Annotated in this window: 410 protein-coding genes, 10 tRNA genes, 3 rRNA genes and 10 pseudogenes (1 of these 433 running past the window's edge); 187 read left to right on the plus strand and 246 right to left on the minus strand. The window is 59.1% G+C overall.

The window, feature by feature from the left end:
- Window positions 1-212: 212 nt before the first annotated feature.
- From ACYZUD_RS18840 to ACYZUD_RS18880, 9 genes are all read right to left on the minus strand, one after another.
- A complete protein-coding gene (locus ACYZUD_RS18840; RefSeq protein ID WP_462019637.1) occupies window positions 213-2684 on the minus strand; it encodes a hypothetical protein in 2472 nt (823 codons plus the stop codon).
- A gap of 613 nt (window positions 2685-3297) precedes the next feature.
- Window positions 3298-5139, minus strand: a complete 1842-nt coding sequence (gene asnB / locus ACYZUD_RS18845; protein WP_462019638.1) for an asparagine synthase (glutamine-hydrolyzing) — start codon at window positions 5137-5139, stop codon at window positions 3298-3300.
- An 87-nt stretch (window positions 5140-5226) separates the two neighbouring features.
- Window positions 5227-6687: an oligosaccharide flippase family protein gene (locus tag ACYZUD_RS18850; protein ID WP_462019639.1), complete on the minus strand. Its 1461-nt coding sequence runs from the start codon at window positions 6685-6687 to the stop codon at window positions 5227-5229.
- A gap of 35 nt (window positions 6688-6722) precedes the next feature.
- Window positions 6723-7925 carry a glycosyltransferase gene (locus tag ACYZUD_RS18855; RefSeq protein WP_462019640.1) on the minus strand — a complete coding sequence of 401 codons (1203 nt, stop codon included), beginning with the start codon at window positions 7923-7925 and terminating at the stop codon, window positions 6723-6725.
- A 236-nt stretch (window positions 7926-8161) separates the two neighbouring features.
- On the minus strand, window positions 8162-9250 hold the full coding sequence (locus tag ACYZUD_RS18860; RefSeq protein ID WP_462019641.1) for a DegT/DnrJ/EryC1/StrS family aminotransferase: 1089 nt from the start codon (window positions 9248-9250) through the stop codon (window positions 8162-8164).
- The gene (locus ACYZUD_RS18865; protein ID WP_462019642.1) at window positions 9247-10224 is read right to left on the minus strand and encodes a dTDP-glucose 4,6-dehydratase; all 978 of its coding nucleotides are present in this window, start codon (window positions 10222-10224) and stop codon (window positions 9247-9249) included. Before ACYZUD_RS18865 ends, ACYZUD_RS18860 begins: the two co-directional genes overlap by 4 nt.
- Window positions 10221-11177, minus strand: a complete 957-nt coding sequence (locus tag ACYZUD_RS18870) for a Gfo/Idh/MocA family protein (protein ID WP_462019643.1) — start codon at window positions 11175-11177, stop codon at window positions 10221-10223. Before ACYZUD_RS18870 ends, ACYZUD_RS18865 begins: the two co-directional genes overlap by 4 nt.
- Before the next feature lie 3 nt (window positions 11178-11180).
- On the minus strand, window positions 11181-11684 hold the full coding sequence (locus ACYZUD_RS18875) for an acyltransferase (RefSeq protein ID WP_462019644.1): 504 nt from the start codon (window positions 11682-11684) through the stop codon (window positions 11181-11183).
- Window positions 11674-12813 carry a DegT/DnrJ/EryC1/StrS family aminotransferase gene (locus ACYZUD_RS18880; RefSeq protein WP_462019645.1) on the minus strand — a complete coding sequence of 380 codons (1140 nt, stop codon included), beginning with the start codon at window positions 12811-12813 and terminating at the stop codon, window positions 11674-11676. Before ACYZUD_RS18880 ends, ACYZUD_RS18875 begins: the two co-directional genes overlap by 11 nt.
- 412 nt (window positions 12814-13225) lie before the next feature.
- On the opposite strand from ACYZUD_RS18880, the gene ACYZUD_RS18885 reads away from it, so the two are divergent.
- Window positions 13226-13777, plus strand: a complete 552-nt coding sequence (locus tag ACYZUD_RS18885) for an acyltransferase (RefSeq protein ID WP_462019646.1) — start codon at window positions 13226-13228, stop codon at window positions 13775-13777.
- Between the two features lie 131 nt (window positions 13778-13908).
- Here the strand turns inward: ACYZUD_RS18885 and ACYZUD_RS18890 are convergent, their stop codons facing one another.
- Genes ACYZUD_RS18890 through wbpA form a run of 4 tightly spaced genes read right to left on the minus strand, consistent with a single transcriptional unit; the run spans window position 13909 to window position 17882 of the window.
- Entirely contained in the window at window positions 13909-15012 is a 1104-nt protein-coding gene (locus ACYZUD_RS18890) for a DegT/DnrJ/EryC1/StrS family aminotransferase (RefSeq protein ID WP_462019647.1), read from the minus strand.
- A complete protein-coding gene (gene wbpD, locus ACYZUD_RS18895; RefSeq protein ID WP_462019648.1) occupies window positions 15009-15593 on the minus strand; it encodes a UDP-2-acetamido-3-amino-2,3-dideoxy-D-glucuronate N-acetyltransferase in 585 nt (194 codons plus the stop codon). The genes ACYZUD_RS18890 and wbpD overlap by 4 nt, the downstream gene beginning before the upstream one ends.
- Before the next feature lie 7 nt (window positions 15594-15600).
- A complete protein-coding gene (gene wbpB, locus ACYZUD_RS18900) occupies window positions 15601-16551 on the minus strand; it encodes a UDP-N-acetyl-2-amino-2-deoxy-D-glucuronate oxidase (protein ID WP_462019649.1) in 951 nt (316 codons plus the stop codon).
- A 17-nt stretch (window positions 16552-16568) separates the two neighbouring features.
- The gene (gene wbpA / locus ACYZUD_RS18905) at window positions 16569-17882 is read right to left on the minus strand and encodes a UDP-N-acetyl-D-glucosamine 6-dehydrogenase (protein WP_462019650.1); all 1314 of its coding nucleotides are present in this window, start codon (window positions 17880-17882) and stop codon (window positions 16569-16571) included.
- Window positions 17883-18429: 547 nt separating this feature from the next.
- Here wbpA and ACYZUD_RS18910 point away from each other — a divergent pair.
- A complete protein-coding gene (locus tag ACYZUD_RS18910) occupies window positions 18430-18831 on the plus strand; it encodes an HvfA family oxazolone/thioamide-modified RiPP metallophore (protein ID WP_462019651.1) in 402 nt (133 codons plus the stop codon).
- Between the two features lie 60 nt (window positions 18832-18891).
- On the opposite strand, the gene ACYZUD_RS18915 is transcribed toward ACYZUD_RS18910, so the two are convergent.
- The 9 genes and pseudogenes from ACYZUD_RS18915 to rluD form a co-directional block, all read right to left on the minus strand.
- On the minus strand, window positions 18892-19755 hold the full coding sequence (locus ACYZUD_RS18915) for a methyl-accepting chemotaxis protein (protein WP_462025073.1): 864 nt from the start codon (window positions 19753-19755) through the stop codon (window positions 18892-18894).
- A 39-nt stretch (window positions 19756-19794) separates the two neighbouring features.
- Window positions 19795-20517, minus strand: a pseudogene (locus ACYZUD_RS18920) (MCP four helix bundle domain-containing protein); the annotation flags it as partial.
- Window positions 20518-20669: 152 nt separating this feature from the next.
- Window positions 20670-20746 (minus strand) — tRNA-Pro (locus ACYZUD_RS18925).
- Window positions 20747-20841: 95 nt separating this feature from the next.
- Window positions 20842-20917, minus strand: a tRNA-Lys gene (locus ACYZUD_RS18930).
- Window positions 20918-20923: 6 nt separating this feature from the next.
- Window positions 20924-21000, minus strand: a tRNA-Pro gene (locus ACYZUD_RS18935).
- A 9-nt stretch (window positions 21001-21009) separates the two neighbouring features.
- Window positions 21010-21085: transfer RNA gene (locus ACYZUD_RS18940), tRNA-Asn, on the minus strand.
- A 298-nt stretch (window positions 21086-21383) separates the two neighbouring features.
- The gene (gene clpB / locus ACYZUD_RS18945; protein WP_462019652.1) at window positions 21384-23948 is read right to left on the minus strand and encodes an ATP-dependent chaperone ClpB; all 2565 of its coding nucleotides are present in this window, start codon (window positions 23946-23948) and stop codon (window positions 21384-21386) included.
- Between the two features lie 262 nt (window positions 23949-24210).
- Window positions 24211-24963, minus strand: a complete 753-nt coding sequence (gene pgeF, locus ACYZUD_RS18950) for a peptidoglycan editing factor PgeF (RefSeq protein ID WP_462019653.1) — start codon at window positions 24961-24963, stop codon at window positions 24211-24213.
- A complete protein-coding gene (rluD, locus tag ACYZUD_RS18955; RefSeq protein WP_462019654.1) occupies window positions 24960-25922 on the minus strand; it encodes a 23S rRNA pseudouridine(1911/1915/1917) synthase RluD in 963 nt (320 codons plus the stop codon). The genes pgeF and rluD overlap by 4 nt, the downstream gene beginning before the upstream one ends.
- 151 nt (window positions 25923-26073) lie before the next feature.
- Between rluD and ACYZUD_RS18960 the strand changes: the two genes are divergently transcribed.
- The 4 genes from ACYZUD_RS18960 (at window position 26074) to ACYZUD_RS18975 (ending at window position 30367) form a co-directional block, all read left to right on the plus strand.
- Complete coding sequence (locus tag ACYZUD_RS18960; protein ID WP_462019655.1) at window positions 26074-27096, plus strand: outer membrane protein assembly factor BamD; 1023 nt, start codon at window positions 26074-26076, stop codon at window positions 27094-27096.
- A gap of 124 nt (window positions 27097-27220) precedes the next feature.
- Entirely contained in the window at window positions 27221-27454 is a 234-nt protein-coding gene (locus tag ACYZUD_RS18965) for a PP0621 family protein (RefSeq protein ID WP_462019656.1), read from the plus strand.
- A complete protein-coding gene (locus ACYZUD_RS18970; protein ID WP_462025074.1) occupies window positions 27444-29033 on the plus strand; it encodes a sensor histidine kinase in 1590 nt (529 codons plus the stop codon). The genes ACYZUD_RS18965 and ACYZUD_RS18970 overlap by 11 nt, the downstream gene beginning before the upstream one ends.
- Window positions 29034-29035: 2 nt before the next feature.
- Entirely contained in the window at window positions 29036-30367 is a 1332-nt protein-coding gene (locus tag ACYZUD_RS18975) for a sigma-54-dependent transcriptional regulator (protein ID WP_462019657.1), read from the plus strand.
- Between the two features lie 127 nt (window positions 30368-30494).
- On the opposite strand, the gene thiO is transcribed toward ACYZUD_RS18975, so the two are convergent.
- From thiO to ACYZUD_RS19010, 7 genes are read right to left on the minus strand one after another with little or no spacing between them, the layout of a single operon-like run.
- The gene (gene thiO / locus ACYZUD_RS18980; RefSeq protein ID WP_462019658.1) at window positions 30495-31595 is read right to left on the minus strand and encodes a glycine oxidase ThiO; all 1101 of its coding nucleotides are present in this window, start codon (window positions 31593-31595) and stop codon (window positions 30495-30497) included.
- 57 nt (window positions 31596-31652) lie between these two features.
- The gene (locus ACYZUD_RS18985; protein WP_462019659.1) at window positions 31653-32054 is read right to left on the minus strand and encodes a type IV pilin protein; all 402 of its coding nucleotides are present in this window, start codon (window positions 32052-32054) and stop codon (window positions 31653-31655) included.
- A 14-nt stretch (window positions 32055-32068) separates the two neighbouring features.
- On the minus strand, window positions 32069-35131 hold the full coding sequence (locus tag ACYZUD_RS18990; RefSeq protein ID WP_462019660.1) for a pilus assembly protein: 3063 nt from the start codon (window positions 35129-35131) through the stop codon (window positions 32069-32071).
- Entirely contained in the window at window positions 35118-35579 is a 462-nt protein-coding gene (locus tag ACYZUD_RS18995; protein ID WP_462019661.1) for a pilus assembly PilX family protein, read from the minus strand. Before ACYZUD_RS18995 ends, ACYZUD_RS18990 begins: the two co-directional genes overlap by 14 nt.
- 20 nt (window positions 35580-35599) lie before the next feature.
- A complete protein-coding gene (locus tag ACYZUD_RS19000) occupies window positions 35600-36328 on the minus strand; it encodes a PilW family protein (RefSeq protein WP_462019662.1) in 729 nt (242 codons plus the stop codon).
- Window positions 36325-36774, minus strand: coding sequence for a type IV pilus modification protein PilV (gene pilV, locus ACYZUD_RS19005; RefSeq protein ID WP_462019663.1), 450 nt, complete (start codon window positions 36772-36774; stop codon window positions 36325-36327). The genes ACYZUD_RS19000 and pilV overlap by 4 nt, the downstream gene beginning before the upstream one ends.
- Window positions 36771-37244 (minus strand): GspH/FimT family pseudopilin, encoded by a 474-nt coding sequence (locus ACYZUD_RS19010; protein ID WP_462019664.1) that lies wholly within the window; start codon window positions 37242-37244, stop codon window positions 36771-36773. The genes pilV and ACYZUD_RS19010 overlap by 4 nt, the downstream gene beginning before the upstream one ends.
- A 131-nt stretch (window positions 37245-37375) precedes the next feature.
- Between ACYZUD_RS19010 and ACYZUD_RS19015 the strand changes: the two genes are divergently transcribed.
- Window positions 37376-37906, plus strand: coding sequence for a GspH/FimT family pseudopilin (locus ACYZUD_RS19015; RefSeq protein WP_462019665.1), 531 nt, complete (start codon window positions 37376-37378; stop codon window positions 37904-37906).
- Here the strand turns inward: ACYZUD_RS19015 and ispH are convergent.
- The 6 genes from ispH to murJ all read right to left on the minus strand — a co-directional run bounded on the left by ispH (window position 37903) and on the right by murJ (window position 45390).
- Window positions 37903-38850 carry a 4-hydroxy-3-methylbut-2-enyl diphosphate reductase gene (gene ispH, locus ACYZUD_RS19020; RefSeq protein WP_033054296.1) on the minus strand — a complete coding sequence of 316 codons (948 nt, stop codon included), beginning with the start codon at window positions 38848-38850 and terminating at the stop codon, window positions 37903-37905. The two genes, ACYZUD_RS19015 and ispH, sit on opposite strands and share 4 nt — an antisense overlap.
- Window positions 38851-38989: 139 nt before the next feature.
- On the minus strand, window positions 38990-39427 hold the full coding sequence (gene fkpB / locus ACYZUD_RS19025) for an FKBP-type peptidyl-prolyl cis-trans isomerase (RefSeq protein WP_010467538.1): 438 nt from the start codon (window positions 39425-39427) through the stop codon (window positions 38990-38992).
- Window positions 39428-39434: 7 nt separating this feature from the next.
- Window positions 39435-39947, minus strand: coding sequence for a signal peptidase II (gene lspA / locus ACYZUD_RS19030; RefSeq protein ID WP_462019666.1), 513 nt, complete (start codon window positions 39945-39947; stop codon window positions 39435-39437).
- The gene (gene ileS, locus ACYZUD_RS19035; protein WP_462019667.1) at window positions 39940-42771 is read right to left on the minus strand and encodes an isoleucine--tRNA ligase; all 2832 of its coding nucleotides are present in this window, start codon (window positions 42769-42771) and stop codon (window positions 39940-39942) included. The genes lspA and ileS overlap by 8 nt, the downstream gene beginning before the upstream one ends.
- The gene (ribF, locus tag ACYZUD_RS19040) at window positions 42772-43722 is read right to left on the minus strand and encodes a bifunctional riboflavin kinase/FAD synthetase (protein WP_462019668.1); all 951 of its coding nucleotides are present in this window, start codon (window positions 43720-43722) and stop codon (window positions 42772-42774) included.
- A gap of 129 nt (window positions 43723-43851) precedes the next feature.
- Window positions 43852-45390 (minus strand): murein biosynthesis integral membrane protein MurJ, encoded by a 1539-nt coding sequence (murJ, locus tag ACYZUD_RS19045; RefSeq protein WP_462019669.1) that lies wholly within the window; start codon window positions 45388-45390, stop codon window positions 43852-43854.
- A 252-nt stretch (window positions 45391-45642) separates the two neighbouring features.
- Between murJ and rpsT the strand changes: the two genes are divergently transcribed.
- Window positions 45643-45921 carry a 30S ribosomal protein S20 gene (gene rpsT, locus ACYZUD_RS19050; RefSeq protein WP_003185593.1) on the plus strand — a complete coding sequence of 93 codons (279 nt, stop codon included), beginning with the start codon at window positions 45643-45645 and terminating at the stop codon, window positions 45919-45921.
- Between the two features lie 180 nt (window positions 45922-46101).
- Here the strand turns inward: rpsT and ACYZUD_RS19055 are convergent, their stop codons facing one another.
- The 5 genes from ACYZUD_RS19055 to rplU all read right to left on the minus strand — a co-directional run bounded on the left by ACYZUD_RS19055 (window position 46102) and on the right by rplU (window position 49863).
- Window positions 46102-46566, minus strand: a complete 465-nt coding sequence (locus ACYZUD_RS19055; RefSeq protein ID WP_462019670.1) for a CreA family protein — start codon at window positions 46564-46566, stop codon at window positions 46102-46104.
- A 12-nt stretch (window positions 46567-46578) separates the two neighbouring features.
- Window positions 46579-47697: a glutamate 5-kinase gene (gene proB / locus ACYZUD_RS19060; protein WP_462025075.1), complete on the minus strand. Its 1119-nt coding sequence runs from the start codon at window positions 47695-47697 to the stop codon at window positions 46579-46581.
- A 123-nt stretch (window positions 47698-47820) separates the two neighbouring features.
- Window positions 47821-49044, minus strand: coding sequence for an Obg family GTPase CgtA (gene cgtA, locus ACYZUD_RS19065; RefSeq protein ID WP_010467530.1), 1224 nt, complete (start codon window positions 49042-49044; stop codon window positions 47821-47823).
- 193 nt (window positions 49045-49237) lie between these two features.
- Window positions 49238-49513, minus strand: a complete 276-nt coding sequence (rpmA, locus tag ACYZUD_RS19070) for a 50S ribosomal protein L27 (protein ID WP_017340859.1) — start codon at window positions 49511-49513, stop codon at window positions 49238-49240.
- Between the two features lie 35 nt (window positions 49514-49548).
- Window positions 49549-49863, minus strand: a complete 315-nt coding sequence (gene rplU, locus ACYZUD_RS19075; RefSeq protein WP_007901869.1) for a 50S ribosomal protein L21 — start codon at window positions 49861-49863, stop codon at window positions 49549-49551.
- Window positions 49864-50103: 240 nt separating this feature from the next.
- Here rplU and ACYZUD_RS19080 point away from each other — a divergent pair, with 240 nt between their 5' ends.
- The 3 genes from ACYZUD_RS19080 (at window position 50104) to ACYZUD_RS19090 (ending at window position 52044) form a co-directional block, all read left to right on the plus strand.
- Window positions 50104-51072, plus strand: a complete 969-nt coding sequence (locus ACYZUD_RS19080) for a polyprenyl synthetase family protein (protein ID WP_462019671.1) — start codon at window positions 50104-50106, stop codon at window positions 51070-51072.
- 165 nt (window positions 51073-51237) lie between these two features.
- On the plus strand, window positions 51238-51579 hold the full coding sequence (locus ACYZUD_RS19085; protein WP_462019672.1) for a zinc ribbon domain-containing protein YjdM: 342 nt from the start codon (window positions 51238-51240) through the stop codon (window positions 51577-51579).
- A 207-nt stretch (window positions 51580-51786) separates the two neighbouring features.
- The gene (locus ACYZUD_RS19090; protein ID WP_095632313.1) at window positions 51787-52044 is read left to right on the plus strand and encodes a PA4570 family protein; all 258 of its coding nucleotides are present in this window, start codon (window positions 51787-51789) and stop codon (window positions 52042-52044) included.
- Window positions 52045-52152: 108 nt separating this feature from the next.
- On the opposite strand, the gene ACYZUD_RS19095 is transcribed toward ACYZUD_RS19090, so the two are convergent.
- From ACYZUD_RS19095 to ACYZUD_RS19105, 3 genes are all read right to left on the minus strand, one after another.
- Window positions 52153-52770, minus strand: a complete 618-nt coding sequence (locus tag ACYZUD_RS19095; protein ID WP_150579104.1) for an FKBP-type peptidyl-prolyl cis-trans isomerase — start codon at window positions 52768-52770, stop codon at window positions 52153-52155.
- A gap of 121 nt (window positions 52771-52891) precedes the next feature.
- Entirely contained in the window at window positions 52892-53191 is a 300-nt protein-coding gene (locus tag ACYZUD_RS19100) for a DUF6482 family protein (protein WP_462019673.1), read from the minus strand.
- Between the two features lie 208 nt (window positions 53192-53399).
- Window positions 53400-53888, minus strand: coding sequence for a TIGR00645 family protein (locus ACYZUD_RS19105; protein ID WP_150734735.1), 489 nt, complete (start codon window positions 53886-53888; stop codon window positions 53400-53402).
- Window positions 53889-54047: 159 nt separating this feature from the next.
- Between ACYZUD_RS19105 and ACYZUD_RS19110 the strand changes: the two genes are divergently transcribed.
- Complete coding sequence (locus tag ACYZUD_RS19110; RefSeq protein WP_462019674.1) at window positions 54048-55877, plus strand: hypothetical protein; 1830 nt, start codon at window positions 54048-54050, stop codon at window positions 55875-55877.
- A gap of 5 nt (window positions 55878-55882) precedes the next feature.
- On the opposite strand, the gene ACYZUD_RS19115 is transcribed toward ACYZUD_RS19110, so the two are convergent.
- The gene (locus ACYZUD_RS19115; RefSeq protein ID WP_090179723.1) at window positions 55883-56224 is read right to left on the minus strand and encodes a PA4575 family protein; all 342 of its coding nucleotides are present in this window, start codon (window positions 56222-56224) and stop codon (window positions 55883-55885) included.
- A 321-nt stretch (window positions 56225-56545) separates the two neighbouring features.
- Complete coding sequence (locus tag ACYZUD_RS19120; RefSeq protein ID WP_462019675.1) at window positions 56546-58984, minus strand: Lon protease family protein; 2439 nt, start codon at window positions 58982-58984, stop codon at window positions 56546-56548.
- 275 nt (window positions 58985-59259) lie between these two features.
- Here ACYZUD_RS19120 and ACYZUD_RS19125 point away from each other — a divergent pair, with 275 nt between their 5' ends.
- The 4 genes from ACYZUD_RS19125 (at window position 59260) to ACYZUD_RS19140 (ending at window position 62901) form a co-directional block, all read left to right on the plus strand.
- Window positions 59260-59748: a DUF3015 domain-containing protein gene (locus ACYZUD_RS19125; RefSeq protein ID WP_020798660.1), complete on the plus strand. Its 489-nt coding sequence runs from the start codon at window positions 59260-59262 to the stop codon at window positions 59746-59748.
- A 220-nt stretch (window positions 59749-59968) separates the two neighbouring features.
- Complete coding sequence (locus ACYZUD_RS19130) at window positions 59969-61822, plus strand: Lnb N-terminal periplasmic domain-containing protein (RefSeq protein ID WP_462019676.1); 1854 nt, start codon at window positions 59969-59971, stop codon at window positions 61820-61822.
- Window positions 61823-61979: 157 nt separating this feature from the next.
- The gene (locus ACYZUD_RS19135; RefSeq protein ID WP_462019677.1) at window positions 61980-62336 is read left to right on the plus strand and encodes a hypothetical protein; all 357 of its coding nucleotides are present in this window, start codon (window positions 61980-61982) and stop codon (window positions 62334-62336) included.
- Window positions 62337-62406: 70 nt separating this feature from the next.
- A complete protein-coding gene (locus ACYZUD_RS19140; protein WP_462019678.1) occupies window positions 62407-62901 on the plus strand; it encodes a GreA/GreB family elongation factor in 495 nt (164 codons plus the stop codon).
- Window positions 62902-63102: 201 nt separating this feature from the next.
- Here ACYZUD_RS19140 and ettA read toward each other — a convergent pair whose 3' ends face one another.
- Window positions 63103-64767, minus strand: a complete 1665-nt coding sequence (ettA, locus tag ACYZUD_RS19145; protein WP_462019679.1) for an energy-dependent translational throttle protein EttA — start codon at window positions 64765-64767, stop codon at window positions 63103-63105.
- A 285-nt stretch (window positions 64768-65052) separates the two neighbouring features.
- On the opposite strand from ettA, the gene ACYZUD_RS19150 reads away from it, so the two are divergent.
- The 5 genes from ACYZUD_RS19150 (at window position 65053) to ACYZUD_RS19170 (ending at window position 73483) form a co-directional block, all read left to right on the plus strand.
- The gene (locus ACYZUD_RS19150) at window positions 65053-68901 is read left to right on the plus strand and encodes a sensor domain-containing protein (protein ID WP_462019680.1); all 3849 of its coding nucleotides are present in this window, start codon (window positions 65053-65055) and stop codon (window positions 68899-68901) included.
- A 248-nt stretch (window positions 68902-69149) separates the two neighbouring features.
- Window positions 69150-70403 carry a serine hydroxymethyltransferase gene (gene glyA / locus ACYZUD_RS19155; protein ID WP_462019681.1) on the plus strand — a complete coding sequence of 418 codons (1254 nt, stop codon included), beginning with the start codon at window positions 69150-69152 and terminating at the stop codon, window positions 70401-70403.
- 281 nt (window positions 70404-70684) lie between these two features.
- The gene (locus tag ACYZUD_RS19160; protein ID WP_462019682.1) at window positions 70685-71998 is read left to right on the plus strand and encodes a C4-dicarboxylate transporter DctA; all 1314 of its coding nucleotides are present in this window, start codon (window positions 70685-70687) and stop codon (window positions 71996-71998) included.
- 65 nt (window positions 71999-72063) lie between these two features.
- Window positions 72064-72768: a FadR/GntR family transcriptional regulator gene (locus ACYZUD_RS19165; RefSeq protein ID WP_462019683.1), complete on the plus strand. Its 705-nt coding sequence runs from the start codon at window positions 72064-72066 to the stop codon at window positions 72766-72768.
- A gap of 25 nt (window positions 72769-72793) precedes the next feature.
- Complete coding sequence (locus ACYZUD_RS19170; RefSeq protein ID WP_462019684.1) at window positions 72794-73483, plus strand: GntR family transcriptional regulator; 690 nt, start codon at window positions 72794-72796, stop codon at window positions 73481-73483.
- Between the two features lie 131 nt (window positions 73484-73614).
- On the opposite strand, the gene yjiA is transcribed toward ACYZUD_RS19170, so the two are convergent.
- From yjiA to ACYZUD_RS19185, 3 genes are all read right to left on the minus strand, one after another.
- A complete protein-coding gene (gene yjiA / locus ACYZUD_RS19175) occupies window positions 73615-74586 on the minus strand; it encodes a GTPase (RefSeq protein WP_462019685.1) in 972 nt (323 codons plus the stop codon).
- 161 nt (window positions 74587-74747) lie between these two features.
- Window positions 74748-74945, minus strand: coding sequence for a YbdD/YjiX family protein (locus ACYZUD_RS19180; protein ID WP_028620750.1), 198 nt, complete (start codon window positions 74943-74945; stop codon window positions 74748-74750).
- A gap of 14 nt (window positions 74946-74959) precedes the next feature.
- A complete protein-coding gene (locus tag ACYZUD_RS19185) occupies window positions 74960-77026 on the minus strand; it encodes a carbon starvation CstA family protein (RefSeq protein ID WP_462019686.1) in 2067 nt (688 codons plus the stop codon).
- A gap of 158 nt (window positions 77027-77184) precedes the next feature.
- Here ACYZUD_RS19185 and ACYZUD_RS19190 point away from each other — a divergent pair, with 158 nt between their 5' ends.
- A complete protein-coding gene (locus ACYZUD_RS19190; protein WP_462019687.1) occupies window positions 77185-77553 on the plus strand; it encodes a PilZ domain-containing protein in 369 nt (122 codons plus the stop codon).
- A 116-nt stretch (window positions 77554-77669) separates the two neighbouring features.
- Here ACYZUD_RS19190 and radA read toward each other — a convergent pair whose 3' ends face one another.
- Window positions 77670-79037, minus strand: coding sequence for a DNA repair protein RadA (gene radA / locus ACYZUD_RS19195; RefSeq protein ID WP_462019688.1), 1368 nt, complete (start codon window positions 79035-79037; stop codon window positions 77670-77672).
- A gap of 676 nt (window positions 79038-79713) precedes the next feature.
- On the opposite strand from radA, the gene mscL reads away from it, so the two are divergent.
- Window positions 79714-80130: a large-conductance mechanosensitive channel protein MscL gene (gene mscL / locus ACYZUD_RS19200; protein WP_462019689.1), complete on the plus strand. Its 417-nt coding sequence runs from the start codon at window positions 79714-79716 to the stop codon at window positions 80128-80130.
- 42 nt (window positions 80131-80172) lie between these two features.
- Here mscL and ACYZUD_RS19205 read toward each other — a convergent pair whose 3' ends face one another.
- On the minus strand, window positions 80173-80949 hold the full coding sequence (locus ACYZUD_RS19205; RefSeq protein ID WP_462019690.1) for a ferredoxin--NADP reductase: 777 nt from the start codon (window positions 80947-80949) through the stop codon (window positions 80173-80175).
- Window positions 80950-81294: 345 nt separating this feature from the next.
- Here ACYZUD_RS19205 and ACYZUD_RS19210 point away from each other — a divergent pair, with 345 nt between their 5' ends.
- Window positions 81295-82026, plus strand: a complete 732-nt coding sequence (locus tag ACYZUD_RS19210) for a helix-turn-helix transcriptional regulator (RefSeq protein ID WP_462025076.1) — start codon at window positions 81295-81297, stop codon at window positions 82024-82026.
- Between the two features lie 177 nt (window positions 82027-82203).
- Window positions 82204-83328 carry a methyltransferase gene (locus tag ACYZUD_RS19215; RefSeq protein ID WP_462019691.1) on the plus strand — a complete coding sequence of 375 codons (1125 nt, stop codon included), beginning with the start codon at window positions 82204-82206 and terminating at the stop codon, window positions 83326-83328.
- A gap of 76 nt (window positions 83329-83404) precedes the next feature.
- Here the strand turns inward: ACYZUD_RS19215 and ACYZUD_RS19220 are convergent, their stop codons facing one another.
- The 3 genes from ACYZUD_RS19220 to ACYZUD_RS19230 are packed head-to-tail and all read right to left on the minus strand — an operon-like array spanning window position 83405 to window position 86079.
- On the minus strand, window positions 83405-83572 hold the full coding sequence (locus tag ACYZUD_RS19220; protein ID WP_462025077.1) for a DUF2474 domain-containing protein: 168 nt from the start codon (window positions 83570-83572) through the stop codon (window positions 83405-83407).
- Window positions 83573-83629: 57 nt separating this feature from the next.
- Complete coding sequence (cydB, locus tag ACYZUD_RS19225; RefSeq protein ID WP_462019692.1) at window positions 83630-84637, minus strand: cytochrome d ubiquinol oxidase subunit II; 1008 nt, start codon at window positions 84635-84637, stop codon at window positions 83630-83632.
- Between the two features lie 2 nt (window positions 84638-84639).
- Entirely contained in the window at window positions 84640-86079 is a 1440-nt protein-coding gene (locus ACYZUD_RS19230) for a cytochrome ubiquinol oxidase subunit I (protein ID WP_462019693.1), read from the minus strand.
- 522 nt (window positions 86080-86601) lie between these two features.
- Between ACYZUD_RS19230 and ACYZUD_RS19235 the strand changes: the two genes are divergently transcribed.
- From ACYZUD_RS19235 to ACYZUD_RS19245, 3 genes are all read left to right on the plus strand, one after another.
- A complete protein-coding gene (locus ACYZUD_RS19235) occupies window positions 86602-87840 on the plus strand; it encodes an MFS transporter (RefSeq protein WP_462019694.1) in 1239 nt (412 codons plus the stop codon).
- An 84-nt stretch (window positions 87841-87924) separates the two neighbouring features.
- Complete coding sequence (locus ACYZUD_RS19240; RefSeq protein WP_462019695.1) at window positions 87925-88203, plus strand: type II toxin-antitoxin system RelE/ParE family toxin; 279 nt, start codon at window positions 87925-87927, stop codon at window positions 88201-88203.
- 13 nt (window positions 88204-88216) lie between these two features.
- Complete coding sequence (locus ACYZUD_RS19245) at window positions 88217-88504, plus strand: HigA family addiction module antitoxin (protein WP_462019696.1); 288 nt, start codon at window positions 88217-88219, stop codon at window positions 88502-88504.
- 6 nt (window positions 88505-88510) lie between these two features.
- Here the strand turns inward: ACYZUD_RS19245 and ACYZUD_RS19250 are convergent, their stop codons facing one another.
- Window positions 88511-89062, minus strand: a complete 552-nt coding sequence (locus tag ACYZUD_RS19250) for a DJ-1 family glyoxalase III (protein ID WP_462019697.1) — start codon at window positions 89060-89062, stop codon at window positions 88511-88513.
- A 67-nt stretch (window positions 89063-89129) separates the two neighbouring features.
- The gene (locus tag ACYZUD_RS19255) at window positions 89130-89576 is read right to left on the minus strand and encodes a DUF4879 domain-containing protein (RefSeq protein ID WP_462019698.1); all 447 of its coding nucleotides are present in this window, start codon (window positions 89574-89576) and stop codon (window positions 89130-89132) included.
- Between the two features lie 222 nt (window positions 89577-89798).
- Here ACYZUD_RS19255 and ACYZUD_RS19260 point away from each other — a divergent pair, with 222 nt between their 5' ends.
- The gene (locus tag ACYZUD_RS19260) at window positions 89799-91094 is read left to right on the plus strand and encodes an NCS2 family permease (RefSeq protein ID WP_462019699.1); all 1296 of its coding nucleotides are present in this window, start codon (window positions 89799-89801) and stop codon (window positions 91092-91094) included.
- The gene (gene trmA, locus ACYZUD_RS19265) at window positions 91091-92170 is read left to right on the plus strand and encodes a tRNA (uridine(54)-C5)-methyltransferase TrmA (RefSeq protein WP_462019700.1); all 1080 of its coding nucleotides are present in this window, start codon (window positions 91091-91093) and stop codon (window positions 92168-92170) included. The genes ACYZUD_RS19260 and trmA overlap by 4 nt, the downstream gene beginning before the upstream one ends.
- Window positions 92171-92224: 54 nt before the next feature.
- Here the strand turns inward: trmA and ACYZUD_RS19270 are convergent, their stop codons facing one another.
- Complete coding sequence (locus tag ACYZUD_RS19270; protein ID WP_462019701.1) at window positions 92225-92671, minus strand: DUF2442 domain-containing protein; 447 nt, start codon at window positions 92669-92671, stop codon at window positions 92225-92227.
- On the minus strand, window positions 92668-93096 hold the full coding sequence (locus ACYZUD_RS19275) for a DUF4160 domain-containing protein (RefSeq protein WP_462019702.1): 429 nt from the start codon (window positions 93094-93096) through the stop codon (window positions 92668-92670). Before ACYZUD_RS19275 ends, ACYZUD_RS19270 begins: the two co-directional genes overlap by 4 nt.
- 215 nt (window positions 93097-93311) lie before the next feature.
- Between ACYZUD_RS19275 and ACYZUD_RS19280 the strand changes: the two genes are divergently transcribed.
- The 3 genes from ACYZUD_RS19280 to ACYZUD_RS19290 all read left to right on the plus strand — a co-directional run bounded on the left by ACYZUD_RS19280 (window position 93312) and on the right by ACYZUD_RS19290 (window position 95664).
- Window positions 93312-94232, plus strand: coding sequence for a LysR family transcriptional regulator (locus tag ACYZUD_RS19280; protein WP_462019703.1), 921 nt, complete (start codon window positions 93312-93314; stop codon window positions 94230-94232).
- 131 nt (window positions 94233-94363) lie between these two features.
- A complete protein-coding gene (gene aroQ / locus ACYZUD_RS19285) occupies window positions 94364-94804 on the plus strand; it encodes a type II 3-dehydroquinate dehydratase (protein WP_462019704.1) in 441 nt (146 codons plus the stop codon).
- 5 nt (window positions 94805-94809) lie between these two features.
- Window positions 94810-95664, plus strand: coding sequence for a shikimate dehydrogenase (locus ACYZUD_RS19290; RefSeq protein ID WP_462019705.1), 855 nt, complete (start codon window positions 94810-94812; stop codon window positions 95662-95664).
- A gap of 69 nt (window positions 95665-95733) precedes the next feature.
- Here the strand turns inward: ACYZUD_RS19290 and ACYZUD_RS19295 are convergent, their stop codons facing one another.
- On the minus strand, window positions 95734-96411 hold the full coding sequence (locus tag ACYZUD_RS19295) for a TetR/AcrR family transcriptional regulator (RefSeq protein ID WP_462019706.1): 678 nt from the start codon (window positions 96409-96411) through the stop codon (window positions 95734-95736).
- Window positions 96412-96513: 102 nt separating this feature from the next.
- Window positions 96514-98415 (minus strand): 3-dehydroshikimate dehydratase QuiC, encoded by a 1902-nt coding sequence (gene quiC, locus ACYZUD_RS19300; RefSeq protein WP_462019707.1) that lies wholly within the window; start codon window positions 98413-98415, stop codon window positions 96514-96516.
- 399 nt (window positions 98416-98814) lie between these two features.
- Between quiC and ACYZUD_RS19305 the strand changes: the two genes are divergently transcribed.
- Window positions 98815-100131, plus strand: a complete 1317-nt coding sequence (locus ACYZUD_RS19305; protein ID WP_462019708.1) for an MFS transporter — start codon at window positions 98815-98817, stop codon at window positions 100129-100131.
- A 129-nt stretch (window positions 100132-100260) separates the two neighbouring features.
- Here ACYZUD_RS19305 and ACYZUD_RS19310 read toward each other — a convergent pair whose 3' ends face one another.
- Both ACYZUD_RS19310 and ACYZUD_RS19315 read right to left on the minus strand, forming a co-directional pair.
- A complete protein-coding gene (locus tag ACYZUD_RS19310) occupies window positions 100261-101139 on the minus strand; it encodes a DMT family transporter (protein WP_462019709.1) in 879 nt (292 codons plus the stop codon).
- Between the two features lie 151 nt (window positions 101140-101290).
- Window positions 101291-102067, minus strand: a complete 777-nt coding sequence (locus ACYZUD_RS19315; protein WP_462019710.1) for an IclR family transcriptional regulator — start codon at window positions 102065-102067, stop codon at window positions 101291-101293.
- A gap of 343 nt (window positions 102068-102410) precedes the next feature.
- Between ACYZUD_RS19315 and ypfJ the strand changes: the two genes are divergently transcribed.
- Together ypfJ and ACYZUD_RS19325 are read left to right on the plus strand one after the other, a co-directional pair.
- Window positions 102411-103304, plus strand: a complete 894-nt coding sequence (ypfJ, locus tag ACYZUD_RS19320; RefSeq protein ID WP_462019711.1) for a KPN_02809 family neutral zinc metallopeptidase — start codon at window positions 102411-102413, stop codon at window positions 103302-103304.
- Window positions 103305-104261 carry an alpha/beta hydrolase gene (locus tag ACYZUD_RS19325; RefSeq protein WP_462019712.1) on the plus strand — a complete coding sequence of 319 codons (957 nt, stop codon included), beginning with the start codon at window positions 103305-103307 and terminating at the stop codon, window positions 104259-104261.
- A 92-nt stretch (window positions 104262-104353) separates the two neighbouring features.
- Here ACYZUD_RS19325 and ACYZUD_RS19330 read toward each other — a convergent pair whose 3' ends face one another.
- The 3 genes from ACYZUD_RS19330 to ACYZUD_RS19340 form a co-directional block, all read right to left on the minus strand.
- Window positions 104354-104947, minus strand: a complete 594-nt coding sequence (locus ACYZUD_RS19330) for an HAD family hydrolase (RefSeq protein WP_462019713.1) — start codon at window positions 104945-104947, stop codon at window positions 104354-104356.
- Window positions 104944-105813, minus strand: coding sequence for an acyl-CoA thioesterase II (gene tesB, locus ACYZUD_RS19335; protein ID WP_462019714.1), 870 nt, complete (start codon window positions 105811-105813; stop codon window positions 104944-104946). Before tesB ends, ACYZUD_RS19330 begins: the two co-directional genes overlap by 4 nt.
- Before the next feature lie 103 nt (window positions 105814-105916).
- Window positions 105917-106486: a GNAT family N-acetyltransferase gene (locus ACYZUD_RS19340; RefSeq protein ID WP_462019715.1), complete on the minus strand. Its 570-nt coding sequence runs from the start codon at window positions 106484-106486 to the stop codon at window positions 105917-105919.
- Between the two features lie 73 nt (window positions 106487-106559).
- On the opposite strand from ACYZUD_RS19340, the gene ACYZUD_RS19345 reads away from it, so the two are divergent.
- Both ACYZUD_RS19345 and ACYZUD_RS19350 read left to right on the plus strand, forming a co-directional pair.
- On the plus strand, window positions 106560-107480 hold the full coding sequence (locus ACYZUD_RS19345; RefSeq protein ID WP_462019716.1) for a histone deacetylase family protein: 921 nt from the start codon (window positions 106560-106562) through the stop codon (window positions 107478-107480).
- 280 nt (window positions 107481-107760) lie between these two features.
- Window positions 107761-109002, plus strand: coding sequence for a TIGR03862 family flavoprotein (locus tag ACYZUD_RS19350; protein ID WP_462019718.1), 1242 nt, complete (start codon window positions 107761-107763; stop codon window positions 109000-109002).
- A 135-nt stretch (window positions 109003-109137) separates the two neighbouring features.
- Here ACYZUD_RS19350 and ACYZUD_RS19355 read toward each other — a convergent pair whose 3' ends face one another.
- Complete coding sequence (locus tag ACYZUD_RS19355) at window positions 109138-110472, minus strand: DEAD/DEAH box helicase (RefSeq protein WP_462019719.1); 1335 nt, start codon at window positions 110470-110472, stop codon at window positions 109138-109140.
- A 65-nt stretch (window positions 110473-110537) separates the two neighbouring features.
- Complete coding sequence (gene yedA / locus ACYZUD_RS19360) at window positions 110538-111464, minus strand: drug/metabolite exporter YedA (protein ID WP_462019720.1); 927 nt, start codon at window positions 111462-111464, stop codon at window positions 110538-110540.
- Window positions 111465-111627: 163 nt separating this feature from the next.
- Here yedA and ACYZUD_RS19365 point away from each other — a divergent pair, with 163 nt between their 5' ends.
- On the plus strand, window positions 111628-112080 hold the full coding sequence (locus tag ACYZUD_RS19365; RefSeq protein WP_462019721.1) for an Lrp/AsnC family transcriptional regulator: 453 nt from the start codon (window positions 111628-111630) through the stop codon (window positions 112078-112080).
- Between the two features lie 144 nt (window positions 112081-112224).
- On the opposite strand, the pseudogene ACYZUD_RS19370 reads toward ACYZUD_RS19365, so the two are convergent.
- From ACYZUD_RS19370 to ACYZUD_RS19390, 5 genes and pseudogenes are all read right to left on the minus strand, one after another.
- Window positions 112225-112377 (minus strand): annotated as a pseudogene (locus ACYZUD_RS19370) (3'-5' exonuclease); the annotation flags it as partial.
- Window positions 112378-112437: 60 nt separating this feature from the next.
- The gene (locus ACYZUD_RS19375) at window positions 112438-112953 is read right to left on the minus strand and encodes a BRO-N domain-containing protein (RefSeq protein WP_462019722.1); all 516 of its coding nucleotides are present in this window, start codon (window positions 112951-112953) and stop codon (window positions 112438-112440) included.
- Between the two features lie 535 nt (window positions 112954-113488).
- Window positions 113489-114100 (minus strand): 3'-5' exonuclease, encoded by a 612-nt coding sequence (locus tag ACYZUD_RS19380; protein ID WP_046048736.1) that lies wholly within the window; start codon window positions 114098-114100, stop codon window positions 113489-113491.
- A 22-nt stretch (window positions 114101-114122) separates the two neighbouring features.
- Window positions 114123-114602 carry an NYN domain-containing protein gene (locus ACYZUD_RS19385; protein ID WP_201116187.1) on the minus strand — a complete coding sequence of 160 codons (480 nt, stop codon included), beginning with the start codon at window positions 114600-114602 and terminating at the stop codon, window positions 114123-114125.
- 143 nt (window positions 114603-114745) lie between these two features.
- A complete protein-coding gene (locus ACYZUD_RS19390) occupies window positions 114746-115513 on the minus strand; it encodes a DUF2076 domain-containing protein (RefSeq protein ID WP_462019723.1) in 768 nt (255 codons plus the stop codon).
- A 178-nt stretch (window positions 115514-115691) separates the two neighbouring features.
- On the opposite strand from ACYZUD_RS19390, the gene ACYZUD_RS19395 reads away from it, so the two are divergent.
- Both ACYZUD_RS19395 and ACYZUD_RS19400 read left to right on the plus strand, forming a co-directional pair.
- Window positions 115692-116366 carry a YciC family protein gene (locus tag ACYZUD_RS19395; protein ID WP_462019724.1) on the plus strand — a complete coding sequence of 225 codons (675 nt, stop codon included), beginning with the start codon at window positions 115692-115694 and terminating at the stop codon, window positions 116364-116366.
- 66 nt (window positions 116367-116432) lie between these two features.
- Entirely contained in the window at window positions 116433-117512 is a 1080-nt protein-coding gene (locus ACYZUD_RS19400; protein WP_462019725.1) for an endonuclease/exonuclease/phosphatase family protein, read from the plus strand.
- Between the two features lie 97 nt (window positions 117513-117609).
- Here ACYZUD_RS19400 and hrpB read toward each other — a convergent pair whose 3' ends face one another.
- Window positions 117610-120132 carry an ATP-dependent helicase HrpB gene (gene hrpB / locus ACYZUD_RS19405; RefSeq protein WP_462019726.1) on the minus strand — a complete coding sequence of 841 codons (2523 nt, stop codon included), beginning with the start codon at window positions 120130-120132 and terminating at the stop codon, window positions 117610-117612.
- Between the two features lie 94 nt (window positions 120133-120226).
- Window positions 120227-121363 (minus strand): alkene reductase, encoded by a 1137-nt coding sequence (locus tag ACYZUD_RS19410; RefSeq protein WP_462019727.1) that lies wholly within the window; start codon window positions 121361-121363, stop codon window positions 120227-120229.
- Window positions 121364-121479: 116 nt separating this feature from the next.
- Here ACYZUD_RS19410 and ACYZUD_RS19415 point away from each other — a divergent pair, with 116 nt between their 5' ends.
- Window positions 121480-121830 (plus strand): winged helix-turn-helix transcriptional regulator, encoded by a 351-nt coding sequence (locus ACYZUD_RS19415; protein ID WP_462019728.1) that lies wholly within the window; start codon window positions 121480-121482, stop codon window positions 121828-121830.
- Window positions 121802-122536 carry an HD domain-containing protein gene (locus ACYZUD_RS19420; protein ID WP_462025078.1) on the plus strand — a complete coding sequence of 245 codons (735 nt, stop codon included), beginning with the start codon at window positions 121802-121804 and terminating at the stop codon, window positions 122534-122536. Before ACYZUD_RS19415 ends, ACYZUD_RS19420 begins: the two co-directional genes overlap by 29 nt.
- Before the next feature lie 47 nt (window positions 122537-122583).
- Here the strand turns inward: ACYZUD_RS19420 and ACYZUD_RS19425 are convergent.
- A pseudogene (locus ACYZUD_RS19425) lies at window positions 122584-122661 on the minus strand (DEAD/DEAH box helicase); the annotation flags it as partial.
- 110 nt (window positions 122662-122771) lie between these two features.
- Between ACYZUD_RS19425 and ACYZUD_RS19430 the strand changes: the two are divergent.
- Window positions 122772-123191, plus strand: coding sequence for a hypothetical protein (locus ACYZUD_RS19430; protein ID WP_017340970.1), 420 nt, complete (start codon window positions 122772-122774; stop codon window positions 123189-123191).
- 41 nt (window positions 123192-123232) lie between these two features.
- Window positions 123233-124129, plus strand: a complete 897-nt coding sequence (locus ACYZUD_RS19435; protein ID WP_462019729.1) for a cation diffusion facilitator family transporter — start codon at window positions 123233-123235, stop codon at window positions 124127-124129.
- On the opposite strand, the gene ACYZUD_RS19440 is transcribed toward ACYZUD_RS19435, so the two are convergent.
- Window positions 124123-125208, minus strand: a complete 1086-nt coding sequence (locus ACYZUD_RS19440) for a DUF6515 family protein (RefSeq protein ID WP_462019730.1) — start codon at window positions 125206-125208, stop codon at window positions 124123-124125. The genes ACYZUD_RS19435 and ACYZUD_RS19440 overlap by 7 nt on opposite strands.
- A 435-nt stretch (window positions 125209-125643) precedes the next feature.
- On the opposite strand from ACYZUD_RS19440, the gene ACYZUD_RS19445 reads away from it, so the two are divergent.
- Window positions 125644-126123, plus strand: a complete 480-nt coding sequence (locus ACYZUD_RS19445) for an Lrp/AsnC family transcriptional regulator (RefSeq protein ID WP_007937367.1) — start codon at window positions 125644-125646, stop codon at window positions 126121-126123.
- 254 nt (window positions 126124-126377) lie between these two features.
- Window positions 126378-126587: a DUF2788 domain-containing protein gene (locus ACYZUD_RS19450; RefSeq protein ID WP_007937369.1), complete on the plus strand. Its 210-nt coding sequence runs from the start codon at window positions 126378-126380 to the stop codon at window positions 126585-126587.
- Here ACYZUD_RS19450 and ACYZUD_RS19455 read toward each other — a convergent pair.
- The 4 genes from ACYZUD_RS19455 to ACYZUD_RS19470 form a co-directional block, all read right to left on the minus strand.
- Complete coding sequence (locus ACYZUD_RS19455) at window positions 126582-127223, minus strand: pseudouridine synthase (protein ID WP_462019731.1); 642 nt, start codon at window positions 127221-127223, stop codon at window positions 126582-126584. The genes ACYZUD_RS19450 and ACYZUD_RS19455 overlap by 6 nt on opposite strands.
- 71 nt (window positions 127224-127294) lie before the next feature.
- Entirely contained in the window at window positions 127295-128794 is a 1500-nt protein-coding gene (gene amn / locus ACYZUD_RS19460) for an AMP nucleosidase (protein ID WP_193560094.1), read from the minus strand.
- Between the two features lie 191 nt (window positions 128795-128985).
- Window positions 128986-130635, minus strand: a complete 1650-nt coding sequence (locus tag ACYZUD_RS19465) for an acyl-CoA dehydrogenase family protein (protein ID WP_462019732.1) — start codon at window positions 130633-130635, stop codon at window positions 128986-128988.
- Between the two features lie 74 nt (window positions 130636-130709).
- Window positions 130710-133094: a 7TM diverse intracellular signaling domain-containing protein gene (locus tag ACYZUD_RS19470; RefSeq protein ID WP_462019733.1), complete on the minus strand. Its 2385-nt coding sequence runs from the start codon at window positions 133092-133094 to the stop codon at window positions 130710-130712.
- A 334-nt stretch (window positions 133095-133428) separates the two neighbouring features.
- On the opposite strand from ACYZUD_RS19470, the gene ACYZUD_RS19475 reads away from it, so the two are divergent.
- The 4 genes from ACYZUD_RS19475 (at window position 133429) to ACYZUD_RS19490 (ending at window position 136960) form a co-directional block, all read left to right on the plus strand.
- Window positions 133429-134226: a hydroxymethylpyrimidine/phosphomethylpyrimidine kinase gene (locus tag ACYZUD_RS19475; RefSeq protein ID WP_462019734.1), complete on the plus strand. Its 798-nt coding sequence runs from the start codon at window positions 133429-133431 to the stop codon at window positions 134224-134226.
- A 32-nt stretch (window positions 134227-134258) separates the two neighbouring features.
- Entirely contained in the window at window positions 134259-134882 is a 624-nt protein-coding gene (gene thiE / locus ACYZUD_RS19480) for a thiamine phosphate synthase (RefSeq protein ID WP_462019735.1), read from the plus strand.
- A 15-nt stretch (window positions 134883-134897) separates the two neighbouring features.
- Window positions 134898-136181, plus strand: a complete 1284-nt coding sequence (gene hemL, locus ACYZUD_RS19485; RefSeq protein WP_462019736.1) for a glutamate-1-semialdehyde 2,1-aminomutase — start codon at window positions 134898-134900, stop codon at window positions 136179-136181.
- A 224-nt stretch (window positions 136182-136405) separates the two neighbouring features.
- Window positions 136406-136960 (plus strand): tetratricopeptide repeat protein, encoded by a 555-nt coding sequence (locus ACYZUD_RS19490; RefSeq protein WP_462019737.1) that lies wholly within the window; start codon window positions 136406-136408, stop codon window positions 136958-136960.
- 140 nt (window positions 136961-137100) lie between these two features.
- Here the strand turns inward: ACYZUD_RS19490 and ACYZUD_RS19495 are convergent, their stop codons facing one another.
- Window positions 137101-137430 (minus strand): DUF1820 family protein, encoded by a 330-nt coding sequence (locus ACYZUD_RS19495; RefSeq protein ID WP_007894425.1) that lies wholly within the window; start codon window positions 137428-137430, stop codon window positions 137101-137103.
- 135 nt (window positions 137431-137565) lie between these two features.
- Here ACYZUD_RS19495 and miaB point away from each other — a divergent pair, with 135 nt between their 5' ends.
- From miaB to lnt, 5 genes are all read left to right on the plus strand, one after another.
- On the plus strand, window positions 137566-138894 hold the full coding sequence (gene miaB, locus ACYZUD_RS19500) for a tRNA (N6-isopentenyl adenosine(37)-C2)-methylthiotransferase MiaB (protein WP_462019738.1): 1329 nt from the start codon (window positions 137566-137568) through the stop codon (window positions 138892-138894).
- A gap of 206 nt (window positions 138895-139100) precedes the next feature.
- The gene (locus tag ACYZUD_RS19505) at window positions 139101-140117 is read left to right on the plus strand and encodes a PhoH family protein (protein WP_462019739.1); all 1017 of its coding nucleotides are present in this window, start codon (window positions 139101-139103) and stop codon (window positions 140115-140117) included.
- Window positions 140110-140604, plus strand: coding sequence for an rRNA maturation RNase YbeY (ybeY, locus tag ACYZUD_RS19510; RefSeq protein ID WP_462019740.1), 495 nt, complete (start codon window positions 140110-140112; stop codon window positions 140602-140604). The genes ACYZUD_RS19505 and ybeY overlap by 8 nt, the downstream gene beginning before the upstream one ends.
- 5 nt (window positions 140605-140609) lie before the next feature.
- Entirely contained in the window at window positions 140610-141449 is an 840-nt protein-coding gene (locus ACYZUD_RS19515; RefSeq protein ID WP_017340984.1) for an HlyC/CorC family transporter, read from the plus strand.
- A 276-nt stretch (window positions 141450-141725) separates the two neighbouring features.
- A complete protein-coding gene (gene lnt, locus ACYZUD_RS19520) occupies window positions 141726-143249 on the plus strand; it encodes an apolipoprotein N-acyltransferase (RefSeq protein ID WP_462025079.1) in 1524 nt (507 codons plus the stop codon).
- A 110-nt stretch (window positions 143250-143359) separates the two neighbouring features.
- Here the strand turns inward: lnt and ACYZUD_RS19525 are convergent, their stop codons facing one another.
- Together ACYZUD_RS19525 and ACYZUD_RS19530 are read right to left on the minus strand one after the other, a co-directional pair.
- Window positions 143360-144121 carry a YdcF family protein gene (locus ACYZUD_RS19525; RefSeq protein WP_462019741.1) on the minus strand — a complete coding sequence of 254 codons (762 nt, stop codon included), beginning with the start codon at window positions 144119-144121 and terminating at the stop codon, window positions 143360-143362.
- Between the two features lie 106 nt (window positions 144122-144227).
- Window positions 144228-144548, minus strand: coding sequence for a hypothetical protein (locus ACYZUD_RS19530; protein ID WP_462019742.1), 321 nt, complete (start codon window positions 144546-144548; stop codon window positions 144228-144230).
- A 279-nt stretch (window positions 144549-144827) separates the two neighbouring features.
- On the opposite strand from ACYZUD_RS19530, the gene leuS reads away from it, so the two are divergent.
- From leuS to ACYZUD_RS19555, 5 genes are all read left to right on the plus strand, one after another.
- On the plus strand, window positions 144828-147434 hold the full coding sequence (leuS, locus tag ACYZUD_RS19535; RefSeq protein WP_462019743.1) for a leucine--tRNA ligase: 2607 nt from the start codon (window positions 144828-144830) through the stop codon (window positions 147432-147434).
- A gap of 88 nt (window positions 147435-147522) precedes the next feature.
- Window positions 147523-148128 carry an LPS-assembly lipoprotein LptE gene (locus tag ACYZUD_RS19540; RefSeq protein ID WP_462019744.1) on the plus strand — a complete coding sequence of 202 codons (606 nt, stop codon included), beginning with the start codon at window positions 147523-147525 and terminating at the stop codon, window positions 148126-148128.
- A 39-nt stretch (window positions 148129-148167) separates the two neighbouring features.
- Window positions 148168-149205, plus strand: a complete 1038-nt coding sequence (holA, locus tag ACYZUD_RS19545; protein WP_462019745.1) for a DNA polymerase III subunit delta — start codon at window positions 148168-148170, stop codon at window positions 149203-149205.
- Window positions 149206-149399: 194 nt separating this feature from the next.
- Window positions 149400-149564 carry an alternative ribosome rescue factor ArfA gene (arfA, locus tag ACYZUD_RS19550; protein ID WP_462019746.1) on the plus strand — a complete coding sequence of 55 codons (165 nt, stop codon included), beginning with the start codon at window positions 149400-149402 and terminating at the stop codon, window positions 149562-149564.
- Between the two features lie 62 nt (window positions 149565-149626).
- Window positions 149627-150949 carry a lytic murein transglycosylase gene (locus ACYZUD_RS19555; RefSeq protein ID WP_462019747.1) on the plus strand — a complete coding sequence of 441 codons (1323 nt, stop codon included), beginning with the start codon at window positions 149627-149629 and terminating at the stop codon, window positions 150947-150949.
- A 115-nt stretch (window positions 150950-151064) separates the two neighbouring features.
- On the opposite strand, the gene ACYZUD_RS19560 is transcribed toward ACYZUD_RS19555, so the two are convergent.
- From ACYZUD_RS19560 to ACYZUD_RS19620, 13 genes are all read right to left on the minus strand, one after another.
- A complete protein-coding gene (locus ACYZUD_RS19560; RefSeq protein ID WP_462019748.1) occupies window positions 151065-152015 on the minus strand; it encodes a S66 peptidase family protein in 951 nt (316 codons plus the stop codon).
- 175 nt (window positions 152016-152190) lie between these two features.
- Window positions 152191-153213 (minus strand): lipoyl synthase, encoded by a 1023-nt coding sequence (gene lipA / locus ACYZUD_RS19565; RefSeq protein ID WP_462019749.1) that lies wholly within the window; start codon window positions 153211-153213, stop codon window positions 152191-152193.
- Window position 153214: 1 nt separating this feature from the next.
- Complete coding sequence (gene lipB / locus ACYZUD_RS19570; RefSeq protein ID WP_462019750.1) at window positions 153215-153862, minus strand: lipoyl(octanoyl) transferase LipB; 648 nt, start codon at window positions 153860-153862, stop codon at window positions 153215-153217.
- Window positions 153862-154137: a DUF493 domain-containing protein gene (locus ACYZUD_RS19575; protein ID WP_462019751.1), complete on the minus strand. Its 276-nt coding sequence runs from the start codon at window positions 154135-154137 to the stop codon at window positions 153862-153864. Before ACYZUD_RS19575 ends, lipB begins: the two co-directional genes overlap by 1 nt.
- Before the next feature lie 80 nt (window positions 154138-154217).
- The gene (locus ACYZUD_RS19580; protein ID WP_462019752.1) at window positions 154218-155375 is read right to left on the minus strand and encodes a D-alanyl-D-alanine carboxypeptidase family protein; all 1158 of its coding nucleotides are present in this window, start codon (window positions 155373-155375) and stop codon (window positions 154218-154220) included.
- Between the two features lie 182 nt (window positions 155376-155557).
- Window positions 155558-156568, minus strand: coding sequence for a septal ring lytic transglycosylase RlpA family protein (locus ACYZUD_RS19585; protein ID WP_462019753.1), 1011 nt, complete (start codon window positions 156566-156568; stop codon window positions 155558-155560).
- Window positions 156568-157578 carry a lytic murein transglycosylase B gene (mltB, locus tag ACYZUD_RS19590; protein ID WP_462019754.1) on the minus strand — a complete coding sequence of 337 codons (1011 nt, stop codon included), beginning with the start codon at window positions 157576-157578 and terminating at the stop codon, window positions 156568-156570. The genes ACYZUD_RS19585 and mltB overlap by 1 nt, the downstream gene beginning before the upstream one ends.
- A gap of 17 nt (window positions 157579-157595) precedes the next feature.
- Entirely contained in the window at window positions 157596-158699 is a 1104-nt protein-coding gene (gene rodA / locus ACYZUD_RS19595) for a rod shape-determining protein RodA (RefSeq protein WP_461954335.1), read from the minus strand.
- 31 nt (window positions 158700-158730) lie between these two features.
- On the minus strand, window positions 158731-160626 hold the full coding sequence (mrdA, locus tag ACYZUD_RS19600; RefSeq protein WP_462019755.1) for a penicillin-binding protein 2: 1896 nt from the start codon (window positions 160624-160626) through the stop codon (window positions 158731-158733).
- Between the two features lie 10 nt (window positions 160627-160636).
- Complete coding sequence (gene rlmH / locus ACYZUD_RS19605; protein ID WP_007937439.1) at window positions 160637-161104, minus strand: 23S rRNA (pseudouridine(1915)-N(3))-methyltransferase RlmH; 468 nt, start codon at window positions 161102-161104, stop codon at window positions 160637-160639.
- 9 nt (window positions 161105-161113) lie between these two features.
- Window positions 161114-161608 (minus strand): ribosome silencing factor, encoded by a 495-nt coding sequence (rsfS, locus tag ACYZUD_RS19610; protein ID WP_462019756.1) that lies wholly within the window; start codon window positions 161606-161608, stop codon window positions 161114-161116.
- 72 nt (window positions 161609-161680) lie between these two features.
- Window positions 161681-162370 carry a nicotinate-nucleotide adenylyltransferase gene (nadD, locus tag ACYZUD_RS19615; protein WP_462019757.1) on the minus strand — a complete coding sequence of 230 codons (690 nt, stop codon included), beginning with the start codon at window positions 162368-162370 and terminating at the stop codon, window positions 161681-161683.
- Between the two features lies 1 nt (window position 162371).
- Window positions 162372-163643 carry a glutamate-5-semialdehyde dehydrogenase gene (locus ACYZUD_RS19620; RefSeq protein ID WP_462019758.1) on the minus strand — a complete coding sequence of 424 codons (1272 nt, stop codon included), beginning with the start codon at window positions 163641-163643 and terminating at the stop codon, window positions 162372-162374.
- A 187-nt stretch (window positions 163644-163830) separates the two neighbouring features.
- Between ACYZUD_RS19620 and ACYZUD_RS19625 the strand changes: the two genes are divergently transcribed.
- Together ACYZUD_RS19625 and ACYZUD_RS19630 are read left to right on the plus strand one after the other, a co-directional pair.
- Complete coding sequence (locus ACYZUD_RS19625) at window positions 163831-164529, plus strand: DNA-3-methyladenine glycosylase (RefSeq protein WP_462019759.1); 699 nt, start codon at window positions 163831-163833, stop codon at window positions 164527-164529.
- 170 nt (window positions 164530-164699) lie between these two features.
- The gene (locus tag ACYZUD_RS19630) at window positions 164700-166016 is read left to right on the plus strand and encodes a bifunctional DedA family/phosphatase PAP2 family protein (RefSeq protein ID WP_462019760.1); all 1317 of its coding nucleotides are present in this window, start codon (window positions 164700-164702) and stop codon (window positions 166014-166016) included.
- Between the two features lie 90 nt (window positions 166017-166106).
- On the opposite strand, the gene ACYZUD_RS19635 is transcribed toward ACYZUD_RS19630, so the two are convergent.
- Genes ACYZUD_RS19635 through ACYZUD_RS19645 form a run of 3 tightly spaced genes read right to left on the minus strand, consistent with a single transcriptional unit; the run spans window position 166107 to window position 167783 of the window.
- A complete protein-coding gene (locus tag ACYZUD_RS19635) occupies window positions 166107-166697 on the minus strand; it encodes an LON peptidase substrate-binding domain-containing protein (RefSeq protein WP_007946676.1) in 591 nt (196 codons plus the stop codon).
- A gap of 10 nt (window positions 166698-166707) precedes the next feature.
- A complete protein-coding gene (locus tag ACYZUD_RS19640) occupies window positions 166708-167424 on the minus strand; it encodes an LrgB family protein (RefSeq protein ID WP_462019761.1) in 717 nt (238 codons plus the stop codon).
- Window positions 167421-167783, minus strand: a complete 363-nt coding sequence (locus tag ACYZUD_RS19645; RefSeq protein ID WP_462019762.1) for a CidA/LrgA family protein — start codon at window positions 167781-167783, stop codon at window positions 167421-167423. The genes ACYZUD_RS19640 and ACYZUD_RS19645 overlap by 4 nt, the downstream gene beginning before the upstream one ends.
- A 181-nt stretch (window positions 167784-167964) precedes the next feature.
- Here ACYZUD_RS19645 and ACYZUD_RS19650 point away from each other — a divergent pair, with 181 nt between their 5' ends.
- The 3 genes from ACYZUD_RS19650 to ACYZUD_RS19660 all read left to right on the plus strand — a co-directional run bounded on the left by ACYZUD_RS19650 (window position 167965) and on the right by ACYZUD_RS19660 (window position 170911).
- Window positions 167965-168420 carry a MaoC family dehydratase gene (locus ACYZUD_RS19650; RefSeq protein WP_462019763.1) on the plus strand — a complete coding sequence of 152 codons (456 nt, stop codon included), beginning with the start codon at window positions 167965-167967 and terminating at the stop codon, window positions 168418-168420.
- A 103-nt stretch (window positions 168421-168523) separates the two neighbouring features.
- A complete protein-coding gene (locus tag ACYZUD_RS19655; protein WP_462019764.1) occupies window positions 168524-170242 on the plus strand; it encodes a C13 family peptidase in 1719 nt (572 codons plus the stop codon).
- A 27-nt stretch (window positions 170243-170269) separates the two neighbouring features.
- Entirely contained in the window at window positions 170270-170911 is a 642-nt protein-coding gene (locus ACYZUD_RS19660; protein WP_462019765.1) for an oxidoreductase, read from the plus strand.
- An 85-nt stretch (window positions 170912-170996) separates the two neighbouring features.
- Here ACYZUD_RS19660 and ACYZUD_RS19665 read toward each other — a convergent pair whose 3' ends face one another.
- The 4 genes from ACYZUD_RS19665 to ACYZUD_RS19680 all read right to left on the minus strand — a co-directional run bounded on the left by ACYZUD_RS19665 (window position 170997) and on the right by ACYZUD_RS19680 (window position 175351).
- Window positions 170997-171281 carry a YceK/YidQ family lipoprotein gene (locus ACYZUD_RS19665; protein ID WP_462019766.1) on the minus strand — a complete coding sequence of 95 codons (285 nt, stop codon included), beginning with the start codon at window positions 171279-171281 and terminating at the stop codon, window positions 170997-170999.
- Complete coding sequence (gene ubiX / locus ACYZUD_RS19670) at window positions 171274-171906, minus strand: flavin prenyltransferase UbiX (RefSeq protein ID WP_462019767.1); 633 nt, start codon at window positions 171904-171906, stop codon at window positions 171274-171276. Before ubiX ends, ACYZUD_RS19665 begins: the two co-directional genes overlap by 8 nt.
- Entirely contained in the window at window positions 171903-173252 is a 1350-nt protein-coding gene (gene mpl / locus ACYZUD_RS19675) for a UDP-N-acetylmuramate:L-alanyl-gamma-D-glutamyl-meso-diaminopimelate ligase (protein ID WP_462019768.1), read from the minus strand. The genes ubiX and mpl overlap by 4 nt, the downstream gene beginning before the upstream one ends.
- A 185-nt stretch (window positions 173253-173437) precedes the next feature.
- The gene (locus ACYZUD_RS19680) at window positions 173438-175351 is read right to left on the minus strand and encodes a sigma-54-dependent Fis family transcriptional regulator (protein WP_462019769.1); all 1914 of its coding nucleotides are present in this window, start codon (window positions 175349-175351) and stop codon (window positions 173438-173440) included.
- Between the two features lie 439 nt (window positions 175352-175790).
- Between ACYZUD_RS19680 and exaC the strand changes: the two genes are divergently transcribed.
- From exaC to ACYZUD_RS19725, 9 genes are all read left to right on the plus strand, one after another.
- Window positions 175791-177311: an acetaldehyde dehydrogenase ExaC gene (gene exaC, locus ACYZUD_RS19685; RefSeq protein WP_462019770.1), complete on the plus strand. Its 1521-nt coding sequence runs from the start codon at window positions 175791-175793 to the stop codon at window positions 177309-177311.
- Between the two features lie 164 nt (window positions 177312-177475).
- Entirely contained in the window at window positions 177476-178924 is a 1449-nt protein-coding gene (eat, locus tag ACYZUD_RS19690) for an ethanolamine permease (RefSeq protein WP_462019771.1), read from the plus strand.
- Window positions 178925-178975: 51 nt separating this feature from the next.
- On the plus strand, window positions 178976-180370 hold the full coding sequence (locus ACYZUD_RS19695) for an ethanolamine ammonia-lyase subunit EutB (protein WP_462019772.1): 1395 nt from the start codon (window positions 178976-178978) through the stop codon (window positions 180368-180370).
- An 8-nt stretch (window positions 180371-180378) separates the two neighbouring features.
- Window positions 180379-181203 (plus strand): ethanolamine ammonia-lyase subunit EutC, encoded by an 825-nt coding sequence (gene eutC / locus ACYZUD_RS19700; protein WP_462019773.1) that lies wholly within the window; start codon window positions 180379-180381, stop codon window positions 181201-181203.
- A gap of 119 nt (window positions 181204-181322) precedes the next feature.
- Window positions 181323-181784, plus strand: coding sequence for a GNAT family N-acetyltransferase (locus tag ACYZUD_RS19705; RefSeq protein WP_462019774.1), 462 nt, complete (start codon window positions 181323-181325; stop codon window positions 181782-181784).
- Window positions 181785-182024: 240 nt separating this feature from the next.
- Window positions 182025-182681, plus strand: coding sequence for a DedA family protein (locus ACYZUD_RS19710; protein WP_462019775.1), 657 nt, complete (start codon window positions 182025-182027; stop codon window positions 182679-182681).
- 6 nt (window positions 182682-182687) lie between these two features.
- A complete protein-coding gene (locus ACYZUD_RS19715) occupies window positions 182688-183500 on the plus strand; it encodes a M90 family metallopeptidase (protein WP_462019776.1) in 813 nt (270 codons plus the stop codon).
- Window positions 183501-183613: 113 nt separating this feature from the next.
- On the plus strand, window positions 183614-184141 hold the full coding sequence (gene ppa, locus ACYZUD_RS19720; protein ID WP_462019777.1) for an inorganic diphosphatase: 528 nt from the start codon (window positions 183614-183616) through the stop codon (window positions 184139-184141).
- 223 nt (window positions 184142-184364) lie between these two features.
- Entirely contained in the window at window positions 184365-185117 is a 753-nt protein-coding gene (locus ACYZUD_RS19725) for a S24 family peptidase (RefSeq protein ID WP_462019778.1), read from the plus strand.
- 386 nt (window positions 185118-185503) lie between these two features.
- On the opposite strand, the gene ACYZUD_RS19730 is transcribed toward ACYZUD_RS19725, so the two are convergent.
- The 13 genes from ACYZUD_RS19730 to ACYZUD_RS19790 all read right to left on the minus strand — a co-directional run bounded on the left by ACYZUD_RS19730 (window position 185504) and on the right by ACYZUD_RS19790 (window position 204040).
- The gene (locus tag ACYZUD_RS19730; protein ID WP_462019779.1) at window positions 185504-187249 is read right to left on the minus strand and encodes an ABC transporter ATP-binding protein; all 1746 of its coding nucleotides are present in this window, start codon (window positions 187247-187249) and stop codon (window positions 185504-185506) included.
- Window positions 187250-187304: 55 nt separating this feature from the next.
- Window positions 187305-188252, minus strand: a complete 948-nt coding sequence (locus tag ACYZUD_RS19735; protein WP_462019780.1) for an acetamidase/formamidase family protein — start codon at window positions 188250-188252, stop codon at window positions 187305-187307.
- 76 nt (window positions 188253-188328) lie between these two features.
- Window positions 188329-189948 (minus strand): ABC transporter substrate-binding protein, encoded by a 1620-nt coding sequence (locus tag ACYZUD_RS19740; protein ID WP_462019781.1) that lies wholly within the window; start codon window positions 189946-189948, stop codon window positions 188329-188331.
- Window positions 189949-189978: 30 nt separating this feature from the next.
- Window positions 189979-190905 carry an ABC transporter permease gene (locus ACYZUD_RS19745; RefSeq protein WP_462019782.1) on the minus strand — a complete coding sequence of 309 codons (927 nt, stop codon included), beginning with the start codon at window positions 190903-190905 and terminating at the stop codon, window positions 189979-189981.
- Window positions 190906-191754: an ABC transporter permease gene (locus ACYZUD_RS19750; RefSeq protein ID WP_462019783.1), complete on the minus strand. Its 849-nt coding sequence runs from the start codon at window positions 191752-191754 to the stop codon at window positions 190906-190908.
- Window positions 191751-192344 (minus strand): ANTAR domain-containing response regulator, encoded by a 594-nt coding sequence (locus ACYZUD_RS19755; RefSeq protein WP_462019784.1) that lies wholly within the window; start codon window positions 192342-192344, stop codon window positions 191751-191753. Before ACYZUD_RS19755 ends, ACYZUD_RS19750 begins: the two co-directional genes overlap by 4 nt.
- Window positions 192341-193480 carry a transporter substrate-binding protein gene (locus ACYZUD_RS19760; protein WP_462019785.1) on the minus strand — a complete coding sequence of 380 codons (1140 nt, stop codon included), beginning with the start codon at window positions 193478-193480 and terminating at the stop codon, window positions 192341-192343. The genes ACYZUD_RS19755 and ACYZUD_RS19760 overlap by 4 nt, the downstream gene beginning before the upstream one ends.
- A gap of 382 nt (window positions 193481-193862) precedes the next feature.
- Window positions 193863-194678, minus strand: coding sequence for a YfaP family protein (locus ACYZUD_RS19765; protein ID WP_462019786.1), 816 nt, complete (start codon window positions 194676-194678; stop codon window positions 193863-193865).
- 3 nt (window positions 194679-194681) lie between these two features.
- Window positions 194682-196301 carry a DUF2300 domain-containing protein gene (locus tag ACYZUD_RS19770; RefSeq protein ID WP_462019787.1) on the minus strand — a complete coding sequence of 540 codons (1620 nt, stop codon included), beginning with the start codon at window positions 196299-196301 and terminating at the stop codon, window positions 194682-194684.
- 1 nt (window position 196302) lies between these two features.
- Window positions 196303-200868: an alpha-2-macroglobulin family protein gene (locus ACYZUD_RS19775; RefSeq protein WP_462019788.1), complete on the minus strand. Its 4566-nt coding sequence runs from the start codon at window positions 200866-200868 to the stop codon at window positions 196303-196305.
- Window positions 200865-201515, minus strand: a complete 651-nt coding sequence (locus ACYZUD_RS19780; protein ID WP_462019789.1) for a DUF1175 domain-containing protein — start codon at window positions 201513-201515, stop codon at window positions 200865-200867. The genes ACYZUD_RS19775 and ACYZUD_RS19780 overlap by 4 nt, the downstream gene beginning before the upstream one ends.
- Window positions 201500-203212 carry a DUF2138 domain-containing protein gene (locus ACYZUD_RS19785; RefSeq protein WP_462019790.1) on the minus strand — a complete coding sequence of 571 codons (1713 nt, stop codon included), beginning with the start codon at window positions 203210-203212 and terminating at the stop codon, window positions 201500-201502. The genes ACYZUD_RS19780 and ACYZUD_RS19785 overlap by 16 nt, the downstream gene beginning before the upstream one ends.
- Before the next feature lie 36 nt (window positions 203213-203248).
- The gene (locus ACYZUD_RS19790) at window positions 203249-204040 is read right to left on the minus strand and encodes a YfaP family protein (RefSeq protein ID WP_462019791.1); all 792 of its coding nucleotides are present in this window, start codon (window positions 204038-204040) and stop codon (window positions 203249-203251) included.
- Window positions 204041-204447: 407 nt separating this feature from the next.
- Between ACYZUD_RS19790 and ACYZUD_RS19795 the strand changes: the two genes are divergently transcribed.
- The 4 genes from ACYZUD_RS19795 to ACYZUD_RS19810 all read left to right on the plus strand — a co-directional run bounded on the left by ACYZUD_RS19795 (window position 204448) and on the right by ACYZUD_RS19810 (window position 209600).
- Window positions 204448-204690, plus strand: a complete 243-nt coding sequence (locus ACYZUD_RS19795) for an exodeoxyribonuclease VII small subunit (protein WP_007894317.1) — start codon at window positions 204448-204450, stop codon at window positions 204688-204690.
- Window positions 204687-205574, plus strand: coding sequence for a (2E,6E)-farnesyl diphosphate synthase (gene ispA / locus ACYZUD_RS19800; RefSeq protein ID WP_462019792.1), 888 nt, complete (start codon window positions 204687-204689; stop codon window positions 205572-205574). The genes ACYZUD_RS19795 and ispA overlap by 4 nt, the downstream gene beginning before the upstream one ends.
- A 92-nt stretch (window positions 205575-205666) precedes the next feature.
- Window positions 205667-207565, plus strand: a complete 1899-nt coding sequence (gene dxs, locus ACYZUD_RS19805; protein ID WP_462019793.1) for a 1-deoxy-D-xylulose-5-phosphate synthase — start codon at window positions 205667-205669, stop codon at window positions 207563-207565.
- A 151-nt stretch (window positions 207566-207716) separates the two neighbouring features.
- On the plus strand, window positions 207717-209600 hold the full coding sequence (locus tag ACYZUD_RS19810) for a TonB-dependent receptor domain-containing protein (RefSeq protein ID WP_462019794.1): 1884 nt from the start codon (window positions 207717-207719) through the stop codon (window positions 209598-209600).
- 119 nt (window positions 209601-209719) lie between these two features.
- Here the strand turns inward: ACYZUD_RS19810 and ACYZUD_RS19815 are convergent, their stop codons facing one another.
- From ACYZUD_RS19815 to nrdR, 12 genes are all read right to left on the minus strand, one after another.
- The gene (locus tag ACYZUD_RS19815; protein WP_462019795.1) at window positions 209720-210520 is read right to left on the minus strand and encodes a cobalamin-binding protein; all 801 of its coding nucleotides are present in this window, start codon (window positions 210518-210520) and stop codon (window positions 209720-209722) included.
- The gene (locus ACYZUD_RS19820; protein ID WP_462019796.1) at window positions 210520-210939 is read right to left on the minus strand and encodes an MFS transporter; all 420 of its coding nucleotides are present in this window, start codon (window positions 210937-210939) and stop codon (window positions 210520-210522) included. The genes ACYZUD_RS19815 and ACYZUD_RS19820 overlap by 1 nt, the downstream gene beginning before the upstream one ends.
- Entirely contained in the window at window positions 210936-211553 is a 618-nt protein-coding gene (gene ribA / locus ACYZUD_RS19825) for a GTP cyclohydrolase II (protein WP_027924335.1), read from the minus strand. The genes ACYZUD_RS19820 and ribA overlap by 4 nt, the downstream gene beginning before the upstream one ends.
- Window positions 211554-211805: 252 nt before the next feature.
- Window positions 211806-212543, minus strand: a complete 738-nt coding sequence (locus tag ACYZUD_RS19830; RefSeq protein WP_462019797.1) for a substrate-binding periplasmic protein — start codon at window positions 212541-212543, stop codon at window positions 211806-211808.
- 22 nt (window positions 212544-212565) lie between these two features.
- Window positions 212566-213069 carry a phosphatidylglycerophosphatase A family protein gene (locus ACYZUD_RS19835; protein WP_008033735.1) on the minus strand — a complete coding sequence of 168 codons (504 nt, stop codon included), beginning with the start codon at window positions 213067-213069 and terminating at the stop codon, window positions 212566-212568.
- Window positions 213066-214031 carry a thiamine-phosphate kinase gene (gene thiL / locus ACYZUD_RS19840; protein WP_462019798.1) on the minus strand — a complete coding sequence of 322 codons (966 nt, stop codon included), beginning with the start codon at window positions 214029-214031 and terminating at the stop codon, window positions 213066-213068. Before thiL ends, ACYZUD_RS19835 begins: the two co-directional genes overlap by 4 nt.
- A 174-nt stretch (window positions 214032-214205) precedes the next feature.
- A complete protein-coding gene (gene nusB, locus ACYZUD_RS19845) occupies window positions 214206-214706 on the minus strand; it encodes a transcription antitermination factor NusB (protein ID WP_462019799.1) in 501 nt (166 codons plus the stop codon).
- Window positions 214703-215179 (minus strand): 6,7-dimethyl-8-ribityllumazine synthase, encoded by a 477-nt coding sequence (ribH, locus tag ACYZUD_RS19850; RefSeq protein ID WP_003185938.1) that lies wholly within the window; start codon window positions 215177-215179, stop codon window positions 214703-214705. The genes nusB and ribH overlap by 4 nt, the downstream gene beginning before the upstream one ends.
- 91 nt (window positions 215180-215270) lie before the next feature.
- Window positions 215271-216362 carry a bifunctional 3,4-dihydroxy-2-butanone-4-phosphate synthase/GTP cyclohydrolase II gene (gene ribBA, locus ACYZUD_RS19855; RefSeq protein ID WP_462019800.1) on the minus strand — a complete coding sequence of 364 codons (1092 nt, stop codon included), beginning with the start codon at window positions 216360-216362 and terminating at the stop codon, window positions 215271-215273.
- 30 nt (window positions 216363-216392) lie between these two features.
- A complete protein-coding gene (locus ACYZUD_RS19860) occupies window positions 216393-217055 on the minus strand; it encodes a riboflavin synthase (protein WP_462019801.1) in 663 nt (220 codons plus the stop codon).
- A gap of 46 nt (window positions 217056-217101) precedes the next feature.
- A complete protein-coding gene (gene ribD / locus ACYZUD_RS19865; RefSeq protein ID WP_462019802.1) occupies window positions 217102-218235 on the minus strand; it encodes a bifunctional diaminohydroxyphosphoribosylaminopyrimidine deaminase/5-amino-6-(5-phosphoribosylamino)uracil reductase RibD in 1134 nt (377 codons plus the stop codon).
- Window positions 218232-218696, minus strand: a complete 465-nt coding sequence (gene nrdR / locus ACYZUD_RS19870) for a transcriptional regulator NrdR (protein WP_003228656.1) — start codon at window positions 218694-218696, stop codon at window positions 218232-218234. Before nrdR ends, ribD begins: the two co-directional genes overlap by 4 nt.
- Before the next feature lie 128 nt (window positions 218697-218824).
- Between nrdR and ACYZUD_RS19875 the strand changes: the two genes are divergently transcribed.
- The 3 genes from ACYZUD_RS19875 to trxA all read left to right on the plus strand — a co-directional run bounded on the left by ACYZUD_RS19875 (window position 218825) and on the right by trxA (window position 220953).
- Window positions 218825-219289 carry a YbaY family lipoprotein gene (locus tag ACYZUD_RS19875; protein ID WP_462019803.1) on the plus strand — a complete coding sequence of 155 codons (465 nt, stop codon included), beginning with the start codon at window positions 218825-218827 and terminating at the stop codon, window positions 219287-219289.
- A complete protein-coding gene (locus ACYZUD_RS19880) occupies window positions 219286-219942 on the plus strand; it encodes a class I SAM-dependent methyltransferase (protein ID WP_462019804.1) in 657 nt (218 codons plus the stop codon). The genes ACYZUD_RS19875 and ACYZUD_RS19880 overlap by 4 nt, the downstream gene beginning before the upstream one ends.
- A 138-nt stretch (window positions 219943-220080) precedes the next feature.
- A complete protein-coding gene (trxA, locus tag ACYZUD_RS19885) occupies window positions 220081-220953 on the plus strand; it encodes a thioredoxin (RefSeq protein ID WP_214379106.1) in 873 nt (290 codons plus the stop codon).
- 92 nt (window positions 220954-221045) lie between these two features.
- Here the strand turns inward: trxA and ACYZUD_RS19890 are convergent, their stop codons facing one another.
- Complete coding sequence (locus ACYZUD_RS19890) at window positions 221046-221387, minus strand: hypothetical protein (RefSeq protein WP_462019805.1); 342 nt, start codon at window positions 221385-221387, stop codon at window positions 221046-221048.
- A 135-nt stretch (window positions 221388-221522) separates the two neighbouring features.
- Between ACYZUD_RS19890 and ACYZUD_RS19895 the strand changes: the two genes are divergently transcribed.
- From ACYZUD_RS19895 to ACYZUD_RS19915, 5 genes are all read left to right on the plus strand, one after another.
- Window positions 221523-222119 (plus strand): DUF2796 domain-containing protein, encoded by a 597-nt coding sequence (locus tag ACYZUD_RS19895; RefSeq protein WP_462019806.1) that lies wholly within the window; start codon window positions 221523-221525, stop codon window positions 222117-222119.
- A gap of 146 nt (window positions 222120-222265) precedes the next feature.
- Window positions 222266-222976 carry an ABC transporter ATP-binding protein gene (locus ACYZUD_RS19900; protein ID WP_462019807.1) on the plus strand — a complete coding sequence of 237 codons (711 nt, stop codon included), beginning with the start codon at window positions 222266-222268 and terminating at the stop codon, window positions 222974-222976.
- Window position 222977: 1 nt separating this feature from the next.
- Window positions 222978-224243, plus strand: coding sequence for an ABC transporter permease (locus ACYZUD_RS19905; protein ID WP_462019808.1), 1266 nt, complete (start codon window positions 222978-222980; stop codon window positions 224241-224243).
- 11 nt (window positions 224244-224254) lie between these two features.
- The gene (locus tag ACYZUD_RS19910) at window positions 224255-224773 is read left to right on the plus strand and encodes a DUF3299 domain-containing protein (RefSeq protein ID WP_462019809.1); all 519 of its coding nucleotides are present in this window, start codon (window positions 224255-224257) and stop codon (window positions 224771-224773) included.
- A gap of 210 nt (window positions 224774-224983) precedes the next feature.
- Window positions 224984-225682: an OmpW/AlkL family protein gene (locus tag ACYZUD_RS19915; protein WP_462019810.1), complete on the plus strand. Its 699-nt coding sequence runs from the start codon at window positions 224984-224986 to the stop codon at window positions 225680-225682.
- Window positions 225683-225845: 163 nt separating this feature from the next.
- Here ACYZUD_RS19915 and ACYZUD_RS19920 read toward each other — a convergent pair whose 3' ends face one another.
- Both ACYZUD_RS19920 and ACYZUD_RS19925 read right to left on the minus strand, forming a co-directional pair.
- The gene (locus tag ACYZUD_RS19920) at window positions 225846-226775 is read right to left on the minus strand and encodes an NAD-dependent epimerase/dehydratase family protein (protein WP_462019811.1); all 930 of its coding nucleotides are present in this window, start codon (window positions 226773-226775) and stop codon (window positions 225846-225848) included.
- Window positions 226768-227652: a sugar nucleotide-binding protein gene (locus ACYZUD_RS19925; protein ID WP_462019812.1), complete on the minus strand. Its 885-nt coding sequence runs from the start codon at window positions 227650-227652 to the stop codon at window positions 226768-226770. The genes ACYZUD_RS19920 and ACYZUD_RS19925 overlap by 8 nt, the downstream gene beginning before the upstream one ends.
- 309 nt (window positions 227653-227961) lie before the next feature.
- On the opposite strand from ACYZUD_RS19925, the gene ACYZUD_RS19930 reads away from it, so the two are divergent.
- Window positions 227962-232278: an Lhr family helicase gene (locus ACYZUD_RS19930; protein ID WP_462019813.1), complete on the plus strand. Its 4317-nt coding sequence runs from the start codon at window positions 227962-227964 to the stop codon at window positions 232276-232278.
- A 120-nt stretch (window positions 232279-232398) separates the two neighbouring features.
- Here the strand turns inward: ACYZUD_RS19930 and ACYZUD_RS19935 are convergent, their stop codons facing one another.
- Window positions 232399-234513 carry a mechanosensitive ion channel family protein gene (locus ACYZUD_RS19935; protein ID WP_462019814.1) on the minus strand — a complete coding sequence of 705 codons (2115 nt, stop codon included), beginning with the start codon at window positions 234511-234513 and terminating at the stop codon, window positions 232399-232401.
- 313 nt (window positions 234514-234826) lie between these two features.
- Here ACYZUD_RS19935 and ACYZUD_RS19940 point away from each other — a divergent pair, with 313 nt between their 5' ends.
- The 5 genes from ACYZUD_RS19940 to ACYZUD_RS19960 all read left to right on the plus strand — a co-directional run bounded on the left by ACYZUD_RS19940 (window position 234827) and on the right by ACYZUD_RS19960 (window position 240227).
- Window positions 234827-236038 carry an MFS transporter gene (locus tag ACYZUD_RS19940; protein ID WP_462019815.1) on the plus strand — a complete coding sequence of 404 codons (1212 nt, stop codon included), beginning with the start codon at window positions 234827-234829 and terminating at the stop codon, window positions 236036-236038.
- Window positions 236039-236241: 203 nt separating this feature from the next.
- On the plus strand, window positions 236242-237168 hold the full coding sequence (locus tag ACYZUD_RS19945; RefSeq protein ID WP_462019816.1) for a DUF72 domain-containing protein: 927 nt from the start codon (window positions 236242-236244) through the stop codon (window positions 237166-237168).
- On the plus strand, window positions 237165-237962 hold the full coding sequence (locus ACYZUD_RS19950) for an endonuclease/exonuclease/phosphatase family protein (RefSeq protein ID WP_462019817.1): 798 nt from the start codon (window positions 237165-237167) through the stop codon (window positions 237960-237962). The genes ACYZUD_RS19945 and ACYZUD_RS19950 overlap by 4 nt, the downstream gene beginning before the upstream one ends.
- On the plus strand, window positions 237959-239254 hold the full coding sequence (gene clsB, locus ACYZUD_RS19955; RefSeq protein ID WP_462019818.1) for a cardiolipin synthase ClsB: 1296 nt from the start codon (window positions 237959-237961) through the stop codon (window positions 239252-239254). Before ACYZUD_RS19950 ends, clsB begins: the two co-directional genes overlap by 4 nt.
- A complete protein-coding gene (locus tag ACYZUD_RS19960; RefSeq protein WP_462019819.1) occupies window positions 239241-240227 on the plus strand; it encodes a lysylphosphatidylglycerol synthase domain-containing protein in 987 nt (328 codons plus the stop codon). The genes clsB and ACYZUD_RS19960 overlap by 14 nt, the downstream gene beginning before the upstream one ends.
- A 141-nt stretch (window positions 240228-240368) precedes the next feature.
- Here the strand turns inward: ACYZUD_RS19960 and ACYZUD_RS19965 are convergent, their stop codons facing one another.
- From ACYZUD_RS19965 to ACYZUD_RS19975, 3 genes are all read right to left on the minus strand, one after another.
- On the minus strand, window positions 240369-241127 hold the full coding sequence (locus tag ACYZUD_RS19965; protein ID WP_462019820.1) for an alpha/beta hydrolase family protein: 759 nt from the start codon (window positions 241125-241127) through the stop codon (window positions 240369-240371).
- Window positions 241117-242226 carry a DUF3182 family protein gene (locus ACYZUD_RS19970; protein ID WP_462019821.1) on the minus strand — a complete coding sequence of 370 codons (1110 nt, stop codon included), beginning with the start codon at window positions 242224-242226 and terminating at the stop codon, window positions 241117-241119. The genes ACYZUD_RS19965 and ACYZUD_RS19970 overlap by 11 nt, the downstream gene beginning before the upstream one ends.
- Window positions 242227-242524: 298 nt before the next feature.
- Window positions 242525-243517, minus strand: a complete 993-nt coding sequence (locus ACYZUD_RS19975) for a GlxA family transcriptional regulator (protein ID WP_462019822.1) — start codon at window positions 243515-243517, stop codon at window positions 242525-242527.
- Window positions 243518-243619: 102 nt separating this feature from the next.
- Here ACYZUD_RS19975 and ACYZUD_RS19980 point away from each other — a divergent pair, with 102 nt between their 5' ends.
- The 11 genes from ACYZUD_RS19980 (at window position 243620) to ACYZUD_RS20030 (ending at window position 253758) form a co-directional block, all read left to right on the plus strand.
- Window positions 243620-244168 (plus strand): cysteine hydrolase family protein, encoded by a 549-nt coding sequence (locus ACYZUD_RS19980; protein ID WP_462019823.1) that lies wholly within the window; start codon window positions 243620-243622, stop codon window positions 244166-244168.
- A gap of 40 nt (window positions 244169-244208) precedes the next feature.
- Entirely contained in the window at window positions 244209-245033 is an 825-nt protein-coding gene (locus ACYZUD_RS19985; RefSeq protein ID WP_462019824.1) for an alpha/beta fold hydrolase, read from the plus strand.
- Window positions 245034-245306: 273 nt separating this feature from the next.
- The gene (locus ACYZUD_RS19990; RefSeq protein ID WP_462019825.1) at window positions 245307-245888 is read left to right on the plus strand and encodes a YjfI family protein; all 582 of its coding nucleotides are present in this window, start codon (window positions 245307-245309) and stop codon (window positions 245886-245888) included.
- 24 nt (window positions 245889-245912) lie between these two features.
- On the plus strand, window positions 245913-246611 hold the full coding sequence (locus ACYZUD_RS19995) for a PspA/IM30 family protein (protein WP_462019826.1): 699 nt from the start codon (window positions 245913-245915) through the stop codon (window positions 246609-246611).
- 154 nt (window positions 246612-246765) lie between these two features.
- On the plus strand, window positions 246766-247329 hold the full coding sequence (locus tag ACYZUD_RS20000; RefSeq protein ID WP_462019827.1) for a rhomboid family intramembrane serine protease: 564 nt from the start codon (window positions 246766-246768) through the stop codon (window positions 247327-247329).
- 71 nt (window positions 247330-247400) lie between these two features.
- Complete coding sequence (locus ACYZUD_RS20005) at window positions 247401-248435, plus strand: ion channel (protein WP_462019828.1); 1035 nt, start codon at window positions 247401-247403, stop codon at window positions 248433-248435.
- Window positions 248422-249102 (plus strand): DUF2491 family protein, encoded by a 681-nt coding sequence (locus ACYZUD_RS20010; RefSeq protein WP_462019829.1) that lies wholly within the window; start codon window positions 248422-248424, stop codon window positions 249100-249102. Before ACYZUD_RS20005 ends, ACYZUD_RS20010 begins: the two co-directional genes overlap by 14 nt.
- Window positions 249103-249115: 13 nt before the next feature.
- A complete protein-coding gene (locus tag ACYZUD_RS20015) occupies window positions 249116-249544 on the plus strand; it encodes a DUF350 domain-containing protein (protein WP_462019830.1) in 429 nt (142 codons plus the stop codon).
- A gap of 19 nt (window positions 249545-249563) precedes the next feature.
- Window positions 249564-250262: a DUF1190 domain-containing protein gene (locus ACYZUD_RS20020; protein WP_462019831.1), complete on the plus strand. Its 699-nt coding sequence runs from the start codon at window positions 249564-249566 to the stop codon at window positions 250260-250262.
- Between the two features lie 12 nt (window positions 250263-250274).
- The gene (locus ACYZUD_RS20025) at window positions 250275-251432 is read left to right on the plus strand and encodes a glutathionylspermidine synthase family protein (RefSeq protein ID WP_462019832.1); all 1158 of its coding nucleotides are present in this window, start codon (window positions 250275-250277) and stop codon (window positions 251430-251432) included.
- Between the two features lie 121 nt (window positions 251433-251553).
- Window positions 251554-253758 (plus strand): OsmC domain/YcaO domain-containing protein, encoded by a 2205-nt coding sequence (locus ACYZUD_RS20030; RefSeq protein ID WP_462019833.1) that lies wholly within the window; start codon window positions 251554-251556, stop codon window positions 253756-253758.
- Between the two features lie 73 nt (window positions 253759-253831).
- Here the strand turns inward: ACYZUD_RS20030 and ACYZUD_RS20035 are convergent, their stop codons facing one another.
- Both ACYZUD_RS20035 and ACYZUD_RS20040 read right to left on the minus strand, forming a co-directional pair.
- Entirely contained in the window at window positions 253832-254359 is a 528-nt protein-coding gene (locus ACYZUD_RS20035; RefSeq protein WP_016969466.1) for a single-stranded DNA-binding protein, read from the minus strand.
- 9 nt (window positions 254360-254368) lie between these two features.
- On the minus strand, window positions 254369-255766 hold the full coding sequence (locus tag ACYZUD_RS20040; RefSeq protein ID WP_462019834.1) for an MFS transporter: 1398 nt from the start codon (window positions 255764-255766) through the stop codon (window positions 254369-254371).
- Between the two features lie 191 nt (window positions 255767-255957).
- On the opposite strand from ACYZUD_RS20040, the gene uvrA reads away from it, so the two are divergent.
- Window positions 255958-258792, plus strand: a complete 2835-nt coding sequence (gene uvrA / locus ACYZUD_RS20045) for an excinuclease ABC subunit UvrA (RefSeq protein WP_462019835.1) — start codon at window positions 255958-255960, stop codon at window positions 258790-258792.
- Window positions 258793-258884: 92 nt separating this feature from the next.
- On the opposite strand, the gene bfr is transcribed toward uvrA, so the two are convergent.
- The 57 genes from bfr to aptA form a co-directional block, all read right to left on the minus strand.
- Window positions 258885-259349 carry a bacterioferritin gene (gene bfr / locus ACYZUD_RS20050; RefSeq protein WP_462019837.1) on the minus strand — a complete coding sequence of 155 codons (465 nt, stop codon included), beginning with the start codon at window positions 259347-259349 and terminating at the stop codon, window positions 258885-258887.
- Between the two features lie 149 nt (window positions 259350-259498).
- Window positions 259499-260953, minus strand: coding sequence for a catalase (locus tag ACYZUD_RS20055; protein WP_462019838.1), 1455 nt, complete (start codon window positions 260951-260953; stop codon window positions 259499-259501).
- A gap of 206 nt (window positions 260954-261159) precedes the next feature.
- On the minus strand, window positions 261160-261546 hold the full coding sequence (gene rplQ / locus ACYZUD_RS20060) for a 50S ribosomal protein L17 (protein WP_007896790.1): 387 nt from the start codon (window positions 261544-261546) through the stop codon (window positions 261160-261162).
- Window positions 261547-261588: 42 nt separating this feature from the next.
- Window positions 261589-262590, minus strand: coding sequence for a DNA-directed RNA polymerase subunit alpha (locus ACYZUD_RS20065; protein ID WP_003186012.1), 1002 nt, complete (start codon window positions 262588-262590; stop codon window positions 261589-261591).
- 22 nt (window positions 262591-262612) lie between these two features.
- Window positions 262613-263233, minus strand: coding sequence for a 30S ribosomal protein S4 (gene rpsD / locus ACYZUD_RS20070; RefSeq protein WP_003210056.1), 621 nt, complete (start codon window positions 263231-263233; stop codon window positions 262613-262615).
- A gap of 18 nt (window positions 263234-263251) precedes the next feature.
- Window positions 263252-263641, minus strand: a complete 390-nt coding sequence (gene rpsK, locus ACYZUD_RS20075; protein WP_002555466.1) for a 30S ribosomal protein S11 — start codon at window positions 263639-263641, stop codon at window positions 263252-263254.
- 30 nt (window positions 263642-263671) lie between these two features.
- Entirely contained in the window at window positions 263672-264028 is a 357-nt protein-coding gene (gene rpsM, locus ACYZUD_RS20080) for a 30S ribosomal protein S13 (RefSeq protein WP_003186020.1), read from the minus strand.
- A gap of 130 nt (window positions 264029-264158) precedes the next feature.
- Window positions 264159-264275: a 50S ribosomal protein L36 gene (gene rpmJ / locus ACYZUD_RS20085; protein ID WP_002555468.1), complete on the minus strand. Its 117-nt coding sequence runs from the start codon at window positions 264273-264275 to the stop codon at window positions 264159-264161.
- Between the two features lie 27 nt (window positions 264276-264302).
- Window positions 264303-265631: a preprotein translocase subunit SecY gene (gene secY / locus ACYZUD_RS20090; protein ID WP_077574735.1), complete on the minus strand. Its 1329-nt coding sequence runs from the start codon at window positions 265629-265631 to the stop codon at window positions 264303-264305.
- Window positions 265632-266069, minus strand: a complete 438-nt coding sequence (rplO, locus tag ACYZUD_RS20095) for a 50S ribosomal protein L15 (protein ID WP_007896782.1) — start codon at window positions 266067-266069, stop codon at window positions 265632-265634.
- A 3-nt stretch (window positions 266070-266072) separates the two neighbouring features.
- Entirely contained in the window at window positions 266073-266249 is a 177-nt protein-coding gene (gene rpmD, locus ACYZUD_RS20100; RefSeq protein ID WP_003186033.1) for a 50S ribosomal protein L30, read from the minus strand.
- Window positions 266250-266251: 2 nt separating this feature from the next.
- Window positions 266252-266752, minus strand: a complete 501-nt coding sequence (gene rpsE / locus ACYZUD_RS20105) for a 30S ribosomal protein S5 (RefSeq protein ID WP_007943782.1) — start codon at window positions 266750-266752, stop codon at window positions 266252-266254.
- Between the two features lie 3 nt (window positions 266753-266755).
- Window positions 266756-267106 carry a 50S ribosomal protein L18 gene (gene rplR, locus ACYZUD_RS20110; protein WP_003186037.1) on the minus strand — a complete coding sequence of 117 codons (351 nt, stop codon included), beginning with the start codon at window positions 267104-267106 and terminating at the stop codon, window positions 266756-266758.
- 10 nt (window positions 267107-267116) lie between these two features.
- Window positions 267117-267650: a 50S ribosomal protein L6 gene (gene rplF / locus ACYZUD_RS20115; RefSeq protein WP_007896774.1), complete on the minus strand. Its 534-nt coding sequence runs from the start codon at window positions 267648-267650 to the stop codon at window positions 267117-267119.
- A gap of 11 nt (window positions 267651-267661) precedes the next feature.
- Complete coding sequence (gene rpsH, locus ACYZUD_RS20120; protein ID WP_003186040.1) at window positions 267662-268054, minus strand: 30S ribosomal protein S8; 393 nt, start codon at window positions 268052-268054, stop codon at window positions 267662-267664.
- Between the two features lie 209 nt (window positions 268055-268263).
- Complete coding sequence (gene rpsN, locus ACYZUD_RS20125) at window positions 268264-268569, minus strand: 30S ribosomal protein S14 (RefSeq protein ID WP_003176414.1); 306 nt, start codon at window positions 268567-268569, stop codon at window positions 268264-268266.
- A 13-nt stretch (window positions 268570-268582) separates the two neighbouring features.
- Complete coding sequence (rplE, locus tag ACYZUD_RS20130; protein ID WP_003176415.1) at window positions 268583-269122, minus strand: 50S ribosomal protein L5; 540 nt, start codon at window positions 269120-269122, stop codon at window positions 268583-268585.
- A gap of 20 nt (window positions 269123-269142) precedes the next feature.
- Window positions 269143-269457: a 50S ribosomal protein L24 gene (rplX, locus tag ACYZUD_RS20135; protein ID WP_003176416.1), complete on the minus strand. Its 315-nt coding sequence runs from the start codon at window positions 269455-269457 to the stop codon at window positions 269143-269145.
- Window positions 269458-269468: 11 nt separating this feature from the next.
- Window positions 269469-269837 carry a 50S ribosomal protein L14 gene (gene rplN / locus ACYZUD_RS20140; RefSeq protein ID WP_002555479.1) on the minus strand — a complete coding sequence of 123 codons (369 nt, stop codon included), beginning with the start codon at window positions 269835-269837 and terminating at the stop codon, window positions 269469-269471.
- Between the two features lie 23 nt (window positions 269838-269860).
- A complete protein-coding gene (gene rpsQ / locus ACYZUD_RS20145) occupies window positions 269861-270127 on the minus strand; it encodes a 30S ribosomal protein S17 (RefSeq protein WP_003176419.1) in 267 nt (88 codons plus the stop codon).
- A gap of 2 nt (window positions 270128-270129) precedes the next feature.
- A complete protein-coding gene (rpmC, locus tag ACYZUD_RS20150) occupies window positions 270130-270321 on the minus strand; it encodes a 50S ribosomal protein L29 (RefSeq protein WP_008030901.1) in 192 nt (63 codons plus the stop codon).
- On the minus strand, window positions 270321-270734 hold the full coding sequence (gene rplP / locus ACYZUD_RS20155) for a 50S ribosomal protein L16 (RefSeq protein WP_007896757.1): 414 nt from the start codon (window positions 270732-270734) through the stop codon (window positions 270321-270323). The genes rpmC and rplP overlap by 1 nt, the downstream gene beginning before the upstream one ends.
- 12 nt (window positions 270735-270746) lie before the next feature.
- Window positions 270747-271433 carry a 30S ribosomal protein S3 gene (gene rpsC, locus ACYZUD_RS20160; protein WP_003176422.1) on the minus strand — a complete coding sequence of 229 codons (687 nt, stop codon included), beginning with the start codon at window positions 271431-271433 and terminating at the stop codon, window positions 270747-270749.
- Between the two features lie 13 nt (window positions 271434-271446).
- Complete coding sequence (rplV, locus tag ACYZUD_RS20165) at window positions 271447-271779, minus strand: 50S ribosomal protein L22 (protein WP_003103908.1); 333 nt, start codon at window positions 271777-271779, stop codon at window positions 271447-271449.
- A gap of 13 nt (window positions 271780-271792) precedes the next feature.
- Entirely contained in the window at window positions 271793-272068 is a 276-nt protein-coding gene (rpsS, locus tag ACYZUD_RS20170; protein WP_002555486.1) for a 30S ribosomal protein S19, read from the minus strand.
- Window positions 272069-272084: 16 nt separating this feature from the next.
- A complete protein-coding gene (gene rplB / locus ACYZUD_RS20175) occupies window positions 272085-272909 on the minus strand; it encodes a 50S ribosomal protein L2 (protein ID WP_003210080.1) in 825 nt (274 codons plus the stop codon).
- A 14-nt stretch (window positions 272910-272923) separates the two neighbouring features.
- Entirely contained in the window at window positions 272924-273223 is a 300-nt protein-coding gene (gene rplW / locus ACYZUD_RS20180; protein WP_002555488.1) for a 50S ribosomal protein L23, read from the minus strand.
- Window positions 273220-273822 (minus strand): 50S ribosomal protein L4, encoded by a 603-nt coding sequence (gene rplD, locus ACYZUD_RS20185; RefSeq protein ID WP_007896707.1) that lies wholly within the window; start codon window positions 273820-273822, stop codon window positions 273220-273222. Before rplD ends, rplW begins: the two co-directional genes overlap by 4 nt.
- A gap of 12 nt (window positions 273823-273834) precedes the next feature.
- On the minus strand, window positions 273835-274470 hold the full coding sequence (gene rplC, locus ACYZUD_RS20190) for a 50S ribosomal protein L3 (protein ID WP_003186059.1): 636 nt from the start codon (window positions 274468-274470) through the stop codon (window positions 273835-273837).
- Between the two features lie 80 nt (window positions 274471-274550).
- Complete coding sequence (gene rpsJ / locus ACYZUD_RS20195; protein ID WP_003186070.1) at window positions 274551-274862, minus strand: 30S ribosomal protein S10; 312 nt, start codon at window positions 274860-274862, stop codon at window positions 274551-274553.
- Window positions 274863-275018: 156 nt separating this feature from the next.
- Complete coding sequence (gene tuf / locus ACYZUD_RS20200; RefSeq protein ID WP_007896660.1) at window positions 275019-276212, minus strand: elongation factor Tu; 1194 nt, start codon at window positions 276210-276212, stop codon at window positions 275019-275021.
- Window positions 276213-276243: 31 nt separating this feature from the next.
- Complete coding sequence (fusA, locus tag ACYZUD_RS20205; RefSeq protein ID WP_462019839.1) at window positions 276244-278349, minus strand: elongation factor G; 2106 nt, start codon at window positions 278347-278349, stop codon at window positions 276244-276246.
- A gap of 30 nt (window positions 278350-278379) precedes the next feature.
- On the minus strand, window positions 278380-278850 hold the full coding sequence (gene rpsG / locus ACYZUD_RS20210; RefSeq protein WP_002555493.1) for a 30S ribosomal protein S7: 471 nt from the start codon (window positions 278848-278850) through the stop codon (window positions 278380-278382).
- Window positions 278851-278967: 117 nt separating this feature from the next.
- Window positions 278968-279339, minus strand: coding sequence for a 30S ribosomal protein S12 (gene rpsL / locus ACYZUD_RS20215; protein WP_002555494.1), 372 nt, complete (start codon window positions 279337-279339; stop codon window positions 278968-278970).
- 216 nt (window positions 279340-279555) lie between these two features.
- Entirely contained in the window at window positions 279556-283755 is a 4200-nt protein-coding gene (gene rpoC, locus ACYZUD_RS20220) for a DNA-directed RNA polymerase subunit beta' (RefSeq protein ID WP_007896632.1), read from the minus strand.
- Window positions 283756-283819: 64 nt separating this feature from the next.
- Window positions 283820-287893, minus strand: a complete 4074-nt coding sequence (gene rpoB, locus ACYZUD_RS20225; RefSeq protein ID WP_462019840.1) for a DNA-directed RNA polymerase subunit beta — start codon at window positions 287891-287893, stop codon at window positions 283820-283822.
- Window positions 287894-288113: 220 nt separating this feature from the next.
- Entirely contained in the window at window positions 288114-288479 is a 366-nt protein-coding gene (rplL, locus tag ACYZUD_RS20230) for a 50S ribosomal protein L7/L12 (protein ID WP_007896630.1), read from the minus strand.
- Window positions 288480-288559: 80 nt separating this feature from the next.
- Window positions 288560-289060 (minus strand): 50S ribosomal protein L10, encoded by a 501-nt coding sequence (gene rplJ, locus ACYZUD_RS20235; RefSeq protein ID WP_028621539.1) that lies wholly within the window; start codon window positions 289058-289060, stop codon window positions 288560-288562.
- Window positions 289061-289258: 198 nt separating this feature from the next.
- Window positions 289259-289954 (minus strand): 50S ribosomal protein L1, encoded by a 696-nt coding sequence (gene rplA / locus ACYZUD_RS20240; protein WP_007896626.1) that lies wholly within the window; start codon window positions 289952-289954, stop codon window positions 289259-289261.
- Window positions 289954-290385: a 50S ribosomal protein L11 gene (gene rplK / locus ACYZUD_RS20245; protein ID WP_462019841.1), complete on the minus strand. Its 432-nt coding sequence runs from the start codon at window positions 290383-290385 to the stop codon at window positions 289954-289956. Before rplK ends, rplA begins: the two co-directional genes overlap by 1 nt.
- A gap of 117 nt (window positions 290386-290502) precedes the next feature.
- The gene (nusG, locus tag ACYZUD_RS20250; protein ID WP_007896622.1) at window positions 290503-291036 is read right to left on the minus strand and encodes a transcription termination/antitermination protein NusG; all 534 of its coding nucleotides are present in this window, start codon (window positions 291034-291036) and stop codon (window positions 290503-290505) included.
- Window positions 291037-291045: 9 nt separating this feature from the next.
- On the minus strand, window positions 291046-291414 hold the full coding sequence (secE, locus tag ACYZUD_RS20255; protein WP_008145488.1) for a preprotein translocase subunit SecE: 369 nt from the start codon (window positions 291412-291414) through the stop codon (window positions 291046-291048).
- A gap of 45 nt (window positions 291415-291459) precedes the next feature.
- Window positions 291460-291535: transfer RNA gene (locus tag ACYZUD_RS20260), tRNA-Trp, on the minus strand.
- Between the two features lie 53 nt (window positions 291536-291588).
- Entirely contained in the window at window positions 291589-292782 is a 1194-nt protein-coding gene (tuf, locus tag ACYZUD_RS20265) for an elongation factor Tu (protein WP_007896619.1), read from the minus strand.
- Between the two features lie 84 nt (window positions 292783-292866).
- Window positions 292867-292942: transfer RNA gene (locus ACYZUD_RS20270), tRNA-Thr, on the minus strand.
- A 26-nt stretch (window positions 292943-292968) separates the two neighbouring features.
- A tRNA-Gly gene (locus ACYZUD_RS20275) sits at window positions 292969-293042 on the minus strand.
- A gap of 23 nt (window positions 293043-293065) precedes the next feature.
- Window positions 293066-293150: transfer RNA gene (locus ACYZUD_RS20280), tRNA-Tyr, on the minus strand.
- Window positions 293151-293292: 142 nt separating this feature from the next.
- Window positions 293293-293733, minus strand: coding sequence for a hypothetical protein (locus ACYZUD_RS20285; protein ID WP_462019842.1), 441 nt, complete (start codon window positions 293731-293733; stop codon window positions 293293-293295).
- 7 nt (window positions 293734-293740) lie between these two features.
- A complete protein-coding gene (locus ACYZUD_RS20290; RefSeq protein WP_462019843.1) occupies window positions 293741-294490 on the minus strand; it encodes a pantothenate kinase in 750 nt (249 codons plus the stop codon).
- Window positions 294480-295439, minus strand: coding sequence for a bifunctional biotin--[acetyl-CoA-carboxylase] ligase/biotin operon repressor BirA (gene birA, locus ACYZUD_RS20295; protein WP_462019844.1), 960 nt, complete (start codon window positions 295437-295439; stop codon window positions 294480-294482). The genes ACYZUD_RS20290 and birA overlap by 11 nt, the downstream gene beginning before the upstream one ends.
- Before the next feature lie 136 nt (window positions 295440-295575).
- A 5S ribosomal RNA gene (gene rrf, locus ACYZUD_RS20300) occupies window positions 295576-295691 on the minus strand.
- A 155-nt stretch (window positions 295692-295846) separates the two neighbouring features.
- Window positions 295847-298738 (minus strand): 23S ribosomal RNA (locus tag ACYZUD_RS20305).
- Between the two features lie 235 nt (window positions 298739-298973).
- Window positions 298974-299049 (minus strand) — tRNA-Ala (locus ACYZUD_RS20310).
- Between the two features lie 28 nt (window positions 299050-299077).
- Window positions 299078-299154, minus strand: a tRNA-Ile gene (locus ACYZUD_RS20315).
- Between the two features lie 82 nt (window positions 299155-299236).
- A 16S ribosomal RNA gene (locus tag ACYZUD_RS20320) occupies window positions 299237-300775 on the minus strand.
- Together the 16S, 23S and 5S rRNA genes with 2 tRNA genes alongside form the textbook arrangement of a ribosomal RNA operon.
- 626 nt (window positions 300776-301401) lie before the next feature.
- The gene (locus ACYZUD_RS20325; protein ID WP_462019845.1) at window positions 301402-302895 is read right to left on the minus strand and encodes a CoA-acylating methylmalonate-semialdehyde dehydrogenase; all 1494 of its coding nucleotides are present in this window, start codon (window positions 302893-302895) and stop codon (window positions 301402-301404) included.
- A gap of 66 nt (window positions 302896-302961) precedes the next feature.
- Complete coding sequence (gene aptA, locus ACYZUD_RS20330) at window positions 302962-304311, minus strand: omega-aminotransferase AptA (RefSeq protein ID WP_462019846.1); 1350 nt, start codon at window positions 304309-304311, stop codon at window positions 302962-302964.
- Between the two features lie 137 nt (window positions 304312-304448).
- Between aptA and ACYZUD_RS20335 the strand changes: the two genes are divergently transcribed.
- The 6 genes from ACYZUD_RS20335 to ACYZUD_RS20360 all read left to right on the plus strand — a co-directional run bounded on the left by ACYZUD_RS20335 (window position 304449) and on the right by ACYZUD_RS20360 (window position 310917).
- Window positions 304449-305369 (plus strand): LysR family transcriptional regulator, encoded by a 921-nt coding sequence (locus tag ACYZUD_RS20335; protein WP_462019847.1) that lies wholly within the window; start codon window positions 304449-304451, stop codon window positions 305367-305369.
- Window positions 305370-305465: 96 nt separating this feature from the next.
- Window positions 305466-306116: a TetR/AcrR family transcriptional regulator gene (locus ACYZUD_RS20340; RefSeq protein ID WP_462019848.1), complete on the plus strand. Its 651-nt coding sequence runs from the start codon at window positions 305466-305468 to the stop codon at window positions 306114-306116.
- A gap of 7 nt (window positions 306117-306123) precedes the next feature.
- Entirely contained in the window at window positions 306124-306705 is a 582-nt protein-coding gene (locus ACYZUD_RS20345; RefSeq protein WP_462019849.1) for an IMPACT family protein, read from the plus strand.
- Between the two features lie 602 nt (window positions 306706-307307).
- Window positions 307308-308873: an ABC transporter ATP-binding protein gene (locus tag ACYZUD_RS20350; RefSeq protein ID WP_462019850.1), complete on the plus strand. Its 1566-nt coding sequence runs from the start codon at window positions 307308-307310 to the stop codon at window positions 308871-308873.
- Between the two features lie 11 nt (window positions 308874-308884).
- A complete protein-coding gene (locus ACYZUD_RS20355; RefSeq protein WP_462019851.1) occupies window positions 308885-309991 on the plus strand; it encodes an ABC transporter permease in 1107 nt (368 codons plus the stop codon).
- Entirely contained in the window at window positions 309991-310917 is a 927-nt protein-coding gene (locus ACYZUD_RS20360) for an ABC transporter permease (RefSeq protein ID WP_462019852.1), read from the plus strand. The genes ACYZUD_RS20355 and ACYZUD_RS20360 overlap by 1 nt, the downstream gene beginning before the upstream one ends.
- A 74-nt stretch (window positions 310918-310991) precedes the next feature.
- Here ACYZUD_RS20360 and ACYZUD_RS20365 read toward each other — a convergent pair whose 3' ends face one another.
- Window positions 310992-311414 carry a hypothetical protein gene (locus tag ACYZUD_RS20365; RefSeq protein ID WP_462019853.1) on the minus strand — a complete coding sequence of 141 codons (423 nt, stop codon included), beginning with the start codon at window positions 311412-311414 and terminating at the stop codon, window positions 310992-310994.
- Between the two features lie 82 nt (window positions 311415-311496).
- Here ACYZUD_RS20365 and ACYZUD_RS20370 point away from each other — a divergent pair, with 82 nt between their 5' ends.
- The 3 genes from ACYZUD_RS20370 to ACYZUD_RS20380 all read left to right on the plus strand — a co-directional run bounded on the left by ACYZUD_RS20370 (window position 311497) and on the right by ACYZUD_RS20380 (window position 314146).
- Complete coding sequence (locus ACYZUD_RS20370) at window positions 311497-311847, plus strand: MerR family transcriptional regulator (RefSeq protein WP_462025080.1); 351 nt, start codon at window positions 311497-311499, stop codon at window positions 311845-311847.
- A gap of 25 nt (window positions 311848-311872) precedes the next feature.
- Window positions 311873-312559 carry an SDR family oxidoreductase gene (locus ACYZUD_RS20375; RefSeq protein WP_462019854.1) on the plus strand — a complete coding sequence of 229 codons (687 nt, stop codon included), beginning with the start codon at window positions 311873-311875 and terminating at the stop codon, window positions 312557-312559.
- Between the two features lie 228 nt (window positions 312560-312787).
- Window positions 312788-314146, plus strand: coding sequence for an 8-oxoguanine deaminase (locus tag ACYZUD_RS20380; RefSeq protein WP_462019855.1), 1359 nt, complete (start codon window positions 312788-312790; stop codon window positions 314144-314146).
- A gap of 125 nt (window positions 314147-314271) precedes the next feature.
- On the opposite strand, the gene ACYZUD_RS20385 is transcribed toward ACYZUD_RS20380, so the two are convergent.
- Complete coding sequence (locus tag ACYZUD_RS20385) at window positions 314272-315360, minus strand: calcium:cation antiporter (RefSeq protein WP_462019856.1); 1089 nt, start codon at window positions 315358-315360, stop codon at window positions 314272-314274.
- Window positions 315361-315646: 286 nt separating this feature from the next.
- Here ACYZUD_RS20385 and ACYZUD_RS20390 point away from each other — a divergent pair, with 286 nt between their 5' ends.
- The 3 genes from ACYZUD_RS20390 (at window position 315647) to ACYZUD_RS20400 (ending at window position 318870) form a co-directional block, all read left to right on the plus strand.
- On the plus strand, window positions 315647-316729 hold the full coding sequence (locus ACYZUD_RS20390) for a BMP family ABC transporter substrate-binding protein (protein WP_462019857.1): 1083 nt from the start codon (window positions 315647-315649) through the stop codon (window positions 316727-316729).
- Window positions 316730-316871: 142 nt separating this feature from the next.
- On the plus strand, window positions 316872-317837 hold the full coding sequence (locus ACYZUD_RS20395) for an isopenicillin N synthase family dioxygenase (protein ID WP_462019858.1): 966 nt from the start codon (window positions 316872-316874) through the stop codon (window positions 317835-317837).
- Window positions 317838-317916: 79 nt separating this feature from the next.
- Entirely contained in the window at window positions 317917-318870 is a 954-nt protein-coding gene (locus ACYZUD_RS20400) for an adenosine deaminase (protein WP_462019859.1), read from the plus strand.
- A gap of 119 nt (window positions 318871-318989) precedes the next feature.
- Here the strand turns inward: ACYZUD_RS20400 and ACYZUD_RS20405 are convergent, their stop codons facing one another.
- From ACYZUD_RS20405 to ACYZUD_RS20415, 3 genes are all read right to left on the minus strand, one after another.
- Window positions 318990-320372, minus strand: a complete 1383-nt coding sequence (locus ACYZUD_RS20405) for an MFS transporter (RefSeq protein ID WP_462019860.1) — start codon at window positions 320370-320372, stop codon at window positions 318990-318992.
- Between the two features lie 128 nt (window positions 320373-320500).
- The gene (locus ACYZUD_RS20410; RefSeq protein WP_462019861.1) at window positions 320501-321235 is read right to left on the minus strand and encodes an ArsR/SmtB family transcription factor; all 735 of its coding nucleotides are present in this window, start codon (window positions 321233-321235) and stop codon (window positions 320501-320503) included.
- Window positions 321236-321551: 316 nt separating this feature from the next.
- Window positions 321552-322481: a LysR family transcriptional regulator gene (locus ACYZUD_RS20415; RefSeq protein ID WP_462019862.1), complete on the minus strand. Its 930-nt coding sequence runs from the start codon at window positions 322479-322481 to the stop codon at window positions 321552-321554.
- Window positions 322482-322599: 118 nt separating this feature from the next.
- On the opposite strand from ACYZUD_RS20415, the gene ACYZUD_RS20420 reads away from it, so the two are divergent.
- From ACYZUD_RS20420 to ACYZUD_RS20430, 3 genes are all read left to right on the plus strand, one after another.
- The gene (locus ACYZUD_RS20420; RefSeq protein WP_462019863.1) at window positions 322600-322893 is read left to right on the plus strand and encodes a putative quinol monooxygenase; all 294 of its coding nucleotides are present in this window, start codon (window positions 322600-322602) and stop codon (window positions 322891-322893) included.
- 32 nt (window positions 322894-322925) lie between these two features.
- Window positions 322926-323939: a zinc-binding alcohol dehydrogenase family protein gene (locus tag ACYZUD_RS20425; protein WP_462019864.1), complete on the plus strand. Its 1014-nt coding sequence runs from the start codon at window positions 322926-322928 to the stop codon at window positions 323937-323939.
- A gap of 214 nt (window positions 323940-324153) precedes the next feature.
- Window positions 324154-324324 (plus strand): hypothetical protein, encoded by a 171-nt coding sequence (locus tag ACYZUD_RS20430; RefSeq protein WP_462019865.1) that lies wholly within the window; start codon window positions 324154-324156, stop codon window positions 324322-324324.
- 8 nt (window positions 324325-324332) lie between these two features.
- Here ACYZUD_RS20430 and ACYZUD_RS20435 read toward each other — a convergent pair whose 3' ends face one another.
- Together ACYZUD_RS20435 and ACYZUD_RS20440 are read right to left on the minus strand one after the other, a co-directional pair.
- Window positions 324333-325529: a multidrug effflux MFS transporter gene (locus tag ACYZUD_RS20435; RefSeq protein ID WP_462019866.1), complete on the minus strand. Its 1197-nt coding sequence runs from the start codon at window positions 325527-325529 to the stop codon at window positions 324333-324335.
- A 218-nt stretch (window positions 325530-325747) separates the two neighbouring features.
- Window positions 325748-325945, minus strand: a complete 198-nt coding sequence (locus ACYZUD_RS20440; RefSeq protein ID WP_462019867.1) for a heavy-metal-associated domain-containing protein — start codon at window positions 325943-325945, stop codon at window positions 325748-325750.
- A 147-nt stretch (window positions 325946-326092) separates the two neighbouring features.
- Between ACYZUD_RS20440 and ACYZUD_RS20445 the strand changes: the two genes are divergently transcribed.
- The 4 genes and pseudogenes from ACYZUD_RS20445 to ACYZUD_RS20460 form a co-directional block, all read left to right on the plus strand.
- Window positions 326093-326476: a hypothetical protein gene (locus ACYZUD_RS20445; protein ID WP_462019868.1), complete on the plus strand. Its 384-nt coding sequence runs from the start codon at window positions 326093-326095 to the stop codon at window positions 326474-326476.
- Window positions 326477-326635: 159 nt separating this feature from the next.
- The gene (locus ACYZUD_RS20450; RefSeq protein WP_462019869.1) at window positions 326636-329029 is read left to right on the plus strand and encodes a heavy metal translocating P-type ATPase; all 2394 of its coding nucleotides are present in this window, start codon (window positions 326636-326638) and stop codon (window positions 329027-329029) included.
- Window positions 329026-329439 carry a Cu(I)-responsive transcriptional regulator gene (cueR, locus tag ACYZUD_RS20455; protein ID WP_462019870.1) on the plus strand — a complete coding sequence of 138 codons (414 nt, stop codon included), beginning with the start codon at window positions 329026-329028 and terminating at the stop codon, window positions 329437-329439. Before ACYZUD_RS20450 ends, cueR begins: the two co-directional genes overlap by 4 nt.
- A gap of 56 nt (window positions 329440-329495) precedes the next feature.
- A pseudogene (locus tag ACYZUD_RS20460) lies at window positions 329496-329576 on the plus strand (YqgE/AlgH family protein); the annotation flags it as partial.
- 75 nt (window positions 329577-329651) lie between these two features.
- Here ACYZUD_RS20460 and ACYZUD_RS20465 read toward each other — a convergent pair.
- Window positions 329652-330545, minus strand: a complete 894-nt coding sequence (locus tag ACYZUD_RS20465; protein ID WP_462019871.1) for a PA4780 family RIO1-like protein kinase — start codon at window positions 330543-330545, stop codon at window positions 329652-329654.
- Window positions 330546-331148: 603 nt separating this feature from the next.
- Between ACYZUD_RS20465 and ACYZUD_RS20470 the strand changes: the two are divergent.
- Window positions 331149-332033 (plus strand): annotated as a pseudogene (locus tag ACYZUD_RS20470) (cache domain-containing protein); the annotation flags it as partial.
- A gap of 201 nt (window positions 332034-332234) precedes the next feature.
- Window positions 332235-332939, plus strand: a complete 705-nt coding sequence (locus ACYZUD_RS20475; protein WP_462025081.1) for a methyl-accepting chemotaxis protein — start codon at window positions 332235-332237, stop codon at window positions 332937-332939.
- 102 nt (window positions 332940-333041) lie between these two features.
- Here ACYZUD_RS20475 and ACYZUD_RS20480 read toward each other — a convergent pair whose 3' ends face one another.
- A complete protein-coding gene (locus ACYZUD_RS20480) occupies window positions 333042-333833 on the minus strand; it encodes an AraC family transcriptional regulator (RefSeq protein WP_462019872.1) in 792 nt (263 codons plus the stop codon).
- Window positions 333834-333917: 84 nt separating this feature from the next.
- On the opposite strand from ACYZUD_RS20480, the gene ACYZUD_RS20485 reads away from it, so the two are divergent.
- Window positions 333918-334946: a bile acid:sodium symporter family protein gene (locus ACYZUD_RS20485; RefSeq protein ID WP_462019873.1), complete on the plus strand. Its 1029-nt coding sequence runs from the start codon at window positions 333918-333920 to the stop codon at window positions 334944-334946.
- On the opposite strand, the gene ACYZUD_RS20490 is transcribed toward ACYZUD_RS20485, so the two are convergent.
- A complete protein-coding gene (locus ACYZUD_RS20490) occupies window positions 334933-336210 on the minus strand; it encodes an acetyl-CoA C-acetyltransferase (protein ID WP_462019874.1) in 1278 nt (425 codons plus the stop codon). The two genes, ACYZUD_RS20485 and ACYZUD_RS20490, sit on opposite strands and share 14 nt — an antisense overlap.
- Before the next feature lie 275 nt (window positions 336211-336485).
- Here ACYZUD_RS20490 and ACYZUD_RS20495 point away from each other — a divergent pair, with 275 nt between their 5' ends.
- Entirely contained in the window at window positions 336486-337838 is a 1353-nt protein-coding gene (locus ACYZUD_RS20495) for a 3-oxoacyl-ACP reductase (protein WP_462019875.1), read from the plus strand.
- Between the two features lie 2 nt (window positions 337839-337840).
- On the plus strand, window positions 337841-338695 hold the full coding sequence (locus ACYZUD_RS20500; protein ID WP_462019876.1) for a MaoC family dehydratase: 855 nt from the start codon (window positions 337841-337843) through the stop codon (window positions 338693-338695).
- A gap of 151 nt (window positions 338696-338846) precedes the next feature.
- On the opposite strand, the gene ACYZUD_RS20505 is transcribed toward ACYZUD_RS20500, so the two are convergent.
- From ACYZUD_RS20505 to ACYZUD_RS20515, 3 genes are all read right to left on the minus strand, one after another.
- The gene (locus ACYZUD_RS20505; protein WP_462019877.1) at window positions 338847-338984 is read right to left on the minus strand and encodes a Mor transcription activator family protein; all 138 of its coding nucleotides are present in this window, start codon (window positions 338982-338984) and stop codon (window positions 338847-338849) included.
- A gap of 261 nt (window positions 338985-339245) precedes the next feature.
- Window positions 339246-339572, minus strand: a complete 327-nt coding sequence (locus ACYZUD_RS20510; protein WP_462019878.1) for a hypothetical protein — start codon at window positions 339570-339572, stop codon at window positions 339246-339248.
- A gap of 115 nt (window positions 339573-339687) precedes the next feature.
- Window positions 339688-340083 carry a DUF6124 family protein gene (locus ACYZUD_RS20515; protein WP_462019879.1) on the minus strand — a complete coding sequence of 132 codons (396 nt, stop codon included), beginning with the start codon at window positions 340081-340083 and terminating at the stop codon, window positions 339688-339690.
- A gap of 497 nt (window positions 340084-340580) precedes the next feature.
- On the opposite strand from ACYZUD_RS20515, the pseudogene ACYZUD_RS20520 reads away from it, so the two are divergent.
- The 3 genes and pseudogenes from ACYZUD_RS20520 (at window position 340581) to ACYZUD_RS20530 (ending at window position 346866) form a co-directional block, all read left to right on the plus strand.
- Window positions 340581-340953: pseudogene (locus ACYZUD_RS20520) on the plus strand (DUF6124 family protein).
- Window positions 340954-341147: 194 nt separating this feature from the next.
- Window positions 341148-341459, plus strand: coding sequence for a hypothetical protein (locus tag ACYZUD_RS20525; protein WP_462019880.1), 312 nt, complete (start codon window positions 341148-341150; stop codon window positions 341457-341459).
- Window positions 341460-341616: 157 nt separating this feature from the next.
- Entirely contained in the window at window positions 341617-346866 is a 5250-nt protein-coding gene (locus tag ACYZUD_RS20530) for a dermonecrotic toxin domain-containing protein (RefSeq protein ID WP_462019881.1), read from the plus strand.
- A gap of 145 nt (window positions 346867-347011) precedes the next feature.
- Here ACYZUD_RS20530 and ACYZUD_RS20535 read toward each other — a convergent pair.
- Window positions 347012-347368 (minus strand): annotated as a pseudogene (locus tag ACYZUD_RS20535) (DUF6124 family protein); the annotation flags it as partial.
- Between the two features lie 58 nt (window positions 347369-347426).
- On the opposite strand from ACYZUD_RS20535, the pseudogene ACYZUD_RS20540 reads away from it, so the two are divergent.
- A pseudogene (locus ACYZUD_RS20540) lies at window positions 347427-348588 on the plus strand (IS3 family transposase).
- Between the two features lie 388 nt (window positions 348589-348976).
- Here ACYZUD_RS20540 and ACYZUD_RS20545 read toward each other — a convergent pair.
- Both ACYZUD_RS20545 and ACYZUD_RS20550 read right to left on the minus strand, forming a co-directional pair.
- Complete coding sequence (locus ACYZUD_RS20545; RefSeq protein ID WP_462019882.1) at window positions 348977-349768, minus strand: response regulator transcription factor; 792 nt, start codon at window positions 349766-349768, stop codon at window positions 348977-348979.
- Window positions 349769-349882: 114 nt separating this feature from the next.
- On the minus strand, window positions 349883-350353 hold the full coding sequence (locus ACYZUD_RS20550) for a prepilin peptidase (RefSeq protein ID WP_462019883.1): 471 nt from the start codon (window positions 350351-350353) through the stop codon (window positions 349883-349885).
- Window positions 350354-350428: 75 nt separating this feature from the next.
- Between ACYZUD_RS20550 and ACYZUD_RS20555 the strand changes: the two genes are divergently transcribed.
- On the plus strand, window positions 350429-350869 hold the full coding sequence (locus tag ACYZUD_RS20555) for a TadE/TadG family type IV pilus assembly protein (protein ID WP_462019884.1): 441 nt from the start codon (window positions 350429-350431) through the stop codon (window positions 350867-350869).
- Window positions 350866-353619 (plus strand): ATP-binding protein, encoded by a 2754-nt coding sequence (locus ACYZUD_RS20560; RefSeq protein WP_462019885.1) that lies wholly within the window; start codon window positions 350866-350868, stop codon window positions 353617-353619. The genes ACYZUD_RS20555 and ACYZUD_RS20560 overlap by 4 nt, the downstream gene beginning before the upstream one ends.
- Here the strand turns inward: ACYZUD_RS20560 and ACYZUD_RS20565 are convergent.
- The 5 genes from ACYZUD_RS20565 to ACYZUD_RS20585 form a co-directional block, all read right to left on the minus strand.
- Window positions 353604-355526: a pilus assembly protein TadG-related protein gene (locus ACYZUD_RS20565; RefSeq protein ID WP_462019886.1), complete on the minus strand. Its 1923-nt coding sequence runs from the start codon at window positions 355524-355526 to the stop codon at window positions 353604-353606. The two genes, ACYZUD_RS20560 and ACYZUD_RS20565, sit on opposite strands and share 16 nt — an antisense overlap.
- Window positions 355527-355755: 229 nt before the next feature.
- Window positions 355756-356313 (minus strand): DUF4136 domain-containing protein, encoded by a 558-nt coding sequence (locus tag ACYZUD_RS20570; RefSeq protein ID WP_462019887.1) that lies wholly within the window; start codon window positions 356311-356313, stop codon window positions 355756-355758.
- 54 nt (window positions 356314-356367) lie between these two features.
- Entirely contained in the window at window positions 356368-356982 is a 615-nt protein-coding gene (locus tag ACYZUD_RS20575; RefSeq protein ID WP_462019888.1) for a DUF4136 domain-containing protein, read from the minus strand.
- 12 nt (window positions 356983-356994) lie between these two features.
- Entirely contained in the window at window positions 356995-357744 is a 750-nt protein-coding gene (locus ACYZUD_RS20580) for a methyltransferase domain-containing protein (protein ID WP_462019889.1), read from the minus strand.
- On the minus strand, window positions 357744-358046 hold the full coding sequence (locus tag ACYZUD_RS20585) for a MazG-like family protein (RefSeq protein ID WP_007951009.1): 303 nt from the start codon (window positions 358044-358046) through the stop codon (window positions 357744-357746). The genes ACYZUD_RS20580 and ACYZUD_RS20585 overlap by 1 nt, the downstream gene beginning before the upstream one ends.
- Window positions 358047-358323: 277 nt before the next feature.
- Here ACYZUD_RS20585 and ACYZUD_RS20590 point away from each other — a divergent pair, with 277 nt between their 5' ends.
- Together ACYZUD_RS20590 and ACYZUD_RS20595 are read left to right on the plus strand one after the other, a co-directional pair.
- Window positions 358324-358617 (plus strand): hypothetical protein, encoded by a 294-nt coding sequence (locus ACYZUD_RS20590; protein WP_462019890.1) that lies wholly within the window; start codon window positions 358324-358326, stop codon window positions 358615-358617.
- Between the two features lie 159 nt (window positions 358618-358776).
- Window positions 358777-360126, plus strand: a complete 1350-nt coding sequence (locus tag ACYZUD_RS20595; protein ID WP_462019891.1) for an MATE family efflux transporter — start codon at window positions 358777-358779, stop codon at window positions 360124-360126.
- On the opposite strand, the gene ACYZUD_RS20600 is transcribed toward ACYZUD_RS20595, so the two are convergent.
- The 6 genes from ACYZUD_RS20600 to ACYZUD_RS20625 form a co-directional block, all read right to left on the minus strand.
- On the minus strand, window positions 360120-360905 hold the full coding sequence (locus tag ACYZUD_RS20600; RefSeq protein WP_462019892.1) for a DUF4123 domain-containing protein: 786 nt from the start codon (window positions 360903-360905) through the stop codon (window positions 360120-360122). The two genes, ACYZUD_RS20595 and ACYZUD_RS20600, sit on opposite strands and share 7 nt — an antisense overlap.
- The gene (locus tag ACYZUD_RS20605) at window positions 360902-362224 is read right to left on the minus strand and encodes a contractile injection system protein, VgrG/Pvc8 family (RefSeq protein WP_462019893.1); all 1323 of its coding nucleotides are present in this window, start codon (window positions 362222-362224) and stop codon (window positions 360902-360904) included. The genes ACYZUD_RS20600 and ACYZUD_RS20605 overlap by 4 nt, the downstream gene beginning before the upstream one ends.
- Window positions 362225-362457: 233 nt before the next feature.
- Complete coding sequence (gene speA, locus ACYZUD_RS20610; protein ID WP_462019894.1) at window positions 362458-364371, minus strand: arginine decarboxylase; 1914 nt, start codon at window positions 364369-364371, stop codon at window positions 362458-362460.
- 214 nt (window positions 364372-364585) lie between these two features.
- Window positions 364586-364957 carry a translation initiation factor Sui1 gene (locus tag ACYZUD_RS20615; RefSeq protein WP_462019895.1) on the minus strand — a complete coding sequence of 124 codons (372 nt, stop codon included), beginning with the start codon at window positions 364955-364957 and terminating at the stop codon, window positions 364586-364588.
- 273 nt (window positions 364958-365230) lie between these two features.
- A complete protein-coding gene (locus ACYZUD_RS20620; RefSeq protein WP_462019896.1) occupies window positions 365231-365800 on the minus strand; it encodes an NUDIX hydrolase in 570 nt (189 codons plus the stop codon).
- Between the two features lie 3 nt (window positions 365801-365803).
- Window positions 365804-366871 carry a DUF2333 family protein gene (locus ACYZUD_RS20625; protein ID WP_462019897.1) on the minus strand — a complete coding sequence of 356 codons (1068 nt, stop codon included), beginning with the start codon at window positions 366869-366871 and terminating at the stop codon, window positions 365804-365806.
- Between the two features lie 288 nt (window positions 366872-367159).
- Between ACYZUD_RS20625 and gcbA the strand changes: the two genes are divergently transcribed.
- From gcbA to ACYZUD_RS20695, 14 genes are all read left to right on the plus strand, one after another.
- Window positions 367160-368830, plus strand: a complete 1671-nt coding sequence (gene gcbA / locus ACYZUD_RS20630; protein ID WP_462019898.1) for a diguanylate cyclase GcbA — start codon at window positions 367160-367162, stop codon at window positions 368828-368830.
- A gap of 955 nt (window positions 368831-369785) precedes the next feature.
- A complete protein-coding gene (locus ACYZUD_RS20635) occupies window positions 369786-370829 on the plus strand; it encodes a methyl-accepting chemotaxis protein (RefSeq protein WP_462025082.1) in 1044 nt (347 codons plus the stop codon).
- A gap of 145 nt (window positions 370830-370974) precedes the next feature.
- Window positions 370975-372714, plus strand: a complete 1740-nt coding sequence (locus ACYZUD_RS20640; protein ID WP_462019899.1) for a protein-disulfide reductase DsbD — start codon at window positions 370975-370977, stop codon at window positions 372712-372714.
- Window positions 372715-372845: 131 nt separating this feature from the next.
- Entirely contained in the window at window positions 372846-373301 is a 456-nt protein-coding gene (aroQ, locus tag ACYZUD_RS20645; RefSeq protein ID WP_462019900.1) for a type II 3-dehydroquinate dehydratase, read from the plus strand.
- Between the two features lie 24 nt (window positions 373302-373325).
- On the plus strand, window positions 373326-373787 hold the full coding sequence (gene accB, locus ACYZUD_RS20650; RefSeq protein ID WP_054044024.1) for an acetyl-CoA carboxylase biotin carboxyl carrier protein: 462 nt from the start codon (window positions 373326-373328) through the stop codon (window positions 373785-373787).
- 17 nt (window positions 373788-373804) lie between these two features.
- Entirely contained in the window at window positions 373805-375163 is a 1359-nt protein-coding gene (accC, locus tag ACYZUD_RS20655) for an acetyl-CoA carboxylase biotin carboxylase subunit (protein ID WP_462019901.1), read from the plus strand.
- Between the two features lie 304 nt (window positions 375164-375467).
- The gene (gene prmA / locus ACYZUD_RS20660; RefSeq protein ID WP_462019902.1) at window positions 375468-376346 is read left to right on the plus strand and encodes a 50S ribosomal protein L11 methyltransferase; all 879 of its coding nucleotides are present in this window, start codon (window positions 375468-375470) and stop codon (window positions 376344-376346) included.
- A gap of 30 nt (window positions 376347-376376) precedes the next feature.
- Window positions 376377-377600 carry a DUF3426 domain-containing protein gene (locus tag ACYZUD_RS20665; RefSeq protein WP_462019903.1) on the plus strand — a complete coding sequence of 408 codons (1224 nt, stop codon included), beginning with the start codon at window positions 376377-376379 and terminating at the stop codon, window positions 377598-377600.
- A gap of 185 nt (window positions 377601-377785) precedes the next feature.
- Window positions 377786-378796, plus strand: a complete 1011-nt coding sequence (dusB, locus tag ACYZUD_RS20670; RefSeq protein ID WP_462019904.1) for a tRNA dihydrouridine synthase DusB — start codon at window positions 377786-377788, stop codon at window positions 378794-378796.
- Window positions 378793-379113 (plus strand): DNA-binding transcriptional regulator Fis, encoded by a 321-nt coding sequence (fis, locus tag ACYZUD_RS20675; protein ID WP_007907419.1) that lies wholly within the window; start codon window positions 378793-378795, stop codon window positions 379111-379113. The genes dusB and fis overlap by 4 nt, the downstream gene beginning before the upstream one ends.
- 81 nt (window positions 379114-379194) lie before the next feature.
- A complete protein-coding gene (gene purH / locus ACYZUD_RS20680) occupies window positions 379195-380802 on the plus strand; it encodes a bifunctional phosphoribosylaminoimidazolecarboxamide formyltransferase/IMP cyclohydrolase (protein WP_462019905.1) in 1608 nt (535 codons plus the stop codon).
- 172 nt (window positions 380803-380974) lie between these two features.
- Window positions 380975-382270 (plus strand): phosphoribosylamine--glycine ligase, encoded by a 1296-nt coding sequence (gene purD / locus ACYZUD_RS20685; RefSeq protein WP_462019906.1) that lies wholly within the window; start codon window positions 380975-380977, stop codon window positions 382268-382270.
- Window positions 382271-382369: 99 nt separating this feature from the next.
- The gene (locus ACYZUD_RS20690) at window positions 382370-385147 is read left to right on the plus strand and encodes a hybrid sensor histidine kinase/response regulator (protein ID WP_462019907.1); all 2778 of its coding nucleotides are present in this window, start codon (window positions 382370-382372) and stop codon (window positions 385145-385147) included.
- Window positions 385148-385212: 65 nt separating this feature from the next.
- Window positions 385213-385809: a MarC family protein gene (locus ACYZUD_RS20695; protein WP_462019908.1), complete on the plus strand. Its 597-nt coding sequence runs from the start codon at window positions 385213-385215 to the stop codon at window positions 385807-385809.
- Between the two features lie 29 nt (window positions 385810-385838).
- Here the strand turns inward: ACYZUD_RS20695 and ACYZUD_RS20700 are convergent, their stop codons facing one another.
- The 7 genes from ACYZUD_RS20700 to ACYZUD_RS20730 form a co-directional block, all read right to left on the minus strand.
- Complete coding sequence (locus ACYZUD_RS20700; RefSeq protein ID WP_462019909.1) at window positions 385839-386501, minus strand: hypothetical protein; 663 nt, start codon at window positions 386499-386501, stop codon at window positions 385839-385841.
- Window positions 386502-386554: 53 nt separating this feature from the next.
- Complete coding sequence (locus tag ACYZUD_RS20705; RefSeq protein ID WP_462019910.1) at window positions 386555-387370, minus strand: hypothetical protein; 816 nt, start codon at window positions 387368-387370, stop codon at window positions 386555-386557.
- Window positions 387371-387618: 248 nt separating this feature from the next.
- Window positions 387619-389322, minus strand: a complete 1704-nt coding sequence (gene cobJ, locus ACYZUD_RS20710; RefSeq protein WP_462019911.1) for a precorrin-3B C(17)-methyltransferase — start codon at window positions 389320-389322, stop codon at window positions 387619-387621.
- Entirely contained in the window at window positions 389322-390053 is a 732-nt protein-coding gene (locus tag ACYZUD_RS20715) for a precorrin-2 C(20)-methyltransferase (RefSeq protein WP_462019912.1), read from the minus strand. The genes cobJ and ACYZUD_RS20715 overlap by 1 nt, the downstream gene beginning before the upstream one ends.
- On the minus strand, window positions 390053-390679 hold the full coding sequence (locus ACYZUD_RS20720) for a precorrin-8X methylmutase (protein WP_462019913.1): 627 nt from the start codon (window positions 390677-390679) through the stop codon (window positions 390053-390055). The genes ACYZUD_RS20715 and ACYZUD_RS20720 overlap by 1 nt, the downstream gene beginning before the upstream one ends.
- Window positions 390672-391979: a precorrin-3B synthase gene (gene cobG, locus ACYZUD_RS20725; RefSeq protein ID WP_462025083.1), complete on the minus strand. Its 1308-nt coding sequence runs from the start codon at window positions 391977-391979 to the stop codon at window positions 390672-390674. Before cobG ends, ACYZUD_RS20720 begins: the two co-directional genes overlap by 8 nt.
- A 158-nt stretch (window positions 391980-392137) precedes the next feature.
- Window positions 392138-392815 (minus strand): hypothetical protein, encoded by a 678-nt coding sequence (locus ACYZUD_RS20730; protein ID WP_462019914.1) that lies wholly within the window; start codon window positions 392813-392815, stop codon window positions 392138-392140.
- 180 nt (window positions 392816-392995) lie between these two features.
- Here ACYZUD_RS20730 and cbiE point away from each other — a divergent pair, with 180 nt between their 5' ends.
- From cbiE to ACYZUD_RS20795, 13 genes are all read left to right on the plus strand, one after another.
- Window positions 392996-394207, plus strand: coding sequence for a precorrin-6y C5,15-methyltransferase (decarboxylating) subunit CbiE (gene cbiE, locus ACYZUD_RS20735; protein ID WP_462019915.1), 1212 nt, complete (start codon window positions 392996-392998; stop codon window positions 394205-394207).
- Window positions 394200-395297, plus strand: coding sequence for a cobalt-precorrin-5B (C(1))-methyltransferase (locus tag ACYZUD_RS20740; protein WP_462019916.1), 1098 nt, complete (start codon window positions 394200-394202; stop codon window positions 395295-395297). The genes cbiE and ACYZUD_RS20740 overlap by 8 nt, the downstream gene beginning before the upstream one ends.
- On the plus strand, window positions 395294-396016 hold the full coding sequence (locus ACYZUD_RS20745; protein WP_462019917.1) for a cobalt-precorrin-6A reductase: 723 nt from the start codon (window positions 395294-395296) through the stop codon (window positions 396014-396016). The genes ACYZUD_RS20740 and ACYZUD_RS20745 overlap by 4 nt, the downstream gene beginning before the upstream one ends.
- A 255-nt stretch (window positions 396017-396271) precedes the next feature.
- Window positions 396272-396562, plus strand: a complete 291-nt coding sequence (locus ACYZUD_RS20750) for an addiction module antidote protein (RefSeq protein WP_462019918.1) — start codon at window positions 396272-396274, stop codon at window positions 396560-396562.
- A 98-nt stretch (window positions 396563-396660) separates the two neighbouring features.
- Complete coding sequence (locus ACYZUD_RS20755; protein ID WP_462019919.1) at window positions 396661-397059, plus strand: DUF2946 domain-containing protein; 399 nt, start codon at window positions 396661-396663, stop codon at window positions 397057-397059.
- A 48-nt stretch (window positions 397060-397107) separates the two neighbouring features.
- Window positions 397108-397587: a copper chaperone PCu(A)C gene (locus tag ACYZUD_RS20760; RefSeq protein WP_462019920.1), complete on the plus strand. Its 480-nt coding sequence runs from the start codon at window positions 397108-397110 to the stop codon at window positions 397585-397587.
- A gap of 21 nt (window positions 397588-397608) precedes the next feature.
- Entirely contained in the window at window positions 397609-398067 is a 459-nt protein-coding gene (locus tag ACYZUD_RS20765) for a DUF2946 domain-containing protein (protein WP_462019921.1), read from the plus strand.
- A 188-nt stretch (window positions 398068-398255) separates the two neighbouring features.
- Window positions 398256-400373 carry a TonB-dependent copper receptor gene (locus ACYZUD_RS20770; protein ID WP_462019922.1) on the plus strand — a complete coding sequence of 706 codons (2118 nt, stop codon included), beginning with the start codon at window positions 398256-398258 and terminating at the stop codon, window positions 400371-400373.
- Between the two features lie 122 nt (window positions 400374-400495).
- Window positions 400496-401872, plus strand: a complete 1377-nt coding sequence (locus ACYZUD_RS20775; protein WP_462019923.1) for a PepSY-associated TM helix domain-containing protein — start codon at window positions 400496-400498, stop codon at window positions 401870-401872.
- A 149-nt stretch (window positions 401873-402021) separates the two neighbouring features.
- Window positions 402022-404142 carry a TonB-dependent receptor gene (locus ACYZUD_RS20780; RefSeq protein WP_462019924.1) on the plus strand — a complete coding sequence of 707 codons (2121 nt, stop codon included), beginning with the start codon at window positions 402022-402024 and terminating at the stop codon, window positions 404140-404142.
- Between the two features lie 116 nt (window positions 404143-404258).
- A complete protein-coding gene (locus ACYZUD_RS20785) occupies window positions 404259-405047 on the plus strand; it encodes an ABC transporter ATP-binding protein (protein ID WP_462019925.1) in 789 nt (262 codons plus the stop codon).
- Window positions 405044-406003, plus strand: coding sequence for an ABC transporter substrate-binding protein (locus tag ACYZUD_RS20790; protein ID WP_462019926.1), 960 nt, complete (start codon window positions 405044-405046; stop codon window positions 406001-406003). The genes ACYZUD_RS20785 and ACYZUD_RS20790 overlap by 4 nt, the downstream gene beginning before the upstream one ends.
- Entirely contained in the window at window positions 406000-407010 is a 1011-nt protein-coding gene (locus tag ACYZUD_RS20795; protein WP_462019927.1) for a FecCD family ABC transporter permease, read from the plus strand. Before ACYZUD_RS20790 ends, ACYZUD_RS20795 begins: the two co-directional genes overlap by 4 nt.
- 35 nt (window positions 407011-407045) lie before the next feature.
- Here ACYZUD_RS20795 and ACYZUD_RS20800 read toward each other — a convergent pair whose 3' ends face one another.
- Window positions 407046-410336: a hypothetical protein gene (locus tag ACYZUD_RS20800; protein ID WP_462019928.1), complete on the minus strand. Its 3291-nt coding sequence runs from the start codon at window positions 410334-410336 to the stop codon at window positions 407046-407048.
- A 283-nt stretch (window positions 410337-410619) separates the two neighbouring features.
- Here ACYZUD_RS20800 and urtA point away from each other — a divergent pair, with 283 nt between their 5' ends.
- The 11 genes from urtA (at window position 410620) to ureC (ending at window position 421027) form a co-directional block, all read left to right on the plus strand.
- Window positions 410620-411885: an urea ABC transporter substrate-binding protein gene (urtA, locus tag ACYZUD_RS20805; protein WP_462019929.1), complete on the plus strand. Its 1266-nt coding sequence runs from the start codon at window positions 410620-410622 to the stop codon at window positions 411883-411885.
- A gap of 163 nt (window positions 411886-412048) precedes the next feature.
- On the plus strand, window positions 412049-413551 hold the full coding sequence (gene urtB / locus ACYZUD_RS20810) for an urea ABC transporter permease subunit UrtB (RefSeq protein ID WP_462019930.1): 1503 nt from the start codon (window positions 412049-412051) through the stop codon (window positions 413549-413551).
- Window positions 413551-414630 (plus strand): urea ABC transporter permease subunit UrtC, encoded by a 1080-nt coding sequence (gene urtC, locus ACYZUD_RS20815; RefSeq protein WP_462019931.1) that lies wholly within the window; start codon window positions 413551-413553, stop codon window positions 414628-414630. The genes urtB and urtC overlap by 1 nt, the downstream gene beginning before the upstream one ends.
- The gene (gene urtD, locus ACYZUD_RS20820; RefSeq protein WP_462019932.1) at window positions 414627-415499 is read left to right on the plus strand and encodes an urea ABC transporter ATP-binding protein UrtD; all 873 of its coding nucleotides are present in this window, start codon (window positions 414627-414629) and stop codon (window positions 415497-415499) included. Before urtC ends, urtD begins: the two co-directional genes overlap by 4 nt.
- A 172-nt stretch (window positions 415500-415671) precedes the next feature.
- The gene (gene urtE, locus ACYZUD_RS20825; RefSeq protein WP_060542795.1) at window positions 415672-416370 is read left to right on the plus strand and encodes an urea ABC transporter ATP-binding subunit UrtE; all 699 of its coding nucleotides are present in this window, start codon (window positions 415672-415674) and stop codon (window positions 416368-416370) included.
- Between the two features lie 30 nt (window positions 416371-416400).
- Complete coding sequence (locus ACYZUD_RS20830; protein ID WP_462019933.1) at window positions 416401-417240, plus strand: urease accessory protein UreD; 840 nt, start codon at window positions 416401-416403, stop codon at window positions 417238-417240.
- Window positions 417241-417463: 223 nt separating this feature from the next.
- Window positions 417464-417766 (plus strand): urease subunit gamma, encoded by a 303-nt coding sequence (gene ureA / locus ACYZUD_RS20835; protein WP_033055605.1) that lies wholly within the window; start codon window positions 417464-417466, stop codon window positions 417764-417766.
- A gap of 9 nt (window positions 417767-417775) precedes the next feature.
- Window positions 417776-418309, plus strand: a complete 534-nt coding sequence (locus ACYZUD_RS20840; RefSeq protein ID WP_462019934.1) for a GNAT family N-acetyltransferase — start codon at window positions 417776-417778, stop codon at window positions 418307-418309.
- Between the two features lie 6 nt (window positions 418310-418315).
- Window positions 418316-418849: a GNAT family N-acetyltransferase gene (locus ACYZUD_RS20845; RefSeq protein ID WP_462019935.1), complete on the plus strand. Its 534-nt coding sequence runs from the start codon at window positions 418316-418318 to the stop codon at window positions 418847-418849.
- Window positions 418849-419157 (plus strand): urease subunit beta, encoded by a 309-nt coding sequence (locus ACYZUD_RS20850; protein ID WP_462019936.1) that lies wholly within the window; start codon window positions 418849-418851, stop codon window positions 419155-419157. The genes ACYZUD_RS20845 and ACYZUD_RS20850 overlap by 1 nt, the downstream gene beginning before the upstream one ends.
- Before the next feature lie 169 nt (window positions 419158-419326).
- Window positions 419327-421027, plus strand: a complete 1701-nt coding sequence (ureC, locus tag ACYZUD_RS20855; protein WP_462019937.1) for an urease subunit alpha — start codon at window positions 419327-419329, stop codon at window positions 421025-421027.
- Window positions 421028-421096: 69 nt separating this feature from the next.
- Here the strand turns inward: ureC and ACYZUD_RS20860 are convergent, their stop codons facing one another.
- Together ACYZUD_RS20860 and ACYZUD_RS20865 are read right to left on the minus strand one after the other, a co-directional pair.
- Window positions 421097-427129 (minus strand): NEL-type E3 ubiquitin ligase domain-containing protein, encoded by a 6033-nt coding sequence (locus ACYZUD_RS20860; protein ID WP_462019938.1) that lies wholly within the window; start codon window positions 427127-427129, stop codon window positions 421097-421099.
- Window positions 427130-427198: 69 nt separating this feature from the next.
- Window positions 427199-432475, minus strand: coding sequence for a dermonecrotic toxin domain-containing protein (locus ACYZUD_RS20865; RefSeq protein WP_462019939.1), 5277 nt, complete (start codon window positions 432473-432475; stop codon window positions 427199-427201).
- 240 nt (window positions 432476-432715) lie between these two features.
- Here ACYZUD_RS20865 and ACYZUD_RS20870 point away from each other — a divergent pair, with 240 nt between their 5' ends.
- Entirely contained in the window at window positions 432716-433843 is a 1128-nt protein-coding gene (locus ACYZUD_RS20870; RefSeq protein WP_462019940.1) for a sensor histidine kinase, read from the plus strand.
- Window positions 433844-433987: 144 nt separating this feature from the next.
- Here the strand turns inward: ACYZUD_RS20870 and ACYZUD_RS20875 are convergent, their stop codons facing one another.
- Together ACYZUD_RS20875 and ACYZUD_RS20880 are read right to left on the minus strand one after the other, a co-directional pair.
- Window positions 433988-434293, minus strand: a complete 306-nt coding sequence (locus tag ACYZUD_RS20875) for a chaperone modulator CbpM (protein ID WP_462019941.1) — start codon at window positions 434291-434293, stop codon at window positions 433988-433990.
- 23 nt (window positions 434294-434316) lie between these two features.
- Window positions 434317-435264, minus strand: coding sequence for a DnaJ C-terminal domain-containing protein (locus ACYZUD_RS20880; RefSeq protein ID WP_462019942.1), 948 nt, complete (start codon window positions 435262-435264; stop codon window positions 434317-434319).
- A gap of 296 nt (window positions 435265-435560) precedes the next feature.
- Here ACYZUD_RS20880 and ACYZUD_RS20885 point away from each other — a divergent pair, with 296 nt between their 5' ends.
- The gene (locus ACYZUD_RS20885; RefSeq protein ID WP_462019943.1) at window positions 435561-436835 is read left to right on the plus strand and encodes an Hsp70 family protein; all 1275 of its coding nucleotides are present in this window, start codon (window positions 435561-435563) and stop codon (window positions 436833-436835) included.
- A 124-nt stretch (window positions 436836-436959) separates the two neighbouring features.
- Here the strand turns inward: ACYZUD_RS20885 and ACYZUD_RS20890 are convergent, their stop codons facing one another.
- From ACYZUD_RS20890 to ACYZUD_RS20900, 3 genes are all read right to left on the minus strand, one after another.
- Complete coding sequence (locus ACYZUD_RS20890; protein ID WP_462019944.1) at window positions 436960-437973, minus strand: AI-2E family transporter; 1014 nt, start codon at window positions 437971-437973, stop codon at window positions 436960-436962.
- A 247-nt stretch (window positions 437974-438220) separates the two neighbouring features.
- Window positions 438221-438526 (minus strand): PsiF family protein, encoded by a 306-nt coding sequence (locus tag ACYZUD_RS20895; RefSeq protein WP_462019945.1) that lies wholly within the window; start codon window positions 438524-438526, stop codon window positions 438221-438223.
- 72 nt (window positions 438527-438598) lie between these two features.
- Window positions 438599-439387 carry an AraC family transcriptional regulator gene (locus ACYZUD_RS20900; protein ID WP_462019946.1) on the minus strand — a complete coding sequence of 263 codons (789 nt, stop codon included), beginning with the start codon at window positions 439385-439387 and terminating at the stop codon, window positions 438599-438601.
- A 96-nt stretch (window positions 439388-439483) separates the two neighbouring features.
- Here ACYZUD_RS20900 and ACYZUD_RS20905 point away from each other — a divergent pair, with 96 nt between their 5' ends.
- Window positions 439484-440371 carry a DMT family transporter gene (locus ACYZUD_RS20905; protein WP_462019947.1) on the plus strand — a complete coding sequence of 296 codons (888 nt, stop codon included), beginning with the start codon at window positions 439484-439486 and terminating at the stop codon, window positions 440369-440371.
- 124 nt (window positions 440372-440495) lie between these two features.
- Here the strand turns inward: ACYZUD_RS20905 and ACYZUD_RS20910 are convergent, their stop codons facing one another.
- Window positions 440496-441386 (minus strand): esterase/lipase family protein, encoded by an 891-nt coding sequence (locus tag ACYZUD_RS20910; RefSeq protein WP_462019948.1) that lies wholly within the window; start codon window positions 441384-441386, stop codon window positions 440496-440498.
- A 108-nt stretch (window positions 441387-441494) separates the two neighbouring features.
- Window positions 441495-441572: pseudogene (locus ACYZUD_RS20915) on the minus strand (QacE family quaternary ammonium compound efflux SMR transporter); the annotation flags it as partial.
- Window positions 441573-441575: 3 nt separating this feature from the next.
- On the opposite strand from ACYZUD_RS20915, the pseudogene ACYZUD_RS20920 reads away from it, so the two are divergent.
- Both ACYZUD_RS20920 and ACYZUD_RS20925 read left to right on the plus strand, forming a co-directional pair.
- Window positions 441576-442175 (plus strand): annotated as a pseudogene (locus tag ACYZUD_RS20920) (LysR substrate-binding domain-containing protein); the annotation flags it as partial.
- Window positions 442176-442303: 128 nt separating this feature from the next.
- On the plus strand, window positions 442304-442834 hold the full coding sequence (locus ACYZUD_RS20925; RefSeq protein WP_462019949.1) for a ferritin-like domain-containing protein: 531 nt from the start codon (window positions 442304-442306) through the stop codon (window positions 442832-442834).
- A 100-nt stretch (window positions 442835-442934) separates the two neighbouring features.
- Here the strand turns inward: ACYZUD_RS20925 and ACYZUD_RS20930 are convergent, their stop codons facing one another.
- Complete coding sequence (locus ACYZUD_RS20930) at window positions 442935-445010, minus strand: AsmA family protein (RefSeq protein WP_462019950.1); 2076 nt, start codon at window positions 445008-445010, stop codon at window positions 442935-442937.
- A 387-nt stretch (window positions 445011-445397) separates the two neighbouring features.
- Between ACYZUD_RS20930 and ACYZUD_RS20935 the strand changes: the two genes are divergently transcribed.
- From ACYZUD_RS20935 to ACYZUD_RS20965, 7 genes are all read left to right on the plus strand, one after another.
- Window positions 445398-445868, plus strand: coding sequence for a hypothetical protein (locus tag ACYZUD_RS20935; RefSeq protein WP_462019951.1), 471 nt, complete (start codon window positions 445398-445400; stop codon window positions 445866-445868).
- Between the two features lie 172 nt (window positions 445869-446040).
- Window positions 446041-446673, plus strand: a complete 633-nt coding sequence (locus ACYZUD_RS20940; protein ID WP_027921952.1) for a TetR family transcriptional regulator — start codon at window positions 446041-446043, stop codon at window positions 446671-446673.
- 274 nt (window positions 446674-446947) lie between these two features.
- A complete protein-coding gene (ureE, locus tag ACYZUD_RS20945) occupies window positions 446948-447448 on the plus strand; it encodes an urease accessory protein UreE (protein WP_462019952.1) in 501 nt (166 codons plus the stop codon).
- On the plus strand, window positions 447445-448119 hold the full coding sequence (locus ACYZUD_RS20950) for an urease accessory protein UreF (RefSeq protein WP_462019953.1): 675 nt from the start codon (window positions 447445-447447) through the stop codon (window positions 448117-448119). Before ureE ends, ACYZUD_RS20950 begins: the two co-directional genes overlap by 4 nt.
- A 9-nt stretch (window positions 448120-448128) precedes the next feature.
- Window positions 448129-448743, plus strand: a complete 615-nt coding sequence (gene ureG, locus ACYZUD_RS20955) for an urease accessory protein UreG (RefSeq protein WP_462019954.1) — start codon at window positions 448129-448131, stop codon at window positions 448741-448743.
- 35 nt (window positions 448744-448778) lie between these two features.
- A complete protein-coding gene (locus tag ACYZUD_RS20960; RefSeq protein ID WP_462019955.1) occupies window positions 448779-449351 on the plus strand; it encodes a HupE/UreJ family protein in 573 nt (190 codons plus the stop codon).
- Between the two features lie 180 nt (window positions 449352-449531).
- The gene (locus tag ACYZUD_RS20965) at window positions 449532-450659 is read left to right on the plus strand and encodes an AGE family epimerase/isomerase (protein WP_462019956.1); all 1128 of its coding nucleotides are present in this window, start codon (window positions 449532-449534) and stop codon (window positions 450657-450659) included.
- 105 nt (window positions 450660-450764) lie between these two features.
- Here the strand turns inward: ACYZUD_RS20965 and ACYZUD_RS20970 are convergent, their stop codons facing one another.
- The 7 genes from ACYZUD_RS20970 to amaA form a co-directional block, all read right to left on the minus strand.
- Complete coding sequence (locus tag ACYZUD_RS20970) at window positions 450765-451532, minus strand: SDR family oxidoreductase (protein ID WP_462019957.1); 768 nt, start codon at window positions 451530-451532, stop codon at window positions 450765-450767.
- A gap of 840 nt (window positions 451533-452372) precedes the next feature.
- On the minus strand, window positions 452373-453089 hold the full coding sequence (locus tag ACYZUD_RS20975; protein WP_462019958.1) for an ABC transporter ATP-binding protein: 717 nt from the start codon (window positions 453087-453089) through the stop codon (window positions 452373-452375).
- A complete protein-coding gene (locus tag ACYZUD_RS20980) occupies window positions 453086-453961 on the minus strand; it encodes an ABC transporter ATP-binding protein (RefSeq protein WP_462019959.1) in 876 nt (291 codons plus the stop codon). Before ACYZUD_RS20980 ends, ACYZUD_RS20975 begins: the two co-directional genes overlap by 4 nt.
- Window positions 453958-455241, minus strand: a complete 1284-nt coding sequence (gene livM / locus ACYZUD_RS20985; protein WP_462019960.1) for a high-affinity branched-chain amino acid ABC transporter permease LivM — start codon at window positions 455239-455241, stop codon at window positions 453958-453960. Before livM ends, ACYZUD_RS20980 begins: the two co-directional genes overlap by 4 nt.
- A 3-nt stretch (window positions 455242-455244) precedes the next feature.
- The gene (locus ACYZUD_RS20990) at window positions 455245-456159 is read right to left on the minus strand and encodes an ABC transporter permease subunit (RefSeq protein ID WP_059405789.1); all 915 of its coding nucleotides are present in this window, start codon (window positions 456157-456159) and stop codon (window positions 455245-455247) included.
- 168 nt (window positions 456160-456327) lie between these two features.
- A complete protein-coding gene (locus tag ACYZUD_RS20995; protein WP_462019961.1) occupies window positions 456328-457461 on the minus strand; it encodes a branched-chain amino acid ABC transporter substrate-binding protein in 1134 nt (377 codons plus the stop codon).
- 364 nt (window positions 457462-457825) lie between these two features.
- Window positions 457826-458206, minus strand: partial view of an L-pipecolate oxidase gene (gene amaA / locus ACYZUD_RS21000; protein WP_462019962.1) — the 3' end only. Its footprint extends 903 nt past the window's final position; 381 of the gene's 1284 nt are visible here — the last part of the coding sequence; the start codon falls outside the window, past its right edge; its stop codon occupies window positions 457826-457828.

Below are 458206 nucleotides of genomic sequence, written 5' to 3' on the forward strand. Positions count from 1 at the left end.
AATATTTCTTAAAATCATTTGGTACCTGGATAACTTACGGAAACCTTGCCAGAAAAATTTTATGGAGCGCACCTGGCCCAAAAATCCACCTAAAAACGGCCCAAACATAAAATCTTACGCCTGCCAACAGAGAAAGTCACTCGACTTGTAAGACGCGACATCTCACCAGCGCGAAAGCAATCCGGAGAGTACGCTCGCAGGCGGATATAGGGTCATTGAGCACTAGTGTTTTCACCTCTAAAATTGATAAAAATAGACAGTAGAACGCCCCAGAGGAAAAAAGTCATAATTCCCGGATAGGGTTGCCGCATACCTACTTTCAACATATTGTCGGCGAACAATAGAAATAGCACAACGCCCGTCACGCCAAATACTTGGGGAGAAGCGCAGATTCTGGAAATATTGCGTATCAAACGGTGGACAGTAAAGACTACCAATCCTAGCAGAGGCAAGGCCGCCAAAAACCCAAAATTATAGATAAAATCAAGATAGTAATTATGTGCGCTAGGGAATTCCTTTCTATCTGGCGCAGCGACATGCCCCAACCAAAATGAACTAACGTTATCGAATATACCAGACAGGTAAAACTTCCAGTACACCCACCGTTCCGTTCGATTATTAAGCCCTTCCAGCGACACTCTACTACCCAGCAAATCAAACCCCAGTTTCTTGGCGAGAAACTCAGGATCCACCAAAAAAACGATCCCCACAAACATACTAAAAAAAACAACCAAAGCTACGAGCATTCCGTAGCGGACGTTTTCCCGAAAAAATAAATTACGCAATAAATAAGCAAGTGTTCCGACCACCATCAAGCCACAAGCCAGTAATGAGACCGAAAATGATACATAAAGCCCCATAATTCCGGATAACAAAACAAGGCCAGGACGATACGCTGACGCCTCCTCACTCAGAGAAAATAAAGCGATCATGAAACCACCAGCAAAAATGACTGGAACATACTGTAAGTGCTGATATATACCAAACACATAAACCGATGGTGAAAGAAAGGCAAGACCTTTGCTAAAGGTCGATAAAATCTCCAACGGCACGACAACCAACAATATAAAGAACATAACCCTGGACATACAAAGAACAGACCCCCTCCTCAACCCAAATTGCTGTCCGAGCACCAGTGCAAATAACGGGAGAATATACTGAACAAGTAAAACCAGCTTTAACTGAACCTCAGCATCATGAATTTTCGCCAACAATAAACTTGTAAACAACATCCCCAAGAACAGAAAAAACACGACAATCAGTGTTAGCCGAGCCTTCGAATATCCTCCCAACAAAATAATGCCGGCATAGCATGCCAGCACCGATACTGGAATTGGCAACAGCGCTAGCTTTCCGCCGCTTGAAAAGTAATCATCACCTTGATAAATCCCTCCGGACAATTGAAAGAACAAAGGGAAAAACAATAAAAAAACCACCCCCAGCAGCATCCATCGCTCCGTCGGAGCGGATTCTTTATAGTTCAAAATCCCACCTCTTTCACTAAAATAGAACACCCATGACAGTATCGCACTGAGCAGATAAAGCACGACCAAGGAGGAGACACCCAAGCCGTAATAGAGAAATGGGATACAGCCAACCAGCAATATATTGGCCAGCAGATCGGAGCCAAAAACATCCTGCCCCTCACCCAGTTGCAAAAGCCGCAATCTTACCTCTTGAGCTTTTACCATAATAGCCCCGCCCATAAGCGAGCAGCCCACGGCATACCAGAACAAAATATCCTTTCCAGCCCACAACAGCGCTCCCGGCCGCAGCAATGCAACCCCTAGGATCAACAGGCCAACCCCTAACGAAAGTCCGACTGTTAAATTAACTAAACGAAAAATTATATGGCCAGAACCTTTTGAATACTTCTGGCTGTGTACCAACGTCGGTCCCAGCGCTTGGGAGAACACTGCTCCTAGAATACCGCCGATAGCAAAAGCTGAGAAAAGATCACCCGCGACTTGTCTTCCAGCCAACAGAACGATAAAGAGCCTGAAGACATAAACTGAAACACCAATCACCGCAGTCGATCCAAAGTGAGGCAACAGAAACGTCAAGCGCGGATGTTTGCTGGGAGGTTTTTTGAACGCCGCTGCAAACATACTCAAACGAATGCACCAGCAGAGCGGCGATACGGCCCATATAGCTACTACCCAGTAACCAACGGAAGTTTCAAGAGAGAGCGCCACCAACACTAAAATACTGCTAAGCCCTTGAGTTAAAAAAGAACGTAGTGCCTGCTCGGGGCGATGCTCATGCTCCTGCTCACAAAGAAAAATTTCTGCTAGCCACTCGCATGCACGACGCGCAACCAACAGTAGAACCATCAACCAATCCGATGCGACCAAGCCAATGCTTAGCATAAATGCCAGCACACAGAGCGGAAGCACTAAAAAACAGCGTAATCGTAATAAATATGCGCTGTCTACTTGCTTATGCCTACTCAGGATAAGGCTCCGGGCATTTCCGGAAAATGAGTAAAAAAGTGCCACTGTTGCACCATGAACAATACCAAAATCAGCAGCCAGCTCTGGCCTGCCAAACAGGCTCAAACCAATCATTACCAGCATCATGGAAAATGTATTCGCCATAAAGGCAGCTGGAAAAATAAATATTTTACTCATTGTTTTTATGCTCAAACCACCGACCCCATTAAACATCAAAAACCAACTTGGCACTCAAATCCTACTCACCAGCCTGACCAACCAACACGTTGCTTTTTAAGAATCACTACATATCCTGATAAAATAACATTAAATATCAATATGCTATCCATCAGATAAAATTTCCCATACTTTAATACGACACCTTACCCCTTCCTCACTAAAACCTCACTCATACTAAACCTGAACCAACCTCCCTCTCCACTGCCCCTACATCTTGCGAAACAACATATTTCATGATGTCACAATAGTTGCAAGTTCATCACTCCCTCGTATCTGAGGGGCTATTGAGTCTTGGTCCTTCCTGATATCGGTTTGATATCTAATCCTGCTGATCCGTCAGTGCTGGAAATATCCTGCACAGAGAATAAATTGACGGTGACCTGGTACACATAACCCTGAATTTTCGTACAGATATGACCAAGGTCCCGCTGCATTTCAGATCTGCTGCGCTCAAAGGCCTGTAGTTCAGTGCCCACAACTGATGGTGGCCGACGGACGCAAAGACGGAGCTTTAGGTACGTTTCCAATTGAGCACTTGGTATCACCAAAGCACAGAACGAGTGTAGCTCATCAGGCGAAAACATTATTTTCGGGACGCCCAAACGGTCGTGCCCAAGATCCAGTATCAATCAAGAAAATGACTGTACCAGCGACAGAAATTGATCCAACGCCAGACCTGCCAGGAAAAAGGCTTTTTGCCAGCCATAATCAACTCAAATTCACGCAACACCTCGACCTGATCGAAAAATGGTAATTTCAAGTCGACTCGCAACCAACTACGAATCGTGTCCACCATTGACGTCAGCCAAACCTGTTCCGGGGTGGAGAAACCAATCTTGTCACGGCGATCCAAAATGTCATCGGGTACTATTCCCCGCATTGCGGCACGGAACACAGACTTTGTCTCCCCTTGGGGAGAGATCAGATAGGACTCTGGCAACGAGAGCAAAAGATTCACCATATCCAAAGTAAGGAAAGGCACCCTGCTTTCAACCGAAAAACGCATGGAGTTGCGGTCACCTTGACGCAACAGAGAAGGCAAGCCACGCCTCGTCAACGAAAGCGCCAACTCGGCCATCACACGTCTGCCGGACTCGCTCACGTCAGAACGCTGAAGCGGATAACGCTGGATAACACCCCGTGCGACAAGCGACTCACTTTTGATCCAGGTAGGTAGCGCGTTCATGCCGTTTAATGATCGTAACGCCTGGTTTAACGCCCCCTGGGTCATTTCAGCCACGCATCGCTTCGCTCCCCCCATCCGGCTACGTCCAGGCCACTTGGACCATTCATCAAGGAAGCTCCATGCCTCAGAGAAATGCCCCTTTTCAATCAGGCTCCGCAGACGTTGTCCTGGATACCCGCTGTAACCGGCGAGCATCTCATCGGCCCCCTGACCATCCAGGGTAACAGTAACTCCCTGCTCCCTGGCAAGCTGAAATACCCGGTACTGAGCATAAATGCTTGTACTACCGAAAGGCTCACCTTGCGCCAGGATCATTGAGTCCAGATCGCGCGCAAGCTCATCAGCATTGACGACCATTTTGTGAGGATTCGCCCCGACATGCTCATTGACCCTATCAACCCACATTTCCTCACTTACATCACTCCCCCGGGCGATGTAACTGAAGGTATTGATCGGCAAGCTCGGCTCGACATGGCGCATTGCACATACCACAGCAGATGAATCAATGCCCCCGGACAATGCAGCCCCAATCGCTACATCGCTGCGCAAGTGCAGACGAACACTCTGCAGAAACTGCTCCCTGACAAGCTCCGAGGCATCAGCAAAGCTGAGATCCGTACGCTCTGCGATAGACGGCACCCACCAACGCTGCGGCTCGCTCACCGAGCCGGTTTTGAGGTCAACAGTCAACAAATGGCCCGGCAACAGGTGCAAGACGCCGTCAAAAAAAGTCCTGGGTCCACTGTCATAGTCGCCGTGAATCAGATAGTCGTAGGCTCGTTGCCAGTCCAACGCCACCTTCTCCCGCTTCAGCGCCTTGATCGCCGACACCTCAGAGGCGAACAGGAACGCGCCCTGCTCCTGACTATAAAAGAAAGGCTTGATACCAAAGGCGTCACGCACAGCTGTCAAGGTTCCGGCCATCTGGTCGAACACCACAAATGCGAACATGCCAGTCAGACGTGATAGACATGTCCTGCCCCACTGCCACCACGCGGCCAACAGCACTTCGGTATCAGAATCGGAAACAAAGCGATGCCCGAGGGCCCGGAGCTCCTCGCGCAATTCCCGATAGTTGTATATCTCACCGTTGAAAACGATTGAGAGCGCTCCATCAGCCGTATGCATCGGCTGATGCCCAGCCGATGAAAGATCGATGATCGACAGGCGCGTATGCCCCAGGCCAACGACAGCGTTTGCAGTATCAAACAGCTCGTACCCATGATCGTCCGGACCTCGCCGACGCATGGCGGTAAGTGCCTTTGCCAGGCTGTCATCCACCAAGGATGACCGGACCGGCCACCACCCCCCTGCAATACCGCACATGGCTATCCAATCTCCAGAAACAAGGCAAATACACCAGCAGAATCACACATTAGACTGCCGACCAAAACGCTGACGAACCTGCATCAACAGCGCACGAATATCTGCAAGCGGCAGTAGGCCACTCGCGATCACGACGATGAGCAGTGCAATCAGCAGTAGCGACTTCAACAACAAGGTCAACGGCAAGTAGAGTTCAAGTCGATCCAATTGCGCCCCCACCAACGCACAAGCGATGAAGGCCGCTACGCCTGACAGACTGGCCCGCCAATCGTAGGGAATCCGGTAGAGTCGCTGACTAATCAAAAGCCAGGCCAGGAAAAAAACCAGCGCTGCCAAAAGTGTTGCCACTGCCGCACCCGACACACCCCACAATGGAACCAGCAGCCAATTGCCGACAGCACTAACCGTAGCGGACAACAGCGTCACCCAAAGCTGCCAGACGGTTTTCTTCTCGATAGCAATACCCGGTGCGAAAATATACATTTGGGATAAAAGCAGGGCAGGTGCCAGAAAAACCACCAGGGACGCACCTCCGAGGTATTCAACTGTCGCGAATACGGTTAGAAGTTCACGTGCAAACACCGCCAGAAACAGGCAGCCGGCCAGCGCTACAGCTGTAAACCAACCAAACAGTCGGGCAATCTGGCGTGGGGTCTCCGGTTCACGGTAATGCTGGTAGACCAGCGGCGTCAGCGCTGCCTGGATACCGAGAATCAGCAAGGCGGAAAGACCAGCAATACGGTTGCCAATGCCGAACAAGCCCACATCCTCTAGCGAGCCAAAATGGATCAGCGCAACGCGATTGATATAGAGGCTGACAAAGACGGCCAAGCCCGCCGGAACCAGAGGTACGGAAAATTTCAGCATCGCCACTAGCCTGTCGACATCGAAGGAAAAGCCGAAGGTAGCGCGCAGAAGCCAGAGACAAATCAGGACGGAACACAACGCAGCCATTAGCTGACCCAGCATCACCCCTTCCAGCCCCTTGCCAAGCAACAAACAGAAGACCACGGCAAAGACCAGCGTCATCACCGCATAGCAAAAACTGACCATGGCATAAGTCTTACTACGCAACTCCCAGCGAAACTGATTGAGTAGCAAGTAGTAGACGCCATTGATAGCGATAAACCCCAACCCCAAGCGAAAAGCGTTCAGGTAGGCCACATCGCCGAGAATCAACAGGTTGAGAGGTGATGACGCCAGCATCCCTACCAGCAGAAACACACCGTACATGCCGAAGGTGAACCAAAAGGTCGTACTGGCAAGCTTACGACGCTCAGACGGCTCTCCGGCGTCTCCCCAGTAGCGCGCCAATCCCTGCGAAACCTCTAGTGCAACGGACAGATTCACCAGCGCGCCAAAGGTGATAAGCAAGTCGAAAGCGCCATAATCACCGGCCGAGAGTACCCGCGTATAAAGCGGTAATAAAAAGATAGCCAATCCCTTGGATAAGATTGACGCCAGGCCGTAGATCAAACTGTCACGCAATGCGGCCTTAAGCACAGGTGCTTACCTCAAAATTTATAGAAAGCATAGCCTCAAGACTTACGATCCGGTGAAACACCACTCGCAAGATAACGAAGTGCCTCTTCAAGCTCCGGCTTATCGGAGACATGTAGATCACCCGGATCCTGTGCTAACAGACTGGCGACCAAGCGTTGCACCCGCTCGCGCGGGAGACCACAACCTCCTACATAACGAAGAACGTGTGGATCGCACCACCAATGAGCGGGAACATCACCATTAAGTAGAGCCTGATAACGCTGGGCCACGACCCTAGCATTCCAGCGCTCATTGACGAAACGCCGAGCCCGCTCTCCCAACTCCACCCGTAGTGCTGGATCAAGAATCAGGCGTTCAATCGCAGCCTCTAACTCGTCGGGTGTTACGAACAGGCTCGGAGGTATGTCATCTTCCGCCACATACTCCTGCACTTGGGCGGCAAAATAACCACCGACCACGGCCGGCCTACCAAGAAACGCCGCCTCGGTGGCAAACGCCGCAAGCGGTGTATCGGCATACAATTGGTCGACAACAAAATCGCAGTTTGCCAGCTCCTCCAGTACGCGTTCGTTAGACATACCTTGAATCTTCACCAGTTCAATCAGATGCCCCTTTTCCTGCAGTCGACCTATTATCTCAATGATCTGTGGTGAGCCCTTGACCAACGGATTGGATGGAGCATGCAGAATGCGCACCTTGCCATCACCCTCCCGCGGCGGACCGGGCTGAACACTCAGCTCTTTTGGCAGACCCATGGCGAACCAATTGATATAAGGCTTCTCATGGAACTGTGCACTAGCTGGTGAGTTAACTAAGTAGTCGGCATAGCGCTCGTGCAACTGGATGCGCCGCTTTCTTTTACGGGTCACAGCCCGCAGCAGCCTCTGCGCGGGCAAGGTATCTTCGACCGTACCGGGGAACCGGCCACCGTCCATATAGGGCGGCCGGGAATCGCTGCCGACGTAGATAAAAACCACTCGCTTCCCCAGGCGCCGTAGCAACCAGAGTTCGAAGCGGGAATTGGTAATGGTCTGGCCATAGATAAACAGGAACGCATCAAACTTGAACAATACGCGGGCAAACACAAGCCAGGCCCAAAGACTATGTGCCGTTACCCAAAAAACCTTACGCACAAGCTGAGCAGAAGAAGCTGAGACACGTGCAGATCCCAGACGCTGCCATACTTGAAATAGCCAGTTTGTTGGTGCGGACTGCTCATAGGCGAAGGGGTGAGGCATAGAAAGTACTACGCAAGCATCTACCCCAAGCTCCCGCAAACCTTTTGCCAGTCCGCTCGCAATGCCAGCAATTTCTTGAGGCCCGATACAAACTCTCAACGCAGACTCGCCCCACCCAGAAAAATATCAAAAGATCGAAACAACAACAGACGAACGATGGAAACCCCAAAAGAGATTACTTCCCTCTTCCTGCCTTAAATTACATAACCACTAACTTAGGCAAGATATGTCTGGAATCACTCCAACACTCCCTTTACTGCCTCTGCCACCGCATCGACGTCAAGGCCGGTGAAACACGGGAAGGTGATTGTAGTGGCTTCCAGCGCTGTTGAGATGGGCTGCGGACTGTTGTATTTTTTCAGGAAATAACTTCCTGAACTCAACGCGTATGTACCGATAGTGGTTTCCACTTGACCTCGCAACCTGGTAATCAAACCGTCGCGGGCGCAGCCTTCTGGGACCTTGAACACCATCGATTGAACATTGTAGGTGACAGATGAACCAACAGCCTGAACAACAAAACCCATTGGTTCAAGAAGCGCGATGTAGCGATCTCGAATGCTATTCCGCTGACGAATGATTTCATCGATCTTGGCCAACTGTTTACGCCCCATGATGGCTTGAAGCTCGGAAAGGCGGAAGTTGTAGCCATAGTCAACAAAGTCCAGCGCCACCCCCTTCATCCCCTGAGCACCATGAGCCAGCTTGACCGACAGCCATTCCGCCCAATCGTCACGGTTGGTAGTAATGGCGCCCCCCTCTCCGGTGCTGATGAGCTTACGCGGATGGAAACTGAAACAGGTCAGATCGGCGATGGAGCCACAACGCACGTCATGCTCCGAACTGCCAATCGCGCAGGCTGCATCCTCGATCAGCGGAACACCACGCTCGTTGCAAATGCGTTTGATCTCAGCCATACCAGTCGGATTGCCCAGTGCGTCGACGATGATTACCGCCTTGGTTCGCGGCCCGATCAAGGCCTCCAACACTTCAGGCCGCATGTTGAAGCTTGCCGGGCATACATCGGCAAACACCGGACGCGCCCCAAGATCCTCGATTACGTTCGCCGATGCAGGGAAGGAAAAATCGGAGACGATGACTTCATCTCCCTCGCCGATACCCAGCAGCTTCAGACAAACCCATAGCGAGGTAGTCGCCGAGGTAGTCAGGAAGGCATACTTGGCACCAGTATAGGCCGCCAGCTCTTGACGAAAGGCCTCCACTTGCTGGCCCCGAGTGAAGATGCCGCTCTCGAAAACCTCACGGAATTCAGCCTCGACCTCATCAAACGCTATGTAGGGTTTCATCAAACGGATCTGACTCATGAGCGCTCACCAATTCGTTGCTTGTACCAGGACAAAGTGTCGTTCAACCCCTTCTCGAAGGACGTCAACGAATACTGGATCAGGCCTTTGACCTTCTCGTTGCTCGCATTGTGACAGAGCACATCCGAATGGCGTGCAGGCTTGCGCAGGATCTCACCGCTATAGTCGAATGCCTTGCAGATGCGCTCAACCAGCTCCGTGATCGAAATCTGATTGTCCGTGGAGATGTTTACCGTCTCGCCTGTCGGTTGCACCGAATACAGTTTCACCACCGCATCTACCGTGTCCTGCACATAAATGAAGTCGCGACTCTGGGTACCCTCGCCATGAATCTCCGGCGTACCGCCGGTCAGTAAACGCATGGCGGTGATCGGTATCACACCGGCGAGCATGCCTTTATAGTTCTGCCGTGGGCCGTAGTTATTAAATGGGCGCACAATAAAGGCATCCAACTCGAACATACGCACATAGCTTTCGACCGCTAGATCGGCAGCGGCCTTACCTGCAGCATAAGTGGTAGTAGGATTACGCGGATGAGCTTCGTCCATCGGCTCATATACAGCAGAGCCATATACTTCCGAAGTGGAGAAATGACAGAGCGTCTTGAACAGACCACGACGCTGCAGCTCCAGAAGATTGAGCGTAACTCGTACATTGGTATCGAAAGCGTTGGCCGGATTCAGAAATGAATAGTTCAGCGCCTTGGTCGCGCAGTTGAAGACGATATCGATTGGATGGCTGGAGAAGATGTACTCCAGGCTGGTGTTGAATTCCGCATCGTCGCGATAGAAGGTGACTTTACCAGTCGCCAGCGCCTCCTCCAGGTTATCTTCTGAGCCAACGAACAGATTGTCGATCACGACAACATGCGCGGCCCCCTCGACAAGTAGCTTGTCCACGAGATGACTACCGATAAAGCCAGCGCCACCAGTGACAAGAATCGTCTTGCCCTGCAAATCATCACGAATCGTCATGCCTGCACCGCCGCTTGAATCACTGCACAAATCTTCATTGCCTCAACACCCGCATCTACCCCAGGCACGCTGACCGAGGACGGCTGCCGGCAACTGGCCATGAAGGCCTGCAGCTCGGACAACAGGGCTTCCTGAGGTGGAACCGCAACCGCCTCTTGAATCGCCGAGATGGTGTAGGGCAATACGTCACCCTGCTTGGTCTCGGACTGACGATTGATGATGATTTCCTTACGCAACAGATCGCAATCGACGAACATATCTGTGCAGGTGGCCTCGATCTGGCGCTTTTTCTTGTCCGTCACGCGGCTCGCCTGAATCCTTGAGAAGTGGCCGTTTTCATGAGTAATCAGGGCAGAGGCGAAATCGATCATATTACCGTGCGCGAAACCGTGGGCAACCACGGACTTCGCCGGGCCGTTAAGAAACAGCGCCAGATCAATGTCATGGATCATCAGGTCGGTGACTACATCAACATCGGTGATACGTGAGCTCACTTTGTTGGTACGAGTGAAATCGATACTGATGACCTGCTCACACTTATCCAGAACCACCTTCAACGCCTGGACTGCCGGGTTGAAGCGCTCAATGAAACCAACCTGAATATTCAGGTTGTGCTCCTTGGCGAAAGCCGCAATCTCTTGAGACTCCTCCAATGTCGCAGCAAGCGGCTTCTCAACGAAAATGTTCTTTACGTGACCGGCCGACAGACGGATGTAGTCAGCATGAGTCACGGTCGGCGTACAAATCACCACCGCGTCGACATCCGCGAGTAGCGGGTTTGGATCGACCACTCCGGGCACACCGTGCGCCTCGCCAGCACGAGCCGCCACAGCAGAGTCCGCATCGGCAACAAAGGCCAGTTCCACGCCCTTGAGCAGGGACAACACGCGCAAGTGATTGCGCCCCATATTCCCAAGACCGATCAGGCCTACCTTGAGCACTTCTTCATACATATCTCAAACGTCTCCGGAAACGCGATTGCCTTCCTTGTCGATCTTGGCGACCGCGCGAGCAGGATTACCCATGACCAAGGTGTAAGGCAGAACATCTTTAGTAACGACACTACCGGCTGCAACCATGGCGTATTCACCGATGGTGATACCGCAGACGATGGTCGCGTTGGCACCGATACTGGCACCGCTCCGCACAAAAGTCGGGGTGATGGACCAATCGGCATTGAAAGCGCGTGGCACCTTGTCATTGGTGAAACAAGCGTTGGGGCCGACGAAGACGTCATCACCGATCTCGACACCGTTATAGACCGAGACACTGTTCTGGATCTTGCAACGATTTCCGATCTTCACAGCGTGGTCGATATAAACGTCTTTGGACAGAATGCACCCTTCACCGATCACCACATCTTCGCGGATCTGGACGTTGATCCAGACCTTGGTGCCCTGACCAATACTGGACTTGTCCGAGATATTTGCCGTCGGATGGACATAGACGTCATTTGCCATGAGCGCCTCCTCCCAGCGTCGCACGAACCACAGACACCACACTCTGTAGTTCCTCCGAGGTCATGTACGGGAACAGTGGCAGGTTAAGCACCGAAGCACACAGCTGCTCGCCTACCTGACCACCGAAGTGCCCCTTGATAAAGGCGGCAGCGCCCGGCTGGCTCGACATGACGCCGGGATAGATATTCGCAAAGCCGATATCCGCAGCCTTGAGTGCAGACTCCAACGCGATCTTGGTATTTGCATCAGGTACCAGGCAGACATTGCAGTAACCATTTTCTTTGTAAGAGGCCGGCGCGGACATTAGCTCGATGCCAGTTGAACGCAGAGCATCTTTGTAAAACGCGACCGACTCGCGACGGGATGCAATGCGTTGCTCGATATGATCCAAGGACAGGTTAAGGAAGGCCGCCTGCAGCGAATCCAGACGTGAATTCCAACCCACGTCGCCATAACCATAATGAGCGGTGCGTCCATGATTACCGAGGCGCCGAACCTTTTCCGCCAAAGCAGGGTCGTTAGTGAACACCGCACCACCATCGCCAGCACCACCCAGAACCTTGGCGGGATAGAAGGAGGTGGTGGAAATGAACGCACCCTTGCAGATCGGTTCGTTACGGAATTCAGCGCCATACGACTGAGCGCCATCCTCGATCAGGGACACGGAGTGCTTCTTGCAGAGATCGCGCAGATCCTGCAAGCGCGCACCGCCCCAACCGTACAGATGAGCAATTATCGCGGCCTTGGGCGATGCCTCGCAAATAGCCTGTTCGAACGCAGCAAAACTGACGCCCCCATCAGTAATGTCGGCATCAACGGTGATTGGTTTCGCGCCTACGTTGACGACCGCTTCGAAGGTTGCCCAGAAGGTCACGTTCGGAACCAGTACCACGTCCCCCTCACCGACGCCCACTGCACGCAGGGCCAGTTGAAGAGCATCCGTACCGTTTGCACAGCTCACTGCATGAGCCACTTGCAGCTCCGACTGCAAGCGTGACTCCAAGGCTACAATTTCGGCACCACCGATGAACTGTGCGTTGATCGTCATCGCGTGGAATTTTTCCATCAACGCGGCATGGAGCCCGGGCTCCAAGCGCTTGAGATCAATGAAGGGAACTTTAATTTTCAATCTCCTGACTTAGGCAATCTCAAAAATGACCGTCACTTTATCAGCAACCCGGCCCAATCTCATAACTGGTGTTCACTTCCATCAGGCATCACTAACGACTCAATGCGCCTGGGACCATCAGAGCCGCCCCAGCCTCACCGTCGCCTCCGTAGGCCGAACCAGTGATGGAGGTCGCCCGACAGCCTTCCGAATTACGCGTCCAGCCGGACACAGGACGTACCAAACGTCTATCTAGCGACCATCGCAATCGCCCGATGAGCAAGGTGTAACGTACCGTGAACGAGCAGCCGAGAGCCATGCGATTGGGCTGTAGAAGGCACGCGACAACTACCTAGAAGAATGCCGAGAGCGTTATACTCGTATGGAATTAAGCTGAAAAAATTTTACTTTTTTCAATGAACTGGAAAAAAAAATGACTAAAAAAAACTATTTAAATGCATCACCAGAAAAGCCAGAAGATGCATTCCTTATGCAACTGAAAAAAACAATAAAACACTTACGCGCCGAGATATTTTCCAAATTTAAACGACATGTATCAATAAACGACCTGGTTTCGGATCGATGGGAAACAGCCAAATTCTATGGATTTGGAGAAGGCACATCCTGCTATAACAACGTACTCATCATTGGAGATGTGAAAGTAGGAAACAACACTTGGATAGGCTCAAATGTTGTACTCGACGGCTCTGGCGGACTCGAAATAGGAAGTTATGTCTCTGTTAGTTCTGGAGTTCAGATATACACACATCACACAGTAGAGTGGAGCACATCTCTTGGAAAGGCTGAAATAAGCCGAAAACCAACCAAAATAGGTGACGGTGTTTATATTGGCCCGAATTCCATTATCCAAATGGGGGTGAGCATCGGTGACGGTGCAATTATTGGAGCCATGAGTTTTGTAAATCGTGATGTCCCTGCCGGGTCAAAATTTTTTGGCGTTCCGGCAAAAGAGATTGGCAAGTGATCCATAAACCCAGAATCAGCTGCGCAATGGAAATGGCTGTAGCAAGCGTGATGCAGTCCCAATGCTAAAGAGAAGACCCGCCCCCCAAGCTTATAGACCTCCGGGCCCCTTTTGGCAGGTCGACCTAGATGTCAAGGTGATGTCGCCACTCGCAGGCACTCGCTCAACGCGCAGACAATGGATTGCAATGCCGCCTCATCAATATATGGATGCATCGGCAAGCTCATAACACGGGAGGCAGCAGCATCACCGACAGGCAACTCAGCCGTTTCATCCTTGACTGCAGGCTGACGATTGAGAGGGATCGGATAATGCACGGCGGTGGGTACACCCAGTGCTTTGAGTTGATCCTGGACCTTATCTCGCTGACTTACCTGCACCGTGAACTGGGCCCAGGCACTGCTATTGCAAGTCTCTACATATGGCACAGCAATCCCAACCTCACCGAACAGCTGGCCGTAACGCTCAGCTACCTGCTGACGCAGCACCAGTTCCTCGTTGAAGATTTCCAGCTTGGGCAAAAGAATGGCCGCCTGAAGAGTATCCAGACGACTGTTCACCCCAACACGCACGTGGTGGTAGCGGCGATCCTGACCATGACGGGCAATTTGACGCATGACAACAGCTAGCGGCTCGTCGTTGGTAAAGATCGCTCCGCCATCGCCGTAACAGCCCAACGGCTTGCTCGGAAAAAAGCTGGTACAGGCGATAGTCGTCATATTACAGGAACGCGTGCCTTTATAGGACGCACCGAAACTCTGCGCCGCATCCTCGATCACCGGAATGCCGTATTTGGCAGCGATGGCATTGATCGCGTCAAAATCCGCACATTGCCCATACAGAGACACCGGAATAATCGCTTTGGTGCGCGGTGTTATCGCCGCTTCCAGCAGAGTCGGATCGAGGTTGTAAGTGCGCGGATCAACGTCGACGTAGACAGGTTTGGCACCCAGCAATGCAACGGTTTCTGCAGTAGCGATATAGGTGAAGCCAGGCGTGATCACTTCATCCCCATGACCGATACCCAACGCCATCTGCGCGATCTGCAACGCATCGGTGCCGTTTGCGCAGGTGATGCAATGCTTGGCCCCGACGAAAGCGGCAAGACGTTCTTCCAACTCTGCCACTTCTGGACCGAGGATGTATTGGCCATGTGCCAGGACACGCTGGATCCCAGTATCGATCTTGTCCTTGATTCTGGCTTGCTGGATCTTGAGGTCAATAAACTCGATCATTGCGCGGCCTCCTTGACCAGCGTTTTACCGCTCAATATGTAACGCGCACCACTGTGCTCGCAAATAGCAACTCCATCGCCTTCCAGCGGCAAGTCCAACTGTTCACCGAATTCGCTCATCCAGCCGATTTGCCGAGCCGGCACACCGACCATCAAGGCGTAGGCCGGTACAGTCTTGTTGATCACAGCACCGGCACCGACGAAAGCATACTCGCCGATCGCGACACCACAGACGATGGTGCAATTGGCACCCAGCGTTGCGCCCTTTTTTACCAGAGTGTCGCGGTACTCGTTTTTACGTTCGATCAGAGAACGCGGGTTGTAGACGTTGGTAAATACCATGCTCGGACCACAAAAAACGCCCTCTTCGAGCGTGACATTGTCGTATACCGAAACGTTGTTCTGAATCTTGCAGTTGTCGCCAATGACCACCTTGTTACCGATAAAGACGTTCTGCCCGAGGGACACGCCTCTGCCAATACGTGCGCCACCGCAGACATGCACAAAGTGCCACACCCGCGAGTCGTCACCGATCTGCGCACCCTCATCGACAATCGCGGAAGGATGAATCTGATAGTTCATGCCTGCCTCAGCGACTCTGGGTTGCAAGGAAAGGATGGCCCTCGTCGTTCTGCGGCGTAACGATGGCGGACGAACGAATGGTGTTCACGGTCTCGACACAGTGACGCGCATCTTCGATACCGTAGCCACGACCGGCGAGAATTTCCCGATAACTGGTGGTGTGCAGGTCGGTAAAGCCTTCGGAGAATTCCATCTCATCACCGTCAACCGTGATGGAACGGTAGGTCGGCTTTTTACCTTTGACCGAATCCGGCAGGTCATCGGCATCGATCGACAGGAACCAGCGCACGCGTGCTTTTTCGTATTCGAGGTAGCCAGCGGCTTTGTAATCATTGGCGAAGTGCACAACATTACGCTGCAGCTTGCCGAAGATGAAATGCAGCATGTCGTAGAAGTGCACGCCGATATTGGTCGCGACCCCATAAGATTTGCGCGGATCGCCCTTCCAGCTCTCCATGTACCACTTGCCTCGGGAAGTGATGTAGGTGAGTTCTACATCGTACTTGCCGTCGCGGGCTTCACTGGCAACCTTTTGCTTGAGGTCGAGAATTGCCTGGTGATGACGCAGTTGCAGGATGTTGTAAACGCGCTTGCCGGTCTCACGCTCGACTTGGGCAAGTTCATCCAGAATTTCTGGAGTAGGTACCAGCGGTTTTTCACAAATCACATCGCAGCCAAGGCGCAAGCCGGCCGCAATATGCGAGTGGTGCAGGTAGTTGGGCGAGCAGACGGCGACGTAGTCCAGAGCAGTAGCTGGATTACGCTTGAGCTGCCAGGCGTGTTCGATGAAACGCTCGAATTCGGTAAAGAATTCGCTCTGCGGAGACAGGCTGTCAATGATCCCCACGGAATCATTGATGTCATAAGCCGACACCAACTCGTTAGCCGTGTCTTTGATTGCGCGCATATGCCGTGGGGCGATGTAACCGGCGGCGCCGATAAGGGCGAAACGTTTCAAAAGGAACACTCCAGCAATCAGGCTTTGATGATATGAGCTTCAGGGGTGCGGTATTTGCCGCGACTATCGATCACTAACCGTGCATGCTGGCGAATCAGCTCATAGTCGAATTTATCGTGATCGGTGGCCAGAACAACGGCGTCGAAGCTCGCAATATTTTCAGCGGTCAGCGCTTCGCTCGACAGATTGAAGTGGTGCTCCCGCATCTTCGGGAAAACCGGAACATGCGGGTCGCTGTAAGCCACCACACAGCCCTTGGCTTCGAGCAACTCCATAATCTCGACGGAAGGCGATTCACGCATATCGTCCACGTTTTTCTTGTAGGCAATACCGAGCACCAACACCTTGCTGCCCTTCAAGGCCTTGCTGCTGTTGTTGAGGCCATCCATCAGCTTGCTGACGACATATTCGGGCATGGCCTTGTTGACCTCGCCGGAGAGTTCGATGAAACGTGTGTGCAAACCGTACTCGCGAGCCTTCCAGGTCAGGTAGAACGGGTCGATCGGGATGCAATGCCCACCGAGTCCCGGCCCTGGGTAGAAAGCCGTGAAGCCGAAAGGCTTGGTCGCAGCCGCATCGACCACTTCAAAGATATCGATCCCCATACGATCAGCGACCACTTTCATCTCGTTGACCAGGCCAATATTCACCGCGCGGTGGATATTTTCCAGCAACTTGGTCAGTTCGGCAGCCTTGGTGGAGCTGACCGGCACGACCTGGTCAATTGCCTGCTCGTACAATGCGATACCCACTTCCAGGCAAGCCGGAGTGTGCCCGCCGATCACCTTGGGAATAGTCCGAGTTTCAAAGTCTGGATTGCCCGGATCTTCACGCTCTGGCGAATAGATGAGGAAGATGTTTTCACCCACCGTCAACCCGCCTTCCTGAACCCGCGGAAGCAACTCTTCTTCGGTAGTCCCTGGATAGGTGGTGCTCTCCAGAGAGACGACCTGCCCTTCGCGCAAATAGGGTTTTATCGCTTCAGTGGTGTTGATCACGAAGCTCATGTCCGGTTCACGGTACTTGTTCAGGGGGGTCGGCACGCACAGGATCAAGGCGTCGCATTCGCTCGCGCGCTGGAAATCTGTGGTGGCTTCGAAGCCGCTTTGACGGGCGTTCTGAATTTTCTCGGCAGGGATATGCTCGATATAGCTTTGCCCGTCATTCAGCCGGGAGACTTTAGCCTCATCGATATCGATGCCTAGCACACGAAAGCCGATAGCGTTATAACGCAACATCAGAGGCAGACCGACATAACCTAGCCCAACGATACCAATTAGAGCCTCTCTGCTTTTGAACTTGCCAACACTCGCCCGTTTAATGCCCGACATCAGGTAAAACTCCCATTAACTAAATTCTTAAGCGGTTAACACTTCAACTAACCGGGGATCACCACCCATTGTTGATGTTTTTCTTCGCATATCTGTCTTGCCATTTCCGGGTAAGCGCTTGCTTCTTGGCTGGCGTGATCCGAATAGCTTCCTGTACTGGCGATGCCCACCCCAATAGAGTGCTGCTTGCCCTCCAGTACGGCATAACCGCCCGCGGGGCGATGAACCTGGATTGCCAGGCAGGGTACTCCCTTAGCCTTGCAACCGAAAAAGCCCATTATGCCACTTATCTCCCGGCATGGCTTTGAAGCAATTGCTGATGACGCAGGCACTTCGGTCCGACCAAACACTTCTGTGTCTCACTGTATCTCTCACCCCGATTCCGCCCCGTCGCTTACAAACTCCCCCCACGCGCGACACAGTAGCGATACACCACTCCCGCTAAATAGCCACACCCGAGCAAGGCACCCCGCCTGCACAGGTTATCGCCGCACTTACGTGGCGTCCTTTATCGAACGGTTGTGTCGTGCAACCCAGGAGATTTTAAATGTCCCGTACCACCACTCTCAGCAAGAACACCATTGGCCTGCTCGGCGCCGTTCTGGCCGGTGGCATGATGCTGTCCGGCTCCGTGTTCGCCTCGCAGCCGCTGACCCAGGGCTACCTGCTGGCCTCGGCCGAACAGGTCGTGAAAACCCCTGAAGGCAAATGTGGCGAAGGCAAGTGTGGCGATGAATCGATGGCTCGCACCGACACCGATGGCGACGGCAAGGTCTCCCGTGCGGAATTTCTGAAAGTGGCGCCCAAGGCCGACTTCGACAAGATCGACACCAACCATGACGGTCAGATCGACGAACAAGAGGCTTTTGATAACGTGAAAGCCAACTACGAAGCCAATGGCAAAAAAATGCCAAAAGGCTTGTTCGAGCACCTGAAAGACAACAGCTAATCCCCAATAAAAAAGCCCCGCTTCTCCATCGAGAAGCGGGGCTTTTTTCATCCGGCGGACTTACACCTGAAAGCGCTGCACCATGGTGCGCAACGAATTGGCCAGCTGTGAAAGCTCATGGCTGGAGGCGCTGGCCTGATCTGCCCCGGCAGCGGAACGCACCGACAAATCGCGAATGTTCACCAGGTTGCGGTCAACTTCACGTGCCACCTGAGCCTGTTCTTCGGCAGCACTGGCGATCACCAGGTTACGCTCATGGATCTGGTGAACCGACGCAGTGATAGTCTGCAACGCCTCACCCGCACGCTCCGCCAAGGCCAACGTACTGGCCGCGCGGGTCGAGCTGGCTTGCATGGAGTCGAGCGCCTGCGTTGAGCCGGTGCGCATGCCCTGAACCATCTGTTCGATTTCCTGGGTCGATTGTTGTGTGCGATGAGCCAGGGCCCGAACTTCGTCGGCAACCACCGCAAAACCCCGACCGCTCTCCCCTGCACGCGCGGCTTCGATGGCGGCGTTGAGGGCCAGCAGGTTGGTTTGTTCGGCAATGGCACGAATCACATCCAGGACTTTACCGATGCCCTGGGACTGGTCGGCCAGGGATTGCACCAACCCGCCTGTGATCTGCACATCGCTGGCGAGAGCACCGATGGCACTGACCGTTTCGCTGACGCGTTCCTGGCCAACATGGGCGGACTCGCTGGATTGGCGCGTGGCGTCAGAGGTAGACACCGCGTTGCGAGCAACCTCCTCCACCGCCGTGGTCATTTCGGTAACGGCGGTGGCGGCCTGTTCGATCTCGTTGTTCTGCTGCTGCAGGTTCTGAGTGCTATCGAGCGTGACGGCATTCAACTCGTCAGCCGCCGTCGCCAATTGCGCCGCCGAACCGCTGATGCCCTGCAAGGTTTCACGCAGGTTGTGTTGCATGGTCGCGAGGGCCTTGAGCAAGCGACTCACTTCGTCGCTGCCATGGGTTTCGATGGGGCGAGTCAGATCGCCTCGGGCCACGTTTTCCGCGGCATTCAACGCTTCACCCAAGGGCTTGACGATACTTCGGGTCAGCAACATTGCCAGGCCGACAGTGGCCAACGCTGAGAGCGCGATGAACAGGCTGACGATCATCCGCGACGTTTCGTAGTGCGCTTCAGATTTCTGGCTTTCCGCGGCGACTTGTTTGGCGAACAACTCCGCGAGGTCATTGAGCTGTTTGCCGGAACCATCGACCACGGTTTTCATGTCCACCAGCAGCAGCTTGGTCAGTTCGTCACGGCGCCCCTGTTCGGCCAGGGAGAACGATTGCGCAATGCCAGCACGATAAGCCGCGAAGGTGGTTTTGAACTGGTCATACAACGCCTTGCCTTCGACGGTATTGACCAACTGGTCATAGGCCGCAATCTTGTCGCTCAGCTCTTTGTCGCGGGTATCCATCTGGCCACGGTAGACAGGAATGTTCTTCGGGTCCTGATCCAGCGCCATGCGCAGGGAGATGGTGCGGATACGCAGCATGATTTCGCGGATCTCGTCGCCGCCGCGGATACTCGGCAGCCATTGCTTCTCCACGGCCACCTCGCTGTCGCGAATGCTCGACATCTGTCCCAGGGCGAAAACCCCGAGCAGCGCCACTAGGACGGCAATCAAGGCAAACCCCAAGGCTGCCCGAGGAGCAATATTCAACTGACGAAGCAACATAACAAACGCCCTTTCTTGTAGTGACCTGGATTAGGGGCGTTGTTTCGGCAGTACCCCGTCAGCTCATTATCGGCAAGTTGTACGATGAATGAAGTGATCTTTTTTCGAAGACAAAAAAATCCCCGTATCTTTCGATACGAGGATTTTTAATATGGTCGGGGTAAGGGGATTCGAACTCCTGACATCCTGCTCCCAAAGCAGGCGCGCTACCGGACTGCGCTATACCCCGGTAAAAAAAAGGCACCCTTGAAAGGCGCCTTCTGCGAACAGAGCTTTTGGCGTCTGATCTTAAGATTCGATTCCAGCGTTAACTGGTTTCAAAAATGGTGGGTCGTGTGGGATTCGAACCTACGACCAATTGGTTAAAAGCCAACTGCTCTACCAACTGAGCTAACGACCCAAAAAATGGTCGGGGTAAGGGGATTCGAACTCCTGACATCCTGCTCCCAAAGCAGGCGCGCTACCGGACTGCGCTATACCCCGGTTTGAAATTGGCTCCGTGACCAGGACTCGAACCTGGGACCCAATGATTAACAGTCATTTGCTCTACCGACTGAGCTATCACGGAACTACATATTTCAATTTACAACTGTGAAGCTTGCTTCACCTCTTCGACCCGTTCGCATCGCTGCGTTCGTGTGTCTGAGGCGCGCTATTCTACAATCTTAAGCACCTCTGTCAACCCCTTAAATTGCATTCAAGTTAATGATTTGCAACTTATTTCAGATTCCTGCTTGGGGAGCAGAAACCCTTCCGGGTGACTTACTGCGGGGCGCACTTTACAAGCCTTTTCCTTTCAGTTCAACAACCTGACGAAAAAAAGGCCTCGCAATGCGAGGCCTCTTCTATTTTGCTGCCGCCACGGATCAGACGAAGACGATTTCGTCGTTTTCCACGACACCTTTGGCGGTATCGCCGGGCATGAAACGACCCGACAGAATCAGCTGCGCCAGCGGGTTTTCGATCCAGCGCTGGATCGCTCGTTTGAGCGGCCGTGCGCCATACACCGGGTCGTAACCGACTGCGATCAGCTTATCCATGGCCTCAGGGCTGAGGTCGAGCGTCAGCTCCCGCTCGGTCAGGCGGCTGCGCAGACGACCCAACTGGATCTCGGTAATGCCCGCGATCTGATCCCGAGCCAATGGTTCGAAGATCACCACTTCGTCGACCCGGTTGATGAACTCCGGCCGGAAGTGCGTGGAAATCGCATCCATCACCGCCGCGCGCTGAGCCTCACGATCACCGACCAGTTCCTGGATCTGCACCGAGCCCAGGTTGGACGTCATGACAATCACGGTATTTTTGAAATCCACCGTGCGGCCATGGCTGTCGGTCAGGCGACCATCTTCCAGCACTTGCAGCAAGATGTTGAACACATCCGGATGAGCCTTCTCGACCTCGTCCAGGAGGATCACCGAGTAAGGCTTGCGACGCACCGCCTCGGTCAGGTAACCGCCCTCTTCATAGCCTACGTAGCCTGGTGGCGCACCGATCAGTCGAGCCACGGAATGTTTCTCCATGAACTCGGACATGTCGATCCGCACCATCGCCTCTTCAGTATCAAAGAGGAACTCGGCCAACGCCTTGCACAGCTCGGTTTTACCGACACCGGTCGGGCCGAGGAACATGAACGAACCGCTCGGACGATTCGGGTCGGACAACCCGGCTCGCGAACGCCGCACCGCGTTGGAAACGGCAACAACCGCTTCGTCCTGGCCGATGACGCGTTGATGCAGCAGGCTTTCCATCTTCATCAGCTTGTCGCGCTCGCCTTCGAGCATTTTCGACACCGGAATGCCGGTCCACTTCGACACGACTTCGGCGATCTCTTCTTCGGTCACCTTGCTGCGCAGCAACTGGTTTTCGCTTTTGCCGTGCTGGTCGACCATTTGCAGGCTGCGCTCCAGGTCCGGGATCACCCCGTATTGCAGCTCGGCCATGCGGTTCAGGTCGCCTTTACGGCGCGCGGCTTCCAGTTCCTGACGGGACTGTTCGATTTTCTGCTGGATCTGCGCAGAACCCTGGACTTCGGCTTTTTCCGCGTTCCAGATTTCTTCGAGGTCCGAGTACTCACGCTCGAGACGAACGATTTCTTCCTGGAGTTTTTCCAGACGCTTGATCGCCGCTTCGTCGCTTTCTTTCTTCAGCGCCTGGGATTCCACCTTCAACTGAATCAGGCGACGCTCCAGACGGTCCAGCACTTCCGGCTTGGAGTCGATCTCCATGCGGATGCGGCTGGCCGCTTCGTCGATCAGGTCGATGGCCTTGTCCGGCAACTGACGATCAGTGATGTAGCGATGACTGAGCTTGGCCGCCGCAATGATCGCACCGTCGGTAATCGCCACCTTGTGGTGAACTTCGTAACGCTCTTTCAAGCCACGCAGGATGGCGATGGTGTCTTCTTCGCTCGGCTCGTCCACCAACACTTTCTGGAAGCGTCGCTCGAGAGCGGCGTCCTTCTCTATATATTGGCGATACTCATTGAGCGTGGTCGCGCCGACGCAGTGCAGTTCACCGCGAGCCAACGCAGGCTTGAGCATGTTGCCGGCATCCATCGAGCCTTCGCCCTTGCCCGCGCCGACCATGGTGTGCAATTCGTCGATGAACAGAATGATCTGCCCTTCCTGCTTCGACAGTTCGTTGAGCAGGGATTTGAGGCGCTCTTCGAACTCGCCACGGTACTTGGCGCCCGCAATCAACGACCCCATGTCCAAGGACAACAGGCGTTTGCCTTTGAGGCCATCCGGCACTTCGCCGTTGATGATGCGCTGCGCCAGGCCTTCGGCGATGGCGGTTTTACCGACGCCGGGTTCACCGATCAGTACCGGGTTGTTCTTGGTGCGACGTTGCAGCACCTGGATGGTCCGGCGAATTTCGTCGTCACGGCCGATCACCGGATCGAGCTTGCCTTCTTCGGCACGCTTGGTCAGGTCGACGGTGTATTTATCCAGTGCCTGGCGCGACTCTTCGTGGTTCGCATCATTGACGGCTTCGCCGCCACGCAGGTTGTTGATCGCGTTTTCCAGGGCTTTCTTGCTGACACCCTGGCCGAGCAACAATTTGCCAAGCTTGCTGTTCTCGTCCATGGCGGCGAGCAACACCAGTTCGCTGGAAATGAACTGGTCGCCCTTCTGCTGAGCCAGGCGATCTGCCTGATTGAGCAGGCGTGCCAGATCCTGCGACATGTTGACGTCGCCGGTCGGATTCTGGATTTTCGGCAGCCGGTCGAGCTCTTTGGTCAGCTCTTTACGCAGGCTGTTGACATCAAAACCTACCTGCATCAACAGGGGTTTGATCGAACCACCCTGCTGTTCAAGCATGGCCTGCATCAAATGCGCCGGTTCAATGCCCGGATGATCGAGACCGACGGCCAGGGATTGGGCGTCGGACAAGGCTAACTGCAACTTGCTGGTTAAACGGTCTATACGCATGGGTCACCTTCCTTTTGAGCAGGCCGGACCTATAAAACATCCTGAATGAAGAAACCTGCCAGATACCGTTATAGATGTGGTCGATTCTGGGAGTTTCAAGCGTCGTACAGTTGATGTAGATCAGAGAAGTCTAGCGGGTGCCCTGTCTCGTCAATACGTTCCTCTTTTGACGAGTGGCTGTTGTCGTCAGGCAAGGCGCCGCGACGAGTCATAGCTCGCTATGGCGAGGAGCGGCAACGCAGCATGACGGCAACAGACGCCGTCAAAAAGGAACAGTATTGGTGAGACAGGGCACCTGAAGCCAGATCAGGGAGGCAAACCGACCGGTGCGTGGACTGCGGCGGAAAGAAAAGAAGCGCGGATCGGTCACGGTGCAGAAACCACCACCGTAGACGGCCGTTACACCACGAGCGGCCAGACGCAAACGCGCCAGCTCATAGATATCGGCCATGAACTTGCCGGCATTGGCACTCGGCACAAAGGCTTTGGCGGCTTCAGGCAGTTGCCGGACGAAGGTTTCGCGCACTTCGGGGCCGACTTCAAAGGCTTGCGGGCCGATGGCCGGGCCGAGCCAGACCAGCACTTCGGCAGGTGGCACGGCCAGACTGTCGAGCGTGGCTTCCAGCACGCCCGCCGCCAACCCGCGCCAGCCAGCATGAGCGGCCGCCACACGCGTGCCGGCACGGTCGCAAAACAGTGCCGGCAGGCAGTCGGCGGTCATCGCCGCGCAGGCAATACCGGGTGTTGCTGTCCAGCTCGCGTCGGCAGTGGCCGTAAGGCCTCGGTCTGCGTGGGCCACGGCGATGCCGTGAACCTGCTTTAACCAAGCTGGCTGAATAGAGAAATGATCGGTCAGGCGACGGCGATTTTCGGCAACAGCTTCGGGGCTGTCGTCAACGTGATCGCCGAGGTTGAGGCTGTCGAACGGCGCCAGACTGACGCCGCCCGCACGGGTGGTAACGCAGGCTTTCACCCCGGCAGGCGCAGGCCAGTCGGGAATCAGCCAGTCACTCATCCGATGAACGCCTCGCGGTCTTGCTTGAGCAGCGTCAGCAACCAGACGAAGTCGTCCGGCAGTGGCGATTCCCAGCTCATGCGTTTACCGGTCGTCGGGTGATCCAGCTCCAGGAACCGCGCATGCAGCGCCTGACGCGGAAAAGCCTTCAACGATTCGACCATGGTCACACTGGCTGCCGGCGGGATACGGAAACGACCGCCGTAGGCAGGATCTCCGACCAGCGGGAAGTTGATGTGAGCCATGTGCACACGAATCTGGTGCGTACGACCGGTTTCCAGCTTCACCCGCACATGCGTGTGGGAGCGGAAACGCTCAAGCACGCGGTAATGGCTGACAGCCTGCTTGCCACCTTCCATCACGGCCATGCGCTGGCGCTGCTGACCGTGACGACCGATCGGCGCGTTGATCTTGCCGCCCGCCGTCACCACACCGATCACAATGCATTCGTAGATCCGGCTGACGCTGCGGCTCTGCAATTGCGTGACAAGCTGTGTCTGCGCCTGAATGGTCTTGGCCACCACCATCAGACCGGTGGTGTCCTTGTCCAGGCGATGCACGATACCGGCGCGGGGCACATTGATGATGTCCGGCACGTGGTGCAGCAAGGCGTTGAGCAAGGTGCCGTCAGCATGACCGGCAGCCGGGTGCACCACCAGGCCAGCAGGCTTGTTGATGACCAGGATGTCGTCATCTTCATAGACGATGTCCAGCTCGATGTCCTGAGCGATCCATTCGCCCTGAGCTTCCTGCTCGGCAGTCAACTCAAGAATGGCGCCACCGTGAACGATGTCTCGCGGGCGGATAACCGCCCCATCCACAGTCAGGCAGCCGTCTTTGATCCAGGCGGAAAGGCGCGAGCGCGAGTGCTCAGCGAATAATTGTGCGGCGACTTGATCGAGGCGTTGGCCGCCCAATTCGGACGGCACCTCTGCGCGAAGTTCAATTTTATCGGACATGCTCAGACTAGGCGTCGGCACAGCCTTTGGTTTCGGCTGCGCGCTTGTGGTTAAATACGGCGTCTTTTGCCCCGAGGCTATTCAACGGGGCGCTCATCATAACAGGACGGCCCCGCCCAAGACAGCGGCCGTCATAGGGACGCAAGCCGCCATGCAAGTGAAACACCTGCTGCTGATCGCCATCCTCGCATTGACCGCTGCTTGCTCATCGAAGGAAGTCGTAGACGAAAACCTGAGCGAAGTCGAGCTGTACCAGCAGGCTCAGCACGATCTGGACAACAATAGCTACACCGCCGCCACAGCCAAGCTGAAGGCGCTGGAGTCGCGTTATCCGTTCGGTCGCTATGCCGATCAGGCTCAACTCGAGCTCATCTACGCCAACTACAAGAACACCGAGCCTGAGGCTGCGAAGTCCGCCGCCGAGCGTTTCATTCGTCTGCACCCACAGCACCCGAACGTGGATTACGCCTACTACCTCAAGGGTCTGACGTCTTTCGACCAGGACGTCGGCCTGCTGTCGCGCTTCCTGCCGCTGGACATGACCAAGCGTGACCCGGGCGCTGCTCGCGACTCCTACAACGAGTTCGCCCAGCTGACCAGCCGCTTCCCGAACAGCCGCTACTCGCCGGATGCCAAGCAGCGCATGATTTACCTGCGCAACCTGCTGGCGGCCTACGAGATTCACGTTGCCGACTACTACCTGACCCGTCAGGCCTATGTCGCTGCCGCGAATCGTGGTCGTTACGTAGTGGAAAACTTCCAGGAAACCCCTTCGGTCGCCGACGGCCTGGCGGTGATGACCGAGGCCTACCAGCGTCTGCACCTGGACGAACTGGCCGCGACCAGCCTCGAAACCCTGAAGCTCAACTACCCGAACCACCCAAGCCTGGTGGACGGTCAGTTCGTGCCATCGGTAGCCGAAGCCGACAACCGTTCGTGGCTGAGCAAGGCGACCCTGGGCCTGATCGAATCCCGTCCGCCGCTGCCGCCGGGCGAAACCCGCGCCAACCAGGACGTGCAGAAGCAGTTCCAGGATGCCAAGGACGCGATCCCGAACGATCTCAAGCCTAAAGATGAAAATGGCGACGTGATCGAAGAAGAGGAACACGAGTCGGAAGCCAACAACAGCGACCGCTCGTGGTTCAGCTACATGACCTTCGGCGTGTTCGACTGACACGACCGGTGGTGCAAAAGGGAGACTCTTGAGTCTCCCTTTTTTATTGCGGCGTTTTATACCGCTGTGCGCGTGTCATGTCCTTGGCTAAACTGGCTAATCACTAGCCAAAAAGCAGCTCACCATGCTTCGTTTATTGTTCTGGATCGCCCTGATTGCCGCTGCGGTATGGTTCTGGCGCAAGTTCAAGGGTTCGGCGTCTGCCCCCAAGTCCTCCGCCGAACTGGAAGCCGCCCCCATGGTCCGTTGCGCTCATTGTGGCGTACACCTGCCCCGTGACCGCGCACTGAACCTTCAACAACAGTGGTATTGCAGCCAGGCTCACCTTGAGCAAGGCCCGGGTGCCAGTGATCGCTGAGACGTCCAGTCCCGGCAGCAAACAGGCTCAGCGACTGCTGCGCCTTTATCACCTCTACCGTTTAAGCGTCGGTATCACCCTGGTGCTGCTGATTTCCAGCAACCTGGACAACCGATTGCTGACGTCCAGCAATGACGACCTGCTGCGCAGTGGCAGTTGGTTGTACCTGGTATTGAATATCCTGCTGGTGGTCTTCTTCGAGAACACCCGCCGCCCGGCGCAACTGTTCAGCCTGGCGCTGACCGACGTCCTGCTGCTGTGCGGCCTTTTCTTCGCCGCCGGCGGTGTGGCCAGCGGCATTGGCAACCTGCTGATCGTATCGGTGGCCATCAGCAACACCTTGTTGCGCGGGCGCATCGGTCTGCTGATTGCCGCCATTGGCGCACTCGGCATCGTAGGGCTGAGCTTCCTGCTGAGCCTCAGCCACCCCTCCAGTCCCAACGATTACCTGCAAGTCGGCACCCTCGGCGCCCTGTGTTTTGCCGCGGCGTTGCTGGTGCAAGGTTTGACCCGACGCCTGGAAGTCAGCGAAACCCTGGCCGAGCAACGAGCCAGTGAAGTGGTCGGCCTCGAAGCCCTCAACGGGTTGATCCTGCAACGCATGCGCACCGGAATTCTGGTGCTCGATGACCAGCGGCGGGTGCAGTTGGCCAACCACAGCGCCTTGACCCTGTTGGGTCGGGACCATCTCGAAGGCCAACGGATCGACGACTGCTCACCCCCTCTGGTCGAACGCCTGCAACTGTGGTTCAACAATCCGACGCTACGCCCCCAGAGCCTGAACGTCGCCAGTAGTGGTCTGGAGCTGCAACCCAGCTTTATTGCCCTGGACCAAAGCCCCCACCATCAGACACTGGTGTTTCTTGAAGACATCGCCCAGATCGTCCAGCAAGCCCAACAACTGAAACTCGCCGCCCTCGGCCGCCTGACCGCCGGCATCGCCCATGAAATCCGCAATCCACTGGGTGCCATTAGTCATGCCGCGCAGCTATTACAAGAATCAGAGGAACTGAACGGCGCGGATCAACGTCTGACGCAGATTATTCAAGACCACTCTCAGCGAATGAATCGAGTCATCGAAAACGTCCTGCAACTGTCCCGCCGCCAGCAAACCGTGCCGCAAAGGCTCGATCTGAAGCCTTGGCTGGAACAGTTCGTCGCCGAAACCCGTGAGGGGGCGACCGAGCGCCAGGAGGTTCACCTGCGCATCGACTCGGGCGACTTCAAAACCCTGATGGACCCGGCCCAACTGACCCAGATTCTCGACAACCTGTTGCGTAACGCCTGGCGCCATAGCGCCCTGAGCCACGACCGGGCACAGGCTTGGTTTGAGTTGTACATCGACCCCGATAGCCAGCTGCCGACTCTCGAAGTCCTGGATGATGGCCCTGGCGTGGCACCGGACGATCAAACGCAGTTGTTCGAACCGTTCTTCACCACCAGCAGCCAGGGCACTGGCCTGGGGCTTTATCTGTCCCGTGAGCTGTGTGAAAGCAACCAGGCCCGCCTAGACTTCAAACCACGCCAAGGCGGCGGCTGCTTTCGCATCACCTTTGCGCACGGACGGAAACAAAGTTGAACATGAGCCCACGGCAAAAAGTCCTGATCGTCGACGACGAGCCGGATATCCGCGAACTCCTGGAAATTACCCTGGGACGGATGAAACTCGATACCTTCAGTGCCCGCAATCTTGCAGAAGCCCAGGCCCTGCTGACGCGGGAAACGTTCGATCTGTGCCTGACCGACATGCGCCTACCGGATGGCACCGGCCTTGAGCTGGTGCAACACATTCAGCAACGTTATCCACAAGTACCGGTGGCAATGATTACCGCCTATGGCAGCCTGGAAACGGCGATCAACGCCCTCAAGGCCGGCGCCTTTGACTTCCTGACCAAACCGGTGGACCTGACCCGTTTGCGGGAACTCGTCACCAGCGCCCTACGCATGCCTGTACCGGGGGGCGTCATTGATCGGCGGCTGCTGGGCAATTCATTGCCCATGCGCCACCTGCGCAAACACATCGGCAAACTGGCCCGCAGCCAGGCACCGGTGTACATCAGCGGCGAATCCGGCAGTGGCAAGGAATTGGTCGCGCGGCTGATTCATGAGCAAGGGCCGCGCGCCAACCAACCGTTCATCCCAGTCAACTGCGGCGCGATTCCGACGGAATTGATGGAAAGCGAGTTTTTCGGACATCGAAAAGGCAGCTTCAGCGGTGCCATCGAAGACAAACCCGGACTGTTCCAGGCGGCCAATGGCGGTACCCTGTTCCTCGACGAAGTGGCTGATTTACCACTGGCGATGCAGGTCAAGCTGCTGAGGGCCATTCAGGAAAAAGCCGTGCGCAGTGTCGGCGGGCAGCAGGAAATCGTGGTCGATGTCCGCATCCTGTGCGCCACCCACAAAGACCTCGACGCCGAAGTCGCTGCCGAACGCTTCCGGCAGGATTTGTACTACCGGCTCAATGTGATCGAACTGCGGGTTCCGCCCTTGCGCGAACGTCGCGACGACATCGAGTCGCTGGCCAGCCATGTGCTCAAGCGCCTGGCCGCCGACACCGGCCAACCCGCCGCAAAACTCCACCCGCAAGCCCTCGATGCGCTGAAAAGCTACCGTTTTCCGGGTAACGTGCGGGAACTGGAGAACGTGCTGGAACGGGCTCACACCCTATGCGAGAACAAACAGATCGAAGCCAGCGACCTGCGACTGATCGAGGGTAACTGCACGGCAGAAAGTGGCGCGCCGGACCTGACGCAGATCGATAACCTGGAAGACTATCTGGAGAACGTCGAACGCAAAATCATCCTCCAGGCCCTGGAAGAAACCCGCTGGAACCGCACGGCGGCGGCGCAGCGGTTGAATCTCTCATTCCGGTCGATGCGTTATCGGCTGAAGAAATTCGGGCTGGATTGAGGGCCTCATCGCGAGCAGGCTCGCTCCCACAGTTGATCTGAGGCGTCTCGGATTCTGTGTTCACCACAGACCCTGTGGGAGCGAGCCTGCTCGCGATAGCGTTCTGACAAGCAACAATGTCTAGCGATCAGATTCGCCCGGCCGGTGCATACGGCGCCGGATCAATAATCGGCGCCCTCCCCAACATCACATCCGCAAACAACTGACACGACGCCGGTGCCAACACCAGCCCGTTACGGTAATGTCCGCAGTTGAGCCAGAGCCCATCAAACCCTGGCACCCGGCCAATGTAAGGAATCCCCTCGGGCGAACCCGGGCGCAATCCGGCCCAATGCCCCACGACCTCGGCATCCGCCAACGCGGGAATCAACTCCTGCGCCGACGCCTTCAGACTCTCCAGGGCAGATTCGGTCGGCGTCTTGTCGAAGCCTTCATGCTCCAGCGTACTGCCAACCAGAATGTGCCCGTCGCGCCGGGGAATCGCATAACGCCCCTTGGCCAGAACCATGCTCGGCAGGAAGTCCGCCGCGCACTTGTAAAGAATCATTTGCCCTTTGACCGGCTCGACCGGCAGGTCCAGCCCCAGGCTTTTGAGCAAATCACCGCTCCATGCACCGGCGGTCAGAACCACCTGATCACCGTGAATGACACCCGTCGAGGTCTGCACCCCGACCACCGAAGCGCCTTCACGGATAAACCCGCTGACTTCGCTTTGCTCATGAATCGTCACGTTAGGCAGCGCCAGCAATGCCGTCTTGAGGGACTTCACCAACCGCGGATTACGCACATTGGCCACATCGGCCATGTAGATCGCCCGGGAGAAACCAGCACCGAGCACCGGCACCGCATCATGTACCGCCGAGATATCCACAGCCCGCAACGGCCGGTTTTCCCGTTCGGCCCAGGCCAGCGCCTCGGCCTCATCATCCAAATCGAGCCAGTACAGGCCGGTGGTGTGCACCTCGGGATCGACTCCGGTCGCTGCAAGCAGGCGCTCGCCCAGCTGTGGATAAAAGTCCTGGGACCAATGGGCCAGCGCGGTGACCGCCGGGCTGTAGCGCCAAGGATAGAGCGGCGAAACGATTCCGCCGCCGGCCCAGGAAGACTCCTGGCCAACGTTCGAACGATCCAGCAGCACAACGCTCTGCACTTCGGACGCGAGATTGAAGGCCGTCAGCAGGCCAATCACGCCGCCGCCGACAATCACCACTTGCTGTTGCCTGGTCATGTTCTGATCCAACCGTTCAATAGACAGAGGGCGCAAAAAGGCGCCCGAGAAAGGAACTCAACGCCCCCAGCAATCTTTGGTTTCGAGCCCGGGTGCTGCATTAACCATACTTCTGACGCCGGTGTTGGTGAGGGTGAAATCCCCACACTTGTCGGTCTCCATGGCTTTGCCGGACTTGCGAACGGCCGTCAGCAGGAAGGTCTGATCGGTCAGGGTCTGGGTAATGGTGTAAAAGTCATTGCCGGCGCTAAGGCCTGCGGTGTTGGTGTAGACATTGCTCTTCGAATAAGAACGCTCGAGGAGCTGCGCCTGCTCGGAGAGCAGGCCGGCGACTTCGGCACGGCGCCCCTTTTTCACGTACTCGGTGAGGCTCGGGTAGCCTATGGTGATGACGATCCCGATGATCGCAATCACGATCATGATTTCGATCAGGGTAAAACCTCGGTTGGATCTGCGCATGCCTCAACTCTCACTTACTGTATTTGTCGCCACATGATGCGACGGTTGATACCGCCGCCGGGCTTTTCCACCAGCGTGGTCACGCCGCCACTGGAGTCGCTCACGATCTTGCGGGTCGCGTTATTGACGATGGAATTCAAGGTCGGGATACCACCGGTGAAAATCACCCCGCTGGACACCGTGTCGTTGCTGTCGACCTGCCCGTCGCCATTGGTGTCGAGCACCGCGTAATTGAGCATCTTACCGCTGAACGCATCCAGTTCGACCAATTTGCCCGTGCCGAAGCTGGCACAAGGGTCCGTGGTGTCCACGCTGGCCGTGGTAAAAACGATCCGGCCTCCCACTAGGTTGGCCTGATTGATCACCCGCTCACCGGTCAGCACGTTGCTGTATACCAATGGCAGGTACCAGCCCTTCCTGGCCGGATAGGTCACCTCATTCTGGCTGGTGGTGATGAATTGCCCAGCGCTGCCCGAGAACACACCCGTCACCGTTTGCACCTGCAAACTCGACGTTGTGATCTGTCCGGCCCCTCCCTCCGCGTCCCACACCGCGTAGATCGCTTGCTGATCCTTGTTGGTCTTGTCAGCGGTCTCGTTGAATTTACCGGTGCCGAAAAACACTACTTGGCCGCCCTGAGGATTGTCCGCCAGCAACGGTTGCGCAGTGATCGGCTGCGTGGCACCGCCCGCCGTGGTGAACAACGGCTTACGCGAAAATGCCAGGTCCCACGAGCCCGGACCGGCGCTCAAATCAAACTTCCATAGTCGCCCTTTCAGGTCACCGCCATAGGCCGCCTGCACCACATTCTGCGAGTTGACCTTGAGCTTCACCGAGGACAGCCCATTAGTGGTTTCGCTGCTGTCGACCACGATTTCCCTGATCAGCGAGCCGTCGCGGATATCCACCACGTACAGCGCCGCCACCCCAGAATTGCTGCCATATCCATTGGAAATAAAAGCCGCCCATCGACCGTCAGCCAAGCGTGCCACTTCCGGTCGTGCGTAGGCATAACCCAGATCATTGAAATCGTTCTTCGGGTTTGCTGGGGTCGGTGCGCTGATTTCCCACAGCGCCCTGGTCACATTACCGGCCGATGCATCGAACAGTTGCAGCGCATAGAACGTTCGTCCGCCCGCCCCTGTCCCACCCAGTGCGAGAGTTTTCCAGGCACTGCCGAGCTGGGCATCGAACACGCCCACCTGGCCGTCCACCAAAAACTTGTGGCTGACCCCGTTTATGTAAGCGGTGTCGGCGATATAGCGCAGGGACGGCAACACGCTGGACGGCATGTACGCGTATCGCCGTGTGCCATTGGTCGCGTTGATGACGTTTACAAAGCCGTCGTTGGCGTTCACCACGAGGCTGGCGCTCATGGTTGTTGCTTTGGTTGCCAAGTAAGTGCTGTAGGTGGTGTCACCCGACAAATCGGACGCGGTTTTATCCGTAGGTGACGCCAGGGCCAGCGGCGAATTGATGATGTCGCCAAGCAGTACACTGCGCACTTTCAGACCGGCCTTGTGGGTGCCCTTGCTCCACTCCACCAGATCGCTGCCGGTGACGCCGGTGGGTAAACCCTGACTGAGGGATGTTTGCTGGGCAGGGGAAAAACTGGTGTAGGCCAGGGTCACCGCCGCGTTGGTCAGGGTATTCCACGATTGATAGGTTGGCGCCGCGACACCGGGCACGATGGCGGTGTCAGTGGTCCACAACACCGAGGCGGTGTTGACCTCGCCAGTGGAGGTGAAACCGTAAGCCTTGATCGTGCCTCGCCAGTCCTTGGGATCGTAGCTGGCCTGGAAGTAACTCGAGTCGCTGGCCACGATGGTCCCGTTGGCGACGCCGCTGCCGCCGGAGCCGGCCTTGGAGGTGATGTCCCTCAGCGCCGACGATAGGGCACTGTTGAGTCCTGCACGGTCGGTTACCTGGTAATACTTGCCCTGCCCGTAAGTCGCCGCGTCCGACAACATCCGGTTCGCGGTGGCGAAACCCACGGTGTAGGTGTTCATGTTCTGCTTTGGAAAATCCACGGCGTCCCAGTTTTTGTTCGCCGAATCGACACCGGTCGTGCGCATGTCGATATCGAAGGCAAACTTGGCAATGTCATCCAGATAAAGCGTATCGCCCTCATTGTCGCCACCGGGGCCGTCGTTGTTTATACCGTCCCAGTCAGGTAGCCGGGTACCACCCAAAGGATCGGCGGGATTGGTCGGGAAGGTCCGGTCGTAGGTGGGCAAACCGTCGGTGATCACCACACCGTAGTTTTTCTGGCACCGGTATTGAATCGGACTGGTGTAGGTGGCAGGCGTCGAGTTGTAGAACGGCGCCATACCGCGCATGTAACGGGTGACCTCGTAGTAGGCTTCCGCCAGTGGGGTATTGGCGACAGCAGACAAGCCCTTGATCGATGCGACAAGGTCGTTGAAGTTGCTCTCCACCGACAGATCGCTGATGGGACGGGCGATGTAGCCACCATTGCCGGCATTGTTGCTGGTGACCAGGTTGAACGTCGCCAGGCCTATACGCAGCCCGCGGTTACCGGTCACCAGATCGGTGGATACGTTGCGCGCTACGTTCATCCGGTAATCGGTGGGGATTGAGCCGGTAGTGAAATCGCGGGAGCTACCGCCGATGGCCAGTCCCACCAGGTACGAAATGTAATCAGCAGAATATCGGGTATTTCCGCTGCCTACCGGGTCAGGCAGCTTGAGGCACAAGGGCGCGGGGCTGTTGTTGTAGAACGCGTAGTAACCGTTGGAGCAGCCGGACGTCGGCAGGCTGGAAAGAAAGATCGTGTCACCGGTGATGTTGGAGAAATCCACACACAAACCCTGCACCGCATTGCATTGCCGGGCCGGGGTCCGGCTCATCGTCGGGTCGAATCCCGCGGCGTAGATGATGTTGTTCATGCTCCCCGAGTCGTCGATCAACAGCATCACGTTCGGCGCGACGGCAGCGGCGTTCAACAACGGTGAATCCGACGGTGTGAAGGCATAGGCCGGCGCGCAGAGATACAAACCCAACAGCACGCCGCAAAACAGCTGCCACCACCTGGCGCGCCTTTCAGTGCTTCGCATAAATACTCTCCAACACACTGCGCGAGTTGCCCGCGATGCCCACGGCAGTTACGCGGTACAGCGTCACGGGATCGCCCTCCATGTTCACCGCGGCACTGGTGACGCCAATGTTCTGTACCCCGTAAAAGCCACTTCCGGAGGCGATCCAGGTCACACCCGAGTCGGCATTGAACCCGGCAGCGGTGATTAGCAACGCCTCCGCCGGCGGCGCACATCTGGTGGTATTGCTACACAGCGGTAACTCGTAGGTCTTCAGCTCCACCGCACTTTCACCAACACGCAACGCCGCCTCCGCACTCTGGAACGACTGGTTGCGCAAGGACACGCTGCCGGCCATTTTTTCCTGCAAGGTGGCGCTCTGCATCGATGAAAGACCGATCAGCGTCAGCAGCAGAAGAAACACCAGGCTCACCAGCAGCGCCATGCCGCGCTGGGCGTGAGAGCTCATTGAGAACATCGCCCCTTCCCTCATGGCAGTCGGTTGCGCAAGGCGGCAACCACGTTGAAGGTTTGATCGCGCACCCGCTGTTTTGGGTCCGAGAGGGTCAGGGTCAGGCGCACACTACGGATTAACTGCGGATCGGCAGGGTTGCTGCTGTAACTGGAGGTGGCAAAGTCGTCGGCCGTACGGGCGAGGCCGAACGTCACATCAAACGCACTGACGTTGTCCACCAGCACTGCCTGAGTCGGCGAACCGGTTCCAGTGCCCATCAATAACTGATTGTTTTTGAAACTGTAGATCAGCCGCCGTATCGGAAACGCCAGTTGCCCTGACGTCAATTGTCCCGGCGGCCGCGCGCCATTGTAGGCAGTGGCACCGGCGGTGGGGCTGGCCCGACATTCGGAAACCACCGTCCAGATCGGTGCCCCGCCATCACCAACATCCGCCGTCACCAGGATCAGCTTGTGGTTGTCGTTGTCCCAACTGATGGGCGTTGCCTGGGCAGCAGCGAACTCAGCGGCCTCGCCTACGTCAATCTTGCTCAGGCAACCGAACATGCCGACCATGCGAATTTCCTGAATCAGCTTGCTCAGCACAAAACGCGCATCTTCCTGCATGCCGGCGGCAGTGTTCTGGCTGACATAAGTGTTCTTGGCCGCGATGAAAATCTGCGCCACGCCCAGCACCACGATCAGGCTCAACGCCAAGGCGATCAGCAACTCGATCAGGCCGAAACCTCGATTGGACTGGTTCATGGCGCAGCCAGCGGGTCGGCAGTGGCACGGCTGGTGAGGACGAAGGTGCGACGGGAATTGTCGACATTGTCGGCCCGTGAGTCGTCCCAAGTGATGGTGATGGTGTACACCCGCTCATTGAGGGCAATGCTGCCGGTCGCGGTGGCACCGCCGAAATTGACGATGTTGGTGGTGAAGTCGTAGAGGTCCTGATCCCGGGCGACGCTCGGGTTGCCCGAGGTCGGTGGCGTGACGGTGTAATCGGCAGCGGAGTTGGCACGAATGCGGTCCATCATGTCGTAGGCGATAAAACTGGCCTGGCTGGTCATCCGCGAGCTGTCGGTATACTTCAACGCATTGAGCTGAATCGCCGCCGCCCCCAATAGCCCCACGCTCAGAATCAACAACGCAACCAGGACTTCTATCAGCGTCATGCCCCCCTGCGCACGTTTGCTCCATCCCCTCATCCGCAACTTCCACCCAATAGAATTCGTCCGTTCAAACACACATTCAGCGTCCTGTTTTGCGCCCCCCGTACATAACTGATCACCATCGCCGTGGGCGATGCCGACAAGCCGCCCAGGCTGTTGAAATCGATGGAGGTCACTCCTGAGGTTAGCGTCAGAGTCGCCCCGCTGCTCATCGCTGGAACAACCCGCAATACATTGGCTTGATCGCCCTTACCGTCATAGACCGTCAACTCCCCGGTCCAGACGCTGTCATCCGCCGTCGGTCGAACCCGGGTGGTGGTGCCCCGGTCGATCGCCTCCAGCCGGGCGTAATTCAGAGCCCGTTGCAGATCGCCGATCTCGGTGTCGGCCTTGGTGCTTTGCACCGAATCGGTAAACGCCGGCACCACCAGGGTGATCAGGATCAGAAAGATCCCCAGCGCGACCAGCAACTCGATCAGCGTGAAACCTTTTGTACGATGATCCATCGGTGCCCTCCGTTGCCGTCGGCTATACCTGCTGTTTCACGCCAGAGCATTCGACCAGCAGAGGTACGGTTGATTTGCCATTACTCGCGCAGGGATTTCGCGGGCCGCCGCACACCAGGGAAGGGAATGACATGCATCAGCGAGGTTTCAGCCTGATCGAACTGCTCATGGGACTGATGATTGTCGGGATTGTTCTGCTCGTCGTCAGTCCGGCGGTCGCAGCGCTCACAGAATCGACCCGTCGCGAGGAGGCGGCGCAGTCGCTTTTCAGTGGCATACGCACCGCCAGAACCGAGGCCATCGCACGCCATCAGAGCGTGGTGATTCATGCCATCAACGGCGACTGGGGCCAAGGCTGGCGGATCATTCTGGATATCAGCGGCAAGGGGCATAAAGACAGCAGCAATCCGCTACTGGTCGAGCGCCAGAGCGGGACTCGGGTGCCGATCGTCGGCAATCGACCGGTCAGCAGCTTCGTGCGTTTCAGCGATCTGGGCGAACCGCAGTTCTCCAGAGGGGAGTTTCAGGCAGGGACACTACATATTTGCGCAGCCCGCGAACCGGTCAGTCAGTTCCAGGTGGTGCTGGCTCGGACCGGACGCGTCAGCCTGCGCAGCCACAAGGCTGAGCAGGCGTTATGTCCAGGGGGGGAAAAACTTTAAAGCAGGGAGCGGACGCGCAACTCTTTAGGCATGGAGAAAGTGATGTTCTCCTCACGACCGGCCAGTTCATCGGCACCGGTAGCGCCCCAGGCCTGCAATTGCTGGATCACACCACGCACCAACACTTCCGGAGCGGAGGCACCGGCGGTAATGCCGATCCGCTCGACACCGTCGAACCAGCTCTTTTGCAGGTCTTCGGCGCCGTCGATCAGGTAGGCCGGGGTTGCCATGCGTTCTGCCAGTTCACGCAGGCGATTGGAGTTGGAGCTGTTCGGGCTGCCAACCACCAACACCACGTCGCATTCATCGGCCAGTTGCTTCACCGCGTCCTGACGGTTTTGCGTGGCGTAGCAGATGTCGTCCTTGCGCGGGCCACCGATGGCCGGGAAGCGCGTACGCAGGGCGTCGATGACGCGACTGGTGTCGTCCATGGACAGGGTGGTCTGGGTCACGAACGCGAGTTTTTCGGGGTTGTTGACCTGCAACGCGGCGACATCTTTCTCGTCTTCGACCAGGTAGATCGCGCCACCATTGCTGCCATCGTACTGGCCCATGGTGCCTTCGACTTCCGGGTGACCGGCGTGGCCGATGAGGATGCATTCACGGCCGTCGCGGCTGTAGCGCGCGACTTCGATGTGCACCTTGGTGACCAGCGGGCAGGTGGCGTCGAACACCTTCAGGCCACGGCCGGCGGCTTCGGTGCGCACAGCCTGGGAAACACCGTGGGCGCTGAAGATCACGATGACGTCGTCCGGCACCTGATCCAGTTCCTCGACGAAGATCGCACCGCGAGCGCGCAAGTCTTCGACGACGAATTTGTTGTGGACCACTTCGTGGCGCACATAGATCGGCGGCCCGAAGACTTCCAGGGCACGGTTGACGATTTCGATCGCCCGGTCCACACCGGCGCAGAAGCCACGGGGGTTGGCGAGTTTGATTTGCATGCTGTGCCTCGTGTCTTGCCCTGTAGGAGCGAGCTTGCTCGCGATGATCGTTAACGAAAACGCGCTCTATCTGGATTAACGCGGTGCCCTTAAGTCCATCGCGAGCAAGCTCGCTCCTACAAAAGGCCGGTTGGGTCAGTTACAGCGATTTGACGCTGATGATCTCGACGTCAAAGGTCAATGTCTTGCCGGCCAGCGGGTGGTTGAAGTCGATGGTCACTTGCTCGTCATCGAACTCTTTCACCACGCCAGGCAGCTCAGTATTCGCCGCATCGTTGAAGATCACCAGCAAGCCCGGTGACAGTTCCATGTCCTTGAACTGCGAGCGCGGGATGATCTGCACGTTCTGCGGGTTAGGCTGACCAAAAGCGTTTTCCGGCTGAATCGTCAGCGTACGCTTGTCGCCAGCCTTGAAGCCGAACAGCGCCGCTTCGAAACCTGGCAGCAGGTTACCGTCGCCGACCTGGAAGGTCGCCGGGGCTTTGTCGAAGGTGCTGTCGACGGTGTCGCCGTTCTCCAGGCGCAATGCAAAGTGCAAGGTGACTTCCGTGTTCTGGCGGATGCGTTGCTCAGCCAATACCTGTTCAGTCATGAACGGTTTCTCCGGTTTTCTTACTTTTGAACATATCCAGTGCCAGCATTACGGCACCGACGGTAATTGCACTGTCGGCGAAGTTGAACGCCGGGAAATACCAGCGGTTCTGCCAATGCACCAGAATGAAATCGATCACATGGCCCAGGGCAATGCGGTCATACAGATTACCCAGCGCACCACCCAGCACCAGCGCCAAAGCGACGGCCAACCAGGTTTCGTTGCGCCCCAGACGCTTGAGCCAAACCACCAGCACCCCACTGACCACGACGGCGATCAGGGCAAACAACCAGCGCTGCCAGCCGGAGCTGTCGGCCAGGAAGCTGAACGCCGCGCCGGTGTTGTAGGCCAGGGTCCAGCTGAAGTAATCGGGGATCACCACGATTTGCTGGTACATCGCAAGCTTGCCTTCGAAGTAGAACTTGCTGGCCTGGTCGATGACCAGGACCAGCAAACTCAACCAGAGCCAGCTCAGCCGTCCGAAACGGCCAACGGCATTAGGCATAGTGACGAACCTCGCCAGCGCCGCTGATGTTGTCGACGCAACGACCGCAGATTTCCGGATGCTCCGGGTTCACGCCAACGTCTTCACGGCAATGCCAGCAACGGGCGCACTTGGCGAAGGCCGACTTGACGATTTTCAACTTCAGGCCGCTGACTTCGGTGACGACTGCGTCAGCCGGAGCTTGCACGAACGGTGCAACGCTGGCGGTCGAAGTGATCAGCACGAAGCGCAGTTCGTTGCTCAGTTTGGCCAGGTCGGCGCTCAGCGCGTCTTCGACGAACAGCGTCACTTCGGCTTGCAGGTTACCCCCGACGGCCTTGGCCGCGCGCTGGATTTCCATTTCCTTGTTGACCGCGACCTTCACCGCCATGATCCGCTCCCAGTAGGCGCGGCCCAGTTCGACGTCTGCCGGCAATTCGGTCAGGCCTTCGTACCAGGTGTTGAGCATCACCGATTCGTTACGCTCGCCCGGCAGGTATTCCCACAGCTCGTCGGCGGTGAACGCCAGGATCGGCGCGATCCAGCGCACCAGCGCTTCGCTGATGTGGTACAGCGCGGTTTGCGCCGAACGGCGAGCCTTGCTGTTGGCGCCAGTGGTGTACTGACGGTCCTTGATGATGTCCAGGTAGAAACCGCCCAGCTCCTGCACGCAGAAGTTGTGGATCTTGGAGTAGACGTTCCAGAAGCGGTATTCACCGTAATGCTCTTGCAACTCGCGTTGCAACAGCAGGGTGCGGTCCACGGCCCAACGGTCCAGGGCCAGCATTTCTTCGGCCGGCAGGATGTCGGTGGCCGGGTTGAAACCGGTCAGGTTGGAGAGCAGGAAGCGCGCGGTGTTACGGATGCGCCGGTAGGCGTCCGCACTGCGTTGCAGGATCTGCTCGGACACCGCCATTTCACCCGAGTAATCGGTAGAAGCAACCCACAGACGCATGATGTCGGCGCCCAGGGTGTCGTTGACCTTTTGCGGCGCGATCACGTTGCCCAGGGATTTGGACATTTTGCGGCCGGACTCGTCGACGGTGAAGCCGTGAGTCAGCAGCTCGCGGTACGGCGCGTGGTTGTCGATGGCGCAACCGGTCAGCAAGGAGGAATGGAACCAGCCACGGTGTTGGTCCGAACCTTCCAGGTACAGGTCGGCACGTGGACCGGTCTCGTGGCCCATCGGATGCGAACCGCGCAGGACGTGCCAGTGCGTGGTGCCCGAATCGAACCAGACGTCCAGGGTGTCGCTGATCTTGTCGTACTGCGGCGCTTCGTCACCGAGCAACTCGGCCGCGTCCATCTTGAACCAGGCTTCGATGCCTTCGACTTCGACGCGCTTGGCGACTTCTTCCATCAGCTCGGCGGTACGTGGGTGCAGCTCGCCGCTTTCCTTGTTCAGGAAAAACGGGATCGGCACGCCCCAGTTGCGCTGACGGGAGATGCACCAGTCCGGACGGTTGGCGATCATCGAATGCAGGCGCGCCTGACCCCAGGCCGGGACGAACTTGGTCTCTTCGATGGCCTTGATCGCCCGCTTGCGCAGGGTGTCGCCGTTCACTGGCTCTTTGTCCATGCCGATGAACCACTGCGCGGTGGCACGGTAGATCAGCGGAGTCTTGTGACGCCAGCAGTGCATGTAACTGTGTTCGATGATGCTGGTGTGCAGCAGCGCACCGACTTCGGTCAGCTTGTCGACGATGGCCGGGTTGGCTTTCCAGATGAACTGGCCACCGAAAAACTCCAGCGATGTCGCGTACACGCCGTTACTTTGTACCGGGTTGAGGATGTCGTCGTTGACCATGCCGTAGGCTTTGCAGGTCACGAAGTCGTCCACGCCGTAGGCCGGTGCGGAGTGAACCACGCCAGTGCCAGCGCCCAGTTCCACGTACTCGGCCAGGTAAACCGGCGACAGGCGATCGTAGAACGGGTGACGGAAATTGATCAGCTCCAGCTCTTTACCGGTAGTGGTCGCGATGACCGAACCTTCGAGGCTGTAACGCGCCAGGCACGACTCGACCAGCTCTTCAGCCAGCACCAGCAGTTTGTCGCCGACGTCGACCAGGGCGTAGTTGAACTCCGGGTGAACGTTCAGCGCCTGGTTGGCCGGGATGGTCCACGGGGTGGTGGTCCAGATCACGATCGAAGCGGGTTTGGCCAGCGATGGCAGACCGAAAGCGGCAGCCAGTTTGGCTTCATCGGCAATCGGGAACGCGACGTCGATGGTCGAGGATTTTTTGTTTTCGTACTCGACTTCTGCTTCAGCCAGGGCCGAACCGCAGTCGAAGCACCAGTTCACAGGCTTCAAGCCCTTGAACACAAAACCACCCTTGACGATTTCAGCCAGGGCGCGGATTTCACCGGCCTCGTTTTTGAAGTCCATGGTCTTGTACGGGTTGGCGAAGTCGCCCAACACGCCCAGACGGATGAATTCGGACTTCTGGCCTTCGATCTGCTCGGTGGCGTAGGCACGGCACAGTTCGCGGGTCTTGTCCGCGCCCAGGTTCTTGCCGTGGGTCACTTCGACTTTGTGCTCGATCGGCAGACCGTGGCAGTCCCAGCCTGGAACATAAGGTGCGTCGAAACCCGACAGGGTTTTCGACCGGATGATCATGTCCTTGAGAATCTTGTTCAGCGCATGACCGATGTGAATCGTGCCGTTGGCATACGGAGGACCGTCGTGCAGAACGAACTTCGGACGATCCTTGCCAATCTCGCGCAACTTACCGTACAGGCCAATGCTGTCCCAGCGCTGCAGAATCTGCGGTTCGCGCTGAGGCAGGCCGGCCTTCATTGGGAAGGCGGTGTCCGGAAGGTTTAGCGTGGCTTTATAGTCGGTCATTTAAGGCTCTTCATTAGCGATTGGCGCTAGGTGCGACAGGGCACGGGCGGCGGCAACATCCGCATTGATCGCCGTCTTAAGCGCCTCCAGAGAGGCGAAACGCTGCTCTTCACGCAGCTTGTGGTGGAAAACCACCGTCAAACGCCGGTCATACAGATCGCCGGCAAAATCTAAAAGATGCACTTCCAGGTGGGCTTTGCCATCACCCTGGACCGTTGGCCGCACGCCGATATTGGCGACGCCGGGCCAGATCTTGCCGTCGATGTCGACGTTGACCAGGTAAACCCCGGACAGCGGCACGCGACGACGCTTGAGTTGTATGTTGGCCGTGGGCGTACCCAGTTGGCGCGCCAGCTTCTGGCCGTGCAGGACCCGCCCGGTAATCTGGAACGGACGACCGAGCAGCCGTTCGGCCAAGGCAAAATCGGCAGCGGCCAGGGCGTTGCGGACCTGAGTACTGCTGACGCGAATACCGTCCAGTTCGACAGTTTGCGCCGCTTCAACGGTAAAACCTTGCAGGACGCCGGCCTGTTGCAGGAAATCGAAATCCCCTACCCGGTCACAGCCAAACCGGAAGTCGTCACCGACTTCCAGATGCTGGACGCCAAGGCCGTCCACCAAAATCGTATCGACGAATTCGTTGGCGCTGAGCTTGCTCAGACGCTGGTTGAACGCCAGGCACAGGACCCGGTCGACACCTTCGTCGGCCAGCAGCTGCAATTTGTCCCGTAGGCGAGCCAAGCGAGCCGGCGCCGTGTCCGGGGCGAAGAATTCCCGGGGCTGCGGCTCGAAAATCACCACGCAGCTGGGCACGCCCAACTCGATCGCACGCTCACGCAGGCGCGCCAGGATAGCCTGGTGGCCACGGTGAACACCGTCAAAGTTGCCAATAGTGGCGACACAGCCCCGATGCTGGGGGCGCAGGTTGTGGAGGCCTCGAACCAGCTGCATAACGCGCTTCTTGCTCATAAAGTGGTCGATTATAACCACACCCGGCGGCCGACGACAGGCAACACCGTAACCCAAAGTGATCGAGCCGACAAAACCGTCGGCCCGCCCGTGATTATCGAGGCTGCGACCTCAGCTCAGCGCATTGCGATTGAAATCGCGCAAACGGAAGCCCATCAGCAGCAACATGCCGAAATACGCCACCACGCCAGCCGCCACCAGAGCGCCCAGACGCAGGAACCGTTCCAGCATGTGCCCTTGATCCCAGGCGGGCATAAAATGCATCGCACCCAGCAAAACCGCGGACATCACGACGACGGCGACCACCAGTTTGGCCCCAAACTTCGCCCAGCCCGGTTGGGGCTGGTACATCTGCTGCTTGCGCAATTGATAAAACAGCAGCCCGGCATTAAGGCAGGCACCGGCGCTGATGGCCAGGGCCAGACCGGCATGAGCCAGCGGACCGATCAGCACCAGGTTGAACAATTGAGTGCAGACCAGCGTGAAAATCGCGATTTTTACCGGGGTGCGGATGTTTTGTTGCGCATAAAAACCCGGCGCCAGCACTTTGATCACGATAATCCCGAGCAGTCCGACCGAATAGGCGATCAGCGCCCGCTGAGTCATCGCCGCGTCAAACGCATTGAACTGGCCGTACTGGAACAGCGAAACCGTCAGCGGCTCGGCCAGAATCCCCAGCGCCAGGGAGCACGGCAACACCAGCACGAAGCACAGGCGCAGGCCCCAATCGAGGATCCGCGAGTATTCGTTACGATCCTGGCTGGCGTAGGTCTTGGCCAGGGTCGGCAGCAGAATCGTGCCCAAAGCCACACCCAGTACGCCGGACGGCAATTCCATCAGGCGGTCGGCGTAATACATCCAGGACACGGAACCGGCGACCAGGAACGACGCAAAAATGGTGTTGATGATCAGCGAAATCTGGCTCACCGAAACGCCGAGAATCGCCGGCAGCATCTGCTTCATGACCCGCCAGACGCCGCTGTCGCGCAGATTCAGGCGCGGCAACACCAGCATGCCGATCTTTTTCAGGTGCGGCAGTTGATAGAGCAGTTGCGCCAGACCGCCCACCAGAACCGCCCAGCCCAGCGCCATGACCGGCGGATCGAAGTACGGCGTCAGAAACACCGAAAAGATGATCATGCTGACGTTGAGCAGGGTCGGCACGAAGGCCGGTACCGAGAAACGGTTATACGTATTGAGGATCGCCCCGGCCAATGAAGACAGGGAAATCAGCAATATATAAGGAAAGGTCACTCGCAACAGATCGGAGGTCAGTTCGAATTTTTCAGGGGTATTGGTGAAACCCGGCGCAGTCGCCCAGATGACCCACGGTGCAGCCAACATGCCCAACGCAGTCACCAGCGCCAGTACCAGTGTCAGCAGGCCGGAGACGTAGGCAATAAACGTTCGCGTCGCCTCCTCGCCCTTCTGGTTTTTATACTCGGCAAGAATCGGCACGAATGCCTGGGAAAATGCACCCTCGGCGAAAATCCGTCGCAGCAGATTGGGCAGTTTGAAGGCGATAAAGAAGGCATCGGTCGCCATCCCCGCGCCAAATGTACGCGCAATGAGGGTGTCACGGACGAACCCCAGAATCCGGGAAAGCATCGTGATAGAGCTGACGGCGGCCAACGATTTGAGCAGATTCATTGAAAGAGTTTGTGCCTGTCGATAAACAGCAGGCGAACAACGCGCCCACTTATGCGATACTCCGCGCCGCAACAGCACAGAGCCAAAGCTCGCGAGTTTACAGGTCAAGCGCCGGAAATAAATATCCCGCCTCTTTATACCTACCACTTAGCGGAACGTCTCAACCGCCCTTGACAAGACATCAACTCATCGGCATGATTCGCGGCCTATTTTGTTTGCTATTTCCTAAAAAGTCTTTCGAGGAGCTCGACGGTGGCCAACACACCTTCCGCCAAAAAACGTGCAAAACAGGCTGAGAAGCGTCGCAGCCACAACGCCAGCCTGCGTTCCATGGTTCGTACCTACATCAAGAATGTAGTTAAAGCCATTGACGCAAAAGACGCTGAAAAAGCTCAAGCTGCTTACGTTCTGGCTGTGCCAGTTATCGACCGTATGGCCGATAAAGGCATCATCCACAAGAACAAAGCTGCTCGTCATAAGAGCCGCCTGAATGGCCACGTCAAGGCCCTGAACGTTGCCGCTGCTGCCTAAGCGACGCGCTCGTTAAAAAACCGACCCCAGGGTCGGTTTTTTATTGCCTGCGATTTAGTGAAAACGCGCAAAAAGTGTGGGAGCGAGCCTGCTCGCGATGACGGAATAACAGTCGACATAGATTTGAATGTTAAGCAGCTATCGCGAGCAGGCTCGCTCCCACATTGGATCTTCGCTAGGTTATTGAGCGTGCGTCCACGGTAAAATCGGAATCGCCGTCACCGCATTCTGCGGACTGCCCTCAATCAAACGATCGCTATAGACCAGATACACCAGCGTATTGCGCTTCTTGTCGAGGAATCGCACCACCTGCATGGTCTTGAACACCAGCGACGTGCGCTCCTTGAACACCTCGTCGCCATCCTTCAACTCACCCTTGAAGCTGATCGGCCCAACCTGACGACAAGCGATAGACGCTTCGGCGCGATCTTCAGCCAACCCCAGACCACCCTTCACACCGCCCGTCTTGGCCCGGGACAGGTAGCAGGTCACACCCTCGACCTTCGGGTCGTCAAACGCTTCAACCACGATACGGTCGTTCGGGCCGACGAACTTGAACACCGTCGACACCTGACCAATCTCCTCGGCCGAGGCCAGCAGCGGCATTGCCAACAGCAGCCCCATCAATCCTTTTGCCACGCGCATTCAAATATTCCTTCAGACCAGGATCAGGTTATCGCGATGAACCAGTTCCGGCTCCGCCATATAACCCAACAGACCAACAATCGCCTCAGACGACTGACCGATGATTTTTTGTGCCTCCAGCGCGCTGTAGTTCGCCAGTCCACGGGCGATTTCCCGACCGTCCGGCGCCACACAGACCACCATTTCGCCACGACGGAAGCTGCCCCGGACCAGTTTGACGCCCACCGGCAGCAAACTTTTATTGCCTTGGGACAGCGCCGTCACCGCACCGGCATCCAGCACCAGCGTGCCGCGAGTCTGCAGGTGCCCGGCCAACCATTGCTTGCGCGCCGCCAGCATGCCGCGCTCAGGCGACAGCAACGTGCCGATACGCTCGCCCGCCTTGAGGCGATCCAGCACGCGCTCAATGCGCCCACCGACGATGATCGTATGCGCCCCGGAACGGGCCGCCAGCCGTGCAGCACGCAACTTGGTCTGCATACCGCCTCGACCCAATGCGCCGCCCGTACCGCCAGCCACCGCGTCCAGCGCCGGATCATCGGCGCGCGCTTCGTAAATCAGGTTAGCGTTGGGGTTGTTGCGCGGATCAGCGTCAAACATGCCGTCGCGATCGGTCAGGATCACCAGCAAATCGGCCTCGACCAGATTGGCCACCAGCGCCGCCAACGTATCGTTGTCACCAAAACGAATTTCGTCGGTGACCACGGTGTCGTTTTCGTTGATCACCGGGATCACTTTCAACTCAACCAGCGCGCGCAAGGTGCTGCGGGCGTTCAGGTAGCGTTTGCGGTCAGACAAGTCGTCGTGCGTCAGGAGAATCTGCGCGGTGTGCCGGCCATGCTCGGCAAAGCTCGATTCCCAGGCCTGCACCAAGCCCATCTGGCCGATGGCGGCAGCCGCCTGCAACTCGTGCATCGCACTGGGTCGTACGGTCCAGCCCAGACGGCTCATGCCTGCCGCCACCGCCCCGGAGGACACCAGCACCAGCTCGACGCCGGCCTCATGCAAAGCCACCATCTGCTCAACCCAGACACCCATTGCCGCGCGATCCAGGCCCTTGCCGTCCGCCGTCAGCAAAGCGCTGCCGATTTTCACGACCCAACGCTGCGCACCTGTCACCTTGCTCCGCATCATCTTCAACCTTAGCTTGAGGACAGCGCGACCCAGCGCTGCCCGTGACGTTATTCGTGACTACCGATTTCCAGATACTAAAACGCCGCTCTAGTGAGCGGCGCTTAAGTTTATCGCAACGAATCAGTCACGCACGTAAATGATTTCCGGACCGTCTTCGTCATCCACATCTTCTTCGTCCCAATCATCGTCGCCGATGTCATGGACCGACTTCACGCCGCTGCGACGCAGGGCACGCTGATCATCCAGGGCCTGCAACTGAGCACGAGCTTCGTCTTCGATGCGCTGATCGAGCTCGGCCAGTTCTTCCTTGTAGACCGGGTCGTTAGCCAGGCGATCAGCACGATCTTCCATGTAACGCATGATGTCATGGCACAGACGCTCGGTGCCGAGCTTGGAGATGGCCGAGATCACGTAGACCGGACCGGTCCACTCCAGGCGATCAACGATTTCCTTGACGCGAGCGTCGTGCTCTTCCTCAAGGATCTGGTCGCACTTGTTCAGTACCAACCAGCGATCACGCTCAGCCAGGGACGGGCTGAACTTGGTCAGCTCGCTGACGATCACTTCAGCAGCATCCGGGGCACTGGCATCATCCAGCGGCGCCATGTCCACGAGGTGCAACAGCAGACGGGTACGCGACAAGTGCTTGAGGAAACGAATCCCCAGGCCCGCGCCGTCGGAAGCACCTTCGATCAGGCCCGGAATGTCCGCAACCACGAAGCTCTTCCAGCGATCGACGCTGACCACACCCAGGTTTGGCACCAGCGTGGTGAACGGGTAGTCGGCGACTTTCGGCTTGGCGGCCGACACCGAACGAATAAAGGTACTTTTGCCAGCGTTCGGCAAGCCCAGCAGACCGACGTCAGCCAACACCTTCATTTCCAGCTTCAGATCACGCGCCTCACCCGGTTTGCCCGGAGTGGTCTGGCGCGGAGCACGGTTGGTACTGGATTTGAATCGGGTATTGCCCAGACCGTGCCAGCCGCCGTGCGCCACGAGCAGTTTCTGGCCCGCCTTGGTCAGGTCGCCGATCACTTCTTGAGTAGCCGAGTCGATGACGGTCGTGCCGACCGGAACGCGCAATACCAGCTCTTCACCTTTCTTGCCGGTGCAGTCGGTGCTGCCGCCGTTGGAACCGCGCTCGGCATCGAAGTGCCGGGTGTAACGGTAGTCCACCAGGGTGTTGAGGTTTTCGTCGGCGATCATGTAGACCGAGCCGCCATCACCACCGTCACCGCCGTTCGGTCCGCCGTTTTCGATAAATTTCTCGCGACGGAAGCTCATGCAACCGTTGCCGCCGTCACCGGCCTTTACTCGAATCGATACTTCATCAACAAACTTCATAACAAAACGCCTCTCGCCATACGGACGAGCCGAAAAAACCTAGACATAAGACTCTTGCAAAAATGAGCGCAGCGACCTCAATCAACGACCGCAAATCCAGCGCTGGAGCCCATTACAAACAGCTTTGCAAGAGACTCACCCCACAAACGAAAAAGCCCCGTCGCGAGACAGGGCTTTTCCAGCAACTACGCAATTATGCCGCGACGACTTCAGTCTTCGGGACAATGCTCACGTAACGGCGACCGAAGGCGCCTTTTACTTCGAACTTGATCACGCCGTCGATTTTAGCGAACAGAGTGTGATCCTTGCCCATGCCAACGCCGTAGCCAGCGTGGAATTGGGTGCCGCGCTGACGCACGATGATGTTGCCCGGAATGATAACCTGGCCGCCATACATCTTCACGCCAAGGCGTTTGGCTTCTGAGTCGCGACCGTTACGGGTACTACCACCAGCTTTTTTGTGTGCCATGAGTTCAATTCTCCTAGTGAGGAATTAGGCTGAAATTAAGCCTGAATACCGGTGATTTTGATCTCGGTGTACCACTGGCGGTGGCCCATACGCTTCATGTGGTGCTTACGACGACGGAACTTGATGATGCGGACTTTATCGTGACGACCTTGGGAGATCACTTCAGCCACAACGGTAGCGCCAGGAACAACTGGAGCGCCGATATTCACGTCGTCGCCATTGGCAACCAACAGAACGCGATCAAAAGTAACGGATTCGCCGGTAGCGATTTCCAGTTTTTCGATCTTCAGGTATTCACCTGGAGCAACTTTGTACTGCTTGCCACCAGTAACGATTACTGCATAAGACATGGTATTTCTCCGATAATCCTGCTCACCCAGCTCTTTATAAGAAGAGGTATTGGCTGGCATGGCTGCATAAGGCTGGAAGGCCTGTTTGCAATTGCGTAAGGCAGGTGCTGCCCAGGAAGTTCAGGGTGCGCGATTGTACGCAAGCTGCCGAGGCGATGCAAGAGGCCGTCCATCGTGCCTTGACACCCGCCGACGTGGGTCCTAGCATGCCGCGCAACCCTTCTGGAGCAACTGTCGCTGATGCAACCCCAAGCTTTCTACCGCGCGGTGGCGGACGATTTTAGCGCCGTCGACGGCATCATCAAGAAGCAGCTGACTTCCCGAGTGCCGCTGGTATCGAAAATCGGCGACTACATCACCTCGGCCGGCGGTAAACGCCTGCGTCCTTTATTAGTGCTGCTGTGTGGCAAGGCCCTGGGCCGCGAAGGCGACGACTTGCGTCTGCTGGCCGCGACCATCGAGTTTCTGCACACCGCCACCCTGCTGCACGACGACGTGGTCGACATGTCCGGCATGCGTCGTGGTCGCTCGACCGCCAACGCCATGTGGGGCAACGCGCCGAGCGTGCTGGTGGGCGACTTCCTGTATTCGCGCTCCTTCGAGATGATGGTCGAGCTGGGCTCCATGCCGGTGATGAAGATCCTGTCGCAAGCCACTCGCATCATCGCCGAAGGCGAAGTGTTGCAGCTGTCGAAGGTCCGCGACGCCAGCACCACCGAAGAAACCTACATGGAAGTCATCCGCGGCAAGACCGCGATGCTCTTCGAAGCCTCGACCCACAGCGCCGCGGCCCTGTGCGAAGCCACGTCGGAACAGGCCGAAGCCCTGCGCACGTTCGGCGATCACCTGGGCGTAGCCTTCCAACTGGTCGACGACCTGCTGGATTACCGCGGCGACGCGGAAACCCTGGGCAAGAACGTCGGTGACGATCTGGCCGAAGGCAAACCCACCCTGCCACTGATCTACACCATGCGTGAAGGCACGCCAGAGCAGGCTGCACTGGTGCGCAAGGCCATTCAGAAAGGTGGCATCGAAGACCTGGAAAGCATCCGCGAAGCCGTGGAAGCCTCGGGCTCGCTGGATTACACCGCGCAGCTGGCCCGCGACTACGTCGCCCGTGCGATCAAATGCCTCGATGCACTGCCTGCCAGCGAATACCGCGATGCGCTGGTCGAGTTGAGTGAGTTTGCGGTTGCCCGTACGCACTGATAGTTAAAGCAAGATCAAAAGATCGCAGCCTTCGGCAGCTCCTACAGGTGTGCATAATCCCCTGTAGGAGCTGCCGAAGGCTGCGATCTTTTGCTATGTGCCCCTCCCCCGACAAAACCCTATATAATGTGCGCTTTTTAGCGATCCTGAATCCAAGGAGCTTTAGTGAGCACGTTGCCACCCTGCCCAAAATGTAATTCCGAATACGCCTATGAAGACGGCGCCCAGCTGATCTGCCCCGAGTGCGCCCACGAATGGTCCGCCGGTGGCGAAACTGAAGCCGCGTCCGATGACACCGTGAAAAAAGATTCGGTCGGCAACGTCCTGCAGGACGGCGACACCATCACCGTGATCAAGGACCTCAAGGTCAAAGGCACGTCGCTGGTGGTCAAGGTCGGCACCAAGGTCAAGAACATCCGCCTGTGCGATGGCGATCACGACATCGACTGCAAGATCGACGGCATCGGCCCGATGAAGCTCAAATCCGAGTTCGTCAGAAAAGTCTGAACCTGCTGTCTTCCATCCCGCGCCCTGCGTGGGATGGTGCTTCACCCTCCCCCGCGTCACCCAGCATTTCCTCGCAATAGCCAAACGCCATCCGTTTTGACCTTACACAACCTTTACCCAGAAAAAATCACAAACCACCAATAGGTCCTTGCTATTTGATAAATAAGAATTATTCTCATTGAACCCCAATCAATGGAGATGAGACCCATGACTTATTTGATCGATGCCTGGCTGGACCGCCCACACCCTTACCTCAGGATCCTGCATCGGGAAACCGGGGAAGTTTGTGCGGTGCTTGAAGAAGAAGCCTTGAACGAGCTGCAGGATCAGGGTGATCTGGACGTCAATGGCCTGAGTTCCAGCGAGCCGGTGGTGCTCAAGGAACTGGTGCGCAATCTGTTTCTGTTCTGCTATGCCCGGGCGTTGCGCCCGACCAGCGATCTGAACCATAAGATCGAACTATGAGACAACGCAAAAAACTGTGGGAGCGAGCCTGCTCGCGATGCAGTCAACTCGGTGTTCCTGTGAAACCGAGGTGATGCCGTCGCGAGCAGGCTCGCTCCCACATGGATCTTACAGAACGTCGAGCAGCTCGACGTCGAAGACCAGTACGCTGTGCGGCGGAATGCTGCCAACGCCTTGAGCGCCGTAAGCCAGTTCGCTCGGCACGTACAGACGCCATTTGCTACCGGCGTTCATCAGCTGCAGGGCTTCGGTCCAGCCAGCGATCACGCCGCCAACCGGGAATTCTGCTGGCTGACCACGATCGTAGGAGCTGTCGAACACAGTGCCGTCGATCAGGGTGCCGTGGTAGTGAGTACGCACGGTGTCTTCGCGGGATGGCTTGGCGCCTTCACCGGCAGTCAGCACTTCGAATTGCAGGCCGGAAGCCAGGGTGGTGATGCCATCACGCTTGGCGTTTTCAGCCAGGAAAGCCAGGCCTTCGCCAGCAGCTGCTTCAGCCTTGGCGGCCGCTTCGGCTTGCATGATTTCGCGAATGACTTTAAAGCTGGCAGACATTTCTTCCTGACCTACACGACTTGGCTTGCCGGCGAATGCGTCGGTCAAACCGGCCAGGATCGCGTCCAGGTTAACGCCCGGTGGCGGGTTGTCGCGCAGTTGGTCGCCCAGCTGACGGCCGATACCGTAGCTGACGCGGGTTTCGTCGGTGGACAGATTTACTTCGGACATGACACTGCTCCGCTGTGCGGACGGCCCTGGAACTAGCCGTGCGTGCACAGCGCGTCCCGGAGCGCCCGGAACCAAAAGGGCCAGCAGACTAGCACAGATGTCGTTGCGCTGATGAGGGCTGTCAGTGCTGCCAGGCGATCGGCACCTTCAGGCATTCCTCTTCATTGGCACCGAGACCGCACATTTCGTCATGAACCGAGGTGTGCACAAGGTTGAATGGCAACCTGGGGAAGGCATGAAGCACTTCGCGCGCATGCTCGACCGAGCGCACAGGAAACGCCTTGCCCCGAGCATCGCTCAATGGATACGCCGCGCCATGCATTCGCGCTTCCAACAGGTAGATCCCCCCTTCCATCGAGATCAGGTTCAGCTCATCGATCTTTCCGGCGATGGCATAGGCATTCAACTCTTGCAGGTTCATGAACACACCTCACGCAGTGGCGAGCCAGGATCCTTACAGGCATAGGCCTCGACGCATCAAAGTACAAGCCACAAACGACACCGCCCGTCTGTTTCACAACAACCCCATTGTGGGAGCGAGCCTGCTCGCGATGGGATCACCTCGATCTAACGATAAACCGCAAGGCCGACATCGCGAGCAGGCTCGCTCCCACAGGGGGTTGTGCAGATCAGTGCTTGGTCAGCTTATCCAGATAACCCATGGCAAATGCCGATACCACGAAGGTCATGTGAATGATCACGTACCACTTCAAGTGCTCGGGATCGACGTTTTTGGCGTCCATGAAAATCCGCAGCAGGTGAATGGACGAAATCGCCACTATGGAGGCCGCCACCTTCATCTTCAATGAAGAGGAGTCCATGGTGCCCAGCCAGTTGAGCTTTTCCTTGTGGTCGTCGATGTCCAGTTGGGAGACGAAGTTTTCATAACCTGAAATCATCACCATCACCAGCAAACCGCCCACCAGCGCCATGTCGATCAGCGACAGCAGCACTAGAATCAGGTCCGACTCGGCCATCGAGAACACGTTAGGGATGACGTGGAAGACTTCCTGGAAGAATTTCAGGGCCAGGGCCAGCAGCCCGAGGGACAAGCCAAAATAGATCGGCGCCAGCAGCCAGCGGGAGGCGTACATAGCATTTTCGATAAAACGTTCCATTGAATCTCACACGTGGGCTGGAAATGGCCGCGAGTATAACAGCCACCTGTTACACCCAGAAACCGTCGGGAAATCCGCAACCTGCGCGTGTGTCACAAAGTTTTTCTGCTAGTGTCCAGACTATTGACAGCTCAGCGACATCGGACAGGAAGACTGGAAATGGATGTGCGATTGACCTTAACGAGCGCCGGAATTTGCCTGGCTCTGCTGATGATCGGCTGTTCACCCAGCGATGAGAAACGCCAGCTCAGCCTCGAAGAAAAGACCGCGCAGTTCGAAAAATCCCTGGATGCCATCGAGGATCCGAAGCTCAAGGATGCCGTCGCCGAACTCGGTGGCTCACTGTTGTTGCTCGAACGCGCGCAGCTCAAGCTGGATAGCAAACCCGTGGCAACCGAGTACGGCGAAGACGTCCTCGCCGTACTCAAGCACTACCCCACGCCACAAGCCTTAGTCGACACGTACATCAATGGCCTTTTCGTGCTGCACAAGGATTCCAGCTCCGACTACCTGACCGACCTGCAACCGGTATTCCCCTTCAACTTCGACATTCCGGCCCAGTTTCTCTTCCCCCATGGCCTGGAATGGCAGTCGGTCACCTTGAGCAACAAACGCGTTATCCCGTTCCAGCCGGAATGGTCGGAAACCGACCCCGGCATCCAGCTGAGCCCGTCGAGTTCCAACCTGACCAATCCCGATGACCTGACGGTGACCTATCCCTTCATCGACGGTCTGGACGTGGAAAACAAGAACCAGCCTCAACCGGTGAGCCTGCAAGGCAAGGTGGAAGTCATTGCGCCGCGCAGGCTCTACAGTTTCGAGCTGACGAAAAAGGATGTCGGCCAGACGCGAACGAATGACAACCTCAGCGTCACCCTGCTGAACCTTGCCAACAACTACGCCGAAATCGAATTCAAAAACAGCGCACCACTGGCTCCCGAAGTCGGCGATACGTCGCTGAACCCGTTGATCGTCCAGGCCAGGGACAGCACCGGGCAATTTCTTTCGCGTTCAGGCTCGATCAACGAAACCGCCGCGCAAATTGCCTTCTATCAACAGCAACTGGCGAAAATGCAGCTGCAGAAGGCCTGGAGCGAGGCCTTCGAAAAACAGCTCGACGAAGAGCACCGCGCCTTCGAGCAGCAGCAGACCCAGCATTACTCCAGGGTTTACTTCAACGGACCGATCGAAACCCTCGAGGTCAGCGTGCTGGACTTCTCGACCGCCACAGTGACCCGCAAAGACCTGGACCTGCCGGTACGCCGTTTCGACCCACACACCACGGAAAAAACCATCCAGCCACTGACATTGCCCGTGGTGGTGTACGACGATCAGGCCCCGACCTGGCTCAAGGGTGCAACGCTGGGCGAGGAACAACTGAAAAAGAGCATCACCATCCGTCAGTCGGTCGATGACCCGAGCGCCGCGCGCATCGAGTTCGATCACCCCAGGAGCTTCAATGATGAGCTGCTTGGCACGTCCTTCAGCGCCGGCGATAGTCCGGTCACCTTCTTTACCGAAGACGGAAACGGTAAACGCGATGAACCGATCGAATTGCCGCCGGAGGCTTACCAGGTCGACCCTCTGCGCGGCACCATCACTTACGATCTGAACCTGTTTGCGCAAACACCGGCTTATGCGGTGGGCTCCATGCCGCTGTTTCTGGCCACTGTCGACAAGAAAGCCCTCGACGCACACCAACTGCCCACAGGCCTGGAGCTCAAAGGTAATGCGCTGGTGGTTGACCTAAAGCTGTTTCCCGCCCAGGACTGGCATTTTTTCGCCAAGGACGACAGCGGCAATTATCTGAAGGAGATTCTTTCGGTCAGCCACGACGCGAGCGCAGAAGGCCCGGCAGTTTTCGCGGTGCATTACTTCTACGGCCAGCCCACCCGACTGGAAACCTACCAACGAACTGACCTCGCCACCGTGCAATACGGTTTCGAGGTCAAACTCGACAAGGCGGACACGTCCAACCTTGACCAATAGCCCTCTCAGTGGTCGGGCCGGAACTCGAACCCGCCGAGGTTGCGGCAACGACCACCATTGATTTCCCGCAACTGGGCTTGCAGATGCAGGCACCAGATCTGCGGATCATCGGCCAGCTCATAGCCGTGCAGGGTCAGGCTTTCAACGATGGTGTCGAGGATCGATTCAGCCACGAAGGGGCCATGAAACGGGCCCTGGGCTTTGATGGCTGAAGGTTGTTCGCCGGCCATCCCGGCGGCGAAGAGTAAGGTCCACATGCCCGTATCTCCCGCCAATGGGCGGATGGCACACTCGATACGGGTCACAAGGCCCAGGCACTGACGGGTGAGGCAGAGGTTGCGCGACATGGCGGCGACCCTCGGTAGCTCCGGTATTCAGCCCCCACGGGAGAGCTGTCTCGATCCAGTGATTACTGTCGATATCCTTGAGCTGAGAATAGAAGAAAAGTCTGCCTAGCACGTTAAGTGAGACCAGAAGGCGCCGAATGGTCATTGTGTGAATGTTGACGTCAGAGTGATGGCACTTTGTCAGAATGCGCCGAATAGAAATGTGGGAGCGAGCCTGCTCGCGATTGCGGACTTTCAGCCAACATAAATGTTGAATGTCAGTGCCTCATCGCGAGCAGGCTCGCTCCCACAATGGTTCCATGCAACTTTCGTCAGGTTGCGTCAGGCCGGTTTGGCTTCGACCAGCGCTTCCTGCGCCGCTTCTTTCTCGGCTTCCTTGAGGTCTTCCTCGCTGATCATTTCCGCGATGACCCGCAAGCGTTCCACCACCCGTGCGTTGACGCTGCCCTCAGGGAATTCGCCGTTCTCATCCGGCGCACCCGCCGGCTCGCCGACCAACAGGCTCAGTGCCTCATCAGCCTGACGCACCGCGTAAACATGAAACTGCCCTGCCCGCACCGCCGCCAGCACCTTCTCATCGAGCATCAGCGTCGCCACGTTGGCGTGGGGAATGATCGCCCCCTGCTCACCGGTCAGCCCGCGGGCTTCGCAGAGGCGGAAGAAGCCTTCGATCTTCTCGTTGACCCCGCCCACCGCCTGAACTTCACCGAACTGGTTGATCGAGCCGGTGATCGCAAAGCACTGCTTGAGTGGCGTTTTCGACAGTGCCGAGATCAGCGTGCAAGCCTCGCCCAGCGACGCACTGTCGCCATCGACGTAACCGTAGGACTGCTCCAGGGCGATGCTCGCGGAAATCGCCAGCGGAAACTCCTGGGCATAACGGCTGCCCAGGTACCCGGTGAGGATCATCACGCCTTTGGAGTGAATCGGCTGGCCCAGGTTGACCTCGCGCTCGATGTCGACGATGCCGCTGCCGCCCGGATACACCGTGGCGGAAATCCGCGCCGGCACACCGAAGGCCGAGTCGCCGACCTCCAGCACCGTCAGCCCGTTGCACTTGCCAACGGCTGCACCGTCCGTGTCGATCAGGATGATCCCGGCCAGCATGTCATCGAGAATCCGCGCAGAGACGCGCCCGGTGCGGGTGGCCTTGGCCTTGAGTGCACGTTCGATGTGCCCGGCGTCCGTCATTTCGTCGCCCGCCAGGTGACGAATGAAATCCGCCTCGCTGACCAACTGGAACAGATCACCGATCCGCGCCGACAAACGCCCCTGGTGTTCGGCCAGACGCGCACTGTAGGTTGCCAGACGCGCCACCGCATCGGCGGTCAGCGGCGCCATGCCTTCTTCGGAGGTGCGGGTTTTGAGCAACTGGGCGAACTGCTCCAGGCTCTCGTCGACCATCGGGATGTCTTCGTCGAAATCCACCAGGACGCGGAACATCTCCTGGAAGTCCGGATCAAGGTCTTGCAGCGTGTAGTAGAGCTGGCGGGCGCCAATGATGACGACTTTGACCTGCAACGGAATGTGTTGCGGTGTCAGGGTCACGGTGGCCAGACGGCCCAGCTCACCCAGCGGCGACTCCATTTTCAGTTTGCGCGATTGCAGGGCGCGCTTGAGCGCATCCCATACGAACGGCTCGCTGAGCATTTTTTCCGCTTCAAGGATCAGGAAACCGCCGTTGGCGCGGTGCAACGCACCCGGTCGCAGCTGCCGATAAGTCGTGTAGAGCGCGCCCTGGTCGGTGCTGTATTCGATGCGCCCGAACAGGTTTTCGTAAGTCGGATGCGGCTCGAACACCACCGGCGCGCCGCCGCTGGCCGAATGCCCCACCACCAGGCTCGGCGCGTATTGCTCTTCCAGCAGTTTGCGAGCGATGGCGTCGGCCTTGCTGTCGTCCACCAGTTGCTCAACCACGGTTTTGAGCAGGTACACCTGCATCGCTTGCAGGTAACCGCAAACGCCTGCGTTTTCCGCGTACTTTTCCGACAGCGGTGCGAGCAAGGGCTGCAAGGCCAGGGTGATGGTTTCTTCGTTGAGGTGACGCAGCTGATTGCTCGACTCACGTTTCCATTGCGGCAGGCTGGCGAGCTCTTCGTTGAGGCGCTCTTCCAGACCCGAGATGTCTTCGTGGAAACGCTCGCGATCAGCTTCCGGCAACTGGGCGAATTCCGCTTCGTCCAACGCCTTGCCTTCACTCATCGGGGTGAACGCGATGTTGCTGGCGTCGCGGTAAAGCGCGACTTCCTTTTCCAGGGCCAGACGCTCGATCACGTCCAACGCCTTGTCGTAACGCTGGTTGAAGGTGCGGTCGATGGCGCTTTTCTTCTGCTGGTAGGACGGGTGCTCGAACACTGCCGGAAAAGTTGCCAGCAGGTTGTCGATCAAACCGTTGATGTCACCGATGAAAGCGCCGGCCGTACCTGATGGTAATTCCAGGGCGCGAGGCTCGCGGGGCTCATCGAAATTGTTGACGTAGACCCAGTCCGCCGGGGTCTGCAGGCGCTTGCCTTCGGCCTTCAGGTAGCGTTTGACGAACGAAAACCGGCCAGTGCCGGGCTCGCCCATGACGAATACGTTGTAACCGGGGCGTGGCATGGCCACACCGAACTGCAAGGCCTCGACCGCACGTTCCTGGCCAAGCACACCGCGGAAGGGCTCCAGATCATTGGTGGTAGAGAAGCTGAACTGTTCAGCGGAAAACGGACGGGTCAGCGCTTCGGGCGCTAGACGCAAGCTGGCAGCAACAGGATCAGGCATCGGGCTTCCTTACATCAGGCGGGGCAGATAGCGGCATTCTGGCGCTGCCCATAGCTCACTTGCAAGGCGCGCCTCAAGCCAAAGCATAGTCAAAGTGGCATGCCCAGGCGGGCCGGGTCTAAATCAATGTTTTCGACGAATGTTTTGCAAAAAATCACGGAACCCCAGGAACGTGCCTAAACTCCAAACTGCGCGGCTGGAACAATAACCGGCCCACTGGCGCCAGATCGGGCCAGACCCTGTCCATTGGTATGCACATAAAAGAGAACAAAGCTATGAAACGGATTCTTCTCGGTACTCTCTTCACCGCTGTATCCATCAACGCCATGGCTCAGGCGCCAGGCGGCCCGGATTGCGGTTGGGGCAACATGCTGTTCGAAGGTCAGCGTGGCACCCCGGCTCACTTCCTGGCATCCACCACCAACGGCACTTCCGGTAACGCAACCTTTGGTATGACGTCTGGTACCAACGGTTGCTCGACTAATGCGTCGCTGACCTATGGCGGCAAATCCTGGTTTGCCATGAATGGCATGATGAACGAGCTGTCCGAAGACATGGCTAAAGGTCAGGGCGAAGCGCTGACCACTTACGCCGTGGTACTGGGCGTGGCGCCGGAAGACCGTGCGCACTTCGCCGCTGTGACTCACGAGCACTTCCAGCAGATCTTCAGCAAGGCTGACGTGACCGCGGAAGATGTGCATACCAACACCCTGGCCGTTCTGAAGAGCGATCCTCGTCTGGCCAAGTACGCGACTCAAGCTTAAGCTCGACCCGCCCGCTCCTTTCGGGGGGCGGGTTTTATTTTTTGGACCTTGCCCCGCTTTGGGTAATGCCATTCAACTGTAGGAGCTGTCGAGTGAAACGAGGCTGCGATCTTTGCTTTTAAAGATCAAAAGATCGCAGCCTCGTTTCACTCGACAGCTCCTACAGCAAATGGCATCAACCGCGCTGGGTCTTTGTTTCTTTCGACTTAAGTTGCCCACTATGCTCAAACGCCTTGCCTGGCTGGCGCTCTGTGTCTGCGCCCCGCTGTCTGCCACGCCACACATCGACAATCAACGTTTGCAGCAACTGGCCAACGATCCCTTCTGGATTTCCCTGGGCCATTACGAAACCGCCAAGCTCGGCGGTTGGCGCAGCTATGTCAGCGACAGGAAGTTCTTCCTCGCACCTGATGGCAACGAACACCCCGATCGCGAACTGGCGGCGACCGTACAAGCGCTGTACGCCCCGGCCAATGCCGGCGAGCAACACGCACAATGCGTCTACCCGGCACGTACCCGCTGGCTGAAGGCGCAGCTCAACCTGACCGACCTGCCAACGCTGGACTGCACTGAATTCAAGCAATGGTTCAAGGATGTCTCGCCCCACAGTGCGGTGATGATTTTCCCGGCGGCCTACCTGAACAGCCCGTCATCGATGTTCGGCCACACCCTGCTGCGTATCGACCAGGCTGACGTACAGAGCGATCACACCGCTCTGCTCAGTTACGCGATCAACTTCGGTGCCTACATCGAGGGCTCGGACAACAGCATCCTGTATGCCTGGAAAGGCTTGATGGGCGGCTATCCGGGTCTGTTTGCGCTGGTGCCTTACCAGGAAAAACTCTCGGAATACCGCAGCCTCGAAAACCGCGACTTGTGGGAATACCGCCTGAACCTGACCCAGGCCGAAACCGAGCGGATGGTCGAGCACGTCTGGGAACTGAAACAGATCCAGTTCGACTACTTCTTCTTCGACGAAAACTGCTCCTATCGCCTGCTGGAGCTGCTGCAAGTGGCTCGCCCGAGCTTGCGCCTGACCGAACAATTCCCGCTCACCGCCATTCCCACCGACACGGTCAAAGCCGTCAAGGAAGCCGGGCTGGTGGAGTCCATTCAATATCGTCCGTCCCGCGAGCGCGAACTGCTGAGCCGCGCTGAGCCACTGACTGACGAAGAACAGGATTGGGTGTTGAAAGTCAGCGCCGACCAGAAGCAGCTGCAAGAGCCGGCATTCAAGGCACAACCGCGCGAGCGTCAGGCATTGATCATCGATGCGGCTTACCGCCTGGAGCGCTACCGCGCCAACGGTCAGGAGCGCGACCCGCAACGGGCACAGCGCAGCTTCGAACTGCTGCGGGCGATCAACCAGAACCCGGCGCCGGAGCTGGACATCCCGCGACCCGGCCTGCCCGAGGACGGCCATGAATCCCGTACCTGGCAGGCCGGTATCGGCACGCGGGGCGACAAGGCTTTTGGCGAATACGGCCTGCGCATGGCCTATCACGACCTTAACGACAATTCCGAAAGCTTCCCCCTCGGCGCACAGATCGAAATCCTGCAGATGAAACTTCGCCAGTACGAAGGCAACGAGTGGCAGTTGCAGCAACTGGACCTGGCGACCATCCGCTCCCTGACCCCGCGCAACGAGCTGTTGCAGCCGCTGTCGTGGCAAGTCACCGGCGGCCTGGAGCGCGTGCCGGGCAAGCATGATGACGAAACCCTGGTCAGCCACGTCAACGGCGGTGGCGGCGGTACCTGGCAACTCGGCGAGGACATGCTTGGTTTTGCCCTGGGCACCGTGCGCGTGGAGCACAACAACGACTTTGCCGGTTTTATCGCGCCGGCGGCGGGTTTCAATACCGGGCTGCTGTGGAAGAACCCGCTGGGCAACTTCAGCCTGGAAACCAAAGGCGACTTCTTCACCAATGGCGAAGTGCGCCGCAGCGTGAGCCTGAATCAGCAGTGGGAATTGTCGCGCAACCTCGGTCTGCGCCTGAGTGCCCAGCGCGAGTTCAGCCACCTGGCCTCGCCCGAGAATGAAGTGATGCTTGAGGTGAAGTGGTATCACTACTAGATCAAAAGATCGCAGCCTTCGGCAGCTCCTACATGAGATCGCGTTCCCCTGTAGGAGCTGCCGAAGGCTGCGATCTTTTGATCTTTCTTTCACGTCCCGTCGACGAATCCGCTCCTAAACTTCCCCTATAGGCCGTTGAACGGCTCGGGAGTGCGAGATGTGGCGTTGTGTGGCGGTGCTGGGGTTGTTGATGTTGATCGCGGGTTGCCAGACAACCCACGAAGATTTGATTTCCAAGGGCTATCCACCGGCATTCGCCGATGGCTTCGATGACGGTTGCAGCAGTGGCCGGCAAGCCGCCGGGGCGATCACGGGCGAATTTCGCAAAAACGTCCCGCGTTATCTCAAGGACAAGCAATACGCCGAGGGCTGGAGCGATGGCTTCCGTCAGTGCCAGGCCATGCGCGAAAGTGAAGACCGGGAGGACTATCGCAGCCACCATTGGGACGATCGCGAAAAAGCCTGGCAGCAGCAAAAAGACCAGGACGCCGCCCGGGCGTATCGCTCGCAATAAGTCGCTGACAGACATCCATCGAAACTAAAAGCCTGCAACCATGGCCCAAACCCTATAACGGGAGAAAACCATGAGTCGCGCCTTCGTCAATGAAGATAACGCCGCCGCGCAAGCCGATCAGCCAGTCGAACGGCAGGTCAGCGCGCAGCCCAATTACGTCACGCCCACAGGGCTTGCGCAGCTTCAGGCGAAAGTCGCCGAGGTGCAAAACCTGCTCAATGAGCAAAGTGCGAAAGGTGAACTGGCCGATAAACAGCGCCAGGCCGACCTTGAGCGGGACTGGCGGTATTTCAATCAACGACTGCAGAGCGCTCAGTTAGTCGTACCGGCCTCCTCGACCAACAAGGTGCAGATTGGCGCTTGGGTGACGTTTGCCGATGAGCAAGGCAATGAGCAGCGTGTACAACTGGTGGGCGAGGATCAGGCGGATGCCGCCAGTGGGCTGATCAATTGGGGTTCGCCGCTGGGGCGGGCGTTGTTGGGCGCGCAGGTTGGGGATGAAGTGCTGTGGAAGCGGCCAGCGGGGGATTTGGTGATTGAGGTTCTGAGCATAGAGATTGTGTGACCATTAAGCCGCCTTCGCGAGCAGGCTCGCTCCCACAATTGATCTTCAGTGGCCTTCAGATTTGTAGCCAACACAAATCCCCTGTGGGAGCGAGCCTGCTCGCGAAGGCAACGCCGCGGTTTAGCTGAATGACACCCATAAAAAAACGGAGCCACGAAGGCTGCCACGAAGGCTCCGTTTTTTCATGCAACCAACCCCAAATCAGGCCAGTTTCTTGTGCCGTACACGATGCGGCTGAGCAGCTGCTTCGCCGAGGCGCTTTTTGCGGTCGGCTTCGTACTCGGAGTAGTTGCCTTCGAAGAACACCGCTTGCGAATCGTCTTCGTACGCCAGGATGTGAGTCGCGACCCGGTCAAGGAACCACCGATCGTGAGAGATCACAATGGCGGCGCCCGGGAAGTCCAGCAGGGCTTCTTCCAGGGAACGCAGGGTTTCAACGTCGAGGTCGTTGGACGGTTCGTCGAGCAGCAGGACGTTGCCGCCCTCTTTCAGGGTCAGGGCCAGGTGCAAGCGACCGCGCTCACCACCGGACAGGTCCTTGACGAACTTCTGCTGATCGCCGCCCTTGAAGTTGAAGCGACCGACGTAGGTGCGCGACGGGATCTCGTAGTTGCCGATGCGGATCTGGTCGGAACCGTCGGAAATCTGCTGGAACACAGTCTTGCTGCCGTCCAGGTCGTCGCGGCTCTGATCGACGCACGCCAGTTGCACGGTTTCGCCGACTTCGATGGTGCCGGAGTCCGGCGTTTCCTTGCCCATCAGCATGCGGAACAGGGTCGACTTACCCGCACCGTTACCGCCGATCACGCCAACGATGGCGCCTTTAGGCATGGAGAACGACAGGTTGTCGATCAACACGCGATCGCCGTAGCCCTTGGAGACGTTCTTGAACTCGATGACCTTGTCGCCCAGGCGTGGACCGGCCGGGATGTAGATCTCGTTGGTTTCGCTGCGTTTCTGGAATTCCTGCGACTGCATTTCTTCGAAGCGTTGCAGACGAGCCTTGGATTTGGACTGGCGGGCCTTGGCGCCTTTGCGCACCCACTCCAGTTCTTCCTTCATGGCTTTTTCGTGGGCCGACTGCTGCTTGGATTCGGCAGCCAGACGATCGGACTTGGCTTCAAGCCAACCCGAATAGTTGCCCTCGTAAGGGATACCGGCGCCGCGGTCGAGTTCGAGGATCCAGCCAGCAACGTTGTCCAGGAAGTAACGGTCGTGCGTGATCGCGACCACGGTGCCCGGGAAATCGTGCAGGAAGTGCTCCAGCCAGGCGACGGAATCGGCGTCCAGGTGGTTGGTCGGTTCGTCGAGCAGCAGCATGTCCGGCGCGGACAGCAGCAGGCGGCACAGGGCCACACGACGCTTTTCACCACCGGACAGGAATTCGACCTTGGCATCCCAGGCCGGCAGGCGCAGCGCATCGGCGGCGACTTCCAGCTGGCGATCCAGGTTGTGACCATCGCTGGCCTGCAGGATGGCTTCGAGCTTGGCCTGTTCGGCAGCCAGTTTGTCGAAGTCGGCATCTTCATCAGCGTAAGCCGCGTAGACCTCGTCCAGGCGCGCCTGGGCGTTCTTGATCACGCTGACGGCTTCCTCGACCACTTCACGCACGGTCTTGGTCGGGTCCAGGATCGGTTCCTGTGGCAGGTAGCCGATGTTCAGCTCCGGCATAGGACGGGCTTCGCCCTCGAACTCGGTGTCGACGCCCGCCATGATTTTCAGCAGCGTGGACTTACCCGAACCGTTGAGGCCGAGTACACCGATCTTGGCGCCGGGGAAGAACGACAGCGAAATGTTTTTCAGGATTTCCCGCTTCGGCGGAACAACTTTGCCCAGCCGATGCATGGTGAAGACGTATTGAGCCATGGAGAACCTTGGGTCAGTGACAGATGAATGATTGGAGCACAGGCGATGCCCGGCCAGGCCGTGCGCGTCGTCCGATTGATAGCTATCAATACGTGCGCGCTGAAAAAGCCTGATTCTAGGAGCTGGAACGCTCCCGCGTAACCGGCAAAGCTACCTTATTGACAGAAGGCAGTCCAGCCGGGAGGGACTGGCACTTTGCCACAACTCAAGGCATGCTAGCCGCCCTCCGGGCGTCCGGCTTATAGTGCACGTCGCGCCAGTCCAGCCAAACCGCAGGATTACAGTTTGCCCAATGTCACTCCGCCCCTGACCACCCGTGCACCGACTGTTGCGCCCGGCCCTCCCCTGCGCGGAAGTCTGAAAGGCGCACTGGCGACACTCGTGCTCTTGCTGCTCGCACTGCTGTTCTGGCAGTTGCTGGATCAGCTTCGCGAAACCCAGAAAAACCAGCGTCAGTACACCATCGACTACACCGCCGATCTGGCTTCGCAAGTCAGCCTGAACATGGCGCTCAACGCCCAGATCGCCCTCAACCTGCTACCGATCGTCGAACAACCGCAAAGCGCCGACGAACAGCAGGCCCTGCTGCGCAAACTGCAACGGTCATTGCCTGATCTGCGCAGCCTCGCATTGCTGACGCCCTCCGGAAAAATCCTCAGCGACAGCGCCGCCGACAGCAACGACGCCGACTACCTGAGCGATCTGGTCAGACGCAGCCGCGCCCAGGCCCACTATTTCAGCAACGCCGATGACGGTTCGGTGGTACATCTGCTGCTGCATCAAGCCAGCGGCAGCACCCGTGGCTACTGGATCCTGCGCCTGACTCCGACATTTTTCTCGTCATTGACCAAACCAAACGAAGCCGGCATCCGCCCGCAGTGGCTGGTGGAAAACCGTATCAATCACCAGATCATCAGCCGCGACGACATACAGCCCTCGGCCAAACCGAGCGTGCTGACCTCGGAGGATCTGGCCAACAGCGTGCTGACCGTTCCACTGAGCAGCAGCGACTGGCAGCTGCGCGGGCTGTTCGACCGGCAACAGGTGATCGAGGAACTGCTGCCGGCGTTCATTGGCAAGTGCCTGCTGGGGCTGGCCTTCTCCCTGCTGCCGCTGATAGCCCTGTTGAACATGCGCCGCCGTCAGCGCCAGGTGAGCGAAGGTCGTCGACGCTATCAGGATATTTTCGACGGCACCGGTGTAGCCCTCTGCGTGCTCGACGTGTCCGGACTCAAGGGCGTCTACGACAAAGCCCAGTTGCACAGCACCGAGCAACTGCGAGCCTGGCTGGAAGTCCCGGAACAACGCCATCAATTGCTCCAGGAACTGCGCATCACCGAGGTCAACCAGGTCGCCCTGCAACTGCTCAACATCAGCATCTGCGATCAAGCCTGGAAGCTGCTGATCGACGGCAATCCGCTGGACGGCACCGCCATCGGCAATCAAGTGCTCGAAGCGGTGCTCAATCAGCAGAAACAGCTCGAACTGGAAATCAAACTCAAGGATGCCAATGGCCGCGACCAGCACCTGTGGCTGGTGCTGCGCCTGCCGGAAGACCAGGACGACTATAAAGCGGTGATCCTGAGCATCAACGACATCACCAGCCGCAAGCTCATCGAGCTGTCGCTGCTGGAGCGTGAAGGATTCTGGTCGGACGTTGTGCGCACGGTGCCGGATCACCTGTACGTGCAGGACGTGATCAGCCAGCGGATGATTTTCAGCAACCACCACCTGGGTCAGACGCTCGGTTACAACCGCACCGAACTGCACCAGATGGGCGAATACTTCTGGGAAATTCTCCTGCACCCCGAAGACGCCGACTACTACCACCGTTCGCGCCAGACCCAGCGTCACGCGGGCTACACCCAACTGCTGCAATGCCAGTTGCGCTTCCGCCACCGGGACGGCAACTGGCGGCGTTTCGATATTCGCGAACAGGCCCTGGCGCGGGATAAACACGACCAGGTCACGCGAATCATCGGCGTGGCCAAGGACATCACCGATCAGATCGAAGCCAGTGAGTCCCTGCGCGACAGCGAGCAACGTTACCGGATGCTCGCCGAAAGCATCAGCGATGTGATTTTCTCCACCGACAGCAAGATGGCGCTCAACTACGTCAGCCCGTCGGTGCAAGCCGTGCTCGGTTACGACGTCGACTGGATTTTCCAGAATGGCTGGCAATCGACCATCGCCAACCCACAACAACTGACCGGCATCTACAGCCTGATGGACCGGGTCAGCAAAGCCCTGGATAAACCCGAGCAACTGGCGCTGTTGCGCAGCCAGGTGCAGACCCAACTGTTCCTGTTCGACTGCCTGCGGGCGGATGGGCGCAAGATCCCGATCGAGCTGCGCCTGGTGCTGGTCTGGGACGAACACGGTGCGTTCGAAGGCGTGCTGGGCGTCGGTCGCGACATCAGCCAGCAACGCCGGGCCGAGAAAGACCTGCGCATGGCGGCCACGGTATTTGAACACTCGACCTCGGCGATCCTGATCACCGACCCGGCCGGCTACATCGTTCAGGCCAACGAAGCCTTCAGTCGCGTCAGCGGTTATGCGGTGGAACAGGTGCTCGACCAGTTGCCGAACATGCTGACGGTCGACGAGCAGCAGGAAGCCCATCTGCGCTATGTGCTCAAGCAATTGCACCAACACAGCACCTGGGAAGGCGAGGTCTGGCTCAAACGGCGCAACGGCGAGCATTACCCGGCGTGGGTCGGGATCACGGCGGTGCTGGACGATGAAGGCGATCTGGCCAGCTACGTGTGCTTCTTCAGCGACATCAGCGAACGCAAGGCCAGTGAGCAGCGGATTCACCGCCTCGCCTATTACGACGCCCTGACGCACCTGCCCAACCGCACACTGTTCCAGGATCGCCTGCACACGGCGCTGCAAGCGGCCGAACGGCAGAAGTCCTGGGTGGTGCTGATGTTCCTCGATCTGGATCGTTTCAAACCGATCAACGATTCCCTGGGCCACGCCGCGGGTGATCGCATGCTCAAGGAAATGGCCACGCGCCTGCTCGGTTGCGTCGACGATGACGACACCGTGGCACGCATGGGTGGCGATGAATTCACGCTGCTGCTGCAACCGCGGGCCAACCGTGAAATCGCGCTGAACCGGGCGATTCATGTCGCCGAACAGATCCTCGCCAGCCTGGTGAAGCCGTTCGTCCTCGAAGGCCGCGAGTTCTTCGTCACCGCCAGTATCGGCATCGCCCTGAGCCCGCAGGACGGCAACGAACTCAGCCAGTTGATGAAGAACGCCGATACCGCGATGTACCACGCCAAGGAACGCGGCAAGAACAACTTCCAGTTCTACCAGGCGGACATGAACGCCAGCGCCCTGGAGCGTCTGGAGCTGGAAAGCGACTTGCGCCATGCGCTTGAGCAAAACGAATTCGTTCTGTACTACCAGCCGCAGTTCAGCGGTGATGGCAAACGCCTGACCGGCGCCGAGGCCTTGCTGCGCTGGCGCCATCCGCGACGCGGTCTGGTGCCGCCGGGGGACTTCATTCCGGTGCTCGAGGAGCTCGGTCTGGTGGTGGATGTCGGCGACTGGGTCATCAGCGAAGCCTGTCGTCAGCTCAAGACCTGGCATCAGGCCAAGGTGCGGGTGCCGAAGGTGTCGGTGAACATTTCGGCCCGGCAGTTCTCCGACGGCCAACTGGGCACGCGGATCGCCACCATTCTCAAGGATACCGGCCTGCCGCCGGCATGCCTTGAGCTGGAGTTGACCGAAAGTATCCTGATGCGCGAAGTCAGCGAGGCGATGCAAATTCTTGCCGGGTTGAAAAACCTTGGCCTGAGCATCGCGGTCGACGACTTCGGCACTGGCTATTCATCGCTCAACTACCTCAAGCAGTTCCCGATCGACGTGCTGAAAATCGACCGCACCTTCGTCGACGGCCTGCCATCGGGTGAACAGGATGCGCAGATTGCCCGGGCGATCATTGCCATGGCCCACAGCCTCAATCTGGCAGTGATCGCCGAAGGCGTGGAAACCCACGAGCAACTCGACTTCCTGCGTGAGCATGGTTGCGATGAGGTTCAGGGGTATTTATTTGGGCGGCCGATGCCGGCGAACCGGTTTGAGGCGCAGTTCAGTAATGATGCGCTGTTCATGTTCGACTGAAATCTTCAGCGCTGCTGATGGCCCTATCGCGAGCAGGCTCGCTCCCACAGGGTTTTCGGGTGTAGACAAGATTGGTGAGCACCGAAGATCCCCTGTGGGAGCGAGCCTGCTCGCGAAGGGGCCGCCCACATCACCGCTGATCCCGTCATGAAGCCCACTTGTCTGCGACATGACGTCCTTTCATATGCCATCTAAAACCCATTGGGTTAGAATGCCCCCCTTTTCTGCCCCGATCCTTGAGGACCGCCATGTTCAGCCGTGATTTGACTATTGCCAAGTACGACGCCGATCTCTTTGCCGCCATGGAGCAAGAAGCTCAGCGCCAGGAAGAGCACATTGAGCTGATCGCTTCGGAAAACTACACCAGCCCTGCGGTGATGGAAGCTCAAGGCTCGGTACTGACCAACAAGTACGCCGAAGGCTACCCGGGCAAGCGCTACTACGGTGGTTGCGAGTTCGTCGACGTGGTCGAGCAACTGGCCATCGACCGTGCAAAAGAACTGTTCGGCGCTGATTACGCCAACGTTCAACCGCACGCCGGTTCGCAAGCCAACAGCGCCGTTTACCTGGCCCTGCTGCAAGCGGGCGACACCATCCTGGGCATGAGCCTGGCGCACGGCGGTCACCTGACCCACGGTGCCAGCGTTTCGTCCTCCGGCAAGCTGTACAACGCCGTTCAGTACGGCATCGACGGCAACGGCCTGATCGACTACGACGAAGTCGAGCGCCTGGCGGTTGAGCACAAGCCGAAAATGATCGTGGCCGGTTTCTCTGCCTACTCGCAGATCCTGGACTTCCCGCGCTTCCGCGAAATCGCCGACAAGGTTGGCGCCTACCTGTTCGTCGACATGGCCCACGTGGCCGGTCTGGTCGCCGCTGGCGTCTACCCGAACCCGGTTCCTTTCGCTGACGTCGTGACCACCACCACGCACAAGACCCTGCGCGGTCCACGTGGCGGCCTGATCCTGGCTCGCGCCAACGCCGACATCGAGAAGAAACTGAACTCTGCCGTATTCCCGGGCGCCCAGGGTGGCCCGCTGGAGCACGTGATCGCCGCCAAGGCGATCTGCTTCAAGGAAGCACTGCAACCTGAGTTCAAGACCTACCAGCAACAAGTGGTGAAAAACGCCCAGGCCATGGCCGGCGTGTTCATTGAGCGCGGTTTCGACGTGGTGTCGGGCGGTACTCAGAACCACCTGTTCCTGCTGTCGCTGATCAAGCAGGAAATCTCCGGTAAAGACGCCGACGCCGCTCTGGGCAAAGCGTTCATCACCGTGAACAAGAACTCCGTGCCAAACGATCCACGCTCCCCGTTCGTCACTTCCGGCCTGCGTTTCGGTACTCCGGCTGTGACCACTCGTGGCTTCAAGGAAGCTGAGTGCAAAGAACTGGCCGGCTGGATCTGCGACATCCTGGCTGACCTGAACAACGAAGCGGTGATCGACGCCGTTCGTGAGAAGGTCAAGACCATCTGCAAGAAGCTGCCGGTGTACGGCGCTTAATTGCACCGCTGAACCGCAGCACAAAAAAACCGGCCACCTGATGGCCGGTTTTTTTTCGTCCGGATTTTTTTCAAGTGGCGAAAAGGCTCAAGGTCAGGCGATTGCGCCCAACTGGTAAGACCGGTCATGCCAATTGCTCAAATTCTGCTTGCGATCACCCAAAAACAGCGCCTAGACTGCGCCTGCACTGGACATACCGGTAAGACCACAATAATTAAGTCTTGAATCTGATGCGCTCACTCAAGCGCACGGCAGCCAGGACACCGACCAGGATTCCTCCCATGCTCAGATGGTGCTCGCGTTCAATCTTCCTCCAAGTGGTTCTCGGACTGGTGCTCGGCATCGTCTGCGGGCTGACCCTCCCTGAATACTCTGCCCAGCTCAAACCGCTCGGCGACGGTTTCATCAAACTGATCAAGATGCTCATCGGCCTGATCGTGTTCTGCGTCGTGGTCAGTGGCATCAGCGGTGCCGGCGACCTGAAGAAGGTCGGACGCATCGGCCTGAAGTCGGTGATCTACTTTGAAATCCTGACCACCATCGCCCTGGTGATCGGCCTGGTGTTCGCCTTCAGCACCGGCATCGGCAGCGGCGCGAACATTCATCTGGATCAGCTCTCCACCACCGACATCGGCGACATCGCCCAACGCGGGCAGCACATGCACACCACCACGCAGTTCCTGATGGACCTGATCCCGACCTCGGTGATCGGTGCCTTTGCCGACAACAACATCCTGCAAGTGCTGCTGTTTTCGGTGCTGTTCGGCAGCGCGCTGAACCTGGTGGGCGAAGCAGCGTCGGGCATTTCACGGCTGATCAATGAGTTGAGTCACGTGATCTTCCGCATCATGGGCATGATCGTGCGCCTGGCGCCGATCGGCGTGTTCGGGGCGATTGCCTTCACGACCAGCAAATATGGCCTGGATTCACTGCAACACCTGGGCAGCCTGGTCGGCCTGTTTTACCTGACCTGCGTGGCGTTCGTAACCCTGATTCTCGGTCTGGTGATGCGCCTGTCCGGCCTGCGGATGTGGCCGCTGCTCAAGTACCTGCGCGAAGAACTGATGATCGTCATGGGCACCGCTTCGTCCGACGCCGTGCTGCCACAAATCATGCGCAAGCTTGAGCATCTGGGTATCGGCAGTTCGACGGTCGGGTTGGTGATTCCAACCGGTTACTCGTTCAACCTCGACGGTTTTTCCATCTACCTGACCTTGGCCATCGTGTTTATCGCCAATGCCACCGGCACGCCGTTGGCCATGTCCGATTTGCTGACCATTCTGCTGGTATCGCTGATCACCTCCAAAGGGGCCCACGGGATTCCCGGTTCGGCGCTGGTGATTCTGGCGGCAACACTGACAGCGATCCCGGCGATTCCGGTGGTCGGTCTGGTGCTGGTGCTGGCGGTGGACTGGTTCATGGGCATCGGCCGGGCGCTGACCAACCTGATCGGCAACTGCGTCGCCACGGTGGCCATCGCTCGCTGGGAAAAGGACATCGATATCCAACGGGCGAACAAAGTGCTTTCCGGCCAGGTGGGTTATACCTTCCAGCCCAGAAAACCTGTCGCCCCGGCGCATCAGCAGGAATTCTGAATAATCGCCGAGCCTGCCCGCGCAGGCTCGGTCATCAATCGTTATAGATGCTCATGGAGCGAACAGTGATCACCTCGTCGACCGTTGTGAATTCAGTAGTAGAAAAACTTCGGGCCGCTCTGGCCCGTGGTCAGTGGCGCTCCGGCGAGATGCTGCCGGGGCAACGGGAACTGGCCGAACAACTGGGCATCAGCCGCCCGAGCCTGCGCGAAGCGGTCATCGTGCTGGAGACCCTCGGGCTGGTGCGCTCCATGCCGGGCAAAGGCGTGGTGGTGCTGGAGGCCAATCTCAGCGACAGCCAAAGCCACGACAGCGCGGTGGCCGGCGCCAGCCTGGAAGACGTGCTGCAACTGCGCTACACCCTTGAGCCGTTCATTGTCGGCCTGGTGGCGCAGTCGATCAGTAGCAAGGAAGTCGGGCAACTGCGCCTGACCCTGATGGACATGCGCGAAGCCCTGGAGGCCAACGACAGTGAAGCCGGCGTGAACGCCTACATCGCGTTCCACGAAGAACTGTTCACGCTGACGTCGAACCCGATCTTCCAGAGCGTGGTGCAACAGACCAGCAATGCTCTCAAGCAAAGCGCCGAGGTGCTGCGCAACTCGCCAGAGCATCTGGCTGAACGCCTCGAAGAAAACGAAGCGGTCGTGCGAGCGATCCGCAGCAAGAACAGCGCCCAGGCCAGCGCCGAAATGCGTCGGCACATCCTTCGCGAAGGCCAGCGGATGGGCATCGAATTGAACATTCCGGACGACAACCTCGGCAGTTGAACCCCCTTGGAACTGGAGACAGGCCATGAACAGCTTCGCCTCACCGCAGACGCTTACTGCCCTGCCCTTTTTCCCGCCGGCGGATGATCTCTATTCACGGGTCTTCGACGCCATTCTTGAACAGCGCATTCATGCGGCCAGTCGCTTTACCGAAGAAAGCCTGGCGCAGATGTTCGGTGCTCGACGCAGTGACATTCGTGGCGTGCTGACGCGATTATCCCATCAGCAGGTCATCGTCCTTCGGGCGAATCATCGGCCCCGCGTCGCTGAACTCGATAGCGAGCAGACCCGGCAGACACTGCATGCGCGGCGACTGACCGAAACCATGCTGGTGCGGCTGGCGTGTCAGCAGCCTCGGCCGCCAGGCTTGAAACGTGTGCGAGCCTTGATCGAAAGCGAGCGTCAATGCATGACGCGCGGTCCGACAATTCGGTTGGCGGGGGAGTTTCATTTGCAGTTGGCGGAAATAGCGGGGAATTCACCGCTGGCGCATTTTCTTGGCAGCCTGGTGCCGCTGACTTCATTGGCGATTGCGCAGTTTGATGTGCGAGTGGAGGGTTATTGCGTTTGGCAGGAGCATCAGAAAATTGTAGATGCGGTTGAACGCGGGGATGCTGTGGCGGCGGAGAAATCACTGAGCCAGCATCTGGATCACTTGGAAGAAACATTGCTGAATACGCAATCGACACTCGGCCAGAATCGCGTTGCCGGTTAAATCGCCATCGCGAGCAGGCTCGCTCCCACATTGAATCTCTGTATGACCCATCTCTTGTGGCGGAGACCGATCAATTGTGGGAGCGAGCCTGCTCGCGATGACGGCATCAGACCCGCTAAAAATGTCAGGTGCTACTCCGCAGCCACCCGCGCAAACCCTTCACGAATCTTCTCTTCCGGCAAATCATCGGCAATAAACACGATCACGCTTTCCCGCGTTTCATCGTCAGCCCACTCGGTATCCCAATCGAATCCGTACAACTTCAGCACCCCCTGAAACACCATGCGCCGTGGCTCGCCCACGATGCTCAACACGCCTTTATAACGCAGCAGTTGCTTGCCATGGTCTTCCAGCAGTTCGTTCATGAACTCGCTGAGCTTATCGATATCCAGCGGCTTGTCAGTACGTAGCACCAGGCTGGAAATGCGATCGATCGATGGCGACTTGCTGACCGGGCGCAAACTCATGCCCCCACCGAGGTCGGCATTGAGGTTGAAGCCGCGCACGTCGAGCAATTCCGCCAGGTCGATCTGGCCGTGATCGACCACGCGGATAGGCGCGCGACGGTTGATGCGGGTCAGGCGTTCGCTCAACGCGGTAAAGGTAGGCTCGTCCACCAGATCGCGCTTGCTGACCAGCAAGCGGTCGGCGAAACCGATCTGCGCCTGGGCGATGGTTTGGGTCAGGTGCAGGTCGGCGTGCGCCGCGTCCACCAGGGTGATGATGCCGTCGAGGATATAACGCTCGCGCAGTTCTTCGTCGATGAAGAAGGTTTGCGCCACCGGTGCCGGGTCGGCCAGGCCGGTGCATTCGATCACCAGACGGTCGAAAGCGATTTCACCGCTGTCGAGGCGCTCGAGCAACAGGTAAAGCGCTTTGGTCAGGTCGGTGTGGATGGTGCAGCAGACGCAGCCATTGGACAGCGTCATTACTTGCACCGGCTCTTCGCCCAACAGTTGGGTGTCGATACCGGCGTCGCTGAATTCGTTTTCGATCACCGCGATTTTCAGGCCGTGCTCGGCTTTGAGCAGGTGGCGCAGCAAAGTGGTCTTGCCGGCGCCGAGGAAGCCGCTGAGGATCGTTACCGGGATGGGAGAGGACAACTGGAGTCTCCTGTTTCACAAAGTTAAAAAACAACACAAAACAAATGTGGGAGCGAACCTGCTCGCGAAGAGGTCGTGTCAGTCGACATTAATGTTGAATGACACACCGCTTTCGCGAGCAAGCCCGCTCCCACAGGGATTGCATCAAACCGGCTGTTGCATCAACAGCACTTCGGCCCACCCTTGCCACCGTAACGAGCCTCTTGGCGCTCCCGGAAGAACATCTCGTAGCTCATCACCGGTTTGTCCGGGTGGTTGGTTTGCATATGCTCGACGTAGTTGTCGTAGTCGGGCATGCCGACCATCAGGCGCGCGGCCTGACCGAGGTATTTACCGAGACGACTCAGGTCATTGAACATGTTGCAATCCTCGATCAAGCATCCGGCAGAGCCTGGAATGGCGATTCTTTATCCGTACGCTCTTTTTGACCCCAGGCGGCAATGCCGACCTTGAGCGCATAGAACAGGATGCTGAACACCACGAACAGGAACAGCGCGGTCAGCGTTGCGTTGGTGTAGGCGTTGAAGATCACGTGCTGCATCTGGGTGATGTCCTTGGCCGGGGCGAGGATCTGACCGTTGGCCAGCGCATCGCTGTATTTTTTGGCCAGCGACAGGAAGCCGATCGCCGGGTTGGCGTCGAACAGCTTGATGAAGCCGGCGGTGGTGGTGCAAATCAGCAGCCATACCGCTGGCAGCATGGTCACCCACACGTAGCGTTGACGTTTCATTTTGATCAGCACGACAGTGCCGAGCATCAGCGCGATACCGGCCAGCATCTGGTTGGAGATACCGAACAGCGGCCACAAGGTGTTGATGCCACCCAGCGGATCGATCACGCCCTGGTACAGCAACCAACCCCACATCGCCACACAACCAGCGGTCGCGATCAGGTTGGCGGTCCAGGATTCGGTGCGTTTCAGCGCCGGCACGAAGGAGCCGAGCAAGTCCTGCAGCATGAAACGTCCGGCACGGGTACCGGCGTCCACAGCGGTCAGGATGAATAGCGCTTCGAACAGGATCGCGAAGTGGTACCAGAACGCCATGGTGTTTTCACCCGGCAGGACACTGTGCAGGATCTGCGCGATACCGACCGCCAGGGTCGGCGCACCGCCGGCACGGGCCAGGATCGTGGTTTCACCGATGTCCTTGGCCACTGCTTGCAACGCTTCCGGGGTAATGGCGAAGCCCCAGCTGCTGACGGTTTGTGCCACAGCCACCACGTCACCACCGACGACTGCCGCCGGGCTGTTCATGGCGAAGTACACGCCTGGCTCGATCACCGAAGCGGCAACCATCGCCATGATGGCCACGAAGGACTCCATCAGCATGCCGCCGTAACCGATGTAACGGGCGTTGACCTCGTTATCCAGCAGTTTTGGCGTGGTGCCGGAGGAGATCAGCGCGTGGAAACCCGAGACCGCGCCACAGGCGATGGTGATGAACAGGAACGGGAACAAACCGCCCTTCCATACCGGCCCGGTGCCGTCGATGAACTGGGTCAGCGCCGGCATTTTCAGCTCGGGCATGGTGACCAGGATGCCGATCGCCAGGGCAATGATGGTGCCGATTTTCAGAAAGGTCGACAGGTAGTCACGCGGCGCCAGAATCAGCCACACCGGCAACGAGGCGGCCACGAAACCGTAACCGACCAACATCCACGTAATCTGCACGCCAGTGAAGGTGAACGCCTTGGCCCACACCGGATCGGCGGCAATTTGCCCGCCGAGCCAGATCGAACCGAGCAGCAGCAACACGCCGACGATGGAGATCTCACCGATGCGACCCGGGCGGATGTAGCGCATGTAAATGCCCATGAACATCGCGATCGGGATGGTCGCCATCACCGTGAAAATACCCCACGGGCTTTCGGCCAGCGCCTTGACCACGATCAGCGCCAGCACCGCAAGGATGATGATCATGATCAGGAAGCAACCAAACAGCGCGATGGTGCCGGGGATGCGGCCCATTTCTTCACGGACCATGTCGCCCAGGGAACGGCCGTTGCGGCGGGTGGACATGAACAGGACCATGAAGTCCTGAACGGCACCCGCCAGCACCACCCCGGCGATCAGCCACAGCGTGCCGGGCAGATAGCCCATCTGCGCGGCCAATACCGGACCGACCAGCGGCCCCGCGCCAGCGATGGCGGCGAAGTGGTGACCGAACAGGATGTGTTTGTTGGTGGGGACGTAGTCCAGACCGTCATTGTTGAGCACGGCGGGGGTGGCCCGTCGCGAGTCGAGCTGCATCACATTGTTAGCGATGAACAGACTGTAATAGCGATATGCGACCAGATAGATGGCCACGGCAGCGACCACAATCCACAAGGCGTTGATCGCCTCGCCTCGGCGCAATGCCACTACACCGAGGGCGCACGCTCCTACGATTGCCAGCAGCAGCCAGGGTAGGTGGCGTAGCAGGCTATTATTATTTTTCATTTTATTATTCCAGCCAGGGTGGACAAGAAAGACAGCCATTCGGAGTTTAGCGCTAACGGCGGCAAAGGCCATACCCCGACTTAGGTTGAGCCATCACTTTGCTGGCAGCCGTTGGCGATGCGGGTCTATAGTCAGCGAACATTTCCGAGGATTGCACCATGAGCGACCACCCTGACGATCGCCGCCGCTTCAAACGTATTGCGTTCGATGCTCGAACCGAGCTGGGCCAAGGGGACTTCATCTGGCCAGTGAAGCTGATCGACTTGTCACTCAAGGGGGTGCTGATTGAGCGTCCCGAGCCGTGGCTGGGTAATCGGGAGCAGGGGTTTTCAGTTGATATTCATCTGAGCGATGACATCGAAATCAAGATGGATGTGCAACTGACCCACAACGATCACGGCCAGCTCGGCTTCGTCTGCCGGCACATCAGCCTGGAATCCATCCAACGCCTGCGGCGCTTGATCGAACTCAACCTGGGCGACCCGCAGGCGCTGGAGCGTGAGCTGGGGGCGCTGATCGAAGCCTGATCGCACCTTTGTAGGAGCTGCCGCAGGCTGCGATCTTTTGATCTTGGCGTCTTCAATGACATGAAAATCAAGGTCAAAAGATCGCAGCCTGCGGCAGCTCCTACAGGGGAATGCGCTTATTCGAACAAGGCGTCCAGCGCCTGTTCCAGGCGCGTCACAGCAATAATCTGCAACCCCGGCGGTGCCTCTTTCGGTGCATTGCCCTTGGGCACGATGGCGCGTTTGAAGCCGTGCTTGGCGGCTTCTTTCAAGCGCTCCTGGCCGCTTGGCACCGGGCGCACTTCACCGGAAAGCCCGACTTCGCCGAACACCAGCAGATCGTGAGGCAGCGGCCGGTTGCGCAAACTGGACATGACCGCCGCCATCAACGCGAGATCGGACGCGGTTTCCAGGACCTTCACCCCACCGACCACGTTGAGGAAAACATCCTGATCGTGGGTCGGAATGCCACCGTGCCGGTGCAGTACCGCCAACAACATCGCCAGTCGATTTTGATCCAGACCCAGCGTTACCCGGCGCGGGTTGGCCAGATGACTGTCGTCCACCAGCGCCTGGACTTCCACCAGCATTGGCCGGGTGCCTTCCCACGTCGCCATGACCACACTGCCAGGGACTTCTTCCTGAGCGCGCGTCAGAAAAATCGCCGACGGGTTGGAGACTTCTTTCAGCCCCTTGTCAGTCATGCCGAACACGCCCAATTCGTTCACCGCGCCGAATCGGTTCTTCACCGCCCGCAGCAGACGCAATCGCCCATCAGACTCGCCTTCGAAATACAGCACGGTGTCGACCATGTGCTCCAGCACTCGCGGCCCGGCCAATGCGCCTTCTTTAGTCACGTGGCCAACCAGGAAAATCGCCGTGCCGCTCTGCTTGGCATAGCGCACCAACAATGCCGCGCTCTCGCGAACCTGGGACACACCGCCCGGTGCCGATTGCAGTTGTTCAGTGAAGATCGTCTGAATCGAGTCGATCACCATGACCTTGGGCTTTTCCTGCCGGGCCGTGGCGATGATGGTTTCGATGCAGGTTTCGGTCATGACCCGCAGTTGATCCTGAGGCAAGCCCAGGCGTCGGGCGCGCATGGCCACTTGTTGCTGCGATTCTTCGCCCGTGACGTAGAGGGCCGGCATGCTCTTGGCGAGGTTGCACAAGGTTTGCAACAGAATGGTCGATTTACCGATGCCGGGGTCGCCGCCGATCAGCACCACCGAGCCGTCCACCAGTCCGCCGCCGAGGACTCGATCAAGTTCGCTGGAGGCTGTGGAGAAGCGCGGGATTTCTTCGACGCTGACTTCGGCCAGGGTCTTGATCTGCGCCTGCTGACCCGTCCAGCCGGTGCGACCGCTAGGGGCAGCGGCGGCACCGCTCTCGACCATGGTTTCGGTCAGCGTGTTCCAGGCCCCGCACTCGCCGCATTGGCCGGCCCACTTGGGAAAAGTTGAGCCGCACTCAGTGCAGCCGTACATGCGCTTGGCCTTGGCCATCTGAACTCCCGGCAAAAACCGCGATGATAGCTCAGCTGGACCGGATCAGCGCGGCGGTATTGCCCAGCGGATCGTCAACAACAATTTGTTCGGTTCCTGAAACACTCACTGAATTACAATTCACAAAAACTTGTACAACTTTTCACCACGGTTCGCCCAGCCAACTACCGGCCTCATCCGGTTAATCGAAACTAAACCTGTACATATCTTTATTATTTATAACTTGCACGTACAACCTCACTTTAAAAAGTCAAACTATTTACACGAGCAAATAACTTACTGGCGATTTGATGGCAACACCAAGTTTAAACACTTATAACTTCTCATGAATCAAGACTTCAAAAACCCTTTACCTGAAATCCTATATAGTACACACACCCTGACGTTGACCAAATAATGTCATATCTCCATTTCTCTGACTCTATCAAGTACACCCATCTCCGTTCAGCAAGAGCGAGTGAACGATGAATAAAAATGCCCTGAGCGTGATAGCGAAGACGCGCTGACAGACTCACCCCAGAGCACGTAGCTCGTTCCGGGATGATGGCGTTTTGTAAACTTTTTACCGATGGTCAGGTCGATAGCAGGCGAGCACGCAAGCAGGGGTTTCGAGCAAGATGCATTTTGCTGATTTACACTGCCTTCACCAACCTCATCTGTAACAAGGAAATAACCTATGGGCGTGATAAGTGAGTTCAAGGCCTTCGCGGTCAAAGGCAATGTGGTCGACATGGCCGTCGGTATCATCATCGGCGCCGCCTTCGGCAAGATCGTTTCGTCGTTCGTCGGCGATGTGGTCATGCCGCCAATCGGTCTGCTGATCGGTGGGGTGGATTTCAGTGACCTGGCCATTACGCTCAAGGCCGCCAACGGGGACATCCCGGCGGTGATGCTGGCGTACGGCAAATTCATCCAGAGCCTGATCGACTTCATCATCGTCGCCTTCGCGATCTTCATGGGTGTCAAAGCCATTAACCGCTTGAAGCGCGAAGAAGCCGTGGCGCCAACCCTGCCGCCGGTTCCGACCAAGGAAGAAGAGTTGCTGAGCGAGATTCGCGATCTGCTGAAAGCCCAGAACACTCGGCCTGAATGAGTGTGCGGCATTCAAAAACGGCGCCTTCGGGCGCCGTTTTTTTTACCAGTAGTTTTCCACCGCCACTTGCCCGGGTCGCCGGCTGAGGCTCAAGTGCATGTCGCGCTGCTTGAGCAATTTTCGCGTGTCATCAATCATCTGCGGATTGCCGCAGAGCATGACCCGCGAGTGCTCGGCCGTCAGCTGCACGCCTGCCACCTGCTCCAGTTCCCCCCTTTCAATCAGCGTCGTGATCCGGCCACTCAGCGCGCCCGGATGCTGCTCACGCGTGACTGTAGCGATGAACTGCAGCTTGTGGGCGTAATCCGCCAGGTAGTCGCGTTGCGCCAACCCTGCAATCAGCGCTTGATAAGCCAGCTCCCGGGCTTCGCGCACGCTGTAGACCAGGATGATGCGCTCGAACTTTTCCCAGACCTCGAAATCCTGCAGGATCGATAGAAACGGCGCCACGCCGGTCCCTGTGGATAACAGCCAGAGATCACGCCCGTCGACGAACCGATCAAGCGTCAGGTAACCAAAGGCCTGGCGGTCGACCAACAGCGTATCGCCGACTTCCAGCCGGCTCAATTCACTGGTGAACTCGCCCCCCGGCACCACAATGGAAAAGAACTCGAGGAATTCGTCATAGGGTGACGAAACCATGGAGTAGGCGCGCCATACCGTGCTGCCGTCAGCCTTGGTCACGCCCAGCCGGGCGAATTGCCCCGCGCGAAAACGAAACCCTGGATCCCGGGTGGTGCGCAGGGTGAACAGGTTCGGGGTCAACGGCTGGACGTCGAGCAAGGTCTGGCGAGTGAATTTTTCTGCACTGGCGGTCATGGGTCGCTCCATTCAACAGATACGCCCAGTGTCCCGCAAAGCACACAAATTAAACACCGACGAACTGTAGTGACTTTCAATACGCATTATCAAAGAAATTAACCCCACCGGATCATTTTTCACAAATCCCCCCACTCAAACACAAAGACAACGCAATCATATTAAGTCCGACATCCAAGTTATTTATCTCCACGCCGTATTTTATTAGAACTAGATAATTACTTTTTTGTACGCTAGCAAAGCCAAAAAATCTCACGCTACTCGTAGGAATCATCCTACACTCGGTGCGTGCTGGATCTCGGATCCAATGAGCACCCCCGAGAAGATTAAACATGGAGACACATGATGGAAAGGTGGATGGAGTCACAATTAAACCAACTGTCACGTACAACGGAGATTGATACCGCCTACCAGATTGCACTTGGATTCGCGAAAAATATCGGTTTTAAATTTTTCGCTTTTTCAACAACTTATCAAACGAAAAATGAGCAGTTCAACACTATCCGGCTCAACAATTATCCTTCCGGTTGGAACAGGGAATATGAACAAAAAAGATTGAGTGCCATAGACCCGGTAGTGGCCCACTGCAATCACTCCATGATGCCTGTTCTTTGGACTGAAGAACTTTATTCCAGGGTTCCGTCGCTATGGGAAGCGCTTGAGATGCAAGGACTGCAGCATGGCTGGTCGCAATCCGTCCATGACGAGGATGGCGGTGTTTGCAGCATCCTGAGCCTGGCCCGAAGTCACTGTCCGATCACTGCGTTTGAGCTGTACGAAAATCTCGGTTTTTCAGTGTTCATGGGACGTCACCTGCACGCGCTGATCGCACAGACGCTGCCCAGGAAAGCCGAAAAACCGCCTGCGCCGCATTTGTCAGCCCGGGAAATCGACGTGTTGAAACTGGCCGCCGTGGGCAAGACTGCGTATGAAAGTGCCAGAATTCTCAACGTCACCCCACGTACCGTCAATTTCCATGTTCAAGAAGCGATCAGAAAACTCGGGGTCACCAATAAGATTTCAGCCGTCATCACCGCAACCAAACACGGTTATCTCACCAGCAGCGCGACACGCTGATCACAAAAAACCTGCGGGTAATAAAAGAAAAAAAAACGTACCATTTGCGGTCCCTCCTGAGTGATGACGTGTGAACCTTCACGACGTAGTGCACTCGGACGGTCTCGCCCGCTACAACGCCCCTGAGCCGCGGGATACCCGTTGATTTCCCCCGTTGATTACCCAGAGCCCCGCCCCATGCCTTTGCTCGAAACCCCCTTTGCCCGACTCGACCTGATCCGCCAGCCCGAGCAGCAGAACGAACCGCTGCAAGCGTTTGATGCCGCAGACGAATACCTGCTCAATCATCTGGCCGAACAGCAACCGACAGCGGACACCCGAGTGTTGGTGCTCAACGACAGCTTTGGCGCATTGGCTGCCAGCCTGGCTGGCAAGGTTCAGGTCACCAGCAGCGGCGACTCGTTCCTGGCCCTCCAGGGGCTGGAAAAGAATCTGATCCGTAACGGCCAGGCGTTTGATGCGGTACCGAGCGTGCCCTCCAGCGAAGCAATCACGGGCCCGTTTGACCGGGTACTGATCCGGGTGCCGAAAACCCTGGCCTTGCTCGAGGAGCAACTGATCCGCCTTCAAGGCCAACTGGCACCCGGCGCCCAAGTGGTTGCCGGTGCCATGGTCAAGCATCTGCCTCGTGCCGCCGGGGATTTGCTGGAACGTTACATCGGCCCGGTGCAAGCCTCATTGGCGGTGAAAAAGGCTCGCCTGCTGATTGCGACCGCTGAAGCCAAGCCCCCCGCTGTTTCCCCCTATCCGACCCGGTATCAACTGGACACACCTGCGATCGAATTAATCAACCACGCCAACGTGTTCTGTCGCGAAGGGCTGGATATCGGCACGCGAGCGTTTCTGCCGCACTTGCCGAAAAACCTGGGTGCGGCGCGGGTCGCTGATCTGGGGTGCGGTAACGGCGTTTTGGCCATCGCCAGCGCGCTGCAAAACCCTGAGGCCCACTACACACTGGTGGACGAGTCGTTCATGGCCGTGCAATCGGCGGCCGAAAACTGGCACGCGGCGCTGGGTGACCGGGACGTGATCGTGCGTGCCGGCGATGGCCTGGCCGGGCAGGAACCGCAGTCTCTGGACGTCGTGCTGTGCAATCCGCCGTTTCACCAGCAACAAGTCGTTGGCGACGTCCTGGCCTGGCGCATGTTCCAGCAAGCCCGGGAAGCGTTGGTGGTGGGCGGTGCGCTGTACATCGTCGGCAATCGTCATCTGGGTTATCACAGCAAGCTTGCGCGACTGTTCCGCGGTGTAGAGCAAGTGGCGGCCACGCCCAAATTCGTGATCCTCAAGGCCCGCAAATAACGCGGGCAAAAAAAACCCTCCACACAGGAGGGTTGTAAATCCGTGCCGCAAGGCAACGGGATGGGATCTTGCGAACTCAGTGGGTCGACAGGCCCGCGGCATTCATGAACATACGCATCAGGCTCGCGACGATGAACAGCGCCACTACGCTGCCGGTCCAGATCATCGCCAGCCAGCCGAGTCGCTGCCACAGCGGCTTTTTCTCTGCTGCTTCGATTTCCTGCAAGGAAGGTTTGCCAGCCATCATCGTGATCTCCTCTGAAACGGCGCAGGCATCAGCCCTGCGCCATTGCCATATGCGCTAGTGGTAACCATCTTCGTGGGTGACCTTGCCGCGGAACACGTAGTAGCTCCAGAAGGTGTAGCCCAGGATGAACGGGATGATGAACAGCGTGCCCACCAGCATGAAGCCCTGACTTTGCGGCGGTGCTGCGGCGTCCCAGATCGAGATCGACGGCGGCACGATGTTCGGCCACAGGCTGATGCCCAGACCGCTGTAGCCGAGGAAGATCAGCACCAGGGTCAGCAGGAACGGCGTGTAGTGCGCATTGCGAGCCACGGCGCGGATCAGGCCGTACATGGTCACCAGTACCAGGATCGGCACCGGCAGGAACCAGAACAGGTTCGGCAAGGTAAACCAGCGAGCCGCGATCTCGGCGTGGGCCAGTGGCGTCCAGATACTGACGATACCGATCACTGCCAACACCACGAAAGCCAATGGCCGCGCGAGGTCGTGCATCTGCTCCTGCAACTTGCCTTCGGTTTTCATGATCAGCCAAGTGCAGCCGAGCAGTGCATATGCCACTACCAGCGCCACCCCGCAGAACATCGTGAACGGCGTCAGCCAGTCGAGTGAACCACCGGCGAACTGACGATTGACCACCGGCAGCCCATCAATGAATGCACCCAATGCCACGCCCTGAAAGAAGGTCGCGGTGATTGAGCCACCGATGAACGCCTTGTCCCAGAGGTGGCGTTTGTCGTCCTTGGCCTTGAAGCGGAATTCGAAGGCCACGCCACGAAAGATCAACCCGATCAGCATCAGGATCAGCGGCAGGTACAACGCCGAGAGCACCACCGAATAGGCCAGCGGGAAGGCGCCGAACAATGCTGCGCCGCCCAGTACCAGCCAGGTTTCGTTGCCGTCCCAGACCGGCGCGACGGTGTTCATCATCACGTCGCGGTCGCTCTTGCCCTTGATGAACGGGAAGAGAATCCCGATCCCCAGGTCGAAGCCGTCCATGACCACGTACATCATGATGCCGAAGATGATGATCACGGCCCAGATCAGCGGAAGATCAATACCCATGGTCAAATCTCCTTGGTCAGGCTGTGGCTGTGATCATCTTCACCGTTGTCATCGGCTGCGGACAGCGGACGGGACGGCGTGCGCTTCTGGCCAGGCCCCCCGTCGTTGGTTTCCTTGCCTTCGTCGATCTTCGGCCCTTTGCGCACCAGACGCATCATGTAGCCAAGACCGGCACCGAACAGCGCGAAATACACCACAACGAACAGGACCAGCGTGATGCTCATCTGCATGAAGCTGTGATTGGAGGACGCATCCGCCGTGCGCATCAGCCCGTAGACCACCCACGGCTGGCGACCGATTTCAGTGGTGAACCAACCGGCGAGGATCGCGATCAGCCCGGACGGGCCCATCCACAACGCCAGGTACAGGAACGGTCGCGAGGTATACAACTTGTCGCGTTTGCGCAGCCACAGGCTCCACAAACCGGTGAAGATCATCAGGAAACCGAGGCCGACCATGATCCGGAACGACCAGAACACGATGGTCGAGTTAGGACGGTCTTCAGGCGGGAACTCCTTGAGCGCCGGCACCTGTTTGTCCAGGGTGTGGGTCAGGATCAGGCTGCCCAGGTACGGAATCTCGACCGCGAACTTGGTCCGCTCTTCTTTCATGTCCGGCCAGCCGAACAGGATCAGCGGGGTCGGTTCATCGCCATGGTTTTCCCAGTGGCCTTCGATCGCAGCGATTTTCGCCGGTTGATGCTTCAGCGTGTTGAGACCGTGGAAGTCACCGATGACCGCCTGAATCGGCGCCACGATCAAGGCCATCCACATGGCCATCGAGAGCATGGTGCGGATTGCCGGGTTGTCCTTGCCACGCAGTAAATGCCAGGCCGCCGAGGAACCGACGAAGAAAGCGGTCGCGACGAACGCCGCCGTCGACATGTGCAACAGGCGATAAGGGAACGACGGGTTGAAAATCACCGCCAGCCAGTCCACCGGAATCACCTGGCCATTGACTATTTCATAGCCCTGCGGTGTTTGCATCCAGCTGTTGGAGGCGAGAATCCAGAAGGTCGAAATCAGCGTGCCGATGGCGACCATGACCGTGGCGAAGAAGTGCAGGTTGCGTCCGACCTTGTTCCAGCCGAACAGCATGACGCCGAGGAAACCGGCTTCGAGGAAGAACGCCGTAAGCACTTCATACGTCAGCAACGGCCCGGTCACGGAGCCGGCGAAGTCCGAGAAGCGGCTCCAATTGGTGCCGAATTGATAGGCCATGACCAACCCGGAGACGACGCCCATGCCGAAGTTGACGGCAAAGATCTTCGACCAGAAGTGGTACAGATCGCGGTAAGTATCGTTTTGGGTTTTCAGCCACAGGCCTTCGAGCACCGCCAGGTAACTCGCCAGACCAATCGTGATGGCCGGGAACAGGATGTGGAACGAGATGGTGAACGCGAACTGAATTCGGGCGAGATCAAGCGCCTCCAAACCGAACATAAGTCTTCCTCTGTCAGGTAATACCGGCTGAAGGCTTGCGGCCTACACCCACTGCCCCCACGGATATGGAGTGTGGCGAATTTGAATTCGTTCTTTTTTTACCAACATCACAACGTAGGGAGTCTGGCCATCTGGCCGTCGGATCAATTCCATGAAGGGTCTTGATCTGGATCAAGCAACGTTAAAAGAGTAGTCCCATTTTTGACGATGGACGGTGTGGTCTTTTGACGCGTGACAGGTTGCCTCATCGCCTTTGCTGCGGTTGTGCACTCCTGTGGCGAGGGGGCTTGCCCCCGTTCGGCTGCGTAGCAGCCGTCAATCCGGTGACTGCGGTGTGCCTGGCAGAAACGGGTCGGCAGTGTTGGGGCCGCTTCGCAGCCCAACGGGGGCAAGCCCCCTCGCCACAGGGACCCGCGATAAAATCTGTTTCGGTGTTTAGCTAACTAAAATCCCAAGCCTTGCAACTTCTAGTTACAGGTTGGTGATAATCTCGCCCTTCCCTTCGCCCAGATTTGCCTTCAGATGCCCAGCCAAGCGCCCTTGCTGTTACGTCATCACCGCCCTTTCATTGCGTTCTGGCTGGCTCGGGTATTTACCGCCAGCGGCTTTCAGATGCTCACCGTGGCCATCGGCTGGAACCTGTACCAACTGACCGGCAACGTGCTGGACCTGGGTCTGGTGGGTCTGGTGGAATTTGCCCCGCGAGTGCTGTTCATGTTGCACACCGGGCATGTCGCCGACCGCTATGACCGGCGCAAGGTCGCGGCCATCTGTCAGTCGGTGCAGGCATTGATCGCCCTGTCGCTGGCCATCGGCAGCGCGACCGACCATGTCACCCGGGAGATGATCTTCATCCTCGCCTTCCTGCTCGGTGCCGCGCGCTCCTTCGAGATGCCGACCACCCAGGCCTTGCTGCCGAGCATCGTGCCCAACACGCTATTCCCCCGCGCCGTCGCCGCCGCACAGTCGGCGCAACAATCGGCAACCATTGTCGCTCCGGCCCTGGGTGGTTTGCTCTACGCCTTCGGCAGTGTCTGGGTCTATGGCCCGACGGTGATCCTCTACATCATCGCCTGCTTGTTGATGCTCAACCTGCCTGCCCGGCAGACCCCGTTGAACAAGGGCAAGGCGACACTCGACTCGCTGCTGGCGGGCATCCGCTTCATTCGCAGCCGGCCGGATATTCTCGGGGCGATTTCCCTGGATCTGTTTGCCGTCCTGCTGGGCGGCGCAACGGCGCTGCTACCAGTGTTCGCCAAGGACATTCTGCTCACCGGCCCCTGGGGGCTGGGCCTGCTGCGTTCGGCTCCGGCGGTCGGTGCGTTACTGATGTCGCTATGGCTGGCACGGTTTTCCGTGGATCGCAAGGTCGGGCGAGTCATGTTCACCGCCGTCGGTGTGTTCGGCGTCGCGACCATCGCTTTCGGCCTGTCGACCTCGTTCTGGTTTTCCCTCGCGGTACTGGTGGTGTTGGGCGCGGCGGACATGATCAGCATGGTGATCCGCGCCTCCTTCGTTCAACTGGAAACCCCGGACGAAATGCGCGGCCGGGTCAGTGCCGTGAACGGGCTGTTCATCGGCGCTTCGAACCAGTTGGGCGAGTTCGAATCCGGCCTGACCGCCCATTGGTTTGGCACCGTGCCGGCGGTGGTCATGGGCGGTATCGGCACGCTGGTGGTGACGGGTGTGTGGATCAAGTTGTTCCCGACGTTAGCCAACCGCGACCGCATGCATGTGCCGGTGGAAGAGGTGAAGGCCTGAAGAAGTCGCCGATCACAGTTTTGCCGACCAGGTGCAATACATAGATAGTGCACAAAGTGTAATGTATCGCCTTACACTTTTCCCATGATCAAATCCTTTCAGCACAAAGGCCTTCGTGGCTTCTATGAAACAGGTTCGACTCGTGGGATTCGAGCAGATCATGCGAAGCGCCCGGCTCGCATGCTGCAATTCATGGATCGCGCAGTGGTGCCTGGCGACCTCGACCTTCCGGGATGGCGATTACACCCACTCAGAGGAGAGATGACCGAGTATTGGTCACTGAGTGTTTCGGGGAACTGGCGGGTTATTTTTCGTTTTATCGGCTCGGATATCGAACTGGTCGACTATCTGGACTACCACTGACAGGAGGCAGGACATGCCCATGCACAACCCGCCACACCCTGGCGAAACACTATTGATGGATGTGCTGCCCGAGCTGGGCATCAGCGTCACGGAACTGGCCCGGCATCTGGGGTTTGCGCGCCCGCATCTTTCGCGCGTGCTGCATGGCCACGCGCCGATCAGTCCGGACCTGGCGGTACGTCTGGAGCGGGCTGGAATTGGTAAAGCCCGAATGTGGCTGGGCGTTCAGACCGACTACGACCTCTGGCAAGCGGAGCAGCGTGAGCAACCGGCCATCAAGCCCATTGCCGTCCACGCCTGACAGGCTCTAAACCACCAACTCCCCCGCCACCGTCGCTCGCGTGGCTTTACCGCCAAGCTGTTCCACCAGCGTCAGGGCAAACTCCAACGCAGCGCCTGAACCCTGAGCGGTGACACAATTGCCATCGACCACCACCGGCTGATCGACGAAGTTGCAGCCCGACAGTTGATGGCTGGCCGAGGGCAGGCACGTCATGCGCCGCTGACGCAGGACGCCAAAGGCTTGCAGCGCCACAGCTGGGGCCTCGGCGATGCCCGCGAACAGGCGCCCGGCCGCGGCCTGATCCTTGATCAATTGCTGCAAGGGTTGATGCGCCGCCAGGTGTTGTGCCCCGACGGCACCGCCGGGGAGGACGATCAGGTCGAACGGCTGGGCCAGCAAATCCACCAGCATCGCATCGGACGTCAGTCGGGTGCCGCGAGCGCAGGTGAGCATGCGTCGCCCCTCGATGCTGGCCACCACCACTTCAACCTTGGCGCGACGCAGCACGTCGATCAGCGTCACGGATTGCAAGTCATCGATGCCCTCGGCGAGGGTAATCAGGGCTCTAAAGGTCATGGGCGCAGTCCACAGGATGATCTTTAAAGCGTAGTCAGCTTTCCTGCCCCTTGTTCGAGCGCAGCGGTTACTTGATGTAAAGCTGCGTCGACATCGTGTTGCCGGGGGCGTTGATGGAGGTGTTGCTGAAGGTGAACGTACCTTCCTGCTTGCCTGCCAGATCGAAGATGTACAGATAGCCCACCATTTTCGTCCTTTCACTGCAGTCGGTCAGATTGCCGTTATTGAAAGCACACACCTTGGCCCGGGTGCCGTCCACTTCGAAACCGTCCAGCGCGACATGAGGTTGGCGGCCGTAACCGACTTCCAGCACGTAGACCTTGATACTCGGGCCACCGTGATTGCAGCGTGTCTGCGCTTGCCCCGGCGCAATGTCCTCAAAACCACAGACCGCTGACTCGACCTTGAGCACCTTCACCTCGCTCAACGGTGGCGCCGATGCCGCCGAAGCAGTTTGGCCCCCCAGCAACAAGGCCATCAATATTCCAGATACGTTAACCAGACGCTTTTTCATGCAATACCCATGTTCCCCGAAACCAGCGCGCAGTATGGCTCACTTGGCTTGACGGCAAAACATCGACGACGATCGCAGCCATAAGCAGCCACAACCCCACGCTGCTGGTATGATGCGCGGCTTTTTCCGACCCACAGAAAATTACCAGGCGCCTGCAGCGGTCTGTGCTTTGCTGTTGAGGTCGATACATTCACGGCGCCGGGCGCGCCACGGGGAGCAGACATGCTGGAAAGGCTGTTTCAACTCAAGGCACACAACACCAACGTGCGAACCGAGATTCTTGCGGGCGTCACGACCTTCCTGGCCATGGCCTACATTCTGTTCGTCAACCCGAGCATCCTCGGCGAAACCGGCATGGACAAGGGGGCGGTGTTCGTCGCGACCTGTCTGGCCGCCGCCATCGGCTCGACGGTGATGGGCCTGATCGCCAACTACCCGATCGCCCTCGCACCGGGCATGGGCTTGAACGCCTTCTTCACTTATACCGTCGTCTTGCACATGGGCCACACCTGGCAAGTGGCGCTGGGTGCAGTGTTCATCTCGGCGGTGCTGTTCTTCCTGCTGTCGATCTTCCGCATCCGTGAATGGATCATCAACAGCATTCCGTTGCCGCTACGCTCGGCGATTGCCGCGGGTATCGGCCTGTTCCTGGCGCTGATCGCCCTGCATAACGCAGGTATCGTGGTCAGCAACCCGGCGACCATGGTCGGCCTCGGTGACTTGAAACAACCGGCGCCGATCCTCGCGACCCTGGGCTTTGCCCTGATCGTGGCGCTCGAAGCGCTGAAGATTCGCGGTGCAGTACTGATCGGCATTCTGGCGGTGACCATTGTCTCGATCGTGATGGGCTTCACCCCGTTCGGCGGCGTGATGTCGATGCCTCCCTCCCTGGCGCCGACCTTCCTGCAACTGGACATCAAAGGTGCACTGGACATCGGTCTGGTCAGCGTGATTTTTGCCTTCCTGTTCGTCGACCTGTTCGACAACTCCGGCACCCTGATCGGCGTGGCCAAGCGCGCCGGCCTGATGGGCAAGGACGGTCACATGCCGAAAATGGGTCGTGCCCTGATCGCCGACAGTACCGCGGCCATGGCCGGTTCGCTGCTGGGCACCTCGACCACCACCAGCTACATCGAATCCGCAGCCGGCGTGAGTGCCGGTGGCCGCACCGGCCTCACCGCTGTAGTGGTCGCGATTCTGTTCCTGCTGGCGCTGTTCTTCTCGCCGCTGGCCGCCAGCGTTCCGGCGTTCGCCACGGCCCCTGCACTGCTGTTCGTCGCAGTACTGATGACTTCCGGCCTGGCCGAAATAGACTGGGACGACATCACCGTTGCCGCACCGGTCGTGGTCACCGCCCTGGCCATGCCGTTCACTTATTCCATCGCCAATGGCATCGCCTTCGGTTTCATCTCCTGGACCGCGATCAAGTTGTTATCCGGTCGCGGCCGTGAACTGAATTCGGCACTGGTGATCCTGTCGATTCTGTTCGTGATCAAGTTGGGTTGGTTCAACGCATGACTTTTGATACCCAGGCTTACGCCGTTCAGCTCGAAGAAAAGGTCACACGCCTGCGTGACCTGCTGGCCCCGTTCGATGCACCTGAGCCGGCCGTGTTCGACTCGCCGTTGAAAAACTTCCGTCTGCGCGCAGAATTTCGCCTGTGGCGTGAGGCCGGCGAGCGTCACTACGCGATGTTTTCCCAGGAAGACAAACGCACGCCGATCCTGATCGAAGAATTCCCGATCGCCAGTCTGCGCATCAATCAGTTGATGCCGCAGCTCAAGGCGGCGTGGCAAGCCAGTGCACCCCTGAGCCACAAGCTGTTTCAGGTGGAGTTCCTGACCACCCTGGCCGGCGATGCAATGATTACGCTGTGCTACCACCGCCCGCTGGACGAGCACTGGCACACGGCGGCGTCGAAACTGGCCGCCGACCTGAACGTCAGCATCATCGGCCGCTCCAAGGGTAAACGCGAAGTCATTGGCCACGATTACGTGGTCGAGCAGATGGAAGTCGGCGGTCGCACCTTCAGCTACCGTCAACCGGAAGGCGCATTCACCCAGCCCAACGGCACCGTGAACCAGAAGATGCTGAACTGGGCTTACGACGCTCTGGGCGATCGCTCTGACGATTTGCTGGAGCTGTATTGCGGCAACGGCAACTTCACCCTGCCGCTCGCGACCCGCGTGCGCAAAGTGCTGGCCACCGAAATCAGCAAGTCGTCGGTTAACGCGGCGCTGAGCAACCTCAGCGAAAACGCGGTGAATAACGTCACACTGGTGCGTTTGTCCGCCGAAGAGCTGACCGAAGCCCTGAACGAGGTGCGCCCGTTCCGTCGCCTGCACGGCATCGATCTCAAGAGCTACGAGTTCGGTAGCGTCTTCGTCGACCCGCCTCGTGCGGGCATGGACCCGGACACCTGCGAGCTGACCCGGCGCTTCGACAATATCCTGTACATCTCCTGCAACCCGCAAACCCTGGCCGCCAACATCACCCAACTGCACGACACGCACCGCATCACCCGGTGCGCGATGTTCGACCAGTTCCCGTGGACCCATCACATGGAATCCGGGGTGTTGCTGACCCGGCGTTGATTGCAGCCGTGCCGTACAAATCAGCCGTCATCACGACGGCTTTTTTGTGGCTGCTCAAACGGTGACATCTTCCTTGCGCGGGCGCCCGCCCTTACGACCATTCGCCCGCGCCGCCTCGGCTTTGGCGGCGCTGCTTTGGCGACCATTACGCGAGGCGACGACCGAGGCAGCCATGTCCATCAGCGGCTTGCTCGCCGAAATCATCCCGGCGATGGACACGTGCAGATCCTTGCCCTCATGGCATAGGGCGGTTCCGGAAAAGCCCACTTTCAGCTCTGCATAATCCTCGACCTCGAAGTCATCGAATTCCGGATAGTGCTGCACGGGCAGCAGCACGCCACTGCCATCAATGAAACTGACCGCCAGACACGGCTCCACAAAAGTCACTGAAGTCGCCTGCAAACCGCTTTTGTGGCGCACTTGCCCACGCTGAATGGCTTCATCCAGCACCGTATCGGTCACGGGTCGATCGGCCAGCATTCCTGCCTGTATCGTTTTCATAGTTGGATCTCCACGCCCTCCGGAACGCCGATCAGCGCCAGCAGGGTCTTGTTCGTCTCGGGTTCATAGCAAGCCGAACCAATCATCCAGGTCGTACTCGCAACCCTTTTCATCACCACGACTTCGTTGGTCTGCCAGTCCCATATCTGATGATCGAGACAGACCGTCTGCAATTTGTCCCACCAGATTCCCCGGGCGCGCCGCAAGTGGGCAGGTTGTCTGAGCGCGTGACGCAATCCTTCCAGCACGGCCGCAGGTGGCCGGCTTGAATGGGGAACCACATCCCACAGTTCGACACTGTTGTGCCAAAAGCTGAACTTGAAGCGTGCACTCCAGCTTCCGGCGTCCACATGTGCGTGCGGTGGGCAGTGCTCATCGCGCAACAGGATCACCATTAAAAACCCTTTGTAGCTGAACAATTTCATACTAACCCATCCGTTAGGTTAATGAGCCACATGACTCGTCATTCCTTGAACAATCCGATAACTGGTGCTGACCTGCGTTCAGTCACCCGAACTTGAGGCTAGCGTTCCAAGTCGCTCTGGGCGCGGCGATCAGGGGCAAAAATGGTAAGCAATCCTTTCAGCAATTTGATAAACACTGCGTCAGGCCTTTCATTTGATCCGCGGTGTAATCAATCATGCAGCGACAATTCGACGATCTTCAGCTGGGCAGCATCGAGCTGTTTTGCCTGGCCGCCGAGGCCGGCAGCTTTACCGCCGCCGCACTGGTGGCTGGCGTGACGCCGGCAGCCGTGAGCCGATCGGTGTCACGCATGGAAGAACGCCTGGCTGTGCGGCTGTTCGCGCGCACCACCCGCAGCGTCAAACTGACCGACAGTGGGCGCCGGTATTACGAGGAATGTCGCCAGGCGCTGGCGCAACTGGTCGAGGCCCAGCGCGAGGTCATGGGCCAGCAGCAGGAGCCTTCCGGCACCTTGCGCATCAGTATTCCCACCACCTACGCCCATCACCGGATCCTGCCGCTGCTACCGGCGTTTCGGGCACGCTTTCCGGCAGTGAGGGTCGAGTCGCACATCAGCAATCGCAACATCGATTTCGTGGGCGAAGGCTATGACATGGCCATCCGCGTGCGAGCGATTCCGGACTCCGGCCTGATCGCCCGACAGCTCGAAGATGCCGCGCTGGTGATGATTGCCAGTCCCGATTACCTGAAGCATGCAGGTGTTCCACAAACCCTGGACGATCTCAAACAGCACGAGTGCATTCAGTACGAACTGCCCAGCAGCGGTCGGCGGATTGCCTGGCTGTTCAACGACGAGGGCGAGCAGCGGGAGATCCTGGCCGAGGGCAACCTCAGTTGTTCCGACGATGTGCTGGGGGGTGTGACCCTGGCCAAACACGGCGCGGGTTTGTTTCAGACCTATCGTTTCATCGTCGAAAACGAACTGGCCGATGGCTCACTGGTGGAAGTACTCAAGCCTTATGGCGGACGCTCACGCCCATTCACCCTGCTCTACCCGCAAAGTCGCCATGTGCCGCTTCGGTTGAGGGCGTTTATCGATTTTCTGGTGGAACACCTGCGCACTGAGAAGTCGTAACCATCCGATCACCGCACATAAAAACCGGAGACGGCCTCTCTTCAATTGACCAAATTAACCATCTAGTACAATTTATCTCCACAGGCTGAAACCCTTGGCCAACGCCAACAATAAGAAGTGGAGAGATCCCGATGCCCCCTATCGTTCTGGTACTCAACGGCCCGAACCTGAACCTGCTTGGCACCCGCGAACCGGCAACTTACGGTCACGAAACCCTGGCGGATATCTCCGCGTTATGCGGCCGCGCCGCCGAAGAGTTCGGCCTGGCAGTGGAGTTTTGCCAGACCAATCATGAAGGCGAATTGCTCGACTGGATTCATAACGCCCGCGGCCGCTGTGCCGGGATCGTGATCAACCCGGCCGCCTGGACACACACCTCGGTGGCGATCCGCGATGCCTTGGTCGCCAGCGAACTGCCGGTCATCGAAGTCCACCTGTCCAACGTCCACGCCCGTGAGCCATTCCGGCACCACTCTTTCGTCTCGGCCATCGCCACTGCGGTGATGGCCGGCTTCGGCAGCCACGGCTATCGCCTGGCGCTGGAGCATTTCAGCCTGCGTTTGAAGGGGTGAATGCCGTGACTCAGCAGAACGCGATACTGGCCGGGCTGATCGGCGCCGGCATCCAGGCTTCCCGCACCCCGGCACTACACGAGCACGAAGGTGATGCTCAGGGTCTGCGTTACCTCTACCGCTTGATCGACCTGGATCAGTTGAAACTCGACTGCGGCGCCTTGCCCGACCTGTTGATGGCGGCCGAGCGCATGAACTTCACCGGTCTGAACATCACCTTTCCGTGCAAGCAGACAATCATCCCCTTGCTCGACGAATTGTCGCCCGAGGCCCGCGGCATCGGCGCGGTAAACACGGTGGTGCTGAAGGACGGCAAACGCATCGGCCACAACACCGATTGCCTGGGTTTTGCCGAGGGTTTTCGTCGTGGCTTGCAGGACGTTGCCCTTGAGCGCGTCGTGCAAATGGGCGCCGGTGGTGCTGGTGCGGCGGTGGCCCACGCGTTATTGAGCGAAGGCGTACAGCTACTGAGCATTTTCGATGTGGAGATCAGCCGCGCCCAGAGCCTGGCGAACAACCTCAATCAACATTTCGGCGCTGGCCGCGCGGTGGCCGGTCATGACTTGCCGAGCACACTGGCCCAGGCTGACGGCTTGGTGAACACCACGCCCATGGGCATGAAAAAACTCCCGGGCATGCCGGTGCCAGCGGAGTTGCTTCGGGGTGAGTTGTGGGTGGCGGAGATCGTTTACTTCCCACTGGAAACCGAACTGCTGCGCAACGCCCGCGCCTTGGGCTGCCGGACGCTGGATGGCGGCACCATGGCGGTGTTTCAGGCGGTGAAGGCGTTTGAATTGTTCAGTGGCGTGGTGCCGGATGCGCAGCGAATGCTGGCGCATTTTCAGAGCATGAATGGTTGAAGATCAAAAGATCGCAGCCTGCGGCAGCGCCTACACAAGTCGGCGCAGGCTGCGGTCTTTTAAAATGAATCAGGTCTGCAAGTAGCGCAAAACCGATTCGCAAATCATCTCCCGATGACGCTGCTTGATGTTTTCATCCGGCAGGTCAATCTGAAAGATCTCACCAAACGTATGGCGGTTCGACACGCGATAGAAGCAGAACGAACTGATCAGCAGATGCACATCCAGCGGGTCGAGCCCTGCGCGGAACACGCCTGCTTCAGCACCGCGACGCAAAATCTCGCCCAGTGAATCAAGGATGGTGTTGTTCATCGCCTTGATCGCATCGGAGCGCTTCACGTACTCGGCGTTGTGAATATTCTCGATGCAGACGATACGCACGAAATCGACGTTGCGATCATGGTGATCGAAGGTGAACTCCACCAGCCGCCGAATCGCCTCCACCGGTGCCAGTTCGGCCAGGTGCAGACGGTTTTCGGTGCAGCGGATGTCCCCGTAGAGCTTCTCCAGCACCTCGACGTAGAGCTGCTCCTTGCTGCCAAAGTAGTAATAGATCATGCGTTTGGAGGTGTGGATGCGCTCGGCGATTGCATCGACGCGAGCGCCGGATAGCCCCTGCTGGACGAACTCTACAATGGCTTCTTGAAGAATGTTCTCGCGGGTCTTTTCCGGATTGTTCTTGCGACTCTTGCGCGGCTCGACGATTGGCTCATCGGAGGTAACAGAGAGTTCTGAAGTTATTGTCATTGCGGGCTCACGGCCATCACTGCACAGGCTGGCGATTATGGGCCGCGCCGCACAGTGAAGGAAGTCGCGCGGCAGCGGTTTAACCCCGTGTTTACGAAATTCCTACAACTTGGCCTGACGGATCGCACCGCTTCGCGATTTGGCCATGGCCGCCAGTCGCACCGCCACGTTAGCCGCACCGTAACCGGCGTAGCCGTTCTTGCGCTGAATGATTTCAAAGAAGAACCGCCCTTCAAACGGCTCGGTGTACACATGGAACAGCTCGCCGCCCTGGGCATCGCGATCGTAAAGCACATTGAAATACGCCAGTTCGCTGAGGAATTCGTCGTCGAAATCGAAGCGTGCGGCGAGGTCATCGTAATAATTGAGCGGGATATCCAACAGCGGAACGCCCGCCTCTTTTGCCCGACTGACTTCGGCAAAGATGTCGTCACAATCGAACGCAATGTGATGCACCCCGGAGCCGCGATAACTCGACAGCGCGTGTGAGATCGCGGTGTTGCGGTTCTCGGAAATGTTCAGCGGCAAGCGGATCGAACTGCAGCGACTGCGCAGCGCCCGACTCTTCACCAGACCGTAGGGATCGGGCAGCACCACTTCATCGTCGGCTTCGAAATCCAGCAGGCTCTTATAGAACAGCACCCAACTGTCGAGGCTGTCGGCCGGCAACGCCATGGCCATGTGGTCGATACGCTTGAGGCCGCCGCTGGCCACGGCGGCCGGTTGCAGATTGAAGTCGGTGCCATAGACGTCCGCGTCCTGGTCCACCAGGTAAATCAGGCTGCCATCCGGCGCACGCACGGCGGCAAGCTCCAGTTCGTTGGGGCCGACCAGCCCGCGATACGGCTGGCCTTTATAAGCCACGGCGCGGGCCAGCGCGCTGGCGCTGTCCTTGACTCGCACGGCGGTGGCGCACAGCGATGGGCCGTGAGCTTCGAAAAAACTGTGGGCGAACGAGTATGGCTCGGAGTTCAGGATCAGGTTGATATCGCCCTGACGCAACAGGCTGACGCTCTTGGAGCGATGTTGCCCTGCCTTGACGAAACCCAGCCGCTCCAGCCAATGGGACAGCTTGGCGCCAAGGCTTTCGTCCACGGCAAACTCGAGAAACTCGATGCCGTTGTATTCGCTGGCCTTGGGCGTCTCGAACAGAATGTCAGGTTTGGCCGTTGGCATGGATTCCTGCGCCAGCCGCTCGCGGGTTTTCTCTTCCAGGTACAGCAGCGAGCGCAAGCCGTCGGCGGCGTTGGCCCGAGGCGGCGCGGCGCGGAAGCCGTCGTTGAAGATCTCCAGCGACAGCGGCCCGGTGTAGCCACTCTTGATGATCGGTGCGAGGAAACCCGGCAAGTCGAACTCGCCCTGACCCGGGAAGCAACGGAAATGCCGGCTCCACTCCAACACGTCCATCGCCAGGATCGGCGCGTCAGCCATTTGCACAAAGAAAATTTTGTCGCCGGGAATGTCGGCAATGGCGCTCGGATCACCCTTGAGCGACAGCGTGTGAAAGCTGTCCAGCAAAACGCCGAGACTTGGGTGATCCGCCTGACGGACGATGTTCCACACCTGTTGCCAAGTGTTCACATGCCGCCCCCAGGCCAGCGCTTCGTAGCCAATCCGCAAGCCGCGAGCCCCGGCGTGTTCGGCCAGCAGGTGCAAGTCGTCGACGAGGATCTGTTCATCGCCGATGGAGTCGACCGAGGCATTGCTGCAGACCAGCACCAGGTCGGTGCCCAGCTCCTGCATCAGATCGAACTTGCGCTCGGCGCGCTCCAGGTTGCGCGGCAGCCGGTCGCGGCGGCAACCCTCGAAATCCCGAAAGGGTTGAAACAGCGTGATGGCAATTCCGAGATCGGCGCACACCTGCTTAATTTCCCGGGGACTGCCGTCGTAGTAGAGAAGATCGTTCTCGAAGATTTCTACCCCGTCAAAACCGGCGGCGGCGATGGCTTCGAGTTTTTCCGGCAGGGTACCGCTCAAGGAAACGGTGGCAATGGAACGCTGCATAGTTCGACTCCCGGTGGGGGGGACAATCTTGTTATCGACATCGCACGCTTTCGCTTTTATGTAGGAGCTGCCGCAGGCTGCGATCTTTTGATCTTCAGCAATGGTCCGGACCAAGATCAAAAGATCGCAGCCTTCGGCAGCGCCTACGGGGAGCGCGTTTATCTTGGGGGAATTATTGGCTTGCCACTCTCACACAGCAATTTAAAGTGTACTACCCAGTTAGTTTTACGTGCGATTATCGAACACAATGGTCCTTGGCGAATTGACGATTTTTCGTCCACTGCCCACCATCGACTCCACATTGAGCCCGGTCACAAACATCGGTCTCGGTGACCCAAGATCCAGAACACCACATAAAAATAATCGGTGGCCTACATGACTCCTTCTCGAAGCTCTCCCATGGAGCATTCCTCCATGACTCCTGCCGTCGGCGGCATCGGTGACAAGATCCGCGGCGCCATGGCCGTCGGCAAAACCCGCTGGGGCATGCTGGCGCTGGTGTTTTTCGCCACCACCCTGAACTACATCGACCGCGCCGCACTGGGCGTGATGCAGCCGATCCTGGCCAAGGAAATGAGCTGGACGGCGATGGACTACGCCAATATCAACTTCTGGTTCCAGGTCGGCTACGCCATCGGTTTCGTGCTGCAAGGCCGGCTGATCGACCGGGTCGGCGTGAAGCGCGTGTTCTTCTGCGCCGTGCTGCTCTGGAGCCTGGCCACCGGCGCCCATGGCCTGGCGACGTCGGCCGTCGGCTTCATGGTCTGCCGATTCATCCTCGGCCTGACCGAAGCGGCCAACTACCCGGCCTGCGTGAAAACCACGCGCTTGTGGTTCCCGGCCGGCGAACGCGCCGTGGCCACCGGTATCTTCAACGCCGGCACCAACGTCGGTGCGATGTTCACGCCGATGCTGCTGCCACTGATCCTGCACGTGTGGGGCTGGCAGACTGCGTTCCTGTGCATGGCGTCACTGGGCGGGATCTGGTTGCTGTTCTGGGGCTTGAAGTACTTCAACCCGGAAGATCATCCGAACGTTAAACAATCGGAACTGGACTACATCCAGAAGGAAGTCGAGCCGGAACAATCCCGCGTGCCGTTCTCGAGAATCCTGCGCATGCGTGGCACCTGGGCCTTCGCCCTGGCTTACTCGATGACCGCACCGGTGTTCTGGTTCTACCTCTATTGGCTGCCGCCGTTTTTGAATCAGCAATACAACCTGGGGATCAACGTGACCCAGATGGGTATCCCGCTGATCATCATCTACCTGACCGCCGACTTCGGCAGCGTCGGCGGCGGGATCCTGTCTTCGTTCCTGATCGGCCGCGGGATCAACCCGATCAAGGCCCGACTGATGTCCATGTTCCTGTTCGCCTGCTGCATCATCGGCGTGGTCATGGCGGCGGGTTCGAGCAATCTGTGGGTTGCAGTGGCCGCCATCTCCCTGGCCATCGGTGCACACCAGGCCTGGACGGCGAACATCTGGAGCCTGGTAATGGACTACACGCCCAAGCACATGATGAGTACGGTATTCGGTTTCGGCGGCATGTGCGCCGCCATCGGCGGGATGTTCATGACTCAGTTGGTCGGCCATATTCTGACGGTCACCAACAACAACTACACCGTGCTGTTCACCATGATTCCGGCGATGTACTTCATCGCGCTGATCTGGATGTACTTCATGGCACCGCGCAAGATTCCGATTGTTACCGATTAAAAGTTCGACGCAATCTCCCCGGTGGGAGCGAGCCTGCTCGCGAATGCGATGTATCGGCCGACATCAATGTTGAATGACAGCCCGCTTTCGCGAGCAGGCTCGCTCCCACAGTCTTTCATCGTTGACCTTCTAGCGACGCCGCTGTTGCCACGCTGCCGCCAGTCCGCTGCAGCAAATCACCGCGATCCCGACCACCGTGGTCAGGGTCGGCGTGTGGGAAAACAGCAACCAGCCCAGCAGACCGGCAAATACAATCTGGCAATAACCGAACGGCGCCAACAAGGCGGGCGCGGCGAGCCGGAAGGCCTGCGTCAAAAACAGGTGAGCCGTCATCCCGCAGGCCCCCAGCGCCAGCATCATCAAACCATGGCCCAGGCTCGGCAGTTGCCAGAAGAACGGCACCAGCGCGCTCATCACCAGGGTGTTGCACAACCCGGCGAAGAAGTTGCTGGTGGTCGGGCTGTCGATTTCGGCGAGCTTGCGGGTGAGCAGCTGATAGAAGCAGAAAAACAGCGCCGAACAGAATGGCAACAGCACCGCTGGGGTGAACAGATCACCGCCGGGATGGACGATGATCAACACACCGATGAACCCGCAAATCACCGCGAACCATTGGCCACGAGTGACGTGCTCGCGTAGCAGCGGCACCGACAGCGCGGTCACCAATACCGGCGCAAGGAAGTTGACGGCGGTGGCTTCAGCCAACGGGATGTACTGCAAACCGGTGGTAAAGAAAAGGCTGGTGCCCAGCAGGCATAACGCCCGCACCAATTGCAGTAACGGCCGTTTGGTACGCAGGACACTCAGCCCGGACTGCGGCAGAAAAATCCCGGCCATGAGCAAGGTGTGCACCAGATAACGCGCCCAGACCACCATGATGACCGGATAGAACCCTGAGAGAAATTTCGACAACGCGTCATGGCTGGAAAACAGAAAGGTCGCGACAACGATCAGCAGAATCCCCTTGAGGGGTTGGTTGACGCCGGAAAGCGGAGTGCTGACGGTCATTAGGTATCCCTTGTGTGAATCTCAACAATTTAGAACCTAGTTCCAGAATCTTACACAAGCGACAAGGAATAGTGTTCGAACAACGCACAGACTCGTCGCCAAATGTGAGAGCGAGCTTGTGCGCGCTCACAATAAACCTGTGTTGGTCGAATCAATTGAACAACTCCGACGCCAGACTCGCCGCCGACAACTCCTCGGTAAACGTCAACAACAGTGGCGCCAACTCATGCAACCGTGCCCCCGGCATCCGCGCGCTGGGCCCGGCAATGCTCAGCACCCCGATCACCCGGCCATCACTCGAATGCCGCACCACCGCCGCAATCGCCGAGGTGCCGACTGCCGAGCTCTCCTCCACCCAGGCATAGCCCTGCTCCCGCGCCAGACGCAGGCGCTCCAGCAATTCAATGTTGGAACGCGGTGCATTCGGCCCTAGGTCCTTCGGCCGCTCGCCACCCTGGAGCTCCACCAGCGACAAGGCTTCTGCATCGCTCATGCAGGCCAGCCACGCATGCCCGGACGCGGTGTAAAACAACGGTGCATCGCGGCCCATGTCCGGGTCGTAACGCAGACCGGAACGGGCACCCTGGGATTTGGCGATCCAGGTTTGTCGCGCGCCTTCGATCACGCCAAGACGCACCAGCTCGCCGGTTTCCTGAGCCAGTCGATCGAGCACCGGCTGCACGATATCGGCGCCGCTGCTCGACAGATAACGAAACCCCATTGCCACCAGTTTGGTCGACAGGTGATAGCGCAGGTTCTCCGGATTCTGCCGTACGTAGCCTAGACGAATCAGCTCGGCAAGCAGACGGTGGGTTGCGCTTTTAGGGATATCGAGTTGCTCCGCCAACGTCTGCATCGGCAGGCCACGAGGGTCACTGGTGAGACTTTCCAGCACGCTGAAAACACGTTCGATCTGACTGCCGGCCATGGGAGGGTTCCACGCAAAATTTGTCCGATTCTAGAAGACAAACCACTCAATGCGAAATCTGGAACCCACCGCCCAATAACCGCTGCTTTGCACAAGCACGCTACTGAAGCGTCTGCGCAAAACCATTAATCCTCGATGCAGGTGGTCGCCTGCTCGATAAAAACCCGTCGCCTGAAGGAATTAGATGGGTAGTCCGTGTTCAATACGAGTCTGCAACATTCCCTGCAGCCCACCCAAGGTTGCCGGGAACGCTCCTGTGCGCCACAAAAGATGGACGACCGGACTGGCGCCGCTCTCACTCACCAGCAACACTCATCCCCACGGACAAACAGAGGATTCCCACATGTTATGGAAAAAAGGCCGACGCAGCGACAACGTGGTCGATGCCCGTGGTGATGATGATGTTGGTGGTGGCGGCGGGATGCGCTTCGGTGGTGGCAAGGGCCTGAGCCTGACGGCGATCATTCTCATCGTCGGGATCGGCTGGATCACTGGCCAGGACCCCTTGCAGATCCTCGGACAACTGACCGGGCAGATGAGCGAGCAATCGGCACCGGCCACGACCCAAAGCCGCAAGGCACCGCCGGCCAATGATGAAGGCGCCGAATTCGTGCGTTCTATCCTCGGCGATACCGAAGACACCTGGGGCCAGATTTTCCAGCAGGCAGGTCGGCAGTATAAAAACCCGACCCTGGTGCTGTTCAGCAACCGCGTCAACTCGGCCTGCGGCCTGGCGACTTCGGCGACCGGTCCGTTCTATTGCCCGGCGGACCAGAAGGTCTACCTGGACATGAGTTTCTTCCAGGAAATGTCGCAACGCTTTTCCGCCGCGGGTGACTTCGCGCAGGCCTACGTTATCGCTCACGAAGTCGGACACCATGTTCAGACCCTACTCGGCGTTTCGGCGAAAATTCAGGCCGCGCGCCAACAGGGCCGGCAAATGGAAGGTGACGGTGGTTTGCTGGTGCGCCAGGAACTACAGGCCGATTGCCTGGCCGGGGTCTGGGCCAACAATGCGCAGCAGCGCCTGAACTGGCTGGAACCGGGGGACATCGAAGAAGCCTTGAACGCCGCCAACGCCATCGGCGACGACCGCTTGCAACAGCAAGGTCAGGGTCGCGTGGTGCCGGACTCGTTTACACATGGTACGTCGGCGCAAAGGGTGCGCTGGTTCAAAACCGGATTTGCGCAAGGCCAGGTCGGCCAGTGCGATACCTTTGCTGCGAAAAACCTATAAATGAATAAGTGGCTGCTGGTTCTCCTGATCACCTGCGCAAGCACTCGGGCTGCGGAGCATGGGGTCAAGGAGATCAGCCCCGGGCGCCTGCTATTGAGCGCCGGCGAAATTGCGGTGGGTATCGGCCCGGCGCCGACGAAAATCGAACGCGTGCTGATCATCCTCCACGGTCGGCTGCGCAATGCAGAGACCTACCGCCAGACCGCCGAGCACGCGGCCGAACAGGCCGGGCAAAGTGCGACTACGTTGGTGATCGCCCCGCAGTTTCTCAATGAAACCGACATCGCGCTCCATCCCGTGGCTGACAGCGTCTTGCGCTGGCAGGGCAATGAGTGGATGGCCGGCGGCTTATCCACCGCTCCGTTTTCTCTGAGTTCCTACGCGGCGCTCGACGAAATCATCGCCCGAATCGGCGATCGCCGACAGTTTCCGGACGTGAAGCAAATCGTCATCGCCGGTCACTCCGGCGGTGCTCAGGTGGTTCAGCGGTATGCGTTGCTGGGTCACGATCAGCCCGCCCTCAGGGACGCCGACGTGCAGGTACGCTACGTGATCGCCAACCCGTCTTCTTATGCGTACTTCGATGAACGACGGCCAGTGGCGTTCAGCCATGCCGGTTGTCCGGACTTCAATCGCTGGAAGTATGGACTGGCGGATTTACCCGCCTATGCCGAGGGACGAACGCCCGAGCAGCTGGAGGAGAATTACGCCAAGCGCGACATCGTTTATCTGCTCGGCCAGCAGGACATCGACCCGAATCATCCGGCGCTGGATAAACGTTGTGAGGCGAAAGCCCAGGGCGCCAATCGGTTGATCCGCGGGCGCAATTATTTTGAATATCTGAAGCGGCTTCATCCTCAAGGATTGAAGCAGCAACTGATCGAAGTGCCCGGGGTTGGGCATGATGGGGACGGGATGTTTAACTCGCCTGAGGGGCAGAAAGCGTTGTTTCAATAATCGCCAAAAGATCGCAGCCTTCGGCAGCTCCTACGGTGGAATCGTGTACACCTGTAGGAGCTGCCGAAGGCTGCGATCTTTTGATCTTGATCTCAAGCTGACAGCATCTGCCGCAACATCACGCAATCGGCAGCATGCCAGTCAGTCAACTCCGGCCAGGGATTATCCGGCAGATTAACCAACACTGTCCGCGCCCCCGCAGCCCGACCGCAATCCAGATCAAAGCGGTAATCACCGACCATTACCATCTCGCTCGCCGGCACCTTCCAGGCCTGTGCCAGTTTCAGCAGACCACCCGGATGCGGCTTGGGCGGTGCTTCATCACGACCCAGCACATCCTCCACCGCGAAGCAGTCGGCCAGGCCAATCGCCTCCAGCGTCACATGCGCCAGCTCGCGAGCATTGCGCGTGAGAATGCCCAGGCGATAACCGCGCCCGGCCAACTCACGCACCAGCTCCACCGCGCCCGGCGCTGCTTTCGAACCCAACGCCAGGTCTCGTTCGTGCTCAAGTAGCCACGCATGTTTGGCCGCGGCTTCATCGGCCGGCAGCGCAGCGAGGTGGGTCAGGATGTCGTCGTCGGCAGGAATCGCCAATGCCACGCGGATCGCCGCGAAGTCATGCACGGCCACCGTCAGGGTGCCGTCCATGTCGAACACCCAGTGCCGCACCTCGGCCAGACTCATGCCCAATCCTTGCGATGACGAATCAGGCCTTCCTGAGTGACCGAAGCCACCAGTTGCCCGGCGCGATTGAACACGCTGCCGCGGGAGAAGCCCCGGGAGTTGCCGGCCCACGGACTGTCCATTGCGTAGAGCAACCAGTCATCGGCGCGCAGATCGGCATGGAACCACAGTGCGTGATCGAGGCTGGCGACCTGCATGTCTTTCTGCCAGACCGATTTGCCATGGGGCTGCATCGAGGTGGTCAGCAGACCAAAATCCGAGGCGTAGGCCAGCAGGTATTTATGCAATGCCGGGGAATCGGCCAAGGCACCGTCGGCACGAAACCAGACGTACTTGATCGGATCGGACGGTTGCGGGTTGTAGGGATCTTTCTCGGTGACCGGTCGGAACTCGATCGGTTTCGGGCACAGCAGTTTTTCACGCATGTGCTCGGGGATCAGGTGGGCGCGCTGATGGGTGAGCTCCAGCTCCGACGGCAGGTTCTCCGGGCCGACCACGGTCGGCATTTCAGTCTGGTGCTGGAAGCCTTCTTCATCGTACTGGAACGACGCGCTGCACGTGAAAATCGGGTTGCCCTTCTGGATCGCCGTCACCCGGCGCGTACTGAAACTGCCGCCGTCGCGAACCCGATCAACCTGATAAACCACTGGCAACCCGGCATCGCCCGGACGCAGGAAATAACCGTGCATCGAATGCACATGGCGCGTCTCTTCGACGGTCTGACTGGCCGCCGACAGGGACTGGCCGAGCACCTGACCGCCGAACAGCTGACGAAAACCCAGGTCCTGGCTACGGCCACGGAACAGGTTTTCTTCGATCGGTTCCAGGGTCAGCAGGTCGACCAGATCATCCAACACTTGGCTCATTCAGACTCTCCTCACACAACGCAATGCCGCGCAGTCTTGGCTGCGGCGGTCGATTCAGTTTCTGGCCGGGGCCCATGCGGCCATTGTAAACGTCCGTGCCAGGTTATCCATGCAAGGTTTGCAGCCATTGTTCACGGGTGATGCGGTAAAGAACATGGTGCCGCAGGGGATGATCGGCCGCGAGCTTCGGGTGTTCGAAATCATCGGCTGAATCATGGTGCATGCCGATGGCCTGCATGACTTTCTGCGAAGGCGTGTTGGTTTCGGTGGTGAAGGACACGACTTCTTTCAGCGACAACCGGTCAAAGCCGCAACGCAGAGCCGTCCACGCCGCTTCACTGGCATAGCCCAGCCCCCAATGCTCACGGGCCAGGCGCCAGCCGATCTCAGTGGCCGGAGTGAAAGGCGCGTCGAAACCGACCACCCCAAGCCCGGTAAAACCAATAAATGCCCCCGTGTCCTTGCGCTCCAGCGCCCAGAGCCCGAAGCCATGCTCGGCAAAATGGCCACGAATCCGTCCGATCAGCGAAGCACTTTCCAGTCGACTCAAGGGCACCGGAAAATAGCGCATCACCTGTGGATCGGCGCACATCGCCGCAAACTCCGGCAAATCCTCATCGCGCCACTGCCGCAACAGCAGTCGCGCGCTCTCGAGTTGCAGTATCGGCTCCATGTTCCCCTCCGTTTCCATGCCGCAAGTCTACATCGCTGGTAGGATCCTTCACTCATTCCTACATGAATTCACAATGCCGCTACCGCTGATTTATCACGAAGACTACAGTCCCGAGTTCCCGGCGGATCACCGCTTTCCCATGGACAAGTTTCGCCTGCTGCGCGATCACCTCGTGGACAGTGGCCTGACCCGCGACGCCGACCTGCTGCGCCCGGACCTCTGCCCGCCAGAGATTCTCGCCCTCGCTCATGACCCTGCGTATATCGAACGCTACATGGGCGGCGAGTTGTCCCGCGAGGACCAGCGGCGCCTGGGCCTGCCGTGGAGCGAAGCCTTGGCCCGGCGGACGGTGCGAGCGGTCGGCGGTTCGCTGCTGGCGGCAGAGCAGGCCCTGGAGCATGGATTGGCCTGTCATCTGGCGGGCGGCACTCATCACGCGCACTACGACCATCCGGCCGGGTTCTGCATCTTCAATGACCTGGCCGTGATCAGCCATTTCCTGCTGGAAAGTGGCCGTGTGAATCGGGTGCTGATCTTCGACTGCGACGTGCATCAGGGCGACGGGACTGCACGCATCCTGCACAACACGCCGGAGGCGATAACCGTTTCCCTTCATTGCGAAAAGAATTTTCCTGCACGCAAAGCCGAAAGTGACTGGGACATTCCCCTTCCGATGGGCATGGGCGACGCCGATTACCTGAAGGTCGTGGACGACGCGCTCAACTATTTACTGCCGCTCTATCAACCTGATCTGGTGCTGTATGACGCTGGCGTCGATGTGCATAAGGATGACGCCCTCGGTTACCTGAAGCTGACAGACGAAGGCGTTGCCGCTCGCGATGAACGCGTGATGCGTCATTGCCTGGGCCGGGATATTCCGGTGGTCGGGGTGATCGGTGGTGGCTACAGCAAAGACCGCAAGGCATTGGCCCGACGTCATGGGATTCTCCACCACAGTGCCCAACGGGTATGGCAGTCATCAGGCTGTCATTGAGCTGTGGATGCTTTACCCACAATGCCTGTGGAACCGCCTGTGGATAACCTGAGTGAAAGGGCCTACAGCCTTGACAGCGTATAGGCTACAGAGCGGTGGTTATTTTTTAACCAGACGTTTGAACGCGCCCTGAATCAAATGTGCGAGCCTGCTCGCGATAGCGACGGCACGTCCAGCATGTGATGTGACTGACAGACTGCTATCGCGAGCAGGCTCGCTCCCACACTGAATCCGTGCTGATAGAATGCCCGCCCTCTTCCGCAAAACCGCAGCGCACGCCATGACCCAGCCCACCACCGCCCTCCCCCCTCACGTCGCAATCATCGGCGGCGGTCCCGCCGGCCTGATGGCGGCTGAAGTGTTGAGCCAGGCCGGGATCAAGGTCGAGCTGTACGACGGCATGCCTTCGGTGGGACGAAAATTCCTGCTGGCCGGTGTCGGTGGCATGAACATCACCCACTCCGAAGCCTACCCGGCGTTTCTCTCACGCTATGCAGCACGCGCCCCGCAGATTGCACCGCTGCTGCGTGCCTTTGGCGCCGATGCGCTGTGCCAATGGATTCATGATCTGGGCATCGAAACCTTTGTCGGCAGCTCCGGCCGGGTATTTCCTACCGACATGAAAGCCGCGCCCCTGTTACGCGCCTGGCTCAAACGTCTGCGAGACGCTGGCGTTGTTATCCACACCCGCCATCGCTGGCTCGGTTGGGATGAAAACGATGGTTTGCGCATCGACAGCCCCGAGGGCGAAAAAACGGTTAAACCCAATGCCACCTTACTGGCCCTCGGTGGCGGCAGTTGGTCGCGCCTGGGTTCGGACGGCGCCTGGATGCTGTCGCTGGAACAACGCGGTGTAGGACTGGCGCCGCTGCAACCGAGCAATTGCGGTTTCGAGGTGCAGGCCTGGAGCGAATTGATGGTCAGCAAATTCGCAGGCGCGCCGCTGAAAAATATCGCCATCGGCCTCAATGACGACGTGCCACGGCTCGGGGAGTGCGTGATCACGGCCACCGGGATTGAAGGCAGTTTGATCTACGCCCTGTCGGCCCCCATCCGCGAAGCCATCAACCTGAACGGCTCGGCGACCATTCATCTCGACCTGTTGCCGGGCAAGCCTGTGGATAAAGTCCAGGCGTCGCTGAGCAAACCACGCGGTTCCCGCTCCATGGCCAAACACCTGCACAGTCAGTTGGGCATTGATGGTGTTAAAGCGGCGTTACTGCGAGAGCTGACAGCGGCTGAATGCTTCGCCGATCCGGCACTGCTGGCCAAAGCGATCAAGGCACTACCACTGACGCTGGTGAAAACCCGCCCGTTGGACGAAGCGATCAGCAGTGCTGGCGGCGTGATGTTCGAGTCCATGGATGAACGTTTGATGCTCAAGCAACTGCCTGGCGTGTTTTGCGCGGGGGAAATGCTGGATTGGGAAGCGCCGACGGGCGGCTATCTGCTGACCGCGTGTTTCGCCAGTGGGCGAGCGGCGGGGTTGGGGATGGTGGAGTGGTTGCTGAGTAAGAATTGAACAATGAGTCGCGCCCATCGCGAGCAGGCCCGCTCCCACATTTGATCTCAGGTGTGCACAAATGATGTGTTCACAGAAAATCCAGTGTGGGAGCGAGCCTGCTCGCGATGGCGGCCTAACAGACGCCGCGGGTAATCAAGGCTTACGCTTACGCGGCCCAGTGTTAAACACCGGCACTTTTCGCACAGGCTTGATCGAAGGTTCCGGCGCCGAAGCATCGCCACTCTCGACCCATTTGCCCAGATTGCGTTTACCGCCACTGGAGGTCTTGGGCTTCTTCGGTTTTTTCGGCTTCTTGACTACCTGACCGCTGGCATCCGTATCCGGCACCCGGTGCTCAGGCTCAAAGTCATGTTCCATCTGACGCGGCAACGTCTGACGGGTCAACGTCTCGATCGCCGACAGCAAATTCACTTCATCGGCGCACACCAGCGAAATAGCCTGCCCGGTTGCACCCGCACGACCAGTACGACCGATCCGGTGGATGTAGTCCTCAGCCACGATCGGCAAGTCGAAATTGACCACCAACGGTAGATCTTCAATGTCCAGACCACGGGCCGCGACGTCGGTGGCCACAAGGATCTGCACTTCACTGAGTTTGAAACGATCGAGCGCACGCTGACGGGTCGCCTGCGGCTTGTCGCCGTGGATGCCATCGGCGTTGATGCCCAGGCCCTGGAGTTTTTCCACCAGCGCGTCCACGCCGTTGCGGGTCTTGGCGAACACCAGCACTTGCTTCCACTTACCCTTGCGCAGCAAGTGGATGAACAGCTCCGGCTTGCGCTTCTTGTCCACCGTCACCACCCATTGCTTGACGGTGTTGGCGGCGACGTTGCGCGGGCTGACTTCAATGCTCAGCGGGTCGTTGAGCATTTGCCCGGCCAACAGGCGAATCGCATCGGAAAAGGTCGCGGAGAACAACAGCGTCTGACGTTTCTTCGGCAGGGCCTTGTAAATGTTCCCCAGCTCCTCGGAAAAGCCCAGGTCGAGCATACGATCCGCTTCGTCCAGCACCAGGGTTTGCAACTGGTTGAACTTGAGGGCGTTCTGGCGGAACAGATCAAGCAAGCGGCCAGGGGTCGCCACCAACAGGTCGACGCCTTTGCGCAGCTTCATCATTTGCGGGTTGATGCTGACGCCGCCGTACACCGCATACGTGCTCAACGGCAGGTTCTCGGCGTACTGACGCACGGCTTCGTGAACCTGTTCAGCCAGTTCGCGAGTCGGCACCAGGATCAATGCGCGCACCGAGTTGGCGGTGACTTTCGGCCCTTCCATGGCCAGCAATTGCAGCAGCGGCAGCGCGAAACCGGCGGTCTTGCCGGTGCCGGTCTGGGCGGCAGCCATCAGGTCGCGACCGGCCAGCACCGCCGGAATGGCTTGCGCCTGAACCGGCGTCGGGGTCTGGTAGCCGAGCGTCTCAAGAGAGCGCAGCAAGGGTTCGATCAGGCCAAGGGTGGCGAAAGTCATGGGATTACCGTAGGAAAAATCAGCGCGATTGTGCAAAACAAGTGTGCAATGGCGCGCAGTTTACCCTAATTCACGCTCGATTCTGTCTGCACCACGGCAGCAGGTCGTTCCGGCGCCCGGCGCCACTGCGGCAAACCGATCAACACCACAGCGCTGATGATCACCAACATGGCCAATGCTTCTTCGATACCAATGGTCTCGCCCACAAACACGATCCCCAGCAACACCGCCACCGCCGGGTTGACATAGGCATAACTGGTGGCCGCCGCCGGACGCACATTTTTCAACAGATACATGTAGGCGTTGAAGGCGATGATCGAACCGAAGAACGTCAGATAGGCCAGGGCGGCCCAACCTTCGATCGGTGGCATGGCTTCCAGATGCTCACCGCTCAGCGCACTGCCAATCAGTAGCGCCACGCCGCCCACCAGCATTTCCACGGCACTGGCCATCGCGCCCTGAGGCAACGGCAAGTGCTTGCTCCACACCGAGCCGAAAGCCCAGGCCGCTGCCGCGAATATCAGCAACGCAGCGCCCAACGGGCTCGATTGCAGATTCGAGCCGAGGTTGAGCATGGCAATACCAATCAGGCCGAGCACAATCCCCGCCCATTCGAGACGGGTATTACGTGCGCCCCAGAAATATCCACAGAGCAAGGTAAACAGCGGCACCGTCGCCACCGCCAATGCCGCCACGCCGGAGGCGACACCCGTGTGTTCCGCCACACTGACCCCGCCGTTACCACAAGCGAGCAGCAAAATCCCGATGATCCCTGCCGCCTTCCATTGCGCCCAGGTCGGTGCCGGCGCCCCGCGCCAGCGCAGGAAGCCGTACATCAGCGAACCGGCAATCACGAAACGAATACCGGCGAGCAGCAACGGCGGCCAGTACTCCACGCCGATGCGAATCACCAGATAGGTCGAGCCCCAAATCACATACAACGCGAAAAAGGCGGCGATCAACGGTAAGGGAAAGCGGCGTAGGCCAGGCATGGGGCAGCTCGTAGGCAAGGCAAGTGAACAGCTATTCTAGAAAGGCCAACGGCGGAAAATAAGTTACAAAACCTGTTTATAGCGCCGGTACACTTTTTAAAACACGGAGATCACCGCTATAAACCGTGCTTTCGAAAGTCAGTCATTTTTCAGGAGTTCGACCATGGACAAATACGACCGAATGCTCCTCAGCGCCCTGTTGGAAAACGGCCGTGCGTCTTACGCCGACCTGGCGCGCAAGGTCAACCTGTCTGCCCCGGCCGTCGCCGAGCGCGTGGCCAAACTCGAAGCGTGCGGTGTCATCACCGGTTACCAGGCGAAAGTCGACATGGCCAAGCTTGGATTGCCGATCCAGTGCGTGATCGAACTGCGTCTGAACCAGCACGGCAACCAGAAAGCTTACGACGACCTGATCAAAATCCCACAACTGACCGAATGCCACCGGGTGACGGGGGATCCATGCGTGATCATGCAGGCGGCGGTGGGCTCGATGCCGGAGCTGGAAGAGCTGATCAACCGGATTGCCAAATTCGGGTTCAGCAAGACGTCGATTGTGTTGTCGAGCGCGATAGAGAAGCGCGTGCCATTAGGTCAGCTAGAAGGAATTGGCAAATAGCGCCCTTGTAGGAGCTGTCGAGTGAAACGAGGCTGCGATCTTTTGATCTTGTTTCTTACAAGGCAAAGTCAAAAGATCGCAGCCTCGTTTCACTCGACAGCTCCTACAGGGGATTGGGGGTTCGGGAGATTGGTGGTGTTTCTGTCAGAACCCGCGATGCCGCTTGAGATGTTCATTGATCTTCGCCGCCGGCACTTTCTGCAAGCTGACCAGCAGATCATGGGACAACTCCCGCAGCCCATGCTTGTGCCGCAACTCTTGCGCCAGGTGCGCCGTCAGGTTGGCCGTAACCCGCGCCCACAGGCGACCCTGTGGGAGCGGCGGTGCGACGATTCGACTTGCCCGCGAAGCGATCTATCAAACGCCGCTGTAACTGGCAGACAACAAACCCGGCATATCCCGCAGGCGAACCCAAGGTTCCTTCCGCCAATGCAGCAGCCGCAGCGTTCCACCGGCCCACTCCATCGCCCGCATATGCGGCGCTTGAGTCGACACGGGTCCCGCCGCCTCCCGCAACATCGGCACCACATGGTGGGTCAACCATCGCCGTAAATGACGGTTTTCCGGGCAATAGTGATACACCAGCATCGCGTACACGCCTGACTCACTGAGCATCAAGGTTTCTTGCACGTCATCGCTTCTGGACAAATGCATCATCCGCCGCTGATCCTCATCGAGCTTGAGCGCTTGTCTGCCGTTTATATCCACACCCATTAGCCGGCCGATATCGCGGGCGCAGAACCAGGGCTCTGCATGCAGTAAAAGTGCGCGCAACTGGATGTGATGACGGATGAATGTTTTGGGGATGAAGTGAGCTTCGCTTGAAGCTGATTGCGCAGAGTCTTCGGGGGGATTAGGGGTAACTTTGACCATGTGCTTCTCCGAACGAGGATTGAAGCGGCCAGCATCACTTGCAGGTAATGGGTGGCAGCTGTGTGCAGGTCTGCAAGACCGAGTCATTCGGCAACCCCGGCAGACCCGAAGGTCTCCCGCACACAGCCACCATAAATCGATGGTCGCTAAGTAAAGCGACGCGATTATATGGGTGCCGGTAGGCGCCAAACAAATTTTCGGCGGGCTTGCAGACCCGGTCACTGAATTGGCAGCGACGTTGGAGAGGTTATCGATGCCACAGGTACGGGGCAAGACGGACAAATTCCTAATATTGGGTAGGAGCGATCGTCACATCAGAGTCATCGTTAAACACCCTATACACCTGCATCGCGAGCGCGTGCCGTCGGGGGATGTGAAAGGAAAAATGGTTCTTCCGTAGGAGCCGTCGAGTGAAACGAGGCTGCGATCTTTTGATTGTGATCTTTAAAAACAAGATCAAAAGATCGCAGCCTCGTTTCACTCGACAGCTCCTACAGGGGGTTCGGGGGGGGTCAGGGGATTGGCGGTGTTTCTGTCAGAACCCGCGATGGCGCTTGAGGTGCTCATTGATCTTCGCCGCCGGCACTTTCTGCAGGCTGACCAGCAGATCATGGGACAACTCCCGCAACCCGTGCTTCTGCCGCAACTCCTGCGCCAGATGCGCCGTCAGGTTGGCCGCCATTTCCGCATCGGCCATCGCCCGGTGAGCTTTACCGGTGTGAGGCAGGTTGGCGAACGTGGTGAGGGTGCCGAGTTTGTGGTTCGGCGCGGCGGGCATCAGGCGGCGGGCGAGTAGCAGTGAGCAGGCAAAGTTCTGCAGGCGTGTGCGTTTGATTCGCCCCAACTCAAAGTCCCAGAACTTCTGGTCGAATGCGGCGTTGTGAGCCAGCAGGGGCGTGATGCCAACGAACTCGTTGACCTCGTTCATCACCTGCTCGGCCGATGGCGCGGTGCGCAGCATGGCGTTGCTGATGCCGGTGAGTTGTTCGATGAAGGCCGGGACGCGCACGCCGGCGTTCATCAGGCTCTGGTAACGCTCGACGATGCGCCCCTGTTCAAGGATCACCACGGCGATTTCCGTGGCCCGGCAACTGCTGCTCGGGGAGATCCCGGTGGTTTCAAAGTCGATGACTGCTATGCGTTCCAAACCTGTTTCAACTCCGTAAAAATCAATTCTTGAGCAGCAACGCGCCTTCGATCGGCACGTAGCGGCTGGCGGCGCGGATCAGCGAGTTGGCCGTCAGGCCCGGCACGCCGTAGGCCACCGCTTGCACGCCGTGCTTGCTGATGATGCGCTCCAGCAGCATGTCGAAATCACCATCGCCGGAGGCCAGCACCACTTCGTCGACGTGGGCGGCAGCGTCCATGATGTCGATGGTGATGCCCACGTCCCAGTCGCCCTTGGCCGAGCCGTCGCTGCGCTGGATGTAGGGCTTAAGCTTCACGGTGAAGCCGAGGTTGCGCAGGATCTGCTGGAACTGCTGCTGCTTGCTGTCGCCACGATCGATCGCATAGGCATAGGCCTCGACGATCTCCCCCTGCTTGCTGATGTCAGCCCACAGGGCGGCGTAGTTGAAGTGGCAACCATAGGCCTGGCGCACGGTGTAATAGAGGTTCTGGACGTCGGCGAACACTGCGATTTTTTTCACCGTGCATCCTCATTTTTGAGCGCTGGCGCGCGGGCAAGATCAGGCACCAGGCCCGAAAAGTTGCCCAGTATGCCAGCCATAAGGATTGTTCCGCGAATAATCGGCCATGTGGCGAGGGTGCAAGCGCCCTCGCCACAGGTGTATCAGACGAAGGAATCGTCGTCGCCGCCGAAGAACGACGAGCTGTCATCGCTGTAGTCGGCGTCGGTAAAGCCACCCTGATCGTTGGCGTTGCTGTCAGTCACGCGCTGATCGTCGCCCCAGCCGTTACCGCTGTCGCTCTGATCGTTGACCTGCGCCGGTTCTTCCTTGATGACTTCGACCACTTCCTCGGGTTGCTGATTGTGATGGAACAGGCTGCTGATGCCTTGCGCCAGCATCACGCCACCGGCCACGCCGGCCGCCGTTTTCAGCGCACCACCGAGGAAACTGCTGCCAGCCCCTGGCGCCTGCTGTTGCGGTGCATAGTTTTGCTGCGGGGCACCGAAGTTCTGCTGTGGCGGCTGGGCGTTGAACGAAGGCCGCGCCGGCTCACGCCAGCCGCCACCGCTCGATGGCGGTGCGCTTTGGGCGGGCGCTGGCTGCGGATCACGGGAGCTGCCACCGAAGATGCTCGACAGAAAACCGCCGCTGCTGGGCGCCGGCGCGGTGGCCTGAGCCTTGGCCGATTGCAGTTCGGCCTGCAATTGCTGGACTTGCCGGGTGAGTTGCTTGTTCTGTTCGTCGAGGCTCTTGAGGGCTGCCTCTTGCACCAGAATCGCCTGGGTCATGAAATAGCCTGCCGCGGGTTGGCGAGTCAGGTGCTCCTTGATCCGCGCCTCGGCCTGGGCGTCGCGCGGGGCTGAGTCCGTTTCGGCCTGTTGCAGCCGGGAAAACAGTCCATCGATCAGGGTTTGTTCTTCGCTGTTCATGGCGACCTCGTAGATTGCCGGGAATATCGTCGCCCTCATCCACTGTGGATAAGGTGCTCATCCGTAATGGAGGCTGATACAGGATGTTTCAATGACCTTTACCGAACGTTTACGTTTGCGCCCAAAAGCGCTTCATCGGTTAAAGTGGGCCACTGCTTTCAACCTGCGATACCGACTGATGAATTCGTTCGATGTACTGCGTGACTCTCTGTATTTCTTCAAGCGCAATCTGGGCCAGATCGTGCGGTTGTGCCTGCCGCTGGTGATCTTCGAGGCGCTGTTGCAACAAGTGGTCGACCACTCCACCGAGCCGGACAGTTTCCCCGGCATCAGCGTGATGGTCGGCCTGCTGGTTTATCCGCTGTACACCGGCGCGCTGATCCTGTTTCTCGATGCCCGCAGTCGTGGCGAATCACCGCGCACCCGCGATCTGCTGTCGAGGTCTGCCTACCTGTGGCCGCGCTTCGCCCTACTGACGGCGCTCAATACGTTACTGATCCTGATCGGCCTGTCGCTGTATTTCCTGCCGGGCATCTGGCTGATGGTGACCCTGGCGTTCAGCGAATATCTGCTGGTGTTACGCGGCCTGGCCCCGCTGGCGGCGATGAAGGAAAGCCTGCGCCTGACCCGCGGTAATTTCCTGCGCATTCTGGTGTGTATCCTGTGTGTGATGGGCCCGTTGTGGGTGCTCAAGGGCGCGACCCTGGCGGTTTACCCAGAACCGCAGAACCCGGTGATTTCCTTGCTGATCGACAGCGCCCACAGCTTCCTGCAACTGTTCGTCAGCGTGGTGCTGTTCCGCTTGTTCATGCTGATCGGCGATGTGCCGGAGAAAATTGATGGGCCGCTCTAACCATGGGCTTCGGTGCATGTCTCGGTTATGCTCGGGGCCATCTTTTGTAACGCTATAAGCCGAGCCATGACCCGACTACTGCGCTACACCCTGCTGGGCCTGCTGATCGCCATCGGCCTGATTGGCGTGCTGATCTACAGCCTGACCTGGCGCCCCGAGGCCAAGGAAGCGCTGCCGGTCAGTTGCAGCGTTCAGGCGCCAAGCCTGGTCCCCGGCCAGGCGCTGAAGGTGATGACCTGGAACGTCCAGTACCTGGCGGGCAAACGCTACGTGTTCTGGAATGATCTGGCCGGCGGCAGCGACGAAAGTCCCACCCCGGAAGACATGGCCTTCAGCCTCGATGAAGTGGCGCGGGTCATTCGCGACGAGCAACCGGACATCGTGCTGTTGCAGGAACTCGATGACGGCGCCAAGGCCAGTGATTATCAGAATCAGCTCAAACTGCTCCAGGAACGGGTCACCGACCTTTATCCGTGCAGTGCTCACGCCTTCGACTGGAAGGCCGATTTCGTGCCTGAGCCGCACATCTTCGGCAGTGTTGGCCGACAATTGGCAACCCTGAGTCGCTACCGGATCGAACACGCCCAACGCCTGCAACTGCCGGTCGCGCCGGTCAACTTTATCAGTCGCCAGTTCCAACCGAAAAACGCCTTGCTGGTCACCTACCTGCCCTTGAGCGACGGCGGCCAGATGGTGGTGCTCAATACGCATCTGGATCGCGCCACCCAAACCGACGACACGCTTCAAGCCCAGGTGACCGCCGTCGCCAAAGTACTCGACAAGTATGAAAGCCGCGGCACTCCGTGGCTCATCGGCGGTGACTTCAACCTGTTGCCGCTAGGCCAATATCGACGCCTGCCCGATGAGCAACGCACGCCGTACTCTGCCGACAGCGCGCTGCATGTGCTGTGGGACAAATACCCGATGATTCCGACCAACAACGAAGCCGGTGGTGTCGACCGAGAGCGATGGCTGACCCATTACCCGAATGACCCGGGCTTGAACGGCCCGGACCGGACTGTCGACTACCTGTTTTACAGCCCGCGTATCAAACGGGTCGAGGCGATGGTGAGGCAGGACGATACGTTGCGGATCTCCGATCATTTGCCGGTGATTGCGCGGTTCTTGCTTCCAGCAGCGCCTTAGATTTGTGGTGCCTGTGAAAAGATCGCAGCCTTCGGCAGCTCCTACAGGGTTTCGCATTCCAATGCAGGAGCTGCCGAAGGCTGCGATCTTTTGATCTTCAGCTTTTACGGGGTTTGATCCGCGCCGTCGCCTCGGCCACCAGCGGGTCATCCGGCCAGTAATGCTTCGGATACCGACCCTTCAAGTCCTTCTTCACCTCGGCGTAGGTGCTGCGCCAGAAGTTCGCCAGGTCCTGCGTTACCTGCACCGGCCGCCGCGCCGGCGACAGCAGATGCAATTTGACCACCTGCCGGCCACCGGCAATCCGTGGGGTCTCGGCCAGGCCAAACAGCTCCTGCAAACGCACCGCCAGAATCGGTGGTTGCTCGCTGTAATCCAGACGAATCGACGAACCCGACGGCACGCTCAAATGATGCGGCGCCAGCTCATCCAGCCGTTGCGGCAACGGCCACGGCAGCAAGTTGCGGACGATGCTCGACAGGTCCAGATTAGCGAAGTGACTGAGCCGCGAGACTTTGCCCAGGTACGGCATCAACCAGTGTTCGAGGTTCTTTAACAGTGCGGCATCGCTGACATCCGGCCATTCACTTTCGCTCTTGCTACCGAGGTCCAACTGCCGCAACAACGCCACCCGCGCCTGCCACTGACGCAGCTCCGGCGTCCAAGGCAAAAGCTCCAGACCCTTGCGGCGTACTAAATTGACCAAAGCCTGCGTTCTCGCAGCCTCATCGAGGCCAGTCAACGGCTCAGTGGCGAGCACCAACTCGCCCACTTTGCGTTGGCGCTCTGCGCGCAAAACGCCCTCGCGTTCATCCCAATCCAGCTGATCGACAACCCGCACTTGCTCAGCCAGAACGGAGTCAAACAACGCGGGGTCGAAGTCGCTGGCCAGATAGATGCGCTCCTCTCGTTGCCCTTGACGGCTGCCGAGGTCGGCGATGACGAGCCAAGGATGCTTCATGAGGGCGTCAGCCTCGCTGAACAAGGCCGCCCGCCCGTTCGCCAGTCGATACTCCGCACCGCCCGGACGACGCTGCTGCGCCACTCGATCCGGGTAGGCAAAAGCCAACAAACAACCCAGCCAGCGCGAGTGCTCCGGGTCTGAAACTGATTGGGGTGACTGGCCACGCAAATAAGTACGGTACTGGCGCGCAATCTGGCGCACCCGTTGCACGCCGCCCTGAACGCCGCGCTGAGCCTTTTGCTCACCCGAAACCATCATCAGGCGACTATGGAGGTCCGCTCCCGCTCCACGCAGAATATCTCGCTCACCCAGCAAGCCGGCAACATCACAGGCCATGTCACTCAAGCCCAACGAATGACCACGAAGTAACAGATGAGCAATGCGCGGATGGGCGGGCACTTCAGCCATTGCCTGGCCATGGGCACTAAGACGCCCGTCGGGATGCAGGGCGCCTAACCGATGCAGCAAATCCCGTGCTTGAGAGAACGCCGCTGGCGGCGGTTGGTCGAGCCACTTCAGCTGGCTGGGGATCACGCCCCAACGAGCCAGCTGCAACGCCAACCCGGCGAGATCAGCCTGGAGAATCTCGGCGCTGCTATAGGTGGCAAGCTGGTCATGCTGAGCCTCTGACCACAATCGATAACAGACCCCGGGTTCAAGTCGCCCTGCTCGTCCGGCGCGTTGTGTGGCACTGGCAACGGAAATACGTTGAGTGTCCAGGCGAGTCATTCCACTGCGCGGATCGAAACGCGGTACGCGTTCGAGCCCGGCATCAATGACGACTCTTACCCCTTCGATGGTCAGGCTGGTTTCGGCAATGTTGGTCGCCAGCACGACCTTGCGCTTACCTTCAGGCGCGGGATCAATCGCAGCACGCTGGGCACTGAGCTCGAGTTCGCCGTGTAACGGGCAGAGCAGTATGTCGCTGCGCTCGCCGAGCATCTCTGCCAGTTGCTGATTGACCCTTCGAATTTCCGCTTGCCCTGGAAGAAATACGAGAATGCTGCCGCCCTGCTCTTCGATCGCATCCAGGCAGGCCTGGACAACTCGCGGCTCGATGAACTCACCAGGCTGAAATGGCCGCCCCCAGAGATTGGAGACGGGGTACATACGGCCTTCGCTAGTGATCACCGGGGCGTCATCGAGCAATCGCGAAAGACGCTCGCCTTCCAGTGTTGCGGACATCACCAGCACCTTCAGGGGGAGCTCATCGCGCAGCAATTCACGGCCATTGAGAGTGAGCGCCAAAGCGAGATCCGCATCAAGGTTTCGCGAGTGGAACTCGTCAAAAATGACCAACCCTACGCCTTCAAGAGCGGGGTCTTCTTGAAGTCGACGAGCCAAAATGCCTTCGGTCACTACCTCGATGCGAGTGCGTGGACCCACGCGGCTTTCCAGGCGAATTCGATACCCGACAGTCTCTCCGACCTTCTCCCCCAACTCACTGGCCAACCTCTCCGCGGCGGCACGCGCTGCCAGCCGACGAGGTTCAAGCATCAGAATGGTCTGCTCACCAAGCCACTCTTCGCGCAGCACTGCCAATGGAACGCGGGTGGTCTTGCCAGCACCGGGCGGTGCTTGCAGAACAACCTCATGGCGGCTCTTCAACGCTTGAAGAAGTGCCGGCAGAGCGGCGTCGATTGGTAAAGAATTCATGGTGGCTCCCAGGCAGACTGAGCAGTATAACGGCGCAGAGTGTTCGACCGATCCGGAAAGTACGAACCACCTCATCCCTACGCCGCGCGCAACATTACTGATCGGGATAGACAGGGAAGTCCGTGTAACCGATTTCGCCGCGCCGGGTGTAATAAGTTGATCGGTCCGCTTCGGCTAACGGCCAGCCGTGCTTGAGACGCTCAGCCAGATCCGGGTTTGCGATATAGGGTCTGCCAAAGGCAATCAAATCCACTAACCCGGTGTCGAGCGCATCCTGAGCGCTCTTGCGATCAGTGAAGCCACCGCACCAGATGATTGCGCCAGAGAACGCCTGCCGAATCCTGGCAAGCAAAGCGTGGTCGAGATGATTGGCTTTGAATTCGGCAACCTCCATGTTCTGCTCAGGCATCAGTTCGTACACCAGATGCAGATAGGCGACGCCAAGACGAGTCAATTGCTCAGCGACGTACAACAAGGTTTCCTCGGTAAGAGGGTCCGCCGCAATACCGTTGAACTTGCCGAACGGGGACAGGCGAACACCCACGCGTCCAGGGCCCAACTCACGCACCGCCGCTTCAACGACGTCCAACAGGAACCGTGTACGGTTTTCTACGCTACCGCCTCCGAAGCAATCGGTGCGCGTATTGAGCACCGAGTTCATGAACTGCTCGAACAGATAGCCGTTGGCTCCGTGGATTTCGACACCGTCAAATCCGGCCTCCCGTGCCTGGACGCAGGCTTGCGTCACAGTGCCGACCAAAGCCAACACTTCGTCCGTCCTCAAGCGTCTGGGCTTGCCAGCAGGGATATGGTCCAACTTGCCATCCGGGCCGTGGGCAAACACCTGCGACTCGGCCCTTTCCTCGGTTACCCCCCAAGGAGCCTCGCCGTTCGGCATGAGCGATGGATGGGCCATCCTGCCGACGTGCCACAACTGCAAAAATATCGCGCCGCCATTGTGGTGAACCTGATCGGTCACCAGACGCCAGCCCTGCCGCTGGGCTTGCGTGTAGATGCCGGGGGTCATCGCATAACCGTTGCTGGACGGAGCAACGTCGGTTGCCTCGGCCACGATCAGGCCGGCACTGGCCCGCTGCCCATAGTAGGTGGCCATCAACTCATTCGGGACGTCACCCTCGGACGTCCGCGTGCGAGTCATGGGCGCCATGACAATGCGGTTCTTCAGCAGCACGGTGTCGCCCATCAATCGAGATTCAAACAGGTTTATCATGGATCTTCCTTCGGGTCGGTTTGATCGGAAGGAAAGCGTACTTTTCGCGAGTCATCCCCCTCTACACACCGTTTGGTCAGTGGTGGCAAATGAAGACAATCAATAGACTGCCGGGCTTGCCGATCGAGCGCACGCTGGCAATCCTCTCCGGGCGCTGGAAGGCGGTCATCCTTTATGTTTTGCTGGAAGGCCCGCAACGCACCTGTGATCTGGAGCAGCGCATTGTCGGCATTTCACAGAAGGTGTTGATCGAGCAACTGCGAGCGCTTGAGGAACATGGAATGGTGAGCCGGCAAGCCAGCGCCGAGGATCGTCAGGGGATCGAATACCTGCTCACCCCGCTTGGCGAAAGCCTGCGGCCCATCCTGGAGTCTCTGATCGAATGGGGAATCCATCACGCCACGGAGCTCGACGAGGTCCACAGGCTGCTGCCATGTGATGCTGTCGTTCGAGATCGCGTTTACTGACTGGCGGGCAACTTCGCAGGATCATTTGCAGGTAATGACCGATCGGAGAAACAGAAAAATCATGGCAACCAACATTGTTTTCGACGTCAGGGTTCCCGACAGCAAACTAGCGCGCGAGGTTACGCAACTCATTCGCGACACTGAAAGTGAGTTGCTGTTTTCCCATTCGAGCCGTGTTTATTTTTGGGCAGCCCTGATCGGAAAGCAAAAGGGACTGATCTATGACCCGGAGCTGCTATACACCGCGTCGATGTTCCATGACATCGGTCTGACATCCATCTACCAGAAGAGTCAACTTCGCTTCGAGGTGGACGGCGCGAATGCCGCGCGAGACTTCCTGCGCACTCATGGTATTGCCGAGGGGGATATCGAAAAAGTCTGGAATGCTATCGCTCTCCATACGACTCCGGGCATTCCAGAACATATGCATTCAGAGATTGCACTGCTGCAGGCCGGAGCGGGAATGGACGTGGCTGGCCGTGGTTTTGATCAGTTCACAGACGAGCAACGCGAATCGGTAGTCGCCGCCTATCCTCGAGAAGCCGATTTCGCTCTTAAGATGATCGACGAGTTTTATCACGGGATGAAGCACAGGCCGGGCAGTACATTCGGTACATTCAACGATGATTTCCTCGCGTTCAAGGACCCGGGTTTTGAGCGAACGAATCTGTGCAGCATCATCCTGTGCTCGCATTGGGAGCGATGATCATCACGTGGATGTCGCCAGCGAGTAGCAGCGCTTCACTGGCCATGGTCAAGAAGCATCGAATCCGATGTCGCCAAGGCTTCACGCAGGGCGGGTAAAACTTCATCAATCGGCAAAGAAATCATGCTGGCTCCCAAACAGAGGGCCGAGTATAACGGCGAACTGCCTGGCGTTTGTCGCGGTCCTAATTCATATCGACGACGCTTCGTTTTCCAGATGACTCAGGAGATTTCATATGCGTGTTCCCTTTCGCTTGATTGGCGGTGTATTGGTCGCGACATTGCTGACCCAAGTGACCGCTTGCGGTTCGATTTTCTACCCCGATCGCCGTGGCCAGATCGACGGCAAGATCGACCCTGCCATCGCCGCGCTCGATGCCGTGGGCCTGCTGTTCTATATCATTCCCGGCCTGATCGCGTTTGCCGTGGACTTCGCCACCGGCGCGATTTACTACGCGCCAGGCGAGACCGCACAGGTAGCCCCGGAAAAACTCAAGGAAGCCATCGGTGCCGACGGCAAGGTCGATACCCACAAGTTGCAGACTATTCTGGAAACCGAACTGGGCCGCAGCTTCCCGCTCGACGACCCACGCCTGATCCAGCACAAGGGCAGCACCCAGCAACTGGCGCTGCTCGGCCTGCAACCTGCCGCGTAATCCGCGCACGTGAAGGAACACATAAAGGAAAAGCCGCCCCTATGATTTCCAGCTCCGAACACGCCCGCCTGCTGCGGCTGGCGACCCGTGCCTCGGTAGCGGTGGCCTGTACGCTGATCGTCGCCAAGGCCATCGCCTGGTGGTTGAGCGGTTCGGTGAGCATGCTCGCCGGGTTGACCGACTCGGCACTCGACGGCATCACCTCGCTGCTCAACCTGCTTGCGGTGCATTACGCCCTGCGCCCGGCCGATGACGATCATCGTTACGGGCATGGCAAGGCCGAGTCGCTGGCGGGTATGGCGCAGGCGTTGTTCATTGGCGGCAGTGCGATGCTGATTGCCTTGCAGGCGTTCGACCGGCTCAAACATCCGGAACCGGTGGGAGCGCCGTGGATCAGCATCGGGGTGATTGTATTTTCCCTGGCGCTGACCCTGGCGCTGCTGATGGTGCAACATCGAGTGGTCAAGGCCACCGGCTCCAACGCGGTGCGCGCCGACTCCCTGCATTACCGCTCGGACATGCTGCTCAACGGCAGCATTCTGGTGGCGCTGATACTGGCCGGGTTTGGCTGGCATCAGGTGGACGCCTGGTTCGGGTTGGGCATCGCCGCGTACATTCTCTGGAGCGCGATTCATATCGCCCGGGAAAGTTTTACGGTGCTGATGGACGAAGAACTGCCGCCGGATGTCAGCCAGCACATGCTCGAACTGGCTTGCAGTGTACCGGGGGTATTGGGGGCGCACGACCTGCGCACGCGGATTTCCGGCAACCAATGGTTTGTGCAACTGCACCTGGAGTTGCCGGGCGAGTTGACCCTGTCAGTCGCGCACGGCATCAGCGATCAGGCCGCCGATGCGATTCACGCGGCTTATCCGCGAGCCGAAGTGCTGGTGCACGCCGACCCGCAGGAAGTAGTGCAGGCAGCCCGGGCTCAGTAACTCACCTGGTAACCGCGACTGCTCAGGCAGTTGCCCTGGGCCTGACGGTAGGCTTGCACCACCGAGGGGTCCGGTTGGTAGGTGGCAGTTCGCGGATCGAAACCACTCTGTTGCACTGCGTATTGATAGCACTCGTAACCGTCCTGATTGACCTGCTCCGGCGACTGCCCGTTGGCCGGATACGCCACCACGTCATAGCCATTGCTGACCGGTTGCGGCTGCGGTTGCACGGGTGGCTCGACCACGACGTAATCCTGAGTGCTGTCCTGATAGGCGTAATACGAACCGGCCGCCAGGAACAACAACGCACCGCCGATCCACACTTCACGGGCGTAATCGGGCAAGTAGCTGACGCGAATCCCGCGAGGCGGCTGCACCACCACATAGCGCGGGCCGAGCGGGCGATACCAGTAGCCGCCGGAGTAGAAGTAATCCTGACCACGATAGGGCACGCGGTAGTCCCGGTCCGGGAAGCGATCGATCACATGACCGGGCCGGTACTGCGGGCCGGAACCCCAGCCATTGCCGTGCCCGTCCGGACGACCCGGCCAGCGACGATCATCAGGGCGCGGACCACTGTTCTGCCAGTGCTGGTTGTTATCGTTGCGCCGCGGCACGTCCTGATAATAACCACGCTGCGGTTGCTGGGTCTGGCGCACGGTGTCGGGCCGGCCCTGGATCGGCAGGTCATTGGCCGGTAGCTGCGGCGGCGGTGGCGGTGGCCGCACGGGACTGTTGTAGTCAGGCTGCGGACGGCTTTGCCATTGGCCACCGTTCTGATTCTGACCGTTACGCTCGAACTGACGGCTGTTGTCGCCACGAATGATCTCGTTGTTCTGCGCGCGCGGCTGATTCTGCTGCGGATTGTTTTGCGGCCGCGGCTGATTATTCTGTTGCGGGTTGTTCTGCGGTCGCGGCTGGTTATTGCCGCCATGGCCCTGATTGTTTCCCTGATGGCCATCCGAGCCACGCTGCCCGCCTTCGGGAGCACGATTCTGCGGCTCATCGGCCAGCGATTGCGCAGTGACACTTACACACAGCAAACCAACACCGGCCAAACGCCAGATGCGCGACTTCATGCTTTTCCTCACTGCGGGTTAGGGCCTGTACATGAGACTGGGAAAGCACAGGCCGGTTCTGCAACAGGTTATCAGTCGCGCAACTTATTTATTGAGGGCAGGCATCAAAATCCGGACAAGAAAAAAGGGAGACCCGTCGGCCTCCCTTTGAGAACTTCGTCCGTGCTCAACGCTTTTGACGTTGGCTCACCTCACGCCGTCTTCTGGACAGTGTGTAGCTCGGGGGCCGACTCATCCCCGGTGGGGGTGGCGACCGCAGCTGGCCTGATTGGGCGAGCCGCTGTGGACTGTTTGTCCGAGCAGTGATTCTGGTGATAAGAATAGGCCCGAGGCGGCGACAGAGGATTGCGAAGATTGCTCAAATAAACATTACTTGCGCAATTTTTAACCCTGGATAGATAATCTTCCGCAATAGTTATGACAAAGGCCTGATTGATGAGCAAACTCGACCGATACGACCTGAGCATTTTGGCGGAATTGCAGCGTGACGCGCGCATTTCCAACCAGGAGCTGGCCGAACGCATCGGCCTGTCACCCTCGCCCTGCTCGCGCCGGGTCAAGCAACTGGAAGACGACGGCTACATCTCCCGCCAGGTGGCCCTTTTGGACCGCAAAATGCTCGGCTTGAGCCTGACAGCCTACGTGCTGATCGGCATGGACCGGCACACGCCGGAGCGCTTCGAGAACTTCGAGGCGGCGATTCGTACGCTGCCGCAGGTGCTGGAGTGCAGCCTGGTGACCGGGATGGATGCGGATTATCAGCTCAAGGTGGTGGTGCCGGACATGGATCACTACCAGAAACTGCTGCTGGGACACCTCACCCGGATTGAAGGGGTGACGAGCGTGCGGTCGAGTTTTGTGTTGAACCAGGTGCTCAACAGCACTGAACTGCCCCTCACTCATTTGCGCAGCTGAGACCCGCGTCTGTAGGAGCCTGTAGGAGCTGTCGAGTGAAACGAGGCTGCGATCTTTTGACTAACAAACAAGATCAAAAGATCGCAGCCTCGTTTCACTCGACAGCTCCTACAAGTCCGAAAAATCAGGCAAGTCAGATGAGGTAGGGCCAGGCGACGAATAGCTGCGGCACACTGCCGCAGGTCAATGCCCCGCCAATCCGCCATGACGTATACTCCAGCGCCTTTTAGCCCCGCCCGCGCTGGAGATATTCGATGGATCCTGCCGTATTCGAAGAGTGGATGATGACCGGACTGGTTAGCATCCTGATCATTTTCATGGGTTTCATCGTCTGGGATCTGGCGAAAAAATCCAAGGCCGGACGCTTCGGCTCGTTCATCCTGTTCTTCGTACTCGGCTTGGGCGTGGCCGCGTTCGTGATCAAAAGCGTGGTGATCGGCCTGATCGAATCCGGCACGTTATAAACGCGCCGGCACTTCCTTCCACTGGCCCTGATCGAGCCCTTCGATCGACCAGTCGCCGATTCTGACCCGCACCAGACGCAACGTCGGCAAGCCGACCGCCGCTGTCATGCGCCGTACCTGCCGGTTGCGGCCCTCGCGAATCACCAACTCCAGCCAACTGGTCGGCACGCTTTTACGAAAGCGCACCGGCGGGTTGCGCGGCCACAGCTGCGGCTCTTCAAGTTGCCGCGCCTCGGCGGGCAAGGTCATGCCGTCGTTCAGTTCCACGCCATCGCGCAAACGCTGCAACTGCTCGACGCTAGGCTCGCCTTCCACCTGCACCCAATAGGTCTTGGCCAGTTTGTGTTTCGGGTCGGCGATACGCGCCTGGAGCTGGCCGTCGTTGGTCAGCAGCAGCAAACCTTCGCTGTCGCGGTCCAGCCGTCCCGCCGGGTAAATCCCGGGAATCTCGATGAAATCCTTGAGCGTCGCCCGCCCTTCGCCGTCGCTGAACTGCGTCAGCACATCGAACGGTTTGTTGAACAGGATCAGCTTCGGCTCGGCCGGCGGTGCTTTGGCGACACGGCGCGGGGCTGAGGACGATGGCGCAGGCTTCACGCCAGGACGGCGCGAAACGGGACGTTGAGGACGGGACATGGCGAAGAGAACATCTAACGGTCAGGGCTGCTAATGCTAGTGCCCTGACCGCTAAATGACCATGACAACCGTTAGCGGAACGGCGGCTCGTCGAAGCTGCGCAGTTTGCGCGAGTGCAGCGAGTTGAGTTCAGTGCGCAACAGGTCCACCGCCTCGATACCGATCTTCAAGTGCTGGCTGACCGCGCGTTCATAGAAGGCGTTGGCCGAGCCCGGCAGCTTGATTTCACTGTGCAGCGGTTTGTCCGAGACACAGAGCAACGTGCCGTACGGCACCCGCAAGCGATAACCCTGAGCGGCAATCGTGCCACTTTCCATGTCCACCGCCACAGCGCGAGACAGGTTGATCAGCGGACGTTCCTGAGCCCAGCGCAATTCCCAGTTACGGTCGTCGTAGGTCAGCACGGTGCCGGTACGCAGGCGTTTCTTCAGCTCGTCGCCCTTCTCGCCGGTAATGTTGGCCGCCGCTTGCTGCAACGCCATCTGCACTTCGGCCAATGCCGGAATCGGAATGTTCGGCGGCACGACCCGGTCGAGAATCCCGTCACGACGCATGTAGGCGTGAGCCAATACGTAGTCGCCAATAGTCTGGGACTGACGCAAACCGCCGCAGTGGCCAATCATCAGCCAGCAATGCGGACGCAGTACCGCCAAATGGTCGGTGATGTTCTTGGCGTTGGACGGGCCGACGCCGATGTTCACCAAGGTCACGCCGTGACCGTCACTGGCAATCAGGTGATAGGCCGGCATCTGATAACGATGCCAGACCACGCCCGCGGCAATCGCCGAGGCTTCGCCGTGGTCCATGCTCTTTTCGATGATGACGTTACCGGGCAAGACCATGCGCACGAAACGCGGGTCGCTGCGCAACTGCTCCAGGCCATGAACGATGAACTGGTCAACGTAGCGGTGGTAGTTGGTCAACAGAATCCACGGCTGCACATGGCGCCAGTCACTGCCGGTGTAATGCACCAGTCGGCGCAGGGAGAAATCCACCCGCGCGGCGTCGAACAGCGCCAAGGGCAGCGGATCGGTGTTTTCCCAATCGTACAAACCATCGGCAATGCCGTCGGTTGCGGCCGACAGATCGGTACTCGGGAAGACTCGTGCCAGCACGGCGGCAGTGACGCCGGAACCGGCCAGCTCATCGCCCTGCTCGACCACGTACGGATAAGGAATGTTTTGCTGGCTGATGCCGACTTCCACGGTGACGGTGAAGTCGTGCATCAACGGAACGAGTTGTTCCAGCAGGTATTTGCGGAAGGCTGCCGGATGGGTGACGGTGACGCTGTAGGTCCCCGGCAACTGAACCTTGGCATAGGCGCGAGTGGTCTGTGGGACTTCGCCCTGGCAATGGTAGGTCAGACGCAATTCAGGATAACGAAACATCGCACGCTGTTCGGCGTCCGGTTCAACACGATCCTTGAGGTAACGCTTGAGCGCCTGGTTCAGCGCGGTGGTTGCACGATTGTGCAAGAGCGCAAGCCGATCCACGGCTTGCTCGGCGGTTTGAACGACAATAAAAGCTTCGGTCACGATCAGCATCCTGTGTTCTGACTTGCAGACCTTCATCTTGCCTGCATCGTCGCTTCACGGGAACAGTGGCGTGCTGATACACAAATGCTGTGCACACCATCAATCCAGTGTGGGAGCGAACCTGCTCACGATGACTGAGCAACATCCAACATTGAAGTCGCCTGTTACACCGCTATCGCGAGCAGGCTCGCTCCCACATTGGATCAGCATCGATCACGAAGGAGTGGTCAGAGGCCTTGTGGGGTCGACCGGGCCACAATCGCTTCCACATCCAGCCCTCGCGGCAATGCGCCATACACCCGACCGGCCGAACCCAGGCGGCTGGCGATGAAGGCATCACTGACCGCAGCGTTTCCGGCCTCCAGCAACAACCTGGCCTGAAGCCCCAACGCGATGTCTTCGGTCAACTGCCGGGCACGGTACTGAATGTCGTCGGTGTCCTTGAAGGCCGCCTGCAATTGGCTGATGTGCGCGGCCAGACGTTTGTCGCCATGACCGTCCCCCAACTCGCTGAACAGCACATCGAGCACACCCGGCTCCTTCGACAACGCCCGCAGCACATCGAGGCATTGCACGTTGCCGGAACCTTCCCACGTCGAGTTGACCGGCGCCTCACGGTACAGGCGCGGCAGGATGCTTTCCTCGACATACCCGGCGCCGCCCATGCACTCGGCGGCTTCATTGATCATCGCGGGCGCACGCTTGCAGATCCAGTACTTGCCCACCGCCGTCACCAGTCGAGCGAATTTGGCTTCATGGCTGTCATCCAGATGATCCAGTGCCCGACCCATGCGCAGGCTCAAGGCCAGGGCGGCTTCGCTTTCCAGCGCGAGGTCGGCCAGCACGTTCTGCATCAAGGGTTGTTCGCTGAGCAGCTTGCCGCCGACGCTGCGGTGGGCGCAGTGATGGCTGGCCTGGGTCAGCGCCTGGCGCATCAAGGCACTTGAGCCGACCATGCAATCGAAGCGGGTCATGGCGACCATTTCGATAATGGTCGGAACGCCCCGCCCCTCTTCGCCGACCATCCAGGCCAGCGCACCGCGGAACTCCACTTCGCTGGAAGCGTTGGAGCAATTGCCGAGTTTGTTCTTCAGCCGCTGTATGTAGAACTGATTACGCCTGTCGTCCGGACGGTGGCGCGGCAGCAGGAAACAGGTCAACCCCTTGTCCGTCTGAGCCAGGGTCAGGAAGGCATCGCACATCGGTGCCGAACAGAACCACTTATGCCCCACCAGTTCGTAGGCCTGGCCCGGACCACCGGCGCCTACGGGATAAGCCTTGGTGGTGTTGGCCCGCACATCGGTGCCGCCCTGTTTCTCGGTCATGGCCATGCCGATGGTGACACCGGCCTTGTGGGCCATGCCGACGTTGCGCGGGTCGTATTCGGTGGCGAGGATTTTCGGCAGCCACTGCTCGGCCAGATCCGGTTGCAGGCGCATCGCCGGGACACTGGCGAAAGTCATGGTCAGCGGGCAACCACTGCCGGCTTCGGCCTGGCTGTGCAGATAAGTCATGGAAGCGCGGGCGACGTGAGCGCCGGATTGCGGATGCGCCCAGGGCAGCGAGGTCAAACCGTGTTCGACCGCGGTGCGCATCAGTTCGTGATAGGCCGGGTGAAATTCCACCAGGTCGATGCGATGGCCATAACGGTCATGACTGCTGAATACCGGCTTGTTCTGATTGGCGAGGAACCCCGCCTCCATCAGCGGCCCGCCGGCCAGTGCGCCATAGGCGTCGATCCGCGACTCGGCCCAACCGGCACCGAAACGCCGCGACCACTCCTGCAAAGGCAGGTCGATGCGATACAGGTTGGTGCCGTCCAGCGATGGTGGCTGGTTGGTGACTTCGTGGGTTTCGGCGAACTGATGCAGGTTCATGACGGGGCTCCTTTGGTCAGCCAAGGGATTTCAGTTAAGCACTGCCCCTTGGCCGATCAAAGTGTCATATCTGCCTAACTGTCGGCGCTTTCACCCTGTTTCGGACAGAGCACCCGACGATAGAGCGCTGCCTGCAAGTCCTCGAATTTCACTGGTTTACTCAGGTAATCGATCAGGGCGCCCGTCGGGCAGCGCTCCCGGTCATTGCTCAAGGCAATCATGAATACCGGCAACTCGGCGCAACCTGGCAAGGCGCGGATCTGGCAGCAGACGGACACGCCGTTCGATGGCGGCAACTGGCAATCAAGCAGTACGGCGTCAAACGCCTCGCGCTGCAAGTGATCGAGTGCGGCGGCCCCGCTGTCGGCGGTGCGCACCCGAAACCCGAGTTTGAGCAACATCCCGCGCATCACTAATTGATTGATGCTGTTGTCATCGACCAGCAGCACCGTGCAGTCCTGAGGCAATCGCAGGCGCGGGAATGCCCGGGTCATCAGGGGCACCGATGGCCGTTCCACCGTGGGCAATTCGAACTCGACATCGAGCTGGAAGCGACTGCCGCTGCCAGGCTCGGAACGGTGAGTCAGGCGTCCGCCGAGCAATTCGATCAGTTGCCGACAAATGGCCAGACCGACGCCCAGGCCACCGTACTCACGGGTCATGGAACCGTCGAGCTGGAAAAACCGCTGGTACAGGGTCGCCTCCCCCAAATCGGTGAAGCCGATGCCGGTGTCGATGACCGCGATGGACAGTGCGAACCGGTCGGGTTCCACAGACTTCCCCGTCACCCGCAGTGCCACGCCGCCGACCCGGGTGAATTTGATCGCGTTATCCAGCAGGCATTCCAGGCATTGCGCCAACTTGGCGCTGTCGCCGTACAAACGGTCCGGCAGCCCTGGCGCGACGTCGACTTTGAAGTCCAGCGACTTGCTTGAAGCATTGCCCTCGAACTGCGCACGCAAGGCATCGACCACGCCGCGCAAACTGAAGGTGACCGCAGAGGCTTTGAGTTTGCCGGCCTGCAACTCGGTCAGGGTGAGGATGCCGTTGACCATGCGCATCATGTCCCGCGCGGAACCGGCGGCAGTTTGCTGGTATTGCTCCAGTTCAGCATCCATCTCGACGGTCTGCATCAGTTCAAGCGAACCAATCACACCGTTCATGGGCGTGCGCAACTCGTGGGTCAGGGTGGCGAGGAATTCGTCCTTGAGCTTGTTACTGTGAGCCAGTTGCTGGTTCAGCACTTCGAGCGTTTGCCCGGCATCGAACAACGTCTGCGCCTGCTGCTCGCGCATGGCGTTGATGCGGTCGGCCAGAGCCAGGGACAGCAGCGCCACTTCAATCGCCGAACCGATCTGACTGGAATACATGGTCAGGAACACATTCGGCAGGTAACCCAGCACCATCATCGTGTTGATGATGCCGCCGAGCAAAAACGCCGACCAGGCAATGATGAAATACCGTGCCACTCGCAGGCCGCGCAGCCAGGCGAAAATCCCTGCGGCGAAAATCACCACGGTGAAGGTCAGCGCCAGCGTCGTCGCCAGGCGTAGCGCCAAGGCGTAGCTGGTCATCAATGACAACCCGACCACCGCCGCGCCAAACGCAATCAACGCCAGCAACAAGCGGTCGAGCCAGCGACTGTGAGTGGCCGTCTGCAAGAAACTGCGGGCGAACTGGCTGCCGAACAGCCCGGCGCAACCGATGAAGAACGGCGTCGCGGCGTTGGCCCACCACGGATTATTCGGCCAGAAATATTGCACGGCCGCGCCGTTCACCGACAGCTGATACAAGCCGAACGAGGCGATGTAGAAGATGTAATAGAGATAGCTGGTGTCGCGCACGCTGAGGTAGATGAACAGGTTATAGACGAGCATCCCCAGCAACACGCCGTAGATCAGCCCCAACACATAGAGCCGGATCGGTTGTTCTTCGAGGTAAGCGGTGCTCGACCACAACGTGACCGGGGCCTGGATCGACCCTTCGCTTTGCAGGCGCAGGTACACGGTTTGCGTTTGATCAGGGGTGAAGTTCAGGTCGAACAGATAATTGTTCTGGCGGATCTCGCGACTGGCGAACGGTAAGGCATCGCCGGTCTGTCGGGCCAACTGAAAGCCACCGGCAGCATCAGGCAAGTACAGATCAAGGTGATCGAGGGGCGGATAGGCCAGTTCCAGCAACCAGGTCCGTTGTGCGGACGGGTTGGTCGGACGGTAATGCAGGTCGATTTTCAGCCAGAACGCCGAACGCGAATAACCGGCGTTGAGGGTGGCTTTATCGTGGCGTTTGAAATTTCCGGCTGCCGCTTGCGCACGGACATCGGCGATGGTCGCCTGACCACCCGCGTCTTCGAACACTTGCAGGGTTCGGCCCAGCGGAAGGCTTTGAGTGAATTCATCGAATTCGACTGCGCTCGCCATGAGGGGCAAGCAAAACAGCAACATCAGCAAATAGCGCATTTAAGCCCCAGCGTGGCCTGTCCGGTTATCTCAGGAAGCCCCTCATTCCCTTTGAGTAGACGTAAAACCGGTATTACCTGTTATTGGTTTGGATCCACTCTAGCATAGCCGTTGGCGGCCATTGAACACCATTGAAATTTTTCCTACAACCGCTCTAGAACGGGCGTTACAGCGGCATATATTGAGCCAGAGCTGTTTCCTCGGTCAGGTTGTAATAATGCATCGGCTGCTGGCCGCATTCCTGTAGCTGCAACGCAACCGAACGCAGGCTTCGCCAGCGGCTACAAGGTCCGTGTCATGACTCGCTGGTCGACTGGTGGTAAGCTCGCGCACCATGAATATCTACAGCTCTCGCCCCGTTGTCCTCTGTCTCTCCGGCCACGACCCAAGTGGTGGCGCCGGCTTGCAGGCAGATATCGAAGCCCTGCTCGCCCAGGGTTGTCATGCGGCCCCGGCCGTCACCGCCCTGACCGTGCAAGACACGGTCAACGTCACTGACTTTCGCGTTCTCGACCGTGAGTGGGTGTTGGCCCAGGCCAATGCCGTGCTCAACGATTCCGAAGTCGCCGCAGTGAAACTGGGCATGCTCGGTTCCCTGGAAATGGTCGACACGGTGGTCGAACTGCTTGAGGCGCACCCGCACTTGCCAATGGTCTGCGACCCGGTGCTACGCGCCGGTGGTGGCGGACGACTGGGCAAGGATGAAGTCGGCTATGCGATGCGCGAACGCCTGCTGCCCCTGGCAATCATTGCCACCCCTAACCTTCCTGAAGCCCGCATCCTCGCCGAACTGCCTGAAGGCACCGCGGACGAGTGCGCTGAAAAACTCCTGCCGTTCGTCAAACACCTGCTGATCACCGGCGGCCACGGCGATGAACACGAAATCCACAATCGCCTGTACAGCCGCGACGGTCTGCGCGAGACCTACACTTGCCAGCGCTTGCCCGGCAGTTACCACGGTTCGGGCTGCACGTTGGCCAGCGCATTGGCCGGTCGTCTGGCTCAGGGTGAAAACCTCGTCAGCGCCGTGCAGACCGCGCTTAACTACACGTGGCGCACCCTGCGTGATGCGGAGCAGCTAGGCAAAGGCCAGTTCGTGCCACGCCGGTTGCCACTGGACTTCTGTTCGTAACTTTCCATGCATAAAGCGCAGAGGCTTGTCCGATGAAACTACGTGGCCTGTACGCCGTTACCGACAGCCAGTTACTGGCCGGTAAATTTCTTTCGTACGTGGAGGCGGCGCTGGAAGGCGGCGTCACCCTGCTGCAATACCGCGACAAGAGCAGCGACGAGGCCCGCCGCCTGCGTGAGGCCGAAGCCCTGCGCGATCTGTGTGAACGCTACAAGACCCAGCTGATCATCAATGACGACGCCGAACTGGCCGCGCGCCTGAACGTCGGCGTGCACCTGGGCCAGACCGATGGCCCGCTGACCCCGGCCCGCGCCCTGCTCGGTCGTCAGGCAATCATCGGTTCGACCTGCCACGCGCAACTCGAACTCGCCGAGCAGGCCGCCAGGGAAGGCGCCAGTTACGTCGCCTTCGGCCGTTTCTTCAATTCCAACACCAAACCCGGCGCCCCGACCTGCAGCCTCGAACTGCTCGACCAGGCCCGCAGCAAACTGCACCTGCCGATCTGCGCGATCGGTGGCATCACCCTGGACAACGCTGCCCCGCTGGTGGCCCACGGGGTCGATCTGCTGGCGGTGGTCCATGGCCTGTTTGGCGCCGAGAGCACGGCTGAAGTGACACGCCGCGCCCGCGCCTTTAACGAATTACTAAAAGTCTGATTTGAGAGCCCGATCATGTCTCGTTCCGAAACGCTGTTTGCCAATGCTCAGAAACACATCCCCGGTGGCGTGAACTCGCCTGTTCGCGCGTTCAAGAGCGTCGGTGGCACGCCGTTGTTTTTCAAGCACGCTGAAGGCGCCTACGTCACCGACGAAGACGATAAGCGTTACGTGGATTACGTCGGCTCCTGGGGCCCGATGATCCTCGGCCACAGCCATCCGGACGTACTGGACGCGGTGCGCAAACAACTGGAACACGGTCTGTCCTACGGTGCTCCGACCGAGATGGAAACCGAGATGGCCGACCTGGTCTGCTCGATCGTGCCGTCGATGGAAATGGTGCGCATGGTCAGCTCCGGCACCGAAGCGACCATGAGTGCTATCCGCCTGGCCCGAGGTTTCACCGGTCGTGACAGCATCATCAAGTTTGAAGGCTGCTACCACGGCCACTCCGACAGCCTGCTGGTCAAGGCCGGTTCCGGCGCCCTGACCCAAGGCGTACCGAGCTCGGCCGGTGTGCCGGCAGCCTTCGCCAAACATACCCTGACCCTGCCGTTCAACGACATCGACGCCGTGGAAACCATGCTCGCCGACGTTGGCCAGGAAGTGGCCTGCATCATCGTCGAACCAGTGGCCGGCAACATGAACTGCGTACCGCCGGCGCCGGGCTTCCTCGAAGGCCTGCGGACCCTGTGCGACAAGCACGGCGTGGTGCTGATTTTCGACGAAGTGATGACCGGTTTCCGTGTCGCCCTCGGCGGTGCCCAGGCCCACTACCGCGTGACGCCGGACCTGAGCACGTTCGGCAAGATCATCGGTGGCGGCATGCCGGTCGGCTGCTTTGGCGGCAAGCGCGAAATCATGTCGCACATCGCCCCTTTGGGCCCGGTCTACCAGGCGGGCACCTTGTCGGGTAACCCGCTGGCCATGGCGGCCGGCCTGACGACTCTGCGCCTGATCAGCCGTCCGGGTTTCCACGCCGAATTGAGCGACTACACCAGTCGCCTGCTCGATGGCCTGCAGCAACGCGCCGATGCCGCGGGCATTCCGTTCGTGACCACGCAGGCCGGCGGCATGTTCGGCCTGTACTTCAGCGGTGCCGACGACATCGTGACTTTCGATGATGTGATGGCCAGCGACGCGAATCTGTTCAAGCGCTTCTTCCACCTGATGCTTGAAGGTGGCGTGTACCTGGCGCCGAGCGCTTTCGAAGCCGGCTTCACCTCGATCGCCCACGGCGAAACCGAACTGAAACTGACGCTGGACGCTGCCGAGCGTGCATTCGCCGCATTGAAGTAAGGCCTTGACGCTGACGTTGGCGATTGCCAGCGTCAGCTTTCACCTACATTCCCGCCCTTTTTCCTACTCATCTGCTAATAATGCCCCGCAAAGTGGGCGATATATTCCCCGCGTAGCAGAAAAACGAGTAAAGACTTTGTAAGGTTGGCCCTGCTTATTTCATAATGCGCGCTTATTGGATCCCTCGATGGGTCCGCGCGCCCTCCAGAGGTTAGTCGATTCCCATGAACCGCACCGGCCGCGCCCTTGCACTGGGCTGCCTGTTGCTCCTTCAGCCCCTGCTCGCACTCGCACAAGCAGGCGGCAACTCGTTGTTAATCCCAGCGATGGGTCGTTGCACCCTCAATACCCAGCCGCAAGACCTGGCGCAGGCGCTCGCCGCCTGCCAGAAAGCGTCGGATGAAGGGGATGCGCAAGCGCAATACGAGTTGGGCGAGTTCTACTACGACGGCAAAAACACGCCGCGCGACCTCAACAAAGCCTTGAGTTACTTCGAAAAAGCCTCGCTGCAAGGCCATGCCCTGGCGCAATTCAAACTCGGCACCATGTTCTTCCACGGCGAAGGCGTACCGGCCAATAACGTTCAGGCGTATATCGTGCTGAAAATGGCGGCGGTCAATGGTGCTGAAGATGCGCTGGATACGGCCGACGAAGTGGCCGAGAAGATGCCTCGCGAAGAGCTTGAGGTGGCTACTCAGGTGCTTGGGCAAATCTTCCGTAAATACCTGATGGAATTGCAGAGCGCCGATGGGCGTACGCCGTTTTCGCCTCTTCCCTGATTCCTGCTTTGTTCTGACTGCCCCCATCGCGAGCAGGCTCGCTCCCACATTGAATATTCAGTGAACACAATATTTGTGAACACCAGAGATTAACTGTGGGAGCGAGCCTGCTCGCGATGGGGGCGACTCGGTCTTGAGACTTACTTCTCAGGCATCGGCATCGGAAACGGCATGACATTGCCGACCGCGCCGCGGGCTTCGCTGATTTTCGGCGTGCCGAGGCGCTCGACCTCGTCGATGCGCACGATCGAATGCATCGGCACAAAGCTGCGTACAACGCCTTCGAACTGAGCCTTCAACTTCTCTTCGCTCGGATCGACGACCACTTGCGTGCGCTCGCCAAAGACGAACTCTTCCACTTCCAGGAAGCCCCACAGATCACTTTGATAGATCTGCTTGGCGTACATTTCGTACACTTGGCCCTGGTTGAGGAAAATCACCTTGTAGATTGGAGCTTCACGTTTGGTCATGGTGGGCGAGCAACACATCGGGGGATAAAAATGAGGGCGCGAACTATAGCATAGCCGCCGGACGCACAGCGGTAGGAACCTCGGGACATGTTCCCTATAATGCGCGGTTCTTTGAATCACGTGATGACTGTATCCATGGCCAAGAAGCTTTACATCGAAACCCACGGTTGCCAGATGAACGAGTACGACAGCTCGCGCATGGTCGATCTGCTGGGTGAACACCAGGCCCTGGAAGTCACCGCTCGCGCCGAAGACGCCGACGTGATCCTGCTCAACACCTGTTCGATCCGCGAACGCGCCCAGGACCGGGTGTATTCCCAGCTCGGCCGCTGGCGCGAACTGAAACTGGCCAACCCCGAAATGGTCATTGCCGTCGGCGGTTGCGTGGCCAGCCAGGAAGGCGCCGCCATTCGCGATCGCGCGCCGTATGTCGACGTGGTATTCGGCCCACAGACCCTGCACCGCCTCCCGGAAATGATTGACGCCGCACGCGCCACCAAGCTGCCGCAGGTGGACGTCTCGTTCCCGGAAATCGAAAAGTTCGACCACTTGCCCGAGCCGCGTATCGACGGGCCGAGCGCTTACGTGTCGGTGATGGAAGGCTGCAGCAAGTACTGCACGTTCTGCGTGGTGCCATACACCCGAGGTGAAGAAGTCAGCCGCCCGTTCGATGACGTGATCGCCGAGATCATCCACCTGGCCGAAAACGGCGTGCGCGAAGTGACCCTGTTGGGTCAGAACGTCAACGGCTATCGCGGAACCACTCACGATGGCCGCCTGGCAGATCTCGCCGAGCTGATCCGTGTGGTCGCCGCCGTCGACGGCATCGATCGCATTCGCTACACCACTTCGCACCCGCTGGAATTCTCCGACAGCCTGATCCAGGCCCACGCCGACGTACCGGAATTGGTTAAACACCTGCATTTGCCGGTGCAATCGGGCTCGGACCGGATTCTGGCTGCGATGAAACGCAACCATACGGCGCTGGAATACAAATCCAAACTGCGCAAGCTGCGGGCCGCCGTGCCGGGGATCTGCATCAGCTCGGACTTCATCGTCGGCTTCCCGGGCGAGACCGAGAAAGACTTCGAACAGACCATGAAGCTGATCGAAGACGTCGGCTTCGACTTCTCCTACTCGTTCGTTTATAGCCAGCGCCCGGGCACTCCGGCTGCCGATCTGGCTGACGAAACGCCGGAAGAGCTGAAAAAAGAGCGTCTGAACGCCCTGCAACATCGCCTGAATCAGCAAGGTTTTGAGATCAGCCGACAAATGGTCGGATCGATCCAGCGGATCCTGGTCACCGATTATTCGAAAAAAGACCCTGGCGAGCTGCAAGGCCGGACCGAGAATAACCGGATCGTCAACTTCCGCTGCGACAATCCAACGCTGATCGGGCAGTTCGCCGACGTGCACATTGATGCCGCACAGCCGCACTCGTTGCGGGGCTCACTGATCTCCTGACACTGAATAACCCTGTGGGAGCGAGCCTGCTCGCGAATACGGTCTGACATTCCACATATGAGTCGTCAGTCATGCCGCCTCCGCGAGCAGGCTCGCTCCCACAGGAGACGGTGTTTGAGGTTGCGATATTTAAGAGCTTTCGCACCCAGGCCTCTGGCGTTATCCTTGATTTCATCTTAATTGCCCCAGGGCGGCTAAATACGACCTTGAACGCACCCATAGAACCACATCGTTTTATCCTCGAGCCCTTTGAGGCTCGCCGCTTCGCCAATCTGTGCGGGCAATTCGACGAGCACCTGCGCTTGATCGAACAGCGCCTGACCATCGAGATCCGCAACCGCGGAAACCAGTTCGAACTGATCGGCGAGCCCAAGCACACCACCTCCGCGGAAAATCTCCTGCGCCGTCTGTACCGGGAAACCAAGGGTACCGAGCTGTCGCCGGACATGGTTCACCTGTTCCTGCAGGAATCGGCCGTCGAAGAGCTGGACAACGTCTCCCCCGCCGAACCCTCCGTCGCCCTGCGCACCAAAAAAGGCATGATTCGCCCTCGCGGCTTGAATCAGCTGCGCTACGTGAAGGAAATCCTCGGTAACGACATCAATTTCGGCATCGGCCCGGCCGGTACCGGCAAGACCTACCTGGCCGTCGCCTGCGCAGTAGATGCCTTGGAACGCGAGCAGATTCGCCGCATCCTGCTGGTTCGTCCGGCGGTTGAAGCGGGCGAAAAACTCGGCTTCCTGCCCGGTGACCTGTCGCAGAAAATCGACCCGTACCTGCGCCCGCTCTACGACGCACTCTACGAAATGCTCGGCTTCGAACACGTCGCCAAGCTGATCGAGCGTCAGGTGATCGAAGTGGCACCACTGGCCTACATGCGCGGTCGCACGCTGAACAACAGCTTCATCATCCTCGACGAAAGCCAGAACACCACCGTCGAGCAAATGAAGATGTTCCTGACCCGGATCGGCTTCGGCTCCACGGCGGTCATCACCGGTGACATCACCCAGGTCGACCTGCCGAAAGGCACCAAGTCCGGGCTGCACCATGTGATCGAAGTATTGAAAGACGTGCCAGGTATCAGCTTCACCCATTTCATGGCCAAGGACGTTGTGCGCCATCCACTGGTGCAGCGCATCGTCGAAGCCTACGAGCGCTTCGAAAATCGCGCAGCCGAAGAGCCGGCGAAGTTCTCTTCCAAGGACACTCGCCACGATGCTTGAGCTTGACCTGCAACTGGCTACCGAAGCGCCTGCCCCCAGCGAAGCCGAGTTCCGCCAATGGTGCGAACTCGCCCTGCGCCAGCGCACCGCCGACTCGGAAATGACCATTCGCCTGATCGATGAAGAGGAAGCCCGCGAGCTGAACCATACCTGGCGGCAAAAGGATTACGCCACCAACGTCCTGTCGTTCCCCGCCGATGTGCCTGACGAATTTCTCGACATCCCGTTGCTGGGTGACTTGGTGATCTGCGTGGCCGTGGTCGAGCGCGAAGCCGCCGAACAAGGCAAGGCCCTCAACGCCCATTGGGCGCATCTGGTGATTCACGGCTGCTTGCATCTGCTGGGTTACGACCATATAGATGACGACGAGGCCGAAGAAATGGAAGCACTGGAACGAACGTTGCTTGCAGAGTTGGGTCATCCGGACCCGTATGCGGACGACGAAACAGACGCATCCCCTATCGTTACAACAAAGGATTCAGAGTAATCGCTATGAGCGAAGATCGATCGAGCAACGGGCAGAAGTCATGGCTGGGTAAACTCACCCAGGCTTTTGCCCACGAGCCGAAGAACCGCCAGGAGCTGCTGGAGCTGCTGCGCGATGCACATCAAAACAAGCTGCTGGACAGCGAAGCGCTGGCCATCGTCGAAGGCGCCATCCAGGTTGCGGACCTGCAAGTACGGGACATCATGGTCCCACGCTCGCAGATGATCAGCATCAAGGCGACCCAGACACCTCGTGAGTTCCTGCCTGCCGTGGTCGATTCGGCCCACTCCCGTTACCCGGTGATCGGCGAAAGCCACGATGACGTGATGGGCGTGTTGCTGGCCAAGGACTTGCTGCCGTTGATCCTCAAGGAGAACGGCGACAGCTTCAACATCAAGGATCTGCTGCGCCCGGCCACCTTCGTGCCGGAGTCCAAGCGCCTGAATGTGCTGCTGCGCGAGTTCCGCGCCAACCACAACCACATGGCCATCGTCATCGATGAATACGGCGGCGTGGCCGGTCTTGTGACCATCGAGGACGTGCTGGAACAGATCGTCGGCGACATCGAAGACGAGCATGACGTCGAAGAAGACAGCTACATCAAGCCTCTTCCCAGCGGTGACTTCCTGGTCAAGGCCCTGACGCCGATCGAGAACTTCAACGAGTTCTTCGACAGCGAGTTCTCCAACGACGAGTTCGACACCGTTGGCGGCCTGGTGATGAGCGCGTTCGGGCACTTGCCAAAACGCAATGAAATCACTGAAATCGGCCCCTATCGCTTCCGCATCCTGAACGCCGACAGCCGTCGGATTCACTTGCTGCGCCTGACGCCTATTGCCCGGTAATTCTAAGGATTGGGGTGTGTCATCAGCTATTTCCTGTATCGCGTTGTGCCTGAAAGCGGGCCAGGCAAGGCGCAGTCCGTAGGGAATGGCATTCCCTTTCCAAGGACTGCAACGCAGCATGGCCCGCTTTCAGGCGCAACCCGAAGGGCCGGGCCTGCTGTTACGCAGGGCTGCGTTACTCGTCGCTCATTTGAAAAACCAAACCACACTCCTCGCGCCTTGCCCTGCGTAACAGCAGACCCGGCGCGATACAGGAAATAGCTGATGACACACCCCTTGCATCGTATGACCCGCCCCGGCTGGCCCGGTAACCTGCTGGCCGTGGCGGCCGGTGCAATCACCACCCTGGCCCTGGCGCCGTTCGATATCTGGCCGTTGGCATTGCTGGCGGTCGGCCTGTTCTATGCCGGCTTGCGTGAACTGAACCCTCGTCAGGCCCTGGGCCGTGGCTGGTGTTTCGGTTTTGGCCTGTTTGGCGCCGGTACCAGCTGGATTTACTACAGCATCCACCACTTCGGCGGCGCTTCGGTGCTACTGGCCGGTTTCCTGATGCTGATCTTCACCGCGGCGATTGCCTGGTTCTTCGCCCTCCCCGCCTGGATCTGGGCACGCTGGTTGCGCCGCAATGAAGCGCCGCTGGCCGATGCCTTGGCGTTCGCGGCGTTGTGGGTGGGTCAGGAAGCTTTCCGCGGCTGGTTTCTTACCGGTTTCCCGTGGCTCTATTCCGGTTACAGCCAGCTCGACGGCCCGCTGGCCGGGCTCGCGCCGGTCGGTGGGATGTGGCTGATTTCCTTCACCCTGGCCCTGACGGCTGCGTTGATTTACAACGCCATGCGTCTGGTGCGTGCTGGCCGCAAAGGCTTCATCGCCGCAGGCGTGTTGTTGCTGATCGGTCCCTGGGTGGTCGGCATGGCGCTCAAAGAGCATGCCTGGACCAGCCCGGCGGGCGCACCGCTGAGCGTCGCGGCGATTCAGGGCAACATCGAACAGAGCATGAAGTGGGACCCGGCGCAGCTGAACGCGCAACTGGCGCTGTACCGCGACATGAGTTTCAGCTCCAAGCGGGTCGACTTGCTGATCTGGCCGGAAACGGCAGTCCCGGTGCTCAAGGAGTCCGCCGAGGGCTACCTGAACATGATGGGAAACTTCGCCGCAGAGCGTAAGACCGCGCTGATCACCGGCGTACCGATTCGCCAGGAAGTCCGTCATGAAAAGCGTTTCTTCAACGGCATTACCGTTGTGGGCGAAGGCGATGGCACTTATCTCAAGCAGAAGCTGGTGCCGTTTGGCGAGTACGTTCCTCTGGAGGACATATTGCGCGGGCTGATCGCCTTCTTCGACCTGCCGATGTCGGACTTTGCCCGCGGCCCTGCCGATCAGGCGATGCTGCAAGCCAAGGGTTATCAGATTGCGCCGTACATCTGCTACGAAGTGGTTTATCCGGAATTTGCCGCCAGCCTTGCGGCCCGTAGCGATTTGCTGCTGACCATCAGCAACGACACCTGGTTCGGCACCTCCATTGGCCCGCTGCAACATTTGCAGATGGCGCAGATGCGTGCGCTTGAGGCCGGGCGCTGGATGATCCGCGCCACCAATAACGGTGTGACGGGGCTGATCAACCCGTTCGGCCAGATCACCGTGCAGATCCCGCAGTTCGAACGCGGCATCCTGTACGGGGAAGTCGTGCCGATGCACAACCTGACGCCGTACCTGCAATGGCGTTCGTGGCCATTGATCATCGTTTGCGTGTTGTTGTTTGGCTGGGCGCTGATTGCGAGCCGGATGGCGAAGACTGTTTAATCGCGGCGCCTGCAAAAAGATCGCAGCCTCGTTTCACTCGACAGCTCCTACAGATTACGCAATCTCCTGTAGGAGCTGTCGAGTGAAACGAGGCTGCGATCTTTTGCTTTTCAGCGATAAAACAACGAATACCCGATCTGCCCCACCGCCTCATTCAACAGCTGCCCGCTCTGCCAGATCGACTTGAACTCAGGCATCCAGCCACCCAATGGCCGGGCATTGTCCACACCTAAAAACCCTACAGGCGCCGGCACCACCTCAAACCCTGCCTGCTGGAAACTCCAGACCGCTCGCGGCATGTGCCAGGCGTGAGTCACGACCACCACGCGCTTGATACCTTCGGGCAACAACACCCCGGCGCTGAACTGCGCGTTCTCCCAGGTCGTGCGGCTGCGTCCTTCCTGCCAACGCACGGTCACACCAAAATCATCGAGCAAAGAGTCCGCCATCAACTTGGCTTCGGTCGGCGGCGTGCCGTAATGCAGGCCGCCACTGGTCAGGATCGGCAGGCCGGACGCCTTGGACAATCGTGCCGCATAACGCTGGCGTTCCAGGCCTACGCCGGTGGGCTGATCGGCGCCCCAGGCCGGATCGCCGCGCTCGCGACCCGAGCCCAATACCACGATCGCCTCCGCGTGCTGACCCAATGTTGCCCATTGGTCGCGAGCCAGCGGCGGCTCACGTTCAAGGGCCCTGGCGCTCCACTCCACCACCACCGGCAGGCTCATCAGCCAGAGGCCTCCGACGCCCAGCACAAAGCACAAACCGGCAAGACGCGGCCTTGAGCGGCGCAACCACCAGGCAAGCACCAACAGCAGCAAAAGGATGCCGGGCGGCAGCAGAAGTTGTTTAACGAAATAACGAAAAGGCATCGAGCATCTCCTTAGATGCCCGAAGCCTAAGTGGGTTGACGCAATGCGACAACAAATGCGGAAGGACTATGCTTCAAAAAACCATACGCCATGGCTTCAAGTGCCCTTACTTGAATTGCAGAGACCGGACCTTTACCGCGTCCCTGCCGGGTGTCTTGTCCTTGAGCCAGATGATCTTGGCCGAACGTGGTGCGTCGAGTTGCTTCACTGCTTCTGACAAGCATCCGTGTGTCTCACGTTCACTGCGATCCAGATACGCCTTGACCAGAGCAAACTCGGCGGGGCTCAGGCCACGCAATTCCAGCTCCAGGGGGCGCTCATCACGCAACCGACCAGCGGCTTTAGCCGCGTCCAGGGCCATTCCCAGACGATCGATCAGTCTTTCGTACAGCTCCGGTTTTGTAACTTTTTGCCGTGACTCAACCATCCCTCACCTCATTGAAGATAAGACTTACTCCCCATTTAGAGCTTAGCTTCCATGAACAAACCGGCTGAGTACTGCGACCAACGGCCCTCGCAGCGGGTTTTGCAAGACCTGCGGCAGCAATCAGGGTTTCCCTCGGTAGAGCGCGGTCATGTATGCTACGGCGCTTCCTGTAACTCCACTTCCAGCTCGTCTGGACACCGAAACGCCGATTTGGCGTGATCACCGTCCAGCGTTGCATTGAAGAGGATTAGGCCACCCCTATTCAGTTCAAAAGTAGCCATGCACGAACAATATCAGCCCCGTGAAATCGAAGCCGCCGCCCAGTCGTTCTGGGACGAGCAAAAGTCCTTTGAAGTCAGTGAACAGCCAGGCAAGGAGACTTTCTACTGCCTGTCGATGTTCCCTTACCCCAGCGGCAAGCTACACATGGGGCACGTGCGCAACTACACCATCGGCGATGTGATCTCCCGCTACCAGCGCATGCAAGGCAAGAACGTCCTGCAACCCATGGGTTGGGACGCCTTCGGCATGCCGGCGGAAAACGCCGCGATGAAGAACAACGTGGCGCCCGCCAAGTGGACCTACGAAAACATCGCCTACATGAAAACCCAGCTGCGCAGCCTGGGCCTGGCGGTGGACTGGTCCCGCGAAGTGACCACCTGCAAGCCTGATTACTACCGCTGGGAACAATGGCTGTTCACTCGCCTGTTCGAAAAAGGCGTGATTTACAAAAAAAGCGGCACCGTGAACTGGGACCCGGTCGACCAGACCGTTCTGGCCAACGAACAGGTGATCGATGGTCGCGGCTGGCGTTCCGGCGCGCTGATCGAAAAGCGCGAAATCCCGATGTACTACTTCAAGATCACCGCTTACGCGGATGAGCTGCTGGAGAGCCTCGACGAACTGACTGGCTGGCCTGAACAGGTCAAGACCATGCAGCGCAACTGGATCGGCAAATCCCGCGGCATGGAAGTGCAGTTTCCGTACAACGTCGATTCCATTGGTGAAACCGGGGCGCTGAAAGTCTTCACCACCCGTCCGGACACCCTGATGGGTGCGACCTACGTTGCGGTGGCCGCCGAACACCATTTGGCGACCCTGGCCGCACAGAACAACCCTGAGCTGCAAGCGTTCATCACTGAATGCAAGGGCGGCAGCGTCGCCGAAGCCGACGTCGCCACTCAAGAGAAAAAAGGCCTGCCGACCTCGCTGTTCGTCGAGCACCCGCTGACCGGTGAGAAGCTCCCGGTGTGGGTCGCCAACTACGTGCTGATGCATTACGGCGATGGCGCGGTCATGGCTGTTCCGGCTCACGACGAGCGCGATTTCGAATTCGCCACCAAGTACAACCTGCCGATCAAGTCTGTGGTTCGCACCAGTTCTGGTGACACCAACCCGGCTCCGTGGCAGGACGCTTACGGTGAACACGGCACGCTGATCAATTCCGGCGAATTCGACGGCCTCGACTTCGCAGGCGCGTTCGACGCCATCGAAGTTGCCCTGATCAAGAAAAACCTCGGCGCCTCGCGTACCCAGTTCCGCCTGCGCGACTGGGGCATCAGCCGTCAGCGCTACTGGGGCTGCCCGATCCCGATCATCCACTGCAACACCTGCGGTGATGTGCCGGTCCCGGAAGATCAGTTGCCCGTGGTACTGCCGGAAGACGTCGTGCCTGATGGCGCCGGTTCGCCATTGGCGCGCATGCCCGAGTTCTACGAGTGCAGTTGCCCGAAATGTGGCGCACCGGCCAAGCGTGAAACCGACACCATGGACACCTTCGTCGAGTCCTCGTGGTACTACGCCCGTTACGCCTCCCCGCACTATGAAGGCGGTCTGGTGGACAAAGCGGCGGCCGACCATTGGTTGCCGGTTGATCAGTACATCGGCGGTATCGAACACGCCATTCTCCACCTGCTCTACGCGCGCTTCTTCCACAAGCTGATGCGCGACGAAGGCCTGGTGAGCTCCAACGAGCCGTTCAAGAACCTGCTGACCCAAGGCATGGTGATCGCCGAGACCTACTATCGTCGCGAAGCCAATGGTGCTTACACCTGGTTCAACCCGGCGGACGTCGAACTCGAACGCGACAGCAAAGCCAAAGTAATTAGCGCCAAGCTGATCGCAGACGGCCTGCCGGTGGAAATCGGTGGCACCGAGAAGATGGCCAAGTCCAAGAACAACGGCGTCGACCCACAGTCGATGATCGACCAGTTCGGCGCAGACACCTGCCGCCTGTTCATGATGTTCGCCTCGCCACCTGACATGAGCGCGGAATGGTCGGACTCCGGCGTAGAGGGTTCGCATCGATTCCTCAAGCGAGTCTGGCGTCTGGCTCAAGCCCACGTCACTCAGGGCCTGCCGGGCAAACTGGACGTCGCCAGCCTGAACGACGAGCAGAAAGCCATTCGCCGTTCGATCCACCTGGCCATTAAGCAAGCCAGCCACGACGTCGGCCAGAACCACAAATTCAACACCGCCATCGCCCAGGTGATGACGCTGATGAACGTACTGGAAAAAGCTGCGCAAGGCACCGAACAGGATCGCGCACTGGTTCACGAAGGTCTGGAAGCCGTGACTTTGCTGCTGGCTCCGATCACCCCGCACATCAGCCACGAGCTGTGGAATCAACTGGGTCACGCTGACCCGGTGATCGACGCTGGCTGGCCGGCGGTGGACGAAACCGCGCTGGTGCAGGACTCCCTGACGCTGGTCATCCAGGTCAACGGCAAACTGCGCGGCCAGATCGAAATGCCGGCCACCGCAACGCGCGAAGAAGTCGAGGCTGCTGCCCGCGTCAATGAAAACGTGCTGCGCTTTGTCGACGGCCTGACTATTCGTAAAGTGATCGTAGTGCCCGGGAAACTGGTCAATATCGTCGCCAGCTAATTGGATCAGGCGCCAGGTCATGCCTGGCGCCGAGTAAAACCTTTCGGGCCGCATGATCGGTCCACATGGTTTCAAGGGGAGCAACAAGATGATCAAACGCAATTTGCTGGTGATGGGCCTCGCGGTCCTGTTGAGCGCCTGCGGTTTCCAGCTGCGCGGCACCGGCACCTACGAACTCGCATTCAAGGAACTCGACCTGAGTGCGCGCAACTCCTACGGCGAAACCGTGACGCTGATGCGTCAGTTGCTGGAAAACAGCGGCGTCAAGATCTACTCCGGCGCACCTTACAAACTGATCCTGACCAATGAGCAGGAAAGCCAGCGGATCCTCAGCTATGCAGGCGCCGGTCGTACTGGCGAGTATCAGGTGAACACCGTGCTCAGCTATGACATCCGTGGTCAGGGCAACCTGCCGCTGCTGAGCGACAAGCTCGAAGTGCAGAAAGTCTTTATCCACGATGGCAACAACCTGGTGGGTTCCGATCAGGAAGCCAACGATGCCCGCCGGGAAATACGTCGTGAACTGGTTCAACGCATGATGCTGCGCCTGCAACAGCTCACGCCGACTCAGCTGGAGCAACTGCAACAGACCGCCGACGCCAAGGCCAAGGCTGACGCCGCGGCACTGGAAGCGGCGCAGAAGGCTGAAGCGGAGACTCCGCGTCAGTCGCCTGTCGAACTGCTGCAGCAGTAAGACTTACGGGGCGCTCAGGCGCCCCGTTCGCCCTCTCTTATGAAACTCGCCCCCGCCCAACTCGGCAAACACCTGCAAGGTTCCCTCGCGCCGGTCTACATCATCAGTGGTGATGACCCGTTGCTGTGTCAGGAAGCCGCCGACGCCATTCGTGCCGCCGCCCGCCAACAGGGTTTCGACGAACGCCAGGTATTCGCCGCCGACGCCAGTTTCGACTGGGGCACGTTGCTGCAGGCCGGTGCGAGCATGTCGTTGTTCGCCGAAAAACGCCTGCTGGAACTGCGTTTGCCCTCCGGCAAACCCGGTGACAAAGGCGCTGCCGCGTTCATCGAGTACTGCTCGCGCCCGGCCGAAGACACGGTATTGCTGATCAGCCTGCCGAAGCTCGACGGCAGTGCGCAGAAAACCAAGTGGGGCAAGGCGCTGGTCGAAGGCCAGCATACCCAGTTCGTGCAAATCTGGCCGGTGGATGCCAGCCAGTTGCCGAGCTGGATCCGTCAACGGCTATCCCAGGCCGGGCTATCCGCCAGCCAGGACGCCGTCGAACTGATCGCCGCACGGGTCGAAGGCAACCTGCTGGCCGCCGCCCAGGAAATCGAAAAGCTCAAGCTGATGGCCGAAGGTGGCCAGATCACCGTTGAAACCGTGCAGGCCGCGGTGGCCGACAGTGCGCGCTTCGACGTCTTCGGGCTGACCGATGCGATTCTCAACGGCGAAGCCGCCCATGCCTTGCGCATGCTCGAAGGGCTGCGCGGTGAAGGCGTCGAGCCACCGGTGATCCTCTGGGCCCTGGCCCGGGAGCTGCGCCTGCTGGCCAATATTTCGCTGCAATACAGCCAGGGCACGCCGTTGGATAAGGCTTTCAGCCAAGCCCGACCGCCGGTCTGGGACAAACGCAAACCGCTGATAAGCAAAGCCCTTCAACGCTACTCGGCGCAACGCTGGGCGCAATTGTTGCTGGAAGCACAGCGCATCGACGCACAGATCAAGGGCCAGGCCGCCGGTTCGCCCTGGATGAGCCTGAGTCGGTTGTCGTTGTTGATGGCCGGCCAGCGGTTGACGTTGCCCGCGGAATAAGATCAGAAGATCGCAGCCTCGTTTCACTCGACAGCTCCTACATTTGAATGCGCCCCCCCCTGTAGGAGCTGCCGCAGGCTGCGATCTTTTGATCTTGCTTTCCTACATAAAACACGTCCATTTGCGCTATAGACAGAACCCCAACTTCGGCAGATTATTTCCCCGCAAAACCCACCTAGCTGAGAGATCTCATCATGAGCAAAAAGCCATCAAAGCATGGCCCCAACAAGGCCAAATCCATCATCGCCCAGCCACTGTTCCGCAGCCGTCAGGAACGAGCCGGCAAGGGCAAAGGCAGCTACCGCCGCGAAGCCTTCCAGTCTAATAGCTGGGAGGCTTCTTGCTTTCTGGCGGCCTGAAAGGCAAGCAATCGCTCAACATGTTAAGGTCTGCACCTGATTCGTACTCCCTGGACCCGTGCATGCCCCTTTGTATTTCCCGTCGTTGGCACCTACGCCAATTGATTGCTGCCTCCAGCCTCGTTCTGCTTGTCGCCTGCGCGGAAAAACCGACCGCCGCCGACGCCCAACCGCTTCAGACCCTCCCCGTCGCGACAGCCCCTGCGGTCATTCCGCCCGTGGTTCCGACCGGTGAAAATCTTGACATCCAGCCCACCCAGACCTTTGCCGAATGGCAAGCGGGTTTCCGTAAGGATGCTCTGGCCGCTGGCATCCGCGCCGACCTGTTCGACCGCGCCTTCGCCAATGTCAGCCTGGACACCAGCGTGATCCGCGCCGACCGCAGCCAGCCGGAGTTTTCCCGCCCGGTGTGGGAATACCTCGACGGTGCCCTGTCGCCGCTGCGCGTGCGTAGAGGTCAGGCGCTGGTCAGCCAATACGCCGATATCCTGCAAAGCATCGAACAGCGCTACGGCGTCGATCGTCAGACATTGGTCTCGGTGTGGGGCATGGAGAGTAACTTCGGGCAGTTCCAGGGTAGCAAGTCGGTGATCAATTCCCTGGCGACCCTGGCCTACGAAGGCCGGCGTCCCGGTTTCGCCCACGCACAATTGATCGCTGCCCTGCAGATCCTGCAACAGGGTGATATCGAACCTGAAAAAATGCTCGGGTCCTGGGCCGGTGCCATGGGCCAGACCCAATTCATCCCGACCACCTACAACACCCACGCCGTGGACTTCGATGGCGACGGCCGCCGCGACATTTGGGGCAGTTCGGCCGACGCCCTGGCCTCGACCGCGCACTACCTGCAAAGCTCCGGCTGGCAGAAAGGCCAGCCATGGGGCTTCGAAGTACAACTGGCGAGCGGCTTCAATTACGTGCTGGCCGATGGTTCGATTCGCAAGAGCGTCGCCGAATGGTTGCAATTGGGCGTCAGCCTGCCCAACGGCGGCCAGGTTCCAGCAGGATCCGAACACCTGCCTGCCGCCCTGCTGCTGCCGGCAGGCTATCGTGGCCCAGCGTTCCTGGTCCTCGATAACTTCCGCGCGATCCTCAAATACAACAACTCGTCGTCTTATGCCTTGGCCGTAAGTCTGCTGTCCGAGCGCTTCAACGGTGCAGGCCTGATCAACGGCACATGGCCCAAGGATGATTTACCGCTGAGTCGTACCGAACGGATCGAATTGCAAACCCTGCTGAGCGCCCAGAAATACGATGCGGGCGCTGCCGACGGCATTATCGGCGCCAACACCCGCAAAGCGATCCGCAGCGCCCAGCAGTCGTTTGGCTGGCCGGCGGATGGGTATCCGACGCACAAGTTGCTGGAAGGCCTGCGTAACCGCTAAATGCTAAAAGCTTCGCGAGCAGGCTCGCTCCCACATTCGACCGTATTCCTATGAGAGAAATCGGTCACCTGTGGGAGCGAGCCTGCTCGCGATGACTGACTATCAGGCGACAAATCTACCGTCTGACCACCACATCCTGCTCCAACACCAACTCCCTGCTCCCCGCATCCAGCCTCACCAGCGCCCCCATCGGCAACGTCAGGTTCGGATCACAATGCCCGCTGCGCCACCCGGACAGTACCGGTATCCGCAACGGCTCAAAGGTCTGCTTGAGCAAACGCTCCAGCGCAACCGTATCAACCCCCGCCACATCTCCGACCAGAACCCCGCGCAGCTTGCCCAGCGTTCCCGCAAGACGCAGATGGGTCAGCATCCGGTCGATGCGATACAACGGCTCGTTGATGTCTTCGATAAACAGAATGACGCCCTCGGCCTCCATCTCGTAAGGCGTGCCCATGATCGCGGTAATCATCGCCAGATTCCCCCCCAGCAAGCGCCCGTGGGCGATGCCGGGCTCAATAGTGGTCAACGGCCAGGCCGCCGGGTGCGCGAGCACACTACCCGCCTTCACCTGCCCTCTGAGCATGTTGAAAAACGAAGATTCGGTAGGTCTTTGCTTATCACCCAACAGGTCGGCATTGAGCAACGGACCATGAAAAGTCACGAACCCCGCATAACGACTGATCGCCACGTGCAGCGCAGTGATGTCGCTGTAGCCGATGAACGGCTTGGCATTATTTTGCAGCAACTCGAAATCGATGCGATCGAGCAAACGCGGTGTGCCGTAACCACCGCGCAGGCAGATGATTGCATCGACTTCACAGTCAGCGAACGCCGCGTGCAAGTCATTGAGGCGTACATCATCGCTGCCAGCCAGGTAATCATCCTTCTCGTACACACCGGGAAACACCCGTAGCGAATAACCGCGAGCGCGCATCCAGGCGACGGCTTTATCGGTGTCCAGCGCTGCGGGACCGGCGGGCGCGATGACGCCGATCAGCCCTTCGGACGGCAAGGCCGGAACGGGGGCATGAGGATAAAGAGTGTGGGTCGGTCGAACAGTCATCCATGAATCTCCCTGCGTGAAAGCGTCAAGCACACAGTAGTCAGGAACGGCGATAAACAGAAGAGGGTCAGTCGCCCCGCAGGTTGCAGGAAACGGCTGTATTTGCCGTGGGCAGGGCAAAAAAACGCCCGCAAGGCCGTGAAGCCTTGCGGGCCCTTCTTTTTCTCAAGCAGGATCAGGACGACATCAGCTCGGCTTTAACCAGTTTCGCCTGCTCGTCGGCGTGGTACGAGGAACGTACCAACGGGCCGGAAGCGACGTTCTTGAAGCCCATCTTGTAACCTTCCTCGGCGAACCAGGCGAAGGTGTCCGGGTGCACAAAGCGCTGGACCGGCAAGTGGCTGCGAGACGGTTGCAGGTACTGGCCCAGGGTCAGCATGTCGATGTCGTGTTCGCGCATGCGCTTCATGACTTCGATGACTTCGTCGTCGGTCTCGCCCAGGCCCAGCATCAGGCCGGATTTGGTCGGAATGTGCGGCATCATCTGCTTGAAGCGTTGCAGCAGGGTCAGCGACCACTGGTAGTCAGAACCCGGACGCGCAGCCTTGTACAGGCGCGGCACGGTTTCCAGGTTGTGGTTGAACACATCCGGCGGCTCGGCCGCGGTGATTTCCAGCGCGACGTCCATGCGGCCACGGTAGTCCGGAACCAGGGTTTCGAGCTGCACGTTCGGCGACAGTTTGCGGATTTCGCGGATGCAGTCGGCAAAGTGCTGGGCACCGCCGTCACGCAGGTCATCGCGGTCAACCGAGGTGATCACCACGTACTTCAGTTTCAGGTCGGCAATGGCGATGGCCAGGCTTTCCGGCTCGTTGACGTCCAGTGGCTTCGGACGGCCATGGCCGACGTCGCAGAACGGGCAGCGACGGGTGCAGATGTCGCCCATGATCATGAACGTCGCGGTGCCGCCGGAGAAGCACTCGCCCAGGTTCGGGCAGGACGCCTCTTCGCACACGCTGTGCAGCTTGTGTTTGCGCAGCAGGGCCTTGATGCGGTCGACTTCCGGGGAAACCGGGATGCGCACGCGGATCCAGTCGGGTTTCTTCGGCAGTTCGGTGGTCGGGATGATCTTCACCGGGATGCGTGCAACCTTCTCGGCGCCGCGCAGCTTGACGCCGGCTTCAACCTTGGCACGCGGGGCCGGACGCTCGGTGACATCCAGCGTCGGGATCATGGTTTGCACTGCATCAGTAGTCATATCAGTCGATTCCGCCCGTTAGGGTCGTCTGCTCAGCATAGTCGAGGTGTTTGACGAGCTGCGCGCGCAGCCGGGCACTTACCTCGGCAAATTCAATCGATCCTGCGTGATCGCTCAGCTGGGTCATCGCCAGCCCGGCGTAGCCGCAGGGATTAATCCGTCGAAACGGTTCCAGGTTCATGTCCACGTTCAGGGCCAGGCCATGAAAGGAACAACCGTGGCGGATCCGCAGACCCAGAGAAGCGATTTTTGCGCCGTTGACGTAGACACCCGGCGCATCAGGCTTGGCCGCCGCCGTCACGCCGTAGCTGGCCAGCAGCTCGATCAGGCATTGCTCCATGCGGCTGACCAGGTCACGCACGCCGAAACCCAGCTTGCGTACGTCGAGCAACAGATAAGCCACCAATTGGCCGGGACCGTGGTAAGTCACCTGACCACCGCGGTCGACCTGCACCACCGGAATATCCCCCGGGAGCAACAAGTGCTCGGCCTTGCCGGCCTGGCCCTGGGTGAACACCGGCGGATGCTCGACCAGCCAGATCTCGTCGGCGGCATCGCTGCCACGTTCGTTGGTGAAGCGCTGCATGGCATGCCAGACCGGCTCGTAAGCCATCTGGCCGAGCTCGCGAAAGCCCACCGCGGCAGACATCACAGCACCATGTGCACGAAACCGGTAGCCCGCAACTCGCTGTTGATGTCGTACAGCTGTTCTTGACCGGTGGCGATGATGTGCAACTGGATCGTCGTGTATTTGCCGTTGGTACTCTGGCGCTCGGCCAGGGTCTTGTGGTCAACGGTCGCGTGTTTCTCAAGGATCGCAATGATCTTGTCCTTGAAACCCACGCCGGTGTCGCCGATCACCTTGATAGGGTAATCCGCGCAGGGGAATTCGATTTTTGGCGCCTTTACTTCAGTATCTATCATGGCGTAACGGCCTCGTAAGCCGTGGCAACGGACATGGCCCCGCTCCGGATTGGAACGGGGCCATGCAAGTCCACACTAATTCAGTTGAACAAGCCGTAGAAGAATAGACGGATGCTATCCCACATGCGGCGGAAGATACCACCCTCGTCGACGGCGTCCAGAGCGATCAGGTCGGCGCTGTGCACCACCTTGTCTTCCAGTTTCACTTCGACTCGACCGATCACGTCGCCCTTGGCGATTGGCGCAACCAGTTGCGGGTTCATGGTCATGCTGGCGGCGAGTTTTTTCAGCTGGCCCTTTGGCAGGGTCATGGTCAGGTCTTCAGCCAGGCCGGCCTTGACTTGATTGGTGGCACCCTTCCAGACAGGAGCCTGAGCCAGCTCGGCGCCTTTCTGATAGAAGGTCTGGGTTTCGAAGAAGCGGAAGCCGTAAGTCAGCAGCTTCTGGGTTTCAGCCGCGCGAGCCACTTCGCTATTGGTGCCGAACACGACCGCGATCAGGCGCATGCCATCACGTACGGCCGAAGACACCATGCAGTAGCCAGCTTCGTCGGTGTGGCCGGTTTTCAGACCATCAACGGTCTTGTCGCGCCACAGCAGCAGGTTACGGTTAGGTTGCTTGATGCCGTTCCAGAAGAACTCTTTCTGCGAGTAGATCGCGTAGTGAGCCGGGTCTTCGTGGATGATCGCGCGAGCCAGCACGGCCATGTCGTGAGCCGACGAGTAGTGCTCAGGGTTCGGCAGACCGGTCGGGTTCATGAAGTGGCTGTTGGTCATGCCAAGGTCGGCCACGGTTTTGTTCATCATGTCGGCGAACGCGTCTTCGCTGCCGGCGATGTGCTCGGAGAGCGCAACACTGGCGTCGTTACCCGACTGAATGATGATGCCGTGCAGCAGGTCGCTGACCGTTACCTGCGAGCCAACCTTGATGAACATCCGCGAACCGCCGGTACGCCAGGCGTTTTCGCTGACGGTGACCGGATCGTTTTCGCCGATCTGGCCGCGACGGATTTCCAGGGTCGCGATGTAGGCAGTCATCAGCTTGGTCAGGCTGGCGGGTGGCAAACGCTGATCACCGTTGTTCTCGACCAGCACGTTGCCGCTGCTGGCATCCATGAGCACATAGGCTTTGGCGGCCAGTTGTGGTGGCGACGGCATCATCTCGACCGCGAAAGCGGCAGGCGAGAGGAGCAGCGGGACTAGCAGGCACAGGCGTTTGGCAAAGGTGGTGATGTTCATCCGTCTCTCGAAATCGCTAATGGAAACTGCCCGAAGGCAAAACTAATCAGACAGCTTTCTAACAGGCTGTCGCGTGTTCAGTTGCTCACTCTGCAACCCTTGCCGGGCTTTTGTTCTTTATCGAGCCAACAACCAGGTTCACTCCACAGACCGCAAGCGAACCGTCAATCAAGTACTACGTGTTACTCGGCAGTGACCAGGCTCGGTGAACCGAGATTGGCCAGTCGCACGCTGTTCTGCACCTGCTGGATTTCACCCGGTGAACCGATCGGCCCCAGGCGCACCCGATGCAAGGTCTGTTGATTACGCACGATCGAGCTGATGAACACCGGAGCGCTCACCATCCCGCTGAGCTTCGATCTCAGGAGTTCTGCAGCGTCCGGGTTGGCGAACGCGCCCACCTGCAGATACTGGCCAGAGGCTGGTACAGAAGCGTTTTTTTTTGCATCGATCTGCACGGGTACGACAGCTGCGGCGTGTTGCTGCGGCGGAGGTGTCCATTGCTCGACGGTGCCGGTTGAAGCGGTCAAGGCCGGCGCGGCATTTTGCGCCACTTGTGGTTCGTTGAGCATCAACGGCGCCGGACGGCCTTTTTGTGCCCACCACTCTTGCGGGTCGATGCCTTCGACCTTGACCCGTGCGGTGCCGGTTTCGGCATAGCCGAGCTTCTTGGCGGCCGCGTAGGACAAGTCGATGATTCGGTCCGAGTAGAACGGCCCGCGGTCGTTGACCCGCAGGATCACGGTCTTGTGGTTGTCCAGGTTGGTCACCCGAACGTAACTTGGCAGTGGCAAGGTCTTGTGAGCGGCGCTCATGCCGTACAGGTCATACACCTCGCCATTGGCGGTGTTCTGGCCGTGGAACTTGGTGCCGTACCACGACGCCGTGCCCGACGCGACGTAGGTCTTGGACTCTTGTAGCGGGAAGTAAGTCTTGCCCAGCACGGTGTACGGGTTGGCCTTATAAGGACCGGTGTGCAGGGTCGGCGTGGCATCCGGGATGCGCGAGACGTCGACGTCCCACCATGGTGCGCCGTCCTTGTGAGCCCGATTGATGTCCAGGCCCGGCCCGGAACGCACGGCGGTCGTGGATTTCTGTGCCGGCGAGCGGCTGGTCGAACAACTGGCGACCAACACCGCCAACGCGGCGAATGCCATCAGCTTCAGGGGTTTATTCATAGGCAATGCCCGCATTACTTGACGCCCCGTGCTTGGACCAGCTGTTCAGACAGTTGATGTACGGCCATGGCGTACATCACGCTGCGGTTATAACGCGTGATCGCGTAAAAATTCTTCAGGCCCATCCAGTATTCAGGGCCATTGTCGCCTTCCAGGCGGAAAGCCGTGACCGGCATATCATCGCGCAGCGCATCATGACTTGACCACCCTAGAGCCCGCAACTCCCCGACGGTTTTAGTCGGCTCGATGCCGGTGGTCAAACCCTCGTCCACTTGCTCGCCACGCACATCGGCGCGGCTGACCACAGGTTCGCCGGCCACCCAGCCGTGGCGCTTGAAATAACTGGCGACGCTGCCGATGGCATCAATCGGGTTGGTCCAGATATTAATGTGGCCGTCCCCGTCGAAGTCCACCGCATAGGCGCGAAAACTGCTCGGCATGAACTGCGGCAAGCCCATGGCCCCGGCGTAGGAGCCTTTGAGGGTCAATGGGTCGACCTGCTCTTCACGGGCCAGCAGCAGGAATTCACGCAATTCCTTACGGAAGAATTCGGCACGGGGAGGATAGTCGAAACCCAGGGTCGACAACGCATCGATCACCCGGAAATTGCCGGTATTACGACCGAAAAAGGTCTCGACACCAATGATCGAAACAATCACCTGCGCCGGCACGCCGTATTCCTGCTCGGCACGGGCCAGTACCGCCTCGTGCTGACGCCAGAAGTCCACCCCACGGGCGATGCGCGCGTCGGTGATGAACATCGGGCGATATTCTTTCCACTGTTTGACCCGCTCGGCGGGTTTCGAGATGGCGTCCAGGATCGACTGCTTGCGCTCGGCTTCGCGGAACACGCCCATCAGCTGCTCACCGGCAAAACCGTAGTCGCGGGTCATTTCACCGACGAATTCGGCCACCTGGGGTGAGCCTTCGTAATCGCCGGCCAACGCTTCCTGCGCTGTGCCAAGGATGCTTACCAGGCCGACCCATGGCGCATGTCGAGTCGCCCAGCCACGCATTACTTGCATTGAAATCTTCACCTTATTCAAACCTGTGCGATCCACTTACGATGGGTATGGATCGACATCAAAACCCCAAACGCTGACAGCAGCGTCACCAGCGAAGTTCCTCCGTAGCTAATGAACGGCAACGGCACCCCCACAACCGGCAACAGGCCACTGACCATACCGATGTTGACGAAAACGTAAACAAAAAACGTCATGGTCAGGCTGCCTGCGAGCAATTTGCCGAACAATGTCTGGGCCTGGGCGGTAATCACCAGCCCGCGGCCGATCAACAGCAGGTAAATCAGCAGCAGTGCGCAGATGCCCACCAGGCCGAATTCTTCGCCCATGACCGCAATAATGAAGTCGGTGTGGCTTTCCGGCAGGAAGTCCAGGTGCGACTGAGTACCCAGCAGCCACCCCTTGCCGAACACGCCGCCGGAACCGATGGCCGCCTTGGACTGAATGATGTTCCAGCCGGTGCCCAGCGGATCGCTCTCCGGGTCGAGGAACGTCAGGATTCGCTGCTTCTGGTAGTCGTGCATGATGAAGAACCACATCCCCACGGCCACCGGCACGGCGGCGGCAAGCACGCTGAGGATCCAGCGCCAGCGCAAACCACCCATGAACAACACGAACGCACCGCCCGCGAGAATCAGCAACGATGTGCCGAGGTCGGGCTGGCGCACGATCAGAATGAACGGCAAACCAATCAGAAACAGACTGACGCCCACATGCTTGAGCTGCGGCGGCAAGGTGCGCTTGGACAGGTACCAGGCAATCGTCGCCGGCATCAGGATTTTCATGAACTCCGAGGGCTGGAAGCGAATCACCCCGGGAATGTTGATCCAGCGCGTGGCGCCCATGGCGTTGTGGCCCATGACGTCCACCACCACCAGCAACAGCACGCCGAGCACATAACCGACCGGCACCCAACGGGCCATGAAGCGCGGTTCGAACTGGGCAATGACAATCATCGACACCAGGCCGATGCCGAACGAAGTGGCTTGCTTGGCCAGCAGATCCCAGCTTTTGCCGCTGGCCGAATACAGCACGAACAGGCTCCCGGCCGCCAGGGTCAGCAGCAGGATCAGCAGCGGGCCGTCGATGTGCATGCGTTGCAACAGCGTTGCACGACGACGCATCACATCTTCGCTGGAGAGGATGCGATCGAAATTACTCTTCACGGGCCGTAGCCTCCGCACTGATTGGGCTGGCGTATTCGGCTTTCAGTCGGCCGTCCTGGTCCAGGAGCCAGGCGTCCATGACTTGACGCACCACCGGAGCGGCAACGCCAGAACCGGACTCGCCGTTCTCGACCATCACCGACACCACGATTTGCGGGTTGTCGGCCGGCGCAAAACCGACGAACAAGGCGTGGTCGCGGTGACGTTCCTGAACCTTGGAGCGGTCGTACTTCTCGCCCTGCTTGATCGCGACCACCTGGGCCGTACCACTTTTGCCGGCAATCCGGTATTGCGCCCCGATCGATGCCTTGCGCGCCGTACCGCGCGCACCGTGCATCACCTGCTGCATGCCGTGGTTGACCTTGGTCCAGTCGGAGGGGTCGCGCAGGATGATGTCCGGCATCGGGTTTTCATCCTTCGGCCGCTCGCCTTCGACGGTCTTGGCCAGGTGCGGACGGTTCCAGACCCCTTTATTGGCCACCAGCGCCGTGGCCTGGGCCAGTTGCAGCGGCGTGGACTGCATGTAGCCCTGGCCGATCCCGAGAATCAGCGTTTCGCCCGGGAACCACGCCTGACGACGGGTCGCACGCTTCCACTCACGAGACGGCATCAACCCCGGCGACTCTTCGAACATGTCCAGGGAAACCTTCTGGCCGATCCCGAACTTGCCCATGTAGGCCGACAACCGATCGATCCCCAGCTTGTGGGCCAAGTCATAGAAGTAGGTGTCGTTGGATCGCATGATCGCCGTGTCCAGGTCCACGTAGCCGTCGCCGGTACGGTTCCAGTTACGGTATTTGTGGTCGTAGTTGGGCAGTTGGTAGTAACCAGGGTCAAAAACCCGGGTCGATGCGGTGACCACGCCCGAATCCAGACCAGCAATCGCCACCGCCGGCTTGATGGTCGAGCCCGGCGGGTACAGACCGCGCAGGACGCGGTTGAACAGCGGCCGGTCGATGGAGTCGCGCAGCTCGGAATAGGCCTTGAAGCTGATACCGGTGACGAACAGGTTCGGGTCGAAACTCGGCTGGCTGACCATCGCCAGTACTTCGCCGGTTTTCGGGTCCAGCGCCACCACCGCGCCACGACGACCGCCGAGTGCGGCTTCGGCGGCTTCCTGCAATTTGATGTCCAGGCTCAGGACGATGTCCTTGCCGGGAATCGGATCGGTACGCTTGAGCACGCGCAATACGCGGCCCCGAGCGTTGGTCTCGACTTCCTCGTAACCCACCTGACCGTGCAGCTCGGGCTCATAGAAACGCTCGATGCCGGTCTTGCCGATGTGGTGGGTGCCGCTGTAATTGACCGGGTCGAGCGACTTCAGCTCTTTCTCGTTGATTCGCCCCATGTAACCCACCGAGTGCGCAAAGTGCGCGCCCTGCGGGTAGTGACGAACCAACTGGGCGACCACTTCCACACCGGGCAGACGGAACTGGTTCACCGCGATCCGGGCGATCTGTTCTTCGGTCAGCTCAAACAGGATCGGCACCGGCTCGAACGGCCGGCGCCCCTGGCGCATGCGCTTCTCGAAGATCACCCGGTCCTCGGGCGTCAGCTCCAGCACTTCGACGATCACGTCGAGCACTTGCTGCCAGTCGCCGGAACGTTCGCGGGTCATGCTCAGGCTGAAGCTGGGCCGGTTATCGGCCACCACCACGCCATTGCGGTCGAAGATCAGCCCACGGGTGGGCGGAATCGGCTGCACATGGACGCGGTTGTTTTCCGACAGGGTCGAGTGGTACTCGTACTGAATCACCTGCAGGAAATACAGCCGCGCGATCAGCACACCAATCAGCGCCACCACCGCAATTGCCCCGAACACGACGCGGCCACGCACCAGACGGGCGTCTTTTTCGTGGTCCTTGATGCGGATCGGCTGGGACATGGGAGCAGAACTACTTGTGGTAAGGGTGGCCGGACAGAACTGTCCAGGCACGATACAGCTGTTCGCCGATCAGAATGCGCACCAGCGGGTGCGGCAACGTCAACGGCGACAACGACCAGCGCTGATCGGCCCGGGCACAGACTTCCGGCGCCAGCCCTTCGGGGCCGCCGACCATGAAATTCACCGTGCGCGAGTCCAGCCGCCAGCGATCGAGCTCGACCGCCAGCTGCTCGGTGCTCCAGGGCTTGCCGTGGACTTCGAGGGTGACAACGCGCTCGTTCGGCCCGACCTTGGCCAGCATGGCTTCGCCTTCCTGACGGATGAAGCGCGCCACGTCGGCGTTCTTGCCACGGGTGTTGAGCGGTATTTCCACCAGTTCCAGCGCCAGCTCGGACGGAAGACGCTTGGCATATTCATGCCAGCCTTCTTCCACCCACTTGGGCATGCGTGAACCGACGGCGATCAGTCGCAGTCGCACAGCGGTCCCTTATTGCTGGTCTTTGTTGAGCTTGGTGAAGTGCTCATGGGTGTTTTCCGGGCTGTGATGCGCGGCGCTGGCCGAACGGCTCTGCTCGGCACCGGCCCACAGGCGTTCCAGGTCATAGAACTGACGTGCCGAGGCGGTCATCATGTGCACGATGACATCATCCATATCCAGCAGTACCCAGTCGCTGTCGCCCTTGCCTTCTTCACCCAGCGGCTTGACGCCCTGAGCCTTGACCGCCTCGCGGACCTTATCCAGCATCGCGCCGATCTGGCGGTTGGACGTACCGGTAGCGATGATCATGAAGTCAGTGATGCTCTGCTTTTCACGAACGTCGATCACCTGGATGTCCTGGGCCTTGACGTCTTCCAGGGCCGCCACGGCAACCTTGACCAGCTCTTCGCCGGCCAGTACCACGCCGGTTTGAGCCTCTACTGGCAGCGGGGCGCTCTTGAACGTGCCTTTGCGCTTTACTTTAGTTACGTCTTTGTCAGTCATATAAAACTCGTTTTGCTCGTATGTTCGGGCGCTTCGATACACGCATTCACGTGCTTTGAAGCGCGCCCTTTTTCAGTTCGACGCACGGTAGAGACCGTGCGCATCGATGTAGGCCAGGACCGCGTCGGGCACCAGGAAACGTACCGACTTACCGCTGGCCAGCAGTTGACGGATCTGGGTGGCGGATACCGCGAGCGGCGTCTGCCAGACGAATGCAATCTGTCCGCTCGGCCCTTTGAGGGCCAGCGGGTCGCTCACCGAGCGCGCCGCCAGCAGGTTGCGCAAGGCATCCGGCGGTTCGCTGTCGGCATCCGGGCGTTGCAGCACCAGGATGTGGCAATGCTGGAGCAACTCTTCCCAGCGGTGCCAAGTGGGCAGGCCGCAAAATGCGTCCCAGCCCAAAAGTAGAAAAACCTGGTCTTGAACGGCCAGTTCGGCGCGCATCAATTCCAGGGTATCGATGGTGTAGGACGGTTTGTCCCGCTGCAATTCGCGGGCGTCCACCACCAGCGGTGCCACACCGGCCACCGCGCACTCGACCATCGCCAGACGGTCTTTGGCCGACACCTGCGGCATCCCCCGATGTGGCGGCCTGGCACTGGGTGTCAGGCGCAACTCATCAAGTGCCAGCGATTCGGCGACTTCCAGTGCACTGCGCAAATGGCCGATGTGCACCGGGTCGAACGTACCGCCCAGCATGCCAATGCGTCGAGGCGCAGGCTCGCTGGCGGTTACCGGGGCCGACGGCTTGAGGTCGCCCAAGTCAGACCGACGCCTGGCCGCGCAACTGGCCATCACCGACCACGATGTACTTCTCGCAGGTCAGTCCTTCGAGGCCCACCGGGCCGCGGGCGTGCAGCTTATCAGTAGAAATGCCAATCTCGGCACCCAATCCGTATTCGAAGCCATCGGCGAAGCACGTCGGCGTGTTGATCATCACTGACGACGAGTCGACTTCCGCCACGAAACGCCGGGTGTCCGCTAGGTTTTCGCTGACGATCGAATCGGTGTGATGGGAGCCGTACTTATTAATGTGCTCGATGGCCTGGTCCAGCCCGTCGACCACGCGGATCGAGAGGATCGGCGCCAGGTATTCGGTGTTCCAGTCTTCTTCAGTCGCGGCAACGGCATCGATGATCGCCCGGGTACGCTCGCAACCACGCAGTTCGACGCCTTTTTCGCGGAACTGGGCAGCCATCGGCGGCAGGAAATCTTTGGCAACGGTTTGATCCACCAGCAGCGTTTCCATCGCGCCGCAGATGCCATAGCGGTAAGTCTTGGCGTTGAACGCGATGCGCTGGGCTTTCGGCAGATCGGCGTGGGCACTGACGTACACGTGGCAGATGCCGTCCAGGTGCTTGATGACCGGCACGCGGGCATCGCGGCTGACCCGCTCGATCAGGCCGCGGCCGCCACGGGGCACGATGACGTCGACGTATTCAGGCATGGTGATCAGCGCGCCAACGGCAGCACGGTCGGTGGTTTCGACCACTTGCACGACGGCAGCCGGCAGATCGGCCTCGGCCAGACCGCGCTGGATGCAGGCGGCGATGGCATGGTTGGAATGAATCGCCTCGGAACCGCCACGCAGGATGGTCGCGTTACCGGACTTCAGGCACAGGCTGGCAGCATCGATAGTCACGTTCGGCCGCGACTCGTAAATGATCCCGATCACGCCCAGCGGCACGCGCATCTTGCCGACCTGGATGCCCGACGGCCGATAGCTCATGTCGCGGATCGCACCGACCGGGTCCGGCAGTGCTGCAACCTGACGCAGACCGACGATCATGCCGTCGATGCGCTCCGGGGTCAGCGCCAGACGTTCCAGCAGAGCCGGCTCCAGACCACTGGCGCGGCCGGCTGCCAGATCCAGCTCATTGGCGGCAGTCAGCTCGGCGCGTGCAGCGTCCAACGCATTGGCAGCAGCCTGCAAGGCGCGGTTTTTCTGCGCGGTGCTGGCACGGCCGATGACGCGGGAAGCTTCGCGGGCAGCGCGACCCAAACGGGTCATGTAGTCAAGAACGGACTCAGTCATTGTCTGTAGTGGTCTTTGAAGGTCTTGGTAAAGAGTAAAGCGGCAGATTATAGCTGTCGCGTCCCCCGACTAACAGCGGTGACGGGCGGATGGTCGAAATGGAGGGCAATTTGCCGACGTTCAGCCGTGATTAAGCTGCAAATTGTTATCATCACGACTCAATCAGCCCTGATAAACGCCGTTCATCATGTCCAACCTGACTGTTCGTGCGTCCACTGCGAGCCTGCCCACCGGGCTCCCGGACGCGTTTTTCGACCGCGACGCCCAACTGCTGGCCCGGGATTTATTGGGTAAAGTCATCCGTCACCGGGTCGGCGACCTGTGGCTCAGCGCCCGGATCATCGAAACCGAAGCGTATTACTTCGAAGAAAAAGGCAGCCACGCCTCCCTCGGTTACACAGAAAAACGTAAGGCTTTGTTTCTGGATGGCGGCCACATCTATATGTATTACGCCCGGGGCGGCGATTCCCTGAACTTCAGCGCCAAAGGTCCGGGCAATGCGGTGCTGATCAAATCCGCCTACCCGTGGGTCGATGAGTTGAGCGGGCCGGCGAGCCTGGCGCAGATGTTGTTGAACAACCCGGATGCTCAGGGCCGCCCTCGCCCGTCGCAAAAGCTGTGCGCCGGGCAAACGTTGCTGTGCAAGGCCATGGGCTTGAAAGTGCCGGCCTGGGACGCCAAGCGTTTCGATCATGAAGTGCTGCTGGTGGAAGATGTCGGCCCGCCGCCAAGCCACATCATCCAGACCACGCGACTGGGCATTCCCCATGGGCGCGATGAACATTTGATGTACCGCTTCGTGGATGCGGCTTACGCGCCATATTGCACGCGGAACCCGCTGCGACGGGGGCAGGTCGAAGGTCGCGACTACTTTTTGCTCACCTGAGCAATGAAGATCCAATGTGGGAGCGAGACCGGCTTGCCGGCGATAGCGGAGTGTCAGGCGACATCACCTTCGACTGAAACTCCGCGGTCTCGCTCCCACAGGGGTCCTGTAGTGTTTTGAAGAGTGCGTTCGGCCCGTGGGCCAATTGATTATTCGATGGAGTTGTTTTTATGGGCCCATGGCTCGATAGCGTGACCGGTTGGTTGACGGTCAACCCGCAATGGCTGGCCGCGGCGGTGTTCATAGTGGCCTTCGTCGAATGCCTGGCGATTGCCGGGCTGATCGTGCCCGGCACGGTGTTGCTGTTTGCCGTAGCAGTATTGGCCGGCAGTGGCGCGCTATCACTGAGCGAAACACTGCTGCTGGGATTCGTCGCCGGCGTGTTGGGCGACATCGTTTCGTACTTCGTCGGACGACATTTCCACCAGAACATCCGACGCCTGCCTGGACTACGCCATCATCCGGAATGGATCGCCGGGGCCGAGGCGTATTTCCAGCGCTATGGCATCGCCAGCCTGTTGGTCGGACGCTTCATCGGTCCGCTGCGACCCATGCTGCCGATGGTCGCCGGGATGTTCGACATGCCCTTCCCGCGCTTCGCCGCCGTCAGCCTGCTGGCCGCCGCCGGCTGGAGCGTCGCTTATCTGCTGCCCGGCTGGGCCACGGGCGCGGCGATTCGCTTGCCATTGCCGGAGGGCTTCTGGCCTGAAGCGGGAATCGTCGCCGGCAGTATCGCGGTGATGGTGGGCTTGAGCGTGACCAGCAGTCTGCGTCGACATCGCAAGGCGACGGTGCTGATTACGGGGATGAGTTTTCTGATTCTGGCGGGACTGTTTATCGGCTACCCGCACCTGAGCGCGCTCGATCAGGGGCTGATGACGCTGGTGCAGGAACACCGCAGCCCGATGCTCGATGAGGTGGCCGTCACCTTCACGCTGATCGGTGAGTTTCGCAACATGCTGATTTTCAGCACGCTGCTGACAGTTTTGCTGCTGCTCACCCGCCAATGGCGACAGGCAATTTTTGCCGGTAGTACGCTGCTTTGCACCGCACTCGGCAACACCTTCACCAAACAGTTTTTCGCCCGTGTACGCCCGGAAGTGCTGAGCGACCCGCTGACCAGCTACAGCATGCCGAGTGGTCACGCCTCCGGCTCCTTTGCGCTGTTTCTGACCCTTGCCGTTCTCGCCGGTCGCGGACAGCCGCCCCGGATGCGCCTGACGTGGCTGCTGGTCGGTTGCATACCTGCGCTGTCGATTGCGCTTTCGCGGGTGTACCTGGGCGCGCACTGGCCGACCGATGTGCTGGCTGGCGCAATGCTGGCGGCGTGCGTGTGTGCGGCGAGCCTGTGGCTGAGTCAGCGCCAGGCACCGCTCAACGCCATGCCGCCCAAAGTCTGGTGGTTGGTGCTGCCGGCGCTGGTGGCGCTGTTCGGGTTCTTTGCGTTGCGGCATTTGCCGCATGCGATGTTGAGATATGCCTATTGAAGGTCAAAAGATCGCAGCCTGCGGCAGCTCCTACAGGTGTACACCTTACCCGTGCAGGAGCTGCCGCAGGCTGCGATCTTTTAGCGTTCGTCAGGCGAACAACTCACCCTGCAACTCGTCCAGCAGCGCCTGAATCGCATCCAGTCGCTGCTGCGGGTCATCGAGTTGCAGCAGATCAATCTTGTCCACCTCGGCAAATGGCAACAGGTACGCCAGCTGATTGGCCAGTGACTGCTGCCCGGTGGCTTCGGTACCCATGTTCAACGCTTCGACCATCGGGTGTTCGGCCAGAGCCTTGAGCAGTGCGACCAGATCGGCGTCTTCATCCTGCAACGGTTGCTCTGGTTCGTCCTCCAACCACTCGACATCAGCGACGGTCAACTGATCGCGTTGAACCTCGGTGCGCAACACGTGGAATCGCCGGCCACCCTGAACCCGAATGCCCAGCAGTCCATTGTCCTGCTGCTTGAAATCGGTGATCAGCGCTTCACACCCCACCAGCGCATAACCCGCCGGAGCGATGCCGACTTCTTCGCCGTCGAGGATGCACACCACGCCGAAGCCGCCACCTTGTTTCATGCAGCGACCGATCATGTCCAGGTAGCGCGCCTCGAAGATCTGCAAGTCGAGGATGCAACCAGGAAACAGCACCGTGTTCAGCGGGAAAAGCGGCAAGCTCATAGACATTTCCTTACACCACCATCGACACCGCCAACGGCAGGAAAACCGCCGTGGCCACGCCCATCAGACTCATTGCCAGCGCCGCAAAGGCACCGCATTCTTCACTTTCCTGCATCGCCACCGCCGTGCCGACCGCGTGGGCGGTCATGCCCAGCGCCATACCGCGCGCCTCGGGACTGTGAACACCGAGCCGGGTCAACAGGCTCGGTCCGAAGATCGCCCCGATCACGCCGGTGATCAATACGAATACCGCCGCCAGCGCCGCAACACCACCGATCTGCTCGGCCACCAGCATGGCAATCGGCGACGTCACCGACTTCGGCGCCATGGTCATCAGGATCATGTGCTCGGCCCCGAACCACCAGCCCAGCAACACACCCATACTCGTGGCAACCACCCCGCCTATCACCAGCGTAGTAAATATCGGCCAGAACAACTGCCGAATCCGTCGCAGGTTGAGGTAAAGCGGCACGGCCAGCGCAACAGTGGCCGGGCCGAGCAGGATGCTGAGGATCTCGGTGCTCTTGCGGTACTCGGCGTAAGTCAGGCCGCAACCGACCAACACCCCGATCACCAGCAGCATGGACACCAGCACCGGCTGCAGAAAGATCCAGCGGGTTTTCTCGAACGCCGCCAGCACCAATTGATACGCGCCCAGGGTAACGCCGATGCCGAACAACGGATGGTGAATCACCGACGTCCAGGCGCCGTGCCAGTCAAGGATCATTGGCCGTCCTCAGGGTGAGCGTGACGCTTGATCATTCGCTGCATCAGCACGCCAGCAAACGCCAGGGACAGCAGCAACGACAGCACCAGCGCGCCGACAATGGCCCAGAAATCCGCCGCGATGTCGGCGGCGTAAACCATCACACCCACGGCCGGCGGCACCAGCAACAATGGCAGGTAGCGCAGCAGACTGCTGGCCGCCAGGTTCAGCGGTTCGCCGACCTGGCCGCGCGAAATCAGGTACACCAGCAGCAACAGCAGGCCAATGATCGGCCCGGGCAGCACCGGCAAAAACAAATGGTTGATGGCGGTGCCCAGCAATTGGAACAGCACCAGCCAGGTCAGGCCACGTAACAACATCCATCCTCTCCCGCAAAAAGTCGCTGGGCATTATAAGCATGCCGACGCTATAGACCGGCATTCGCCAAAAGCATGGTCGGTTGACCGGAGCAATTTGCCATGTTGATCTAAAGTGGTAATCCGGGAGGTCAAATCCCCCCACCTCAAAACTATAAAACCGATGAACCCAAGGAGAGTCTCAATGCTCTATGTTCCCGTTGCAGAGCTCAAAGATTATGTCGGCAAGGAACTTGGACGTTCCGAATGGCTCACCATCGATCAGGAGCGCATCAACCTGTTCGCCGAAGCCACAGGGGATTACCAGTTCATCCACGTCGACCCGGTCAAAGCCGCGCAAACGCCATTTGGCAGCACCATTGCACACGGTTTCCTGTCGCTGTCGCTGATCCCCAAACTGATGGAAGACATCCTGATCCTGCCTGAAGGGGCAAAGATGGTGGTCAACTATGGTCTGGATAGCGTGCGTTTCATCCAGCCAGTGAAGGTCAATTCCAGGGTTCGCCTCAAGGTCGACATGAACGAAGTCACCGAGAAGAAACCCGGCCAATGGCTGCTCAAAGCCACCGCCACCCTGGAAATCGAAGGCTCGGACAAACCGGCGTATATCGCCGAACCGCTGTCCCTCTGCTTCGTGTAAACCATCCCGGATGCGAAGCAGCTCATGCTGTTTCGCGCCCCCTCTCTATTTATAAGCCATAGAGCTGCGGCATACTCGGTCGCCTAATTGCCCGGATCCCGCTATGCGCTCACTTGCACTCCTCGCCTTGACCCTATTGCTCACCGCTTGCGGCGACGGCGAATCGCTGTTGCCTCCCGACGCCCGCCTGCCGGACGGCGGACGCTATCGCGGAGAACTGGTGGACGGTTTGCTGCAAGGCCAGGGCCGCGTCGATTACCCGAACGGCAGCTGGTACGCCGGCAGTTTCGACAAGGGCCAATGGCATGGCCAGGGCGAATGGCACGGCAGCAACGGCGAGGTTTATCGCGGGGAATTCAACCAGGGGCTGTTCGACGGCAAGGGCACGCTGACCACCAGCGGCAGCAGCTTCACCGGCAGTTTCAAGGCCGGTCGACGGGACGGTGAAGGCACCCTCAAAGAAGGCGGCATGACCTACCGCGGTGAATTCAAGGCCGATCAATATTCAGGGCTCGGTCGTCTGGAACTCGATGACGGCAGCTCGTATCAGGGCCAGTTCGCCCACGGCAAACCCAACGGTGAAGGCCAACGCGGCGATGCCAGCGGCAATCAGTTCACCGGGCATTTCAAAGACGGCCAGCTGGAAGGCAACGGGACATTCAACAGCGCCGATGGCGATATCTACGTCGGCGGTTTCAAGAACAATCAACTGCACGGCAAGGGCCGCTACGAAAATGCCGACGGCGATGTCTGGCTCGGTCAGTTCAAGGAAGGTTCGCTGAACGGCAAAGGCGAGATGATCGGCGCCGATGGCAGCCACTACACCGGCCAGTTCAGCGACTGGCGATTCACCGGCCAGGGCCGCTTGAACCTGCCTGATGGCAGTTTCTACATCGGCCAGTTCGACGGCGACAATTACAACGGCCGCGGCACGCTGGTGCTGACCGATGGCACGGTGTTGAGCGGCACCTGGATCAACGGCCAGCGAGTGCGCGACGCCGACGGCAAGCTGCTGCCCGATACCCTCGAACTCGGCTTGCTGGCCCAGGGCCGCCTGCTCGAAGACGCACTGGCCAACGTGCCCGCCTCGACCCCGGCGATCGAGCTGTACACCTTGACGGTTGGCGGCGATGGCAAGCAGAGCGTGTTCCTGCGCGAATCCGATTACGTCAGCAACATGCTCACCAGCCGCTTCGGCGCCTTCGGCCAGATCCGACTGGTGAACCATCGTGACCACCTCGTCGACCGCCCGATGGCCACCCGGGAAAACCTGCGCCGCGCGGCCCTGACCCTGGCCGAACGCAGCGGCCCGGAAGATTTGATCTTCATCTACATGACGAGCCACGGCACCAGCGAACACGAACTGGTGCTCGATCAGCCACGCATGGAACTGGCAGACCTGCCCGCCGACGAGCTCGCCGCAGTGCTCGCCCCGCTGAAAAACCGCGACAAGATCATCGTGATTTCGTCCTGCTACTCAGGCGGTTTCATCCCCGCACTGAAAGACGAGCGCACCCTGATCATGACCGCCTCGCGAGCGGACCGGGTGTCCTTCGGCTGCTCTGAAGAAGCCAACTTCACTTACTTTGGTGACGCCTTGTTCGCCCAGGCGCTGAACCAGACCGACGATCTGGAGCAAGCCTTCAAGCTGGCCAAGGCCACCGTGGCCGAGCGCGAACTGGCGGACGGCTTCGAAGCCTCCGAGCCGCAGATCTGGGCACCGAAAACCGTCCTCTCCCACTGGCTGCTGTTACGCAAACAGCAGGCACGAAAAGCACTACAAAGTGTCTCTATCAACAGCAAGGACGCAAAGAGCAACTAAGCTGAATAGTATCAAGGGGGAAACACTATGTACTTGACGCCTCAGCACGTATTGCTTGCCGGAGCTACCGGCTTGACCGGTGAGCATTTGCTTGATCGCCTGCTCAACGAGCCAACGATTTCACGGGTGCTGGCCCCCTCACGCCGGCCACTGGCCGAACACCCCCACCTTGAAAACCCGGTCGGCGACCCGGCGGTGTTTCTACCGCAATTGAACGGTCGCGTCGACATCGCCTACTGCTGCCTCGGCACCACGATCAAACAGGCTGGCTCGGAACAGGCGTTCCGCGCAGTCGACCTGGACATGGTGGTGGCCTTCGCCAAACGGGCGCGGGAAATGGGTGCGCGGCACCTGATCGTGATCAGTGCCCTAGGCGCTGATCGGAGATCCTCGATTTTCTACAACCGGGTCAAAGGCGAGATGGAATACGCATTGCGCGCGCAAGACTGGCCGCAGCTGACCATTTGCCGACCTTCGCTGTTGCTGGGCGATCGCCTTGAACCGCGCTTGACCGAACAATTCGCCGGTCCGTTGTCCCGCTTGATCCCCGGTAAATACCGCGGCATCGAAGCCTGCCACCTGGCCCGCGCCATGTGGCGACTGGCGCTGGAAGAGCAGGACGGGGTGCGGATTGTTGAGTCGGATGAGTTGCGTAAGCTTGGTAAATAAGATCAAAAGATCGCAGCCTTCGGCAGCTCCTACAGTGCAGCGTGCAGAACTGTAGGAGCTGCCGAAGGCTGCGATCCTTTGCTTTTTACAATCCGCCAGTCGCCTGAAAACTGACCCCGATCACCGTGAGCAACGACAACGGCAACAGCAGCGTGTCGAGCAACGCGCTGGCCGGCAGGTCGACGCCGGGATAACTCGGTGCTTCCGCGCCAAAGCGATCCATGGCGCAGCAACCGCCGTTCATGGCATACAAATCCAGCCGGGTTCCGGCGTACACCACCGGCGCCCCAGGTTTGGCGGCATCGAGCGTGCGCGCCGTGGCGCAGCCCGCCAATTGCAGCGCCAACACCATAATCAGCAGCTTATTCATCGCTGGTCAGATGGTGTTCGCCCCAACGCGGCAGCATATCCTGGGGAATGTTCAGCAGATTGAGAATCCGCGCCACGACGAAGTCGATCAGGTCATCGATGGTTTGCGGCTGATGATAGAAGCCCGGCGACGCCGGCAAAATCGTCACGCCCATGTTCGACAACTTGAGCATGTTCTCCAGATGGATGCTCGAATACGGCGCCTCGCGCGGCACCAGAATCAACTGGCGGCGCTCCTTCAACGTGACATCGGCGGCACGCTCGATCAGGTTGTTGCAGGCGCCCGTCGCGATGGCCGACAAAGTCCCGGTGGAACACGGCACCACCACCATCGCGGCTGGAGAACCAGAACCCGAGGCCACCGGCGACATCCAGTCTTCCTTGCCATACACACGAATCTGCCCAGCGGCAGCGCCGGTGTATTCCGTGAGGAAGGCCTGCATCATCTGGGTTTTCGGCGGCAACGAAACGTCGGTCTCGGTGGCCATGACCAGTTGCGCAGCCTTGGAGATCAGGAAGTGCACCTCGCGGTCTTCGCGTATCAGGCAGTCCAGCAGGCGCAAACCATACTGGGCGCCTGATGCGCCGGTCATCGCCAGCGTGATGCGTTCCGGGCCATTGTTCATTGCAGCGCCTCGGCGAGTTTGCCATGCAGGCCGCCGAAGCCGCCGTTGCTCATGATCACCACGTGGGTGCCGGGCTGGGCCTGGCTCTTCACGCGCTCGATGATGCCTTCCAGGGAATCGCTGACAATCGACGGCACCGTGCACAACGCAGCGGTCGCGCCCAGGTCCCAACCGAGGTTGGCCGGCGCGTACCAGATCACCTGATCGGCATCGACCACGCTTTCCGGCAAGCCGTCGCGGTGAGCGCCGAGCTTCATGGAGTTGGAGCGCGGCTCGATGATCGCGATCAACGGTGCGTCGCCGATGCGTTTGCGCAGGCCGTCGAGGGTGGTGGCGATGGCGGTCGGGTGGTGGGCGAAATCGTCATAGATGGTGATGCCACGGACTTCCGCGACTTTCTCCATCCGGCGCTTCACGCTTTTGAATGCACTCAGCGCAGCGATGCCCATCGACGGCACAACACCGACATGGCGCGCAGCCGCCAAGGTAGCCAGGGCGTTGGCGACGTTGTGCTGACCGGTCATGTCCCACTCGACCACGCCCTGTGCAACACCTTCAAACATCACTTCGAATGTCGAACCGTCTTCGCTCAGCAGTTTGACCTGCCACTGACCGCCGGCACCGGTGGTTTGCACCGGAGTCCAGCAGCCCATCTCGATGACGCGCTGCAACGCCGGTTCGGTGGTCGGATGGATCACCAGGCCTTCGCTCGGAATGGTCCGCACCAAGTGGTGGAACTGCCGCTCGATGGCGGGCAGATCGGGGAAGATGTCGGCGTGATCGTATTCCAGGTTGTTCAGGATCGCCGTGCGAGGGCGGTAGTGAACGAACTTGGAGCGCTTGTCGAAGAAGGCGCTGTCGTACTCGTCGGCTTCGATCACAAAGAACGGTGTGTCACCCAGACGCGCGGACACCGAGAAATTCTGCGGCACGCCGCCGATCAGGAAACCCGGGCTCATGCCCGCGTATTCCAGGACCCAGGCGAGCATGCTGCTGGTGGTGGTTTTGCCATGAGTGCCGGCGACGGCCAGCACCCAGCGACCTTGCAGCACGTGATCGGCCAGCCATTGCGGGCCGGAGACGTACGGCAGGCCTTTATTCAGGACGTATTCGACGGCCGGGTTGCCGCGGGACATGGCGTTGCCGACGACCACCAGGTCGGGGGCCGGATCGAGCTGCGCCGGGTCGTAGCCCTGGGTCAACTCAATACCCTGAGCCTCGAGTTGAGTGCTCATCGGCGGATAGACGTTGGCATCGGAGCCGGTCACGTGATGGCCCAGCTCTTTGGCCAGAACCGCCATCGAACCCATAAAAGTGCCGCAGATACCAAGAATATGAATGTGCATAGTCGACCTCGTAAAACATGGCCGCAGGTTAGCCTAGGGAGGCGAAAATCGCACCTTGTGTTTCGACTTGAGGACGCCATCGCGAGCAGGCTCGCTCCCACAGTGGATCAGCGGTGTTCACATAATGTGTGTTCGCTGAAGATCTATGTGGGAGCGAGCCTGCTCGCGAATGGCCGCGACACGGTTTACCGGGCAATCCCGTGTTTACGCAGCTTTCTATAAAGCGTGTTACGGCTGACACCGAGTTGTTCAGCCGTGTTAGTCATATGCCAACGCGTTTGCTCCAGCGCATTCAGCAACGCCAACCGCTCAGCATCATCCAGCGGATGCTCGGACGGCTCTTCAACGGCCACAACCGGAACCGGCCACGCCTGACGAATCATCGCCGGCAAATCCTCCAGCCCGATCCGCCCGCCATCACACAACGCCGCCAACGTGCGCAACACATTACGTAACTGCCGCACGTTTCCCGGCCAGGCAAAATCCAGCAACGCCTGCCGCGCCGGCCCGTCGATCAGCACCGTTTCCCCGCCCGCCTCTTCCGCCAGCAAAAAGTCGAGCAACTGGGATTTATCACTGCGATCACGCAACGCCGGCAACGCGACTTCCAGCCCGTTGAGCCGGTAATACAAATCCTCGCGGAAGCTGCCGTCCTGCACCCGCTCCAGTAAATTACGGTGAGTGGCGCTGATAATTCGTACGTTGACCGCCTCCGGTTCGCCACCAATCGGCACCACCTGACGATCTTCCAGCACCCTTAATAGCCGAGTCTGCAAGGCCAGCGGCATGTCACCGATTTCATCGAGGAACAACGTCCCGCCATCGGCCTGCTGCAACTTGCCGCGCATGCCTTCCTTGCGCGCGCCGGTGAAGCTGCCGCCGCGATAGCCGAACAACTCACTCTCGATCAGGCTTTCGGGGATGGCCGCGCAATTGAGCGCCACAAAGGCTTTTTCTGCCCGCTGACTGGCGTGATGCACGGCTTTGGCGAAGGCCTCTTTGCCAGACCCGGTTTCGCCATTGATCAGCAGCGGCACGTCCCGCTCGAAGACCCGCAGGGACTTGCGGAAATCCTCCTGCAACCCTGTGTCGCCCAGACAAATGCCCGACAGGCGCGAAGGTTCGGCATTCACCGGGCGTTGCACCACCGGCACCGGAATGCTGCGCGGCTGGCCCCGCAACACGGCAAACAGACTTCGCCCGTCACGGGTACGCAGCGGCCAACTGGCGCTGGCGTTGACGCTCGCACGGCCGAGCAACTCGTCCAGCGAGCAGTCGAAAAACGCTTCCACCGGTTTGCCCAACAGCCCGCCGCGAACGTGTCCCAGCAGGTTCAGCGCACTCTGGTTGACCGCGCGGATCCGCCCTTCCCCATCGAATGCCAGCAATCCTTCGCTGAACAGCCCCACGGATTCGGCCTGCAAATGAAAACGCAGCAACCATTGATTGTCGAAGTAACGCAGGAAATAGCAGCTCTCGATCATCTTCGCCGAAAGATTGACCAGGGCCATGGTGTGGAACTGACTCTGGCGCGAGACATCGTGCCGCGCCGAGGACACGTCGAGCACCGCCAACAGTTCGCCGTGCGGGTCGAACACCGGGCTCGCCGAGCAGGTCAGGCCGGTGTGGCGGCCGCGAAAGTGTTCGTCCTGGTGGATCGTCAGGGACTGACGCTCCACCAGACAAGTACCGATACCGTTGGTGCCTTCGCAGGCCTCGCTCCAGTCGGCGCCGAGCCAGAGGCCCGCGCGCTCGAAAATCTTCCGTTCGGCGGGGGCGGTGACACAGTTGAGGATTACACCGCGAGCGTCGGTCAACAGCACTGCGTGGCCGGTGCCGGAGAGTTGTTGATGCAGGCTGGCCATTTCGTTGCCGGCGATGTGCAGCACTTGCTGCAGGCGTTCGCGGCTTTCCAGGACACGACCATGTTCCAGCACCGTCGGCGCCATGGTCAGGGCCGGGTCGAGGTGATAGTCCTCAAGACAACGCAGCCAGGAACGGGCAATGGACGGATCGCTGCCGGGACCGTGCAGATGGGATTTTCCCTGGGTCACGGTCAACACTTGCTGGGCATGGCGACTCAAATGGTTGTCGTGCATTTCTTATTATTCTCCCCGAGCGGTTTACCCCGCCCATGTTGTGCCGAGCATCCTCCAGCCTGGCCTGCATTGCAATGCTGGCAAGACCGCCCGGTCACAGGCTGTGCCACAACCGGTACAAAATGTCACTAGGACTGTACCGAAAGCGTCACAGGCGCCGCCCGCCCGTCCGACAAAAATCACGCAAGACCTTGATTTGCCTGACCTGCAAGGCAGTGGCCCGACCTTTGCTCTACGCTTATAGCAAGCGCACATGCGCTCTCCGCAGGATCGGCACGAAAACTCGCCGAGCGGCGATCAGGCAAGGCAAAAACAGGCGAGGAAGCGGAGTGTAGGGGACCTACATGAGCATTCCGAGCCTGTTTTTAACGCAGCATGATCGTCGCGCAGGCAGTTTGCGTGCTGATCCTTATAAGTACAAAAGCCAAGGAGAAATATCATGCGTTACGCTCACCCCGGTACTGAAGGCGCTATCGTTTCGTTCAAGAGCAAATACGGTAACTACATCGGCGGCGAGTTCGTCGCGCCTGTCAAAGGTCAGTACTTCACCAATACCTCGCCAGTGAATGGCCAACCGATTGCCGAATTCCCGCGCTCCACGGCCGAAGACATCGACAAGGCTCTGGACGCTGCCCACGCGGCCGCCGATGCCTGGGGCGCCACGTCCGCCCAGGCGCGCTCGCTGGTGCTGCTGAAAATCGCCGACCGCATCGAACAGAACCTGGAAGTCCTGGCGATCACCGAGTCCTGGGACAACGGCAAAGCCGTGCGTGAAACCCTCAACGCCGACATCCCGCTGGCGGCGGACCATTTCCGCTACTTCGCTGGCTGCATTCGCGCCCAGGAAGGCAGCGCGGCCGAAATCGACGGCAACACCGTGGCGTATCACATTCATGAACCGCTGGGCGTGGTCGGGCAGATCATCCCATGGAACTTCCCGATCCTGATGGCCGCCTGGAAACTCGCCCCGGCCCTGGCTGCCGGTAACTGCGTCGTGCTCAAGCCTGCCGAGCAAACCCCGCTGGGCATTACCGTACTGATGGAGCTGATCGGCGACCTGCTGCCGCCGGGCGTGCTGAACGTGGTGCAAGGCTTCGGCAAAGAGGCCGGCGAAGCACTGGCCACCAGCAAACGCATCGCCAAGATCGCCTTCACCGGCTCGACCCCGGTCGGCTCGCACATCATGAAATGCGCTGCCGAAAACATCATCCCGTCCACCGTGGAGCTGGGTGGCAAGTCGCCAAACATCTTCTTCGAAGACATCATGCAAGCCGAACCGACCTTCATCGAAAAAGCTGCCGAAGGCCTGGTGCTGGCGTTCTTCAACCAGGGCGAAGTCTGCACCTGCCCTTCCCGTGCCTTGGTGCAGGAATCGATCTACGACGAGTTCATGAAAGTGGTCATGAACAAAGTCCTGCAAATCAAACGTGGCGACCCGCTGGACACCGACACCATGGTCGGCGCCCAGGCGTCCGAGCAGCAATTCGACAAAATCCTTTCGTACCTGGAAATCGCCAAGGGCGAAGGCGCCGAGCTGCTGACCGGCGGCAAGGTAGAAAAACTCGAGGGCAACCTGGCGACCGGCTATTACATCCAGCCGACCCTGCTCAAGGGCACCAATAAAATGCGTGTGTTCCAGGAAGAAATCTTTGGCCCGGTGGTGAGCATCACCACCTTCAAGGACGAAGCCGAAGCCCTGGCCATCGCCAACGACACCGAGTTCGGCCTGGGCGCCGGTCTCTGGACCCGCGACATCAACCGCGCCTACCGCATGGGCCGCGCCATCAAGGCCGGTCGTGTGTGGACCAACTGCTATCACCTGTACCCGGCGCACGCCGCGTTCGGTGGTTACAAAAAGTCCGGCGTCGGTCGTGAAACACACAAAATGATGCTCGATCACTATCAGCAGACCAAAAACCTGCTGGTGAGCTACGACATCAATCCGCTGGGCTTCTTCTAAACCTTGTAGGAGCGAGCCCACTCGCGATGGACGCAAGGGCACCGCGTGCGTCCAGACAGTCTTCGTCATCGTTGACGTCCTTCGCGAGCAAGCTCGCTCCTACAGGTCTTCGCGCCAACCCGGCAGCTACGCCGGTCAAAAACAATAAGAACAGGTGAACCCCTATGCCTAGCGATCAAGCCAGCGTGCAGCCGGCTACCTCCTCCGTCGACTTCGAAAAAGTCGGCTCCGATTATTTCCAGCAACGTGAACTGAAAAAAGGTGCGGCAGGCTGGGTCCTGCTGGTCGGCCTCGGTGTGGCCTACGTCATCTCCGGCGATTACGCCGGGTGGAACTTCGGCCTGGCCCAGGGTGGCTGGGGCGGCATGTTTCTCGCCACGTTGCTGATGGCAACCATGTACCTGTGCATGTGCTTTTCCCTGGCGGAACTGTCGTCCATGATCCCTACCGCCGGCGGCGGCTACGGTTTTGCCCGTAGCGCATTCGGGCCGTGGGGAGGGTTCCTGACCGGGACTGCGATCCTGATCGAATACGCCATCGCCCCGGCGGCGATCGCGGTGTTTATCGGTGCCTACTGCGAGTCTCTGTTCGGCATCGGTGGCTGGATGATTTACCTGGCGTTCTACATCATCTTTATTGCCATCCATATTTTCGGCGTCGGTGAAGCCCTCAAGCTTATGTTCGTCATCACCGCCATCGCCGCTCTGGCGCTGGGCGTGTTTCTGGTGGCGATGGTGCCGCACTTCAACGTCGCCAACCTGCTCGACATCCCGGTGACCGAAGCCAAGGGCGCCAGCAGCTTCCTGCCCTTCGGCTACGTCGGCGTGTGGGCGGCAATTCCCTATGCGATCTGGTTCTTCCTCGCTGTCGAAGGCGTACCGCTGGCAGCAGAAGAAACCAAAAACCCGAAACGCGACCTGCCCCGCGGGCTGATAGGCGCCATGCTGGTGCTGGTGAGCTTTGCCCTGCTGATTCTGGTGATCGGCCCGGGCGGTGCGGGCGCCAACGCCCTGCTGACCTCGGGCAACCCGCTGGTCGAAGCACTGAGCAAGGCCTATGGCGGCTCGACCTGGATGGGCCACTTCGTCAATCTGGTGGGTCTGGCTGGCCTGATCGCCAGTTTCTTCTCGATCATCTACGCCTACTCACGGCAGATCTTCGCGCTGTCCCGCGCCGGCTACCTGCCGCGCAAACTCTCCGAGACCAACAAAAGCAAGGCGCCTGTGCTGGCGTTGATCATTCCCGGCATCATCGGGTTCGGCTTGTCGCTGACCGGTCAGGGTGACTTGTTGATTCTGGTAGCGGTGTTCGGCGCAACCATCTCCTACGTCTTGATGATGGCGGCACACATCACGCTGCGCATTCGTCGCCCCAAAATGGATCGCCCATACCGCACGCCGGGCGGTGTCTTCACCTCGGGCGTCGCGCTGGTGCTGGCTTGCATCGCCGTGGTGGCAGGGTTTCTAGTGGACCCACGCGTGGTGATTGGCGCTGCGATCATCTATGGAGTGTTAATTGCTTACTTTGCCTTCTACAGTCGGCATCACTTGGTAGCAGGCACGCCCGAAGAAGAATTCGCGGCCATTCAGAATGCTGAAAAAGCCCTGCACTGACGGCCAGAAATCACGGCGCAGGCCTTGTCTGCGCCGTCACGGAGAATCTGTATGGCTAGTTTTGCTCACACTGTCGGCGTCCAGACCTACCGTTTCGACAGCCTCAAAGAGGTCATGGCCAAGGCCAGTCCGGCCCGCTCCGGGGACTTTCTGGCGGGTGTCGCTGCGCTCAATGATGGCGAACGGGTGGCCGCGCAGATGGCGCTGGCGAACATCCCGCTCACCCACTTCCTGCAGGAAGTATTGATTCCCTACGAAGCCGATGAAGTCACCCGACTGATCATCGACACTCACGATAAACAGGCCTTCGCGGTCGTCAGCCACCTCACTGTCGGCGGCTTTCGCGACTGGCTGCTCAGCGACGCCGCCGACGAACAGAGCCTGCGGGCCCTCGCCCCCGGCCTGACCCCGGAAATGGTCGCCGCCGTGTCGAAGATCATGCGCGTGCAGGATCTGGTGCTGGTGGCGCAGAAAATCCGCGTGGTCACTCAATTTCGCGGCACCATGGGCCTGCGCGGTCGGTTATCCACCCGCCTGCAACCCAACCACCCCACCGACGAGCCGGCCGGGATCGCCGCTAGCATTCTCGACGGCCTGCTGTACGGCAACGGTGACGCGATGATCGGCATCAACCCGGCCACCGACAGCATCGCCTCGATCTGCGCCATGCTGGAAATGCTCGACGCGATCATTCAGCGCTACGAGATTCCGACCCAGGCCTGCGTACTGACCCACGTCACCACGTCGATTGAAGCGGTGAATCGCGGTGTCCCACTGGACCTGGTGTTCCAGTCAATCGCCGGCACCGAAGCGGCCAACGCCAGTTTCGGTATCAACCTGAACGTGTTGCAGGAAGGCTACGACGCCGGTTTGAGCCTGAATCGCGGCACGCTGGGCCAGAACCTGATGTATTTCGAGACCGGCCAGGGCAGCGCCTTGTCGGCCAACGCCCACCACGGCATCGATCAACAGACCTGCGAAACCCGCGCCTACGCCGTGGCGCGACATTTCAAACCGTTTCTGGTGAACACCGTCGTAGGATTCATCGGCCCGGAATACCTCTACAACGGTAAGCAGATTATCCGTGCCGGCCTCGAAGACCACTTCTGCGGCAAGCTCCTTGGCGTGCCAATGGGCTGCGATATCTGTTACACCAACCACGCCGAAGCCGACCAGGACGACATGGACACCCTGCTGACCCTGCTGGGCGTGGCCGGGATCAACTTCATCATGGGCATCCCGGGCTCCGATGACATCATGCTCAACTACCAGACTACCTCGTTTCATGACGCGCTCTATGCCCGTCAGACCCTGGGTCTGAAACCCGCACCGGAGTTCGAACAGTGGCTGGCAAGAATGGGCATTTTCACCCAGGCGGACGGCAAGATTCACTTCGGCAACAACCTGCCGCCGGCGTTCCGCCAGGCCATGGCGCAATTGGGATGAGTGTTGTGATGGATAAACCACCTGTTGATCCACAAAACCCGTTGCTGGCCCTGCGCCGCCTGACCCCGGCGCGGATCGCCTTGGGCCGTACGGGCACCAGCATGCCAACCAGTGCGCAACTGGATTTCCAGTACGCCCACGCCCAGGCTCGGGATGCCGTGCATTTGCCATTCGATCATGCCGGGCTCAGCTCGCAACTGGCCGAGTGCGGGCGCGAAAGCTTGTTGCTGCACAGCGCGGCCAAGGATCGGGACAGTTATCTACAACGCCCCGATTTGGGGCGAAAGTTAAGTGATGAGTCGGCGCAGACCTTGCGCAATCATGCATCGGCCAATCCCGGCGGTGTCGACTTGGCGATTGTTGTCGCCGATGGCCTGTCGGCGCTGGCCGTTCATCGCCATACCCTGCCGTTTCTGACGCGGATGGAAGAACAGATTGAAGCTGAAGGCTGGTCGGTGTCGCCCGTGATTCTTATCGAGCAGGGCCGCGTTGCCGTGGCTGACGAGATCGGCGAGCTGCTGGGCGCAAAAATGGTGGTCATCCTGATCGGCGAACGCCCTGGCCTCAGCTCGCCAGACAGCCTGGGGTTATATTTCACCTACAATCCCAAGGTCGGCCTGACGGATGCTTACCGCAACTGCATCTCTAACGTTCGGCTCGAAGGCTTGAGTTACGGCATGGCGGCACACCGTTTGCTGTATCTGATGCGCGAAGCCTGTCGGCGGCAGTTGTCGGGCGTCAATCTGAAGGACGAAGCGCAGGTTCAGACACTCGAGTCGGACACAGGTGCGGACATGAAAGGTAATTTCCTACTGAGCCCGCCGGATGCCTGAACCGTTTCCGCATTGCGTTTCTGCCCGGGTTTCAGGCAGGATCGAAACACGGCTGCCCGAGTGAGAACCGTTCGCCGTCAGAGCACGTGAAGACAGCCACTTGAAGACGAGACCTATCGATGCGGATTATTCAAGCGACCCTCGAACACCTGGACCTGCTGACCCCGTTGTTCGTCAAATATCGCGAGTTTTATGGTTCCCTGCCGTATCCGGACTCGTCCCGGGCGTTCCTCGAGAAACGCCTGCGTCGCAAGGAGTCGGTGATCTACCTGGCGTTGCCCGATGACGACGACAGCAAACTGATGGGTTTCTGTCAGTTGTACCCGAGTTTTTCGTCGCTTTCCCTCAAGCGCGTGTGGATCCTCAACGACATCTACGTCGCCGAAGACGCCCGACGCCAGTTGGTCGCCGACAACCTGATCCGCACCGCGAAGAAAATGGCCAAGGAAACCAACGCCGTGCGCATGCGAGTTTCCACCAGCAGCAACAACGAAGTGGCGCAGAAAACCTATGAATCCATCGGGTTCAAGGAAGACACCGAATTCAAGAACTACGTGCTGCCGATCAGTGACGAATTGTAACGTCCCAGAAAGATCGCAGCCTTCTGCAGCCCCTGTAGGAACTGCCGAAGGCTGCGATCTGTTCCTGAAAACGCCACAACACCTCGAAATCCCCCGCTACAAACTCGACGCGCTTTTCACTTGTCCGCCCGTATAATGCCGACCGTTCCGGCTTGTAAGAAAAACTACACTCGTCTGTAGGCTTTCACGAAGTCATCCGCACAGGCCTGCCGAGTCGGGCCGTCACCACAGGTGCCCTCCATGGATTTCAACCCGCTCGACCTTATCCTGCATCTCGATGTTTACCTCGACTTGCTGGTGAACAACTACGGGCCATGGATCTACGCCATTCTGTTTCTGGTGATCTTCTGCGAAACCGGCCTGGTGGTGATGCCATTCCTTCCGGGTGATTCCCTGCTGTTCATCGCCGGCGCCGTCGCCGCCGGTGGCGGCATGGACCCGGTGCTGCTCGGCGGCCTGCTGATGCTGGCGGCCATCCTCGGCGACAGCACCAACTATGTGATCGGACGAACGGCGGGAGAAAAGCTCTTCAGCAACCCGAACTCGAAAATCTTCCGCCGCGACTACCTGCAGCAGACCCACGACTTCTACGACAAGCACGGCGGTAAAACCGTGACCCTGGCGCGCTTCCTGCCGATCATCCGCACCTTTGCACCGTTCGTCGCCGGCGTGGCGAAAATGCCCTATCCGCGTTTCTTTGCCTTCAGCGTTCTCGGCACGATCCTGTGGGTTGGCGGTCTGGTGACCCTCGGTTACTTCTTCGGCAACGTCCCGTTCATCAAGCAAAACCTGTCGCTGCTGGTGGTGGCCATCATCCTGCTGTCGCTGGTACCGATGATCATCGGCGTCGTCCGCAGCCGCTTTGGCAACGCCGCGTCCAAAGCCCACCCGCGCTGATTCGCGATGTGGTCCCTTAGCGCCTGGCGTCGCCGGCGCATCCTGGCCAGGCACCCGATTGCCGACGACATGTGGCAGCGAGTGCGCCATCACCTGAGTTTTCTCGATGGCATCAGTGCCGCCGAAGACCAGTGGCTGCGCGAAGCCTGCGTGCTGTTCCTCGAAGACAAACACCTGACGGCCCTGCCCGGCGTCGAACTTCATCAGGAACAGCGCCTGCTGCTCGCCGCCCAGGCTCAACTGCCGTTGCTGCACCTGGGCGATCTGAACTGGTATCAGGGTTTCCATGAAATCGTCCTCTACCCCGACGATTTCCTCAGCCCCCAGCGTCATCGTGATGCCAGCGGTGTCGAGCACGAATGGGACGGCGAACACAGCGGCGAAGCCTGGCAACAAGGCCCGATCATCCTCGCCTGGCCCGGCGTGATGGCCAGCGGCGGCTGGGAAGGCTACAACCTGGTGATCCACGAACTCGCGCATAAACTCGACATGCTCAACGGCGACGCCAACGGCCTGCCGCCGCTGCATGCCGACATGCGGGTCAGCGAATGGGCCAAGGTCATGCAAGAGGCCTACGATGACCTCGACGGGCAACTGGAGCGCAATCCAGATGCCGAAACCGCCATCGATCCATACGCGGCGGAAAACGCCGCCGAGTTCTTTGCCGTCACCAGCGAATATTTCTTCAGCGCCCCGGATTTGCTGCATGAGGCGTATCCTCGGGTCTATGAGCAGCTGAAGCTGTTTTACCGCCAGGACCCGCTGGCCCGGCTGCGGCAACTTCTGGCCGAAGACCCGGTCTATCAGGCACACGACTAAGGTCTACACGACCTCTGGTCCATAGCGTCGACGGCGGAATATGCCTATAATCGCCGCCACTTTTTGGTCAATCCGGCCAAGTGTTTTTGGTCAACTAACGGGGGCACCGCCCAATGAGCTACAGCAAGATTCCGGCTGGCAAAGACCTGCCGAACGACATCTACGTCGCGATCGAGATTCCGGCCAACCACGCGCCGATCAAATACGAAATCGACAAAGACAGCGATTGCCTGTTCGTTGACCGTTTCATGGCCACCCCGATGTTCTACCCGGCCAACTACGGTTTCATCCCGAACACCCTGGCCGACGACGGTGACCCCCTCGACGTACTGGTCGTGACCCCTTACCCGGTTGCCCCAGGTTCCGTGATCCGCGCTCGTCCGGTCGGCATCCTGCACATGACCGACGACGGCGGTGGCGATGCCAAAGTCATCGCAGTCCCACACGACAAGCTGTCCCAGCTGTACGTCGACGTGAAGGAATACACCGATCTGCCTCCTCTGCTGCTGGAACAGATCAAGCACTTCTTCGAGAACTACAAAGACCTCGAAAAAGGCAAATGGGTGAAGATCGAAGGTTGGGGCGACGCAGAAGCGGCCCGCGCCGAAATTCTGAAGTCGGTTGCCGCCTATAAAGGCTAATCGCCGCTTCTCACGAACGGCTATAACGAAGAACCCCGGTTGATCCGGGGTTTTTTGTGCCCGCTTGAAAGGCGGATTAAACGAAAGGTTTATTGGCTGGTCACAACGGTGTTTTCTTGTTTAATTTTTACCAAAGACGTCTTACATCAGGACTTAAAATTCCCCCGAAATTTGAACGGTTCGTTGAACCAAAGCCTTATGCCGTGCCGTTAGACTCGTGTTTATGAAAAAGAACAAATCCTGCGGTGCACGATTCAAAATGCTCCTCGAAGAGGCAAAAATCACGACTACGGGATTTGCCGAATTCCTGAACATTTCAAAACCACAAAACGTTCATAACTGGTACACCCGCGGCGTGCCCGACTACCGCATGGAAGATGTTGCCAGAAGACTGTCCGTGAATAGCGAATGGCTGAAAACCGGCGATGGGCCTAAAGATGCCAAAGAACTGCGTCTGCTCGACGCATCGGGCAACACCTTCGACGCCCAGTCGATCCGGGGCACCTATCGGGTCATCGAGCCAGTCGATATAGAACTGCCCTTTTACAAAGAAACGGTCATCACGCCCGGCGCTGACAAAACCCATGTCGTCAAAGACCCCAGCGAATCGATCCGCCTGCCTCGCAGCGATCTCGACTCCCTGGAAATCATTCATGCCGATGCCATCTGCGCCCGCATGGTCGGCAACAGCATGGCCGAAAAAATTGAAGACGGCTCCATCGTCGCCATTGATCGGGGGCTCACGCAAATTGTCGATGGAGAGATTTATGCCATCGAGCACGATGGTATGTTGCGCATCAAATACCTGAGCCGGGTACCGGGCAACGCGATACGTATGCGCAGCCACAACAGCGCCGAGTACCCGGATGAGGTTCTCAGACCTCCGCAAATCGAAGAACAAAACATCAGGGTGCTGGGATGGGTGTTCTGGTGGTCGACCCTGAACAAACGCAGGCCGCCGTTGCCGTTCCTGTAATACCGCAGAACATTCGTCACGGACACGCCTGCACCATAGGCATCACGCAATCCCTGTGGGCTTGCCCGCGAAAACGATGGAACATTCACCTTCAAAACCCGGATCGGCTACCCGGTCCCGAGCAACCTGATAGCTCTACCACGCACACCAAGCTGGGAATTCCCCAAAAAAATCAGTATGCTGCGCCCCACATTTGCGCATCGACCCGCTCCGTGGCTCTGATCGCACCGACAAGGCAGATCACTTTCTCGCCAAGTCCCACAGCCGGACGCAAGATCCGGGTGTACGTTTTGAAGGCTGGCGCGGTTTACCAAAAATGAACCAAGCCAGTCCCCGAGAAGCCGGCCACAAGCCGGCTTTTTAATGCCCGAAAATCCCCGCTCGCCCTACCCTACCGCCACCCAATGCTCATCCCCCAAGTCCCGAAAACTCTGCACCGGGGCTTCAAATCCTTTCACTTTGATCGGGCTCGGTTGCTCAAACTCTTGCAGCAACGCCTTGAAGTCACGTTTGCGATCGACGTCGGGCATCGGCACGGCGCTTAGCAGACGCTTGGTGTAGGGGTGTTGCGGGTTGTGCAGGACGTGGTCGCGGCGGCCGATTTCGACGATCTGTCCGCCGTACATGACGGCGACGCGATGGCAAATGCGCTCGACCACGGCCATGTCGTGGGAGATGAACAAGTAGCTGAGTTGATGCTGCTCACGCAGGTGTTCGAGCAGTTCAAGCACCTGGGCCTGGACCGACACATCGAGGGCCGACACGGATTCGTCGGCGATGATGACTTTCGGGTTAAGTGCCAGCGCTCGGGCGATGCAGATGCGCTGACGCTGACCACCGGAGAATTGATGGGGGTAGCGATACATCGCATCGGCGGGCATGTCGACCTGGTGCAACAATTCGGCAACGCGCTCCTGTCGGTGAACCAGCGGCAGTTGGTCGTGTATCAATAGTGGCTCACCGACCAGTTCGAGGATGTTTTTGCGTGGGTTCAGGGCCGCGTAGGGGTCCTGGAACACCATCTGGATATCGCGCCGCACAGCTTGCAGGTCGGCGCCGTGCAGGCCGTTGAGCTCTTTGCCGAACAATTGCACGCTGCCCTGATAAGCCAGCATGTTCATCAGCGCCTTGCCCGTGGTGGATTTGCCGCAGCCACTTTCTCCGACCAGTCCCAGGGTTTCGCCCTGGCGCAGTTCAAAGTTGACCCCTTCCACTGCGTGCACTTGCCTGTCTTCTTCGAACCAGCCCATTCGAACAGGAAAACGCACGGACAAATCGCGCACCTGCAAAATCACCGGTTGTTCACTGATGTCATCCGGTTTGCCGGCGGTGCCCAGGACCGGCACGGCCGACAGCAATTTGCGCGTGTAATCGGCCTGTGGCTGGGCGAACAATTGGCGCACCGGTGCCTGTTCTTCGGTGCGACCACGGTTCATGACGACCACCTTATCGGCCATTTCCGCGACCACGCCCATGTCATGGGTGATCATCAGCAAGCTCGTGCCGTACACCTGTTGCAGCTCGCGCATCAGTTCCAGAATCTGTGCCTGAATGGTCACGTCCAGCGCGGTGGTCGGCTCATCAGCGATCAGGACTTTAGGCCGGCACAGCATGGCCATCGCGATCATCACACGCTGACGCATGCCGCCGGACAGTTCATGCGGGTATTGCTGCAGGCGTTTTTCCACCTGCGGCATGCGCACCGATTCGAGCATTTCCCTGGCCCGCAGCCGCAAGGCCTGACGCCCCAGAGGCTCGTGGCGGCGCAAGGTTTCTTCCAACTGCTGGCCGACGGTCATCAGTGGGTTCAGCGAAGTCATCGGCTCCTGAAAAATCATACCGATCTGCTTGCCGCGCAGCAGCTGCAACTCGCTCTCGGCCACGCCGATCAAGTCGCGTCCGCCGAATGTGATTGCACCCTCCGCCACCCGAACGGACTTGGGCAACAGCCCCATGATCGCCAGCGAAGAAAGCGATTTGCCGCTGCCGGACTCTCCGGCGATGCACAGCGTCTGGCCCGGATACAGGTCGAAGTTCAGGTTATCGACCACGCGCAGTCCGGTTGCCCCCAGACCGACGTCAATGGACAAGTGCTGCACCGACAGAATCGGCTGGGAGGTCCTGTTACTCATCAAAGCTCCTCACGATTGAAGCGGCTTACGTCACGCAGCTCGCGATGAAAACACATCAGGCAAACACGATTTTCGGGAAGTAGAACGACACCACCCAGTTGGGCAGATCGACGATTTCGCTGATGCGCAAATCGCCGCACACCGAGCACAGCATGTAGGCCTGTTCCGCCGGCATACCGTGTTCACGGCAGAGCCAGTCGATGGTATTGCTGACGGCCTGACGGGCGGCTTGCATCAGGTCCGGCCCGATGCCGGTGAAGGCTTCGTAGCCTGCACTGTCGAGGTGACGGGTGACGGGGCCGGGCGTGCTGAAACGGGGGGTCGCTAGCGGCGTATTTTTGATCAGGTCGAGCTGCACGACCACGTCCATGGCACTTTCGATAGCGGTGCCACACACCTCGCCATCACCTTGCGCCGCGTGGGTATCGCCGATCGACAACAACGCGCCACTGACCTCCACCGGCAAGTACAACGTGGTGCCGGCGGACAAATCACGGATGTCCAGGTTGCCGCCGACCCGGCGCGGTGGAACCACCGAATGCAAACCGGCCTGCGCCGGAGCGAGGCCGATCGTACCGGCGAACGGTTTGAGCGGCACTTTGGCGAAATCGCTGAATGCTGCCGGGGTCAAGTTGAGTTTGTCGTAATGCCACAGGGTCAAGGCCGGGTCCTTGAACTGGTCTGCGAGCAAGCCGAACCCCGGAATGTTGGCGGTCCAGCCGAAACCGCTGGGCTTGAAGCTGTCGATGGTGATTTTCAGCACATCGCCCGGTTCGGCACCTTCGATGAAAATCGGCCCGGTGACCGGGTTGATCTTGTCGAACGGTACGTTCGCCACATCCCCCACCACAGAGGCGGGGGTGAAAAAGCCGTTGGACGAATCGAGGCAGCAGAATTCGAGCATTGAGCCCGGCGTAACCCGGGCGGTCGGTTCGATGCTGTTGTCCCAGCCGAAGTGGCTGTTGACGCTGTGAATGGTCTTGACCAGGCAGTTCTGGCACATAAGGAGAAATCTCCGAGTAAAAGGCCACGCCGCTTGGGCGTGGCGACAGGCTGTCGTCGAACAAGCCGACAGCGCTTTATTTGAGGTAGATGTACTCGTAGTTGACCGGCACGTGGACCGGATCGACGTACAGTGCGTCGGCGCCGCCCATGCGCGAGGAGCGCACGGTGAACCGCTGTTCGTTGAAGATCGGTACCCACGGCGCATCGGCCATCACGTCGATAAAGATCTTCTTCCACAGGGCGGCGCGTTCAGCCTGCTGTTCCGGTTTGGCCATGCTGTCGGCCTTTGAAGCCAGCCCATCCAGGGTCTTGTTGCAGTACAGCGCCCAATTCCAGCCACCGTCGACCGCGCCGTCACAGCCCAGAATCGGCCCGTAGAAGTTCGAAGGATCCGGGAAGTCGGCAATCCAGGCCATGCCACCGGACCACACCATTGGCGCCTGGTCCTTGGAGCTGCCGGCTGCGATCACGTTGGCTTGCGCCAGGGATTTGATCTGCACACGGACGCCGATCTTGGCCAGGTCTTGCTGGATGGCCTGGGCGATACGCGGCTGCGGATCGGTATTCATCACATACAGCTCAGTGTCGAAGCCCTTGGCAAAACCGGCGTCGGCCAGCAGCTTTTTCGCCGCTTCGACATCGTAGGCGTAGCCTTTGTAATCCTTGTCGTAACCCGGCATGGCCGGCGGCAGCGGTTGATTGGCCGGGACTGCGCGACCATTGATGATGCGCACGATGCGATCCTTGCTGATCGCCATGTTCACTGCCTGACGCACCTTGAGGTTGTCGAATGGCGGCAACGTGGTTTTCAAGGTCAGGTAGCCGGTTTGCAGCTGGTTACCGGTCACCACCAGGTTCTTGAACTTCGGATCGTTCTTGAATTCCAGGAACTTGGCCGGCGGTACGCCGTCGCCCGCGATATCGACTTCACCTTTTTGCAAACGTAGCAGGGCGACCATCGGGTCCTGGCCTACTTCGAAGGTGATGGTGTCCAGGTGCGGTACGCCCGCCTTGAAATAGTTCGGGTTCTTCTTGAATACGATCTGCTGTCCGAGTTTCCACTCCGCCAGGCTGTAGCCACCGGTGCCGACCGGATGTTTGCCGAAGTCGGCGCCCCACTTCTCGACTTCTTCCTTGGGCACGACAGAGGCAAAGTTGATCGCCATGATGTGCAAAAAGGTCGCGCTCGCCTGCTTCAGGGTGATTTTGACGGTGTAATCGTCGACGACTTCAATACCCGACAGATGTTCAGCCTTACCGGTCGACATGTCCTCGTAACCCACGATCGGGCTGAAGAAGCCCGCGCCCGGGCTTTGGGTTTTCGGGTTGACGGTGCGCTCCAGGGAATACTTGACGTCGCTGGCCTTGAGCTCACGTCCGTTCTGGAACTTCACACCTTTTTTCAGGGTAAAGGTGTAAACGGTACCGTCCTCGGAAATGCTGTAGTCCTGCGCCAGGTCCTTGACCAGCTCCGTGGTGCCGGCCTTGTAGTCCATCAGGCCATCGAACAGGCTTTTGATCATCGACCAGTTCTGCCAGTCATACCCGATGGCCGGGTCGAGTGTGGCCACGTCGTTTTGATAGGTAATGACTGCGTTGCCACCGTCTTTCGCATTTGGATCGATGTCATCGGCCAGAAGATTCCCGGCGAACAACGTGGCCGCGATGGCCAAGGATAGTGCTTTGCGATTCATGCTCCAGCCCCCTTACCTATGTTGATGTTTTTAGTGTTTTTTGATGTCGATACGCGGATCGACCCACGGGATCACCAGGTCGGCGACCAGATTTCCCAGAACGATTGCCACCGCCGAAACCGTGGTCACCCCGACGATCACTGGAATGTCCACTTGCTGGATGGCCTGCCAGGTCAGTTGCCCGATCCCCGGCCAGCCAAAGACCGACTCGACCACCACCAGCCCGCCCATGAAGATGCCGATGTCGATGCCGATCATCGGGATCACCGGCACGATGGCGTTGGGCAGTACATGCCGCAGGACCACGCGCATCCGGCTCAAGCCTTTGGCGCGCGCCGTGCGGATGAAGTCCTGATGCAGCACGTCGATCATCGAAGAGCGCACCATGCGCGAGTACCAGCCACTGCCGAGAATCCCCAGGGTCAGCGCCGGCAACAGCAGGTGCTCGAACCCGCCATACCCCCCCAGCGGAAACCAGCCCAACTGCACGGCGAAGAAGTACAGAAACGACATCGCGGCAATGAACTGCGGGGCCGACACGCCAATGAACGAGAGCGCCATGAGCGCCTTGTCGGCCCAACTGTCACGACGTAGCGCCGCGATCACCCCCAGGGTGATGCCAATCAGCAGCTCGAAACCGATACCGGCGGCCATCAGCTCCAGCGACGGTCGCAGGCGTGAACCGATCAGCTCCGTCACCGGGCTACGCTGGATATAGGAACGCCCCAGATCCCCCTGCACCAGGTTGCCCAGGTAGTTGGCGTATTGCTGATAGAACGGCAGATCCAGGCCCAACTGCGCGCGGATCCCGGCCACCACTTCCGGCGTGGCGCTGCGACCGGCGATTTGCCGCGCAGGGTCGGCCGGCAGCATGAACAGCAGCAAATAGGTGATGAAGGTCACGCCAAGCAGAATCAGCAGCGAATAGCCGACGCGACGACTGATGAAGGCGAACATTCAACGTCTCCCTTGCAGGGTAGGATCGAGTTCATCGCGCAGGGCATCGCCAACCAGGTTGAAGGCCAGCGACAGCAGGACGATGGCAATACCGGGAAAGAACACCAGCCACGGCGCGGAAGTGAAGTAGGTCTGGCTTTCGAAAATGATGTTGCCCCAGCTCGGCGTCGGTGGCTGAACGCCCACGCCCAGGTACGACAGCGTCGCTTCGAGCAACACCGTGGTGGAAATACCCAACGTGGCCCAGACCAGAATGGTCGGTAGCAAATGCGGAAGCAGGTGCGAAAACAGAATGCGCAGCGAACTGGCACCCAAGGTTCGCTCCACCGCCACAAAGTCACGGGCACTCAGGGCGATGGTTTCGGAGTAGATCACTCGGGCAATCTGCACCCAGTTGACCATGGCAATCACCAACGCAACGATCCACACACTGGGCTGGAAAATCGCCGACAAGGCAATCGCCAACAGCAATGCCGGGAACGCCATCATCAAGTCGGTAAAGCGCATCAGCGTGCTGCCGACCCAACCGCGCAAAAAGCCTGCGCTCAAGCCGACCAGCGTACCGATCAGAACAGCCAGGCCATTGGCGACCAGCCCGATGAACAGCGAGGTCCGCGCCCCATAGATCAAACGCGAAAGCAAATCGCGGCCCAGCAGATCGGTGCCCAGCCAGTACGGCATGTCCGGTGGCAGCGGAGCACCTTCCATCGACAAGCCTTCGACAAACTGCTCGGACGGGTCATGCGGGCTCATCCACGGCGCAAACAAAGCCAACAGCACGACTATCACGATGTACAACAGCGAAAGCGCCACCGCCGGGCGGCGAATCAAGGCATGCAACAGCTTCATTTTCGCCCTCCACTTTGCTGGAAGTGATCCGCAGCCATGTCCGCGCACAAGTCATCAAGACTGCGGTTCAGACGCATCGACAGACCGCGCAGGCGTTCATAGGCCTCGCGCTCGTCCAGATGGTGCTCGACCATCAACCGCGCCAATGCCTGGGCCAACTGTGGACGCGCACCGAGGCGTTGCTGCAGTGCATCAATGGTCCGTGCATCGGTGTCCAGTCGCTCACGCAGACCGACTGCCATCATCAATGTGGTGTAGACCGAACCTTGAGTAATCGGCTTGTTCAACAACGCGGTCGCGCCCAGCTCAATCGCTCGCTGGATTTGCGACAGGGTTTCGTGGGGGGTCAACGCCACGATTGGCATGTTGGCGTTGTTGAGTCGCTGTAAGGTTGCAGGGCTGGCGAAATGTTCCAGCTCGACGATGGCGGCAAAGCAGCCTTCGAGCGAATCATCCGCGTCCTCGAACAACGCCTGCGGCGTGATGCCCAGGCGTTGCAGACTTTTCTGCAGATTGGCCAGGGTGCGCGGCTCGCAGTCGATCAACAGCAATCGGCCATTTTCAAAGTCCGGGCGTTTGAGCAGGCTCATTTGACGATCCTCAGGCGGGGCGCTGGCGCATGTGTGCGCAGGCTTTGGAATTCACTCAGGTCGGTAGCGGTCAGGTAAGGATCGGCAGGCAGCGAGCGTGCCTCGCTGTGCAAGACAACGAAGCGCCCCTCGCGTAGTTCGGCGATATGGCACGGCTGGTTGCTGTGGTTATTGCGCGCAGAAATGTTCAATGTGCCGAGCACGCTATCCTGCGGATGTTCGTACAGGTACTTGCAGATTTCATGAGGTTCGTCGCTGCCACACTGGCTCAGCGCCTGGGCGAACAGATGCATGGCGACGTACATGCCGGTGTAGTAATGCGAGAACGGATGCGATCCATGCTGCAGGCGCTGCTGCTGACTGAAGGCTTGATCGACATCTTCAAAAAACGGCCCGCACGACAACAGACGCAGGCTGCGCATGTCGCCGACTTCAGTCAGTTCGGCTTCGGTCAAATTGCAACTCAACACCGGTAGCCCCAGACCGACGACGTGACACGCCGCGTCCAACTGATGCAAGAAAGCGTAAGAGGATTCACCAACCAGATTGTTGAGAATGAACGCCGGCCTTTCCGTCAGCAGCGTCTGGATCAGTTCACTGAAGTGGGTCGCGCCCAGGTGCACATACTTTTCCAGCACCACATGACCACCTGCCACTTCGAGCACTTCTCGGGCGACGCGGTTGCTTTCCCAGCCCCAGATGTAATTCGAGCCGATCAGCGCGGCGTGTGTGCCAAACGTCTGCAAGGCGTACCGTAACAAGGGGATCAGCGTCTGATTCGGGCAGCCACCCAGATAGAGCACATTCTCGCTGCTCTCGAACCCTTCATACGGACAGGCGTACCACAGCAGACTGGAGTTCTGCTCCAGATCCGGAATGATCTCCTTGCGACTGGCCGACGTTGTAGTGCCGAAAATGTGCCGGATGCCGGCTTGCATCAACTGAACCGAACCTTCGCTGTACTTGTGCAAAAAACCTTGCGGATTGATGTGGGTGGCCCGCAAGACAAAATCGTAACGGGCATAGCCATTGATTTCCGCAAGTGCGTGCCTGGCCCCGGCCAAGGCGTTTTGCCCCATGCGTTGATAGGTCCCGTCGGTCGAGAGCAACAGCCCAACCTCAATCGTGCGGCGCATTTTTTTCACTCCAAAAAAAAACCTGATCGACCAGGGGACTGGTCGATCAGGCTTCATTACCTGGCGCTCGGGCGCGTTATGTAGACAAGACTTAAAGGCCGGGGCCGGGCTTGCTCGTTTCTATATCTATGAAAGAAGCGTGCCATTTTTGCCTGACAGCCAAGACCGGGGCTTTGGGTAATGAGCCAAGGCTGCTGCAGCACCGGGTTGGGGCGCATCTCTGGCCGAGCGCTTCGCAACGGCGCACACACAATGTGACAAATTTGCGCTGGCTCTGCGAGTGATTCGCGGGCACGGGTGTAACGTTAGTTCCCGCGCGCTCATCGTCGCCGTCACCCGGATGCGGCAAAACGAGACAACCCCACGGACCCGGACACTGGTCTCACGGATAACTAAACCCCTTAACCAACGTCAACTCCCCCACCGCCCGCATCGGCACCAGAAAAGTCTCCATCTTTTCGTTAGGCGTCCCTTCCTCCGTAATCACTGACACCTGCGCAGTCGTCAGCGGCTGAACCGCCTCCTCCTGCCCATCCTCATCACTGCGATACCCACCCCCGAAATAATTCACATACACCAGGTACTGCCCCTTGATCGGCGCCGGCATGGCGAAAATTTCCGGGCCATACCCCGTCGTCACGTCAACATCCAGCGCCGCACCGTTGGGAGCAACGCGGTCGCCGTACCAGATGTGCGCGCCATCAGGCGTGATCAGGTGCAAATCCAGATCCGTGCCGTCGCTGTCCCAGGCCAGTAAAACGCGAAGTTTGGCCGGGGTAGCACCGCCGCTGGCGTTGAGAAATTGCGTGCGATGGCGTTGTTGGCCGTCGGGGCTGCGTACTTCGACGCTGTTGCTGCCATTGGGAAACGAGAACGGCCGATCAAAACGGCCGGAGGGATCAATCTTCAGCGGCATGCTGACGCCGTTGACGATCAACCGGCCCGGCTCACCGGACTTCGGTGTGGCTTTGATCTGACCGGTGATGCGCGCGGTGTTGGCCTGCCCCACCGGCGTGTTCACCGAGGAAGCCGGGTAGTTGACCGTCTGACGAAAGCTTTCACCTTCGCCCTCAGCCGCACCGGTGCGCCAGCCACCAACAGGCGTATCAAGTTTGACGGCGCTATCCGCGGCAAACGCCGTCGGCAAGACACAAAAAGAGCAAAGGAACAGGAAGACCTGTGGATAACGGAGTTTCATGGCCTATTCCAGCAAGAGGTGGCGGGCGAGCCCTTCGATGTAGGTTTCATCCTGGCCGTTGGGGTGTGCTTCGAAGGCCAGGTGCAGGTATTCGTGGGTCAGGTCGAGGCGGTCTTGCAGCGACAGCACGCCACGCACGTAGATGCGCTGGCGTTCGCGGTCGACATAGGGGCGGCCGAAGGCCAGGCGGCAGACGGCGAACGTGCTGACTTCGTTGTAGCCGACTTCGCTTTCGAGCTGTTGGCGCCAGCCGCGGCGTTGGCTTTGTAGCCAGTCCTGGGCGGCGGGCAGAGCTTTGCAGGAGGCGAGGGGGTTGTCCCAGCGGCTGAGGCTGGCGCGCGGGTAGGCGTGCAGCAGGATGGCGTCGTAGCGTTGGCCGGCGTTGGCTTGTTCGACGGCGTGCTGCCAGGAGAGTTTGTCCGGGCCGGGTTGGTCGGAGTGGTAGGTAACGGTGCTGCCAGCCAGGACGAGATCGCTGGTCCAGGCGGCGATGTTGCGCGATTCGGTCGTGGCCGGGCGTGGCGCAACGCGTTGGCGGCTGCTGCTGTCGTCGATGCTCAGGCAGTCACCGCTGCGGGTGGCGTTTTGCAGGAGATAGGTGCGGATGGCGATGGCCAGGGCTTTGGCGGCTTCCAAAGGTTCGGGCCGGGCTTCGCGCTGCAGGACACGGGCGACGTATTCTTCGCGGCCCAGACGGGCGATGAGTTTGTCCTTAAGTAAAAACAACTCGCCGTCGCTGTGGATATCGAGTTGGTTGCCGTTGGTGAACTCGACGCGGTAATCGCCCTGCATGGGGCCGGACGAAATAACACGATCCCCCGCCAAAACGCGCTCAATCGGATAACGGGAAAACAGTCCGACTTCGACGCAACGCCCCGCCTCCGTCGGCCAGTCAACCGGCAGCACAGACGCCAACGCCTCGCCGTAATTGCGCAGAACCATCTGACTGGTCCCCCGCCCGCCGGCCCAGATTGGCGTGCCATCTGCCAACCACCCGGCAAACCCGCCCTGGCGCGATGCAGGATCCTGATCCCCCAACCAGCTCCAGGTTTTCACCCGCAACCGGCCACCGAGTTCGCCCACGACATTGCCGTCAGCAGCATTCAACACCACGTCGAGCAACACACGCCGCGCCTGATCCTGCGCCGGCATCACGGCCAGCGCCTTCAACAACTCAGTCACTGAAACCCGTGTGGATGGTTGCAACGAAGGCAAGTCCAGCAACCACTCCGGCGCCTGTCGCGCTTGCCAATACTGGCGCCAGTCATCGCCAGAAATCCCCAATCGCGCAGGCTCGAAATACAACCCGCAAGACTTCACCAACGCCTGATCGCGCCCAATCTTGCCGCCCGCGGTGCAGCAATAAACTTCCTCTTTCGACTGCCCGCGACATTCATAAGCCGGCTCATGCGCGCCGGTATCCACCAGCCAGCCGTAGACAAACAACTTCCACACACTGCCCAACGGTGTCTGCAACTCAGAAGGCAACGGCTCACGAGAGATCACCTGAGTCCGACTCAAGGAAAGCAATTCACCCTTGAAGCCCAGACGCAGCGGCTCGTCCTGCGCTGTCGCCAGCGCGGGAATCAAGCAAAGCAGCCACCAGACCAGAGGCCGGGTCATATCAGTTGACCGTGACCTGGCCCAAGGCCGGTTTCTGTTCCTGAGCCTGATGCTGAGGCGCATAAACCTGGGTGAAGCGAACGGGCGGCAAGTTGAACTGACCCTTTTGCGAGAAGCGCACCAGATGACGCAGGCGCAATTCACCGCTCAGCGCATCCACCGGAATGGCATACGCCATTTGCCCCGGCTCGAAGCGGGCCTTCTCCAGCGCGGTCGGTTCGGTACCGGCCTTGCCCATGAGTTTGATGCCCCACGTGGTGCGCTCGACGTCACCGCCCGGTGGCAGCGGTACTTCGATCATCCCGTAGCGCAGCGGCTTGGTAGCTTTGCTGGTGATGATCACTTCGTCCAGATAGAGGCTGTCGCTGGACAACGGCTTGCTACCGACCGCTTCAAGCTTGAAGGTGAACGCTTCATCACCCGGCACCAGACGCGACAGGCGACGAGTGATGGTGACGGCCATCGGATCAACCAACGGCTGCCTGGTCTGGAAGCTCAACGCGGCCCGCAGCGGACGCTCTTGTGTCCCGGTCAGCGACAACGCTGCCGGTACGGGCACAGCACCCTGCCACGTCCAATACATCTCACCGGTATCACCGTGTTCTTTCTTCCAGCCTTCACCCGGTGCCAGTGCGATAGTGGGCGAGGCCTGCTCGATGCTGCGCTGCAACCAGGTCAACGCCAAGGCGCGTTCCAGAGTCGATTGCTGTGGCAGCAAACGCTGCAACAACGCTTGAGCGTGAGCCTGATCGAAGGCTTGCAACGACAGGTTCAACGCTTCGGCAAACGGTTGAGAGCTGACCGCCAAACGTTGCTGTGCATCGGCCAGTTGCCGGTTGAAAGCGTCCGGTGGATCAACCTTCGACTGCTTGGCCAAAGACGCGGTCAACGCACGAGCCGCAGCCAACCCGAGCGCCGAATCGGGATCGCTCATGACAATGCTGTCTTCACCATCCTCCATCAGGTTCGCCGCATTGCCCTCGCCCGCGTTCGCCAGATCGTCCATCAACCCGCTGATCAACGTGTTCACCGGCAATTGCATCTGCTTGGCGAACGACAGGATCAGCGCCCGCTGCAACAGCGGCGTGTTTTTGGCCTGCTTCGAGTAAACCTCCAGCACCCGCTGCCAATGCTCCGGCGGCAAGCTCAGTTCCAGCGCTTTGCTGGCGTGCCAGTCGGCGTAATAAGCATACGCGGTGAGGAACGCATCCGGCTCACCGTCCATGCCCCACCACGTGAAGCTCGCCGAAGGTCCGGCCATCTGCACCAGGCGTAGACGACTGTTTTGCATGATCAGGCGCAAGCGATCACGGATCTGCGGGTTCGATGACAAGGTCGGATACGCAATGCTCAGCGGCAGCAAACGACTGGCGGTCTGCTCGACGCCGCCGTACGGATAGCTCAGCAAATCATCAAGTGCCGAGCGGAACAGCGCTTGCGGACTGTCATCCAGGCGCAGGCGAATATCCGTGGCGTCCGCCGGCAAGGTCAGCGGCGTGTCACCGCTGGCCACGTCCAGATTTTGGCTTTGCGTGACTTGCCAACCTTCACCCGTCGCGGTCAGGCGCACGGCCAAGGCATCGGCGGTTTTACCGTCCTGCACCAGCTCGGCAGTCCACTCACCATTGGCCAATGCGAACGCTGGCAATGCGATGTAGTTGATGCCGTTGTTCAGCGTCACCGGCACGCGTTGTTCCGCGCCACCGTAGTGAATTACCAGCTCGGCCTTGACCGGGGTTTCGGCCTGACTGAAAGCAAACACACCAAGATCCGGTTTATCGCCAGTACGGAATCGGGTCGGGCCGCTCCACTTCAGGTACAGCGGTTTTTCCGAACGCAGGAACTGCTTCTTCTGCCCGACCTGACCGTCATCGGCGATGGCCCGGGCGGTAATGCGCCAGCGGGTCAGCGAGTCCGGCATCTTGAAGGTGAAGCGGGTTTTACCATTGGCGTCGGTCACCAACTCCGGTTGCCACGCGGCAGTGTCGACGTCTTCGCGACGCGGCCGCTCCAGCACTTTCACACCCCGCTCACTGCGGTTGGCTTTGCCCGGCGCGCCTGGACTTCCCGGCAATGCCACGTCATAGCTAATGAACGACAGACTGGCGCTGGTACGTACGTTGTTGCGGCGCGGGTGGTAGAAGAACTGGTCGATGGTCGGCGCGACTTCCGGTTGCAGTGCGTAGACCATTTCGTCGACCACGCTGACCGTCAGATGCGCAGGAATCGGCTTGCCGGCGAACTGGGTCGTGAGGTCCACGGACACGGTTTCGCCCGGTTGATACGCCTCTTTATCAGTCGCAATGTCCACGTCAATTTGCGGTGCGATGACCTTGATACCGGCGTTCTGGAAGCTGTACTGACCGCCCTTGGTGTAGAGCACCGAGAAGGTCAGGTTCGGCGCGAAATTGTCTTTCACCGGGATGCGCGCGCGGTATTGGGTGTCGCTGAGTTTTTCCATCTTCAGCCAGTCACCGCCCTTGGACAGCAGCGCAGTAGCCTCGACCTTGTCGCGCTCCAGCGACAGCAACGCATCGCTCACCGGCTCGGGGAAAGTGATCAATGCTAGCGCTTCGTCACCGGCCTTGTATTCGGGTTTATCAAGGACGATTTCCACGGTGCCGGGCACGGCTTTGACGCCGTCGCCAGTGACCGAATGGCCGGTGGCGCCGACCACGCGACCGTGGTCATCTTTCAAGGTCAGGTTGTAAGTGCCGGGACGCTCGAACGCCAGCGTGAAGCCTTTATCGGTTGCGGCAAGTTTGCCTTCGCCGGTGCTCTGATCTTCCAGACGCACCCAGCTGTAGCCGCTCGGTACAACCGCTTTGCTCTGCTCGCTGCCACCTTCGTTCAGGTAGCTGAACGCAACCTTGTCGCCCACCGCGCTGAACCGTTGAGGCGCGCTCAAACGGAAACTGGCGGCACCACGATCGATGAGGATTTCCTTGGTGGTCTTGACCCGATACGCCGCGCCATCGCTGGCAAAAACGGTGAGCATGTAGCGGCTCGGTTTCTCGGCGGCCGGCAGGTCGAGGGTCGCATTGCCCTTGGAATCGGTGGTCAGTTCGGCACTGGTCAGCTCCACCGGGAATTGCCCGAGGTATTGCAGTTCGTTGTCGACCATCGACAGTTGTTGCGCGCGCAGGCTCAGGCTCAACTTGGCGTTCGCCACCGGTTTACCGTCGGGGTACAGCAGCACCAGGCTGCCTTTGACCGGCTCGCCGGTGCGGTAATCCTGCTTGGCCAGGTTTAGCGATATTTCGAAGTGCGGCTTGATGTATTCGGCCACGCGAAAGGCGCTGCTGTAGGCCTGATCCTTGTAGCTGAAGCGCAGTTCATAACCACCGGCCACCGCGTTATCCGGTAACTGGAAACGACCTTGGGTGCCGGCCTTGGAATCGAGTTTCAGCACCAACGATTGCAGCGCCGTGCCGGTGGCGTCGAGCACGGTCACGTTGACGTCGGCGGCGGTCGGCAGCACCGAATCGCGAGCGTTCTTGAACTCACGACCGACGATTTTCAGCGACACCCAATCCCCCGGCCGATACAGCGGCCGGTCGGTGAACGCATAGAGTTTGGTGTCGTAGATTTCGCTGTCGTAATAAAAGTTTTCGGAGACAAACACACCACCCTCTTCGTCCTCGCCGATCACGAACGAACGCTCCGGGCTGACGTGTTTCAGACGCAGCAAACCATCGGTATCGGTGGCGCCGCTGCTCATCACGCCGAGGCCATCGGTCCACAGCACGTTGACCTTGGGCACCGAACTGCCTTCGTGTTTGCGCGCGGCCCAGACCACCAGTTCATCACCGGCAATTTTGCTCACGGCGACAGTGTTCGAGACGAAGACCATGGTGGTCGCGCGGTACTTGCCGATCAGCGCTTCCACCAAATACAAGCCCGGTTTCAGGTTGCCCAACGGGATGTAGACGTTACCCGGTGCGACGCTGACGAACTCGCTGGAAGAGCCCGCCAGGTTCACACCTGTCGGCGGCTGGATCGGTTTGGCTTGCCACAGCGGATAGCGGAATTGGCTGACCACCGGCAGGCCCGGAATCAAGGCGAATTGCGGCTGAGCGTCGTAGGGCGTTGGCGCGGCGATGGCGGTGCCCATCTTCAGTTCCGGCACTTCCTCGGTGACTTGTTTACGCGACTCGTAGGAAAACGCTCGCTGCATCACCCGACGGGATTTGCGATACCAGTTGTCCCACAGGTACGCGAGAGTGTTCGACAGGCCTTCGCCCTTGAACTGGCCATCGCTGACCACGCGGTGCAGGTTCTTCTGGCGCTTGAGGAAATCCAGCGGTTTGTCGATGCGATACACGCGAATGTCGGCGCCGCCGTAAGGCTCCATGCGAAACCGGCGATAGTCGCGGCCCGGCGCTTCGAGGCGAACCATGGCCAGCTCGTCACTGGCAAAACTGCTGTCCGCCAGCAGGAAAAAGCTTTCACCGGCGACCGGCGTGTAGCCGCTCGGCTCGACGGTGTCTTCAGCGTTGACCGCCGAAAAAGGCAGCACTAATACCAACAGCAGAGGCAGAAAACGCAGCATGCGGGCACCGGTCATTGGGAGAGAAAGTTCAGTCGATAGACGCCGATGAAGTTGGGGTTGGCTGCGTCGGGTATCCATCGGGTGTCCTTCCATGTCATGAGTTGCTGCAGGCTCGCGGAACGCATGCCGTTGTCTGTGGGGGTGGTGGTGCCGGTGTGATAGGCGATGTAGCGGCCCATCCAGATCATCAGGTGCTGGTCGTCGCCCTGATCGAAAAACATCAGGTCGCCGGGCCGGGCCTGGGCCAGATCGCGACCGACCAGATGACTGTTGAACTGAATCAGTTTGATCGCGTTGACGTACGGCCCGACCTTGCCGCCGCCCTGTTGCCATTGCTGGGCGAGGCCGCGCTGGGCGTCGCTCAATTGCAGCTCCGGCGGCAGGTAGCGGTTGGACAGGCCATTGCTGCGCAGCCATTTGTCGTCGTGGGCTTTCAGCGCTTCGTTGGCGGCAAAACGGACCAGCCCGGCGCAGTCCTGCTGGTACCAGCGCGGGCTCGGTCCCTGGGTCAGTTGTTCCTGGGCGATACGCACGAACCAGGCGCGGAACACCTGGGATTGCTGCACGTCGAGCGGCGGCGCCTCAGTGGCAAATACCCGACTGCCCAGCAACATCGCCAGCAGGCCGAGGCCTCGGATGAGTGCGGTCACAGGGCTTTCCATTCCAGCGGCAGCCATTGCCAATGGCCGTCCGGTTCACTGCCTTCCGGCAAGGTCAGGGCGTACTTGCCGTAGCCACCAAGCTTGCGCAGTTTCGGGATCAGGTAGGTTTGTGCGGCGTTGTAGAACACCGGTTCCATGTCCTGCTGCAGGCTGTCGAGGGTTTCCTGTTGCATCAGTTGCGCCATGGAGTCCGGGCCGAAGTAGACCGGCATCAGCAGGTCTTTCGGCACCACATCGGCCATCGGCGGAAAGCGTTTGTCGAGGGTGCCGAGGGCTTTGTCCACAAGCTTGTCGTCGAGGGAGAACAGCAGCGTCGAACCGTGGCGCGCAAGGCTCACACGCATGAACGCCTTACCAGTGATCGCGTCCGGTTGCTCGGCATCCTTGGCCGCATAAGGGCCGAAATTGGAGCTGACCTGACGCTGCCATTGGTGAGATTCGCCTTCCTGTTTCTCGACCACCGGGAACGCGTGCTCTTCAACATTGCCTTCGTAGGCACCCACCATCGAAGAGAACAAGTTTCCCAGATCGCCGTCGAGTTTTGCACTGTCCTTGTCGTTCAGACTGGCCACCAGCAGCGGCGTGTACAGCCGCGAATCGGCGTACCAACACAGGCCCGCTGCACCGGCCATGTGCTCAGTCAGAGCTTGGGCCACGGTTTCTTCGGCGCCGAGTTTTACCAGCAGCGGCTTCTGTTGTTCAGCGGCCAGTGGCAGGGCCACGCACGCACTGGCGCCCATCGGCATGGCTTGCCAGATCGGTTTGAAATCGAAGTCCGGCTGGTTGTCCAGTTCGTCCATGGCGAGGAAGCTGTGCCAGCCCTTGTCGTCCATGTCGAAGCGCAGACCGGCGAAGTTCGGGATGAAGCGCTGATACCCCATGGCCAGGACACTGGAATTGACCGAGAGGCGTTGCTTCACCTCAGGCGCACGCGGTTGCAGGCCGAAAGCCTCGGGGAACAGTTTGTCGCCGTTGAGCAACGCGGCAATGGCCACGGTCGAGACACTGCCCGGTTCTTCGGTCGAACCGCTGCCCGGATCGTAGAGTTTCGTCGGATTGGACAGCACCACCAGTTTGTCGCCATGAGAGGCGAACACCAGCGCCTTGCTGGCATTGTAGTTGAGTTGATAGAGCGCAACGTCGTCGGCGCCGACTTTCACATCGCCGATTTTGCTCAGCTGCGAATCATCCAGCGCGACTTTGGCCAGCGGCTCCAGCACCTTGGCCAGACCACCGCGATCCATCACCAACAGGAAATCCTTGAGCCGACCATCCGCCCCCCGCCACAGCGCCACATCCGCTGGCTGATCGAAAAGTTGTTCGATCAAGCTGTCCTGCAATTTCAGGTCATGTTCGTAAATGATCCGCCGCAGACTGCCGATCAGTCCGAGGCGATCAGCATGCGCTTCGTAATAGAAGACGAAATCTTCAGTCAGGGTTTCCTTGAGAAACGGCACCGCCAGCAAGTCCTTGGGCAATTGGCTCAGGGAGTGGGTTTCAAGCAAGCCATCCAGCCGGCTCATGCCCAGTTTGTCACTGGCCAACTCCGCTGGCGGCGCTTTGGGTTTGTGCATGAACCAGCCCAGCCCACCTGCCACACCAGCGACCAGGCACAGCCCGACCAGCAGCGCCGGCCAACGCCGGGAAGGTTTGGCTGCGGGTGCTTCGGCAGCCAGGGAAACAGTGTTATCGCTCATGTTTACAAAACCCAGTTCATCCGTGGTGCGGGATGCTCAATAGTTGAAAGTCTTGACCAGCAGCAGGTCACCGATCGCGCGCAGGGGCACGATGAAGGTCTCGCGTTTTTCGTCGACGGTGTTTTCGTTGAGCACCAGGTTGATCTGCGAGGTGATCACCTCGTTCTGGTTGCTGGTCTCCTCGAAGTTATAGCCGCCGCTGCCGAAGTTGCCCCAATAGTTCACGTAAACCAGATAGGTGCCATGCAGCGGCGCGGTCATGGTGAACATTTCCGGGCCGGGGCCGTCGACGCCGTCCGGGTCCAGCCCACCGCCGTTGCTCATCGCCGGGCGAGCCCAGAACGCGTGTTGGCCGTCGGGGGTAATGATGTGCAGGTCGAGTTCGGCCTTGGGATCGTCCCAGCCCAGCACCACGCGAATCCGTGCCGGGGTGCGCAGGTTGTTGGCTTCATAGAATTGAACGCGCTTGAGCGATTGGCCTTCGGAACTGCGCACTTCGACGCTGTTGGAGCCGGCGCCGAACGCGTACGGCCGGGCGAAACGCCCTTGGTCGTCGGTGTACAGGTTCACGGGATTGCCGTTGACCGCCAGGCTGTGGGGCGGTCGCAGCGTGCCGATGGCCTTGAGCTGGCCTTCGATCATCGTGCGATTGCGTTGTACGCCCCGGTCGATGGGTGGCGTGGGATAGGCGACTCGAGGGTTTTCAGTGCGGTCCAGCAGCCCGGAGTAACGCCAGCCGCCCACCGGTTCCGACAACTCGGCGGTCGGCTCGGCCCAGGCTGCGCTCGCGCAGGCCAGCCCCATCAGCACTAGAAGAAATGAACGCATGTGACGCCTCCTGCCATGCATAACGAAACCTTGCGCCTGATCCTCGGCGCGTTACAGATCCAAATACTGCGTTTCGTCAGAAAGACCCGTGACTGTTGGGTCGTAGAAGGCGCGAAGGTTAGCCATTCGGCGGTTTTTTAACAATCGGATACCTCTGAATTTGCGGCAGAAGTCACGCACATTCCGGGCGTGAGCCGAATAGCGATCTTATTCGACTCATAAAGTGAGCCGAATAAACCCCAACACTCCTCGGATACGCCAAACCTTTGTGGCGGGGGGCTTGCCCCCTCGCCACAAAGGTAGCGTTCGCGCCCACGATACAGTGGCCGAATGCCCCCGTTCATTTGCCCATAACCCCCATGTCTGCTAGTGTCGCGCCGGTTTAACGTCAACCGGAAATAGCCGCCATGGCCCGCAAAAAAGCTGCACTGGATTTCGAACAATCCCTCGCTGACCTGCAAACGCTGGTGGAGCGACTGGAGAACGGCGAACTGTCGCTGGAAGACTCGCTGACGGCTTTCGAGCAGGGCATCGGTCTGACCCGCGATTGCCAGGCGGCGCTGGCCCAGGCCGAGCAAAAGGTTCAGGTGTTGCTCGAGCGTGATGGCGAGCTGGCCGAGGAACCCTTCGACGCGGATCAGCCAGAATGATTGCAGCGTATTCGGCGACCAGCCAGGCCCGCGTCAACGCTGCACTGGAAACCCTGTTCAACGCGCCAAGCCCCGAGCTTGCGCGTCTGTACGAAGCCATGCGCTACAGCGTGATGAATGGCGGCAAACGGGTGCGCCCGCTGCTGGCCTACGCAGCCTGCGAAGCGCTGGGCGGCCAGGCTGAGCAAGCCAACGGCGCGGCGTGCGCGGTAGAGCTGATCCACGCCTATTCCCTGGTGCATGACGATTTGCCGGCGATGGACGACGACGATCTGCGTCGCGGCCAGCCAACGACCCACAAGAAATTCGACGAAGCCTGCGCGATTCTCGCCGGTGATGGTTTGCAGAGCCTGGCGTTCAGCGCCCTGCTCGACCCGCGCCTGAGCACGCTGGACGCTGAAATCCGTCTGCAAATGGTCAGCGCGCTGGCGTTGGCGGCGGGCCCGGCGGGCATGGTCGGCGGTCAGGCCATCGACCTCGGCTCGGTCGGCCTGAAGCTCGATCAAAAAGCCCTCGAATACATGCATCGGCACAAGACCGGCGCGTTGATCGAGGTCAGCGTCAAGCTCGGAGCCCTGGCCAGTGGCCGTGCCGAAAAGGACGAGCTGAAGTCCTTGCAGACTTATGCACAGGCCATCGGCCTGGCATTTCAGGTGCAGGACGACATTCTCGACGTCGAAAGCGATACCGAAACCCTCGGCAAACGCCAGGGCGCCGACATTGCTCGCGACAAGCCGACCTACCCGGCCCTGCTCGGCCTCGACGATGCCAAGGCCTACGCCCTGGAACTGCGCGATCAGGCCCTGCACGCGCTGCGACCGTTTGACGCGGCCGCCGAGCCGTTGCGTGACCTGGCCCGTTATATCGTCGACCGGCGCAGCTGACGGTGTATCCGCCAAGTTAAAACCAACGCGTGGGCAGGGGGCGATGCATCAGGTAAACTGCCGCATCTTTTATACCTATAACGATTCGCCTGATGCCCACGACGTTTCATGAGATTCCCCGCAAGCGCCCGACCACGCCCCTGCTCGACCGTGCCAACACGCCGGACGGCCTGCGCCGGTTAGGCGAAGCCGAGCTGGAAACCCTGGCCGATGAGTTGCGCCTGGAATTGCTCTACACGGTCGGTCAGACCGGCGGGCATTTCGGTGCCGGCCTGGGCGTCATCGAACTGACCATCGCGCTGCATTACGTCTTCGACACCCCGGACGACCGGCTGGTGTGGGACGTGGGTCATCAGGCCTATCCGCACAAAATCCTCACCGGCCGTCGCGAGCGCATGGGCACCCTGCGCCAGAAGGACGGCGTCGCAGCCTTCCCGCGTCGTTCCGAGAGCGAGTACGACACCTTTGGCGTCGGCCACTCCAGCACCTCGATCAGCGCAGCGCTGGGCATGGCGATTGCCGCCCGCCTGCAGAACAGTGATCGCAAGGCGATTGCCGTGATCGGCGACGGCGCACTGACTGCCGGCATGGCGTTCGAGGCGCTGAACCATGCGCCGGAAGTGAACGCCAACATGCTGGTGATCCTCAACGACAACGACATGTCGATCTCGCGCAACGTCGGCGGGCTGTCGAACTATCTGGCGAAGATTCTTTCCAGCCGTACTTACGCGAGCATGCGTGAAGGCAGCAAAAAGGTCCTGTCGCGCCTGCCCGGCGCCTGGGAAATCGCTCGTCGCACCGAAGAATACGCCAAGGGCATGCTGGTTCCCGGCACGCTGTTCGAAGAGCTGGGCTGGAACTACATCGGCCCGATCGATGGCCACGACCTGCCAACCCTGATCGCCACACTGCGCAACATGCGCGATCTGAAAGGCCCGCAGTTCCTGCACGTCGTCACCAAGAAAGGCAAAGGCTTCGCCCCGGCGGAAGTCGACCCGATCGGTTACCACGCGATCACCAAACTCGAACCCGTTGATGCGCCGGCCGCCGCGCCGAAGAAAGCCAGCGGGCCAAAGTATTCCGGCGTATTCGGTGAATGGCTGTGCGACATGGCCGCTTCTGATCCGCGCCTGGTCGGCATCACTCCGGCGATGAAAGAAGGCTCCGACCTGGTGGCCTTCAGCGAGCGTTTTCCGCTGCGCTACTTCGACGTGGCGATTGCCGAGCAACACGCCGTGACCCTCGCTGCCGGCATGGCCTGCGAAGGTGTGAAACCGGTGGTGGCGATCTATTCGACATTCCTGCAACGCGGTTACGACCAGCTTGTGCATGATGTGGCGGTGCAAAACCTCGACGTGCTGTTCGCCATCGACCGCGCCGGCCTGGTGGGCGAAGACGGCCCGACGCATGCGGGCAGCTTCGATCTGTCGTTCCTGCGTTGTATCCCCGGCTTGCTGGTGATGACGCCGAGCGATGAAAATGAACTGCGCAAGATGCTCACCACCGGCCACCTGTACAACGGCCCGGCGGCGGTGCGCTACCCGCGCGGCAATGGTCCGAACGCGACGATCGAGAAAGACCTGCAACCGATCGAAATCGGTAAAGGTGTGGTTCGTCGTCAGGGCAACAAAGTCGCCCTGCTGGTGTTCGGCGTGCAACTGGCCGAGGCGCTGAAAGTCGCCGAGACGCTGGATGCCACCGTGGTCGATATGCGCTTCGTCAAACCGCTCGATGAAGAACTGGTTCGCGAGATTGCCGGCAGCCACGAGTTGCTGGTGACCATCGAAGAGAACGCGATCATGGGCGGTGCCGGTGGCGCGGTCAGCGAGTTCCTCGCCCGCGAAAACATCCTCAAGTCGATGCTGCACCTGGGTTTGCCGGACAGCTACGTCGAGCACGCCAAGCCTGCGCAAATGCTGGCGGAGTGTGGGTTGGATGAGGCCGGGATCGAGGCTTCGGTTCGACAGCGCTTGCAACTATTGAATATCTAGCACTCCCCCCTGTAGGAGCTGCCGAAGGCTGCGATCTTTTGATCTTGATCTTCGGCAACTCCAAAATCTGAAAAAGCAAAATCAAAAGATCGCAGCCTTCGGCAGCGCCTACAGGAGGTTGTGTCGTAGCTGAATTCTCCTCGGATCATCCATGAAACTCTCCCCCCTCACCCTGACGCTGACCCTTCTGCCGTCCGGCCAACTCCTGGCCGACACCTTTGAACGCGACCAGGCCCTGAAGCTGCCCGATGTGCTGATCAGCGCCAACCGCCAGGTCGAAGCCCGCAACGACAGCAGCGCCGCCAACACCGTGTTCACCCGAGAAGACATCGGCCGTCTGCAACCGAGCAGCGTCACTGACCTGCTGAACCGTGTACCCGGCGTGCAAGTCGCGCCACTCGGTGGACGCGGCAGTCTGCCGGGCATTTACATTCGCGGCACCCAGTCGGCCCAAAGCCTGGTGCTGGTGGACGGTCAACGCATCGGCAACTCGACCTCCGGCGACAGTAACCTGCAACACATCAACATCGAGCAAGTCGAGCGCGTGGAAGTGCTGCGCGGTTCCCGATCGGTGATTTACGGCAGCGATGCGATTGGCGGAGTGATTCAGATCTTTACTCGTCGTGGCGGCGAACAAGGCCTGCAACCGCGCCTGCACGCGGGCTTTGGCAGCAACCAGACCTGGGAACGCAGCCTCGGGCTGTCTGGCGGCGATGAGAAGACCCGCTTAAACCTCGGCGCCAGCCTCGATGAAACCGCCGGGATCAATCGTACCCACGAGTCGTACCCGAGCGATGGCGATCACGATGAGTACCGCAACAAATCGATGAGTTTGAGCCTGAGTCATGCGCTCACTGATGACATCGAAATCGGCGCCAACCTGCTGGATAACCGTGGCAAAAGCGAATTCGACAATCCGTTCGGCCGCTTCGACATGGACACCTTCGAGTCGGTCCAGCAGCAGCCCTACAGCGATTTCGCCGTGAGTAGCGTCAGCAGTTACGTCGATGCACGCGTTAACGACATCTGGAAAACCCGAGTCGAGTTCGGCCACAGCGAAAACCGAGAGAAAACCCTCGATAAGCTCAGCGATGAGCGCAGCGTATTCAACACGTATCGCGACTCGGTTAACTGGCAGAACGACCTGACCCTCGACGAGCACAACAGCCTGATCCTCGGCGGCGACTGGTACGAAGACCGCATCAACAGCAGCACGTCGTTTGACGAGGACAGCCGCTGGAACCGTGCGGCGTTTATCCAGCATCGCTATCAGGCGGATAGTTTCTCCACGGAACTGGGCCTGCGCCGCGACCAAAACCAGCAGTTCGGTGGCCAGAACAGCTGGAGCGGCACCTTCACCCTGCCGGTGAACCCGGACAACGACCTGCTGTTGACCTACAGCGAAGGCTTTCGCGCACCGACGTTCAACGACTTGTACTACCCCAAATTCAGCAACCCGAATCTGGAGCCTGAAACCTCGAAAAGCTACGAACTGCAATGGCGCAGTCAGCTGACCGACAGCAGCCGCCTCGAAGCCTCGCTTTATCGTACGGATCTCAAAGACGCGATTATTTTCGGCAGTAACGACCGCCCGCAGAACGTCGCCACGGCGCGGATCAACGGATTTGAAGCGGCATTGAAGCAAGAACTGTTCGGCTGGCAGAGCAACCTTGGCGTGGCGATCATCGACCCACGGGATCGCGACAGCGGTCACACGCTGGCGCGTCGGGCGCGGCGCACCTTGAGCCTGGATCTGGATCGGCAGTTCGACCGGCTGGGCCTCGGCGCCAGTTGGCAGGCGGTCAGCAGCAGCTATGACGATGTGAACAATCAGCAGCCGCTGGGCGGGTATGCGCTGCTGGGGTTACGCAGCAGTTGGGCATTGAATCGTGAGATCAAGCTTGAACTGAAGGTCGATAACCTGCTGGACAAGGGTTATAGCCGGGCGCTGTACAGCCATGAGGGTAGTCAGTATGGGTATCGCGAGGAAGGTCGGGCGTGGATGTTTGGGGTGACCTGGACGCCAGAGATATAGCCACAGATTAGCGGTGTTTCGGCCGGCCTCATCGCGAGCAGGCTCGCTCCCACATTGGATCGGTGGGCGACACAAAACCCTGTGGGAACGAGCCGGCTCGCGAAGGCCGCGCCTCGGTCTTAGCGGTCCGGCGCGATCAAACGGCACAACCTGGCCGTCGCCTCGATCATCTGCCCACTCGGCCGCTCCAGTCCTTTGTCCGTCACCAACAACAATTGCCCCTGCACCACCGCTGCCACCTGCGGCCAGGCCTTCCACGCATCGAGCTGCGCCTGATCACTGGCCAGAATCACCTCGGGATTACGCTGCAACACCGCCTCCACGCTGACCTGCGGCGCGGGTAGCGTCTGGTCGGCAAAGACATTGCGCGCTCCGCACACCTCAAGTGCATCGCTGATGATCTGCTCGCCGCCAACGGTGTATAGCGGCCGATCCCAGACCTGATAAAACACCCGCAGCGGTTCGTCCCGTCGATAACGCTGGCGCAGTGAATCCAGCCGCTGACGCAGGCTTAACGCCAAAGACACGCCACGCTCCGGCCGGCCGAGCCGCTGGGCTATCGTCTCAATCTGCGCGGTGAGTTGTTCAAGGTTGTGAGGTTCGGCGATATAGGTGGGGATGTTCAATCGCTTGAGCTGTTCACGCTGCGCCGGGCCAACACTGCCGGGCCAGAGCAGCAATAAATCGGGTTTCAGGCTGAGCAATCGTTCCATGTCCAACTGGCCGTAGCGGCCAACCGAAGGAAGGTCTTTGAGTTCGGCGGGACGCTCACCGGCATCCAGTACCCCCACCAGCAGGTCGGCAGAGCCCAGCTCAACAACGATTTCAGAGAGAGACGGCGCCAGACTGACAACGCGCTCGACCGCTGTCACCGAACCACTGACGACCAGCAGCAAAACCACCAGCCATACACGCAGCATCAGCCGAGTTGACGCGGAATACGGTAGAGGTAGAACAGCACCGTGGTCGACAACGTCAGCAACACCAGCGGTACCGCTTCGAGGCCGACGAATACCGCCAGCGCACCGATCCAGGCGGGTAAACCAGCGGCCAGGAACGCCGTGCGGCGCTTGGCAGCCAGGGTGATCCAGGCGGCAGGTTCTTCAGAGGTGTCGAGGGCTTTCTGGGTGGCGATCAGTGCGTGTTTGTAGCCGCCGAAAAACTTCAGGCTGACAAACATCGACGCAACACCGGCGATGAACAACGGCATTGCCAGCACCGGCAGAATCGCCTCACTCTGGCCAAACACGCCGTTGATTACGAACAGCGGCAACAAGGCCAGCGCCAGGTATTGCCACCAGCTGAAGGACAATCGCCGCCGCACTTGACCGCGCGTCACGCCCGATCTGCCTCGCCTTGGTGCTCGTTGCCCATCATGTGGTCGAGCTTGCTGGCCTTGGTCGCCAGATACAGTTTGTTGTGCGGGTTGTGGCCCGTGTGCAACGGCACGCGCTCGGCGACCACAATGCCCATGTCGGTCAAGGCTTTGACCTTGCGCGGGTTGTTGGTCATCAGACGCAGGGATTTCACGCCCAGGTGCTCAAGCATCGGCAGGCACATGGCGTAGTCACGCTGGTCAGCGGCAAAGCCCAAACGCTCGTTGGCTTCAACGGTGTCGGCGCCGCCGTCCTGCAATTCATAGGCGCGGATCTTGTTCAGCAAGCCAATGCCACGGCCTTCCTGACGCAAGTACAGCAACACCCCTCGACCTTCACGGGCGATGGCCTGCAAGGCGGCCTCGAGTTGCGAGCCGCAGTCGCAACGCTGGCTGAACAAGGCATCGCCGGTCAGGCATTCTGAATGCAACCGGCCGAGTACCGGGGCACCGTCGGCAAACTCACCCAGGCTCAGCACGACGTGCTCGCGCCCGTTTTCCTCATCGAGAAAGCCGTGCATGGTGAATTGCGCAAAAGGCGTTGGCAGCTTGGAAGCGGCGACAAAAACGACAGGCACCGGTGTGCTCCTGATCTATAGGTACTGGAGATTCGCAGACGCGGCATTGTAACAGCACGTTCCGACAGACGCTTAGGCTGAATTATGGGGCATAACAATCTAAAAGTTTGATCTGCACCCCGCCCAAGCCCACCTGTGGGAGCGAGCCTGCTCGTGATTGCAGACTGTCAGCGAGCAGAAAGGTGACTGACACACCGCAATCGCGAGCAGGCTCGCTCCCACAACGGTCGTCGCCGGTCACAAGATTTGTGTTCAGTTCGAATCGAAGGGATAGGGCTGTTTCCAGCGCTCGAAAATCGGTTTCAACTGGCCGTTTTTCACCAACAGCTCCATACGCAGATCGAACAACGCCATCAGTTTACGAGCCTTGGGCGTATTGGCGAAGCACAGGTACAGCGGGATTTCGGCGATATGGGTGCGGCGGAACTGGGATGGATCCTTGGCCCGGCGGACCACGTATTCCACCTCGGTCAGCGCGTCGATGTAGTAGTCGGCGCGGTTGTGGGTGAGCATCGACAGAATACCGGTGCGCCGAACGACTTCGTTATAGCGGGTAACGTTGGGCAGGTAATTCTGGAAGTCGTAGCCTCGGACCCAGGCCAGTCGATAACTGCCCAGGGTCTGCGGAGTCGGCGCCGGATTACTGGCCAGCCCCAGGGCATAGATGTGATCCACATCGTAATTCCAGCGCGGATACAGCAGATCGCTGACTTCATCGCGATAGCCCCCGACACAGGCGTCCACTTCACCGCGCTGTGTCAGGCCGATGGCGCGAATGTACGGTTCGGTACGGATATCCAGTTTGACGCCGGCCGGCTCGAAGACTTCGCGCAACACATCCCAACCCAGACCATGACCATCGGCGGCGGTGTAGTCTTCCCAGTCTTCGCTGGCCAGATGAATCACCGACGGCGTCGTCACTGTATCCCCCGCCTGAGCGAGCGAGCAGAACACCGCGAAAACCATCACAGCCAACCAGAGTCGAGCCATCCTTAGTCCCCTGCTCCGCCACTCAGGCGAAAATCCATACCAGCCCCTGCATCGCCAACCACGCAAACACGCCGGCCAATACGTCGTCGAGCATGATCCCGACACCACCGTGTACATGCCGGTCGATCCAGTGAATCGGCCAAGGCTTGAGAATGTCGAAGAAGCGGAACACCAGGAAACCCGCCAGCAACCAGTACCAGCCTTCCGGCACCAGCCACAGGGTGATCCACATCCCGACCATTTCGTCCCAGACGATGCCTTCGTGGTCGTGTACCCGCAAATCATCAGCCACTTTGCCGCACAGCCAGAAGCCGAACAGCATGGTGATGCCCAGCATCAGCCAATAGCCCCAGTCGGGCAGCATCTGCCACAACGGAATAAAGGGTAGCGCAACTAACGAACCCCAGGTGCCCGGTGCCTTTGGCAAGGTGCCCGAGCCGAAGCCGAACGCCAGGAAATGCCATGGATTGCGCCAGACCGAAGGCGGTACGAATTCCGCCGGGACCTGTTTGGGATGATCTGTCACGGTGTCTCCCGAAAATGTTGATAGCCCCGGGTTTGCGGGGTGATGTCTTGTCCATCGGCATCCAGCAGCACGACGCCCTGCCCTGCCACCACTCGCCCGATCACATGGATCGGCCAACCGTCGGCCACCAATGGCGACAACTCGACGGACGGTAAGGTGAAGGCCAGTACGTAATCGTCACCACCACTCAGGGCGGCAGCTTCCGCGCCCGGTTGACCAAGGAAGGCCACTAAAGCCTTCGACAGCGGCAATCGGTCCCGTTCAACCTCAACACCGACCTGCGAGGCGAGTGCGATATGCCCGCAATCGGCGAGCAGACCGTCGGAGATATCCAGCGCCGAAGTGGCTTTACCACGCAGCGCCTGACCCAACGCGAGTTGCGGTTGTGGCGCCCAGTAATGCGCCAGCAGCGGATCGGCGATGGCCGGCTCAGCCGTGCGCTGCCCGAGTACCAGTGGCAAGGCGCCAGCGGCATTGCCCAGCTCACCGCCGACACACAGCAAGTCGCCTGGCTGCGCACCGCTGCGGGTCAGCGCCATACCGCCCGGCACACGACCGAACACGGTCATGGTCAGGCTCAATGGCCCACGGGTGGTATCGCCGCCCACCAGCGCCACGCCGCAACGCTGCGCCATGAGGTTCAAACCACGGGCGTAGGCTTCCAGCCAATCGGCGGTCACCGTCGGCAAGGTCAGGGCAAGGGTAAAGGCAACGGGCGTGGCGCCCATGGCAGCCAGGTCGCTGACAGCCACGGCCAGCGAGCGCTGACCGAGCAGAAACGAGTCGCAAGGATCTGCGAAATGCACACCGGCAACCAGCGTGTCGGTGGAAATTGCCAGCTGTTCCCCAGGGGGAACCGCCAGCAAGGCGCAGTCATCGCCGATCCCGAGGGCAACGCCTTCGCCGCCCTGCGCACAAGGCGCGGCGGCGAAGAAATTGCGGATCAGCTCAAACTCGCCCATTGGGTGTCCTGTCTCACCAATACTGTTCATTTTTTAGCGGCGTCTGGTGTCGCCATACTGCGTTGCCGCTCCTCGCCATAGCCAGCTATGACTCGTCGCGGCGCCTTGTCTGGCAACACCAGCCACTCGCTAAAAAACGAACGTATCGGCGAGACAGGACACTGCAAGCGCAAATCAGCGCTTGAACGCCTTCACTTCAGCTTCACGCAGACGCGGGGCCAGCTTGTCGAGTACACCGTTGACGAACTTGTGGCCGTCGGTGGAACCGAAGACCTTGGCCAGCTCGATACCTTCGTTGATCACAACGCGGTACGGCACATCGACGCGCTTGAGCAGCTCCCAGGTGGACAGGCGCAGAACCGCCAGTTCAACCGGGTCCAGCTCTTCAATGGTGATGTCCAGGCACGGCGTCAGGGCAGCGTCGATCTCAGGCTTGTGGGCCGGAACGCCGTGCAGGATGTCGTGGAAGTACGCGGCATCGACATCACTGAAATCGTTATCGACCCGGAACTGCGCTTCGATCTCGTTCAAAGATTGCTTGGCCATGTGCCACTGGTACAGCGCCTGAGTCGCGAGCTGACGGGCTTCGCGACGCTTGACGCTTTTCGATGGCTTGCCGGCATCCGCAGGCTTTGGATCGCGCGGGTTGAAACGATCGCTATCGTCGCTAATCACTTGGCCTCCAACTGCGCCAGCAGGCTGACCATTTCCAGAGCGGACAGGGCAGCTTCAGCACCTTTGTTGCCGGCCTTGGTGCCGGAACGTTCGATGGCTTGCTCGATGGAATCAACGGTCAACACGCCGAAAGCGACCGGTACGCCGAACTCCATGGACACCTGGGCCAGGCCCTTGGTGCATTCGCCCGCCACGTATTCGAAGTGCGGAGTACCGCCACGAATGACCGCGCCCAAGGCGATGATTGCTGCGTATTCACCCTTCTGAGCGACTTTCTGCGCAACCAGCGGGATTTCGAAGGCGCCAGGCGCACGGATGATGGTGATGTCGCTTTCGCTCACGCCATGGCGAACCAGGGCATCAACTGCACCGCTGACCAGGCTTTCAACCACGAAGCTGTTGAAACGGCCTACTACCAGAGCGTAGCGGCCTTTAGGGGCGATGAAGGTACCTTCGATGGTCTTCAGGGTCATTCGTTAGTTCTCTTAAAGAGCCGGGACGCGTTTTCTACGCATCCCTCAGTGGTATTTGAACCGCGAATACAGGGCCGGGAACAACCGGTCATTATTCGGAGGGCACGTATTCTACAACTTCCAGATCGAAACCGGATATCGCATTAAATTTCATCGGCGCAGACATCAGGCGCATTTTGCGCACGCCCAGGTCCCGAAGGATCTGCGAACCGGCACCGACGATGCTGTAGGTGGTCGGTTTTTTCACCGGTGCGTGCTCCGCGGTTTCACGGATGTGTGCCAGCAACACGTCGCCATCGAGCGGGTGACCGAGCAACAGCACCACGCCACTGCCGGCCTCGGCGACCGCAGCCATGGCGGCGCGCAGGCTCCAGCGGCCAGGTTGTTTGACCATCAACAGGTCGCGCAGGGGGTCCATGTTGTGTACGCGAACCAGGGTCGGCTCTTCGGCGCACACGGTGCCCAGGGTCAGGGCCATGTGCACGTCGCCTTCCACGGAGTCACGATAGGTCACCAGGTTGAATTGGCCCAGTTCGCTGTCCAGCGGCTGCTCGGCAATCCGCTGAACGGTACGTTCGTGGATCATCCGGTAGTGGATCAGGTCGGCGATGGTGCCGATCTTGATGTTGTGTTCGGCAGCGAACGCTTCCAGCTCGGCACGACGGGACATGGTGCCATCGTCGTTCATCACTTCGCAGATCACACCGCTCGGCTCGAAACCGGCCATGCGCGCCAGGTCGCAAGCGGCTTCGGTATGGCCGGCGCGGGCCAGGGTGCCACCGGGCTGGGCCATCAGCGGGAAGATGTGGCCAGGGCTGACGATGTCTTCAGCCTTGGCATCCTTCGCGGCGGCGGCCTGCACAGTGCGGGCGCGGTCGGCGGCGGAGATGCCGGTGGTCACACCGGTCGTGGCTTCGATGGACACGGTGAACTTGGTGCCGAAACCGGAACCGTTGCGCGGCGCCATCAGCGGCAGCTTGAGCAGTTCGCAACGCTCGCGGCTCATCGGCATGCAGATCAGGCCGCGGGCGTGCTTGGCCATGAAGTTGATGTGTTCGGCCTTGCAGCACTCGGCGGCCATGATCAGGTCGCCTTCGTTCTCGCGGTCTTCGTCATCCATGAGGATGACCATCTTGCCTTGGCGGATGTCTTCAACCAGTTCTTCGATGCTATTGAGCGCCACAAGGCACCCCCCTTCTTTCAAAATTGAGTTTCAGGAATTGAGGTAGCCGTTCTCGGCCAGAAAGCTTTCGGTGATGTTACTGGACGTTGGCTCTGCGGCTTTATCGCCTAAAAGCAGGCGCTCCAGATAACGGGCAAGCAAGTCGACTTCAAGATTCACTCGGCGACCTGGCTGGTACGACGCCATGATGGTTTCGCTCAGGGTGTGGGGAATGATCGTCAGCAAGAACTCGGCGCCATCGACCGCGTTCACCGTCAGGCTGGTGCCGTCGACGGTGATCGAGCCTTTATGGGCGATGTACTTCGCCAGTTCTTTCGGAGCGCGGATGCGGAATTCCACCGCACGCGCGTTTTCGGTACGGGCAACCACTTCGCCCACGCCGTCGACGTGACCGCTGACCAGATGCCCGCCGAGGCGAGTGGTCGGGGTCAGGGCTTTTTCCAGGTTGACCGGGCTGCCGCTTTTGAGGTCGTTCATCGCGGTGCAGTCGAGGGTTTCGCGACTGACGTCCGCCGCAAAACCATTGCCTGGCAGTTCAACCGCAGTCAGGCACACGCCGTTGACCGCGATGCTGTCGCCCAGTTTGACGTCGCTCAGATCGAGCTTGCCGGTTTCTACGTAGACCCGCACATCTCCGCCTTTTGGGGTCAATGCACGAATACTGCCGATGGATTCGATGATGCCGGTAAACATGGAGTCCTCCTCGAGAACAGGGCCTTCGCGTGGCGCAGGCCGGGAATTATACGCTCGCCGTCGGCGCAGGAATGGCAATGACTCGCCAGTCATCGCCAACCGCACGGATTTCAGTGATTTTGAGCTCGGGCGCGTCTTTCATCTGCGCCAGCGGCCAGTCCAGCAAGGGGCGGGCCGATGAACCGAGGAACTTGCCGGCGATGAAAATCTGGAACTCATCCACCAAGCCTTGCTGAGCAAAAGCCCCCGCCAGACGCGGACCGGCCTCGACCAGCACTTCGTTGACGCCACGGTTGGCGAGTTCGACCAGCAGCTTGCGCAGGTCTACCAGACCATCCTCGCCCGCCACAATCAGGCATTCCGGGCCGTTGGCGTATTGCTCTTCAATCGCCATGCACGTGGCGACCAGTGCCGGGCCGGCCTTGAAGAATGGCGCGTCCAGCGGCACTCGCAGACGGCCGTCGATCAGCACGCGCAGCGGCGGACGGCTCATGGCCAGGGCGGTTTGCTCGGCGTCCAGGCCTAATTCGTCAGCGCGAACGGTCAAACGAGCGTTGTCGGCCAGCACCGTATCGGCACCAGTCAGCACCACGCTGGCCTGGGCGCGCAGGCGCTGTACCGCCGAACGCGCCGCGGTGCCGGTGATCCATTGGCTTTCGCCGCTTTCCATCGCCGTGCGGCCGTCCAGGCTCATGGCCAGCTTGACCCGCACGAACGGCAAGCCGTGTTCCATGCGCTTGAGGAAACCTTCGTTGAGCTTGCGCGCCTCGCCTTCCAGTACACCGCTTTCGATGGCAATGCCGGCCTGAGCCAAGCGTTGCATGCCACGGCCGGCAACCGATGGGTTGGGATCCTGCATCGCCGCGACCACCCGGGCGACACCGGCATTCACCAGCGCATCGGCGCAGGGCGGCGTGCGGCCGTGGTGGCTGCAAGGTTCGAGGGTCACGTAGGCCGTGGCGCCCCGGGCCTGTTCGCCGGCGGCGCGCAAGGCGTGGACTTCGGCGTGGGGTTCGCCGGTGCGCACATGCCAGCCTTCGCCGACAATCTGCCCGTCACGCACGATCACGCAGCCCACCCGAGGGTTGGGGTGCGTCGTGTAATGACCCTTGCGCGCCAGTTCCAGGGCACGAGCCATGTAATGGGCGTCGAGGATGGCAAGTTCTGCGGAGGTGGTCATTCTTTCACCGGCTCACGGGCCAGGCGATCGATCTCTTCGCGGAACTCGTTGAGGTCCTGGAAGCGGCGATACACGGAGGCGAAGCGAATGTAGGCGACTTCGTCGAGCTTTTGCAGCTCGGCCATCACCAGTTCACCGACCACGAGGGATTTGACCTCGCGCTCGCCGGTGGCGCGCAGTTTGTGTTTGATGTGCACCAGCGACGATTCGAGGCGCTCGACACTCACCGGGCGCTTCTCCAGCGCACGCTGCATGCCGGCGCGGAGTTTTTCTTCGTCGAACGGCTGGCGACTGCCGTCGGTTTTGATCAGGCGCGGCAACACCAGTTCGGCCGTCTCAAACGTCGTGAAACGCTCGCCGCAGGCCAGGCATTCGCGCCGGCGGCGCACCTGTTCGCCCTCGGCGACCAGACGCGAGTCGATGACCTTGGTGTCGTTGGCACCGCAGAAGGGACAGTGCATGGTGGCAGGCAACAAAAAAAGGGAGGGCCATGGTAGCGCATCCCGGTGGCAAGACAAGCCATAGGGTTTACGGTATACAGACGGGCTATAGAGCCTGATCCATGGATTTCACCTTGCTGGAGCCGCAAATGTCCCCAAGACCGCTCGTCTTGCTCAGTCTTTTCAGCCTGCTGGTGGCCTGCAGCAGCGATGCGCCCAAGCCTCAGCCGCCGACACCAGGCCCCGCGCCGCAAGCGGCACAGAAGAAAGCCAAGGAGTCCGCCAATCTCGGCCCGCTGCCCGCTTATCAGCGTGAATTGAGCGGCACCCTGCAAGGCGTGCCCACCGGCGCCGAAGTCGAACTGGCGCTGCTGGTGATCGACGACAAGGACCGCCCGCAACAATTGCTCGCCAGTTCCAGCCTGATCGGCACCAACCAGATCCTGCCGTTTCACCTGCGTTTCAACCCGGAATCCTTTCCCGCCGGTGCCCGCGTTGAATTGCGTGGCCGCGCCAGCCAGTCCGGTCAGTTGATTTTGCATCTGCCGTCGCAAGTCATCACTCAGCCAACGACCCAGGCGCTGGGCCAACTGCAATTCGTCAAAGCACCATGATTGCACCGCTCGACCTGCAACAGGCGTTGGGTGAATTGCTCGGCGATGCACAGCTGGTTGCCTGCTCGCTACCCGATACCGACCTGAAGCTATGGCTGATCGACGGCGACAATATGGACCGCGCCTTCAGCCCTGAAGAAACCCGGCGGATTCTGCATGAACCGCCGTACTGGAGTTTCTGCTGGGCCAGCGGACTGGCGGTGGCTCGTTATCTCGCCGAATTCCCGGAGTGGGTCAAAGGCAAACGGGTACTGGATTTCGGCGCCGGTTCCGGGGTGGCGGGGATTGCCGCGGTGAAGGCTGGCGCGCTGGAAGTGGTCGCCTGTGACCTCGACCCGCTGGCGATTGCCGCGTGTCGGGCGAATGCCGAACTCAACGAGGTACACCTCAGTTACTCGACGGATTTTTTCGCCGAGGAGGATCGGTTTGATCTGATTCTGGTGGCCGACGTTTTGTATGACCGGGCGAATCTGCCGCTGCTTGACGAGTTTCTGAGCCGAGGCCGGGAAGCGTTGGTCGCGGATTCGCGCGTGAGAGACTTTCGTCATCCGTTATATCAGCGCATCGAAATGCTGGAGGCGATGACCCTGCCGGATCTGGCCGAGCCCGAAGAGTTTCGGCATGTGAGCCTCTACCACGCGCGGCGTGCTTGAAGCCGTCAAAAAGATCGCAGCCTTCGACAGCGCCTACAGGATCGGGTTTGCACGCGATCAATGTAGGAGCTGCCGAAGGCTGCGATCTTTTGCGCCAGACCTTATAGTGGGCGTATTCACGCTTCCAAGAGATTGCCCATGAGCCAGGAAACGCCGTACATCTTCGACGCCACGACTGCCGATTTCGACCAGTCAGTGATCGAGAACTCTTTCCACAAACCGGTGCTGGTGGATTTCTGGGCCGAATGGTGTGCGCCGTGCAAAGTGCTGATGCCGATGCTGCAGACCATTGCCGAGAGCTATCAGGGCGAGTTGCTGCTGGCCAAGGTCAACTGCGATCTCGAACAAGACATCGTCGCCCGTTTCGGTATTCGCAGCCTGCCGACCGTGGTGCTGTTCAAAGATGGCCAGCCTGTCGATGGATTTGCCGGTGCGCAGCCGGAATCCGCCGTGCGGGCGATGCTTGAGCCTCACGTACAAATGCCGCCACCGGCGGCGGCTGATCCGTTCGAACAGGCTCAGGCGCTGTTCGACGAGAGTCGTTTTGCCGACGCCGAAGCCGTTCTCAAAGTGCTGCTGGGCGAAGACAACACCAACGCCAAGGCGCTGATCCTCTACGCCCGCTGCCTCACTGAACGGGGCGAACTGGGTGAAGCGCAAACCGTGCTCGACGCGGTCAAGAGCGATGAACACAAGGCTGCCCTGGCCGGCGCCAAGGCGCAGATCCAGTTTCTCGGCCAGGCCAAGGACCTGCCGGATGCGGCCGACCTGAAGGCCCGTCTGGCGAAAAATCCGCAGGACGATGAAGCGGTGTATCAACTGGCGATCCAGCAGTTGGCCCGTCAGCAGTACGACGCAGCGCTGGATGCGTTGCTCAAGCTGTTCATCCGCAACCGCAGCTACAACGAAGGCTTGCCGCACAAGACTTTGCTGCAGGTATTCGAATTGCTGGGCAATGATCACCCGCTGGTGACCACGTACCGTCGCAAGTTGTTTGCTGCTCTCTATTAGAAGATCGCAGCCTTCGGCAGCTCCTACAGGGGGAACGCATATTCCATGTAGGAGCTGCCGCAGGCTGCGATCTTTGCTTTTAATGTCGAGGTTTATTCAATCCAGCTGTAGAGCGGCGTATCTCCGCCGCTCGTCACTTTCACATCAGAGCAATGGCGCAAGCGCACCAGCAGACGTTTGCCCGACGCCGCGCTGCCGGTCAAGCCTTCCAACTGTTCCAGCAAATCCGGCCCGCTCAATTGCCCCGCCTTGCGCAACAAATCCTTGGCGATCTGCCACTGCGCATCATCCTGATTCACCGGTCTGGCCGGCGCCGCACTGGCCTCAGGCTTGACCACCTGCAACTGCGCGCCGAGCCGCGCCCAGTCACCGTCGTCCATCTCCAGAGTCAAATCCACCGGCCAGTCGCCGATGCTTCCGCGTATACGCAACATAGGTCTGCTCCTGCACATTTCTGACCTGCATGCTCCCATGGGACTTGTGCAACGCCAAGCGGGCGGGCAAACTCTCGGCACTTTCGTTATAAGATCACATAACAATTTCTTCACTTTACTTTCCGGAGACTCGCCATGCGTCGTCTGCTGCTCGCTTTGCCGTTTGCCCTGTTGCCGCTCGCTGTCGCCCATGCCGCTGAGGAACATGATCACGACCATGAGCACGGCAGCCTTGGCGCTCACGAACATGGCGTCGGTCGCCTCAACGCAGCATTGGACGGTCAAACCCTGGAACTGGAGCTGGAAAGCCCGGCGATGAACCTGGTGGGTTTCGAACACGCCGCCACCACTGACGCCGACAAAGCCAACGTCGCCGCCGCCCGTGCGCAACTCGAGAAACCGCTGGCCCTGTTCAACCTGCCGAAAGCCGCCGGTTGCGTGGTCGCGACTCAGGAACTGGAAAGCCCGCTGTTTGGTGACAAGCCGGATGCCGATGGTGATCACGACGAAGAGGCCAAGGATGAAGACGGTCACGAACATCACCACGACCACAGCGAAATCCACGCTCACTACCAATTCACCTGCACGGCGCCTGGTGCGCTGAAAACCCTCGATCTGGCGAACATCTTCAACACGTTCCCGGCGACCCAGAAGATTCAGGTACAACTGATCAGCCCGAGCGGGCAGCAAGGGGTTGAAGTGACGGCCAAGGCTGCCGCCCTGAAATTCTAAATTCACCCCCGATCCCCCTGTAGGAGCTGTCGAGTGAAACGAGGCTGCGATCTTTTGATCTTGATCTCGATCTTTAAAGTCAAAAGATCGCAGCCTCGTTTCACTCGACAGCTCCTACAGGTCATCAAACCCATGAAATCGGCGCCATGACCCAAGCACTCATCGAACTGTCCGACCTGGGCTTCAGTTGGCCCGGTCACCCGCCGCTGCTGGATATCCCGGCGTTTCGCCTGGAGCCCGGGGAAACCCTGTTCCTCAAAGGTCCCAGCGGCAGTGGCAAGACCACTCTGCTGGGCTTGCTCGGCGGCGTGCAGAAGCCTGATCGCGGCAGCATTCGCCTGCTCGGCCAGGAATTGACCGAGCTGTCCGCCGGCGCCCGCGATCACTTCCGCGTCGATCACACCGGCTACATTTTCCAGCAGTTCAACCTGCTGCCGTTTCTCTCGGTGCGCGAGAACGTCGAGCTACCCTGCCACTTCTCCAAGCTACGCGCCGAACGGGCGATCCAGCGCCACGGCAGCGTCGATCAAGCCGCCGCCACCCTCCTCGCCCACTTGGGCTTGAAAGATCAAAACCTGCTCGGCCGCCGCGCCGACTCGCTGTCCATCGGTCAGCAGCAACGAGTCGCCGCCGCGCGCGCGTTGATCGGTCAGCCGGAGCTGGTGATCGCCGACGAACCGACTTCAGCCCTGGATTACGACGCCCGGGAGAACTTCATTCGCTTGTTGTTCGCCGAATGCCGCGAAGCCGGATCGAGCCTGCTGTTCGTCAGCCACGACCAGAGCCTGGCGCCGCTGTTCGATCGCCACTTGTCGCTGGCCGAACTCAACCGCGCCGCCACGCCCGAAGAGGTTTGAGATGTATTTGTTTCGTCTAGCCATGGCCAGCCTGGCTAACCGCCGCTTCACCGCGATCCTCACCGCGTTCGCCATCGCCCTGTCGGTCTGCCTGCTGTTGGCGGTGGAACGGGTGCGCACCGAAGCCAAGGCCAGTTTCGCCAGCACCATCAGCGGCACCGACCTGATCGTCGGCGCGCGCTCCGGCTCGGTGAACCTGCTGCTGTACTCGGTGTTTCGCATCGGCAACGCCACCAACAATATCCGTTGGGACAGCTTCGAGCATTTCGCCAACAACCCGAAAGTGAAGTGGGCGATCCCGATGTCCCTTGGCGATTCCCATCGCGGTTATCGGGTGATGGGCACCACCGAGGCGTACTTCGAGCACTACCAGTACGGCCATCAACAACACCTGGAACTGGCTGATGGCCGCGCCTTCGCCAGCGACCCGTTCGAAGTGGTGCTCGGTGCCGAAGTGGCCGATGCGCTGCACTACAAACTCGGCGACAAACTGGTGCTGGCCCACGGCGTGGCGGTGATCAGCCTGGTCAAACACGACGACAAACCGTTCACCGTGGTCGGCATCCTCAAACGCACCGGCACCCCGGTGGACCGCACGCTGCACATCAGCCTTGGCGGCATGGAAGCGATCCACATCGACTGGCACAACGGCGTACCCGCGCAAGGCAACGGCCGGATCAGCGCCGATCAGGCGCGCAACATGGACCTGACGCCGCAAGCAATCACCGCGTTCATGCTCGGGCTCAACAGCAAGATTTCGACCTTTGCCCTACAACGTGAAATCAACGAATTCCGTGGCGAGCCAATGCTGGCGATCCTGCCGGGCGTGGCCCTGCAAGAGCTGTGGAGTTTGATGAGCACGGCAGAAAAAGCCTTGTTCGTGGTGTCGCTGTTCGTGGTGCTGACCGGGTTGATCGGCATGCTCACGGCGATTCTCACCAGCCTCAACGAACGGCGCCGGGAGATGGCGATCCTGCGTTCGGTGGGCGCGCGGCCGTGGCACATCGCGACGTTGCTGGTGCTGGAGGCGTTTGCCCTGGCGCTGTCCGGGGTGATCGCCGGCGTGGCCCTGCTTTATGTGTGCATCGCCACGGCTCAGGGTTACGTGCAAGCGAATTACGGCTTGTATCTGCCGCTGGCGTGGCCCAGCGAATATGAATGGACGCTGCTCGGTGGCATCCTGATCGCCGCGTTGCTGATGGGCAGCGTGCCGGCCTGGCGCGCGTATCGCCAATCCTTGGCCGATGGCCTGTCGATCCGTTTATGAGGACGTTAATGATGCCCCGCGCGCTGCTTGCGTTGTTGATGCTGGTCGCCCTGCCGCTGTGGGCCGCCGAGCCGAAAGAGCTGACCTGGTCGGAAATGATCCCGTCGGACGCGACGCCGGAAGTGCCGAACATGACGCCATTGCATGATATGTCACAGATGAGCGACGCGCTGTCCGCCGAGTCGGCGCCAGCGGCCAAACAAGACATGCCCAACGCGCCGGTCGTGAAAAGTCTCGACGGCCAGAGCATCCGTTTGCCGGGCTACATTGTGCCGCTGGAAGTGAGCGAGGAAGGTCGCACCACGGAATTTCTGCTGGTGCCGTATTTCGGCGCGTGCATTCACGTACCACCACCGCCATCGAACCAGATCGTGCATGTCAAAAGCGAAGTCGGCGTAAAGCTTGATGAGCTGTATCAGCCGTACTGGATCGAGGGTGCATTGCAGGTTAAAGCATCGACCAGCGAGCTAGCGGATGCGGGGTATCAGATGGAGGCCGACAAGATTTATGCGTATGAATTGCCGGAGTGAATCTGACAGTCATTCGTAGTGTTGATATCGCCAAGATCGCAGCCTTCGGCAGCTCCTACGAGATCGGATTTGCACACGGCCAATGTAGGAGCTGCCGAAGGCTGCGATCTTTTAGTGCCATCACTGTTTCATTGAGCTGAGTCAAAAGACCGTATCAGACGGCTCCGTACCATTGGACATCGAATATTTTTAACGTCCTTTGGAGCCCACATGCACAAGTCCTTGCTCAGCGCTTCGCTGTTTGCCCTCGCGCTCGCAGCCCCCCTCGCCCAAGCCCACGAAAGCGGTGACATCATCCTTCGTGCCGGTGCGATCACCGTCAACCCGAAAGCCGACAGCTCCAACGTCAAGGTCGACCAGGGCCCTCTGGCCGGCGCAGACCTGGGTGGCAAAGCCACCATGAGCAGCGACACGCAACTGGGTCTGAACTTCGCTTACATGCTCACCAACAACTGGGGTATCGAGTTGCTGGCGGCCACCCCGTTCGAGCATGACGTGAAGATCAAAGGCACTGCCCTGGGCGCCGCCAACGGCAAACTCGGCAGCCTGAAACACCTGCCGCCGACCTTGAGTGTTGTGTACTACCCACTGGACGGGAAGTCCGCATTCCAGCCGTACGTGGGCGCCGGTATCAACTACACCTGGATCTACGACGAGCACGTCGGCAGCCAGGCCCAGTCCAACGGTTTCAGCAACTTCAAGGCAGAAAACTCCTGGGGCATGGCGTTCCAGATCGGTGCTGACTACATGATTACAGACAACATCATGATCAACGCCCAAGTGCGCTACATCGACATCGACACCACCGCGACCGTGGAAAACAACGCCGTGGCACCGGGCACTCGCGCCAAGGTCGATGTGGACGTGGACCCGTTCATCTACATGGTGGGTCTGGGCTACAAGTTCTAAACCCCCTCGCGAGCAGGCTCGCTCCCACATTTGACCGCGTCCGTCTTAACAACTCGGTCACCTGTGGGAGCGAGCCTGCTCGCGAAAACGTCAGTCCAGCCAACAGAAATTCAGAAGCAAAAAAGGCGCCTTGACGGGCGCCTTTTTCATGGCTGCGTAAGACTCAGCGTCCCAGCAACCGCGCCAGGCCGACATTGATCGGTGTCTGCGCCGGGCAGGTAAAACGCTCCAGCAACCGCCGGTTGTTCGCTCGCGAATGACGGATGTCACCGGACCGCGCCGGGCCATAGCTCACCGGCGGCAACTCACCGACCACCGCACTCAGTGCTTCAAGCAGTTGCTTGAGGGTGGTGGCCTGGTTCCAGCCGACATTGACCGAACCGACCTCGACCTGCGGTTTTTCGATGGCTTGCACCAGCAAGTCGACCAGATCCTCGACGTACAGAAAATCGCGAGTCTGCTCGCCGTCGCCGAACACGGTGATCGGCAAGCCTTTTTGCGCGCGCTCGCAGAAAATGCTGATCACCCCGGAGTACGGCGAGGATGGATCCTGGCGCGGACCAAAAATGTTGAAGAAGCGGAAAATCACCGGTTCCAGCGCATGCTGTCGACGGTAGAAATCGAAGTAATGTTCGCTGGCCAACTTGTCCGACGCATACGGCGTCAAGGGTGCCTTGGGCGTGTCTTCGTCGATCGACTCGCCTTCGCCATTGTTGCCATAGACCGCAGCGCTGGACGCAAACAGCACCCGCTTGACGCCCGCCTGGCGCATGGCTTCGCAGACATTCAACGAGCCGATGAAATTGCTCTGGTGAGTCTTCGCCGGATCGTCCACCGAAGCCTGCACCGAGGCCACTGCAGCCAGGTGCGCCACCGCGCTGCAACCGACCATTGCCCGAGCCACCAGCGCAGCATCGGCAACGTCCCCCAGAATCAGCTCGACCCTGGGATTGTCCAGCGGCAGGTTGCTGCGCTTGCCGGTGGACAGGTCATCGAGAATGCGCACCGAATGACCCTTGGCGAGCAAGGCGTCGGTCAGGTGCGAGCCGATGAAACCGGCGCCGCCGGTGATTAAAACGGGGCCGTCAGCCATGGCGATAAAACCTGTCCAGTAAGCCGGGGAGTGCCGCGCGCCAGGCGCGGGGCTTGATCCCGAACGTATGCAAAATTTTCTTGCACGCCAGCACCGCGTGTTGCGGCTCTTCGGCGGCGTCCGGGCGTGCGGCGTGAGCCTGGGCGGTCGGCGCTTCGATGGCCAGCGGATGGAGGCTGCGGGCTTCGGTGAGAATCGCCTGCCCCAGCGCCAGCGGCGTGGTCGCCTCATGCCCGGCGTAATGATAGGTGCCCCACAGCGGCGCCGCACAATCGAGTTGCTTGAGCACCGAGATGATCACCCGGGCCGCATCATCCACCGGCGTCGGATTACCGCGACGGTCATCGGCCATCAGCAGTTCTTCAGGCTGTTCGGCCCGACCGAGGAAACGCCCGAGGGTGCCGTCGGGGCTGTCATCGAGCAGCCAGCCGAAGCGCAGCAGCACATGTTGCGGACAGGTCGCGCGAACACTTTGTTCGATGCGCCACAAGGCTTGACCGCGCAGGCCCAGGGGCACCGGTTCGTCTTTTTCGCTGTAGGCCGTCGCCCGGGAGCCGTCGAACACGCGATAGCTCGACGGTTGCAGCAGAACGATGTTGTGATGCTGGCACAGTTCGGCCAGACGCTCGATCGCCCGCTCCTGCCCGGCCAGACGCTGTTCGCTGACCGTTTCTGCCTGGAACCAGTCGAAGTAGTAGGCGAGATTGATCAACGCATCCGGACGGGTGTCGTCGAGCAGTTGCGTCAGGGTCGCGGCATCCCAGCCGTCTTGCGGTGGGCGGGGGGCGAGGAAACCGATGTCTTCCTCCGCACCGAGGCGAATCAGCGCCTGCCCAAGGGCATTTCCGCCGCCCAGTAACATAAGGCGCATTCGCATAGAGTCAGCAGGCCCAGTCTGATTGGAACAATGGTTTTATCGACGGTGCCCGCAGGCGATGTCGTTGATAGTTGCCGGAATCGTTGCATTTTGCGGGTTTAGTGCGCAACCGTCATCCGTAAAGTGTAGATCCCCTGGATTTGTGGTGCTGCTACTGGCCCCATCGCGAGCAGGCTCGCTCCCACATTGGAGGTGTGGACGCTGCAGATCCCTTGTGGGAGCGAGCCTGCTCGCGATGGGGCCATAAGGATCGACACAGATCCCGAGCGGTACTTGCAACTTCCCTCACTCGCCCGCATAAATCAGGACATGAATCTGCCCATCCCCGCAGACAGCGCCCTGACAGGCTTCCACCCCGCCGTCAGCACCTGGTTCAGCAACACCTTCCCGACGGTCACCGCCGCCCAGGCCCGGGCGTGGCCGTTGATTCGCCAGCGCCGTTCGACCCTGATCGCCGCACCCACCGGCTCCGGCAAAACCCTCACCGCGTTCCTCGCGGTCATCGACGATCTGGTCCACCGGGGTCTGGAAACTGACAACGGGCTGCCGGACGAAACCCTGGTGGTCTACGTCTCGCCGCTCAAGGCCTTGTCCAACGACATCCAGATCAACCTGCAAGACCCGCTGGCCGGCATCACCGAGCAGTTGCGCGTGATGGGCCTGCCCCCCTTGCAGATCAACACCGCCGTGCGCACCGGCGATACGCCGCAAAAAGACCGCTCGGCGATGCGCAAAACAGCGCCGCACATTCTGGTGACCACCCCGGAATCCCTTTACGTGCTGCTCGGTTCCGACTCCGGCCGGCAAATGCTCGGCACCACGCGAACGGTGATCCTCGACGAAATTCACGCGATCGCCGCCAGCAAGCGCGGCAGCCACTTGGCGTTGAGCCTGGAGCGTTTGCAGGCGTTGTGTCCAGAGCCGCTGGTGCGGATCGGCCTGTCCGCCACGCAAAAACCTATCGAGTCAGTCTCGCGCTTTCTGGTGGGCTGCGACCGCCCCTGCGAAATCGTCGACATCGGCCACGCCCGCCCACGGGACCTGGACATCGAAGTACCGCCGGTGCCGTTGTCGGCGGTGATGGCCAATGACGTCTGGGAACTGGTCTACGACCGCCTCGCCGTCCTCGCCCGAGAACACCGGACCACGCTGATTTTCGTCAACACCCGGCGACTGGCCGAACGCCTGAGCCGACACTTGAGCGAACGCCTGGGCAAGGACGCCGTGGCCGCGCACCACGGCAGTCTGGCCAAGGAGTTTCGCCTCGACGCCGAGCAAAGGCTCAAGCGCGGCGAGCTGCAAGTGCTGATCGCCACCGCTTCTCTGGAACTGGGGATTGATATCGGCGATGTGGACCTGGTCTGCCAGATCGCGTCGCCACGCTCGATTGCCGGGTTTCTGCAACGGGTCGGACGCTCCGGGCACCAGGTCGGCGGCACACCCAAGGGCCGGTTGTTTGCCACCACCCGCGACGACCTGATCGAATGCACCGCCCTGCTCGATTGCGTGCGCCGGGGCGAGCTCGACACCTTGTTGATCCCCGTGGCGCCGCTGGATGTGCTGGCCCAGCAGATCATCGCCGAGGTCAGTTGCCAGGAATGGCAGGAACAGGCGCTGTTGGACATGCTGCGCAAAGCCTCGCCCTACGCGACGCTTGACGAAAAACATTACCAGGCGCTCCTGCAAATGCTCGCCGAGGGCTACAACGGTCGCCAGGGTATCCGCAGCGCTTACCTGCACCGCGACGCCGTCACCCGTACCCTGCGCGGTCGACGGGGCGCCAAGCTGACCGCTGTGACCAGCGGCGGGACCATTCCGGACAACGCCGACTACAGCGTGCTGCTGGAACCCCAGGGGCTGAACATCGGCAGCGTCAACGAGGACTTCGCGGTGGAAAGCATCGCCGGGGATGTCTTCCAGCTGGGCAATACCTCCTACCGAATCCTGCGGGTTGAAGCCGGCAAGGTTCGGGTCGAAGACGCTCAGGGTCAGCCGCCGACCATTCCGTTCTGGCTCGGTGAAGCGCCGGGCCGCAGTGCTGAACTGTCGTTCGCCGTGGCGCGTCTGCAAGCCCAACTGGATGAGTTGCTCGGCGCCACGCCCGGCAACTTGCAACCCGCCCTCGACTGGCTGACCGACACCCTGGGTTTGAACCTCGCCAGCGCCGAACAACTGGTGGATTACCTCGCCCGAGCGCGCCTGACCCTGGGCGCCCTGCCGTCCCAGGACACGCTGCTGATGGAGCGGTTTTTCGACGAATCCGGCGGCACCCAACTGATCATCCACACGCCGTTCGGCAGCCGCATCAACCGCGCCTGGGGCCTGGCCCTGCGCAAGCGTTTCTGCCGCACCTTCAATTTCGAATTGCAGGCCGCCGCCAGCGAGGACGCCATTGTGTTGTCGCTGTCCACCAGCCACAGCTTCGAGCTGGGTGACGTCTGGCGTTATCTGCACAGCAACAGTGCCGAGCACATCCTGATCCAGGCCGTGCTCGACGCGCCGCTGTTCGGCGTGCGCTGGCGCTGGAATGCCGGGGTGGCGCTGGCGTTGCCGCGCTACAGCGGAGGACGCAAAGTGCCGCCACAAATCCAGCGGATGAAAAGTGAAGACCTGATCGCCAGCGTGTTTCCCGACCAGATCGCCTGCGTCGAAAACCTCGCCGGCGAGCGCGAAATCCCCGACCATCCGCTGGTGGAACAGACCCTCGACGATTGCCTCCACGAGGCCATGGACACTGAAGGCTGGCTGAACCTGTTGCGGCGCATGGAACGTGGCGACATCCGCCTGATCAGCCGCGACCTGCCCGCGCCTTCGCCGCTGGCGGCGGAAATTCTCAGTGCCCGGCCCTACACCTTTCTCGACGATGCGCCGCTGGAAGAGCGCCGCACGCAAGCCGTGCTCAATCGTCGCTGGACCGACCCGCAGTCCACCGACGACCTCGGCGCGCTGGACGCCGAGGCGATTCAAGCGGTGCGCGAGGAAGCCTGGCCAACGCCGACCGGCATCGATGAAATGCACGAAGCGCTGATGAGCCTTGCGTGTATCACCGACATCGAGGCGCAGGCCAATCCGCATTGGCTCGATTGGCTGAATGCCCTTGCCGAGCGCGGTCGCGCCAGCCGTTTGCAAATCAACCCGGCGCAATCGCTGTGGCTGGCGCTGGAGCGGCTGACCTGCCTGCAAGCGATCTATCCACAGGCAAAAATGTCGCCGCCGCTGGAGGCGCTGCCCGGTTTCGATGAAGCCTGGGAGCCCGACGAAGCGGTGCTTGAAATGATCCGCGCGCGGCTCAGTGCCTTTGGTCCATTGCCGTTGAAGGCGATTGCCGAACCGCTCGGATTGCCATCGACCCAAGTCACCCAGGCGCTCGCGCAACTGGAACGAGAAGGCTATGTGTTGCGCGGGCAATTCACCCCCGGTGCCCGCGAGGAAGAATGGTGCGAACGGCATCTGCTGGCGCGGATTCACCGCTACACGGTCAAGCGTTTGCGCCGGGAAATCGAGCCGGTGGCGTTGCAGGATTTCATGCGTTTCCTGTTCGACTGGCAGCACCTGTCCGCCGCCACTCAAGGACAGGGCAGCGCCGTATTGCCGGCGATCATCGGTCAGTTCGAAGGCTATCCCGCCGCTGCTTCCGCCTGGGACAGCGACATTCTGCCGGCTCGGATCAAAGATTATTCGGCGAGTTGGCTGGATGATCTGTGCCGCAGCGGCAAACTGGTCTGGACCCGCCTGACCGCACGCAACAAGAGCGCCAGCACCGCGCTGCGCAGCACGCCGATTCTGCTGCTGCCGCGAAGCCAGGTCGGGTTGTGGAGCAGCCTGACCGAGCAGACGCCCGTCAGCGAACTGTCGCCCAAAACCCAAAAGGTTTACCAAGCCCTCAGCCAACACGGCGCGCTGTTTTTCGATGAGTTGATTCACGAAGCGCACCTGCTGCGCTCGGAGCTGGAAATCGCCTTGCAAGAACTGGTGGGCGCCGGCCTGGTGAACGCCGACAGCTTCGCCGGCCTGCGAGCGCTGATCACCCCGGCGAGCAAACGGCAGAACCGCAGCAACCGAGGCGGGCGCGGGGCGTTTTTCGGCGGGATGGACGATGCCGGGCGCTGGGCCTTGTTGCGACGCGGAGCTGCCGCACCGGTTGTGGATAACAAACGTCCGGCGCCCACACCGGGCGACACCCTTGAACATATCGCCATGACCTTGCTGCGCCGCTATGGCGTGGTGTTCTGGCGTCTGCTGGAACGTGAGGCGGATTGGTTGCCGAGCTGGCGGGAATTGCTGCGCACGTTTCATCGGCTGGAGGCCCGGGGCGAGATTCGCGGCGGACGGTTTGTCAGCGGGTTGGCGGGGGAACAGTTTGCGTTGCCCGAGGCGATTCCATTACTGCGGGAAGTGCGGCGACGGCCCCATGACGGGAGTTTGATTGCGGTGTGCGGGGTTGATCCGCTGAACCTTGCGGGGACGCTCTTGCCGGGTGCGAAAGTGCCGGCGCTGGCGAGTAATCGGCTGGTGTATCGCGATGGGTTGCCGGCGGCTGCCGAGATTGCCGGTAATCAGATTTTTTGGCTGGAACTCGATCAGCAATCGACTGCCGAGCTGCACAACAAACTCACCCGACATTGATGCTGTCCGGGCCGGCCCCATCGCGAGCAGGCTCGCTCCCACAGGGGATATGCGCCGTCAACCACAGATCCAATGTGGGAGCGAGCCTGCTCGCGATGAGGCCATCAGCAGCAACTTAATTCATTGAGTACGCGGCTGCTCCGGCAGCAACACCGGCGAATTTTCCGGCACCGGCCCGTCATCTTCCGGCTCGTCCACGGGCCGCTTGGGCATTAAAACCTGCTGTGGATAAGTCTGCGCAAAATGCACCCACGGGCTGTTATCCACAAGCTTTTTCAAACGCTGGTTGAACGCCCGGCTCACCGCATATTGCCCACCCGACACCGTGCGGAACTGCGCCGTCAGCACCACACCGTTGAGGTCCATCCTGTCGACGCCAAACACGTCCAGCGAGCCTTGAAGGTTGTACTTGAGAAACGCATCGTCACGGATCGAATCCCCGGTCTCGCGAATCAACTCGATAGCCTTGTCGACATCCGTGTCGTAGGTGAACTGCACCGAGAAGAACGCATAAGCGAATTGCCGCGATTGGTTGGTCACTGCCTTGATCTGACCGAACGGCACCGAGTGCACAAAACCCTTGCCGTCACGCAGGCGCAAGGTGCGGATGGTCAAGCCTTCAACGGTGCCCGCGTGGCCGGAATCGAGCACCACCCAATCGCCGATCGACAAGGTGTCTTCAATGATGATGAACAACCCGGTGATCACGTCCTGCACCAGTTGCTGGGAACCGAAACCGATGGCCAGGCCGACCACCCCGGCACCGGCCAGCAGTGGCGCTACGTTGATCCCGAGATTGGCCATGGTGGTAATCGCGCAGATCACCACCAGGATGATTTTGATCGCGTTGCGCAGCAGCGGCAGAATGGTTTTGACCCGCGTGCTGGGCTGCGCCGTGCGTTTGTTGACCGGCGGTTTCAGCGCTTCCTGGATTGCCGTGTCGAGCACCACCCAGAGCAGCCAGGTCACCAAAAAGATCAAACCAATGCTGCTCAACGAATCACTGATCGCCCGGCCCACCGAGTTGCGCTCGGCGAACTCGAACAGCGACACGCCCCAGATCCGCCCGAGGATTTCAATGAATGCCACGGCCATGACGATCCGCAACAAGGCATGCAGCAGGCTGAGAAAACGTTCCTTGTAGGCGCTGCTGTGCTTGACCGCATCGGCCTGGAGAGACTTGAACATGTGCTGGAAAATCGTGCTCAGAAACACCGTGGCGATCAGCAGAATGGTGGTGAACAACGCGCAGCGCAGCGCCTTTTGATTGTCCTCGCCAACGCCGATCAGGTTGATCGCCGAGACCATCACCATCAGCAGAATCGGCCAATACCAAAGCCCGGAAAAGATCCGCAGGGACTCCTGCAACGAAGGCTGTTTGAGGCGCTGGGCCAACGGTCGATTGCGGATCAGGTGCGCCACCGGGCGGCGCAAACGAATCACCAGCAGACCGAAGATGATCGAGGCGAACAGCCCGGTGAATACCGCAATGCTGCTGGTGATATTGCCGCCCAGTTGCCGGGCGATTTGCGGACTGGTCAACGCGTCACTGAGGGCGGCGAGGAAGCCGATCAGGAACAGCGGTCTGGGACAGTAGTCGCGGATGATTTGCACCGCCGCGCGCTTGTGACCGGTGTTGAACATGACGATCACGCACAGCAACATCGAGGTCGAGAAGATGCCGCTGCTGGTGGCGTAAGCGAAACACAGCGCCAACGCACGCCCCACCGAGGACGGCAGGAAATGGCTGACGTAGAGGGTCAGCGGCAGACAGATCACGGCTGGCAGCGTGTAAGGCATCACATAGTTGAGCAGGTCCTGGCTGCGCTGGCGGGTTCGCACCCAGCGGCCTTGATTCAAGTGTTTGGCCAGGATGCCGCCGAGTACCGTGAGCAAGGCAAACGTGCCGAGCCAGACACCGGACAACATCAGGAAATCACCCGCCACGCTCCAGCCGGAGCGAGACGACGGCTGGTTCACCAGTTTGTCCACTTCATCTGCCGCCCGGTCGGCCCGCAGGCGCCAGGCGTCCACCAGGTTTTCGTTGAGGTCGAGCGTGTCCTGAACGTCGTCGATACTGGAGCTGATGGCCCCGAGCAGACCGCCCTGGACCAAAGGTTCAGGCTTTGCGGGTTCCTCGGCGGCGGGAACACCCGGCAGCGTGACGGCTTCCAGCTCGTTGCTGCCCAGGAACAGCAGCGCCCCCAGCAGTATCGCGGTCTTGAACTTGAGCAAAACGCGGAGCTCCTTGAAAAGGGTCTGTAAGGAACTGATTGGCAAATGCCAGGCAAGTTCGGTTTTGCCCGTGAGATAACAGACACATCAGTTCCCCCTGTGGGAGCGAGCCTGCTCGCGAAAGCGGCGGCATATCCAACATTGAGGTGTCTGAACCACCGCTTTCGCGAGCAGGCTCGCTCCCACATAGAACCCTGTTGGCCTGCCGATATTTGACTAAAGCGCAAATATCAAATGCTCATCCCTCTATTTTTCCGCACAGCCCAAACCCCGACACTGCGCTCCATCAATCAAACCCACCGGAGTTGCAGCCATGCCCATTGCCTTGCTCGCGCTGACCCTCAGCGCCTTCGCCATCGGGACGACCGAGTTCGTCATCGTTGGCCTGTTACCCACCATCGGTGCCGACCTCGGCGTCAGCCTGCCGTCCGCCGGTCTGCTGGTCAGCCTCTACGCACTGGGCGTTGCCATTGGCGCCCCGGTGCTGACCGCCCTCACCGGTAAAGTCCCGCGCAAATTGCTGCTGTTGTCGCTCATGGTGCTGTTTACCCTCGGCAACCTGCTGGCGTGGAAAGCGCCGAGCTACGAATCGCTGATCATTGCGCGGATCGTCACTGGCCTGGCCCACGGGGTGTTTTTCTCGATTGGCTCGACCATCGCCACCAGCCTGGTGCCGAAGGAAAAAGCCGCCAGCGCGATCGCCATCATGTTCACCGGCCTGACCGTGGCGCTGGTCACCGGCGTGCCGCTGGGCACTTTCATCGGTCAGCATTTCGGCTGGCGTGAAACCTTCCTCGCCGTGTCGGCGTTGGGTGTGATCGCCTTCATCGGCAGCTTGCTCTACGTGCCGAAAAACATCGTCCACAGCAAACCGGCCTCGCTGTTGCAGCAATTGCAGGTGCTCAAGCAACCGCGCTTGCTGCTGGTGTATGCCATGACCGCCGTCGGTTACGGCGGCTCGTTCATCGCGTTCACCTTCCTGGCGCCGATTCTTCAGGATATTTCCGGCTTCAGCGCCAGCACCGTCAGCCTGGTGCTGCTGGTCTACGGCATCTCGGTGGCCGTCGGCAACATCTGGGGCGGCAAACTGGCCGACAAGCGCGGCCCGATCAGCGCCCTGAAAATCATCTTTGCCCTGCTCGCCGCCGTGCTGTTCGTGCTGACCTTCACCGCCGGCAATCCATGGCTGGCCCTGGCCACTGTGCTGGTCTGGGGTGCGGTCGCGTTCGGCAACGTGCCGGGGCTGCAGGTTTACGTGGTGCGTCAGGCGGAACATTACACGCCGAATGCGGTGGACGTGGCTTCCGGCCTGAACATCGCCGCGTTCAACCTCGGCATTGCCGGCGGGGCGTGGGGCGGTGGTCTGATCGTCGCTCACATGGGGCTGATCCATACCGCGTGGATTGGTGGACTGGTGGTGTTGATTGCTCTGGCGCTGACGGCCTGGAGTGGTCGTCTCGATCGGTTGGGCCCGGTGTATGCCGAACCGGCTGAAGGCTCTGCCCGAGTAGTCGCCGGCCACTAACCCCTGTAGGCGCTGCCGAAGGCTGCGATCTTTTGACTTTAGACAGTCTTCGTATTGTTAAAAGATCAAAAGATCGCAGCCTTCGGCAGCGCCTACAGGTGCATCTTTACCTTTACCGTCCGTAGTCCCGTCGAAACTTTCTCCCGCGCCCCGCAGTCATCCATAGACAGGGGTTGTCCGGGGACCATTAGACGGGAGGCGACATGGCGGCGATTCACATTGGTATTTCAGGCTGGCGCTACGCACCGTGGCGCGGGGATTTTTACCCGAAGGGGCTGACTCACAAGCGCGAATTGCAATTTGCGTCACGGGCCGTCAACAGCATCGAAATCAATGGATCGTTTTACGCCCTGCAACGACCTGAACGTTATGCCCAGTGGTACGCCGAAACCCCGGCGGACTTCATCTTCAGCGTCAAAGCCCCGCGATTCATTACTCATATCAGGCGCCTTCGAGACATCCACAAACCCTTGGCGAATTTCTTCGCCTCCGGGGTGCTGGAACTCAAGGACAAACTCGGTCCGATCCTCTGGCAATTCCCGCCCAGCTTCAAATTCGATGCCGAGCTGTTCGAAAGCTTTCTGGAACAATTGCCCCTCGACACCGAACAGGCCGCCGCCCTCGCCCACCAGCATGATTCGCACGTGAACGGTCGCGCCAGCATGAAGGCCTACCAGAAAAAGCCTTTGCGCCATGCCGTGGAAATCAGAAACGAAAGCTTCGTCGACCCGGCATTTGTCCGCCTGCTCAAACGGCACAACGCCGCGCTGGTCATCGCTGACACCGCAGGTATCTGGCCGTACCGCGAAGACATCACCAGTGACTTCGTCTACTTGCGCCTGCACGGTGCGCAAGAACTCTACGCCAGCGGCTACACCCCCCAAGCACTGAAACACTGGGGCGATCGCATCGAAGCGTGGCATCACGGAAAGCAACCATCGGACCCGCAGTTGATCGCACCCCGGCAAAAGCCCAAGGCGCGCAAATCCCGGGAGGTGTTCTGCTATTTCGACAACGACATCAAAGTCCGCGCGCCTTTCGATGCCCGCAGTCTTCTGGAGCGTTTTCATCTGGATGAAGACCTCACCACCCGTCCCGGCGAACCTGCCGCCGAAGGAGTGCTGTCATGAGCCTCTCCGAACAGGCCGGCGCGCCCGAGGAACAACTCCAGGACATCACCGCCGTGCGCCGCTTCACCGTGCTGACGGTCAACACGCACAAGGGTTTCACCGCGCTCAACCGGCGCTTCATCCTGCCGGAACTGCGTGAAGCGGTGCGTAGCGTGTCGGCCGACGTGGTGTTTTTGCAGGAAGTCCACGGCACCCACGAGCATCATCCGCGGCGCTACAGCAACTGGCCGACGATGCCGCAGTACGAGTTCCTGGCCGACACCCTGTGGCCACAGTTCGCCTATGGCCGCAACGCGGTATACCCGGCGGGCGATCACGGCAATGCGCTGCTGTCGAAATTCCAGATCATTCGCCATGACAATCTCGACGTCTCCATCAGCGGCCATGAAAACCGCGGCATCCTGCATTGCGTGCTGCGCCTGCCGGGTGACGGCGAGGAACTCCACGCCATTTGCGTCCACCTGGGCCTTCGCGAAACCCACCGGACCGAACAACTCAAGCTGCTGGCCCGTCGCCTGGAAGAACTGCCACCCGATGCCCCGTTGATCGTCGCCGGTGACTTCAACGACTGGCGCCAGCGCGCCGATGAGCTGCTCAAGCACAGTGGTTTGCGAGAAGTGTTCGCCGAACTCCACGGCAAACCGGCGCGCAGTTTTCCAGCGCGCCTGCCCGTGTTGCGCCTGGACCGCATTTACGTGCGCAACCTCAAGGCCAGCCAGCCACAAGTGCTGGCCGCACGGCCCTGGTCACACCTGTCCGACCACGCACCGCTATCGGTGGAGATCGAGCTATGAGCAGCGCACCGTTGGAAAAGACCACCGTGGAACCCTTATCCACCGCCGCATCGGTGCGAGAACCCGGCGTGGTCGACGTCGAGTACGGTTGGCAGGGCAACAACCGCGTGGAGCTCTTGGAGAACGGTGAAGCGTATTTCCCCAGGGTGTTCGAGGCCATGCGCCAGGCCAAGAGTGAAATACTGCTGGAGACCTTCATTGTGTTCGAGGACAAGGTCGGCGATGAGCTGCAAAAAGTGCTCATCGACGCAGCCCAGCGCGGCGTGCGGGTTAGCGCCAGTCTCGACGGCTTTGGTTGCGGCGAGTTGAGCACCAGCTACCTCGCGGCCCTGAGCGAGGCCGGTGTGCGCGTACAAATATTCGATCCGGCGCCCAAGCGTCTGGGCATCCGCACCAACTGGTTTCGCCGCCTGCACCGCAAGATTGTGGTGGTCGACGGCGAGATTGCGTTCATCGGCGGGATCAATTTTTCCGCCGACCATTTGGCCGACTTCGGGCCCGAGGCCAAACAGGATTACTCCGTTGAAGTGCAAGGCCCGGCGGTGGCCGACATTCATCACTTCGCGCTGCTGCAAAGCGGTCGTCCGGCCCGGGCCAAATACTGGTGGCAGCGCCGCCGGCAACGGCGCTCGGAACTGGCGTTCAGCGATCATGACGGCCAGGTGCGGCTGGTGTACCGCGACAACGGCGAGCATTCGACCGACATCGAAGAGGTTTACCGGCAGGTGCTGCGCAGTGCCCGGCGGCGGATAGTGATCGCCAACGCCTACTTCTTTCCGGGCTATCGCCTGCTGCGCGAGCTCCGCAACGCCGCCCGTCGCGGGGTTGAGGTGCGGCTGATTCTGCAAGGTCAGCCGGACATGATGGTGGCCAAACTCGCGGCACGCATGACCTATGACTACCTGCTCAAGGCCGGCGTGCAGATTCACGAGTATTGCGACCGGCCGCTGCACGGCAAGGTCGCGCTGGTGGATGAGGACTGGAGCACCGTCGGTTCCAGCAACCTCGACCCGCTGAGCCTGTCCCTGAACCTGGAAGCCAACGTGCTGATCCGCGACCGGGCCTTCAACCGCCACCTGTTCGAGCGCCTCGAAGACCTGAGTCACAACCATTGCAAGGCCATGTCAGCCGACAAGGCGCCGCGCGGACGCATCTGGCACATGACCGTCGGTTTTCTGGTGTTTCACGCACTGCGACACTTCCCGGCGTGGGCCGGTTGGCTGCCGGCGCACAAGCCGCGCCTGAAACCCTTCACCCATCTGGCCGGGAGCAATGACCATGAGCCGCGTTGAAACGCACTCGGCACCTCACGCCGACACCCCTGGCAAATCCCGCTGGAGTCGCTGGAAACGCCCGCTGACGATGCTGTTTTTCCTGGCGCTGATCGTGCTGTTGACGATGCTGGCCCAGCGCATCGAATGGGAAGAAGTGTTCGAGACCCTGGCCGATTTCAAGGTGCGCACGCTGATCATCGCGTCCGGGCTGACACTGATGAGTTTCCTGGTGTACGCCTGCTTCGACCTGATCGGCCGCACCTACATCCGCCAGGACCTGACCTGGAAGCAGATCCTGCCGGTGGGGATCATCAGCTACGCCTTCAACCTCAACCTGAGTGCCTGGGTCGGCGGCATTGCCATGCGCTACCGGCTCTATTCACGGCTCGGGGTGAGCAAAAGCAACATCGCAAAAATCCTCGGGCTGAGCCTGGCGACAAACTGGTTCGGTTACATGGTGATTGCCGGCGTCGTGTTCAGCAGCGGACTGGTGCGGATGCCACCCGGCTGGAAGCTGAGCACCGGCGCGTTACAAGGTGTGGGGGTATTGTTGCTGCTGTTGAGCGCGGGGTATCTGGCGGCCTGTCAGTTTTCCAAGCGCCGGGAATGGGCGATTCGCGGGGTGGAAATCAACTTGCCGTCCCTGCGCATGGCGATCCTGCAACTGGCCCTCGGGGCACTGAACTGGTCGCTGATGGCAGCCGTGATTTTCACCCTGCTGCCGAGCAAGCTGGACTATCCGCTGGTGCTTGGGGTGTTACTGATCAGCGCCATTGCCGGGGTCATCACGCACATTCCGGCGGGGCTTGGGGTGTTGGAGGCGGTGTTCGTGGCGTTGCTGCAACACGAAGCTTCCCGGGGGAGCCTGGTGGCCGGGCTGCTGGCTTATCGGGCGATTTATTTCATCTTGCCGTTGTTGATTACGTTGGTGATGTATTTGGTGGTGGAGGCTAAGGCCAAGTCGTTGCGGATCTCGAAAAAACCTTCTTGAGTATTCTGGTGAAGCGGATGCTGCCATCGCGAGCAGGCTCGCTCCCACAGTGGATCGGAGGCGGTCACAGACCCTGTGATCAACACACATCATTGTGGGAGCGAGCCTGCTCGCGATTGGATCGCAAGAACACCACCGCACTCAAGTCGACTGAATAATGCTCAACCGCTCACCCACCACCATTTCCGTGATCCAGTCCACCAGGATCGAGGTGTACGCCTGTTGCGCGATCGGCGTACTCAAGGCGTGATCGGATCCATCGATAATCCGATGAGTCAGGGAGTGCGTCTGCTGACACGCAGCGCGGTAACTCATGATGGTTGCGTGAGGCACATACTCATCGGTCTCGGACTCCACCAGCAGCACATCTCCCGTGAATTGCGAACAGGCATGCAGCGCACGATTGCTATCGGCGCGGACCAACGTGCTGCGGTAATCGCGCAAATCGACCTTGTCCAACTCGCGCTTGGGCGTGTGCCACAAATCGTCGCGATACAGCGCCGGCACCCGCAGCGCCAACCAGCGCACCGGCCGCAATGACGTCAGGATCGACGCCAGGTAACCGCCGTAGCTGGTGCCGACCACCGCAATGGCGGACGTGTCGAGCGCCGGGTGGGCGAGCAAGCGGTCATAGGCAGCAAGCAGGTCGCGCAAGTTGTCTTCGCGCGTGACGCGGGACAACGGAATACCGGTTCCCCCCGTGTGCCCGCGCAAGTCGAACGTCAGGCACACGCACCCCAGACCGGCGATGCCTTTCGCCCGTTCCAGGTCCCGCTCCTGACTGCCGCCCCAACCGTGCACGAACAGCACGCCGGGGACCTTTGACTTGGGGCTGAGAAAAGTCCCGACCATCTGTTCATCGTCGATGTCGATCTGAATGGTTTCGCTTCTAGCCGTCATAGGATTTGACCGTTACGTACTTGAGAAGAAAGTCACTGCTTTCTGCCGGCCCGCGATACACCTCGATGGCGTCCGCCGGCAGCGGCTGGTCGATGTAGGTTTCGACCGATGACACGCGAATCGCGCGCATCCCCGGATCGTTGACGAAGCTCTGCAACGCCGCCACTTCGGCGCTGCTGGCACCGCCCATGCGCCAGGACTGCTCGAGCACACCGCTACGCTGTTTGCCGTCACTGTCCAGGCCCTGGGCGATGTCGTAGTTGCGCCGAGAGGCGTAGAAACCGGGGTAGGCTTCATCCGCGGCGCTGTCGAACACCTGCGCCTGCCGGATCGCCAACTGCACATCGTCCGGCAATTCCAATTCGAGCAGATCGTCGTAGTAGCCCCGCACCACGAGCAGGTTGGAGCCTCCATAAACCTGCTCGCCCTGACCGTCCTCGGTCAAGTATTGATCACCGCAATAGCTCAGCACTTTGTCGCCGATAAAGCTTTGGCCGACGCTATGGGTCACCACGTCAGTCAGGTCCTGCTCCAGCACCACGCCTTCGGTGAACAGCGCCTTGGCATCGGGTCTGGCGAGGATCGAGTCGAACTGGTCGAGGCTTTTGATCACTTCTTGACCGCGCCCGGCGCAGGCATGAATTGGCTTGAGGCGGATCGGCCCGGTGTAGAGCAAGTGCTCCGCCGCAGGGCGCGCATCGTCAAGGGAGAACACGCTCAGCCCATCGAGCACCACATTGCGCACGCGTTCGGAAAATAGCGGTGACCAGCCTTGCGGGGCGAAAGCATTTTTGTTGCGCAGGCCGTGGCTGATGGCCTTGGTGCAGATGAAATCATGGTCAACGTAACCGCCCCACAAATCCTCCGGCCCTTTGACCCCCAGTGCTCTGGCGGCAGCGGTACCGATCAGCGTCTGGGTGGGCACCAGATAAAGGTCACGCCCGCTGTGACGCTCCGGGTCGTAGCTTCCACCGAATTTAAGCCCGAGGACGTGCGCCAGCCAACGGGCCAGTGCACGATTGGTTTCGACTTCGTGCAGCGGGGCGTCGGGACGCACCGAATGGGCGACCACCAGTTTGTTGCGGTTTGTTGGGGTCATACGTCCCCCTTCAATCGGCGCTTGATGAATGTAGGTTGAGGGGTGCAGAGATCAGGCCAAGGGATGCCGGGTAGAAACAGTTTTAAAATCAGCCAGTTGCGAAAAACGTGGTAGCAATTGGCCTGTTTTATTCTGCACGAACCCGCTCAGGACTCAGGCAATTTGCACGACTCAAACCTGGCGCATATCCCCTGTCGGAACGAGCCTGCTCGCGATGAGGCCAGAACATCCATTTGATGCTGTCTGACACACCGCCATCGCGAGCAGGCTCGCTCCCACAGGTCTTCGGGTGAGGCTGCTACCGGGCTGCAGCACTCGGTGTCACCCCAAACCGCGTCCGGTAATCACTCGGCACCAGCCCGGTGATCTTCTTGAACGTCGCCCGAAACGCACTCGGGTCCTGATAGCCCACGGTCCAGGCAATGTGATCGATGGTGCCGTTGGTGAACTCAAGCATTTCCCGTGCCTTGCCGACCCGCAGGTGCTGGCAGTACTCGGTGGGTTTGAGCCCGGTCGCCGCGCGGAATCGACGCAGGAAGGTGCGCTCTTCCAGCCCTGCCCGCTCGGCCATCGCCGTCAGCGACACATCGGTCGCCCCGGTGCTTTGCAGCCAGTGTTGAACCTTGAGAATCGATGCGTCGCCATGGCTGAGGATCGGTGAAAAGTTGCTGCCGCACTCGCTCGCGCTGTCGCTGTGTTCCACCACCAGAAACCGTGCGGTGCCGGTGGCGATACTCGGCCCCAACAGACGATCCACCAGACGCAAACCCAGCTCGGACCAGGCCATCAGCCCGGCCGTGGTGATCAGGTCGCCGTCATCGACGATCGGTGTGTCGGCCTTGAGGTTGATCGCCGGGTAACGCTCGGCAAACGCTTTGGCCGAGGTCCAGTGGGTGGTGGCGCTGCGACCGTCGAGCAAACCGCTTTCGGCCAACAGAATAGAACCCACGCAAACCCCGCCGAGCGTCGCGCCGCCCGCGTGTTGCTGACGAATCCAGCGGATCAACGCCGGCGGCACCTGGCCTTGGTAAAAACTGGCGATCGATGGCGGAATCAACACCGCCACCAAAGCACCGTCCGGGGCGGGATGGCTGTCGTAGGCCCGCACGGGAGCCTGATCGCCATCGACCTGCCAATGACTGATCCGCAACAGCGGCAACTGCGCACTCTGATGCTCGGCGGCAATCCGGTTCGCCACCCCGAACAGGTCCGTCAACCCATGTACCGCCGCCATCTGCGCGCCGGGATAGATCAGCACGCCCAGTTCAGCGATTGCCCTTTGTACGTCCATTGTCAGTTTTCCCCCTTCTATTGTCGGTGCGGCCAATCCTCGGACGGCCTGTCAGACCCGATACTTCATTCCACACCCAACACACACTCCGAGGAAACAGTCATGGCCAAGCAAGCACTTATCGTAGTTGATATCCAAAACGACTACTTCCCTCAAGGCAAGTGGCCGCTGGTCGGCGCTGATGCCGCAGCCGACAACGCCGTACGTCTGATCAAGGCCTTTCGCGACGCCGGTGACTCGGTGGTGCACATCCGCCACGAGTTCACTTCCGACGAAGCGCCATTCTTCACCCCAGGCTCCGAAGGCGCGAAGCTGCACCCCAAAGTCCTCAACCGCGCCGACGAACCGGTCGTGCTCAAGCATTTCGTCAATTCGTTCCGCGAAACCGAACTACAGTCAATTCTCGACGAGCAAGGCATCAAGGAATTGGTGGTGGTCGGCAGCATGAGCCACATGTGCGTCGATGGCATTACCCGCGCCGGAGCCGACCTTGGTTACACCGTCACCGTGGTCCACGACGCCTGTGCCTCCCGTGACCTGGAGTTCAACGGCGTCACGGTTCCGGCGGCCCACGTTCACGCCGCCTTCATGTCGGCCCTGGGCTTTGCCTATGCCAACGTGGTGTCCACCGACGAGTTCCTCGCTGCCTGAATGCTTTGTCCCCAACGCAACCTCACTGGAGATGATCGACATGACTACTCTGACGACTCGCGAAGGCAACACCCTGTATTACAAGGATTGGGGCAGCGGACAACCGGTGGTGTTCAGCCACGGCTGGCCCTTGAGCGCCGACAGTTGGGAGTCGCAGATGCTGCACTTCGCCAACAACGGTTACCGCGCCATTGCCCATGATCGTCGAGGCCATGGCCGATCAAGCCAACCGTGGGACGGCAACGACATGGATCACTACGCCGACGACCTGGCCGAACTGATCGAACACCTGGACCTCAAGGACGTGATCCTCTTCGGCTTCTCCACGGGCGGCGGCGAAGTCGCCCGCTACATCGGTCGCCACGGCACCAAACGCCTGGCCAAGGCCGGGCTGATCTCCGCCGTACCGCCGCTGATGCTGAAAACCGAGAGCAATCCCAAAGGCCTGCCGATCGAAGTGTTCGACGGCATTCGCGCGGGCTCCATCGCCGACCGCTCGCAGCTCTACAAGGACGTTGCCAGCGGCCCGTTCTTCGGCTTCAACCGGCCGGGCGCCAAACCATCCCAGGGTTTGATCGACTCGTTCTGGATGCAAGGCATGATGGGCGGCCATAAAAACACCCTGGACAGCATCAAGGCGTTTTCGGAAACGGACTTTCGTGAAGATCTGAAAAAGTTTGATGTGCCGACCTTGATCATCCACGGTGATGACGATCAGATCGTGCCGATTCAGGCAGCAGGCCTGGAGAGCAAACGGTTGATCGAGCATGCCGAGTTGATTGTGTATCCGGGCGCGCCACATGGGCTGACGGACACGCATAAAGAGCAGGTGAACGCGGATATGTTGGCGTTTGCCAAACGCTGACTGAACCGCTGAAAAACAAAAGGCCAGTAGCGTTCGCACGTTACTGGCCTTCTTTTGTTATACCTCTGCGTGACCGTCACAAAATCTCACGCGTGAGCTATTGAGGGCTACAAAAATTGCCTGTACTGTTCTCACGCGTGAGTTTTTCACAACGGGATCAGCATCATGAAAAGCAGCTCTCCATCGGATCCGCCCGCCGGGTCTGTCGCCGATTCAACGAGCCGCAAGGGAGAGCGCTCGAAACCGTCCGCGAAAAAACCATCGAGCTTTTACATGAAGCAGATGCGTGCGGGCCTGGGTGCCGCCGGTTATGTGAAACACGAGACTTGGGTGCTTCCCGAAAACCGAAGCCTGCTCAAGCAGATGGAGAAACAGCTACGCCAACCGATTCGGGCTGGCTCATTCATGTCGGAGAATTACATGAGCGCAGGTAACAACTGGAACATCGATCGCCTCTACAGCGCCCTTCAGGCCCTGGACGAAGTGGTTTCGAACGACATCACCCTCTCCCTCATTCAAGGCTCCGAGTCCAGCATCAAGCTGGAAATGAACGACTTCGGTGGCTTGCCGATTTACATCGCGGTGGTGGGCGATCAAATCATCGTCGATACCGTTCTGGTCGACGTCGAGTCGATCAAAGACGTACCAGCCTTCAATGATGCTGTTCTGCGCAGCCGGGAAATGTTCCCGCTGTCTTCGATCGGTATCGAGTCCATGCCCAACGGGCAGGTCGTCTACAACATGTTCGGCGCGCTGAGCTCCGACTCCAGCCTGACCAACGTCGTGACCGAGGTGAAAACCCTCGTCGACAACGTCCAGCGCGCCAGCGAAGCCTTTGAACGTTTCTTCAATTAATTATTCGGGAACAGGGAATATCCAATGACTCAGTCCATCTGGAGCAAATTGTTCACCGCGCTGCGCGGTGGCGCCAACGAAGTCGGCGAAGCGATCGCCGATCAACAGGCCCTGCGCATCCTCGACCAGGAAATTCGCGAAGCTGACAGCGCCCTGGCCAACGCCAAGCGTGAGCTGGTCACCATCATGGCCAAGCACAAACTCTCGGCTGATCGCGTCAGCGAGTACAACGCCAAGATCAAGGACCTGGAATCCAAGGCCCTGGCCGCGATCCAGGCCAACCGCGAAGACCTGGCACTGGAAGTGGCCGAAGCCATTTCGACCCTGACCAATGAACTGGATGTCGAGCAAAAGCAGGCCACCGAATTCGGCGGTTACGCGGACAACATGCGCAAAGACATCACCAAGGCCGAAAGCCGCATCAAAAGCCTGCGTCAGCAAGTGGACATGGCCAAGGCGCGCGAAAGCGTACAGAAAGCCCAGGTCAGCGCATCCATCGCCAGCGGCGGTGCCAACGGCAAACTGGAAACCGCCGTCGGCACGCTTAACCGCTTGCAGGCCAAGCAGCAGCAACGTGCCGCTGAACTGGAAGCTCAGGACCAATTGGCCGATGCGTCGACCGGCACCGACCTGGAGCGCAAGCTTCGCGAAGCCGGCATTACCCCGGATTCGGGCAGCGCCAACGCGATTCTGGAACGTCTGAAGCAGAAATCGGCCGAGTAACCGGCCAAGTGCCGGGCGCCTAACCTGTGGGAGCGAGCCTGCTCGCGAAAGCGGTGTGTCACGCAACATTGATGTCGACTGACACTCCCTCTTCGCGAGCAGGCTCGCTCCCACATTGATTGCGTTTCAGTTTTTTCTCGAGTCGAGGTCAAGGATGGGCGCCCTGAAGGGTTTCAAGACAATCGCAGGCCTGGCCATCTTCATGGTTGCGCTGCAACTGCTCAATGCGGCGACCGGCTACAGCCTTATTGCCTTCAGTCTGGTGCCGAGAACCTTGCACGGACTGGTCGGCATCATCACCTCGCCTTTTTTGCACGCGTCCTTCGCGCACCTGAGCGCCAACCTGATTCCCTTTTTGATCCTCGGTGCCCTGGTCATTGTCGAAGGACTCAACCGGTTCCTGGCCGTCAGCGCGATCATTATTCTCCTGGGCGGCTCGCTGGTCTGGCTGTTCGGTTTTTCCGGTGCGCACGTCGGTGCCAGCGGATGGGTATTCGGGCTGTGGGCGTACCTCCTCGCGCGAGCCTGGTTCCAGAGGAGCTGGGGCAACCTGATGACGGCCAGTGTCGTGGCCCTGCTCTACGGCGGCCTGATCTTTGGCTTCCTTCCGCGCCAGGGCATTTCCTTCGAGGGACATCTCTTTGGTGCATTCGCCGGATTTATTGCAGCCAAGGTACTTTTCCCTGCGCCGCGCAGCAGGTTTAATGCCGCCCGGTAACCGCACTTGAGCCTTCAGTCACCAGCGCGATTACGTCGCCAGGAATGAGTACCCACGGAGTCAGGGACGAAATGTCGATTTTCCTTTTACTGCGTATGTATGCCTCGTCCCTCTTCCACCGCTTCGGCTGGGTCGGACTGGCCATTGCCCTGGGCGTGCACCTGACCACGGCGTATCTGGGCCTGGTGTTTCTGGGCGAACAACACCTCACCGCCCCCGCCACGTTTACCTACTTCTATCTCACCACCACGCTCACCGTCGGCTATGGCGATCTCGCACCACAGACATCGGAGGGACGCATTTTCGTGGCTACCTGGGTCATGCTCGGGGGCATTGCGCTGCTGACGGCAGCCATCGGCAAAACCACCAGCAGCGTCATCGATGTATGGAGAAAAGGCATGAAGGGTAAAGGCGATTACACCGGCAAGGTCGGCCACACGGTGCTCATCGGCTGGGAAGGCGCGGCCAGTGAGCGGGTCATTGACTTGCTGCTCCAGGACGAAACCTCTAACGACAACCTGATCGTCATTTGCGATTGCACCCTTGAAGAAAACCCCATGCCGGGCAAAGCAGCCTTTATCAAAGGTGAAAGCCTGTCCTCCGGTGCGTTGTTGCAGCGCGCCGGTGTTCCCGGTGCCGAGCGTGTCCTGGTGCGAACCCATTCAGACGACCTGACCCTGGCCACCGTGCTGGCGGTCAATCAACTGAACCCGGTGGGGCATGTGGTCGCCCATTTCAATGAAAGTGAAATCGCTGCGCTCGCCAGCTCCTACGCCCCCAGCCTGGAATGCACTTCAAGCATGGCCATCGAGATGCTCGTGCGCGCGTCTCAGGATCCAGGTTCGTCAGTGGTCATCAATGAATTGCTTTGCGTGGGTCAAGGCGCCACCCAATACCTGATGAAACTGCCCGAGACTTATCAGGCAACGTTCGGCGATCTGTATGCGCAGATGAAAGAACGCCACAACGCCACCCTCATCGGCTATCGCGCCAAGGGCGCCCAACACCCTTCGATCAACCCGCCCAGCGCCACACGCGTTGAGGGCGGCGAACTCTTCTACATCGCCTCCACTCGCCTCAAGGAAATCTCCAATGGGATGGTTTAAACAGTTGATGGGGCTTGAGGCCCCGAACGCGAGCACGAACACCGACTCGAAGTGGAAAGCCAACGACAACCTGCCGGTCACCGGCCCGCTGGGCCTGGCATTGGGCAAAGGCGTGATGTTCGACACTACCCTGAAATTGTTGCTCGACGAAAAAACCACAGTGGCCATCCCTGACTCCCAGCAGATCTGGAGCGCCGGCACCGTTGAACTCGGGCAGTCGAACTGGCTGTCGCGCTATTACATGAACGACGAAGACTACTGGCTGCAAGTGCACACCAGCGGTGACATCGCCGGGCAGATCGAGTCGGTGATCCTGTTCAATTACCTCAGTTACATCACCATCAACAGTGAAGCGGAGCTGCGTCGGCTGGCCGGCCCGCAAAGCCTGATCGGGCTGCCGACCTACAACCATAACGGCGTCGAATACACCCGCGAATGGGGCACCGAGGACGGCCAGACGGAACTGGTGGCGCTGAGCGAACAGCTGAGCAATCCGGATGAGTCCTACAGCATCGAGCACCGTTCGATGCTGTACGCCCGCGAAACCGGCCTGACCGATCGCCGGGAGTTCCTGCTGTTTTCCGTCGAAGAAGACGCTGAAGGCACCATCAGCTTGAGCACTTCGCTGGGCATTTCGCTGTACACCACCGACCTGAACACTTTTTAAAAGGAAGAAGTCCATGCTTGAAGCGCTCTCCATCTCCCTGAACAAAGCCGCCGTGCTCGGCTTTGTATCGTACATCCTCGGCGCCGCCGTGCTGTTCGCGCTGTTCCAGTTCATCTACACCCGCATCACACCGCATAAAGAGTTCGAACTGATCCGTTCGGGCAACGTTGCGGCCGCGATCGCCCTGGGCGGCGCCATCATCGGTTTCGCCATTCCGGCCAGCAACGTGATTGCCTACTCGATCAGCATCCTCGATTTCGCCGTCTGGGCAGTGATCGCCGCGTTCGTCCAACTGCTGGCGTTCCTGGTGACCAGTCTGGTGCTCAAAGGCGCTTCTGAACGCATTCGCAAAGGTGAAATCGCAGCAGGCATTTATGTCGCGGCAGTGGCCATCAGCGTCGGCATGTTGAACGCCGCCTGCATGACCCCTTCCCAGAACTGATTGCGTAACGGAGATCCCGATGAAACGAAGCAAGTACGTTCAGCTTTCGCTGGCAGCGTCGGTCGCCATGGCGATATCAGGTTGCGGGCCAACGGAAAAAACCTACGCGGTGCAGAAGAAGTACAACTTCCAGTCCGTCCAGCAATGCGCCGATGAAAAGCTGCCGGTGGACGTCTGCTCGGACGCCTACATGACTGCCATGGCGGAGCATCGCCGCATTGCGCCGGTGTACGACAACCAGGCCGATTGCGATGCCGACTTTGTCGCCGACTGGTGCCAGCAGGATTCCGCCGGCAAGTTCATCCCCAAGCTGGGTGGTTTCGAACTGAGCGCCGATGGCGAGGTGACGCAATCCCAGGTGGACGCTGCCAAAGCGCAATTGCCTGCCTCAGAAGTGAACAATAGTGGTTCGGGTTTCTCCACCAGCAGCCTGCTGACCGGACTGTTGATCGGCAACATGTTGAGCAGCAACCGCAACAGCTATTACTCCGAGCCGGTCTACCGCTACCGCGATGATCGCGGCAACTACGCCTCCTCCACACTCAACCAGCGGATTGCGAAAGGTTCGACTTTTACCAGGTCCAATCAGGCGAAGTACGGCTCTGGCTACAGCACCTCAGGCGGCAAGCCGATCTCTGTTGCCTCGTCCACGTCTCGTGGCGGCTTCGGTAGTAAAGCCAGCGCACGCAGTGGCTGGGGTGGCGGGTCGAGCAGTTAAGGAAACAGGGCCATGAAGAAAATCCTCTGCACAGAGCGTCATGACTGGAAACAGACCGCCGACAGTCTCGGCTTTCTGTTCCATACCATCGACGACGAACCCTATTGGGACGAGAGCGCGTATTACCAGTTCACGCTCAAGCAGATCGAGAACGATCTCGAAGAACCGACCACCGAGATTCATGAGATGTGCATGGACCTGGTGGCCCGCGTGGTTCAGAGCGAGGAGTTGCTGGAACGCCTGAGTATTCCCGCGCCGTTCTACGACATGATTCGTACTTCATGGCGCGAAGGCCACCCGCACCTGTATGGGCGCATGGACTTCTCCTACAACGGCACCGGGCCTGCCAAGCTGCTGGAACTCAACTACGACACGCCAACCAGTCTGTACGAGGCCGCGGCGTTTCAGTGGGGCTGGCTGGAGCAATGTATCGAACGCGGTTTGTTGCCCAGGCATGCCGACCAGTTCAACAGCATCGACACCAGATTGCATCAGGCTTTCGCTCAACTGCAGCTGAAACAGCCCTTCTATTTCGCTTCGATGAAACACTCGGTAGAAGACAAAGGCACCACCGACTACCTGCGCCTGATCGCAGAGAAAGTCGGCATAGAATCCCGGCACATCGATCTCGAAGACATCGGCCTCACCAGTGAAGGACGCTTCGTCGATCTCGAAGATCGCTGGATTCCGCACCTGTTCAAGCTGCATGCCTGGGAATTCATCTTCCACGAGCCTTTTGGTGCAGCGATTGCCCAGAGTGATACACAGTTTTTCGAGCCGGCCTGGAAGTCGATCATTTCCAACAAGGGCATCCTGCCGTTGCTGTGGGAGTTCAACAAAGGTCATCCGAACCTGCTTGCAGCCCACCTGGATACCGACCCGAACAAAGCAGTGCCCAAGGGCTGGGTGCGCAAGCCGTTCTTCTCGCGGGAAGGCGCCAACATCGAGCTACAAACCGCCGACGGTCTGATTGTGAAAGAGGACGGCCCCTACACGGACGCGCCGTTTATCCTTCAGGAGTTCGCGCCGCTGCCACAGTTTGGCGACAGCTTCACCTTGATTGGCTCCTGGGTGATCGGCGATCAAGCGGCGGGGATCGGTGTGCGTGAGGACAACAGCTTGATCACCAAGGATTCGAGCCGGTTCTTGCCGCACCTGATACTCGACTGACCCCGCCATCGCCCACTAAAAAGGCCCGGTGCGGACATATCGACAGACGCCCGCAAGACTTACGGCTGAAATGCCGGATAATGGCGGCCAAATCGTCTAGCCGTTATTCTGGTAATCCCCCATGGAAATCAAGGTCAACTTTCTCGACAACCTTCGACTTGAAGCCAAGTTCGATGACTTCACGGTGGTGGCCGATCAACCTATCCGCTACAAGGGCGATGGCTCGGCACCGGGTCCGTTCGACTACTTCCTGGCGTCGTCGGCGTTGTGTGCGGCGTACTTTGTGAAGTTGTACTGCAGCACGCGCAATATCCCCACCGATAACATCCGCCTGTCGCAGAACAACATTGTTGACCCGGAAAACCGTTACAACCAGATTTTCAAGATCCAGGTCGAATTGCCGGCGGACATCTCCGACAAGGACCGCCAAGGCATCCTGCGTTCCATCGACCGCTGCACCGTGAAAAAAGTGGTGCAAGCCGGGCCTGAGTTTGTGATCGAAGAGGTGGAAAACCTCGACGCCGATGCCCAGGCGTTGCTGATGCCGGCTTCCAGTTCAGAGGCGAGCACTTATATTGTCGGCAAGGATCTGCCGCTCGAGCAAACCATCGCCAATATGTCGGCCATTCTGGCGGACCTGGGCATGAAGATTGAGATCGCCTCGTGGCGCAATATTGTGCCCAACGTGTGGTCGCTGCATATCCGCGATGCGCACTCGCCGATGTGCTTTACCAACGGCAAGGGTGCGACCAAGGAAAGCGCGTTGGCGTCAGCGTTGGGCGAGTTTATCGAGCGACTCAACTGCAACTTCTTCTACAACGACCAGTTCTGGGGCGAAGACATCGCCAATGCGGCGTTTGTGCACTACCCGGACGAACGCTGGTTCAAGCCTGGCCGTAAAGATGCACTGCCGGCCGAAATTCTCGACGAGTACTGCCTGAAGATTTACAACCGCGACGGCGAGCTGCGCGGCTCCCATCTGATCGATACCAACTCAGGCAATGAAGAGCGCGGCATCTGCTCGCTGCCGTACGTACGCCAGTCGGATGGCGAGGTGGTGTATTTCCCGTCCAACCTGATTGAAAACCTGTTCCTGAGCAACGGCATGAGTGCCGGTAACACGCTGGCCGAAGCCCAGGTGCAGTGCCTGTCGGAGATCTTCGAGCGCGCGGTGAAACGCGAAATCATCGAAGGTGAATTTGCACTGCCGGATGTGCCGGCCAACGTGCTGGCGAAGTACCCAGGGATACTGGCCGGTATTCAGGCGCTGGAAGAGCAAGGGTTCCCCGTGTTGGTGAAAGATGCGTCCCTGGGGGGTGAATTCCCGGTGATGTGCGTCACGTTGATGAACCCGCGTACCGGCGGTGTGTTCGCCTCGTTCGGCGCACACCCGAGCCTGGAAGTGGCGCTGGAACGCAGCCTGACCGAATTGTTGCAGGGCCGTAGTTTCGAAGGCCTCAACGACTTGCCCCAGCCGACTTTTGAAGGTCATGCGGTGACCGAGCCGAATAATTTCGTCGAGCATTTCATCGACTCCAGCGGCGTGGTGTCGTGGCGCTTCTTCAGCGCCAAATCGGATTATGAATTCGTGGAATGGGACTTCTCCGGCCAGGGTGAAAACTCGAATACCGACGAAGCCGCGACCTTGTTCGGCATTCTCGAAGGCATGGGTAAGGAAGTGTACATGGCGGTGTACGAGCATATCGGCGCGACGGCGTGCCGCATCCTGGTGCCGGACTATTCGGAAATCTATCCCGCGGACGATCTGATCTGGGATAACACCAACAAAGCGCTGTTCTTCCGCGCCGACATCCTGAACCTGCATCGCCTGGACGAAGACGAACTGCAAGCGCTGGTTGAGCGTCTGGTGGAAAGTGAGCTGGACGACTACACCGACATCACCACGTTGATCGGCATCGAATTTGACGACAATACGGCTTGGGGTCAGTTAACGATCCTGGAGTTGAAGCTGCTGATTTATCTCGCCTTGCAGCAATTTGAAGAGGCGAAAGAGGCGGTGGAAATGTTCCTGCAGTACAACGACAACACGGTTGAGCGCGGCTTGTTCTACCAGGCCGTCAATGTGGTGCTGGAGATGAAGCTGGACGAAGACCTGGAACTGGAAGACTACGAGGCCAATTTCCGCCGGATGTTTGGCAACGAGCGGACGGATGCAGCGATCGGATCGGTGGACGGCAGCGTGCGCTTCCATGGCTTGACGCCGACCAGCATGAAACTGGAGGGACTCGATAGACACCTGCGCCTGATCGACAGCTACAAAAAACTGCACATGGCGCGGACCAATGTGACAACTTTATCCAGCTAACAGCGCCAACAAAAAAGCGAAGCCGGATCAATGGCTTCGCTTTTTTGTTTACGGTTATGAAATTAGCGGCGGTTCAGAACGGGATATCGTCATCAAAGCTGTCGAAATCCGGAGCCGGCTGTGGTGCAGCCTGCTGTGGCGCTGGAGCCTGACGCGACTGTTGCGGTGCCGACTGCTGCGGACGTGGAGCCTGCTGGCGTGGAGCCGGGGCGGACTGCTGGTAGTTATTGCCCCCGCCTTGTTGGTCGCCCTGCTGTGGACGGCCGCCCAGCAGCTGCATGGTGCCTTGCATGTCGACCACGATTTCGGTGGTGTAGCGCTTGATACCGTCTTTTTCCCACTCGCGGGTCTGCAGCTTGCCTTCGATGTAGACCTGCGAACCTTTACGCAGGTATTCGCCGGCGATTTCGGCAACCTTGCCGAACATCGAAACACGGTGCCATTCGGTCTTCTCGACCTTCTGACCGGTTTGCTTGTCGGTCCACTGTTCGCTGGTCGCCAGACTCAGGTTGGTCACGGCGTTACCGTTAGGCAAGTAGCGAACTTCGGGATCCTGGCCGCAAGTGCCGACCAATATGACTTTGTTAACCCCACGGGCCATAACGTTCTCCTAGGCTTCGCACGCTGTCGCGGTCGGGCTGTTCACCAGACGCTCGAGGGTGGTGCGATCCAATAGTTCGGTGTCCAATTTGATGTAAATCGCCGCTTCATCTTCGACGATCACTGCATCTGTTACCCCTACAACGGCCATGAGGCGCTCGACCAGACCCGCTTCGCGGATCGCCTCGGGCGACAACGGCAAGCGCAGGCTCGTCACGTAGGGAGGTTCGCGCATGGTAACAGCAAAGGCCAGCCAGAGGGCAGCCAGGCCGGCGCATCCAAGGAAGACAACCGACAGACCGCCGTGCTGGAACATCCAGCCGCCGAGAATACCGCCCAGTGCCGATCCGAGGAACTGACTGGTAGAATAAACCCCCATCGCCGTGCCTTTGCCGCCTGCCGGTGAAACCTTGCTGATCAGCGACGGCAACGAAGCTTCCAGCAGATTGAACGCGGTGAAGAACACCACTGTACCAATCACCAGAGCCCGCAGGCTATCGCCGAACTGCCAGAAGAATAGCTCAGTGAGCATCAGCGTCAGCACGGCGCCCAATAAAACTCGTTTCATTTTGCGTTTCTTCTCGCCGTAGATAATGAACGGGATCATGGCGAAGAAGGAAATCAACAGCGCGGTCAGGTACACCCACCAGTGCTGCTCTTTGGGCAGCCCGGCTTTCTCGACCAGGGCCAGAGGCAATGCAACGAAGCTCGACATCAACATCGCGTGCAACACAAAAATGCCCAGGTCCAGGCGCAACAGGTCCGGGTGCTTGAGCGTCGGCAGAAGCGCCTGGCGCGCGACGCCAGACTCTCGATGCTGCAACGGCCCGGTGGAGCGCGGCACCATGAACATGACGATCACAATGCCGACCAGCGCCATGCCGCCCGTGGCGAGGAACAACCCGGACAGGCCGAAGGCACGGGTCAGCAACGGTCCTACAACCATCGCGACGGCGAACGACAGACCGATCGTCATGCCGATCATGGCCATGGCTTTCGTCCGATGCTGTTCCCGGGTCAGGTCCGACAGCAACGCCATCACCGCAGCGGAAATTGCCCCGGCCCCCTGCAGGATTCGTCCGGCAATGACGCCCCAGATCGAATCGGCATTGGCCGCCAGCACGCTACCCAGGGCGAAGACGATCAGCCCCAGGTAAATCACCGGACGGCGACCGATGCGATCGGAAATGAAGCCGAAAGGAATCTGAAAGATCGCCTGGGTCAGGCCGTAAGCGCCAATCGCCAGCCCGATGAGGGCCGGGGTCGCTCCTGCCAGATCCATCCCATAGGTCGCCAATACCGGCAACACCATGAACATGCCAAGCATACGGAAGGCGAACACCAGGGCCAGACCGCTTGCTGCGCGGGTCTCACTGCCACTCATGCGTTCGCTGTGGGGATCGTGCATGGAAAAACCTCATGTGAACCGGCGGCGATTCTACCAGTCCCATCGATTGGCGGGGTATATCGCGACGCTTTGACGCGTCCGGCTGACACAGTCTTCATGTAAGGCTGCAATCCCGTTACTTGATAGTGTGCATCCATCCAGTATTTGGCCGTATACTCCTACGTTTTCGACGCCCGCCGAGCGAGGCCACTTTGGACAAGATCCTGATTCGTGGGGCCCGAACCCACAACCTGAAGAACATCGACCTGACCCTGCCACGGGACAAACTGATCGTCATCACCGGCCTGTCCGGCTCCGGCAAATCGTCCCTGGCATTCGACACGCTGTACGCCGAAGGCCAGCGCCGCTACGTCGAATCGCTGTCGGCCTACGCCCGGCAGTTCTTGTCGATGATGGAAAAGCCTGACGTCGACACCATCGAAGGTCTGTCGCCAGCGATCTCCATCGAACAGAAGTCGACCTCGCATAACCCGCGCTCGACGGTCGGCACCATCACCGAAATCTACGACTATCTGCGCCTGCTTTACGCACGTGTGGGTATTCCGCGCTGCCCGGATCACGACATTCCGCTGGAAGCCCAGACTGTCAGCCAGATGGTCGACCTGGTCCTCGCGCAGCCAGAGGGCAGCAAGTTAATGTTGCTGGCCCCGGTGATTCGCGAGCGCAAAGGTGAACACCTTTCGGTCTTCGAAGAACTGCGTGCCCAGGGCTTTGTCCGGGCCAGGGTCAACGGCAGGCTCTGCGAACTGGACGAGTTGCCGAAGCTGGATAAACAGAAGAAGCACTCGATCGATGTGGTGGTCGACCGCTTCAAGGTCCGCGCCGATCTGCAACAGCGCCTGGCCGAGTCGTTCGAGACCGCGCTGAAGCTGGCGGACGGCATTGCCCTGGTCGCCCCGATGGACGACGAGCCGGGCGAAGAGATCATCTTCTCCGCACGCTTCGCCTGCCCGATCTGTGGCCACGCCATCAGCGAACTGGAACCCAAGCTGTTCTCCTTCAACAATCCGGCCGGGGCCTGTCCGACGTGCGATGGTCTGGGTGTGAAGCAGTTCTTCGACATCAAGCGACTGGTCAATGGCGAACTGACCCTGGCCGAAGGCGCGATTCGCGGCTGGGACAGGCGTAACGTCTATTACTTCCAGATGCTTGGGTCCCTGGCGTCTCACTACAAATTCAGCCTGGAAGTGCCGTTCAATGAACTGCCGGCCGATCAGCAGAAATACATCCTGCACGGCAGCGGTACACAGAACGTCGATTTCAAATACCTGAACGACCGTGGCGACATCGTCAAACGCTCACACCCGTTCGAAGGCATCGTGCCGAACCTGGAACGCCGCTATCGCGAAACCGAGTCCGCCTCGGTGCGTGAAGAGCTGGCCAAGTTCCTCAGCACACAGCCTTGCCCGGATTGCCGCGGTACGCGTCTGCGTCGCGAGGCGCGGCATGTATGGGTTGGCGAGAAGACGCTGCCGGCGGTGACCAATCTGCCGATCGGCGACGCCTGTGAGTATTTCGGCGTACTGAAACTCACTGGCCGTCGCGGCGAAATTGCCGACAAGATTCTCAAGGAAATTCGCGAACGTCTGCAGTTCCTGGTCAACGTTGGCCTCGACTATCTGTCGCTGGATCGCAGTGCCGACACGTTGTCTGGCGGTGAAGCCCAGCGAATTCGCCTGGCCAGCCAGATCGGCGCGGGTCTGGTGGGTGTTCTGTACATCCTCGACGAACCGTCCATCGGCCTGCACCAACGAGACAACGACCGGTTACTTGGCACCCTCAAGCACCTGCGGGACATCGGCAACACGGTGATCGTGGTCGAGCACGACGAAGATGCGATTCGCCTGGCCGACTATGTCGTGGATATTGGCCCGGGCGCCGGTGTACACGGTGGGCATATCGTCGCCGAAGGTACGCCGGCCGAGGTCATGGCTCACCCTGATTCGTTGACCGGCAAGTACTTGTCCGGCCGGGTAAAAATCCCCGTTCCGGCTAAACGCACACCGCGCAACAAGAAGTTGTCGCTGTCCCTCAAAGGCGCTCGCGGCAACAACTTGCGCGATGTCGATCTGGATATTCCAATCGGCCTGCTGACGTGCGTGACGGGCGTGTCAGGTTCGGGCAAGTCGACACTGATCAACAACACGTTATTTCCTCTGAGCGCTACAGCCCTCAATGGTGCAACGACCCTGGAGGCTGCGGCCCACGACAGCATCAAAGGCCTGGAGCATCTGGACAAAGTCGTCGACATCGACCAAAGCCCGATTGGTCGGACGCCGCGCTCCAACCCGGCGACCTACACCGGACTGTTCACACCGATTCGCGAACTGTTTGCGGGCGTACCGGAATCCCGCTCACGCGGTTACGGTCCGGGGCGCTTCTCCTTCAACGTGAAGGGCGGACGCTGCGAGGCCTGTCAGGGTGATGGTCTGATCAAGGTGGAAATGCACTTCCTGCCGGACATCTATGTCCCGTGCGATGTCTGCAAGAGCAAGCGCTACAACCGCGAAACGCTGGAAATCAAGTACAAAGGCAAAAGCATTCACGAGACCCTCGAGATGACCATCGAGGAAGCCCGGGTGTTCTTCGACGCCGTTCCGGCTCTGGCGCGCAAGCTTCAGACGTTGATGGACGTCGGCCTGTCGTACATCAAACTGGGGCAGTCGGCGACCACGTTGTCCGGCGGTGAGGCGCAGCGGGTGAAACTGTCCCGCGAGCTGTCCAAGCGCGATACCGGCAAGACCCTGTATATCCTCGATGAGCCGACCACTGGCTTGCACTTCGCGGATATCCAGCAACTGCTCGACGTGCTGCACCGACTGCGCGACCACGGCAACACCGTGGTCGTGATCGAGCACAACCTGGACGTGATCAAGACCGCAGACTGGTTGGTGGATCTGGGGCCGGAAGGTGGTTCAAAGGGCGGCCAGATCATTGCCGTGGGCACCCCGGAAGAAGTATCGGAGATGAAGCAGTCTCACACCGGCTTCTACCTCAAACCGTTGCTGGCTCGCGACAAGGCCTGAATCCGGCCCATGAAAAAGCCCCTGTCACTTCATCAGTGACAGGGGCTTTTTTGTTTCTCCATGCAGAAGCAATGATTGCTTCTACTACTGCATCAGGCGTGCGATTGCAGGTAGTTCTCAAGACCGATCAACTTGATCAGACCCAACTGTTTCTCGAGCCAGTAGGTGTGATCTTCTTCGGTGTCATTGAGCTGAACGCGCAGGATTTCGCGGCTGACATAGTCGTTGTGCTTCTCGCATAGCTCAATGCCCTTGCAGAGTGCGGCGCGGACTTTGTATTCCAGGCGCAGGTCGGCGGCAAGCATGTCAGGCACCGAGGTGCCGACATCCAGATCGTCCGCACGCATGCGTGGTGTGCCTTCGAGCATCAGAATCCGACGCATCAGGGCATCAGCGTGCTGCGTCTCTTCTTCCATCTCGTGGTTGATACGTTCATAGAGCTTGGTGAATCCCCAGTCCTCATACATCCGCGAGTGAACGAAATATTGATCACGCGCGGCCAGCTCGCCGGTCAGCAACGTGTTGAGGTAATCGATTACGTCTGGGTGGCCTTGCATCGCCCTACATCTCCCTGCTTGAAAGTCTGTAGTTTGAACCAACCCGACCGTAAGGTCACTCTCCTGACGCAATAAAAGCGAAGATATTCTGAGAAAAGCAGCTTAAATAACGCAAAAACCGCCCAAATGAGGGCGGTTCTGCTTCTCGTTTAGACTTCGTTAAGCTGTACGCCCAACGCCTTTGCGATTGCTTCTCCGTACGCCTGATCAGCCTTGAAGAAATGCTGCAATTGACGGTCAATCACATCCCCGGAAACCCCCGCCATCGCACCGGCGATGTTGTTGGTCAGCAGGGCTTTCTGCTCATCGCTCATCAAACGGAACAACGCACCGGCGTGGCTGTAGTAGTCGGTGTCTTCGCGATGATCGTAGCGATCAGCCGCGCCGTTCAACGCCAAAGCAGGCTCAGCATAACGAGGCGCCTGTTTCGGCGAGTCGACGTAGCTGTTCGGCTCGTAGTTCGGAGTTGCACCGCCGTTACTGCCAAAAGCCATGGAGCCGTCACGCTGGTAGCTGTTCACCGGGCTGCGAGGTGCATTGACCGGCAGTTGCTGGTGATTGGTGCCAATGCGGTAGCGGTGAGCATCTGCGTAGGCAAACACACGACCTTGCAACATGCGGTCTGGCGACAGACCGACACCCGGGACCATGTTGCTTGGGCCGAACGCCGCTTGCTCGACTTCAGCGAAATAGTTCATCGGATTGCGGTTGAGCTCCAGTTCACCCACTTCGATCAGTGGAAACTCTTTCTGTGACCAGGTCTTGGTCACATCGAACGGGTTCTCGTAGTGCGCCACAGCCTGAGCCTCGGTCATAATCTGAATGCACACACGCCATTTGGGGAAGTCACCGCACTCGATCGCCTCGAACAGGTCGCGCTGAGCGTAATCCGGATCGGTACCGGCCAGACGCGCCGCTTCTGCGGGCGCCAGGTTCTTGATCCCTTGCTGGGTCTTGTAGTGCCACTTCACCCAGTGACGCTCGCCGTTGGCGCTGATCAGGCTGTAGGTGTGGCTGCCAAAGCCGTGCATGTGACGGTAGCCGTCAGGAATGCCGCGATCCGAGAACAGAATCGTGACTTGGTGCAGTGCCTCTGGCGAGTGAGACCAGAAGTCCCACATCATCTGGGCGCTTTTCAGGTTGCTTTGCGGCAGGCGTTTTTGGGTGTGGATAAAGTCCGGAAATTTCAGCGGATCACGGATGAAGAACACCGGCGTGTTATTACCGACGATGTCCCAGTTACCTTCCTCGGTGTAGAACTTCAGGGCAAAGCCACGTGGATCGCGCTCGGTATCAGCCGAACCGCGCTCACCGCCTACGGTGGAAAACCGCAGGAAAGTGGGCGTTTGCTTGCCAACGGACTCAAACAGCTTGGCGCTGGTGTACTCGGTGATATCACGAGTCACGGTGAACGTACCGTAAGCACCCGAGCCTTTGGCGTGCACACGCCGCTCAGGGATGTTTTCACGGTTGAAGTGGGCAAGCTTCTCGATCAGGTGGAAGTCGTCGAGTAGCAGCGGGCCACGAGGGCCGGCGGAACGGGAATTCTGGTTGTCGGCGACAGGCGCGCCACTGGCGGTGGTAAGCGTTTTATTTTGGCTCATGCGATCTCTTCCTCTGTCAGTCTTTAACTGCCGGCTAATCGGCTGAGAGGGAGTATTGATCACGAACGTTACACCTACAAATTCATTACCTTGTGAGTGCCGATAGAAAATAACTAATTATGTTTTGAGATGAATTGTCCACAGAGAAACTTTTCGAGCGCCCACAAAAAACCGGGCACTAGGCCCGGTTTTTCGTATCTGACGTCTTACTCAGCGGATACAGCTTCACCGCCGACAGGACGATCGACCAACTCGACGTACGCCATAGGCGCGTTGTCGCCAGTGCGGAAGCCGCACTTGAGGATGCGCAGGTAGCCACCCTCACGGGTAGCGTAACGCTTGCCCAGGTCGTTGAAGAGCTTACCAACGATAGCTTTCGAACGAGTACGGTCGAAAGCCAGACGGCGGTTAGCCAGGCTGTCTGTCTTGGCCAAAGTGATCAGCGGCTCAGCAACGCGACGCAGTTCTTTAGCTTTTGGCAGTGTAGTTTTGATCAGCTCGTGCTCGAACAGCGACACCGCCATGTTTTGAAACATGGCCTTGCGGTGTGAGCTGGTGCGGCTCAGGTGACGACCACTTTTACGATGACGCATGGTTCATTCCTTACCAAACACAACGTTCGGTGATTACGACGATCAGGCAGTCGCCTTGTCGTCCTTCTTAAGACTTGCAGGCGGCCAGTTGTCGAGGCGCATGCCGAGGGACAGACCGCGGGAGGCCAGAACGTCCTTGATTTCAGTCAAGGATTTCTTGCCAAGGTTCGGAGTCTTCAACAGCTCTACTTCGGTACGCTGAATCAGGTCACCGATGTAGTAGATGTTTTCCGCCTTAAGGCAGTTAGCCGAACGTACAGTCAGTTCCAGATCGTCAACCGGGCGAAGCAGGATCGGATCGATCTCGTCTTCCTGCTCGACAACCACTGGCTCACTGTCACCTTTGAGGTCGACGAACGCAGCCAACTGCTGTTGCAGAATGGTTGCAGCGCGGCGGATAGCCTCTTCAGGATCCAGGGTACCGTTGGTTTCCAGATCAATAACCAGCTTGTCCAGGTTAGTACGCTGCTCGACACGGGCGTTTTCCACCACGTATGCGATACGGCGAACCGGGCTGAACGAAGAGTCAAGCTGCAAGCGACCGATGCTGCGGCTTTCGTCTTCATCGCTCTGACGCGAGTCTGCCGGCTCATAACCACGACCACGAGCTACGGTGAGCTTCATGTTCAGGGCGCCGTTAGACGCCAGGTTAGCGATTACGTGATCGGGGTTAACGATCTCGACATCATGATCCAGCTGAATATCGGCAGCGGTAACCACCCCCGAACCCTTCTTCGACAAGGTCAGCGTAACTTCGTCACGACCGTGCAGCTTGATAGCCAGACCTTTAAGGTTCAACAGGATTTCAATTACGTCTTCCTGTACGCCTTCGATCGCGCTGTACTCATGGAGTACACCGTCAATCTCGGCCTCGACTACTGCACAGCCGGGCATTGAGGACAACAGGATGCGGCGCAGCGCGTTGCCCAGGGTGTGGCCGAAACCACGCTCGAGAGGCTCGAGAGTGATCTTGGCGCGGGTTGGACTAACAACCTGCACATCAATATGGCGGGGTGTCAGGAACTCATTTACCGAAATCTGCATGGATGCACCTATTTTCTAGCCCTTACTTGGAGTAGAGCTCGACAATCAGGCTTTCGTTGATGTCGGCGGACAGATCACTGCGAGCTGGAACGTTCTTGAAAACGCCCGACTTCTTCTCAGTGTCTACTTCTACCCATTCTACGCGGCCACGTTGGGCACACAGATCGAGAGCTTGGACAATGCGAAGTTGGTTCTTTGCTTTCTCGCGAATCGCGACCACGTCACCAGCACGAACCTGGTAAGACGGTACGTTTACGGTCTGACCGTTAACGCTGACGGATTTGTGCGATACCAGCTGACGGGATTCGGCACGAGTAGAGCCAAAACCCATACGGTATACAACGTTGTCCAGACGGCATTCGAGCAGTTGCAACAGGTTTTCGCCAGTTGCGCCTTTCTTGCCAGCAGCTTCTTTGTAGTAGCCGCTGAATTGACGCTCGAGAACGCCGTAGATACGACGGACCTTCTGCTTTTCACGCAGTTGGGTGCCGTAATCGGACTGGCGGCCGCGGCGTTGGCCGTGGATACCAGGTGCTGCTTCAATGTTGCACTTCGATTCGATCGCGCGCACGCCGCTCTTCAGAAAGAGATCGGTGCCTTCGCGACGAGCGAGTTTGCATTTTGGACCAATGTAACGAGCCATTCTTTACAATCTCCTGGATTACACGCGGCGCTTCTTCGGCGGACGGCACCCGTTGTGCGGGATTGGCGTCACGTCGGTGATGCTGGCGATCTTGTAGCCACAGCCGTTCAAAGCGCGGACTGCAGATTCACGACCTGGGCCTGGACCTTTGACGTTAACGTCGAGGTTTTTCAGACCGTATTCCAGCGCAGCTTGACCAGCACGTTCAGCAGCTACTTGAGCAGCAAACGGGGTGGACTTGCGGGAACCGCGGAAACCCGAACCACCGGAGGTAGCCCAGGAAAGAGCGTTGCCTTGACGGTCGGTGATGGTCACGATTGTGTTGTTAAAAGAAGCATGGATGTGGGCGATGCCATCAACCACTGTCTTTTTAACTTTTTTACGAGGACGAGCAGCAGGTTTAGCCATGATTAATTTCCTGTCGATTCGCTGGGGCGATTACTTGCGGATCGGCTTACGCGGACCTTTACGGGTACGCGCGTTGGTCTTGGTACGCTGACCGCGTACTGGAAGACCACGACGATGACGCAGACCGCGATAGCAACCGAGGTCCATCAAACGCTTGATTTTCATGTTGATTTCGCGACGCAGGTCACCTTCAGTGGTGAACTTCGCCACTTCGCCACGCAGCTGTTCAATCTGCTCGTCGCTCAGATCTTTGATCTTTGCCGCTGGGTTTACCCCAGTCACCGCACAGATCTTCTGTGCAGTAGTGCGACCAACACCATAGATGTAGGTCAGCGAGATAACAGTATGCTTGTTATCTGGAATGTTAACGCCTGCAATACGGGCCATTCAGTGGGACTCCAATTGACAGCTACCTACGCCCCGGAAGCCAAGAAATAGGGCGCGAGATAATATCGCTGTAATAACAAATAATCAACCCGGTAGCGCACTAGCTACCGGGCTTGAAGCACAATCACACTCAGCCTTGGCGCTGCTTGTGACGCGGTTCCGCGCTGCAAATTACTCGAACAACACCTTCGCGGCGAATAATCTTGCAGTTACGGCACAGCTTTTTCACCGATGCACGAACTTTCATCACCAACTCCTCGAACCTTATGGGTACTCAGCGCAACATGCCGCTGCCGTAACCCTTCAGGTTGGCTTTCTTCATCAGGGATTCGTACTGGTGCGAAACGAGGTGCGATTGTACTTGGGACATGAAGTCCATCACAACCACGACGACGATCAGCAACGAGGTCCCGCCAAGGTAGAACGGTACGTTTGCTGCAACCACCAGGAACTGGGGCAACAGACACACGGCCGTCATGTAAAGAGCACCGAACATGGTCAAGCGAGTCAGAACGCCATCAATGTAGCGCGCGGACTGCTCACCTGGACGGATACCCGGAATAAAGGCACCGGACTTCTTCAGGTTTTCCGCTACGTCTTTCGGATTGAACATCAACGCCGTATAGAAGAAGCAGAAGAAAATAATCCCTGCACTAAACAGCAGAATATTCAACGGCTGACCAGGAGCGATCGACTGCGAGATGTCCTGCAACCAGCCCATACCTTCAGACTGGCCGAACCAGGCACCCAACGAAGCCGGGAACAGCAAAATGCTGCTCGCGAAAATGGCCGGAATAACACCGGCCATGTTCACCTTCAACGGCAAGTGGCTAGTCTGCGCAGCGAAGACCTTGCGACCCTGCTGACGCTTGGCGTAGTGAACAGCAATACGACGCTGACCACGCTCAATGAACACCACGAAACCGATAATCGCTACTGCCAGCAAACCGATGGCAACCAGGGCGAAGATGTTGATATCACCCTGACGTGCAGACTCGAAAGACTGCCCGATCGCTCTCGGAAGACCGGCGACGATACCCGAAAAAATCAACATCGAGATACCGTTGCCAACACCACGCTCAGTAATCTGCTCACCCAGCCACATCATGAACATCGCACCAGCCACAAAAGTGGATACCGCGACGAAATGGAAGCCAAAGTCACCAGTGAACGCAACACCCTGCCCTGCCAAGCCAATGGACATGCCAATAGCCTGAACGAGAGCGAGGATGACAGTGCCGTAGCGGGTGTACTGGCTGATCTTGCGACGGCCAGCTTCACCTTCCTTCTTCAACTGTTCCAGCTGCGGGCTGACGGCGGTCATGAGCTGCATGATGATCGATGCCGAAATGTACGGCATGATCCCCAATGCAAAGATGCTCATCCGTTCCAGCGCGCCGCCGGAAAACATGTTGAACAAGCTAAGAATGGTCCCCTCATTCTGTCGAAACAGGTCCGCGAGTCGGTCCGGGTTGATACCTGGAACCGGGATGTGTGCGCCTATTCGGTAGACGATAATCGCCAGGAACAGAAAACGCAGACGAGCCCAGAGTTCAGACATACCGCCTTTGCCGAGCGCAGAGAGAGCACCTTGCTTAGCCATTTATTCCTCGAACTTGCCGCCAGCTGCTTCGATAGCCGCACGCGCACCTTTGGTGGCGCCGATTCCCTTTCCGATGGTAACAGCGCGAGTAACTTCGCCGGACAGCATGATTTTCACACGCTGTACGTTGACGTTGATCACGTTGGCATCTTTCAGGGACTGCACGGTGACGATGTCGCCTTCCACTTTAGCCAGCTCGGACAGACGCACTTCTGCGCGATCCATAGCCTTCAGGGAAACGAAACCGAATTTCGGCAGGCGACGATGCAGCGGCTGTTGACCGCCTTCAAAGCCTGGAGCAATGGTGCCACCGGAGCGGGAGGACTGACCTTTGTGGCCACGGCCACCGGTCTTGCCCAAACCACTACCGATACCACGGCCCGGACGATGCTTTTCGCGACGGGAACCCGGCGCTGGACTCAGATCATTGAGTTTCATCGATTAACCCTCGACACGCAGCATGTAGTAAGCCTTGTTGATCATCCCGCGATTCTCGGGAGTATCAAGTACTTCTACAGTGTGACCGATGCGACGCAGACCCAGACCCTTAACGCACAGTTTGTGGTTAGGGATGCGGCCGGTCATGCTTTTGATCAGCGTAACTTTAACGGTAGCCATGATCAGAAGATCTCCTTGACGCTTTTGCCACGCTTGGCGGCAATGGATTCAGGAGACTGCATAGCTTTCAAACCTTTGAAAGTGGCGTGAACCACGTTTACCGGGTTAGTCGAGCCATAGCACTTGGCCAGAACGTTCTGAACGCCAGCCACTTCGAGGACAGCACGCATAGCGCCGCCAGCGATGATACCGGTACCTTCAGAAGCAGGCTGCATGTACACCTTCGAAGCGCCGTGACCGGACTTCATTGCGTACTGCAGAGTGGTGCCGTTCAGATCAACTTGGATCATGTTGCGACGAGCAGCTTCCATTGCCTTCTGGATCGCAGCAGGCACTTCACGTGACTTGCCACGGCCGAAGCCAACACGCCCTTTACCATCACCAACCACGGTCAACGCGGTGAAAGTGAAGATACGGCCGCCTTTAACGGTTTTGGCTACGCGGTTAACTTGAACCAGCTTCTCAATGTAGCCTTCGTCGCGCTTTTGGTCGTTATTTGACATAACTTAGAACTCCAGCCCAGCTTCACGAGCAGCATCAGCCAGCGCCTTGACGCGGCCGTGGTACTTGAAGCCAGAGCGGTCGAAAGCCACCTGCGAGACGCCAGCGGCTTTAGCACGCGTAGCGACCAGCTGGCCAACCTTAGTGGCCGCGTCGATGTTGCCAGTGGCGCCATCACGCAGTTCTTTATCCAAAGTCGAGGCAGATGCCAGGACTTTGTTGCCGTCGGCCGAAATGACCTGGGCGTAGATGTGCTGCGACGAGCGGAACACGCAGAGACGCACGACTTCGAGTTCGTGCATTTTCAGGCGTGCTTTGCGAGCGCGACGCAGTCGAGTAACTTTTTTGTCGGTCATTTGCTATGCCCTACTTCTTCTTGGCTTCTTTACGACGGACGACTTCGTCCGCGTAGCGCACACCTTTGCCTTTGTACGGCTCTGGTGGACGGAAGTCGCGGATCTCGGCGGCCACTTGACCTACCAGCTGCTTATCGATACCCCGAATCAGGATGTCGGTTTGGCTAGGAGTCTCAGCGGTGATGCCTTCCGGCAGTTCATAATCCACTGGGTGCGAGAAGCCAAGAGCCAGGTTCAGCACTGTGCCTTTTGCTTGCGCTTTGTAACCAACACCGACCAGCTGGAGCTTGCGCTCGAAGCCTTGGCTTACGCCTTGGACCATGTTGTTTACCAACGCACGAGTGGTACCAGCCATTGCGCGAGTTTGTTGATCGCCATTGCGAGCAGCGAAACGCAGCTCACCAGCTTCTTCAACGATCTCAACGGACGAATGGATGTTCAGTTCGAGAGTGCCCTTGGCACCCTTCACCGAAAGCTGTTGGCCTGCGAATTTGACTTCGACACCGGCTGGCAGCTTAACGGGGTTCTTAGCGACGCGTGACATGCTTATCCCCCCTAGAACACAGTGCAAAGAACTTCGCCGCCGACACCGGCAGCGCGCGCAGCACGATCCGTCATCACACCTTTGTTGGTGGAGACGATAGACACACCGAGACCGCCACGAACTTTTGGCAGATCATCGACGGACTTGTACTGACGCAGGCCTGGACGGCTAACGCGCTTCACTTCCTCGATGACCGGACGGCCCTCGAAGTACTTCAGCTCGATGGACAGCAGAGGTTTGATTTCGCTGCTGATCTGATAACCCGCAATGTAACCTTCGTCCTTCAGGACTTTGGCAACAGCCACCTTCAAAGTAGAAGATGGCATGCTTACGACGGACTTTTCAGCCATCTGGGCATTACGGATTCGAGTTAGCATGTCCGCTAACGGGTCCTGCATACTCATGGGCTAGACGCTCCTAATACAAAAAAATTAGCCTTGCGGCTACTACTTGTCGCCGAGGACATCCATGCGAAAAAAGCACGGGCTCAGGCGAGCCGGGTATTCTAGACACACCCCACAAATGAATCAAGCCCCAATAGGGGCTTGATTCAAGTTCAAGGTCACCGGCGGTCAGGATCTTGCGATCCCGAACACCGAGACTTTGACAGTGCTTACCAGCTGGCTTTAACCAGACCAGGTACGTCACCACGCATTGCAGCTTCACGCAGTTTGTTACGGCCAAGGCCGAACTTGCGGTAAACGCCGTGTGGACGACCGGTCAGGCGGCAGCGGTTACGCATGCGCGAAGCGCTTGCGTCACGTGGCTGCTTCTGCAGAGCTACTGTAGCTTCCCAACGCGCTTCTGGACTTGCGTTCAGATCAACGATGATTGCTTTCAGTGCTGCACGCTTTTTGGCGTACTTGGCAACCGTGAGCTGACGCTTCAGCTCGCGGTTTTTCATGCTCATCTTGGCCATTTTCCTACTCCAATCAGTTGCGGAACGGGAATTTGAAAGCACGCAACAGGGCGCGACCTTCATCATCGTTCTTGGCAGTGGTGGTCAGGGTAATGTCCAGACCGCGGAGAGCATCGATCTTGTCGTAGTCGATTTCCGGGAAGATGATCTGCTCTTTAACGCCCATGCTGTAGTTACCACGACCATCGAAGGACTTGGCATTCAGGCCGCGAAAGTCGCGGACCCGAGGCAGGGAGATCGACAGCAGACGATCCAGGAATTCGTACATACGCTCACGGCGCAGAGTCACTTTGACGCCGATCGGCCAGCCTTCACGGACTTTAAAGCCAGCGATGGATTTCCGAGCGTAAGTCACAACGACTTTCTGACCGGTGATCTTTTCCAGGTCGGCAACAGCGTGCTCGATGACTTTTTTGTCACCGACCGCTTCGCCCAGACCCATATTCAGGGTGATTTTGGTAACGCGTGGAACTTCCATCACGTTCGAAAGCTTAAGTTCTTCCTTAAGCTTCGGTGCGATTTCCTTCCAGTAAATCTCTTTTAGTCGTGCCATGGTCTTCTACCTAGCAGTGTTCAAGCATCAACCGCTTTTTGGGTCGACTTGAAGACACGAATTTTCTTGCCGTCTTCTACTTTGAAACCAACGCGGTCAGCCTTGTTGGTTTCGCCGTTGAAAATGGCGACGTTAGAAGCGTCCAGTGGAGCTTCTTTTTCGACGATACCGCCTTGTACGCCCGACATCGGGTTAGGCTTGGTATGACGCTTAACCAGGTTCAGACCGCCAATAACCAGACGGTTGTTAGCGAGAACCTTAAGCACCTTACCGCGCTTACCTTTGTCTTTGCCGGCGATCACGATGATCTCGTCGTCACGACGAATCTTTTGCATGTCGGATCTCCTTACAGCACTTCTGGGGCGAGCGAGACGATCTTCATGAACTTCTCAGTACGAAGTTCACGGGTCACTGGCCCAAAGATACGGGTGCCGATCGGCTCTTGCTTGTTGTTCAGAAGAACAGCAGCGTTGCCATCAAAGCGGATAATGGAGCCATCAGCACGACGTACGCCGTGACGAGTGCGGACTACAACAGCAGTCATCACTTGGCCTTTTTTCACTTTACCGCGAGGAATTGCTTCCTTCACGGTAACTTTGATGATGTCACCGATACCAGCGTAACGACGATGGGAGCCACCCAGCACCTTGATGCACATAACGCGGCGAGCGCCGCTGTTATCGGCCACATCGAGCATGGATTGAGTCTGAATCATATAATTTCTCCGACCCCTAGTCCTTAGACTTCCACAGCGCGTTCGAGAACATCAACCAGTGCCCAAGACTTGGTCTTGGCCAGCGGACGAGTTTCACGAATAGTGACTTTGTCGCCGATGTGGCACTGATTGGTTTCGTCGTGCGCGTGCAGCTTAGTCGAACGCTTAACGTATTTACCGTAGATCGGGTGCTTTACGCGACGCTCGATCAGAACGGTGATGGTCTTGTCCATTTTGTCGCTGACAACACGGCCAGTCAGCGTACGGACGGTTTTTTCGGCTTCAGCCATGATTACTTACCTGCCTGCTGTTTGAGCACAGTCTTCACGCGAGCGATGTCACGCTTAACTTGCCGGAGCAGGTGAGACTGCCCCAACTGGCCAGTTGCTTTCTGCATGCGCAGATTGAACTGGTCGCGCAGCAGGCCGAGCAGTTGCTCGTTAAGCTGCGGCGCGTCTTTTTCACGAAGTTCGTTCGCTTTCATCACATCACCGTCCGTTTAACAAAAGCGGTGGCGAGCGGCAGCTTTGCAGCAGCCAGGGCAAAAGCCTCACGCGCCAGCTCTTCAGAAACGCCCTCGATTTCATACAGGACTTTGCCTGGCTGAATCTGGGCAACCCAGTACTCCACACTACCCTTACCTTTACCCATCCGAACTTCGAGGGGCTTTTTGGAAATAGGCTTGTCCGGGAATACACGGATCCAGATCTTGCCGCCACGTTTAACGTGACGGGTCAGTGCACGACGCGCTGACTCGATCTGACGAGCGGTGAGACGACCACGAGCTACAGACTTCAGCGCGAACTCGCCGAAGCTGACTTTGCTACCGCGCTGAGCCAGACCACGGTTGTGGCCTGTCATCTGCTTGCGGAACTTCGTACGCTTTGGTTGCAACATTTGGCGTACCCCTTACTTAGCAGCTTTTTTACGAGGCGCTGGTGCTTGTGGTTTCAGTTCTTCTTGGCGACCACCAATTACTTCGCCTTTGAAGATCCAAACCTTTACACCGATCACACCGTAAGTGGTGTGAGCTTCGTAGTTGGCATAGTCGATGTCGGCACGCAGGGTGTGCAGTGGCACACGACCTTCGCGATACCATTCAGTACGTGCGATTTCAGCACCGCCGAGACGACCGCTCACTTGGATTTTGATGCCTTTGGCACCAATGCGCATGGCGTTCTGTACAGCGCGCTTCATAGCGCGACGGAACATTACGCGACGCTCCAGCTGCTGAGCTACGCTCTGCGCAACCAACATACCGTCGAGCTCCGGCTTGCGGATTTCTTCGATATTGATGTGCACAGGCACACCCATTTGTTTGGTCAGGTCCTGACGCAGTTTCTCAACATCTTCACCTTTCTTCCCGATAACGATACCTGGACGAGCGGTGTGGATGGTGATACGTGCAGTTTGGGCCGGACGATGGATATCGATACGGCTTACGGACGCGCTTTTTAGTTTGTCTTGGAGATACTCACGCACCTTCAGATCAGCGAACAAATAGTCCGCATAAGTCCGACCGTCTGCGTACCAGACGGAGGTGTGCTCCTTGACGATTCCCAGGCGAATGCCAATGGGATGTACTTTCTGACCCATCTCTTCGACTCCGTTACTTGTCAGCAACCTTGACAGTGATATGGCAAGACCGCTTGACGATGCGATCAGCACGGCCTTTGGCACGTGGCATGATTCGCTTCAGCGAACGCCCTTCGTTGACGAAAACGGTGCTGACTTTAAGGTCATCAACGTCTGCGCCTTCGTTATGCTCGGCGTTGGCTACGGCCGACTCCAGCACTTTCTTCATGATCTCGGCGGCTTTCTTACTGCTGAAAGCCAACAGGTTGAGCGCTTCGCCCACCTTCTTCCCGCGGATCTGGTCGGCGACCAAGCGGGCTTTCTGGGCGGAGATTCGAGCGCCCGACAACTTAGCGGCTACTTCCATCGTTCCTTACCCCTTAACGCTTGGCTTTCTTGTCTGCCACGTGCCCACGATATGTGCGGGTACCGGCAAACTCGCCCAGTTTGTGGCCGACCATGTCTTCGTTCACGAGAACTGGAACATGTTGACGACCGTTATGCACTGCGATGGTCAGACCGACCATTTGTGGCAGGATCATCGAACGACGCGACCAGGTTTTAACTGGTTTGCGATCGTTCTTTTCCGCCGCCACTTCGATCTTCTTCAGTAGGTGAAGATCAATAAAAGGACCTTTTTTCAGAGAACGTGGCACTGTCGTATCCCTCTATTTACTTGCGACGACGGACGATCATTTTGTCGGTACGCTTATTACCACGAGTCTTCGCGCCCTTAGTCGGGAAGCCCCATGGCGATACCGGATGACGACCACCAGAGGTACGACCTTCACCACCACCATGTGGGTGGTCAACCGGGTTCATGGCAACACCACGAACGGTTGGGCGAACGCCACGCCAGCGTTTGGCACCAGCTTTACCCAGCGAACGCAGGCTGTGCTCGGAGTTCGAGACTTCACCCAGGGTCGCGCGGCATTCAGCCAGCACTTTACGCATCTCACCAGAACGCAGACGCAGGGTCACGTAGACACCTTCACGAGCGATCAGCTGAGCCGAAGCACCAGCGGAACGAGCGATTTGCGCGCCTTTACCTGGCTTCAATTCGATGCCGTGTACGGTGCTACCAACTGGAATGTTACGCAGTTGCAGAGCGTTGCCCGGCTTGATCGGCGCCAAGGCACCTGCGATCAGCTGGTCGCCAGCACTCACGCCTTTAGGGGCGATGATGTAGCGACGCTCGCCATCTGCGTACAGCAGCAGAGCGATGTGAGCAGTACGGTTTGGATCGTATTCGATACGCTCGACAGTGGCAGCGATGCCATCTTTGTCGTTGCGACGGAAATCGACCAGACGATAATGCTGCTTATGGCCACCACCGATGTGACGAGTGGTAATACGACCATTGTTGTTACGACCACCAGTCTTCGATTTTTTCTCGAGCAGCGGTGCGTGAGGAGCGCCTTTATGCAGCTCCTGGTTGACCACCTTGACCACAAAACGGCGGCCAGGGGAAGTCGGTTTGCATTTAACGATTGCCATGATGCACCCCTTCCTTACTCAGCACTGCTGCTGAAATCGAGATCTTGGCCTGGCTGAAGGGAGATAACCGCCTTCTTCCAGTCATTACGCTTGCCCAGACCGCGAGCAGTGCGCTTGCTCTTACCCAGAACATTCAGGGTAGTAACACGCTCTACTTTCACGCTGAACAGGCTTTCGACGGCCTTCTTGATTTCCAGCTTGGTTGCGTCAGTTGCAACCTTGAAAACGAACTGGCCTTTCTTGTCAGCCAGAACCGTAGCCTTCTCGGAAACGTGCGGGCCAAGCAGAACTTTAAATACGCGTTCCTGGTTCATCCCAGCAGCTCCTCGAATTTCTTCACGGCCGACACGGTGATCAACACCTTGTCGTATGCGATCAGACTAACTGGATCGGAACCTTGCACGTCACGTACATCAACGTGTGGCAGGTTGCGAGCAGCCAGGTACAGGTTCTGATCAACCACTTCAGACACGATCAAGACGTCAGTCAGGCCCATGCCGGTCAGTTTGTTCAGCAGATCTTTGGTCTTCGGTGCATCAACAGCGAAGTCCTGAACCACAACCAGACGATCAGTACGCACCAGCTCAGCAAGGATGGAACGCATTGCTGCGCGATACATCTTCTTGTTCAGCTTCTGGGTGTGATCCTGAGGACGAGCTGCGAAAGTGGTACCGCCGCCACGCCAGATTGGGCTACGGATAGTACCGGCACGAGCACGGCCAGTACCTTTCTGACGCCATGGGCGTTTACCGCCACCACGAACGTCGGAACGGGTCTTTTGCTGCTTGCTACCTTGACGGCCGCCGGCCATGTAGGCCACGACTGCTTGGTGAACCAGCGTCTCGTTGAATTCGCCGCCAAATGTCAGTTCGGAAACTTCGATCGCTTGAGCGTCATTTACATTTAATTGCATGTCAGCTTCCCCTTAACCGCGAGCCTTGGCTGCTGGACGTACAACCAAGTTGCCGCCAGTAGCGCCAGGAACAGCGCCCTTGACCAACAACAGATTGCGTTCAGCGTCCACGCGCACTACTTCGAGGGACTGCACGGTCACGCGCTCAGCGCCCATATGACCGGACATTTTTTTGCCCTTGAATACACGACCAGGAGTCTGGCACTGGCCGATAGAGCCTGGAACGCGGTGGGACACGGAGTTACCGTGGGTATTATCTTGCCCGCGGAAGTTCCAACGCTTGATCGTACCCTGGAAGCCTTTACCTTTGGACTGACCGGTTACATCAACCAGTTGACCGGCGGCGAAGATTTCAGCGTTGATCAGATCGCCGGCCTGGTACTCGCCTTCTTCAAGACGGAATTCCATTACGGTACGACCAGCGGCAACGTTCGCTTTAGCGAAGTGGCCAGCCTGAGCAGCTGTAACACGCGAAGCACGACGCTCGCCTACAGTGACTTGCACTGCACGATAGCCATCGGTCTCTTCAGTTTTGAACTGGGTGACGCGATTCGGCTCGATCTCAATGACCGTGACCGGAATGGAGACACCTTCTTCGGTGAAAATACGGGTCATACCGCATTTACGACCGACTACACCAATAGTCATGTTGTAAACCTCATGAGTGTACGGGGCTTTCACCCGCTATGGCCGCCCATTTCAGAGCGTTACACGACTAAGACCGAGTCTTAGCCGAGGCTGATCTGCACTTCCACACCGGCCGCAAGATCAAGCTTCATAAGTGCATCAACGGTTTTATCCGTTGGCTGGACGATGTCCAGAACGCGCTTATGAGTACGGATCTCGTACTGGTCACGCGCGTCTTTGTTGACGTGCGGGGAGACCAGAACGGTGAACCGCTCTTTACGGGTAGGCAGTGGAATTGGACCACGCACTTGAGCACCAGTACGTTTCGCGGTTTCCACGATTTCCTGGGTGGATTGGTCGATCAGGCGATGGTCAAAAGCCTTCAACCTGATACGGATTTGCTGATTTTGCATTGGATTTCAGACTCCGGCTGCTATTCCCACCGAGCGCAATACGCCCGTTAAAAGGAGGCGCAATTCTATAGACGCCCCATATAGGTGTCAACCCAATAAAAAAGCCCCCGCTAAGCGGGGGCTTTTTCAATTCATCAAAGCTTACTCAAAAAGAGCTTACTCGATGATTTTGGCTACGACGCCAGCGCCGACGGTACGACCGCCTTCACGGATAGCGAAACGCAGACCGTCTTCCATTGCGATGGTCTTGATCAGGGTGACAACCATTTTGATGTTGTCGCCTGGCATTACCATCTCAACGCCTTCCGGCAGCTCGCAGTTACCAGTCACGTCAGTAGTACGGAAGTAGAACTGTGGACGGTAGCCTTTGAAGAACGGAGTGTGACGACCGCCTTCTTCTTTGCTCAGTACGTAGACTTCAGCTTCGAACTTGGTGTGCGGCTTGACCGAACCTGGCTTGACCAGAACCTGACCACGCTCAACGTCGTCACGCTTGGTACCACGCAGCAGAACGCCGCAGTTCTCGCCAGCACGACCTTCGTCGAGCAGCTTACGGAACATTTCAACACCGGTGCAGGTGGTGACGGTAGTGTCACGCAGACCAACGATTTCCAGTGGATCCTGAACCTTGACGATACCGCGCTCGATACGGCCGGTTACAACAGTACCGCGACCGGAGATCGAGAATACGTCTTCGATTGGCATCAGGAACGGCTTGTCGATAACACGGACTGGATCCGGGATGTAGCTGTCCAGAGTCTCAACCAGCTTACGAACGGCAGTGGTGCCCATTTCGTTGTCGTCTTGGCCGTTCAGAGCCATCAGAGCCGAACCGATGATGATCGGAGTGTCGTCGCCTGGGAAGTCGTAAGTGCTCAGCAGATCGCGCACTTCCATCTCAACCAGTTCCAGCAGCTCAGCGTCGTCAACCATGTCAGCCTTGTTCAGGAAGACAACGATGTACGGAACGCCAACCTGACGGGACAGCAGGATGTGCTCACGGGTTTGTGGCATCGGACCATCAGCGGCCGAGCAAACCAGGATAGCGCCGTCCATCTGAGCAGCACCGGTGATCATGTTCTTCACGTAGTCAGCGTGACCTGGGCAGTCAACGTGAGCGTAGTGACGGATCAGCGAGTTGTATTCAACGTGTGCGGTGTTGATGGTGATACCACGAGCTTTCTCTTCCGGAGCGCTGTCGATTTTGTCGAAAGCAACAACGGCCGAACCGAAAACTTCGGAGCAAACGCGAGTCAGAGCAGCGGTCAGCGTGGTTTTACCGTGGTCGACGTGACCGATGGTGCCAACGTTGACGTGCGGGAGGGTACGGTCAAATTTTTCTTTAGCCACGACAATTAACTCCTAGCCTAAAGGGGCTGAATCAGCCTTGTTTTTTGGTAACGGTTTCGACGATGTGCGACGGAGCCGTATTGTATTTTTTGAATTCCATAGAGTAGCTTGCGCGACCTTGGGACATGGAACGGACGTCGGTCGCATAACCGAACATCTCACCCAGCGGAACTTCAGCACGAATTACTTTGCCGGAGACCGTGTCTTCCATACCCAGGATCATGCCGCGACGACGGTTAAGGTCGCCCATCACGTCACCCATATAGTCTTCAGGCGTAACAACCTCTACCGCCATGATCGGCTCAAGCAACTCACCACCGCCCTTCTGGGCCAGTTGCTTGGTTGCCATGGAAGCAGCCACCTTAAACGCCATCTCGTTGGAGTCGACGTCGTGGTAGGAACCATCAAACACGGTAGCCTTCAGGCCGATCAGCGGATAGCCGGCAACAACGCCGTTCTTCATCTGCTCTTCGATACCCTTCTGGATAGCCGGGATGTATTCCTTAGGAACCACACCACCTACTACTTCGTTCACGAATTGCAGACCTTCCTGACCTTCGTCAGCAGGAGCAAAACGAATCCAGCAATGACCGAACTGGCCACGACCGCCGGACTGACGAACGAACTTGCCTTCAATCTCGCAGCTCTTCGTGATGCGCTCACGGTACGAAACTTGAGGCTTACCGATGTTGGCTTCGACGTTGAACTCACGGCGCATCCGGTCAACCAGGATGTCCAGGTGCAACTCGCCCATGCCGGAGATGATCGTTTGACCAGTCTCTTCATCAGTCTTGACGCGGAAAGATGGATCTTCCTGAGCAAGCTTGCCCAGAGCGATACCCATTTTTTCCTGGTCGTCCTTGGTCTTAGGCTCTACGGCAACCGAAATAACCGGCTCCGGGAAGTCCATGCGAACCAGGATGATTGGCTTGTCAGCGTTGCACAAAGTTTCACCGGTGGTGACGTCCTTCATGCCGATCAAGGCCGCGATGTCGCCAGCGCGTACTTCCTTGATTTCTTCACGGGCGTTTGCGTGCATTTGCACCATACGACCCACGCGCTCTTTCTTGCCTTTAACCGAGTTGATCACGCCGTCGCCGGAGGCCAACACGCCCGAGTAAACTCGAACAAAGGTCAAGGTACCCACGAACGGATCGGTGGCAATTTTGAATGCCAGAGCGGAGAACGGCTCGTTGTCGTCTGCATGACGCTCCAGATCGATAGTCTCGTCATCCGGGTCAGTACCCTTGATGGCAGGAATATCAACAGGCGCAGGCAGGTAGTCGATAACGGCGTCGAGAACCAGGGGAACACCCTTGTTCTTGAAGGAAGAACCGCAAACAGCCAGAACGATCTCACCAGCGATAGTACGCTGACGCAGAGCGGCCTTGATTTCCTCGTTGGTGAGCTCTTCACCTTCGAGGTACTTGTTCATCAGCTCTTCGCTGGCTTCGGCCGCAGCCTCAACCATGTTGCCGCGCCACTCGTCAGCCAGTTCCTGCAGCTCAGCAGGGATAGGCTTGCGAACCGGAACCATGCCTTTGTCAGCGTCGTTCCAGTAAACAGCTTCCATGGCCATCAGATCGATCTGACCCTGGAAGTTGTCTTCGGAACCGATCGCCAACTGGATTGGCACCGGAGTGTGACCCAGACGCTGCTTGATCTGACCGATCACGCGCAGGAAGTTTGCACCAGCACGGTCCATCTTGTTTACGTAAACAAGACGTGGAACGCCGTATTTGTTGGCTTGACGCCATACGGTTTCCGACTGAGGCTCAACACCCGAGGTACCGCAGAACACAACGACCGCGCCGTCGAGTACACGCAGGGAACGCTCAACTTCAATAGTGAAGTCAACGTGGCCCGGGGTGTCGATGACGTTGAAGCGGTATTGATCTTTGTGCTGCTTCTCGGAACCCTGCCAGAAGGCGGTAATAGCAGCAGAAGTAATGGTAATACCACGCTCCTGCTCCTGCACCATCCAGTCTGTGGTCGCGGCGCCGTCATGCACCTCGCCCATTTTGTGACTTTTGCCAGTGTAAAAAAGGACGCGCTCGGTGGTGGTGGTTTTACCAGCATCCACGTGAGCAACGATACCAATGTTACGGTAGCGATTAATCGGTGTAGTACGAGCCATAAAGCCCTCGCAAAATTAGTGACGCTAAAATTAGAAGCGGTAGTGCGAGAAAGCCTTGTTGGCTTCAGCCATACGGTGCACGTCTTCACGCTTCTTAACTGCAGCACCTTTGCCTTCAGCAGCGTCCAACAGTTCGCCAGCCAAACGCAGAGCCATAGACTTCTCGCCGCGCTTGCGGGCGAAGTCTACCAACCAGCGCATTGCCAGAGCGTTACGACGGGACGGACGAACTTCAACCGGAACCTGGTAAGTAGCACCGCCTACACGGCGCGACTTTACTTCGACCAGCGGAGCGATGGCGTCGAGAGCTTTCTCGAAGATTTCCAGGGGGTCGCTGTTCTTGCGTTCTTTAACCTTTTCCAGCGCGCCATAAACGATACGCTCGGCAACGGCTTTCTTGCCGCTTTCCATCACGTGGTTCATGAACTTGGCCAGGATCTGGCTGCCGTATTTTGGATCGTCAAGCACTTCGCGCTTGGCTGCTACGCGTCTTCTTGGCATGGATAAGCCCTCAAACGGTCTTCAGGTTCGCTCGGAATCAGTGCCCTTTCGGGACGCCTCCGACCTTACTCTTATCGACTCAGAAAAATAGAAAATCAGTTTTACAAAAAGCCGCTACTACTTAGGCTTCTTGGTACCGTACTTCGAACGACCCTGGTTACGACCTTTAACGCCGGAAGTATCCAAAGAACCGCGAACGGTGTGGTAACGAACACCTGGCAAGTCTTTTACACGGCCGCCACGGATCAGTACGACGCTGTGCTCTTGCAGGTTGTGGCCTTCACCGCCGATGTACGAGGAAACCTCGAAACCGTTGGTCAGACGCACACGGCATACTTTACGCAGTGCCGAGTTAGGTTTTTTCGGCGTGGTGGTATACACACGGGTGCATACGCCACGACGTTGCGGGCAGTTCTGCAGCGCAGGCACGTCGGATTTCTCGACGATACGCTTACGCGGCTGACGTACCAGCTGGTTGATAGTTGCCATCTACTAGCTCCACTGTTGTCTTGCGACGCTATTGTCTTGCAAGAAAAGCAAAATGGCAGGAACGAATTCCCGCCAAATTTAGGGGTACAAGAGTCTAAAGAGGATCTTGCCCCCAGTCAAGGAAAGGCCCCGACCTCTCCGCTCATCCAACCTCGACAAATTGTCTCGATTCGATGAACGGAATGATCAGGGCCTTACGCTCACTTACCGCAGAACTCAGTTACCGCTCGAGTTCAGCGCTTCGGTCAGTGCAGCTTCCACTTCACTGGCGCTTACGCGCAACGGTTTGTCCGCATCACGGCGGCGTTTACGCTCGCTGTGATAAGCCAGACCGGTACCCGCCGGAATCAGACGACCCACGACTACGTTTTCTTTCAGGCCGCGCAGGTAATCGCGCTTGCCGGTTACCGCCGCTTCGGTCAGTACGCGAGTGGTTTCCTGGAAGGAAGCCGCCGAGATGAACGATTCGGTGGACAACGACGCCTTGGTGATACCCAACAGCACGCGAGTGAACTTGGAAACGAATTTCTCGTCGCCAGCCAGACGCTCGTTCTCTACCAGAACGTGAGTCAATTCCATCTGGTCGCCCTTGATGAAACTGGAATCGCCGGATTCAGCGATTTCAACTTTACGCAGCATCTGACGCAGGATGGTCTCGATGTGCTTGTCGTTGATCTTCACGCCTTGCAGACGGTAAACGTCCTGGATCTCGTTCACAATGTACTTGGCCAGCGCACTCACACCCAGCAGACGCAGGATGTCATGTGGATCGCTCGGGCCGTCCGAGATAACTTCGCCGCGGTTTACCTGTTCGCCTTCGAAGACGTTCAGGTGACGCCACTTCGGAATCAGCTCTTCGTACGGATCGCTACCGTCGTTCGGGGTGATAACCAGACGGCGCTTGCCTTTGGTCTCTTTACCGAACGCGATGGTGCCGCTGACTTCAGCCAGAATCGAGGCTTCTTTCGGACGACGGGCTTCGAACAAGTCGGCAACACGCGGCAAACCACCGGTGATGTCACGGGTTTTCGAAGTCTCTTGCGGAATACGAGCGATAACATCACCGATCGCGATTTTCGCACCGTCCGCCACACCGACCAGGGCGTTGGCTGGCAGGAAGTACTGAGCGATAACGTCAGTGCCTGGCAGCAACAGATCCTTGCCGTTGTCATCAACCATCTTCACGGCAGGACGGATATCTTTACCGGCAGCTGGACGGTCTTTGGCGTCGAGTACTTCAATGTTGGTCATACCGGTCAATTCGTCAGTCTGACGCTTGATCGTGATGCCTTCTTCCATGCCCACGTAGGTCACGGTACCTTTCATTTCGGTAACGATTGGGTGAGTGTGCGGATCCCACTTGGCCACGATTGCGCCAGCGTCGACCTTGTCACCTTCTTTAACCGAAATCACAGCACCGTACGGCAGCTTGTAACGCTCACGCTCACGACCGAAGTCATCAGCGATTGCCAGCTCACCGGAACGGGACACAGCAACCAGGCAACCATCCACTCGCTCAACATGCTTCAGGTTGTGCAGACGGACGGTACCGCCATTCTTCACCTGAACACTGTCAGCTGCGGAAGTCCGGCTTGCCGCACCACCGATGTGGAACGTACGCATGGTCAGCTGGGTACCCGGCTCACCGATGGACTGGGCAGCGATAACGCCGACCGCTTCACCGATGTTCACCTGATGACCACGAGCCAAGTCACGGCCGTAGCACTTGGCGCAAATGCCGTAGCGGGTTTCGCAGCTGATCGGCGAACGCACGATCACTTCATCGATGCTGTTCAGCTCGATGAACTCGACCCACTTCTCGTCTACCAGCGTGCCGGCAGGAACGATGATTTCTTCGGTACCTGGCTTGAACACGTCACGGGCAATGACACGACCCAATACACGCTCACCCAATGGCTCAACAACGTCACCGCCTTCAATGTGCGGAGTCATTACCAGGCCATGCTCGGTGCCGCAATCGATCTCGGTCACAACCAGATCCTGCGCCACGTCTACCAGACGACGAGTCAGGTAACCGGAGTTCGCAGTTTTCAACGCGGTATCCGCCAAACCTTTACGAGCACCGTGAGTAGAGATGAAGTACTGAAGTACGCTCAAACCTTCACGGAAGTTCGCAGTAATCGGCGTTTCGATGATGGAACCGTCCGGCTTGGCCATCAGGCCACGCATACCGGCGAGCTGACGGATCTGCGCAGCAGAACCCCGTGCGCCCGAGTCGGCCATCATGTACATCGAGTTGAAAGACTCTTGGTCGACTTCGACGCCATGACGGTCGATGACTTTCTCTTTCGAGAGGTTGGCCATCATCGCCTTGGAAACTTCGTCGTTCGCCTTGGACCAAAGGTCGATCACTTTGTTGTACTTCTCGCCCTGGGTTACCAGGCCGGAGGCGTACTGACTTTCGATCTCTTTCACTTCGTCGGTAGCAGCACCGATGATGCGGGCTTTTTCATCCGGGATAACGAAGTCGTTAACACCGATGGAAACGCCGGAAATGGTCGAATAGGCAAAACCGGTGTACATCAACTGGTCAGCGAAGATCACGGTCTCTTTCAAACCAACCACGCGGTAGCACTGGTTGATCAGCTTGGAGATCGCTTTTTTCTTCATCGGCTGGTTGACGACGTCGTACGACAGGCCAGGTGGAACAACCTGGAACAACAGCGCACGGCCGACAGTGGTGTCGACGATACGAGTGTTCTTGACGCTGCCACCATCACGATCGTTGACGGTTTCGTTGATCCGCACTTTAACCTTGGCGTGCAGTGCGGCTTCGCCGGCACGGAACACACGGTCAACTTCCTGCAGATCCGCGAACACACGACCTTCGCCCTTGGCGTTGATCGCTTCACGAGTCATGTAGTACAGACCCAATACAACGTCCTGCGACGGAACGATGATTGGCTCACCGTTGGCTGGCGACAGAATGTTGTTGGTCGACATCATCAACGCACGCGCTTCCAACTGGGCTTCCAGTGTCAGCGGTACGTGCACGGCCATTTGGTCGCCGTCGAAGTCGGCGTTGTACGCAGCACAGACCAGAGGGTGCAGCTGGATAGCCTTGCCTTCGATAAGTACCGGTTCAAACGCCTGGATACCCAGACGGTGAAGGGTCGGTGCACGGTTGAGGAGAACCGGGTGTTCGCGGATGACTTCGGCGAGAACGTCCCAGACTTCCGGCAGCTCGCGCTCGACCATCTTCTTGGCAGCTTTGATGGTGGTAGCGAGACCACGCATTTCCAGCTTGCCGAAAATGAACGGCTTGAACAGCTCGAGAGCCATTTTCTTCGGCAGACCGCACTGGTGCAGACGCAGGGTCGGACCTACGGTAATTACCGAACGACCGGAGTAGTCAACACGCTTACCGAGCAAGTTCTGACGGAAACGACCTTGCTTACCCTTGATCATGTCAGCCAGGGATTTCAGAGGACGCTTGTTGGAACCGGTGATAGCGCGGCCACGACGACCGTTGTCGAGCAGTGCATCGACGGCTTCCTGCAACATACGCTTTTCGTTGCGCACGATGATGTCCGGAGCGGACAGATCGAGCAGACGCTTCAAGCGGTTGTTACGGTTGATCACTCGACGATACAGGTCGTTGAGGTCGGAAGTCGCGAAGCGACCGCCATCCAGCGGGACCAGTGGACGCAGGTCTGGCGGCAGAACCGGCAGAACGGTCAGCACCATCCATTCTGGAAGGTTGCCGGAACCCTGGAAGGCTTCCATCAACTTCAGACGCTTGGACAGCTTCTTGATTTTGGTTTCGGAGTTGGTTTGCGGAATTTCTTCACGCAGACGGCCAATCTCGTGTTCCAGGTCGATAGCGTGCAGCAGTTCGCGGACAGCTTCGGCACCCATGCGGGCATCGAAATCGTCACCGAACTCTTCCAGCGCCTCGAAGTACTGCTCGTCGTTGAGCAACTGACCTTTTTCAAGGGTGGTCATGCCTGGATCGATAACGACATAGCTCTCGAAGTAGAGAACGCGTTCGATATCACGCAGGGTCATGTCCATCAGCAAGCCGATACGGGACGGCAGCGATTTCAGGAACCAGATGTGGGCAACTGGCGAGGCCAGTTCGATGTGCGCCATGCGCTCACGACGAACTTTAGCCAGTGCAACTTCAACGCCGCACTTCTCGCAGATCACACCACGGTGCTTCAAGCGCTTGTACTTACCGCACAGGCACTCGTAATCCTTTACCGGGCCAAAGATCTTGGCGCAGAACAGGCCGTCACGCTCAGGTTTGAACGTACGGTAGTTAATGGTTTCCGGCTTTTTAACTTCACCGAACGACCACGAACGGATCATCTCAGGCGATGCCAATCCAATACGGATGGCGTCGAACTCTTCGACTTGACCCTGGTTTTTCAGCAAATTCAGTAGGTCTTTCAAGGCCTTTCCTCCTGGCGGAGCAGAGAGCGGGCAATCCTGCCCCGCTCTCGATTCGCGTCACGTGTTATTCGGTTTCCAGATCGATATCGATGCCGAGGGAACGAATTTCCTTGATCAACACGTTGAAGGACTCGGGCATGCCCGGCTCCATACGGTGATCGCCGTCCACGATGTTTTTGTACATCTTGGTACGGCCGTTCACATCGTCCGACTTCACTGTGAGCATTTCTTGCAGAGTGTAAGCAGCACCGTATGCTTCCAGTGCCCAGACCTCCATCTCCCCGAAACGCTGACCACCGAACTGTGCCTTACCACCCAGCGGCTGCTGGGTAACCAGGCTGTACGAACCGGTAGAACGAGCGTGCATCTTGTCGTCTACCAAGTGGTTCAGCTTCAGCATGTACATGTAGCCAACAGTAACCGGGCGCTCGAACTTGTTGCCGGTACGGCCGTCGGTCAGCTGCATCTGGCCGCTTTCTGGCAGGTCCGCCAGTTTCAGCATGGCCTTGATTTCGCTTTCCTTGGCGCCGTCGAACACTGGAGTGGCCATTGGAACGCCGCCACGCAGGTTCTTCGCCAGATCCAGGATTTCCTGGTCGGAGAAGCTATCCAGATCTTCGTTACGACCGCCGATCTGGTTGTAGATCTCGTCGAGGAATTTACGAAGTTCAGCGACTTTGCGCTGCTCTTCGATCATCCGGTTGATCTTCTCGCCCAGACCTTTAGCCGCGAGGCCCAGGTGGGTTTCAAGGATCTGACCAACGTTCATACGCGAAGGTACGCCCAACGGGTTGAGGACGACGTCGACCGGTGTGCCATTGGCATCGTGCGGCATGTCTTCAACCGGCATGATCACGGAGACCACACCCTTGTTACCGTGACGACCGGCCATCTTGTCGCCCGGCTGGATGCGGCGACGGATTGCCAGGTAAACCTTGACGATTTTCAGCACACCTGGAGCCAGGTCATCGCCCTGCTGCAGTTTGCGCTTCTTGTCTTCGAACTTGTCGTCCAGCAGACGGCGGCGATCAACGATGTAGGCCTGAGCCTTCTCGAGCTGCTCGTTCAGAGCATCTTCAGCCATGCGCAGCTTGAACCACTGACCATGCTCAAGACCGTCGAGAACTTCGTCGGTGATTTCCTGACCTTTCTTCAGACCGGCGCCGCCTTCGGCTTTGTGGCCGACCAGAGCGGAACGCAGACGTTCGAAAGTGGCGCCTTCAACGATACGGAACTCTTCGTTCAGGTCCTTGCGGATCTCGTCGAGTTGAGTCTTCTCGATCGACAGTGCACGAGCATCACGCTCAACGCCGTCGCGGGTGAAGACCTGTACGTCGATGACGGTACCCTTGGTGCCGGTAGGCACGCGCAGGGAAGTGTCTTTAACGTCGCTGGCTTTTTCACCGAAGATGGCACGCAGCAGTTTTTCTTCCGGAGTCAGTTGAGTCTCGCCTTTCGGAGTGACCTTACCCACCAGGATGTCGCCTGCGCCAACTTCAGCACCTACGTAAACGATACCAGCTTCGTCCAGTTTGTTCAGCGCAGCTTCACCCACGTTCGGGATGTCTGCAGTGATTTCCTCTGGCCCAAGCTTGGTGTCACGCGCCACACAGGTCAGTTCCTGAATGTGGATCGTGGTAAAGCGATCTTCCTGAACCACACGCTCGGACAGGCAGATGGAGTCTTCGAAGTTGAAGCCGTTCCACGCCATGAACGCGATGCGCATGTTCTGACCCAGCGCCAGCTCACCCATGTCGGTGGACGGGCCGTCGGCCATGATGTCGCTACGCTGAACCCGATCACCTTTACGCACCAGCGGACGCTGGTTGATGCAGGTGTTCTGGTTGGAGCGGGTGTACTTGGTCAGGTTGTAGATGTCGACACCAGCTTCGCCGGTTTCAACTTCGTCATCAGCAACACGAACCACGATACGGCTGGCGTCGACGGAATCGATAACGCCACCACGACGAGCCACGACGCAAACGCCGGAGTCACGGGCTACGTTACGCTCCATGCCAGTACCGACCAGCGGCTTGTCAGCGCGCAGGGTTGGTACAGCTTGACGCTGCATGTTCGAACCCATCAACGCACGGTTGGCGTCGTCGTGCTCGAGGAACGGGATCAGCGACGCTGCAACCGAAACTACCTGCTTCGGCGATACGTCCATCAGGGTGACGTCTTCCGGCGCCTTGACGGTGAACTCGTTCAAGTGACGAACAGCTACCAGCTCGTCGATCAGGACTTTCTTGTCGTTCATCGTGGCCGAAGCCTGAGCGATCACGTGATCAGCCTCTTCGATGGCGGACAGGAACACGATCTCGTCGGTGACCAGAGCGTCTTTCACCACACGATACGGGCTCTCGAGGAAGCCGTACTGGTTGGTGCGCGCATAAGCGGCCAGGGAGTTGATCAGACCGATGTTCGGACCTTCCGGCGTTTCAATCGGGCATACTCGACCGTAGTGAGTCGGGTGTACGTCTCGAACTTCAAAGCCAGCGCGTTCACGAGTCAAACCGCCAGGGCCGAGTGCAGAAACACGACGCTTGTGGGTGATCTCGGACAGCGGGTTGTTCTGGTCCATGAACTGGGAAAGCTGGCTGGAACCGAAGAACTCTTTCACCGCCGCAGCCACTGGCTTGGCGTTGATCAGGTCTTGCGGCATCAGGCCTTCGCTTTCAGCCATCGACAGACGCTCTTTGACCGCACGCTCAACACGTACCAGGCCAACGCGGAACTGGTTCTCGGCCATTTCGCCTACGCAGCGAACACGACGGTTACCCAAGTGGTCGATGTCATCGACAATGCCTTTACCGTTACGGATGTCGACCAGAGTCTTCAGAACCGCAACGATGTCTTCTTTGCACAACACACCCGAACCTTCGATCTCGGTACGACCGATACGACGGTTGAACTTCATCCGGCCGACCGCAGACAGATCATAACGCTCAGGGCTGAAGAACAGGTTGTTGAACAGAGTCTCGGCAGCGTCTTTGGTTGGCGGCTCGCCTGGACGCATCATGCGATAGATCTCGACCAGCGCTTCCAATTGGTTGCTGGTGGAGTCGATCTTCAGTGTGTCGGAGACGAACGGACCGCAGTCGATATCGTTGGTGTACAGAGTTTCGATGCGAACAACCTGAGCCTTGGCGATTTTGGCCAGGATCTCGGTGTTCAGCTCGGTGTTGCACTCTGCCAGGATTTCGCCGGTTGCCGGATGCACGATGACCTTGGCGGTAGTGCGACCCAGGACGTAGTCCAGAGGCACTTGCAGCTCTTTGATCCCGGCTTTTTCCAGTTGGTTGATGTGGCGAGCGGTGATACGACGACCTTGCTCGACAATAACCTTGCCTTTGTCATCCAGGATATCCAGGACAGCAATTTCACCACGCAGGCGCTGAGGCACCAGTTCCAGGCTGAGGTTTTCACCTTGCACGTGGAAGACGTTGGTGGTGTAGAACGCGTCGAGCACTTCTTCAGTGGTATAGCCGAGCGCGCGCAGCAGTACCGATGCAGGCAGCTTGCGACGACGGTCGATACGCACGAACACGCAGTCTTTCGGGTCGAACTCGAAGTCCAGCCACGAACCGCGGTAAGGAATGATACGCGCGGAGTAAAGCAGTTTACCGGAGCTGTGCGTCTTGCCACGGTCGTGGTCGAAGAACACGCCCGGGGAACGGTGCAGCTGGGAAACGATTACTCGCTCGGTACCGTTGATTACGAAGGTACCGTTCTCAGTCATCAGGGGGATTTCACCCATGTAGACTTCTTGCTCTTTGATGTCCTTGATCGCTTTGTTCGACGATTCTTTGTCGAAAATGATCAGGCGCACTTTTACCCGCAAAGGTACGGCGTAAGTTACACCGCGCAATACGCATTCTTTGACATCAAATGCCGGTTCGCCCAGGCGATAACCGACGTACTCCAGCGCAGCATTGCCGGAGTAGCTGATGATCGGGAAAACGGATTTGAAGGCCGCATGCAGGCCCACGTCGCGGAACTGATCTTTAGTCGCTCCCGCCTGCAAGAATTCACGATACGAATCCAGCTGGATTGCCAGGAGATACGGCACATCCATGACGTCCGGCAACTTGCTAAAGTCCTTGCGGATACGTTTTTTCTCAGTATATGAGTAAGCCATCAGCGTTCCCCAGCTTGGTCACCTGCTTGTTTGGCCCCTCCCGACGGGAGCAGCCAGAAAATCGTGCAAACCCCATGGTTTGCGCCACCGCATCGGGTGGTTACAGCTCGTTACCAGCACCGACCCAGTCGGCTGCCAATAACGGAAAAAGGCCGGTGGCAAGAGCCACCAGCCATCAGCCTTTCGCTTAACGCTCGGGCTGGAGGAGCAAAGTCGATGCTTACTTCAGCTCGACTTTAGCGCCTGCTTCTTCCAGAGTGGCTTTTGCTTTGTCAGCTGCGTCTTTCGAAACAGCTTCCAGAACGATGCCAGGAGCGCCGTCAACTACAGCCTTGGCTTCTTTCAGGCCCAGACCGGTCAGTTCACGTACTGCCTTGATCACGTTAACTTTCTTCTCGCCAGCTTCGGTCAGCATGACGTTGAATTCAGTTTGTTCTTCAACAACGGCAGCAACAGCAGCTGGGCCAGCGGAAGCAGCGGCAGCGGAAACGCCGAACTTCTCTTCCATTGCCTTGATCAGCTCAACGATTTCCAGAACGGATTTTTCGCCGATTGCTTCGATGATTTGGTCGTTAGTCAGAGACATGACTATAAATTCCTGTATTGGGGTGACAGCCTACGCGGCCATCGAAATAAACAATAAACGCTGAAAGGAGTCGCTCAGCCTTAGGCTGCTGCAGCTTCTTTCTGGTCGCGAAGTGCCGCCAGAGTACGAGCCAATTTGCTGGTTGCGCCTTGAATCACGCTCATCAGCTGAGAAATTGCTTCGTCACGGGTCGGCAGACTTGCCAGTACGTCGATCTGATTAGCTGCGAGGAACTTGCCCTCGAACGCAGCTGCCTTGATCTCGAACTTATCCTGACCTTTTGCGAACTCTTTGAAGATACGAGCAGCAGCGCCCGGATGTTCTTTGGAGAATGCAATCAAGGTAGGGCCAGTGAACACGTCGTTGAGCACGTCATATTGAGTGCCAGCAACGGCGCGCTTGAGCAGGGTGTTACGTACAACGCGTACGTAAACGCCAGCTTCACGAGCCTCTTTACGGAGTCCGGTCATAGCGCTTACTGTCACGCCGCGGGCATCAGCCACAACAGCAGACAGGGCAACATTGGCAGCCTCGTTGACTTCAGCGACGATGGCCTTCTTGTCTTCGAGTTTAATTGCCACGGGTTTAACTCCTGCTTGTTACCGTTTCATCCAACCGAAGTCGGATGTCGTTTTGGTGTCTGATTCGGTAAGGAACCGGGAGCACCATCTGCGTAGGCTTGAGGTTTAAGACTTGCGTCGCCTACGGTCTTGGATAGCCCCCGCCAGGCAGGGACCCCAATCTTTCAATTGGCGCAATCGCTTGCGCCAACCTGTGTCTTACGCGTCGAGCGAGCCTTGGTCGATGACCAGACCTGGACCCATAGTGGTGCTCAGGGTAACGCGCTTGACGTAAATACCTTTCGAGGAAGCTGGCTTGATACGCTTCAGATCAGCGATCAGGGCCTCAACGTTTTCCTTCAGCTTGACGGCATCAAAGCCGACTTTGCCAACGGAGGTGTGAATGATGCCGTTTTTGTCGGTGCGATAACGAACCTGACCAGCCTTGGCGTTTTTAACCGCGGTAGCTACGTCTGGAGTTACGGTGCCGACTTTAGGGTTAGGCATCAGGCCACGTGGACCGAGGATCTGACCCAACTGACCAACAACGCGCATTGCATCCGGGGATGCGATAACTACGTCATAGTTCAGGTCGCCGCCTTTCATTTCGGCAGCCAGGTCGTCCATACCTACGCGGTCAGCGCCGGCAGCCAGAGCGGCCTCAGCAGCTGGACCCTGGGTGAACACTGCAACGCGAACGGTCTTGCCAGTGCCGTGTGGCAGCACAGTAGCGCTACGAACGACCTGGTCGGATTTACGCGGGTCAACACCCAGGTTTACAGCAACGTCGAACGACTCGCTGAACTTGACGGTCGACAGCTCAGCCAGCAGAGCGGCAGCGTCTACAAAATTGTAGGACTTGCCTGCTTCGATTTTGCCGGCGATAGCCTTTTGACGTTTGGTCAACTTAGCCATTACACACCCTCCACGTTAAGGCCCATGCTACGAGCGGAACCGGCGATAGTACGCACGGCCGCTTCCATATCAGCTGCAGTCAGATCCGCGTTTTTGGTTTTCGCGATTTCTTCCAGCTGAGCACGAGTCACGGTGCCAACCTTAACGGTGTTCGGACGAGCGGAACCGCTAGCCAGACCAGCAGCCTTCTTCAGCAGAACCGAAGCAGGTGTGGATTTGGTTTCGAAAGTGAAGCTACGGTCGCTGTAGACAGTGATGATCACTGGAGTCGGCAGACCCGGTTCAATACCCTGAGTACGGGCGTTGAAAGCCTTGCAGAATTCCATGATGTTCACGCCGTGCTGACCCAGAGCAGGACCAACAGGTGGGCTTGGGTTAGCCTGAGCGGCCTTCACTTGCAGCTTGATGTAAGCGGTAATCTTCTTGGCCATGAGGCACTCCAATTACGGGTTCGAACGCCTCGAAAGGCTCCCCGGTTACTTGCGCGTTTATCCCAGTGACGACAAAACCCCACAGCCTAGGGCTGCGGGGTTGGGATGCTTGCTCAGCTAGACCTTTTCGACCTGGCTGAACTCTAGCTCTACCGGAGTAGAGCGACCGAAAATGAGCACTGCCACTTGGATCCGGCTCTTCTCGTAGTTAACTTCTTCGACCGTGCCGGTAAAGTCGGCAAACGGACCATCGTTGACGCGCACCGACTCGCCTGGCTCGAACAATGTCTTCGGCTTCGGCTTGTCACTACCATCAGCGACGCGACGCAGAATCGCTTCCGCCTCTTTATCTGTGATTGGTGCCGGCTTATCAGCAGTACCGCCGATAAAACCCATCACCCGAGGAGTATCCTTGACCAAGTGCCAAGTACCCTCATTCATATCCATCTGGACCAGCACGTAACCTGGGAAGAACTTACGTTCACTTTTGCGTTTCTGGCCATTACGCATTTCAACCACTTCTTCAGTGGGAACCAGAATTTCGCCAAAGCCATCTTCCATGCCAGCCAGCTTTACGCGCTCTACCAACGAGCGCATGACATGCTTCTCGTAACCGGAGTAAGCATGCACAACGTACCAACGCTTAGCCACGGGACACCCTTAGCCGACAATCAAGGAAACAAGCCAGCCGAGCAGGGAATCAAGCCCCCACAACAGCAACGCCATAACCAGAACAACAGCCACAACAATCAACGTGGTCTGCGTGGTTTCTTGGCGAGTTGGCCATACGACTTTACGAATCTCGGTGCGTGCTTCCTTAACCAGTACAAAGAAAGACTTGCCCTTGACTGTCTGCAGGCCTACAAAGGCAGCTACAGCAGCAATGGCGAGCAAAGCAAGTACGCGGTACAGGATCGGCGAAGCAGAGTAATACTGATTGCCAACAACGCCAACAACCACCAAAGCGACTACTACTAGCCACTTGAGCAGATCGAAGCGAGAGCCTTGAGCTTCAGCTTTAGGAGTCATCTATGAAGATCCTGTGAAAAGAAAGCCAGACACACCAAGTGAATCTGGCAGGTCAGGAGGGAATCGAACCCCCAACCTACGGTTTTGGAGACCGTCGCTCTGCCAATTGAGCTACTGACCTAAAACAAAATCAGGCCGACCATTATGCCGGCCTGAAAAAGACATTACAACAACTTACTCGATGACCTTAGCTACGACACCAGCGCCGACGGTACGACCGCCCTCACGGATAGCGAAACGCAGACCATCTTCCATTGCGATGGTTTTGATCAGAGTGACAGTCATTTGGACATTGTCACCTGGCATCACCATTTCAACACCTTCTGGCAGCTCGCAGTTACCAGTCACATCAGTAGTACGGAAGTAGAACTGTGGACGGTAACCCTTGAAGAATGGCGTATGACGACCACCCTCTTCCTTGCTCAGAACATAAACCTCAGCAGTGAACTTGGTGTGAGGCTTGACGGTGCCCGGCTTGACCAGAACCTGGCCACGCTCAACATCATCACGCTTGGTACCACGCAGCAGTACGCCGCAGTTCTCGCCAGCACGACCTTCGTCGAGCAGCTTGCGGAACATTTCAACACCAGTACAAGTAGTTTTGACAGTGTCACGAAGACCAACAATCTCAACCTCTTCCTGAATGCGGACAATGCCACGCTCAACACGACCAGTCACAACAGTACCGCGACCGGAGATCGAGAACACATCCTCGATCGGCATCAGGAACGGCTTGTCGATAGCGCGCTCAGGCTGCGGAATGTAGCTATCCAGGGTCTCAACCAACTTCTTAACGGCAGTAGTGCCCATCTCGTTGTCGTCCTGACCGTTCAACGCCATCAGCGCCGAACCAATGATGATCGGAGTGTCATCACCTGGGAAATCGTAAGTGCTCAACAAGTCGCGCACTTCCATCTCAACCAGCTCCAGCAGCTCTGCGTCATCAACCATGTCAGCCTTGTTCAGGAAGACAACGATGTACGGAACGCCAACCTGACGGGACAGCAGGATGTGCTCACGGGTTTGCGGCATCGGACCATCAGCGGCCGAGCAAACCAGAATCGCACCATCCATCTGAGCCGCACCGGTAATCATGTTTTTTACGTAGTCAGCGTGACCAGGGCAGTCAACGTGTGCGTAGTGACGCACGGCCGAATCGTATTCAACGTGAGCAGTGTTGATGGTAATACCACGAGCTTTTTCTTCAGGGGCGCTATCGATCTTGTCGAAGTCAACCTTTGCCGAACCGAAAACCTCGGAGCAGACACGGGTCAAGGCTGCAGTCAAAGTAGTTTTGCCGTGGTCGACGTGACCAATGGTACCTACGTTGACGTGAGGCTTATTACGTTCGAACTTTTCCTTAGCCATCGAAATCACCCCCAGGAGAAGAATTGTGCAAGTCAAGCAAGCCATTAAAACAAAGGCAGATATTTTCATATCTGCCTTGTTATATGGAGCTCTTGAGCGGATTTGAACCGCTGACCTCACCCTTACCAAGGGTGTGCTCTACCAACTGAGCTACAAGAGCGCAACACGTTGCAGGATCTGCAAACTTGGAGCGGGTAGCGGGAATCGAACCCGCATCATCAGCTTGGAAGGCTGAGGTTCTACCACTAAACTATACCCGCGAGCTTGCAGCTCTCGCTAAAAATGGTGGAGGGGGAAGGATTCGAACCTTCGAAGTCGTAGACGTCAGATTTACAGTCTGATCCCTTTGGCCGCTCGGGAACCCCTCCTAAGCGAGCCGGCATTCTATATTATGCCAGCCTTCTGTCAAGCATTTTCTCATTAAAAACCTGAGGTTAGCTGCATTGACCTCGCTCCGCACCGTTAACCGTTAAAGGTCTTCACTGCGAAGCGGGCGCCATTCTATGCAAACTATTCGACGGGTGCAACCCCCTCGCACGGCATTATTTTATGTTTTAACTCATTGAATTCTCTAGAAAGGTTTTGCAGCTGCACGTCATCCAGCCAACGCCTGCTTTCCGGTGCCACACGCACCCAGTAACCAGCAGACTCCGCGGAGGCCTTCGGCAACGACAGAAACTTGATATCCATTCCCGTTAATCGACGCTCAACCGCCTGAGCGACTTCCTGACGAGTAAAACCGCCCAAGTAAAGACAGCCATTGTCCGCCTGGGCAGATTTCCCTTTGTCACGAGAAGCGTCAGCCGCCTCACTCAACAACCGGATATCCTGCTGCGAACCTCGATATAAACTCAGAGGCGTTACGTCCTTCGCGCGAAGAGGAGCCTCTTGTTGATGCCAGATGTAATAGAACACATTGAGAACAAGCAGCAGCAGGAACAACCAACGCATAAAAACCTCAGGACAAGGGACACGCCATAGCCAAACCTACAAACACCAGGTCCGGGACCACTCTGGCTCCCGGTACGATCCCGGAGACCAGATCTGCATCCCCACCAGTGAGAAATACAGCAAAGTCCTCCCCCCAATAGCTATGCGCCAACTCTAGCTGAGTCAGGACGAACCCCCTCAACATCAATGAGCAGCCCCGCTCGACCGCTTCGACGGTGGTACGACCAGGACCGAGACTTTCCAGTGCGCGCTCGGCAGCCAAATCTCCATAGCGAATTTTACGGGTGTGAGTACGCAATTGATTGCGCATCAACGGCATTCCCGGGCATATAAATCCTCCTAGATGCTCTCCGTCTCCCGCGATGAAGTCCGCAGTAACAGCAGTACCGAAATCAAGCACCAGACACGCGCCCGAAGCGAGATGAAACCCGCCGAGCATCGCCAGCCAGCGATCGAGCCCTAGACGCTCGAACTCCTCGTACCCATTACGCACCCCGGACATTTCGCGAGCCGGAGCCGCGCACACCACCGATACATCAAAAGCCTCCGTCAGCAGAGCAATCAGCACGCCGGTTTCTTCGGTGGTTCTAACACTGACCAACCGACAAAATTTGAGCTCGAGCGCCTTGAGCGCATTCAAGTTCTCCAGTAATGCGAGGTCCGAGTCAACGACCCCCTCACCCACTACCCGACGGGCATCCGCGTCGAGCACACGCCACTTGATGAAACTATTTCCGCAGTCGAGCTCAAGAATCATCACGCAACCTCAGACTGAGCTCACCACCACTAAAGACTTTTTCCAAACCATCCACCTTCAAGCGCAAAGCACCCTGACTATCGATACCCAGTACTTCGCCATCTATTTGGTTAACACCGGCAATCAGCGATACAGCTCGCCCCTGCCATAGATGATTTTGCTCCCACTCAGCCTGGATAGCTGAAAATCCGCCGACCTGATGACGATGCAAATATGCCTGGAGCTTCACACTCAACTCAGCAACCAGGTGATTACGATCAAACACCTTGCCAGACTCAAGGCGCACAGACGTCCACTGCTGATCAACCTCGTCGGCCTGCTGCATGTTCACATTAATTCCAACACCCAACACCACATGACAGACATCAGCAGGATCCCCCACCAACTCGAGCAATATTCCGGCGACCTTCTTCTGCCCAACCAGAACATCATTGGGCCATTTCAACCCAACCCCCGAAACACCAAGCTCTCGCAAGGCCTGCATCACCGCAAGCCCAACGACAAGACTCAAGCCCTCCAGCTGTCGCATTCCACCCTCAATGCGCAACACCAGACTGTAGTAGATGTTTTCTGCAAACGGACTGACCCATTTACGCCCGCGCCTCCCCCGACCGGCAGTCTGCCGCTCGGCGAGCACCAAAAATGGCGCCGCCTGGCCACGCTCGATTGCGCGCAAGGCCTCAGCGTTGGTGGAGTCAATTGAGTCGAAGACCAGAATAGGCCAGTCACAAGAAGGCGCCCGCTCTTTGATGTCGACAGAATCAAGCAGTGTCAACGGCGCAGCCAGCTGATAACCACGACCGCGCACCTTGTGGATGGACAGTCCGAGCTCAGCCTCTAAATGCTGAAGCTGCTTCCATACGGCGCTACGACTAACACCCAAGGCAACGCCCAAGGCCTGACCCGAATGGAATCGACCATCCTTAAGAAGCTTTAGCAACGTCAGCATGCAAATCTCGCCTCACAATGAGGCCCGCATGATAGCCATGCCCCGAGCCGTTGCATAGAAACCCAACAGGGCAGATTTTCCTGCGGACAAAACAAAACCCCTACCTGCATACGCAGATAGGGGTTTCGGAATTTAATCTTGACGATGACCTACTCTCACATGGGGAAACCCCACACTACCATCGGCGATGCATCGTTTCACTGCTGAGTTCGGGATGGGATCAGGTGGTTCCAATGCTCTATGGTCGTCAAGAAATTCGGTAGCCAGTTCGTGTTCTCTTGTGAGATCACGCGCCAGCGAATGGGTATGCGATAGATTTGTGTGTTTGTACTCGAACTTTCGGTTCGTTTCGTCTTCACACACCGCAATCTGGCCTCTTTCGAGTTCACAAATTGCTTGGGTGTTATATGGTCAAGCCTCACGGGCAATTAGTATTGGTTAGCTCAACGCCTCACAGCGCTTACACACCCAACCTATCAACGTCGTAGTCTTCGACGGCCCTTCAGGGGACTCAAGGTCCCAGTGAGATCTCATCTTGAGGCTAGTTTCCCGCTTAGATGCTTTCAGCGGTTATCTATTCCGAACATAGCTACCCGGCAATGCCACTGGCGTGACAACCGGAACACCAGAGGTTCGTCCACTCCGGTCCTCTCGTACTAGGAGCAGCCCCTCTCAAATCTCAAACGTCCACGGCAGATAGGGACCGAACTGTCTCACGACGTTCTAAACCCAGCTCGCGTACCACTTTAAATGGCGAACAGCCATACCCTTGGGACCGGCTTCAGCCCCAGGATGTGATGAGCCGACATCGAGGTGCCAAACACCGCCGTCGATATGAACTCTTGGGCGGTATCAGCCTGTTATCCCCGGAGTACCTTTTATCCGTTGAGCGATGGCCCTTCCATACAGAACCACCGGATCACTAAGACCTACTTTCGTACCTGCTCGACGTGTCTGTCTCGCAGTCAAGCGCGCTTTTGCCTTTATACTCTACGACCGATTTCCGACCGGTCTGAGCGCACCTTCGTACTCCTCCGTTACTCTTTAGGAGGAGACCGCCCCAGTCAAACTACCCACCATACACTGTCCTCGATCCGGATAACGGACCTGAGTTAGAACCTCAAAGTTGCCAGGGTGGTATTTCAAGGTTGGCTCCACGCGAACTGGCGTCCACGCTTCAAAGCCTCCCACCTATCCTACACAAGCAAATTCAAAGTCCAGTGCAAAGCTATAGTAAAGGTTCACGGGGTCTTTCCGTCTAGCCGCGGATACACTGCATCTTCACAGCGATTTCAATTTCACTGAGTCTCGGGTGGAGACAGCGCCGCCATCGTTACGCCATTCGTGCAGGTCGGAACTTACCCGACAAGGAATTTCGCTACCTTAGGACCGTTATAGTTACGGCCGCCGTTTACCGGGGCTTCGATCAAGAGCTTCGCGTTAGCTAACCCCATCAATTAACCTTCCGGCACCGGGCAGGCGTCACACCCTATACGTCCACTTTCGTGTTTGCAGAGTGCTGTGTTTTTAATAAACAGTCGCAGCGGCCTGGTATCTTCGACCGGCATGGGCTTACGCAGTAAATGCTTCACCCTCACCGGCGCACCTTCTCCCGAAGTTACGGTGCCATTTTGCCTAGTTCCTTCACCCGAGTTCTCTCAAGCGCCTTGGTATTCTCTACCCAACCACCTGTGTCGGTTTGGGGTACGGTTCCTGGTTACCTGAAGCTTAGAAGCTTTTCTTGGAAGCATGGCATCAACCACTTCGTGTTCTAAAAGAACACTCGTCATCAGCTCTCGGCCTTAGAATCCCGGATTTACCTAAGATTCCAGCCTACCACCTTAAACTTGGACAACCAACGCCAAGCTGGCCTAGCCTTCTCCGTCCCTCCATCGCAATAACCAGAAGTACAGGAATATTAACCTGTTTTCCATCGACTACGCTTTTCAGCCTCGCCTTAGGGACCGACTAACCCTGCGTCGATTAACGTTGCGCAGGAAACCTTGGTCTTTCGGCGTGGGTGTTTTTCACACCCATTGTCGTTACTCATGTCAGCATTCGCACTTCTGATACCTCCAGCAAGCTTCTCAACTCACCTTCACAGGCTTACAGAACGCTCCTCTACCGCATCACCTAAGTGATACCCGTAGCTTCGGTGTATGGTTTGAGCCCCGTTACATCTTCCGCGCAGGCCGACTCGACTAGTGAGCTATTACGCTTTCTTTAAAGGGTGGCTGCTTCTAAGCCAACCTCCTAGCTGTCTAAGCCTTCCCACATCGTTTCCCACTTAACCATAACTTTGGGACCTTAGCTGACGGTCTGGGTTGTTTCCCTTTTCACGACGGACGTTAGCACCCGCCGTGTGTCTCCCATGCTCGGCACTTGTAGGTATTCGGAGTTTGCATCGGTTTGGTAAGTCGGGATGACCCCCTAGCCGAAACAGTGCTCTACCCCCTACAGTGATACATGAGGCGCTACCTAAATAGCTTTCGAGGAGAACCAGCTATCTCCGAGCTTGATTAGCCTTTCACTCCGATCCACAGGTCATCCGCTAACTTTTCAACGGTAGTCGGTTCGGTCCTCCAGTTAGTGTTACCCAACCTTCAACCTGCCCATGGATAGATCGCCCGGTTTCGGGTCTATTCCCAGCGACTAGACGCCCTATTAAGACTCGCTTTCGCTACGCCTCCCCTATTCGGTTAAGCTCGCCACTGAAAATAAGTCGCTGACCCATTATACAAAAGGTACGCAGTCACCCAACAAAGTGGGCTCCCACTGCTTGTACGCATACGGTTTCAGGATCTATTTCACTCCCCTCTCCGGGGTTCTTTTCGCCTTTCCCTCACGGTACTAGTTCACTATCGGTCAGTCAGTAGTATTTAGCCTTGGAGGATGGTCCCCCCATATTCAGACAAAGTTTCTCGTGCTCCGTCCTACTCGATTTCATGACCAAGAGATTTTCGCGTACAGGGCTATCACCCACTATGGCCGCACTTTCCAGAGCGTTCCGCTAATCTCAAAGCCACTTAAGGGCTAGTCCCCGTTCGCTCGCCACTACTAAGGGAATCTCGGTTGATTTCTTTTCCTCAGGGTACTTAGATGTTTCAGTTCCCCTGGTTCGCTTCTTAAGCCTATGTATTCAGCTTAAGATACCTAACTTATGTTAGGTGGGTTCCCCCATTCAGACATCTCCGGATCAAAGTCTGTTTGCCGACTCCCCGAAGCTTTTCGCAGGCTACCACGTCTTTCATCGCCTCTGACTGCCAAGGCATCCACCGTATGCGCTTCTTCACTTGACCATATAACCCCAAGCAATCTGGTTATACTGTGAAGACGACATTCGCCGAAAATTCGCGATTAAACTCACAAATTTTACCTTAGCCTGAGCCGTTACCAGTGAAAGTAACGTTCAGTCTATCTTTCTATCACATACCCAAATTTTTAAAGAACGATCTAGCCAAAGACTAGAAATCAACATTCACCATCTCGCGATGGAATGCTCATTTCTAAGCTTTACACAATCAGAAGCAGTAGTGGTGGAGCCAAACGGGATCGAACCGTTGACCTCCTGCGTGCAAGGCAGGCGCTCTCCCAGCTGAGCTATGGCCCCGTATTGCTACAGGATCCCACACAAAAATTGGTGGGTCTGGGCAGATTCGAACTGCCGACCTCACCCTTATCAGGGGTGCGCTCTAACCAACTGAGCTACAGACCCAATTTCGGGCTGCTTCTTATCGTCTTCTTCAATGAATCAAGCAATTCGTGTGGGAACTTATGGAGCAGCTGATGTCGTCGATTAAGGAGGTGATCCAGCCGCAGGTTCCCCTACGGCTACCTTGTTACGACTTCACCCCAGTCATGAATCACACCGTGGTAACCGTCCTCCCGAAGGTTAGACTAGCTACTTCTGGTGCAACCCACTCCCATGGTGTGACGGGCGGTGTGTACAAGGCCCGGGAACGTATTCACCGCGACATTCTGATTCGCGATTACTAGCGATTCCGACTTCACGCAGTCGAGTTGCAGACTGCGATCCGGACTACGATCGGTTTTGTGGGATTAGCTCCACCTCGCGGTTTGGCAACCCTCTGTACCGACCATTGTAGCACGTGTGTAGCCCAGGCCGTAAGGGCCATGATGACTTGACGTCATCCCCACCTTCCTCCGGTTTGTCACCGGCAGTCTCCTTAGAGTGCCCACCATTACGTGCTGGTAACTAAGGACAAGGGTTGCGCTCGTTACGGGACTTAACCCAACATCTCACGACACGAGCTGACGACAGCCATGCAGCACCTGTCTCAATGTTCCCGAAGGCACCAATCCATCTCTGGAAAGTTCATTGGATGTCAAGGCCTGGTAAGGTTCTTCGCGTTGCTTCGAATTAAACCACATGCTCCACCGCTTGTGCGGGCCCCCGTCAATTCATTTGAGTTTTAACCTTGCGGCCGTACTCCCCAGGCGGTCAACTTAATGCGTTAGCTGCGCCACTAAGAGCTCAAGGCTCCCAACGGCTAGTTGACATCGTTTACGGCGTGGACTACCAGGGTATCTAATCCTGTTTGCTCCCCACGCTTTCGCACCTCAGTGTCAGTATCAGTCCAGGTGGTCGCCTTCGCCACTGGTGTTCCTTCCTATATCTACGCATTTCACCGCTACACAGGAAATTCCACCACCCTCTACCATACTCTAGCTCGACAGTTTTGAATGCAGTTCCCAGGTTGAGCCCGGGGATTTCACATCCAACTTAACGAACCACCTACGCGCGCTTTACGCCCAGTAATTCCGATTAACGCTTGCACCCTCTGTATTACCGCGGCTGCTGGCACAGAGTTAGCCGGTGCTTATTCTGTCGGTAACGTCAAAACAATTACGTATTAGGTAACTGCCCTTCCTCCCAACTTAAAGTGCTTTACAATCCGAAGACCTTCTTCACACACGCGGCATGGCTGGATCAGGCTTTCGCCCATTGTCCAATATTCCCCACTGCTGCCTCCCGTAGGAGTCTGGACCGTGTCTCAGTTCCAGTGTGACTGATCATCCTCTCAGACCAGTTACGGATCGTCGCCTTGGTGAGCCATTACCTCACCAACTAGCTAATCCGACCTAGGCTCATCTGATAGCGCAAGGCCCGAAGGTCCCCTGCTTTCTCCCGTAGGACGTATGCGGTATTAGCGTCCGTTTCCGAGCGTTATCCCCCACTACCAGGCAGATTCCTAGGCATTACTCACCCGTCCGCCGCTCGCCACCAGGTACAAGTACCCGTGCTGCCGCTCGACTTGCATGTGTTAGGCCTGCCGCCAGCGTTCAATCTGAGCCATGATCAAACTCTTCAGTTCAAACATCTTTGGGTTTTTAAGAAACCCTAAACTTGGCTCAGCAATCGTTGGTTACATCTTTGATTTCTCGCGGAGTAACTTGTGATGCTGATAATCTTGTTGACTATCAGTCTGACTCCACAAGCACCCACACGAATTGCTTGATTCAGTTGTTAAAGAGCGGGTGGTTAAGATCTTTCGTCTCAACCGAGGCGCGCATTCTACAGCGTCCTCTGTATCTGTCAAGCGGTTATTTTCAGAAGTTTTCAAAGTTTCCTCTGCAACTTCAACCACTTGCGCTTCCGATCTCTCGTTAGCGGGAGGCGAATTCTACAGCGTTACTCGCTGCTGTCAACACCTATTTTTCACCGCTTTCGACCGAGAAGATCGAATCGTCAATAAGACGAAAACACACGGCCTTACCAACTCCTTCCAGGCTTCGATGAACTGAAGCAAGCCACTGTCGAAAACTGCGTAACTCTTTGTTTACCAAGGAGTTTTCCGTTTCGACTGCGCCGGAAGTGGGGCGAATTATAGACTTCCAGAATCTGCCGTCAACACCTATTTTCACATTTCTGTCATATAGGTCAAAAAAGCCCCAAAACGCGAAGGCCGAGCCCCAAGGGGCTCGGCCTTCTCCCTTCTACTTACAAGCTAGGGAATGCGAATTGCGAAGCCTCATGGCTCGCCCGTTGCGGCCAGCGCTGGGTAATGGCCTTGCGACGAGTGTAAAAGCGCACGCCATCCGGGCCATAAGCATGCAGGTCGCCAAACAGCGAACGCTTCCAGCCACCAAAGCTGTGATAAGCCACCGGCACCGGCAACGGCACGTTGACGCCGACCATGCCGACCTCAATCTCATCGCAGAACAACCGCGCCGCTTCCCCATCACGGGTAAAGATGCAGGTGCCGTTGCCATACTCGTGATCGTTGATCAGTTGCATCGCCTCTTCCAGGCTATTCACCCGAACGACACACAGCACCGGCCCGAAGATCTCTTCTTTATAGATGCGCATCTCTGGCGTGACGTTATCGAACAGGCAGCCACCCAGGAAGAAGCCTTCCTCATGACCGGCCACACTCAGACCACGACCATCGACCACCAAGGATGCACCGGCCGAAACGCCGTCTTCTATATAGCCACTGACCTTGTCACGAGCCTGACCGGAAACCAGCGGCCCCATGTCCAGACCACAAGTCGTACCCGCGCCGATCTTCAGCGCCTTGATCTGCGGCGTCAGTTTGGCCACCAACGCATCCGCCACCTGATCACCGACACACACCGCCACCGAGATCGCCATGCAACGCTCACCGCAGGAACCGTACGCCGCACCCATTAGCGCGCTGACTGCGTTATCCAGATCCGCATCCGGCATCAGCACCGCATGGTTCTTCGCCCCGCCCAGTGCCTGGACGCGCTTGCCGCGCTTGGTACCTTCGGCGTAGATGTATTCGGCAATCGGCGTCGAGCCAACAAAACTTAGCGCTTTGACTTCCGGCGCTTCGATCAGCGCGTCCACCGCAGCCTTGTCACCATGCACTACGTTCAGCACGCCTTTAGGCAGGCCCGCTTCCAGCAGCAGTTGAGCGATCAACAGTGTCGAGCTTGGATCACGCTCGGATGGCTTGAGGATAAAGCAGTTACCGCAGACGATCGCCAGCGGATACATCCACAGCGGTACCATGGCCGGGAAGTTGAACGGCGTAATACCGGCCACCACGCCCAACGGCTGGAAGTCCGACCAGGCATCAATATTCGGGCCGACGTTACGGCTGTACTCGCCCTTGAGGATTTCCGGCGCCGCGCAAGCGAACTCGACGTTCTCGATCCCGCGCTTCAGTTCACCGGCCGCATCTTCCAACGTCTTGCCGTGCTCTTCGCTGATCAGTTGCGCAATACGCGCTTCGTTCTGCTCCAGCAGTTGCTTGAAACGGAACATCACCTGCGCACGCTTGGCCGGCGGAGTGTTGCGCCAGGCCGGGAACGCAGCCTTGGCCGAGTCGATGGCTTTTTGAATGGTTTCGCGGCTGGCCAACGGCAGCTTGTGGATCGCCTGACCAGTGGACGGGTTGAACACGTCAGCTGTGCGACCGTCTTCGGTCACCAGTTCGCCATTGATCAAATGCGGGATAAGACTCATGCGGGGCTCCTGAAAAAGTGTCCACAGACGCCCATTAAAGGGCGCCTTTATATAGAGGGGGGGAAATCAGTCGATCTTGTTCAGCACTTCGCCGACCGCGTCGAACAGACGATCAAGGTCTTGCGGCTTGCTGTTGAAGGTTGGGCCGAATTGCAGGGTGTCACCGCCGAAGCGCACGTAGAACCCGGCTTTCCACAGCGCCATGCCCGCTTCGAACGGACGAACGATGGCGTCGCCGTCGCGCGGTGCAATCTGGATCGCGCCGGCCAGGCCATAGTTACGAATGTCGATGATGTTTTTCGACCCCTTCAGGCCATGCAGCGCATTTTCGAAATGCGGCGCGACTTCGGCCACGCTCTGCACCAGGTTTTCCTTTTGCAGCAGGTCGAGCGCTGCAAGGCCCGCGGCGCAAGCCACCGGGTGTGCGGAATAGGTGTAGCCGTGGGGGAATTCCACGGCGTACTCAGGCATCGCCTGGTTCATGAACGTCTGATAGATCTCGGAGCTGGCAATCACTGCGCCCATCGGGATCGCGCCGTTAGTGACTTGCTTGGCGATGCACATCAGGTCCGGGGTCACGCCAAAGCTGTCGGCACCGAACATCGAGCCGGTACGGCCGAAACCGGTGATCACCTCGTCGAACACCAGCAGGATGTTGTGCTGATCGCAGATCTCGCGCAGACGCTTGAGGTAACCCTGAGGCGGAACCAGTACGCCAGCGGAGCCGGCCATTGGCTCAACGAATACCGCCGCGATGTTCGAGGCGTCGTGCAGCTCGATCAGTTTCAGCAGTTCATCCGCCAGGGCGATACCACCCTCTGTCGGCATGCCACGGGAATAAGCATTGCTCGCCAGCAAGGTGTGCGGCAGGTGATCGACGTCCATCATCGCCTGACCGAACATTTTGCGGTTGCCGTTCACGCCGCCAAGGCTGGTGCCGGCAATGTTCACACCGTGGTAGCCACGGGCACGACCGATCATCTTGGTCTTGGTCGCCTGGCCTTTCAGGCGCCAGTAAGCGCGGACCATCTTCACGGCGGTGTCAGCGCACTCGGAACCCGAGTCGGTGAAGAACACGTGATTGAGATTACCCGGCGTCAGGTCGGTGATTTTCTCGGCCAGTTGGAACGACAGCGGGTGACCGTACTGGAAGCCCGGCGAGTAATCGAGGGTACCCAATTGCTTGGCGACCGCCTCCTGGATTTCCTTGCGGGTGTGCCCGGCGCCACAGGTCCACAGACCCGACAGCGAATCGTAGACCTTGCGGCCCTTGTCGTCCGTCAGCCAACTGCCTTCAGCCGCCACGATCAGTCGCGGATCGCGCTGGAAATTGCGGTTGGCGGTGTAGGGCATCCAGTGAGCATCGAGCTTGAGCTGGCTGGCCAAAGGAGACTGGGCGTTTTCTGGCAAGTTCATGGCAAAACCTCGCAAGGCAATAAGCGGCGTGGAGATGAAAGCGTTCTTGCAGCTAAATTGCCACGGGGATAAAGTCGGTGAAATCCAACTTTTGTAACGTTCAGTCAGTCCATCACTAAACTTTGAGCAATTAGAGCATGAGCAGCCGTCGCCCCGATCCGCTGGCACAAGTCAGTGACTTTGATATCCGCCTGCTGCGGATTTTTCGCAGCGTGGTGGAATGCGGCGGTTTTTCCGCGGCGGAATCGGTACTGGGAATTGGCCGCTCGGCCATCAGCCAGCAGATGAGCGACCTGGAGCAGCGCCTCGGCTTGCGCCTGTGCCAACGGGGGCGCGCCGGTTTTTCCCTGACCGAAGAAGGTCGTGAGGTCTACCAATCGGCGTTGCAGCTATTAAGTGCGCTGGAAAGTTTCCGCACCGAGGTCAACGGCCTGCACCAACATTTGCGCGGTGAGTTGACCATCGGCCTGACCGACAACCTCGTCACCCTCCCCCACATGCGCATCACCCACGCCCTGGCGCAATTGAAGGAGCGCGGCCCGGACGTGCAAATCCAGATCCGCATGATCGCGCCCAACGAAGTCGAACAGGGCGTACTCGATGGTCGTCTGCATGTCGGCGTGGTGCCGCAGGCCAGTGCGCTGTCGGGGCTGGAATATCAGCCGCTCTACAGCGAACGTTCGCTGCTGTATTGCGCGGTCGGGCATCCGTTGTTTTATGTCGACGACAAACAACTGGACGATAAGCGTCTCAACAGCCAGGACGCCATCGCCCCGACCTTCCGTTTACCGGCGGAGATCCAGGCTCATTACCAGGCACTCAATTGCACCGCCAGCGCGTCCGACCGCGAAGGCATGGCGTTCCTGATCCTGACCGGGCGCTACATCGGTTACCTGCCGGACCACTACGCCAGCCTCTGGGTGCAGCAAGGCCGATTGCGTGCGCTGAAACCCAAGGCGCGTTTCTATGACCTGAGCCTGGCATCGGTCACCCGCAAGGGCCGTCGCCCGCATTTGGTGCTCGAAAGCTTTTTGGAGAGTCTCGCGGCGACGCGCTAGAAAGTCCTGGGCTTTTATCACGCCGGGACTTGTCTGGAACCTGTGGGTGCGCTATCAACGCACTGGTTGCACCCACCCACCTGTCCGGAAGTGCCTATGACCTTTGAAGTCCCAGCCCACGGCGGCAAACCCGCGAGCCGAATTCGTCAGAAGAACGAAGAGACCATCATCAAAGCCGCCGAAGACGAGTTCGCCCGTCACGGGTTCAAAGGCACGAGCATGAACACCATCGCCCTGAATGCCGGGTTGCCCAAGGCGAACCTGCATTACTACTTCACCAACAAACTGGGTTTGTACGTGGCGGTGCTGAGCAACATCCTCCAGTTGTGGGACAGCACCTTCAATACCCTGACCGCCGAGGATGATCCGGCCGAGGCCCTGACCCGGTATATCCGCGCCAAGATGGAGTTCTCCCGCCGTCAGCCGCAAGCCTCGCGGATCTTCGCCATGGAAGTCATCAGCGGCGGCGAATGCCTAACCGAGTATTTCAACCAGGATTATCGTGCCTGGTTCCAGGGCCGGGCGGGTGTGTTCCAGGCCTGGATCGACGCCGGAAAAATGGACCCGGTCGACCCGGTGCACCTGATCTTCCTGCTGTGGGGCAGCACCCAGCATTACGCCGATTTCGCCACGCAGATCTGCCGCGTCACTGGGCGCACCAAGTTGACCAAGCAGGACATGGAAGACGCCGGCGATAACCTGATCCGCATTATTCTCAAGGGCTGCGGCCTGACGCCAGCTATCTAAGACACTTATGCCTTTTACCCTCAGCGGTTTTTGCGAATACCGCGAAGAGATTCGCAAAAGCCGCTTCATCACCTTCGCTGCACCGATCAGCAGCCCGGCTGACGCGCTGGCGTTCATCGAACAGCACAGCGATTTGAATGCCTCGCACAATTGCTGGGCCTGGAAACTCGGTGATCAATACCGCAGCACCGATGACGGAGAGCCTGGCGGCACCGCTGGACGGCCGATTCTGGCTGCGATCGACGCGCAGGATTGCGATCAGGTCGCGGTGCTGGTGATTCGTTGGTATGGCGGTATTCAACTCGGCACCGGCGGCCTCGCCCGGGCGTATGGCGGTGGCGCCAACAAGTGCCTGCAAGCGGCGCCGAAGGTCGAGCTGATCAGCCGGGTACCGGTGAGTTGTGCCTGTGGGTTTGGTGAACTGACGCTGGTGAAGCTTCGGGTGGCAGAGCTCGGTGGGTTGGTGGTGGAAGAAACGTTTACCGCCAACGGGGTGGAGCTGCAATTGGCGCTGGGCGAAGCGCAGATCGATACGCTGCAAACGCAGTTGGCGGATTTGAGTCGCGGGCGCATTTTGTTGCGGCGCTAAAGATCAAAAGATCGCAGCCTTCGGCAGCTCCTACAGTGGGATAGCGATTTCCTGTAGGAGCTGCCGAAGGCTGCGATCTTTTGGGGCACTACCCATTTCCATATACCCGCCACTTGCCCACATCTACTGTGCACCCGGCTGTGGATAACCTGAGCACACCCGGCTGTAACCCTTCTGTCATGCGGCTTTGCGGGCTTTGCTCAATTTTCGTCCAATCCGCCATTAAAAAAGCAAAAACCACTTAAAAACAATAAGTTAGCGCGGTTTATCACCTTTAGAAGAAAGCCGGTCAGTGCTTATGCCCGACCTTTCTGCTTGCGCACAAATACTGTGGAACAATCTGTGGATAACCCGTTCATGGCTGTCGCCGCCCCATGCCCGGCATGGCTTGCCGTCGGTTGCTCGTTTTTTGACCAAATGCCCTGAGCAAAACCGGAGCCTGATCATCGGGCTTTGCCCTTAAGTGGTGCCTGATTTGGAATCGATATAGAGCAAGGCACCGTCCTCAACGCCTTGACCTGCATGGCCTGGAAGATTTCCTGACTAAGTGGCCAGGAAATTGCTTTATCCACAGGCATAACGCCAATCGACCCGAGCCCGTCATGCCCAATCCCGTGCCGATCCCCGATCAAACACCCCGCCTGCAACTGCACAGAATCACCAAGCGCTACCCCGGTTGCCTGGCCAACGATGCTATCGACCTGAGCATCGCACCCGGCGAAATCCACGCCCTGCTCGGCGAAAACGGCGCGGGCAAAAGTACGCTGATGAAGATCATCTACGGTGTGACTCACGCCGATTCGGGGGAGATGATCTGGCAAGGCCAGCGCGTGACCATGCGCAACCCGGCCCAGGCTCGCGGCTTGGGGATCGGCATGGTGTTCCAGCATTTCTCGCTGTTCGAAACCCTGACCGTGGCGCAAAACATTGCCCTTGCGATGGGGGCGGCGGCCGGTACGCCGAAACAGCTTGAGCCGAAAATCCGTGAGGTCTCCCGTCGCTATGGCATGGCGCTGGAACCGGAACGACTTGTCCACAGCCTGTCCATCGGCGAACGGCAACGGGTGGAAATCATTCGCTGCCTGATGCAGGACATCCGCCTGCTGATTCTCGATGAACCGACTTCAGTGCTGACCCCGCAGGAGGCCGACGAGTTGTTCGTCACCTTGCGCCGGCTGGCGACCGAGGGCTGCAGCATCCTGTTTATCAGCCACAAGCTCGGCGAAGTTCGCGCGCTGTGCCACAGCGCTACGGTATTGCGTGGCGGTCGGGTAGCCGGGCATTGCGTGCCGGCCGAGTGCTCGGATCAGCAACTGGCGCGGCTGATGGTCGGTGAAGCGGCCGAGCTGATCACCGAATATCCGAAGGTCGTTGGCAGTGATGCGTTTCTGAACGTGAACGGATTGTCCTGGCACAACCCGGACCCGTTCGGTTGTTCGCTCAAGGACATCGACCTTGAAGTACGCAGCGGCGAAATCGTCGGCATCGCCGGGGTGGCCGGCAATGGTCAGGACGAGTTGCTGGCCTTGCTCAGCGGCGAAGAACGCCTGCACCGCAATGCCGGCAAGACGATCAGTTTCGGCGGGCAACCGGTCGCCCATCTGCCGCCGGATGCACGACGCAAACTCGGCCTGGCATTCGTCCCCGCCGAACGCCTGGGCCACGGCGCGGTGCCGGAGTTGAGCCTGGCCGACAACGCCCTGCTCAGCGCCTTTCAACAAGGGCTGGTGAGCAACGGCCTGATCCAGCGCGGCAAGGTCGAAGCATTGGCCGAAGAAATCATCCGCCGCTTCGGGGTCAAGACGCCTGATACACGGACACCCGCCCGCAGCCTGTCCGGCGGTAACTTGCAGAAATTCATCCTCGGCCGGGAAATCCTCCAGCAACCAAAATTGCTGGTGGCCGCGCACCCGACCTGGGGCGTGGACGTCGGTGCGGCGGCGACCATTCACCGCGCACTGATTGCCTTGCGCGATGCCGGCGCGGCGATCCTGGTGATCTCCGAAGACCTCGACGAACTGTTCCAGATCAGCGACCGACTCGGCGCTTTGTGCAGCGGTCGGATGTCGACACTCCAGGCGACCGTCGACACCCGCCTGATCGATGTCGGCGGCTGGATGGCCGGCCAGTTCGACGCCCCTCAATCACCTGCGCCCGCAACGCTTTAACGGAGTTTCACATGCTGCTTTCTCTCGAACCCCGTGGCCAGCAATCGCGCCTGATGTTGTGGTGCTCGCCATTGCTGGCGGCGGTCCTGACGCTGGGCTGTGGCTCGCTGCTGTTTATCGCGCTGGGCCATGACCCGCTGCTGACGTTGCACACCTTGCTGATCGCACCGCTCAGCGACTTGTATGGCGTCTCCGAGTTGCTGGTCAAAGCGTTGCCGATTCTGCTTTGCGCGTTGGGCCTGGCCGTGGCGTACCAGGCGCGGATCTGGAACATCGGCGCCGAAGGTCAGTTGCTGCTCGGCGCGCTGGCCGGCAGTGCGTTGGCGGTGAACATCATCGATATGCAAAGTCGCTGGGCACTGGTGTTGATCCTGCTCACCGGCACCCTGGCCGGCGCGGCGTGGGCCGGGTTGACCGCATGGTTGCGTACGCGCTTCAACGCCAATGAAATCCTCACCAGCATCATGCTCAATTACATCGCCCTGAACCTGTTGCTGTTCTGCGTGCATGGGCCGTTGAAGGACCCCGCCGGGTTCAACTTTCCGGAGTCGGCAATGTTCGGCGATGCCAGTCGGTTGCCGCTGTTGATGGAGGACGGCCGGGTTCACGCCGGGGTGTATTTCGCCTTGCTCGCGTTGGTGGCGGTGTGGGTGTTGCTGCAGAAAAGCTTTGTGGGGTTCCAGATCAAAGTGCTCGGGCTGGACAAGCGTGCCGCCGGTTTCGTCGGGTTTCGCGAGAAGCGGCTGATCTGGCTGGCGCTGCTGATCAGCGGTGGATTGGCAGGATTGGCCGGCGTATGTGAAGTCACCGGGCCGATTGGCCAACTGGTGCCGCAAGTCTCGCCGGGGTACGGCTATGCGGCGATCACCGTGGCTTTTCTCGGGCGGCTCAATCCCATCGGCATTCTGTTTTCCAGCCTGTTGATGGCGCTGCTGTACATCGGTGGCGAGAGCGCGCAGATGAGCATGAATCTGCCGCAAGCGATCACGCAATTGTTCCAGGGGATGATGCTGTTTTTCCTGCTGGCCAGTGACGTGCTGATTCTCTACCGACCGCGTTTGAACCTGCGCTGGGCCCGCCGCGCACCCGCCACCGCCGTACACGCTGGAGCGCTGTGATGGATATCGATCTGCTGAGCAATATTTTCTACGCCATGATCCGCTGCGGCACGCCGCTGCTGTTGGTGGCGCTCGGTGAATTGATTTGCGAGAAGAGCGGTGTGCTCAATCTCGGTCAGGAAGGAATGATGCTGTTTGGGGCGGTGATCGGTTTTATCGTCGCGCTGAACAGCGGCAACCTGTGGCTTGGCGTGTTGCTGGCGATGCTGGCCGGGATGCTGTTGTCCTCGTTGTTTGCGCTGGTGGCACTGGTGTTCAACGCCAATCAAGTGGCCACCGGGCTGGCGCTGACGATCTTCGGCGTGGGCCTGTCGACGTTCGTTGGCGCGGCTTGGGTCGGTAAACCGCTGGCAGGTTTTGAGCCGGTGGCGATTCCTTATCTGAGTGAGATTCCGTTGATCGGGCGGATGCTGTTTGCGCAGGATTTGCTGGTGTACCTGTCGTTCGCACTGTTTGCGCTGGTGGCGTGGGTGATTCTGAAAAGTCGCGTCGGGTTGATCATTCAGGCAGTGGGGGAAAACCCTGATGCGGCGAGTGCCATGGGCTTGCCGGTGTTGGGCGTGCGCACCTTGGCGGTGTTGTTCGGCGGGGCAATGGCCGGGTTGGCCGGCGCTTATTTGTCGCTGGCTTACACACCGATGTGGGCGGAGAACATGAGCGCCGGCCGAGGCTGGATTGCGTTGGCGCTGGTGGTGTTTGCCAGTTGGCGGGTGTGGCGATTGCTGCTGGGGGCGTATCTGTTCGGGCTCGCCAGCATCCTGCATCTGGTGGCGCAGGGGTTGGGGCTGGCGATTCCTTCCAGCCTGCTGGCGATGCTGCCGTATGTCGCGACCATTGTGGTGTTGGTGTTGCTGTCCCGGGACGCCGTGCGCACACGGTTGTATGCGCCGGTGTCGTTGGGGCAGCCGTGGCAGGCTGGGCATTAGGTGTTGGCCGAGCGGGCCTCATCGCGAGCAGGCTCGCTCCCACAGGGGACCGCGTACTAACCCAGCGACACGGTCTACTGTGGGAGCGAGCCTGCTCGCGAAGGGGCCCGAACAGGCAACATCTGAACAACGCCCCACGCCAATTCAAAGATCAAGAAAACCACCAGCAACGAACTCGCCCCATGAAGCAACGCATACAACTGCCAGGCCGAAAACAGAAACCGCCCCACCGCGTCATACCGGCCATAAATCTGCTGCGGATCACGAATCCGCAGCACCGCCCACACGCACACAATCGACCCCAACAGATTCGCCATCAGCAGGTGCATCGGGGCAAACGCCGGCAGTTCGCCAGGCAGGTCCAAAGCCTGACTCAAACCCGCCAACACCCCATGCAACGCCGCAAAACTCCAGGGCGTGACAAACGCTGCCATCACGATCAAGTCATACCAGGCACTACCGCGCACCAACCGGCGATATTGTGTTGAAGTCCACATCGGCATTGCTCCATAAATTCAGGGAGCAACAAGGCTAAAGCCTGGAGTATGCTCCAGGGTCAAGCCCTCTCGAGATGTCATGATGCGCATCGGTGAATTAGCCCAGGCCAGCGCGGTCAGCCGTGACACGCTGCGTTTCTACGAGCAGCGCGGCCTGATCGCCGCGCAACGCAGCGCCAACGGTTATCGCGACTATCCGCAAGACATGGTGCAATTGGTGCTGTACATAAAGACCGCTCAGCGGCTGGGCTTTACCCTCGGCGAGATCGGCAACAGCGTCGCTGCATTGTGGAAGTCGCCCGACCCGGACAGCGCCGTCACGCAACTGCTGCAAGACAAACTCAAACTGATCGAAACCCGTATGGATGAACTCGGCGCGTTGCGTCACGAGTTGCAGCAACGACTCGGCCAGCGTTGTCCATTGAATCCGTGATCCTCACTTTTCAAGGAAGCCACTCATGTCCAAGGCAAAAACCGCACTCATCATCGGCGCCTCCCGGGGTCTGGGCCTCGGTCTGGTGAAAACCCTGCTGGCCGACGGCTGGCACGTCACCGCTACCGTGCGCAACCCGCAGAACGCTGAAGCCTTGCAGGCGTTGGGCAACGTGCGGATCGAAAAACTCGACATGGACGATCAGCAGGCGGTCATCGCCCTGAGCCAACAGCTCAAGGGTGAAGTGTTTGACCTGTTGTTCGTGAACGCCGGGATCAAGGGACCGGAAGTTCAGACACCGGGCGGCGCGACGCGGGCCGAAGTCGGTCAGCTGTTCTTCACCAACGCCGTGGCACCGATCAACCTGGCTCAGCGCTTTGTCGGGCAGATTCGTCCGGACAGCGGCGTGCTGGCGTTCATGAGTTCGGTGCTGGGCAGCGTGACCATGCCGGACGCCCCGGAACTGGCGCTGTACAAGGCCAGTAAAGCGGCGCTGAACTCAATGACCAACAGCTTCGTGACTCAGTTGGGCGAGCAGAAACTCACCGTGCTGTCGCTGCATCCGGGTTGGGTGAAAACCGACATGGGCGGTGAAGGCGCGGACCTGGATGTGGAGACCAGTACGCGCGGGTTGGTCGATCAAGTGAATGCGTATACCGGCAAGGGCGGGCATCATTTTGTGAATTACAAAGGAGAGACCATTCCCTGGTAGTCACCGCCGTCCCCTGTGGGAGCGAGCCTGCTCGCGATAGCGGTTTCACATTCAACACCAATATCGACCATTAGTCCGCTATCGCGAGCAGGCTCGCTCCCACACTGGATCTGCGGCGCACATACTGAGTAAACTCCGCACCTCGTCCCTCGCGGCGACCCTGGATCAGCAGACAGGGCAACACTGAGCTGGCAACCCTGAACCCAACTTTCAGAGGAGCCGGCCAACATGCCTGCGACCCGTACCTGGTTAAAAAATCCCCTCGCGATCTTCACTGCCAATGGCCTCGATGCCCGTGGCGGTCTGGTGCTGCAAGACGGTTTGATCGTCGAAGTGCTCACCGCCGGCCAGCAACCGTCCTCGCCCTGTGGACAAGTCTTTGATGCTCGCGAGCATGTGATCCTGCCGGGGCTGATCAACACCCATCACCATTTCTATCAAACCCTGACCCGCGCCTGGGCGCCGGTGGTCAATCAGCCGCTGTTCCCGTGGCTGAAAACCCTCTACCCGGTCTGGGCACGACTCACGCCGGAAAAACTCGCCCTCGCCAGCAAAGTCGCACTGACCGAGTTGCTGCTGTCCGGCTGCACCACCGCTGCCGATCACCATTACCTGTTTCCGCAAGGCCTGGAAAATGCGATCGACGTGCAAGTCGAGAGCGTTCGCGAACTGGGCATGCGCGCCATGCTGACGCGCGGCTCGATGAGCCTCGGCGAAAAGGACGGCGGCCTGCCACCGCAGCAAACCGTACAAGAAGGCGAAGTGATTCTCGACGACAGCCAACGCCTGATCGCCGAGTACCACGAGCGTGGCGATGGCGCACACATCCAGATCGCCCTGGCACCGTGCTCGCCGTTCTCGGTGACACCGCAAATCATGTCGGCCAGCGCCGAACTGGCGAACAAACTCGACGTGCGCCTGCACACCCACCTCGCCGAAACCCTCGACGAAGAAGACTTCTGCCTGCAACGCTTCGGCCTGCGCACCGTGGATTATCTGGACAGCGTCGGCTGGCTCGGCCCCCGCACCTGGCTGGCTCACGGCATCCATTTCAACCCGGACGAAATCGCCCGCCTCGGCGCGGTCGGTACCGGGATTTGCCATTGCCCGAGTTCGAACATGCGCCTGGCTTCAGGCATTTGCCCGACACTGGACCTGACCGCTGCGGGCGCACTGGTCGGCCTGGGCGTGGACGGCTCGGCGTCCAACGATGCATCGAACATGATGCTCGAAACCCGTCAGGCGCTTTACCTTCAGCGGCTGCGCTATGGCGCGGAAAAGATCACGCCGGAATTGGTGCTGGGTTGGGCGACCAAGGGTTCGGCGCAGTTGCTCGGACGCACAGACATCGGCGAACTGGCCGTGGGCAAACAGGCGGATCTGGCGCTGTTCAAGCTCGATGAACTGCGCTTCTCCGGCAGCCATGATCCGATTTCGGCATTGTTGCTGTGTGGCGCGGATCGGGCGGATCGGGTGATGGTCGGCGGCCAGTGGCGAGTGATCGATGGGCAGGTTGAAGGGCTGGATCTCAAAGGTCTGATTGCCGATCACAGCCAGGCGGCTCGGCAGCTAATCGCCGGCGCCTGACACAACACCTATCAAAACTGTGGGAGCGAGCCTGCTCGCGATGGGGTCAGATCAGTCAGCATTGATGTTGAATGTCAGTCCGCTATCGCGAGCAGGCTCGCTCCCACAGGGGCGTTGTGGTGATCCTAGAGACCGAGTAGCGACAACATGATAAACGTCGCAAACAGCACAAAATGGGTCATCCCTTCGATGGCATTGGTTTCGCCATCGTTGAGGTTGATCGCGCTGACGATCAGGGTGATGAAGATCATCACGGTCTGCACCGGGGTCATCGCCATCTGAAATGGTTGGCCGGTATAGAGCGCCATCGCTTCCATCACCGGCACCGTCAGGATCACCGTCGACAGCGATGCGCCCATGGCGATGTTGACCACCGACTGCATGCGGTTGGCCAACGCTGCGCGCAATGCCGTCAGAATCTCCGGTGCCGCGGAAATCGCCGCCACCAGGATCGCCGTGATCACCGGCGGTGCGCCCGTACCTTCCAGGCCCAGATCGAGAGTCTTGGACATCACCTCGGCCAGTGCGCCGATCACCACCACACCAAACACCAGCGTTGCGATGCTCACGACCAGATTGATCGGTTCCGGCTCTTCGCTCGGCTCCTTCTTGCGGCGTTTTTCCGGGTAGCTGTAGCTGAAGAAATAACTGTGCGGCCCGACCTGCATCCGCAGGAACAGGGTGTAAAGCATGACCATCGCGCCAATGGTGAAGGCCGAATAAAGTTTCCAGTTGGCCTCGGGAATAAACTCCGGCACCACCATGGAAACGCCCATGGCCGTGAGAATCATCACGCTGTAGCTGCGCGCCGAGTCATCGTTGTAGGACTGTTCGCCGTGCTTGATCCCGCCCATCAATGCGGCCAGGCCGAGGATGCCGTTGATGTCGAGCATCACCGCCGAATAAATCGTGTCGCGCACCAACGTCGGTGAGGCCTCGTTACTCATCATGATCGCCAGGATCACCACCTCAACCAGCACCGCCGCCAGGGTCAGGATCATCGTGCCGTAGGGGTCCCCGACTTTTTCGGCGAGCAATTCGGCGTGATGGGCGACGCGCATGGAGGCGGCGACGATGAACGCGATCAGCACCAGGCCCGCGGTCAGCGCGATGGGCTGGCCACCGTGCAACATCCAGTGCTCCAGCGGATAGGCGATGAACGCGGCGATCAAGGCCAGCAGCAGAAACTTTTCTTGCTTGAGGAATGTGAACATCGCGGGCCTTTTTGCCGAGTGGAGCGAAATCAGTGGGGTGAGGTACTGACTGCGGGGCGGCGCTAACGTTTCGTTACACCTTAGCGCACCAGTGGATGGCATGAGTTCAGTCAGTTGCACTGCGTTGGTTCTGGTATTGAAAAGATCGTAGCCTTCGGCAGCTCCTACAGGGAAACGCGAAACTATGTAGGAGCTGCCGAAGGCTGCGATCTTTTGATTTGTTGTCCTTTTGGTCAGTAATTTGCATTGACCTCGCCAACCTCAAAACAAAATGGAGTTGGAATTCATGCATAAACGTCCGTTGAAGAAGCTGCTGTGCGCCGTTGCGGCGGCCATCGGTCTGAGCACCAGCCTGACGGCCAGCGCCGCCGACCCGCTGAAAGTCGGCTTCGTCTATATCGGCCCGATCGGTGACCACGGCTGGACGTATCAGCATGAACAGGGGCGCAAGGCGCTGGCAGAGAAATTCGGTGAGCAGATCACCACCAACTACGTGGAGAACGTCGCCGAAGGCGCCGACGCCGAGCGGGTGATCCGCAACATGGCCAAGGACAAGTACGACCTGATCTTCACTACGTCTTTCGGCTACATGAACCCGACCCTGAAAGTCGCCAAGCAATTTCCCAAGGTGACCTTCGAACACGCCACCGGCTACAAGCAGGACAAGAACCTCGGCACCTACCTGGCGCGCACTTACGAGGGGCGATACGTTGGCGGTTTCCTCGCAGCGAAGATGACCAAGACCAAGAAGATCGGCTACGTCGCCTCGTTCCCGATCCCGGAAGTGATCCGCGACATCAACGCCATTCAACTGGCCCTGAACAAGTACAACCCCGGCACCGAAATCAAGGTGGTGTGGGTCAACTCGTGGTTCGATCCAGGCAAGGAAGCCGATGCCGCCAACGCGCTGATCGATCAGGGTGTGGACGTAGTGTTCCAGCACACCGACAGCCCTGCGCCGATCCAGGCCGCTGAACGTCGCGGTGTGTACGCCGTCGGCTACGCTTCGGACATGGCGCACTTCGGGCCGAAAGCGGTGCTGACCTCGATCGTCAACGACTGGGGACCGCACTACATTCAAGCAACCCAAAGTGTGCTCGACCACACCTGGAAGTCGCAGGATTACTGGGGCGGTTTGAAGGAAGGCACGGTTGAGTTGCCGATCAGTGACCTGGTGCCGGCGGCGGTGAAAACCGAAGCGGAGCAGATCATCGCCGACATCAAGAGCGGTGCGCTGCATCCGTTCACCGGGCCGATCAAGGATCAGGCCGGCACAGAGAAAATTGCGGCGGGCGTGACGGCGAGCAATGCGGAACTGGCGTCGATGAACTACTACGTTGAAGGCATGAAGGCCGACATTCCAAAGTAATTCCTTCGCCAAACACCAAACCCTGTGGGAGCGAGCCTGCTCGCGAAGAGGGAGTGTCAGTCAACAATTATGTATCTGACACACCGCCTTCGCGAGCAGGCTCGCTCCCACATTGGACTTTCAGCGTTCTCAAGGACTGCGCATGAACCAACTCCCAATCATCGACATCTCCCCGCTTTACAGCGCTGACCAATCCGCCTGGCAAGCCGTCGCAACGAAAATCGACCACGCCTGCCGCGAGTGGGGCTTTTTCTACATCAAGGGCCACCCGATCAGCCCGGCGCGCATCGACGCCGTGCTCGATAGCGCCCAACGTTTCTTTGCCCAGCCCGCCGCCGAAAAGCTCAAGATCGACATCACCCAGACGCAACACCACCGTGGCTACGGCGCCATCGCCACCGAGCAGCTCGACCCGAGCAAACCCAGCGACCTGAAGGAAACCTTCGACATGGGCCTGCACCTGCCGGCCGATCACCCTGAAGTGCTGGCGAAAAAACCCTTGCGCGGCCCTAACCGTCATCCATCGATGCCCGGCTGGGAATCACTGATGGAGCAACACTACGTCGACATGCAGGCGCTCGCCCAAACGCTGTTGCGCGCGATGACGCTGGCGCTGGGGATTGAGCGCGATTTCTTCGACACCCGTTTCAATCAGCCGGTCAGCGTACTGCGCATGATCCATTACCCGCCACGCCACACCGCCAGTTCCGACGAGCAGGAAGGCGCCGGCGCGCACACCGATTACGGCTGCATCACCCTGCTCTACCAGGATGCCGCCGGCGGTCTGCAAGTGCGAAACGTCAAAGGCGAATGGATCGATGCGCCGCCGATCGACGGCACGTTCGTGGTCAACCTCGGCGACATGATGGCGCGCTGGAGCAACGACCGTTACCTGTCGACCCCGCACCGGGTCATCAGCCCGCTGGGCGTGGATCGTTACTCGATGCCGTTCTTCGCCGAACCGCACCCCGACACCGCCATCGAATGCCTGCCCGGTTGTCAGGATGAACGTCATCCGGCGAAGTACCCGCCCACCACCTGCGCCGAATTCCTGCTCTCGCGCTTCGCCGAGACCTACGCCTATCGACGGGAACAGGAAGCGGTGTGAACCGGCTGGTCAGGTTTTACTCATTGTTTCCACGAGCATCTGTAGAATGTTCACCATCTGCACCTGATGAGAAAAGAATATGTACGACTGGCTGAACGCCCTGCCCAAGGCAGAACTGCACCTGCACCTGGAGGGTTCGCTGGAGCCTGAGTTGCTGTTCGCCCTGGCCGAACGCAACAAGATCGCCCTGCCGTGGAGCGATGTCGAAACCCTGCGCAAGGCGTATGCCTTCAACAACCTGCAAGAGTTTCTCGACCTGTATTACCAGGGCGCCGATGTGCTGCGCACCTCTCAGGATTTCTACGACCTGACCTGGGCTTACCTGTTGCGTTGCAAGGCGCAGAACGTGATTCACACCGAACCGTTCTTCGATCCGCAGACCCACACCGACCGTGGCATCCCGTTCGAAGTGGTGCTCAACGGCATCGCCGCCGCGTTGAAGGATGGCGAGCAGCAACTGGGCATCACCAGCGGCTTGATCCTCAGCTTCCTGCGTCACTTGAGCGAAGAAGAAGCCGAGAAAACCCTTGACCAGGCGCTGCCGTTCCGCGATGCGTTTGTCGCCGTCGGCCTGGACAGTTCCGAGAGGGGTCACCCGCCGAGCAAGTTCCAGCGCGTGTTTGACCGTGCCCGTCACGAAGGCTTCCTGACCGTCGCCCACGCCGGGGAAGAAGGCCCGCCCGAGTACATCTGGGAAGCCCTCGACCTGCTGAAAATCCAGCGCATCGACCATGGCGTGCGTGCCATCGAAGACGAACGCTTGATGCAGCGGATCATCGACGAGCAGATCCCGCTGACGGTGTGCCCGTTGTCGAATACCAAGCTCTGCGTGTTTGATCACATGTCCCAGCACAACATTCTCGACATGCTCGAACGTGGCGTGAAAGTGACCGTGAACTCGGATGACCCGGCCTACTTTGGCGGGTACGTGACCGAGAACTTCCATGCGCTGTATACCGATCTGGGCATGACTCAGGATCAGGCCAAGCGGTTGGCGCAGAACAGCCTGGATGCAAGGTTGGTCAAGCCCTAAGGTCACCGCAAAACCAACTGTGGGAGCGAGCCTGCTCGCGATGAGGCCATCACATTCAATATCGATGTTGAATGTTAGTCCGCCTTCGCGAGCAGGCTCGCTCCCACAGGGTATGTGGTTTAGCCAATGGCAACCGGTTCACTCAACTCCTCCAATGTCTTGCCCCGCGTCTCCATCCCGAACACCCACACCACCCCCGCCGCAATCGCAAAGCACATCGCCCCCAGCGCAAACACGCCGCCCTGCCCGGTCAACGGAAACACCAGCCCGGTCACCATAGGGCCGAGCAACGACCCCACACGCCCAATCGCTGAGGCGAACCCCGAGCCCGTGGCCCGCGCCGAAGTCGGGTACAACTCCGGGGTGTACGTGTAAAGCACCGCCCACATGCCAAACAGGAAGAACTGCATCAGCAGTCCCGAAGCGATCAGCAGGCTGACGTTGCCGCCAAACACCGCGCTCTGACCGTAAAGAAACGCCATCACCCCGCCGCCAAGCAACGTCACCACGCACACCGGTTTACGCCCCCAACGCTCCACCAGCCAGGCGGCCATGAGGAAACCGGGAATCCCGCCGAGGGAAATCAGCACCGTGTAATACACCGACTGGGTCACGGCGAAACCCGACTGCTGCAGCAAGGCGCTGAGCCACGACGTCAGGCCGTAAAAGCCGAGCAGGGCGAAGAACCAGACGCTCCAGATCATCATCGTGCGCTGGCGATACAACGGTGACCAAATCTGCCGTAACGCGGAGAAAAAGTTACCGGGTGCAATCACCACTCGCGGCAGACGAATCGGCTCGGGAAGATCCGAACGACCCAGGGACGCCCGGACCCGATCTTCGATACCCAGTAAGACTTTGTCCGCAGCCTCATGCCGCCCGGCCTGTTCCAGCCAGCGCGGTGACTCGGGAATGAAAAAGCGAATCGCCAGGACAAATACCGCCGGCACCGCCAACACCAAAAAAATGTCCCGCCAGCCAATCACCGGCAACAGGAAATACGACAGCACCCCGGCCGCGACGAAACCCAGCGGCCAGAAACCGTCCATCAACGCGATGTAGCGCCCGCGTCGCTTGGCCGGAATCAGTTCGGAAAGCATCGACTGCGCAATGGGAAACTCCATGCCCATGCCGATCCCCAACAGGATCCGGAACACGGTCAGCGTTTCGACGTTCTGCGCCGTGGAGCACAGGTAACTGGCGATGCCCCACAACACGATGCTCCACTGGAACACCGGTTTGCGGCCGAAACGGTCGGCCAGCATGCCGGACAATGACGCCCCCAGCACCATGCCGAAAAAGCTCGAACTGGCCAGCAGCCCGGCCTGTGCTGTGCTCAGGCCGAACTCGGTTTTGATCGAGCCTAGAAGGAAGGTCATCATCACCAGGTCCATGGAGTCGAAGAAAAACGCCAGGGCAATGATGATGAAAATGATGCGGTGATAGCCGCTGATGGGCAGCCGTTCCAGCCGTTCTGCCGCGCTGAAGCCTCGAGTTTCCATGCCACGTTCCCCCAATCCGAAAGTCCCTGGATCGAGTGTGCGCGATAGCCGCCGGGGGTTATTGCTGGATGCGACCTGTCCACAACCCTGAACGACGCCCGAAGCTTCGGACGTCGGTCTCGATGCGTCTACAACGCCATTTCCAGCTCGGTTTCCTTGGCAAAACGATGGATTTCACGCTCCCCTGCGGCGGTGATCTGCAAGGCTCGCGAATCGTTGGGCAGGCTCAGCCAGCCGGACTGCATGAACAATTGCAGCAACGCCGCCCCCAGTGAGCCGCCCATGTGCGGGCGTCTTTCGCTCCAGTCGGGACAAGCGCAGGCGGCCCTGCTGGTGCTGTGCGCCAGCGCCTGGACGAATACGCCTCGTGTCGCCAGTTGCGTGGCGCCCTTGTGCGTGATCGACACTCGCTGGTCAAACTGCTCAATCCAGCCCGCATCCAGCAAACGCTGGTAAAGATCGGCAGCCAGGGTGCCCCCCAAATGATCGTCGCAGAGTCTGGCGCGCAACAATGACGAAGGTGCCGCCTGAGGTTTGGGGATGGGTGTGGTGCGCTTGAAAATGTCCGGGATTTCCCGTGGTGTGCTGGCAATTGTCGCGCTGGCCAGCGCTTCTATCGCCGCACCGACTTCGGGCGCGGCAAGCCGGAAGAACCGCTTGCGGCCGCGGATTTCGACTTTCAACAGACCTCCGGCGGACAAACGCCCCAAGTGTGCACTGGCCGAAGACGGTGACAGGCGGGCCAGCAATGCCAGCTCTTCGGTTTGTCGCGCCGAGCCGTCCATCAAGGCCCACATCATTGCGCTGCGCTTTGGGTCAGCCAGCAACGTGGCGATCTGACTGATGCAAGGTGCATGTTCCATGTATTCACTCCCTGTTGAATCGTTTCGTCTACTGCTCAGAGACATCTTGACCAGTAATGTGTCGTCGGCCAAGACGTGGAAACCGCCATAAACCGGGCAGAGCCCTCCACTCACACAAGCCATTGCTTCGCAGATGTGCAAAGGCCCGGCGATTGACCGTGGGGCCTGGCCGACTCGAACGCGGACTCGCCATTGCGAGATCGACGGTGCGTACATGAGGCGAGCGCTAGTATAAGCGCGTTAACCGCCGGTTCCTGCCCTCCGGAAACCGTTGGTGGTGATAGTTCCTGAGAGAAATTTCGCTATTTGCCTGCGACTAATGATCGACGCCCGATAACGTCGGAAATTGACTGCTTAACCGAGCGCATCGGCTGGCAAGCATTTCCCGCAAAAGGTTCACCGGCTTACTCAATTGTGCGCGATGGGCGCACAGCAGATTCAGAGGTGCGCGCTCACAAAGCAGCTCCGGCATCAGTACTTTCAATCGACCGGCCAGCACATCGGCCGCCACATCGAGCCAGGATTTATAGGCAATCCCGGCGCCAGCAACAGCCCACAAGCGCACCACATCGGCATCGTCACTGAAGCGGTCGCCGCTGACGGTCAGGCTGACCTCGCGTTTGCCGTCGTGGAAACTCCAGTGATCGTGAACCCGGCTGCCGAGCATGAACAGCAGGCAATTGTGCTGGGCCAATTGCTCCAGTTGCCGCGGCTCGCCATGCCGGGCCAGGTAACTCGGGGCGGCACAGAGCACGCGGCGGTTCTGCGGGGCGATGGGCAGCGCCACCAGACTTGAGTCTTCCGGCTCGCCGTAACGCAGGGCGATGTCCACCGGTTGGCGGAACAGGTCGGCGATGCGATCGCCCAGCAGCAAACGCACCGTGAGTTTCGGATGCTCGCGCTGAAACTCGTCCAGCCAGGGCAGCAGCAGATTACGACCGAAGTCCGAAGGTGCCGACAGCTGCAAAATTCCGCTGACCTGATCTTGTCCACTGGCCAACAAACGGCGCCCTTCGTCGAGGTTGCTCAAGGCCGCTCGGGCGTATTCGAGAAACCCCTCGCCTTCCGCGGTGAGGCGCAGGCTGCGGGTTGAACGGGCAAGCAGGCGAGCGCCGAGTTGCTGTTCGATACGCTTCAACGCGGCGCTGGCCACTGCTGCCGACATGTCCATCCCCCGCGCTGCCGCCGACAGACTGCCCAGGTCCGCAGCCCGGACGAACAATTGCAAGTCATCGAAACGCAGCATCTTCAGCCCCGATTATCAAAAAAATATTGAAAGAGACTGCTCTTTTAGCGGGTTTTATCTTGTAGAGAAATAACCAATCATCTGTCCCATCGAAATCATCCTGTTCCCGGAGTCGAACATGTCCCAGCCGTTTACCGCCATTGCCACCCTGATCGCCAAAGCCGGCCAGCAGGACGCCCTCGAACAACACCTGCGTGCGTTGCTGGAACCGACCCGCGCCGAAGCCGGTTGCGGTCAATACGACCTGCATCAGGACCTCGCCAATCCCTTGGCCTTCTACATGATCGAAAAGTGGAGCAGTGACGAAGCCCTGCAAGCCCATGACGCCAGCGCGCATATCCAGAACTTCCGCGCCAGGGCCGGCGACTTTCTCGAACACTTCGACCTCAAGCGACTGCGTTCCGTGGCCTGACCCTTCTTTTATTACTGTTCCGGAGTCCTCCCATGAAAGCCATTGCCTACTACGCCTCCCTGCCGATCAGCGACGCAAAATCCCTGCAAGACATCGAACTGCCAGAACCGGTCGCCGGGCCGCGTGACCTGTTGGTGGAAGTCAAAGCCATTTCGGTCAACCCGGTGGACACCAAGGTCCGCCAGAACGTCCAGCCAGAAGGTGACGCGGCGAAAGTGCTGGGCTGGGACGTGGCCGGTGTGGTCAAGGCCGTCGGCAGTGAAGTGACGCTGTTCAAGGCGGGCGACAAGGTGTTCTACGCCGGGTCCATCGCTCGCGCCGGTGGCAACAGCGAATTGCATGTAGTGGACGAGCGGATTGTCGGCCATATGCCGAAAACCCTCGGTTTCGCCGAAGCCGCCGCGCTGCCGCTGACCGCCATTACCGCCTGGGAATTACTCTTCGAACGCCTGCAAGTGCGCGAAGGCAAAACAGATGAAGGCCAGAGCCTGCTGATCGTCGGCGCGGCCGGCGGTGTCGGTTCGATCCTCACTCAATTGGCCAGCCAACTGACCGGGCTGAACGTCATCGGCACCGCTTCCCGCCCGCAAACCCAGAGCTGGGTGCGCGAGCTGGGCGCCGACCTGGTGATCGATCACAGCCAACCGCTGAGCGAAGAGCTCAAACGCGCCGGGGTTGACCGGGTGACCCACGTCGCCAGCCTGACCCAGACCGATCATCACCTGGATCAATTGGTCGAGGCCTTGGCGCCGCAAGGCAAGCTGGCATTGATCGATGATCCGAAGGCGCTGGACGTGACCAAGCTCAAGCGCAAGAGCCTGTCGTTGCACTGGGAGTTCATGTACACCCGGTCGCTGTTCGAAACCGCGGACATGATCGAGCAGCACAAACTGCTCAACCGCGTCGCGCAGCTGATCGACGCAGGGACACTGAAAACCACGGTCGGCGAGCACTTCGGGACGATCAACGCAGCCAACCTGCGTCGCGCCCATGAATTGCTGGAAAGCGGCAGGTCCAAGGGCAAGATTGTGCTTGAAGGGTTCTAAGGTTCTGAAATGCTGAAGATCAAAAGATCGCAGGCTTCGCCAGCTCCTACAGGATTTGTGCACAACCGGGATGTACGCCGATCCCTGTAGGAGCTGGCGAAGCCTGCGATCTCTTGCCGTCAGTCCGAGAGTTGACCGTTGTCATAATTGTGATCGTATTCGGGTCTACAATCGTGAACTCTGCGATGCAATCTTTTACATAAGGAGGTCAGCAATGAAGATCCTGATAAAAGAAGTGGCTAAATCCCAGTGGCAGGTCCGTCTGGACCAACACGCCGTGACGTTCCGCAGCGAAGCCGAAGCCCGGGCCTTCACCCGAACCCTTGAAGCGCGCCTGCACGCCCCGCATTCAATTCCCGACCAGCAGCAGCGCGCTGCCGGCTGAGTCCGTCCTCAGACCTGGGCTTGTGCCAGCGCCCGGGCATTTTGCAAACGTCGGGTGAGCATCGCCACGCTCACCACCAGAATTCCGCACAGGCTGATGACCATGGCCATCGGCATGGCGCTGCCATCGTGCAAAACACCCACCAAGGCTGCCGCCCCGGCGGCGACGCTGAATTGCAGGCAACCGAGCATCGCCGACGCACTGCCCGCCCGGGCGCCTTGCCCGTTCATGGCGCAAGCCGAAGCGTTGGGAAGGATACAACCCAAACTGGCGATACAGACAAATAGCGGAATCAGCAACGGCCACAACTGCGGGGTGTGCAGCGAACTGACAGCGAGCAACGTCAGGCCGGCACCAACGTAGATCCACACGGTGCGCGCCAGCAGGAACGCGGGGCCGCGCTTGGCCAACAATCGTGCATTGAGCTGCGCCACCAGGATGAAACCTGCCGCGTTGGTGCCGAACAGCCAGCCGAAATGCTCGGCCGGTACGCCGTAGAGCTTGATGAAAACGAACGGTGAACCGGCGATGTAGGCAAACATCCCGGCGATGGCGATGCCTCCGGTCAGGGCGTGGCCGAGGAAGATCGGGTCCGACAACAGGCGGCCGTACTGACGCAACGCCCCCGACAATGGCTGACGCGGCACATGGGCCGGCAGACTTTCCGGCAGCCCGAGGGCCACGGCCAACCCCGCCAGGGCGCTGAAACCGGTCAGCACGAGAAAAATCGACTGCCAGCCTGTGGTGTTGACCAACAACCCGCCCAGCATGGGCGCAAGAATCGGCGCCAGCCCCATCACCAGCATCAGTTGCGAAAAGACCTTTGCCGAACCCACCGCATCGCATTTATCGCTGACCACCGCCCGCGCGATCACCATCCCCGCGCAACCACCCAGGGCCTGGATAAAACGCGCACCAATCAGCCATTCCAGGTTCGGCGCAAACGCGCAGGCCAGGGAGGCGGCGGTGAACAAGCCGACACCGGTCAGCAACGGAATGCGTCGCCCGAAGCGATCCGCCACCGGCCCGTACGCCAGTTGACCGATGGACAAGCCGAGGAAATAGGCCGCCAGGGTCAGTTGAACGTGTTTTTCATCGGTGCCGAACGCGAGCGCCATCGTCGGGAAGGCCGGCAGATAGAAATCGATCGCCAGAGGACCGAAAGCGCTCAGGGCGCCAAGAATCAAGATGGTACGGAAATTCATCAGGCATCCAGTTGGACAAGAGTCGGCAGGCCGACAGTCTAGCCGTGCATGAACGCCTTGAACATTCCGATAGCTCGCTAACTATTAAAACCCACTGGATGAATGCAATTCCATGTGGAGCGAGCCTGCTCGCGAAGACGGTGTGTCATTCAGCATCGATGTCGACTGACACTCTGCCTTCGCGAGCAGGCTCGCTCCCACAGGAATTATGTTTGGACTCAGGCGATTTTCGCTTCGTAGCCCTCTTCGGTGATCACGGCGATCACTTGGTCCACTGTCAACGCACTCTCGACGCCAACTTCTTTCGCGGCCAGATCGACCCGCACGCTGGCCGCGGGATCCTTCGCTTGCAGGGCCTGAGTGATCGCCTTGACGCAGTGACCGCAGGACATGCCTTGAACGTTGAACACTTGCATGGAATGACTCCTTGAGTGAGGTTGCGACCAGTCTCAAGCTTGCCACCATGGCAAGGTCAAGTTCTGAAGAAAACTGCCGGGCTGGCAATCGGCGCCAAGCTCGGCCAAGCTGCGTCCATCAATGACTCGACCTCAGGAGATTCAGCCATGCGCTGGTCAGCTCTCAGCCTGTTTGGCTTCCTCAGCCTATTTGCCGCGACACCTTCGGTTCAAGCCGCCGGGGAGGACTACGGCGTGCTGATCATTTCCCGCGAACGCCTGGAAGTCGCGACCTCCTGCGAGATCGGCGTGTACATCCACGATCAGTTGTCGGCGCGACTGTTCCAGGAACAGAGCACCTCGTTCAACCTGCCGCCGGGCAATGTCTCGCTGCGCCTCAAGCTGCTGCCGGGCCAGGCGCCGGGTTGCAACCCGGGCATGCTGGCACCGGGTTCGCAAAACGTCACGCTCAAGGCCGGGGATGTGTTGAAGTTCCGGATTGCGATGACGCAGGAAGGGATGTACCTCAAGCCTGCGGCCCTCGACTATTGAGTCGACTGTAAAAAGATCAAAAGATCGCAGCCTTCGGCAGCTCCTACGCGCCTGTGGGCGCAGCCGCAGGCTGCGATCTTTTGATCTGAGACATAGCGCTTGACCTTGCCAGCATGGCAAGGTTGATCCTGTAGTCATCTACTACAGGGAGCGCGACCGATGTCCGAATCCACCACTTTCGATCTGCCGATTGCCGGCATGACTTGCGCCAGTTGCGCCGGGCGTGTCGAGCGAGCCTTGAGCAAAGTCATCGGCGCCACAGCGGTCAGCGTCAACCTGGCCACCGAGCAGGCCCGGGTCCAGGCACCGAGCGACAGCCTGCCGGCGTTGATGGACGCCGTGCAGCAAGCCGGCTACAGCGTGCCGCAGCAGAATCTGGAACTGAGCATCGACGGCATGACTTGCGCTTCCTGCGTTGGCCGGGTCGAACGTGCGCTGGCCAAGGTGCCGGGGGTCAAAAGCGTCAGCGTCAACCTCGCCAACGAACGCGCCCACCTCGAACTCCTCGGCCAGGTCGATCCGCAAACATTGATCGCTGCCGTGACCAAGGCTGGCTACAGCGCCAGCGTCTGGGAAGTCGAACACCCGCAAACCGACGATCAGCAACAGCGCCTGCACCGTGAGCGATGGGCCTTGATCATGGCGATCGCCCTCGCCTTGCCACTGGTGTTGCCGATGGTGTTGCAACCGTTCGGCGTGCACTGGATGCTCCCGGCCTGGGTGCAATTCGCGTTGGCCACGCCGGTGCAATTTATCTTCGGGGCCCGCTTTTATGTCGCGGCCTGGAAAGCCGTGCGCGCCGGTGCCGGCAACATGGATCTGCTCGTCGCGTTGGGCACCAGCGCCGGTTATGGCTTGAGTCTCTACGAATGGGCTACCGCCGCCGGGCGCATGCCGCATCTGTATTTCGAAGCGTCGGCGGTGGTGATCGCTCTGGTGCTACTGGGCAAGTACCTCGAAAGCCGCGCCAAACGCCAGACGGCCAGCGCCATCCGCGCCCTCGAAGCCTTGCGCCCCGAGCGCGCCATTCAAGTGATCGACGGCCGCGAGCAGGACGTCGCCATCAGCGCCTTGCGCCTCAATGATCTGGTCATGGTCAAACCCGGCGAACGTTTTCCGGTCGACGGCGAAGTGGTCGAAGGCCAGAGCCACGCCGACGAAGCGCTGATCAGCGGCGAAAGCCTACCCGTACCGAAACAACCCGGCGACAAGGTCACCGGCGGTGCAATCAATGGTGAAGGCCGGTTGTTGGTTCGCACCCTGGCCTTGGGCGCGGAAACGGTGCTGGCGCGAATCATCCGTCTGGTGGAAGACGCCCAAGCCGCCAAGGCACCGATCCAGAAACTGGTGGATAAAGTCAGTCAGGTGTTCGTGCCCACGGTCCTGTTGATCGCGTTGGCGACGCTGATCGGTTGGTGGTTGTACGGCGCGCCGATGGAAACCGCGTTGATCAACGCCGTCGCGGTGCTGGTGATCGCTTGTCCTTGCGCGCTGGGGCTGGCCACGCCAACCGCGATCATGGCCGGCACCGGCGTGGCGGCGCGCCATGGGATTCTGATCAAGGACGCCGAAGCCCTGGAACGTGCCCATGAAGTCAGCGCGGTGGTGTTCGACAAGACCGGCACGCTGACCTCCGGTGCCCCGCGCATCGCTCATCTGAGTGCACTCGACGGTGACGAAGCTGCCCTGCTGCAAAGGGCCGGCGCCCTGCAACGCGGCAGCGAACATCCGTTGGCCAAGGCCGTTCTGGACGCTTGCGCCGAACGTGGTTTGACCGTGGCCGATGTCAGCGACAGCCAGTCCCTGACCGGACGCGGCATTGCCGGCAACCTCGACGGTCGTCGGCTGGCGCTGGGCAATCGTCGTCTATTGGAAGAGAGCGGTCTGAGTGCTGGCGTATTGGCCGACTCCGCAACCGCGTGGGAAACCGAAGGCCGGACCCTGTCCTGGCTGATCGAGCAAAGCCCCGAACCAACAGTGCTGGGTTTGTTCGCCTTCGGTGACACCCTCAAGCCCGGCGCACTGCAAGCGGTACAACAACTCAACGCACGCAACATCAGCAGCCATCTGCTGACCGGCGACAACCGCGGCAGTGCCAAAGTGGTTGCCGAAGCATTGGGCATCACGGATGTCCACGCCGAAGTACTGCCGGCCGACAAAGCCGCCACCGTCGCGCAGCTGAAAAAAACCGGCGTGGTGGCGATGGTCGGCGACGGCATCAACGACGCCCCGGCCCTGGCCGCCGCCGACATTGGCATCGCCATGGGCGGCGGCACCGACGTGGCCATGCACGCGGCCGGGATCACCCTGATGCGCGGCGACCCACGGCTGGTGCCGGCGGCGCTGGAAATCAGCCGCAAGACCTACGCGAAGATTCGCCAGAATCTGTTCTGGGCCTTCGTCTACAACCTGATCGGCATTCCGCTGGCAGCCTTCGGCTTCCTCAACCCGGTGCTGGCGGGTGCAGCCATGGCGTTGTCGAGCGTCAGCGTGGTGAGCAATGCGCTACTGTTGAAAACCTGGAAACCCAAGGATCTGGAGGGCAACGAATGAACATCGGACAAGCAGCTCGCCAAAGCGGCCTGAGTGCGAAGATGATTCGTTATTACGAATCCATCGGCCTGCTCAAGGCCGCCCATCGCACCGACAGCGGTTACCGGGTGTATGGCGCCGACGACCTGCACACCCTGGCCTTCATCAAGCGTTCGCGGGATCTGGGATTTTCACTGGAAGAGGTCGGCAAGTTGCTGACCCTCTGGCAAGATCGCCAGCGGGCCAGTGCCGATGTGAAGGCGCTGGCCCGTCAGCACATCGAGGAGCTGAACCAGAAAATCCGTGAGCTCGGTCAGTTGCGCGACACGCTTCAGGACCTGGTCGAGCACTGCCACGGCGACCACCGTCCCGACTGCCCGATCCTCAAAAATCTCGAGTCGGGTTGCTGCGCCGAACCCGCTCGCCCCTGAGGGCCACGACGTGGTGAGGGGAATGCCGTGGAACTGTAGGAGCGAGCTTGCTCGCGATGGTCGGCAACGATAACGCTGCAAGCCTGACACCCCGCGGCGCTCTCAGGTTTATCGCGAGCAAGCTCGCTCCTACAGTGGATCTCCCTGTTTGGAGAGCTCGGGGTCAGGCAAGCATGAAAAACCCGGCCGAGGCCGGGTTTTTCGTTAACCGATCACTGCATCCACGGTGGAGGCGGTTCTTCGGACTTGTTCAGTGGCGCGTCGTCAGCCGCGCGTACCGCTTGCTTGCGCTCTTCATCCAGGCGTGCCGCCTCGATCTCGCGCATGATCCCGCCAACGTCGGCCAACTCTTCCGGCTCGTCGAACTCGCCAGTCAAGACGCTGGCCGGGTGCAACGTGCCGGCTTCGTACAAGGCCCACATTTCCTTGGCGTACCTGGTTTTTTTCAACTCCGGCGCAAACCGCCCGAAGTAGGACGCCATGTTGCCCACGTCCCGCTCCAGCATGCTGAACGCGTGGTTGTTGCCCGCCGCGTCCACCGCTTGCGGCAAGTCGATGATGACGGGGCCGGTCGGGGTCAACAGTACGTTGAACTCGGACAGGTCACCGTGCACCAGACCGGTACACAACATCAGCACAATCTGGGAGATCAGAAATGCGTGATACTCGCGCGCCTGGTCCGGCTCCAGCACCACGTCGTTAAGACGCGGCGCGGCATCGCCGTACTCGTCGGCCACCAGTTCCATCAGCAGCACGCCTTCCAGGAAGTCGTAAGGCTGAGGGACCCGAACGCCAGCGCCGGCCAAACGGAACAACGCCGCTACTTCGGCGTTCTGCCAGGCGTCTTCGGTTTCTTTCTTGCCAAACTTGGAGCCCTTGGCCATGGCCCGGGCCTGCCGGCTGTTGCGCACCTTGCGGCCTTCCTGATACTCGGCCGCCTGACGGAAACTGCGTTTATTCGCCTCCTTGTAGACCTTCGCGCAACGTAACTCGTTACCGCAGCGCACCACATAAACAGCTGCTTCTTTACCACTCATGAGTGGGCGCAGCACCTCGTCGACCAGACCGTCCTCGATCAGGGGTTCAATGCGTTTTGGAGTCTTCATCAGCTTTTATTGTGGGTCCTTTATTACCAAACACGCGAAAGTCATTCGTTATACGGCAATCCACTCACCGGTGGGAGGGGTTGCCGACCTATGAACAGTGGAGATGCACACAATGTGCCGGATTAATCGGGAAAACTCTGCCGATATTCATCGGCCGACAAGGATCATAGCCGAGCTGACAACACTTGTTGGAGAAGGGATGCGAGGGCATTTTCGATAGACCCCGACAGAGCAACACATACCCTTCGTGGGATTTTTTCCAACAACCCTCAATTTCCCTCTTCCGCAGCCGAAGTCATCAGTATCAAAGTGAATTGTCCGACGATCGTTCCACTAAAAAAACGATGACACACCCAAGGGACCGGGTTCAGCAAAACCATTTACGGCGACCAATAAATCCGCGAGTCATCTGCACTGCGTGGGCCTACAAAAAAATCTGGAGCGCGGATGAACATCAAACAGAAGTTGACCTGGGCGTTTGCAATCATCGCCTGCCTGCCCGTGGTGCTGGTCGCCACCCTCGTTGTGCTGAACCTGCGCAGTGATGCCAGGGACAATTTCGTCGATGGCAGTGGTCGTGAAATCCGCCAGGTCAGCAACGCCATGCAACTGTTCTTCGACGGCATCAGCCAGAACGTTGACTACCTGGCGTCTCAACCGCTGATCAAGAACTCCGACGACAGCCTCAAGACCTACATGAGCGCCAACGCCGAGAGCATTCCCCAAGGCGAGGCGGACAAAAAGGTCTTCGCGCTCCTGCAGGACCTGGGCAGCAGCCACCCGTCCTACGCCTATACCATTCTCGGCACCGCCGCCGGCGGTTATGTGTCCTGGCCGGACGATGCCAAGCTGAACAACTACGACCCGCGCCAACGCCCCTGGTACAAGGCTGCACAGGCCAAACCGGGCAAACCGTTTCGCACCGCGGCTTACTACTGGGCTCAGGACGACTCGACTTACGTCAGTACCGTGCGCACCATCGACAACAAGCTGGGCACCAATGGCGGCGTGGTCAGCATCGACGTGACGCTCAAGCAGCTCACCGAAATCGTCAAACAGATCAAGCTCGGTGAAACCGGCTACCTGATGCTGCTGGAAAACACCGGCACGGTCCTGGTCGATCCGAAGCAACCGGAACACAACTTCAAGGCACTGAGCAGCCTCGGTGAAGGCTATGCGCAACTGGCCAAGGCCGGCAAAGGCCTGGTGGAAGTCGAACTCAATGGCGAGCGCTACATGGCCAACATCTGGCCGTCGGAGCAACTGGGCTGGACCTTTGTCGGCCTGATCAAACAAAACGACGTGATGAGCTCGGCCACCCAGCTGACCTGGTTGATCGCGATCATTGCCGCCGTGCTGGCCGTGGTCTTCGCCATCGTTGGCGCCAGTTTCGCCAGCCTGATCGTACGACCGATCCGCAGCGTGGCCAGCGGTCTGGAAGGCATCGCCCAGGGTGAAGGCGACCTGACCCAGAACCTGCAAATCCGTGGCAGCGACGAAACCGCGCAACTGGCCAACTGGTTCAACCAGTTTCTGGCAGCGATTCGTAACCTGATCCAGAACATCGGCGGCGCCGCGACCAAGATTCTCGCGACCTCCAAGAGCTCGACCCAGGTCTCCAGCGACATGGCCGAAGCCGCCGGGCGCCAGCGTGAAGCGGTGGACATGGTCTCCACCGCGTTCCACGAAATGGTCGCCACCGCCAACGAAGTCGCGCGCTCTTGCAGCCAGGCAGCGGAATCGGCCGACAGCGGCCAGCGTCAAGCGCGCCAAGGTCAGCAGCAGATTGATGCGGCCGTGACCAGCGTCGATCGCCTGAGCCAGGAAATCGAACAGTCGGCTCAGTCGATGCAACAGCTGGAACGCGACAGCAACGATATCCAGTCGATTCTCGGGACCATCCGCTCGATTGCCGAACAGACCAACCTGCTGGCGCTGAACGCGGCGATCGAAGCGGCGCGGGCCGGTGAGCAAGGGCGTGGTTTTGCGGTGGTGGCCGATGAAGTGCGTGCCTTGGCTAAACGGACCGCCGACTCCACCGCGGAAATCGACGGCCTGCTGGGCAACCTCGCCAAACGCACCAGCCAGGTGACTCAGCAGATGCATGCGAGCCTGGAAGTGTCCCAGCAGTCGGTGACCCGCATCGGCGAAGCGCGCAGCAGCTTCGGGCAGATTCGTGAATCGGTGGACGTGATCCGCGACATGAACACCCAGATCGCCACCGCGGCAGAACAACAGCATCAGGTGGCAGAAGACATCAATCGGCACATCAGCCAGATCCATGGCGATGCGCAATTGGTGGCGGAACTGGCGAACTCGGCGCGACTGGATTCCCAGAGTCTGGCCGGGTTGTCGAATGAGCTGGATGGCTTGGTGCGCCGTTTCAGAACCTGATCCAAAATCCCGGTGGCCGCTCCGCGGCCAATCACGAGCAGGCTCACTCCCACAAAGACAGTGCAAGCCCCTGTGGGAGCGAGCCTGCTCGCGATGAGGCCGTCACGGCCTGAACAATTCCCCCGGCGTAAAGCCAAACAAGCCCTTGAACGCCGCGATAAACGCCGACGTCGAGTCATACCCGCAAGACAGTGCAGCATTGGTCACGCTGTCACCCTCCTCCAGCAAACTCAACGACGACAGCAGCCGCATCCGCTGGCGCCACCCTCGAAAGCTCAACCCGGTTTCACGCTGGAACAAGCGCATCAGGGTTTTCTCCGACGTGCCCAACCGCTCGGCCCATTCCTGCAAGGTCACATTCCGCTCGGGGCTTTCAATCAACTCGTTGCACAACCCCAGCAACCGCTGATGCCGGGGCAATGGCAGGGAAAACCCGACCTCCGGCAGATTCGCCAACTGATCCAGCAGCACATTCACCAGCCGCGCTTCCTGGCTGTCGCCCTGTGGATACTCCACCGGCAGCAGGCAAAAACTCTTGATCAACTCCCGGGCCAGCGGCGTCACCTCCAGCACCCGGCAACGCCCGTCCGCCCATTGGCAATCCTCGCGACGCACGTAAAGGCTGCGCATCTCGGCACGCATCGACGTCACCACCTGGTGTTCGAGATCCGCCGGAATCCAGATGCCCCACTGCGGCGGCGCAAAGAAACTGCCCTCGGCGGTGTGCACGCCGAGAACGCCGCTGATGGCGTAGGAAAACTGCACCCAGTCGTGACGATGAGGCGGTGTCCACGAGCCGGCATTCAGACTTTCCACACGGGCATACAGCGCACGCGGCAGCGCCGTGAGCGCCGGAATCGTCCGTTCAAGGGAAAGTTGTCCGTTAGTCGGCATTGATTGGCCTTATGTCGCAAGACGGCTGATGAGGCCGACGTTAGGCTAAGTCACCAATTCTTACAAATGTATTCGGTGCCTGTTATGCATGCCTTCAAACACCTCAAACGCGTGGTCACCGACTGGTTCTTGTGCGGCATGTTGATCGCCACGCTGCTGGCGTATTTCTTCCCGACCTTCGGCGCCACCGGTGGCGGAATGCACGCCGAGTACGTGATCAACATCGGCGTGTTCCTGGTGTTCTTCCTGCACGGGGTCAACCTGTCCAGCGAGCAGATCAACCACGGCCTGAAGAACTGGAAGCTGCACGTGATGGTGCAGGTCTTCACCTTCGCGGTGTTCCCGCTGATCTGGCTGCTCAGCGACACGCTGCTGGGTTCGCACCTTCCGTCGCTGCTGATGCTCGGGTTCTTGTACCTCTGCGCCCTGCCTTCGACCATTTCTTCGTCCGTGGCCCTGACCGGCAGCGCGGGCGGCAACGTGCCGGCGGCGATTCTCAATGCGAGCCTGTCCAGCGTATTGGGGATTTTTCTCACGCCGTTGCTGGTGAGCTTTGTGGTCGGCAGCGGCGCGGGCGGTATCGATCTGGGCTCGACCCTGCTCGACCTGTGCGCCATGTTGCTGTTGCCGCTGGTACTCGGCCAATTGCTGCGGCCGTTTTTCGGCAAGTTCTTCGCCCGCCACAAGCGCTACACCAACGTCGCCGACAAGCTGGTGATCCTGCTGCTGGTTTACGCGGCGTTCTGCAACTCGATGGTGTCCGGAATGTGGCAGCAACAAGGCGACAGCGTGATTCTCAGCGCGCTGATCGGCAGTGCGATCCTGCTGGCGATCATCCTGTGGATGACCACCCGCACCGCCCGCGCCTTGAAATTCAGCCCGGCCGATGAAATCGCGGCGGTGTTCTGTGCCAGCAAGAAATCCCTGGCGACGGGTGCGCCGATGGCGGCGCTGATCTTCGGCGCCAACCCCGGTCTCGGTTTGATCTTGCTGCCGATCATGATCTATCACCCGCTACAGCTGATCGTGTGCTCGGTGATGGCCGAGGGTTACGCCAACCGCAACCGGGAGCGGCTCGCGCAGCAAAACACCGCGGCACTCAGCGCTCGATAATCGCCGTCACGCCTTGACCGCCGGCAGCGCAAATCGAGATCAGGCCTCGACCCTTTCCGGCGGCGTCGAGCAGCTTGGCCAGGTTCGCGACAATGCGCCCGCCGGTGGCGGCAAACGGATGCCCCGCCGCCAGTGAACTGCCTTTGACATTGAGGCGGCTGCGATCGATGGAACCCAGCGGCGCGTCGAGGCCGAGGCGGGTTTTGCAATAGTCCGAATCTTCCCAGGCCTTCAATGTGCACAGCACCTGCGCGGCGAAGGCCTCGTGGATTTCGTAGTAGTCGAAGTCCTGCAAGGTCAGGCCGTTACGGGCCAGCAAACGCGGCACCGCGTAGACCGGCGCCATCAATAACCCTTCGGCGCCGTTGACGAAATCCACCGCCGCCGCTTCGCCGTCGCGCAAGTACGCGAGGATCGGCAAGCCGCGTTCCTTCGCCCATTCCTCGCTGCCCAGCAGCACCAGCGACGCGCCATCGGTGAGCGGCGTGGAGTTGCCCGCCGTCATCGTGCCTTTGGCGCTTTTCTCGAAGACCGGTTTCAGCTCCGCGAGTTTTTCCAGGGTCAGGTCCGGGCGCAGGTTGTTGTCGCGGGTCAGGCCGAGGAATGGCGTCATCAAATCGTTGTGCCAGCCTTCGGCGTACGAGGCGGCCATTTTCTGGTGGCTTTCGAGGGCCAACTGATCCTGCTCGGCGCGCGGAATATTCCAGGTCTGGGCCATCAACTCGCAGTGTTCGCCCATCGACAGGCCGGTGCGCGGCTCGCCGTTGCGTGGCAGTTCCGGGATCAGATGGCGGGGGCGCAACTGCAGGAACGCTTTCAGTTTGTCGGCCGTGGTCTTGGCGCGATTGGCCTGGAGGAGGATCTTGCGCAGGCCTTCGTTGACGCCAATGGGCGCATCGGACGTGGTGTCGACGCCACCGGCAATGCCGCAGTCGATCTGGCCGAGAGCGATTTTGTTCGCCACCAGCAAGGCCGCTTCCAGTCCGGTGCCGCAAGCTTGTTGAATGTCGTAGGCCGGGGTGGTCGGCGAGAGCCGAGAGCCAAGTACGCATTCTCGGGTCAGGTTGAAGTCCCGGGAATGCTTGAGCACCGCACCCGCCGCCACTTCACCCATACGCAAACCGTGCAGGTTGAAACGTTCGATCAGGCCTTCGAGCGCTGCGGTGAGCATCGCCTGGTTACTGGCGGTGGCGTACGGCCCGTTGGAGCGGGCGAAGGGGATACGGTTACCGCCGATAATCGCGACGCGGCGCAGCTCGGTCATGAAAAAACTCCTACTAAAATTCAAATGTGAATACCGCCCCCCTGTGGGAGCGAGCCTGCTCGCGATAGCGGTGCATCAATCAACTTCATTGTTGGATGTGCCAACGCTATCGCGAGCAGGCTCGCTCCCACAGGGGTCTGCATTGCCATGAAAGTCCTGGTAAACCCAAGTTCAACTAATCTGCTGTGGTCAAGCTTAGGCCTTATCCGGTGGATCGAACGACTGATTGCCATTCGTGGTCCACACTTTGAACCCCAGCTGCTGGAGCGCGTTCCATGTCTGACCGCTATATCGACTTCGCCAATTCGTCCATCGGCCATCGTCTGGTCGGGGCCCTGGGTCTGCCGTCGCCGGTACGGCTGGAGCGCTGGCAAGCTGGCCGGCTGCGCCCCGTCGAAGGCGCGCTGCTGATCGGTGGTGGCCCGTTGGCGGAAAAAGTCAGTGCCTTCGCCAACCGGCTGACCGATGCGATCTACAGCTACGGTACCGACCCTTCAATGGCCACGGCGTGGATTCCCGGCCACGGCCCCAAACTCAAAGCCGTGGTGTTTGACGCCAGTGATCTGGTGCAGACCGATCAGCTCAAACAGCTGCGCGAGTTCTTCCAGCCGCTGATGAAAAACCTCGATCACAGCGCGCACCTGGTGATTCTCGGGCGCGCGCCGCAAACCCTGAGCGAGCCGTTCGCCGCCAGCACCCAACGGGCCTTGGAAGGTTTCAGTCGTTCGCTGGCCAAGGAGCTGCGCAGCGGCGGCACGTTGCAGCTGATTCAGGTCGGCGAGGGTGCCGAGGATCAACTGGAAGGCCCGCTACGGTTTTTCCTCTCACCCAAGAGTGCTTTCGTGTCCGGGCAAGTGATTCGCCTGAACCCCTGCGACACGCAGGTGACGGACTGGACTCGCCCGCTGTCGGGCCGCAAGGCGCTGGTCACCGGTTCTGCACGGGGCATCGGCGCTTCGATCGCCGAGACTCTGGCCCGTGACGGCGCCGAAGTCATCCTGCTCGACGTGCCACCGGCCAAAACCGATCTCGAAGCCCTCGCCGCGCGTCTCGGCGGGCGCAGCATCACCCTGGACATCTGCGCCGAAGACGCCGCCGCGCAGTTGATCGAACAGTTGCCCGATGGCATCGATATCGTGGTGCACAACGCCGGCATCACCCGGGATAAAACCCTGGCCAACATGACCCCGGAATTCTGGGACGCGGTGCTCGCGGTCAATCTCAATGCACCGCAAGTGCTGACCAAGGCCTTGCTCGACAGCGGCACTTTGCAGAACAACGGCCGGGTGATCCTGCTGGCGTCCATCAGCGGCATCGCCGGTAATCGCGGGCAAACCAATTACGCGGCGAGCAAGGCCGGGTTGATCGGCCTGGCCCAGGCCTGGGCACCGCTGCTCAATGCGCGGGGCATCAGCATCAACGCGGTGGCGCCGGGGTTCATCGAAACCCAAATGACCGCGCACCTTCCGTTCGGCTTGCGTGAAGCGGGTCGACGGATGAGTTCGCTGGGCCAGGGCGGCTTGCCGCAAGACGTTGCCGAAGCGGTCGCGTGGCTCGCGCAACCGGGCACCGGTGCGTTCACCGGGCAAGCATTGCGAGTCTGTGGACAAAGTGTTTTGGGGGCTTAGGCATGATCATCGATTGGCACACACTCCATAGCGAACCGAGCCTGTCCGGGTTGTATGTGCGGGCCGCGACGCGACGCAAGATCACCGGCACCACGCTGCCCGATTCGGGTTTGCGCTGCTGGGTCGATGTCGATCCGAAGCGCCTGGCGGCCTACCGTACCGTCTGCGGTTTTGCCGACAACGGTTTGCTGCCGCCGACGTATCCACACATCCTGGCGTTTGCGTTGCAGATGCAACTGCTCACCGCCAGGGAATTTCCGTTCCCGCTGCTGGGGCTGATTCACCTGAGCAACCGCATTCGTGTGCTGCGGCCCATGGGCGGCGTGCATCGCGTGCGGGTCAGCGTGCAGGTGCAGAACCTGCAACCGCATGCCAAGGGGGCGACGTTCGATCTGGTGACGACGCTCGACGATCAGTTGGGGCCGTTGTGGGAAGCTGAAAGTCAGATGCTCTGCCGCGGCGTCAAACTCGAGGGTGAGCCTGTCGAGGATGTGTTGGCGTCGACACTGGCGTTGATGGAAGTGGCTCGCTGGAAAGCGCCCGCGGACATTGGCCGGCAGTACGCCAAAGTGTCCGGCGACTACAACCCGATTCACCTGAGTACCGTGAGCGCCAAACTGTTCGGCTTCCCGACAGCCATCGCCCATGGATTGTGGAACAAGGCGCGTACCCTGGCGGCGCTTGCCGATCATCTGCCGACGGCCAATGTCGAAATTGCGGTGCAGTTCAGGAAACCGGTGCGATTGCCCAGTGAGGTGACATTACTGGCCAGCGTGGCAGGTTCCAGTGGGGATTTTCAGTTGGTGGGTGCGGGGGATCTTGAGCATATGGTGGGGCATTGGCGGCCTGTCGCCTGAACGGTTTATCACTGGCATCTGTCAGATGTTTAGGTCTGAGATAAACCCCACCGCATAAGCGAGGTAAATCCGGGCTATTGCGGAATAGACTGGCACAAACTGGGATGCCGGCTGCAATACCCCTGCACCCCATGCAACAAAAAACGCCCCGTCAGTCGTCAGCCGACGGGGCGAACATATCAACTTGACGACGCGCTATCTCATCCTTGCGCACCGCCTTAACGATCTTGTAAATCCACTGCAATGATTCTGGAATTCGAGGTGCGAGAGCAGTTCTCAATGCGTTCATAGCCTACGTGGAAGCCGGACTAAATCACGAGTTGTCGCCTAAGAGGCAGCCCGAAATCGACGTCGCGTCCAACTTTCTGCAACAAGCACATGCCCTGTTGGAGAGGACTGAATGCCATCCCGCAGCTGCGGCTGTGTTGATTGGCGCGACGCTTGAAGAGTTTCTCCGTACCTGGGTGGAGGACAAAGGTATATCTGGACATCCTAATATTCCACTCAGCAAAGGCCGCTAACGAAGCGGCCTTTTTCATGCCTATCAGGCTCAGCTGTTAGGCAGGGTCTCGCAAAGCTTCAACCCCTTTTCCGTAACCACGGCCCCCGAAAACTTACAGGCATCCTCTTTATCGAACATTAGATAGCTCTGGGAAGCCAACCACCGAACAATGTCAGCAAAAAAGTGTTCATCTTCGGTTGGATAGACAGACGCCTGCTTTTCAACGGCAGAGGTACAAATCGACCGGTAACGCGTGCTCGCTTTATAGCCTACAACGGTTGCATCCAGCGGGCGGGGCGTAGGATAACTCTCCAACAGGCCTTTAAAAATTGAAGTAACGGTAGCGTCAAATTTGCTGAATTGCCGGATTTCCATATCAACGTTCCTTGTGATCAATGGCTCAGGTGTTGGGCAGGGTGATGCAAGGTCAGATAAGTACACGAAACAGCCAGTGCGCTTTACACACGGGTAGATAAACCCACACGCCCACTTACGAACAGTCTGAAGTTGGCGATTGCGGCGTCTCAACGTTATCCAGCATCCGATTCACCGCCAATTCCCCCAGCATGATGATCTGTTGAAGCGCCATCATTGTGTTGCGCTGCGCCCCGTCCAGTAACGCAGCAAAATCACTGGCCATTACACTCGCCGAAGCCAGCGATTCACAGGCTTGGGCCAGTAGCGCTTCGGGGTTGACGTCCGGCGCCACGACGAAAACCGAACTGGGTTTACGCGGCGGGTTGGGGGCTTCGCGTGCAGCGGGATTAAGGTAGTAGTCCAGAGCGCGGTCGGCAGCCTGGTGGAGTTTTCTTGACTCCAAGGAAATGTATGGAGAGGTCCTTTCGGCTTCTGACGACTCGGGGGGACAAGGTGTGGCGTCGTACATGATGCATCTCCGCTCAGTGAAGGGAGATGTCACGCTATACGTCGAGCTTCCGACCGCCAACCCTAAAAATACGTCGGACACTTCCTCCATTTCCTCCATGTTTTCATCATTTCTGAGCCTTGTGTAGCCGGGACACCCACCCGTTTGGCAGTGCTTGTTTAACGGCACTCCGCGTTACTTCCTGAGAGCTACAAGACCTTGCGTCGTTGCCTACAGTTGCGTAAGAACCCGCCGGCTTATGCGCCTTGGGCACGGGCTCTATCGTTTCCCGGTCGCTGCAAAACAGTGATCGGGTTTGGTAGCCCGTCTCCCATATGACGCATAGCTTCGCCTGATGCGGGTGCTTTTTCGCATCTGTTTTATGGTGGCCATGCGCAGGGCGTCCTCGGGTACGCCGGGTTTTCCATATGGGCCGGTCTACCAACCTTCGTATGGCCGCCACCCATCGTTTGGTAGCGAGAGTGATGGCTCCATTTATTCCATATGGAGTTTCATCAATGTTCAAGATAACGCCGAATCCGCCGGACACCGATCCGACATCGCTGTACGAAGGTCGCGATTCAGAAGCACATCGCGAACGGTCAACCGCGCCCTCGATTTCTACTTCAACCCTGCCGCCCAAAGCGCTCATATCAAAGCCTCTCCGCGGAAGCTCGCCACTATGTTCATCGTCAACCCAGAGCTCGATACCGAAACCCTGCTGGCTCACGCTTGCGAGTCGCTGGCATCGGCGAACGTCATGACCATGGATTTGGCAGATCATATGGAGGGACCGGGTCGCAATTCCCTGTTAGGCATTGCGCAGGTCATCATGCTGGGCGAGCTACTCAGGTGAATCGAGTATTGGATCAACTCAATTCACCTGAGTAGCTTATGCACCGCATTGGATGTGTTGCATGAACAGTAAGATCACTTGATCGAAAAGGCAGCAGCCCTTCCGGGTTGACTGCCTTAATTTTATCCAGCCAAAGCGGGAGGAACTTCGCCGCACAACTTCAAAAGCAGGCTCACAAATCGCTATGGGCTGTACCACTTTCGTCGCTGAACCGCACCGATGGGATCAGATGGCTGAGCGGCAGCGAGCGTCTGAAAATGATGGGCTTTGCCTCGGACTGGATGCGACCAACCTTGCAGAGGCTTTCGATGCCGGAAACGCCGTCGTTACGCAAATCGCACAATGGATTGCCGAAAAGCTGATCAAAGCGGGGCTAAAAACAAAAACTGTGGAGACCATCGTCTCCGCTGTTTCGATATTCCCTTGCACCACAAGCAAAAAATCCCAACGCCATTTATCTAGCCGAAGCGCCCGAGCTTTTCGCGCTCGGCATCAGTCAGATCGCTTTCGCGAGCAAGCCCGCTTGTGTGTTGAGGCTTGAAGGATCGCCCCAAAGGTGCACCGAAGCTTTACCGCACGCTCGCGATCCTCATTTCATTCTGAACACTATCTATTTACCACCATCACTCAAACACCTCGCTTTAGTGTCGTCCACTCAGTCACCAACAACAGAGACGACACGAATTGAGATCACAGTCATGAACACACCTTCCTTACCGTATTTTTTCCCCGAAACGTTGCCTCTCAGGGCACAACTGACAGAACGCCAACTTGCCCGCCACTTCACACTCCCGGATCTCGACTGGCTTGATGCGGTGTATCTCGAAAACCATACAGCCCGCATCGCGCTCGATGCTCCGATGACGGTTGAAACTATTTTTCTACCCCCAAAAGGTGCGACTGCCATAGAACTTGCCGGCGCTTTTCTCATGAGTCCGGCGCCTGACGGAGGTGCCTTTCTCTACACGCCGTCTCGTGGTTTGGAAAAATTCGACAACCCACAAACACTAAAGTCCGAACTGGTCAAATGGTTGAAAACTCCGACTCAAGCGACCGAACTACTGCGCTATCTTTCCATTTCTCAACGTAACCAGTTCAGTCCTGCCGACGAATTTATGCTGGGTACGCGGGTAATCCAGAGGGCTGTGTTCGAAGAGCAACAGCGCATCATTACCCGCAACCAACTCCAGAACGCTCAGGACCTGTTGAACGAACTAGTTGAACTCCCCTCTATCACGTCGATGATCGAACACTACCTGAACAGTGAGCTCGCCGAACAATTCCCAGGCATGGATCATCGAGAAACCAGGGTAAACAGCTTTGCCACAGAGAAGACTTCTGATGCCTCTAATGCCAGCGCCTCCAGCGCTCAACCGGTGTCCTCACAGTCGCTGAGCGAAACGGTTCTCGCCTACTACGTCAGCAATGCTTGGCCTACCGGGCAAACCAGAGAGTTCATTAACCCCGAGCGAACACTTGAACCTGACTCTGCCAGCAGCAAGGTTAACGACAACTTACTCTGGGAGCGATCCGTGCCAGGGCTTGCCGCAGGACTGGCAGAGCATTTGAAAAACCGGCTCACTGCATTTTGGCAACACACGCTCACAACAGGTCAGTCGAGGCAGGAACTTTTTGCAGACGCCATGCGTGATAAATACAGCGCGAGCCTGCTCGATCAACGACAACAGACCAACCTATCGGCGCAGCAGCACCAGGAGCTGATGGCACTACTGATGGACGATGCCAAGACTGGCGAACACCATTCCAAACCGATGGGGATTGAAAAAGTTCGTCTCACCGAGCTGGGCAAGCAATCCATAGACCTCTGTAGCGCCCTCATCATCAGTACTCCGGAAGAACCGCAAAACCATGCATTTCTGTACACCCAGGCTCAAGGCCTGCAAGTCTTCTACAACGTTGCCGAGGTGAAAACCGATCTACTGAAAACGTTGAAAACAATAGGCAAACGAGACGAACTTCTGAAGTCTGTGGCACGAAGCGAGCGTACAACCCTGCTGGGGTTCGGTTCACCGAACATAGTGACCTCTCCTGTCAGTGGATCGGTTTTTCGCGACATGCAGCAGGACATTGCAAAAAAACAGGTACAGAACCTGGACTATGCCCTCGGACTCTATCGTCGAAGCAAGGGCACCATCGATATCGATGCCTTGATCGACAATGTGCTCGACGTGCGAGCCATGGTCGACAACCAACTGCTGACGCTCAATTCACAAGGTCGCTGGAGTACACGCCTGGCATCATCCTGGAGTGAGTCGTCTTCAGCAGAAAGCAGTTCCAGCAAGCCTGCGACATCCGTTCTTGAGTCAGCGAAGCAATCTTTACAGCGACTCGAAACGTTGAATGCCGACATCGTAAAAGGATTGTCCAACCAACCCGCCATCCAGCGCTCAGCCACGGCCATACTGAACAGCGGACTGGCAACGCTAAAACTCGGATACCTTGTGGCGTCAAATATTTATGTAAACCGCTATAGCAGTCCACCGACCGAGTCGGAGGCTCGTCAGCCAACCTCATCACTCAGCCTGGTCGAGCACTTCCTGGCACGCGTCAGCGACCAAGCCCGTCCTATCGATGACTCGCCGAATGTCAGCTTCTTTGCAGCGTCTACTGCCGGCCTTTCGTTAAAGATTCCAGGTCTGAACGTGCAGACTGTCAACACGCTGGTCGACGATGCACTTAAAGACTTTCCCGATCATCTGCGCCACGTCCAGAACGCTTTCCCGAATATGAAACCCTCCCTCGTGAAAGCGATGCTGGCAGGGCTGCGCGAGGAGCTCCAACTCAGAACGCTAAATCAGACTATCCGAGCCGCTGACCGGGGTATTGTCGAAACTGTTCTCAACAGCCTTGAGCACCACACACGGCATGGCTTGAACGGATTCTTGCCAGAAGCTTTTTTCTTGACCCTGAAAACCGCCAACCAGAACACTCCGGTCAGTCTGGCCAACGTATTCCTTTTAACGGAGCGAGGAGGTCTGGATCCCGTCCACTCCGGTCGTGCCGTACTTTGGACGCCTGAACAAGGAATTGAAACCTTCAGCTCCTTGAATCATTTCAAAACCGAACTCAATCGACGTTTGCTGAGTCCGGACGAACGTCTTGCACTCCTGGATAACCTCAAACGATCAGAGCAATCATCTCATCGAGACTACTCTTTCAATTCACTGGAGCGCATCGCCGGCAACTTGCTTGAGAACCGTCAACAGTCCTATGCAGAACTACGAAAAGCGGAACTCGAGCAATTGCTTGGCTCAACACTTTCCAGCAGTCAGCTTCAAAAGCTTTGGCAAATCCGGATTACGCAAAGTATTCCTCCCTCCAATCTGCGGCGAGCCATGGAGATCGCCCAGGCACTGATCACTCAGCACTCATTGCCAAATTGGTTGGGGATGGCGTCGGTACAAGACCAACAACTGCACATCGAAATGTTGGAGCAGTACCGAAACAATGTGGAGGCCGACAAAGACTACCTGCACGGCATCCGTGCTCTGACGGACTTTGCAAAAGAGAAACTCTCAGCGCTGCTACAGACCACCTTTAACCTGAATATTCACACGCCTGACGACATTAAAATTACGGTAACACCTGCCAATACTTCTACGCCGCGACAGCTGTCCCTGGCTGAATATGCACTGTCCCATCACGACCAAATGAGTGGAGCGAACCTGAAAGTTGAATCCAGAACAGCACTTGCACTCCCGTCAGAGGTGGACGCAGAAACGCTGACGCGGCAGGTTAAACAGTTGAACATCGGTACGGAGTACCTTAAGCACCTACAGACCCTGTTAGCACCCGGCAGCCCAGGTCTGCCAGCCCGTCAGCAGAGGTTCGCCAGGCAACTCCCCTGGCAACTCATGCAGCACGCCCATGCCGAGATGCTGAAAAAAAATCTTACGGGAAGCGCGTTCGGATTTGTTCAACAAATCATGGATATGCCAGACGCGATCGCTCGCGCGGCCGTTAACGATGCGCTGGCCATCATTCGCCCACTTGAACTGGTCGCCTCACGTGGCGCTACGGCGGTCAAAGCTCTCGGTCTCTACCTGATGGGGCCGCCGCCAGGTACTCAGGGACCGCATGTCCTGTATGCCCCCTACAGCCAAAGCCATCTTCTCAAGGAGTACAAAGATGAGGCCAGTTTTCTGGCTGAGTTGACAACACCCGGAGCGTTGCAGCAGTGGGTGCTTCGCAGCCTCCCGGACGTAGCGCGGGCAACGTTTATCCCTTTATTGGCCACCCCCGCCGGTACCACCTCATCGATCAGCCTTGCCTCCAACCCCATCAAGGGTCATTTGTTCAAGCAATTGTTTACCGACAACATCGATACGCTGTTCAAACTACTGGGATGCCAATCCATCGCAAAAGCCCACGAGGAATGGACCGCTGTAAAACATGCGTTCGCATCAGGTGTGCATCAGGCCTTGCAATTCATCCCCGGAAAACTGGCTTATCCACTAGTCGTCTGGAGAAGTTTCAAGCTGTTCAAAAGCTCTGCCGAAGCGCTGCAAGAACATCACTGGCGCAAGGGGATTGGCGATTTCATAAACGGCGCAGCGCAAATGGTAATGCTCAGGCAGTCACTGCCCGAAACACCGGAAAGTGTTCCAGACACCACCGCTGAAGTTACACCGCTGTCTACCATTGACACTGAGCCCAGCTGGCCAAATATAGATATAACAGCGGTGCACCGAACTGAATTGCAGTCCCACGAAGTGACTGATATCGCTTTGAATGACCTGCAGAAAGACTCACACCTCAGTCTCTATCGCGCCCCAATCACAAGCCATCAATACGCACCCGTCGAGGGCAAAGTCTTTCGTCTCACCAAACACGGTGAACGCTGGAGAATCACTAGTCATCACGGCGACGGTCCGTTCGTGCAGAAGAATGCCAAACTGCAATGGATGTTCAGCAACCAAGGCCCGCTTGTGACAGGTGGCAGAGCGATATCAAAGGTCGCCAACCGAATTTACGCATGCCCAATTGCCCGGCAGGGCATCAATATACATGCAACCGGAATGGACACTATTCGGTGGCTCTACCCTCGACAATCTCTGATGATCACCCAGGCGTTGGATCTGGCAACGCTGTACCTCCAAAACAGCCGAGACAATTTGCGTTTGTTAGCGCCGGGCATCAACGTCCCGACCCGAACACTCAGGCTCGTAAAAGAACTATTTGGTTTACAAACACTGACAGCCGAACACCTCGCGAGAATAACGAGCGTTATCGACAGACTACTCTCGGCGCTACTGGATCCCTCTCTGCGCTCCACAAGTTCAAAACGATTTGTAATCGGCTCTCAGAGCAGTTCCCAACGAAACACCATCGGGCACGCCCTAGCGTTCACAGTCATACCCGACCCCGCGCAACGCTTATACCTGACCAAGACTTTTTTCAACCCTGAACTGGAGTACGAGCCCCTTTTGACACAGCCATTTGATATTGGCACCCATGCCCGCGCCGTCACGCTGATCCATGAGCTGGCACATCAAATCCTCGATGCAGCAGATATTATTTACCTGGATGCATCTCATCCCTTTCACGATCTGATTGCCGACGATACACAATTAGGTTTGAGCGTGAAGATGGGCTTGAAAGCACGTCAGGACGATGCACTGTCGATCAGGACCCCCAGGAACGAACTCTTCCAAATGATGAACATCGTGACAGGGGTTAAAGCAGATCCCAGAGCGGGCACTGATTCAGAGTGGTTTCTGGACCATGTTTTGACTGTAACCGGTGGCCAAACACTGGACGATGCTCGCCGAATATTTTTAACCAATCCGCTGAAACGAGTCGAAAGTATTTTGAGCAATGCTGATTCTGTCGCTCTGCTGCTTAGCAGAATGGGCCGGCGAGTCGAACCCATGCGAAGCCCGACAGGTAGCCTGGAAGAGGCGCTGGCTGGTATATCAGCGCCCTGATATAAATGCGCCCTCTGTCTTTTTTTGCAAGTTCAGAGGGCTTTTTATTGAGCCATCGGATCAGGAATTGACCAGACCAGATGCACCAACGTGTGGTGAGGGGATTGCCCCCTCGCCACAAAAAACCTCCGCCACCGTTCGGTGATTAATCCTGTGGATCAATGTTATCCAAGGCCCGATTCACCACCAACTCAGCCAGCATGATGATCTGCTGAATCGCCATTGCCGTATGCCGATGCGGCCCCTCCAAACATCCTGCAAAATCACTGGCCATGACACTCGCCGACGCCAGCGATTCACAGGCGTGAGCCAACAGGCTTTCGTTATCGACATCGGGCGAAACGACGAACATCGTGCTTGGTTTACGTACAACGGGTTCATTGAGGGCAGACGGATTGAGGTAGTGATCAAGCGCGCGGTCGGCAGCTTCGTGAAGTTTCTTTGAGTCGATTGAAGCGTAGGGGGAAGTGCTTTCGGTTTCTAATTCGGGAGGATTTGTAGTGGTCTAATGAAACCGGACACCCATTTAGGCGAGAATACTCGCCAGATCGAGGTGTCAGATGACCAAACAACGCCGTTCATTTTCTGCTGAATTCAAACGCGAGGCTGCCGACCTCGTACTCAAGCAAAACTACAGCTTCATCGAAGCCAGCCGTTCACTCGGCGTGGGCGAATCGGCCCTGCGCCGTTGGGTTGACCAGGTTCAGAAGGAACGCCAAGGCGTCACTCCGCAGAGCAAAGCGCTGACACCGGAGCAGCAGAAAATCCAGGAACTGGAAGCCCGGATCGCTCGTCTTGAACGGGAAAAATCGATATTAAAAAAGGCTACCGCGCTCTTGATGTCGGAAGATCACGAGCGTACGCGCTGATCAATCAGCTGAGCGTCCACGAGCCGGTTGATTGGCTGTGCAAAGTGTTTGAAATCAACCGCTCAAGTTACTACGCCCACCGCCTCAAGCGTCGAACGCCTGATGTCGAACGGCTTCGGTTGCGCAGCCGGGTGAGCGAGTTGTTTTCACAAAGTCGCAGTGCTGCCGGCAGCCGCAGCCTTCTCTCGTTGATGCGTGATGATGGTGAGCAACTCGGTCGGTTCAAAGTGCGCGGCTTGATGCGCGAGCTTGATCTCGTCAGTAAACAACCTGGTTCTCATGCCTATAAACGAGCAACGGTTGAACGGTTGGATATCCCGAACCTCTTGAATCGGGAGTTCGATGTCCCGGCGCCCAACCAGGTGTGTGCGGCGACATCACTTACATTTGGGCCCAGGGGAAATGGCACTATCTGGCGGTCGTGCTGGATCTTTTTACGCGCCGGATAGTGGGCTGGGCATTGTCAGAAAAACCAGATGCTGGGTTGGTGATCAAGGCGCTGGACATGGCCTACGAACAGCGTGGAAGGCCTCAAGGGCTGATGTTTCACTCGGATCAAGGGTCGCAATATGCGAGCCGCCTGTTTCGCCAGCGGCTCTGGCGTTATCGCATGCATCAGAGCATGAGTCGTCGAGGAAATTGCTGGGACAACGCGCCGATGGAGCGAGTGTTCCGCAGCTTGAAAACTGAATGGATACCGACCGTGGGCTACAGAACGGCTCAGGAAGCCCAGCGCGATATCAGCCATTTCTTAATGCATCGGTACAACTGGATTCGGCCCCATCAATTCAACGATGGACTGGCGCCAGCTCGGGCCGAAGAAAAACTTAACGTCGTGTCCGGGATTAGTTGACCACTACAATTGGGGGTTGCCTTGAACATGGTGTAGCTCCTTGATAAGTGGAGCTGCCAACATCCGCGGTCAAACGAATAGGTGGCAGCTGTACGCGGGTTGACCGACCGGATATCAAGGAACCCGGCACACCCGAAGGTGTCCCGCGCACAGCCGTCGCGACACGATACCTCAGACGTAAAAAAAACGCCTGAAACAAGTCTTGGCCTCTAGCAATTCTTGATTAAATCGGACGGTCAAATCCGGTCGCTGAATTGGCAGCGACCCTCGGAGATTAGTCATGCGGCTTCCGAGCGGCAACCTTCAAACTCTGTCGAAAACTTCCTTGTTTTGTGCCGTCTGTTGACGCACCGATCGTTCCCATGCTCTGTGGACTGCCCCCTAATGCCTAATGCGCAGTCACCCGATGCCGCATACCGGCGTTACGGGGCGACAAGGCCAACGCCAGTTGCGTGCGGTTATGCATATGCGTCAACCGCAGTACCTGGGACACATACAGCTTCACAGTGTTCTCGGTGATCCCCAACTCACAGGCAATCTGATAATTGGTCTGCCCCTTGCCCACCAACCGCGCCACATCCAGTTGCCGGGGTGACAGCTGATTGAAAATCGCCGGAATCTCCGCGCGATCCTCATCACTGACATCGTCATCAGAGCCGTCTGACGACACCGCCGAATGCGGACCACGCCGAACCTTATCCAGGTCCTGATACAGGTCATTGATCGATTCGGAAAGGTATTGCAGCTTCTGATTCAAATGTCCCAGTTGCACACTTTTCTGCCGTTCCTGCAGGACCACTTCCTGACGGGCAATCCCTTCGAGCAGCTCATCCAGATCAATCGGCTTCTGATAGTAGTCGGCAATCCCGGCGCGCAACGCCTTGATCACATCCTGCTTGTCCGCACGCCCGGTGAGCATGATCGCTTCGAAGGCCCGATGCTTGCCGGATAATCGTTGCAGTTCCTGAACCAGTTGAATCCCGTCCAGGCCAGGCATGTGCAGATCGCAGAGCACCAGGCCGATCTGCTCGTCTTCGCTGAAACGCTCGATCGCCTGATGGCTGGATTCGCAAGCGACACAACGGTAACCGTTGCTCTCAAGAAACTCGCAAAGCTCTTCAACGATCAGCGGCTGATCGTCGACCACGAGGACTTTCACTGCCGAGGTACGCTTGTTCACGTGCAACTCCCTGCGAGGCCAAAGGTTGGCCGTTCCTGTACCGACAGCGTCAGGCTGTACAACTACTGATTTGAAAGTAGACGTACTTTCCGACTCTGTACATGAACCTGCCGACTAGTGGATCCAGGCGAATGTGAGCAACAGCCCCACCAGCACGAAGGGCGCGAACGGCTGCTTATTTGACGTTCCGGGCCGCAGATATCGAAGACGATGCCTAAGCCCTTGACTCATATGAAGCCAGACTCTTGGCGCCAGCAGCAGCCAAAGCACGCTGGCCAATCCCGCGCCGATGAACACCCCGAGCAGGTGCATACCGTCCGTCGCCAGGCCCAGCGCGGTCATGAGTTTCACATCGCCGGCGCCCAGGCGTCCGAGTGCGTAACCGGGCAAAGTGAAGGCCAGCGCCAGCAAAAAAGCCCAGCCGCCCTGCCCCGCCTCGGCACCGAGCCAGGTGGTTCCGGTCCACAGCAGATACACCAGCGCCAACAACCCTGCGCCCAGGGTCAGGCCATTGGCGATGTGCCGCTCTCGAGCATCCTGCGCTGCGCAGAGCGTCAGCCAGATCAGTAGGACAACGCTTTGCATCCGGTAAAAAACGTCCGTTTTGGCTGAATGATTCTATGCTGACATTACATCGTGATGGTCAGGGTAGACGCACTCATGAAAACAGGCCTCCCCCGCAAACAAAAAGGCGCCGTAGCGATTGAATTCGCCTTGGTGTTCGTCATCTTTTTTGCGGTGTTTTATGGGATTGTGAGTTACAGCCTGCCGCTGGTGCTGGTGCAGTCGTTCAACCAGTCGACCGCCGAAGCGGTGCGCCGCAGCGTCGCGCTGGACCCGACCACACCCGGCTACGAAACCGCTGTAAGAACCGTTGCCACGACGGAACTGAGCCGGCAGCTGGCGTGGATTCCCGCGGCACTGAATTTCAATGTCGCCACCGACGCCAGCGCCACCTACGTGGGCGGCGTGCTGAAGGTCAGCATCAACTACCCCACCCAAAAACTGAGGCAGGTCATCCCGTTTCTGAACTTGCCGGGGATTGGCGAGGTGCCCAACCTGCCCGCGACCCTGACCGCCAGTTCGAGCTTGCAGTTTTGAGTTCCGGAGACAAACTCTTCGGGCGGCTGCTTAACCGCCATCCGCCACAGCCACTGGACGTCCCGAGCGCCCTGAGCGCGCAAAGTGTCGGACTGCAGGTGCATCTGGATGCCGAAGGTCGAGTGATCCATCTGACTGGCCCGCTACGGCATCTGCTGGCCCAGCAGATACCCAGTGCGCAGACACCGCATCTGCTCGATTTGCTGATGCCGCACAGCAGCCTCGCCGTCGAAGGCTCACCTGCCGACTGGCTGGGACAGAGCCTGGATCTGGACTTTTACAGCCTCAGCGGCCAGCCCCTGCACTTGCGCGGCTGGGTGCAGCCGTTGGCCGAGGCCTGGCTGTTGCAGTTGCTGGACATCGGCGACTTGTTGCTCGAACGCCGACAATCGCGCAGCCGCGAACACTGCCAGTTGCTCGCCGCGCAGATGGGCGAGCAGTTGCGTCTGTGCAGCCTGACGCGCCTGCCCGAGGTGCTGATGGAACAACTGCAAGGCCTGACGCAGTGCTTTCAGATCCCGTGTGTCGCCGTGGCGTTGCTCGATGAACAGGAACAGGGCTGGCAGGTCCACCAACATTACGCGGCCTTCGACGCACCGCAACTGTGGCAAAACGGTCAGCGCCTGGGCACGGGCCTCGACAGCTTGAACGGCTCCGCCCCGCAGCACCTGCCCTTGGGCGAGCATCCGCGCCTGCAAAGCACGTTCGGCAATGCCGAAGGGTTCACCGTGCCCTATCACGATGCTCAAGGCGTGGTCGCGTGGTTGCTCTGTGGCTTTTACCCGGTGCATCAACGTGCACCCGATGTCAGCGAGCGCGACTGGCTGCAGCTCACCGCCGCGCTCGCCGGCCCCTTGCTGGAACGTTTGCGCGAGCATCGGCACCATCTGCAACTGGAGCGACTGGAGTCGCTGCAAGCCTTGCTGGGCACCGGTTGGTGGGAGGTGTTCGGCGACAGTCGCGAGGTGCAATTGGCACCGTCGCTGGCCAGCACACTGAACCTCGCAAGCGCGCGTTTGCCGCTGCACGACTGGCTCGATCAGGTGCATCCCGCCGACCGCGAAGAGCTCACCAGCCGCCTGCAAGACTTGCAGGACGACGGCACGCCGTTGCTGCTGTGCGTACGCCTGCATCGTCCCGACGCCGCACCATCGCCGATCTGGTATCGCCTGCAAGGCCAGGCCCTGGGCATCGGCAACCACCGACGGCTGGTGGGTTTCATGCTCGACATCAGCGACATCAAAAACCAGCAACAGAACACCGCCGCGGCCCATGCCCGACTGGACAACCTGATCGCCAGTTCACCGGCAGTGATCTACGTGCAGCGCTATGTCGAAGGCGCGCTGCAACCGACCTTTTTCAGCGACAGCCTGCTGCCGCTCCTCGGCTGGACGCTCGCCGATTGTGCCGCCGGCACACTGGTGGAAAAGGTTCACCCCGAGGACCGCGATCGGTATTTCGAGCGCACCCGGCACCTGCTGCGTGAAGGTTCGGTGCGCGCCCGTTATCGGCTGCGCGACAGTCGCGGCGATTACCACTGGTTGCTCGACGAAGCCAAGCTGCTGCGTGACGACCTCGGCCTGCCGGTGGAGGCTGTCGGTCTGTGGCTGGACGTCACCGAAGCGACCCTAGCCACCGAGCAGGTCAAGCAAAGTGAAGAACGTTATCGAATCCTGGTGGAAGACTCCCCGGCGATGATCTGCCGCTACCGCCCGGATCTGACCCTGACCTTCGGTAACCGGCCGTTGGCGACGTACCTGGAATGCCAACCCGAACAACTGCCGGGGGTTAACCTGGGCAGTTGGATGTCGCCGGAACAGCGTGAAGCCTTTCTCCAGCGACTCAGCCAACTGAGCCCGGAATTCCCGGTCAGCACGGCGGAAATCAACCTGCAACTGCCGGGACGGGAGCACGCGTGGTGGGTCTGGTCGGATCGCGGGGTGTTTGATGAGCAGGGCCGCTTGCTCGAGATCCAGGCCGTCGGGCGCGACAACACCGAGGTCCGGCGCGCCCAGCAGCAACTCACCCAGAGCGCAAAAATGGCCACGCTCGGCGAAATGGCCACGGGCCTGGCCCATGAAATCAACCAGCCGCTGAACGTGATGCGCATGGCCATCGTCAATGTGCTCAAACGCCTGAACAACGGCGATGCGCAGATCGATTACCTGACCGACAAGCTCAACCGCATCGATGCGCAGGTCCAGCGTGCCGCGCGGGTGGTGGATCACATGCGGGTGTTCGGCCGCCGTTCGGAAATCGAACAACACCCGTTCAACCCCGCTCAAGCCATCGAAGGCACGCTGTCGTTGCTGGGCGAAGGCATGCGCGGCAAAGGGGTCGATTTGAGGGTCAGCGAGACCGGTTTTGATGTTCAGGTGCGCGGTCATGTCGATCAGTTGGAACAGGTACTGATCAACCTGATGGTCAATGCCCGGGATGCGCTGCTCGGCAAACGCGAAACCAACCCTGAGTTCAAACCGTGGATTTCGCTGTACGCCGAGCGTGATGCGCAGTCGGTGCGGCTGTGGGTCGAGGACAATGGCGGCGGCATCGATCCGCGGCTGCTGGAGCGGATCTTCGAACCGTTCTTCACCACCAAACCGGTGGGTGTCGGCACCGGGCTCGGGTTGTCGGTGAGTTACGGCATCGTCGAGAACATGGGCGGAAAGCTCAGCGTGAGAAATTCGGTCGAGGGCGCACGGTTTTGTATCGAGCTGCCGATTGCCGTGGAGGATCAGATCACCAGATAGGCTTTGCCTTTCTGCCCGCAGGTCAGGTTGAAACCCACGTCGACTTTATTGACGTCGATCCCGAGATTGAGCAACAGACTGTCCACAATGGGATCGACCAGCGACGCGAGCAGACCACTGATGGCCGAGACCAATTGCGTAGTGGCGTCAGCCAGCGTCGACAGCAAGGTGTTCAGTAGCCCACCCAGCAAACTGCCAATGGTGGGCGTGTGTTGAATCAGCGTTATGCCCCCGAGCGTCCCCTTCAAACTGCCGACTACACCCGACACAGTCACCGGGTGCGTAGGGTCCGGCGACACGTTGACTTCATGAGGATTGGCGAAGGTGTAATTGGGTTCGCTGGTGCCGGCAACCGGGCTGTCGATCACGATTTCACTGCCGCCACCGGCGAACGGCGTTCGCGCACCGCAGTTAGGCAAGTTGCAGGTTTTTGCGCCGATATCGATCAGGGTCAGCGGCGAAAGGCTGGGCGCCGCGGAAGACGAGAGCCAGATATCCCGATCGATCTGACCGACTTTGACTCGCAGCGCCGAAATCGTGGTGGTGGCGGTGAGGCTCTTGTTTTCCGGACTGACGCACGTGTAATCGGTGACGTAACTACTGCCGGTGCCCGCTTCCAGCCCCACGTCGAGGTTCAACCCGTTGGGCAGGATTTTCAGGTCCGTCTGTGTGCAACTGCCGAAGAGACAGCCAGGCGCCAGCAGCGTATTGATCAGGCCTACCACCGGCTGTAACAACGCATTGACCGTCTGTAAAACGACATTGATCAACGACAGGTCAACCGACACCAGGATGCGAACCTGCGCGGTGCGCACGTAGATTTTGTTCGCGCCCAGCGGGGCAATTTTCGCCAACGCCGGGTCGCCTATCGCCGAGAACTGCGGCGGCTGAATGACCTTGATGCGGGTGGTCATGCCCAGCAACCCCAAGACGTTCACCGGCAACACAGCGCTCACCCCGCTGTTCTTGTTGGCCAGTTGCACAAACCCTTGAATCAACTGGAACAGCTGTACCGAGGCGTCGAGGCCGGCCGCCTGCGTGCCGGATTGCAGTTGCAGCAAATCCCCCAACTTGATCGGTGCGGCGTTGGTGGCCGCCAACTGTAAATTACCCAATGCCGTCTTTACGGTTGCCGTGCCACCGTTGACGGGAAGCACGTCGGCGGCGGCCTCGATGAACTTGGTCACGCTGGCCTGGGTGTTCAACAGAGCGGTGTAATCGCCCGCCGTCACGCCCAGCTTTATCGCCAGTTGGTCCATGAACTTCAGCAGGTTGATATCGGTTTTGATCAAAGCGTCCCAGCCGCCGACGGTCAGGTTCACATTGCCGCCCAGCAGCGTCGAGAACAGCGGGTTCAGCAGGTTTGATCGGGAGGTATCGGCCCCCAGCAGTGTGCTTCGGATACTCAGCTGCGCCAACGTCAGTTTGGGCTCGGCCGCCACGGCGGTGGCGCTGAGCCGGGTGCTGAGGCTGACCGGTCCGCCGGCCAGCAACGCGCCAATGCCAGCCGCCACGCTGGTGGGGACGGTATGGCTGGCGATGACTTGAACGGCCGCGGTTTTGGTGGGATCGGCCGTGAAGGCTCGAAGGTTGTCTGCGCCAGTCTGCAAGGTGCCGCAACTGACCGTCAGTGTGCTGTCGGTGTTGACCGTAAAACCGTTGCGCTCAGCACTTTGGGTGGCGTAACTGGCAGCGCTCAACCCGGACTGGCAATGACCATCGCGCGTCACGGCCTCAAGTGCGGCGGTATCCGCCACCCTCTGCAATTTGCGCTTTTCCAGGTAAAGCCTGCCGGTATCGACCACTAACAGCATGAACCCCAACACCAGGCCCAGGGTCAGCGCTGCCATCAAGCCAATCGCCCCCCGTTGCCGGGCCGGGCCGCGAAACTGCAAGCGGGGAGACATGACGCACTCCTTTGCCGGTGCACTGCCGAGGTTCTCCATGAGTGAAAGCAGTGTAGACAAGGGTCGGCGAGACTGCTGGCAACACGCCACCCCAGACAACAAAAAACCCGTGTGGGAGCGAGCCTGCTCGCGATGATGGTCTGTCAGTCACATCCTGGCTGGATGTGCCGCCGTCATCGCGAGCAGGCTCGCTCCCACACGGGTGATGTGGTGTTAGCCGATTCGGTGTTTATCGGGGTGGATAGTTGGCCAATACCCGCGCGACCGTTTCGCGTATCGCGATGCTGCGATCCGTCGGGTTCGGGCTGCGGCTGAGCATTTGCTCGTCACTGCCGCGCCACACCAGTTTGCCGTCCTTGCCGTCCAGCAGATCGATCTGGATCGTCGCAACTTTGTAGGTGACGTTGCGGGTTTCGTTGTACATCGGCCCACCCCAGTAACCGTTCCATGGGTTACCCCAACCGCCGCCGTAGTTAGTGGTCACTTGTTGCTGACGCTCTTCGACGATCAGGTAGGTCTGCACACTCAAGTCACCCCGGGTGCCGGCAGCGGCCGGACGCAAGCCACGCTGATCCAGTTGATCGGCAACCGACTGACGAACACGCTGCTCGGTCAGGTCGCTCTTGATCCGTGGGTCATCGGGGCGATATTGCAGGGCGGGCTCTTTCCAGCTCCAACTGCGGTAGGCGGCGAAGTCGCGACTGGCGTCAAAGTCATGATTGACCTGGTTGGAAGCGCAAGCACTGAGCAGCGCGGCCATAGCCAGTAAAGCGAGACGGCGGAACATGATTTTTCTCCGGTGGAAGACATGAACCTGCGGAATGCTTCTTAACTACAGAAGCTAACTAGGAGGATACGCCGACATTGCCTTTTCTACAGCCTCCCGTATTGCATCGGCTCGCTCGCTTTGGCTGCCCCGGTTGCTGGTTTCGGCGCTGGAGCTCCACACCGGTTGACCGCTTTGCGCGTCAAACATGTCAACCCGCACCACCACGACCTGTTCTTGATAAGTCCGAACGATCGGCACCGTGTTGTACATGCCGTAACCGCTGCCGTAGCGGTTGTAACCGCCATACCCGCCGCCGTAGTAACCGTAGTCGTCCCGGACCTGGCGCAAACGGGTTTCCAGGCGCAGATCGGCGCTGACAAACAGGTCGGCCGGGCGATTGTCATGCAGAGGGCGCAAGCCGCGTTGATCGAGGGCATTGCTGACGGCTTCGGCGACCTGCGCCGAATCGGCCCAGGCAGTGCCCGGTGGCAGCCGCCCGTTCAGCCAGGCCCAGCTGCGGTAGCGCCCGTAGTCACGCGGCGGGGCCGGGTAGGCGCTGCGGTCAAACGTGTTGGCCGCCTGAGGCGGCGCCGGCGGCAAAGGGTTAGAGGTTGCCACATACGGGTTGCTGCCCTGGCAGGCCGCCAACCCCAGACAGATCACCAGTAACCCTGAACGAGTTTTCATTTCGCGCTCCGATCAGACCGGCCGACAGATCCAGTGCAAGTAGCGCCCAAGCCCGGCAAAGCTTGGGTGGCGACGGTGGGCCAGCTCCATTTCCAGCAAGTCCACCAGTTCGGCGCGGGCCTGGAATTCCACCGGCATGTAATCGTGAAAAACACGCACCCCGCTCTGGGTTTCGACCTGCCACAAGCCCTCAAGTTGCGCCGCCAGTTCACGCGGATCGAGGGGTTGTTGCGGGGTCAGGCTCTGCTTCTCGCCGGCCATGTCGTTCTTGCGCATCTTGCGGAAGTGGCCCTTGAGCAGGTTGCGGTAGATCAGCGCGTCGCGGTTGTAGAAGGCCAGGGATAACCAGCCTTCGGGTTTCGTCAGCTGATGCAAAACCGGCAGGATCGCGTGGGGTTCGGCCAGCCATTCCAGCACGGCATGACACAGCACCAGGTCGTAGGGTTCGGTGAGCTGGCCGAGCAAATCCTGCCACGGTGCCTGAATGAACGTTGCCGTCTGCCCGGCGTCGGCGAAGCGCTGGCGGGCGCCTTCAAGCATCGGCTCGGCGGGTTCGGCCAGCGTCACGTCATGGCCACGCTGAGCCAGCCACAAGGACATATGGCCCAGACCGGCGCCGATGTCGAGTACGCGCAGCGGTCGATCCGGCAGGGTTTCCGCCAGGTCGGCCTGAAGCACGGCCAGACGGATCGCACCTTTGGCACCACCGTAGATTTTTTCGGCGAAACGGGTCGCCAGTTGGTCGAAATGACGGTCGCTCATCAGCTGAACCTCCGCTCGCTGTCGGCGAGCTTGCTGCGCACCACTTCATTCATGTCCAACCCCAACTCGCTGCACAGCAGCAGTAGATAGAGCACGATGTCGCCGACTTCCTGCCCGGCATGGGCAAGTTTGTCTGCCGGCAGCTGACGCGACTGGTCTTCGGTCAGCCACTGGAAGATCTCCACCAGCTCGGACATTTCCACGCTCGCGGCCATGGCCAGGTTTTTCGGGCTGTGAAATTGCCGCCAGTCATTGCGGTCACGGATGGCGTGCAGGCGTTCGGTCAGTTCAACAAGGTTCATCGGGCTCTCCTGAAGGCGTATAGCTTCGGGGGGATGGCCGGGGATGGCAAGTGTGTAGAGTTTGAGTGGCGGTACTGATTTTTTTGTGGGAGCACGCCTGCTCGCGATAGCGGACTGAAATTCAACATAGATGTTGCGTGACAAATTGCTATCGCGAGCAGGCTCGCTCCCACAGGTACGATGTGACTTCTATGCTTGTAGGGAACTCGCCACCGCGATCCATGGCCCAAGGCTCAGACCCGGCAACCACGCCACCACTTTCATCAAGGACGCCCACATGCAGGTAGAAAGTTTTTTCGAATGGCTCGGCCAGGCACTCGGTTCGATCATCCGCTTTATCGTTGACGGCCTCAGTGGCCTGTTCAATCTGCTGAGCCATGCCGGCAGCAATTTTGTCGAAGGCTTGTCCCGTGCGCTGGGCATGGACACGTCGATCATCAGCATCATCGCGCTGATCCTGGGGCTGATGCTGTTGTGGGCGGCGATTCGGGCGTTCATGAGTGCGTCGATCATCATGGGGATTATCTGGTTGCTGCTGGGGCTTTGGCTGTTGAGCTGGATAATCCACTGACACCGCCATCCCCTGTGGGAGCGAGCCTGCTCGCGATAGCGTCGGCACATGCGGCATTACCTTGGCTGACACACCGCTATCGCGAGCAGGCTCGCTCCCACATTGGATCGCTGCCATTTCGAATGTGTCGCTACAATGCCCGCTCCCCAAGGAGCCTGCATGTCCAACCTGATCGCCGACTGGCGCGACCGCCCGACCCATCGCCGGGTCTGGGCGCTCGCCGCGCCCATGATTCTCTCGAACATTTCCGTACCGCTGGTGGCGCTGGTCGACAGTACGGTCATCGGCCATCTGCCCCATGCCCATCAACTGGGCGCCGTCGCGGTCGGGGCCAGTCTGTATACCTTTCTCGCCTGGGCCATGGGGTTTCTGCGCATGGGCTCCACCGGTTTCGCCGCCCAGGCTGCGGGGCGCGGGGATGGCGCGGCGTTGCGGCAGATTTTGCTGCAGGGTCTGTTGCTGGCCATGGGGCTGGCCATTGTCCTGGGCGCACTGGGCGTTCCGTTGAGCGGTGTCGCGTTGCACTTCATGCAACCCTCGGCGGAACTGGACCAACTGACCCGCGAATTCTTCCACACGCGGCTGTTCGGTCTGCCGGCGGCGCTGGCCAGTTACGCACTGGTCGGCTGGTTCCTCGGCACCCAGAACGCGCGGGCGCCGTTGGCGATTCTGCTGAGCACCAACCTGGTCAACATTGCCCTGAACCTGTGGTTCGTCCTCGGGCTGGAATGGGGCGTGGTCGGCTCCGCCCGGGCCTCGGTGATCGCTGAATGGACCGGCGCGCTGATCGGCCTTCTGATGACCCGCAAGGCCTTGCGCGCCTACCCCGGCCACATCGCCTGGGCCGCGCTGGCGCTGTGGCAGAGCTGGCGACCGCTGCTGGCGGTCAACCGCGACATCTTCATCCGCAGCCTGGCGCTGCAATCGGTGTTTTTCCTGATCACGGTGCAAGGCGCGCGACTGGGTGATGCCACCGTCGCCGCCAATGCGCTGCTGCTCAACGGTTTGCTGCTGACCGCCCATGCCCTGGATGGACTGGCCCACGCCGTCGAAGCCCTGTGTGGACACGCCATCGGCGCTCGCGACCGGGAGGCGTTGCGTCGCTCCCTGGTGGTGGCATGCGGTTGGTCGTTGCTGGCGAGTCTGGGCTTTGCCGTGTTGTTCCTGTTCGCCGGGCACCTGTTCATCGAGATGCAGACCGACATTCAGAGCGTGCGCGACACGGCGTTCGTCTACCTGCCCTACCTCGCCGCGCTGCCGCTGATTGCGGTCTGGAGTTACCTGCTCGACGGGCTGTTCATCGGCGCCACCCGCGCCCGGGAAATGCGCAACGGCATGCTGTTGACGGTGGTTCTGCTGCTGCCGTTCGCCTGGGTGCTGCAGGGTTTTGGCAATCACGGACTGTGGATAACCTTCCTGCTGTTCATGTTGCTGCGCAGCCTGACCCTTGGTGTGTTTGCCTGGTTGCTGCGCAGGAACGATGGCTGGCTCGCAGGTCGGGTTCATTGAGCCTGATTGTTCTGCCACAGACGGCGCAGGGTATCGAGACGCTCCTGCTGCGTACGCCCCGATAACGGCTGCACCAGCGAAGCGCGGGGGTACTGCAAGCGTAGCCATAACCAGCCGTCGAGCACCGGGCGTTCGCAGAAGCCCAGCGCCAGCCCTTCCTGCACGTGGGACCACAGGCGGCTGTAATCGGTGCCGGTGGAGCGGCTCCACTGCCAGGCATGCTGCTCCAGCAGGCAGGTTTGCAGTTTTTCCCGCTGACGCGGGCTGAGGCTTTCTTCGACCGCCAAAGGGCCGACGGCAAGCCCCGGATTGATCAATTGCTGCCAACCCTGGCTGCCGATTGCGCGGTCGGCCCAGGTCCCGCCGAACCAGCATAACTGGCTGATCGGCCCCAGCCACCGACTCAGCTCCGCGGCATCACAGGCATCGAAAAAATAGCTGGCCGTGTTGGGGTTGTAGTAACTCAACAAGGCCCGATGATGCAGCCCGAAAGAGACCGTGAGCATGCGGCGCAAATGCGCCAGCAACTGCGACGACGACGCCTCGCTCACCATCAGCAAACCCCGCCAGCTGTGCGCTTCGCTATGGCACAACCCGGCCAGCGTCGGACACGCCCGAAGGTCGACCAGGGCCGGTCCGTGTTCACGCAATGCATGCAACTCCGTACCTTCGAACAACCAGAACCACGGGACCGACCCAAACGTCTGTTGCAGCGTCTCCCCCGCATGAGGAGCTCCCGGTACATCCAGCAATAGCCATTGCGGGGTCACGGCAATCATGCCGCACCGCTCTGACCGAACCGCGTCGCCGCCCGGCAGGCGCAGAAGGCCTGCGCGCAATGGTTGAAACTGCCACCGCCAGGCAGCAGACACAGCAACATCAGGGGCTCGCCCGACCGCAGTAACCCCAGCAAGCCATCGGGGTCATCCGTCGCCAAGGTGGGCGGCGGGTCGAGTGCCTCGGCCACGTCGACGGACGATAGGGAATGCAGCAACCCGGTGATCAGCGGCTGATCCGGGTCACCCTCGATGAAGCTCACCACCACCTCGGTGCCCTCACTGAACTGCGAGACCGTTGCACCGCACAACTCTGCAGCCAAGGGCAGCCAACAATGGCTGGGCGTCGCGCCCTCCCCCTGATAGAGCCAGTCAAACTGCACGGCAACCGGTCTGGACGGATCGGGGCGCAACTCATCGACCTCGACCACCCAGGCCCGTTGCAGGCTGTGCATCCTTGGTTTCGCCGTCGAATGGGGCGAGAGCAACGGCATCTCCCAGTGGTTGGCGCGGATCTGATTGCTGTAGGGGGCCAGTGGATCCTGGCTCCCCTGATGCTCGACATGGGTCAGCAGCCAGAGATGATTCCACTCGGCAACCGGATGGCCGGTCAGCATCATCCGCTGGCCACTGCGCAGTGTCGGCAAGTCTGTACGACCTTCGGCACTCTGCGCGGATCGTTGCCCTGCCTGAAGCTGGAACTGCCGCACCGCCGGTTGCTCGCTCTCGACCTGGAAGACCGCAGTGTCGCCGAGGCGTAAATATCGCTGATCATCACCGAAGACCACGCAATGCCCGCGTGCGTGGTGGTCGAAGTGGTAGTGAAGCCCTTCCTGGGCGCACAACCGCTGGAGAAATTGCAGATCCGATTCCCGGTACTGCGTACAGAAATCACGGGGTGGGTAATCGCCACTGAGTTCAAAGCGCCGGTCATTGCCGGTAATACCGTGTTCCTTGAGCACCTGGCTCAGGATCTGCGGCACCGAACGAGCGCTGAAGATTCGCTGGCTCATGCGTTGGGAAAGGCAAGTCAGTTTCGGCCCCAAGCGCACGCGGCAGAGTCTGACCGTCTGGCCGTGGTCACGCTGGACGAGCTCGTACAATTGTCCGTGGACGCTGTGTCCCGCTGGCCCGAAATGCAAAAAGGCCGGACGGTACAGCAGGCTGGAAAGGTCAAGTGTCGGGTCTTCGATCAGCAGATCCACGTCGAACGCAAAAGGCTCGCTGATGGCTTCTCTACCGGTAAAGGCCAGTACCTCAAAGGGATCGGACAGACCTGCTACATCCAGACGAAATGAAGGCTCGTTGACTGGATCGAACATCGGCGATTCTCTACAGGAGGGGCGGCCGGGGATTCTCGCTGAGAGACATGGCCGAGTAGAGTGCCGAAGTACAACTTAGGAAATGGCCTACGCGAAAAGAAGACCATATGGCTTTGATAGCCGGGAGTGTTGGTAATTTCGCTTGGAAAAAGAGAGCCGTCGCACCAGGTCATCTGAAATTTCCGCAGCATGCGGAACATTTTCAGACAACCCGGTGAGACCGGCGACTTACCTCAAGAAGACAGGTAAGACGAACGGGTCAGGCCCAGACGCAGCGCGTCGAGGAACTGGGTGCGTTCGGCGGCGGTGATGCGGGCACTGGCGCACTTGTCGCGGTAGTGGGTCATCAACTCTTCCGGTGACAAGTGCACATAACGCAGCATGTCTTCGATGGTGTCGTGGGTTTCGATACCCGCGTGGTACACGCTGCCGTCGGCATTCTGGTAGATGTTCACCGAGTCGGTGTCACCGAACAGGTTGTGCATGTCGCCGAGGATTTCCTGATAGGCGCCGACCAGGAAGATACCCAGCAGGTAGTCTTCGCCTTCGTTCAGTGCGTGTACCGGCAAGCTGGTCTCGATGCTCTGCTCGTCGACGTATTGCTTGATCTTGCCGTCGGAGTCACAGGTCAAATCCTGCAGCACTGCACGGCGCAGCGGCTCTTCGTCGAGACGGTGCAGCGGCAGGATCGGCAGCACCTGGCCGATGGCCCAGGTGTCCGGCAGGCTCTGGAATACCGAGAAGTTGCAGATGTACTTGTCGGCCAGCTTGTCATTGAGTTCGTCGAGCACCTGACGGTGGGAACGCTGGCGGGCTTTCAACGAGTTGTGCAGGCGACGGCACACCGCGAAATAGCATTGCTCGGCCAGGGCTTTTTCGGCCAGGGTCAGCTTGCCATCGGCGTATTGGGTGGCCACGTCGCTCATGTAGTGGGTGGCGCGCCAGTAGGTCTCGGTGACCATCTCGATATCGGTCGGACCGAGCAGGTCAACCAGCCACTGCACGGTTTCCGGCAGCTCTTCCTTGTTGTCGATCTTCGGCACGTCGTCGTTGTGTTTCTCGACGTCGGTCACCTGCACCACCAGCATGGCGTGGTGGGCGGTCAGGGAACGGCCGCTCTCGGAGAAGATGTTCGGGTGCGGCAGGCTTTGCGCGTCGCAGAATTCCTTGAGCATCCCGACCACGACACCGGCGTAATCGTCCATGTCGTAGTTGATCGAACTGGCGTTGCGCGAGTGCGTACCGTCGTAGTCGACACCCAGACCGCCACCCACGTCGATGTGGTCCACCGGCAGGCCGAGGTTACGCAGTTCGCCGTAGTAACGAATCGCTTCCTTGAAACCGTGCTGGTAGTCCGCCAGGTTGGCGATCTGCGAACCCATGTGGAAGTGCAGCAGACGGATGCCCTGATCCAGACCGGCGGCGCGGAAACGCTCGACCACCGACAGCAATTGCGCCGCCGACAGACCGAACTTGGATTTCTCGCCGCCGGTGTCCGCCCACTTGCTCGAGGCCAGGGACGAAAGACGCACGCGCAGACCAACCTGTGGCTTGACCTTGAGCGCCGCCGCTTCTTCGATCACCAGACCGACTTCGGATTCTTTCTCGATCACGATGAACACGTTGTGGCCAAGCTTCTGGCCCATCAGCGCCAGACGGATGAACTCGCGGTCCTTGTAACCGTTGCAGACGATGGTGCCGCCCTTCGGCGCCAGCGCCAGTACCGCCAGCAGTTCCGGCTTGGAGCCGGCTTCCAGGCCGATGGAAACGTCTTGGGTGGCAATGATGTTTTCGATCACCGCCTCTTGCTGGTTCACCTTGATCGGGTACAGCGCGGTGTATTTGCTCTGGTATTCCAGACGCTCGATGTTGGCATCGAACGCGCCGGTCAACTGACGCACGCGGTCTTGCAGGATATCCGGGAAACGCACCAGCAATGGCAAGGACAGGCCGCTCTTGCGCAGCTGGTCGACTTGCTCGAACAGGTCGATAGGCGAACTGGTCGGACCGTTCGGACGAACTTCGACGCGACCGGCGTCATTGATCGCGAAATACCCGGCCCCCCAATGGCGAATCCCGTAAACACTGCGGCTGTCCGCAACTGTCCATTGGCTGCCATCGTCTTTGCGTGTGCGTCGTACGGACATTGAAGTCCCCTATAAAGAAGTCATAGAGCGTCGCCTGGGTTCAGGCCGGCGCAGTCTAAAGGATGAAAATGACGGTTCGTCAACGAGGGGATAGACCTCGCTGACCGCAGTGAGTTTAGAAACCGGTCAGAACAGGCTCTGTGAAAACCATGTAGGCGATGCCAGACCTGCTGCCAGGACCGGATCAAGCCGAGGGTGGTTTTCACAGAGGCTGCTAGCCGCCGGACTTCTTGGCCTTGAAACCGTGTTTGATCAGCTCGGCCAAGAGTAGCTCGACATGATCGCCCTGGATTTCGATGATCCCGTCTTTCAACGCCCCACCCGTGCCGCAACGTTTCTTCAACGTGGTGACCAGGTCCTTGAGCGCGTCTTCAGCCAACGGCACGCCGGTGATGGTGGTCACCGTCTTGCCGCCACGGCCCTTGCTTTCGCGACGCACGCGAGCGATGCCGTCGCCGGCCGGGATAACGGTCTGTTTGCAGATACAGGCGTCCACCGGTTTACTGCAATCCGGGCAATGACGACCTGCGTCGGTGGAAAATACCAGGCCACCAAGGGCGGCGAAGGATGCGGCTTTTTTGGCCACCGGCAATCCTCTTGGGAGGACAAAGACTGGTCGCGGCAGCCTGGGCAGGCGCCATCGACCGCGAAGCCCCACTCAGGCAGGGGCAGCGCTACTGAAACGGTACAACACTGTGTATGCGTGTAGGAGCTGACGAGTGCAACGAGGCTGCGATCTTTTGATCTTTATTCAACGGCAAAGTCAAAAGATCGCAGCCTCGTTGCACTCGTCAGCTCCTACAAGGTCGCGCAGTGTAACGGCAAAAACGCCGATTGCTAAGAGCCAATCGGCGCCAATTTATAGCTCTTTTGCGACGTCCGGCCCACGGGCGCGAAGATAGCGCTTCAACGCGGCCAAAGAGTCCGGGCAGTAAGGCTTCTGCGTGATTTCCAGCATGACCTGATCGATGGGGATAAAGCGCGCTTCAAGCACTTCCTCCGGTTGCAGGATCAAGGGGCCGTCCCACACCGCCGAAAACGCCGAACACCAGAGTCGGTTACCGGTGTCTTCAAAGAAAAAGTGATCGTGGGCGACCAGCTCCACGCCGCTCACGCCCAGCTCTTCTTCGAGCTCGCGAGCAGCCGATTCGGCGTAGGTTTCGGTGGCGAGCACCATGCCGCCCGCCGCCACGTCCCAGTAACCCGGATAAATCGCTTTGCTCAGGGTGCGCCGATGCACGCAGAGTTCACCGGCGGAATTGAACAGCATGATGTAGGTACCGCGACCGATCAGCCCACGCTCGCGCAGGTCGGAACGGACCAGGGCGCCGAGCAGGTTGTCCTGCTCGTCGACCCAGGCGATCTGTTCAGCATCCGAGGCCGCGCGGTGGGCGGCCTCCCGCATGTTATCGACGGAGCTATCAACCATGACTCAGCCCTGATTGAGCAACTGACGCAAATCGATCACTGCAGCGTTGGCCCGCGAGATGTAATTGGCCATGACCAGCGAGTGGTTGGCCAACACCCCGAAACCGCTGCCGTTGAGGATCATCGGGCTCCAGACCGGCTCTTGCGAAGCCTCCAGCTCACGAATGATCTGGCGCACGCTGACCGTGGCGTTTTTCTTGGCCAGTACATCGGCGAAGTCGACTTCAATCGCGCGCAGCAGGTGGGACAAGGCCCAGGCCTGACCGCGAGCCTCATAGAACACGTTGTCGATCTGCATCCACGGGGTTTCGACGATTTCTTCGTCAACCTGTGGCACCTGACCGAGCGGTGGAACTTCGGTTTTCAGCGCGGTATTGAGTTTGACCCGGCCAACGCTGGCCGACAGCCGTTGCGACAGCGAACCCAGACGAGTTCCGACGTCACCCAGCCAGTTATTCAGGTTGTCGGCGCGAGCATAGAACAGCGCGCTTTTCTGACTCGGATCGGACAAACGTGCCTGATAACGGCTCAGGGAGTTGATGCCTTCCTGATACTCGGACTCACTGGACGGCAGCACCCAGCTCTTGTTGTCGAAGTTGAAACGCGGCTCGGCCTTGGCGAGGTCGGCGTCTTCGGCGGACTGCGACTGGGAGCGGGCGAAGTCTTTACGCAACGCACGGCTCAGGTCGCGGACCTGGACCAGCACGCCATATTCCCAGCTCGGCATGTTGTCCATCCACAGGCCCGGCGGGAAACGGTCGTTGGAAATATAGCCACCCGGCTTGGTCAGCAAAGTACCGGCGACGGTCTTGAGGGTTTCGACCGTGGTGTAGCCGATGACCATCTGCTTGCCTTCTTTCTCGGCAGCCACCTGGGCATTCTGTTGAACCGGGAACAGCGCAGGTTCCTGGCTCCAGTACCAGCCCAGCGCAATGGCAACGAGCAGGTAAAGGCCGATCAGAGTGGCCAGCGCCCGGCTGAACAACAGGCCGCCAAAGTAACTGCGGGTGGCCGATTTCGGTTCAGCGGCACGTTCGGGCGCGCTGCCCGCGCGGTTCTTCCAGTCCAGCATGGCGATATCCTTTCAATCACTTGAGTTCATCGGTTCGACCACAACCCTACGCCATCGTGCCTCGTTTGCCGCGCATTAAATCCGGCGAAAACGCCAAGCCATGCAATGACCGCGATCGAGCGGCCACTATAAATGAAGCACAGCCGCCAGCCTATCCGACCGGCCGGTCAGAAACTGAATGAGGTCGCTTTGCAGATTATTGACGTACGACACTCATGCGATTGAAAAGAGGTGCTAGCATAGAGCCACCAGTCGATCTCAGCATGCACCCTAACTAGTAGTCAGGATATGACCGAGCCAGAAGACCCCAGCCGTGAGCGCCTCAAGCACCACTTTGCCCAGCGGGTAATTCATCAGGCACGTCAAATTCTTGAGATCTGGCAACGCCTGCAACGCAGCGAGTGGTCCACCACCGATTTGTCGGAACTGAGCGAGGCCAACCTGCGCCTGCTGCGTTTCGCCGAGCGCTTCGAGCAACCGGAACACACCCAGCTGGCGCGGCACATCGGCCAGTCACTGGAGGCTGTCGACGCCAATCGCGGACGCCTGAGCAGCGGACTGATCACCGACCTCAATCGCCTGATGCAGCGCCTGTCGCGCACTGGCCTGCGCCACGGAGATCAGCTCGAACAAACTTTTCTGCCACCGCTGCGCAAGCCGATCTACGTGATGCTGCAGGATCACGAACGCGCCGAACGCCTGGCCAAACAACTTGAATTCTTCGGGCTCAGCGCCCAGCCCCTCGACAGCGTAGCCGCGTTTCGTTCCTCGATGATCGAACGATTGCCCGCGGCGATCGTCATGGACGTGGACTTCAGCGGCGCCGGCATCGGCCTGAAACTGGCCGCCGAAGCCCAGGAAGGCCTCGATCATCAATTGCCGCTGTTGTTCTTCAGCCTGCACGAAACCGACACCCCGACCCGCCTCGCCGCCGTGCGTGCCGGCGGCCAGGAATTCCTCACCGGCACCCTCGAAGCGTCGAGCCTGCTGGAGAAGATCGAAGTCCTGACCTGCGTCGCCCAGTACGAGCCGTATAAAGTGCTGATCATCGATGACTCCCGCGCCCAGGCGCTGCACACCGAGCGCCTGCTCAACAGCGCCGGGATCGTCACGCGGACCTTGATCGAGCCGATCCAGGCCATGGCCGAGCTGGCGGATTTCCAGCCGGACCTGATCATCCTCGACATGTACATGCCGGCCTGCACCGGCACCGAACTGGCCAAGGTGATCCGCCACAACGACCGTTACGTCAGCGTGCCGATCATTTACCTGTCGGCCGAAGACGACCTGGACAAGCAGCTCGACGCCATGAGCGAGGGCGGCGACGACTTCCTGACCAAACCGATCAAGCCCCGGCACCTGATCACCACCGTGCGCAACCGCGCGGCACGGGCGCGCAACCTGAAAGCGCGGATGGTCCGCGACAGCCTCACCGGGCTGTACAACCACACGCATATCCTGCAATTGCTCGAAGACTGCAGTTTCCGCGCCCGCCGCGAGTGCAAGCCGTTGAGTTTTGCGATGCTCGACATCGACCACTTCAAACGGGTCAACGACACCCACGGCCACCCGATGGGCGACCGGGTGATCAAGAGCCTGGCGCTGTTCCTCAAGCAACGCTTGCGCAAGACCGACTACATCGGCCGTTACGGTGGCGAAGAATTCGCCATCGTCATGCCGGACACCGATCTCGAATCAGCCTACAAAGTGCTCGATGAAATTCGCCAGCGCTTTGCCGAAATTCATTACCCGGCTCAGCCCCAGGACCTCTGGTGCACCTTCAGCGCCGGGGTGGTGGAGCTGTGCGAAAACTCCGACGGCCTGCTGATGGCCAGTCAGGCAGACGAAGCGCTGTACCGCGCCAAAGACGCCGGACGCAACCGCGTGCAGGCCGCGCGGACATCAAAGCAAAGTGCCACTTTTTCATCGGAATCGACCCAGTCGGTCATAACCCTGTAACACAAACGCAATAACTTCAGGCGCTTACCATTCTGCCGTTGGTAGACCCGCGATGCGCCTGAAGCTGCTGACCAATCTCAATACCCTCCTTTTAGTCGCCGTGTGCGTGGCTCTCGGTGCCACGCTTTGGTGGTCGCAAAAAGCCCTGGAACGCCCCTATCTATTGATGGAGCGTTACCTGGGCCTGTCCCAGCAGTTTCAGAACGAAGTGGCACGCAACGTCGAGGATTACCTCGGCAGCGGCGATGCCCTGCGCTTGAGCAGCGCCAGCCAGGCCATCGAAAGCCTGCAAAAGGAACTCGGTGAATTGCCGCCAGCATTGGCCGAAAGCTTGCGCCCGAGCCTGTCGAACCTCGAAGAATTCAGCAAAACCGACCTGCTGGCCGCCGGCAAACTCGCCGGCGACCCGCAAGCACTGCTGCTGCAAGCCGAACGCGAACTCGGCGCCAGCCTCGATCAGCTCAGCCAATACGCCAGCGGCAACGCGACTTATCTGACGCCATTACTCGCCGCCTCTCAGCACCTGGGCAAGTTATCGCTGGCCCGGGACAAACTGGTCAGCAGCGGTCGCAGCGAACTCGCAGTGGATGTCGAACGTGAAGTCACCAACATCCGCACTCAAGCTGAGCTTCTGAACGCCTTACCGCTACTGGGCGTTACCAGTAAAAGTGAATCGGGCACGGACGATTTCGCGGCGATGATGGGCCTGGAGAACACCGAAAAAGCCGTTGCCGAAGACGCTGGCGTCGGCCTCAAGCGTGAACTAAACAGCCTGCTCACGCGCTACCCGGCCGAACTGACACGCACCCGCGACCAGATCCAGAAACGTGCCGACCTCAGTGCCGCGACTCACCTGAAAATCACTGCCGTGCAGCAGGCCATCGCCGGACTGGAACCGGTGGTTCGTGCCCAGCACGGGCAGATCCAGGGCGAAGTGCGACTGATGCAAGGGGTGATGATCGGCCTGATTCTGTTGATCGCATTGCTCATCGACACCTTGCAGCGACGCCTGGCCCGGACGCTGACCAACCTGGCGCCGGCCCTCTCGACCTGGGCCGAGGGCGATTTCAGCCGGGACATTGAACTGGGCAAGACCAATCGCGAACTGCATGACATTCAAGCCTCGCTCAACCGCCTGCGCGCTTATCTGGTGGACCTGGTGGGGACCATTCGCCTCAACGCCGAACAGGTCGCCGGCAGCAGCCGCACCCTGGCCGAGTTGAGCAATGACCTGCACAGCGGCGCAGAGCATCAGGCCGGTGACACGGCACTGATCCGCGATTCGCTCGGTGAACTGGAGGCGACCATTCAACAAGTTGCCGGCGATGCCAGCCAGGCCGCCGATGCCAGTCGCCATGCCGGGCTGGCGGTGGAACATGGGCAGAAAGTCATCGGTTTGAGCCTCACCGGTCTGCATGCGCTCGTGGGTGAAGTGCAGGGCAATGCGCAGATGATCGAACACTTGGCCGAAGAATCAGCGACCATCGGCGGCGTGCTGACGGTGATCCGCTCGATTGCCGACCAGACCAACCTACTGGCCTTGAACGCCGCCATCGAAGCCGCCCGCGCCGGGGAAATGGGCCGGGGGTTTGCGGTAGTGGCCGAAGAAGTTCGCTCACTGGCGCAACGCACCGCCGGCGCCACGGCAGAGATTCAGACATTGATCGCCGGCCTGCAAACGGCCGCGCGGCAATCGGTGGAAGGCATGCGCGCCCAGGTCGAGCACGCCGAAGCAACCGCCAATCAGGCGCAGGCTGCCGACGGTGCGCTGGATAAAATCGTCGGGGCCATCCGGACCATTTCCGACACCGCCGTTCGCATCGCCGATGTCACCGCCCAGCAGAGCGGCGCCGTCAGCGAAATCCGTGATCACAGTGAGAGGATTCACCAGTTGGGCGGGGATAACCTGCAGCGCATTGGCCAGGGGCGTGAGCAAGGGGAGCATTTGTTGGTATTGGGTGGGCGATTGCATACCGCCGTTCAGGCATTCCGCGTCTGACAGACCGTCATCGCGAGCAGGCTCGCTCCCACAGGGTCATGCGTCCTTGTGGGAGCGAGCCTGCTCGCGATGGCGTCAGAACCCCACCCTGCACACCCCGCCGCCGTCCGCTATCATGCCCTCACTTTCGATACGCGAGATTGTCATGCGCCGTTTGCTTTGCCTGCTGCTTTTAGTGCTCGCCCTGCCGGCCACCGCCGCCGGGTTGCTGGAGAGTCGCCCCAGCGCCACCCTGGGGTCGATCAACAACAGCGCCGATTTCCTGCCGGTGCGCGAAGCTTTTCAGCTAAGTCTGGTAGAAAGCACACCGCAATCGATCAAGCTGCGTTTCGTCGCCACCGAGGGTTACTACCTCTACCGTCATCGCTTTCAGTTTCGCGCCGACCCGTCCGATGTTGGCCTGGGCGCCGCGCAATTGCCCAAGGGCGAACAGAAACACGATGAATACTTCGGCGATGTCGAGGTCTATCACGGGATTCTCGATGTAGAGCTGCCGCGCACCGATCAACGCACCTTCACGCTGGCCGTGACTTACCAGGGCTGCGCCGACAAAGGCCTGTGTTATCCGCCCGAGACCGAGCGCCTGAGTATTGAGGGCAGCGGAGCCGCCACTACTTCGTGGAGCTGGCGCGAACTGGCGCTGTTCTTCCTCGCCGGCCTGGGCCTGACCTTCACACCGTGCGTGCTGCCGATGCTGCCGATCCTCTCGGGCGTGGTGTTGCGCGGCCAGGTCGGCGGCTTGCGCGGGTTCAATCTTTCCCTGGCTTATGTGCTGCCGATGGCCATCTGTTTCGCCCTGCTCGGTGCCTTGATGGGGATGTTCGGCGCGCAGCTCAATCTCCAGGCGCGCCTGCAATCGGCATGGGTGCTGGTGCCGTTCGCGATGTTTTTTGCGCTGTTTGCCTTGGCGATGTTCGGCGTCTTCGAACTCAAGCTGCCTCACGCCATCAGCAGTCGGCTGGACCGGATCGCCGGTCGCACCGAAGGCGGTTCGTTGTGGGGCGCCGCAGTGCTGGGCGTGGTTTCCAGCCTGCTGGTTTCGCCCTGCGTATCGGCACCGCTGGCCGGCGCGCTGCTGTACATCAGCGCCAGCGGCGATGCTCTGGGCGGCGGTCTGAAATTATTCATGCTCGGCCTCGGCATGGGCGCACCGCTGTTGCTGGTGGCCACCGGAGGAGCCGCCTGGCTACCGAAAAGCGGACCATGGCTGGTCTACGTAAAAAACGCGATTGGCGTGTTGTTGCTGGGATTGGCGATCGGTCTGCTCAGTCGAGTATTGCCGGGCCAGATCACCTTGCTGCTGATCGGCTTGCTGGCCGGTGGCGTCGGCTTGTTCATGGGCGCACTGGAGTTCGTCTACAAGCCGCCGAGAAAACGCCTGGGCCAATTGCTGGGGATGTTCCTGCTGTTTTACGCACTGGCCTGTTGGTACGGCGCCTTCAGCGGCCAGACCGACCCGTTCAATCCGATTGGCCAGCCGCGCCTCGCGACCAGTAACGAACAGCCGCAAAGCACCAGCGACTGGCAAACCATCAGCACGCCGGCCGAGCTGGATCATGTCCTCGCCGAGGCCAAAAACTCCGGCACCCCGTTGCTGCTCGACTGGTACGCCGACTGGTGCATCAGTTGCAAAGTCATCGAACACCAAGTGCTCAACGACGCCAAGGTCGTCGAACACCTCAAGGGCTATCGGCTGATCCGCTTCGATATCACCGCCAGCAACGCCGAGCAACGTGCCCTGCTGGACCGCTACAAACTGTTCGGCCCTCCGGCGCTGATGTTTTTCGGCAAGGACGGCGTGGAACAGGCCGATGTGCGAGTGATCGGCGAGATCAACGCCACGGACTTCGCCGAACGTGTCGCCAAAGCAAATGACCGGATTTAATCACTCGGTCACATATTTCGCGCAAACATCGGCCATCGTGCTGGCTATTGCATAGAACTGGACAGTCACAAAGGCTTTGCGGCATAGTCGCCGGGTTCTGACAACTGCACACAGATAACAAGGAACAGCAGATGGCGACCCTATTGGTTCTGCACGGCCCCAACCTGAATATGCTCGGCACCCGCGAACCGGGCGTCTACGGGGCGACCACCCTGGCGCAAATCAACCAGGACCTGGAACGTCGTGCCCGTGAAGCCGGCCACCATTTGCTGTACCTGCAAAGCAACGCCGAGTACGAATTGATCGACCGCATCCACGCTGCCAGCAGCGAAGGTGTGGACTTCATTCTGATCAACCCAGCAGCTTTTACGCATACAAGTGTCGCATTACGTGACGCGCTGCTGGCGGTGAGCATCCCATTCATCGAAGTGCATTTGTCTAACGTGCACAAACGCGAACCTTTCCGCCATCACTCTTACTTCTCCGACGTAGCGGTGGGAGTGATCTGCGGCCTTGGCGCCAGCGGTTATCGACTGGCCCTGGAGGCCGCCCTGGAACAGCTTGAACAACAAGCTAAACGCCCCTGACCGACCCTTGGGAGTTGATGATTCATGGATATCCGTAAAGTTAAGAAACTGATCGAATTGCTGGAAGAGTCCGGCATCGACGAGCTCGAGATCAAGGAAGGCGAAGAGTCCGTACGTATCAGCCGCCACAGCAAGACCCCGGCTCAGCAGTACTACGCACCGGCTCCAATGCACGCTCCGGCTCCAGCGCCTGTCGCTGCTGCCCCGGTTGCCGCCGCTGCCCCTGCTGCTCCGGCCGCACCTGTTCTGAACGGCACCGTTGCCCGTTCGCCTATGGTCGGCACCTTCTATCGCAAATCTTCGCCAAGCTCGCCGTCCTTCGTTGAAGTCGGCCAGACCGTGAAGAAAGGCGACACGCTGTGCATCGTAGAAGCCATGAAGATGATGAACCACATCGAAGCTGAAACCAGCGGTGTGATCGAATCCATCCTCGTCGAAGACGGCCAGCCGGTTGAGTACGACCAACCGCTGTTCACCATCGTTTGAACCGCGGAGAGCCTTTGATGACTGCGAAGTTGGAAAAAGTTCTGATCGCCAACCGCGGTGAGATCGCCCTGCGGATCCTGCGCGCCTGCAAAGAGATGGGCATCAAGACTGTCGCCGTTTACTCCAAGGCCGACAAGGAACTGATGCACCTGGGCCTGGCAGACGAATCCGTCTGCATCGGTCCGGCATCGGCCGCCCACTCCTACCTGCACATTCCGGCAATCATCGCCGCGGCTGAAGTGACCGGCGCTACCGCCATTCACCCAGGCTACGGTTTCCTTGCGGAAAACGCCGACTTCGCCGAACAGGTGGAAAACTCCGGCTTCGCCTTCATCGGCCCGAAAGCCGACACCATTCGCCTGATGGGCGACAAGGTATCGGCCAAGCACGCCATGATCGCTGCCGGCGTTCCAACCGTTCCGGGTTCCGACGGCCCGCTGCCTGAAGACGAAGAAACCGCTCTGCGCATCGGTCGCGAAGTCGGTTACCCGGTGATCATCAAAGCCGCTGGCGGTGGTGGTGGTCGCGGCATGCGCGTTGTGCATAAAGAAGAAGACCTGATCTCCTCGGCGAAACTGACCCGCTCCGAAGCGGGCGCGGCGTTCGGCAACCCGATGGTCTATCTGGAAAAATTCCTGACCAACCCACGTCACGTGGAAGTCCAGGTGCTTTCCGATGGCCAGGGTCACGCAATCCATCTGGGCGACCGCGACTGCTCGCTGCAACGCCGTCACCAGAAGGTCCTCGAAGAAGCACCGGCACCGGGCATCGACGAGAAAGCTCGCGCAGAAGTCCTCGCACGCTGCGTCAAGGCTTGCATCGACATCAACTACCGTGGCGCGGGTACTTTCGAGTTCCTGTACGAGAACGGCGCGTTCTATTTCATCGAAATGAACACCCGCGTTCAGGTTGAGCACCCGGTTTCGGAAATGGTCACCGGCATCGACATCGTCAAGGAGATGCTCAGCATCGCCGCTGGCAACAAGCTGTCGTACACCCAGGATGACGTGGTTATCCGCGGTCACGCGCTGGAATGCCGGATCAACGCCGAAGACCCGAAAACCTTCATGCCGAGCCCAGGCACGGTCAAGCATTTCCACGCTCCAGGTGGCAACGGCGTTCGCGTCGATTCGCACCTGTACAGTGGCTATGCCGTTCCGCCGAACTACGATTCGTTGATCGGCAAGCTGATCACCTACGGCGCAACCCGTGACGAAGCCATGGCGCGCATGCGCAATGCGCTGGACGAAATCGTTGTCGACGGGATCAAGACCAACATCCCGCTGCACCGCGACCTGGTCCGTGATGAAGGCTTCTGCAAAGGTGGAGTCAACATCCACTACCTGGAACACAAGCTGGCTGGCGACAAGCACTAAGCTTTAGCCCGACCAACAAAGCCGCCCTCGGGCGGCTTTGTTGTTTCTGGACATTTCATCCGATCTATTGCCATGCCCACCCTGTGGGAGCGAGCCTGCTCGCGATGGCGGTGGGCCGCTGACGACGATGCTGAATGTGCCGACCTCATCGCGAGCAGGCTCGCTCCCACAAGTATCGGTGCCATTCAGGACCGTGCGGTGGAAGCAGGTCATGCCACTCCCACAAAACCTCCGCGCTCGCGTAAACTTGCGCGCTTCTCGCAGCCCGCTAGGCTGCAATCAATATTTTTCAAAGGTGCCCGCCATGCCTTGGCTGCAAGTCCGTCTCGCCATCAGCCCAGAACAAGCCGAAACCTACGAAGACGCTTTCCTTGAAGTGGGCGCCGTGTCGGTGACCTTCATGGACGCCGAAGATCAGCCGATCTTCGAGCCGGAACTCAACACCACGCCGTTGTGGTCCCACACGCACCTGCTGGCCTTGTTCGAAGGTGGCACCGAAGCCGCCAGCGTGCTGGCCCACCTTGAATTGTTGACCGGTAGCCCGCTGCCCGAGCATCACAGCGAAGTTATCGAAGACCAGGACTGGGAACGCAGCTGGATGGACGGTTTCCAGCCGATGCGTTTCGGCCAGCGCCTGTGGATCGTCCCGAGCTGGCACGCGGCGCCCGAGCCTGACGCCGTGAACCTGCTGCTGGACCCGGGCCTGGCGTTCGGCACCGGTACGCACCCGACCACCGCGCTGTGCCTGGAATGGCTCGATGGCCAGGACCTGAAAGACTGCAACGTGCTGGACTTCGGCTGCGGCTCGGGGATTCTGGCGATTGCCGCCCTGCTGCTGGGCGCCAAGGAAGCCGTCGGCACCGACATCGACGTGCAGGCGCTGGAAGCCTCCCGCGACAACGCCGGGCGCAACAACATTGCCGAAGCGCTGTTCCCGCTCTACCTGCCGGAAGATCTGCCGCAGGTTCAGGCCGATGTGCTGGTGGCCAACATTCTTGCCGGCCCGCTGGTTTCCCTGGCGCCGCAACTGTCCAGCCTGGTCAAGCCGGGCGGCCGTCTGGCGCTGTCGGGCATCCTCGCCGAACAAGGTGAAGAAGTGGCCAAGGCCTACGCTCAGGACTTCGAGCTGGACCCGATCGCCAATCGCGATGGCTGGGTGCGCATCACCGGCCGTCGGCGCTAGAATGAACGCCTGCATAAACCGGATCGCCGCATGACCGACAGCTTCGTCACCCAGTGCCCGCATTGCCAAACCAGCTTTCGCGTCAGCCATGCTCAGTTGAGCGTGGCCCGTGGAGTGGTTCGTTGCGGCTCGTGCTTGCAGGTGTTCAACGCCGCCAAACAGTTGCTTGAGCAACGGGTCGGCAAGGAAGCGGACACGCCGGTTGCTCCGGCCATTGTCGATACGCCGGAGCCGGAGCCTCGGGCCATCAGCCAAAAGCAATGGACCGCCGCCGAGCTGGATCTGGACAGTCTTGACCTGGACGAAGAACTCGCCCGGCTCGAACAACGGGAAATCCAGCCGACCACCGAGTTCGGTCGGCACCGCGAAGACAGCCTGAGTGCCCGCCGGGATTCCACCGAGCACGACGAAGAGCCGTGGTCCGACAGCCTGTTCAGCGAGTCGGCCGCCGATCGCGCGCAGGTGGTCGAAACCACTGTCACACCTGAACCGATGATCGAGACGGGCATACTCGCGCGCACCGAACCTTCGCTGTCCCTGGAGCCTGTCGAGCTGGACGACGAAGAGCCGCCTCAACTGCGCCTGAACGATCCACTCGACGCCCCGATGCATCACGAACGCCTGTCGGCGACCGACGAAATCGACGACGACCTGCCCTCGATCGAGCCCCTGCGCAAGCGACGTGAACGCAGCGAACCGGCCGTACGCGCCGAGGTGCTGCTGGACCTGACCGACGACCCGCTGCAACTGGACTGGCAGAAACGCCGCTCCCCCTGGGGTCGCCGGTTTTTCTGGTTGCTGCTGATTCTGCTCGGTGCCGGTGCTCTCGCCGGCCAATACATCGCCTACCACTTCGACGAGCTGGCACGTCAGGACCAGTACCGGCCGTGGTTCCAGCAGTTTTGCCCGCAAATCGGTTGCACCGTACCGTCGAAAGTCGACATCGCGAAAATCAGAAGCAGCAACCTGGTGGTCCGCAGCCATCCGGACTTCAGTGGCGCCCTGGTGGTCGATGCGATCATCTACAACCGCGCCCCCTTCTCCCAGCCCTTCCCGCTGCTGGAGCTGCGCTTTGCCGACCTTAACGGTCACTTGATCGCCAGCCGTCGCTTCAAGCCCGGCGAGTACCTCAGTGGCGATCTTGAAGGCATGGCCGAAATGCCGCCGCAAACACCGATCCACATCGCCCTGGACATTCTCGATCCGGGCGCCAAAGCGGTGAACTACAGCCTGAGTTTTCATTCGCCTGAGTGAATCGATTCACTGATCCCGGATTGACGACGGTTTTCTGACTTTGCCCACCGGGACCAAACCGCTGGCGATAACAGAATAACTGTTCAGATTTTGTTCAATTCAGCCTTTATCCAGTCATCGAGAGCGGGTATCATGCCAACCCTTTTTCGAACTCTCATGATCCGGCCCCACAACAGGGAAGTCCTATGTCGGCGGTACGCATCGGTCCATATACATTGCACAACGGCTTGATTCTCGCCCCCATGGCGGGTGTCACAGACCAGCCCTTTCGTCAGCTGTGCAAACGACTGGGCGCGGGGCTTGTAGTCTCGGAAATGGTCACCAGCGACATGAGTTTGTGGAACACCCGCAAATCGCGGATGCGCATGATTCACGAAGGTGATCCCGAGCCCCGCTCGGTACAGATCGCCGGTGGAGATGCCCAGATGCTGGCGGATGCGGCCCGGGCCAACGTCGAACTGGGCGCACAGATTATTGATATCAACATGGGCTGTCCGGCGAAGAAGGTCTGCAACAAGGCCGCCGGTTCCGCACTGTTGAAGGATGAAGCACTGGTGACCGAGATCCTGCAGGCCGTGGTGGCTGCAGTCGATGTGCCGGTCACTTTGAAGATCCGTACCGGCTGGGACCGGGACAACAAGAACGGCCTGACGGTGGCGAAGATCGCCGAGCAGGCAGGCATTACGGCGCTGGCGGTCCATGGCCGCACCCGTGCCGATCTGTACACCGGTGAAGCCGAGTACGACACCATTGCCGCGATCAAGCAGGCAGTGTCGATTCCGGTCTTCGCCAACGGCGATATCGATTCGCCGGAGAAGGCCCGGTACGTGCTCGACGCGACCGGTGCCGATGGCCTGTTGGTAGGCCGGGCTGCCCAGGGGCGGCCATGGATTTTTCGCGAGATCGATCATTTTCTGCGTACCGGCGAAAAACTGCCGGCCCTGGATCTGATCGAGGTGGAACGCATTCTGCTAGAGCATCTGGCCGCACTGCACGTCTTCTATGGAGACGTCATGGGCGTGCGCATAGCTCGCAAGCATGTGGGCTGGTATCTCGCAACCTTGCCGGGCGCCAGGGAGTTTCGCGCCCACTTCAATCGTTTGGAAGATACGGAAGCACAATGCGCCAACGTTCGGGGCTTCTTCGCCGAACGTTACAAGAGCCTGACAGGGGACGGAGAGGGGGTGGCCGCATGACGATGATGACCGAGACTTTAGTGAGTGGAACAACACCCGTGAGCGACAACGTGAATTTGAAACAGCACCTCAATACGCCGAGCGAAGAAGGTCAGACCCTTCGCGGGAGTGTCGAGAAGGCGCTGCACAATTATTTCGCCCACCTTGAAGGCGCTGCCGTCACGGATGTGTACAACCTGGTGCTCTCCGAAGTCGAGGCTCCCCTGCTCGAGTGCGTGATGAACTACGTCAAGGGCAACCAGACCAAGGCCAGCGAGCTGCTCGGACTGAACCGAGGCACACTGCGCAAGAAACTCAAGCAGTACGATTTGCTGTAAGCATTCAATCAAACCAGAAAGGCGCCCGCGTAAAAATGGTCGCCTTTTTTGCTGACTCCTTTGCTTTTGATGGAAATTGAAATGACCGACCAGACTACCCGCCTGCCGATCCGCCGCGCCTTGATCAGCGTTTCCGACAAGACCGGGATCCTTGAATTCGCCAAGGAGCTCGAAGCTCTGGGCGTCGAGATCCTCTCCACCGGTGGAACGTTCAAGCTGCTGCGCGACAACGGCGTTGCCGCAGTGGAAGTCGCGGATTACACCGGTTTCGCAGAAATGATGGACGGTCGGGTGAAAACCCTGCACCCGAAAATCCACGGCGGGATCCTCGGTCGTCGCGGTATCGACGACGCCATCATGAACGAACACGGCATCAAGCCGATCGACCTGGTAGCCGTCAACCTGTACCCGTTCGAAGCCACCATCAACAAGCCAGGCTGTGACCTGCCGACCGCGATCGAGAACATCGACATCGGCGGCCCGACCATGGTCCGTTCGGCTGCCAAGAACCACAAAGACGTGGCCATCGTGGTCAATGCCAGCGATTACGCCAACGTTCTGGAAAGCCTCAAGGCCGGTGGCCTGACCTACGCCCAGCGTTTCGACCTGATGCTCAAGGCCTTCGAGCACACTGCGGCCTATGACGGCATGATCGCCAACTACATGGGCACCGTGAACCAGGCCGCTGACACCCTTTCGACCTCCGGTCGCAGCGAATTCCCGCGCACTTTCAACAGCCAGTTCGTCAAGGCCCAGGAAATGCGCTACGGCGAGAACCCGCACCAGAGTGCGGCGTTCTATGTCGAAACCAAGCCTGCCGAAGTCGGTATCGCCACCGCGACCCAACTGCAAGGCAAAGAGCTGTCGTACAACAACGTGGCCGACACCGACGCCGCGCTGGAATGCGTGAAGAGCTTCGTCAAACCGGCCTGCGTGATCGTCAAGCACGCCAACCCGTGCGGCGTTGCCGTCAGCCCGGACGCCGAGGGCGGCATCCGTCAGGCGTACGAACTGGCCTACGCCACCGACACCGAATCCGCGTTCGGCGGCATCATCGCGTTCAACCGCGAACTGGATGCCGAGACGGCCAAGGCCATCGTCGAACGTCAGTTCGTCGAAGTGATCATCGCACCAAGCGTCAGCGAAGAAGCCCGCGCCATCGTGGCCGCCAAAGCCAACGTGCGCCTTCTGGCCTGCGGCGAGTGGTCGGCTGACCGTGCCGCTGCCTGGGACTACAAGCGCGTCAACGGTGGCCTGCTGGTGCAGAGCCGCGACATCGGCATGATCGGCGCCGACGACCTGAAAGTCGTGACCAAGCGCGCCCCGACCGAACAGGAAATCCACGACCTGATCTTCGCCTGGAAAGTCGCCAAGTACGTTAAGTCCAACGCCATTGTCTACGCCAAGAACCGTCAGACTATCGGTGTCGGCGCTGGCCAGATGAGCCGCGTGAACTCCGCCCGCATCGCCGCGATCAAGGCTGAGCACGCCGGTTTGCAGGTGCAGGGTGCGGTCATGGCATCGGATGCGTTCTTCCCGTTCCGTGACGGTATCGACAACGCGGCCAAGGTCGGTATCACCGCGGTGATCCAGCCTGGCGGCTCGATGCGTGATAACGAAGTGATCACTGCGGCTGACGAGGCCGGCATCGCGATGGTCTTCACCGGCATGCGCCACTTCCGTCACTGATACGACGCGCCTCTTGTGGGAGCCTGTAGGAGCTGTCGAGTGAAACGAGGCTGCGATCTTTTGATCTGGTTTTTGAAGCAAAATCAAAAGATCGCAGCCTCGTTTCACTCGACAGCTCCTACAGCGCCCACAAAAGTTTGCAGTGTCTTCACAGATTTTTGAGGTTTTTGAAATGAATGTTTTGATCATTGGCAGCGGTGGCCGTGAACACGCCCTGGCCTGGAAAGTCGCTCAGGATCCGCGCGTGCAGAAAGTGTTCGTTGCCCCGGGCAACGCCGGCACCGCCATTGAAGCCAAGTGCGAGAACGTCGCTATCGACGTGCTGGCCCTTGAGCAGTTGGCCGACTTCGCCGAGAAAAACGTTTCCCTGACCATCGTCGGCCCGGAAGTGCCGCTGGTTGCCGGCGTCGTCGATCTGTTCCGCGCCCGTGGCCTGGACTGCTTCGGCCCAACCGCAGGCGCCGCTCAACTGGAAGGTTCGAAAGCGTTCACCAAGGATTTCCTGGCTCGCCACAAGATCCCGACCGCCGACTACCAGAACTTCACCGAGATCGAGCCAGCCCTGGCTTACCTGCGTGAAAAAGGCGCACCGATCGTGATCAAGGCCGATGGCCTGGCCGCCGGTAAAGGCGTGATCGTTGCCATGACCCTGGCTGAAGCCGAAGACGCCGTGCGTGACATGCTGGCCGGCAACGCATTCGGCGACGCCGGTTCGCGTGTGGTCATCGAAGAATTCCTGGATGGCGAAGAAGCCAGCTTCATCGTCATGGTCGACGGCAAGAATGTGCTGCCGATGGCCACCAGCCAGGACCACAAGCGTGTTGGCGACGGCGACACCGGCCCGAACACCGGCGGCATGGGTGCTTACTCCCCTGCTCCAGTGGTCACCAGCGAAGTGCACAAGCGTGTCATGGACCTGGTGATCTGGCCGACCGTGCGTGGCATGGCCGAGGAAGGCAACGTTTACACCGGCTTCCTGTATGCCGGCCTGATGATCGACAAAGCTGGTAACCCAAAAGTCATCGAATTCAACTGCCGTTTCGGCGACCCTGAGACCCAACCGGTGATGCTGCGTTTGCAGTCGAGCCTGGTATTGCTGGTCGAAGCTGCCCTGGCGCAAGCCCTGGACAAGGTCGAAGCGCAATGGGACCCACGTCCGAGCGTTGGCATCGTGCTGGCGGCTGGCGGCTATCCTGGCGACTACGCCAAAGGCGTAGCGATCAACGGCCTGGATGCAGCCGCGGCACTGGAAGGCAAAGTCTTCCACGCCGGTACTGCGCTCAAGGACGGGCAAGTGGTGACAGCCGGTGGTCGGGTGCTCTGCGCCACGGCCATGGGCGCCAGCGTCGATGCTGCTCAACAGCAGGCTTACAAACTGGCGGCCAAAATCGACTGGGAAGGCTGTTTCTATCGCAAGGACATTGGCTACCGCGCCATTGCCCGCGAGCGTGGCGAAAATCAGGAATAGGTTATCCATTCGGCCGGGCAAGGGCTTCTGGCCCTTGCCGGACTATTCCGGCGCCGCGCATAGTTATATTCTGGCATCAACCTACGAAGGGATTTCGCCGTGCGCTGGCTCAGGATTGCCATAGGTTTCACTGTCACGCTGCTGACCTTGCTCTGCATGCTCCCGGCCCAGGCCGCGCAAGGCAGTGGCTGGGCAGTATTGCTCGATGAACAGGGCGACCTGCAGCTGAGCGACATCCGTTCCGCTCGCTACATCAATCAATTCAGCCCCATTGAACTCGAACACCTCACCGCGGCCGAGCCCGACGGTGCGTTATGGTTGCGTTTCAGGCTGACGCCGGGCAAGCATGAGCAGTTGCTGCGCGTGTTCGCTCCCGACCTGTCGCACCTCAATCTGTATGTGCTGGACGGTGACAAGCTCGTCGAGCAATTGAACACCGGCACCGACCAGCCCCAGGCTGAACGGCCATTACCCAACAGCGACTTCATGTTGCCGTTGCCGCAAAGTGACAAACCCCTCGACGTTTACCTGCGACTGGTTTCCGAACACCAGATGCGGCCCTACATCACCCTGCAATCGGCGATCATGACCGCGGCCAATCAGAACCAGACGCTGATTTACGGCCTGCTGTTCGGTTGTATCGGGATGCTGATCCTGCACAACCTCATCCGGTACGCCTACACCCGGTCGCGCAGCAGCCTCTGGCTGGCAGGCTGTGAAGCGTTGTTGATGCTCAGCCTGGTGCTGCTGCTGAACCTGGCGGGGCCATGGTTGCCGGCCTGGCATGAAATACAAACACCGGGCGCTTACCTCGCCTTGTTGCTCACCGCACCGTGCGGGTTGATGCTTGCCTACCGATTCTTCGCCCCGCTGGGCCCGCACCCGCTGAACAGGCTGCTGCTGGGCGACATCCTGTTCATCACTGCCTGCGGCCTGTTGTTGTTATTCGTCAACACGCTGCCGTTGAACATCATCACCTACGCCCTGGTCGCCCTCGCAGGCTTGACCATGTTGTTCGTCAGCGCCTGGCACTGGCAAAAAGGCTACCGTCCGGCGCGTCTGTTTGTAGCGGCCATGGTGGTGTTCAACGTCGGCACGCTGATCATCCTCCCAGCCCTGCTGGGGTTAACCCTCATTGAACCTCAAGGCCTGATCACCACGCTGCTGGTGGTCATCTGCATCAGCGGCCTGCTGATGAGCATTGCCCTGGGCGAACGCCAGCGCAGCATCACCGAGGACCGGTTCAGCGTCAGTCGCGACCTGGCCGCCAGCAACGCCGAGATCAACGCCAAGGCAGAATTTCTGGCGAAGATCAGCCATGAAATCCGAACCCCGATGAATGGCGTGCTAGGCATGACCGAGTTGTTGCTGGGCACGCCGCTCTCGGTCAAGCAACGCGACTATGTGCAAACGATCCACAGCGCCGGCAACGAACTGCTGACCCTGATCAACGAGATTCTTGACATCTCCAAGCTCGAATCCGGGCAGATCGAACTGGACGATGTGCAGTTCGATCTCAATGCGCTGATCGAAGACTGCCTGAGCATCTTCCGCGCCAAGGCCGAACAGCAGAACGTCGAGCTGATCAGCTTCATCCAGCCACAAGTGCCACGGGTCATCAGCGGTGACCCGACGCGCCTGCGCCAGACCCTGCTGAGCCTGCTGGAAAACGCCCTGAAGAAAACCGACGAAGGCGAGATCCTGATCGTCGTCGCCCTCGACGAGCGCAGCGCCAAACCACGCCTGCGCATCGCCGTGCAGGACAGCGGCGAGTCCATGGATGCCGAAGAGCGCGACGCGCTGATGCACGCCGAACTGCACAGCAAGAACTTCCTCTCGGCGACCCGCCTGGGAGGAAACCTGGGGCTGGTGATCGCCCGTCAGCTGATTCGCCTGATGCAAGGGGAGTTCGGCATCAAGAGTGGCGCCAACCAGGGCAGCACGTTGTGGCTGACCTTGCCGCTGGACCCTGACCGCCTCGAACACCCGACGTCCGACCTCGATGGTCCGCTGCAGGGAGCACGAGTGCTGGTGGTGGACGACAACGACACCTGTCGCAAGGTGCTGGTGCAACAGTGCAGCGCCTGGGGCCTGAATGTCAGTGCCGTACCGTCCGGCAAGGAAGCGCTCGCGCTGCTGCGCACCAAGGCCCATCTGCGCGATTACTTCGATGTGGTCCTGCTCGACCAGAACATGCCCGGCATGACCGGCATGCAACTGGCGGCCAAGATCAAGGAAGACCCGAGCCTGAACCACGACATTCTGCTGATCATGCTCACGGGCATCAGCAACGCGCCAAGCAAGATCATCGCGCGCAACTCCGGGATCAAACGCATCCTCGCCAAACCGGTGGCCGGCTACACCCTCAAGACGACGCTGGCAGATGAGCTGAACCAGCGCAACAAGGGTCTCGCTGTCTCGCAGCACCTGCCCACCGGCCCTACCCTGCCGGTCAAGGTCCCCAGCGATTTCCGCATTCTGGTGGCCGAAGACAACAGCATTTCGACCAAGGTGATCCGCGGCATGCTGGGCAAACTCAACCTGCAACCGGACACCGCCAGCAATGGCGAGGAAGCCTTGCAGGCGATGAAAGCCCAACGTTACGACCTGGTACTGATGGACTGCGAAATGCCGATCCTCGACGGCTTCTCGGCCACCCAGCAATTACGCGCCTGGGAAGTCGGCAACCAGCGGACTCGCACTCCCGTGGTGGCGTTGACCGCGCACATCCTCGCCGAGCATAAGGAGCGCGCGCGTCAGGCCGGCATGGACGGGCACATGGCCAAACCGGTCGAGCTGTCGCAGTTGCGCGAACTGATCGAACATTGGGTTGCCCAGCGCGATCAGCAGAACCGGGCCGCGACTCAAACGTCCTGAGCCGACAGACCCCGCAACCCCTGATAGACTCCCTCACGACTTCCCTCGCCAGTGAGCTTGCACCCATGCTCCACGTGTTGTTCAGCGTTTACCTGAAGATGCTGGTGCTCTACAGCCCATTCTTCGTGTTGTCCTGCTTCATCAGTCTGACCCGCGGTTATTCGCGCAAGGAGCAACGTCGGCTGGCCTGGAAAGTGGCGACTGCCACACTGGTCTCCAGCATCCTGCTTTACCTGTTCGGGCGCGTGATCTTCGATGTTTTCGGCATCACCGTGGACGCCTTCCGTATCGGTGCTGGCAGCGTACTGTTCATCTCGGCACTGGGCATGGCCCAAGGCAAGTCGGCGGTGCAGACCGATAACGTGCAACAGGACGTGACCATCGTCCCGCTGACCATCCCGCTGACGGTCGGCCCCGGCACCATCGGTGCACTGCTGGTGATGGGCGTGAGCCAGCCACACTGGGACGACAAACTCACCGCCATCCTCAGTATTGCCCTGGCCAGCTTTACCGTGGGTGTAGTGCTTTATCTGTCCAGCCGCATCGAGCGGATTCTTGGCGACCAGGGCTTGCAGATTGTCAGCCGGTTGATGGGGTTGTTTGTATGCGCCTTGGCGGCGCAGATCATCTTTACCGGGGTGAAGGGGTATCTGGTGCCGTAGCGGCGGCACCACAAGCCCGGCCAAACCCGTCAGGCCAATTTGATAATCTGTTCCTGACGCCGGGTACCCAGGAGTGAAATGACGGTTGCGCGAGAGAGATCGTAATCTTCCGATTCCACCAATGCCTTGTATCCACCGACCAAAACGTTACCGATCACTTTTTCATGACTGAAGCGGTGACTGAAAAGGTTGCCCGCGACGACTTCGTCAAACTCGAAGGATATCGCGGCGACCGCCACCGCCACGCCTGGCGACATCACTCCAAACTTGAACTGTACCCGTCGCTGGTTCTGCACCATGTGCTCGTGAAGCAAGGTGCTTTCCGGGGAATCCGGTGCGCACTGTGACAATGCCACCAGAGAGGTTTTCAACGACTGTTCAGCCGTTGGTGATACCAACTGTCGCAGCACCTGCTGCGCCATTTCACCCAGGGTAAAAGCGCCCGATGCGGGAACGGGCAGGCTGATATTCGGTTCACTGAACAATATTCCGCCCAGTGTTTTCATCGCTATTCGGCTGGCATTTATCCACAGATCAGACTGCGCGAAATCCGGGAACTTACGGGATGCCACTGTCTGGGAATAAAGCAGCGAATCAAGGCCGTCCTGACTGTGGGATTCGGACAACTCATTCGCCACCAGGATCACAGTGCCTGCACAAATATAAGTTGCGTAATTCGATGCTGCGCTCATGGCATTCACCCTATTGAAAAGTCAGAGGCTTGCACCTCTGACTTCAGTCAAATTCAGGCCGCGCCGAACTCGTAGGTGAGTGCCTTTTGACGCTGATCCGCCAGTGCCTTCAGGATCAGAGGTTCCACCATCAGATAATCCTCTTCATCCATATTCATGCTGGCCGCACTGTTATAGATTTCGACACTGGAGGACGTCCATTCTACAAACAGTACCTTGGTCGGTTGTGCCTTGGCGACGTATTGAACCGCCGCAATTGCCATGGTGATGTCACCGTCGACACCTTGCAGAGCACTCGACATGCAAAAGTTTCCGCCCTCGGCTTTCTTGGAGTTTCGCTCAAAAAGCTTTAATGCCTCCGGCTCATTCTTCAGCGCGTCCATGGTCGCGTCGGCGACGGAGGACAGCACTTTCACGGCTGCCGCACCTTTACTGACCGCAGCCGTCACTGCCGTATGCAGGATACCCAGCGCCACATTGTCCATGGTCAGCTTCTGCGATGTGGACCGATACTTGTTGTAAGGCGAACTGAAAACAAACCACCCGCTCAGTTTCATAAGCCTCATGAATTCGTTGTAACGCTGCTCCTTCTGTTTGGCGTCAGGATATTTAAGCAGTGCCACAAGATCTGCATACATGTATGTATTTTTTACAATACGCTTGCTTCGCGGGGACATACTCTTATCAAAGCCGGCGATACCAGTACCCATGATCGCGGCATTCAACTCATCTTTATCGATGGGTAACTGCGCATTGCTGGAGACAGAAAACGAACGAGGCACAGGTTGCTGAACGATCAACTTATTGCACTCTTCAATTAGCGCAACACGTTCGGCAGCGGAGATTTTCTGATTGATAACTTCGGTCACTTAATTGATTCCTTTCATTGATTAAACGCCATCAGGGCGCGAATTAAAATTAACGCGCAGCCCTAATTTAATCAACCAACATGAAATTCAATACATTTCAGAAGCAACAACTAACAACTGCAATTAAGAAGTTACACCCATCAAACCAGACAAGAAAAATTCAACCAACTAGAACAGTTCCATAGAGACAACTTCACAAAACATCTGACACCCGTGACCGTGAAGCGGCCCGATCGGGCCGCGAATACTCATGAAGCCGGTTTGAGGCCATACCAGCGCGGCGTGTATACCCAGCTGCCACCTTCGGCGCGCGGGAAGACACACGTTGTGGATGAACCAATTAACACCATCGTTCGCATATCGACCTGATCGGGAGTCAATTGCCCGAGGGTGGTCACCCGCAAGGTCTGGCCCGGACGACCGATATCCCGCCCCAGCACCACGGGCGTTTGCGCAGTGCGGTGCCCGGCGACGATTTCCAGTGCACGGCCCAGTTGCCATGGCCGCGAGCGCGAGATCGGGTTGTAGAAGGCCAGGGCCAGATCGGCTTGTGCCGCCAGGTCCAGGCGTTTCTCGATGATCTCCCAGGGCTTGAGGTTGTCCGACAGCGACAACACACAGAAGTCATGCCCCAACGGAGCCCCTGCTTGAGCGGCCGTCGCCAGCGATGCCGAAACACCCGGCAGGATTTCCAGGTCGACGTTGTGCCACGAGGCATCGCTGGACTCGTGAAGCGCTTCCAACACGGCGGCAGCCATGGCAAAAACACCCGGATCGCCTGATGAAACCACTACCACCGAACGCCCTTGTGCCGCCAACTCAAAAGCGTGACGGGCTCGCTGCATCTCTTCACGGTTGTCGGTGCAATGCATCACCTGATCGTCGCGGAACGGTCCGGCCATGCGCACATAGGTTTCGTAACCGAGCACATCATTGGCGCGAGCCAGCTCTGCCTTGACCGCCGGCACCATCAGCTCGGCAGCGCCGGGGCCGAGGCCGATCACTGCCAGGCGGCCTCGAGGGCGACCGATCTGCGATGGGTCCAATGGCTGCTCGGCAACGGCGATGGCAATCGCATCATCACCGAGCATGGAAACAGGCTGCCCGATCGCGTTGCGCGCCAGCTCGTTGACAGCGCCTGCGTCGTTGGCAAAACGCAACGGCACGCCCAGTTCCAGCGCCGTTTCACGCAACGTCGGGTTGGCCACTTCGGAGTCGGCGACCAGCAGACAGGCCACCGACTGCACCGCGACTTTTGCCTGATGCAACGCATCGCGAATGGCGCCCGGCAAGCTAGCCACGCCGGCACTCACCGCGACCACCACGTTGCGTGGATAGATCAACAGTTCGTTGGCCGCAGGCGTTCGCTCGGAATGACCGACATGCACAGCCAGCCGTGCGTCCGGATTTTCAGGCAACTGCGCTTGCGCCAACCACGGCGCCGCGCCTTCGATGCGCACTGTTTCACCCGCCAGCAAATCGGAAACGAAGCGCTTGCCCAGTTCCAGATCACCCAAGGCATAACCACTGGGTGGATTGAGCAGGCAGGTGCCGAAACGCAATTCACCGCTGGTGGTGATGGCCGCTGTCACGTCCAGACCGGCCGCGATTTCGCGAGCCAGCACATTCACCCCACCCAGGCCACCGAGCAACGGCACCACCGCGCTGCCATCTTCGGCCACCGCCAGCACCGGCGGCTCAGCGCCTTTTTCAAGCAGCAACGGCGCCAGGGTGCGGATCACGATGCCGGCCGCGCACAGGGCAATGATCGGCGTGTCCTGTTGATAGAGCTCACGCAGGGTTGCACCGAACTCGCGATAGACGCGGTCCGCACCCTCGACCCGTTCGGCCAGGCCGTGAATCAGGGCGCCGGGGTACAACAACTGAATCTTGCGCGCGGTGGCGAGGCTGCCATTGCCGAGAATGACAATCGCCGGAACGGGACGAGTCATCAGCCTTGCCACCTTTCACCGGGAACGATGATCAACGAGAAGTACGGCGAGGACATCGGCTCGACCTGATCCAGCGGGACAATTTTCTGATTGGCCATGGTGGCGCGCTCGACGTACAGCGCCCGCTCGGCCAACCCGAGTTCCTCCAGCACTTGCCGGACCTTGGGGAAGTTGCGGCCCAGCTTCATGATCACCGCCGCGTCGGCATCGGCCAGTCGACGCTTGAGGTCGTCGTGCGGCAGCACGCCGGACAGCACCGACAGGCTCTGATTGCGATACACCAACGGCGCTCCCAACACTGAAGCACCGCCGAACATCGAGCAGACACCCGGCACGACTTCGGCTTCATAGCGTTCCGCCAGACGATCGTGCAGGTACATGTAGGAGCCGTAGAAGAACGGATCGCCCTCACAAATCACTGCCACATCACGACCGGCATCCAGATGCGCGGCGAGTTCTTCGCCGGCCGCATCGTAGAAATCGCTGATCACTTGTTCATAGGACAACGGTGCCGGCAATGCCTCGGTGGTCACCGGGTATACCAGCGGCAGCAAGGTTTGCGCGTCCTGCAAATGCGCCTCGATGATGCCGAAGGCATTACCCTTTTTCCCCTTGGCAACGAAGTACGCCACCACCGGCGATTCGCGCAACAGGCGCAGGGCTTTGACCGTAATCAGCTCCGGATCACCGGGACCAACGCCAAGGCCGATCAAACGTCCAGGTGCCTGCATTATTCGATCTCCGTGGCGAGGGCGTTGACGGCGGCGGCGGCCATGGCGCTACCGCCCAGCCGGCCTTGCATGATGACAAAAGGCACGCCGCGACTGTCGGCCGCGAGCGCAGCCTTGGATTCGGCGGCGCCAACAAAGCCCACCGGGAAGCCGAGGATCAGCGCCGGTTTCGGGGCGCCCGCGTCGAGCATTTCCAGCAAATAAAACAACGCAGTCGGCGCATTACCGATCACCACCACACTGCCGTCCAGATGCGGGCGCCACAGTTCCAGCGCGGCGGCGGAACGGGTGTTGCCCAGCTCACGGGCCAAGTCCGGAACGCTTTCATCGCGCAGGGTGCAGATGACCTGGTTGTTGGCGGGTAAACGCGTGCGGGTCACGCCCTCGGACACCATCCGCGCATCACACAGAATCGGTGCGCCAGCGGCCAGCGCATCGCGCCCTGCCTTGCCCGCGCCGTCGGAGAATTGCAGACCGTCAATCGCATTGACCATGCCGCAGGCATGAATCACCCGCACCGCGAGTTTTTCCAGATCGGCCGGGATTCGGTCGAGGTTGGCCTCGGCGCGAATGATCGCGAAGGAGTTGCGATAGATCTCCTGACCGTCGCGGATGTAATCAAGCATCAAGGGGGCTCCGTGAGCGGGCGTCGAGCAAGGCGTCGACCGCTTCAATAGTAAGGTTGCGTGCGTGCAGGGCGCCGAAAGCCGGCTGCCCCGCTTCGCGAAAATAGAGATCGTAATGACCAGGGCTGACGGCCAGCAAAGTGACCGGCGCAATGTGCGCGGCGGCGCAGGAACGCGAGCAACCGGACAAATGCACGTTCAGCACACGGCCATATCGTTGCATCAGCGTAGCCAATTGCCGAGCGTCGCCCTTGGTGTCAGCCAGGCCTTTGCCGCAACCACTGGAGCCGGTGCAGGCGATCAACCGCGACAATGGCTGATTGGCGTCGCAGGACAAACCCAGATGTTCCAATCGCCGAATGACTTCAGCGCAGTGCTCTTTGCGCACATTGGGCAACAGCAGGTTTTGCCAGGGAGTAAAACGCAGACTTGCGTCGCCGAACTCCGCCGCCAGTTGCGCCGCGCCTCTGAGCATTGCGGGGTTCAGCCGCCCCAGAGGCGGTACCGCGCCGATATACAGGTGATCGGCTTCGGCCTGCGGATGAGCGCCAATGTGCAGAACTTCCGGATTCAAGGAACGTTGCCAACCCGCAATGGACTTCAATGGCACACGTTCAGCCAGTCGTTCGAGAAAACAGGCAACCGGGTAGTCGGCCAACAAATGACGCATACGCGTCTGATCGGGGCGTGCCAGTTCGAGAAGCAACTCAAGCACAGCAACCACCAATGCGTGACCATCCGCCAATCGCACCGCACCGAGCGGAGCATCCGTCGGGCAATCGGCCAGCCCGAAGGCCAGCCATTGCTCGCTCTCCTGTTCAACAGCGCTCAGCCACAGGTCATGAGGATGCTCGAGCATCGCCAACGCCTCGCCTCCATCCAGTTGGACGGCAAACTTGGCGCTGAGATCATGGAAACGCGCCTGATTTTGCAAAGTGGTGAGTATCTGCTCAGCCAGCGGGCGCGTATCGAACAGCATCTGCCGATCAATCCCGGCGCTGGGGCTGAGCATCAGGTTGCGCACATCATCGCCCGCCGCGGTTTGTGGCCCCAGGCCTGCGGCGAGAAGACTGTCTATCAGTGCCGTTTGTTCGCTGCCAATACCGCGTATCTGCAGGTTGGCGCGGTTGGTCGCCTCGATAGCCCCACAGGCGAAACATTCGGCTGCCGCCGCCACTGCTTCGGCCTGAACGGCGCTGATCGAGCCGCCGTTCAATTTGATCCGGCAGATACCACCATCCAGTGCCGGGACGATGCGCAGCAACCCCGGACAGGCCGAGGGGCGTAAGGCAATGGACAGCGGACGTTCGTTCAAGGAGGTGACCGGTTCGGTTGGCGAGGCAGTTCGCAGGTGAGCGCGCGGTATTATGCCTGCTTTGCTTCATGGCATGAAAAACTGCCGGTCGGAATGCCTCCGAGGAGAGATCCGGAGGGAGTCCATTATCCCTAGCGACACGGCTACATCATCAATTCAAGCTCCGAAAACCTCATGTCTTTCACCGCATCGGCCAGGCTTTCTCGATACTTGTTCATCTCGCGCGGCTTGGCCGAAAATCGTCGCACCCGAATATCGAGTTGTGATCCTGGATGCTCCACCTCCCAGAACAAAAAAGTCGAGCCCCAGTTCGAGCTGAGCAACCGCACATTGGTGACCAATATCTCAAGCTCTTTGTAGCGGTTGTACTCTGCCGGTAAAAACCGGAAGTCTCCCGATTGCTGGGCACGCGAGGAAAGTAAATCAAGCGCAGAACGATCATGCTCAAGAAACCCGAAAGTCTCTTTAATCAACTGCAACTTCGCCCTACTTACTTGCGTCGACAATGCGTTAGACCAACTTCCCACCAGGTCGCCTGAATAATTGCTGTCAATGACTTCCACGGGGGCGTGCTCAAGACTCCAGCCAACAGACCAGAGCACGCCCGAAAAGTGCTCAAACCATTGGGCCGGGTTAAGTACCCTGTTGTAGCGAAGATCAGCACGATGCTCCGCCCATTGCATACTGTTCTTGATGTACTGTTTATCCTGCCTGGACAAACCCGGCAAAAATGCCAACAACTTATTATCAACCACGGCTGCACTCCTCTCTTCTAAAAGAGCACCCATATGATTTCGTGCGCCATCTAAGTTTAATTCCATTACTTAACACTGCCTTTTTACTTACATTGAATAACCACACTAACAATAAATACCCACCGAATAAAAAAACATCATCAACATTTGATGTCCGAAAGCACGACAGCGAATAGAAAGAAGTCAGTTCAGGGAAGCCGCGCTATCATGCCGCCTTCGAAGATGAACGCGTGATTGAGGAATGGCATGACACCCTGGCTGACAGTAGTGGGCATCGGTGAAGAGGGTTTCAAAGGCCTGGGCAAAAACGCCCGGCGTGCGCTATTGGCTGCGTCGCGGATCTTCGGCGGTCAACGGCAACTGGATTTGTTACCCGCCTGTATACGTGGCCAGCGCCAACTCTGGCCGAGCCCGTTTTCCGTCAAGCCGGTAATGGCCCTGCGCGGCGAGCCTGTTTGCGTGCTGGCCAGCGGCGATCCGATGTTCTTCGGTGTCGGCGCCAGCCTCGCTCGGCAATTGCCCAGCGATGAAATGCTGATCCTGCCCGCGCCGTCCTCCTGCTCACTCGCCGCCGCACGGATGGGCTGGCCGTTGCAGGATGTTGTGACGCTGTCGGTGGTCGCCCGCCCCATCGCTGCACTTAACGCGCAGCTGTTCAGTGGTGTTCGTTTACTGGTGCTGAGTAATGACGGCCAAAGCCCTGCCGCGATCGCCGCGCTGTTGCGTGAGCGGGGTTTCGGGCCGAGTCGCCTGAGCGTGCTGGAACATCTGGGCGGAGAAGCCGAGCGACGCATCGATGGCGTCGCCAACGACTGGACCGATCCAGTGATCGCCGACCTGAACCTGATCGCCATCGAATGCATCGCCGAACCGAACACGCCGCGTCTGTCGCGACTGGCCGGCCTGCCGGACTCGGCCTTCAAGCACGACGGCCAGTTGACCAAACGCGACGTGCGCGCCATCACCCTTGCGCGGCTGGCCCCGACTCCCGGCGAATTGCTCTGGGACGTCGGCGCCGGCAGCGGCTCCATCGGCATCGAATGGATGCGCGCCCATCCGGGTTGCCGGGCGCTGGCCATCGAGGCCGATGAAGGTCGACAGCTATTGATCGAGCACAACCGCGACGCGCTCGGCGTACCCGGTCTGCAACTGATTCGCGGCAGTGCGCCGCAAGCCCTGGTTGGACTCGAACCCCCGAACGCGATTTTCATCGGTGGCGGCGTCACCCGCGAAGGTGTACTCGATACCTGCTGGGCGGCACTGAAACCCGGTGGCCGACTGATCGCCAACGCGGTCACGCTGCAAAGTGAAATGACCCTGATGGCCTGGCGCGAACAGTGCGGCGGGGAGCTGACGCGCATTCATATCGCCCAAGCGCAACCGCTGGGGGACTTCGATACCTGGCGCCAGGCGCTGCCGATTACCTTGCTGGACGTGGTCAAACCCTTCGATGCGTGACGAAACCGCCGAACAACCCGCCCCGCTGCGCAGCGGCCTGACCACCGGCAGTTGCGCCACCGCCACCAGCCTGGCGGCAGCCCGATTATTGCTGAGCGGGATGAACGCGGACGCCGTGGAAATCGTCCTGCCCAAAGGCAAACACGTGCAGATGCGCCTGGAGTTCTGTCGGCTGATGGACGACGGTGCCGAGGCCGGCACGATCAAGGATGCCGGGGACGACCCGGACGTGACCCACGGCGCACTGCTCTATTCCCGAGTGCGACTGAACGACGAGCCGGGCATTCGTTTCAACGCCGGTGTTGGCGTCGGTACCGTCACCCGACCGGGGCTGGTGCTGGGTGTCGGCGAACCGGCGATCAACCCGGTGCCGCGCAAGATGATCACCGATCACCTGACCCTGCTGGCCGACGAACTCGATTACCCCGGCGGTTTCGAGGTGACAGTGAACGTCGAAGGTGGCGAGGAACTGGCCTTGAAAACCATGAACCCGCGACTGGGGATTCTCGGCGGCCTGTCGATCCTTGGCACCAGCGGCATCGTCCGGCCGTTTTCCTGCGCGGCCTATATCGCCTCGATCCATCAAGGTATCGATGTGGCGAAAACCAACGGCTACCTGCACATCGCCGCGTGCACCGGCAACGCCAGCGAAGACACCATGCGCCGGGTCTACGACCTGCCGGAAATGGCCCTGATCGAAATGGGCGACTTCGTCGGCGCCGTACTCAAGCATCTGCGCAAAGTGCCGGTGGATAAACTCAGCCTGTGCGGCGGTTTCGGCAAAATCAGCAAGCTGGCGGCCGGGCACATGGATTTGCACAGCCGGCATTCAAGCATCGACTTGCCGCAACTGGCCGACTGGGCTGCGGCAGTCGGCGCCGATGAGGTGTTGCAGCAAGCGATTCGCGAAGCCAACACCAGTCAGCAGGCATTGGCGATGGCCAGTGCGGCGGGCATCGCCCTCGGTGATGCGGTGTGTCAGCACGCCCTGGAGTTTGCCCGCAGCGTGGTACCGGCGCAGGTTCAGGTCGAAGTGTTTGCCATCGATCGCCAGGGCGGAATTGTCGGCCATGCGGGAGGTTTTCAATGAAGCGCATTTTGTTACTGGGCGGCGTGACTGAAGCCTTGGCCATCGCCCGAACCCTTGGGCCGGAACACATCTATAGCCTGGCCGGTGTCGGTCGCGTGCCAACGGATTTGATCTGTCAGGTTCGCGTCGGCGGCTATGGCGGTGCTGAAGGCCTGGCGCAATTTGTTCGGGATGAAGGGATCGATCTGCTGCTGGACGCTACTCATCCTTACGCGGCACAGATCAGTCAGAACGCCGCGACCGCCGCACGCTTGAGCGGCGTTCCTTGCTGGGCGCTAAGGCGCCCGGCCTGGCAACCACAAGCCGGGGATGACTGGCGCGAAGTCAGCGACTGGGCCGAACTGATCGACGCGTTGAAACCGTACCGGAGACCGCTGTTCACCCTTGGCCGCGAACCGTTGCAGCACCTGCATGAAATCCCGCCAAAGCAATTCTGGACACTGCGTGCATTAGACGTTTACCCCGGCAACGAACGTTGCGAAGTGATTGGCGCCCGCGGGCCGTTCATGATCGACGATGAACGCGAACTGTTCGAACGCCGGCAGATCGATGTGCTGATCAGCAAGAACAGCGGCAGCACCGCCACCGAGCCGAAGCTGGAAGTGGCGCGGGAGCGTGGGGTGCCGGTGCTGGTGTTGAAGCGGCCTGTATTGCCGGGGGTTGAGCGGGAGTTTGGGTCGGTGGGTGAATTGCTCACAGCGCTGGCACCTGACCTGTAGCAGCTGGCGAAGCCTGCGTTCGGCTGCGTAGCAGTCGTAAGTTTTAACACCGTGACATTGCAGTTTTACCGCAGCGCCAGGATATACGACTGCTACGCAGCCGAACGCAGGCTTCGCCAGCTGCTACAGAACGTAGGGTGCCCTACACAACCGTCAGATCTTACACACAACATCGTCCAAAACAGCCGACTTACTCGACCAGAACCCGACCTTTATTCTTCTGGGTAGCTGTACAAAAACAGCTCAGAGGCTCCAGTGACCGAACAATTCACCCGTTTCGATGCCGCCGATTTTCTCAAAACACCCGAAGACATGGCCGCTTATCTGGACGCTTGCTTTGAAGAAGATGCAGGCGACGGTGTTTTGATCCGCGCTGCACTCAATGACATTGCCCGAGCACAGGGCATGACACAGGTTGCGCGTGATGCGGGCCTGGGTCGTGAGAGTCTGTACAAAGCATTGAGCAGCACTGGCAATCCGGAATTCGCGACTATCATGAAGGTTATGAAAGCCTTGGGTCTGCGCTTGCATGCCACTGCTATCTGATTGCGCTGCGACACCACACCGCACGCGGTATTTTTACTTATCGGCACTGATCAGGCTAAATAGCCGCGCCTGATCGCCCACTCAACCGGATCTGTCCCATGTCCCGACAACGGCTCGCAATTGCCTGGATCGCCTGCTTCGCAGTGCTGTTCAACATGCTCGCCATGCCGATGACCGGAACGATGGCGCAGACGGCGAAATCACCTGCCGAGCAGTTGCTGTGGGGCAGTTTCTGTTCGTCCGGCGGCACGAAGATGGTGGCAATTTCTCTCGGCGACATCGAGCAGAAGGCCCCACAGAACGACGATCATTCCAACATGCAGCATTGCTGGTGCTGCTCCGGCTCCGCACCCTTGGTAGCGCTGCCTGGGCATGTTCCGCAGCTGTATTTCGCCCGTTTCGAAGCCAATCGAAGCCTGCCCGCTGCCTCTCTCGACACACCCACTCCGCGCCAGCAATGGCCGAGCCTGAACCCCCGAGCCTCTCCTCTGGTGTGATTCCTTCTCGCAATTGATCTGCGTTTTGAATCGTTCCGGAGAACTGCCATGTTGAACAAACTCATCGTCCTGGCCGCGTTGCTGCTGCCTGCCTGCTTTGCCAGTGCCCACGAATACAAGGCCGGAGAGCTGGAAATTGCTCATCCGTGGTCGCAAGAGCTGCCGCCCAACGCGCCGACCGTCGCGGCTTACTTCGTGATTCACAACAGCGGCAAATCCGCCGACCGGCTGCTCAGCGTCGACTCGCCGATTGCCGGTGTTGCGCAGTTGCACGAGCATGTGATGCAGAACGACCTGATGAAAATGCAGCAGGTGCCGAGCGTCGAGATCCCGGCTGGCGGCGAAGTCACTTTTGCGCCGATGGCGTATCACGTGATGCTACTGGAACTGAAAGACCGCAGCCTGTTGAGTGACGGCAAGCGTTTCCCGCTGACGATGCATTTCGAGCAGTCCGGTGACGTGACCGTCGAAGTCTCGGTGCAGAAAAAGGCACCGGACGACATGCCAGTGCATGCGCACGCTCAGTAATCCCCAGAGCTGAAGACGCCCATGCGCCCGCTTAGCGTCAGGTCATCCGCACACCGTCGTCAGTCGTCAAGACTGACCCGCGGTAGCTGGATCAGCCTGTTCGCCATGTTGATGATCTTTATCGGCCCGCTGATTTCCCAGTCGATGCCGATGGATCAGCGCGCCTCGGCTGCGATGACAGTATCGATGAGCATGTCGATGGACATGCCCATGGATATGTCGGCGATGGAGCACGCCGGGCACGGTACACAACCCACCGCCGAGCATTGTCCGCCGAAACCTGAGCATCACGCGCTGTGGGAAAAATGCGGCTATTGCAGCCTGCTGTTCAATTGCCCTGCGCTCACCGGTGGCGTGTCATTCACCGCTTTCGACACCCCGCCCTCCACCACATTCACCAGCCCTTCCCCTCGCCTGGGTCATGCCCGGCAAACCTTCTTCCCCGGCGCCCGCACCCGCGCCCCGCCCATCGTCGCGTAAACACTTACCTCGATCTCACGGTTCAGAAGACAGCCAAAGCAACCTGTGGGAGCGAGCTTGTTCGCGAAGAGGGAGTGTCAGCCAACATTAATGTCGTCTGGCGCTCCGCTTTCGCGAGCTTGCTCGCTCCCACAGGGAATGCATCAGCTGCCGGCCGTGTCGTTTACGACTGTCCGATGGAAATTGTCATGTCCAGGTTTTCTGCTGACACACGCTTGAGCGCTGCCCAAGCCACTTTTGCCCTGAACGAATCCCGCATTCGTTTCAGGCACGCCACCGCAATTCTTTGCGGTGCCCTGCTGACCCCCATGGTGCTGGCCGATGAACACGCCGGTCACAGTGAAGAACTGAGCCCGACGGTGATAACCGCCATCGCACCCAGCTCACCGCTGACCATCGTCACCAACCCCAAGGACCCGCGCCAACCGGTGCCGGCCAGCGATGGTGGCGATTACCTGAAGACCATTCCGGGCTTCGCCCTGGTGCGCAACGGTGGCACCAATGGCGATCCAGTGCTGCGCGGCATGTTCGGCTCGCGGCTGAACATCCTCACCAATGGCGGCATGATGCTCGGCGCCTGCCCCGGCCGGATGGATGCACCAACCTCGTACATCTCGCCGGAAACCTACGACAAGCTCACCGTCATCAAAGGCCCTCAAACCGTGCTTTGGGGACCGGGCGCATCCGCCGGCACCATCCTTTTCGACCGTGAGCCAGAAAGCTTCGGCGAACTCGGTACACGGGTGAATGCCAGTGTGCTGGCCGGCTCCAACGGCCGCTTCGACAAAGTGGTGGACGCCGCTGCCGGCGGGCCATTGGGCTACGTGCGGGTGATCGGCAACACCGCGCACTCCGACGACTACCAGGACGGCAACAACGACACCGTGCCGTCACGGTATGACAAATGGAACGGCGACGTGACAGTCGGCTGGACGCCGGACGCCGACACCTTGCTGGAGCTGACGGCCGGCAAGGGTGACGGCGAGGCCCGTTACGCCGGGCGCGGCATGGACGGTTCGCAGTTCAAGCGCGAAAGCCTTGGCCTGCGTTTCGAGAAGTCCAACATCGGCGACGTGCTGGACAAGGTCGAGGCGCAGATCTACTACAACTACGCCGACCACGTGATGGACAACTACACCCTGCGCACGCCCTCCGGCACCGGGATGATGGCCGGGCCCATGGCCTCCAACGTCGACCGCCGCACCCTCGGCGCACGGATCAAGGCGACCTGGCGCTGGGCCGATGTGCAGTTGATCAGCGGCATCGACGCGCAGACCAACGAACACCGCGAACGCAGCGCCATGGGCATCGACACCTATAAGGATCTGCCGCGCGACAAGGACGCCGCTTTCCACAACTACGGTGTGTTCAGCGAACTGACCTGGTACGCCGCCGACCGTGACCGACTGATTACCGGCGCTCGCCTGGACCGTGCTTCGGCCAAGGATTACCGGCAGACCAGCGGCTCCGGAATGATGACCCGCCCCAGCCCGACCGCCGACGACACCCGCGCCGACACCCTGCCGAGCGGCTTCGTCCGCTACGAGCACGACCTGGCCGACAGCCCGACCACGCTGTATGCCGGCCTCGGTCACACGCAGCGTTTCCCGGATTACTGGGAGCTGTTTTCGCCCGACTCGGGGCCTGCCGGATCGGTGAGCGCCTTCGATTCGATCAAGCCTGAAAAAACCACCCAGCTCGACTTCGGCCTGCAATACAAAACCGAGGACCTCGAAGCCTGGGCCTCGGGTTATGTCGGACAGGTGCGTGATTACATCCTGTTCAACTACACGCCCGGAATGATGGGCATGACCTCGCAAGCCGAGAACATCGACGCGCGAATCATGGGCGGCGAACTCGGCGCGGCCTACAAGCTGACCGACAACTGGAAAGTCGACGCGACCCTGGCCTACGCCTGGGGCAAGAACAGCAGCGATGGCAACGCGTTGCCGCAAATGCCACCGCTGGACGCACGCTTCGGCCTGACCTACAGCGAAGACAACTGGAGCGCCGGCGCACTGTGGAGAGTGGTCGCCGCGCAAAACCGTATCGACCAGAACAAGGGCAACGTGGTCGGCAAGGACTTCGACAAGACCGCCGGTTTCGGCGTGTTCTCGCTCAACGGTGCCTACCGCATCAACAAGAACTGGAAGGTCAGCAGCGGCGTCGACAACCTGTTCGGCAAGGCTTACGCCGAGCACTTGAACCTGGCCGGCAACGCAGGTTTCGGCTACCCGGCCAATGACCCGCAAGCCATCAACGAACCGGGGCGCACGCTCTGGACCAAGGTGGACATGAGTTTCTAACAAGAAGAAGTCAAAAGATCGCAGGCTCCTGCACTGGGACGCGTACCCCCTGTAGGAGCTGTCGAGTGAAACGAGGCTGCGATCTTTTACAGACAATTGATTCGCCAAGCGGAGCACAACCGATGAAACAGCCCAAAGTGAATTTCTACAACCTGGCCTGGCGCTGGCATTTCTATGCCGGTCTGTTCGTCGCGCCATTCATGGTGATGCTGGCGCTGACCGGCATCATTTACCTGTTCAAACCGCAACTCGATCCGTTGATGTACGGCAGTCTGCTGAACGTCCCCGCCGGGCATCACAGCGTCCCGGCCGACGACCTGCTCAAGCGGGTGAAAGACGCTTATCCACAAGGAACGATCAAGCAGTACCTGCCACCGGTCAACGCCGAGCGCAGTGCGCAATTTGTCGTGCTCAATGCCGGTAACGAGCTGAATGTGTTCGTCGATCCGTACCACGGCGACATCCTTGGCGAGCAAGACGCCAAGAAGAATCTGCAAGCGGTCGCCCGGGCGATTCATGGCGAGTTGATGATCGGCACGGTCGGTGATCGACTGATCGAACTGGCCACTGGCTGGGGGATCGTGCTGGTGGTTTCCGGGGTGTTTTTGTGGTGGCCGCGAGGTCAGGCCGCCGGCATCTTGTGGCCGCGCCTGAGCAGTCGCGGTCGCGTGCTGTGGCGTGACTTGCATGCCGTCACCGGATTCTGGGGCGCCACGTTTCTGCTGGTCATGCTGCTCAGCGGCATGACCTGGACCGGGTTCTGGGGCAAGCAGTACGCCGGCGTGTGGAACGTCTTCCCGGATGCGATGTGGAATGACATGCCCAAGTCCGACGTCGAGGCGCGCAGCCTCAACACCGCCACTCGCCAGACCGTGCCCTGGGCCATGGAAAACACACCGATGCCCATGTCCGGCGACCACGCCGAACACATGGCCCACGGTGCCGCGCAAGCCGGCCCTGCCGCGCCGACCATCAGCCTGCAAGACGTGCAGAACATCGCCGAGCAGCGCAAGGTCGAACCGGGTTACAGCATCACGTTCCCGACCACGGCCACTGCTGTGTTCACCATCGCGGTGTTCGCCGACGACCCGCGCAACGACGCCACCCTGCATGTCGATCAGTACACCGGCAATGTCCTGGCCGACGTGCGCTGGGAGCATTACGGCACTGTTGCCCGCGCCACGGAAACCGGCGTGATGCTGCATGAAGGCAAGATGTTCGGTGTGTTCAACCAGATCGTCGTGCTGCTGATCTGCCTGATGATTCTGCTCAGTGCCGTCAGTGGCGTGGTGATCTGGTGGAAGCGTCGTCCGCAAGGCAAGCTCGGTGTTCCACCGCTGCGCCACGACCTGCCGAAATGGAAAACCGCAATGGTCATCATGTTCGCACTGGCGGTGGCGTTTCCGCTGGTGGGCGCTTCGCTGGTGGTGGTGTGGTTGCTGGATCGGGGGCTGCGGCGCTTCAACCGGCAAACTGAATCGGCCTCATCTTCATCATGAAACAGTCGAGATGCGCGGATTAGAGGGATCTGTAGACTTTCCGCGCTTATCTCCCGGCCACTTTTAGTGTTACTACATAACACTAATAGACCGCCCGACCCGCAGCCATTGCTGCGGGTTTTCTTTTGAAGAAGTGATTCACCGTCCCGATGAACAAGTACCTCTTGTCCGGTCTTTGCCTGCTCGCCATGAACAACAGCGCCCACGCGCAATCGTTGACGCTGCCCACCGACACCATCACTGCTCAAGCCAATGATGATGAAACCGTCAGCCTGAACACCCCGACCACTGCCGGCTCGCGCCTGAATCTCACGGCGCTGGAAACCCCGGCCAGCGTCGAAAGCCTGACCGGCGAACAGATCCGCGCACGCGGTGATCGCAGCGTCCAGGACGCGGTATCGCGCAGCACTGGTATCAGTCGCACGGGCACACCGGGCGATGGCGGCACCTCATTGTCGGCTCGGGGCTTTACTGGTCAGAGTTCGGTGATGCAGCTATATGACGGCAACCGGATGTACACCGGCATGGGCACCGTGACCTTCCCGGTCGACACCTGGTCGGTGGAGCGCGTCGATGTGCTGCGCGGCCCGGCGTCGGTGTTGTACGGCGAAGGAGCAACCGGCGCGGTGGTCAACGTGATCCCGAAAAAGCCCTTTGAAGGTGAAATCGAAAACCACGTCCGACTCGGCTACGGTTCTTACGACAGCCAGCAACAGGCCTTCGACAGCGGCGGCTCTCTGAACGACACCTTGAGCTACCGCTTGAACCTCAATCGTCTGCGCAGCAATGGCTGGGTCGATCGCGGCGATTCGTCCAGCGACTTCATCAGTGCCGCCCTGCGCTGGCAGGCAACGGACGATCTGGCGTTCACCCTCGCCCACGATTACGGCGACCAGAACCCGATGAACTACTTTGGCACGCCGCTGATCAACGGGCGCTTTAAAGAAAGTCTGCGGGACAAGAACTACAACGTCAGCAACGACAAGCAACATTACAACGATCAATGGACGCGGCTGACCAGCGACTGGCAAATCTCCGAAAACGTCAGTTCGAGCAACGAGCTGTATTACCTCAAGGCCCAGCGCCGCTGGCAGAACGCCGAGAACTACAACTTCGACCGCGACACCCAGCAACTCAGTCGCAGCGGTTACTACAGCATCGGTCACAAACAGGAACAGGTCGGTGATCGTCAGACCTTAACCTTCAAGCACTCGCTGTTCGGCCTCGACAGCCAGACCGTGACCGGTGTCGATTACAACCGCATCCGCTTTCAGCTCGACAGCAACTCGCCGTTCAATGACGTCTTGCCGGACGGTCAACCGATCGATTTGTATCACCCGCAACGTGGCAGTTTTGAAAGCGCCAATCCGTACCGCGAGCAGTTCCAGTCCACCACCAGACAGATGTCGGCCTTCGGCGAAAACCGTACGCAACTGAGCGAGCGCTGGTCCCTGGTGACCGGCGTGCGCCGCGATTACGTGCACGTCGATCGCGACAACCTGGTGGATGGCAGCCAGAGCGACAAGACCCTGACCGGCAACAACTGGAAGGCCGGGCTGGTGTTTGCCGTGACCCCGGACACTTCGTTCTACGGTCAGTACGCCACCAGCACCGACGGTGTCGGCGGGTTGATTTCCCTGAGCCCGAGCCAGCAGCAATATGACCTGGCAACCGTGAAACAGACTGAAATCGGCATGAAGCAGATGTTCTGGGACCAGCGCGGCGAGTGGACGCTGGCAGCCTATCGCATCGTCAAAAAAAAACTGCTGACCGACGATCCGGGCAACCCGACGCTCAAGCAGCAGGTCGGCCAGCAGTCGTCCAACGGCCTGGAAGCCAGCCTCGATCTGCAACTGCCACACGCCTGGCAACTGCAGGCCAACGCGGCCATCGTCAAAGCGAAGTACGACGATTTCGAAGAAGTGGTCGGCGGTGTGCCGGTGTCGCGCAACGGCAATCGCCCGGTGGACGTGCCACGGCGCACGGCGAATCTGTGGCTGAGCAAAGCGATCAACGAGAACCTGAAAGCCGGAGCCGGTGTACGTTATGTCGATGCGCGATATGCAGACATGGCCAACCAGAACGAGCTGCCGGGTTACACCGTGGTTGACGCCACGCTGTCATGGAAGGCGCTGCGAAATACGACGCTGGGGTTGCAGGTGAACAATCTGTTCGATCGCCAGTATGCGCAAAGCCAATACAATGAGGGGCAGCAGTGGATCCTTGGCGAGCCGAGGTCGTTTTTCGTCATCGCTGATTATCAGTTTTAAACCGTGTCGCCCTCATCGCGAGCAGGCTCGCTCCCACAATGGAATGCTATCAACTGTGGGAGCGAGCCTGCTCGCGATGGCGTCATCAGCACCACTGAATATTTCAGAGTAAATGCATGACTTCGCTGAACCTCACCGACCTCGCCTGGACACCGCTGGGCAACGGCCACTGTCATCACCAGTTCCAGCTGCGTGATGCCTCGCTGCACGTGGCCGCGGGTGAGTTCGTCGGGTTGATCGGGCCCAACGGCAGCGGCAAGACCAGTCTGCTGCGATGCGCCTGGCGCTTCAGCAAACCGGAGAGTGGCGAGGTCAAACTCGACCACCACAATGTCTGGAAGCAGTCCTCACGCTGGTGCGCGCAACGCATCGCCGTGGTGTTGCAGGAGTTCCCCGACGCCTTCGGCCTGACCGTCGATGAAGTGGTCGCCATGGGTCGAACGCCGCACAAAGGGTTGTTCGACGGCGACACGCTCGAGGACCGTAACCTCGTGACCCAGGCCCTGGATTCAGTCGGGCTCAAAGGCTTCGAAGAGCATGCCTTCGCCACCCTCTCCGGCGGTGAAAAGCAGCGCGTGATCCTCGCCCGCGCCCTGGCCCAGCAACCGCAATTGCTGATCCTCGACGAGCCGACCAATCACCTCGACCCGCGTTATCAGCTTGAACTGCTGCAACGGGTCAAACGCCTGAAGATCGGCACGCTGGCGAGCATCCACGACCTCAATCTTGCGGCCGCTTTCTGCGACCGACTCTACGTGATCAATCACGGCCGCATCGTTGCCAGCGGCACACCCGAAGAAGTCCTGACCGCCCCACTGCTGCGGGACGTGTTCGGCGTCGAAGCGCTGATCGATGAACACCCTTTGCACGGCTACCCACGAATCACCTGGATAACCCAACCATGACCTTGCGTTCCCTGCTGCGCTCCAGCCTCTCTCTCGCCCTGTTGCTGGGCACCGCCCAGGCGTTTGCCGAGGCCACTCATTACCCGTTGACGATCCAGAGCTGCAACCGCGAAGCGACCTTCAAGCAAGCGCCAAAGCACGCCGTCAGCCACGACATCAACATGACCCAGATGATGCTCGCTCTTGGCCTCAAGCCAAGCATGGCAGGCTACAGCGGCGTCACTGGCTGGAAGTCGGTGACACCCGACATGCAGACCATCCTCGACGGCCTGCCGGAGCTAGCGGCCAAGTACCCGTCGGTGGAAACCCTGCTCAACGCCAACGTCGATTTCTTCTTCGCCGGCTGGGATTACGGCATGCGCGTCGGTGGGGACCTCACGCCGCAAACCCTGCAGCCGTTGGGCATCAACGTCTACGAGCTGACCGAGTCTTGCGCGTTCGTGATGAAACGCCCGCCCGCCAGCCTGGAAGACACGTATAACGACCTGCGCAATCTCGGAAAAATCTTCGACGTGCAGGACCGCGCCAACGCCTTGATCGCCGGGATGCAGGCGCAGGTTGCCGAGGTACGCAAGGACCTGCCGGTGGAAAAACCTCGCGCTTTTCTTTACGACAGCGGCGAAGACCGAGCCATGACGTCCGGCCGCCTCGGCATGCCGCAAGCACTGATCGACGCCGCTGGCGGGCGCAATATTCTGGAGGACGTCGAGTCGAGCTGGACCCGGGTCAACTGGGAGAACGTCGTCGAGCGCAATCCGCAGGTGATCGTGATCGTCGACTACGGCGAAGTCACTGCTGAGCAGAAGGAGCAATTCCTGCTGAACAACAAGGCGCTGCAATCGGTAGACGCGATCAAGAACCAACGCTTCATCGTGATTCCTTATGTGCAGGCCACGCCGGGGATCGATAACGTGCTGGCGGTCGAAACCCTGGCCAAGGGTTTCCACGGCGAATGATCAGCCGTCGCTACGCCTCGTTGCTGATCGCCCTCGGCGCGTTATTGCTGGTGTCGTGCGTGGTGTCGCTGGGCTTCGGCCCGGCGCGGGTGCCGGTGGACGTGGTGTGGCGGATTCTGCTGCACAAGGCGTTTGGCATCGGCGACATGAGCTGGACAGCCGGACAGGAACATATCGTCTGGTTGATTCGCGTACCGCGCATGCTATTGGGTGCGTTGGTGGGCGCCGGGCTGGCGTTGATCGGCGCCGTGCTGCAGGCGGTGACGCGCAATCCGCTGGCAGACCCGCATTTGCTCGGCGTCACTTCCGGCGCGACGTTGGGCGCCGTGATTGTGGTGTTACATGTGGGCGAAATTGCCGGTCTGCTGACCCTGCCGATCGCAGCCTTTATCGGAGCGTTGCTGAGCATGCTGGTGGTGCTGATGATCGCCAATCGCAACGGTCGGCTGGACAGTGATCGGCTGCTGCTGTGCGGGGTGGCGGTGTCGTTCGTGATGATGGCAATCGCCAACCTGCTGCTGTTTCTCGGCGATCACCGCGCCAGTTCGGCGGTGATGTTCTGGATGTTGGGTGGCCTCGGACTGGCACGCTGGGAGTTGCTCGCGGTGCCGGCCGCGAGCGTCTTGCTCGGGTTGGCGTTACTGCTCGGTATGGCCCGACCGTTGAATGCGTTGATGGCCGGTGAACAGACCGCCGTGACCCTCGGCCTCAATGCCCGCACCGTGCGCTTACGGGTGTTCTTGATCGCCTCGCTGATGACCGGCGTGCTGGTGTCCATCAGTGGTTCCATCGGTTTCGTCGGGCTGATGGTGCCGCATATCGCCCGACGATTAGTGGGTGCAGAACACCGACGCTTGCTACCGGTGTGCGTGTTGCTCGGCAGCGTTTTCCTCGTTTGGGTCGACGTTGCCGCCCGCACGCTGATAGCCCCCGAGGACTTGCCTATTGGTGTGGCCACAGCGGCGATTGGCGGGCTTTTTTTCATCGGATTGATGCGAAAGCGTTGAGACGAAACACTGTCGCACCAGGCCCGACATCCGGATTACAGCTCATCCCGAGTGGGTTTATCGGATACGTCGGGGGTTTGTTGACGCGTGATTTTCCAATCCTGTCCAAGACGGCCTGGCTGGTTCCAGTCAGATGCGGTTTTCAGCACTTTTAGCAGGCTAATGTTCGCCAACCTGAAAACAAAGTCTTCGGCCGAAAGCAACTGCCCCGTGAGTAAGAATCTTCCCTCTTGTGCCGTGTGCGTGGGTACGTATTTGAGCAGTGCACCATAACGCGTCGAATAGTAGAACGCGGCAATATCAAACCCTTTGGCTTTCAAGGCATGGGTGTGCGCATAAACCGATGCTGCGGATGCATAGTCCACCTCCTCCGGGACGGCGGGGGTGGTTGCCGACCGGGATAGCTGGTAGCCGGCCATCAGCGTGTAACCGTCAGGAAACTGCGGTGCTTTATTCCTGTGGGTGGTTGAGGCATCACTCGCGGTACGGAAGATTCGATTGATGGCCTCATTGGAAGGACCGGAATCTGCGAGGGGCTCCAGGCCAACGTAGGAATAAGTACCGCGCTTGGTCAGGATCGCGCTGGCACGCAATGTCGATTGATCATCGATACGCGCCGCTCGAAGCTGTGCGTGAAGAGCCGCATCATCGGAATGGTGAAACACGGGCCCCAAAGGCAATACGGGATTACGAGCCCAAAGTTCCTCGTCGGAAATAGCAGGCATGTGCGGCAGCCAGTCGTGCCCCACCTCTCCCGGACAAGACCAGTAGGGACTGGTCACCAGAACGTCCAGATGCCCGGCCACCGCCATGCGCCGAATGTAAGCGGTCAGGCTGAATGAGCCCTGATTGATATCGGTCCAGTCACGTTGTGACTGCTCAAGCGTCGCAAACGGATTGTCCCTTGTCTCGGGCTGGCCAAACTTGTCCAGGGAGAGCACCGGATCGTAGGCGCTGAGTTTGAAACGTAACAAGGCACCATCGGCGCAGGAAAAGTAAATCGGCCGGTACCCTTGGGCGGTGTAGGCAACGGTACGTGCCAGGTTCACGTCGACAGGTGAAAAGAAGTGCCGGTAATCGTCGTCCGTCAAACCCGGCGGCGCTTTTACAGCACTCAGGAATATCCCGCTGGTGACGTAGCGATAAGGTAATGCGCCGGGAAAGACACGTTCATACCCAAACTTTGAATTCAGCGCCGCAATGGGCAGGGTTGCCATGAAGGAACCATCGCGAGCGTTCCTGAGCATGAATCCGAAACTCAGTGCTGAACGACTGCCGACCTGTTCATGAACGAAGCGCGCGGCATCCTGCTCTCGAACATGCACCGGGCTATAGGCCGGCTCCGACACCGCTTTCCTGTCAGCATTCGTGCGAATCGACGTCGTATAAGGTACAAACTCTGTCACCGCACGCGCATGCCCCCACAGCCGACTGCCCACGACAACTTGCAGATAACCGGACTTCGCCAGTTTTTTTACCCAGTCTGTCGGTGACAATGCACCCTGATAGATCTGTTCCTTGATCCAGACCGCACTCAGGTCGCGAACCGTTTTACCCGAGGCACTCAACGCCACGGCAAGGTCGGCGAGGAATCGCTCCCACACCCCGATCCGATAGCGGATGATCGATTCGTCAGGGGCAAACAGGTACTCGTCGAGCGGTTGTTCCCTCCGGGTGAAAGCGGTGTAAACCACATCGACAGACAGCATGTTGAGATACAGCTCTCTATCAGTCATCGACATGACGACGGGTAACGCTCGCGACACCCGTGAGCGATAGCGCGCAACGATACTGCAACCCGCCGGAAACTGGCCGAAGGTGACCGCTTCATCCGGGAAGATCCACTTGATATCAAAATCTTCCTGAGGAATATCGACCGGATTGGTCGCTACAAAAAAGCCGTCAGCGCGCTTCAGAATGAGGCCACCATACGCCCTCGCCTTGCCTTGGGGCATTTGCGAACGTGCATGCAGGGCGGCGTCATCGGCCGTAGGGAAAACCGGGCCCAACGTGCGACGCTCCAGGTACTGGCTTGGCGCCCAGTAGGGGCCGATCAGCCCTTTCCTGTCCCAGCACAGACTGGTGCGCATGACGAGCAATGTACCGCTGTTGGCGACCACCCTGACAAAAGCGGTCGTGGTCAACGTTCCACTGGCCAGGTTGCTTTGAATCTCTTCCAGGCCCATGTTCGGGACGTCGTTGTCGAACAGCTTGGTGCCCTTGCGGGCAATGTATTTCAGCAGGGCGCCGTCCTGAGTCGACACATAGAGAGGAATGGTCGTGTTCCCCTCCATGACCGGACGCCTTTTTGAGTTGTAAACCACAACAAAAAGATCTCGAGGCACAATGAAGTGCTGTGCCAACCAGCGTCTGGATTCGTCTCGTGCATGCTTGACTCGCTGGCGCGAATAAAAATAGGAGTGAGGTACAAATGACTCGGGATATACAGTCTCCCTGGTTCTGGACTCACTGAACAAACTACGCAACGAGTAAAGCTTGTCTCTCCCCCCGCTGACCCGAACCAGTTCGCTGGCAATGTATTCCTCCTTGCCTTGTCGCTTGAGGATGAACCCGAACCAGGTCTGTTCCTCGTCATGTTGTCCCGTGTCTTTGGAATAGCGATCAAGCGCCGCCGCATCGGCTGACTGGAAAATCGCACCAAACGACACCTGCTCCGGTACGTTTCGCTCCCAGGGGCCGAGGACGACAGGCCCCGTGATTTTTCCTCGAGGTCGCCAGCGACCGTTGCTGATGATCACCTGTAAATCACCGGCGGCCGCCGCTTCCACAACGAGCTGCTCCGGTTTGACGGCTCCCGTCTCCAGCCCTCGGGCAAACTCGCCAGGTGGGAGCCCGGTTCCCAGTTGCGCAAGCAAGCTCAACGTGCGCGGCCCCCCGGGGGTGAAACCAATCAGGCTGTCCTCGGCCCCCGAAAGATAGGCAGGCAAATCGCTTCCCAGGCTGTTGCGCAGTTCGTCAACGCTGAACATCAACAAACTGGTCGCTGCATCCTCGGTAGACCATTTCAGCTGCGCAACCTTGGCGGCATCGAGCGTCGAAAGCGCGGGGTGTGAATAGAAACGACTGTGCAAGACGTGGTTGTTGGGGATTACCTGGTGATGGGAGCCGACGCTGAGCGGCTGCTCAGCCAGTTCGCTTATCACAAACCGTTGATCGTTTCGCTGAAGGATATAACCGTAATACCCGCGGTCACGTAGACGACCGACTTGCTCATGGGCAAAACGGGCCGCATCGCTTGCCGACAGAAACGCCCTATCCAATACATTCAGTGGAATCGAGACAGGGTGTTGTAGTTGCTCATCCATAAGTAGTGCTCCAATGAATCATCCGTAATGCCCCACTCTCGCACCGCAAAGTATTCCGAAGGCGGTACATAGTTACTACTTCGCGCGCTCGGCACCACTTGAGCGCATCGCCATGCCCGCGCGCAATTTTGTGCTCGCTCACGGTGCAGCAACTACACTCGCCGCGCGTTCTCCCCCCTCAGGCAAAGCGCTTCGGGTCTTAGGCACAGCCCTTGCTAAAGACCCTTCAGTAGTCCGCATCTGCCAACCAAGAAAAATGTCTAACGTTCATGGAGATCGCACAATGAAGCGTCGCAGCTTGATCAAGGCTTTCACACTTTCGGCAAGCATTGCCGCGATGGGCATGACCTGGACCGTCCAGGCCGCCGAGACCATCAAGGTCGGGATTCTGCATTCGTTGTCCGGCACCATGGCGATTTCCGAGACGTCATTGAAAGACATGGCGTTGATGACCATCGACGAGATCAACGCCAAGGGCGGCGTGAACGGCAAGATGCTCGAACCTGTTGTCGTGGACCCCGCGTCGAACTGGCCGTTGTTCGCTGAAAAGGGTCGCCAGTTGCTGACGCAGGACAAGGTGGCGGTGGTGTTCGGTTGCTGGACGTCGGTATCGCGTAAATCGGTATTGCCGGTGTTTGAAGAACTCAACGGCCTGCTGTTCTACCCGGTGCAATACGAAGGTGAAGAGATGTCGCCGAACGTGTTCTACACCGGCGCCGCGCCGAATCAACAGGCGATCCCGGCGGTGGAATACCTGATGAGCGAAGAAGGCGGCAGCGCCAAGCGTTACTTCCTGCTGGGCACCGACTACGTCTACCCGCGCACCACCAACAAGATCCTGCGCTCGTTCCTGCACTCCAAAGGTGTGGCAGACAAGGACATCGAAGAGGTCTACACCCCGTTCGGCCACAGCGACTATCAAACCATCGTGGCCAACATCAAAAAATTCTCGGCCGGTGGCAAGACTGCCGTCATCTCCACCGTCAACGGCGACTCCAACGTACCGTTCTATAAAGAACTGGCCAACCAGGGCCTGAAGGCTACCGACGTCCCGGTCGTAGCCTTCTCCGTCGGTGAAGAAGAACTGCGCGGCATCGACACCAAGCCGCTGGTGGGCAACCTGGCGGCGTGGAACTACTTCGAGTCGGTCGAGAACCCGACCAACAAGAAGTTCGTCGCTGACTGGAAAGCCTACGCGAAGAAACACAACCTGCCGGGCGCCGACAAAGCGGTGACCAACGACCCGATGGAAGCCACGTACGTCGGCATTCACATGTGGGCGCAAGCGGCCGAGAAAGCCAAGTCCACCGACGTCGACAAAGTCCGCGAGGCCCTCGCCGGCCAGACCTTTGCCGCGCCGTCCGGCTACACCCTGACCATGGACAAGACCAACCACCACCTGCACAAGCCAGTGATGATCGGCGAGATCCAGGCCGATGGTCAGTTCAACGTGGTGTGGCAGACCGAAGGGCCGATCCGCGCCCAACCGTGGAGCCCGTTCATCTCGGGTAACGACAAGAAGCCGGATTATGCGGTGAAGAGCAACTAAGCCCACTGGATGTCGAGCCTGGGCATGGAGCGCGGGCCGACACAACTCCTGTGGGAGCGAGCCTGCTCGCGATGGGGCCACGACAGTCGACATTGATGGTGAATATCAGTCCGCTATCGCGAGCAGGCTCGCTCCCACATTAAGTCCGCGCAAGGCCAATGACATGCCCACTGCCCTTTACCGTCTATTCCTTGCCATCGCGTTGCTGTTGCCGATGGCCGCCCATGCCGGTGACGCCGAAGACTTCGTCGCGGCCAATCCCGTGCAGCAGGCCAGGCTTCTGGAAACCTGGGCCGCGCAGCCCGATCCGGCCCGTGTCGAACTGATCAACGCCCTGCAACAAGGCGAATTGACCATCGACGGCCAACCGAAAACCCTGCGCCTGAACAACCGCCTGCGGGGTCTGATCGACACCGCTCTGGCCAGCCACCAATTGCTCGCCGCCGACGCCAGAATCCGTCTGGCCGCCGCGCAACAATTGCAGAAAAGCGCCAAACCCGCGCAGCTGAAATTCCTCGACCAGCAACTGGCGGGCGAAAAAGATGAAAGCGTTCACGCGGCTTTGAGCCTGGCGCTGGCCAATCTGCAACTGGTGGACACCGACCCGGCCGTGCGCCTCGCCGCCGTGCGTCTGCTGGGTGAAACCGGCGACCCGTTGGCTCGCACCCGCCTCGAAAGCCTGCTGGAACCGGGTATCGAAGCCGATGCGGGCGTGCGTACCGCCGCCGAAACCAGCCTGGCCCAGGTCAAACGTAAACTGCTGATCGGCGAGATCCTCGGTCAGGCCTTCAGCGGCATGTCCCTCGGTTCGATCCTGCTGCTCGCCGCCTTGGGACTGGCGATCACCTTCGGCCTGCTCGGTGTGATCAACATGGCCCACGGCGAGATGCTGATGCTTGGTGCTTACTCGACTTACGTCGTGCAGTTGATGTTCCAGCGCTTCGCCCCGCAAGCCATCGAGTTTTATCCACTGATCGCGTTGCCGGTGGCATTTTTCGTCACCGCGGCGATCGGCATGGCGCTGGAACGCACGGTGATTCGTCACCTCTATGGCCGTCCATTGGAAACCCTGCTCGCCACGTGGGGCATCAGCCTCATGCTGATTCAGCTTGTCCGGTTGCTGTTCGGCGCACAGAACGTCGAAGTGGCCAACCCGGCGTGGTTGTCGGGCGGGATTCAGGTGCTGCCCAACCTTGTGCTGCCGTACAACCGCATCGTGATCATCGCCTTCGCCTTGTTTGTGGTGGTGCTGACCTGGCTGCTGCTGAACAAAACGCGCCTGGGTTTGAACGTGCGCGCCGTCACCCAAAACCGCAACATGGCCGCCTGCTGCGGCGTGCCTACCGGGCGTGTCGACATGCTCGCCTTCGGCCTCGGTTCCGGCATTGCCGGCCTTGGCGGTGTGGCCCTCAGCCAGATCGGCAACGTCGGCCCGGACCTCGGCCAGAGCTACATCATCGACTCGTTCCTGGTGGTGGTCCTCGGCGGTGTCGGTCAGTTGGCCGGTAGCGTGCTGGCGGCCTTCGGTTTAGGCATCGCCAACAAGATTCTCGAACCGCAGATCGGTGCCGTGCTCGGCAAGATCCTGATCCTCGCGCTGATCATTCTGTTCATCCAGAAACGTCCGCAAGGCCTCTTCGCACTGAAAGGACGGGTGATCGACTGATGAACCAGCCTCTGATGCTCACGGCCACCCAAAAGGCCGGCGCCAAAGTCACGATCGCCGTTGGCGCGGTGATCCTCGTTCTGTTGCTGGCATTGCCTCTGCTGTCGCTGTTGTCGCCCGAGAGCACGTTGCATGTCTCGGCTTATACGCTGACGCTGGTGGGCAAGATTCTCTGCTACGCCATCGTCGCCCTGGCGCTGGATCTGGTCTGGGGTTACGCCGGGCTACTGTCCCTCGGCCACGGCCTGTTCTTCGCCCTCGGCGGTTACGCCATGGGCATGTACCTGATGCGCCAGGCCTCGGGTGATGGCCTGCCAGCGTTCATGACGTTCCTGTCGTGGACCGAATTGCCGTGGTACTGGACCGGCACCAGCAGCTTCCTCTGGTCGATGTGCCTGGTGGTATTGGCGCCTGGGTTATTGGCGCTGGTGTTCGGCTTCTTCGCCTTCCGTTCGCGGATCAAGGGCGTGTATTTCTCGATCATGACCCAGGCCCTGACCTTCGCCGGAATGCTCCTGTTCTTCCGCAACGAAACCGGGTTTGGCGGCAACAACGGCTTCACCAACTTCCGTACTATTCTCGGTTTCGGCATCACTGAACCGGGCACCCGCGCGGTGTTGTTTTTCGCCACGGTGGTGTTGCTGGTAGCGAGTCTGTTCATCGGCTGGCGCCTGGCGCAGAGCAAGTTCGGCCGGGTGCTGACCGCCCTGCGGGATGCGGAAAACCGCCTGATGTTCTGCGGTTACGACCCGCGTGGCTTCAAGCTGTTTGTCTGGGTGTTGAGCGCTGTGCTGTGCGGCTTGGCGGGTGCGCTGTACGTACCGCAAGTCGGCATCATCAACCCGAGTGAAATGTCGCCGACCAACTCCATCGAGGCCGCAGTCTGGGTGGCGCTGGGTGGTCGCGGCACGCTGATCGGTCCGCTGCTCGGCGCCGGCGTGGTCAACGGCATGAAGAGCTGGTTCACCGTGGCGTTCCCGGAATACTGGCTGTTCTTCCTCGGCGCGCTGTTCATTGTCGTGACGTTGTACCTGCCCAAAGGCGTGATTGGTCTGCTGAAAAAAAGGGGTGAACAATGAGAGTGACTGCGACGGCTGAATTCATGCTCGAACCGGCCTTCTTCCCGCCGCTGGAGCCCAACAGGGACGCCGGCAGCAGTCGCGACGCGATTGGCCTCGGCCAACGCGTCGGCCCCGGCCTGAACACCCGCCATGGCACCATCCTGACCCTGGAAGACATCAGCGTCAGCTTCGATGGCTTCAAGGCGCTGAACGCGCTGAACCTGTACATCGGCGTCGGCGAATTGCGCTGCATCATCGGCCCCAACGGCGCGGGCAAGACCACGCTGATGGACGTGATCACCGGCAAGACCCGGCCCAGCCACGGCAAGGCCTGGTTCGGTGAAACCCTCGACTTGACGCAGATGAGTGAAGTGCAAATCGCTCAGGCAGGGATCGGGCGAAAATTCCAGAAGCCAACCGTGTTCGAGGCGTTAAGCGTGTTCGAGAACCTGGAATTGGCGCAGAAAACCGACAAGTCAGTGTGGGCCAGCCTGCGGGCCCGGCTCAGTGGCGAACAGCACGATCGCATCAGCGAGGTGCTGGAAACCATTCGCCTGACACCCTCGGTCAACCGGCCGGCGGGTTTGCTGTCCCACGGTCAGAAGCAGTTTCTGGAAATCGGCATGTTGCTGATGCAGGACCCGCAATTGCTGTTGCTCGACGAACCGGTAGCGGGCATGACCGACGCCGAAACCGAGTTCACCGCTGAGTTGTTCAAGAGCCTCGCCGGCAAACATTCGCTGATGGTGGTGGAACACGACATGGGGTTTGTCGGCTCCATTGCCGACCATGTCACGGTGTTGCACCAGGGCAGCGTGCTGGCCGAAGGATCGCTGGAACAGGTGCAGGACAACGAGCGTGTGATCGAAGTCTACCTCGGGCGGTAGCCGTTCTCCCTGTAGGAGCTGTCGAGTGAAACGAGGCTGCGATCTTTTGATCTTGATCTTTCCTGGCATCGCCGAAGATCAAAAGATCGCAGCCTCGTTTCACTCGACAGCTCCTACAGAGGTGGGTCAAGGGTGGGTCAAGCGGGTTGTGTGAGACAGAAGGAATTTGAACATGCTGCAAGTCGACAAGCTGCACCAGTACTACGGCGGTAGCCACATCCTGCGGGGCCTGACGTTTGACGTGAAGGTCGGTGAAGTCACTTGCCTGCTCGGGCGCAACGGTGTGGGCAAGACCACCCTGCTCAAATGCCTGATGGGGTTGCTGCCGGCCAAAGAGGGCGCGGTGAACTGGGAAGGCAAACCGATCACCACGTTCAAGCCGCACCAACGGGTTCATGCGGGGATCGCTTATGTGCCCCAAGGCCGGGAAATCTTCGGCCGGTTGACCGTGGAAGAAAACCTGCTGATGGGCCTGTCGCGGTTTCCCGGCTCCGAAGCCAGGGAAGTCCCGGCATTTATCTACGAGCTGTTCCCGGTGCTGTTGCAAATGAAACAACGGCGCGGTGGTGACTTGTCCGGTGGCCAACAGCAGCAATTGGCGATTGGCCGGGCGCTGGCCAGCCGCCCAAGGTTGTTGATTCTCGACGAGCCTACCGAAGGCATCCAGCCGTCGGTGATCAAGGAAATCGGTGCGGTGATCAAGAAACTCGCGGCCCGTGGTGACATGGCGATTCTGCTGGTGGAGCAGTTCTACGATTTCGCCGCCGAACTGGCCGACCAATACCTGGTGATGTCTCGCGGTGAGATCGTGCAGCAGGGCCGCGGAGAAAATATGGAAGCCGAGGGTGTACGCGGTCTGGTTACGATCTAATCTGCAGCGTCCTGACGAAAATTAGAAACCATGAATTTACCTGCCCCCACTGCTCTGTTTACCCCAAGCTGGCACGCTGAGCTGGAACTCGGCTACGCCCGTTTCGGCGACAGTACGCGCCCGGTCCAACGTCGGCATAAAGGCCCGCTGCGGGTGCAAAAGCACCTGTATGCCGAAGGGCCTGAGGTTTGCCAGCACATCATCGTTCACCCGCCAGGCGGGATTGCCGGTGGTGACCGGCTGGACATCTCGGCCAGCGTCGGCCGCGATGCCTGGGCGCAAATCACCAGCCCCGGCGCGGCCAAGTGGTATCGCGCGGCCGGGCCCGCCTATCAGCAGCTGGACTTGAAAGTGGCGAGCGGTGCGACACTGGAATGGCTGCCACAAGAGACGATCATTTTCAGCGCCGCCCAGGCAGAACTCAGCACGTCCATCGACCTTGAAGGCGATGCGCGGCTGTTCTACTGGGATGTGGTCGCCCTGGGTCGCCCGGCCAGCGGCGAACGTTTCGACCTTGGGCATTTTCAGGCGCAGCTGGATATCCGCCGCGACGGCCAGTTGCTCTGGCACGAACGCCAGCGCATTGTCGGGGGTGATGGTTTGCTGGATTCGCCGATCGGGCTGGACGGACAGCCGGTGTTTGCGACCTTGCTGGTGACTGGCGAGATCGACAGTGATTTGCTGGAGCGTTGCCGTTCGCTGACCCATGATGTGCGCGGGGATCTGACGCAATTGCCTGGGCTTTTGGTTGCTCGCTGCCTGGCCAGTGAAGCGCTGCTGGCGCGAGGTTGGTTGATTGATTTGTGGCGGTTGCTGAGGCCTGCTTTGCTCGGTCGCGAAGCCGTCCCACCGCGAATATGGGCCACCTGAACACCTGCCCCCTGTAGGACTGTAGGACTGCAGGACTGCAGGACTGCAGGACTGTAGGACTGTAGGAGCTGTCGAGTGGAACGAGGCTGCGATCTTTTGATCTTCAGCGATGCCCGGGAAAGATCAAAAGATCGCAGCCTCGTTCCACTCGACAGCTCCTACACAGCTCCTACAAAGGGAGCAAGACATTAGATTTTCATTCTGCCAAAAATGGATTCCAACGATGGACCTGACCCCACGCGAAAAAGACAAGCTGCTGATCTTCACCGCCGGCCTCGTCGCCGAGCGGCGTTTGGCGCGCGGCGTGAAACTCAATTACCCGGAAGCAATGGCCTACATTTCTGCAGCGCTGCTCGAAGGCGCCCGTGATGGCCGGACCGTGGCCGAGTTGATGCATTTCGGCACCACCCTGCTCAGCCGCGAACAAGTGATGGAAGGAATCCCGGAAATGATCCCGGAGATCCAGGTCGAGGCCACGTTCCCCGACGGCACCAAACTGGTCACCGTTCACCAACCGATCGCCTGAGGCCACGCCATGACTTACGAGATCCGCGATGCAGTGCACGCCGACCTGCCGGCGATCCGCGACATCTACAACGACGCCGTGCGGAACACCACGGCGATCTGGAACGAACAGGCCGTGGACCTGGGCAACCGCCAGGCCTGGTTCAGCGCCCGGCAATCCCAGGGTTATCCGATTCTGGTGATCGTTGACGGCGACAACACGGTGCTGGGCTACGCTTCATTCGGTGACTGGCGCCCGTTCGACGGTTTCCGCCATACCGTGGAGCACTCGGTTTACGTGCGCAGTGACCAGCGAGGCAATGGTCTCGGCCCGCAACTGATGGACGTGCTGATCGAACGCGCCAAAGGCTGCGACAAGCATGTCATGGTCGCGGCCATCGAAAGCGGAAACGCCGCTTCCATTCGCCTGCATGAACGAACCGGTTTCGTGACCACCGGTCAGATGCCCCAGGTGGGCACCAAGTTTGGCCGCTGGCTCGACCTGACCTTCATGCAACTGACCCTCAATCCTGGTGCGGAGCCACCGACCGCCAGCAAGGAGTAACGCCCGATGAACGCCGCCCAATTGCGACGCGTCAATGTTGAAAGCTTTGCGCACTATCGTCAGGGTTTGATTGATCTGCTGCTCGACGCCGTCGGCTATGGCGCCAGCGTCGGGTTCATGGCCGATCTGGACGCGACCCAGGCCCGCGCCTATTTCGATGAAGTCCAGGCCAATCTGAACAAAGGCAACGTGCTGCTGTGGGTGGTGGTCAAGGACGAGCAAGTGCAGGCCAGCGTGCAACTGACCCTGTGCCAGAAAGCCAACGGGCTGAACCGCGCCGAAGTGCAGAAACTGCTGGTGCGCGAACACGCTCGTCGTCGGGGTCTGGGGCAACAGTTGATGAGCGCTCTGGAACAAGCCGCCCTTCAGCACAAGCGCGGCATGCTCTACCTCGACACCGAAGCCGGCTCCCCTGCCGAGGACTTCTACAAAGCCCTGGGTTACACCAAGGCAGGTGAAATCCCCGACTACGCCTGCGACCCGAGCGGCCGGTACAAACCGACGGCTCTCTACTACAAGATTCTCCAAGGAGCCCATTGATGATTCCCGGTGAATACCAGATCCAGTCCGGCGACATCGAACTCAACGTTGGCCGCCGCACCCTCAGCCTGAAGGTGGCCAACAGCGGTGACCGACCGATCCAGGTCGGCTCGCACTACCACTTTTTCGAAAGCAACGATGCCCTGACCTTCGACCGCGCCGCCAGCCGCGGCATGCGCCTGAACATTCCCGCCGGCACCGCCGTGCGCTTCGAGCCGGGGCAGAGCCGCGAGGTCGAGCTGGTCGACCTGGCCGGGCATCGTCGGGTGTTCGGGTTTGCCGGCAGGATCATGGGTGATCTCGACTGATCTGCGGTGCTTTCAAAAGATCGCAGCCTCGTTTCACTCGACAGTTCCTACAGAGGCCGAGAGCAACCGGGCCTTGCGTGAACACCTGTAGGAGCTGTCGAGCGCAGCGAGGCTGCGATAGCGAGCGACGCGAGCGGTCTCAAAAACAATTGAATCCCAAGGCAAGCCCATGAAAATCTCAAGACAAGCCTACGCCGACATGTTCGGCCCCACCGTCGGTGACAAGGTCCGCCTGGCCGATACCGAGCTGTGGATCGAAGTCGAAAAAGACTTCACCACCTATGGCGAAGAAGTGAAATTCGGCGGCGGCAAAGTCATCCGTGACGGCCAGGGTCAGAGCCAGTTACTGGCTGCAGAAGTGGTCGACACGTTGATCACCAACGCGCTGATCATCGACCACTGGGGCATCGTCAAGGCTGACGTTGGCCTCAAGGACGGTCGCATCGCCGCCATCGGCAAGGCCGGCAACCCGGACATCCAGCCCGACGTAACCATCGCGGTGGGCGCCAGTACCGAAGTCATCGCCGGTGAAGGCATGATCCTCACCGCCGGCGGCATCGACACGCACATCCACTTCATCTGCCCGCAGCAGATCGAAGAAGCGCTGATGAGCGGCGTCACCACCATGATCGGCGGCGGCACCGGACCGGCCACCGGCACCAACGCGACCACCTGCACCTCCGGACCGTGGCACCTGGCACGCATGCTTCAGGCCGCCGATGCCTTCCCGATGAACATCGGTTTCACCGGCAAGGGCAACGCCAGCCTGCCGGAGCCGCTGATCGAACAGGTCAAGGCCGGCGCCATCGGCCTCAAGCTGCACGAAGACTGGGGCACCACGCCGGCGAGCATCGACAACTGCCTGACCGTCGCCGATCAATACGACGTACAAGTGGCGATCCACACCGACACCCTCAACGAGTCCGGCTTCGTCGAAACCACCCTCGCCGCCTTCAAGGGCCGCACCATCCACACCTACCACACCGAAGGCGCGGGGGGCGGACATGCCCCGGACATCATCAAGGCCTGCGGGTTTGCCAACGTGCTGCCGAGCTCGACCAACCCGACGCGGCCGTTCACCCGCAACACCATCGACGAACACCTGGACATGCTGATGGTCTGCCACCACCTGGACCCGAGCATTGCCGAAGACGTGGCCTTCGCCGAAAGCCGCATTCGTCGCGAAACCATTGCCGCCGAAGACATCCTGCACGACCTCGGCGCGTTCTCGATGATCAGCTCCGACAGCCAGGCCATGGGCCGCGTCGGTGAAGTCATCACCCGCACCTGGCAGACCGCCGACAAGATGAAAAAACAGCGCGGCCCGTTGCCTGGTGATGGAGAAGGTAACGACAACTTCCGCGCCAAACGCTACATCGCCAAATACACGATCAATCCGGCAATCACCCACGGCATCAGCCATGAAGTGGGTTCGGTCGAAGTGGGTAAATGGGCCGATCTGGTGCTCTGGCGCCCGGCGTTTTTCGGGGTCAAACCGACCCTGATTCTCAAGGGTGGCGCCATCGCGGCCAGCCTGATGGGCGACGCCAATGCCTCGATCCCGACGCCGCAACCGGTGCATTACCGTCCGATGTTTGCCAGTTATGGAGGCTCGCTGCACGCCACCAGCCTGACCTTTATCAGTCAGGCTGCGCAGGAAGCCGGCCTTCCTGAAGCCCTGGGTTTGAAGAAGAAAATCGCTGTGGTCAAAGGTTGTCGCGAGGTGCAGAAAACCGACCTGATTCACAACGACTATCTGCCAGACATCGACGTCGATCCGCAGACGTATCAGGTCAAGGCTGACGGCGTTTTGCTGTGGTGTGAGCCGGCGGATGTGTTGCCAATGGCTCAGCGTTACTTCCTGTTTTGATCGGCTGAGCGGTATAAAAAAGGCCTGGATGCTTGCGCAGATCCAGGCCTTTGTTCATCGGTTGTCAGGTCAGAGCGGGTGCTTGGTCAACTCCTCACGAGTGAGTTTCTCGATCAGTGCGGACTCTTCGATCTGGAGCTGGGCATCCAGGTCTTCGGACTGCGTCTTGTATTGTTCTTCTGTTACTTGTCCTGCCTGCTGGCTTTCACGCAGACTGGCGAGGCGATCCTGGTAGGGTTCGCGCTGTGCTTCGAATTGCGGGCGGTACTTGTTCGTCAAAAAGTCCTTCCAGAAATCTTTTGCTACCAGCGACTGAAACTCTTCCGGTGAGTTATCCAGTGCCACCACTTTTGCATACGCCTCATCCAGCATTGCCTGCGTGACGTTGGCAATGCGAGTGAATCGGGCTTGGCGAGGCTGCCCCGGCAAATCGAGCCGATCCTTGAGGCCGATGCGGTAGGCCAGTTTGATTTCGACATCTTCCAGTGTATTAAGCCAAAGTGCTCTTTGGGCCTGCGTTAAACCGGGTCTGTTATTGATTTCGGCGGTGCGGCTCTCAATTTCGGCCAACGCAATTTTCTCGACCTCGTCCAGCCGGAACAATCCTCGGGACAATTTCAGCAACGCCGTACTTTGTTCCCCGTCCATGGCCAGCGTTCGGGCCCTGTACACCATCGCCATGATTTCCAGATTGCTGAATGACAAGGCTGCACGGTCACAACAGGCCGGCCGCCCGGCCCACTCAAACATCTCCCCGCGCAATGCTTCGGACTCGGGGTTGGCTTCAGTGATGGTGTCGATGACCTCCCACACGCGGCTCTGAAGATCTTCCTGGCCGACACCAGTGTTTTCGAGGTCATTGAGCACACGGGAAAATCCATGGGAACCCTCCTGTGCGAACAGTGACTGCCATTGGGTCTGCCTGGCCAGGAGCTGGTCAGCGGGCAGGTCTTTGGTCCAACGCTGAAGCGCTATTTGTTCCTGCCCTCCCAATATCACACGATCTACAGATGCCGCCGGAGCTTGATACTCGAAAGCGCCCGGTCGTCTCTGCCCCCACAGATCCGGACGTTCGCGCTCGATCCGGCTCCAATAATCGCGCAGCTGTTGCTGGACGACCTCAGACAAGGGATTGCCACCAATGTAGGTAAAGCCGTTGAGGCGCGCCACGTTCTCCAATTGCTCGGCAGGTGGGGCGATCACCGATTCCGGAATCGTCGTAATCTGGTTGTTTCTAAGGTCGATAGCGTCCAGCAACGGCTGCTCACCCAAGCCGACTGGCCAGGTATCAACACTGATCGTGTTCAAAGAAAGCGAACGCATATCCGTGATTTGGCTGAAATCCGGCAGCATACCCAGAGGGTTGAAAGACAGGCTCAACGCCCTGAGTGTTGTCCGCCCGGCCAACAGCTGAGCAGTCTCGGCTGTTAGTCGAATGCGGTTTCTCTGGAGAAACAAACGGGTCAACCCATGCATTTCACCCAGCGCGGGAGGGATCGCTGTTAACTGGTTACTCGACAGGTCCAGCCAGCGCACGCCTCTGAAATGCGTAAGGAATCCCTCCGGCGAAACGCTCAGGCCCATGTTGTTGAGTTTGAGCGAACCCACATGACTGAAGTCGGCCTCAAGGTCCGGCACGCTGTCCAGCGTCTGGCCAGTCAAGTCGAGTTCAAAGCCTATCGGGCGACCATCAACCGCATTTCGTTGCGGCGTTTGCCGTCTCCAGCAACGACGAATCTGCTCGGCAGCTTGGTACCTGTCTTCCAGATGGGAGAAGTCCTGCCTCTGGCCAGCCCGCACGTAGCGTTGGCGCGCGCCGCCTCCCGAAAACGCCCAGGCCGATAACTGCCGATTCAACGTTTCATACTCACGCTCAAGGCGAGTCAGCTCGACCTCAGCCGCGTTCCCATGGGTTTGCAGAAATTCCGCCACCTCAAACTCGTCGAAGCCGGGGTACAGCTGGCGAATTCTGGCACTCATCGAGTCCTGAACCTTGAATGCACCCGGAAGACTTCCCTCCAGCAATTCAGGCCTTAGCGTTTGCAGTTGTTCGCGATACGCCTTGAGCTGCTGCCAACCCTGGGGAGTAAAAGGGTTATCTTCCAGGAGGGTGACCCGCATGACTTTGGCGTTCACTTCGAGCTGATCATCCGCCACAGAAAGCATCGCACGGGGCACTTCGGTCAACTCGTTTTCGCGCAAATCCAGCAGCTGCAGGTCAGGCAGATTTTCCGTGCCCGCCGGCCATTGGTCTATGCCTGTACCACTGAGGTTGATCTTCTTCAGTCGCGTCATCGTGCTGAAGTCCGGTGCAATACCCAGCGGATTTTTCAGCAGGTCGAGTTCCTCAAGAGCACTCAATTTACCGAGCATTGCAGCATTGTGTTCGTTAAATCGAATCCGGCTCGCGCGCAAGTTCAGGTGAGTCAGACTCTTCATTTCACCGATCGCCTCTGGCAGTTCGCTAAGCAGAACCATCGACTTCAAGCTCAAGCTCTTGAGACCGGTGAATCCTTTGAGAAAGGCGTTGAGGTTGGTCACGTGTGAACCGGTCAGCGCGAGCGTATCGACATGACTGAATTGGGCACTCAACACCGGCAGATCTATGGGGGAGTCGATGGCGAGTGTCGAGCCACTCTGCCGCTTCCAGCAACGCTTGATCTTGCTGGCTATCTGACTCTCGCGCCCACCCGGGATTCGCCCAGCAACAGAGGGGCTGCTTTCGGCTGTAACACGGGCTTGAACCCAGGTGTTCAACTCGTTTTTGAGGATGGCGTACTCAGCTTCACGTCGAGTCAGTCCGCCGCGGACATCCTCGCCCAATGAGCGCAGGAAGGCTTCGACCTCGACCTCGCTGAAGTCGGGATACAGCTTGAGCACCCGCGCCTGGGACGTTCGAAAGAAGTTGGCCACCCTGGAGGGACCAACGCCGCCGAGCAGTTTCATGCCCGGCTCGACACTCGGCCTGAGCAATCGGTGCTTCTGCAGAACGGCCCTGAATTGATCCCGCGGCAACGGCGCCTGCTGCACCGTCAGTTTCAATCGTTCAGCGTCTTCGAGGGTGAAGCCTATTGCCTGCCGCTCTTCTGCCGTCAAGGCCTGTAAGACAGACGAGTAGAGACTTGCAGAAGGCGATTGAGCAAACCGGGTGTTTTCATCAACCACCAGCACCGCACGTGCCGGTGTCTGCGACGTACCGATTGCGTCCAGCAATTTGCCTTGCGGTCCATATTCGCGCAGCTCGAAGCGCACGTCCTTCGGCCAGCCTGGCAGCGCGCCAAGACTTCTAAGGGCCAAGCGTTCACTGTCGATGCCGGATGAAGTCTCGATATAGAGGCCTTCATAGGCATGGGCCACACGCAGCTCCTGGCGCGCCGTTTCTGCCTGCTCGTAAATGCCGTGAGGCAAAGGCCCGGAGTCGCCCAAAGCCAACAGATCTTCTTGCGTCGCGCCCTTCAGGATCTGCTCCACGACAACGCTGGGCAATTGCGGGAAAAATACTTTGATCCGCTCCGCGGAGCTGCCGACACTGACATCTTGCTCTCGGTACAGCGACTCGAACAATGAGCGCTTCCTGTTCTGCACAGCGCGAGCGATTTCCTTGCGCAGCTCAACGGCTCGTTGCTCCAGCGTCAAATCCGCCGTCCCCGGAACGCCTGCGATATTGATCTTTTGCGCCTTGAACATGTCCAGCAACGAGGTGAGTACAGCGCCTTTTGCCACGTCCTGATCACTCACGACGAACGTCAATCTGCGTGTTGGTTCGGTCCCCATTACAGGATCTTCCCAGATAAGCCTTGCCCTGCTGTCCAGGACTTTGATCGGGGGTGTAGCGGGTAACAGTTCCTGACTGCGCATAACCCTGAACTGCATACGCAAATCAGCCTTTGCGTAGACCCCAGGGTCATTGCTGCCGATCTGTTCGCTGAACGTTTCAATGTCCCGGTCAATCCGAAAGCGCGTGAGGGAATCGGACAGCTGCGCCGCTGGCGGCTGTTGTTCGACATGCAGCCGACGCAGTTGATCGGGCTCCACACCACTGGTGATCCGCGCCTGCTCCAACTGCGAATCGGTGAACGCCTGCGCGCGATAGCCCAGGCGTCGCATCAGGATCGGTCCGTCCCAACTCAAGGGCTCTTCGGCCTCATGGGTCCAGGCGCCGGCACCGTTATGCTCCAGTCGCGGTGCAAACCCATCTGCACGGCTTGCGTGCTGGATACGATATTGCCCGTCGTGCGGATCCTGCCTGACAACAAAACGATCATCTTCCAGCGGCAGGATATCCTGACCTTTGTAACGGTGCAGGCCCAACGCGTCTGGCTTTGAATTCGCCGGCAGCTGGATTGGAGCTTTGTAAGGCCCGAGGTCAGGTTTCCACAGTCTTTGCTCCCCCGTTGGCAAAGTGACCGGCTGCAACCCCTCGACAAAAGGATCGGGCTTGATGGCCGTCAGCTTGCCAACTCCTTTTCCTGCGCCATGCAGGACCGCAATCAGTGCAAGGTTTTCTGCAACGTCAGTCAGGTGCGCCAAAGCAGCCCGGTGATCGCCCTCGCTCCATTCGATCACCCCCTCGAACGTCTCGCTCAAGATCTGGCCGGCCATGACGCCAATCATGACCTCGCCCAGCACCGGTACAAACATCGAAACGCCGTTCAATACCAGCATGCCGATTTCCATCAACACAGCGATTTTCCGCGCCCGGACCGTGGCATCCACATCGGCGGTGGGAACCGCGTAATGACGGGCATCAGCGATGATCTTGTCACGGCTCTTCTCGTAGAGCTCCACCCATAGATCACCATTGGGTCCCCACAACCCTCGTTGGGCAAAACTGGAGGTACGAATGTAAGGGGCTTCGACCGGCTCCTGTTTGGGTGGTTGCTCCGGTGGCAGTTCTTTGGGTGTGACAAACACAGAAAGCGGATTGAGCACCTCAAGCCCTTTTATCCAGGGAGATCGCAGAGCGGCCAGCGGATCCGCCAGTGCGTCGGCCGCCTTGCGGGTGAACTGACTGAAGTAGTACGGGTGATCGGCATAGGCCACAAACTGGCTGAAAAACTGTTGATACGCAGTCGGACTGCCGTCCTTGGGTTTCGAAGCATCGGTGGCCATGAACTGGCGTTTGAGTTCCTCATCCATCGCCCGACCCTTGTAGCGTTTCAGCGGATGCTCCGGATCATGGGGAACGTAAAGAACCATTTCATCGGAGTACTTATACTTTTCTCCGATCAGAAACAGGACGCAGCCCGTCATCTTTTTCTTCATCAACCCCAGGTCACGAAACCACACCGGTTTGCCGTCAACCTCGGGATTCATTTCCCCGCCGATGACCGACAGGATCATTGCGTAGTCCTTCGGTTCGATGTCCTTTTTCAACAAGGCCATTTCGGCGGCAGCGAGCATCGCGTCTTTCTGGCTGGTCACAAACCGCTGCCTCAGGAACGCTTCTGCGACCGGGTTTTCAGGTTGTAAAAAGTCCTTCAGATAAGCCTGATACTTGGCACCGATGTCCAGCTCCCGACACAGTTTCAAAAACTGCACCACAGTCAAAGAGGTGGTCACCTTATTGAGTTGGCCCGGTGTCGATTCGGTAACGAAGCCTGATGAGGAGTGAAAGTGGCCGGCGGCACACTCATCCTCTTCGAAATTGTGTAGCGCGGCTTGCAGCAGAGGCAACTTCAACACCTCGAACGTGTTGACCTCCACTTCGAAAATGCCCAGTTCCAAGGGCTTCTTCAGTTGAAGGAATGTTTTGCCGACGTCCAGCGCCACAGCGAATTGATCCTTGAGTGCCTTGACCAGCAAGGGCGCGGCGAAGGCGTTGATGTCCTGCATCCTTGACATGGTTTTATCAAGCAGGCTCTGGGACGCCACACTTGCTTCAAAACTCGCATTCAGAACCTGCCGCTGCGTCCGGGATGCGGCCAGATACCAGTCAGGAAGAATGATCGGTGCATTTTTTACTGCCTCTCGACGTTCAGGCGAGGCGTTCACCAGCCAGGCCGGAATGGACTGGGCAATGAACTCGGCGTGGGCACTTTGTTGATCGGCAGCGGGTGATTGCACCGCCGTTTCTTTAGGGCTTTCGTGTTTATTTCTCAAGGTACATATCCTTATGTACGACTCATTGGGCCGGCACGAAGATTGTGAGTCTTCGTGCCGGAGTAACAATCAGGGTTTAACGGTAAAGGGGATTTCAACCCGTTGCAGTTTTGCCCGATCCATCGCTTGCCGGGTCAGCGTTTTGAGTAATGCCAGCCTCTCGGCATTGAGCAGATTCATTTCGGTGTCGTACTCGTCGGCGGTCATGATGCGTCCGGGGGCGAACTCGCTTTCCGGTTTGCCAAGCTCTGCCGCGAGTACCCTGATCTCTTCTTTCAGTTGCGCTTTTTCCTGCACGGAAAGAGACGCGGTAGCCCGTTCTTCAAGGGCCTGGAAAAACTCCGTCGTCGCATCGAGCCGGCGCTTGATAGCCTTGAATGCACGACGATTGGAACCCCGAATGTAAGATTCCCAAAAGGGCTGCTCGACGATTGAATCGCGCAAAAGATCGCCCTCCTCCAGCACCAGCACACGCGTGCAGGCATCGTCGATCATCGCCGGGGTGACACCGGAATGCGTTCGAAATTGCAAGTCGCGCGATTGCCACGGCAAGTCCAGCCGGCTGGCAAGATCCGTCATATAAGCCAGATGAGTCTCGACTTCATCAATGGTCCCTGTGACCTCCCCCTGCGCATTAACCCGCCTGAAGTCCTCACCGCTCTCCAGTCGCCTGGCAATTTCCTTATGAGCGATCCGGCTCAACTCATCCAGGCGGGATTTACCCTTGGCCAGCTCCACCAGTTCGGCTTCGACCAGACTGGGGCTGGCCAATTCGTAAGCTTCGTGAATCAGCACCTCAAGGCCCATGGCATTGAACAGCGCCGCTCCGGCATCGACACAATTGATCGGCTCTCGAGCCAGCGTGAAAATATTGCTGCGCAGTTCGCTGTCCTTGAACATGGCCTCCAGCATTCGCCAGAGTTTGGCCGTCATGTCGACCCTGAACGCCTGATCATTGGTGAAGTGGCTGGACTTGGTGAGCAGTCTGATGTGATCGAAGAACGGCACTGAACCGATTTCATCCTCCACTTCATTCCATAGGGGCTGCCGGTCGACCCATTTCGCTCGCGTCAAGCCTTCCTCCCAGTCGAGACTGTCGCGCACGCCACGGGACGGGTAAGGCCGATCAGGGTCCAGGCCCACGGAACGGATATAGTCTCTGAGCTGATTCAGGTTCGCCTCGGATAGCCACTGCGGCTCACGACTGAAGAGCGTTCTGGCCAGCAACTCCGCTTCTACGGAACCTGGTACCACCTGAGGCACAAAGGTAATGACATTGCGCTGCAGGCTCAGATAGAAGTGTCGCAAACGTGGCTGGGAAAACAGGCCGCCGGGCCAGGTATTGATCCCGGTGTCCGACAGCATCAATGTGTGCAACATGGGCATGCGACCGATGTCCGGAACCCATCGCAGAGGGTTGCCTCGCAGGTCGATGGACTCGAGCCGAACCAGATCGCGCAGTGCGCTCCTTGCTTGAAGGGTCAATTCGATCCGGTTGCTGGCCAGATGCAACTCGGTCAGAAATTGCATTCGGCCCACAGCCGTTGGTAGCCGGGTCAGCCGATTGTCGTTCATCCTCAGGGAGCGCAGCCTTGGAAAATGCTCGAGGAACGAAGCATTAGCATCGGTCATTCCGGTGTTGAGCAATTTCAGTTGAGTGACATGCTCAAAATTCGCTTCCAGTTTCGGCATCGTTTCCAGGTGTCGCCCCATGGGGATATTACTGAGATCCAGAATCCACCCTCTCGGGTTACCCTGGGCGTCAAGATCCCGGGGGCCGCTGCGCTGCCAGCAGCGCCTGACTGCCCTATAGACGCTATTGCGCGACTGCCATTGTGAAATGCCATCCGAAGACAAGCTGAGCGAATCGGTGGGTGAATCCAGCCAGCGCCGAAAGCTGCTGTTGAGTTGATTGAACTCGGCTTCAAGGACACCTGCCCGTTCTTCCGGCGTTCCCCCGCTATCGCTGTGCTCCAGATAAGTTTGAATGTCGGTTTCGCTCCAGCCGGGGCGAAGCGAGCGAACACGTTCTTGCGCGCTCAGTTGCCCGGTCGCACGACGAAGCGTTTGTGAGAAGCCTTGCATACCGCCTCGCAGCTTCATCGTTTCGGGATCGTACTTCAGCCGTTGCGCAGGATTGTCCGCCAGGATCGCCCTGAGCTTGTCGTGGCTCAGAGGAGAACGTTGAACGATTTGCCTGAGGGTCTCGGTTTGACTGATCGTGTAGCCCAGGGCATCGCGCTCGGCATCGGGCAAGGCATGCAGCACCGCAGCAAAAAGGTTGTCGGGACCATGAAGCACATGGTCGTCTGCACTGCGCGCCTCGTACAAGCCGTCTTGGTTCTTGATCAGAACCTTGCGAACAGAGGCTTGCGCCGGGCCAATGCTGTCATCAAGCGAGCCTGTCATTGCACGGTTGCGCACTTCGATGCGCACGGTGTCCGGCCAGTTCGGGAGGGATTCCAGTGTGTGCAGCACCAGTCTTTCGGTGTCCGCATTCTCCAGCGCATCGAGAAAAAGGCCTTCATAAGCACGATTCAGCCGTACCTCCAGCAACGCTGCACGGGCCCGCTCCTTGAGGTGCAACGGGATGCGCTTGCGTTCGGCCATCGCCGACAGCTCTTCCGGCGAGGCGCCCGCCAGCAGTTCTTTGGCGACACTGGTGGGTAGCTCCCCAAAGGCGTCTTGAAGCAAGGCCACGTTGGCGTCGGCCTCGACCGTTGCGTGTTTGTAAAACGCCTTGAAGAGGCGATTCTTCTGCTGCTCTGCACGCATCGCCAGGCGGTCCTGTAAAGCGTCGATTCGCACTTGCCTGTCGCTACTGATATTCCGACCGAGTATCTGCCTGATTTCTTGTTCGTCGAAGGCATCCACCACGCGGTCGGATAATTTCCCGGCCTTAAGTTCCGCAAGGGTTAACTTCACGCGCTGGGCAGACGTGGCGTCCGGGTTGCCATGCAGGATGGAGTCACCCCACAACTCCGGCCCGCGAAAAAGCTCGATGCCTTTGTTCTCGGGCCATCGCGGTAACTCTGTCATCAATGCCGGCAGGTGATCCGCCCATTCTGGCGCAACCTGATTGGCCCGTATCTGCTCCACCAGCGCCCCCACATCGGCATAGGCCTTGAAGCGCTTGAGTGTGTCGGCCAACAGCACGGGCGGCGGCTCGGTTTCCACCTGCAGTTTGCGCAGCACATCCTCTTCGACACCGCTGGCGGTGCGGATCTGCTCCAGCGTTGTGTCGGAGAACCCGTCAACAGAAGGTCCAAGACGCCGCATGAGCGCGGTTTTGTCCCACTCGACGGGCCGGTCGAGTTCGGTTTGCCAGGCACCGGCGCCGTTATGCTCCAGTCTTGGCTGATAGGCCGTTGGCCGGTTTGGATGCCGTAGTCGTGGCTGTCCAGTGTGTGGATTTTCCCTTACCTCGAAATGCTTGCCCTTCAGCGACAGGATGTCTTTTTCGTCGTGTCGATGAAGACCCTGTTCATTGGGCTTCGAATCCCCAGGCAACGTCACCTGATGTTCGTAAGGGTTCAAGTCGGGATTCCAGAGACGGTTTTTGCCATCGGGAAGCTCGACCTTTTTCAGGCCGTCGATAAAGGGTGAAGCTTTGAGCGGTGCCGGCGCACCACCCGGCAGTACATGGCCGGCGCCCATGATTGCCAATTGGGCGAAATTGATCAGGACGCCAGTCAGGTGAGCCGATGCCTCTTCCTTGTCGCCTTTGCTCCAGTCCTCAATCCCCTCCAGAGTCTCGAACATCATTTGCCCGACCATGACGGCCAGCACGGCTTCGCCTAAACCGGGCACCAACATGGCGCCGAAATTGAAAATGTTCCAGCCGATGTCCAGATAACTGGTCAGTCGCTTCCAGCGCGCAGCGGCGTCTTCATCGCCCGTGGGCACGGCGATCAATCGCGTATCGGCGAGCGCCTTGTCCCTGCGCCAGAGGTAGAACTGTTGCCAGAATTCACCTTCGATCACATGGGTGATCGGTTCGGCATCGGGGTTCTCGACGGCTGTCTCTCGCCACCACGGGCCCATGTCCAGGGGCTCGCGCTGTTTCCACGTGAAGGTGGTAAAACGCTCGTTGACGCGCGCGAAGAAGCGGCCTTTTTCCTTGTGAGGCACGAATCGGCTAAAGAACTGTTGGTACTGAGCAGAGCACAGTTGGCTCGTCAGCTCCTTCATGAAATCGGTGAAAGAATCGTATTGCTTGAGGGGATGGTCCGGGTCGTCGGGGATGTAGGCGATCAATTTCCCGTCCAGCCGACTTTGCTCATAGATATCGTTTCGGCGAACCATTTCCTCGGCTACACCAGTCGGGCCGTTGGCAAAGAAGGCCTGCAATATCTTGAACTGGTCAAACTCCTGCCCCGGCAAAACCCTCAGACGGCGCGACCACTCCATCAGGTGTTGCAGTTCTTCCGGTACCAACTGCTCGATAGCGGTTTTTATTTGCGAGGGTTCGGCCACCGCACTGAACAGCACGATACCCGTCAATCTCACGCCTAACAGTGAGAGCCGATGAACGTGTAGCGGGCGGTTTTGATACAGGATGTTTTTCTGGTTATCCCGCACTTCCTTCAGCTTTCCGTAGGTGTAGGAATCTATATCTTTTTTCAAAAACGCGATGAGCATGGACTCACTGAAAGCAGCCCTCTCATGGGCCATGAACCGCTCTCCAAGTCTTTGGTGATCAGCAACGACAGCGGGTTTCAGCAGCGATTTGATGTGTTGCTGATACTGTGCCCCGATATTGAGCTGGCGACACAATGTGGCGAATGCTTCGACAGACAATTCATGGCGTTGCAGTTCCCCTTCAGCGTCTTGGATAAAGACCCCTGAGCCGTCGCGAAAAGCCCCTTCCAGTGTTTCAGACGCCTCGAAGTTATGCAGGGCGGCCTCCAGCAGTGACGATTGCCTGACTCGACTGGCATGGGTATCGATGCCAAAACCCAGCTTCGCAGGAGCGTAAAGACGCAATGAAGTGGTGCTGACATCCAGCTCGAAATTCAACTCATCCTTGATGGCTCGAGCAAGTAATGGCGTCGCAAACGCATTGATGTCCGCTTGCAGGTTACCTAGCAGGTCAGAGATGGCGTCTTGTAAACGACAGCGTTCCTGTATGAGCTCTTGCAAATATTGACGATCAATAGGCCGTGCCTGGATATACCAATCCGGGAAGTCAGGATTAAGGTCAATTATCGATTTCAACCTTGAGACAGGGGCACTTTTAATCAGGGCTGGAATTTTTTCTGCTAGATAATCCGAATAAATGTTTTCGACTAACCTCACCACTTTCGGAGAAATTTCCGACATGGCTTTTTCTGGTACTACAGTCATTTTCGCAAGATCCCTATGCGATTATCAGAACCCTCAGCTTATTCAACACCCCCAAAAACAAAAGCTCAAAAAACTGCTGGAAAACACCGAAAAACTCAAAACAACATTGAACTTAAGAACCTGAAAAATAATTAAATACCACCCTGCCGGCCGGGTCGGTGATCCGGGCCCTCAGCGGTAGTTTTTAACCCGCGTCTAAAGAGGCTAAGATTCCCTGACATTCCAAGCAGGAAACCGACCATGCGCCTCCCCGATTTCATCAGGCAACACGTGGACCGTATCGTCGATGAATGGGAACAGTTCGCCAGTACCATTACCCCGGCGGCCGAAAACATGGATCGAGTGGCCTTGCGCGACCACGCCAAGGCGATCCTGTTAGCCGCCGCGCGCGACATGACCACCCCGCAAACCAACAGCGAACAACTCGCCAAAGCCAGGGGTGAAGGCCCGGAGAAAACCCCCACCCTGGACGAAGCAGGTGCCAGCCATGGTGAACTGCGTCATACCGTGGGTTTCGACCTGGTGCAGATGACCAGCGAATTTCGCCATTTGCGCGCGTGTGTCATCCGCCGATGGGTCGACAGCCTGGAGTCACCGGACCGGGCCTATTTCCAGGACATGATCCGCTTCAATGAAGCCATCGACGAAGCCCTCGCCGAATCCACGGCGGCCTATGCCGAGCAGGTCAATCGCTCGCGGGACATCTTCCTGGCGATTCTCGGCCATGACCTGCGCGCACCGTTGCAAGCGGTGAGCATGTCCACCGAACTGCTGCTGCGCAAAGCCACGCTCGAAGGTGATGCGCTGACCTGCGCGAACAACATCAAGCAGGGCGCGCGGCACATGGCAGCGATGGTCAGCGATTTGCTGGAGCTGGTCCGCAGCCGGCTGGGCAAGAGCTTGCCGATCGAACCGGCGCCCATGGACATGGCTGATGCAACGCATGCGGCGATTGCCGAAGCCTGCGCCGGTAACCCGGAATGCGACCCGACGGTGAAAGTAGTGGGAGACACCCGCGGTGTCTGGGATGCCCGGCGACTGGGCCAACTGCTGCAGAACCTGATCGGTAACGCATTGCAGCATGGTTCGAACAAGCGGGACGTGACGGTCACCCTCAGTGGTGAGCCCGACACGGTTCGCCTCACGGTGCACAACTACGGAGCCCCGATTCCCGAGGATGCCATCGGCACAATCTTCGATCCGCTGGTGCGCAGCGCTGACGAAGAGCTCGGTCAGCCATCCACCAGCCTTGGTCTGGGTTTGTTTATTGTCAAGGAAGTGGTGAACGCCCATTCCGGGACAATCGAAGTCAGCTCCAATGAAGCCGATGGCACGCTGTTTACCGTGGTGTTGCCACGCAAGATCTGAATCAAACACTCATGTAGGAGCCCTGTAGGAGCTGTCGAGTGAAACGAGGCTGCGATCTTTTGATCTTGTTTTTAAAAAGCAAAATCAAAAGATCGCAGCCTCGTTTCACTCGACAGCGCCTACAGAGGTTGGGTGTCGTCGGGGTTACTCCACCACCAACCGCCCCAGCCGTTGTTTGAGCATGCGGTTCTCGGCCCGCAATTGCTGGACTTCTTCCAGCAGGTCCAGCGCCAGGGCGACGCCTTCCCATTCCAGCTCCAGATCGCGCCGCAGCTTGGCGGCACGCTTGGCCAGCGCCAGCTCATAATCGTTGAAACGCCAATCCTTGGGCACTGAGCCCTGAGGTTCGAGGATGCCGTGCTCGACGATCTCGATCACGTAGACGTCCGACAGGTCAGTCGCCTCACAGAATTCTGCCAGGTCCAGTTGAACGATCAGGGGGTTCCTCATGATGGGCTACTCCGTCTCTTGGATCAGAAATGTTCTCTCGGGTTGAAAGCGGCTTTTTTGGCCAGCTCCTGCCACAACGCCTTGACCTCATCATCCGAAGCTTTAGGCATCACGACCTTGAGTTGTACGAACAGATAACCTCGCTGACCAGCCTTGTTCAGCAAACCGTGGCCCTTGGCGCGCATGCGCTGGCCATTCTGGCTGCCGGCCGGAACCTTGAGGTTGATCTTGCCGGTCAGGGTCGGCACCGCGACCTCGGTACCCAGCGCCAGCTCCCAAGGGGCCAGCGGCAGGGTGATGATCAGGTTCTCGCCTTCGACATCGAATTTCGGATGCGGCGCGAAACGGATGATCAGGTACAAGTCGCCATTGGCCCCGCCACCAATGCCGGGGGCGCCCTGGCCCTTGAGGCGAATGCGCTCGCCGTCGGTCACGCCGGCGGGGATCTTCACGTTCAGGCTTTTGCTGGTGTTGCTGACATGCTGGCCGGCGGCGTTGTACTGCGGCACCTGGAAGGTGACCTTCTTCGACTCGTTCGCGAGGGTCTCTTCCAGAAAAATCGGTAGTTCCATTTCCACGTCTTGCCCTCGACGCCCGGCGCTGCGGCCCGACTGTCCACCACCAAAACCAGGACCACGGTTGCCGAAGATCGAACTGAAGAAGTCCGAAAAATCGCCCGTGTCCTGACCGCCACCAAAACCACCCGCGCCACGACCCTGCCAGCCCGGCGGCCCCTGGAACGGTTGGCCGTGCTGGCCGTATTTGCGCAAGTCGTCGTATTCGGCGCGCTTGTCGGCGCTTTTCAGCGCTTCATAGGCTTCCGAGGCATCCTTGAACTTGGCTTCGGCGTCCTTTTCCTTGCTGACGTCGGGGTGGTACTTGCGCGCCAGCTTGCGATAGGCGGCCTTGATCGCCTTATCGTCCGCAGTCGGTTCCACACCGAGAATCTTGTAATAGTCTTTGAAGTCCATCGAGGGCATCACCATCCATTATCGAAGTCGCGCAGCAGACACAGCATGCTCTTTTTTGCAGAGTCTGGATTGACCAATCTCAAGTGTGTGACCGGACCGCGCATCAGAAGTTTATCGGCAGCGGGGGGCGGTTCTTGCGCTCGCCTTGGGGCTGCCAGGCCTATGCAGGGTAGTTTGGGGGCGATGCTTCGTCTTTCAAGGCGCTAATCGCCGAGATTTAGCGGATAGTCGGCCTTCGAATCTGCGCCGCACTGGCATACACTGCGCGGCCGTTTTTTAACCGGAACTCGAAAGACATGAAAAACGCATCTCCAGCCCGTGCCTGTGGTATCGACTTCGGCACGTCCAACTCCACCGTCGGCTGGCTGCGCCCCGGCATGGAAACGCTGATCGCGCTGGAGGACGACAAGATCACCCTGCCCTCGGTGGTCTTCTTCAATATGGAAGAACGCCGCCCGGTGTATGGCCGGCTGGCGCTGCACGAGTACCTGGAAGGTTATGAAGGCCGGTTGATGCGCTCGCTCAAGAGCCTGCTGGGCTCCAAGCTGATCAAGCACGACACCAGCGTTCTTGGCACGGCCATGCCGTTCAAGGACCTGCTCGGGCTGTTTATCGGCCAGTTGAAGAAGCGCGCCGAAGCCGCCGCCGGTCGGGAGTTCGAGGAAGTGGTGCTGGGTCGTCCGGTGTTCTTCGTCGACGACGATGAAATGGCCGACCAGGAAGCGGAAAACACCCTGGTGGACGTGGCCCGCGCCATCGGTTTCAAGGATGTGTCGTTCCAGTACGAGCCGATTGCAGCGGCGTTCGACTACGAGTCGACCATCGAAAAGGAAGAACTGGTACTGATCGTCGACATCGGCGGTGGTACATCCGACTTCTCGCTGGTGCGCCTGTCGCCTGAGCGCCGTCAGCACGACAACCGTCACGATGACATCCTCGCCACCGGCGGCGTGCACATCGGCGGGACCGATTTCGACAAGCAGTTGAGCCTGCAAGGCCTGATGCCGCTGTTCGGCTACGGCAGCCGGATGAAGAGCGGCGCCTACATGCCGACCAGCCACCACATGAACCTGGCGACCTGGCACACCATCAACTCGGTGTACTCGCAGAAGTCGACCCTGGCCCTGGGCAGCATGCGCTACGACATCGAAGACACCGGCGGCATCGACCGCCTGTTCAAGCTGATCGACCAACGCGCCGGTCACTGGCTGGCCATGGAAGTGGAAGAAACCAAGATTCAGCTGACCCACGCCGACAGCCGCCATGTGCCGCTGGACCGCATCGAGCCTGGACTGAGCGTGGAACTGAGCCGCGCGCTGTTCGAATCGGCCATCGACAACCTGCTGGAACGCGTGCGCAACAGCGTGACCCAACTGCTGAACGACGCCAATGTGCGGGTCGATCAGGTGGATACGGTGTTCTTCACCGGCGGTTCGAGCGGGATTCCGGCGTTGCGCAACAGCGTCTCGGCCATGTTGCCGAATGCGCGGCATGTGGAAGGGAACATTTTTGGCAGCATCGGCAGCGGGCTGGCGATCGAGGCGATGAAGCGCTACGGCACGATGGACTGATCCAAAACCGAGGCGCCCCCATCGCGAGCAGGCTCGCTCCCACATTATTGTCCTGCCAATACAGGTCCATTGTGGGAGCGAGCCTGCTCGCGATGGGGCCCTGTCAGGCAATACATCGCCCGGATCAAACCATCCCCACCTGCTTCAACTCACTCTTCAGGTACGCGTAATAAATCGGCCCTGCCACCACCCCCGGCAGGCCGAATGCGGCCTCGAACACCAGCATTGCCAGCAGCAACTCCCACGACTTGGCACTGATCTGCCCGCCGACAATGCGCGCGTTGAGGAAGTATTCGAGCTTGTGGATGACAATCAGGTAACCCAGCGCCGCCACGGCCACCCAGATCGACAGCGACAAACCGACGATGGTGATCAGGGTGTTCGACATCAGGTTGCCGATCACCGGCAACAGGCCGAGCAGGAACGTCAGTACGATCAGGGTTTTGGTCAACGGCAGCTTGATGCCGAACATCGGCAGCACCACCGCCAGGAAAATCCCGGTGAAGAAGGTGTTGAGCAGGGAGATCTTGATCTGGGCGAACACGATGTTGCGAAATGCCTGGACCAGCAGGTGCAAACGATCAAACAGCGCAGCGGCCAGGGGCTTGCGCTTGGTCACATCCGGCACTCGCTGCAAGGCAATGATCGCCCCCAGCACCATGCCGATCAGCAGCGTCACAAACATGTGCGCCGCGTCCTTGCCCACCAGTTGCAGGTCGCTCAGGTGTTTGCTCATCCACTCGCCGATCGCCACCCGGAACTCGGCGGCACTGGCGGGCAGATAGGCGTCGATGAACGGCGGCAGTTGCCCGCGCGCACGGTCGACCACGCCCATGAATTTGTCGAGAGAAGCCCCGGGGTTTTCCGCCTCGTGCAGCAGAAAGCTGATGGCGCCGGCAAAGATCAGCGCCAGCACACTCACCACTAATGTCCCCAGCAACGCCACCGCCAGCCAACGCGCACGCCGACCTTCGATCAGCCGCTGCAATTGCGGCGTGAGCATGTTGACCAGTTCGAACACCAGCAACCCGGCCAACAGACTGGGCAGCAATCGCAGCGGGATCACCAGCAGCAAACCACCAAAGATGATGACCCAACTGATTAACAGCAAGACGTGACGTTGAGAAAACGTTGGCATACAGCCTCAAAACGAACGGCGTAAAAGGATTGGCAGTCTGCCAGCGTTCCGATGTCAGCACTAGGGATTGTGTAGCTCGACCTTTGTCGGGGGCTCAGGCGACTTTTTGCGATGCCCTTGCCGACCCTATCGCGAGCAGGCTCACTCCCACAGTGGACCGCGCTGGCCCATGCAACATCGATCAAATGTGGGAGCGAGCCTGCTCGCGAAGGGGCCCTCACAGCCCCCACATTTACCGGCACAATATTTATTTTTTCTTCAGACAGTCACTCATGAAAGCTTTGCGCTCATCACCCTTAAGCGCTTTTGTCGCGGCATCAGCATTACAGGTTTTCATCTTCTCTTGCTGAGGGGTCAGGGCTTTCGCGTCATTGGCGGCGGGCGCCGCTTTGAGGCACGTACTCATGAAGGCTTTGCGCTCATCGCCCTTGAGGCTTTTTGCGGTGGCGTCGGCATTGCAGGTGGTCATCTTGTTCTGTTGGGCCGTGGCGGCAAAGCCCTGGGAACAGAGCAACAAACCGATCATCAACAAAGGGGCACGCAACATCTTCATGGAGTTTTCTCCTTGTTGCCGCACCGAGGGGCACGGCCTCGTTCTGGAGTGTAGACAAAGCCTGTTACACCTTCACCTGCTCTCGAGGTGGCTGCGTCGATACTGCTCAGGCGTGCACCCGGCCTGACGCTGGAACATCGCGATAAACGCCGAGCCGGTGCTGTAACCCATGTCGAAGGCGATCTCCTGGATGCTGCGAGGGCTGTCCAGTGCCCCGATTGCCGCCAGAAACCGCAACCGCTGGCGCCATTCACCGAAGCTCATGCCCAACTCGCGCACAAACTGCCGCGCCAGGGTCCGTTCGCTGACATGGATCTGCGCCGCCCAGTGCGCCAACGGTCGGTTATCGCCCGGCTCGTTCTGCAAGGCCTCCAGAATCCCGAGCAAGCCGGGGCTGCTGGCGTAGGGCAAGTAACACTCGTGCACCGGCGCCTGTTGCAACTGATCCACCAGCACCTGGGCCAGACGCTTGTCGGCTTCCTGCTCGGGAATCTTTACATCCCGGGCGGCAAAATCCTTGAGGATTGCTTTGAGAATGTCGCTGATGGCCAGGGTGCAGGCCTGTTGCGGCAGGTCGTGGCACAACAGCGGATCGAGACAGACCGCCCGATAGTTGATTGGCTGGTTGCTGTAGAAGCTGTGCTCGGTCTGTGGCGGCACCCACACCGCGTATTGCGGCGGTGACATGAAGCGGCTGCCGCCGATTTCCATGTGCAACACGCCATGGGCCGAATACTCCAGCGTGCCCCAGGGATGACGGTGAGCCGAGGCGTAGCGGTGCGCATCGAAGTCGGCATAACGGAAATACACCGGCGAAGGCAGTTCGCTGAAATCCAGCAGATCGACGTGTTTGCTGTTCATGCTGTCCGTCATCAGGGGCAGGTTGTCTGGATCGAAGTATAGACCTGTATCCAGACAGGCGATAATCACCCCTCATTAACGTTCTGGTTGTTCCCGATGCAATACGCTTATCCCCTGCTGGCCATTTTCATCTGGGCCGGCAATACCGTGATCACCAAAATGTCGGCCGGGGCGATCTTCCCCGCCGAGATCGGTTTCTACCGATGGCTGCTGGCCGGGATTCTGTTCACGCCGTTCATGCTCAAACCGGTGATTGCCCACTGGCCGATGATCCGCCCGAACCTGGGCAAGATTTTCATCCTCGGCGTGCTCGGCATGGCGGTCTATCAGAGCCTGGCGTATTTCGCTGCGACGCTGACCTCGGCCACCAACATGGGGATCATCCTGTCGCTGATGCCGCTGATGTCGCTGGCCATGGCGATCATCAGCCTCGGCCAGCGCCTGACGGCGGGTGCGTTGGCCGGTGCCGTCCTGTCATTTGCGGGTGTTTTGGTAGTGGTGTCGTCCGGCAGCCTCGGCGCATTGATTGAGCACGGGGTGAACCTGGGCGATGCGATGATGCTGATTGCCACCCTGGCCTACGCGATCTACAGCACCCTGTTGAAAAAATGGCAGCTGCGCTTGCCGCCGTTGGTGTTGCTGTATTTGCAGGTGCTGGTGGCGGTTGTGGTGCTGTTTCCGTTGTTCCTCGCTTCACCGAAGACAGGCCTGACGCTGCAGAACATTCCGTTGGTGCTTTACGCCTGCCTGCTCGCGTCGATGATTGCGCCGCTGGCATGGATGCAAGCGGTGGTGCGCCTGGGGCCGAGCCGGACCACGCTGTTTTTCAATTTGCTGCCGGTGCTTACGGCGCTGATTGCGGCCGTGGTGCTCAATGAGCAACTGGCGATGTACCACTTGGTCGGTGGGATGCTGACTTTGGGTGGGGTGATTCTTTCGGAGCGCTGGACCACGGTGTTGGGCCGTAAGGTCAGTGTTGCTTGATCTGGCGCCATCGCGAGCAGGCTCGCTCCCACATTAGATCTTCAGTGAACACATTATTTGTGAACACCCGGGATTAAATGTGGGAGCGAGCCTGCTCGCGATGAACGATGACGCGGTCTGACGGCTAAACCCCAGCCGCCTTCAACCGCGCCGCATGCTCCAAAAACAACCGAACCGGCTCCGCCCCCTTCCCCACCAACCCCAGCGACTGATTGACGATGTCGAAGTGATCCATCGGATACTCATCGCCAATCACCGTCCCCAGATGCGAACTGTAGCGCCCGACCATCCCGTCGCAGTGCCCGACTTCGCGCACGAAGGTTTTCGCAAACAACCGACAACTGCGGTTGGTCCCGTCGAACAGGTTGCGCCCGCGATCGGTCTTGCCCGGCTGCAGGGTCCCGGACCAGGAGTAATAACGCACGCCATTCACTTCTTCCGGCCCGTGCCCGCCCCAGGTTTCGGGCAGTCCCTGCGGATAGCGCTGATTGAATTGCGCCACACCGGCAGTGGTCAGCGAGTGGTGCGAGGCAGGAATATCCACCGGCAGTTTCGGCCCGCGATAGCCGGTTTCCAGCAGGCTCATCAACGCGCCGATCAGACGCAGTAAAACGCTGAGCAAGCGCCCCTTGGCGCTGTCCGCCGGGTAGTGTTTCTCCAGGTAGTCCGCCAGCTCCGAACCATGATTGGGCCCGGCCACCGACGTCACTGAGGCCACTTGGTCCGGGCGCTTGGCGGCGGCGTAACGGGCGGTCAGCGAGCCCTGGCTATGGCCGATCAGGTTGACCTTTTCGGCCCCGGTTTCCCGCAGGATTTCGTCGATCCGCGCCAGCAACTGCTCACCGCGGACTTCGGTTGAATTGAGCGGCGAGACTTGTACTGCGAACACCGTCGCCCCACCCTGGCGCAGCGCCGAAATGATCCCGTACCAGTACGGATAAAGCACCAAACGGATAAACCCGAGCATTCCCGGGACCAGCACCAGCGGGTAACGCGTGGCGGAACCTTGCGACATGGGTGAACTTCCTTGTGATCGGTGAGATGACGCAAGGCTGGATGCAAGACATCAGCCAAGCATCGCCATCGAAGATGACAACTCCACGACCAGTCTATGACATCCGCCCTACTTCAGCCCCACCACGCCCGCCACGATCAACCCCACCGACACCAGTTTGAGCGCCGTCAGGCTTTCACCCAGCAGCGCGCTTTCGCCGCGCTCTGGCTGGTGCCGCGGCTGGGACGGTTCTACGCCTGGCACCCGAACATCAGCCTGCGGCTCGACACCCATTGCGAAGTCATCGATTTGCACCAGGACGCCAGCGTCGATCTGGTGGTGCGCTATAGCCTGGACAACTATTCGAACCTTTATGGCCTGTGCCTGTTCGATGAGTCGTTCGGCGTTTATGGCTCGCCTGAGCAAGTGGCTCTGGCGCAGAGTCGGGCACCGACGCTGATCAGCGTGCGATGGCACAACTCCAAGCTGTACGCCCACGGCTGGGAGGCCTGGTGCACACAGTCCGGCGAAACCTGGCTGACGGGGCAGCCAGCGGTCCGGGAATACGACGAAGAACATTACGCCCTGCAAGCGGCCATCGCCGGGCAAGGCCTGGTGCTGGCGAGCAATATTCTGGTGTCCGAAAGCGTGGCCAGCGGTGTGTTGGTGCCTTACAGGGGGGAGGTTCAGATCGACGGGGCCGGATACAGCGCCCTTTGCGTACCGGGTCGCGAGCGACATCCGCCCGTGCGCGCATTTTTTGCGTGGTTGCGCGAGGAGGCGTTGCTGTCCGGACATGCCCTGGCGTGATCGCCTACCGCAACACTGCCGATGGCCAAATTACATAAAACTTTTCGCAGCGCTCATCACTCACACCTTACGTAGCGATCACTTCTATAGAGGGTGACGCAAACCGGATTAGCCTCCAGGAGATCGAGATGAGCGACATGCATTTGTCTGATGTAACCACCCTTCGCGAACGCGCCCGCAAGAACGTCGAGAACGGTGCGGTGACCGAAAGCTACAGCGCCGACCGCGAAGAAGTCCTGCGCCTGCTCAACGAATCGCTGGCCACCGAACTGGTCTGCGTGTTGCGCTACAAGCGCCATCACTTCATGGCCAACGGGCTGAAAGCCCAGGTCGCCGCCGATGAATTCCTCGAACACGCGACCGAGGAAGCCCAACACGCCGACCGCCTGGCCGAGCGCATCGTGCAACTGGGCGGTGAGCCGGAGTTCAACCCTGACCTGCTGTCGAAAAACTCCCACGCGCAATATGTGGCAGGTAATACGCTTAAAGAGATGGTCTACGAAGACCTGGTCGCCGAGCGGATCGCCATCGACAGCTATCGCGAGATCATTCAATACATCGGCGAAAAAGACCCGACTACCCGGCGCATCTTCGAAGACATCCTGGCTCAGGAAGAAGAGCATGCGGATGACATGGCCGACATTCTGAAAGACCTGTAAACCTTAAAAGCAAAAGATCGCAGCCTGCGGCAGCTCCTACAGGGAAAACGCATTCCAACTGTAGGAGCTGCCGCAGGCTGCGATCTTTTGCTCTGCCTTTTTACTTGGTGGGTTTGACGGTCACTGGCGCCTTGCCCGCCTTCATCTGCTCCAGCAATGGCGCACACTGATTCGGCTCACCGCCACTCGGCGCTACCAGCGCCAGCAACCCCGCCGCCGGTGCGGCAATCACACCCAATGCCACCATCCCGGCCCCGCGCAATAGAAGTGGCACGGCTTTCACACCGGCATCCGGCTTGATGAACTTGCCCCGCACATACAGCGGCGAACGCAATGAAATCAACCGCCAGCCCTTGGATTCCGGGGTGATGGTCAGGTCCAGTTGTTCTGTTGTCATGTTCGCTGTGCCATCGATATAAATAATCGCGCTCTCGGTATCGAAGACGAACAGCCGCGTGGTCGCCAGGCCAGTCTTGATGTCGAAGTCGGCAGCCGCACAGTTGATCTTCACTTCCTTGTCGCCAAAGATCTTGCCGACCACGTAGTTGCCGACGTTCAGTCCGGCCAGTTCCATCAACTCGCGGCTGATGGCGCCGTCATTGATCAGCATCTTCAGATTGCCATTGGCGGTCCCCAGCAGCTTGGCCACCGAGTTGCCGCGACCGGCGATGTCGGCATCGCCATTGAGTTCGCCGAAACTGGTTTTCATCGGTTCAAACGTCGGGAACAGCTGCTTGAGCTTGAAACCGCGCGCGGTCAGTTTGGCCCGACCCTCCAATGGCTCGGTGCGACCGTTCAGGCGGATCTGCGCATCCAGCTTGCCACCGGCCACGCCAAAACGCAGGGGCTCGAGGCTGAGTACACCATCGGTCAGTACCAGGTGGGTATAAAGGTCGTTGAACGGCAGTTTTTCACTGTGGACGATGCGTTTGCCGGTGAACTCGACATCGGCGTCCATATCGCGCCAGCGCTCGGTCTTGAACTCTTCAACCGGCAGCACCTTGTCCGCCGGTTGCTTGCTTTCACCGCCACGGGCCTTTTGCTTGGCGTTGGAGTCAGCGCCGATCAGCGGAGCCAGGTCGGCGAACAGCAGTTGATTGGACACCAGTGAACCGCTGAGTTTCGGCCGTGGCTGGCTGGCGACGTAAGCCAGGCTGCCATGAATGTCGCTCTCGCCGATCTTGCCGTTGAACTCTTCATAGCGGAACACCGCGCCACCCGGTTCATGCAGTTTGGCGATCAAGTGACCGTCGGTGGCATACGGCGGCGTATCCGGCAGCGTCACGCCGGTGAGCGGATAGAGATTGCCGAGGCTGGTACCGGCCAGTTTCAACCGCAAGTCCAGAGCGCCAAGATTCAGCGGGTCGGTGAGGGTGCCGGCCAGTTCGACACGGGTGTCAGCAATCTTTACCTGAGCCTGGAGCGGAAACGGCCTGGCCGCGTCCTGCAAGGCCAGCAGGCTGCCAATCTTGCCTTCACCTGCGAGCTTCTGGTCGTGATATTGGCCTTTGACCTTCAGGGCGAATGCGTAGTCCTGCGGTGCAGCGCCCTTCTCAAGCGCAGTTTTCGCCGCTTTGTCGCCAACGATCTCGTTGAACGGGATCGGTTTGCCCAGCGGGTCGATGATCAAGTCGAGCTGTGTCTTCAGGCTCTGGTCGTCGAGGGTAACGTGGCCCTTGTCGAAGCCGATCGCGCCGATATCCACCACCCAGCTTGAAGGTTCGGCGTTCGGGTCCTTGGGATCGAGCGCGAAGGTCCAGTTGGCGCGACCGTCGGCCAGACGCTGCAGCTCGGCATTCGGTTCGGTGAGGTCGATGCGCGGGATCACCACGCGTTGCGCCAGCAAGGCCAGGGGCGAGATGCGCAGTTCGACGCGTTTGAGGGTGGCCATCTGCGGCTTCTTCGACCAGTCCGGGTTGCCCAGGCTCAGATCTTCCGCCACCACATGCGGCCACGGCACCCAGGCCCGCCAGCCACCCTCGTCGGGTTCGCGCTGCCAGACCACCGCCAGGTTGCCATTGATGGCGAACGGACGGTGCAGCTCTTCGGAAACTTTGGCGTTGAGCGGGGGTTTGATCCGGTTCCAATCGAAGAACACGATGATCAGAACCAATACCGCCAGCAAGACAATCAGGCTGGCGAAGGTCCAGGCAAAAATTTTACGAGTGCGCGTCATTGCACAGGGCTCCTGATACGACTGAGCGCCCTGACTGCGACGCACGTTTTGAAACGTTAGGCCAGAACCGGCCTGCCATGGAATCTACGACTGAAAAACGGCCCGCAGGTTTAATCGAAAGACCGACCCGGACGCAATTGATCGGTCGGACGCTGACCTCCCATCCATTCAGCGTTACCGCACCCGCACTTTTACGTGGCGCAAGTGAGTCAAAAATACCCACTCCAGTGCAAAAACGTTCGCCGGAAACGCCCGCTCTAGAGCCTTTCAGCCGAACAATCAATTCCGTTGATTATTACCATTGCGTTTATGAACTTTTATATCGACTTATCGAGAGTAGCATTGCCCTCGTACCCACTTTATCGCCCTCCTACGGAGCACCCAATCATGAAACGCGAATTACTGCTTAGCCTTACCCTCTCGATGCTGGCCAGCACCGCTTTTGCCTTGCCAGCCGCTGACCAGGCCACTCCGCAAGTGAAATCCACTCACTCGGTGTTCAGCCAAACCGTCGCTGCCGATGGCTCCGACCGCACCCCACAAGGTCAGACCCTGGCTGAAGGTGGCAACGATCGCCTGAAAGAAAAAGGCCTGATCACTCAAGATGGCTCGGACCGTACTCCACAAGGTCAAACCTTGGCTGCTGATGGTTCGGACCGCACCCCACAGGGCCAAACCCTCGCTGCTGACGGTTCCGACCGCACCCCACAAGGCCAGACCCTCGCTGCTGATGGCTCGGACCGCACCCCACAAGGCCAGACCCTCGCTGCTGATGGCTCGGACCGCACTCCACAAGGTCAAACCCTTGCCGAAGGTGGTGGTGACCGTGTAATCGAACGCAACAGCGCTTTGAGCTAAGCCCATGGCGGCCTTGAAAAAAAAGCCCAATCCCCGGATTGGGCTTTTGACTTTATAGCCTTTCATTTTGTAGACACCGCACTTCCCCGCGTGATCCCCCGATAGTCGTTCGACGCCGGCAAAGCCGATTTGCTAGAGTGCGCCGCTGTCCTGTCCAGAAAACACCCTTGCGATGCTGCCCCGCGCCGAACAGAAACAACAAACCCGCAACGCCCTGATGGACGCTGCCCGCCACTTGATGGAATGCGGCCGAGGATTCGGCAGCCTGAGCCTGCGCGAAGTGGCGAAAACCGCCGGGATCGTCCCCACCGGGTTCTACCGGCATTTCGCCGATATGGATGAACTGGGCCTGGTGCTGGTGAGCGAAGTCGGCCAGACCTTCCGTGAAACCATCCGCCTGGTGCGCCACAACGAGTTCGTCATGGGCGGCATCATCGACGCCTCCGTGCGGATCTTTCTGGACGTGGTGTCGGCCAATCGTTCGCAATTCCTGTTTCTGGCTCGCGAGCAATACGGTGGCTCGCTGCCGGTGCGCCTGGCCATCGGCCGTTTGCGCGAAGACATCAGCTCGGACCTGGCGGCTGACTTGTCCCTGATGCCGAAACTGCAACACCTGGACATCGCGGGCCTGAGCGTCATGGCTGATCTGATTGTTAAAAGCGTGTTTGCGACCTTGCCGGACATTATCGATCCACCGGCCGAGGCGCTGCCGGAGCATCTGACGCCGCAAGCAAAAATCACTCAGCAGTTGCGCTTTATCTTTATCGGGTTGAAGCATTGGCAGGGACTCGGCAGCACCGAGTAAACACTTGCCCCTGTGGGAGCGAGCCTGCTCGCGATAGCGGTCGCACACTGCCATTTAAGTGACTGACCCGCCCCAATCGCGAGCAGGCTCGCTCCCACAAAAAATCTTAATCGCCCCAACTTGGGGCGCACGACAAAGCCTCGCACCAACTTCACCCAAATTCCTCGACCCCCTGAATCTCACCCTACGCTTCCGACGGGCATTTCCTACGCATCACCCAATTGGCAAGCCCCTTGCTCTAGCCTGACTATTGCCCATTGCTGGAAGCCTTCCGATGCTGGTGATTCATCGCAGAATCGACCCTCAACCCGTCTGGGCCGCCGAGTTGCACCTGAACTTCGAAGCCCGGAGCAAAAGCCGTTTGCGCTGTTTCAGTGCCGAGGGTGAAGACGTCGGGTTGTTTTTGGAGCGTGGTCAGCCGCCGCTGTATGACGGCGAATGCCTGGAGGCTGAAGATGGTCGAATCGTCCGGGTCTGCGCCCGCCCCGAACAACTGCTGCACGTCACCTGCGCCAACGCTTTCGAACTGACCCGCGCCGCCTATCACTTGGGCAACCGCCACGTGGCCCTGCAAGTCGGCGACGGCTGGTTGCGCTTGCTTGACGACTACGTACTCAAGGCCATGCTCGAGCAATTGGGCGCCAGTGCCGAAAACATCGAAGCGCCGTTCCAGCCGGAACACGGCGCCTACGGCGGCGGTCATCACCATTCACGCCATGGCGACGAGGACTTCAACTACCCGCCCAAACTGCATCAATTCGGCGTGCGTTTATGAACCCGGCCTGGGCGCTGCTGCGTCTGGCCAGCCCGCAGCTGCCGATTGGCGGCTACAGCTATTCCCAGGGTCTGGAAATGGCTGTGGATAACGGCCGCGTCAACGATCCCGACAGCGCGCGGCGCTGGATCAGCGATCAGTTGCTGCTCAATCTCGCACGCTTCGAAGCGCCATTGCTGCTGGCTCATTGCGTCGCCGCGGCAGAGGACAACTGGGGCGAATTGCTGCAACGTTGCGAAGAGCACCGCGCCAGCCGGGAAACCCGCGAGCTGCATCAGGAAAGTCGGCAGATGGGTTATTCCCTGCAACAACTGCTCAACGGTTTGCCGGAGCTGGATACACCCGCCCGCGCCTTTCTCGAACAACGTCCCGAGCCGCACCTGGCCCTCGGTTGGGCGCTGGCTGCTCGTGCCTGGCAAATCAGCCCGCAAGACGCACTCGCTGCATGGCTCTGGAGCTGGCTGGAAAACCAATTGGCGGTGCTGATGAAAACCTTGCCGCTGGGTCAGCAAGCCGCCCAGCGCCTGACCAGCCAATTGCTGCCGCTGCTGCAAGAAGCCCAGCAGAACGCCACCCGAATCAACCCCGAACACTATGGCAGCGCCGCTTTCGGCCTGTCCCTGGCGTGCATGGCCCATGAGCGCCAGTACAGCCGCCTGTTCCGTTCCTAGGAGAATCACATGAACGCACAACCTCTGCGCGTCGGCATCGGCGGCCCGGTCGGTTCCGGCAAAACCGCCCTGACCCTGGCCCTGTGCCTGGCCCTGCGCGACCGCTACAACCTGGCGGTGGTGACCAACGACATCTATACCCGCGAAGACGCCGATTTCCTGGTGCGTAACGAAGCCCTGGCGCCGGAGAGGATCATCGGTGTGGAAACCGGCGGCTGCCCACACACGGCGATCCGCGAAGACGCCTCGATCAACCTTGAAGCCGTGGATCAACTGAATCGCCGCTTTCCGGGGCTGGACCTGATTCTGGTGGAGTCTGGCGGCGACAACCTGTCCGCCACTTTCAGCCCGGAACTGTCCGACCTGACCATCTACGTGATCGACGTCTCGGCCGGCGACAAGCTGCCGCGCAAAGGCGGGCCGGGCATCTGCAAATCCGATCTGCTGGTGATCAACAAGATCGACCTTGCACCGCTGGTTGGCGCGTCGCTGGAAATGATGGACAGCGACACCAAACGCATGCGCAACGGCAAGCCGTTTGTCTTCAGCAACCAGAAAACCGGCCTGGGCCTGGAAGAAATCATCGCCTTCATCGAACGCCAGGGTTTGCTGACCGCGGCCTGATCACGATCAACCTTTATCAACAAGGAAGCTTATCCATGACACTTCAACGCATTCTGGGCGCCATGGCCCTGCTGCTGACCCCGGCCATCGCCTTCGCCCACCCGGGCCACGGCGACAACGGCTTGATCGCCGGCATCAGCCACCCGATCGGGGGGCTCGACCACTTGCTGGCGATGGTTGCCGTAGGGTTGTGGGCGGCGCAGCAGAAAGGCGCCGCGCGCTGGGCGCTGCCGTGCACGTTCGTCGGCACCATGCTGATCGGCGGCCTGCTGGGTTTTGAAGGATTGAACCTGCCGGCGCTGGAAAGCGGGATTGCGGCGTCGGTGTTGGCGCTGGGTCTGGCGGTTGCACTGGCGGTGCGTCCGCCGTTGAGCCTGGCGGTTGCGGCCACGGCGTTGTTTGCGCTGTTCCATGGTGTGGCGCATGGTTTGGAGTTGCCGGATATGTCGAGCCCTTGGGCCTATGCGGCCGGATTTGTAGCCGCAACGGCTGCGTTGCATGCGGCCGGTTATGCACTGGTTCGAGTGTTGCCTCAAGCGGCGGCGCCGTTGGTTCGTCTGGCGGGCGCGGCTTCGGCGGCGACTGGAGTCTGGTTGTTGGCAGGCTGATTTGTATCGCCTGTGATTACCTCATCGCGAGCGGGCTCGCTCCCACAATGGGCCGGTGTACACAACACAAATGTGGGAGTGAGCCTGCTCGCGATAGCGGTCTGACAGACACCTCATCTCTCCGTCCGGGCTCTCTGCTACCATGTCGCGCAATCGACCCTGCCGTGACGACGCCAGCCAATGCCGCATGCTTCTCGCTCTGCCTCCCTGCCTGAATTGACCGCGCTGTTTGCCTCGGTGCAACAGCATTTCCAGGACGTGATCGTGCCACTGTGGCAAGGCCCCGGCTGGAATGCCGAGATGGCGCTGCCTTATGAAGCGCTGGACGCCGAGCATCAACCGTTGCCGCCCCAACGCTACCGGGCCATGGCCTGCGCGCGGCAGCTGTATGTATTTTCCAGCCTGATCGGCCAGGTGCCGGCCGCCGAAGAACGTGCCGCCGCATTGTTCCGCTCCCTGCAACAGCATTTTCACGATGCCGAGCACGACGGCTGGTTCTACAGCATCGACCCGCACGGGGCGCCACTGGATCAACGCAAAGACCTCTACACCCACGCCTTCATCCTGTTCGCCTGCGCCCACTACTGGGACAAGGTTCGCGAGCCGCGGGTGGAGTCGGTGCTCAATGCGGCACTGGAAGTGGTTGCTCAGCGTTTCGCAACAGGCGACGGCCTGTACGAAGCCACCCTCGACCGCGACTGGTCATCGCTGAACAGCGGGCCGCTGCAGAACCCGCTGATGCACTTGGCCGAAGCCTTCCTGGCCACGCTGTCGGTACGCGGAGACGTCGCCGTGCAAGGCGCGCTCGTCGAGTTATGCACAGCCATGCACAAGCGCTTCATCGATCCGCAACATGGCGTGTTGATGGAAAAACCGCTGGGGACTGTGGATAACTGGTTTGAGCCAGGGCATCAGTTCGAGTGGTATTTCCTGCTGGAGTCTTCGCCGTTGCTGCGTGGCTCGACACTGCACGCATCACTGGAGCGTGCGTTTGCGCTCACTGAACAACTGGGCGTCGATCAGCAGACCGGCGCTGTTCGGGCAATGTTCGATCTGGAAGGTCGTTCCAAGGATGCCACGCAACGAATCTGGGCTCAGGCTGAATACCTGCGCGCCCTGACCTTGCGGCCAGACAGCGAGCCCGCGGTGCTGCACCAATTGCAAGCGTTGCAGCAACGCTCTCTGCATGCGGGTGGCTGGTATGAGTGCCGGGATGAAAGCGGCGATGTCAGCCGTCGAGACATGCCGTCGACCACGCCCTATCACTTGGCAACCTGCTATCGCGGGCTGGCCGAATACCTTCGCTGACTGACAAATAGCTATCGCGAGCAGGCTCGCTCCCACAGTAGATCCTTGTGAGCAACAGAGATCCATGTGGGAGCGAGCCTGCTCGCGATTGGCCGTTACGCGTTCTTAAGCCTTGGCATTACGCTCAATCGCAAACCCGCTCCAGGTCTGGCTCACCGGCATCAGCTCGAGGCTGTTGATATTGATGTGCGCCGGGGCGTTGAGGACCCAGAAAATGGTGTCGGCGATATCTTGTGGCTGGATCGGCTCGGCACCGGCGTAGGTCGCGTTGTAACGCTCCTGGTCACCGGCGAAACGCACCAGTGAGAACTCGCTCTCGCACAGGCCCGGCTCGATGTTGCTGACCCGCACGCCGGTCCCTTGCAGGTCGCAGCGCAGGTTCAGGGAGAACTGTTTGACGAACGCCTTGCTCGCGCCATACACGTGGCTGCCCGGATACGGATAGTTACCGGCGATGGACCCGAGGTTGACGATGCTGGCGCCGCGGCCATGAGCGATCAGACGCGGCAACAGCAGACGAGTGCTGTACATCAGGCCCTTGATGTTAGTGTCGACCATGGTGTCCCAATCATCAAGATTGCACTTCGGCGCAGGGTCCACGCCGAGCGCCAGTCCAGCGTTGTTGATCAGCCCACGCAATTTGGCAAAGGACGGTGGCAGGTTGGCAATGGCCTCTTCCATGGCCTTGCGATCACGCACGTCGAGCACCAGGCCATGGACTTCGGTCTGCTTCGACAACTCAGCGCACAGGGCATTGAGGCGATCTTCACGACGGCCTGTCAGCACCAGTTTCCAGCCAGCCTCGGCAAAACGACGGGCACAGGCTTCGCCAAAACCGGACGTCGCGCCGGTAATAAACAGGGTGTTGGACATCGTGTTCTCCTTGCTTCGGCTGAAAGCAGCCATTGGAATAGAAAATCAGCAGGCAGCATGCCCGGCCTTGCACACAGCGGCAACTACCGCGCCAGCTGTACAAAAAACGACCAATCATTGCAACACCTTACACGCCGTGGCTTTCAGCCATGTGCGCGCACCTTATCCACAGGCCCATCCACACTTTCCGGGGGCAAGTGGAAAAGCTGAAACCCGCTGTGTACAAGGCTTTGCAAGCAGTCTGGAATTTTTTTTGCTTGACCCTCTCGGGCCTGCCGTGTAGCCCCAAGGCAATTTGCACGATTGAGGGTTAAACCGGCGATGGCGCCAAGCCAGTAACTACGGCCTTCAGCCGAGTCTTTCCAGAGTTTAACCACAGACTTATCCACAGGCTGCTATCGCTCATTGGTGCTCGCTTTCGCCACCAATAAAAAGATTGACAAAGCTGGCTTTGGGTCCAGCAAAAATGCCTGATCAAAAAACAACCACAAGGCTACAAGCCACGGTTTAAAAGGCTTTCAGCCAGCTACTCCCACGTTATTCACAGCCAGCTCCACAGCAAACGGGGACAAGTCAAAATCGTGACAAAACAACTATTTGCAGCGGCTTTATGTCGCGCTTTAAGAGGTCGCGAATATTGTTTTCCACAATTTCCTTTTCTCCCGATTTAATTCCCCTGTGGGAGCTGTCGAGTGAAACGAGGCTGCGATCTTTTGATCTGCTTGGATAAAGCAAAATCAAAGGATCGCAGCCTCGTTTCACTCGACAGCTCCTACGGCCTATTGGCACGCATAAAAAAACGCCCTGAGTTCGTCAGGGCGTTTTTATTACGGACTGAGATTAGTGCCCGCCGAGGTAAGCGTTACGCACCTCCTCGTTCACCAGCAGCTCCTTGCCGGTGCCGCTGAGGCGGATCTGGCCGTTGACCATCACGTACGCCCGGTCCGACAACTTGAGCGCGTGGTTGGCGTTCTGCTCGACCAGGAAGATGGTCATGCCGGTACTCGCCAGTTCCCGCAGGGTCGCGAAGATCTGTTTCACCACGATCGGCGCCAGCCCCAGGCTCGGTTCGTCGAGCAACAGCAGTTTCGGCCGGCTCATCAGCGCCCGGGCGATGGCGAGCATTTGCTGCTCGCCGCCAGACATGGTCATGGCCCGCTGGGTGCGCCGTTCCTTGAGCCGCGGAAACAGCTCGAACATGCGTTGCATGTCCTCGGCGGCGTACTTGTCACCGATCGGGATGGTGCCCATCAGCAGGTTTTCCTCGACGGTCATGTCGGGGAACACCCGCCGGCCTTCCGGCGACTGCGCGATGCCGTTGGAGGCGATGTAGTGGGACGACTTGTGGGTGATATCCACACCCTGATAGATGATTTGCCCGTCCGCCGCCCGCGGCTGACCGAATATCGACATCAGCAGCGTCGACTTGCCGGCGCCGTTGGAGCCGATCAGGCTGACGGTTTCCCCTTCATTGATGTGCAGCGAGACTTTCTTCAGGGCCTGGATCGGCCCGTAAAACACGTCCAGTTCCTTGAGTTCGAGGATGGGTTGGCTCATAGCACCACCTCCTCTTCGTCAGCGCCCAGGTAGGCCGCAATCACTTTCGGATCATTACGAATCGCCTCGGGGCCGCCCTCGGCGATAACGATGCCGTGGTCCAGGACCACGATGTGGTCGGAAATGCTCATTACCATGCCCATGTCGTGTTCGATCAGCACCACGGTCAGATCGTGCTCGTCGCGCAGCAACCGGATCATCGCGCTCAGCGCTTCGGTTTCCTGAGGGTTGAGGCCGGCGGCCGGTTCGTCGAGGCAGATGATCTGCGGCCGGGTGCACATGGCCCGGGCAATTTCCAGACGACGTTGCTGACCGTAGGACAGCTCACCGGCCAGACGGTTGGCGCAGTCCACCAGGTCCACCACTTCCAGCCAGTAGAAGGCGTGATCCAGCGCATCGCTTTCGGCCTTGCGGTATCCCTTGGTGTTGAGGATGCCCGCCAGCAGGCTGCGGTTGACCCACATGTGTTGGGCCACCAGCAGGTTTTCCAACACCGACATTTCCTTGAACAGGCGTATGTTCTGGAAGGTACGCGCCAGGCCGGCACGGTTCACCAGGTGGGTGCCGCCGAACATCTTGTAGTACATCCGGCTGGCGAAGGATTTCGGCGAGACGAAATCGAGCGGTTTGAACGATTCGCCCAGCAGTTTGATGACGTTGGTCTCCTCGCCGCGCACATTGAGTTCGATCTTGCCGCCCGAAGCCTTGTAGAACCCGGTCAGGCAGTTGAACACGGTGGTCTTGCCAGCACCGTTGGGGCCGATCAGGGCGAAGATCGAGTTGCGATGGACTTTCAGGCTGACATCGCTCAACGCCTTGATGCCGCCGAAGTGCATCATCAGTTTCTCGACCGAGAGTACGACTTCGCTCATGGCGCTACTCCTTTACGCGGGGTCACACCGGTACGGCTGATCCGAATCAGGCCACGCGGTCGCCAAATCATCATCAACACCATCAGGATGCCGAACAGCAGCACGCGGTATTCCGCGAAGCCACGCAGCAATTCCGGGGCGACGGTCAGCACGAATGCCGCAATCACCACGCCGATGGTCGAACCCATGCCACCGAGTACCACGATGGCGAGGATCAGCGCCGATTCGAAGAAGGTGAACGAGGTCGGGTTGACGAAGCCTTGATAGGTGGCGAAGAACACGCCAGCCAGCCCGGCCGTCGATGCACCGATGGTGAACGCCGAGAGCTTGACCAGTACGTGGTTCAGGCCCATCGAACGGCAGGCGATTTCGTCTTCACGCAAGGCTTCCCAGGCGCGACCGACCGGCATGCGGGTCAAGCGGTGCTTGATGTACAGCACGGCCAGTACCACCAGGAACAACACCGCGTAGATGAAGTAGTACTTCACGTCAGGGTTATAGGCGATGCCGAAAAACTCATGGAACGGGACACCCCCCTCCTTCGCGCGCTTGCCGAACTCGAGGCCGAAGAAGGTCGGCAACGGCGCCGCCATGCCATTCGGGCCGCCGGTCAGGGACAGCCAGTTGTTGAGGATCAAACGGATGATTTCACCGAAACCCAGGGTCACGATCGCCAGGTAGTCACCGTGCAGGCGCAATACCGGGAAACCGAGGATGCAACCGGCAAGGCCCGCAGTGATCGCCGCCAGCGGCAGCACCGTCCAGAAGCCCAAACCGAGATATTGATAACCGAGTGCTAGACCGTAGGCGCCGATGGCGTAGAACGCCACGTAACCGAGGTCGAGCAGGCCGGCGAGGCCGACCACGATGTTCAGCCCCAGGCCCAGCAACACGTAGATCAACCCGAGGATGACCACGCCCAGCAGGTAGGAATTGGAGAAGAACGGGAACACCACGGCGATGACGATCATCAGCGGGATGATCCAGCGCAGCCGGGATTTGTAATCGGGTGGCAGGACATGCACCCCGGAGCCGGTGCTTTCAAAGCCTTCGAGGATTTTCAGGCCCTTGGGCGTTTGCAGGAACAGGCTCAGGGCAAAGCGGCCCGCCATGACAATGGCGACAATCCACGCCACCCGGGTCGTTTCCAGATTGAAACCGTAGCCATCCAGGACCACGCCGACAATCGGGCCGAACACAATCAGGGCGACAAGACCGGCAAGAATCGCGTCAACCAGGCTTCTTTTGAGATCAATGGTTTTTTTAGTGGTTGAAGACATCGCTTACACCTTCGACACAAGAGGACGGCCGAGCAGGCCTTGGGGCCGAAAGACCAGAACGAGAACGAGCAGCGAGAAGCTGAAAACGTCTTTGTAGTCCGAGTTGACCAAACCTGAGAACAGCGATTCGGAGATCCCGAGAATGATCCCGCCAAGCATCGCCCCAGGCAGTGAGCCGATACCTCCGAGGACCGCAGCGGTGAACGCCTTGATGCCAATGACGAAGCCGGCGTAGAAGTCGAACGTGCCGTAGTTCATGGTGATCAGCACGCCGGCCAGGGCCGCCATCGCTGCACCGATGATGAACACGTAGGAAATCACCCGGTCGGTGTTGATCCCCAGGATCGAGGCCATCTTGCGGTCTTGCTGGGTGGCGCGGCACATGCGGCCGAGCTTGGTGTACTTGATGACGTAGGTCAGCAGCGCCATGCCGGCGAACGCGGCGACCAGAATGAAGATCTTGGTGTAGGTGAGCTGGACGAAGCCGGTCCCGACTTCGACTCGCCATGCACCGGTCAGCAGTGTGGGTACACCCTGTTGGCGGGCGCCCTGGGCGATCTGTGCATAGTTTTGCAGGATCAGCGAAATACCGATGGCGCTGATCAGCGGTGCCAGCCGTGTGGAGTTACGCAGCGGTTTGTAGGCGACGCGCTCGATGACCCAGCCATACACCGCCGTGACGACGATGGTGAAGACCAGTGTGCCGAGCATCAGCAAAGGGAAGGATTCAATACCGAAGTATGCCAGCAGAGCCAGACTGATCGCCGCGAGGTACGCAGAGATCATGTAAACCTCGCCATGGGCGAAGTTGATCATGCCGATGATGCCATAGACCATTGTGTAGCCGATGGCGATCAGGCCATAGACCGACCCGAGGGTCAGGCCATTGACCAGTTGCTGCAGGAAAATACCATCCATAACGCAATCTCACGCATTTGAGAGACTGCACAGAAGCCGGGTGCAACGGACCGGGGTTCAGCCGCCGGGGCAACACGGTTGTGTGCAGCTCTACGAGAAAAGACAGGTACTGCACGGACATGTTCTTTGATTGCCCGGCGCACAAGGCGCCGGGCAGATCAGGTCATATCACTTCTGTTTTTCCAGTTGGTGGTATTTGCCGTCCTTGTCCCACTGGTAAACCACGTAGTCGGAGACTTTCAGGTCACCCTTGGCGTCCCAGGTCTTCTCGCCCATCACGGTTTTGACCGGGTTTTTCTTCAGCCACTCGGCCGCTTTTTCGCCGCTGTTGGATTTGGCGCCATTGAAGGCAGCCGCCAGAGTCTGGACCGAAGCGTAGGCATACAGGGTGTAGCCTTCAGGCTCGGTACCGGCCTTGCGGAATGCGTCTACCACGGTCTTGCTGTCTGGCAGCAGACGCGGGTCGGCGCCGAAGGTCATCAGCACGCCGTCGACGTATTGCGGGCCGCCAGCAGTGGTGACCAGTTCGTCGGTCACGATGCCGTCATCGGACATGAATTTCACGTCTTTCAGGCCTTCGGTGCGCAGTTGTTTAACCAGTGGACCGGCTTCCGGGTGCAAGCCACCGAAGTAGACCACGTCGGCACCGGCCGCACGGATCTTGGTCACCACGGCGCTGAAGTCTTTCTCGCCGCGGGTCAGGCCTTCGTACAACACCGGCGTTACGCCGCGCTTGACCAGTTGAGCCTTGGTAGCGTCCGCCAGACCTTGACCGTAGGTGTCTTTGTCGTGCAGAACCACGACTTTCTTGCCCTTGAGCACGTCGACGATGTAGTCGCCAGCCACGATACCTTGCTGGTCGTCACGACCGCACATGCGGAACATGGCGCTCAGGCCGCGTTCGGTCACTTGCGGGTTGGTGGAACCTGGGGTGATAGCAATGATGCCCGCTTCGTCGTAGATCTCGGAAGCCGGGATGGTCGACGAGGAGCAGAAGTGACCGACGACGCCGGCGACTTTCTGGTTGGTCAGGTCCTTGGCGACCGTCACAGCCTGTTTCGGTTCGCAGGCGTCATCGCCCTTGACCAGTACGATTTTTTCCCCGTTTACGCCGCCCGCCGCGTTGACCGCGTCGGCTGCAGCCTGTGCACCCTTCATGTACTGCTCGCCAAATGCCGCGTTGGCGCCTGTCATCGGACCCGCCACACCGATTTTCACATCAGCTTGTGCAAACGCAGAAACACCCAACGCAGCTGCCACTGCGAGGGCCAGAAAGCCTTTCTTGTAAAACGTCTGGGACATGAGGTGGTGCTCCAAGGTTTTTTTTAATTGGCACTGCGACTTCACTGAATGCTCAGAGCAAGGGCCGTGCCATCGGTTTTTTATTCTGAAAAAAGTCGCTGCTTTATTGTTATTTCGACTGTTTCGATCCCATTTTCATTGGGCGTGCAACCGTCTAAACCGCGGAAGGTGAAACCATTTATTTTTAAAGGCGCAACCCGCATGCGCCATCATTGCAACCGCGACGCGAAACGATGTGCAACCAGCCTGTAACAGCCTGCGTCACCGAAGTGCACACTGCTGGTGCGGGACTGCTACAACCCGCACCTTTTACAGGCTAGTCGCTGCGCGAAAAAGCGCCGCTTCCAGCAACAAATTTCAACAATCAAATCACGATCCGCAAGCACTGGCCTGCGTGGTACAGCGAGAACCCGGCTTCATACAAACAGCTGCGCAGGCCCACTCCCGCCAAGGGTTGCATCGGTGCGAACGGAATCGGCAGCGCTTGAGGATTTCCGTTACACAAATAATCGGCAAAGGCTTTGCCGACCACCGTTCCCGTCGTCACGCCCCGGCCGTTGTAACCAGTGACTGCCACTAAACCGGGCGCCGGCTCGAACAGGCGCATCAAGTGATCAGGGGTGAAGGCGATGCAACCGGTCCAGGTGCATTCCCATTCCACCGGCTTAAGGTAGGGAAAATAGTGCTGCTGAACCCGATCGGCCCAGGCCTTGAGAAACCAGGTGGGTTTCTGATTGCCATTACC

The organism is Pseudomonas sp. XS1P51, from assembly GCF_054897845.1.

What these genes read in the sequence shown, in the direction of transcription:
- ACYZUD_RS18855 (WP_462019640.1), bottom strand. Translation starts at nt 7,925, where the DNA reads ATGCCTCACCCCTTCGCCTATGAGCAGTCCGCACCAACAAACTGGCTA.
- ACYZUD_RS18860 (WP_462019641.1), bottom strand. Translation starts at nt 9,250, where the DNA reads ATGAGTCAGATCCGTTTGATGAAACCCTACATAGCGTTTGATGAGGTC.
- ACYZUD_RS18865 (WP_462019642.1), bottom strand. Translation starts at nt 10,224, where the DNA reads ATGACGATTCGTGATGATTTGCAGGGCAAGACGATTCTTGTCACTGGT.
- ACYZUD_RS18870 (WP_462019643.1), bottom strand. Translation starts at nt 11,177, where the DNA reads ATGTATGAAGAAGTGCTCAAGGTAGGCCTGATCGGTCTTGGGAATATG.
- ACYZUD_RS18875 (WP_462019644.1), bottom strand. Translation starts at nt 11,684, where the DNA reads ATGGCAAATGACGTCTATGTCCATCCGACGGCAAATATCTCGGACAAG.
- ACYZUD_RS18885 (WP_462019646.1), top strand. Translation starts at nt 13,226, where the DNA reads ATGACTAAAAAAAACTATTTAAATGCATCACCAGAAAAGCCAGAAGAT.
- ACYZUD_RS18890 (WP_462019647.1), bottom strand. Translation starts at nt 15,012, where the DNA reads ATGATCGAGTTTATTGACCTCAAGATCCAGCAAGCCAGAATCAAGGAC.
- wbpD (WP_462019648.1), bottom strand. Translation starts at nt 15,593, where the DNA reads ATGAACTATCAGATTCATCCTTCCGCGATTGTCGATGAGGGTGCGCAG.
- wbpA (WP_462019650.1), bottom strand. Translation starts at nt 17,882, where the DNA reads ATGTCGGGCATTAAACGGGCGAGTGTTGGCAAGTTCAAAAGCAGAGAG.
- ACYZUD_RS18910 (WP_462019651.1), top strand. Translation starts at nt 18,430, where the DNA reads ATGTCCCGTACCACCACTCTCAGCAAGAACACCATTGGCCTGCTCGGC.
- ACYZUD_RS18915 (WP_462025073.1), bottom strand. Translation starts at nt 19,755, where the DNA reads ATGCAACACAACCTGCGTGAAACCTTGCAGGGCATCAGCGGTTCGGCG.
- clpB (WP_462019652.1), bottom strand. Translation starts at nt 23,948, where the DNA reads ATGCGTATAGACCGTTTAACCAGCAAGTTGCAGTTAGCCTTGTCCGAC.
- pgeF (WP_462019653.1), bottom strand. Translation starts at nt 24,963, where the DNA reads ATGAGTGACTGGCTGATTCCCGACTGGCCTGCGCCTGCCGGGGTGAAA.
- rluD (WP_462019654.1), bottom strand. Translation starts at nt 25,922, where the DNA reads ATGTCCGATAAAATTGAACTTCGCGCAGAGGTGCCGTCCGAATTGGGC.
- ACYZUD_RS18960 (WP_462019655.1), top strand. Translation starts at nt 26,074, where the DNA reads ATGCAAGTGAAACACCTGCTGCTGATCGCCATCCTCGCATTGACCGCT.
- ACYZUD_RS18965 (WP_462019656.1), top strand. Translation starts at nt 27,221, where the DNA reads ATGCTTCGTTTATTGTTCTGGATCGCCCTGATTGCCGCTGCGGTATGG.
- ACYZUD_RS18975 (WP_462019657.1), top strand. Translation starts at nt 29,036, where the DNA reads ATGAGCCCACGGCAAAAAGTCCTGATCGTCGACGACGAGCCGGATATC.
- thiO (WP_462019658.1), bottom strand. Translation starts at nt 31,595, where the DNA reads ATGACCAGGCAACAGCAAGTGGTGATTGTCGGCGGCGGCGTGATTGGC.
- ACYZUD_RS18985 (WP_462019659.1), bottom strand. Translation starts at nt 32,054, where the DNA reads ATGCGCAGATCCAACCGAGGTTTTACCCTGATCGAAATCATGATCGTG.
- ACYZUD_RS18990 (WP_462019660.1), bottom strand. Translation starts at nt 35,131, where the DNA reads ATGCGAAGCACTGAAAGGCGCGCCAGGTGGTGGCAGCTGTTTTGCGGC.
- ACYZUD_RS18995 (WP_462019661.1), bottom strand. Translation starts at nt 35,579, where the DNA reads ATGAGCTCTCACGCCCAGCGCGGCATGGCGCTGCTGGTGAGCCTGGTG.
- ACYZUD_RS19000 (WP_462019662.1), bottom strand. Translation starts at nt 36,328, where the DNA reads ATGAACCAGTCCAATCGAGGTTTCGGCCTGATCGAGTTGCTGATCGCC.
- pilV (WP_462019663.1), bottom strand. Translation starts at nt 36,774, where the DNA reads ATGAGGGGATGGAGCAAACGTGCGCAGGGGGGCATGACGCTGATAGAA.
- ACYZUD_RS19010 (WP_462019664.1), bottom strand. Translation starts at nt 37,244, where the DNA reads ATGGATCATCGTACAAAAGGTTTCACGCTGATCGAGTTGCTGGTCGCG.
- ACYZUD_RS19015 (WP_462019665.1), top strand. Translation starts at nt 37,376, where the DNA reads ATGCATCAGCGAGGTTTCAGCCTGATCGAACTGCTCATGGGACTGATG.
- ispH (WP_033054296.1), bottom strand. Translation starts at nt 38,850, where the DNA reads ATGCAAATCAAACTCGCCAACCCCCGTGGCTTCTGCGCCGGTGTGGAC.
- lspA (WP_462019666.1), bottom strand. Translation starts at nt 39,947, where the DNA reads ATGCCTAATGCCGTTGGCCGTTTCGGACGGCTGAGCTGGCTCTGGTTG.
- ileS (WP_462019667.1), bottom strand. Translation starts at nt 42,771, where the DNA reads ATGACCGACTATAAAGCCACGCTAAACCTTCCGGACACCGCCTTCCCA.
- ribF (WP_462019668.1), bottom strand. Translation starts at nt 43,722, where the DNA reads ATGCAGCTGGTTCGAGGCCTCCACAACCTGCGCCCCCAGCATCGGGGC.
- murJ (WP_462019669.1), bottom strand. Translation starts at nt 45,390, where the DNA reads ATGAATCTGCTCAAATCGTTGGCCGCCGTCAGCTCTATCACGATGCTT.
- ACYZUD_RS19055 (WP_462019670.1), bottom strand. Translation starts at nt 46,566, where the DNA reads ATGCGCGTGGCAAAAGGATTGATGGGGCTGCTGTTGGCAATGCCGCTG.
- proB (WP_462025075.1), bottom strand. Translation starts at nt 47,697, where the DNA reads ATGCGGAGCAAGGTGACAGGTGCGCAGCGTTGGGTCGTGAAAATCGGC.
- cgtA (WP_010467530.1), bottom strand. Translation starts at nt 49,044, where the DNA reads ATGAAGTTTGTTGATGAAGTATCGATTCGAGTAAAGGCCGGTGACGGC.
- rpmA (WP_017340859.1), bottom strand. Translation starts at nt 49,513, where the DNA reads ATGGCACACAAAAAAGCTGGTGGTAGTACCCGTAACGGTCGCGACTCA.
- rplU (WP_007901869.1), bottom strand. Translation starts at nt 49,863, where the DNA reads ATGTCTTATGCAGTAATCGTTACTGGTGGCAAGCAGTACAAAGTTGCT.
- ACYZUD_RS19080 (WP_462019671.1), top strand. Translation starts at nt 50,104, where the DNA reads ATGCAACCCCAAGCTTTCTACCGCGCGGTGGCGGACGATTTTAGCGCC.
- ACYZUD_RS19090 (WP_095632313.1), top strand. Translation starts at nt 51,787, where the DNA reads ATGACTTATTTGATCGATGCCTGGCTGGACCGCCCACACCCTTACCTC.
- ACYZUD_RS19095 (WP_150579104.1), bottom strand. Translation starts at nt 52,770, where the DNA reads ATGTCCGAAGTAAATCTGTCCACCGACGAAACCCGCGTCAGCTACGGT.
- ACYZUD_RS19100 (WP_462019673.1), bottom strand. Translation starts at nt 53,191, where the DNA reads ATGAACCTGCAAGAGTTGAATGCCTATGCCATCGCCGGAAAGATCGAT.
- ACYZUD_RS19105 (WP_150734735.1), bottom strand. Translation starts at nt 53,888, where the DNA reads ATGGAACGTTTTATCGAAAATGCTATGTACGCCTCCCGCTGGCTGCTG.
- ACYZUD_RS19110 (WP_462019674.1), top strand. Translation starts at nt 54,048, where the DNA reads ATGGATGTGCGATTGACCTTAACGAGCGCCGGAATTTGCCTGGCTCTG.
- ACYZUD_RS19115 (WP_090179723.1), bottom strand. Translation starts at nt 56,224, where the DNA reads ATGTCGCGCAACCTCTGCCTCACCCGTCAGTGCCTGGGCCTTGTGACC.
- ACYZUD_RS19120 (WP_462019675.1), bottom strand. Translation starts at nt 58,984, where the DNA reads ATGCCTGATCCTGTTGCTGCCAGCTTGCGTCTAGCGCCCGAAGCGCTG.
- ACYZUD_RS19125 (WP_020798660.1), top strand. Translation starts at nt 59,260, where the DNA reads ATGAAACGGATTCTTCTCGGTACTCTCTTCACCGCTGTATCCATCAAC.
- ACYZUD_RS19130 (WP_462019676.1), top strand. Translation starts at nt 59,969, where the DNA reads ATGCTCAAACGCCTTGCCTGGCTGGCGCTCTGTGTCTGCGCCCCGCTG.
- ACYZUD_RS19135 (WP_462019677.1), top strand. Translation starts at nt 61,980, where the DNA reads ATGTGGCGTTGTGTGGCGGTGCTGGGGTTGTTGATGTTGATCGCGGGT.
- ACYZUD_RS19140 (WP_462019678.1), top strand. Translation starts at nt 62,407, where the DNA reads ATGAGTCGCGCCTTCGTCAATGAAGATAACGCCGCCGCGCAAGCCGAT.
- ettA (WP_462019679.1), bottom strand. Translation starts at nt 64,767, where the DNA reads ATGGCTCAATACGTCTTCACCATGCATCGGCTGGGCAAAGTTGTTCCG.
- glyA (WP_462019681.1), top strand. Translation starts at nt 69,150, where the DNA reads ATGTTCAGCCGTGATTTGACTATTGCCAAGTACGACGCCGATCTCTTT.
- ACYZUD_RS19160 (WP_462019682.1), top strand. Translation starts at nt 70,685, where the DNA reads ATGCTCAGATGGTGCTCGCGTTCAATCTTCCTCCAAGTGGTTCTCGGA.
- ACYZUD_RS19170 (WP_462019684.1), top strand. Translation starts at nt 72,794, where the DNA reads ATGAACAGCTTCGCCTCACCGCAGACGCTTACTGCCCTGCCCTTTTTC.
- ACYZUD_RS19180 (WP_028620750.1), bottom strand. Translation starts at nt 74,945, where the DNA reads ATGTTCAATGACCTGAGTCGTCTCGGTAAATACCTCGGTCAGGCCGCG.
- ACYZUD_RS19185 (WP_462019686.1), bottom strand. Translation starts at nt 77,026, where the DNA reads ATGAAAAATAATAATAGCCTGCTACGCCACCTACCCTGGCTGCTGCTG.
- ACYZUD_RS19190 (WP_462019687.1), top strand. Translation starts at nt 77,185, where the DNA reads ATGAGCGACCACCCTGACGATCGCCGCCGCTTCAAACGTATTGCGTTC.
- radA (WP_462019688.1), bottom strand. Translation starts at nt 79,037, where the DNA reads ATGGCCAAGGCCAAGCGCATGTACGGCTGCACTGAGTGCGGCTCAACT.
- mscL (WP_462019689.1), top strand. Translation starts at nt 79,714, where the DNA reads ATGGGCGTGATAAGTGAGTTCAAGGCCTTCGCGGTCAAAGGCAATGTG.
- ACYZUD_RS19205 (WP_462019690.1), bottom strand. Translation starts at nt 80,949, where the DNA reads ATGACCGCCAGTGCAGAAAAATTCACTCGCCAGACCTTGCTCGACGTC.
- ACYZUD_RS19210 (WP_462025076.1), top strand. Translation starts at nt 81,295, where the DNA reads ATGGAAAGGTGGATGGAGTCACAATTAAACCAACTGTCACGTACAACG.
- ACYZUD_RS19215 (WP_462019691.1), top strand. Translation starts at nt 82,204, where the DNA reads ATGCCTTTGCTCGAAACCCCCTTTGCCCGACTCGACCTGATCCGCCAG.
- ACYZUD_RS19220 (WP_462025077.1), bottom strand. Translation starts at nt 83,572, where the DNA reads ATGGCTGGCAAACCTTCCTTGCAGGAAATCGAAGCAGCAGAGAAAAAG.
- cydB (WP_462019692.1), bottom strand. Translation starts at nt 84,637, where the DNA reads ATGGGTATTGATCTTCCGCTGATCTGGGCCGTGATCATCATCTTCGGC.
- ACYZUD_RS19230 (WP_462019693.1), bottom strand. Translation starts at nt 86,079, where the DNA reads ATGTTCGGTTTGGAGGCGCTTGATCTCGCCCGAATTCAGTTCGCGTTC.
- ACYZUD_RS19235 (WP_462019694.1), top strand. Translation starts at nt 86,602, where the DNA reads ATGCCCAGCCAAGCGCCCTTGCTGTTACGTCATCACCGCCCTTTCATT.
- ACYZUD_RS19240 (WP_462019695.1), top strand. Translation starts at nt 87,925, where the DNA reads ATGATCAAATCCTTTCAGCACAAAGGCCTTCGTGGCTTCTATGAAACA.
- ACYZUD_RS19245 (WP_462019696.1), top strand. Translation starts at nt 88,217, where the DNA reads ATGCCCATGCACAACCCGCCACACCCTGGCGAAACACTATTGATGGAT.
- ACYZUD_RS19250 (WP_462019697.1), bottom strand. Translation starts at nt 89,062, where the DNA reads ATGACCTTTAGAGCCCTGATTACCCTCGCCGAGGGCATCGATGACTTG.
- ACYZUD_RS19255 (WP_462019698.1), bottom strand. Translation starts at nt 89,576, where the DNA reads ATGAAAAAGCGTCTGGTTAACGTATCTGGAATATTGATGGCCTTGTTG.
- ACYZUD_RS19260 (WP_462019699.1), top strand. Translation starts at nt 89,799, where the DNA reads ATGCTGGAAAGGCTGTTTCAACTCAAGGCACACAACACCAACGTGCGA.
- trmA (WP_462019700.1), top strand. Translation starts at nt 91,091, where the DNA reads ATGACTTTTGATACCCAGGCTTACGCCGTTCAGCTCGAAGAAAAGGTC.
- ACYZUD_RS19270 (WP_462019701.1), bottom strand. Translation starts at nt 92,671, where the DNA reads ATGAAAACGATACAGGCAGGAATGCTGGCCGATCGACCCGTGACCGAT.
- ACYZUD_RS19275 (WP_462019702.1), bottom strand. Translation starts at nt 93,096, where the DNA reads ATGAAATTGTTCAGCTACAAAGGGTTTTTAATGGTGATCCTGTTGCGC.
- ACYZUD_RS19280 (WP_462019703.1), top strand. Translation starts at nt 93,312, where the DNA reads ATGCAGCGACAATTCGACGATCTTCAGCTGGGCAGCATCGAGCTGTTT.
- aroQ (WP_462019704.1), top strand. Translation starts at nt 94,364, where the DNA reads ATGCCCCCTATCGTTCTGGTACTCAACGGCCCGAACCTGAACCTGCTT.
- ACYZUD_RS19295 (WP_462019706.1), bottom strand. Translation starts at nt 96,411, where the DNA reads ATGACAATAACTTCAGAACTCTCTGTTACCTCCGATGAGCCAATCGTC.
- quiC (WP_462019707.1), bottom strand. Translation starts at nt 98,415, where the DNA reads ATGCAGCGTTCCATTGCCACCGTTTCCTTGAGCGGTACCCTGCCGGAA.
- ACYZUD_RS19305 (WP_462019708.1), top strand. Translation starts at nt 98,815, where the DNA reads ATGGAGCATTCCTCCATGACTCCTGCCGTCGGCGGCATCGGTGACAAG.
- ACYZUD_RS19310 (WP_462019709.1), bottom strand. Translation starts at nt 101,139, where the DNA reads ATGACCGTCAGCACTCCGCTTTCCGGCGTCAACCAACCCCTCAAGGGG.
- ACYZUD_RS19315 (WP_462019710.1), bottom strand. Translation starts at nt 102,067, where the DNA reads ATGGCCGGCAGTCAGATCGAACGTGTTTTCAGCGTGCTGGAAAGTCTC.
- ypfJ (WP_462019711.1), top strand. Translation starts at nt 102,411, where the DNA reads ATGTTATGGAAAAAAGGCCGACGCAGCGACAACGTGGTCGATGCCCGT.
- ACYZUD_RS19325 (WP_462019712.1), top strand. Translation starts at nt 103,305, where the DNA reads ATGAATAAGTGGCTGCTGGTTCTCCTGATCACCTGCGCAAGCACTCGG.
- ACYZUD_RS19330 (WP_462019713.1), bottom strand. Translation starts at nt 104,947, where the DNA reads ATGAGTCTGGCCGAGGTGCGGCACTGGGTGTTCGACATGGACGGCACC.
- tesB (WP_462019714.1), bottom strand. Translation starts at nt 105,813, where the DNA reads ATGAGCCAAGTGTTGGATGATCTGGTCGACCTGCTGACCCTGGAACCG.
- ACYZUD_RS19340 (WP_462019715.1), bottom strand. Translation starts at nt 106,486, where the DNA reads ATGGAGCCGATACTGCAACTCGAGAGCGCGCGACTGCTGTTGCGGCAG.
- ACYZUD_RS19345 (WP_462019716.1), top strand. Translation starts at nt 106,560, where the DNA reads ATGCCGCTACCGCTGATTTATCACGAAGACTACAGTCCCGAGTTCCCG.
- ACYZUD_RS19350 (WP_462019718.1), top strand. Translation starts at nt 107,761, where the DNA reads ATGACCCAGCCCACCACCGCCCTCCCCCCTCACGTCGCAATCATCGGC.
- ACYZUD_RS19355 (WP_462019719.1), bottom strand. Translation starts at nt 110,472, where the DNA reads ATGACTTTCGCCACCCTTGGCCTGATCGAACCCTTGCTGCGCTCTCTT.
- yedA (WP_462019720.1), bottom strand. Translation starts at nt 111,464, where the DNA reads ATGCCTGGCCTACGCCGCTTTCCCTTACCGTTGATCGCCGCCTTTTTC.
- ACYZUD_RS19365 (WP_462019721.1), top strand. Translation starts at nt 111,628, where the DNA reads ATGGACAAATACGACCGAATGCTCCTCAGCGCCCTGTTGGAAAACGGC.
- ACYZUD_RS19375 (WP_462019722.1), bottom strand. Translation starts at nt 112,953, where the DNA reads ATGGTCAAAGTTACCCCTAATCCCCCCGAAGACTCTGCGCAATCAGCT.
- ACYZUD_RS19390 (WP_462019723.1), bottom strand. Translation starts at nt 115,513, where the DNA reads ATGAACAGCGAAGAACAAACCCTGATCGATGGACTGTTTTCCCGGCTG.
- ACYZUD_RS19395 (WP_462019724.1), top strand. Translation starts at nt 115,692, where the DNA reads ATGAATTCGTTCGATGTACTGCGTGACTCTCTGTATTTCTTCAAGCGC.
- ACYZUD_RS19400 (WP_462019725.1), top strand. Translation starts at nt 116,433, where the DNA reads ATGACCCGACTACTGCGCTACACCCTGCTGGGCCTGCTGATCGCCATC.
- hrpB (WP_462019726.1), bottom strand. Translation starts at nt 120,132, where the DNA reads ATGAATTCTTTACCAATCGACGCCGCTCTGCCGGCACTTCTTCAAGCG.
- ACYZUD_RS19410 (WP_462019727.1), bottom strand. Translation starts at nt 121,363, where the DNA reads ATGATAAACCTGTTTGAATCTCGATTGATGGGCGACACCGTGCTGCTG.
- ACYZUD_RS19420 (WP_462025078.1), top strand. Translation starts at nt 121,802, where the DNA reads ATGCTGTCGTTCGAGATCGCGTTTACTGACTGGCGGGCAACTTCGCAG.
- ACYZUD_RS19430 (WP_017340970.1), top strand. Translation starts at nt 122,772, where the DNA reads ATGCGTGTTCCCTTTCGCTTGATTGGCGGTGTATTGGTCGCGACATTG.
- ACYZUD_RS19435 (WP_462019729.1), top strand. Translation starts at nt 123,233, where the DNA reads ATGATTTCCAGCTCCGAACACGCCCGCCTGCTGCGGCTGGCGACCCGT.
- ACYZUD_RS19440 (WP_462019730.1), bottom strand. Translation starts at nt 125,208, where the DNA reads ATGAAGTCGCGCATCTGGCGTTTGGCCGGTGTTGGTTTGCTGTGTGTA.
- ACYZUD_RS19445 (WP_007937367.1), top strand. Translation starts at nt 125,644, where the DNA reads ATGAGCAAACTCGACCGATACGACCTGAGCATTTTGGCGGAATTGCAG.
- ACYZUD_RS19450 (WP_007937369.1), top strand. Translation starts at nt 126,378, where the DNA reads ATGGATCCTGCCGTATTCGAAGAGTGGATGATGACCGGACTGGTTAGC.
- ACYZUD_RS19455 (WP_462019731.1), bottom strand. Translation starts at nt 127,223, where the DNA reads ATGTCCCGTCCTCAACGTCCCGTTTCGCGCCGTCCTGGCGTGAAGCCT.
- amn (WP_193560094.1), bottom strand. Translation starts at nt 128,794, where the DNA reads ATGAAGGTCTGCAAGTCAGAACACAGGATGCTGATCGTGACCGAAGCT.
- ACYZUD_RS19465 (WP_462019732.1), bottom strand. Translation starts at nt 130,635, where the DNA reads ATGAACCTGCATCAGTTCGCCGAAACCCACGAAGTCACCAACCAGCCA.
- ACYZUD_RS19470 (WP_462019733.1), bottom strand. Translation starts at nt 133,094, where the DNA reads ATGCGCTATTTGCTGATGTTGCTGTTTTGCTTGCCCCTCATGGCGAGC.
- ACYZUD_RS19475 (WP_462019734.1), top strand. Translation starts at nt 133,429, where the DNA reads ATGAATATCTACAGCTCTCGCCCCGTTGTCCTCTGTCTCTCCGGCCAC.
- thiE (WP_462019735.1), top strand. Translation starts at nt 134,259, where the DNA reads ATGAAACTACGTGGCCTGTACGCCGTTACCGACAGCCAGTTACTGGCC.
- hemL (WP_462019736.1), top strand. Translation starts at nt 134,898, where the DNA reads ATGTCTCGTTCCGAAACGCTGTTTGCCAATGCTCAGAAACACATCCCC.
- ACYZUD_RS19490 (WP_462019737.1), top strand. Translation starts at nt 136,406, where the DNA reads ATGAACCGCACCGGCCGCGCCCTTGCACTGGGCTGCCTGTTGCTCCTT.
- ACYZUD_RS19495 (WP_007894425.1), bottom strand. Translation starts at nt 137,430, where the DNA reads ATGACCAAACGTGAAGCTCCAATCTACAAGGTGATTTTCCTCAACCAG.
- miaB (WP_462019738.1), top strand. Translation starts at nt 137,566, where the DNA reads ATGGCCAAGAAGCTTTACATCGAAACCCACGGTTGCCAGATGAACGAG.
- ybeY (WP_462019740.1), top strand. Translation starts at nt 140,110, where the DNA reads ATGCTTGAGCTTGACCTGCAACTGGCTACCGAAGCGCCTGCCCCCAGC.
- ACYZUD_RS19515 (WP_017340984.1), top strand. Translation starts at nt 140,610, where the DNA reads ATGAGCGAAGATCGATCGAGCAACGGGCAGAAGTCATGGCTGGGTAAA.
- ACYZUD_RS19525 (WP_462019741.1), bottom strand. Translation starts at nt 144,121, where the DNA reads ATGCCTTTTCGTTATTTCGTTAAACAACTTCTGCTGCCGCCCGGCATC.
- ACYZUD_RS19530 (WP_462019742.1), bottom strand. Translation starts at nt 144,548, where the DNA reads ATGGTTGAGTCACGGCAAAAAGTTACAAAACCGGAGCTGTACGAAAGA.
- leuS (WP_462019743.1), top strand. Translation starts at nt 144,828, where the DNA reads ATGCACGAACAATATCAGCCCCGTGAAATCGAAGCCGCCGCCCAGTCG.
- ACYZUD_RS19540 (WP_462019744.1), top strand. Translation starts at nt 147,523, where the DNA reads ATGATCAAACGCAATTTGCTGGTGATGGGCCTCGCGGTCCTGTTGAGC.
- holA (WP_462019745.1), top strand. Translation starts at nt 148,168, where the DNA reads ATGAAACTCGCCCCCGCCCAACTCGGCAAACACCTGCAAGGTTCCCTC.
- arfA (WP_462019746.1), top strand. Translation starts at nt 149,400, where the DNA reads ATGAGCAAAAAGCCATCAAAGCATGGCCCCAACAAGGCCAAATCCATC.
- ACYZUD_RS19555 (WP_462019747.1), top strand. Translation starts at nt 149,627, where the DNA reads ATGCCCCTTTGTATTTCCCGTCGTTGGCACCTACGCCAATTGATTGCT.
- ACYZUD_RS19560 (WP_462019748.1), bottom strand. Translation starts at nt 152,015, where the DNA reads ATGACTGTTCGACCGACCCACACTCTTTATCCTCATGCCCCCGTTCCG.
- lipA (WP_462019749.1), bottom strand. Translation starts at nt 153,213, where the DNA reads ATGACTACTGATGCAGTGCAAACCATGATCCCGACGCTGGATGTCACC.
- lipB (WP_462019750.1), bottom strand. Translation starts at nt 153,862, where the DNA reads ATGTCTGCCGCGGTGGGCTTTCGCGAGCTCGGCCAGATGGCTTACGAG.
- ACYZUD_RS19575 (WP_462019751.1), bottom strand. Translation starts at nt 154,137, where the DNA reads ATGATAGATACTGAAGTAAAGGCGCCAAAAATCGAATTCCCCTGCGCG.
- ACYZUD_RS19580 (WP_462019752.1), bottom strand. Translation starts at nt 155,375, where the DNA reads ATGAACATCACCACCTTTGCCAAACGCCTGTGCCTGCTAGTCCCGCTG.
- ACYZUD_RS19585 (WP_462019753.1), bottom strand. Translation starts at nt 156,568, where the DNA reads ATGCGGGCATTGCCTATGAATAAACCCCTGAAGCTGATGGCATTCGCC.
- mltB (WP_462019754.1), bottom strand. Translation starts at nt 157,578, where the DNA reads ATGCAAGTAATGCGTGGCTGGGCGACTCGACATGCGCCATGGGTCGGC.
- rodA (WP_461954335.1), bottom strand. Translation starts at nt 158,699, where the DNA reads ATGCGTCGTCGTGCAACGCTGTTGCAACGCATGCACATCGACGGCCCG.
- mrdA (WP_462019755.1), bottom strand. Translation starts at nt 160,626, where the DNA reads ATGTCCCAGCCGATCCGCATCAAGGACCACGAAAAAGACGCCCGTCTG.
- rsfS (WP_462019756.1), bottom strand. Translation starts at nt 161,608, where the DNA reads ATGACTGACAAAGACGTAACTAAAGTAAAGCGCAAAGGCACGTTCAAG.
- ACYZUD_RS19620 (WP_462019758.1), bottom strand. Translation starts at nt 163,643, where the DNA reads ATGACTGAGTCCGTTCTTGACTACATGACCCGTTTGGGTCGCGCTGCC.
- ACYZUD_RS19625 (WP_462019759.1), top strand. Translation starts at nt 163,831, where the DNA reads ATGTCCAACCTGACTGTTCGTGCGTCCACTGCGAGCCTGCCCACCGGG.
- ACYZUD_RS19630 (WP_462019760.1), top strand. Translation starts at nt 164,700, where the DNA reads ATGGGCCCATGGCTCGATAGCGTGACCGGTTGGTTGACGGTCAACCCG.
- ACYZUD_RS19635 (WP_007946676.1), bottom strand. Translation starts at nt 166,697, where the DNA reads ATGAGCTTGCCGCTTTTCCCGCTGAACACGGTGCTGTTTCCTGGTTGC.
- ACYZUD_RS19640 (WP_462019761.1), bottom strand. Translation starts at nt 167,424, where the DNA reads ATGATCCTTGACTGGCACGGCGCCTGGACGTCGGTGATTCACCATCCG.
- ACYZUD_RS19645 (WP_462019762.1), bottom strand. Translation starts at nt 167,783, where the DNA reads ATGTTGTTACGTGGCCTGACCTGGCTGGTGCTGTTCCAATTGCTGGGC.
- ACYZUD_RS19650 (WP_462019763.1), top strand. Translation starts at nt 167,965, where the DNA reads ATGCTCTATGTTCCCGTTGCAGAGCTCAAAGATTATGTCGGCAAGGAA.
- ACYZUD_RS19655 (WP_462019764.1), top strand. Translation starts at nt 168,524, where the DNA reads ATGCGCTCACTTGCACTCCTCGCCTTGACCCTATTGCTCACCGCTTGC.
- ACYZUD_RS19660 (WP_462019765.1), top strand. Translation starts at nt 170,270, where the DNA reads ATGTACTTGACGCCTCAGCACGTATTGCTTGCCGGAGCTACCGGCTTG.
- ACYZUD_RS19665 (WP_462019766.1), bottom strand. Translation starts at nt 171,281, where the DNA reads ATGAATAAGCTGCTGATTATGGTGTTGGCGCTGCAATTGGCGGGCTGC.
- ubiX (WP_462019767.1), bottom strand. Translation starts at nt 171,906, where the DNA reads ATGAACAATGGCCCGGAACGCATCACGCTGGCGATGACCGGCGCATCA.
- mpl (WP_462019768.1), bottom strand. Translation starts at nt 173,252, where the DNA reads ATGCACATTCATATTCTTGGTATCTGCGGCACTTTTATGGGTTCGATG.
- ACYZUD_RS19680 (WP_462019769.1), bottom strand. Translation starts at nt 175,351, where the DNA reads ATGCACGACAACCATTTGAGTCGCCATGCCCAGCAAGTGTTGACCGTG.
- exaC (WP_462019770.1), top strand. Translation starts at nt 175,791, where the DNA reads ATGCGTTACGCTCACCCCGGTACTGAAGGCGCTATCGTTTCGTTCAAG.
- eat (WP_462019771.1), top strand. Translation starts at nt 177,476, where the DNA reads ATGCCTAGCGATCAAGCCAGCGTGCAGCCGGCTACCTCCTCCGTCGAC.
- ACYZUD_RS19695 (WP_462019772.1), top strand. Translation starts at nt 178,976, where the DNA reads ATGGCTAGTTTTGCTCACACTGTCGGCGTCCAGACCTACCGTTTCGAC.
- eutC (WP_462019773.1), top strand. Translation starts at nt 180,379, where the DNA reads ATGGATAAACCACCTGTTGATCCACAAAACCCGTTGCTGGCCCTGCGC.
- ACYZUD_RS19705 (WP_462019774.1), top strand. Translation starts at nt 181,323, where the DNA reads ATGCGGATTATTCAAGCGACCCTCGAACACCTGGACCTGCTGACCCCG.
- ACYZUD_RS19710 (WP_462019775.1), top strand. Translation starts at nt 182,025, where the DNA reads ATGGATTTCAACCCGCTCGACCTTATCCTGCATCTCGATGTTTACCTC.
- ACYZUD_RS19715 (WP_462019776.1), top strand. Translation starts at nt 182,688, where the DNA reads ATGTGGTCCCTTAGCGCCTGGCGTCGCCGGCGCATCCTGGCCAGGCAC.
- ppa (WP_462019777.1), top strand. Translation starts at nt 183,614, where the DNA reads ATGAGCTACAGCAAGATTCCGGCTGGCAAAGACCTGCCGAACGACATC.
- ACYZUD_RS19725 (WP_462019778.1), top strand. Translation starts at nt 184,365, where the DNA reads ATGAAAAAGAACAAATCCTGCGGTGCACGATTCAAAATGCTCCTCGAA.
- ACYZUD_RS19730 (WP_462019779.1), bottom strand. Translation starts at nt 187,249, where the DNA reads ATGAGTAACAGGACCTCCCAGCCGATTCTGTCGGTGCAGCACTTGTCC.
- ACYZUD_RS19735 (WP_462019780.1), bottom strand. Translation starts at nt 188,252, where the DNA reads ATGTGCCAGAACTGCCTGGTCAAGACCATTCACAGCGTCAACAGCCAC.
- ACYZUD_RS19740 (WP_462019781.1), bottom strand. Translation starts at nt 189,948, where the DNA reads ATGAATCGCAAAGCACTATCCTTGGCCATCGCGGCCACGTTGTTCGCC.
- ACYZUD_RS19745 (WP_462019782.1), bottom strand. Translation starts at nt 190,905, where the DNA reads ATGTTCGCCTTCATCAGTCGTCGCGTCGGCTATTCGCTGCTGATTCTG.
- ACYZUD_RS19750 (WP_462019783.1), bottom strand. Translation starts at nt 191,754, where the DNA reads ATGAAGCTGTTGCATGCCTTGATTCGCCGCCCGGCGGTGGCGCTTTCG.
- ACYZUD_RS19755 (WP_462019784.1), bottom strand. Translation starts at nt 192,344, where the DNA reads ATGAGCCTGCTCAAACGCCCGGACTTTGAAAATGGCCGATTGCTGTTG.
- ACYZUD_RS19760 (WP_462019785.1), bottom strand. Translation starts at nt 193,480, where the DNA reads ATGCGCCGCACGATTGAGGTTGGGCTGTTGCTCTCGACCGACGGGACC.
- ACYZUD_RS19765 (WP_462019786.1), bottom strand. Translation starts at nt 194,678, where the DNA reads ATGAAACTCCGTTATCCACAGGTCTTCCTGTTCCTTTGCTCTTTTTGT.
- ACYZUD_RS19770 (WP_462019787.1), bottom strand. Translation starts at nt 196,301, where the DNA reads ATGACCCGGCCTCTGGTCTGGTGGCTGCTTTGCTTGATTCCCGCGCTG.
- ACYZUD_RS19775 (WP_462019788.1), bottom strand. Translation starts at nt 200,868, where the DNA reads ATGACCGGTGCCCGCATGCTGCGTTTTCTGCCTCTGCTGTTGGTATTA.
- ACYZUD_RS19780 (WP_462019789.1), bottom strand. Translation starts at nt 201,515, where the DNA reads ATGGAAAGCCCTGTGACCGCACTCATCCGAGGCCTCGGCCTGCTGGCG.
- ACYZUD_RS19785 (WP_462019790.1), bottom strand. Translation starts at nt 203,212, where the DNA reads ATGAGCGATAACACTGTTTCCCTGGCTGCCGAAGCACCCGCAGCCAAA.
- ACYZUD_RS19790 (WP_462019791.1), bottom strand. Translation starts at nt 204,040, where the DNA reads ATGCGTTCATTTCTTCTAGTGCTGATGGGGCTGGCCTGCGCGAGCGCA.
- ACYZUD_RS19795 (WP_007894317.1), top strand. Translation starts at nt 204,448, where the DNA reads ATGGCCCGCAAAAAAGCTGCACTGGATTTCGAACAATCCCTCGCTGAC.
- ispA (WP_462019792.1), top strand. Translation starts at nt 204,687, where the DNA reads ATGATTGCAGCGTATTCGGCGACCAGCCAGGCCCGCGTCAACGCTGCA.
- dxs (WP_462019793.1), top strand. Translation starts at nt 205,667, where the DNA reads ATGCCCACGACGTTTCATGAGATTCCCCGCAAGCGCCCGACCACGCCC.
- ACYZUD_RS19810 (WP_462019794.1), top strand. Translation starts at nt 207,717, where the DNA reads ATGAAACTCTCCCCCCTCACCCTGACGCTGACCCTTCTGCCGTCCGGC.
- ACYZUD_RS19815 (WP_462019795.1), bottom strand. Translation starts at nt 210,520, where the DNA reads ATGCTGCGTGTATGGCTGGTGGTTTTGCTGCTGGTCGTCAGTGGTTCG.
- ACYZUD_RS19830 (WP_462019797.1), bottom strand. Translation starts at nt 212,543, where the DNA reads ATGGCTCGACTCTGGTTGGCTGTGATGGTTTTCGCGGTGTTCTGCTCG.
- thiL (WP_462019798.1), bottom strand. Translation starts at nt 214,031, where the DNA reads ATGGGCGAGTTTGAGCTGATCCGCAATTTCTTCGCCGCCGCGCCTTGT.
- ribH (WP_003185938.1), bottom strand. Translation starts at nt 215,179, where the DNA reads ATGACCCTGAAGACCATCGAAGGTACCTTCATCGCCCCTAAAGGCCGC.
- ACYZUD_RS19860 (WP_462019801.1), bottom strand. Translation starts at nt 217,055, where the DNA reads ATGTTTACCGGCATCATCGAATCCATCGGCAGTATTCGTGCATTGACC.
- ribD (WP_462019802.1), bottom strand. Translation starts at nt 218,235, where the DNA reads ATGACCACCTCCGCAGAACTTGCCATCCTCGACGCCCATTACATGGCT.
- nrdR (WP_003228656.1), bottom strand. Translation starts at nt 218,696, where the DNA reads ATGCACTGTCCCTTCTGCGGTGCCAACGACACCAAGGTCATCGACTCG.
- ACYZUD_RS19875 (WP_462019803.1), top strand. Translation starts at nt 218,825, where the DNA reads ATGTCCCCAAGACCGCTCGTCTTGCTCAGTCTTTTCAGCCTGCTGGTG.
- ACYZUD_RS19880 (WP_462019804.1), top strand. Translation starts at nt 219,286, where the DNA reads ATGATTGCACCGCTCGACCTGCAACAGGCGTTGGGTGAATTGCTCGGC.
- trxA (WP_214379106.1), top strand. Translation starts at nt 220,081, where the DNA reads ATGAGCCAGGAAACGCCGTACATCTTCGACGCCACGACTGCCGATTTC.
- ACYZUD_RS19890 (WP_462019805.1), bottom strand. Translation starts at nt 221,387, where the DNA reads ATGTTGCGTATACGCGGAAGCATCGGCGACTGGCCGGTGGATTTGACT.
- ACYZUD_RS19895 (WP_462019806.1), top strand. Translation starts at nt 221,523, where the DNA reads ATGCGTCGTCTGCTGCTCGCTTTGCCGTTTGCCCTGTTGCCGCTCGCT.
- ACYZUD_RS19900 (WP_462019807.1), top strand. Translation starts at nt 222,266, where the DNA reads ATGACCCAAGCACTCATCGAACTGTCCGACCTGGGCTTCAGTTGGCCC.
- ACYZUD_RS19905 (WP_462019808.1), top strand. Translation starts at nt 222,978, where the DNA reads ATGTATTTGTTTCGTCTAGCCATGGCCAGCCTGGCTAACCGCCGCTTC.
- ACYZUD_RS19910 (WP_462019809.1), top strand. Translation starts at nt 224,255, where the DNA reads ATGCCCCGCGCGCTGCTTGCGTTGTTGATGCTGGTCGCCCTGCCGCTG.
- ACYZUD_RS19915 (WP_462019810.1), top strand. Translation starts at nt 224,984, where the DNA reads ATGCACAAGTCCTTGCTCAGCGCTTCGCTGTTTGCCCTCGCGCTCGCA.
- ACYZUD_RS19920 (WP_462019811.1), bottom strand. Translation starts at nt 226,775, where the DNA reads ATGGCTGACGGCCCCGTTTTAATCACCGGCGGCGCCGGTTTCATCGGC.
- ACYZUD_RS19925 (WP_462019812.1), bottom strand. Translation starts at nt 227,652, where the DNA reads ATGCGAATGCGCCTTATGTTACTGGGCGGCGGAAATGCCCTTGGGCAG.
- ACYZUD_RS19930 (WP_462019813.1), top strand. Translation starts at nt 227,962, where the DNA reads ATGAATCTGCCCATCCCCGCAGACAGCGCCCTGACAGGCTTCCACCCC.
- ACYZUD_RS19940 (WP_462019815.1), top strand. Translation starts at nt 234,827, where the DNA reads ATGCCCATTGCCTTGCTCGCGCTGACCCTCAGCGCCTTCGCCATCGGG.
- ACYZUD_RS19945 (WP_462019816.1), top strand. Translation starts at nt 236,242, where the DNA reads ATGGCGGCGATTCACATTGGTATTTCAGGCTGGCGCTACGCACCGTGG.
- ACYZUD_RS19950 (WP_462019817.1), top strand. Translation starts at nt 237,165, where the DNA reads ATGAGCCTCTCCGAACAGGCCGGCGCGCCCGAGGAACAACTCCAGGAC.
- clsB (WP_462019818.1), top strand. Translation starts at nt 237,959, where the DNA reads ATGAGCAGCGCACCGTTGGAAAAGACCACCGTGGAACCCTTATCCACC.
- ACYZUD_RS19960 (WP_462019819.1), top strand. Translation starts at nt 239,241, where the DNA reads ATGAGCCGCGTTGAAACGCACTCGGCACCTCACGCCGACACCCCTGGC.
- ACYZUD_RS19965 (WP_462019820.1), bottom strand. Translation starts at nt 241,127, where the DNA reads ATGACGGCTAGAAGCGAAACCATTCAGATCGACATCGACGATGAACAG.
- ACYZUD_RS19970 (WP_462019821.1), bottom strand. Translation starts at nt 242,226, where the DNA reads ATGACCCCAACAAACCGCAACAAACTGGTGGTCGCCCATTCGGTGCGT.
- ACYZUD_RS19975 (WP_462019822.1), bottom strand. Translation starts at nt 243,517, where the DNA reads ATGGACGTACAAAGGGCAATCGCTGAACTGGGCGTGCTGATCTATCCC.
- ACYZUD_RS19980 (WP_462019823.1), top strand. Translation starts at nt 243,620, where the DNA reads ATGGCCAAGCAAGCACTTATCGTAGTTGATATCCAAAACGACTACTTC.
- ACYZUD_RS19985 (WP_462019824.1), top strand. Translation starts at nt 244,209, where the DNA reads ATGACTACTCTGACGACTCGCGAAGGCAACACCCTGTATTACAAGGAT.
- ACYZUD_RS19990 (WP_462019825.1), top strand. Translation starts at nt 245,307, where the DNA reads ATGAAGCAGATGCGTGCGGGCCTGGGTGCCGCCGGTTATGTGAAACAC.
- ACYZUD_RS19995 (WP_462019826.1), top strand. Translation starts at nt 245,913, where the DNA reads ATGACTCAGTCCATCTGGAGCAAATTGTTCACCGCGCTGCGCGGTGGC.
- ACYZUD_RS20000 (WP_462019827.1), top strand. Translation starts at nt 246,766, where the DNA reads ATGGGCGCCCTGAAGGGTTTCAAGACAATCGCAGGCCTGGCCATCTTC.
- ACYZUD_RS20005 (WP_462019828.1), top strand. Translation starts at nt 247,401, where the DNA reads ATGTCGATTTTCCTTTTACTGCGTATGTATGCCTCGTCCCTCTTCCAC.
- ACYZUD_RS20010 (WP_462019829.1), top strand. Translation starts at nt 248,422, where the DNA reads ATGGGATGGTTTAAACAGTTGATGGGGCTTGAGGCCCCGAACGCGAGC.
- ACYZUD_RS20015 (WP_462019830.1), top strand. Translation starts at nt 249,116, where the DNA reads ATGCTTGAAGCGCTCTCCATCTCCCTGAACAAAGCCGCCGTGCTCGGC.
- ACYZUD_RS20020 (WP_462019831.1), top strand. Translation starts at nt 249,564, where the DNA reads ATGAAACGAAGCAAGTACGTTCAGCTTTCGCTGGCAGCGTCGGTCGCC.
- ACYZUD_RS20025 (WP_462019832.1), top strand. Translation starts at nt 250,275, where the DNA reads ATGAAGAAAATCCTCTGCACAGAGCGTCATGACTGGAAACAGACCGCC.
- ACYZUD_RS20030 (WP_462019833.1), top strand. Translation starts at nt 251,554, where the DNA reads ATGGAAATCAAGGTCAACTTTCTCGACAACCTTCGACTTGAAGCCAAG.
- ACYZUD_RS20035 (WP_016969466.1), bottom strand. Translation starts at nt 254,359, where the DNA reads ATGGCCCGTGGGGTTAACAAAGTCATATTGGTCGGCACTTGCGGCCAG.
- ACYZUD_RS20040 (WP_462019834.1), bottom strand. Translation starts at nt 255,766, where the DNA reads ATGCACGATCCCCACAGCGAACGCATGAGTGGCAGTGAGACCCGCGCA.
- bfr (WP_462019837.1), bottom strand. Translation starts at nt 259,349, where the DNA reads ATGCAAGGCCACCCAGACGTAATCGATTACCTCAACACGTTGCTGACC.
- ACYZUD_RS20055 (WP_462019838.1), bottom strand. Translation starts at nt 260,953, where the DNA reads ATGAGCCAAAATAAAACGCTTACCACCGCCAGTGGCGCGCCTGTCGCC.
- rplQ (WP_007896790.1), bottom strand. Translation starts at nt 261,546, where the DNA reads ATGCGTCATCGTAAAAGTGGTCGTCACCTGAGCCGCACCAGCTCACAC.
- ACYZUD_RS20065 (WP_003186012.1), bottom strand. Translation starts at nt 262,590, where the DNA reads ATGCAGATTTCGGTAAATGAGTTCCTGACACCCCGCCATATTGATGTG.
- rpsD (WP_003210056.1), bottom strand. Translation starts at nt 263,233, where the DNA reads ATGGCTCGTTACATTGGTCCAAAATGCAAACTCGCTCGTCGCGAAGGC.
- rpsK (WP_002555466.1), bottom strand. Translation starts at nt 263,641, where the DNA reads ATGGCTAAACCTGCTGCTCGTCCTCGTAAAAAAGTTAAAAAGACAGTG.
- rpsM (WP_003186020.1), bottom strand. Translation starts at nt 264,028, where the DNA reads ATGGCCCGTATTGCAGGCGTTAACATTCCAGATAACAAGCATACTGTT.
- rpmJ (WP_002555468.1), bottom strand. Translation starts at nt 264,275, where the DNA reads ATGAAAGTTCGTGCATCGGTGAAAAAGCTGTGCCGTAACTGCAAGATT.
- secY (WP_077574735.1), bottom strand. Translation starts at nt 265,631, where the DNA reads ATGGCTAAGCAAGGTGCTCTCTCTGCGCTCGGCAAAGGCGGTATGTCT.
- rplO (WP_007896782.1), bottom strand. Translation starts at nt 266,069, where the DNA reads ATGAAACTCAATGATCTGAGTCCAGCGCCGGGTTCCCGTCGCGAAAAG.
- rpmD (WP_003186033.1), bottom strand. Translation starts at nt 266,249, where the DNA reads ATGGCTACCGTTAAAGTTACGCTGATCAAAAGCATGACCGGCCGCATC.
- rpsE (WP_007943782.1), bottom strand. Translation starts at nt 266,752, where the DNA reads ATGTCAAATAACGACCAAAAGCGCGACGAAGGCTACATTGAGAAGCTG.
- rplR (WP_003186037.1), bottom strand. Translation starts at nt 267,106, where the DNA reads ATGACCGACAAAAAAGTTACTCGACTGCGTCGCGCTCGCAAAGCACGC.
- rplF (WP_007896774.1), bottom strand. Translation starts at nt 267,650, where the DNA reads ATGTCACGCGTCGCTAAGAACCCCGTTAAGCTGCCAGCCGGTGTCGAA.
- rpsH (WP_003186040.1), bottom strand. Translation starts at nt 268,054, where the DNA reads ATGAGTATGCAGGACCCGTTAGCGGACATGCTAACTCGAATCCGTAAT.
- rpsN (WP_003176414.1), bottom strand. Translation starts at nt 268,569, where the DNA reads ATGGCCAAGATGAGCATGAAAAACCGCGAGCTGAAGCGTCAGCTCACG.
- rplE (WP_003176415.1), bottom strand. Translation starts at nt 269,122, where the DNA reads ATGGCACGACTAAAAGAGATTTACTGGAAGGAAATCGCACCGAAGCTT.
- rplX (WP_003176416.1), bottom strand. Translation starts at nt 269,457, where the DNA reads ATGCAAAAGATTCGTCGTGACGACGAGATCATCGTGATCGCCGGCAAA.
- rplN (WP_002555479.1), bottom strand. Translation starts at nt 269,837, where the DNA reads ATGATTCAGACTCAATCCATGCTCGATGTGGCCGATAACAGCGGCGCT.
- rpsQ (WP_003176419.1), bottom strand. Translation starts at nt 270,127, where the DNA reads ATGGCTGAAGCCGAAAAAACCGTCCGTACGCTGACTGGCCGTGTTGTC.
- rpmC (WP_008030901.1), bottom strand. Translation starts at nt 270,321, where the DNA reads ATGAAAGCGAACGAACTTCGTGAAAAAGACGCGCCGCAGCTTAACGAG.
- rplP (WP_007896757.1), bottom strand. Translation starts at nt 270,734, where the DNA reads ATGTTGCAACCAAAGCGTACGAAGTTCCGCAAGCAGATGACAGGCCAC.
- rpsC (WP_003176422.1), bottom strand. Translation starts at nt 271,433, where the DNA reads ATGGGTCAGAAAGTACATCCCATTGGCATTCGCCTGGGAATCGTCAAG.
- rplV (WP_003103908.1), bottom strand. Translation starts at nt 271,779, where the DNA reads ATGGAAGTAGCCGCTAAGTTGTCGGGCGCTCGAATCTCCGCCCAGAAA.
- rplB (WP_003210080.1), bottom strand. Translation starts at nt 272,909, where the DNA reads ATGGCAATCGTTAAATGCAAACCGACTTCCCCTGGCCGCCGTTTTGTG.
- rplW (WP_002555488.1), bottom strand. Translation starts at nt 273,223, where the DNA reads ATGAACCAGGAACGCGTATTTAAAGTTCTGCTTGGCCCGCACGTTTCC.
- rplD (WP_007896707.1), bottom strand. Translation starts at nt 273,822, where the DNA reads ATGCAATTAAATGTAAATGACGCTCAAGCGATCGAAGTTTCCGAACTG.
- rplC (WP_003186059.1), bottom strand. Translation starts at nt 274,470, where the DNA reads ATGACTATTGGTGTAGTCGGTCGTAAATGCGGTATGACCCGTATTTTC.
- rpsJ (WP_003186070.1), bottom strand. Translation starts at nt 274,862, where the DNA reads ATGCAAAATCAGCAAATCCGTATCAGGTTGAAGGCTTTTGACCATCGC.
- fusA (WP_462019839.1), bottom strand. Translation starts at nt 278,349, where the DNA reads ATGGCTCGTACTACACCGATTAATCGCTACCGTAACATTGGTATCGTT.
- rpsG (WP_002555493.1), bottom strand. Translation starts at nt 278,850, where the DNA reads ATGCCAAGAAGACGCGTAGCAGCCAAGCGCGAAGTGCTTGACGATCCA.
- rpsL (WP_002555494.1), bottom strand. Translation starts at nt 279,339, where the DNA reads ATGGCAACTATCAACCAGCTGGTACGTCAGCCGCGTAAGCGTATCGTC.
- rpoB (WP_462019840.1), bottom strand. Translation starts at nt 287,893, where the DNA reads ATGGCTTACTCATATACTGAGAAAAAACGTATCCGCAAGGACTTTAGC.
- rplL (WP_007896630.1), bottom strand. Translation starts at nt 288,479, where the DNA reads ATGTCTCTGACTAACGACCAAATCATCGAAGCAATCGGCGAAAAATCC.
- rplA (WP_007896626.1), bottom strand. Translation starts at nt 289,954, where the DNA reads ATGGCTAAGTTGACCAAACGTCAAAAGGCTATCGCCGGCAAAATCGAA.
- rplK (WP_462019841.1), bottom strand. Translation starts at nt 290,385, where the DNA reads ATGGCCAAGAAGATTACCGCTTACATCAAGCTGCAAGTGAAGGCCGCT.
- secE (WP_008145488.1), bottom strand. Translation starts at nt 291,414, where the DNA reads ATGACTCCTAAAGCTGAAGCTCAAGGCTCTCGCTTCGATCTGCTCAAG.
- tuf (WP_007896619.1), bottom strand. Translation starts at nt 292,782, where the DNA reads ATGGCTAAGGAAAAGTTCGAACGTAATAAGCCTCACGTCAACGTAGGT.
- ACYZUD_RS20285 (WP_462019842.1), bottom strand. Translation starts at nt 293,733, where the DNA reads ATGCGTTGGTTGTTCCTGCTGCTGCTTGTTCTCAATGTGTTCTATTAC.
- ACYZUD_RS20290 (WP_462019843.1), bottom strand. Translation starts at nt 294,490, where the DNA reads ATGATTCTTGAGCTCGACTGCGGAAATAGTTTCATCAAGTGGCGTGTG.
- birA (WP_462019844.1), bottom strand. Translation starts at nt 295,439, where the DNA reads ATGCTGACGTTGCTAAAGCTTCTTAAGGATGGTCGATTCCATTCGGGT.
- ACYZUD_RS20325 (WP_462019845.1), bottom strand. Translation starts at nt 302,895, where the DNA reads ATGAGTCTTATCCCGCATTTGATCAATGGCGAACTGGTGACCGAAGAC.
- aptA (WP_462019846.1), bottom strand. Translation starts at nt 304,311, where the DNA reads ATGAACTTGCCAGAAAACGCCCAGTCTCCTTTGGCCAGCCAGCTCAAG.
- ACYZUD_RS20335 (WP_462019847.1), top strand. Translation starts at nt 304,449, where the DNA reads ATGAGCAGCCGTCGCCCCGATCCGCTGGCACAAGTCAGTGACTTTGAT.
- ACYZUD_RS20340 (WP_462019848.1), top strand. Translation starts at nt 305,466, where the DNA reads ATGACCTTTGAAGTCCCAGCCCACGGCGGCAAACCCGCGAGCCGAATT.
- ACYZUD_RS20345 (WP_462019849.1), top strand. Translation starts at nt 306,124, where the DNA reads ATGCCTTTTACCCTCAGCGGTTTTTGCGAATACCGCGAAGAGATTCGC.
- ACYZUD_RS20350 (WP_462019850.1), top strand. Translation starts at nt 307,308, where the DNA reads ATGCCCAATCCCGTGCCGATCCCCGATCAAACACCCCGCCTGCAACTG.
- ACYZUD_RS20355 (WP_462019851.1), top strand. Translation starts at nt 308,885, where the DNA reads ATGCTGCTTTCTCTCGAACCCCGTGGCCAGCAATCGCGCCTGATGTTG.
- ACYZUD_RS20360 (WP_462019852.1), top strand. Translation starts at nt 309,991, where the DNA reads ATGGATATCGATCTGCTGAGCAATATTTTCTACGCCATGATCCGCTGC.
- ACYZUD_RS20365 (WP_462019853.1), bottom strand. Translation starts at nt 311,414, where the DNA reads ATGTGGACTTCAACACAATATCGCCGGTTGGTGCGCGGTAGTGCCTGG.
- ACYZUD_RS20370 (WP_462025080.1), top strand. Translation starts at nt 311,497, where the DNA reads ATGCGCATCGGTGAATTAGCCCAGGCCAGCGCGGTCAGCCGTGACACG.
- ACYZUD_RS20375 (WP_462019854.1), top strand. Translation starts at nt 311,873, where the DNA reads ATGTCCAAGGCAAAAACCGCACTCATCATCGGCGCCTCCCGGGGTCTG.
- ACYZUD_RS20380 (WP_462019855.1), top strand. Translation starts at nt 312,788, where the DNA reads ATGCCTGCGACCCGTACCTGGTTAAAAAATCCCCTCGCGATCTTCACT.
- ACYZUD_RS20385 (WP_462019856.1), bottom strand. Translation starts at nt 315,360, where the DNA reads ATGTTCACATTCCTCAAGCAAGAAAAGTTTCTGCTGCTGGCCTTGATC.
- ACYZUD_RS20390 (WP_462019857.1), top strand. Translation starts at nt 315,647, where the DNA reads ATGCATAAACGTCCGTTGAAGAAGCTGCTGTGCGCCGTTGCGGCGGCC.
- ACYZUD_RS20395 (WP_462019858.1), top strand. Translation starts at nt 316,872, where the DNA reads ATGAACCAACTCCCAATCATCGACATCTCCCCGCTTTACAGCGCTGAC.
- ACYZUD_RS20400 (WP_462019859.1), top strand. Translation starts at nt 317,917, where the DNA reads ATGTACGACTGGCTGAACGCCCTGCCCAAGGCAGAACTGCACCTGCAC.
- ACYZUD_RS20405 (WP_462019860.1), bottom strand. Translation starts at nt 320,372, where the DNA reads ATGGAAACTCGAGGCTTCAGCGCGGCAGAACGGCTGGAACGGCTGCCC.
- ACYZUD_RS20410 (WP_462019861.1), bottom strand. Translation starts at nt 321,235, where the DNA reads ATGGAACATGCACCTTGCATCAGTCAGATCGCCACGTTGCTGGCTGAC.
- ACYZUD_RS20415 (WP_462019862.1), bottom strand. Translation starts at nt 322,481, where the DNA reads ATGCTGCGTTTCGATGACTTGCAATTGTTCGTCCGGGCTGCGGACCTG.
- ACYZUD_RS20420 (WP_462019863.1), top strand. Translation starts at nt 322,600, where the DNA reads ATGTCCCAGCCGTTTACCGCCATTGCCACCCTGATCGCCAAAGCCGGC.
- ACYZUD_RS20425 (WP_462019864.1), top strand. Translation starts at nt 322,926, where the DNA reads ATGAAAGCCATTGCCTACTACGCCTCCCTGCCGATCAGCGACGCAAAA.
- ACYZUD_RS20430 (WP_462019865.1), top strand. Translation starts at nt 324,154, where the DNA reads ATGAAGATCCTGATAAAAGAAGTGGCTAAATCCCAGTGGCAGGTCCGT.
- ACYZUD_RS20435 (WP_462019866.1), bottom strand. Translation starts at nt 325,529, where the DNA reads ATGAATTTCCGTACCATCTTGATTCTTGGCGCCCTGAGCGCTTTCGGT.
- ACYZUD_RS20440 (WP_462019867.1), bottom strand. Translation starts at nt 325,945, where the DNA reads ATGCAAGTGTTCAACGTTCAAGGCATGTCCTGCGGTCACTGCGTCAAG.
- ACYZUD_RS20445 (WP_462019868.1), top strand. Translation starts at nt 326,093, where the DNA reads ATGCGCTGGTCAGCTCTCAGCCTGTTTGGCTTCCTCAGCCTATTTGCC.
- ACYZUD_RS20450 (WP_462019869.1), top strand. Translation starts at nt 326,636, where the DNA reads ATGTCCGAATCCACCACTTTCGATCTGCCGATTGCCGGCATGACTTGC.
- cueR (WP_462019870.1), top strand. Translation starts at nt 329,026, where the DNA reads ATGAACATCGGACAAGCAGCTCGCCAAAGCGGCCTGAGTGCGAAGATG.
- ACYZUD_RS20465 (WP_462019871.1), bottom strand. Translation starts at nt 330,545, where the DNA reads ATGAAGACTCCAAAACGCATTGAACCCCTGATCGAGGACGGTCTGGTC.
- ACYZUD_RS20475 (WP_462025081.1), top strand. Translation starts at nt 332,235, where the DNA reads ATGGTCGCCACCGCCAACGAAGTCGCGCGCTCTTGCAGCCAGGCAGCG.
- ACYZUD_RS20480 (WP_462019872.1), bottom strand. Translation starts at nt 333,833, where the DNA reads ATGCCGACTAACGGACAACTTTCCCTTGAACGGACGATTCCGGCGCTC.
- ACYZUD_RS20485 (WP_462019873.1), top strand. Translation starts at nt 333,918, where the DNA reads ATGCATGCCTTCAAACACCTCAAACGCGTGGTCACCGACTGGTTCTTG.
- ACYZUD_RS20490 (WP_462019874.1), bottom strand. Translation starts at nt 336,210, where the DNA reads ATGACCGAGCTGCGCCGCGTCGCGATTATCGGCGGTAACCGTATCCCC.
- ACYZUD_RS20495 (WP_462019875.1), top strand. Translation starts at nt 336,486, where the DNA reads ATGTCTGACCGCTATATCGACTTCGCCAATTCGTCCATCGGCCATCGT.
- ACYZUD_RS20500 (WP_462019876.1), top strand. Translation starts at nt 337,841, where the DNA reads ATGATCATCGATTGGCACACACTCCATAGCGAACCGAGCCTGTCCGGG.
- ACYZUD_RS20505 (WP_462019877.1), bottom strand. Translation starts at nt 338,984, where the DNA reads ATGAACGCATTGAGAACTGCTCTCGCACCTCGAATTCCAGAATCATTG.
- ACYZUD_RS20510 (WP_462019878.1), bottom strand. Translation starts at nt 339,572, where the DNA reads ATGGAAATCCGGCAATTCAGCAAATTTGACGCTACCGTTACTTCAATT.
- ACYZUD_RS20515 (WP_462019879.1), bottom strand. Translation starts at nt 340,083, where the DNA reads ATGTACGACGCCACACCTTGTCCCCCCGAGTCGTCAGAAGCCGAAAGG.
- ACYZUD_RS20525 (WP_462019880.1), top strand. Translation starts at nt 341,148, where the DNA reads ATGGCTGAGCGGCAGCGAGCGTCTGAAAATGATGGGCTTTGCCTCGGA.
- ACYZUD_RS20530 (WP_462019881.1), top strand. Translation starts at nt 341,617, where the DNA reads ATGAACACACCTTCCTTACCGTATTTTTTCCCCGAAACGTTGCCTCTC.
- ACYZUD_RS20550 (WP_462019883.1), bottom strand. Translation starts at nt 350,353, where the DNA reads ATGCAAAGCGTTGTCCTACTGATCTGGCTGACGCTCTGCGCAGCGCAG.
- ACYZUD_RS20555 (WP_462019884.1), top strand. Translation starts at nt 350,429, where the DNA reads ATGAAAACAGGCCTCCCCCGCAAACAAAAAGGCGCCGTAGCGATTGAA.
- ACYZUD_RS20565 (WP_462019886.1), bottom strand. Translation starts at nt 355,526, where the DNA reads ATGTCTCCCCGCTTGCAGTTTCGCGGCCCGGCCCGGCAACGGGGGGCG.
- ACYZUD_RS20570 (WP_462019887.1), bottom strand. Translation starts at nt 356,313, where the DNA reads ATGTTCCGCCGTCTCGCTTTACTGGCTATGGCCGCGCTGCTCAGTGCT.
- ACYZUD_RS20575 (WP_462019888.1), bottom strand. Translation starts at nt 356,982, where the DNA reads ATGAAAACTCGTTCAGGGTTACTGGTGATCTGTCTGGGGTTGGCGGCC.
- ACYZUD_RS20580 (WP_462019889.1), bottom strand. Translation starts at nt 357,744, where the DNA reads ATGAGCGACCGTCATTTCGACCAACTGGCGACCCGTTTCGCCGAAAAA.
- ACYZUD_RS20585 (WP_007951009.1), bottom strand. Translation starts at nt 358,046, where the DNA reads ATGAACCTTGTTGAACTGACCGAACGCCTGCACGCCATCCGTGACCGC.
- ACYZUD_RS20590 (WP_462019890.1), top strand. Translation starts at nt 358,324, where the DNA reads ATGCAGGTAGAAAGTTTTTTCGAATGGCTCGGCCAGGCACTCGGTTCG.
- ACYZUD_RS20595 (WP_462019891.1), top strand. Translation starts at nt 358,777, where the DNA reads ATGTCCAACCTGATCGCCGACTGGCGCGACCGCCCGACCCATCGCCGG.
- ACYZUD_RS20600 (WP_462019892.1), bottom strand. Translation starts at nt 360,905, where the DNA reads ATGATTGCCGTGACCCCGCAATGGCTATTGCTGGATGTACCGGGAGCT.
- ACYZUD_RS20605 (WP_462019893.1), bottom strand. Translation starts at nt 362,224, where the DNA reads ATGTTCGATCCAGTCAACGAGCCTTCATTTCGTCTGGATGTAGCAGGT.
- speA (WP_462019894.1), bottom strand. Translation starts at nt 364,371, where the DNA reads ATGTCCGTACGACGCACACGCAAAGACGATGGCAGCCAATGGACAGTT.
- ACYZUD_RS20620 (WP_462019896.1), bottom strand. Translation starts at nt 365,800, where the DNA reads ATGGTTGATAGCTCCGTCGATAACATGCGGGAGGCCGCCCACCGCGCG.
- ACYZUD_RS20625 (WP_462019897.1), bottom strand. Translation starts at nt 366,871, where the DNA reads ATGCTGGACTGGAAGAACCGCGCGGGCAGCGCGCCCGAACGTGCCGCT.
- gcbA (WP_462019898.1), top strand. Translation starts at nt 367,160, where the DNA reads ATGACCGAGCCAGAAGACCCCAGCCGTGAGCGCCTCAAGCACCACTTT.
- ACYZUD_RS20635 (WP_462025082.1), top strand. Translation starts at nt 369,786, where the DNA reads ATGATCGGCCTGATTCTGTTGATCGCATTGCTCATCGACACCTTGCAG.
- ACYZUD_RS20640 (WP_462019899.1), top strand. Translation starts at nt 370,975, where the DNA reads ATGCGCCGTTTGCTTTGCCTGCTGCTTTTAGTGCTCGCCCTGCCGGCC.
- aroQ (WP_462019900.1), top strand. Translation starts at nt 372,846, where the DNA reads ATGGCGACCCTATTGGTTCTGCACGGCCCCAACCTGAATATGCTCGGC.
- accB (WP_054044024.1), top strand. Translation starts at nt 373,326, where the DNA reads ATGGATATCCGTAAAGTTAAGAAACTGATCGAATTGCTGGAAGAGTCC.
- accC (WP_462019901.1), top strand. Translation starts at nt 373,805, where the DNA reads ATGACTGCGAAGTTGGAAAAAGTTCTGATCGCCAACCGCGGTGAGATC.
- prmA (WP_462019902.1), top strand. Translation starts at nt 375,468, where the DNA reads ATGCCTTGGCTGCAAGTCCGTCTCGCCATCAGCCCAGAACAAGCCGAA.
- ACYZUD_RS20665 (WP_462019903.1), top strand. Translation starts at nt 376,377, where the DNA reads ATGACCGACAGCTTCGTCACCCAGTGCCCGCATTGCCAAACCAGCTTT.
- dusB (WP_462019904.1), top strand. Translation starts at nt 377,786, where the DNA reads ATGTCGGCGGTACGCATCGGTCCATATACATTGCACAACGGCTTGATT.
- fis (WP_007907419.1), top strand. Translation starts at nt 378,793, where the DNA reads ATGACGATGATGACCGAGACTTTAGTGAGTGGAACAACACCCGTGAGC.
- purH (WP_462019905.1), top strand. Translation starts at nt 379,195, where the DNA reads ATGACCGACCAGACTACCCGCCTGCCGATCCGCCGCGCCTTGATCAGC.
- purD (WP_462019906.1), top strand. Translation starts at nt 380,975, where the DNA reads ATGAATGTTTTGATCATTGGCAGCGGTGGCCGTGAACACGCCCTGGCC.
- ACYZUD_RS20695 (WP_462019908.1), top strand. Translation starts at nt 385,213, where the DNA reads ATGCTCCACGTGTTGTTCAGCGTTTACCTGAAGATGCTGGTGCTCTAC.
- ACYZUD_RS20700 (WP_462019909.1), bottom strand. Translation starts at nt 386,501, where the DNA reads ATGAGCGCAGCATCGAATTACGCAACTTATATTTGTGCAGGCACTGTG.
- cobJ (WP_462019911.1), bottom strand. Translation starts at nt 389,322, where the DNA reads ATGACTCGTCCCGTTCCGGCGATTGTCATTCTCGGCAATGGCAGCCTC.
- ACYZUD_RS20715 (WP_462019912.1), bottom strand. Translation starts at nt 390,053, where the DNA reads ATGCAGGCACCTGGACGTTTGATCGGCCTTGGCGTTGGTCCCGGTGAT.
- ACYZUD_RS20720 (WP_462019913.1), bottom strand. Translation starts at nt 390,679, where the DNA reads ATGCTTGATTACATCCGCGACGGTCAGGAGATCTATCGCAACTCCTTC.
- ACYZUD_RS20730 (WP_462019914.1), bottom strand. Translation starts at nt 392,815, where the DNA reads ATGGAATTAAACTTAGATGGCGCACGAAATCATATGGGTGCTCTTTTA.
- cbiE (WP_462019915.1), top strand. Translation starts at nt 392,996, where the DNA reads ATGACACCCTGGCTGACAGTAGTGGGCATCGGTGAAGAGGGTTTCAAA.
- ACYZUD_RS20740 (WP_462019916.1), top strand. Translation starts at nt 394,200, where the DNA reads ATGCGTGACGAAACCGCCGAACAACCCGCCCCGCTGCGCAGCGGCCTG.
- ACYZUD_RS20745 (WP_462019917.1), top strand. Translation starts at nt 395,294, where the DNA reads ATGAAGCGCATTTTGTTACTGGGCGGCGTGACTGAAGCCTTGGCCATC.
- ACYZUD_RS20755 (WP_462019919.1), top strand. Translation starts at nt 396,661, where the DNA reads ATGTCCCGACAACGGCTCGCAATTGCCTGGATCGCCTGCTTCGCAGTG.
- ACYZUD_RS20760 (WP_462019920.1), top strand. Translation starts at nt 397,108, where the DNA reads ATGTTGAACAAACTCATCGTCCTGGCCGCGTTGCTGCTGCCTGCCTGC.
- ACYZUD_RS20765 (WP_462019921.1), top strand. Translation starts at nt 397,609, where the DNA reads ATGCGCCCGCTTAGCGTCAGGTCATCCGCACACCGTCGTCAGTCGTCA.
- ACYZUD_RS20770 (WP_462019922.1), top strand. Translation starts at nt 398,256, where the DNA reads ATGTCCAGGTTTTCTGCTGACACACGCTTGAGCGCTGCCCAAGCCACT.
- ACYZUD_RS20775 (WP_462019923.1), top strand. Translation starts at nt 400,496, where the DNA reads ATGAAACAGCCCAAAGTGAATTTCTACAACCTGGCCTGGCGCTGGCAT.
- ACYZUD_RS20780 (WP_462019924.1), top strand. Translation starts at nt 402,022, where the DNA reads ATGAACAAGTACCTCTTGTCCGGTCTTTGCCTGCTCGCCATGAACAAC.
- ACYZUD_RS20785 (WP_462019925.1), top strand. Translation starts at nt 404,259, where the DNA reads ATGACTTCGCTGAACCTCACCGACCTCGCCTGGACACCGCTGGGCAAC.
- ACYZUD_RS20790 (WP_462019926.1), top strand. Translation starts at nt 405,044, where the DNA reads ATGACCTTGCGTTCCCTGCTGCGCTCCAGCCTCTCTCTCGCCCTGTTG.
- ACYZUD_RS20795 (WP_462019927.1), top strand. Translation starts at nt 406,000, where the DNA reads ATGATCAGCCGTCGCTACGCCTCGTTGCTGATCGCCCTCGGCGCGTTA.
- ACYZUD_RS20800 (WP_462019928.1), bottom strand. Translation starts at nt 410,336, where the DNA reads ATGGATGAGCAACTACAACACCCTGTCTCGATTCCACTGAATGTATTG.
- urtA (WP_462019929.1), top strand. Translation starts at nt 410,620, where the DNA reads ATGAAGCGTCGCAGCTTGATCAAGGCTTTCACACTTTCGGCAAGCATT.
- urtB (WP_462019930.1), top strand. Translation starts at nt 412,049, where the DNA reads ATGCCCACTGCCCTTTACCGTCTATTCCTTGCCATCGCGTTGCTGTTG.
- urtC (WP_462019931.1), top strand. Translation starts at nt 413,551, where the DNA reads ATGAACCAGCCTCTGATGCTCACGGCCACCCAAAAGGCCGGCGCCAAA.
- urtD (WP_462019932.1), top strand. Translation starts at nt 414,627, where the DNA reads ATGAGAGTGACTGCGACGGCTGAATTCATGCTCGAACCGGCCTTCTTC.
- urtE (WP_060542795.1), top strand. Translation starts at nt 415,672, where the DNA reads ATGCTGCAAGTCGACAAGCTGCACCAGTACTACGGCGGTAGCCACATC.
- ACYZUD_RS20830 (WP_462019933.1), top strand. Translation starts at nt 416,401, where the DNA reads ATGAATTTACCTGCCCCCACTGCTCTGTTTACCCCAAGCTGGCACGCT.
- ureA (WP_033055605.1), top strand. Translation starts at nt 417,464, where the DNA reads ATGGACCTGACCCCACGCGAAAAAGACAAGCTGCTGATCTTCACCGCC.
- ACYZUD_RS20840 (WP_462019934.1), top strand. Translation starts at nt 417,776, where the DNA reads ATGACTTACGAGATCCGCGATGCAGTGCACGCCGACCTGCCGGCGATC.
- ACYZUD_RS20845 (WP_462019935.1), top strand. Translation starts at nt 418,316, where the DNA reads ATGAACGCCGCCCAATTGCGACGCGTCAATGTTGAAAGCTTTGCGCAC.
- ACYZUD_RS20850 (WP_462019936.1), top strand. Translation starts at nt 418,849, where the DNA reads ATGATTCCCGGTGAATACCAGATCCAGTCCGGCGACATCGAACTCAAC.
- ureC (WP_462019937.1), top strand. Translation starts at nt 419,327, where the DNA reads ATGAAAATCTCAAGACAAGCCTACGCCGACATGTTCGGCCCCACCGTC.
- ACYZUD_RS20865 (WP_462019939.1), bottom strand. Translation starts at nt 432,475, where the DNA reads ATGACTGTAGTACCAGAAAAAGCCATGTCGGAAATTTCTCCGAAAGTG.
- ACYZUD_RS20870 (WP_462019940.1), top strand. Translation starts at nt 432,716, where the DNA reads ATGCGCCTCCCCGATTTCATCAGGCAACACGTGGACCGTATCGTCGAT.
- ACYZUD_RS20875 (WP_462019941.1), bottom strand. Translation starts at nt 434,293, where the DNA reads ATGAGGAACCCCCTGATCGTTCAACTGGACCTGGCAGAATTCTGTGAG.
- ACYZUD_RS20880 (WP_462019942.1), bottom strand. Translation starts at nt 435,264, where the DNA reads ATGGACTTCAAAGACTATTACAAGATTCTCGGTGTGGAACCGACTGCG.
- ACYZUD_RS20885 (WP_462019943.1), top strand. Translation starts at nt 435,561, where the DNA reads ATGAAAAACGCATCTCCAGCCCGTGCCTGTGGTATCGACTTCGGCACG.
- ACYZUD_RS20890 (WP_462019944.1), bottom strand. Translation starts at nt 437,973, where the DNA reads ATGCCAACGTTTTCTCAACGTCACGTCTTGCTGTTAATCAGTTGGGTC.
- ACYZUD_RS20895 (WP_462019945.1), bottom strand. Translation starts at nt 438,526, where the DNA reads ATGAAGATGTTGCGTGCCCCTTTGTTGATGATCGGTTTGTTGCTCTGT.
- ACYZUD_RS20900 (WP_462019946.1), bottom strand. Translation starts at nt 439,387, where the DNA reads ATGAACAGCAAACACGTCGATCTGCTGGATTTCAGCGAACTGCCTTCG.
- ACYZUD_RS20905 (WP_462019947.1), top strand. Translation starts at nt 439,484, where the DNA reads ATGCAATACGCTTATCCCCTGCTGGCCATTTTCATCTGGGCCGGCAAT.
- ACYZUD_RS20910 (WP_462019948.1), bottom strand. Translation starts at nt 441,386, where the DNA reads ATGTCGCAAGGTTCCGCCACGCGTTACCCGCTGGTGCTGGTCCCGGGA.
- ACYZUD_RS20925 (WP_462019949.1), top strand. Translation starts at nt 442,304, where the DNA reads ATGAGCGACATGCATTTGTCTGATGTAACCACCCTTCGCGAACGCGCC.
- ACYZUD_RS20930 (WP_462019950.1), bottom strand. Translation starts at nt 445,010, where the DNA reads ATGACGCGCACTCGTAAAATTTTTGCCTGGACCTTCGCCAGCCTGATT.
- ACYZUD_RS20935 (WP_462019951.1), top strand. Translation starts at nt 445,398, where the DNA reads ATGAAACGCGAATTACTGCTTAGCCTTACCCTCTCGATGCTGGCCAGC.
- ACYZUD_RS20940 (WP_027921952.1), top strand. Translation starts at nt 446,041, where the DNA reads ATGCTGCCCCGCGCCGAACAGAAACAACAAACCCGCAACGCCCTGATG.
- ureE (WP_462019952.1), top strand. Translation starts at nt 446,948, where the DNA reads ATGCTGGTGATTCATCGCAGAATCGACCCTCAACCCGTCTGGGCCGCC.
- ACYZUD_RS20950 (WP_462019953.1), top strand. Translation starts at nt 447,445, where the DNA reads ATGAACCCGGCCTGGGCGCTGCTGCGTCTGGCCAGCCCGCAGCTGCCG.
- ureG (WP_462019954.1), top strand. Translation starts at nt 448,129, where the DNA reads ATGAACGCACAACCTCTGCGCGTCGGCATCGGCGGCCCGGTCGGTTCC.
- ACYZUD_RS20960 (WP_462019955.1), top strand. Translation starts at nt 448,779, where the DNA reads ATGACACTTCAACGCATTCTGGGCGCCATGGCCCTGCTGCTGACCCCG.
- ACYZUD_RS20965 (WP_462019956.1), top strand. Translation starts at nt 449,532, where the DNA reads ATGCCGCATGCTTCTCGCTCTGCCTCCCTGCCTGAATTGACCGCGCTG.
- ACYZUD_RS20970 (WP_462019957.1), bottom strand. Translation starts at nt 451,532, where the DNA reads ATGTCCAACACCCTGTTTATTACCGGCGCGACGTCCGGTTTTGGCGAA.
- ACYZUD_RS20975 (WP_462019958.1), bottom strand. Translation starts at nt 453,089, where the DNA reads ATGAGCCAACCCATCCTCGAACTCAAGGAACTGGACGTGTTTTACGGG.
- ACYZUD_RS20980 (WP_462019959.1), bottom strand. Translation starts at nt 453,961, where the DNA reads ATGAGCGAAGTCGTACTCTCGGTCGAGAAACTGATGATGCACTTCGGC.
- livM (WP_462019960.1), bottom strand. Translation starts at nt 455,241, where the DNA reads ATGTCTTCAACCACTAAAAAAACCATTGATCTCAAAAGAAGCCTGGTT.
- ACYZUD_RS20990 (WP_059405789.1), bottom strand. Translation starts at nt 456,159, where the DNA reads ATGGATGGTATTTTCCTGCAGCAACTGGTCAATGGCCTGACCCTCGGG.
- ACYZUD_RS20995 (WP_462019961.1), bottom strand. Translation starts at nt 457,461, where the DNA reads ATGTCCCAGACGTTTTACAAGAAAGGCTTTCTGGCCCTCGCAGTGGCA.